At 73.4% G+C, this 450242-nt stretch carries 435 protein-coding genes, 7 pseudogenes and 2 riboswitches (2 of these 444 running past the window's edge); of the genes and pseudogenes, 226 read left to right on the top strand and 216 right to left on the bottom strand.

Annotated features, from left to right (window positions below):
* Window positions 1-6: the final stretch of a YafY family protein gene (locus HUT06_RS22095; RefSeq protein ID WP_176197471.1), read on the top strand. Its footprint begins 963 nt before the window's first position; only the last 6 of its 969 coding nucleotides appear in the window; its start codon lies beyond the left edge, outside the window; it ends in the stop codon at window positions 4-6.
* Window positions 7-132: 126 nt separating this feature from the next.
* Window positions 133-930, top strand: a complete 798-nt coding sequence (locus HUT06_RS22090) for an IclR family transcriptional regulator (protein ID WP_176197470.1) — start codon at window positions 133-135, stop codon at window positions 928-930.
* A 12-nt stretch (window positions 931-942) separates the two neighbouring features.
* Here HUT06_RS22090 and HUT06_RS22085 read toward each other — a convergent pair whose 3' ends face one another.
* On the bottom strand, window positions 943-1866 hold the full coding sequence (locus tag HUT06_RS22085; protein ID WP_176197469.1) for a LysR family transcriptional regulator: 924 nt from the start codon (window positions 1864-1866) through the stop codon (window positions 943-945).
* 84 nt (window positions 1867-1950) lie between these two features.
* Between HUT06_RS22085 and HUT06_RS22080 the strand changes: the two genes are divergently transcribed.
* The 8 genes from HUT06_RS22080 (at window position 1951) to HUT06_RS22045 (ending at window position 9197) form a co-directional block, all read left to right on the top strand.
* Complete coding sequence (locus HUT06_RS22080; RefSeq protein ID WP_176197468.1) at window positions 1951-3003, top strand: aminotransferase class V-fold PLP-dependent enzyme; 1053 nt, start codon at window positions 1951-1953, stop codon at window positions 3001-3003.
* 130 nt (window positions 3004-3133) lie between these two features.
* A complete protein-coding gene (locus HUT06_RS22075; protein WP_176197467.1) occupies window positions 3134-4159 on the top strand; it encodes an NAD(P)-dependent oxidoreductase in 1026 nt (341 codons plus the stop codon).
* 36 nt (window positions 4160-4195) lie between these two features.
* Window positions 4196-4909, top strand: a complete 714-nt coding sequence (locus HUT06_RS22070) for a glycosyltransferase (RefSeq protein ID WP_217711389.1) — start codon at window positions 4196-4198, stop codon at window positions 4907-4909.
* On the top strand, window positions 4906-5583 hold the full coding sequence (locus tag HUT06_RS22065) for a TIGR04282 family arsenosugar biosynthesis glycosyltransferase (RefSeq protein WP_176197466.1): 678 nt from the start codon (window positions 4906-4908) through the stop codon (window positions 5581-5583). Before HUT06_RS22070 ends, HUT06_RS22065 begins: the two co-directional genes overlap by 4 nt.
* Window positions 5580-6215, top strand: a complete 636-nt coding sequence (locus HUT06_RS22060) for a bifunctional 2-polyprenyl-6-hydroxyphenol methylase/3-demethylubiquinol 3-O-methyltransferase UbiG (protein WP_176197465.1) — start codon at window positions 5580-5582, stop codon at window positions 6213-6215. Before HUT06_RS22065 ends, HUT06_RS22060 begins: the two co-directional genes overlap by 4 nt.
* Complete coding sequence (locus HUT06_RS22055; RefSeq protein WP_254715321.1) at window positions 6176-7360, top strand: molybdopterin-dependent oxidoreductase; 1185 nt, start codon at window positions 6176-6178, stop codon at window positions 7358-7360. Before HUT06_RS22060 ends, HUT06_RS22055 begins: the two co-directional genes overlap by 40 nt.
* Entirely contained in the window at window positions 7357-7797 is a 441-nt protein-coding gene (locus tag HUT06_RS22050; protein ID WP_176197464.1) for a hypothetical protein, read from the top strand. Before HUT06_RS22055 ends, HUT06_RS22050 begins: the two co-directional genes overlap by 4 nt.
* Entirely contained in the window at window positions 7794-9197 is a 1404-nt protein-coding gene (locus HUT06_RS22045) for a hypothetical protein (RefSeq protein WP_176197463.1), read from the top strand. The genes HUT06_RS22050 and HUT06_RS22045 overlap by 4 nt, the downstream gene beginning before the upstream one ends.
* Before the next feature lie 42 nt (window positions 9198-9239).
* Here the strand turns inward: HUT06_RS22045 and HUT06_RS22040 are convergent, their stop codons facing one another.
* Window positions 9240-9995 carry an SDR family oxidoreductase gene (locus HUT06_RS22040; RefSeq protein ID WP_176197462.1) on the bottom strand — a complete coding sequence of 252 codons (756 nt, stop codon included), beginning with the start codon at window positions 9993-9995 and terminating at the stop codon, window positions 9240-9242.
* A 71-nt stretch (window positions 9996-10066) separates the two neighbouring features.
* Between HUT06_RS22040 and HUT06_RS22035 the strand changes: the two genes are divergently transcribed.
* Window positions 10067-10948 (top strand): LysR family transcriptional regulator, encoded by an 882-nt coding sequence (locus tag HUT06_RS22035; RefSeq protein ID WP_254715320.1) that lies wholly within the window; start codon window positions 10067-10069, stop codon window positions 10946-10948.
* Here the strand turns inward: HUT06_RS22035 and HUT06_RS22030 are convergent.
* Complete coding sequence (locus HUT06_RS22030) at window positions 10929-11936, bottom strand: 3-oxoacyl-ACP synthase III family protein (protein ID WP_176197461.1); 1008 nt, start codon at window positions 11934-11936, stop codon at window positions 10929-10931. The two genes, HUT06_RS22035 and HUT06_RS22030, sit on opposite strands and share 20 nt — an antisense overlap.
* A gap of 149 nt (window positions 11937-12085) precedes the next feature.
* Here HUT06_RS22030 and HUT06_RS22025 point away from each other — a divergent pair, with 149 nt between their 5' ends.
* From HUT06_RS22025 to HUT06_RS22015, 3 genes are all read left to right on the top strand, one after another.
* Window positions 12086-13102 carry an ACP S-malonyltransferase gene (locus HUT06_RS22025; RefSeq protein WP_176197460.1) on the top strand — a complete coding sequence of 339 codons (1017 nt, stop codon included), beginning with the start codon at window positions 12086-12088 and terminating at the stop codon, window positions 13100-13102.
* Window positions 13102-14952, top strand: a complete 1851-nt coding sequence (locus HUT06_RS22020) for an acyl-CoA dehydrogenase (RefSeq protein WP_176197459.1) — start codon at window positions 13102-13104, stop codon at window positions 14950-14952. Before HUT06_RS22025 ends, HUT06_RS22020 begins: the two co-directional genes overlap by 1 nt.
* A gap of 154 nt (window positions 14953-15106) precedes the next feature.
* On the top strand, window positions 15107-15682 hold the full coding sequence (locus tag HUT06_RS22015; RefSeq protein ID WP_131944859.1) for a TerD family protein: 576 nt from the start codon (window positions 15107-15109) through the stop codon (window positions 15680-15682).
* 91 nt (window positions 15683-15773) lie between these two features.
* On the opposite strand, the gene HUT06_RS22010 is transcribed toward HUT06_RS22015, so the two are convergent.
* Window positions 15774-16205, bottom strand: coding sequence for a RidA family protein (locus HUT06_RS22010; RefSeq protein WP_176197458.1), 432 nt, complete (start codon window positions 16203-16205; stop codon window positions 15774-15776).
* A 59-nt stretch (window positions 16206-16264) separates the two neighbouring features.
* Window positions 16265-18064: a class I adenylate-forming enzyme family protein gene (locus HUT06_RS22005; protein WP_254715319.1), complete on the bottom strand. Its 1800-nt coding sequence runs from the start codon at window positions 18062-18064 to the stop codon at window positions 16265-16267.
* Window positions 18065-18242: 178 nt separating this feature from the next.
* Here HUT06_RS22005 and HUT06_RS22000 point away from each other — a divergent pair, with 178 nt between their 5' ends.
* Entirely contained in the window at window positions 18243-19022 is a 780-nt protein-coding gene (locus HUT06_RS22000) for an HAD-IIA family hydrolase (protein WP_176197457.1), read from the top strand.
* A gap of 44 nt (window positions 19023-19066) precedes the next feature.
* Here the strand turns inward: HUT06_RS22000 and HUT06_RS21995 are convergent, their stop codons facing one another.
* Window positions 19067-19474, bottom strand: a complete 408-nt coding sequence (locus HUT06_RS21995) for an ester cyclase (protein WP_176197456.1) — start codon at window positions 19472-19474, stop codon at window positions 19067-19069.
* 53 nt (window positions 19475-19527) lie between these two features.
* Between HUT06_RS21995 and HUT06_RS21990 the strand changes: the two genes are divergently transcribed.
* The gene (locus tag HUT06_RS21990) at window positions 19528-20151 is read left to right on the top strand and encodes a YigZ family protein (RefSeq protein ID WP_176197455.1); all 624 of its coding nucleotides are present in this window, start codon (window positions 19528-19530) and stop codon (window positions 20149-20151) included.
* 50 nt (window positions 20152-20201) lie between these two features.
* On the opposite strand, the gene HUT06_RS43925 is transcribed toward HUT06_RS21990, so the two are convergent.
* Window positions 20202-22436: an alpha/beta fold hydrolase gene (locus HUT06_RS43925; RefSeq protein WP_217711388.1), complete on the bottom strand. Its 2235-nt coding sequence runs from the start codon at window positions 22434-22436 to the stop codon at window positions 20202-20204.
* A complete protein-coding gene (locus HUT06_RS21975) occupies window positions 22433-22783 on the bottom strand; it encodes a YciI family protein (protein ID WP_176197454.1) in 351 nt (116 codons plus the stop codon). The genes HUT06_RS43925 and HUT06_RS21975 overlap by 4 nt, the downstream gene beginning before the upstream one ends.
* 149 nt (window positions 22784-22932) lie before the next feature.
* Here HUT06_RS21975 and HUT06_RS21970 point away from each other — a divergent pair, with 149 nt between their 5' ends.
* The 6 genes from HUT06_RS21970 (at window position 22933) to HUT06_RS44670 (ending at window position 27807) form a co-directional block, all read left to right on the top strand.
* Entirely contained in the window at window positions 22933-23514 is a 582-nt protein-coding gene (locus tag HUT06_RS21970) for a TetR/AcrR family transcriptional regulator (RefSeq protein WP_176197453.1), read from the top strand.
* Window positions 23515-23565: 51 nt separating this feature from the next.
* Window positions 23566-24345, top strand: a complete 780-nt coding sequence (locus HUT06_RS21965) for a sulfite exporter TauE/SafE family protein (protein ID WP_176197452.1) — start codon at window positions 23566-23568, stop codon at window positions 24343-24345.
* A 95-nt stretch (window positions 24346-24440) separates the two neighbouring features.
* Window positions 24441-25688, top strand: a complete 1248-nt coding sequence (locus HUT06_RS21960) for a glutamate--cysteine ligase (RefSeq protein ID WP_254715318.1) — start codon at window positions 24441-24443, stop codon at window positions 25686-25688.
* Between the two features lie 13 nt (window positions 25689-25701).
* On the top strand, window positions 25702-26832 hold the full coding sequence (locus HUT06_RS21955) for an iron-containing redox enzyme family protein (RefSeq protein WP_176197451.1): 1131 nt from the start codon (window positions 25702-25704) through the stop codon (window positions 26830-26832).
* Entirely contained in the window at window positions 26829-27557 is a 729-nt protein-coding gene (locus HUT06_RS21950) for a HemK2/MTQ2 family protein methyltransferase (protein WP_176197450.1), read from the top strand. Before HUT06_RS21955 ends, HUT06_RS21950 begins: the two co-directional genes overlap by 4 nt.
* A gap of 85 nt (window positions 27558-27642) precedes the next feature.
* Window positions 27643-27807: a CDGSH iron-sulfur domain-containing protein gene (locus tag HUT06_RS44670; RefSeq protein ID WP_254715785.1), complete on the top strand. Its 165-nt coding sequence runs from the start codon at window positions 27643-27645 to the stop codon at window positions 27805-27807.
* Window positions 27808-27831: 24 nt separating this feature from the next.
* Here the strand turns inward: HUT06_RS44670 and HUT06_RS21940 are convergent, their stop codons facing one another.
* From HUT06_RS21940 to HUT06_RS21920, 5 genes are all read right to left on the bottom strand, one after another.
* A complete protein-coding gene (locus HUT06_RS21940) occupies window positions 27832-28083 on the bottom strand; it encodes a hypothetical protein (RefSeq protein ID WP_176197448.1) in 252 nt (83 codons plus the stop codon).
* A gap of 106 nt (window positions 28084-28189) precedes the next feature.
* Window positions 28190-29266: an NAD-dependent epimerase/dehydratase family protein gene (locus HUT06_RS21935; RefSeq protein WP_176197447.1), complete on the bottom strand. Its 1077-nt coding sequence runs from the start codon at window positions 29264-29266 to the stop codon at window positions 28190-28192.
* Window positions 29267-29402: 136 nt separating this feature from the next.
* The gene (locus tag HUT06_RS21930) at window positions 29403-30212 is read right to left on the bottom strand and encodes a methylated-DNA--[protein]-cysteine S-methyltransferase (RefSeq protein WP_254715317.1); all 810 of its coding nucleotides are present in this window, start codon (window positions 30210-30212) and stop codon (window positions 29403-29405) included.
* Entirely contained in the window at window positions 30212-30889 is a 678-nt protein-coding gene (locus HUT06_RS21925; RefSeq protein ID WP_254715316.1) for an RNA polymerase sigma factor, read from the bottom strand. The genes HUT06_RS21930 and HUT06_RS21925 overlap by 1 nt, the downstream gene beginning before the upstream one ends.
* 58 nt (window positions 30890-30947) lie before the next feature.
* The gene (locus HUT06_RS21920; RefSeq protein ID WP_176197446.1) at window positions 30948-31613 is read right to left on the bottom strand and encodes a response regulator transcription factor; all 666 of its coding nucleotides are present in this window, start codon (window positions 31611-31613) and stop codon (window positions 30948-30950) included.
* A gap of 166 nt (window positions 31614-31779) precedes the next feature.
* Between HUT06_RS21920 and HUT06_RS21915 the strand changes: the two genes are divergently transcribed.
* Entirely contained in the window at window positions 31780-33549 is a 1770-nt protein-coding gene (locus tag HUT06_RS21915; RefSeq protein ID WP_217711387.1) for a sensor histidine kinase, read from the top strand.
* The gene (locus HUT06_RS21910) at window positions 33546-34211 is read left to right on the top strand and encodes a response regulator transcription factor (protein ID WP_176197445.1); all 666 of its coding nucleotides are present in this window, start codon (window positions 33546-33548) and stop codon (window positions 34209-34211) included. Before HUT06_RS21915 ends, HUT06_RS21910 begins: the two co-directional genes overlap by 4 nt.
* An 84-nt stretch (window positions 34212-34295) precedes the next feature.
* Here the strand turns inward: HUT06_RS21910 and HUT06_RS21905 are convergent, their stop codons facing one another.
* On the bottom strand, window positions 34296-35057 hold the full coding sequence (locus tag HUT06_RS21905) for a phosphatase PAP2 family protein (RefSeq protein ID WP_176197444.1): 762 nt from the start codon (window positions 35055-35057) through the stop codon (window positions 34296-34298).
* Between the two features lie 143 nt (window positions 35058-35200).
* Window positions 35201-35872: a DedA family protein gene (locus HUT06_RS21900; protein WP_176197443.1), complete on the bottom strand. Its 672-nt coding sequence runs from the start codon at window positions 35870-35872 to the stop codon at window positions 35201-35203.
* A gap of 186 nt (window positions 35873-36058) precedes the next feature.
* Between HUT06_RS21900 and HUT06_RS21895 the strand changes: the two genes are divergently transcribed.
* Both HUT06_RS21895 and HUT06_RS21890 read left to right on the top strand, forming a co-directional pair.
* Window positions 36059-36499, top strand: coding sequence for a DUF1707 domain-containing protein (locus HUT06_RS21895; protein WP_176197442.1), 441 nt, complete (start codon window positions 36059-36061; stop codon window positions 36497-36499).
* 46 nt (window positions 36500-36545) lie between these two features.
* Window positions 36546-37184, top strand: a complete 639-nt coding sequence (locus HUT06_RS21890) for an HAD family phosphatase (protein WP_176197441.1) — start codon at window positions 36546-36548, stop codon at window positions 37182-37184.
* Window positions 37185-37356: 172 nt separating this feature from the next.
* Here the strand turns inward: HUT06_RS21890 and HUT06_RS45270 are convergent, their stop codons facing one another.
* Entirely contained in the window at window positions 37357-38382 is a 1026-nt protein-coding gene (locus HUT06_RS45270; RefSeq protein WP_302931828.1) for a tyrosine-type recombinase/integrase, read from the bottom strand.
* An 82-nt stretch (window positions 38383-38464) separates the two neighbouring features.
* Between HUT06_RS45270 and HUT06_RS21880 the strand changes: the two genes are divergently transcribed.
* Together HUT06_RS21880 and HUT06_RS21875 are read left to right on the top strand one after the other, a co-directional pair.
* Complete coding sequence (locus tag HUT06_RS21880) at window positions 38465-38920, top strand: hypothetical protein (RefSeq protein ID WP_176197439.1); 456 nt, start codon at window positions 38465-38467, stop codon at window positions 38918-38920.
* Window positions 38921-38960: 40 nt separating this feature from the next.
* Window positions 38961-39680: a DUF72 domain-containing protein gene (locus HUT06_RS21875; RefSeq protein ID WP_176197438.1), complete on the top strand. Its 720-nt coding sequence runs from the start codon at window positions 38961-38963 to the stop codon at window positions 39678-39680.
* A gap of 124 nt (window positions 39681-39804) precedes the next feature.
* On the opposite strand, the gene HUT06_RS21870 is transcribed toward HUT06_RS21875, so the two are convergent.
* Both HUT06_RS21870 and HUT06_RS21865 read right to left on the bottom strand, forming a co-directional pair.
* Window positions 39805-40332, bottom strand: coding sequence for a hypothetical protein (locus HUT06_RS21870; protein WP_176197437.1), 528 nt, complete (start codon window positions 40330-40332; stop codon window positions 39805-39807).
* A gap of 15 nt (window positions 40333-40347) precedes the next feature.
* The gene (locus HUT06_RS21865; RefSeq protein WP_176197436.1) at window positions 40348-40908 is read right to left on the bottom strand and encodes a hypothetical protein; all 561 of its coding nucleotides are present in this window, start codon (window positions 40906-40908) and stop codon (window positions 40348-40350) included.
* Between the two features lie 104 nt (window positions 40909-41012).
* On the opposite strand from HUT06_RS21865, the gene HUT06_RS21860 reads away from it, so the two are divergent.
* From HUT06_RS21860 to cydC, 9 genes are all read left to right on the top strand, one after another.
* A complete protein-coding gene (locus tag HUT06_RS21860; protein ID WP_176197435.1) occupies window positions 41013-41522 on the top strand; it encodes a GNAT family N-acetyltransferase in 510 nt (169 codons plus the stop codon).
* Window positions 41523-42267: 745 nt separating this feature from the next.
* Entirely contained in the window at window positions 42268-42831 is a 564-nt protein-coding gene (locus HUT06_RS21855) for a TIGR03086 family metal-binding protein (RefSeq protein ID WP_176197434.1), read from the top strand.
* Between the two features lie 520 nt (window positions 42832-43351).
* Window positions 43352-44488 carry an MFS transporter gene (locus tag HUT06_RS21850; RefSeq protein WP_368407034.1) on the top strand — a complete coding sequence of 379 codons (1137 nt, stop codon included), beginning with the start codon at window positions 43352-43354 and terminating at the stop codon, window positions 44486-44488.
* 128 nt (window positions 44489-44616) lie between these two features.
* Window positions 44617-45861, top strand: a complete 1245-nt coding sequence (locus tag HUT06_RS21845; protein ID WP_176197432.1) for a cytochrome ubiquinol oxidase subunit I — start codon at window positions 44617-44619, stop codon at window positions 45859-45861.
* Window positions 45862-45921: 60 nt separating this feature from the next.
* Window positions 45922-46665 carry a cytochrome d ubiquinol oxidase subunit II gene (locus HUT06_RS21840; RefSeq protein ID WP_176197431.1) on the top strand — a complete coding sequence of 248 codons (744 nt, stop codon included), beginning with the start codon at window positions 45922-45924 and terminating at the stop codon, window positions 46663-46665.
* A gap of 13 nt (window positions 46666-46678) precedes the next feature.
* Complete coding sequence (locus tag HUT06_RS21835; RefSeq protein ID WP_176197430.1) at window positions 46679-47518, top strand: ABC transporter transmembrane domain-containing protein; 840 nt, start codon at window positions 46679-46681, stop codon at window positions 47516-47518.
* Window positions 47519-47548: 30 nt separating this feature from the next.
* Window positions 47549-48750 (top strand): IS3 family transposase gene (locus HUT06_RS21830; protein WP_254715306.1). Its coding sequence is split into 2 segments (ribosomal slippage): window positions 47549-47840 and window positions 47840-48750, totalling 1203 coding nucleotides; the frame shifts between segments, so codons are not numbered across the junction.
* Window positions 48751-48837: 87 nt separating this feature from the next.
* Window positions 48838-49602 (top strand): ATP-binding cassette domain-containing protein, encoded by a 765-nt coding sequence (locus HUT06_RS21825; RefSeq protein ID WP_254715315.1) that lies wholly within the window; start codon window positions 48838-48840, stop codon window positions 49600-49602.
* Window positions 49599-51353, top strand: a complete 1755-nt coding sequence (gene cydC, locus HUT06_RS21820) for a thiol reductant ABC exporter subunit CydC (RefSeq protein WP_254715314.1) — start codon at window positions 49599-49601, stop codon at window positions 51351-51353. Before HUT06_RS21825 ends, cydC begins: the two co-directional genes overlap by 4 nt.
* Before the next feature lie 39 nt (window positions 51354-51392).
* Here the strand turns inward: cydC and HUT06_RS45265 are convergent, their stop codons facing one another.
* Window positions 51393-52886 (bottom strand): PLP-dependent aminotransferase family protein, encoded by a 1494-nt coding sequence (locus HUT06_RS45265; RefSeq protein WP_176197428.1) that lies wholly within the window; start codon window positions 52884-52886, stop codon window positions 51393-51395.
* A gap of 29 nt (window positions 52887-52915) precedes the next feature.
* Between HUT06_RS45265 and HUT06_RS21810 the strand changes: the two genes are divergently transcribed.
* Window positions 52916-53764 (top strand): methyltransferase domain-containing protein, encoded by an 849-nt coding sequence (locus tag HUT06_RS21810; protein ID WP_176197427.1) that lies wholly within the window; start codon window positions 52916-52918, stop codon window positions 53762-53764.
* Between the two features lie 28 nt (window positions 53765-53792).
* Here HUT06_RS21810 and HUT06_RS44650 read toward each other — a convergent pair whose 3' ends face one another.
* The 10 genes from HUT06_RS44650 to HUT06_RS21760 form a co-directional block, all read right to left on the bottom strand.
* Entirely contained in the window at window positions 53793-54275 is a 483-nt protein-coding gene (locus HUT06_RS44650) for a gas vesicle protein K (protein ID WP_254715313.1), read from the bottom strand.
* Entirely contained in the window at window positions 54272-54478 is a 207-nt protein-coding gene (gvpJ, locus tag HUT06_RS21800) for a gas vesicle protein GvpJ (protein ID WP_176197426.1), read from the bottom strand. Before gvpJ (HUT06_RS21800) ends, HUT06_RS44650 begins: the two co-directional genes overlap by 4 nt.
* The gene (locus HUT06_RS21795) at window positions 54475-55377 is read right to left on the bottom strand and encodes a GvpL/GvpF family gas vesicle protein (protein WP_176197425.1); all 903 of its coding nucleotides are present in this window, start codon (window positions 55375-55377) and stop codon (window positions 54475-54477) included. The genes gvpJ (HUT06_RS21800) and HUT06_RS21795 overlap by 4 nt, the downstream gene beginning before the upstream one ends.
* The gene (locus HUT06_RS21790) at window positions 55374-55694 is read right to left on the bottom strand and encodes a gas vesicle protein (protein WP_176201525.1); all 321 of its coding nucleotides are present in this window, start codon (window positions 55692-55694) and stop codon (window positions 55374-55376) included. The genes HUT06_RS21795 and HUT06_RS21790 overlap by 4 nt, the downstream gene beginning before the upstream one ends.
* A gap of 52 nt (window positions 55695-55746) precedes the next feature.
* Window positions 55747-56007 (bottom strand): gas vesicle protein GvpO, encoded by a 261-nt coding sequence (gene gvpO, locus HUT06_RS21785; protein ID WP_176197424.1) that lies wholly within the window; start codon window positions 56005-56007, stop codon window positions 55747-55749.
* A 12-nt stretch (window positions 56008-56019) separates the two neighbouring features.
* Window positions 56020-56271 (bottom strand): gas vesicle protein GvpG, encoded by a 252-nt coding sequence (locus HUT06_RS21780; protein ID WP_176201524.1) that lies wholly within the window; start codon window positions 56269-56271, stop codon window positions 56020-56022.
* Between the two features lie 5 nt (window positions 56272-56276).
* Window positions 56277-57038, bottom strand: coding sequence for a GvpL/GvpF family gas vesicle protein (locus tag HUT06_RS21775; RefSeq protein WP_176197423.1), 762 nt, complete (start codon window positions 57036-57038; stop codon window positions 56277-56279).
* Window positions 57035-57478: a gas vesicle protein GvpJ gene (gvpJ, locus tag HUT06_RS21770; RefSeq protein WP_176197422.1), complete on the bottom strand. Its 444-nt coding sequence runs from the start codon at window positions 57476-57478 to the stop codon at window positions 57035-57037. The genes HUT06_RS21775 and gvpJ (HUT06_RS21770) overlap by 4 nt, the downstream gene beginning before the upstream one ends.
* Before the next feature lie 205 nt (window positions 57479-57683).
* A complete protein-coding gene (locus HUT06_RS21765; protein WP_176197421.1) occupies window positions 57684-57887 on the bottom strand; it encodes a hypothetical protein in 204 nt (67 codons plus the stop codon).
* Window positions 57888-57990: 103 nt separating this feature from the next.
* Window positions 57991-58950, bottom strand: coding sequence for a TIGR03557 family F420-dependent LLM class oxidoreductase (locus tag HUT06_RS21760; protein WP_176197420.1), 960 nt, complete (start codon window positions 58948-58950; stop codon window positions 57991-57993).
* A gap of 195 nt (window positions 58951-59145) precedes the next feature.
* On the opposite strand from HUT06_RS21760, the gene HUT06_RS21755 reads away from it, so the two are divergent.
* From HUT06_RS21755 to HUT06_RS21725, 7 genes are read left to right on the top strand one after another with little or no spacing between them, the layout of a single operon-like run.
* Complete coding sequence (locus HUT06_RS21755; RefSeq protein WP_176197419.1) at window positions 59146-59691, top strand: hypothetical protein; 546 nt, start codon at window positions 59146-59148, stop codon at window positions 59689-59691.
* The gene (locus tag HUT06_RS21750; RefSeq protein WP_217711386.1) at window positions 59688-59954 is read left to right on the top strand and encodes a monovalent cation/H+ antiporter complex subunit F; all 267 of its coding nucleotides are present in this window, start codon (window positions 59688-59690) and stop codon (window positions 59952-59954) included. Before HUT06_RS21755 ends, HUT06_RS21750 begins: the two co-directional genes overlap by 4 nt.
* Before the next feature lie 26 nt (window positions 59955-59980).
* Window positions 59981-60286 carry a monovalent cation/H(+) antiporter subunit G gene (locus HUT06_RS21745; RefSeq protein ID WP_176197418.1) on the top strand — a complete coding sequence of 102 codons (306 nt, stop codon included), beginning with the start codon at window positions 59981-59983 and terminating at the stop codon, window positions 60284-60286.
* Between the two features lie 6 nt (window positions 60287-60292).
* Window positions 60293-60643: a DUF4040 domain-containing protein gene (locus HUT06_RS21740; protein ID WP_254715311.1), complete on the top strand. Its 351-nt coding sequence runs from the start codon at window positions 60293-60295 to the stop codon at window positions 60641-60643.
* The gene (locus HUT06_RS21735) at window positions 60640-61356 is read left to right on the top strand and encodes an MnhB domain-containing protein (RefSeq protein ID WP_176197417.1); all 717 of its coding nucleotides are present in this window, start codon (window positions 60640-60642) and stop codon (window positions 61354-61356) included. The genes HUT06_RS21740 and HUT06_RS21735 overlap by 4 nt, the downstream gene beginning before the upstream one ends.
* The gene (locus HUT06_RS21730) at window positions 61353-61706 is read left to right on the top strand and encodes an NADH-quinone oxidoreductase subunit K (protein WP_176197416.1); all 354 of its coding nucleotides are present in this window, start codon (window positions 61353-61355) and stop codon (window positions 61704-61706) included. The genes HUT06_RS21735 and HUT06_RS21730 overlap by 4 nt, the downstream gene beginning before the upstream one ends.
* Window positions 61703-63544 carry a complex I subunit 5 family protein gene (locus HUT06_RS21725; protein ID WP_217711385.1) on the top strand — a complete coding sequence of 614 codons (1842 nt, stop codon included), beginning with the start codon at window positions 61703-61705 and terminating at the stop codon, window positions 63542-63544. Before HUT06_RS21730 ends, HUT06_RS21725 begins: the two co-directional genes overlap by 4 nt.
* Window positions 63545-63592: 48 nt before the next feature.
* Here the strand turns inward: HUT06_RS21725 and HUT06_RS21720 are convergent, their stop codons facing one another.
* Together HUT06_RS21720 and HUT06_RS21715 are read right to left on the bottom strand one after the other, a co-directional pair.
* Complete coding sequence (locus HUT06_RS21720) at window positions 63593-64255, bottom strand: hemerythrin domain-containing protein (RefSeq protein ID WP_176197415.1); 663 nt, start codon at window positions 64253-64255, stop codon at window positions 63593-63595.
* A gap of 109 nt (window positions 64256-64364) precedes the next feature.
* Entirely contained in the window at window positions 64365-64793 is a 429-nt protein-coding gene (locus HUT06_RS21715; protein WP_176197414.1) for a VOC family protein, read from the bottom strand.
* A 101-nt stretch (window positions 64794-64894) separates the two neighbouring features.
* Here HUT06_RS21715 and HUT06_RS21710 point away from each other — a divergent pair, with 101 nt between their 5' ends.
* Window positions 64895-65872, top strand: a complete 978-nt coding sequence (locus tag HUT06_RS21710; RefSeq protein WP_176197413.1) for a YafY family protein — start codon at window positions 64895-64897, stop codon at window positions 65870-65872.
* On the opposite strand, the gene HUT06_RS21705 is transcribed toward HUT06_RS21710, so the two are convergent.
* A complete protein-coding gene (locus HUT06_RS21705; RefSeq protein ID WP_176197412.1) occupies window positions 65869-66369 on the bottom strand; it encodes a MarR family winged helix-turn-helix transcriptional regulator in 501 nt (166 codons plus the stop codon). The two genes, HUT06_RS21710 and HUT06_RS21705, sit on opposite strands and share 4 nt — an antisense overlap.
* 179 nt (window positions 66370-66548) lie before the next feature.
* On the opposite strand from HUT06_RS21705, the gene HUT06_RS21700 reads away from it, so the two are divergent.
* From HUT06_RS21700 to HUT06_RS21690, 3 genes are all read left to right on the top strand, one after another.
* Window positions 66549-66992 carry a group II truncated hemoglobin gene (locus HUT06_RS21700; protein WP_176197411.1) on the top strand — a complete coding sequence of 148 codons (444 nt, stop codon included), beginning with the start codon at window positions 66549-66551 and terminating at the stop codon, window positions 66990-66992.
* Window positions 66993-67135: 143 nt separating this feature from the next.
* Entirely contained in the window at window positions 67136-68656 is a 1521-nt protein-coding gene (locus tag HUT06_RS21695) for an MFS transporter (protein ID WP_176197410.1), read from the top strand.
* Between the two features lie 263 nt (window positions 68657-68919).
* Window positions 68920-69744 (top strand): TrmH family RNA methyltransferase, encoded by an 825-nt coding sequence (locus tag HUT06_RS21690; RefSeq protein ID WP_176197409.1) that lies wholly within the window; start codon window positions 68920-68922, stop codon window positions 69742-69744.
* 253 nt (window positions 69745-69997) lie between these two features.
* Here HUT06_RS21690 and HUT06_RS21685 read toward each other — a convergent pair whose 3' ends face one another.
* Window positions 69998-70654, bottom strand: coding sequence for a TetR/AcrR family transcriptional regulator (locus tag HUT06_RS21685; RefSeq protein ID WP_176197408.1), 657 nt, complete (start codon window positions 70652-70654; stop codon window positions 69998-70000).
* Window positions 70655-70734: 80 nt separating this feature from the next.
* Here HUT06_RS21685 and HUT06_RS21680 point away from each other — a divergent pair, with 80 nt between their 5' ends.
* Window positions 70735-72246 (top strand): MFS transporter, encoded by a 1512-nt coding sequence (locus HUT06_RS21680; RefSeq protein ID WP_217711384.1) that lies wholly within the window; start codon window positions 70735-70737, stop codon window positions 72244-72246.
* Between the two features lie 346 nt (window positions 72247-72592).
* Window positions 72593-73483 (top strand): FkbM family methyltransferase, encoded by an 891-nt coding sequence (locus HUT06_RS21675; protein ID WP_176197407.1) that lies wholly within the window; start codon window positions 72593-72595, stop codon window positions 73481-73483.
* Between the two features lie 636 nt (window positions 73484-74119).
* Here the strand turns inward: HUT06_RS21675 and HUT06_RS21670 are convergent.
* The 3 genes from HUT06_RS21670 to HUT06_RS21665 are packed head-to-tail and all read right to left on the bottom strand — an operon-like array spanning window position 74120 to window position 75577.
* Window positions 74120-74542, bottom strand: coding sequence for a hypothetical protein (locus HUT06_RS21670; protein ID WP_176197406.1), 423 nt, complete (start codon window positions 74540-74542; stop codon window positions 74120-74122).
* A gap of 31 nt (window positions 74543-74573) precedes the next feature.
* A complete protein-coding gene (locus tag HUT06_RS45650) occupies window positions 74574-74828 on the bottom strand; it encodes a helix-turn-helix transcriptional regulator (RefSeq protein WP_368406983.1) in 255 nt (84 codons plus the stop codon).
* Window positions 74801-75577 (bottom strand): cupin domain-containing protein, encoded by a 777-nt coding sequence (locus tag HUT06_RS21665; protein WP_368406982.1) that lies wholly within the window; start codon window positions 75575-75577, stop codon window positions 74801-74803. The genes HUT06_RS45650 and HUT06_RS21665 overlap by 28 nt, the downstream gene beginning before the upstream one ends.
* A 170-nt stretch (window positions 75578-75747) precedes the next feature.
* On the opposite strand from HUT06_RS21665, the gene HUT06_RS21660 reads away from it, so the two are divergent.
* Together HUT06_RS21660 and HUT06_RS45645 are read left to right on the top strand one after the other, a co-directional pair.
* Entirely contained in the window at window positions 75748-76722 is a 975-nt protein-coding gene (locus tag HUT06_RS21660) for an NADP-dependent oxidoreductase (RefSeq protein WP_254715310.1), read from the top strand.
* Window positions 76719-77153, top strand: a complete 435-nt coding sequence (locus HUT06_RS45645; protein ID WP_368407033.1) for a DUF6069 family protein — start codon at window positions 76719-76721, stop codon at window positions 77151-77153. The genes HUT06_RS21660 and HUT06_RS45645 overlap by 4 nt, the downstream gene beginning before the upstream one ends.
* On the opposite strand, the gene HUT06_RS21655 is transcribed toward HUT06_RS45645, so the two are convergent.
* Complete coding sequence (locus HUT06_RS21655) at window positions 77113-77733, bottom strand: DJ-1/PfpI family protein (RefSeq protein ID WP_176197405.1); 621 nt, start codon at window positions 77731-77733, stop codon at window positions 77113-77115. The two genes, HUT06_RS45645 and HUT06_RS21655, sit on opposite strands and share 41 nt — an antisense overlap.
* Before the next feature lie 2 nt (window positions 77734-77735).
* Window positions 77736-78701, bottom strand: coding sequence for a GlxA family transcriptional regulator (locus tag HUT06_RS21650; protein WP_176197404.1), 966 nt, complete (start codon window positions 78699-78701; stop codon window positions 77736-77738).
* 285 nt (window positions 78702-78986) lie between these two features.
* Between HUT06_RS21650 and HUT06_RS21645 the strand changes: the two genes are divergently transcribed.
* The 7 genes from HUT06_RS21645 (at window position 78987) to HUT06_RS21615 (ending at window position 83861) form a co-directional block, all read left to right on the top strand.
* Window positions 78987-79565 (top strand): DUF4158 domain-containing protein, encoded by a 579-nt coding sequence (locus HUT06_RS21645; RefSeq protein ID WP_176197403.1) that lies wholly within the window; start codon window positions 78987-78989, stop codon window positions 79563-79565.
* A 49-nt stretch (window positions 79566-79614) separates the two neighbouring features.
* On the top strand, window positions 79615-79959 hold the full coding sequence (locus HUT06_RS21640) for a hypothetical protein (protein ID WP_217711383.1): 345 nt from the start codon (window positions 79615-79617) through the stop codon (window positions 79957-79959).
* Window positions 79960-80056: 97 nt separating this feature from the next.
* A complete protein-coding gene (locus HUT06_RS21635; protein WP_176197402.1) occupies window positions 80057-81001 on the top strand; it encodes an NAD(P)-dependent oxidoreductase in 945 nt (314 codons plus the stop codon).
* Between the two features lie 6 nt (window positions 81002-81007).
* Window positions 81008-81934 carry an RNA polymerase sigma factor SigJ gene (sigJ, locus tag HUT06_RS21630; protein ID WP_176197401.1) on the top strand — a complete coding sequence of 309 codons (927 nt, stop codon included), beginning with the start codon at window positions 81008-81010 and terminating at the stop codon, window positions 81932-81934.
* Between the two features lie 241 nt (window positions 81935-82175).
* Window positions 82176-82559, top strand: a complete 384-nt coding sequence (locus tag HUT06_RS21625) for a DoxX family protein (RefSeq protein WP_176197400.1) — start codon at window positions 82176-82178, stop codon at window positions 82557-82559.
* A 358-nt stretch (window positions 82560-82917) separates the two neighbouring features.
* Complete coding sequence (locus HUT06_RS21620) at window positions 82918-83250, top strand: Rrf2 family transcriptional regulator (protein ID WP_254715309.1); 333 nt, start codon at window positions 82918-82920, stop codon at window positions 83248-83250.
* Window positions 83251-83627: 377 nt separating this feature from the next.
* Window positions 83628-83861, top strand: a complete 234-nt coding sequence (locus tag HUT06_RS21615) for a zinc-binding dehydrogenase (protein WP_176197399.1) — start codon at window positions 83628-83630, stop codon at window positions 83859-83861.
* A 178-nt stretch (window positions 83862-84039) separates the two neighbouring features.
* On the opposite strand, the gene HUT06_RS21610 is transcribed toward HUT06_RS21615, so the two are convergent.
* The gene (locus tag HUT06_RS21610) at window positions 84040-85389 is read right to left on the bottom strand and encodes a hypothetical protein (protein WP_176197398.1); all 1350 of its coding nucleotides are present in this window, start codon (window positions 85387-85389) and stop codon (window positions 84040-84042) included.
* Window positions 85390-86276: 887 nt separating this feature from the next.
* Entirely contained in the window at window positions 86277-86681 is a 405-nt protein-coding gene (locus tag HUT06_RS21605) for a hypothetical protein (protein WP_176197397.1), read from the bottom strand.
* A 612-nt stretch (window positions 86682-87293) separates the two neighbouring features.
* Between HUT06_RS21605 and HUT06_RS21600 the strand changes: the two genes are divergently transcribed.
* From HUT06_RS21600 to HUT06_RS45640, 8 genes are all read left to right on the top strand, one after another.
* Window positions 87294-87737 (top strand): helix-turn-helix domain-containing protein, encoded by a 444-nt coding sequence (locus tag HUT06_RS21600; RefSeq protein ID WP_176197396.1) that lies wholly within the window; start codon window positions 87294-87296, stop codon window positions 87735-87737.
* 105 nt (window positions 87738-87842) lie between these two features.
* Entirely contained in the window at window positions 87843-89480 is a 1638-nt protein-coding gene (locus tag HUT06_RS21595; RefSeq protein ID WP_176197395.1) for a hypothetical protein, read from the top strand.
* A gap of 104 nt (window positions 89481-89584) precedes the next feature.
* On the top strand, window positions 89585-93097 hold the full coding sequence (locus HUT06_RS21590) for a helicase-related protein (RefSeq protein ID WP_176197394.1): 3513 nt from the start codon (window positions 89585-89587) through the stop codon (window positions 93095-93097).
* Window positions 93094-93504: a hypothetical protein gene (locus tag HUT06_RS21585; protein WP_176197393.1), complete on the top strand. Its 411-nt coding sequence runs from the start codon at window positions 93094-93096 to the stop codon at window positions 93502-93504. Before HUT06_RS21590 ends, HUT06_RS21585 begins: the two co-directional genes overlap by 4 nt.
* A gap of 60 nt (window positions 93505-93564) precedes the next feature.
* Window positions 93565-93813 (top strand): helix-turn-helix domain-containing protein, encoded by a 249-nt coding sequence (locus HUT06_RS21580; protein WP_217711382.1) that lies wholly within the window; start codon window positions 93565-93567, stop codon window positions 93811-93813.
* Window positions 93814-94271: 458 nt separating this feature from the next.
* Window positions 94272-94481, top strand: coding sequence for a hypothetical protein (locus tag HUT06_RS21575; RefSeq protein WP_176197392.1), 210 nt, complete (start codon window positions 94272-94274; stop codon window positions 94479-94481).
* Entirely contained in the window at window positions 94481-95251 is a 771-nt protein-coding gene (locus HUT06_RS21570) for a hypothetical protein (RefSeq protein WP_176197391.1), read from the top strand. Before HUT06_RS21575 ends, HUT06_RS21570 begins: the two co-directional genes overlap by 1 nt.
* An 829-nt stretch (window positions 95252-96080) precedes the next feature.
* Window positions 96081-96539 carry a DUF4158 domain-containing protein gene (locus HUT06_RS45640; protein ID WP_368406981.1) on the top strand — a complete coding sequence of 153 codons (459 nt, stop codon included), beginning with the start codon at window positions 96081-96083 and terminating at the stop codon, window positions 96537-96539.
* Window positions 96540-96781: 242 nt separating this feature from the next.
* Here HUT06_RS45640 and HUT06_RS21560 read toward each other — a convergent pair whose 3' ends face one another.
* The 4 genes from HUT06_RS21560 to HUT06_RS21545 form a co-directional block, all read right to left on the bottom strand.
* Window positions 96782-97633 (bottom strand): hypothetical protein, encoded by an 852-nt coding sequence (locus tag HUT06_RS21560; protein ID WP_176197389.1) that lies wholly within the window; start codon window positions 97631-97633, stop codon window positions 96782-96784.
* Window positions 97630-99288 (bottom strand): hypothetical protein, encoded by a 1659-nt coding sequence (locus HUT06_RS21555; RefSeq protein WP_176197388.1) that lies wholly within the window; start codon window positions 99286-99288, stop codon window positions 97630-97632. The genes HUT06_RS21560 and HUT06_RS21555 overlap by 4 nt, the downstream gene beginning before the upstream one ends.
* A 16-nt stretch (window positions 99289-99304) precedes the next feature.
* Window positions 99305-99826, bottom strand: a complete 522-nt coding sequence (locus HUT06_RS21550) for a hypothetical protein (RefSeq protein ID WP_176197387.1) — start codon at window positions 99824-99826, stop codon at window positions 99305-99307.
* 77 nt (window positions 99827-99903) lie between these two features.
* On the bottom strand, window positions 99904-100593 hold the full coding sequence (locus tag HUT06_RS21545; protein ID WP_254715308.1) for an NUDIX domain-containing protein: 690 nt from the start codon (window positions 100591-100593) through the stop codon (window positions 99904-99906).
* Window positions 100594-100729: 136 nt separating this feature from the next.
* Between HUT06_RS21545 and HUT06_RS21540 the strand changes: the two genes are divergently transcribed.
* Entirely contained in the window at window positions 100730-101326 is a 597-nt protein-coding gene (locus HUT06_RS21540; RefSeq protein ID WP_176197385.1) for a hypothetical protein, read from the top strand.
* On the opposite strand, the gene HUT06_RS21535 is transcribed toward HUT06_RS21540, so the two are convergent.
* Window positions 101208-101924, bottom strand: a complete 717-nt coding sequence (locus HUT06_RS21535) for a hypothetical protein (protein ID WP_217711381.1) — start codon at window positions 101922-101924, stop codon at window positions 101208-101210. The genes HUT06_RS21540 and HUT06_RS21535 overlap by 119 nt on opposite strands.
* 152 nt (window positions 101925-102076) lie before the next feature.
* Window positions 102077-102784, bottom strand: a complete 708-nt coding sequence (locus HUT06_RS21530) for a hypothetical protein (protein WP_176197384.1) — start codon at window positions 102782-102784, stop codon at window positions 102077-102079.
* 198 nt (window positions 102785-102982) lie between these two features.
* Here HUT06_RS21530 and HUT06_RS21525 point away from each other — a divergent pair, with 198 nt between their 5' ends.
* From HUT06_RS21525 to HUT06_RS21520, 3 genes are all read left to right on the top strand, one after another.
* Complete coding sequence (locus tag HUT06_RS21525) at window positions 102983-103222, top strand: hypothetical protein (RefSeq protein ID WP_176197383.1); 240 nt, start codon at window positions 102983-102985, stop codon at window positions 103220-103222.
* 132 nt (window positions 103223-103354) lie between these two features.
* Entirely contained in the window at window positions 103355-103477 is a 123-nt protein-coding gene (locus HUT06_RS45260) for a hypothetical protein (RefSeq protein ID WP_302931823.1), read from the top strand.
* Window positions 103478-103775: 298 nt separating this feature from the next.
* A complete protein-coding gene (locus HUT06_RS21520; RefSeq protein ID WP_176197382.1) occupies window positions 103776-104429 on the top strand; it encodes a hypothetical protein in 654 nt (217 codons plus the stop codon).
* Between the two features lie 237 nt (window positions 104430-104666).
* On the opposite strand, the gene HUT06_RS21515 is transcribed toward HUT06_RS21520, so the two are convergent.
* From HUT06_RS21515 to HUT06_RS21500, 4 genes are all read right to left on the bottom strand, one after another.
* Complete coding sequence (locus tag HUT06_RS21515) at window positions 104667-105425, bottom strand: GNAT family N-acetyltransferase (protein ID WP_176197381.1); 759 nt, start codon at window positions 105423-105425, stop codon at window positions 104667-104669.
* Window positions 105418-106035 (bottom strand): RNA polymerase sigma factor, encoded by a 618-nt coding sequence (locus tag HUT06_RS21510; RefSeq protein ID WP_176197380.1) that lies wholly within the window; start codon window positions 106033-106035, stop codon window positions 105418-105420. Before HUT06_RS21510 ends, HUT06_RS21515 begins: the two co-directional genes overlap by 8 nt.
* Complete coding sequence (locus HUT06_RS21505) at window positions 106025-106228, bottom strand: hypothetical protein (protein ID WP_176197379.1); 204 nt, start codon at window positions 106226-106228, stop codon at window positions 106025-106027. The genes HUT06_RS21510 and HUT06_RS21505 overlap by 11 nt, the downstream gene beginning before the upstream one ends.
* A gap of 608 nt (window positions 106229-106836) precedes the next feature.
* Complete coding sequence (locus HUT06_RS21500; RefSeq protein ID WP_254715307.1) at window positions 106837-107403, bottom strand: hypothetical protein; 567 nt, start codon at window positions 107401-107403, stop codon at window positions 106837-106839.
* On the opposite strand from HUT06_RS21500, the gene HUT06_RS45635 reads away from it, so the two are divergent.
* From HUT06_RS45635 to HUT06_RS21480, 4 genes are all read left to right on the top strand, one after another.
* On the top strand, window positions 107297-107512 hold the full coding sequence (locus HUT06_RS45635) for a hypothetical protein (RefSeq protein ID WP_368407032.1): 216 nt from the start codon (window positions 107297-107299) through the stop codon (window positions 107510-107512). The two genes, HUT06_RS21500 and HUT06_RS45635, sit on opposite strands and share 107 nt — an antisense overlap.
* A 145-nt stretch (window positions 107513-107657) precedes the next feature.
* Entirely contained in the window at window positions 107658-107954 is a 297-nt protein-coding gene (locus HUT06_RS21490) for a hypothetical protein (RefSeq protein ID WP_176197376.1), read from the top strand.
* Window positions 107955-108580: 626 nt separating this feature from the next.
* Window positions 108581-109780, top strand: coding sequence for a hypothetical protein (locus HUT06_RS21485; RefSeq protein ID WP_176197375.1), 1200 nt, complete (start codon window positions 108581-108583; stop codon window positions 109778-109780).
* A 23-nt stretch (window positions 109781-109803) separates the two neighbouring features.
* Window positions 109804-110346: a hypothetical protein gene (locus tag HUT06_RS21480; RefSeq protein WP_176197374.1), complete on the top strand. Its 543-nt coding sequence runs from the start codon at window positions 109804-109806 to the stop codon at window positions 110344-110346.
* Window positions 110347-110832: 486 nt separating this feature from the next.
* Here HUT06_RS21480 and HUT06_RS21475 read toward each other — a convergent pair whose 3' ends face one another.
* Complete coding sequence (locus HUT06_RS21475; protein ID WP_176197373.1) at window positions 110833-110988, bottom strand: hypothetical protein; 156 nt, start codon at window positions 110986-110988, stop codon at window positions 110833-110835.
* Window positions 110989-112047: 1059 nt separating this feature from the next.
* Window positions 112048-113376 carry a delta-60 repeat domain-containing protein gene (locus HUT06_RS21470; protein WP_176197372.1) on the bottom strand — a complete coding sequence of 443 codons (1329 nt, stop codon included), beginning with the start codon at window positions 113374-113376 and terminating at the stop codon, window positions 112048-112050.
* A 1254-nt stretch (window positions 113377-114630) separates the two neighbouring features.
* Between HUT06_RS21470 and HUT06_RS21465 the strand changes: the two genes are divergently transcribed.
* Window positions 114631-115527: a hypothetical protein gene (locus HUT06_RS21465; RefSeq protein WP_176197371.1), complete on the top strand. Its 897-nt coding sequence runs from the start codon at window positions 114631-114633 to the stop codon at window positions 115525-115527.
* A gap of 457 nt (window positions 115528-115984) precedes the next feature.
* Here the strand turns inward: HUT06_RS21465 and HUT06_RS21460 are convergent, their stop codons facing one another.
* The 5 genes from HUT06_RS21460 to HUT06_RS21440 all read right to left on the bottom strand — a co-directional run bounded on the left by HUT06_RS21460 (window position 115985) and on the right by HUT06_RS21440 (window position 123645).
* The gene (locus HUT06_RS21460) at window positions 115985-117016 is read right to left on the bottom strand and encodes an IS110 family transposase (protein ID WP_217711380.1); all 1032 of its coding nucleotides are present in this window, start codon (window positions 117014-117016) and stop codon (window positions 115985-115987) included.
* 317 nt (window positions 117017-117333) lie between these two features.
* The gene (locus HUT06_RS21455) at window positions 117334-118404 is read right to left on the bottom strand and encodes an IS110 family transposase (RefSeq protein WP_176197370.1); all 1071 of its coding nucleotides are present in this window, start codon (window positions 118402-118404) and stop codon (window positions 117334-117336) included.
* Window positions 118405-118757: 353 nt separating this feature from the next.
* On the bottom strand, window positions 118758-119852 hold the full coding sequence (locus tag HUT06_RS21450; RefSeq protein WP_217711379.1) for a patatin-like phospholipase family protein: 1095 nt from the start codon (window positions 119850-119852) through the stop codon (window positions 118758-118760).
* Window positions 119849-122356, bottom strand: coding sequence for a ThiF family adenylyltransferase (locus tag HUT06_RS21445; RefSeq protein ID WP_176197368.1), 2508 nt, complete (start codon window positions 122354-122356; stop codon window positions 119849-119851). Before HUT06_RS21445 ends, HUT06_RS21450 begins: the two co-directional genes overlap by 4 nt.
* A complete protein-coding gene (locus HUT06_RS21440; protein WP_176197367.1) occupies window positions 122353-123645 on the bottom strand; it encodes a hypothetical protein in 1293 nt (430 codons plus the stop codon). Before HUT06_RS21440 ends, HUT06_RS21445 begins: the two co-directional genes overlap by 4 nt.
* 221 nt (window positions 123646-123866) lie before the next feature.
* Here HUT06_RS21440 and HUT06_RS21435 point away from each other — a divergent pair, with 221 nt between their 5' ends.
* Together HUT06_RS21435 and HUT06_RS21430 are read left to right on the top strand one after the other, a co-directional pair.
* Window positions 123867-124241, top strand: a complete 375-nt coding sequence (locus tag HUT06_RS21435; protein WP_176197366.1) for a helix-turn-helix transcriptional regulator — start codon at window positions 123867-123869, stop codon at window positions 124239-124241.
* A 2-nt stretch (window positions 124242-124243) separates the two neighbouring features.
* On the top strand, window positions 124244-124813 hold the full coding sequence (locus HUT06_RS21430) for an ImmA/IrrE family metallo-endopeptidase (protein ID WP_217711378.1): 570 nt from the start codon (window positions 124244-124246) through the stop codon (window positions 124811-124813).
* Between the two features lie 81 nt (window positions 124814-124894).
* Here HUT06_RS21430 and HUT06_RS21425 read toward each other — a convergent pair whose 3' ends face one another.
* Complete coding sequence (locus HUT06_RS21425; protein WP_176197365.1) at window positions 124895-125422, bottom strand: hypothetical protein; 528 nt, start codon at window positions 125420-125422, stop codon at window positions 124895-124897.
* A gap of 183 nt (window positions 125423-125605) precedes the next feature.
* Window positions 125606-126379 carry a YfbU family protein gene (locus tag HUT06_RS21420; RefSeq protein WP_176197364.1) on the bottom strand — a complete coding sequence of 258 codons (774 nt, stop codon included), beginning with the start codon at window positions 126377-126379 and terminating at the stop codon, window positions 125606-125608.
* Between the two features lie 594 nt (window positions 126380-126973).
* Between HUT06_RS21420 and HUT06_RS21415 the strand changes: the two genes are divergently transcribed.
* Window positions 126974-127204 (top strand): hypothetical protein, encoded by a 231-nt coding sequence (locus tag HUT06_RS21415; protein WP_176197363.1) that lies wholly within the window; start codon window positions 126974-126976, stop codon window positions 127202-127204.
* Here HUT06_RS21415 and HUT06_RS21410 read toward each other — a convergent pair.
* Together HUT06_RS21410 and HUT06_RS21405 are read right to left on the bottom strand one after the other, a co-directional pair.
* Window positions 127173-128374 (bottom strand): IS3 family transposase gene (locus HUT06_RS21410; RefSeq protein ID WP_254715306.1). Its coding sequence is split into 2 segments (ribosomal slippage): window positions 127173-128083 and window positions 128083-128374, totalling 1203 coding nucleotides; the frame shifts between segments, so codons are not numbered across the junction. The two genes, HUT06_RS21415 and HUT06_RS21410, sit on opposite strands and share 32 nt — an antisense overlap.
* Window positions 128375-128697: 323 nt before the next feature.
* Window positions 128698-130122: a tyrosine-type recombinase/integrase gene (locus tag HUT06_RS21405; protein ID WP_176197362.1), complete on the bottom strand. Its 1425-nt coding sequence runs from the start codon at window positions 130120-130122 to the stop codon at window positions 128698-128700.
* A 165-nt stretch (window positions 130123-130287) separates the two neighbouring features.
* Here HUT06_RS21405 and HUT06_RS21400 point away from each other — a divergent pair, with 165 nt between their 5' ends.
* Window positions 130288-131718, top strand: coding sequence for a hypothetical protein (locus HUT06_RS21400; RefSeq protein ID WP_176197361.1), 1431 nt, complete (start codon window positions 130288-130290; stop codon window positions 131716-131718).
* Between the two features lie 365 nt (window positions 131719-132083).
* Here the strand turns inward: HUT06_RS21400 and HUT06_RS21395 are convergent, their stop codons facing one another.
* The 6 genes from HUT06_RS21395 to HUT06_RS43915 all read right to left on the bottom strand — a co-directional run bounded on the left by HUT06_RS21395 (window position 132084) and on the right by HUT06_RS43915 (window position 137154).
* On the bottom strand, window positions 132084-132299 hold the full coding sequence (locus HUT06_RS21395; RefSeq protein ID WP_176193786.1) for a hypothetical protein: 216 nt from the start codon (window positions 132297-132299) through the stop codon (window positions 132084-132086).
* 221 nt (window positions 132300-132520) lie between these two features.
* Window positions 132521-132952 (bottom strand): hypothetical protein, encoded by a 432-nt coding sequence (locus tag HUT06_RS21390; protein ID WP_176197360.1) that lies wholly within the window; start codon window positions 132950-132952, stop codon window positions 132521-132523.
* A gap of 176 nt (window positions 132953-133128) precedes the next feature.
* Window positions 133129-134541, bottom strand: a complete 1413-nt coding sequence (locus HUT06_RS21385) for a hypothetical protein (RefSeq protein ID WP_176197359.1) — start codon at window positions 134539-134541, stop codon at window positions 133129-133131.
* A gap of 10 nt (window positions 134542-134551) precedes the next feature.
* Window positions 134552-135055 (bottom strand): peptidase inhibitor family I36 protein, encoded by a 504-nt coding sequence (locus tag HUT06_RS21380; RefSeq protein WP_176197358.1) that lies wholly within the window; start codon window positions 135053-135055, stop codon window positions 134552-134554.
* Between the two features lie 1154 nt (window positions 135056-136209).
* Window positions 136210-136746 carry a peptidase dimerization domain-containing protein gene (locus tag HUT06_RS43920; RefSeq protein WP_217711377.1) on the bottom strand — a complete coding sequence of 179 codons (537 nt, stop codon included), beginning with the start codon at window positions 136744-136746 and terminating at the stop codon, window positions 136210-136212.
* Window positions 136747-136788: 42 nt separating this feature from the next.
* Window positions 136789-137154, bottom strand: coding sequence for a M20/M25/M40 family metallo-hydrolase (locus HUT06_RS43915; RefSeq protein WP_217711376.1), 366 nt, complete (start codon window positions 137152-137154; stop codon window positions 136789-136791).
* Window positions 137155-138304: 1150 nt separating this feature from the next.
* On the opposite strand from HUT06_RS43915, the gene HUT06_RS21370 reads away from it, so the two are divergent.
* Both HUT06_RS21370 and HUT06_RS21365 read left to right on the top strand, forming a co-directional pair.
* Window positions 138305-139165 carry a NucA/NucB deoxyribonuclease domain-containing protein gene (locus HUT06_RS21370; RefSeq protein WP_217711375.1) on the top strand — a complete coding sequence of 287 codons (861 nt, stop codon included), beginning with the start codon at window positions 138305-138307 and terminating at the stop codon, window positions 139163-139165.
* A 4-nt stretch (window positions 139166-139169) separates the two neighbouring features.
* Window positions 139170-139673 carry a hypothetical protein gene (locus HUT06_RS21365; protein WP_176197357.1) on the top strand — a complete coding sequence of 168 codons (504 nt, stop codon included), beginning with the start codon at window positions 139170-139172 and terminating at the stop codon, window positions 139671-139673.
* Window positions 139674-140600: 927 nt separating this feature from the next.
* Here the strand turns inward: HUT06_RS21365 and HUT06_RS21360 are convergent.
* Window positions 140601-141311: a hypothetical protein gene (locus HUT06_RS21360; RefSeq protein ID WP_176197356.1), complete on the bottom strand. Its 711-nt coding sequence runs from the start codon at window positions 141309-141311 to the stop codon at window positions 140601-140603.
* Window positions 141312-142030: 719 nt separating this feature from the next.
* On the opposite strand from HUT06_RS21360, the pseudogene HUT06_RS21355 reads away from it, so the two are divergent.
* From HUT06_RS21355 to HUT06_RS21305, 10 genes and pseudogenes are all read left to right on the top strand, one after another.
* A pseudogene (locus HUT06_RS21355) lies at window positions 142031-142633 on the top strand (L-serine ammonia-lyase); the annotation flags it as partial.
* Window positions 142634-142642: 9 nt separating this feature from the next.
* On the top strand, window positions 142643-143569 hold the full coding sequence (locus tag HUT06_RS21350; RefSeq protein ID WP_217711791.1) for a formyltetrahydrofolate deformylase: 927 nt from the start codon (window positions 142643-142645) through the stop codon (window positions 143567-143569).
* 525 nt (window positions 143570-144094) lie between these two features.
* Window positions 144095-145249, top strand: coding sequence for an ImmA/IrrE family metallo-endopeptidase (locus tag HUT06_RS21345; RefSeq protein ID WP_176197355.1), 1155 nt, complete (start codon window positions 144095-144097; stop codon window positions 145247-145249).
* Window positions 145246-145785 carry a hypothetical protein gene (locus HUT06_RS21340; RefSeq protein ID WP_176197354.1) on the top strand — a complete coding sequence of 180 codons (540 nt, stop codon included), beginning with the start codon at window positions 145246-145248 and terminating at the stop codon, window positions 145783-145785. Before HUT06_RS21345 ends, HUT06_RS21340 begins: the two co-directional genes overlap by 4 nt.
* A gap of 247 nt (window positions 145786-146032) precedes the next feature.
* Window positions 146033-146848, top strand: coding sequence for an MFS transporter (locus HUT06_RS21335; RefSeq protein ID WP_176197353.1), 816 nt, complete (start codon window positions 146033-146035; stop codon window positions 146846-146848).
* A complete protein-coding gene (locus HUT06_RS21330; RefSeq protein ID WP_176197352.1) occupies window positions 146845-147594 on the top strand; it encodes a hypothetical protein in 750 nt (249 codons plus the stop codon). Before HUT06_RS21335 ends, HUT06_RS21330 begins: the two co-directional genes overlap by 4 nt.
* A 646-nt stretch (window positions 147595-148240) precedes the next feature.
* On the top strand, window positions 148241-150244 hold the full coding sequence (locus tag HUT06_RS21325; RefSeq protein WP_176197351.1) for an SbcC/MukB-like Walker B domain-containing protein: 2004 nt from the start codon (window positions 148241-148243) through the stop codon (window positions 150242-150244).
* Window positions 150238-150405, top strand: a complete 168-nt coding sequence (locus HUT06_RS21320) for a hypothetical protein (RefSeq protein ID WP_176197350.1) — start codon at window positions 150238-150240, stop codon at window positions 150403-150405. Before HUT06_RS21325 ends, HUT06_RS21320 begins: the two co-directional genes overlap by 7 nt.
* Before the next feature lie 212 nt (window positions 150406-150617).
* A pseudogene (locus tag HUT06_RS21310) lies at window positions 150618-151609 on the top strand (DUF3375 family protein).
* Window positions 151606-152274 carry a DUF3375 family protein gene (locus HUT06_RS21305; RefSeq protein ID WP_302931821.1) on the top strand — a complete coding sequence of 223 codons (669 nt, stop codon included), beginning with the start codon at window positions 151606-151608 and terminating at the stop codon, window positions 152272-152274. The pseudogene HUT06_RS21310 and the gene HUT06_RS21305 overlap by 4 nt, the downstream one beginning before the upstream one ends.
* 183 nt (window positions 152275-152457) lie before the next feature.
* Here the strand turns inward: HUT06_RS21305 and HUT06_RS21300 are convergent, their stop codons facing one another.
* From HUT06_RS21300 to HUT06_RS45625, 4 genes and pseudogenes are all read right to left on the bottom strand, one after another.
* Window positions 152458-155964: a CHAT domain-containing protein gene (locus tag HUT06_RS21300; RefSeq protein ID WP_217711374.1), complete on the bottom strand. Its 3507-nt coding sequence runs from the start codon at window positions 155962-155964 to the stop codon at window positions 152458-152460.
* Window positions 155965-156272: 308 nt separating this feature from the next.
* Window positions 156273-156377: a hypothetical protein gene (locus HUT06_RS45630; protein WP_368406980.1), complete on the bottom strand. Its 105-nt coding sequence runs from the start codon at window positions 156375-156377 to the stop codon at window positions 156273-156275.
* 6 nt (window positions 156378-156383) lie between these two features.
* A complete protein-coding gene (locus HUT06_RS43910) occupies window positions 156384-156542 on the bottom strand; it encodes a hypothetical protein (protein WP_217711373.1) in 159 nt (52 codons plus the stop codon).
* A gap of 28 nt (window positions 156543-156570) precedes the next feature.
* Window positions 156571-156753: pseudogene (locus tag HUT06_RS45625) on the bottom strand (DUF6338 family protein); the annotation flags it as partial.
* A 273-nt stretch (window positions 156754-157026) separates the two neighbouring features.
* Between HUT06_RS45625 and HUT06_RS21290 the strand changes: the two are divergent.
* Window positions 157027-157482: a hypothetical protein gene (locus HUT06_RS21290; protein WP_176197345.1), complete on the top strand. Its 456-nt coding sequence runs from the start codon at window positions 157027-157029 to the stop codon at window positions 157480-157482.
* 803 nt (window positions 157483-158285) lie between these two features.
* On the opposite strand, the gene HUT06_RS43905 is transcribed toward HUT06_RS21290, so the two are convergent.
* Window positions 158286-158435: a hypothetical protein gene (locus tag HUT06_RS43905; RefSeq protein WP_217711372.1), complete on the bottom strand. Its 150-nt coding sequence runs from the start codon at window positions 158433-158435 to the stop codon at window positions 158286-158288.
* 304 nt (window positions 158436-158739) lie between these two features.
* On the opposite strand from HUT06_RS43905, the gene HUT06_RS21285 reads away from it, so the two are divergent.
* Window positions 158740-159924: a PIN-like domain-containing protein gene (locus tag HUT06_RS21285; RefSeq protein WP_176197344.1), complete on the top strand. Its 1185-nt coding sequence runs from the start codon at window positions 158740-158742 to the stop codon at window positions 159922-159924.
* Window positions 159925-160393: 469 nt separating this feature from the next.
* Here HUT06_RS21285 and HUT06_RS21280 read toward each other — a convergent pair whose 3' ends face one another.
* The gene (locus HUT06_RS21280; protein WP_176197343.1) at window positions 160394-160606 is read right to left on the bottom strand and encodes a hypothetical protein; all 213 of its coding nucleotides are present in this window, start codon (window positions 160604-160606) and stop codon (window positions 160394-160396) included.
* A 348-nt stretch (window positions 160607-160954) separates the two neighbouring features.
* Here HUT06_RS21280 and HUT06_RS21275 point away from each other — a divergent pair, with 348 nt between their 5' ends.
* A complete protein-coding gene (locus HUT06_RS21275) occupies window positions 160955-161731 on the top strand; it encodes a transposase (RefSeq protein WP_176197342.1) in 777 nt (258 codons plus the stop codon).
* A gap of 131 nt (window positions 161732-161862) precedes the next feature.
* The gene (locus tag HUT06_RS21270) at window positions 161863-162153 is read left to right on the top strand and encodes a hypothetical protein (protein ID WP_176197341.1); all 291 of its coding nucleotides are present in this window, start codon (window positions 161863-161865) and stop codon (window positions 162151-162153) included.
* A 169-nt stretch (window positions 162154-162322) separates the two neighbouring features.
* On the opposite strand, the gene HUT06_RS45255 is transcribed toward HUT06_RS21270, so the two are convergent.
* From HUT06_RS45255 to HUT06_RS21255, 4 genes are all read right to left on the bottom strand, one after another.
* Window positions 162323-162454 (bottom strand): hypothetical protein, encoded by a 132-nt coding sequence (locus HUT06_RS45255; RefSeq protein ID WP_302931820.1) that lies wholly within the window; start codon window positions 162452-162454, stop codon window positions 162323-162325.
* A gap of 955 nt (window positions 162455-163409) precedes the next feature.
* Window positions 163410-164060, bottom strand: coding sequence for a hypothetical protein (locus HUT06_RS21265; protein ID WP_176197340.1), 651 nt, complete (start codon window positions 164058-164060; stop codon window positions 163410-163412).
* A complete protein-coding gene (locus tag HUT06_RS21260) occupies window positions 164057-164626 on the bottom strand; it encodes an RNA polymerase sigma factor (protein ID WP_176197339.1) in 570 nt (189 codons plus the stop codon). The genes HUT06_RS21265 and HUT06_RS21260 overlap by 4 nt, the downstream gene beginning before the upstream one ends.
* On the bottom strand, window positions 164623-164886 hold the full coding sequence (locus HUT06_RS21255; RefSeq protein WP_176197338.1) for a hypothetical protein: 264 nt from the start codon (window positions 164884-164886) through the stop codon (window positions 164623-164625). The genes HUT06_RS21260 and HUT06_RS21255 overlap by 4 nt, the downstream gene beginning before the upstream one ends.
* A gap of 74 nt (window positions 164887-164960) precedes the next feature.
* Between HUT06_RS21255 and HUT06_RS21250 the strand changes: the two genes are divergently transcribed.
* Window positions 164961-165224 carry a hypothetical protein gene (locus tag HUT06_RS21250; protein WP_176197337.1) on the top strand — a complete coding sequence of 88 codons (264 nt, stop codon included), beginning with the start codon at window positions 164961-164963 and terminating at the stop codon, window positions 165222-165224.
* Between the two features lie 842 nt (window positions 165225-166066).
* Here HUT06_RS21250 and HUT06_RS21245 read toward each other — a convergent pair.
* Together HUT06_RS21245 and HUT06_RS21240 are read right to left on the bottom strand one after the other, a co-directional pair.
* Window positions 166067-166939, bottom strand: a complete 873-nt coding sequence (locus HUT06_RS21245; RefSeq protein WP_176197336.1) for a hypothetical protein — start codon at window positions 166937-166939, stop codon at window positions 166067-166069.
* Between the two features lie 80 nt (window positions 166940-167019).
* A complete protein-coding gene (locus tag HUT06_RS21240) occupies window positions 167020-168306 on the bottom strand; it encodes a helix-turn-helix domain-containing protein (protein WP_176197335.1) in 1287 nt (428 codons plus the stop codon).
* A gap of 734 nt (window positions 168307-169040) precedes the next feature.
* Between HUT06_RS21240 and HUT06_RS21235 the strand changes: the two genes are divergently transcribed.
* Window positions 169041-169238, top strand: a complete 198-nt coding sequence (locus HUT06_RS21235; protein WP_176197334.1) for a hypothetical protein — start codon at window positions 169041-169043, stop codon at window positions 169236-169238.
* 15 nt (window positions 169239-169253) lie between these two features.
* Window positions 169254-169985: a DNA-binding protein gene (locus tag HUT06_RS21230; RefSeq protein ID WP_176197333.1), complete on the top strand. Its 732-nt coding sequence runs from the start codon at window positions 169254-169256 to the stop codon at window positions 169983-169985.
* A gap of 425 nt (window positions 169986-170410) precedes the next feature.
* Here the strand turns inward: HUT06_RS21230 and HUT06_RS21225 are convergent, their stop codons facing one another.
* Window positions 170411-170818, bottom strand: coding sequence for an excalibur calcium-binding domain-containing protein (locus tag HUT06_RS21225; protein WP_176197332.1), 408 nt, complete (start codon window positions 170816-170818; stop codon window positions 170411-170413).
* 2129 nt (window positions 170819-172947) lie between these two features.
* Window positions 172948-175947 carry a hypothetical protein gene (locus HUT06_RS21220; RefSeq protein WP_176197331.1) on the bottom strand — a complete coding sequence of 1000 codons (3000 nt, stop codon included), beginning with the start codon at window positions 175945-175947 and terminating at the stop codon, window positions 172948-172950.
* Window positions 175948-176130: 183 nt separating this feature from the next.
* Here HUT06_RS21220 and HUT06_RS21215 point away from each other — a divergent pair, with 183 nt between their 5' ends.
* Window positions 176131-176271 (top strand): hypothetical protein, encoded by a 141-nt coding sequence (locus HUT06_RS21215; RefSeq protein WP_176193785.1) that lies wholly within the window; start codon window positions 176131-176133, stop codon window positions 176269-176271.
* Between the two features lie 29 nt (window positions 176272-176300).
* Here the strand turns inward: HUT06_RS21215 and HUT06_RS21210 are convergent, their stop codons facing one another.
* The gene (locus tag HUT06_RS21210; protein ID WP_176197330.1) at window positions 176301-177263 is read right to left on the bottom strand and encodes a hypothetical protein; all 963 of its coding nucleotides are present in this window, start codon (window positions 177261-177263) and stop codon (window positions 176301-176303) included.
* A gap of 1018 nt (window positions 177264-178281) precedes the next feature.
* Here HUT06_RS21210 and HUT06_RS21205 point away from each other — a divergent pair.
* Window positions 178282-178881, top strand: a complete 600-nt coding sequence (locus tag HUT06_RS21205; RefSeq protein WP_176197329.1) for a restriction endonuclease — start codon at window positions 178282-178284, stop codon at window positions 178879-178881.
* 86 nt (window positions 178882-178967) lie between these two features.
* Here HUT06_RS21205 and HUT06_RS21200 read toward each other — a convergent pair whose 3' ends face one another.
* From HUT06_RS21200 to HUT06_RS21190, 6 genes are all read right to left on the bottom strand, one after another.
* Window positions 178968-179132: a hypothetical protein gene (locus tag HUT06_RS21200; protein ID WP_176193784.1), complete on the bottom strand. Its 165-nt coding sequence runs from the start codon at window positions 179130-179132 to the stop codon at window positions 178968-178970.
* A gap of 157 nt (window positions 179133-179289) precedes the next feature.
* On the bottom strand, window positions 179290-179589 hold the full coding sequence (locus HUT06_RS43900) for a transposase (protein ID WP_217711371.1): 300 nt from the start codon (window positions 179587-179589) through the stop codon (window positions 179290-179292).
* On the bottom strand, window positions 179477-179851 hold the full coding sequence (locus tag HUT06_RS43895; protein ID WP_217711907.1) for a hypothetical protein: 375 nt from the start codon (window positions 179849-179851) through the stop codon (window positions 179477-179479). The genes HUT06_RS43900 and HUT06_RS43895 overlap by 113 nt, the downstream gene beginning before the upstream one ends.
* A 63-nt stretch (window positions 179852-179914) precedes the next feature.
* On the bottom strand, window positions 179915-180100 hold the full coding sequence (locus tag HUT06_RS43890) for a transposase (protein ID WP_302931819.1): 186 nt from the start codon (window positions 180098-180100) through the stop codon (window positions 179915-179917).
* Complete coding sequence (locus HUT06_RS43885; protein WP_217711369.1) at window positions 180101-180262, bottom strand: hypothetical protein; 162 nt, start codon at window positions 180260-180262, stop codon at window positions 180101-180103.
* Window positions 180263-180638: 376 nt separating this feature from the next.
* Window positions 180639-181892 (bottom strand): helix-turn-helix domain-containing protein, encoded by a 1254-nt coding sequence (locus HUT06_RS21190; RefSeq protein WP_176197328.1) that lies wholly within the window; start codon window positions 181890-181892, stop codon window positions 180639-180641.
* Here HUT06_RS21190 and HUT06_RS21185 point away from each other — a divergent pair.
* The 3 genes from HUT06_RS21185 (at window position 181882) to HUT06_RS21175 (ending at window position 183446) form a co-directional block, all read left to right on the top strand.
* Entirely contained in the window at window positions 181882-182076 is a 195-nt protein-coding gene (locus HUT06_RS21185) for a hypothetical protein (RefSeq protein WP_176197327.1), read from the top strand. The genes HUT06_RS21190 and HUT06_RS21185 overlap by 11 nt on opposite strands.
* Window positions 182077-182303: 227 nt before the next feature.
* A complete protein-coding gene (locus tag HUT06_RS21180; protein ID WP_176197326.1) occupies window positions 182304-182426 on the top strand; it encodes an IS3 family transposase in 123 nt (40 codons plus the stop codon).
* A 24-nt stretch (window positions 182427-182450) separates the two neighbouring features.
* Complete coding sequence (locus HUT06_RS21175) at window positions 182451-183446, top strand: IS3 family transposase (protein WP_176197325.1); 996 nt, start codon at window positions 182451-182453, stop codon at window positions 183444-183446.
* Window positions 183447-183647: 201 nt separating this feature from the next.
* Here the strand turns inward: HUT06_RS21175 and HUT06_RS21170 are convergent, their stop codons facing one another.
* The 5 genes from HUT06_RS21170 to HUT06_RS21150 all read right to left on the bottom strand — a co-directional run bounded on the left by HUT06_RS21170 (window position 183648) and on the right by HUT06_RS21150 (window position 190174).
* Window positions 183648-184964, bottom strand: coding sequence for a hypothetical protein (locus HUT06_RS21170; protein ID WP_176197324.1), 1317 nt, complete (start codon window positions 184962-184964; stop codon window positions 183648-183650).
* Window positions 184965-184972: 8 nt separating this feature from the next.
* Complete coding sequence (locus HUT06_RS21165) at window positions 184973-185725, bottom strand: hypothetical protein (protein ID WP_176197323.1); 753 nt, start codon at window positions 185723-185725, stop codon at window positions 184973-184975.
* Complete coding sequence (locus tag HUT06_RS21160; protein ID WP_176197322.1) at window positions 185709-187571, bottom strand: hypothetical protein; 1863 nt, start codon at window positions 187569-187571, stop codon at window positions 185709-185711. Before HUT06_RS21160 ends, HUT06_RS21165 begins: the two co-directional genes overlap by 17 nt.
* Before the next feature lie 117 nt (window positions 187572-187688).
* Complete coding sequence (locus HUT06_RS21155) at window positions 187689-188444, bottom strand: ATP-binding protein (RefSeq protein ID WP_176197321.1); 756 nt, start codon at window positions 188442-188444, stop codon at window positions 187689-187691.
* Window positions 188445-188455: 11 nt separating this feature from the next.
* Window positions 188456-190174: a Mu transposase C-terminal domain-containing protein gene (locus HUT06_RS21150; RefSeq protein WP_217711368.1), complete on the bottom strand. Its 1719-nt coding sequence runs from the start codon at window positions 190172-190174 to the stop codon at window positions 188456-188458.
* Window positions 190175-190877: 703 nt separating this feature from the next.
* Here HUT06_RS21150 and HUT06_RS21145 point away from each other — a divergent pair.
* A complete protein-coding gene (locus HUT06_RS21145; protein WP_176197320.1) occupies window positions 190878-192071 on the top strand; it encodes a site-specific integrase in 1194 nt (397 codons plus the stop codon).
* 302 nt (window positions 192072-192373) lie between these two features.
* Here HUT06_RS21145 and HUT06_RS21140 read toward each other — a convergent pair whose 3' ends face one another.
* From HUT06_RS21140 to HUT06_RS44645, 3 genes are all read right to left on the bottom strand, one after another.
* Window positions 192374-192601 (bottom strand): hypothetical protein, encoded by a 228-nt coding sequence (locus HUT06_RS21140; protein ID WP_176193783.1) that lies wholly within the window; start codon window positions 192599-192601, stop codon window positions 192374-192376.
* Window positions 192602-192707: 106 nt separating this feature from the next.
* Window positions 192708-193361: a LysE family translocator gene (locus HUT06_RS21135; RefSeq protein WP_217711367.1), complete on the bottom strand. Its 654-nt coding sequence runs from the start codon at window positions 193359-193361 to the stop codon at window positions 192708-192710.
* Entirely contained in the window at window positions 193358-194023 is a 666-nt protein-coding gene (locus tag HUT06_RS44645; RefSeq protein WP_254715305.1) for a GMC family oxidoreductase N-terminal domain-containing protein, read from the bottom strand. The genes HUT06_RS21135 and HUT06_RS44645 overlap by 4 nt, the downstream gene beginning before the upstream one ends.
* Window positions 194024-194050: 27 nt before the next feature.
* On the opposite strand from HUT06_RS44645, the gene HUT06_RS21125 reads away from it, so the two are divergent.
* Window positions 194051-194431 carry a GbsR/MarR family transcriptional regulator gene (locus HUT06_RS21125; protein ID WP_254715304.1) on the top strand — a complete coding sequence of 127 codons (381 nt, stop codon included), beginning with the start codon at window positions 194051-194053 and terminating at the stop codon, window positions 194429-194431.
* Between the two features lie 575 nt (window positions 194432-195006).
* Window positions 195007-196614: a sialidase family protein gene (locus HUT06_RS21120; protein ID WP_176197318.1), complete on the top strand. Its 1608-nt coding sequence runs from the start codon at window positions 195007-195009 to the stop codon at window positions 196612-196614.
* Between the two features lie 59 nt (window positions 196615-196673).
* Here HUT06_RS21120 and HUT06_RS21115 read toward each other — a convergent pair whose 3' ends face one another.
* On the bottom strand, window positions 196674-198008 hold the full coding sequence (locus HUT06_RS21115) for an aspartate aminotransferase family protein (protein ID WP_176197317.1): 1335 nt from the start codon (window positions 198006-198008) through the stop codon (window positions 196674-196676).
* A gap of 177 nt (window positions 198009-198185) precedes the next feature.
* Between HUT06_RS21115 and HUT06_RS21110 the strand changes: the two genes are divergently transcribed.
* The 14 genes from HUT06_RS21110 (at window position 198186) to HUT06_RS21045 (ending at window position 213240) form a co-directional block, all read left to right on the top strand.
* Window positions 198186-199208, top strand: a complete 1023-nt coding sequence (locus tag HUT06_RS21110; RefSeq protein WP_176197316.1) for a Gfo/Idh/MocA family protein — start codon at window positions 198186-198188, stop codon at window positions 199206-199208.
* Window positions 199208-200131 (top strand): Gfo/Idh/MocA family protein, encoded by a 924-nt coding sequence (locus tag HUT06_RS21105; RefSeq protein WP_176197315.1) that lies wholly within the window; start codon window positions 199208-199210, stop codon window positions 200129-200131. The genes HUT06_RS21110 and HUT06_RS21105 overlap by 1 nt, the downstream gene beginning before the upstream one ends.
* Window positions 200132-200134: 3 nt before the next feature.
* The gene (locus HUT06_RS21100; protein ID WP_176197314.1) at window positions 200135-200986 is read left to right on the top strand and encodes a fumarylacetoacetate hydrolase family protein; all 852 of its coding nucleotides are present in this window, start codon (window positions 200135-200137) and stop codon (window positions 200984-200986) included.
* 52 nt (window positions 200987-201038) lie between these two features.
* On the top strand, window positions 201039-202679 hold the full coding sequence (locus tag HUT06_RS21095) for an ABC transporter substrate-binding protein (RefSeq protein WP_176197313.1): 1641 nt from the start codon (window positions 201039-201041) through the stop codon (window positions 202677-202679).
* Between the two features lie 59 nt (window positions 202680-202738).
* On the top strand, window positions 202739-203698 hold the full coding sequence (locus HUT06_RS21090) for an ABC transporter permease (protein WP_176197312.1): 960 nt from the start codon (window positions 202739-202741) through the stop codon (window positions 203696-203698).
* The gene (locus HUT06_RS21085; protein ID WP_176197311.1) at window positions 203695-204609 is read left to right on the top strand and encodes an ABC transporter permease; all 915 of its coding nucleotides are present in this window, start codon (window positions 203695-203697) and stop codon (window positions 204607-204609) included. The genes HUT06_RS21090 and HUT06_RS21085 overlap by 4 nt, the downstream gene beginning before the upstream one ends.
* Window positions 204606-205628, top strand: coding sequence for an ABC transporter ATP-binding protein (locus tag HUT06_RS21080; RefSeq protein WP_176197310.1), 1023 nt, complete (start codon window positions 204606-204608; stop codon window positions 205626-205628). Before HUT06_RS21085 ends, HUT06_RS21080 begins: the two co-directional genes overlap by 4 nt.
* Window positions 205615-206667, top strand: a complete 1053-nt coding sequence (locus tag HUT06_RS21075; protein ID WP_176197309.1) for an ABC transporter ATP-binding protein — start codon at window positions 205615-205617, stop codon at window positions 206665-206667. The genes HUT06_RS21080 and HUT06_RS21075 overlap by 14 nt, the downstream gene beginning before the upstream one ends.
* A gap of 14 nt (window positions 206668-206681) precedes the next feature.
* Window positions 206682-207149 carry a RidA family protein gene (locus HUT06_RS21070; protein WP_176197308.1) on the top strand — a complete coding sequence of 156 codons (468 nt, stop codon included), beginning with the start codon at window positions 206682-206684 and terminating at the stop codon, window positions 207147-207149.
* Window positions 207146-208723, top strand: a complete 1578-nt coding sequence (locus HUT06_RS21065) for an amidohydrolase family protein (RefSeq protein WP_176197307.1) — start codon at window positions 207146-207148, stop codon at window positions 208721-208723. The genes HUT06_RS21070 and HUT06_RS21065 overlap by 4 nt, the downstream gene beginning before the upstream one ends.
* 48 nt (window positions 208724-208771) lie before the next feature.
* Window positions 208772-209671: an IclR family transcriptional regulator gene (locus HUT06_RS21060; protein ID WP_176197306.1), complete on the top strand. Its 900-nt coding sequence runs from the start codon at window positions 208772-208774 to the stop codon at window positions 209669-209671.
* Window positions 209668-210495 carry an amidohydrolase family protein gene (locus tag HUT06_RS21055; RefSeq protein WP_176197305.1) on the top strand — a complete coding sequence of 276 codons (828 nt, stop codon included), beginning with the start codon at window positions 209668-209670 and terminating at the stop codon, window positions 210493-210495. The genes HUT06_RS21060 and HUT06_RS21055 overlap by 4 nt, the downstream gene beginning before the upstream one ends.
* Complete coding sequence (locus tag HUT06_RS21050; RefSeq protein ID WP_176197304.1) at window positions 210492-211592, top strand: alanine racemase; 1101 nt, start codon at window positions 210492-210494, stop codon at window positions 211590-211592. Before HUT06_RS21055 ends, HUT06_RS21050 begins: the two co-directional genes overlap by 4 nt.
* 166 nt (window positions 211593-211758) lie before the next feature.
* Window positions 211759-213240, top strand: a complete 1482-nt coding sequence (locus tag HUT06_RS21045) for a sialidase family protein (RefSeq protein ID WP_176197303.1) — start codon at window positions 211759-211761, stop codon at window positions 213238-213240.
* A 139-nt stretch (window positions 213241-213379) separates the two neighbouring features.
* Here HUT06_RS21045 and HUT06_RS21040 read toward each other — a convergent pair whose 3' ends face one another.
* Entirely contained in the window at window positions 213380-213766 is a 387-nt protein-coding gene (locus HUT06_RS21040) for a nuclear transport factor 2 family protein (RefSeq protein WP_176197302.1), read from the bottom strand.
* Between the two features lie 65 nt (window positions 213767-213831).
* Here HUT06_RS21040 and HUT06_RS21035 point away from each other — a divergent pair, with 65 nt between their 5' ends.
* Window positions 213832-214332 carry a MarR family winged helix-turn-helix transcriptional regulator gene (locus tag HUT06_RS21035; RefSeq protein ID WP_176197301.1) on the top strand — a complete coding sequence of 167 codons (501 nt, stop codon included), beginning with the start codon at window positions 213832-213834 and terminating at the stop codon, window positions 214330-214332.
* 137 nt (window positions 214333-214469) lie between these two features.
* On the opposite strand, the gene HUT06_RS21030 is transcribed toward HUT06_RS21035, so the two are convergent.
* Together HUT06_RS21030 and HUT06_RS21025 are read right to left on the bottom strand one after the other, a co-directional pair.
* Window positions 214470-215939 carry an MDR family MFS transporter gene (locus tag HUT06_RS21030; protein WP_176197300.1) on the bottom strand — a complete coding sequence of 490 codons (1470 nt, stop codon included), beginning with the start codon at window positions 215937-215939 and terminating at the stop codon, window positions 214470-214472.
* Window positions 215940-215943: 4 nt separating this feature from the next.
* Window positions 215944-216888 (bottom strand): NAD(P)/FAD-dependent oxidoreductase, encoded by a 945-nt coding sequence (locus tag HUT06_RS21025; RefSeq protein ID WP_176197299.1) that lies wholly within the window; start codon window positions 216886-216888, stop codon window positions 215944-215946.
* Between the two features lie 62 nt (window positions 216889-216950).
* On the opposite strand from HUT06_RS21025, the gene HUT06_RS21020 reads away from it, so the two are divergent.
* The gene (locus tag HUT06_RS21020; protein ID WP_254715303.1) at window positions 216951-217436 is read left to right on the top strand and encodes a MerR family transcriptional regulator; all 486 of its coding nucleotides are present in this window, start codon (window positions 216951-216953) and stop codon (window positions 217434-217436) included.
* 132 nt (window positions 217437-217568) lie between these two features.
* On the opposite strand, the gene HUT06_RS21015 is transcribed toward HUT06_RS21020, so the two are convergent.
* From HUT06_RS21015 to HUT06_RS21005, 3 genes are all read right to left on the bottom strand, one after another.
* Window positions 217569-218108 carry a DUF1062 domain-containing protein gene (locus HUT06_RS21015; RefSeq protein WP_254715302.1) on the bottom strand — a complete coding sequence of 180 codons (540 nt, stop codon included), beginning with the start codon at window positions 218106-218108 and terminating at the stop codon, window positions 217569-217571.
* A gap of 288 nt (window positions 218109-218396) precedes the next feature.
* Window positions 218397-218609, bottom strand: coding sequence for a heavy-metal-associated domain-containing protein (locus HUT06_RS21010; RefSeq protein ID WP_176197297.1), 213 nt, complete (start codon window positions 218607-218609; stop codon window positions 218397-218399).
* Window positions 218606-219010 carry a nuclear transport factor 2 family protein gene (locus HUT06_RS21005; RefSeq protein WP_176197296.1) on the bottom strand — a complete coding sequence of 135 codons (405 nt, stop codon included), beginning with the start codon at window positions 219008-219010 and terminating at the stop codon, window positions 218606-218608. The genes HUT06_RS21010 and HUT06_RS21005 overlap by 4 nt, the downstream gene beginning before the upstream one ends.
* 80 nt (window positions 219011-219090) lie before the next feature.
* Here HUT06_RS21005 and HUT06_RS21000 point away from each other — a divergent pair, with 80 nt between their 5' ends.
* On the top strand, window positions 219091-219699 hold the full coding sequence (locus tag HUT06_RS21000) for a TetR/AcrR family transcriptional regulator (protein ID WP_176197295.1): 609 nt from the start codon (window positions 219091-219093) through the stop codon (window positions 219697-219699).
* Between the two features lie 213 nt (window positions 219700-219912).
* On the opposite strand, the pseudogene HUT06_RS44640 reads toward HUT06_RS21000, so the two are convergent.
* Both HUT06_RS44640 and HUT06_RS20990 read right to left on the bottom strand, forming a co-directional pair.
* Window positions 219913-220260, bottom strand: a pseudogene (locus HUT06_RS44640) (helix-turn-helix transcriptional regulator); the annotation flags it as partial.
* 44 nt (window positions 220261-220304) lie between these two features.
* On the bottom strand, window positions 220305-222695 hold the full coding sequence (locus HUT06_RS20990) for an excinuclease ABC subunit UvrA (protein WP_176197293.1): 2391 nt from the start codon (window positions 222693-222695) through the stop codon (window positions 220305-220307).
* 240 nt (window positions 222696-222935) lie between these two features.
* Here HUT06_RS20990 and HUT06_RS20985 point away from each other — a divergent pair, with 240 nt between their 5' ends.
* The 9 genes from HUT06_RS20985 to HUT06_RS20945 all read left to right on the top strand — a co-directional run bounded on the left by HUT06_RS20985 (window position 222936) and on the right by HUT06_RS20945 (window position 230972).
* Window positions 222936-224102: a sensor histidine kinase gene (locus tag HUT06_RS20985; protein ID WP_254715301.1), complete on the top strand. Its 1167-nt coding sequence runs from the start codon at window positions 222936-222938 to the stop codon at window positions 224100-224102.
* Window positions 224090-224752, top strand: coding sequence for a response regulator transcription factor (locus tag HUT06_RS20980; protein WP_176197292.1), 663 nt, complete (start codon window positions 224090-224092; stop codon window positions 224750-224752). The genes HUT06_RS20985 and HUT06_RS20980 overlap by 13 nt, the downstream gene beginning before the upstream one ends.
* An 86-nt stretch (window positions 224753-224838) precedes the next feature.
* Complete coding sequence (locus tag HUT06_RS20975; RefSeq protein ID WP_176197291.1) at window positions 224839-226233, top strand: MFS transporter; 1395 nt, start codon at window positions 224839-224841, stop codon at window positions 226231-226233.
* Window positions 226234-226289: 56 nt separating this feature from the next.
* On the top strand, window positions 226290-227078 hold the full coding sequence (locus tag HUT06_RS20970; protein WP_176197290.1) for an RNA ligase family protein: 789 nt from the start codon (window positions 226290-226292) through the stop codon (window positions 227076-227078).
* Window positions 227062-228186: an AAA family ATPase gene (locus HUT06_RS20965; RefSeq protein ID WP_176197289.1), complete on the top strand. Its 1125-nt coding sequence runs from the start codon at window positions 227062-227064 to the stop codon at window positions 228184-228186. The genes HUT06_RS20970 and HUT06_RS20965 overlap by 17 nt, the downstream gene beginning before the upstream one ends.
* Before the next feature lie 134 nt (window positions 228187-228320).
* On the top strand, window positions 228321-228809 hold the full coding sequence (locus tag HUT06_RS20960) for a phage holin family protein (protein WP_254715300.1): 489 nt from the start codon (window positions 228321-228323) through the stop codon (window positions 228807-228809).
* Window positions 228806-229192 carry a DUF3618 domain-containing protein gene (locus tag HUT06_RS20955; RefSeq protein WP_176197288.1) on the top strand — a complete coding sequence of 129 codons (387 nt, stop codon included), beginning with the start codon at window positions 228806-228808 and terminating at the stop codon, window positions 229190-229192. The genes HUT06_RS20960 and HUT06_RS20955 overlap by 4 nt, the downstream gene beginning before the upstream one ends.
* Before the next feature lie 60 nt (window positions 229193-229252).
* On the top strand, window positions 229253-230320 hold the full coding sequence (locus HUT06_RS20950; protein ID WP_217711366.1) for a YihY/virulence factor BrkB family protein: 1068 nt from the start codon (window positions 229253-229255) through the stop codon (window positions 230318-230320).
* Between the two features lie 85 nt (window positions 230321-230405).
* Complete coding sequence (locus HUT06_RS20945; RefSeq protein WP_176197287.1) at window positions 230406-230972, top strand: GNAT family N-acetyltransferase; 567 nt, start codon at window positions 230406-230408, stop codon at window positions 230970-230972.
* A gap of 39 nt (window positions 230973-231011) precedes the next feature.
* Here the strand turns inward: HUT06_RS20945 and HUT06_RS20940 are convergent, their stop codons facing one another.
* The gene (locus HUT06_RS20940) at window positions 231012-232025 is read right to left on the bottom strand and encodes a YafY family protein (protein ID WP_254715299.1); all 1014 of its coding nucleotides are present in this window, start codon (window positions 232023-232025) and stop codon (window positions 231012-231014) included.
* Window positions 232026-232108: 83 nt separating this feature from the next.
* Between HUT06_RS20940 and HUT06_RS20935 the strand changes: the two genes are divergently transcribed.
* Both HUT06_RS20935 and HUT06_RS20930 read left to right on the top strand, forming a co-directional pair.
* Window positions 232109-232942, top strand: a complete 834-nt coding sequence (locus HUT06_RS20935; RefSeq protein WP_176197286.1) for an alpha/beta fold hydrolase — start codon at window positions 232109-232111, stop codon at window positions 232940-232942.
* 184 nt (window positions 232943-233126) lie between these two features.
* Window positions 233127-234176 (top strand): alpha/beta hydrolase family protein, encoded by a 1050-nt coding sequence (locus HUT06_RS20930; protein ID WP_176197285.1) that lies wholly within the window; start codon window positions 233127-233129, stop codon window positions 234174-234176.
* Window positions 234177-234310: 134 nt separating this feature from the next.
* Here the strand turns inward: HUT06_RS20930 and HUT06_RS20925 are convergent, their stop codons facing one another.
* From HUT06_RS20925 to HUT06_RS20915, 3 genes are all read right to left on the bottom strand, one after another.
* Window positions 234311-236182, bottom strand: a complete 1872-nt coding sequence (locus HUT06_RS20925; protein WP_176197284.1) for a glycoside hydrolase family 3 protein — start codon at window positions 236180-236182, stop codon at window positions 234311-234313.
* 137 nt (window positions 236183-236319) lie between these two features.
* The gene (locus HUT06_RS20920; RefSeq protein WP_176197283.1) at window positions 236320-237558 is read right to left on the bottom strand and encodes an AI-2E family transporter; all 1239 of its coding nucleotides are present in this window, start codon (window positions 237556-237558) and stop codon (window positions 236320-236322) included.
* 481 nt (window positions 237559-238039) lie between these two features.
* Window positions 238040-238411 carry a nuclear transport factor 2 family protein gene (locus tag HUT06_RS20915; protein WP_176197282.1) on the bottom strand — a complete coding sequence of 124 codons (372 nt, stop codon included), beginning with the start codon at window positions 238409-238411 and terminating at the stop codon, window positions 238040-238042.
* Between the two features lie 172 nt (window positions 238412-238583).
* Here HUT06_RS20915 and HUT06_RS20910 point away from each other — a divergent pair, with 172 nt between their 5' ends.
* Window positions 238584-239024: a thioesterase family protein gene (locus HUT06_RS20910; RefSeq protein WP_176197281.1), complete on the top strand. Its 441-nt coding sequence runs from the start codon at window positions 238584-238586 to the stop codon at window positions 239022-239024.
* A gap of 22 nt (window positions 239025-239046) precedes the next feature.
* Here the strand turns inward: HUT06_RS20910 and HUT06_RS20905 are convergent, their stop codons facing one another.
* Together HUT06_RS20905 and HUT06_RS20900 are read right to left on the bottom strand one after the other, a co-directional pair.
* Entirely contained in the window at window positions 239047-240144 is a 1098-nt protein-coding gene (locus HUT06_RS20905) for a hypothetical protein (protein WP_176197280.1), read from the bottom strand.
* Window positions 240145-240193: 49 nt separating this feature from the next.
* Window positions 240194-240934, bottom strand: a complete 741-nt coding sequence (locus HUT06_RS20900) for a TetR/AcrR family transcriptional regulator (RefSeq protein WP_176197279.1) — start codon at window positions 240932-240934, stop codon at window positions 240194-240196.
* A 95-nt stretch (window positions 240935-241029) separates the two neighbouring features.
* Between HUT06_RS20900 and HUT06_RS20895 the strand changes: the two genes are divergently transcribed.
* Window positions 241030-241977, top strand: a complete 948-nt coding sequence (locus HUT06_RS20895; RefSeq protein ID WP_176197278.1) for an ATP-binding cassette domain-containing protein — start codon at window positions 241030-241032, stop codon at window positions 241975-241977.
* Between the two features lie 39 nt (window positions 241978-242016).
* A complete protein-coding gene (locus HUT06_RS20890; protein ID WP_176197277.1) occupies window positions 242017-242889 on the top strand; it encodes an ABC transporter permease in 873 nt (290 codons plus the stop codon).
* 65 nt (window positions 242890-242954) lie between these two features.
* Here the strand turns inward: HUT06_RS20890 and HUT06_RS20885 are convergent, their stop codons facing one another.
* Window positions 242955-243965: an EamA family transporter gene (locus HUT06_RS20885; protein ID WP_176197276.1), complete on the bottom strand. Its 1011-nt coding sequence runs from the start codon at window positions 243963-243965 to the stop codon at window positions 242955-242957.
* A gap of 199 nt (window positions 243966-244164) precedes the next feature.
* On the opposite strand from HUT06_RS20885, the gene HUT06_RS20880 reads away from it, so the two are divergent.
* A complete protein-coding gene (locus tag HUT06_RS20880) occupies window positions 244165-247023 on the top strand; it encodes a hypothetical protein (protein ID WP_176197275.1) in 2859 nt (952 codons plus the stop codon).
* A gap of 167 nt (window positions 247024-247190) precedes the next feature.
* On the opposite strand, the pseudogene HUT06_RS20875 reads toward HUT06_RS20880, so the two are convergent.
* Window positions 247191-247337 (bottom strand): annotated as a pseudogene (locus tag HUT06_RS20875) (AAA family ATPase); the annotation flags it as partial.
* Between the two features lie 75 nt (window positions 247338-247412).
* Between HUT06_RS20875 and HUT06_RS43880 the strand changes: the two are divergent.
* Entirely contained in the window at window positions 247413-248597 is a 1185-nt protein-coding gene (locus tag HUT06_RS43880) for a YafY family protein (RefSeq protein WP_217711365.1), read from the top strand.
* Between the two features lie 116 nt (window positions 248598-248713).
* Here HUT06_RS43880 and HUT06_RS20865 read toward each other — a convergent pair whose 3' ends face one another.
* The 3 genes from HUT06_RS20865 to HUT06_RS20855 all read right to left on the bottom strand — a co-directional run bounded on the left by HUT06_RS20865 (window position 248714) and on the right by HUT06_RS20855 (window position 251568).
* Entirely contained in the window at window positions 248714-249283 is a 570-nt protein-coding gene (locus HUT06_RS20865; RefSeq protein WP_176197274.1) for an ATP-binding protein, read from the bottom strand.
* Between the two features lie 371 nt (window positions 249284-249654).
* Entirely contained in the window at window positions 249655-249855 is a 201-nt protein-coding gene (locus HUT06_RS20860) for a DUF3040 domain-containing protein (RefSeq protein WP_176197273.1), read from the bottom strand.
* 57 nt (window positions 249856-249912) lie between these two features.
* Window positions 249913-251568: a glycoside hydrolase family 10 protein gene (locus HUT06_RS20855; protein ID WP_176197272.1), complete on the bottom strand. Its 1656-nt coding sequence runs from the start codon at window positions 251566-251568 to the stop codon at window positions 249913-249915.
* Window positions 251569-251742: 174 nt separating this feature from the next.
* Here HUT06_RS20855 and HUT06_RS20850 point away from each other — a divergent pair, with 174 nt between their 5' ends.
* Window positions 251743-252765, top strand: a complete 1023-nt coding sequence (locus HUT06_RS20850; protein WP_176197271.1) for an Rv2578c family radical SAM protein — start codon at window positions 251743-251745, stop codon at window positions 252763-252765.
* 27 nt (window positions 252766-252792) lie between these two features.
* On the opposite strand, the gene HUT06_RS20845 is transcribed toward HUT06_RS20850, so the two are convergent.
* From HUT06_RS20845 to HUT06_RS20835, 3 genes are all read right to left on the bottom strand, one after another.
* Window positions 252793-253416, bottom strand: coding sequence for a TetR/AcrR family transcriptional regulator (locus tag HUT06_RS20845; RefSeq protein ID WP_176197270.1), 624 nt, complete (start codon window positions 253414-253416; stop codon window positions 252793-252795).
* A gap of 214 nt (window positions 253417-253630) precedes the next feature.
* Window positions 253631-254221 carry a recombinase family protein gene (locus HUT06_RS20840; protein WP_176197269.1) on the bottom strand — a complete coding sequence of 197 codons (591 nt, stop codon included), beginning with the start codon at window positions 254219-254221 and terminating at the stop codon, window positions 253631-253633.
* 255 nt (window positions 254222-254476) lie between these two features.
* On the bottom strand, window positions 254477-254812 hold the full coding sequence (locus tag HUT06_RS20835) for a helix-turn-helix domain-containing protein (protein ID WP_176197268.1): 336 nt from the start codon (window positions 254810-254812) through the stop codon (window positions 254477-254479).
* Between the two features lie 64 nt (window positions 254813-254876).
* Between HUT06_RS20835 and HUT06_RS20830 the strand changes: the two genes are divergently transcribed.
* The gene (locus tag HUT06_RS20830) at window positions 254877-255719 is read left to right on the top strand and encodes an SDR family oxidoreductase (RefSeq protein WP_176197267.1); all 843 of its coding nucleotides are present in this window, start codon (window positions 254877-254879) and stop codon (window positions 255717-255719) included.
* A gap of 370 nt (window positions 255720-256089) precedes the next feature.
* Here HUT06_RS20830 and HUT06_RS20825 read toward each other — a convergent pair whose 3' ends face one another.
* Window positions 256090-259173 (bottom strand): Tn3 family transposase, encoded by a 3084-nt coding sequence (locus tag HUT06_RS20825; protein ID WP_176197266.1) that lies wholly within the window; start codon window positions 259171-259173, stop codon window positions 256090-256092.
* A 193-nt stretch (window positions 259174-259366) separates the two neighbouring features.
* On the opposite strand from HUT06_RS20825, the pseudogene HUT06_RS20820 reads away from it, so the two are divergent.
* Window positions 259367-260578 (top strand): annotated as a pseudogene (locus HUT06_RS20820) (DHA2 family efflux MFS transporter permease subunit); the annotation flags it as partial.
* Window positions 260579-260771: 193 nt separating this feature from the next.
* Window positions 260772-261035 (top strand): annotated as a pseudogene (locus HUT06_RS44635) (oxidoreductase); the annotation flags it as partial.
* A gap of 573 nt (window positions 261036-261608) precedes the next feature.
* Here HUT06_RS44635 and HUT06_RS44630 read toward each other — a convergent pair.
* The gene (locus tag HUT06_RS44630) at window positions 261609-261797 is read right to left on the bottom strand and encodes a hypothetical protein (protein WP_254715298.1); all 189 of its coding nucleotides are present in this window, start codon (window positions 261795-261797) and stop codon (window positions 261609-261611) included.
* Window positions 261798-262039: 242 nt separating this feature from the next.
* Between HUT06_RS44630 and HUT06_RS20810 the strand changes: the two genes are divergently transcribed.
* Entirely contained in the window at window positions 262040-262450 is a 411-nt protein-coding gene (locus HUT06_RS20810) for a GDSL-type esterase/lipase family protein (RefSeq protein ID WP_176197265.1), read from the top strand.
* A gap of 129 nt (window positions 262451-262579) precedes the next feature.
* Here the strand turns inward: HUT06_RS20810 and HUT06_RS20805 are convergent, their stop codons facing one another.
* Window positions 262580-263092 (bottom strand): GNAT family N-acetyltransferase, encoded by a 513-nt coding sequence (locus HUT06_RS20805; protein ID WP_217711363.1) that lies wholly within the window; start codon window positions 263090-263092, stop codon window positions 262580-262582.
* Between the two features lie 48 nt (window positions 263093-263140).
* The gene (locus HUT06_RS20800) at window positions 263141-263941 is read right to left on the bottom strand and encodes an SDR family NAD(P)-dependent oxidoreductase (RefSeq protein ID WP_176197264.1); all 801 of its coding nucleotides are present in this window, start codon (window positions 263939-263941) and stop codon (window positions 263141-263143) included.
* Window positions 263942-264039: 98 nt separating this feature from the next.
* Here HUT06_RS20800 and HUT06_RS20795 point away from each other — a divergent pair, with 98 nt between their 5' ends.
* The 6 genes from HUT06_RS20795 (at window position 264040) to HUT06_RS20770 (ending at window position 270324) form a co-directional block, all read left to right on the top strand.
* Window positions 264040-264732 carry a spermidine synthase gene (locus HUT06_RS20795; RefSeq protein ID WP_176197263.1) on the top strand — a complete coding sequence of 231 codons (693 nt, stop codon included), beginning with the start codon at window positions 264040-264042 and terminating at the stop codon, window positions 264730-264732.
* Between the two features lie 69 nt (window positions 264733-264801).
* Window positions 264802-265389 (top strand): biotin transporter BioY, encoded by a 588-nt coding sequence (locus HUT06_RS20790; RefSeq protein ID WP_176197262.1) that lies wholly within the window; start codon window positions 264802-264804, stop codon window positions 265387-265389.
* A 191-nt stretch (window positions 265390-265580) separates the two neighbouring features.
* Window positions 265581-266816, top strand: coding sequence for an isochorismate synthase MenF (locus tag HUT06_RS20785; protein WP_176197261.1), 1236 nt, complete (start codon window positions 265581-265583; stop codon window positions 266814-266816).
* A gap of 127 nt (window positions 266817-266943) precedes the next feature.
* Window positions 266944-267426 carry a cation:proton antiporter regulatory subunit gene (locus HUT06_RS20780; RefSeq protein WP_176197260.1) on the top strand — a complete coding sequence of 161 codons (483 nt, stop codon included), beginning with the start codon at window positions 266944-266946 and terminating at the stop codon, window positions 267424-267426.
* A gap of 6 nt (window positions 267427-267432) precedes the next feature.
* On the top strand, window positions 267433-268689 hold the full coding sequence (locus HUT06_RS20775; protein ID WP_176197259.1) for a cation:proton antiporter: 1257 nt from the start codon (window positions 267433-267435) through the stop codon (window positions 268687-268689).
* A gap of 639 nt (window positions 268690-269328) precedes the next feature.
* Window positions 269329-270324 carry a hypothetical protein gene (locus HUT06_RS20770; protein WP_176197258.1) on the top strand — a complete coding sequence of 332 codons (996 nt, stop codon included), beginning with the start codon at window positions 269329-269331 and terminating at the stop codon, window positions 270322-270324.
* A gap of 93 nt (window positions 270325-270417) precedes the next feature.
* Here HUT06_RS20770 and HUT06_RS20765 read toward each other — a convergent pair whose 3' ends face one another.
* Together HUT06_RS20765 and HUT06_RS20760 are read right to left on the bottom strand one after the other, a co-directional pair.
* Window positions 270418-271233, bottom strand: coding sequence for an Fpg/Nei family DNA glycosylase (locus HUT06_RS20765; protein WP_176197257.1), 816 nt, complete (start codon window positions 271231-271233; stop codon window positions 270418-270420).
* Between the two features lie 10 nt (window positions 271234-271243).
* Window positions 271244-272305, bottom strand: a complete 1062-nt coding sequence (locus HUT06_RS20760; protein ID WP_176197256.1) for an acyl-CoA desaturase — start codon at window positions 272303-272305, stop codon at window positions 271244-271246.
* A 214-nt stretch (window positions 272306-272519) separates the two neighbouring features.
* Here HUT06_RS20760 and HUT06_RS20755 point away from each other — a divergent pair, with 214 nt between their 5' ends.
* A complete protein-coding gene (locus tag HUT06_RS20755) occupies window positions 272520-273290 on the top strand; it encodes a tyrosine-protein phosphatase (protein WP_176197255.1) in 771 nt (256 codons plus the stop codon).
* 132 nt (window positions 273291-273422) lie between these two features.
* Here HUT06_RS20755 and menD read toward each other — a convergent pair whose 3' ends face one another.
* The 3 genes from menD to HUT06_RS20740 form a co-directional block, all read right to left on the bottom strand.
* Window positions 273423-275090 (bottom strand): 2-succinyl-5-enolpyruvyl-6-hydroxy-3-cyclohexene-1-carboxylic-acid synthase, encoded by a 1668-nt coding sequence (gene menD / locus HUT06_RS20750; protein WP_176197254.1) that lies wholly within the window; start codon window positions 275088-275090, stop codon window positions 273423-273425.
* Window positions 275087-276037, bottom strand: a complete 951-nt coding sequence (locus HUT06_RS20745) for an o-succinylbenzoate synthase (protein WP_176197253.1) — start codon at window positions 276035-276037, stop codon at window positions 275087-275089. Before HUT06_RS20745 ends, menD begins: the two co-directional genes overlap by 4 nt.
* Window positions 276038-276112: 75 nt before the next feature.
* A complete protein-coding gene (locus HUT06_RS20740) occupies window positions 276113-277012 on the bottom strand; it encodes a 1,4-dihydroxy-2-naphthoyl-CoA synthase (RefSeq protein ID WP_176197252.1) in 900 nt (299 codons plus the stop codon).
* A 111-nt stretch (window positions 277013-277123) separates the two neighbouring features.
* Between HUT06_RS20740 and HUT06_RS20735 the strand changes: the two genes are divergently transcribed.
* The 3 genes from HUT06_RS20735 (at window position 277124) to HUT06_RS20725 (ending at window position 280996) form a co-directional block, all read left to right on the top strand.
* The gene (locus tag HUT06_RS20735; protein ID WP_176197251.1) at window positions 277124-278299 is read left to right on the top strand and encodes an AMP-binding protein; all 1176 of its coding nucleotides are present in this window, start codon (window positions 277124-277126) and stop codon (window positions 278297-278299) included.
* Between the two features lie 54 nt (window positions 278300-278353).
* Window positions 278354-279358 carry a cation diffusion facilitator family transporter gene (locus HUT06_RS20730; RefSeq protein WP_176197250.1) on the top strand — a complete coding sequence of 335 codons (1005 nt, stop codon included), beginning with the start codon at window positions 278354-278356 and terminating at the stop codon, window positions 279356-279358.
* 264 nt (window positions 279359-279622) lie between these two features.
* Window positions 279623-280996, top strand: coding sequence for an RNA polymerase sigma factor (locus HUT06_RS20725; RefSeq protein ID WP_176197249.1), 1374 nt, complete (start codon window positions 279623-279625; stop codon window positions 280994-280996).
* Between the two features lie 68 nt (window positions 280997-281064).
* Here the strand turns inward: HUT06_RS20725 and HUT06_RS20720 are convergent, their stop codons facing one another.
* The 3 genes from HUT06_RS20720 to HUT06_RS20710 form a co-directional block, all read right to left on the bottom strand.
* Complete coding sequence (locus HUT06_RS20720; protein WP_254715296.1) at window positions 281065-282246, bottom strand: esterase-like activity of phytase family protein; 1182 nt, start codon at window positions 282244-282246, stop codon at window positions 281065-281067.
* 93 nt (window positions 282247-282339) lie between these two features.
* Window positions 282340-283227: an ABC transporter permease gene (locus HUT06_RS20715; protein WP_176197248.1), complete on the bottom strand. Its 888-nt coding sequence runs from the start codon at window positions 283225-283227 to the stop codon at window positions 282340-282342.
* 2 nt (window positions 283228-283229) lie between these two features.
* A complete protein-coding gene (locus tag HUT06_RS20710) occupies window positions 283230-284213 on the bottom strand; it encodes an ATP-binding cassette domain-containing protein (RefSeq protein WP_176197247.1) in 984 nt (327 codons plus the stop codon).
* A gap of 118 nt (window positions 284214-284331) precedes the next feature.
* Here HUT06_RS20710 and HUT06_RS20705 point away from each other — a divergent pair, with 118 nt between their 5' ends.
* Window positions 284332-284841, top strand: a complete 510-nt coding sequence (locus HUT06_RS20705; protein WP_176197246.1) for a MarR family winged helix-turn-helix transcriptional regulator — start codon at window positions 284332-284334, stop codon at window positions 284839-284841.
* Here the strand turns inward: HUT06_RS20705 and HUT06_RS20700 are convergent.
* The 4 genes from HUT06_RS20700 to HUT06_RS20685 are packed head-to-tail and all read right to left on the bottom strand — an operon-like array spanning window position 284775 to window position 289252.
* Complete coding sequence (locus HUT06_RS20700) at window positions 284775-285536, bottom strand: sirohydrochlorin chelatase (RefSeq protein ID WP_254715295.1); 762 nt, start codon at window positions 285534-285536, stop codon at window positions 284775-284777. The genes HUT06_RS20705 and HUT06_RS20700 overlap by 67 nt on opposite strands.
* Complete coding sequence (locus HUT06_RS20695) at window positions 285529-286734, bottom strand: uroporphyrinogen-III synthase (RefSeq protein ID WP_176197245.1); 1206 nt, start codon at window positions 286732-286734, stop codon at window positions 285529-285531. The genes HUT06_RS20700 and HUT06_RS20695 overlap by 8 nt, the downstream gene beginning before the upstream one ends.
* Window positions 286718-287110, bottom strand: a complete 393-nt coding sequence (gene nirD / locus HUT06_RS20690) for a nitrite reductase small subunit NirD (RefSeq protein ID WP_176197244.1) — start codon at window positions 287108-287110, stop codon at window positions 286718-286720. Before nirD ends, HUT06_RS20695 begins: the two co-directional genes overlap by 17 nt.
* A gap of 57 nt (window positions 287111-287167) precedes the next feature.
* Window positions 287168-289252: a molybdopterin oxidoreductase family protein gene (locus HUT06_RS20685; protein ID WP_176197243.1), complete on the bottom strand. Its 2085-nt coding sequence runs from the start codon at window positions 289250-289252 to the stop codon at window positions 287168-287170.
* 307 nt (window positions 289253-289559) lie between these two features.
* Between HUT06_RS20685 and HUT06_RS20680 the strand changes: the two genes are divergently transcribed.
* Complete coding sequence (locus HUT06_RS20680) at window positions 289560-290054, top strand: NUDIX hydrolase (RefSeq protein ID WP_176197242.1); 495 nt, start codon at window positions 289560-289562, stop codon at window positions 290052-290054.
* A 72-nt stretch (window positions 290055-290126) separates the two neighbouring features.
* Here HUT06_RS20680 and HUT06_RS20675 read toward each other — a convergent pair whose 3' ends face one another.
* Window positions 290127-290375, bottom strand: coding sequence for a hypothetical protein (locus HUT06_RS20675; protein WP_176197241.1), 249 nt, complete (start codon window positions 290373-290375; stop codon window positions 290127-290129).
* 205 nt (window positions 290376-290580) lie between these two features.
* Between HUT06_RS20675 and HUT06_RS20670 the strand changes: the two genes are divergently transcribed.
* On the top strand, window positions 290581-291957 hold the full coding sequence (locus tag HUT06_RS20670) for a NarK/NasA family nitrate transporter (protein ID WP_176197240.1): 1377 nt from the start codon (window positions 290581-290583) through the stop codon (window positions 291955-291957).
* On the opposite strand, the gene HUT06_RS20665 is transcribed toward HUT06_RS20670, so the two are convergent.
* On the bottom strand, window positions 291918-292619 hold the full coding sequence (locus tag HUT06_RS20665; RefSeq protein WP_176197239.1) for a maleylpyruvate isomerase N-terminal domain-containing protein: 702 nt from the start codon (window positions 292617-292619) through the stop codon (window positions 291918-291920). The two genes, HUT06_RS20670 and HUT06_RS20665, sit on opposite strands and share 40 nt — an antisense overlap.
* 169 nt (window positions 292620-292788) lie before the next feature.
* Complete coding sequence (locus HUT06_RS20660) at window positions 292789-293205, bottom strand: plectin (protein WP_176197238.1); 417 nt, start codon at window positions 293203-293205, stop codon at window positions 292789-292791.
* Between the two features lie 116 nt (window positions 293206-293321).
* Between HUT06_RS20660 and HUT06_RS20655 the strand changes: the two genes are divergently transcribed.
* A complete protein-coding gene (locus HUT06_RS20655; protein ID WP_176197237.1) occupies window positions 293322-293888 on the top strand; it encodes a TetR/AcrR family transcriptional regulator in 567 nt (188 codons plus the stop codon).
* A gap of 34 nt (window positions 293889-293922) precedes the next feature.
* Here the strand turns inward: HUT06_RS20655 and HUT06_RS20650 are convergent, their stop codons facing one another.
* From HUT06_RS20650 to HUT06_RS20640, 3 genes are read right to left on the bottom strand one after another with little or no spacing between them, the layout of a single operon-like run.
* Window positions 293923-294564, bottom strand: coding sequence for an LUD domain-containing protein (locus tag HUT06_RS20650; protein WP_176197236.1), 642 nt, complete (start codon window positions 294562-294564; stop codon window positions 293923-293925).
* Window positions 294561-295970: a lactate utilization protein B gene (locus HUT06_RS20645; RefSeq protein ID WP_176201504.1), complete on the bottom strand. Its 1410-nt coding sequence runs from the start codon at window positions 295968-295970 to the stop codon at window positions 294561-294563. The genes HUT06_RS20650 and HUT06_RS20645 overlap by 4 nt, the downstream gene beginning before the upstream one ends.
* Window positions 295971-296029: 59 nt before the next feature.
* Complete coding sequence (locus tag HUT06_RS20640) at window positions 296030-296758, bottom strand: (Fe-S)-binding protein (RefSeq protein WP_176197235.1); 729 nt, start codon at window positions 296756-296758, stop codon at window positions 296030-296032.
* A 274-nt stretch (window positions 296759-297032) separates the two neighbouring features.
* Between HUT06_RS20640 and HUT06_RS20635 the strand changes: the two genes are divergently transcribed.
* Complete coding sequence (locus HUT06_RS20635; protein WP_176197234.1) at window positions 297033-297236, top strand: DUF5999 family protein; 204 nt, start codon at window positions 297033-297035, stop codon at window positions 297234-297236.
* 150 nt (window positions 297237-297386) lie between these two features.
* Here HUT06_RS20635 and HUT06_RS20630 read toward each other — a convergent pair whose 3' ends face one another.
* Window positions 297387-297983 carry an alpha/beta family hydrolase gene (locus tag HUT06_RS20630; RefSeq protein WP_176197233.1) on the bottom strand — a complete coding sequence of 199 codons (597 nt, stop codon included), beginning with the start codon at window positions 297981-297983 and terminating at the stop codon, window positions 297387-297389.
* A gap of 50 nt (window positions 297984-298033) precedes the next feature.
* On the opposite strand from HUT06_RS20630, the gene HUT06_RS20625 reads away from it, so the two are divergent.
* Window positions 298034-298459, top strand: a complete 426-nt coding sequence (locus tag HUT06_RS20625) for a PPOX class F420-dependent oxidoreductase (protein ID WP_176197232.1) — start codon at window positions 298034-298036, stop codon at window positions 298457-298459.
* A 19-nt stretch (window positions 298460-298478) separates the two neighbouring features.
* Here HUT06_RS20625 and HUT06_RS20620 read toward each other — a convergent pair whose 3' ends face one another.
* On the bottom strand, window positions 298479-299585 hold the full coding sequence (locus tag HUT06_RS20620) for a lipopolysaccharide assembly protein LapB (RefSeq protein WP_176197231.1): 1107 nt from the start codon (window positions 299583-299585) through the stop codon (window positions 298479-298481).
* A 149-nt stretch (window positions 299586-299734) separates the two neighbouring features.
* Entirely contained in the window at window positions 299735-302659 is a 2925-nt protein-coding gene (gene gcvP, locus HUT06_RS20615) for an aminomethyl-transferring glycine dehydrogenase (protein ID WP_176197230.1), read from the bottom strand.
* Window positions 302660-302831: 172 nt separating this feature from the next.
* A riboswitch (glycine riboswitch) is annotated at window positions 302832-302926 on the bottom strand.
* A gap of 264 nt (window positions 302927-303190) precedes the next feature.
* On the opposite strand from gcvP, the gene HUT06_RS20610 reads away from it, so the two are divergent.
* Window positions 303191-305695 carry a lysylphosphatidylglycerol synthase transmembrane domain-containing protein gene (locus tag HUT06_RS20610; protein WP_176197229.1) on the top strand — a complete coding sequence of 835 codons (2505 nt, stop codon included), beginning with the start codon at window positions 303191-303193 and terminating at the stop codon, window positions 305693-305695.
* 3 nt (window positions 305696-305698) lie between these two features.
* On the opposite strand, the gene HUT06_RS20605 is transcribed toward HUT06_RS20610, so the two are convergent.
* From HUT06_RS20605 to HUT06_RS20570, 8 genes are all read right to left on the bottom strand, one after another.
* Window positions 305699-306295: a MerR family transcriptional regulator gene (locus HUT06_RS20605; RefSeq protein WP_176197228.1), complete on the bottom strand. Its 597-nt coding sequence runs from the start codon at window positions 306293-306295 to the stop codon at window positions 305699-305701.
* 457 nt (window positions 306296-306752) lie between these two features.
* Window positions 306753-307223, bottom strand: coding sequence for a bifunctional nuclease family protein (locus tag HUT06_RS20600; RefSeq protein WP_067468341.1), 471 nt, complete (start codon window positions 307221-307223; stop codon window positions 306753-306755).
* A 142-nt stretch (window positions 307224-307365) separates the two neighbouring features.
* Window positions 307366-308079, bottom strand: a complete 714-nt coding sequence (locus HUT06_RS20595) for a MerR family transcriptional regulator (RefSeq protein ID WP_217711361.1) — start codon at window positions 308077-308079, stop codon at window positions 307366-307368.
* 11 nt (window positions 308080-308090) lie between these two features.
* Window positions 308091-308627, bottom strand: coding sequence for an FHA domain-containing protein (locus tag HUT06_RS20590; RefSeq protein ID WP_089326827.1), 537 nt, complete (start codon window positions 308625-308627; stop codon window positions 308091-308093).
* Between the two features lie 307 nt (window positions 308628-308934).
* On the bottom strand, window positions 308935-309636 hold the full coding sequence (locus HUT06_RS20585; RefSeq protein WP_176197227.1) for a DUF881 domain-containing protein: 702 nt from the start codon (window positions 309634-309636) through the stop codon (window positions 308935-308937).
* The gene (locus HUT06_RS20580; protein WP_176197226.1) at window positions 309633-309965 is read right to left on the bottom strand and encodes a small basic family protein; all 333 of its coding nucleotides are present in this window, start codon (window positions 309963-309965) and stop codon (window positions 309633-309635) included. The genes HUT06_RS20585 and HUT06_RS20580 overlap by 4 nt, the downstream gene beginning before the upstream one ends.
* Window positions 309966-309981: 16 nt before the next feature.
* Window positions 309982-310869 (bottom strand): DUF881 domain-containing protein, encoded by an 888-nt coding sequence (locus tag HUT06_RS20575; protein WP_176197225.1) that lies wholly within the window; start codon window positions 310867-310869, stop codon window positions 309982-309984.
* A gap of 41 nt (window positions 310870-310910) precedes the next feature.
* Entirely contained in the window at window positions 310911-311549 is a 639-nt protein-coding gene (locus HUT06_RS20570) for a LysE family translocator (RefSeq protein ID WP_176197224.1), read from the bottom strand.
* A gap of 75 nt (window positions 311550-311624) precedes the next feature.
* Between HUT06_RS20570 and HUT06_RS20565 the strand changes: the two genes are divergently transcribed.
* Window positions 311625-312962, top strand: a complete 1338-nt coding sequence (locus HUT06_RS20565) for a PLP-dependent aminotransferase family protein (protein WP_176197223.1) — start codon at window positions 311625-311627, stop codon at window positions 312960-312962.
* A 21-nt stretch (window positions 312963-312983) separates the two neighbouring features.
* Here HUT06_RS20565 and HUT06_RS20560 read toward each other — a convergent pair whose 3' ends face one another.
* The 3 genes from HUT06_RS20560 to HUT06_RS20550 form a co-directional block, all read right to left on the bottom strand.
* Complete coding sequence (locus tag HUT06_RS20560) at window positions 312984-315482, bottom strand: mannose-1-phosphate guanyltransferase (protein ID WP_176197222.1); 2499 nt, start codon at window positions 315480-315482, stop codon at window positions 312984-312986.
* A complete protein-coding gene (locus HUT06_RS20555; RefSeq protein WP_302931817.1) occupies window positions 315479-316171 on the bottom strand; it encodes a CDP-alcohol phosphatidyltransferase family protein in 693 nt (230 codons plus the stop codon). Before HUT06_RS20555 ends, HUT06_RS20560 begins: the two co-directional genes overlap by 4 nt.
* A gap of 66 nt (window positions 316172-316237) precedes the next feature.
* Window positions 316238-317398 carry a sensor histidine kinase gene (locus tag HUT06_RS20550; protein ID WP_217711360.1) on the bottom strand — a complete coding sequence of 387 codons (1161 nt, stop codon included), beginning with the start codon at window positions 317396-317398 and terminating at the stop codon, window positions 316238-316240.
* Between the two features lie 134 nt (window positions 317399-317532).
* Window positions 317533-317646, top strand: a riboswitch (TPP riboswitch).
* On the opposite strand from HUT06_RS20550, the gene thiC reads away from it, so the two are divergent.
* Together thiC and HUT06_RS43875 are read left to right on the top strand one after the other, a co-directional pair.
* Window positions 317642-319366 (top strand): phosphomethylpyrimidine synthase ThiC, encoded by a 1725-nt coding sequence (thiC, locus tag HUT06_RS20545; RefSeq protein WP_176197221.1) that lies wholly within the window; start codon window positions 317642-317644, stop codon window positions 319364-319366. Its footprint overlaps the riboswitch before it by 5 nt.
* A gap of 170 nt (window positions 319367-319536) precedes the next feature.
* Window positions 319537-320229, top strand: coding sequence for a TetR/AcrR family transcriptional regulator (locus HUT06_RS43875; RefSeq protein ID WP_254715294.1), 693 nt, complete (start codon window positions 319537-319539; stop codon window positions 320227-320229).
* A 13-nt stretch (window positions 320230-320242) separates the two neighbouring features.
* Here the strand turns inward: HUT06_RS43875 and HUT06_RS20535 are convergent, their stop codons facing one another.
* Window positions 320243-321079 (bottom strand): metallophosphoesterase, encoded by an 837-nt coding sequence (locus tag HUT06_RS20535; RefSeq protein WP_176197220.1) that lies wholly within the window; start codon window positions 321077-321079, stop codon window positions 320243-320245.
* A 126-nt stretch (window positions 321080-321205) separates the two neighbouring features.
* On the opposite strand from HUT06_RS20535, the gene HUT06_RS20530 reads away from it, so the two are divergent.
* Complete coding sequence (locus HUT06_RS20530) at window positions 321206-322180, top strand: DUF1838 family protein (protein WP_176197219.1); 975 nt, start codon at window positions 321206-321208, stop codon at window positions 322178-322180.
* Window positions 322181-322266: 86 nt separating this feature from the next.
* Here HUT06_RS20530 and HUT06_RS20525 read toward each other — a convergent pair whose 3' ends face one another.
* Entirely contained in the window at window positions 322267-322770 is a 504-nt protein-coding gene (locus tag HUT06_RS20525; RefSeq protein WP_176197218.1) for a DUF1772 domain-containing protein, read from the bottom strand.
* Between the two features lie 52 nt (window positions 322771-322822).
* On the bottom strand, window positions 322823-323662 hold the full coding sequence (locus HUT06_RS20520) for an NAD(P)H-binding protein (RefSeq protein ID WP_176197217.1): 840 nt from the start codon (window positions 323660-323662) through the stop codon (window positions 322823-322825).
* 82 nt (window positions 323663-323744) lie between these two features.
* Here HUT06_RS20520 and HUT06_RS20515 point away from each other — a divergent pair, with 82 nt between their 5' ends.
* A complete protein-coding gene (locus tag HUT06_RS20515) occupies window positions 323745-324692 on the top strand; it encodes an AraC family transcriptional regulator (protein ID WP_176197216.1) in 948 nt (315 codons plus the stop codon).
* Window positions 324693-324715: 23 nt separating this feature from the next.
* Here the strand turns inward: HUT06_RS20515 and HUT06_RS20510 are convergent, their stop codons facing one another.
* A complete protein-coding gene (locus HUT06_RS20510) occupies window positions 324716-325849 on the bottom strand; it encodes a carbohydrate kinase family protein (RefSeq protein WP_254715293.1) in 1134 nt (377 codons plus the stop codon).
* 67 nt (window positions 325850-325916) lie between these two features.
* The gene (locus HUT06_RS20505; protein WP_176197215.1) at window positions 325917-327260 is read right to left on the bottom strand and encodes a hypothetical protein; all 1344 of its coding nucleotides are present in this window, start codon (window positions 327258-327260) and stop codon (window positions 325917-325919) included.
* A 129-nt stretch (window positions 327261-327389) separates the two neighbouring features.
* Here HUT06_RS20505 and HUT06_RS20500 point away from each other — a divergent pair, with 129 nt between their 5' ends.
* The 6 genes from HUT06_RS20500 to HUT06_RS20475 all read left to right on the top strand — a co-directional run bounded on the left by HUT06_RS20500 (window position 327390) and on the right by HUT06_RS20475 (window position 331554).
* Window positions 327390-328121 (top strand): GntR family transcriptional regulator, encoded by a 732-nt coding sequence (locus tag HUT06_RS20500; protein WP_254715292.1) that lies wholly within the window; start codon window positions 327390-327392, stop codon window positions 328119-328121.
* A gap of 77 nt (window positions 328122-328198) precedes the next feature.
* Window positions 328199-329638, top strand: a complete 1440-nt coding sequence (locus HUT06_RS20495; RefSeq protein ID WP_176197214.1) for a PTS ascorbate transporter subunit IIC — start codon at window positions 328199-328201, stop codon at window positions 329636-329638.
* Window positions 329639-329678: 40 nt separating this feature from the next.
* Entirely contained in the window at window positions 329679-329981 is a 303-nt protein-coding gene (locus tag HUT06_RS20490) for a PTS sugar transporter subunit IIB (protein WP_138636875.1), read from the top strand.
* A complete protein-coding gene (locus tag HUT06_RS20485) occupies window positions 329978-330463 on the top strand; it encodes a PTS sugar transporter subunit IIA (RefSeq protein WP_176197213.1) in 486 nt (161 codons plus the stop codon). Before HUT06_RS20490 ends, HUT06_RS20485 begins: the two co-directional genes overlap by 4 nt.
* Window positions 330456-331205, top strand: a complete 750-nt coding sequence (locus HUT06_RS20480) for a sugar isomerase domain-containing protein (RefSeq protein WP_176197212.1) — start codon at window positions 330456-330458, stop codon at window positions 331203-331205. The genes HUT06_RS20485 and HUT06_RS20480 overlap by 8 nt, the downstream gene beginning before the upstream one ends.
* A 91-nt stretch (window positions 331206-331296) precedes the next feature.
* A complete protein-coding gene (locus HUT06_RS20475; RefSeq protein WP_176197211.1) occupies window positions 331297-331554 on the top strand; it encodes an EF-hand domain-containing protein in 258 nt (85 codons plus the stop codon).
* A gap of 130 nt (window positions 331555-331684) precedes the next feature.
* On the opposite strand, the gene pgi is transcribed toward HUT06_RS20475, so the two are convergent.
* The gene (gene pgi, locus HUT06_RS20470) at window positions 331685-333331 is read right to left on the bottom strand and encodes a glucose-6-phosphate isomerase (RefSeq protein WP_176197210.1); all 1647 of its coding nucleotides are present in this window, start codon (window positions 333329-333331) and stop codon (window positions 331685-331687) included.
* Window positions 333332-333521: 190 nt separating this feature from the next.
* Between pgi and HUT06_RS20465 the strand changes: the two genes are divergently transcribed.
* Window positions 333522-334316: an acyl-CoA thioesterase II gene (locus HUT06_RS20465; RefSeq protein ID WP_176197209.1), complete on the top strand. Its 795-nt coding sequence runs from the start codon at window positions 333522-333524 to the stop codon at window positions 334314-334316.
* A 6-nt stretch (window positions 334317-334322) separates the two neighbouring features.
* Here the strand turns inward: HUT06_RS20465 and HUT06_RS20460 are convergent, their stop codons facing one another.
* Window positions 334323-335591 (bottom strand): MFS transporter, encoded by a 1269-nt coding sequence (locus HUT06_RS20460; RefSeq protein WP_217711359.1) that lies wholly within the window; start codon window positions 335589-335591, stop codon window positions 334323-334325.
* A gap of 208 nt (window positions 335592-335799) precedes the next feature.
* Between HUT06_RS20460 and HUT06_RS20455 the strand changes: the two genes are divergently transcribed.
* Together HUT06_RS20455 and HUT06_RS20450 are read left to right on the top strand one after the other, a co-directional pair.
* A complete protein-coding gene (locus HUT06_RS20455; protein ID WP_176197208.1) occupies window positions 335800-336819 on the top strand; it encodes a lactonase family protein in 1020 nt (339 codons plus the stop codon).
* 70 nt (window positions 336820-336889) lie between these two features.
* Window positions 336890-338269 carry an NADP-dependent succinic semialdehyde dehydrogenase gene (locus HUT06_RS20450; RefSeq protein ID WP_176197207.1) on the top strand — a complete coding sequence of 460 codons (1380 nt, stop codon included), beginning with the start codon at window positions 336890-336892 and terminating at the stop codon, window positions 338267-338269.
* A 7-nt stretch (window positions 338270-338276) separates the two neighbouring features.
* Here the strand turns inward: HUT06_RS20450 and HUT06_RS20445 are convergent, their stop codons facing one another.
* The gene (locus HUT06_RS20445) at window positions 338277-339254 is read right to left on the bottom strand and encodes an ornithine cyclodeaminase family protein (RefSeq protein WP_176197206.1); all 978 of its coding nucleotides are present in this window, start codon (window positions 339252-339254) and stop codon (window positions 338277-338279) included.
* Between the two features lie 159 nt (window positions 339255-339413).
* Between HUT06_RS20445 and HUT06_RS20440 the strand changes: the two genes are divergently transcribed.
* Genes HUT06_RS20440 through HUT06_RS20425 form a run of 4 tightly spaced genes read left to right on the top strand, consistent with a single transcriptional unit; the run spans window position 339414 to window position 344011 of the window.
* Window positions 339414-340619: a branched-chain amino acid ABC transporter substrate-binding protein gene (locus HUT06_RS20440; RefSeq protein WP_176197205.1), complete on the top strand. Its 1206-nt coding sequence runs from the start codon at window positions 339414-339416 to the stop codon at window positions 340617-340619.
* 13 nt (window positions 340620-340632) lie between these two features.
* Complete coding sequence (locus HUT06_RS20435) at window positions 340633-341532, top strand: branched-chain amino acid ABC transporter permease (RefSeq protein ID WP_176197204.1); 900 nt, start codon at window positions 340633-340635, stop codon at window positions 341530-341532.
* Window positions 341529-343280: an ATP-binding cassette domain-containing protein gene (locus HUT06_RS44625; RefSeq protein WP_254715291.1), complete on the top strand. Its 1752-nt coding sequence runs from the start codon at window positions 341529-341531 to the stop codon at window positions 343278-343280. The genes HUT06_RS20435 and HUT06_RS44625 overlap by 4 nt, the downstream gene beginning before the upstream one ends.
* Before the next feature lie 2 nt (window positions 343281-343282).
* Window positions 343283-344011: an ABC transporter ATP-binding protein gene (locus HUT06_RS20425; RefSeq protein ID WP_368407031.1), complete on the top strand. Its 729-nt coding sequence runs from the start codon at window positions 343283-343285 to the stop codon at window positions 344009-344011.
* Here HUT06_RS20425 and HUT06_RS20420 read toward each other — a convergent pair.
* Window positions 343995-346124: a thiamine pyrophosphate-dependent enzyme gene (locus HUT06_RS20420; protein WP_176197202.1), complete on the bottom strand. Its 2130-nt coding sequence runs from the start codon at window positions 346122-346124 to the stop codon at window positions 343995-343997. The two genes, HUT06_RS20425 and HUT06_RS20420, sit on opposite strands and share 17 nt — an antisense overlap.
* Window positions 346125-346310: 186 nt before the next feature.
* Between HUT06_RS20420 and HUT06_RS20415 the strand changes: the two genes are divergently transcribed.
* From HUT06_RS20415 to HUT06_RS20405, 3 genes are read left to right on the top strand one after another with little or no spacing between them, the layout of a single operon-like run.
* Window positions 346311-347849 (top strand): aldehyde dehydrogenase family protein, encoded by a 1539-nt coding sequence (locus HUT06_RS20415; protein ID WP_176197201.1) that lies wholly within the window; start codon window positions 346311-346313, stop codon window positions 347847-347849.
* A 9-nt stretch (window positions 347850-347858) separates the two neighbouring features.
* On the top strand, window positions 347859-349004 hold the full coding sequence (locus HUT06_RS20410) for an FAD-binding oxidoreductase (RefSeq protein ID WP_176197200.1): 1146 nt from the start codon (window positions 347859-347861) through the stop codon (window positions 349002-349004).
* Window positions 348997-350142 (top strand): Glu/Leu/Phe/Val dehydrogenase, encoded by a 1146-nt coding sequence (locus HUT06_RS20405; RefSeq protein WP_176197199.1) that lies wholly within the window; start codon window positions 348997-348999, stop codon window positions 350140-350142. Before HUT06_RS20410 ends, HUT06_RS20405 begins: the two co-directional genes overlap by 8 nt.
* Here HUT06_RS20405 and HUT06_RS20400 read toward each other — a convergent pair.
* Entirely contained in the window at window positions 350120-351046 is a 927-nt protein-coding gene (locus HUT06_RS20400; protein WP_176197198.1) for a LysR family transcriptional regulator, read from the bottom strand. The two genes, HUT06_RS20405 and HUT06_RS20400, sit on opposite strands and share 23 nt — an antisense overlap.
* A 194-nt stretch (window positions 351047-351240) precedes the next feature.
* Window positions 351241-353280: a phenylacetic acid degradation bifunctional protein PaaZ gene (gene paaZ / locus HUT06_RS20395; protein ID WP_176201496.1), complete on the bottom strand. Its 2040-nt coding sequence runs from the start codon at window positions 353278-353280 to the stop codon at window positions 351241-351243.
* 170 nt (window positions 353281-353450) lie between these two features.
* On the opposite strand from paaZ, the gene HUT06_RS20390 reads away from it, so the two are divergent.
* The 4 genes from HUT06_RS20390 to HUT06_RS43865 are packed head-to-tail and all read left to right on the top strand — an operon-like array spanning window position 353451 to window position 356895.
* Window positions 353451-355001: an AMP-binding protein gene (locus HUT06_RS20390; protein WP_176197197.1), complete on the top strand. Its 1551-nt coding sequence runs from the start codon at window positions 353451-353453 to the stop codon at window positions 354999-355001.
* An 8-nt stretch (window positions 355002-355009) separates the two neighbouring features.
* Window positions 355010-356035: an L-glyceraldehyde 3-phosphate reductase gene (gene mgrA / locus HUT06_RS20385; RefSeq protein WP_176197196.1), complete on the top strand. Its 1026-nt coding sequence runs from the start codon at window positions 355010-355012 to the stop codon at window positions 356033-356035.
* A gap of 58 nt (window positions 356036-356093) precedes the next feature.
* Window positions 356094-356546 carry a YbhB/YbcL family Raf kinase inhibitor-like protein gene (locus HUT06_RS20380; protein WP_176197195.1) on the top strand — a complete coding sequence of 151 codons (453 nt, stop codon included), beginning with the start codon at window positions 356094-356096 and terminating at the stop codon, window positions 356544-356546.
* Between the two features lie 4 nt (window positions 356547-356550).
* Window positions 356551-356895 carry a DUF6343 family protein gene (locus tag HUT06_RS43865; RefSeq protein ID WP_217711358.1) on the top strand — a complete coding sequence of 115 codons (345 nt, stop codon included), beginning with the start codon at window positions 356551-356553 and terminating at the stop codon, window positions 356893-356895.
* A 59-nt stretch (window positions 356896-356954) separates the two neighbouring features.
* On the opposite strand, the gene HUT06_RS20370 is transcribed toward HUT06_RS43865, so the two are convergent.
* Window positions 356955-357857 carry a helix-turn-helix transcriptional regulator gene (locus tag HUT06_RS20370; RefSeq protein WP_176201494.1) on the bottom strand — a complete coding sequence of 301 codons (903 nt, stop codon included), beginning with the start codon at window positions 357855-357857 and terminating at the stop codon, window positions 356955-356957.
* Between the two features lie 109 nt (window positions 357858-357966).
* Between HUT06_RS20370 and HUT06_RS20365 the strand changes: the two genes are divergently transcribed.
* Entirely contained in the window at window positions 357967-359406 is a 1440-nt protein-coding gene (locus HUT06_RS20365) for an MFS transporter (protein WP_176197194.1), read from the top strand.
* 4 nt (window positions 359407-359410) lie between these two features.
* Here HUT06_RS20365 and HUT06_RS20360 read toward each other — a convergent pair whose 3' ends face one another.
* Window positions 359411-360238 carry a glycosyltransferase family 2 protein gene (locus tag HUT06_RS20360; protein ID WP_176197193.1) on the bottom strand — a complete coding sequence of 276 codons (828 nt, stop codon included), beginning with the start codon at window positions 360236-360238 and terminating at the stop codon, window positions 359411-359413.
* Window positions 360239-360266: 28 nt separating this feature from the next.
* A complete protein-coding gene (locus HUT06_RS20355) occupies window positions 360267-361154 on the bottom strand; it encodes a glycosyltransferase family 2 protein (RefSeq protein WP_176197192.1) in 888 nt (295 codons plus the stop codon).
* A 245-nt stretch (window positions 361155-361399) separates the two neighbouring features.
* On the opposite strand from HUT06_RS20355, the gene HUT06_RS20350 reads away from it, so the two are divergent.
* From HUT06_RS20350 to HUT06_RS20305, 10 genes are all read left to right on the top strand, one after another.
* The gene (locus tag HUT06_RS20350) at window positions 361400-363037 is read left to right on the top strand and encodes a carbamoyltransferase C-terminal domain-containing protein (protein ID WP_176197191.1); all 1638 of its coding nucleotides are present in this window, start codon (window positions 361400-361402) and stop codon (window positions 363035-363037) included.
* Window positions 363037-364551, top strand: a complete 1515-nt coding sequence (locus HUT06_RS20345; protein ID WP_176197190.1) for an HAD-IIIA family hydrolase — start codon at window positions 363037-363039, stop codon at window positions 364549-364551. The genes HUT06_RS20350 and HUT06_RS20345 overlap by 1 nt, the downstream gene beginning before the upstream one ends.
* Window positions 364548-365558, top strand: a complete 1011-nt coding sequence (locus HUT06_RS20340) for a glycosyltransferase family 9 protein (RefSeq protein WP_176197189.1) — start codon at window positions 364548-364550, stop codon at window positions 365556-365558. The genes HUT06_RS20345 and HUT06_RS20340 overlap by 4 nt, the downstream gene beginning before the upstream one ends.
* Window positions 365555-366550: a glycosyltransferase family 4 protein gene (locus HUT06_RS20335; protein WP_176197188.1), complete on the top strand. Its 996-nt coding sequence runs from the start codon at window positions 365555-365557 to the stop codon at window positions 366548-366550. Before HUT06_RS20340 ends, HUT06_RS20335 begins: the two co-directional genes overlap by 4 nt.
* The gene (locus HUT06_RS20330) at window positions 366547-367767 is read left to right on the top strand and encodes a glycosyltransferase (RefSeq protein WP_176197187.1); all 1221 of its coding nucleotides are present in this window, start codon (window positions 366547-366549) and stop codon (window positions 367765-367767) included. Before HUT06_RS20335 ends, HUT06_RS20330 begins: the two co-directional genes overlap by 4 nt.
* 92 nt (window positions 367768-367859) lie before the next feature.
* Window positions 367860-368369: an SIS domain-containing protein gene (locus HUT06_RS20325; protein WP_254715779.1), complete on the top strand. Its 510-nt coding sequence runs from the start codon at window positions 367860-367862 to the stop codon at window positions 368367-368369.
* A 15-nt stretch (window positions 368370-368384) separates the two neighbouring features.
* Complete coding sequence (locus HUT06_RS20320; RefSeq protein ID WP_176197186.1) at window positions 368385-369782, top strand: PfkB family carbohydrate kinase; 1398 nt, start codon at window positions 368385-368387, stop codon at window positions 369780-369782.
* On the top strand, window positions 369779-370456 hold the full coding sequence (locus HUT06_RS20315; protein ID WP_176197185.1) for an SDR family oxidoreductase: 678 nt from the start codon (window positions 369779-369781) through the stop codon (window positions 370454-370456). Before HUT06_RS20320 ends, HUT06_RS20315 begins: the two co-directional genes overlap by 4 nt.
* Entirely contained in the window at window positions 370447-371451 is a 1005-nt protein-coding gene (locus HUT06_RS20310) for a glycosyltransferase family 9 protein (protein ID WP_176197184.1), read from the top strand. The genes HUT06_RS20315 and HUT06_RS20310 overlap by 10 nt, the downstream gene beginning before the upstream one ends.
* Window positions 371451-372407, top strand: coding sequence for a UDP-glucuronic acid decarboxylase family protein (locus HUT06_RS20305; protein WP_217711785.1), 957 nt, complete (start codon window positions 371451-371453; stop codon window positions 372405-372407). Before HUT06_RS20310 ends, HUT06_RS20305 begins: the two co-directional genes overlap by 1 nt.
* 80 nt (window positions 372408-372487) lie before the next feature.
* Here HUT06_RS20305 and HUT06_RS20300 read toward each other — a convergent pair whose 3' ends face one another.
* The 5 genes from HUT06_RS20300 to HUT06_RS20280 form a co-directional block, all read right to left on the bottom strand.
* Window positions 372488-372889, bottom strand: coding sequence for a DUF2267 domain-containing protein (locus tag HUT06_RS20300; RefSeq protein ID WP_176197182.1), 402 nt, complete (start codon window positions 372887-372889; stop codon window positions 372488-372490).
* 55 nt (window positions 372890-372944) lie between these two features.
* A complete protein-coding gene (locus HUT06_RS20295; protein ID WP_217711357.1) occupies window positions 372945-373874 on the bottom strand; it encodes a polysaccharide pyruvyl transferase family protein in 930 nt (309 codons plus the stop codon).
* A 246-nt stretch (window positions 373875-374120) separates the two neighbouring features.
* Complete coding sequence (locus HUT06_RS20290) at window positions 374121-374486, bottom strand: CrcB family protein (protein WP_176197181.1); 366 nt, start codon at window positions 374484-374486, stop codon at window positions 374121-374123.
* Window positions 374483-374959 (bottom strand): CrcB family protein, encoded by a 477-nt coding sequence (locus tag HUT06_RS20285; RefSeq protein ID WP_176197180.1) that lies wholly within the window; start codon window positions 374957-374959, stop codon window positions 374483-374485. Before HUT06_RS20285 ends, HUT06_RS20290 begins: the two co-directional genes overlap by 4 nt.
* 22 nt (window positions 374960-374981) lie before the next feature.
* A complete protein-coding gene (locus HUT06_RS20280) occupies window positions 374982-375371 on the bottom strand; it encodes a cyclase (protein ID WP_176197179.1) in 390 nt (129 codons plus the stop codon).
* A gap of 160 nt (window positions 375372-375531) precedes the next feature.
* Here HUT06_RS20280 and HUT06_RS20275 point away from each other — a divergent pair, with 160 nt between their 5' ends.
* On the top strand, window positions 375532-376317 hold the full coding sequence (locus tag HUT06_RS20275; RefSeq protein WP_176197178.1) for a SigB/SigF/SigG family RNA polymerase sigma factor: 786 nt from the start codon (window positions 375532-375534) through the stop codon (window positions 376315-376317).
* 49 nt (window positions 376318-376366) lie between these two features.
* Here the strand turns inward: HUT06_RS20275 and HUT06_RS20270 are convergent, their stop codons facing one another.
* From HUT06_RS20270 to HUT06_RS20245, 6 genes are all read right to left on the bottom strand, one after another.
* Window positions 376367-377254, bottom strand: coding sequence for a serine protease (locus HUT06_RS20270; protein WP_176197177.1), 888 nt, complete (start codon window positions 377252-377254; stop codon window positions 376367-376369).
* Window positions 377255-377377: 123 nt separating this feature from the next.
* Window positions 377378-378895 carry a glycerol kinase GlpK gene (gene glpK / locus HUT06_RS20265; RefSeq protein ID WP_176197176.1) on the bottom strand — a complete coding sequence of 506 codons (1518 nt, stop codon included), beginning with the start codon at window positions 378893-378895 and terminating at the stop codon, window positions 377378-377380.
* Window positions 378896-378930: 35 nt separating this feature from the next.
* Window positions 378931-379773, bottom strand: a complete 843-nt coding sequence (locus HUT06_RS20260) for an MIP/aquaporin family protein (RefSeq protein ID WP_176197175.1) — start codon at window positions 379771-379773, stop codon at window positions 378931-378933.
* A gap of 169 nt (window positions 379774-379942) precedes the next feature.
* On the bottom strand, window positions 379943-381640 hold the full coding sequence (locus HUT06_RS20255) for a thiamine pyrophosphate-binding protein (RefSeq protein ID WP_176197174.1): 1698 nt from the start codon (window positions 381638-381640) through the stop codon (window positions 379943-379945).
* Complete coding sequence (locus HUT06_RS20250; RefSeq protein WP_176197173.1) at window positions 381637-382410, bottom strand: cyclase family protein; 774 nt, start codon at window positions 382408-382410, stop codon at window positions 381637-381639. The genes HUT06_RS20255 and HUT06_RS20250 overlap by 4 nt, the downstream gene beginning before the upstream one ends.
* 109 nt (window positions 382411-382519) lie before the next feature.
* Entirely contained in the window at window positions 382520-382963 is a 444-nt protein-coding gene (locus tag HUT06_RS20245; protein WP_254715289.1) for a nuclear transport factor 2 family protein, read from the bottom strand.
* 157 nt (window positions 382964-383120) lie between these two features.
* Between HUT06_RS20245 and HUT06_RS20240 the strand changes: the two genes are divergently transcribed.
* On the top strand, window positions 383121-383978 hold the full coding sequence (locus tag HUT06_RS20240) for a siderophore-interacting protein (protein WP_176197171.1): 858 nt from the start codon (window positions 383121-383123) through the stop codon (window positions 383976-383978).
* Window positions 383979-383989: 11 nt separating this feature from the next.
* Here HUT06_RS20240 and HUT06_RS20235 read toward each other — a convergent pair whose 3' ends face one another.
* Window positions 383990-385366, bottom strand: coding sequence for an AarF/ABC1/UbiB kinase family protein (locus HUT06_RS20235; protein ID WP_176197170.1), 1377 nt, complete (start codon window positions 385364-385366; stop codon window positions 383990-383992).
* A gap of 91 nt (window positions 385367-385457) precedes the next feature.
* Window positions 385458-386144, bottom strand: coding sequence for a QsdR family transcriptional regulator (locus HUT06_RS20230; protein WP_176197169.1), 687 nt, complete (start codon window positions 386142-386144; stop codon window positions 385458-385460).
* Window positions 386145-386237: 93 nt separating this feature from the next.
* Here HUT06_RS20230 and HUT06_RS20225 point away from each other — a divergent pair, with 93 nt between their 5' ends.
* Both HUT06_RS20225 and cphA read left to right on the top strand, forming a co-directional pair.
* Complete coding sequence (locus tag HUT06_RS20225; RefSeq protein WP_176197168.1) at window positions 386238-387074, top strand: cyanophycinase; 837 nt, start codon at window positions 386238-386240, stop codon at window positions 387072-387074.
* Between the two features lie 3 nt (window positions 387075-387077).
* Window positions 387078-389741 carry a cyanophycin synthetase gene (cphA, locus tag HUT06_RS20220; RefSeq protein ID WP_176197167.1) on the top strand — a complete coding sequence of 888 codons (2664 nt, stop codon included), beginning with the start codon at window positions 387078-387080 and terminating at the stop codon, window positions 389739-389741.
* Here the strand turns inward: cphA and HUT06_RS20215 are convergent.
* The 12 genes from HUT06_RS20215 to HUT06_RS20165 form a co-directional block, all read right to left on the bottom strand.
* The gene (locus HUT06_RS20215; RefSeq protein ID WP_254715288.1) at window positions 389738-390547 is read right to left on the bottom strand and encodes a phosphatase PAP2 family protein; all 810 of its coding nucleotides are present in this window, start codon (window positions 390545-390547) and stop codon (window positions 389738-389740) included. The genes cphA and HUT06_RS20215 overlap by 4 nt on opposite strands.
* A 37-nt stretch (window positions 390548-390584) precedes the next feature.
* Window positions 390585-392792: an MMPL family transporter gene (locus tag HUT06_RS20210; protein ID WP_176197166.1), complete on the bottom strand. Its 2208-nt coding sequence runs from the start codon at window positions 392790-392792 to the stop codon at window positions 390585-390587.
* A gap of 162 nt (window positions 392793-392954) precedes the next feature.
* Window positions 392955-394112: a 4-hydroxybenzoate 3-monooxygenase gene (locus tag HUT06_RS20205; RefSeq protein ID WP_176197165.1), complete on the bottom strand. Its 1158-nt coding sequence runs from the start codon at window positions 394110-394112 to the stop codon at window positions 392955-392957.
* Window positions 394113-394166: 54 nt separating this feature from the next.
* Window positions 394167-394979, bottom strand: a complete 813-nt coding sequence (locus HUT06_RS20200) for an IclR family transcriptional regulator (RefSeq protein ID WP_254715287.1) — start codon at window positions 394977-394979, stop codon at window positions 394167-394169.
* A 53-nt stretch (window positions 394980-395032) separates the two neighbouring features.
* Entirely contained in the window at window positions 395033-395425 is a 393-nt protein-coding gene (gene pcaC, locus HUT06_RS45620) for a 4-carboxymuconolactone decarboxylase (protein WP_368406979.1), read from the bottom strand.
* On the bottom strand, window positions 395422-396210 hold the full coding sequence (pcaD, locus tag HUT06_RS44620; protein WP_368406978.1) for a 3-oxoadipate enol-lactonase: 789 nt from the start codon (window positions 396208-396210) through the stop codon (window positions 395422-395424). Before pcaD ends, pcaC begins: the two co-directional genes overlap by 4 nt.
* Window positions 396207-397406 (bottom strand): 3-carboxy-cis,cis-muconate cycloisomerase, encoded by a 1200-nt coding sequence (pcaB, locus tag HUT06_RS20190; protein ID WP_176197164.1) that lies wholly within the window; start codon window positions 397404-397406, stop codon window positions 396207-396209. The genes pcaD and pcaB overlap by 4 nt, the downstream gene beginning before the upstream one ends.
* Window positions 397396-397962, bottom strand: coding sequence for a protocatechuate 3,4-dioxygenase subunit alpha (gene pcaG, locus HUT06_RS20185; RefSeq protein WP_176197163.1), 567 nt, complete (start codon window positions 397960-397962; stop codon window positions 397396-397398). The genes pcaB and pcaG overlap by 11 nt, the downstream gene beginning before the upstream one ends.
* The gene (gene pcaH / locus HUT06_RS20180) at window positions 397962-398666 is read right to left on the bottom strand and encodes a protocatechuate 3,4-dioxygenase subunit beta (RefSeq protein ID WP_176197162.1); all 705 of its coding nucleotides are present in this window, start codon (window positions 398664-398666) and stop codon (window positions 397962-397964) included. Before pcaH ends, pcaG begins: the two co-directional genes overlap by 1 nt.
* A 104-nt stretch (window positions 398667-398770) precedes the next feature.
* Complete coding sequence (locus HUT06_RS20175; protein ID WP_176197161.1) at window positions 398771-399748, bottom strand: sigma-70 family RNA polymerase sigma factor; 978 nt, start codon at window positions 399746-399748, stop codon at window positions 398771-398773.
* A gap of 159 nt (window positions 399749-399907) precedes the next feature.
* Window positions 399908-400951, bottom strand: coding sequence for a zinc-dependent alcohol dehydrogenase family protein (locus HUT06_RS20170; RefSeq protein WP_176197160.1), 1044 nt, complete (start codon window positions 400949-400951; stop codon window positions 399908-399910).
* A 10-nt stretch (window positions 400952-400961) separates the two neighbouring features.
* Window positions 400962-401459 (bottom strand): XdhC family protein, encoded by a 498-nt coding sequence (locus HUT06_RS20165; RefSeq protein WP_176197159.1) that lies wholly within the window; start codon window positions 401457-401459, stop codon window positions 400962-400964.
* A 139-nt stretch (window positions 401460-401598) separates the two neighbouring features.
* On the opposite strand from HUT06_RS20165, the gene HUT06_RS20160 reads away from it, so the two are divergent.
* Genes HUT06_RS20160 through HUT06_RS20150 form a run of 3 tightly spaced genes read left to right on the top strand, consistent with a single transcriptional unit; the run spans window position 401599 to window position 403721 of the window.
* The gene (locus tag HUT06_RS20160; protein WP_176197158.1) at window positions 401599-402153 is read left to right on the top strand and encodes a universal stress protein; all 555 of its coding nucleotides are present in this window, start codon (window positions 401599-401601) and stop codon (window positions 402151-402153) included.
* A 51-nt stretch (window positions 402154-402204) separates the two neighbouring features.
* A complete protein-coding gene (locus HUT06_RS20155) occupies window positions 402205-402849 on the top strand; it encodes a nucleoside monophosphate kinase (protein WP_176197157.1) in 645 nt (214 codons plus the stop codon).
* Window positions 402846-403721 (top strand): 1-aminocyclopropane-1-carboxylate deaminase/D-cysteine desulfhydrase, encoded by an 876-nt coding sequence (locus tag HUT06_RS20150; RefSeq protein ID WP_176197156.1) that lies wholly within the window; start codon window positions 402846-402848, stop codon window positions 403719-403721. The genes HUT06_RS20155 and HUT06_RS20150 overlap by 4 nt, the downstream gene beginning before the upstream one ends.
* 54 nt (window positions 403722-403775) lie before the next feature.
* On the opposite strand, the gene HUT06_RS20145 is transcribed toward HUT06_RS20150, so the two are convergent.
* From HUT06_RS20145 to HUT06_RS20135, 3 genes are all read right to left on the bottom strand, one after another.
* Window positions 403776-404849, bottom strand: a complete 1074-nt coding sequence (locus HUT06_RS20145) for an acyl-CoA dehydrogenase family protein (protein WP_176197155.1) — start codon at window positions 404847-404849, stop codon at window positions 403776-403778.
* Window positions 404846-406039, bottom strand: a complete 1194-nt coding sequence (locus tag HUT06_RS20140; RefSeq protein WP_254715286.1) for an acyl-CoA dehydrogenase family protein — start codon at window positions 406037-406039, stop codon at window positions 404846-404848. Before HUT06_RS20140 ends, HUT06_RS20145 begins: the two co-directional genes overlap by 4 nt.
* A 133-nt stretch (window positions 406040-406172) precedes the next feature.
* Complete coding sequence (locus tag HUT06_RS20135; RefSeq protein ID WP_176197153.1) at window positions 406173-406574, bottom strand: nuclear transport factor 2 family protein; 402 nt, start codon at window positions 406572-406574, stop codon at window positions 406173-406175.
* A gap of 81 nt (window positions 406575-406655) precedes the next feature.
* On the opposite strand from HUT06_RS20135, the gene HUT06_RS20130 reads away from it, so the two are divergent.
* Complete coding sequence (locus tag HUT06_RS20130) at window positions 406656-407249, top strand: TetR/AcrR family transcriptional regulator (RefSeq protein ID WP_176197152.1); 594 nt, start codon at window positions 406656-406658, stop codon at window positions 407247-407249.
* A gap of 18 nt (window positions 407250-407267) precedes the next feature.
* Here the strand turns inward: HUT06_RS20130 and HUT06_RS20125 are convergent, their stop codons facing one another.
* On the bottom strand, window positions 407268-409289 hold the full coding sequence (locus HUT06_RS20125) for an AAA family ATPase (protein ID WP_176197151.1): 2022 nt from the start codon (window positions 409287-409289) through the stop codon (window positions 407268-407270).
* Between the two features lie 150 nt (window positions 409290-409439).
* On the opposite strand from HUT06_RS20125, the gene HUT06_RS20120 reads away from it, so the two are divergent.
* Both HUT06_RS20120 and HUT06_RS45250 read left to right on the top strand, forming a co-directional pair.
* Entirely contained in the window at window positions 409440-410261 is an 822-nt protein-coding gene (locus HUT06_RS20120; protein WP_176197150.1) for an SDR family oxidoreductase, read from the top strand.
* An 89-nt stretch (window positions 410262-410350) separates the two neighbouring features.
* Window positions 410351-411196 (top strand): ATP-binding cassette domain-containing protein, encoded by an 846-nt coding sequence (locus tag HUT06_RS45250; protein ID WP_302931816.1) that lies wholly within the window; start codon window positions 410351-410353, stop codon window positions 411194-411196.
* On the opposite strand, the gene HUT06_RS20110 is transcribed toward HUT06_RS45250, so the two are convergent.
* On the bottom strand, window positions 411129-414344 hold the full coding sequence (locus HUT06_RS20110) for a carboxyl transferase domain-containing protein (RefSeq protein ID WP_176197149.1): 3216 nt from the start codon (window positions 414342-414344) through the stop codon (window positions 411129-411131). The genes HUT06_RS45250 and HUT06_RS20110 overlap by 68 nt on opposite strands.
* 171 nt (window positions 414345-414515) lie before the next feature.
* Between HUT06_RS20110 and HUT06_RS20105 the strand changes: the two genes are divergently transcribed.
* Together HUT06_RS20105 and HUT06_RS20100 are read left to right on the top strand one after the other, a co-directional pair.
* Window positions 414516-415106 carry a TetR family transcriptional regulator gene (locus HUT06_RS20105; protein ID WP_176197148.1) on the top strand — a complete coding sequence of 197 codons (591 nt, stop codon included), beginning with the start codon at window positions 414516-414518 and terminating at the stop codon, window positions 415104-415106.
* 144 nt (window positions 415107-415250) lie between these two features.
* Complete coding sequence (locus tag HUT06_RS20100; protein ID WP_176197147.1) at window positions 415251-416759, top strand: RtcB family protein; 1509 nt, start codon at window positions 415251-415253, stop codon at window positions 416757-416759.
* A gap of 22 nt (window positions 416760-416781) precedes the next feature.
* Here HUT06_RS20100 and HUT06_RS20095 read toward each other — a convergent pair whose 3' ends face one another.
* Window positions 416782-418215, bottom strand: a complete 1434-nt coding sequence (locus tag HUT06_RS20095; protein ID WP_217711355.1) for an aldehyde dehydrogenase — start codon at window positions 418213-418215, stop codon at window positions 416782-416784.
* A 135-nt stretch (window positions 418216-418350) separates the two neighbouring features.
* On the opposite strand from HUT06_RS20095, the gene HUT06_RS20090 reads away from it, so the two are divergent.
* A complete protein-coding gene (locus HUT06_RS20090; RefSeq protein ID WP_176197146.1) occupies window positions 418351-419532 on the top strand; it encodes an acyl-CoA dehydrogenase family protein in 1182 nt (393 codons plus the stop codon).
* A 150-nt stretch (window positions 419533-419682) separates the two neighbouring features.
* Complete coding sequence (locus tag HUT06_RS20085; RefSeq protein WP_176197145.1) at window positions 419683-420117, top strand: SRPBCC family protein; 435 nt, start codon at window positions 419683-419685, stop codon at window positions 420115-420117.
* Between the two features lie 22 nt (window positions 420118-420139).
* On the opposite strand, the gene HUT06_RS20080 is transcribed toward HUT06_RS20085, so the two are convergent.
* The 3 genes from HUT06_RS20080 to HUT06_RS20070 form a co-directional block, all read right to left on the bottom strand.
* Window positions 420140-420925 (bottom strand): enoyl-CoA hydratase/isomerase family protein, encoded by a 786-nt coding sequence (locus tag HUT06_RS20080; protein WP_176197144.1) that lies wholly within the window; start codon window positions 420923-420925, stop codon window positions 420140-420142.
* The gene (locus tag HUT06_RS20075) at window positions 420901-421908 is read right to left on the bottom strand and encodes an alpha/beta hydrolase (protein ID WP_176197143.1); all 1008 of its coding nucleotides are present in this window, start codon (window positions 421906-421908) and stop codon (window positions 420901-420903) included. Before HUT06_RS20075 ends, HUT06_RS20080 begins: the two co-directional genes overlap by 25 nt.
* Before the next feature lie 75 nt (window positions 421909-421983).
* Window positions 421984-422733: a gamma-glutamyl-gamma-aminobutyrate hydrolase family protein gene (locus tag HUT06_RS20070; protein WP_176197142.1), complete on the bottom strand. Its 750-nt coding sequence runs from the start codon at window positions 422731-422733 to the stop codon at window positions 421984-421986.
* 441 nt (window positions 422734-423174) lie between these two features.
* On the opposite strand from HUT06_RS20070, the gene HUT06_RS20065 reads away from it, so the two are divergent.
* Entirely contained in the window at window positions 423175-424377 is a 1203-nt protein-coding gene (locus HUT06_RS20065; RefSeq protein ID WP_176197141.1) for a globin domain-containing protein, read from the top strand.
* Here the strand turns inward: HUT06_RS20065 and HUT06_RS20060 are convergent.
* A complete protein-coding gene (locus HUT06_RS20060; protein ID WP_176197140.1) occupies window positions 424292-425071 on the bottom strand; it encodes a helix-turn-helix domain-containing protein in 780 nt (259 codons plus the stop codon). The two genes, HUT06_RS20065 and HUT06_RS20060, sit on opposite strands and share 86 nt — an antisense overlap.
* A 131-nt stretch (window positions 425072-425202) precedes the next feature.
* On the opposite strand from HUT06_RS20060, the gene HUT06_RS20055 reads away from it, so the two are divergent.
* Window positions 425203-425595 carry a PaaI family thioesterase gene (locus HUT06_RS20055; protein WP_176197139.1) on the top strand — a complete coding sequence of 131 codons (393 nt, stop codon included), beginning with the start codon at window positions 425203-425205 and terminating at the stop codon, window positions 425593-425595.
* 25 nt (window positions 425596-425620) lie between these two features.
* Here HUT06_RS20055 and HUT06_RS20050 read toward each other — a convergent pair whose 3' ends face one another.
* Window positions 425621-426343 carry a dienelactone hydrolase family protein gene (locus HUT06_RS20050; RefSeq protein ID WP_176197138.1) on the bottom strand — a complete coding sequence of 241 codons (723 nt, stop codon included), beginning with the start codon at window positions 426341-426343 and terminating at the stop codon, window positions 425621-425623.
* Between the two features lie 66 nt (window positions 426344-426409).
* Window positions 426410-427207: an FAD-dependent thymidylate synthase gene (gene thyX / locus HUT06_RS20045; RefSeq protein WP_176197137.1), complete on the bottom strand. Its 798-nt coding sequence runs from the start codon at window positions 427205-427207 to the stop codon at window positions 426410-426412.
* A gap of 123 nt (window positions 427208-427330) precedes the next feature.
* Here thyX and HUT06_RS20040 point away from each other — a divergent pair, with 123 nt between their 5' ends.
* Window positions 427331-428575, top strand: a complete 1245-nt coding sequence (locus tag HUT06_RS20040; RefSeq protein WP_176197136.1) for a DUF1266 domain-containing protein — start codon at window positions 427331-427333, stop codon at window positions 428573-428575.
* A 10-nt stretch (window positions 428576-428585) separates the two neighbouring features.
* On the opposite strand, the gene add is transcribed toward HUT06_RS20040, so the two are convergent.
* Window positions 428586-429614 carry an adenosine deaminase gene (gene add, locus HUT06_RS20035; protein WP_217711354.1) on the bottom strand — a complete coding sequence of 343 codons (1029 nt, stop codon included), beginning with the start codon at window positions 429612-429614 and terminating at the stop codon, window positions 428586-428588.
* Between the two features lie 121 nt (window positions 429615-429735).
* Between add and HUT06_RS20030 the strand changes: the two genes are divergently transcribed.
* Window positions 429736-430704 carry a YafY family protein gene (locus tag HUT06_RS20030; RefSeq protein ID WP_176197135.1) on the top strand — a complete coding sequence of 323 codons (969 nt, stop codon included), beginning with the start codon at window positions 429736-429738 and terminating at the stop codon, window positions 430702-430704.
* On the opposite strand, the gene HUT06_RS20025 is transcribed toward HUT06_RS20030, so the two are convergent.
* From HUT06_RS20025 to HUT06_RS20010, 4 genes are all read right to left on the bottom strand, one after another.
* Window positions 430701-431105: a ChaB family protein gene (locus HUT06_RS20025; RefSeq protein ID WP_176197134.1), complete on the bottom strand. Its 405-nt coding sequence runs from the start codon at window positions 431103-431105 to the stop codon at window positions 430701-430703. The genes HUT06_RS20030 and HUT06_RS20025 overlap by 4 nt on opposite strands.
* A gap of 97 nt (window positions 431106-431202) precedes the next feature.
* On the bottom strand, window positions 431203-432120 hold the full coding sequence (locus tag HUT06_RS20020) for an SDR family oxidoreductase (RefSeq protein ID WP_176197133.1): 918 nt from the start codon (window positions 432118-432120) through the stop codon (window positions 431203-431205).
* A gap of 69 nt (window positions 432121-432189) precedes the next feature.
* A complete protein-coding gene (locus tag HUT06_RS20015; RefSeq protein ID WP_165959128.1) occupies window positions 432190-432336 on the bottom strand; it encodes a GPGG-motif small membrane protein in 147 nt (48 codons plus the stop codon).
* Between the two features lie 95 nt (window positions 432337-432431).
* Window positions 432432-434600, bottom strand: a complete 2169-nt coding sequence (locus tag HUT06_RS20010) for an anthranilate synthase component I (RefSeq protein WP_176197132.1) — start codon at window positions 434598-434600, stop codon at window positions 432432-432434.
* A 201-nt stretch (window positions 434601-434801) separates the two neighbouring features.
* Here HUT06_RS20010 and HUT06_RS20005 point away from each other — a divergent pair, with 201 nt between their 5' ends.
* From HUT06_RS20005 to HUT06_RS19990, 4 genes are all read left to right on the top strand, one after another.
* Window positions 434802-434957, top strand: coding sequence for a VOC family protein (locus HUT06_RS20005; protein WP_254715285.1), 156 nt, complete (start codon window positions 434802-434804; stop codon window positions 434955-434957).
* 192 nt (window positions 434958-435149) lie between these two features.
* Complete coding sequence (locus tag HUT06_RS20000) at window positions 435150-435395, top strand: DUF3311 domain-containing protein (protein ID WP_176197131.1); 246 nt, start codon at window positions 435150-435152, stop codon at window positions 435393-435395.
* A 3-nt stretch (window positions 435396-435398) separates the two neighbouring features.
* Window positions 435399-437009 carry a monocarboxylate uptake permease MctP gene (gene mctP, locus HUT06_RS19995; protein WP_176197130.1) on the top strand — a complete coding sequence of 537 codons (1611 nt, stop codon included), beginning with the start codon at window positions 435399-435401 and terminating at the stop codon, window positions 437007-437009.
* Window positions 437010-437252: 243 nt separating this feature from the next.
* Window positions 437253-440054, top strand: coding sequence for a family 20 glycosylhydrolase (locus HUT06_RS19990; RefSeq protein ID WP_176197129.1), 2802 nt, complete (start codon window positions 437253-437255; stop codon window positions 440052-440054).
* A gap of 29 nt (window positions 440055-440083) precedes the next feature.
* Here the strand turns inward: HUT06_RS19990 and HUT06_RS19985 are convergent, their stop codons facing one another.
* From HUT06_RS19985 to HUT06_RS19970, 4 genes are all read right to left on the bottom strand, one after another.
* Window positions 440084-440773, bottom strand: coding sequence for a TetR family transcriptional regulator (locus tag HUT06_RS19985; RefSeq protein ID WP_176197128.1), 690 nt, complete (start codon window positions 440771-440773; stop codon window positions 440084-440086).
* Between the two features lie 121 nt (window positions 440774-440894).
* Window positions 440895-442124, bottom strand: a complete 1230-nt coding sequence (locus HUT06_RS19980) for an acyl-CoA dehydrogenase family protein (RefSeq protein WP_176197127.1) — start codon at window positions 442122-442124, stop codon at window positions 440895-440897.
* A 90-nt stretch (window positions 442125-442214) separates the two neighbouring features.
* The gene (locus HUT06_RS19975) at window positions 442215-443198 is read right to left on the bottom strand and encodes a glucosyl-3-phosphoglycerate synthase (RefSeq protein WP_176197126.1); all 984 of its coding nucleotides are present in this window, start codon (window positions 443196-443198) and stop codon (window positions 442215-442217) included.
* 139 nt (window positions 443199-443337) lie between these two features.
* On the bottom strand, window positions 443338-444774 hold the full coding sequence (locus HUT06_RS19970; protein WP_176197125.1) for a helix-turn-helix domain-containing protein: 1437 nt from the start codon (window positions 444772-444774) through the stop codon (window positions 443338-443340).
* Window positions 444775-444922: 148 nt separating this feature from the next.
* Between HUT06_RS19970 and aceA the strand changes: the two genes are divergently transcribed.
* From aceA to HUT06_RS19945, 5 genes are all read left to right on the top strand, one after another.
* On the top strand, window positions 444923-446206 hold the full coding sequence (gene aceA, locus HUT06_RS19965; protein ID WP_176197124.1) for an isocitrate lyase: 1284 nt from the start codon (window positions 444923-444925) through the stop codon (window positions 446204-446206).
* Between the two features lie 248 nt (window positions 446207-446454).
* Window positions 446455-447975, top strand: coding sequence for a M1 family metallopeptidase (locus HUT06_RS19960; RefSeq protein WP_176197123.1), 1521 nt, complete (start codon window positions 446455-446457; stop codon window positions 447973-447975).
* Between the two features lie 98 nt (window positions 447976-448073).
* A complete protein-coding gene (locus HUT06_RS19955) occupies window positions 448074-448862 on the top strand; it encodes an ABC-2 family transporter protein (RefSeq protein ID WP_176197122.1) in 789 nt (262 codons plus the stop codon).
* Window positions 448855-449673, top strand: a complete 819-nt coding sequence (locus HUT06_RS19950; RefSeq protein WP_368406977.1) for an ABC transporter permease — start codon at window positions 448855-448857, stop codon at window positions 449671-449673. Before HUT06_RS19955 ends, HUT06_RS19950 begins: the two co-directional genes overlap by 8 nt.
* Window positions 449673-450242, top strand: partial view of an ATP-binding cassette domain-containing protein gene (locus HUT06_RS19945; protein ID WP_254715284.1) — the 5' portion only. 423 nt of this gene lie beyond the right edge of the window; only the first 570 of its 993 coding nucleotides appear in the window; its start codon is at window positions 449673-449675; its stop codon lies beyond the right edge, outside the window. Before HUT06_RS19950 ends, HUT06_RS19945 begins: the two co-directional genes overlap by 1 nt.

Here is a 450242-nt window from a genome sequence, read left to right as displayed (position 1 = left end):
GGCTAGGTCCGGGCGGCACGCCGCCGACGGCCTTCCGTGCGGGGCCGCCGGGGCGGGGGCTGGGAGGCCGCCGGCCCGCGATGGCACGCCCCCGCCGGTCCCGGCGCGGGGCGCGGTGGGAGGATGGGAGCCGTGACGGACGACAGCGGCGCCGTCCCCGGCGGACGGGCGGACGGGACCCATCACCCCAAACCGGGAACGCAGACCGTGGACCGGTCGGTGGCGGTCCTGCGCTCCTTCGAGGACGCCGCCCGGCAGACCCCCACCGAGATCGCGCACCGGCTCGGGCTGTCGGTCAGCACCGCGCACCGCATCGTGCACGCCCTGCACGCCACCGGGATGCTCGCGCAGGACCCGGCGACCGAGCGGTACTTCCTCGGCCCCACCACCGCGATCCTCGGCCGGCTCGCGCTGGAGCGGATGGGCGCCACGCTGCTGCAGCCGGAGCTGACCGCGCTGCGCGACGGCACCGGCGAGGCCGTCAGCCTCGGCGTCCGCGCCGGCGACGAGGTCGCGGTCCTGATGCACCTGCCGTCGCTGCACCCGCTGCGCTACGACCAGCCGCCCGGAGACCGCAACCCCATCCACACCTGCGCGATGGGCAAGGCGCTGCTGGCGTTCGGCGGCGGCCCCGTCGCGATGCGCGAGCCCTACGCCCGCTACACCCCCGCCACCCTCACCACGCGCAGCGGCCTGGAGGAGGACCTGGCCCGCGTCCGCGCCCGCGGCTACTCCGTCAACGACGAGGAGCGCCTGGCCGGGGTGCGGGCGGTGGCCGCGCCGGTCCGCGACGGCGGCGGCCGGGTGATCGCGGCGGTCGCGCTGCAGGGCCCGTCGGTGCGGTTCGGCGACGACCGGCTGCCCGGCCTGGCCGAGGCCGTCCTGGCCGCCGCCGGGCGCCTCACCGCCCTGCACCGCCACCTGTCCTGACCCCGGCCCCCCTCAGTCCGCCACGGCCTGCCCGACGGCGGCGGTCGAGACGGTGGAGACGGCGGTGAGCTCGTCCAGCAGGGCCGCCACCGCCGGGGGCCGGGGGCCCGCGGCGACGACCGCGCTGATGCGGCGGGTGCCCATCGCCGGGACGTCCGGGACGGCGACGCCCGGCTCGGTGTGCAGGCCCAGCGCCAGCGCCGGCAGCGCCGTGACCGCCAGGCCCCGCGCGACCAGGCGCTGGACTGCGACGTGGTCCTCGGTCGCGAACGCGATGTCGGGGACGAACCCGGCCCGCCCGCACGCCCACCGCAGATGGTCGCGGCACCGGGCGCAGCCCGACGCCCACCGCTGCCCCGCCAGGTCCGCCAGCCGCGGCGCGGCCGCCGCCGCCAGCGGGTGCCCCGCCGGGACCAGCAGCCGCAGCGGATCCTCCGCCAGCGCCACCTCCCGGAACCGGGCGTCGGCGTCGGGCGGGGTGTGCTCGTAGCGGAACACCACCGCGATGTCGGTGTCGCCGGCGCGCAGCAGCGCCAGCGCCTCCGGCGGCTCGGCGTCCACCAGCGTCACCGACACCCCCGGCGCCCGCCCGGCCAGCCGCGCCAGCGCGTCCGGCAGCAGCGCCCCCGCCGCCGTCGGGAACACCGCGACCCGCACCCGGCCCGCCCGCAGTCCCGCGATCGCCGCGATCTGCTCCTGCGCGTCGTCCATCCGGGCCAGGACGTCCTCGACGTGCTCGACCAGGATCCGGCCCGCCTCGGTCAGCCGCACCCCGCGGCCGTGCCGCACCACCAGCGGTGTCCCGGCCTCGGCCTCCAGCCGCGCGATGTGGTGCGACACGGCCGGCTGGGTGTAGGACAGGGCCCGCGCGGCGGCGGTCATCGAGCCGAGCCGCGCCACCTCCCGCAGGATCCGGCCCCGGTGCAGGTCCAGCATCCCCGCAAGGTATCAACGATGTTGATGGGACGCCCAGAAAACCGTACTTTGCGCTATGGGACGCGGGTGCCCGACGATCGGACCATGACCCTCTCCATCACCGCGGCGCAGCGCGAATTCACCGCCGGCGCCGCCTACCTCAACACCGCCACCTACGGGCTGCCGCCGCGCGCCGCGCACGAGGCGATGCTCGCCGCCGAACGCGACCGCGCCGCCGGGCTCATGGTCCCCACCGACCTGGACGCCGCCGTCACCCGCTCCCGGGAGGCGTTCGCGCGGCTGCTCGGCGTCCCCGCCGCACGGGTCGCGTGCGGGCCGCAGGTGTCGTACTACGTCGGGCTGGTCGCGGCGTCGCTGCCCGACCGCACCGAGGTCCTGGTCGCCGACGGCGACTTCACCTCCCTGCTGTTCCCCTTCGCCGCCCGGCCCGGCCTCACCGTCCGGTCGGTGCCGCTGGAGCGGATCGCCGAGCAGGTCACCGCCCGCACCGGCGTCGTCGCGGTGTCGGCGGTGCAGTCCGCCGACGGCCGCATCGCCCCCCTCGGCGACCTCATCGACGCCGCCCGCGCGCACGGCGCCCGGATCCTGCTGGACGCCACCCAGGCCGCCGGATGGCTGCCGCTGCCCGCCGACCGCGTCGACTGGCTGGTGTGCGGCGGCTACAAGTGGCTGCTCGGCCCCCGCGGCACCTGCTTCCTCACCGGCACCGCCGAGGCCCTGCAGGCGCTGCCGCCGGTCGGCGCCGGCTGGTACGCCGGCGCCGACATCTGGGACTCGGTCTACGGGCTGCCGCTGCGCCTGGCCGCCGACGCGCGCCGCCTGGACCTGTCCCCGGCGTGGCAGTGCTGGGCCGGGCACGCCCCCGCCCTGGAACTCCTCGAACGGGTCGGTACCGCCGCGATCCACGACCACGACGTCGCGCTGGCCCGCCGGTTCCGCGCCGGGCTCGGCCTGCCGCCCGGCGACTCGGCGATCGTGGCGGTCGACGTCCCCGACGGCACCGCCGGCAAGCTGCGCGGCGGCGGGGTGATCGCCGCCGTCCGCGCCGGGCGGCTGCGGTGCGCGTTCCACCTCACCACCACCGAGGACGACGTCGACAAGGCCGTCGAACTCCTCGCCCCGCTCGTCACCCCCTGACCCCCGGACCCCCTTTGACCCCGCCCGCCCCGGGGTCTGGCGGGTGAAGTTCTTACAAGGTTGAAACAAGGTGGCTTGACCGGGCCGTGCGCGCCGTCCCCGCCGCGCCGCGCGTCCTACCTTCGTCGCCATGAACGTACTGCTCACCGGATCGGCCGGGTTCATCGGCTCGCACATCGCCGAGGCCCTCACCGCCGCCGGGCACCGCGTCCGCGGCCTGGACGCCCGGCCCGACGGGCTCGGCGGCGCGCCCGCCGACGTCGCCGACCCCGCCGCGGTCGCGCGGCGGCTGGCCGGCGTCGACGCCGTCTGCCACCAGGCCGCCAAGGTCGGCCTCGGCGTCGACGTGTCCGACCTGCCCGCCTACACCGCCGCGAACGTGCAGGGCACCGCCGTGCTGCTGGCCGAGATGGCCCGCGCCGGCGTCGGCGCCCTGGTCCTGGCGTCCTCGATGGTGGTGTACGGGGAGGGCGCCTACACCTGCGCCGCGCACGGGCCCGTCCGGCCCCGGCCCCGCCCCGCGCGGGACCTGGCCGCCGGCCGGTTCGAACCCGGCTGCCCCGCCTGCGGGCGGCCCCTGGCGCCCGGCGCCGTCGCCGAGGACGCCCCGCCCGACCCCCGCAACGCCTACGCCGACACCAAACTCGCCCAGGAGCACCTGGCCGCGTCCTGGGCCCGCGCCACCGGCGGGTCCGCCGCCGCGCTGCGCTACCACAACGTCTACGGGCCGCGGATGCCCCGCGACACCCCCTACGCGGGCGTCGCGGCGATCTTCCGGTCCGCGCTGCTGGACGGCCGGCCGCCGCAGGTGTTCGAGGACGGCGCGCAGCGCCGCGACTTCGTGCACGTCCGCGACGTCGCCCGCGCCAACGTGCTCGCGCTGGAGCGGCTCGCGGCCGGGCCGCCCGAGCCCGGCGGGCTGCGCGCCTACAACATCGCCAGCGGCGAGCCCCGCACGATCGCGGACATGGCCGCCGCGCTCGCCGCCGCGCTCGGCGGCCCGGCGCCGCGCGTCACCGGCGGCCACCGGCTCGGCGACGTCCGCCACATCGTCGCCCGCCCCGACCGGGCCCGCCGCGAGCTGGGGTTCTCCCCGGCGGTCGCGTTCGCCGACGGCATCGCCGAGTTCGCCGCCGCGCCCGTCACCACTTCGTAAGGGTCGCCGACCCGTCACCGAAAGTAGCGTCGGACCGTGATCGATGTGGTTCTCCCGTGCCTCAACGAGGCCGAGGCACTGCCCTGGGTGCTGGACCGGATGCCTCCCGGGTTCCGGCCCCTGGTGGTCGACAACGCCTCCACCGACGGCTCCGCGCGCGTCGCCGCCGCCCGCGGCGCCCGCGTCGTCGACGCGCCCGAACGCGGCTTCGGCGCCGCCTGCCACGCCGGGCTCCTTGCCGCCGGGAGCGAGGTGGTGTGCGTGATGGACGCCGACGCCTCCCTCGACCCCGCCGAACTGCCCCGCCTCACCGCCGCGCTCGCCGCGCTGCGCGCCGCCGCACCCGCCGGCCCGGGCGGCGCGGGCGGCGCGGGCGGGCCCGCGCCGGGCGCCGGGCTGGTGCTGGGCCGGCGCCGCCCCGCCGGGCGCGGCGCGTGGCCGCCGCACGCCCGCCTCGGCAACGCCGTCCTGGCCCGCTCCCTGAACCGGCGCGCCGGCACCCGCCTGCGCGACCTCGGCCCGATGCGCGCCGCGCCCCGCGCCGCGCTGCTCGGCCTCGGCCTGGCCGACCGCCGGTTCGGCTACCCGCTGGAGATGGTGCTGCGCGCCGCCGCCGAGGGCTGGGCGGTCGCCGAGGTCGACGTCGCCTACCGGCCCCGCACCGGCGCGTCGAAGGTGACCGGGACGCTCGGCGGGACGGTCCGCGCCGTCCGCGACATGCGCCGCGTCCTGGCCGAGGCCGCCCGATGACCGCCCCCACCCGCACCCCCGCCCCCGCCGGAGCCCCGGCCGCGGATCTCGTGGTGATCGCCAAGGAGCCCGTGCCCGGGCGCGTCAAGACCCGCCTCACCCCCGCCTACACCCCCGCGCAGGCCGCCGCGCTCGCCGAGGCGGCGCTGCGCGACACCCTCGCCGCGGTCGCCGCCGCGCCCGTCGGGCGGCGGGTCCTGGCGCTGGACGGCGCGCCCGGCCCGTGGCTGCCTCCCGGGTTCACCGTCGTGCCGCAGCGCGGCGGCGGCCTGGACGAGCGGCTGGCCGCCGCGTTCACCGACGCGTGGGCCGGCCGCCCCCTGGTCCTCATCGGCATGGACACCCCGCAGGTCACCCCCGCGCTGCTGCGCCGCGCCGCCCGCGGCCTGCGCGAGCGCGGCGCGGTGCTCGGGCCCGCCGCCGACGGTGGGTTCTGGCTGCTCGGCCTGCGCCGCCCCGACCCGGGGCTGCTGCGCGGGGTCCCGATGTCGCGGGCCGACACCGGCGCCGCCCAGCTCGCCCGGCTGCGCGGCGCCGGGCTGGAGGTCGCGCTGCTGCCCGAGCTCACCGACGTCGACACCCCCGCCGACGCCCGCGCCGTCGCCGCGCTCGCCGCCGGGACCCGGTTCGCCGCCGCGCTGCGCGGCCTGCACGCCGGGACCGTCCCGGCATGATCGGCGCACTGTACGAGGAGGCGCTGCGGGGCCGCGCCCCCGTGGAGATCGAGCACGCCGACGGCCGCCGCCGCCCACTGCCGGTGCAGGACTGGCTCGCCGCCGCCCGCCCCGGCGACGCCGGGCTGCTGGCCCGCTGCCGCGGCGCCGTCCTGGACGTCGGGTCCGGGCCGGGCCGCCTCACCGTGGCGCTGGCCCGCCGCGGCGTCCCCGTCCTCGGCATCGACCTGGCCCCCGCCGCCGTCGCGCTGACCGTCGCGGCCGGCGCCCCCGCCCTGTGCCGGGACGTGTTCGGGCGCGTGCCCGGCACCGGCCGCTGGGGCACCGTGCTGCTGGCCGACGGCAACATCGGCATCGGCGGCGACCCCGCCGCGCTGCTGCGCCGCGTCCTGGCGCTGCCGGCGCCCGGCGGCCGGGTCCTGGTCGAGGTCGACCCGCCCGGCGCCGGGTCCCGGGTGGAGCCGCTGCGGCTGCGGTCGGGCGGCGCCGTCGGCGAGTGGTTCACCTGGGCGCGGGTGTCGGCCGACGCCGCCGGCGGCCTGGCCGACGCGTGCGCGGCGACCCTGACCGAACTGTGGGAGGAGGCCGGACGGTGGTTCGTCGACCTGCGCACCCGACCCGCGCGCGCCTGACCGCGCGCCTGACCGCGCGGCTGGCCCCGCCGCCGCTGCTGCCCGGCCTGTCGGGGCGGTTCACCAGCCGGCTGCACGACACCCGGGTCGCCTCCTGGCTCGGCGCCGCGCTCGGCGTCTCGATCGCGGTGTCGTTCGCGACGGGCCTGGTCAGCCACTTCATGCAGCACCCGGCCGGGTGGATGCAGTGGCCGTCGCGGCCGGTGGGCCTGTACCGGGTCACCCAGGGCGTCCACGTCATCGGCGGGCTCGCGGCCGTGCCGCTGCTGCTGGCCAAGCTGTGGACGGTCTACCCCCGCCTGTGGCAGTGGCCGCCGGTGCGCTCCGCCGGGCACGCGGTGCAGCGGGTCCTGGTGTTCGTGCTGGTCGGCGCGGCGCTGTTCCAGTCCGTCACCGGGGTGCTGAACATCGGCTACTGGTACGCGTTCCGGTTCTTCTTCACCACCGCGCACTACTGGACGTCCTACATCCTGGTCGGGGCGCTGCTGGTGCACATCGCCAACGAGGGCGGCACCGCGCGGCGGGCGCTGATGGCCCGGCCCCGGGACGCGGTCGGCCGCCGCGGGTTCCTGCTCACCGTCGCCGCCGCGGGCGGCGCCATCGCCGCGACCACGGCCGGGGAGGCGGTGACGCCGCTCGCCCGGCTGGCGGTGCTGGCGCCGCGCCGCCCCGGCACCGGTCCCCGGGACGTCCCGGTCAACAAGTCCGCCGCCGCGACCGGCGTCACCGCCGCCGCCCGCGACCCCGCCTGGCGGCTCACCGTCACCGGCCGCGCCGCCCGGCCGCTCACCCTGTCCCTGGACGCCCTGCGCGCCCTGCCGCAGCACACCGCGCGGCTCCCGATCGCCTGCGTGGAGGGCTGGAGCGTCGAGGCGGACTGGACGGGCGTGCGGCTGCGGGACGTCCTGCGCCTGGCCGGCGCCCCCGCCGGCGCGCGGATCCGCGTCGAGTCGCTGGAACGCGGCGGCCTCTACCGCACCTCCACGGTCGACCCGCCGCACTGGAACGACCCCCTCACCCTGCTCGCGCTCGGCCTCAACGGCGCGCCCCTGCCCCTGGACCACGGCTACCCGTGCCGGCTGATCGCACCGAACCGGCCCGGGGTCATGCAGACCAAATGGGTGCACCGGCTGGTGGTGGCATGACCTCCCGGATCGGCGTGTGGGCCGCCTACGCGGCGGGGCTGGCGCTCATCGGCGTCGGCGCGCGCGGGATCGCCGCCGAGGTCCCCGCCGCGCGGTGGGCGGCGTGGTTCGCGGGCGCGGCGGTCCTGCACGACGCCGTGCTGGTCCCGCTGGTGCTGGCCGCCGGGCTGGCCACCGCGCGGCTGCCGGCCGCGGCCCGGCGGCCCGTGCGGGCCGCGCTGGTGGTCGCCGGATGCGTCACCGCGGTCGCGCTGCCGCTCGTCCTGGGCTACGGCCGCCGCGCCGACGAGCCGTCCCGGCTGCCGCTGCCCTACGGCCGCAACCTCGCGCTCGTCCTCGCCGCGATCGCGGTGATCGCCGCCGCCGCGGTGGCGGTGCGGCTGGTGCGGCTGGCGCGGCGGCGCGAGGGCGGGCGGCGTCAGGGCGGGCGGCGGTGACGCTCACCGGTGCCCGGCGGCGGGCCGCGGCCGGGCGCGGCGGCGGCCGGACGCACGGGCGGTACGGGCGGGCCGCGGTCGCGGTGTGGGCGGCCGGGATCGCGGCGGCGTTCGCGGCCGGGTGGTACCTGCGCCGCGCCGGGCTGGCCACCGAGGACCAGCTGCCGCCGCTGCACGCCCGGGTACGGGAGCGGCCCCTGACCTGGGAGCTGCTGCCGGCGGCGGTGTTCGCGGCGGCGGCGGTCGCGGCGCTGCCGGCGCTGGCGGCGCGGCTGCCGTGGCGGGCGGTGCCGGCCCTGGCGTGGGCGGGGTCGGCGGCGTGGGCGGTGGCGCTGGCGGCCGGCGACGGCTGGGGCGCGCTCGCCGCGCCGCTGGACGCGCCGACCGAGTACCCGGCCGGGCTCGCGCAGGTGCGGCCCGACCCGGCGGAGTGGCTGCGGACCTTCACCGACCGGCTCGGCGGCTACACCACCCACGTGCGGGGGCATCCGCCGCTGCCGACGCTGGCGCTGTGGGCGCTGGAGCGGGCCGGGCTCGGCGGCACCGGCTGGGCGGCCGCGGTGATCGTCGCGGCGGGCGCGTCCGCGGCCGCCGCGGTCGCGGTGACCGTGCGGTGCGTCGCGGGGGAGCGGGCGGCGCGCGCGGCGGTGCCGCTGCTGGTCCTGGCGCCGCTGGCGGTGTGGATCGCGACCACGATGGACGCGTTCTTCCTGGCCGTGGCCGCCTGGGGCACGGCGCTGCTCGCGTCCGCCGCCCGCCGGGACCCGCCCCCGCGCCGCGCGGGCGTGCTCGCGGCGGGCGGCGGGCTGCTGCTGGGATCCCTGCCCTACCTCAGCTACGGGCTGCTGCCGCTGCTGGCGGTGCCGCTGGCGGTGCTGCTGCTGGCCCGTCCCCGCAGGCCGGTGCTCGCGGCGCTCGGCGCGGGCCTGGTCGTGGTGCCCGCCGCGTGCACGCTGGCGGGGTTCTGGTGGCCCGACGGCGTCCGCGCCACCCTGGACACCTACCTGGTCAGCCGCGGGTCGGCGCAGCGCTCCTACGCCTACTTCGCGGCGGCGAACCTGGCGGTGCTGGGGCTGCTGACGGGCCCGGCGGTCGCGCACGCGCTGCCCGCCGCGGCCACGGCCCTGCGCGACGCCGGCGGGGCGCTGCGGGGGGCGGCGCGGGCGCGGGCCGTCCCGCCGGCGGCGGCGGTCGCGGCACTGGCGGCGGCGGCGCTGGTGGGGGTCCTGGTGCTGGACGCCTCCGGGGTGACGCGCGGCGAGGTGGAGCGGATCTGGGTGCCGTTCGCGGTGTGGCCGCTGGCCGCGGCGTCCCTGCACGGGCCGCCCGCGCGGCGGTGGCTGGCCGCGCAGGCGGTGACCGCGCTCGCCGTGCAGGCGCTCGTCGCCTCCCCCTGGTGACCCCCCGGTGCCCCCGGTGCCCCCACGGCGGCGGCCGGGCGGCTACCAGGGGACGGGGCCGTCGTCGTGGAAGAACCCGCCGGTGGGGCCGCCGTCCTCCAGGACGGCCAGCCGGACCGCGATCGCGGCGCCCTGCTCGGCGGTCCGCTCCACGACCCGCCCGTGCGCGCGGACGAACTCGGCCGTGAAGTCGGTGGCGCACGCGCCCGGCGCCGCGGCGTTCACCAGGATCGGGGTGCCGCGCAGCCGCTTGGCGTACTGGATCGTGAGCATGTTCAGCGCCGCCTTGGACGCCGGGTAGGCGGCGGAGGCGGGGGTGTCCCGGAAGTAGTGGCCGGGGTCGGTCATCGCGGCCATCGACGCCGTGCCGCTGGAGACGTTCACGATCCGCCCGGCCGGGGCCCGGCGCAGCAGCGGCAGCATCGCGTTGGTCACCCGGATCACGCCGAACAGGTTGGTGTCGAACACGCGCCGCACGACGTCCAGGTCGGCCTCGTCGGGCAGGTGCCGGGCGCCGCCGGAGATGCCGGCGTTGTTGACCAGCACGTCCAGGCGCCCGGTCGCGGCGGCGACCGCCGCGGCCGCGGCGCGGACCGAGGCGTCGTCGGTGACGTCCAGCGCGACGGCGCGGGCGTCGTGGCCGGCGCCGCGCAGTTCCGCCGCGGCCTTCTCGCCCAGGCCGGGGTCGCGGGCGCCGAGCAGCACGGTCATGCCGCGCTCGGCCAGCCCCCGCGCGATGGCGTTGCCGATGCCCTTGTTCGCCCCGGTGACCAGGGCTGTCTTGGTGGTGTCGTCCATGCCCCCCACTCCACCACCGGCGGCGCCGCGCGCTCCAACACCGATCGTCCCCCGATCAATACCCTGGAGGTATGGCTGGAGGTATGGACCGCATGGACGTGGTGGAGACGCGGGAGCTCGCCTACTTCCTGGCGGTGGCGCGGGAGCTGCACTTCGGCCGCGCCGCCGAGAGCCTGGGCATCGCGCAGCCGCCGCTGTCGCGGGCGATCGCCCGGCTGGAGCGGCGGCTGGGCGTGGCGCTGCTGGAGCGCACCAGCCGCCGCGTCGCGCTGACCCCGGCGGGGGAGACGCTGCGGGCCGAGGGCGAGGCCGCGCTCGACGCCGTCGCGGCGGCCGTGCGCCGCACCCGCCGCGCCGGCGGCGCCGGGCCCCGCCTGGTCCTGGCGATGAAGCCCGGCGGGGACGGCGGCGGGCTGCTGCCGGCGATCCTGGCCGCCTACGAGCGCGCCCCGGACGCGGTCCCGGTGGAGATGCTGTTCGGGTACGGGGCCGAGCACGCGCTGCGCGACGGCCGCGCCGACGCCGCGCTGCTCTACACGCCGCGGCAGGACGTCACGGGCCTGGCCACCGAGGAGCTGAAGCGCGAGCCGCAGATCGCGGTCGTGCCGGCCGGGCACCGGCTCGCGGGCCGCGCCCAGGTGTCGATGGCGGACCTGGACGGGGAGGTCCTGCCCTACGGGCGGGGCCCGGGGGACGGGCCGCGGATCCACGACGGCGGGCAGCTGATGCAGCTCATCGCGCTCGGCCGGGCGGTGGCGGTGCTGCCGGCGTCGATGCGGGGGCTGCTGCGCGACGACCTGGCGGCGGTGCCGGTGCGGGACGCGCCGCCGACCACGCTGGTGCTGGCCTGGCCGGAGGCGTCCCGGTCGCGGGCGCTGGCGGCGTTCGTGCGGGCCGCGGCCGACGCCGCGGCCGCCGCCCGGGCGGGCGGGGTCAGTCGGGCGGCCAGGTGATGAGGGTGTGGCCCCAGGTCACGCCCGCGCCGAACCCGGCGAGCAGCACCTGGTCGCCGGGTGCGAGGCGGCCGCCGCGGACGGCCTGGTCCAGGGCGTAGGGGATGCTCGCGGCGCCGATGTTGCCGACGTCCTGCCCGACGATCGCCAGCTGGGCGGGGTCCAGGCCGGCCTCGGGGGCCAGCGCGGCCACCAGCCGCGGGTTGGGCTGGTGGGGGACGACCAGGGCCAGGTCGGCGGGTTTGATCCCGGCGGCCTCGGTGGCCTCGGCGACCAGCCGGGGGAAGATCCGGGTGATGAAGCCGCGGACGGCGCGGCCGTCCATGCGGATGGTGTGGCCGAGGGAGGCCAGGGTGTCGGCGCTGGCGGGGGTGCGGCTGCCGCCGGCGGGGATGAGCACGTCGTCGGCGCCCGACCCGTCGGACCCGAGCGTGACCGGCCCGATCCCGTAGGGCGCGGCGGCGGGGCCGATCACCGTGGCGGCGGCGCCGTCGCCGAACACCGCGACGGTGCCGCGGTCGGCGGGGTCCAGGAACCGGGAGTACACCTCGACGCCGACGACCAGCGCGTGGACGGGGCCGGGCTGGGCGGCCAGCCAGCCGAGCGCGGCCTGCAGCCCGAACACGTACCCGGTGCAGGCGGCGGCGACGTCGAACGCGGCGGCGCGGCGGGCGCCCAGCAGCGCCTGCACGCGGCAGGCGGTGGACGGGGCGATCAGGTCGGGGGTGGAGGTGCCGAGGACGATCAGGCCGAGGTCGGCGGCGTCCAGGCCGGCGGCGTCCAGGGCGCGGGCGGCGGCGGCCGCGGCCAGGTCGGAGGCGGCCTGCCCGGGCGCGGCCAGGTGCCGGCGGCGGATTCCGGTGCGGTCCTCGATCCAGGACGGCTCCAGGCCGAGCGAGCGCGACAGCTCCTCGCTGGGCACGCACCGCTCGGGAAGGCAGGCGCCGGTCCCGCGGATCGCCCATGCCGGGCCTTGCCTCAGGGACATGCTCGGTTCCCCCTCGCGTCACAACGGTTGTCAGGCCCAACCCACGAGTGAATAATCCCATTTCACGGTTTATGTTCCATACCTATCCGTAAAGCGGCCTTTAACCGAATGGGAAAGTGAGCCTTCCTTCCAGGTAAGGAGACCCCCGCGTGCCCTCCACCGCCTTCCCCCCGGCCGAAGCGCTCAAGCCCGACGACAGCTGCGCCTTCCTGTTCCCCGGCACCGGCTCGACCGGCGTCCCCGACCTGCCCGCCCTCGCCCGCACCGGGCCCGGCGCCGCCCGCGCCGTCGCCGACGTCCTGGACGCCGTCCAGGAGGGCCTGCCCGCCACCGGATGGCCGTCGCTGCGCGCGGTCCTGCTGGAGGACACCGCCGGCTACCGCGCCGCGTCCGCCACGCCCGGCGTCGCGCAGCTGTGCTCCTACGCCGCCTCCGTCGCCGTCGACCGCGCCCTGCGCGCCGCCGGCGTCCACCCCGCCTTCGCCGTCGGGCAGAGCTTCGGCGAGATCGCCGCACTGGTGTGCGCCGGCGCGTTCACCATCGCCGACGGCGCCCGGATGGCCGTCTCCGCCGTCGGCGTCCTGGCCTCCCGCGGCCGCGGCGGCGGCATGGCGCTGCTGGAGGCCGGCGAGGACGGCGCCCAGGCCTGCATCGACGCCGCCGGCGCCCCCGAGGTCGTCGTCGCCTGCCTCAACGCCCCCACGGTCACGATCGTGTCCGGACCCGGCGGCCCCCTGGACGCCGTCGTCGCGGCCGCCCGCGCCGCCGGCGTGCGCGCCGTGCGGCTCGCCGTCCCCTACCTGTCGCACCACCCCGCGATGGCCGGCGCAGACGACGAGTGGTACGCCATGATCCGCCACCTGCCCCAGCGGCCCCTGGAGGTCCCCGTGCACTCCCCGGTACGGGGCCGCGCCTACAGCGACGGCGACGACCTGCACCGCGCCATGGCCGACTGCATCGTCAAACCCGTCCGCCTTCCCGACGCGCTGCGCGCCGTGCACGCCGCCGGGGCGACCGTGTTCACCGAGGCCGGCCCCGGCGACGCGCTGTGCCAGTGCGCGCGGCTGGCCGTCCCCGGCGCCCGGACCCTGGCGCCGCTGCGCGACCGGCCCCGCGACGGACGCACCGGCAAGGCCTCACCGGGCGCCGGGGGAGAGGACCGCTGATGGACACCGCACCCGACACCACACCCGACACCGCCCCCGACACCGCGCTGGCCGCGTTCGTGCGCGGCGGGTCGCTGGACGCCAAGACCCGGGCCCGGCTGCACGACGCCGTCCCCGAGGAGTTCTTCACCTACCCCGGCGGGCTCACCGCCCGCGAGCACCAGGCCCTCACCTACGCGCGGCTGCGCAGCGCCGGGCTCGCCGCGCCGCCCGCCGCCGAACTGCTCGCCGACCCGCCGGCGCTGTGCGCGCTGCTGGACCGCGCCGCGATCGCCGACCCCGCCCTGTTCCACGTGATGCTGCTGCACTACACCCTCGCGCTCGGCCCCATCATCCGCTTCGGCGCCGGCCAGGGCGGCACCGACGGCGAGGACGCCGAGGACGGCGCGGGCGGCGCGCGGGAGTCGCTGGAGTCGATGGAGGCGGCCGGGACCCTGCTGATGACCGAGGTCGGCCGCAGCAACAGCCACCTGTCGCCCCGCACCACGGCCCGCCACGACCCCGCCACCGGCGGGTTCGTCCTCACCACCCCCGACACCCGCGCCGCCAAATTCCCCACCAACACCGCCCACCCCGGCGTCGCCAAGACCGCCGCCGTCTACGCCACCCTCGTCCACGAGGGCCGCGAGCGCGGCGTGTTCGTGTTCGCGGTGCCGCTGCGCCGCCCGGACGGCACCGTCCCGCCCGGCGTCCGGATCGTCCCCGCCCCCGAGACGACCGGGCTGCAGATCGACTACGCCGCCGTCCTGCTCGACGACGTCCGCGTCCCGCATGCGGCGTGGCTGCGCGACGGCGCCCGCATCGACCCCGACGGGAGCTTCCACGACCCCGCCGGCGACCCCGCGGCGCGCCTCACCCGCTCCATGGGCGTCGCGCCGCCGGTGTGGCGGGCCGTCATCTCCGCCTCCGCCGCGATCACCCGCGCGGCCGCCGGGATGCTGGCCGCGCACTCGGCCGGCCGCACCACCCTCGGCCGGCTCGCGCCCCGCCGCCCCCTCACCGACTACCGCAACCAGCAGGAGGCGGTGCTCGGCGCGCTCGCCGCCGGGTACGCGCTCACCGCCGTCGCCGCGCACGTCACCGCGCCCCGCCCCGCCGCCCCGGGCGCCGCGCCCGCCGGGGACGGCCCCGACACCGCGTGGGCGCCGTGGTCGGCGGTCGACCGCGACCTGGCGCTGCTGAAGGCCGCCGCGACCGCGCAGGCGCAGGAGACGGTGTCGGCGTGCCGGGTGCACAGCGGCGCGCCCGGCTTCGCCGCCGTCGAGCGCCTCAACGCCTACCGCGGCCTCACCCACGCCTACCAGAACGCCGGCGGCGACAACGAGCTGATCCTCTACGACACCGCCCGCGCCATGGCCGCCCTGGACCGCTACACCCCGCCCGGCCCCGGCGGCGCCGCGCCCGGTGCGGGACTGGACTCGCCGCGAACACCGCTGCTGCTGCTGCGCGAGGCCGAACGGCGGATGCGCGACCGGCTCCAGGACCGCGTCGACACCGCGCTGCGCGGCGGCGGCGACGCCTTCACCGCCTGGAACGGCAACCTGGCCCTGGCCGCGCGGACCGCCTCCGCCTGCGCCGACCGGATCGTCCTGGAGGTCTGCGCCGCCGCCGCGGCCGCCGGACCCGCCGAGCTGGCGGGGGTGCTGCACCTGCACGCCCTCAACGTCGTGGAGCGCCGCGCCGCCGATCTGCTCGACGAGGGCGCCGCCGCGCCCGGCCTGCTGGAGGACGTGCGGGCCGCGCGGCGCCGCGCCTGCGACGCGCTGGCGCCCGCGGCCGGGGACCTGGCCGCCGCGTTCGCGCTGCCCGCCCCCCTCACCGCGCCCACCGCGTTCCTCACCGGCCCCTGACCCCCGTCCCCTACGCTTCGATCATGCGAAACGGCACGCCGCGCCGCTAATTCTCCAAGGACCCGGGGGAACCGGGCGGGGATGGCTACCGTTCTCGTAAGACAGACCGATCGCGGGCGCATCCGCCCGCAGTCCGATACGGAGGTAGACAACAGTGGGAGTCAGTCTGAGCAAGGGCGGCAACGTCTCGCTGACCAAGGAGGCCCCCGGACTGACCGCCGTCGTGGTCGGTCTGGGCTGGGACGTGCGGACCACCACCGGGACCGACTTCGACCTGGACGCCAGCGCCCTGCTCGTGTCGGCGGAGAACAAGGTGCTGTCGGACCAGCACTTCGTGTTCTTCAACAACCTCAAGAGCCCCGACGGCTCGGTCGAGCACACCGGCGACAACCTCACCGGTGAGGGCGAGGGCGACGACGAGCAGATCAAGGTCGGCCTGAGCACCGTCCCGGCCGAGGTCGCCAAGATCGTGTTCCCGGTGTCGATCTACGACGCCGACGGCCGCCAGCAGAACTTCGGGCAGGTCCGCAACGCGTTCATCCGCGTGGTGAACCAGGCCGACAACAGCGAGATCGCGCGCTACGACCTGTCGGAGGACGCCTCGACCGAGACCGCCATGGTGTTCGGCGAGCTGTACCGCAACGGCGCCGAGTGGAAGTTCCGCGCGGTCGGGCAGGGCTACGCCTCCGGCCTGTCGGGGATCGCCTCCGACTTCGGCGTGAACGTCTGACCGTCCGGTCCCGAACGCGGCGGGGCGCCCCGGATTCCTCCCGGGGCGCCCCGTTCCGCGTTCACGGACGTTCGCTTCGAGGCGGTGCGGCTCAGGCGCCGGGCGGTGCGGCGGGGACGACGGCCAGGGCCTCGATCTCCACCAGCAGGTCGTCGCGGACCAGCCGGGACACCTCGACCAGCGACGCCGCCGGCGCCACCCCCTCGGGCACGAACTCGGCCCGCACGGCGCGGACCACGCCTACCCCGCCGGCGTCGCGCAGGAAGTAGCCGAGCCGCACCACGTGCTCCCAGCGGGCGCCGGCGGCGGCCAGCGCCGCCTCCAGGTTGGCGAACACCTGCCGCGTCTGGGCCTCCAGGTCGCCGGGCCCCACCAGGTTCCCGGCGGCGTCCAGGGCGATCTGCCCGCTCACCGCCACCAGCCGCCCCGGCAGGTCCGCCGAGACGGCGTGGCTGTAGCCGGGGCCGGGCGCCAGGCCCGGCGCGTCGACCTGCCGGATGCCGGGCCGCGGATCGTCGCTCATCACAAGATCACCCTACCGGCGGCCCGGCCGGGGGACAGGGGGCGGGGCGGCGGGGGCGGTCAGGCGAGCAGTTCCTCCCGCAGCCGCCGCTTGAGGATCTTCCCGCCGGGGTTGCGGGGCAGCGGCTCGTCCCGGAACCACACGTGCGCCGGCACCTTGAACGCCGCGATCCGCCCGCCGGTGAACGCCCGGATCTCCGCCTCGTCGACCGCCGCGCCCGGCCGCGGCACGATCACCGCGCCGACCTCCTCGCCCAGCACCTGGTGCGGGACGCCGATCACCGCGCAGTCGGCGACCGCCGGATGCTCGTACAGGGCCGCCTCCACCTCGGCGCAGTAGATGTTCTCGCCGCCGCGGATCAGCATGTCCTTGGCCCGGTCGACGATGTAGACGAACCCGTCCTCGTCCACGCGGGCCAGGTCGCCGCTGCGGAACCAGCCGTCCTCGAACGCCGCCGCGGTCGCCTCCGGCCTGTTCCAGTACCCCTTGATGACGTTCGGGCCCTTGATCAGCAGTTCGCCGACCTCGCCGGCCGGGAGGTCCTCTCCGCCGGGGCCCGCCACCCGGACGTCGCAGACCGCGACGGGCGGGCCGACGCTCTCGGGCCGCTCCAGGTAGTTGACGCCGCCGTTGTAGGTGGTGACCGACGAGGTCTCGGTCAGCCCGTAGCCGTTGCCGGGCACCCGCTCGGGCAGCCGCTCCTTGATCTTGTCGACGAGCGCGGGCGCGGCCGGGGCGCCGCCGTAGCTGACCCCGGTGAGGCTGGAGGTGTCGTAGTCGCCGAAGTCGGGGGAGGTCAGCACCTGCCACGCCATCGTGGGGACGCCGCCGAACCCGGTGACCCGCTCCCGCTCGATCAGCTCCAGCGCCCGCCGGACGTCCCATTTGTACATCAGCACGGCCGTGCCGCCCTGCAGCGCGCTGCTGACCAGCACCGAGTGGCAGCCGGTGGCGTGGAAGAACGGCACGCTCAGCAGCGTCACCCGCCGCTGCGGCACGGCCAGCTCCTGCACCGTGCGGCCCGCGCGGACCCCGGCCGACATGATCCCGTAGGCGAGGCTGACGGGGTTGGTGGTGATGTTGCGGTGGGTGCCGAGCGCGCCCTTGGGCCGCCCGGTGGTGCCGGAGGTGTAGAAGATGGTGGCCTCGTCGTCGGGGTCGATCGCCACCTCCGGCAGGGACGCCGCGGCCGGGTCGCCGGGGTCGCCGAGGACGTCGCCGAACGCCTCGGCGCCGGCCGGCAGCGCGCCGCCGGGCCGCGCGACCAGGCACGCCACGCCCAGGCCGGGCAGCGCCCCGGCGAGCCGCTCGGCGCGTTCGGCGTCGGCGACGAGGACCTCGGCGCCGCTGTCGGCGAGCCCGTACTCCAGTTCGGCGGCGCTCCACCAGGCGTTCAGCGGCACCACCACCGCGCCGGCCGCGGCGGCGCCGAAGAACGCCACCGACCATTCGGGGTAGTTGCGCATCGCGATCGCGACCCGGTCGCCCTTGGCGACCCCGTACCGGCCGGTGAGGACGCGCGCGAACGCGGCGGCGCGGGCGTAGTGGGCGGCGAAGGTGAGCCGGTCCTCGCCGTAGACCAGGAAGTCGGCGTCGCCGTGCGCGCGGGAGATCTCCAGGACCTCGCGCAGCGTGCCCGGGGCGTTGCGCCACACCCGGGTCCGCACGCCGCGGATCTCCACCTCGTCCATCTCGAACGGCTGCCCGGGCGCGGTCATCGCCGCCCTCACCTCGGCGATCCCCGGCAGTGTCCCGGCCCGGCCCGCGCCGCCGCCCCCCTGCACGTCCCGGTCCTGTGCTTCACGCTCGTGTGCTCGGCGGTCCTGGGCTTCACGGTCCTGGGCTTCACGGTCCTGCACGTCGCGCCTCCCGCGGGGTGACGGCGCGCCCGCCGCGCGGCCCGACCGCCGAACACGGTTCGGTGCGCCGTGCCGAAAATCTATGATCCACCTCACCCGCAGGTCAACGCCCCCGGCGCGGGCGGCGCCCCGGGACGGGGCGGCGCGAGCGAAGATCCTCACCTGCGACAATGGGGACATGACCGAACGCAGGCCGATCGAGTACTGGCTGTCGGACATGGACGGGGTCCTGGTCCACGAGGGCCGCCCCGTGCCCGGCGCCGAGGAGTTCATCCGCCGGCTGTCGGCGTCCGGCACGCCGTTCCTCGTCCTCACCAACAACTCGATCTACACCCGCCGGGACCTGTCGGCCCGGCTGGCGGCGTCCGGCCTGCAGGTCCCGGCCGAGTCGATCTGGACCTCGGCGCTGGCGACCGCGCGGTTCCTGGCCGACCAGCGCCCCGAGGGCACCGCGTACGTGATCGGCGAGGCGGGGCTGACCACGGCGCTGCACGAGGCCGACTTCGTCCTCACCGACATCGACCCCGACTACGTGGTCCTCGGCGAGACCCGCACCTACAGCTTCTCCCAGATCACCCGCGCGATCCGGCTGATCGAGGGCGGCGCCCGGTTCGTGGCCACCAACCCCGACCCGATCGGCCCGTCCCCGGAGGGGTCGCTGCCCGCGTGCGGCGCGGTCGCCGCGATGATCACCCGGGCGACGGGGGTGGAGCCGTACTTCGTGGGCAAGCCCAACCCGCTGATGATGCGGACCGCGCTGAACGTGGTCGGCGGGCACAGCGAGTGCACCGCGATGATCGGCGACCGGATGGACACCGACGTCGTCGCCGGCATCGAGGCCGGGCTGGAGACGATCCTGGTGCTGACCGGCGTGACCCGCAAGGAGGAGATCGCCCGGTTCCCGTTCCGGCCGAGCCGCGTCGTCCCCTCCATCGCCGACCTCGTCGACCTGGTCTGACCCGCCGCCCGCCCCACCGCCCGGCCCCGGCCCGGGGGCGGGCGTCAGCCGAGGGCGCCGAGCGCGGTCATCATGCCGAGCGCGTCCGAGACGACCCAGTACTCGGCGAACCGGCCGTCCTCGGCGCGGAAGATGTCCTGCCCGCGAAACGACACCGGCGTGCCGGGCGCGGCGGTCGCGCCCGGGATGCCGCCCCGGTAGGCGCCGTGGAAGCTCCACGCGGCGGCGACCATGCCGCCGCCGACGACCGGTCCGGCGTCCAGGGAAGTGCGGACGCCGGAGAAGTAGGCGTGGGAGCGGCGGACCTGCTCGGCCGCCTCGGCGGGCCCCCGCACCTCCAGGTCCGGCCAGTGCCCGGTGAAGCCGGGGGTGAGGATCTCCTCGGCCACGGCGTAGTCGCCCTCCCACACCTCGAACAGCCAGCGCCGGTACAGCGCGTCCAACGGGTCCATGGCGGGCACCCTTCCCCCGCGGGCGGCCCGGCGAACCTACACTCGGGAGCGCCATGCGCATGATCAGACAGGGCGGGTCCCGCGAGCTGGAGATCCGCAGGTCCCGGTTCGTCTGCACGCTCGCCCGCGTCGCCGACGAGGCCGAGGCGGCGGCGTTCATCGCCGCGCACCGCCGCGCGCACCGCGACGCCACCCACAACTGCACCGCCTACGTGGTCGGCGAGCACGGCGAGATCACCAAGAGCAGCGACGACGGCGAACCGGCCGGGACGGCGGGCGTGCCGATGCTGGAGGTGCTGGTGCGGCGCGGCCTAACCGGCACCGCCGCGGTCGTCACCCGCTACTTCGGCGGGGTGAAGCTCGGCGCGGGCGGGCTGGTCCGCGCCTACGCGCAGGCGGTCGCCGGCGCCGTCGACGCCGTCGGGGTGGTGGAGCTGCGCCCGGTGGTGACGGTCACGGTCGGGGTCGGGCACGAGCTGGCGGGCCGGTTCCTCGGCGACCTGCACGCCGCCGGGCACCAGCCCGCCGACGTCCGCTACGGGACGGCGGTGGAGGCCGACGTGGCGGTGCCCGCCGCGGACCTGGCCGAGTTCGAGGCGTGGGCCGCGGCGGCCACCGCCGGGCGCGCGTCGCTGCGGCGCGGCGCGCCCGGCCACATCGAGGTCCCCGTCACCTGACCCCGCCCGCCCGGCGCCTGCCGGCACCTGGGCGGGCGGGTCTCGGCGGGTCAGGTGAGGAAGCCCGCCAGGACGGGCGCGAGCGCCTCGGCCGCGACGTCGTGGGTCTGGCCGTCCAGGACGCGGTGGGTCCCGGCGGGCAGCAGCTCGGCGACGCGGCGGGCGGTGTCGCGCATCCAGGCGGGGCTGTCGCCGCCGGCCAGCACCAGCGCGGGCACGGTGACCCGGCCGATGAGGTCGGTGGGCATCGCGCCGCCGCCGGCGTCGTCCATGACCGCCGAGTCGTAGGCCAGCGTCGGCGCCAGCGCCTCCAGCGCGGGCCACATCGGCGCGTTCCGCGCCTGCGCGACCATCTGCTCGGGCATCCCGACACTGGCCATGAACAGCGCGAGCGCGTCGCCGCGGCGGCCGTCGGCCAGCAGCCCGGTCAGCTCGGTGTTGTAGGCGCGGGAGCGGGTGAGGCGGTCGTCGTGCCCGGAGTGGAACGGCGGCTCGAACAGCGCGAGCCGGGTGATGGGCAGGCCGCGGGCGGCGGCGCGCAGCGCCAGCACCGCCCCCGAGGACATCCCGTAGACGGCGGCGGAGCCGCCGGCGGCGTCCAGGACGGCGGCCAGGTCGTCGATCTCGCGGTCGACGGCGTAGGGCGGGGTGTCGCCGCTGTCGCCGCGGCCCCTGCGGTCGTAGGTGAGGACGGTGTGCCCGCCCGCCAGCAGCGCGGCCAGGTCGGCACCGGAGCGGCGGTCGTTGAGCGCCCCGCCGACCAGGACGACGGCGGGCCCGCCGCCGGTCCGGTCGCAGGCGATGGGCGTCCCGTCCTTGGAGTGCGCGGTTTCCATGAGGGTGTCCTTCCCAGATCGGCGGCCCCGGTGGCCGGTCTCGTCCCACCGACGAACGGGCGGGCCCCCGGCGGACACTCCGGCGCCGCCTTCCCCTCCGGCTCCTCCGGCTCCGCTGCCTCCTCCGGTGGACGGGGGCCGGGTGAGTTCGTCCAGGCGGCGGGCCAGGTGGCGGCGCTCGGCGTCGTTGGCGGCCAGGTCCAGCGCGCGGCGGAACGCGGCGGCGGCGTCGGCGCGGCGCCCCAGGCGCCGCAGCAGGTCGCCGCGGACGGCGTGCAGCAGGTGGTAGCCGTCCAGGTGCCCGGCGCGGTCCAGGTCGTCGGCGAGGGCGAGCCCGGCGGCGGGCCCGTCCGCCATGCCGACCGCCACGGCCCGGTTCAGCCGCACCACCGGGGACGGCACCAGCCGCTCCAGCCGCTCGTACAGCACGGCGATCTGGGGCCAGTCGGTGGCGGCGGCGTCGGGTGCGGTGGCGTGGCAGGCGGCGATGGCGGCCTGGACCAGGTACGGGCCGGGCGGGGGACGGCCGGGCGCGGGCGCCAGCGCGTCCTCCAGCAGCGCGACGCCCTCGGCGATCCCGGCGGCGTCCCACCGGGACCGGTCCTGCTCCTCCAGGACGACCAGCGCGCCGCCGGGGCCGGTGCGGGCGGCGGCGCGGGCGTCGTGCAGCAGCATCAGGGCCAGCAGCCCGCGCGCCTCCCGCTCGCCGGGCAGCAGCGCGGCCAGCAGCCGCGCGAGCCGGATCGCCTCCCCGCACAGCTCGGGGCGGGCCAGCCCGTCACCGCCGGTGGCGGTGTAGCCCTCGTTGAACAGCAGGTACAGCACGCCCAGGACGCCGGTGAGGCGTTCGGGCAGCAGGTCGGGCGGAGGGACGCCGAAGGGGACGCCGGCGTCGCGGATCGCGCGTTTGGCGCGGGTGAGCCGCTTGGACATGGCGGCCTCCTCGACCAGGAACGCGCGGGCGATCTCGCCGGTGGTGAGGCCGGCCAGGGTCCGCAGGGTGAGGGCGACGCGGGCCTTGAGCGGCAGCGCGGGGTGGCAGCAGGCGAACATCAGCCGCAGCCGGTCGTCGCCGAACCCGTCCGGCCCGTCCTCGGCGGGGTCGGCGCGGGGCGGGGCGGTGCGGGCGGCCTCGGCGAGCTTGCGGGCGCCGGCGGCGTCGCGGCGCAGCCGGTCCACGGCGCGGTTGCGGGCGGTGGTGGTCAGCCACGCGCCGGGGCGGGACGGGACGCCGTCGCGGGGCCAGCGTTCCAGCGCGGCGGCGAAGGCGTCCTGCGCGCACTCCTCGGCCAGGTCCCAGTCGCCGGTGAGGCGGATCAGCGTCGCGACGAGCTGTCCCCACTCGGCGCGGAACGCGCCCGCGACCGCGGCGGCGACCGTCCCGGGAGCCGCTCCGGGGGCCGCGTCGGGGGCCGCGCCGCCGGGCGGGGGCGCGGGGACGGGGGTCACGCCGTCGCGGGGCCCGGTTCCTCGACCGGGCGGATCTCGATCTGGCCGAGCTCGGCCCACGGGTGCCGGGCGGCGATCTCCACCGCCTCGGCCAGGCCGGAGCACTCGATGACCGTGAACCCGCCGATCTGGTCCTTGGTCTCGGCGAACGGCCCGTCGGTGAGCAGCACGTCCCCGCCGCGGACCTTGACGGTGGTGGCGCGGTCGGCGGGCGCGAGGCCCGCGCCGCCGCGGACCACACCGCGGTCGGCCATCTCCTGCGACCAGCCGCCGCAGCCGGTCGCGGCGGCCCGCTCGGGATCGGTCCCGGCGGTCTCGTCACTGCAGATCATCAGCACATAGCGCACCCGCGGCCTCCCCCTCGGCTCGGCGGCCGGGCCGCTCCCGGCCGCCGGGCCAGGATGCCAGATCCCCGGCCCCGCGGTCACCGGCCCGGCCCCGGCCGCTCCCCGCACGCGGCGCCGGGTGCGGGGAGCGCGGTGTAGCCTTTCCCGCGATGAGCAGGGGCACGATCGTCGGCGACCAGGTGCGGGCGCGGATCCTCCGCGCCGCCGCGGCGATCCTGGCCGAGCGGGGCGGATCGGCGGGCATGCCCGACGTCGCCGCCGCCGCGGGCGTGGACCGCGCCGACCTCGACCGCTGCTTCCCCAGCCGCGAGGCCCTGCTGTCCGCGCTGTACGAGGACGCCCTGGCCGACCTGGCGGACCGGCTGGAGGAGGCCCGGCTGGACACCGTCCCGATCGAGGAGGCCGTCGCGCGGATGACCCGCGCGACGATCGCCGCGGCCGCCCGGCACCGGGCGCTGGGACTGCTGGAGCGGACCCCGCGCGAGGCGCGCCGCGTGGAGCGGCAGCTCGCCGGGCCGCTGCGCGCGGTGTTCGAGCGCGGCGCCGCCGGCGGGCACTTCCGCCGCGACATGCCCGTCCACACCCTCGCCGAGCTGTACTTCAGCCTGCTGGAGGGCGTGGTGTCGCGGGTCGCGCGCCGCAGCCTGGACGTGGAGGAGGCCGGCGCCGCCGTCACCACGCTGTTCCTGTCGGGCGCGCTGGCCCGGCCGGGCGGCCCGGGCGGCGGCTGACCCCCGCGCCGGCGGGACGGAGCGGGACGGGCGAAGGCGAGGTGGCGGCCGATGGCGGGACTGGAACCGGTGGTGGCCGCGGCGCTGGTCCTGCTGGGGCTGGCGGCCGGGGTGGGGATCACCGCGGTCGGGCCCGGCGGGGTCCTGATCACCGTGGGGCTGTTCGCCTTCACCGACCTGACGCCGGCGCAGGTCGCCGGGACCGCCATCGTCACCAACGTCGCGACCGGCCTGGCGGGCACGGCGGTCTACACGCGGTCGGGGCAGCTGCGGGATCCGGCGACGCGCCGCACCGCGGTGCTGCTGGCGGCCGGCGCGGTCGCCGGGACGCCGCTGGGGGTGGCGGCCAACGGGCTGGTCGAGGGCCGCGTGTTCGGGGTGCTGCTGGGCGCCTTCGTCGCGCTGACCGCCGTGCTGGTGCTCTGGCGCCGCCCCGGCCGCGCCGCCGACGACGCCCCCGCGCCCGCCGCGGCCGGGATCGGGGCGCCGACCGCGGTCGCCGTGGGCATCGCGGTCGCGGCGGTGGGCGCGATGTTCGGCGTCGGCGGGCCGCTGCTGAGCGTCCCGCTGCTGGTGGCGCTGGGAACCCCGGTCCTTTCGGCGCTGGCCGCCGCGCAGGCCCAGTCGGTGGTGATTGCCGGCATCGGCACCGCCGGATACCTCGCCGCCGGCGCCGTCGACTGGCGGCTGGCCGCGCTGATGGGCGTCCCGGAACTGGCCGGCGTGCTGGCCGGATGGATGATCGCGCGGGCGGTCCCGGCGGCGGCGCTGAAGGCCGCGCTGGTGGTGTGCCTGCTGGTCCTGGCCCCCTACGTGGCCCTGCACGGCTGACCCCCGCCCCCGAAAGGATCTTCGCCGCGGGCGGGAGGGGACGTCCTGGACGGGCATCCCCCCGGGACGGGTGCACACGAGCGAGGGGGCGCCACATGGACCATGACCGCATGGACCGGGACCGCATGGACCGGGACCGCGCGGCCGTGCCCGGCACGATCGGGGTGGAGGAGGAGTTCGTGCTGGCGGACGCGGCGACCGGGCGGTGCGTCCCGGACGCCGGCCCCGTGCTGGCCGCGGCCGGCCCGCACCGGTGGGCGCGCGCGGGCGGCTCCTTCCAGCCCGAACTGCTGTCCACGCAGGTGGAGGCGGCCACGGGCGTGTGCCACGACCTGGCCGGGCTCGGCGCGCAGCTGCGGTTCGGGCGCGAGCGGCTGGCGGCGGCGGCACGGGCGCGCGGCGCCCTGCTGGTCGCCTCGGGCGCCCCGGTGCTGGAGGGGCCCCCGCCGCCGCCCGCGCCCGGTGCCCGGTTCGCCGCGGTCATGGCCGCCTACGGGGACGTGGTCGAGGACTACCAGGCGTGCGGCTGCCACGTCCACGTCGGCGTCCCCGACCGCGACACCGCGGTGGCGGTGGTCAACCACCTGCGGCCGTGGCTGCCGGTGCTGCTGGCGCTGTCGGCCAACTCCCCGTTCGACCGCGGCCGCCTCACCGCCCACGCCTCCCGCCGGGCCGTGGCGATGGCGCGGTTCCCCGGCGCCGGCGTCCCGCCGTGGACCGCGTCGGCCGCCGCGTGGGACGCGCGGGTCGCGGCGCTGGTGGAGGCGGGCGTGCTGGTCGACGAGGCGATGACGTTCTGGCTGGCGCGGCCATCGACCCGGTGGCCGACGGTCGAGGTCCGCGCCGCCGACGCGGCCGGGACCGCGGCGGAGGCGGCGCTGCAGGCCGGGCTCGTGCGGGGCCTGGTCGGGGCGGCGCTGGCCGACCTGGCGGCGGGCCGGGAGGCGCCCCGCGCGGACGCGCAGCTGTGCGCGGCGGCGCTGTGGAACGCCGCCCGCGACGGCATGTCCGCGGCGCTGGCCGACCCCGCCACCGGGCGGCCGGTCCCGGCGTGGCGGCGGGTGGAGGCGATGGTCGCCCGCGCGGCGCCCGCGCTGGCCGCCGCCGGGGACCTGGACACCGTCCGCGCGCTGCTGGCCGCGGTCCGCCGGGCGGGGACGGGCGCCGACCGGCAGCGCCGCGCCGCCGCGGACGGCGGCCCGCGCGCGGTGGTGGAGATGCTGGCGCGGCAGACCGAGTCGGGCCGGCCGCCCGGCGCAGCGGAGGCGCCCCCCGCACCACCTGGGGAGGAACCGGGCGTATGGGACGCGTGTGAGCGGGTACCGGAGCCGGACGCCCCCTGACAACGGAGGACCGATGACCGCTCCGCAGGCCACGGCCGCGCGAACCACGGCCGCCACGGACGCACCGCCGGCGCCGCCGCCACCGCGCGGCCCGCTGTCGCGCGCCGTGACCCAGGCCCTGCGCGCCGGCCCGCCGCCCGGCGACGCCGGCCGCCTGCCCGGCCCCGCCGCCGCCGCGGCCGCCGACCCTTACGGGGACGACCTCCAGCTCGCCCTGCACACCTGCTACGAACTGCACTACCAGGGCTTCGCCGGCGTCCACCCCGACTGGGAGTGGGACCCGGCGCTGCTGCGGACCCGCGCCGCCCTGGAGAACGCGTTCCTCACCGCGCTCCGCCGCGACACCGCCACCGCCACCGCCACCGGCACAGGCCCGGACACGGGCCCGGACTCCGACGTGGACGCCGCCCTGGACGAACTGCTGGTCGAACCCGTAGGCGCCGGCGGCGTCACCCACCACCTGCGCGACGACGCCCCCGCCTGGCAGCTGCGCGAGCACGCGGCACTGCGGTCGGTGTACCACCTGAAGGAGGCCGACCCGCACGCCTGGGTCATCCCGCGGCTGCGGGGCCGCGCCAAGACCGCGCTGGTCGCCGTCGAGAACGACGAGTTCGGCGGCGGCCGCCCCGAGATGACCCACCAGGGCCTGTACGCCGCCCTCCTGGACGACCTCGGCCTGGACCCCTCCTACGGCGCCTACGTCGACGCCGCCCCGCCGCAGATGCTCGCCACCGTCACCATGATGTCGCTGTTCGGGCTGCACCGGTCGCTGCGCGGCGCGCTGGTCGGGCACTTCGCCGCCGCCGAGATCACCACCGCGCCGTCCGCGCGGCGGATGGCCGCGGCCCTGCGCCGACTGGGCGCCGGCCCCCGCGCCGTCCTGTTCTACACCGAGCACATCGAGGCCGACGCCGTCCACGAGCAGGTCCTGCGCCACGACGTGATCGGCGCGCTGCTGGCCGCCGAGCCCGGCCTGGCCGCCGACGTGGTGCTCGGCGTGCGGGCGACCGGGCTGCTGGAGGACCGCCTGGCCGGCCATCTGATGGCGCGCTGGCGCGCCGGCCGCCCCGCGCTGCGCCGCCCCCTGCCCGACGCCCCGCCCGGCTCGCCGTCGGCCGGTGGGGGAGAGGAGGACCGGCGATGATGCTGCTGCGCCCGCCCGGGGTGTACCGGCCGCAGACCGACACCTCGCTGCTGACCGGCGCGCTCGCCCGGACACTGGCCCGCGCCGGCGCACCGCCGGGCGCCCGCGTCCTGGAACTCGGCACCGGCACCGGCGCGGTCGCGCTGGCCGCCGCCCGCGCCGGCTGCGACGTCGTCGCCGTGGACGTCTCGGCGCCCGCGGTCCTCACCGCGCGGATGAACGCCCGGCTGCGGGGCCTGCCCGTCCGGGTGCTGCGCGGCGACCTGTTCGCCCCGGTCGCCGGCGAGGTCTTCGACGTGATCGTCGCCAACCCCCCGTACGTGGCCGGGGACGCCGACCCGGCGGCGGTGCGGGGCAGGGCCCGCGCCTGGGAGGCCGGCCACGACGGCCGCGCCCTGCTGGACCGGATCTGCGCGCTCGCCCCGCGGCACCTGGCGCCCGGCGGGACGCTGCTGGTGGTGCATTCGGCGCTGAACGGCGTCGCGGCGACGCTGGTGGCGCTGCGCGCCGCCGGGCTGCGCGCGTCGGTGGTCGCCCGGCGCCGCGAGCCGTTCGGGCCGGTCATGCGGCGCCGCGCGGCGCTGCTGGCCGCGCGGGGCCTGCTGGGGCCCGGGCAGCTGCACGAGGACCTCGTCGTGGTCCGCGGCGAGGTCGCCGCGGCCGGGATGACCGCCTGCGGTGAGGACGGTGAGGAGGGCCATGAGCACCGGCACCAGGCCGCCTGACCCCGCCCCCGGCCCCGAGGAAAGGGAGGGGGAAAGGCACGGGGGAGGGCATGCGTCCGCGCCGGGGGAGCGGCGGCGGGTGCGGATGGTGCCGGGCGGCCCGGTCCTGGTGGAGGGCCCCGTCGAGGTCGTCCTGGAGGACGGCTCCACGGTCGTGTCGGACCGGTGGCTGGTCGCGCTGTGCGCGTGCCGCCGCAGCCGCTCCTACCCGTTCTGCGACACCAGCCACCGCCGCCGCGCCCGCGGCTGACGGGCGCGGCCGGCGGGCCGGCGGTCAGCCGCCGAGGCTCTCCAGGGCGACGTCCAGCCGCTGGGCCAGCGCCTCGATCTGCTCCTCGTTGGCGCCGGTGTCCAGCTCGGCGATCACCGCGTCCCGCGTGGTGATCACCAGCGCGTCCTCGGGGCCGCCGCCGCGGCTCGGATCGGCCGGCACGACCGCCGCGCGGCCCCCGACCACGACGAGCGCCGCGTCGCGGTCGGCGGAGGCCAGCAGGGTGTGCAGGTGGTCGGAAGTGATCGTCGGCATCGGGTGACCTCCGGTAGCGCGGTGACAGGTGTAGCGCGGTGACAGGTGTACTGACAGGTGGACGAGGTGGCCGCGGACGGACGGTGCGGGGCGGGGTGTTCGGCCTTCAGGGGCGGCGGCCGACGCCGGTGCTGAACTCGCGGGCCCGGCCGGGCCCGGCGTTGCCGGGCGCCAGCGGCGGCGTGTCGCGCCCGGCACCGGCCCGCAGCCCCTCCAGGAAGTCGGTGAACGCCTCCCGCGCGGTGTGGCGCGGCGTCCAGCCCAGCTCGGCGCGAGCCCGCGCGGTGTCCATGACCGGGATCTGCATCGCCAGGTCGAACAGCCCCGGCGACGCCGGCACCAGGTGCAGCCCCCACGCCGCCGCCAGCGCCGCCCGCACCGCCGGCCGCGGCACCCGGACCGTGCGGGCGCCGAGCACGTCGGCGAGCTCGGCCGCGTCCATCACGGGGTCGGCGGCGACGTTGAACGCCCCGCGCGCCGCACCCGTCGCCGCCAGCCGGAACGCCTGCCCCGCGTCCGCCGCGTGCAGGAACTGCATCCGCAGCCCCGGCATGTCCGGCACGAACGGGATCCCGCCCGGACGGGCCAGCCGGCCCGGCAGCAGCGGCCCGGCGAACAGCCGCCGCTGCTGGCTGGCCGACTGCCGCTGGAAGACGAACCCCGGCCGGATCCGCACGACCCGGCACCGCGGGTTGGCGGCCTCGAACGCGTCCAGCAGCCGCTCCACATAGGCCTTCTCCCGCGAGTAGGCGGCGCCCGGCCACCCGTGCGTCGGCCACGACTCATCCACCGGGCGGTCCTTGGGCCCGGGGGAGTACGCGCCGACCGACGAGGAGTGCACCAGCGCCGGCACCCCGGCCTCGGCGACCGCGTCGAACACCCGGCCGCTGCCGACCACGTTGGCGTCCCACGTCACCGCGGGCCGGTGGGTCGGCTGGAACAGCCACGCCAGGTGCACCACCACGTCCGCGCCCCGCAGCAGCGGCACCAGGTCGCTGTCGGTGACGTCGGCCCGCGCCCACTCGATCTTCCCGCTGCCGGCCGGGTCGGTCTCCCGCGCCGCGTCCGGCCCCGGCGCGCGCCGCGCCAGCCCTGTCACGGCGGTCACGGCGGGATCCTCGGCGAGCTCGCGCAGCGTGCTGGTCCCGATGTTGCCGGTCGCGCCGGTCACGACGACGCGCATGGCGGTCTCCCTCTCCTCGGCGGTCCGCCCGCGGGCTCGTCCCCGCAGGTGGACGGCCCCATTCCCGGCCTGCGCCGAACTATGCCCCGCCCCCAGACCCGCCCCAGCCCGGCCCCGGCGGCGGCGCCGCGAAGGGTCAGGCGGGGCGGCAGTGCAGGCACGGCCGGTACCCGGCCGCCTCCGCCGCCGCCAGGCCCGCGAACCCGCGCCGGTGCCCCGGCGCGATCCGCCGCGCGTCCGCGCACGTCGGATAGCACACGATCCCCGTCGTGTCCGACCCCACCAGCCGCACCCCCCGCCGCGCCAGCTCCGCCGCCTCCTCGACGTCCACGTCCTCGGCCCGCAGCAGCCGCTCCTTGGCCCCCGCACCGAACACGTACTCGCCCAGCGACCCGTCCGACCGCGTCACCCGATGGCACGGGATCAGCAGCGGCACCGGATTGCGGCCCAGCGCCGAACCCACCGCCCGCACCGCCCGCGGCCGCCCCGCCCGCCGCGCCACCCACGCGTACGGGCGCGTCTGCCCGCGCGGGATCGCCGCCGCCGCCTCGAGCACCGCCGCCTCGAACTCGCTCAGCCCCCGCAGGTCCAGCCGCAGCCCGCCCAGCCGCCCCGACCGCAGCGCCGGCACCAGCCCCGCCGGAGGACGCTCCGCCGGCAGCAGCGGCCGCGCGAACCGGTCCCGGAACGCCTCGGCGAACTCCCGCTCGCCCATCCCCGCCCGCACGTAGGCGACGCCCCGGTCGGTGAAGGCCACCTGCAGCCCCGCCAGCGGCCCGTCCTGCACCGGCCCGGGAACCCGCACCCGCCGCGCCGCGATCCGCTCCAGCAGCCCCGCCGGCGCGTCCGCGGCCAGCCCCGCCAGCTCACCGACCACCGCGTCCACCATCGGATCCACCGCCGGATCCACCGGATCCGCCCCGCCGAAGGCATCGGCACCGGTCATCACCGGCCTCCTTCCCGCCGCTCACGCGGCCCCTCACGCCCGTCCGGGACGCCGCGCAGCCTCCGCAGCCGCGCCAGCCCCCGCGACACATGCGACTTCACGGTGCCCTCCGGCAACTCCAGCACCGCCGCCACCTCGGCGACGGGAAGACCCGTCACATGCCGCAGCACCACCGCCGCCCGCTGCGCCTCCGGCAGCTCGGCCAGCAGCGCCGCCAGCTCCCGGCCCGTCTCCCGGCGCGCCGCGGCGTCCTCCACCCCCTCACCCGGATCGGGCGGGTCCGGCGCGTCCTCCATCGGCGCCGCCACCGGACGCCGCGCCGCCGACCGCAGGCTGTTGCGCCACACGTTCGTCAGGATCGCCAGCAGCCACGCCCGCGGCCGCAGCCCCTCGATCCGGTCCGCCTCGTACCCCGCCAGCGCCCGGTAGGCCCGCAGGAACGCCTCCGCCGACAGGTCCTCGGCCTCGGCCCACCGCCCGCACAGCCGCAGCGCCGTCGAGAACACCGCACCCCGGTACGCCTCGTACAGCGCCGCGAACCCGGCGTCCAGGTCCCGCGCCAGCTCCGCCGCGACCGCCGCGCCCGCGTCATCACCGGACCCGGCACCGGCCCCGGGCCCGCCGCGATCGCGGGCGCCGCCCGGAGGGCGGGGGAGCGCTTCGTCCGTAACCGTCACATCCCGTCAACACCGGCCCCCGCCGGCCGGTTGCACCCCGGCCCGCGCCGGCCCCCGCTCAGCCGAGCCATCCCGGCCGGATCACACCCTTCTCATACGCCAGCACCACCAGCTGCGCCCGGTCCCGCGCCCCGAGCTTGGCCAGGATCCGGCTCACATGCGTCTTCGCCGTCGCCGGCGACAGCACCAGCCGCCCCGCGATCTCCTCGTTCGACAGGCCCGCCGCCACCAGCTCCAGCACCTCCCGCTCCCGCTCGGTCAGCGCGCCCAGCTCCGCCGCCGGCGGCGGAGCGGTGATCCGCGACGCGAACTCCGAGATCAGCCGCCGCGTCACCGTCGGCGCCAGCAGCGCGTCCCCCCGTGCCACCACCCGCACCCCGTGGATCAGCTCCGGCGGCTCGGTGTCCTTCACCAGGAACCCGCTCGCCCCCGCCTTGATCGCCTCGTACACGTAGTCGTCCAGATCGAACGTCGTCAAGATCACCACCCGGACGCCGCCCAGCCGCGGATCGGCGATGATCCGCCGCGTCGCCTCCAGCCCGTCCAGCACCGGCATCCGGATGTCCATCAGCACCACGTCCGGGCGCACCTCGACCGCCCGCGCCACCGCCTGCGCCCCGTCCCCGGCCTCGGCGACGATCTCGATGTCGTCCTCGCCCTCCAGGATCGACCGGAACCCCGCCCGCACCAGCGTCTGGTCGTCAGCCAGCATCACCCGGATCACGCGATCTCCTCCATGCTCTCCACCCGGCCGCCACCGCCCCCCGGCCGGGCCACCCGCCAACCGTAGTTCAGCCCGCCCCCCTCCCGCCGCCCTCCCGCGATCTTCACCGCCCCACCCCTGACTTTCGACGGTAACCCCGCACGTCACCGGCCAGTAGCGTGGACCCGTGAACCACTCCGCAGCCACCCGGGAACCCGGCGGCGCCGCCCGCGCCCACGCCCGGGCCGCCGCCGGCGCCGCCGCCCGGGCACTGCGCACGGCCGCCGACGCCGCCCGCCCCGCCGCGCTGCGCGCCGCGGTCCGCCGCCCCACCCGCGCCGCCCGGATCAAGGACACCCTCCTCTACGGCGCGCTGGCCTTCCCCATCGCCGTCGACATGGTCTCCCCGCTCGAGCCCCACCTTGCCTCCTGGTGGCTGCGCGGAGCCGGACTCGCCGCCCTCGCCGCCGCCGTCGCCGTCTGCCGCGCCCGGCCCGCCACCGCACTCCTCATCGCCATCACCCTCAACCTCGTCCACGGCAACTTCGTGTTCGCCATGCCCGTCCTGGCCTACCTCGCCGGCCTGCGCACCTCCCGCCCCCAGCCCCTGCTGTGGGGCTTCACCGCCGTGTTCATCGGCGGCACCGCCCTGGCCACCGCCCGCGGCCTCGACGTCGCCGTCTGGTTCCCCTCCACCGTCTGGCTCGTCCTGCTCGGCGTCCTGCCCTGGCTCATCGGCCGCTACTGGCGCCAGCACCAGGAACTCCTGCACGCCGGCTGGGAACGCGCCGAACGCCTCGAACACCAGCAGCGCATCATCGCCGAACGCGAACGCCTCCGCGAACGCGCCCGCATCGCCCAGGACATGCACGACTCCCTCGGCCACGAACTCGCCCTCATCGCCGTCCGCGCCGGCGCCCTCCAGGTCGCCCCCGGACTCCACGACCGCCACCGCGACGCCGCCGCCGAACTCCGCACCGGCGCCGCCGACGCCACCGACCGCCTCCGCGAGATCATCGGCGTCCTCCGCGACGACACCGGCCCCGCACCCGACGCAGGCCAGGGCCCGGCCGCACCCGTCAGCCCCGCCCGCGAAACCATCCCCGACCTCGTCGACCGCGCCCGCGCCTCCGGCATCCCCGTCCACCTCACCGGCGCCGCCACCCTGCACGGACTCGCCCCCATGGCCGCCCTCACCGCCCACCGCATCGTCCAAGAGGCCATCACCAACGCCGCCAAACACGCCCCCGGCGCCCCGATCACCGTCACCCTCACCCACCCCAACGACGCCCTCCACATCACCGTCGCCAACGACCCCCCGCCCGCCCGCACACCCCTCCTCCCCGCCGGCGGACGCGGCCTCACCGGCCTCACCGAACGCGTCCGCCTCCTCGGCGGCACCCTCGACGCCGCCCCCGACCCCGCCGGCGGCTTCACCCTCACCGCCCGCCTCCCCGACACCCCGCCCCCCGCACCCGACGCACCCCCCGACGCGCCGCCCGTCCCACCGGGGGAGTGGCCCTCCGAATCCGCCCTCCACCTCGCCCGCGAACGCCTCCAGGTCCGCCGCGGCCTCATCACCGCCATCACCGTCCCCATCGCCCTCATGGCCGCCCTCGGCGCCGTCATGGCCGGCTACTACATCTACGTCACCCTCAACTCCGTCCTCCCACCCGCCGACTACGCCGCCCTCCGCGTCGGCACACCCCAGCACCAGGTCGAACAGACCCTCCCGCGAAAGCAGACCCTCGACGCCGGCGCCGTCCACGCCGCCGTCCCCGAACCCCGCGGCGCCGAATGCCGCTACTACCGCCCCGACGCCAACCTCCTCGGCGCCGCCCGCGTCTACCGCCTCTGCTTCACCGGCGGACACCTCACCAGCAAGAACAGCTACGCCACCGACAGCCTCGACCCCGACCGCAACGACCGCGACAACCCCGACCAGGAGCACGAGTGATCCGGGCCCTCCTCGCCGACGACGAAATGATGATCCGCGCCGGCGTCCGCGCCATCCTCACCGCCGACCCCGGCATCGACGTCGTCGCCGAGGCCGCCGACGGCCACGAAGCCGTCGAACTCACCCTCCGCCACCGACCCGACGTCGCCCTCCTCGACATCCGCATGCCCCGCCTGGACGGCCTCGCCGCCGCCGCCGAACTGCGCCGCACCGCCCCCGCCACCGGCGTCATCATCCTCACCACCTTCGGCGAGGACGACTACATCGCCCGCGCCCTGTCCGGCGGCGCCAGCGGCTTCCTCCTCAAATCCGGCGACCCCCGCGAACTCATCGCCGGCGTCCGCGCCGTCGCCGACGGCGCCGCCTACCTGTCCCCGAAGGTCGCCCACCGCGTCATCACCGAGATCGGCGGCGGCCGCCTCGCCGGCGGCGCCCGCGCCCGCCGCCGCATCACCGCCCTCACCCCCCGCGAACACGACGTCCTCGCCCTGCTCGGCGCCGGCCTGTCCAACGCCGAGATCGCCAACCGCCTCCACCTCGTCGAAGGCACCGTCAAGGCCTACGTCAGCGCCATCCTCACCCGCCTGGACGTCCGCAACCGCGTCCAGGCCGCCGTCATCGCCTACGAAGCCGGCCTCGTCGGCGACGACACCGCCCACTGACCCCCCGAACACCAAACGGGCCGCTCCCGGTGGCAGCACCACCCGGAACGGCCCGTCTTCGCACGTCCGTCTTCGCACGCCCGGCTAGCCCAGAGGACCGCGGCGCGTCACACCGCCCATCACGTCCGGCATCGTCACCGACGCCTCGTCCACCGACGCCGCACCGGCCACCGCGCCCCGACCGGCCTGCGGCTCCGGCCACCCCGGCCCACCCGGCCCGGGCGGATCCGCGGCACCCGCACCCACCGGACGCGCACCCAGCAGCACCGCACCCACCGGCACGCCCCGCAGCCCGTCCACCAGCGGCCGCAGCGCCCGCACCAGCACCAGCGCCACCAGCGGAGCCACCACGACCCCCACCAGGAACCCCGCCGCCACATCATGCGGATAGTGCACACCCACGAACACCCGCGAGAACGCCATCAGCGCCGCCAGCGGCAGCACCAGCGGCGCCATCGCCCGCCACGCCACCACGATCGCCGCCGCCGACGCCGCCGCGATCGTCGCGTGATTACTCGGGAACGACCAGTCGCCCGGCGCCGGACACGCCGCGATGTGCACCGCGCCCGCCACCGCCCGGCACGGCCGCTCCTCCTCGATGAAGCTCTTCGACACCTCGCTCACCAGATACGCCGACACCACCGCGAACGGCGCCGCCAGCGCCAGCCCCATCGCCCGCGCGTCCAGGCCCCGGGCCCGCCACCAGCCCGCCACGAACAGCACGGCGAACAACAACAGCCCCGCATCCGTCCCGACATCCGCCACCTCATGCACCCAGGACGGCGTGCCCTGCGCGAACTCGGTGATCTCCCGGTACAGATCGGCGCTGAAATCCGGCGCTCCCATACTCTCCCTCACGCTCACGGGCAGCCCATCGCCCGACACCCTTGAGACACCGAACGGACCGCCGGAGTTCACCCTACGGCCACGATCGTGCCAAGCCGGTCACTTTCCCCGATCACCCCGCGGATCGGCCCGATCGCCCAGCATCACCGCCCGGGCGCCGCACCCGACGCCTCCACCGGCGCCTCCGCAGTCCCCGCGGCCTCCCCGGCCTCCGCCCGCCCACGCCGGCGCCCCCGCACGAAACGCACCCCCTCCACCACACCCGTCACCGACAGCGCGAGCCCCAGCCCCACCGCCACACCCTTGATCGGGTCGTCCTCGAACGCCTTCCCGCCGACATACCCCAGCACCGTCCCGTACAGCGCCCACGACACCGCGGCCACCGCCGCGAACCCCGAGAACCACCGCAGCCGGTACCCCACCGCACCCATCGTCAGCGTCACCGCCGTCCGGCCGCCCGGCACATACCGCGCCACCACCAGGATCAACCCGCCCCGCTCGGCCATCGTCCGCCGCGCCCACGCGAACGCCGCATGCCGCCGCGTCCCCGGCCGCAGCCCCCGCACCAGCCGCCCGCCCGCCCGGCGCCCCACCAGATACGACACGTGATCGCCCAGGAACGCGCCCAGCGCCGCCAGCGCCACCACCGCCACCGGCTCCGGACTCCCCGACGCCGCGTACACCCCCGCCGTGATCACCAGGCTCTCGCTCGGCACCACCGGGAAGAACCCGTCGATCATCGCGACCGCGAACAGCACCAGGTAGAACCACGGCGACGTCACGGCCGTGTCCACCACACCAAGAATTCCGTCCATGCCCACGACGCTAGAAAACGATCACCCCCCGGCGGATCCCGCGAACGGCCACCACCACCCCCGACTTCCGGCAGGGGTCCCACCCCGCGTCCTGCGAACGATGTACCGCCCATTCCTCATACCGGAGGACGACCCGCACCCCCTCAGCCCGCCACCCTGGAACCACACCACCTGGGGGAGCCCGCCATGGAACACCGAACCGAACACCCGGCCGCCGACCACCACGTCCGCGCCTCCGACCACGACCGCGACACCACCGCCCAACGCCTCGCCGACGCCCTCACCGAAGGCGCCCTCGACCCCACCGAACACCACCACCGCCTCCAGCGCGCCCTCACCGCCACCACCCGCGGCGACCTCCACCGCCTCACCGCCGACCTACCCCCCTCCCAGGCCGCCACCACCCGAGCCCACGACGCCGACCGCGCCGCCAAGGACCAAGCCGACAAACGCGCCTGGGCCGCCGAATGGCGCTACTGGGCCGGCGGCGCCGCCATCATGACCGCGATCTGGGCCGTCAACGCCCTCCGCGAGGGGGAGTGGACCTTCTTCTGGCCCGCCGCACCCCTCGGCATCTGGGCCGCCGTCCTCATCTCCTACGCCATCTGGCCCTCCGACGACGACTGAAAACCACTCGCGCCCCACCGCACCACTCCGGCACACTCCACCTACCGTGGGACACCTGCACATCTTCGACATGGACGGCACCCTCCTGACCGGCACCACCGCCAACCTGGAGATCGCCCGCCACCTCGGCACCCTCCCCGAACTCCACGAACTCGAGGCGCGCTTCGCCGCCGGCACCCTCGACACACGCGGCTTCTCCACCGAGATCCACCGGCTCTGGCGCCACCTCACCCCCGGCATCGTCGCCACCGCCTACACCGCCGCCACCTGGCTCACCGGCATCGCCGACGTCTGCGCCGACATCCGCGCCCGCGGCGAGCACTCCGCCGTCATCACCATGTCACCCGACTTCTTCGCCCACCGCCTCCTCGACCTCGGCTTCGACGACGTCATCGCCTCCCGCTTCCCGCCCATGCCCTTCACCGGAACCCTCGACCCCGCCGGCATCCTCACCCCCACCGACAAGGTCCGCATCACCGAACGACTCCGCACCCGCCACGGACTCACCCTCGCCCAATGCACCGCCTACGGCGACTCCATGTCCGACGCACCCCTGTTCCGCCACCTCACCAACACCGTCGCCGTCAACGCCGACCACCACCTCGCCGACATCGCCGCCCTCGACTACCGCGGCACCGACCTCACCGAGGCCTACACCCTCGCCCGCACCCTCCCCACCACCTGACCACCCCCGGCCGGCTCGCGCCCCGCCGCCCGCCCGCCCAGGCCAGCGGACGGGCCAGCGGACGGGCCAGCGGACGGGCCAGCGGACGGCCACCGCCACGAGCACTCACGCCACAGCAGTGACGCGACCCCCGCGTACTCGCCGATCGCCGCAGCGCACCGGCAATCGCGCCTCAGCCGCCGCGGCGGCCGTCCACCGGGCCCAGCAGCGGATGCACCCGCATCGCCGCCTCCAGCTCACCCGGCAACTCGTCCCGGTACCGGCCCAGCGTCGACAGGTCCGCGTGCCCCAGCACCCGCCGCACCGCGTCCATGTCCGTCGCCGCCGCCAGCAGATGCGTCGCCGTCGTATGCCGAAGCCCATGCGGCGTCACACTCCGCCGCCGCACCGGCTCCACCCGCTCCAGCACCCGGTCGATCACCCCCTGCACATCACCCCGCGCCAACCGCCGCCCCCGCCACGACAGCAGCAGCGCCTTCGGCTCCCGCCCCCGATCCAGCAGCCGCCGCCCGTCCGCCAGATACGCGTCCAGCACCTCCACCACCGGACGGGGGAGCGGCACATCCCGCGTCCGCCCGCCCTTACCGAAGATCCGCCAGTACCGCGTCCCCCCGTTGACGAAGAAATCCTCCGAGTTCGCCGCCGTCAGCTCCGACACCCGCGGCCCCACCGCCGCCAGCAGCAGCACGATCAGCCCGTCCCGCAGCTCCGTCCGCTGATCCGCCCGCCGCCGCGGCGCCGGCACCGGCCCCTCCGCCAGCTCGCGCGCCGCCCCCAGCAGCCCCTCCGCCTGCTCCACCGTCAGCGCCCGCCGCTCCGCCCGCAGCCCGCCCCGGTGCTTCGGCCGCACCGTCACCGCGTCCATCGGGTTCAGCTGCACCCACCCCGCCACCACCGCGTACCGGAAGAACGCCGACACCGAACGCCGGAACCGCGCCTGCGACGCCGCGCTCTGCACCGGACCGCCCCCCGGCTCCACCGCCCGCACCCGGCGCCGCTCATCCGGCTTGCGCGCGAACCGAAGCAGCACCTCATCGACGTCCTCACCGGTCAGATCGTCCAGCACCCGCTCCGCACCCGCCAACGCCGCGAACGTCACCACGTCCCGCGCGTACACCTCCGCCGACGCCGGCGCCAGCGCACCCGTCGAGGTCTTCGCCCGCACCATCTCCCCGTACCGGTCCACGCACTCGGCCACCGTCAGTCGCTGAACATCGGAAGGACGCACCCGACGGACGCTACCGCCCGCCACCGACACCAACCCCCGTACCATCGGCACCGTGACGGACCGCGCACTGTTCGACCAGGTCGGCGAGATCGTCCGGGCGGCGACCCCGCCCGGCCTCGGACGCCCCCACGTCCAGGTGCGCCACAACGGCGTCAAGGCCTGGTTCGGCGACCCCGAACCCCAGCGCGAGCACTACGAGGCCCAGGTCATCCCCGCCGAACTGGCCCCCGGCGCCCGCACCCACGCCGTCGAGATCGGCTTCCACGCCGAGCACCGCGACGAATCCGCCAACGACGCCGCCCTCACTCGCCTGCGCACCACCGAGCCGCGCTGGCGCGCCGACCTCGGCGCCGACCCCGCCACCGGCCCGTTCCTCGGGCGCGGCACCTGGCGCCGCGTCTCCGAGACCTGGCCCGCCCTCGACCTCGACGCCCCCGACGCCCCGTTCGAGATCGGCGTCCGCCTCGTCGACTACATCCGCGCCCTGGAACCCCACCGGCGGGTATGACCACCGCCGAAGGCACCGCCGGACGACGGGGGAGGGGCCGATGCTCATCGGCACATCGGGCTGGCAGTACGCCGACTGGCGCGGCGTCCTGTACCCGCCCGGCCTCCCGCAGCGGCGCTGGCTGCGGCACTACGGGGACGTCTTCGCCACGGTGGAGAACAACAACGCCTTCTACCGGCTGCCGGGGCGTGAGACGTTCGAGCAGTGGCGGGGGAGCACCCCGCCCGGTTTCGTCATGGCGCTGAAGGCCAGCCGCTACCTCACCCACATGAAGCGCCTCACCGACCCTGCCGAACCCGTCGCACGGCTCATGGGCGCCGCCGCCGGGCTCGGCCCCAAGCTCGGACCGGTCCTGCTGCAGCTCCCGCCCACCCTGCGCGCCGACCCGGACCGCCTCGCCGCCTGCCTGCGGCGGTTCCCGGCGGACGTGCGCGTCGCCGTCGAGCCGCGCCACCCCTCATGGTGGACGGACGAGACCCGCCGCGTCCTGGAACACCATGGCGCCGCCCTGTGCTGGACCGACCGCCTCGGCCGCCCCCAGACGCCGCTGTGGCGGACCACCGGCTGGCTCTACCTGCGCATGCACGAAGGCCCCGCCGAGCCCTGGCCGCACTACGACGACGAGACGCTGCGGGGCTGGGCGGACGAACTCGCGGGCGACGGTGACGCCTACGTCTACTTCAACAACGATCCGGGCGGGGCCGCCGTCCGCAACGCGCTGCGCTTCGCGGACCTCACCGCGCACAGCAAAACGGATTAAGTACGACAAACTACGCAAACCGGACAGAATCCAGCTTCTGTCCGGTCAACCACACCAACCACAGGGGAGCGGCGCGGCGGCCGCGGAGGGGAGGGGCGGCGACCCGCGCCGCCCCCGCCCACCATCACTTCTTGTACGGGGCCGCCTTCTCCCGCAGCTCCTGCATCGTGCCCTGCAGCAGCTGCCGGAGCCGGTCGCGGTCGGCGCCGTCGGCGTCCGCGTAGTCGTCGATGTCGATCAGCTGCTTCTTCGTCGCGGTGATCGAGTTGAGCTGGTGGTCCAGCTTGATGTCGCCGAACCACGGGCTGCGCAGCATGTTCGCCATGTCGGTGCGGAACATCGCCACCAGGTCGTCGGGGTCGGCGATGTGGTTCTTCACCTCGGCCACGAACGTCAGCGTCGCCTTGCTGCCGAGCACCGCCTGCTGCAGCACGCCGTCACCGGTCTTGCGGTCCAGCACGATCGTGAAGCTGTACAGGACGGGGTCGCCGACCGGCTTGAACCGCACGTACTGCAGGTCGCCGCCGGACTTGATCCCGATGACGGGGCACCCCAGGTGCGCCATCGTGAACACCATCTCACCGATGAGCGCCTCGTCCTTGCTCTCGCGCGCCTCGGCGTTGTTCTTGAACTTGTTGATCATCGAAAGCATGGGCGGTTCTCCGGTTCAGGCGGCGATGCGGCCGTGCAGGTACTTCGCACAGGCCTGGGCGACGGCGGCGATGTGCTCCTGCAGCACCGGGTACTTCACCGTGTACTGGTCGGCGAAGTACTGGTCCAGGTCCAGCAGCAGGGGGACCTGGACGTACACGTATCCGGTGCCGAGGTCGGCGTCGACGGTCAGCACGCCGGGTTCGCCCACGTCGAGGAAGCCGCTCTTGACCTCCGACTTCAGCGCCTGCCAAACCGTCCGAGCGTCCTGGACGTACTCGCCGTAGGCCATCGTCACGGAGGCGTGCTGGCCCAGCGTCTTGGCGGCCGTGACGCTGCCGGCCAGGTGCGTCAGCTGGAACATCAGCCGGTGCTTGCGCTCCCGGTGCTGGAACCGCAGGTAGTGGTGGTTGCCGTCGGAGTTGAGGTCGATGAGGGCGTTGCCCTGGGCGACCGCCGCGGTGATGACGGCGCCGACGAGCAGATCGTCGATCTCGCGGGTGTGGAGCTGTTCGGAGAACCGCTCCCAGCTGCGGTTGACGAGCCGGCCGAAGACCTGGTCGAGGTGCTCGCTCACGATCACCTTTCGTCGTTGCGGATCGGGGGACGGGGCTGAGACTCCCGCGCCGCCGCCCCGGTTCCCGGATCCGGGCACACCGCCCGGTCGGAGACACTGGACGTATGAGCCTCCCCGGCGCGGCCCCGCGCCTGATCGCACCCACCACGGCGGTGCGGAGTTCGTTCCTAGCCGGGGAGTGGGCCGACCACCAGGCGACGGGCGACCCGATGGACTGGCTGGACGAGGCGTACCGCGATTTCGGCGCGTTCGTCGCGCGGCGCCGCGGCGTCCAGCAGCGATGGGGTGTGCCGTGCACGACGTTCTGGTACGTGGCGGGCGAGCAGTATCTGGGGACGCTGATCGTCCGGCACCGCCTGACACCGGAGCTCGCCGAGGACGGCGGCCATATCGGCTACCACGTCGTCGCGCCATGGCGGCGCCGCGGGCACGCCACGCGGATGCTCGCCGCCGGACTGGTGGAATGCCGCCGGCTCGGCCTGGAGCGCGTCCTGCTGACGTGCGCGCCCGACAACGAGCCGTCACGCCGGGTGATCATCGCCAACGGCGGTGCGCACGACGGCCGGGACCACGGCCAGGACCGTTTCTGGATCACGCTCGACCCGGCGGGCTGAGCTCTCGCCCGGCACGGCCGGCGCGGCGCAGCGTCAACGGCGCGCACGGAACCCGCACACGCGCGACGAAAGAGCTCGCGCATCGCGTCCCGATCGCCCCTTTCCACCTGGCCTGATCGCTGGTCGATAATGCACATTATGTTAAGTAAGCCGGTTTTGCCCCTCCTCCGCCCGATCGACCCGCGCATCCGACACGGCCCGGCGTACGCGCAGCGCTCCACGTGGGGCAGCTCTGGCAGCGCGGCGGTGTCGGGTCTCAGGCCGGCCTGGGCGTCGTCCCGCCCGAATCGTGCAGTGCAGAACTTCACGGCTTCGGGGACGCCAACTCCGCACCCGTCGCGTCAAACCGGATTCGCGAAGTCCGGGTGAAGCCCTACGCGGCCAAGGGACATACCGTGGCGCCGTTCCGCACCGGCTCCGCCGGCCGCTGGTCGGTCGGCGCGTGCCCTAGGGAACTCGTCCCCGAACTCCCCCGGCCGACGCCATGCTGGCTACGGCCGCCGAGCTTCCCGCGAGCATGCCGCTGACACCGCCACTCCCCCTTGCTGCTCATTGCCCTTGACATCGCGTCGCGATTCCACCAGGGCGGGCCCTGACGCATTTCTTTAGAGAAAGGGAGCAGCGTGCGGGGCATCTGGGAGATCGGCAGACGATCACCACGGAAAAGGTGCGACGCGCGCCGGGGTGATCGTTAGATTGGCGGGGTCCGCATGACGGTTTTCCGGCCCGACGAGGTGATGGTGGCGTGGTCCCTGAGGGGTTCGTCCGTGCGCTGGACGCGTTCGAGGCGGTGATGGCGGCGGTGCCGCCGGACCGGTGGCTGTCGCCGTCGCCGTGCGAGGGGTGGGCGGCCGTCGACGTGGCGGGGCATGTCACCGCCGGGCTGCTGGTGATCGAGATGCGGGCGGCCGGGCGGCCGCTCCCCCAGGACGATCCGGACTGGCGGGAGGTCGCCGGCACGGACCCGCTGGCGTCCTGGCGGGATGTCCGTGCCCGGATGACGGCGGAGCTGACGCCCGCGGCGCTGGATCGGCGGGTTGAGCTGGCGATGGGCATCGAGATGACGGTGCGCGAGTGGGTGGAGCAGTATCCGCTGGAACTGCTGGTGCACACCTGGGATCTGGCGCGCGCGACCGGGCAGACGGTGGTGCTCCCGGCGGATCTGGCGGAGGCGGCGCTGGAGACGGCGAAGGCGATGGCGCCTGGTGGCCGTGAGGCGGGCATGCTGGGCGCCGAGGTCGCCGTCCCCGGCGATGCCGGTCCCCAGGCGCGGCTGCTGGCGCTGTTCGGCCGCGACCCTGCCGCCTGACCGGGTCGCCTCTTCCGGGCCTCTCCCCCGCCCTGGATACGGGGCTTGAGCAGCAACCGGCCGACGGCGATAGTGAGCCGGGCTGAGCGGAGTTACCGCCGTCCACCGTTCTGATGTGGGTGGGCCTGGATAGGGACTGTACGTGGCCGGCGCCCTGCCGCTACCGCTCGGCGTCGCCGACCATGAAGGCTCCACTGTCGTCTGGCTGCTCACCGAGGGCACCTGGCGCCGCGCCACCCGCCCCACGTCCTGACCTCAGGCGCTGCCCCGGTTCCGCCCCGAGGAGCCGGACCGGTGAACGAGCACCCCCGACCGCGGTTGCCGCCTTCCCCGCCGACAGCACCCTCACCGGGCTCGGCCTGACCCTGCGGGAATGGACCGACACCGCGGTCACTCCGCTTGGCCGGTCGGTTGCTGCTCAAGTCTCGATACCGGGGTGCGCGGACGGCGGTGCGGCGGTTAGGGTGCGGGTATGCGCCGACGACATTGATCTTCACCTGAGGCGGGGCTCGCGCGGAGGCTGTACGCCTACGCGTTCCTCGAGGATTTCGTTCTTCTGTACCCGGTGTACGCGCTGCTGTTCGCCGATGCCGGGTTGTCCCCCGCTGAGATCTCGTCGCTGTTCGTGCTGTGGTCGGCCACGGCGTTCGTCTTGGAGTTGCCGTCCGGTTTGTGGGCGGATGTGTTCTCGCGCCGGTTGCTGCTGGTGGTCGCTCCCCTGCCGGCTGGTGCGGGTTTCGTGTTGTGGGCGTTCTTTCCGTCGTATCCGGTGTTCGCGGTGGGTTTCGTGCTGTGGGGTGCGGGGTCGGCGCTGCGTTCGGGGACGATGCAGGCGCTGGTGTACGAGGAGTTGGAGCGGGTCGGCGCGGCGGGTGCGTACGCGCGTGTGATCGGGCGGTCGGAGGCGGTGTCGCTGCTGGCGGTGGTGGCGGCGTCGGTGGTGGCGTCGCCGGTGCTTGCGGTGGGTGGTTACCGGGCGCTGGGGGTGGCGAGTGCGGTGGTGTGCGTGGCGTGTGCTGTGGCGGGGTGGTTCCTGCCGGAGGTGAGGGGGCCGCGCGGGGGTGGGGGTGGGCCGTCGCTGAGGTCGGTGGTGCGGGACGGCTGGGTGCAGGTGCGGCGGGAGCCGGGGGTGCGGTGGGCGCTGGTTCTGGTGGTGGTGCTGGAGGGGGTGGCGTCGCTGGACGAGTATGTGCCGCTGCTGGTGCGGTCGACGGGGGTGGCGGTGGCGTCGGTGCCGTTGCTGGTGGCGGTGGTGACGGTGGGTGATGCGGTGGGCGGTTGGTTGGCGGGGCGGGGTGTGCGGTGGCTGTCGCCGGTGCTGGTGGTGGGTGCGGTGTGCTTGGCGGTGGGGGCGTTGAGTGGGCGTGCGGGCGGGTTCGTGCTGGTGGCGGTGGCGTTCGGGGTGTTCCGGTGGGCGATGGCGGCGGCGGACGCGCGGTTGCAGGAGCGGATCGGTGACGGGGCGCGGGCGACGGTGACGTCGGTGGCGGGGTTCGGTGCGGAGACGGTGGCGGTGCTGGTGTACGCGGGGTGGGCGCTGGGGTCGCGGTGGGCGGACGCGGGGGTGCTGATGGGGGCGGCGGCGGGTGCGTACGCGGTGGTGGCGTTCGTGCTGGGGGTGGGGGCGCGGCGGGGGCGCGTACATCGGGAGATGTAGGCGGGGCGGGGCGGCTACGCCAAAGGCGCATGGCGGTTGCACGCTCGCGCCCGATTCGCCAGTGGTGGGTGCGGGCCGAGGATCGTGGGGTCGTTGCGGGGCGATCCTTGGAGTGTGCGCTGATGGGTGTGGACGCGCTGATGCTGGCGCGGGTGCAGTTCGCGTTGACGGCGGGAACGCATTTCCTGTTCGTGGCGCTGACGCTGGGTCTGGCGACGCTGGTGGCGTTGACGCAGACGCGGGCGGCGGTGTCGGGCAGTGCGGTGCATGCGCGGATGGTGCGGTTCTGGGGCCAGTTGTACGTCGTGAACTATGCGGTGGGGATCGTTACGGGGCTGGTGATGGAGTTCCAGTTCGGATTGAACTGGTCGGGTCTGTCGCGGGTGTCGGGGAGCGTGTTCGGGGCGCCGCTGGCGCTGGAGACGATCATCGCGTTCTTCGTGGAGTCGACGTTCCTGGGGTTGTGGATCTTCGGGTGGGACCGGTTGAACCGGTGGGTGCATCTGGCGCTGATCTGGGTGGTGACGCTGACGGCGTACCTGTCGGCGTATTTCGTGCTGGTGGCGAACGGGTGGCTGCAGCGTCCGGTGGGGTTCGAGATGGTGGACGGGACGGCGCGGCTGACCGATGCGGGGGCGCTGCTGGCGAATCCGACGGCGGTGCTGGCGTTCTTCCATGTGCTGTTCGGGGGGTTGCTGACGGCGGGGTTCTTCATGGCGGGGGTGAGTGGTTTCCATCTGCTGCGGCGGACGGCGGAGGTGGAGTTCTTCCGGCGGTCGATGCGGATCGGGTTGCTGACGGTGGTCGTGTCGGTGATGCCGGTGGTGGTGTTCGGGGGGATGCAGTTCCAGTACACGCAGCCGACGAAGACGGGTGGGGACCGTGCGGCGGAGGCGGTGGCGGACTTCACGGCGCGGTTCGGGCCGGGTGACTACATGGCGCCGGGGCCGGCTGCGGTCGGTGAGGCGCTGATGGTGATGATGTGGTCGCTGATGGTGCTGGTGGCCGGGGTGGCTTTGGTGAAGTTGCCGTTCGGGCGGTGGCTGGTGCGGGGGCGGGTGTTCCACGTGCTGATGATCGTGTCGGTGCCGCTGCCGTATGTGGCGATGGTGTCGGGGTGGGTGTTCCGTGAGGTGGGTCGGCAGCCGTGGATGGTGTATGGGGTGCTGAGGACCGAGGACGCGTTGTCGCCGGGGGTGGGTGCGGGGACGGTGGCGGTGTCGTTCGCGGCGTTCTCGGTGCTGTTCGCGGTGCTGTTCGGGGTGAACGCGTGGCTGCTGGCGCGGTTCGCGCGGCGGGGGCCGGAGGGGGCGGGGCTGGGGGCTGCTCCCCCGGCGGAGCCGCCGGTCCCGGCGATGAGTCCGACGTTCTGACGAGCCCGGCGTTCTGATGCGCGGTGTCCCGGTGTACGACGTTTCGACTGGAGCCTGATCATGGATTCTCTCGCGGTGCTGTTGCTGGCGGTGTTCGCCGGCGGGTATCTGGTGCTGGCCGGCGCGGATGTCGGGGTGGGGATGCTGTTGCCCTGGCTGGGGCGGGATCAGCGGGAGCGGCGGTTGGTGATCGCGTCGTTCGCGCCGTTCTTCCTGGGCAACGAGGTGTGGCTGGTGGCGGCGGCGGGGCTGGTGGCGGGTGCGTTCCCGGGGTTGGAGCACCGGCTGCTGGAGGAGTTGTATCCGCTGGTGGTGGTGCTGCTGATCGGCTGGGTGGTGCGGGACACGGGGTTGTGGCTGCGGGGGCGGGTGGACGCGGCGGCGTGGCGGTCGCTGTGGGACGGCGCGATCGTGGCGGGCAGTTGGGCGCTGGCGCTGGCGTGGGGGTCGGTGCTGGGTTCGGTGGTGGCGGGCGGCGGGTTGAACGCCGGGAGTGTGCTGGGGCTGCCGCTGGCGGCGCTGTTCGCGTGGCATGGTGCGGGGTTCGCGCGGTGGCGGCTGCCGGCGGGGCCGGCGGCGCGGGCGGCGCGGTTCCCGTCGCGGTACGGGTTGTCGGCGCTGGTGATGGCGGGTGCGCCGGTGGTGGCGGGTGTGGAGGTGCCGTGGTCGGAGGTGGTGGCCGCGGGTGGCGGGCTGACGTTGACGGTGGTGGGGACGGTGGTGGTGCTGCCGTTCCTGCTGGGGTCGCAGGCGTTGGTGTGGTGGACGTTCCGGGGGCGGGTCGAGGCCCCGTCGTACCTGTAGGCGGTGGCGGGCGGTGAAGGCGGTCGAGCGGCGTCTGCTGGGGTTGCTGCCCCGGCGGGTGGTGGCGGTGCTGGGTGTGCTGGCGGCGGGGCAGGGTGTCCTGCTGGTGGTGCAGGCGGAGTTGCTGGTGCGGGCGGTGGCGGGGCTGGAGGCGGGTCCGCTGCCGTGGCTCGCGGGTGCGGTGGCTGTGCGGGCGGTGCTGGCGTGGGCGGTGACGGTGGTGGCGGGCCGGGCGGCGGCGCGGGTGAAGCGGGGGCTGCGGGCGGGTCTGCTGGGTGTTCCGGCGGGTGATGCGGGGGCGCGGGTGACGTTGCTGACGCGGGGTTTGGACGCGGTGGATCCGTTCTTCACCGGGTATGTGCCGCAGTTGCTGGCGGTGTGTGTGGTGCCGCCGCTGGTGCTGGTGCGGTTGTTCACGGTGGATTGGGCGTCGGCGCTGGTGGTGGCGGTGACGTTGCCGCTGGTTCCGGTGTTCGGGGCGCTGGTGGGGATGCGGACGGCGGCGTTGACGGGCCGGCAGTGGGGGCTGCTGCAGCGGTTGGGCGGGCATTTCCGGGATGTGCTGGCGGGGCTGGGGACGTTGCGGGCGTTCGGCCGGACGGGGCATCAGTCGGTGGTGGTGCGGGAGCTGGCGGGTGAGCATCGGCGGGCGACGGTGCGGGCGCTGCGGGTGGCGTTCTTGTCGTCGCTGGTGCTGGAGCTGGTGTGTGCGTTGTCGGTGGCGCTGGTGGCGGTGCCGGTGGGGTTGCGTCTGCTGGACGGGCGGATGGTGCTGGCGTCGGGGCTGCTGGTGCTGGTGTTGACGCCGGAGTGGAGTCCACCGGGTTCGATGAAGTCCTTCAAGCCAGCGTGATCTTGGCTGGCAAGGAGGAGAATCACCGCGATGGCAGCACCACGCAAATACCCCCAGGAGCTCCGGGACCGGGCCGTGCGGCTGGCGCTGGAGTCCGATCGGCCGATCGCGCAGATCGCCGCCGATCTGGGCATTCACCGCGAAGCCCTGCGCACCTGGGTCCGCCAAGCTCAGGCCGACGCCGGAAAGCGCCCCGAGCAGCTGACCACCGCCGAGCGTGACGAGCTCAAGCGGCTGCGCCGTGAGAACACCGAACTCAAGCGGGCCAACGAGATATTGAAGGCCGCCAGCGCGCTTTTCGCCGCCGAGCTCGGCCAGCCCCGGACGAAGTAGTCATGCTGGTCGACCACCTGCGTGACCGCTTCGGGGTCGAGCCGGTCTGCCGGGTCCTGGACCTGTGCCCGGGCACCTACTACGGCCGCAAACGCCGCCCGCCCTCAGCCCGCGCCCAACGCGATGCTGTACTGACAGAGCACATCGAGGCCGTTCATCAGGCCAGTTATGGCACCTACGGTGCCTACCGCGTGCACAGGCAACTGCGCCGACAAGGCGTCCAGGTGGCGCGCTGCACGGTGGAACGGCTGATGCGCGCCCATGGCCTGCAGGGCGTGCACCGCCGCGACCGGCGGCGCACCACCACACCTGACGAGTCTGCGCCGCGACCGCCGGACCTGGTCAATCGGCAGTTCACCGCCGACCGGCCGGACCGGTTGTGGCTGGCCGACATCACGTATGTGCGCACCTGGGAGGGGTGGGTGTACGTGGCGTTCGTGCTGGACGCCTTCTCCCGCCGCATCGTGGGCTGGCAACTGGCCGACCACCTGCGCACCGACCTGCCGCTGGACGCACTGGAGATGGCACTGTGGCAACGCGGCCGCGAACGGCCGGTGCAACCGGGCACCCTGATCCATCATTCCGACAGGGGCTGCCAATACGTCAGCTTCCGCTACACCACCCGGCTGGCCGACCTGGGCGTGACCGCCTCGGTCGGCTCGGTCGCCGATTCATATGACAATGCGATGGCCGAGTCGCTGAACGCCACCTTCAAGACCGAGCTGATCCACCGCCGCACCTGGCGAACCCGCGACCAGGTCGAGTACGCCATCGTCGAATGGGTCGGCTGGTACAACCACCGCCGGCTGCACACCGCCATCGGCGATGTCCCACCTGTCGAGTACGAGACCGCGTACTACCGTTCCATCAACACACCAGCGCCGACCGGCGCCAGGTAAACCGGACTTCATCGAACCCGGTGGACTCCAGAGGTGTATGCGCCGTTGCGGGGGTTGGGTCAGCGTTTCCACGCGAGTGCGGAGGGGGTGGCCGCGGCGGAGGCGGTGTTCGGGGCGCTGGAGGTGCCCGCTCCCCCGCCGCCGGGGCGGGTGGTTCCGGGGGGCGGGGTGCCGGAGATCGTGCTGGAGGAGGTGACGGTGCGGTATCCGGGGTCGGCGGAGCCGGCGCTGGACGGGGTGTCGTTGCGGGTGGCGGCGGGTGAGCGGGTGGCGGTGACGGGCCCGTCGGGTGCGGGCAAGTCGACGCTGCTGCTGGTGTTGGCGGGGCTGGTGGTTCCGGAGTCGGGGCGGGTGCTGGTGGACGGGGTGGATCTGGCGGAGCTGGACGCGGCGGCGTGGCGGGCGCGGCTGGGGTGGGTGCCGCAGCGCCCGCACCTGTTCGCGGCGTCGGTGGCCGACAACATCCGGCTGGGTGATCCGGGGGCGGGGGACGCGCAGGTGCGGGCGGCGGCGCGGGCGGCGGCCGCGGATTTCGTGGAGGGTCTGCCGGAGGGGTTCGCGACGGTGCTGGGTGAGGGCGGTGCGGGGGTGTCGGCGGGGCAGCGGCAGCGGCTGGCGGTGGCGCGGGCGTTCCTGTCGGGCGGGCCGGTGATGCTGCTGGACGAGCCGACGGCGCGGCTGGATCTGGGGAGTGAGCGGGTGCTGGTGGAGGCGGCGGGGCGGTTGCTGGCGGGGCGGACGGCGGTGGTGGTGGCGCATCGTCCGGCGCTGCTGGGGCTGGTGGACCGGGTGGTGCGGCTGGAGGGTGGCCGGATCGAGGCTGCGCGGGAGAAGAAGGAGGAGGCGGCGTGACCGGGACGGGCGGGACGCGGGGCATGCAGGGGGCGCGGGGTGTGTGGGGTGCGGTGCGGCCGCATGCGGTGCGGCTGGTGGCGGCGGGCTTGGCGGGTGCGGCGGCGGAGCTGTGCGGGCTGGGGCTGATCGCGGCGGCGGCGTGGCTGATCGCGCGGGCGGCGCAGCGGCCGGAGCTGGCGGCGCTGTCGCTGGCGATCGTGGCGGTGCGGGGGTTCGCGCTGGCGAAGGGGTCGCTGCGGTATGTGGAGCGGCTGGCGGGTCATGACGCGGCGCTGCGGGCGCTGGCGGAGTTGCGGGGGCGGGTGTTCGACGCGCTGGCGGCGTCGCCCGCGGCGGTGCGTGGGCGGGTGCGCGGGGGTGCGGGGGTGCGGGACGGTGAGGCGCTGACGCGGATGGTGTCGGATGTGGACGCGGTGCAGGATCTGCTGCTGCGGTGCGTGCTGCCGGCGTTCGCGGCGGTGGTGTGCGGGGGTGCGGGGGTGGCGGTGTGCGCGGCGGTGGAGGTGGAGGCGGGGCTGGTGGTGGCGGCCGGTGTGCTGGTGGCGGGTGTGGCGCTGCCGGTGGCGGCGGCGGTGGCGGGTGGCCGGGCGGCGGCGCGGGCCGCGGCGGGGCGTGAGGCGTTGGCGGTGGCGTCGCTGGACGTGCTGGAGGGGGCGGCGGATCTGGCGGTGTTCGGTGCGTCGGGCCGGTTCGCGGCGCGGGCGGGGGACGCGGCGGGGCGGCTGGAGGCCGCGGAGCGGTCGGGGGCGCGGGTGGCGGCGCTGGTGGCCGGGGCGGGTTTCGCGGTGCAGGGCGCGGTGGTGGCCGCGGCGGTGTGGGCGGGGCTGGGTGCGGGTGTGGACGAGGTGGGTGCGGCGGTGCTGGCGTTGACGGCGCTGGTGGCGGTGGAGTCGGTGCTGCCGCTGGCGGGGGCGGCGCAGCGGTTGCGGGAGGTGTGGCCGGGGGTGCGGCGGGTGGGTGCGGTGCTGGCGGCTCCTGCGGAGCCGGCGGTGTCGTGTCCGGTGGCGGTGCCGCGGGGTCCGCTGGAGGTGGAGCTGCTGGGGGTGCGGGTCAGCTATGGCGGGTGTGTGGCGTTGGACGGGGTGGACCTGCGGGTGGGGCGGGGCCGGCGGGTCGCGGTGGTGGGGGCGAGCGGGGCGGGTAAGAGCACGCTGCTGGCGGCGGTGTCGGGTGAGGTGCCGGCGGTGTCGGGGGCGGTTCTGCTGGGCGGGCGGGCGGTGGCCCGGTACGCGCCCGGGGATGTGCGGGCGGCGGTGCGGGGGCTGGCGCAGGACGCGCACGTGTTCGCCGGGACGGTGCGGGCGAACCTGCTGCTGGCGCGTCCGGGCGCGGGTGAGGCCGAGCTCGCGGCGGCGGCGGCGCGGGCGCGGTTCGCCGAGGTGGTGGAGGCGCTGCCGCAGGGGTGGGACACGGTGGTGGGCGCGGGCGGGCGGGGCTTGTCGGGCGGGCAGCGGCAGCGGCTGCTGCTGGCGCGGGCGCTGCTGGCCGATCCGCCGGTGCTGGTGCTGGACGAGCCGGCGGAGGCGCTGGATCCGGTGGCGGCGGACGCGTTGACGCGGGATCTGCTGGAGGCGCCGGGCGGGGGGACGCTGCTGCTGGTGACGCATCGGCTGGCGCCGCTGGGTGCGGCGGACGAGGTGGTGGTGATGGATCGGGGGCGGGTGGTGCAGCGGGGCCGGCATGAGGAGCTGGTGGCGGTGCCGGGCGCTTACCGGGATCTGTGGGAGGCGGAGCTGCTGGCGGCGTAGGGCCCCGGGGGGGGCGGCGTAGGGCCCCCGGGGGGGTTGTCAGGTGAGGGTTTTGAGGGCGCGGCCGAGGGCGGCGATGCCGTCGGTGATGTCGGTGGCGGTGGCGGCGGCGTAGCCGAGGACGAGGCCGGGCGGGCCGGGGCGCTGGGCGTGCCACGACAGCGGCTGCGCTTTGACTCCTTCGCGGAGGGCGGCCGCGGCCAGGGCGGTGTCGTCGGTGCTCGGGTGCAGGGTGAGGGTGAGGTGCAGGCCGGCGGCGGCGCCGTGGACGGCTGCGCCGGGCAGGTGCGCGCGGATCGCGTCGATCATGGTGTCGCGGCGGCGGCGGTGCCGGGTGCGCAGCGGCCGCAGGGCGCGTTCCATGGCGCCGGAGGCCATCAGTTCGGCGAGGACGAGCTGGGGCAGGGCGGCGTTGCCGAGGTCGGCGAAGCGCTTCTCGGCGATGACGGCGTCCAGGAAGGCGGGGGGCGGCAGGAGCCAGCCGGTGCGCAGGGCGGGGGCCAGGAGTTTGGAGACGCTGCCGGCGTAGAAGACGCGGTCGGTGAGCAGGGAGCGCAGGGCGGGGACGGGCGGGCGGTCGTAGCGGTGCTCGGCGTCGTAGTCGTCCTCGATGATCAGTCCGCCGGCGGCGGCCCAGGCCATCAGGTCGCGGCGGCGGTGCCCGGACAGGACGGCGCCGGTCGGGAACTGGTGGGCGGGGGTGAGCAGGACGGCGGGCGCGGCGGTGGCGCGCAGGTGGTCGACGCGGATGCCGTCGGCGTCGACGGGGACGGGCGGGGTGTCCAGGGCGCCGTGGCGCAGGTGCTGGCGGACGCCGAGGGAGCCGGGGTCCTCGACGGCGACGGTGCGGGTGCCGGCGGCGGTGAGGACGCGGGCGATCAGGCCGAGGGCCTGGGCGGTGCCGGCGGTGATGACGATGGCGGCGGGGTCGGCGCGGATGCCGCGGTTGCGGGCGAGCCAGTCGGCGACGGCGGTGCGCAGGGCGGGGGCGCCGCGGGGGTCGCCGTAGCCGAGGGCGGCGGCGGGCAGGTCGCGCAGGACGGTGCGTTCGGCGCGCTGCCAGGCGGCGCGGGGGAAGGCCGACAGGTCGGGGACGCCGGGGGTGAGGTCGATGCGGGCGGGTGCGGCGCGCAGGGCGTCGAAGGCGTCGGCGCCGGGTGCGCCGTGGAACGGGGCGGCGAGGGAGGGGCCGGCGGGGTGCGGCCGCGTGGCGGGCGGGGCGGTGAACGGGGTGAGGGGGGCGGCGACGACGACGGTGCCGGCGCGGCCGCGTCCGGCGATGTGGCCTTCGTCGGTGAGGCGCTGGTAGGCGTCGGTGACGACGCCGCGGGAGACGCGCAGGTCGGCGGCGAGGGTGCGGGTCGGCGGGAGGCGGGCGCCGACGGGCAGGCGGCCGTCGGCGATGGCGTCGCGGAGCCGCCGGGCGAGCCAGTCGGCCAGGCCGCCGGGCGGGGCATCGGCGGGGTCGAGCTGCAGGAAGTCCGACCCGCGAGTTATGGCCCGGTGGGTTTCGTCGTCATTGGACCTGTGCACCGGACCATTGTGGACCCCAGGGTGGTCCCATGGAGACAACGACGACGACGGCCGGGATCGGCGCGCAGCCGGCCGGCTATGTGCACGGATATTCGGTCCGGGAGGCGCGGCGGCTCGGCGACCAGGCCGACGCGCTCGCCGAGCTGCTGCACGGCGGGACGTCCTACCCGGCGGGCAGCAGGGTGCTGGAGGCCGGCTGCGGGGTCGGCGCGCAGACGGTGCACCTGGTGGCCCGCTCCCCCGGCGCCCAGGTGACCGCGATGGACGTGTCGGCGGCGTCGCTGGCGCGGGCCCGCGCCCGGGTCGCGGCCGAGCATCCCGGCGCGCGGGTGCAGTGGTGCCGCGCCGACCTGTACGACCTGCCGTTCGGCGACGGCGAGTTCGACCACGTGTTCGTCTGCTTCGTGCTGGAGCATCTGCCGGATCCGCGGGCCGCGCTGGCGGGGCTGCGGCGGGTGCTGCGGCCCGGCGGGACGCTGACGGTGGTGGAGGGCGACCACGGGTCGGCGTTCCTGCACCCCGACAGCGCCCACGCCCGCGCCGTGATCGCGCACCAGGTGGCGTTGCAGGCCGCGGCGGGCGGGGACGCGCTGATCGGGCGGCGGCTGCGTCCGCTGCTGGCCGACGCCGGGTACGCGGGGGTGGCGGCCGGGCCCCGCACGGTGTACACCGACCGGGACCGGCCGGGCCTGGCGGAGGCGTTCACGCGCGCCACGTTCACCGCGATGATGGCGTCGGTGCGGGACGAGGCGGTCGCGGCGGGGCTGGCCACGCCCGGCGACTGGGACCGCGGTGTCGCCGACCTGCTGCAGGCCGCCGGGCCGGAGGGGACGTTCCATTACACGTTCTTCAAGGCGACGGCGGTGAACCCGGGCTGACGCCCGGCCGGTCTTGTGCGGCGGCGGGTCAGTCGTCGGGCAGGAGGGGGCCGAGGGGGCCCAGGTCGAGGTTGAGGTCGTGGTCGTCGAGGCCGAAGTGGTCCTTGAGCCGGGTCATGGCCTCCTCCAGCCGCATCAGCGCCAGCCCGAGGTCCTCGATCTGCCCGTCGGTGAGGTCGCCGCCCTCGGCGCGGCGCAGCGCCTGCCGCTCCATGAGCTGCCGGATCAGCTCGACCAGGGTGAGGACGAGCTTGACCAGGTCCCGCTCGACCGTCTCGGGGTCGGACCGCAGCCGCTGCATCGTCCGGGACGACCGCTCGCGCAGGTCCCGCTCCCGGGCGGGCGCCGCCCGTACCGGACCGGCCCCGGCGGGGCCGGTGCGCAGGTCGTCGGTGAACGGGGCGCCGGGGGCGGGGTCGTGCACCGACACCTCCCCCGTCACCGGCTCCCGGCCCCGGTACCGGTGGTGATGGTGGTCGTGCTGGTCGTGGTGGGGGGCGTGCTCGGTCACGGGCGGTCCTCCTCGGGCAGCAGCTCGTCGCGGACGGTGGTGATCAGCGCCCGCAGCGACACCTGCACCAGGTCGACCCCCGCGATGGAGATCACCAGGTCGCCGGCGATGACGACGCCGCCGGCCAGCAGCCGGTCGAGCAGGTCCACCAGCACGATCCGCTCCAGCGGGGCGTCGGCGCCGTGGTCCAGGACGGCCGTCACGCGTCCCCCGGCGTCCGGGCGGGCGCGGCGGCCTCGATGAAGGAGTACGGCGGCCAGGGCCCCGTCACCTCCACCTCGATGCCGGGCAGCCGGTCCCCCGCCGCGCGCGCCACCGCCAGGAACCCCGGCGCCTGCTCCTCGTCCAGCAGGTAGGCGGCGTTGAGGATCTGCGTGCCGGCGCGGCCGGACAGGCGCGGGTCCTGCGGCGGGTGGTGCCGGGACGCCACGGCGTGGTCGGTGAGCTCGGCGTGGACGGCGGCGGCCTGCTCGGCGGCCCGGCGTCCCGCGTCGGCGCGCCGGCGGCGCTCCTGCTGCCGGCGCTGCAGGTACGCCGTGCCCGCACCGGCGGCCGGTGCGCCGCCGGCGTGCGGGCCGGCGTGCGGGCCGGTGGGGTTGGGGCCGGTGAGGGGCTCGGCCGTGGGCTCGAGCCCCCCACCGGGGTCGGTGCCGCCGCGCAGTGCGGCGGGGTCGGCGTAGGCCTTCACGCCCCATTCCGCGCGGCCGGAGACCAGGTCGAGGATCTCGGCGAACCGCTCGCCCTGCGCCGCCAGCACCTCGGCGACGCGGCCGTCGTCGCGGTAGATCGTGGCGATCCGCACCGGGGCGGTGGGGGCGGTGCGCGCGGCGCGGTCCACCACGTCGTGGTGGGCGCGGGCGGTGGCCTCCAGCCACGCCAGGTCCTCCAGGTTGGCGCGCAGCGCGGCCTCGCCGTAGTCGGCGAGCGCGACGGTGCTGACCAGCGCGGTCAGGCCGCCGGCGGCGACGCCGCGCACGGGTGCGCCGCCCACCCCGGCGGCGCCGCCGAGCGCGGCCGGGTCCAGGCCCCGCGCCACCCCGTACAGGTAGACGGCGCTGCCGCCGCCGGTGTCGGTGGTGCCGGTGTCGGTGGTGCCGGTCATGATGTGGACTCCTTCCCGGCCTCCAGGGCGGCGAGGCGTTCGCGCAGCCGCCGGTTCTCGGCGGCCAGCTCGTCCGCGTCGCCGGCGTCCACCGCGTCGTCGCGGCGGGCCTTGGACGACAGCGACGGGTCGTGCTCCCACCAGTCGATGCCCATCTCCTTGGCCCGGTCCACCGACGCCACCAGCAGCCGCAGCTTGATGGTCAGCAGCTCGATGTCGAGCAGGTTCACGCGCACGTCCCCGACGATCACGATCCCCTTGTCGAGGATGCGCTCCAGCAGGTCCGCCAGGTTGGCCGAGGTCCGCTCGCCGGACATCGACCGCGCCGGGGACCGGGCGCCGGTCCAGGAGATCTCGCTCACGGTGCGTTCAGTCCCTCTCCACTCGTCCGCGGGGGTAGCGGCGGGCGCGGCGGTAGCCGACCAGCTCCCCGTCCGCGTCCACCTCGGTGTCGTAGGCCGCGAGGATGTCGGCCGAATCGGGGATGCGGCGGGTCTCCACGACCTCGACCGTGACGCGCCAGCCGCCCTCCCCGGCGCGCTCGATCCCCACCACGCTCTCGGCGGCGCGGCCGGTCATCGCGGTGACGTGCTCGACCGCCCGCTTGGCGGCCTCGGACGCGGACAGCATCGCGGCCTCCCGCTACCCGCCGGGCCGGTAGCCGCGGGCGCGGCCCTCGTTGAGCCGGCGGATCAGCTCGTCCTCGCGGGCTGCGGCCTCCTCGTCGGTGATCTCGCCGGCCGCGGCCTCGTCGGCGACCTCCTGCATCTCCGCGGCGATCCGCGCCGGGTCGTACAGCTGCGCCTCGGCCTGCTCGGTGAGGGTCTCGGCCAGCCACATCACGCCCCGCACGGGCGCGAGCGGCAGCGTCACCAGGCCGGTGAACAGTCCCATCGCGCTCACGCCTCCGGGACGAAGTCGTAGGGCGGCAGCGGCCCGATCAGCCGGATCCGGATCCGGTCGGCGTGCTCGCGGCCGAGTTCGTCCACCGCCTGCTCGAACGCCTGGCGGCGGTCGGCGCGGACCAGGAACGAGACGTCCAGGACGTCCTCCTCGCGGGCGGGCGTCTTGCGGGCGAACGCCTCCGCCGCGGGGGCGGCGCGGTCCAGCAGGGCCTGCCCGTCGCGGCCGCGGCGCCGCTCCATGGCCTGCGCGATCAGTTCGCCGAGCCGGATGCGGTCGTAGTAGACGGCGTCGGCGGCGTCCGGGGGGACCTCGCGCAGCCGCCGCGACAGCTCGGCGATCTCCGGTTCGGCCGCGATGATCTCGCCGAGGACCTCGTCCTGGACGTAGGTGGCCTTCATCCGCAGCTCGATCCGGCCCTCCAGTCCGTCCAGGACCTGCGCGAAGCGGTCGGAGTTGCCGGCCAGCAGCTCCTTCTCCACGGCGGCGCGGTCGGCGAGCGCGGCGCCGAACCGGAACGGCAGCACCGCGGTGCCGGCGTCCACCAGGGCGTTCAGGACCCCCTGGTGGGAGACCAGGTCGGCGCGCTCGCCGAGCGCGCGGCCGGTGGGCAGGTCGCTGACGACGGCGGCGCAGGCGCCGCCGTCGCCGACCAGGCTCACCGGCGCCTCGTCCAGGCCGGTGAGGCCCTCGGGCAGCCGCGCGTCGGCGCGGGTCACCCCGTAGACGTACTGCGGGGCGGGTTGCGGCGTGCTCATTCGTCCTCGTCCTCCTTCTTGCGGGACGAGCGGCGCCGCGCGGGCTGCCGCTCCTCGCCGGAGTCCTCGGAGTCGGAGTCGCCGCCGAAGGTCTCCTTCAGCCGCTCCTGGGCGCCTTCCAGGGCGCCGCGGGTCTTCTTCTTGGCGCCCGACTCCTGCATGCCCTCGACGAACTGCGGCAGCCCCTGGGAGGTGCCGTCGTGGGCGATGTCGAGCCGGTTCACCGCCTCGGCGAAGCGCAGGTAGGTGTCGACGCTGGCGACGACGATCCGCACGTCGATGGTCAAGATCTCGATCCCGACCAGCGACACCCGCGCGTACAGGTCGATGACCAGGCCCTTCTCCAGGATCAGGTCGACGACGTCGGCGAGGCTGCTGCCGGATCCGCCGCGCTGGACGTAGTTGCTGCCCGAAGTCTGCTGGGCGATCGGCCCAGTCATGTCATCTCCTCTGCTGGGGGTTTTGTATGGGGTTGGGGTTTTGCATGGACCCCGGTGTACCCACTCCGATCTCTCTAAACGGGGGGTCTGGTTTCGGTCACGGGCGGGCCCGGCGCGGCGGGGTGCGGCGGGGGGCGGGCGTGCGGACGCCCCCGGGGCCTGCCCGGGGGCGTCCAGTAGGGGCCGGTGGCGGGTGGCGGGAGGGTCAGCGCCTCCTGGCGGTGAGGCGCCCGACGGCCACGCCGGCGACGGCGGCCGCCGCGAGCGGCGCCGCGCGCAGGAACCGCCGCAGCGTCACCAGCCTGGCCAGCGCCTTCGCGCGGCCGGGCAGCGCCGTCACCGGCCGCGCCGCGGCGTGCGCGGTGGCGCCGGCGGCGTTCCCGCCGGTCCGGGCCGCGTTCTCGCTCACCTGTCCGGACCCGTTCCCGGGAACCGAGGGGGTTTGCATCGTCCGTCCTTCCTTCGGGGATGATGGGCAGTGGTCGCGGGTGTCCGCGACGGGGCCGGCGGGGTCAGCCGCCGCGCAGCCGCGGCAGCACCTCGCCGGCGTAGAACTCGAAGAAACCGTCGGCGCGGGGCCCGATCTGCGACACGAACACGTCGTCGTAGCCGGCGTCGGCGTAGGCGCGCAGGGCCCGCTCGTGCACCGCCGGGTCGGGGCCGCACGGCACGGCCTCGGCCACCATGTCGTCGGTGACCAGCTGCGTCAGCTGCCGGAACTGCCGCGGCAGCGGCAGCAGCTGGTTGGCCTCGCCGGGCAGGTAGTCGCTGCCCCAGATCCGGCGGGCGGTCTCGCGTGCCTCGGCCTCGTCGGGTCCCCAGCACGCCTTGAGGCCGCCCTGCACCGGTTTGCCCTCGCCGCCGCCGTGGCGGAACACCTTCACCAGGTCGGCGTCGGGCATCATGCAGATGAAACCGTCGGCCAGCCGCCCGGCCAGCGTCGCGGCCTTGGTGCCGAACCCGGACATGTGGATCGGGGGCGGCCGGTCCGGCAGCGTGTACAGCCGCGCGGTGTCGAGGCGGTAGTGCTCGCCGCGGTGGGTGACGAGCGTGCCGGTGAACAGCCGCCGGATCAGCTCGACGGCCTCCTCCAGCATCTCCAGCCGCTCGGCGGCGGGCGGCCACCGCGAGTCCAGGATGTGCTCGTTGAGGAACTCGCCCGTCCCGACGCCGAGGGTGAACCGGCCGCCGGTCAGCACCGCGCTCGTCGCCGCCGCCTGCGCGACGATCGCCGGGTGGGTGCGCACCAGCGGGCACGTCACCGCGGTCCCGATCGGCAGCGACGTCACCTGCGACAGGGCGCCGATCACCGACCACGCGAACGGCGCCTGGCCCTGCTCGTCCAGCCACGGGTGGAAGTGGTCGGAGATCCACAGGGCCTCGAACCCGGCCTCCTCGGCCGCCCGCGCCTGCCGGATCAGCTCGGCGGGCTCGTGCTCCTCGGTCGACAGGAAGTACCCGTACCTGGTCATCCACGCCTCCCCCGTGCCGCTGGGATTCGCCGTGCCTGCGCCTAGCGCGCCCTACCCCGGCGGAACCCGCCAAACATCGGCGCCGCCCGCGGCCGGGCGCCGGGGCAGGCGGGCGGGGCCCGTGGTCGGGGCCGGTGGTCGGGGCAGGTGGGTGGGCGGACGGTTGGAATCGTCGGTCCGGGTATGGCGGAGGTCATGTCCGCCCCAACACTCCCCCATGCGACCGGCGGCGCCCGCCGGGCCGCCGAGCCGCTCGGCTGGTGGACGGCGCTGCTGGCGGCCTACCTCGGGCTGGCGCCGGCGATCTCCGCGACGGAGATCGCGGTCGGAGCGGCGGCGGCCGCGGCCGGCGCCGCCGCGGCGGTCGCCGCCCGCCGCGCCCTGCTCACCGGCGGCGTGCTCACCGGCGGCGAGCGGGGCCCGCGCGCCGTCCCGGCGGCGGGGCCCGTCGCGGCGGCGCTGGCGCGGCTGCCCGTCCAGATCGCCGCCGACACCGCCCGGATCACCGTGCGCGGCGCGTCCGGCGGGCACTGGACGCGGCTGCCCGCCGCGCCCGGGCCCGCCGGGCTCGGCGCCGCCACGCTGCTGCTGTCGGCCTCCCCCGCCTCCTACGTCGGCGGTATCGACCCCGAGCACGGCCTGGTGCGCGTGCACCGCCTCGCGCGCGGGCCGTCCCCGTTCGAGCGGAGCCTGCGCGCGTCCGGGCTCCTCGGGCCCGGACGCGACGGCGGCGCGCCGTGACGGGCGGCGCGGCCGGCACCGCGGTCCCCGCGCTGGTGCTCATGCTCGGCGGTCTCGCGCCGGCGCTGCCGGCCATGCTGCGCGGACGTCCCGCGACGCGGCTCGCCGGGCTCATCGTGACCGGGCCGATGGTCACCCTCGTGCTGGTGCTGCTGGCCGCCGCCTACGGCCGCCCCGCCTACCTGGACGTGGCGCTGGTGCTGGCCCTGCTGTCGTTCGCCGGGTCGCTGGTGTTCGCCCGGTTCCTGAACCGCACCCTGTGAGCCCCCGTGAGCCCCTCGGAGCCGTGATGAGCCTGGACCTGCTCGCCGACGCGCTGACCTGGGCCGGCGTCGCCGTCGCCGTGGCCGCCGCGCTGCGGCTGCCCCTCACCCGCGGCGCCGCGGCGCGGCTGCACGCCGTCGCGCCCGTCACCGCGCTGGCCGCGCCGCTGCTGGTCGCCGGGGTGGCGCTGCGGCCCTGGTCGTCCTGGCACGACGTCGCCAAGCTCGCCGCCATCGCCGTGCTGCTGACCGCGACCGGGCCGCCCGCCGTCATCACCGCCGGGCAGGCCGCCGAACGCGCCACCGGGCGCGCCGCCGGAGGAAGGGAGTGAACCGCCGTGACCACCGCCGCCGCGGACGCGCTGTCGGGACCGCTCGCCGACGCGCTCATCGCCGCCGCGCTCGCACTGACCGCCGCCATGGCCACCGCCGTCGTGCTGACCCGCGACCCCGTCCGGCAGGCGATCGTACTGTCGGGGTACGGGACGACGCTGGGGCTGCTGTTCCTGATCCTGCAGGCGCCCGACGTCGCGATGTCGCAGCTGGGCGTCGGGACGGTCCTGCTGCCGCTCATCGTCGTGCTGGCCCTGCACGCCGCCCGCCGCCACCACCGCGACGACCACCGAGACCGCCACGGCCACGGCGGCGGCGGTGAGGGGGCCGGGGGCGGGCGGGAGGCGCGCCGGTGACGCCCCGCGCCCGCCTCCCGCTGTTCGCCGCCGGCGCCGCCGGGACCTTCGCGCTGTTCACCGCCGGGGTGCTCGGCCTGCCCGCGTTCGGCGGCGCGGTGCACCCCTACGCCGACCGCGCCGTCCGGGAGGCCGTCCGGCAGGGCACCCCCAACGCCGTCGCGTCGGTCACCTTCGACCAGCGCGCCTTCGACACCCTCGGCGAGGAGCTGATCCTGCTGGCGGCGGCGCTCGGCGCCGTCGTGCTGCTGCGCACCGTCGCCGGGGAGCACCGCGACGCCGGCGCCGCGCACCGGCACGGGCCCGCCGAGGTCCCCGACGCGCTGCGCCTCACCGGGTGCCTGCTGCTGCCCCTCACCCTGGTCGCCGGCGTCTACATCGTCGCGCACGGCCACCAGTCCCCCGGCGGCGGATTCCAGGGCGGCGTCGTCCTCGGCACCGCCGTCCACCTGCTCTACCTGGCCGGCGACTACCCGGCGCTGCGGCGGCTGCGCCCGGTCGCGCCACTGGAGTCCGCCGAGGCCGCGGCGGCCGCCGCGTTCACGCTGCTGGCCCTGGCCGCCGCCGGGCAGGCCGCGACCGGCCGCGTCCCCGCCCTCAACGGCGCCGTCGGCGCCGAGGTCGGCTGCGCCCTGGTCGTGCTCGTCGCCACGTTCTTCGACCAGGCGCTGCTCGTGCACGGCACCGCCCGGACGCGGGAGGGGCCCGCGTGAGCGTCCTGCCCTACCTGACCGCCGGATGGATCATGCTCGCCGGCGTGTACGGGATCGTCACCAGCCGCGACCTGATCCACGCCGTGGTGTGCCTGTCGGTCACCCAGTCCGGCACCTACGTGCTGCTGCTGGCCATCGGGCACCGCTACGGCGCCACCGCGCCGGTGTTCTTCGACCGGCCCCCGCCGCCCGCCGGGCCGCCCGTCACCGACCCCGTCGTGCAGGCCATGGCGCTCACCGACATCGTCGTCGGCGCCACCGCCACCGCGCTGCTGCTCGCCCTGGCCGTGCAGGTCGCCAAGCGGCGCGGCACCCTGGACCCCGACGCGCTGCGCTCGCTGGAATCGTGATCCCCTCCACCGCGGTCGCGCTGCAGGCCGCCGTCGCGCTGCCGGTGCTGGCCGCGGCGGTGCTGGCCGGGGCCGGGCGGTGGCTGCCCCGGCCCGCCGTCGACGCGGCCGCGCTGGCCGCCGCGGCCGCCGTCACCGCCCTGACCGCGCTCACCCTCGCCCGCTCCGGCGGCGGCGCCCAGGTCGCCTGGCTGGGCGGCTGGGGACCCGGCACCGGCGTCGGCATCCCCCTGGTCGCCGACCCCCTCGCCGCCGGGCTGGCCTGCGTCACCGCCGCGCTCACCCTGGCCGCGCTGGCGTTCTCCTGGCGGTACTTCACCGAGATCCAGGCGATCTTCCACGCGCTGGTGCTGCTGTTCCTGGCGTCGATGTGCGGGTTCGTCTACACCGGGGACCTGTTCGACGCGTTCGTGTTCTTCGAGCTGATGAGCGTGGTCGCGTTCGCGCTCACCGGATACCGGGCCGAGGAGCCCGCGACCGTGCACGGCGCCCTGAACTTCGGGGTCGTCCAGTCCATCGGCGCCTACCTGTCCCTGGCCGGGATCGCGCTGCTGTACGGGCGCACCGGGCAGCTCGGCCTCGCCGCCATCGGACGGCACCTGCCCGGCGGCGACACGGGGGCGGGCTCGGGCGGCCCGGGCGGCTCGGGCGGCGCGCTCGTCACCGCCGCGTTCGTGCTGGTGTGCACCGGCTACCTGGTCAAGGCCGCCGCCGTCCCCTTCCACTTCTGGCTCGCCGACGCCCACGCCGTCGCGCCCACCCCGGTGTGCGTGCTGTTCTCCGGCGTCATGGTGGAACTCGGCGTGTACGGGGTGGCGCGGACGTACTGGGCGGTGTTCGCCGGGCTCGTCCCGCTGCGCGGCATCGCCGTCCTGGGCGCCGCCGCCGCGCTGCTCGGCGCCGTGATGTGCCTGCTGCAGCACCACGTCAAGCGGCTGCTGGCCTACTCCACCATCAGCCATGTCGGGCTGCTGCTGGTCGGCGCCGCCGCCGGGACCCCCGCCGCGCTCGGCGGCGCCGCCTACTCCCTGGCCGGGCACGCGGGGGTGAAGGGCGCGCTGTTCGTGGCCGCCGGGGTGCTGCTGAACCGGCACGGGAGCATCGACGCCCGCGAGCTGCGCGGCCGCGGCCGCGGCATGCCCTTCACCGGAGCGGTGTTCCTGGTCGGGGCGCTGTGCCTGGCGGGCCTGCCGCCGTCCGGGCTGTTCGCCGGGCACGCCGTCACCGAGCACGCCGTGCTGGAGCTGGGCTGGTGGTGGTATCCGCCGCTGTCGGCCGCCGCGTCCGCGCTCACCGCCGGCGCGGTGCTGCGGGTGTGGCTGACGGTGTGGCGCGGCACGCCCACCGAGCAGGAGGCCGGGTCGGGCGGGCACGAGGACCCCGAGACGCCCGGCGGGCTGCGGTCGGTGCCGTGGACGATGCTCGGGCCGGGGGCCGCGCTGCTGGCCGCCGGGCTGCTGGCGGGGCTGCTGCCCGGCGGCGCGGTCGCCGCCGCCGCGCACGCGTTCGCCGACCGCGGCGGCTACGCCGCGCTCGTGCTGGACGGGCGCGCCGCGCACCCGGACGCGGTGCCCGCCGACCCGTGGACCGCCGCGGGCCTGGCCGGGTCCGCCGTCGCGCTGGCCGCGGCGGTGGCGGTCGCCGCGGCGGGCGTCCGCCGCCGCACCCCCGACCGGTCCGCGCCCCGCCAGGACCGAGACCGGCAGGACCGGGCGGGGCGGTGGTGGGGCGCGGTCGCCGCGCGGCTGCACGCGCTGCACTCGGGCCACGTCGGCGACTACGCCGCCTGGCTCACCGCCGGCGTCGCCGTCCTGGCGCTGCTCACCCTCCCCTGGTGACCCGCGCTCCCCGATGACCCGCGCCCCCGGCGACCCGCGCGCCGGCGGTCAGGTGCTCCACAGGCGGCGCTTGCGGTAGCGGGGCTCCCACACCACGCGGTTGCGGTCGCGGACCGGGCCGGGCAGCGCCGTCAGGAACCGCGACCGGTCCACCGGCGCGATCCCGTCCACCACCCACGGGACGAACAGCGCCGCGCCCGGTGCGCAGCGCCGGGCGGCCTCGTCGGCCAGCGCCCGCCACTGCCCGGCCTCCAGCACCGACTCCGCCAGCGGCAGCACGGTCGCCTCCTCGTGCCGCAGATGCGCGTCCAGCGCCTCCCGCAGCGCCCGCACCGCCGCCACCGCGCCACCACCGGCGGTGCCGGTGGTGGCGCGGCCGGTGTGGGCGGCGGCGAGTGCCGTGTTGACGCCGGCGATCAGCGGCCCGAGCCGGGCGCGCTCGGCGCGGATCTCCGCCAGCACCGCCAGCTCCGCCGGGCGCCCGGCCACCGCGCGCTCCACCCGCGGCCACAGCGTCCGGTCCTCCAGTTCGTGGTGCATGTCCAGTTGCTGGGTGAGGTTGTCCCAGCCCGCGCGCACATGCGCGGCGCCGCCCTTGCCCGCCGCCACCGCCGCCGCGAGCCGGTCCAGGTCCCGGCGGAACGCGGCGTGCGCGGCGTACAGGAGGGTGCGGCACGTGGTGTCGCGCGTCCCGACCGCGAAAACTCCCATGCACATATGAGGGGTCCCGCGCCCGCGGACGTGACATCTTCCGGCGCGGAAGAGACGCACCTCACAACCGTGCGGGACCACCCGGAGGCGGGGGACGCGGGGGGCGCGGTCAGCGCGGCTCGGCGGCGGCCAGGACCTCCAGGTAGTGCGGGTTGGTCATCACGCCGAGCACGTTGCCGAACGGGTCGACGACCGACGCGGTCACGAACCCCGTCCCCGAGCCGCGCTCGGTGATCTTCTCGTGCTCGCGGGCGCCCATCGCCAGCAGCCGCGCCACGGCCGCCTCCAGGTCGTCGACGTGCCAGTACATGATCGCCCCGCCCGGCCCGGCCGCCGCGGGGCCGCCGGGGCGGAACCGGGCGTCGACCAGGCCCAGCTCGTGCTGGTAGTCCCCCGTCCGGAACTCGTAGTAGCCGGCGCGGCCGTCGGGCCCCGGGACGCTGAAGTAGGGCTGGACGCCCAGCAGTTCGGCGTACCAGTCCTTGGCGGCCTCCAGGTCGTCGGCCCACAGGTTGATGGTGGCGAATCCGCGCAGCATGACGCTCCTCCGTCCGAGACCCGGGAACCTCCCGGCCTCGGTACCGACGCTAAACCGCCATCAGGTCATTGAACGTCCGCTTTGGGCGGCAGGATGGGGACATGCGCGATCCGTCCGGGCGGCTGCTGCGGCTGCTGTCCCTGCTCCAGACGCCCCGCGAGTGGCCCGGCCCCGAGCTCGCCGGGCGGCTCGGCGTCACGCCCCGCACCGTCCGCCGCGACATCGACCGGCTCCGCGAGCTGGGCTACCCCGTGCGGGCCGCGCGCGGCGCCGCCGGCGGGTACCGGCTCACCGCCGGCACCGCCATGCCGCCGCTGCTGCTGGACGACGACGAGGCCACCGCCGTGGCGATCGCGCTGCGCACCGCCGCCGGCGGTGCCGTCGCCGGCGTCGAGGACACCTCGCTGCGCGCCCTGGCCAAACTCGAGCAGGTCCTCCCCCGCCGGCTGCGGCCCCGCGTCGCCGCGCTCTCCGCGGCCGCGGTGGCGCTTCCGCCGCAGGGCGGCGGCCCGCCGCCCGCCGACCCCGCCGTGCTGGCCCTGCTCGCCGCCGCCTGCGCCGCCCGCGAGCACGTCCGCTTCACCTACACCGCCGCCGGCGGCGCCGCCACCCGGCGGCTGGCGCAGCCGCACCGCCTCGTCGCCGCCGGGCGCCGCTGGTACCTGCTCGCCCACGACGAGGACCGCGGCGCCTGGCGGACCTTCCGCGCCGACCGCATCACCGGGCCGCACCGCACCGGGGTCCGCGGCCCCGCCCGCGAGCTGCCCGGCGGCGCCGACGCCGTCTCCTGGACGATGGACGCCCTGGCCGGCGGGTCCGGGCAGATCCGGGCGCGGCTGCTGCTGCACGTCCCCCTCGCCGAGGCCGCCGGGCACGTCACCGCCTGGCACGGCGTCCTGGAACCGGCCGGCGACGGGGCCTGCGTGCTGCACACCCGCGGCGACTCGCTGCGGTTCCTGGCCCACCGCGTGGCGCTGCTGCCGGTCGACTACACCCTGCTCGACCCGCCCGAGCTGGCCGGGGAGCTGGCCGCCGTCGCCGCCCGCGTCTCCCGCGCCGTCCGTGACTTCCCGTCCTAGCCGGGTGAGGTGTCGCCGAGCGACTCCAGCAGCGTGCGCAGCGCCGACGCCAGCCGCGCCCGCTCGGCGGGGTCCAGCGCGGCCAGCAGCCGGTCCTCGTTGGCGGCGTGCTCGGCCACCAGCCCCTCCACGGTCTCCAGGCCGCGGGGCGTCAGCCGGATCAGCACCGACCGGCGGTCGCCGGTGTCGCGGATCCGCTCGACCAGGCCCTTGGCCTCCAGCCGGTCGATCCGGTTGGTGATCGCCCCGGAGGTCACCATCGCCGCGGTCAGCAGCTCCCCCGCCGTCAGCTCGTAGGGGGCGCCGTGCCGGCGCAGCGTCGCCAGGACGTCGAACTCCCAGCTCTCCAGGCCCCGCTCGGCGAAGAACCGCTTCAGCTCCCGGCCCAGCAGCAGCTCCGCGCGCGAGATCCGCCCGATGACGCCCATCGGGGACGCGTCCACGTCGGGCCGCTCGCGCGCCCACTGCGCCAGGATCGCGTCCACCGCGTCCGCCACGGCCCCTCCCCGCGTTCTGCGACCCGAGTTCTCTCAACGTTGAGATTATCAATCGTGGAACACCGGCGCGCGGGTGGCCACAACCGGCACGCGCCCTCGACAGCCCCGGCGGCGCGCTGGGATAAACGGAGGCACCGGCCGCTGTCAACCAGTAATGGTGTAATCATGGAGGCCCTGTCATGGAGACGCTGTACGAGCACGCCGGCGGCGACGAGGGCCTCCGCAGGTTCATCGGCCTGTTCTACGCCTCCGTCCTGGCCGACGACCTGCTCCAGCCGCTGTTCGGCGAGGGCCGCCCGACCCACGTCGACCACCTGACCGCCTTCACCGCCGAGACCTTCGGCGGCCCGGACGCCTTCACCCGCGAGATGGGCGGCTTCGCGCACCTCATCGACGTGCACCGCCACCTGAGGATCACCGAGGAGCAGCGCGTCCGGTTCGTCGAGCTGTACATGGCCGCCGCCGACGCCGCCGGGCTCCCCGCCGACGCCCCGTTCCGCCGGGCGCTGCGCGAGCACGTGGAGTTCGGCTCCGAAGTCGCCAAGCAGAACTCCAACGCCGCGACCGACGACGAACTGCACCCCCTGCGCGAGGTCCCCCACTGGGACTGGCCCGCCCCCTGACCCCCGAAGACCGGGCGCCGGTGCCCGCAGGTTGAACGGCGGGTTGAACGGCGGGTTGAAGGTCGCCGCCCGCCCGGCCCTGATGGCCGGGGGCGTGAGCGGCGCCAAGTCTCCGGGACGGCTTCAACGAAACACTTGAAGCCATGGATGTCGCAGAGAACGAACCGCAGGTGGGGCAGGGTGCCGGCACGGCGCCCGGCGACGGGCCGGGGCACGCGCACAAGCGCCGGTGGTGGACGCTGGCGGTGGTGAGCGCGGCGCAGCTGCTGGTGGTCCTGGACGGGACTATCGTGAACATCGCGCTGCCGTCCGCGCAGCACGCGCTCGGGATGTCGGACGCGAACCGGCAGTGGGCGATCACCGCCTACGCGCTCGCCTTCGGCGGGCTGCTGCTGATCGGCGGCAGGGTCAGCGGCGCGGTCGGCCACCGGCGCACGTTCCTGATCGGGCTCGCCGGCTTCGCCGCGTCGTCCGCGCTGGGCGGCGCCGCGACCGGCCCGGCGATGCTGTTCGCGGCGCGGGCCCTGCAAGGGGCCTTCGCCGCCGCCCTCGCCCCCGCCGGCCTGTCGCTGCTGGCCCTCACCTTCACCGGCGCCCGCGAACGCGGCCGGGCGTTCGGGGTCTTCGCCGCGGTCGGCGCCGCCGGCTCGGCGGTCGGCCTGATCGCCGGAGGGCTGCTGACCGAGTACGCCACCTGGCGGTGGTGCCTGTACATCAACGTGCCCATCACCCTGCTCGCCGTGCTCGGCACGACGCTGGTACCCGCCGACCGGCCCGTCGCCGGCCGGGGCCGCCTCGACGTCGCCGGCGCGCTGCTCAGCCTCACCGGATTCGCCGCGCTGGTGTACGCGTTCACCCGCGCCGAACCCCTCGGATGGGGCTCGGCCGAGGTGCGGGCACTCCTGGCCGGCGGCCTCCTGCTGCTGGCCGCGTTCGTCGCCGTCGAGACCCGCGCGGCGCACCCGCTGCTGCCGATGCGGATCCTGCTGCACCGCGCCCGCGCCGCCGCGTTCTGCGCCATCACCCTGATGTTCGCGGCGATGTTCGGCTTCTACCTGTTCATGAGCTACTACACCCAGACGGTGCTGGGCTACTCGCCGGTCCAGGCCGGCCTGACACTGATCGTCAACGCGCTGGCCACGCTGGCCGGGTCGGTGCTCATCGCCGGGAGACTGCACGGCCGCGTCCAGCCCGCCGCGCTGATCGTGCCGGGCCTGCTCACCGCCGCCGCCGGGATGCTCGTCCTGACCCGCCTGTCGGCCGGGGCCGCGGACGTCCTCGGCCTCTACCTGCTCCCCGCGCTCGTCCTCACCGGGCTCGGCCTCGGCTGCGTCATGCCGCCGACCGCCGGCCTGGCCACCGAGGGCATGCGCGGGCACGACATCGGAGCCGCGTCCGCCGCCTACAACGCCGCCCAGCAGCTGGGCGCCGCCCTCGGCACCGCCCTGCTCAACACCCTGGCCGCCTCCGCGACCGCGGCCTACCTGGCCTCGCGCCCGCACCCCCGGCCGGACGCGGCCGTGGTGCACGGCTACACCACCGCCCTGACGGTCGCGTTCGCCGTCCTGCTGGCCGCCGCGTGCCTCACCGGCCTGCTGCTCATCACGCGGCGCGCACGGCCGAGCGGACCCCGGAAGGAGGAGCCCGCGCCCACCCGCGGCTGAGAGGCCGCGGTCTCGATGGGACGCGGCCCGCCCGGTGCGCAAACCCGCACCGGGCTGGCCGCGTCCCATCGAGACCGCGCGCAGCCGGAGCTCCCGCCGGACACCCGGGCACACCCGCACGCGCTCGTAGCGCTCGGACAGCTGCGCCGCGGTCTATCGCCGCCACCGTCCCTGCGGCGGTCCCGGCGGCGGGTTCGTCCACGGCCCCGCGGCGTGTGGGACACTGGGGCGTTCGCCGGCGGGATGCGAGGACTGGAGCGTTCGTGGGGGGTGTGCTTCGGGTCTCGCGACCCAACGCGCGGTTCCAGCAGTGGGAGGCGCTGCTGCGGAACCGGACCAAGCGGCAGCGGGCGGGGGAATTCCTCGTCCAGGGCGTCCGGCCGATCACCCTGGCGGTGGAGCGCGGCTGGCCGGTGCGGGCGCTGATCTACGACGCCGAGCGGCCGCTGTCGCGGTGGGCGAACGGCATGCTGGAGCGCGCCGGCGCCGAGCGGGTGGCCATGGCGCCCGACCTTCTGCGGGAGCTGAGCGGCAAGGACCAGGACGTCCCCGAACTGGTGGCGGTGGTGGCGCTGCCGGGCGACGACCTGTCGCGGATCGCGGTGGGGCCGTCGTTCCTGGGCGCGGTGTTCGACCGCCCGTCCGGGCCCGGCAACATCGGCACGATGGTGCGGTCGCTGGACGCGTTCGGCGGCGCCGGGCTGATCGTCACCGGGCACGCCGCCGACCCCTACGACCCCAAGGCGGTGCGCGCCTCCACCGGGTCGCTGCTGGCGGTGCCGGTGGTCCGCGTCCGCTCCCACCGCGAGGTGCTGGACTGGGCGGCGCGGGAACGGGCGGCCGGACGCCCCCTCACCGTGGTCGGCACCGACGAGAACGGCCCCGCCGACATCGCCGAGGTGGACCTGACGGGCCCGGTGCTGCTGGTGATCGGCAACGAGACCGCCGGGCTCAGCGCGGGCTGGCGCGAGGGCTGCGACACCATGGCGCGGATCCCGATCGGCGGCGCCGCCAGCTCCCTCAACGCCGCCGGCGCCGCCACGGTCGCCCTCTACGAGGCCGTCCGCCAGCGCCTCCACCGCCCCTGACCCGCACCGGACGGGCAACGGCCAGGCCCCGACCGCCCCGACCAGCGCGATCCCGACGTCGGCGCACTCGTCGTCCTGCTCCGGCATGCCCCCGCTGACCGCGATCGCGCCGACTCCAAGGTCCAGGACGACCTGCTCAACGCCCTCTCGGCCGCCGAGCGCGACCGCCTCGCGGCGCTGCTCGCCCGCGTCCTCGATTCGAACCCCGATCGGCCATGACCGTCGCGCGGCGTGCCGCCCCGCTCCTCGGCCGCTAGTGACGGACCGCGTATCCGCCCAGCCCGTTCTCCACCAGACCGAAGACCTCCCGCGCGAGCGCGACCATGGTCGGGTAGATGTCGTCGACGCTCTCGCCCTCGCTCCGGCGCCGGTGGATCTCCTCGTAGAGGGAGATGCGGGCTCCGGCGATCTGCATGGCCGCGCAGTGCGCGAGCGCCTCGTCCGCGCTTCCCCGTTCCGGGCCCGCCTCGGCGATGAGTTCGTCCGCGAGCAGGCGCGTGCCCCTGGCGTTCCAGGCGTAGGTTCGGGCCAGCAGCGACGGTGTCGCCAGGATCAGTTCGCGGACACGCAGGTTCAGCGGGTCGGGGCTCATCCCGATCGACGCGTCGCGAGCCGCCAGATGCTCGAGGAACTGCCCGTGCACGGCAGCCACGGCGGACTCCCCCGGCGGCCGCTCGCGAACGGCGCGGGCCAGGTCGCCGGTGTGCTCCTCCATGGGTTTGAAGACCAGGTCTTCCTTGGTGCCGTAGTAGTTGAAGACCGTCATCTTCGAGACGTCCGCGGCGTCGGCGATCTCCGCCACCGACACCTTGTCGAAGCCTCGCTCGATGAACAGGCCGATGGCGATCCGCCAGATCCGCAGCGCGGTGTCCCGCTTCTTGCGCTCGCGCAGTCCCATGGGTTCGGCCATGGCCTCGACTTTACCAGGACGAAATTTGATCCCGGATGAAAAGTTGACTCGGTACACGAATGCCTGCGACCGTGGAGCGCATGGCCCCTTCCCCCATGACGCCCTCGCAGCGGAACATCGCCCTCGCCGCCTGCCTGGCGACCGTGCTCCTCGCCGTCCTGGACATGCAGATCGTGTCGGCGGCGACCGTGCCGATCGCCCGGGATCTCGACCCCGTCCGTGGGGTGGACCGCGTCCCCTGGCTGATCAGCGCGTACAGTCTGGCGGCCACCGTCGCCCTGCCGCTGTACGGCAAGCTCTGCGACGTCATCGGCGCCAAGCGCGTCTTCCTCGGCGCCGTGGCCGTCTTCCTCGCCGGCTCCGGACTCTGCGGCGCGGCCCAGAGCATGGGCCAGCTCATCGCCTTCCGGGCGCTCCAAGGCATCGGCGGCGGCGGCCTGATGAGCGTCACCCTCGTCGTCCTGGCCCAGCTCATGGCCGCCGCCGGGAAGCAGGGCTCGAACGGCGGCAACATGGGAGGCCTGATCGCCGGCACCGGCATGGCGCTGGGCCCGGTCGTCGGCGGCGCCCTCGCCGACCACGCCGACTGGCGCTGGATCTTCTACATCAACCTGCCGCTCGGCGTCGCCGTCCTCATCGCCGCCGCCTGCACCCTGCACCTGCCGCAGCACACCATCGCCCGCCGCATCGACTTCCCGGGCGCCGCCCTCGCGGCCGCCTTCGCCGGCGCGCTACTGCTGGTGACGGAGTGGGGCGGCACCGACTACGCATGGTCCTCGGCCGTGATCCTCGGGCTGACCGGCGCCGCGGCCCTGCTCCTGGCGCTCTTCCTCTGGCGGCAGGCGACCGCCCCCGAACCGATCCTGCCGCTGTCGCTGCTCCGGCACCCCGTGCTGCGCGGCTCGTTCGCCCTCCAATTCCTGCTCGGTACGGCCCTGACCGGCTCGATCGTCTACATCCTCATGTACCTGCAGCTCGCCCGGGGCACCGCAGCGACCCAGGCGAGCCTGTACCTGATCCCCATGGCGATCGGCATGGGGACCATCGGCCTCGTCTCCGGCCAACTGGCCCGCCGGGGCTGGAGCACCCGGACCTTCGTGGTCTCGGGCACGGCGACCGCGACACTCGCCCTGGCCCTGCTGGCGACGAGCGGCACAGGCACCAGCCTGTGGCTCATCCGCGGCGAGATGCTGCTGCTCGGCCTCGGCTTCGGGCAGCTGATCGGCCAGCTCATCCTGCTCGCCCAGGAGACCGCCCCGGCGCACCAGCTGGGAGTGGCCACCACCGCCACCCGGTTCTTCCAGACGCTGGGGAGCGCGCTGGGCACCGCGCTCTTCGGCACGGTACTGGCCCGGGTGTACGAAGCGCACGGGCCCGGCTCGACGACGAGCGCGATCACCCGCCTCAAGGGCACCGCACGGACCGAGGCGATACACGGCTTCGTCACGGCCACCCACTGGGTCTTCCTCTCCGCGGCCGGCGTGATGGCGCTCGCCCTGCTCCTGTCCGTCCTGCTCCCGAAGCAGCCCGGCCCGACCCCGCCGGAGCCACAGCACGAGCACGCCAGAATGGTTTCGGCCGAAGACGGCTAGAGCCACCCCGCCTGGGCGAACGCCCCACCTTTGAAGGAACGCGGACACCCGCCCCCGCGCCATTCCCCGTCGCGCCGCGGCGACCGCCTACCGGCACTTTTCGTGCGTCGATATGCGGTTCAGCGTCGCAATGGCCAGTGGGCGGGTCTGCGGTTTTGGGAACCGGTGCGGTGGCGGGAGTGGCCGTATCTGGCCTCATGGCGCTGGCCTCTCTGGCGGGCGAGTAGTTTCAAGATCGTCTGTTCCGCCATTCCCCCTCCCCGCTTTTCGAGGTCTCATGTCCTTGCCATTAGGTACCCGTGTACGCGTCTGGGCCCGTATCGCCCTTTCCCGTCTCCTGAGGATCGTGCCGATCAAGGCCGTCATCGCGGTCCGGGACCGCAACCTTCGCTCGAAGGCCCCCGCCCGGCGGGTGTGGGGGCTGCTCGCCGCTGTGCTGCGGCACAGGCGGCTCACTCCCCTCACTGACTTCGTTCTGCCGGATAACCCAGAAATCCGTCTGACCGTCACCCATTCCCGTCTCGTCCAGTTGATTTTCTGGTACGGGGCGCGGTACGAGGGCGCGGAGACGTTCTGGTGGCGGAAGCTCTGCGGCCAGGCCACCCGGATTCTGGAGGTCGGCGCGAACGCGGGCTATTACACGGTGCAGGGCGCCCACGCGGCGCCGAGCACTCCGTACATCACCGTGGAGGCCAATCCCGAGGCGGCCGCGATCGTCGCCGCCAATGTCGAACTCAACCGGTTGGGCAACGTCGAGGTCGTCCAGGCCGCGGTCGTGGACGACGACGCGCCGGCCACCATGCAGCTGTCGCTGCCCGACCAGGAGCGATACGCCGCGCCGACCGGGGCGTATCTCGCGGAGGGCGGCGAGGGCATCGCCAACCGCCCGGCCGCCACCTCCGTCACCGTCCCGACGAGGCCCATGAGTCAACTGGTCGACGGCGTCGACCTCCTCAAGCTCGACATCGAGGGGTATGAGGCGACGGTGCTGGAGTCCGTCCTCCCGTGGCTCCTGAGCGAGCGGCCCACCATCGTGGTCGAGGTACTCCGGGACGTCCCCCGGCTGCGCAAGCTCATCGTCCAACTACGGGAGGAAGCGGGCTACGAGGTCCGCGCGATCGGCGAGACGGAGCTCCACGTCATCACCGATGACGAACTGTCCGCCGACGTGCCGCTGCCTCGCTACGGGTCCCGTGACGTCATCCTCATCCCGCCCGAGCGGCTCCAGTCGCTGTGATGGCGTGAGCCCGGCGCGGCCCTGCCGGGCTCACCCAGGGCCGGCGAGGACGCGCCGAAGCGTGGCGTTGGAGATGGCGGCGCGCACGGGGCCGGGGCGTTCGCCCGCGGTTCGTAAGAAACTCCGCGCAGCGGCCGGGACCCCTCGACCAGGGCGCGTTTCGCCGCGGCAAGCGCGGCGAGGGGACGGGACGCCATGCGGCGGGCCAGTCGCAGCGCCTCCGGCTGGAAGGCGGGGCGGGGAGGACCTGCTCGACGATTCCGGCGGTCCTTGCCTGCTCGGCGGTGAGAACGCCGCCGGAAAGGACGACGTCAGCGGCCCGGCCCGGGCCGATCAGCCTGGCCAGGCGCTGGGTGCCGCCCTGGGGATGACGCCGAGCGCGGTCGCCGGAAGGCTGAAGTGGGCGTCGGCCGAGGCCCAGCGCAGCGTGCACGCCAGGGACAGTTCGAGGCCGCCGCGCCAGCAGGGCGAGTTCCGCGTCCAGTTCTTCGAGTGCGGTGAAGGTGAGGAAGTTGCGGGGCGGGTTGCGGTAGGTGAGGACGGCGACGCCTTCGCCGTCCTCCCGGGCCCACATCGTCATGTCAGTCCCTGGGCGAGTCGAGTCCGTGCTCGGCGAGGAAGCTCAGCACGGCGCGGTCACTTCTCTCCCTCGCCGTCCGGTTCGCCCGCCAGGGCTCGCGCGGCCGTGACGTCGGCGTCGTCCCAGCCCCAATGCCCGGGGTCGTCCTGCCGCCTGGCCTGCTCGTCGATCCACCGGTTGTGGGTCTCCCAGGCCGCCTGCTTGCTGGTCCCCAGGGCGGCGCCGATCTGGGCCCACGATGCCCCGGCCCGGCGTGCCGAACGGACGGACAACTGACGGCCGTAGCCGGCCTTCCGCGCGACCACCTCGCCGAGCGCGAGCATCTCCAGCGTCTCGGCACGCGTCAGCGGCACCGCGCCGGCCGCGCCGTCGTCGTGGTCATCCGGTGCCGCGAGCGCATCGCGCGTCCTCAATGCCTCGTAGCGAGCGACAGCGGTCAGCAGCGTGAATTGACCTTCGAGGTCGTCGGGAGTCGCCATGACCCGAGTCTGACGTCAGATCACCTTGACGTCAAGTTCCCCTGACGGCGGGAGGCCTCCCCCGGGCCGCCCGGACGCGGGGTCCTCCTTCGGAAGAGCGGCTGTTGCGCCGGTAGCGTCCGGGCGCGAGATTGAATTCGCGTTTGAACGCGTTGGCGAAGGCGAACTCCGAGCCATATCCCACCTGTTCTGCCACGACGCTCAATGGGGCGTCGGAGTCGCGCAGCAGCCGCATCGCGGTCGTCAACCGCCACCAAGTCAGGTAGGCCAGCGGTGGCCGCCCCACGAGCGCGGTGAACCGACGGGAGAAGGCGGCCCGCGACAGTCCGCGTGCGCACCCAGGCCGGCGACGCTCCAGGGACGCGCGGGATCGCGGTGGATCGCCTCAAGAGCGGTGCTGATGGCCGGGTCGGCGAGCGCCGCCGCCCATCCGGTGGCCCCGCCGCCCGCCGGTTGCTCGGTGAGCCATGCCCGCAGGATGTAGAGCAACAGCGTGTCCAGCAGGGCGGGCACGAGGGCGCCGGTGCCCGGCTGGGGTTCTTCGAGTTCCGCGCCGAGCAGATCGACGGCGGCGCGCAGCCGGGGATGGCGTCCGAGCCGTGCGGGCAGGTGCAGCAGCGGAGGCAGGTCGTTCAGCATCGGGTGAGCGCGAGCGGCGTCGAGTTGGTAGGCCCCGCACAACGTCACCGTGGCCGGGGATCCAGCGCGCGCCCGGCCGGCCGGTGCGGCGGCATATCTGCGTTCGAACCTGACGTCCTCCTGCGGGTCGCAGGTGTGTTCGGCCAAGGGTGTGGTCGGAGCATCGGCCAGGCCGTGCCGGCTCTCGTGCGGAAGGAACACCACGTCGCCGACGGCCAGCGGGAAGGGGGCACCGTCTTCGGGGATGAACCAGCAGGGGCCGCGCAGGACGATCTGAAATCCCGCCGCTCCCGGCACCGTCCGGAACCGCTGTCCCCACGGCACCGACCATTCGACCAGAGCCGATCGCGGCTCACCGGTGCGCATCACGGCGATCACATCGCTCAGCACATCCATCACCGGATCCTAGCGATGGGCCTCACTTCGAAGACGCTCGCTTAAAAATCCGAGATGGACGCGCATTGTCCGTCTCAGGCATCCGCCCTACGGTCGAATCACTCCAAGGTCACCAAGTAGCCGCACCGGTGCGGGGCGAGGGCCTGGTACCGCATCAGACAGGAAGACTCATGACAGCAGAACCCGTACCGGGCCGGCGCGCCAAGAGCCCGAGCGCGTCGATGATGGCGGCGCGCGTCCACGCCTTCGGCGGGCCCGACGTGATCCGCTATGAGCAGGTACCCCGTCCGGACCCGGGACGCGGCGAGGTGCTGGTGCGTGTGGCCGGCGTCGGGTTCAACCCCTCTGACGTCGGCTTCCGCGCCGGCATGATGCAGAACGCCGTCCCGCAGGACCTGCCGTTCACTCTCGGCTCCGAAGCCGCCGGGACAGTCGTCCGGACCGGAGACGGTGTCGAACGCTTCACGATCGGCGACCACGTCGTCGGCCGCCTTGACGAAGGCGGCGCGGCGGCCGAATACCTCACCGCCCCCGCCGCCAGGCTGGTGACTGCTCCTTCCAGGCTCCCGCTCGCCCATGCGGCGGCGATCCCGGTCGCAGGCCTCACGGCCTGGCAGGGGCTGTTCGAGCACGCCCGCATCGAACCGGGCACCCGGATCCTCGTCCACGGCGCGGGCGGCGGCGTCGGCATGTTCGCCGTCCAACTGGCCCGCCATGCCGGTGCGCACGTCATCGCCACCGCCGGCCCCCGCAGCGCCGAACGGGTCCGCGCCTACGGCGCCGAGCAGATCATCGACTACACACGGGGCTCGCCGCTTCAGGTGCTGGACCGCCCGGTGGATCTGGTGTTCAACCTCGTCCCGATACCGCCCGAGGCCGCGGAAGCGCTGTGCCGTGCCGTCCGCCCCGGCGGTTCGATCGTCTCGATCACCATCCCGGTGAAGCCGCCGGCTGGAGCCGGCGTGACGGCCGCGCACTTCATCGCCCGCAACGACCCCGCCCAACTCACCGAACTCATCACCCTTGCCGACAGCGGCATGGTGCGCGTGGACGTCACGGCGGCCCGCCCGCTCACCGAACTGGCGGCGCTGCACCGCGACGCCGAAGCCGGCCGCACAAGCGGCAAGACCGTCCTCATCCCCTGAAAGAGTGCTCTGAGACCACCACCTTCACCCGTCCGGCCGCCCCGGGCCTCCGCCGCCACGCCTACGCGGTCGGCGGTACCGTCCTGGCGACGGCCCTGCTGTGGGCCGCCGCCCGCCGCCTGGGCGTGGAACCTCACGTTGATCCCGGCGACGGACGGCCGGCCCAGGTCGTCGGCCTGCCTCTCACTGCCGGCGTCACGCTTGTCGTCTCCTTGCTCGCCTCAGCGACGCGAGCGGTGCTGGATGGGGGGCAGACCAATGAGCTCAAGGGGCACGGGGCCGGTGTCCCCGGTGAGGAGGATGGCGATCAGGCGGGAAGCGTGTTCACGACCCCTGTTCGGGTTGCCGCTGCTCAGCCGGTCACCGACGGCCGGGATCGGCGCGATGTGATCAGAAGCTCACGTCGATCAGCTTCAGCGCCTCCTCCCTGAGTCCGCCCAGCGTCTGCATGTCGTACGGCGGCTGCGGATCGTATTCGATCGCCAGCTGTACGGCTTGCGCCGTATGCTCCCCCGCGTCCCGGGCGAGCAGCTCCAGCGCCATATCGATGCCCGAGGAGACGCCCGCGGCAGTGACGATCTTCCCGTCGAAGACGACCCGCTCGTTGACCGGCTCGGCGCCCAGCCCAGCCAGGTGCTCGACCCAGCCCCAGTGCGAGGTGGCCCGTTTGCCGGCTAGCAGTCCCGCTGCGGCCAGGACAAAGGCGCCGGAGCAGACCGAGGTCGTCCACGTGGTGTGCTCGTGCGCACTGCCGAGCCAGTCCGTCAGGGCCTTGTCGTTCATCGCGGGCACGGTGCCCGGCCCGCCCGGCACGACGATGACGTCCGGCCGCGGCACCTCCTCGTAGGAAGCCGTGGCCATCAGGGACATCGTGCTCTGATCGTCAATGACGGGACCGGGCTGCCCGGCGACCAACGTGACCGTCCAGCCCGGCGCGAAGGCCAGGGCTGTGTACGGACCAACGACGTCCAGTGCCGTGAAACCTGGATACAGGAGAATGGCAACGTCCATTTTCAGCCTTCGTTCGAACGGAACCGGCGACGGTAGTCACCGGGTGAGACCCGCCAGTGCCGGCGGAAGACTCGGTACAACGTCTCCGGAGCACCCAGACCGGTGAGCCTGGCGACGGTGTCCTGCGAATGATCGGTGGCCTCCAGCAGCCTCCTGGCCGCCTCGGCACGTGAACGTTCCACATAACGGCCGGGAGACAAGCCGCTCTGCTCGGTGAACACCCGCGAGAAGTGCCGCTCGCTCATCCCGGCGCGGTTGGCGAGGGCCGGAACACTCAGGTCCTGGGCCGGGTGCGAGTCGATGTAGGCCAGCAGATCACGCAGCGGTTCACGGGTAGGGGCCCGTACCTCCATCGGTGTGCTGAACTGGCTCTGCCCACCCGGCCGGTGCAGGTAGACCACAAGACCGCGGGCCACGTCCCTGGCCACCTGATGGCCGTGATCCTCCGCCACCAGGGCCAGCGCCAGGTCGATCCCTGCCGTCACTCCGGCTGATGTCCAGATGTTGCCTTCCTTGATATAGATCGGATCGGCGTCAACCTGCACTGCCGGATGCCGCTCGGCCAACTCCCGGGCGGCCAGCCAGTGCGTGGTCGCGCGCTTGCCGTCCAGCAGGCCCGCCTGCGCGAGCAGCAGGGCCCCGTTGCATACCGAGGCGACCCTCCTGGCCTTTCCCGCCAGCCGTACCAGGCCCCTGATCAGGGCGTCGTCGTGCCGTACTTGCGGGACCGACAGGCCGCCCGTGACCAGCAGAGTGTCGATCTCGCCGCCCAGTGAGTCGAGCGTGTGCTCGGCCATCGTGGTGATACCGCCGTGCGCCTTGACCGCGCCTGCGCTGGGTGCGGCCACCTCTACCTGGTAGGCGTCACGACGGAACAGGCTCGCTGTCGCGAACACATCGGCGGGACCGGCCATGTCGAGAAGCTGGAAACCTTCGTGGACCACGATGACGACTCGCACGGCATTCATGCTGGTCGCAGCGGGCTATGGCGTCAACGACAAGAATCTTGCAAATTACGCCATCGCAGCCGAAGGGCGTCCTCTGCAGCCCACGCTCGCGCGGCTCCGGGTGTCGGTAAGACTGGCGCAGCCGGGTACAGGGGTTTGAGTTAGTCCAGGTCGGCAGGGGTTCAGGGAATTTCGCGGTTCGGCTGACGGGCCGGATCTTGTGCGGTCAGTATTGGCCGGGATTTGCGGCGGCCGGTGGAAGGGTGGCCACGGCTTGCGAGAGAGCCGGATGCCGTGGCGCGCACATTGGTCGGGGACGAGCTGACGATGTTGTCGGATCGGCGGGCGCCGACCAAGCCAGCGTTCGCGTTGATGCTGCGCTTCCATGCGCTGCACGGCCGGTTCCCCAAGGACCGGCACGAGTTGCCGGACCAGGCCGTCGGGTATGTAGCGCGGCTAGTGAAGGTCGCCGAGGCGGACCTGAGCCTGTATGAGTGGGACGGCCGGACGAGCAAGGGACACCGCAAGAAGATCCGCGAGTACCTCGGGTTCCGCGAGTGCGGGCTGACCGACTCGGACAAGGCGGCGCTGTGGCTCGCCGCGAACGTATGCGACAAGGAGCGGCATCTCGACCGGGTGCGGGAGGCGCTGCTGGCGCAGCTATGGGAGGAGAAGCTCGAGCAGCCCGCCCCGGACCGGATCCGGCGCATCGTCGGCTCGGCGATCAGCCAGGCGGAGAAGGCCCAGACCGCGCTGATCTGCAACCGAGTATCGAAGGAATCGGTGGTCCGGATGGTCGCGCTGATCGCTCACAGTGCGGACCGGGCGCCGAGGAGGACAGCGACGGCCGGGATGAGGACGCGCTGTTCGACGCGGCGGAGGTGACCGGCGTCGACCTGTTCACCACGATCCGAGAGGAGCCTGGGAACGTAGCGTGAAGACGATCGAGCGGGAGGTGTCCAAGCTCCCGACCACGCTGCGCGTCAATGGCCGCGCCTGTGTCTCGGTGCGGCCGGAGCTGCTCACCCAGCTCGGCCCCGTCGGCAGACCGCCGGGCGCGGCGATCGTGGTGCACGTCGAGCAGGTCTATCCGCACTGCCCGAAGTCGCTGATGCGCGCCAACACCTGGCGGCCGGAGCAGGGGGTGCCTGTCGATGCCCAGCCGACCAGCGCCGAGGTGACTCTGGCGCGACTGGACCAGCCGGGCCCGACCGTCGACCAGGTCGAGGAGGCCGAACGCGAGTCGCTGCGCCTTGCGTTACGAGTGAACGCGGGCTGAGGCCCTCCTCGGGCAGCACATGTGTGATCTGGGTTACCTCCGTTCATGTCTCGCGGGGGCGTTTCGTCCTTGTTGATGAGCGACGAACGGAGACGTCATGAAAGTCCTCATCGCCGGAGCATCCGGCGCGATCGGCAAGCAGCTCGTCACCCAGCTCGTGGAGGGCGGGCACGAGGTCGTCGGAACGACCCGCTCGCCGGCCAAGACCGGCATGCTGCACGCGCTGGGTGCGGAGCCGGTCGTCGTCGACGCGCTCGACCCCGACGCGGTGGCCGACGCGGTCGCCAAGGCCGAGCCGGAGGTGATCGTCCACCAGCTCACCGCGCTGGGCGGGGAGACGAGCATGCGGAACGTGAGTCGGATGGCGGCCGCCACCAACCGGCTGCGCACCGAGGGCACCGACCACCTGCTGTCCGCGGCGCGCGCGGTCGGCGTCCGTACGTTCGTGGCGCAGAGCAACGCCATGTGGATGGAACGCACCGGCGGGCCGGTCGCCGACGAGAACGGCCGGATCGAGCCGCATCCCCCCGAGGACGCCGCCCCGTCGGTGGCCGCACTGCGCCATCTGGAGGACGCGGTCACCGGCATCACCTGGGCCGATGGAATCGTGCTTCGCTACGGTGCCTTCTATGGGCCCGGGACCGGTCTCAGCGCCGCGCCGGACGCGGTCATGACCCGGCAGATCCGCAAGCGCCGGTTCCCGATCGTCGGGGACGGCGGCGGGGTGTGGTCGCTGGTGCACATCGCCGACGCCGCCTCGGCCACGGTCGCGGCCATGGAACGCGGCAGGCCCGGGATCTACCATGTCGCCGACGACGACCCGGTACCGCTGCGCGACTGGCTGCCCCACCTGGCCCGGACGCTCGGCGCCGGACCGCCGCGCCGCGTGCCGGCCTGGCTCGCCCGCCGGCTGGCCGGCGAGGGCGCGGTCGACATGATGACGCGGGCCCGCGGTATCTCCACCGAGCAGACCAAGCGCGAACTGGGCTGGGAGCCGCGGTACCCGAGCTGGCGCACCGGTTTCACCGACGGGATGAGCTGACCTGATATGTCCACCTCCGACCCCTACGTCGATCTGCGGTCGCGGGCCTTCGCCATCGCCTACCAGATGCTCGGCAGCGTCGGCGAAGCCGAAGACGTGATGCAGGAGGCGTTCCTGCGGCTGCACCGCACCCAGCGCGACGGCGAAACGATCGCCTCGCCGCGGGCGTACATCGCCACCTTGGTCACCCGATTGGCCATCGACCAGTGGCGCTCGGCACGGGCCCGGCGGGAGCAGTACGTCGGCGAGTGGCTACCGGAACCGCTGGCCGCCGACCCGTCACCGGGCGAGCACGCCGAGACCGCCGACTCGCTGTCGCTGGCCGTCCTGGTGCTGCTGGAGACCCTGACGCCGCAGCAGCGGGCCGCGTTCCTGCTGCGCGAGGTGTTCGACTACCCCTACACCGAGGTCGCCGAGATCATCGGCACCGACGTGGACACCACGCGGCACCTGGTCGCCCGCGCCCGGCGGCGCGTCCGGGAGCGCCGACCGCGCTACCACGCCACCCGGCAGCAGCAGCGGCGACTGGCCGGACGCTTCTTCGCCGCCGTCGAGCACGGTGACCTGCCGGCGCTCGAGGAGCTGCTGGCACAGGACGTGGCGATGCACGGGGACGGCGGCGGCAGAGTGCCCGCGCTCGGACGGCCCCTCAACGGGCGGCAGCCGGTGGCGCGCGTCCTGGCGGCGATGGCGCCCCTTCTCGCGCGGGCCGGTGGCGTGCGCTTCGACCTCACCAAGGTCAACGGCCAGCCGGGCGCCCTGGTGTTCGACACGCGCGGCCTGCTGGTCGCAGTGATGGCACTGGACATCACCGACGGCCACATCCAGACGATCCATTCCATCGTCAACCCCGACAAGCTGCAGCACTTCGGCCGGGTCGGCAACCTCGGCGACCTGGTGCGCGCCGACCCCGACCCCACCGGCGACGCCTGAACCACCCGCCCCATCGGGCCATCCGCAAGCCGCCGGAGCGCCCTGCGGGCGGCAGCACGCACCCACGAGCGATGCCCGGCGCACGCGCGCCCGGAAAACGCCATCCCTCGATCATCTCGGACGCGACCTGACGGAGCCATGCGGCCACGGCCAGGGGCTGGCAACCGAGATCCCGTTCCCTTTCAGACTCCGAGCACGGTCACGACGCCCGCGCTCAATATCGCCATTGGAGATATCCCTCATGAACCTCGCACTGTGGATCGGCGCCGGACTCCTGGCCGTCGTGGCCCTGGCCGGCGGCATCATCAAGGCGTCCACACCCCGGGAGAAGCTGGCCGCCTCCCCCGGCGGGGAATGGACCCAGAACGCCGGCGCCGGCTCCGTCAAGGCCCTCGGCGCCCTGGAGATCCTGGCCGCCGTGGGGTTGATCCTTCCGGCCGTGGTCGATGTCGCACCGGTCCTGGTGCCGGTGACCGCCCTGTGCTGGATCCTGCTGATGGCCGGCGCGATGATCGTCCACAGCCGCCGCGGCGAGTTCCGGTTCGCCGCCCTGAACCTGCTCTACCTCGCACTCGCGGCGTTCATCGCCTGGGGCCGCCTCGGTCCCGAGTCCTTCGCCGGCTGACCGTTCGCAACGGCCTTCGCACGGTTGAGTTCGGCGAGGCGGAAGCAGACGCCAGGTGGGCGTGGCGGGGCTTGGAGTTCGGCGGCGGTGCCGGCGACGGCGACCAGGCCCTGCACCGCCGCAGCTGGTGGAGTGTCCATCTCTTGCCGTGTGGGTCGAGTGCGCCCATGTGCCGCTCGCCGCTGCTGCGGGGGAACAGGGCCGACCGAAGCTTCGCTGTAACTGTGCTTATTGCATCAGGGGGTGAGGGTCATGAGCGCGAATAGCAGGATGACGGTCGCCGTCCATGCGCTGACCTGGATGGCCCTGGTGCACGGCCGTGGGCGTGACGTGGTCACCTCGGACCAGATTGCCGTGAGTGTGGGCCACCAACCCCGTCGTGATCCGGCGCAGCCTGGCCGATCTGCGGAAGGCGGGGCTGGTGACGGTCCGGCATGGCGTCGGGGCCGGGTGGACGCTGGCGCGCGCCCCGGAGTCCATCGCGCTGCTCGATGTCTTCCGCGCGGTGCACGACGGGCCGCTGTTCGCGCTGCATCACGGCGAACCGAACCAGGCGTGCCCCGCCGGCCGGGGCATCCAGCCCGCGCTGCGCCGTGTCTACGCCGACGTGGAGGAGGCCGTCCGGCGGGAGTTCGCCGGGGTCTCGATCGCGGACGTCCTGCGGGACACCCTGGCCGCCCGCTCCGGCTGAACGGCCGAGCGGGGCCGGCCGACAACACCATCAGGGCAGGGCACATGGACTCCTCCCTGCACCAGCCGCCGCCGCACATACCCGGCGGCGGCGCGGTGGGGCGGATCATCGACCCCGGGGCGACCGGCCTGGCGGACGGGGGCGCGCGTCGTGGCCGGCGGCGGGCTCTGCTGGCGCACCGACGGCACTTGGCGCGAGCAACTGATCGCCGATGCCGACCAGCTAATACCCGTCCCCGACGGAGTGAGCGACGAGCCGCCCGCGCGCTGTTCGCCGGTGCCGGATACAGCACCACCTACCTCGTCCTGACCCGGCTCGCCGGGCTGTAGGCTGGCGGTACCGTCCTGGCGCCGGGCATCGGCGGCACCGAAGGCACGGTGAACATCACCGACCTGATGTGGAAGAACGCCACCGCCTACGGCTACACGTTCACCAGGACCCCGCCGGACGCCGCCTGCGCCGCCCGCGTGACCCTGCTGGAATGGCTGGACGCGGGCCGCATCAACCCCGCCGTCGCCCGCGTGTTCCCGCTGGAGCAGGCGGCCGAAGCGCAGCGTCACCTCATCGAGGATCGGCCCTTCGGCCGCGTCCTGCTCACTCTGGCCCGCTGAACCGGCCGAAAGAAAGCGGAGTCCAAAACGGGCTCGGATCCACCGCCACGGGACACCTTCCGGGCAACCCGGCGACCCAACGATGATCCTCGTCGCCGTACCCGGACTGCTACGGGTCTTCCGGGGTACCGTCGTGCGCCCACCTGTCCGCGACCCCGAGCACCGGTATGCCTGGCCCTCAGTTCGTCCCGGGAGGGGTGCCGGTACCGGTCGGCTCGCTGCCTGCGGGACCGCTCTGCTGGCCGGGGCTGCTACTGGCCTGGCTGGCTGAGGCCTCGGCGCGGACGGCGCGTTCACGTTGGGCTGCGGCGTCGGCGCGGGCGGCCGCGAGGTCGGTTTCGAGTCGGTCGCACAGGGCCTGGCAGGAGGCGAGAGCCCTGTGCGCGGCGGCCTGTTCGGTGGCGGCCTGCTCAGCGGCGGCCTGCAGGTCTTGCTGCCGGTTCTCGGCCGCGTCGGCGCGGGCGGCGGCCTGGCGTCCGTGGCGTATCGCCTCGTCGCGGGCCTGTTCGGCGGCCTCGGCCCTGGTCTGCTGGGCGCGTGTCTCGCCCTGGGCGGTCGCCAGTGCCTCCCGGGCGGCCGCCAGTGCCGCGGTGGTGTGCGCCAGGTCGTCTTGAAGGGCATGCATCCGGTCGGCCTGGGCGCGGGCGGAGGTCTCCATGCGGCGACGTTCCAACTCGTGGGCGTCGCGGGTTTCGCGGAGTTCGGCGGCCTTGGCGTCGCGGGCGGTCTCGGCGGCGGCCTTGGCGTCGCGGGCGGCGTCGCGCGCCTGCTGGTGCGCGGCGACCATCTCGGCGGCGTCGGCGCGGACCTGCTCCAGGGCGGCGCGGTCGCGGGCCGCGGCCTGTTCGGCGCCCCGCTGGGCAGTGCGGGCGGTCTCGGCGGCGGTGACCGCTGTCTCAAGTGCCTGGTCGGCGGCCAGCGCGCGGGCTTCGGCGTCGGCTTCGGCCTGCGCGGCCGCGGTCGCCTCGGCCTCGGCGCGCCGGACCCGGGACAGTGCTCCGTCCTGGGCTGCGGTGAGGAAGTCCGTCAGTGCGGTCAGCTGGTCTTGCAGGGCGCTGATGGCCGTGGGCACCTGCTGGGCGAGCGCCTCGGCCTGGCGGAGCGGTTCGTCGACTGCGGCGGCGTCGGCGGCGCGGCGGTCCCGGCTGGCCTGGTCGGCGTGGGCCTTGCTGCAGTACTTGGGCGGACGGCCACGGCCGCGGGTCGGCAGCGGTTCGGAGCAGCCGGCCAGGGCGCACTCCCCCGCCGCCGGCGCCGGTGCCTCGTCTGCGGCTTCTGTGGTCTCCGCGCCTTCTCCGTCGTCTGCGCCGTCAGCGGCGGGTGCGGCGCCGCTTCCAGCATCGGCCTCGCGGGCGCCCTCGCGTGCAGGCGGTCCCCCGGCCGCCGAGCGCGTTGGGACGGTCGCGCCCGTTGCCGCCGGTGGAGGCGTCGGCTGCTCGGTCACCGGCTCGGTCACCGCGGTGGCGTCGGCGGTGGTGTCCACAGGCTCGTCGGTGGCGCTGTTCTGGCTGCTCGTCTCGCTGCTCACCCCGCAACCGTAGAGGATCTTTTCGCTGCACGCCGCGCGAAACATAAACACGTCACGCGAAACGCTTAACTGGTGTGGGGTTGAGGCTCCGGGATAATGACCCTTATCCTGGTGATCATGGCTCGGGAGCCGCCGAGAGCGATCACCGTCAGGGAGGCGCGCGGCGGCCACGCGCGACACAAGAACACGTCCGTGCGAACCTCGGCTTCGAGGCCGCCGGGCCGACGGGCGCGGCGGGAGACGGAAGGCGGAGACATATGGGCGAGAAGGTGCGACTCTGCAGAGTTTTGTCTAGGAGCTTCGCCACCCCCTGCCAGTTGACTCGTCAGGGCATGTCAGTGACCTAGAGCACACTCTATCCAGTGGAGCTTCTGCCTCCATGCTCGCCGACGGGCTGTGAACGTATAAGCCAATGGCGCCGTAAGGATACTCAATATTCTCTTCTCAAGAAGCACCGCTTAACGCGAAGTTCGCAATTCACTATACCTCACCACACGCCGGCGATGCTATCTTCCGCAATGTTCTTCAGGTGGCGGCCATCTGTGATGGTGACGTTAGATCTGGTTGTTCTCGCTCGCCTCAGAGCATCGCTGTGAAGTTGGCGGCTCGGGTTCTGATCGCTCGGCTGCGGCGTAGGAGGCAGGGTCGCTTTTCCTCTTTGGCCGGAGAGATCCTTTTGGTGCAGGCGCGGTCCTTGCCGTGTGGAGCGGGTCGGTGGTCGTGCTTGAGCGAGTGTCGCTGCGTAAGGTCGGTCAGCAGCCGCACGGTGTAGGCGGTAGCGCCAGTTGCCTGCGGGCTCTTGCGTCCGCGTTCGGCAGTGTCGCGTGCTCTTCACCTTGCCATAAGCGTGTGGCCGCGCTTCGCCGCGAGCCTGATCGTCGGCGCGTCTACCTACCGTCGAGCCACCAGGTGCGATGCCATTGGTCGTCGGGGACGGCCGTGCGGGCCCAGTGCTGGTAGTCGGGGTGCTCGGTGTCGATGCTGAAGGTCAGGTGTGGTTCCCACCAGTATGGCTCGGGGAGCAGCAGTTGGCCGTCACGCAGGCGAACGGCGAAGTCGCGTACCTGTTCCGCCCTCTCCCGGGCGCACAGGTAGGCGCGGGCACGGACGTTGGCGGGATGGTCCGGATTGGAGCGCTCCGCCCATGTTGCTTCGTCGACGGTGGTGGGGAGCAATTCGTCGTACTCGGCGTCGCCGGGGACGACGGTGCGGGCGCCGCAGCCGATGATCCCTTCGTGCTGCACGCTGAACCTTACCAGCAGGGTCCCGTCTGCTTGGCGTATGACCGTCATCAGTGCCTCCGGCGGGTCCAGATGTCAGCGAACCAATGCTGCCCCGCCGCCAGGTGAGAACTCGTGGCCGGGACATGCGGCCTGGTCGGGTCAGCGTACCTGCGGATTGGAACGTTCCCCTCAGGTGCTGGTGCTGCCGCGGCCTTCGTGGCCGCCGTGGCCCTGCGGGTCGTGAGGGGGCACGGGGGGCTCAGTGCGCCGCTGCGCCCGACAGCGCCGGCCGTAGCCCCCCTTTCCGATGTTCCCAGGCCGAATTGTGGGGTGGCTGGCCAGTTCGCCGAGATGGCGCGCGGCCACTGTGCGGTACCTCTCCCCCCGGTGTGCCTCGTGCTGCGGGCGAGCCCTTGCGGAAACTGCACCATGAGAGCACCGGGCGGCTCCGGGCCAGTGCTCTTGGCGTCATCGTCATTGTCCTGCGGCCGGTTCGCGCGGCTGGCTCGGCCGGCGCACCGGTTGGCCCTTTGGGTGCCAGCCCGTCGACTGACGGCAAAACCCGGGTCTGAGTCCGGACCTGCACGATGGTGCATGGTCGTCGAGCCCCCGGCGGCCCGGCGTCGGTTAGTTATGGGGGGTGTGGTGTCGGGGCGGGGCCGTCTGATGGCTCATGGCAGGGTGCGGCTGGATGCCGGTAAGCTCCGCCGGTTGCGGCTCAGTCGGGGGCTGACGGTGGATGGGCTGGCGGCCCTGACCGGGGGGCGGGTGCCGGCCCGGCAGCTGTTGGAGTACGAGGCGGGTCGGCGCCGGTGCGATCCGGCGCGGTATGCGCAGCTGTGCCGGGCGCTGGGGGTGGCGCCACCGGAACTGTCGGAGGTGGGGATCGCTGAGGCCGCGTTGTCGGATCTGCGGCATTGGGCGGGGTTGACGGCTGATCGGGCGGCCGAGCTGCTGGGGTTGTCTTCGTGGTCGCTGCTGCGTGTCGAGCGGGAGGGGCGGTTACCGCGTGGGGTGGGGCGTGTGGCGTTCGTGGTGGCGGCAGCGCGGGTCTACGGGTATCCCGCGAGGACGCTGAAGGAGGCGCTGCGCCGGGCGGAAAGCCGGACAACCGCCCGCATTTAGCCCTGTGACCTGCAGAAATGTATTCGATCATGGGAGAAGTGGGTAGTGGCCCGGTGATCATGTCGCTCGCTTAACGGCGGCTGCCAACCGGGAAGGTGACGTGTGGTGTTCGATCAGCGTTTCATCGTGCTGGCGAATCTGCTGAAGCTGTTGCGCGACGGGGAGTTGGACATCGTGCAGTTCGGCCGCCCGTTCCAGCGCAACGCCCAATGGGGGGCGGAGGTGTGGGCGTCGCTGGCGCGGGAGCCGCAGCGGCCGATCAACGGGTTCGTGTGGTGGCTGCCGCCGCCACAAGAGGCTCCTTCCTCTGGTCGCTACCGGGAGTTCACCCGCGCCAAGGTCTTCTTCGTCGACGGTCAGCAGCGCGGCACCGCGCTGGCCGGCGGCGCCGGTATCCGGCCGGCGTGCTATCCGCTGGATGTGTGGGCCGAGCTGGGCGGCCCGGGCCTTGAGGTGGGGGTGGTGCTGGAGTCGGCTCGCCGGTTGCGGATCCAGCCGATGCGGGCCCGCCGGCATCCGCAGATCCGGTTGGGCGACCTGCTGCATGCGGCGCCCGCCGAGGTCCCCCAGCTGGTCGCCGACGCCGGTGCCGGTGCCCGTACCCATGAGGCAAGCCAGCTGGTGGCCGAGCTGACCGACCTGCGCAAGCGGCTGCTGGACACCGAGATCCCGGTGATGTGGCTGCGGGGCGGGGCCCTGGACGCGGCCGAGTGTTATCAAGTGCTCAACCAGGCGTCCTCGACGCGGGTCGCGCACGCCTCGGAGATCGAGACGCTGTATCTGGACCTGGCCCACCCCGGGGTGCGCCGCGAGATGCTGGATCCGCTGTGGCGGCACGCCCAGCGCGAGGGGTTCGGCGCCGCGGTCACCTTCCCGGTGATCAACGAGCTGGTGCAGCGGCTGCTGCCGCCTGCCGCGCGGCGGCGCACCGCCCTCAAGGCCGGCTCCGCCGCGGTCGAGGCGGCCGCGCGGCGCGCGGTAGCCGGCTGCACCGCGATGATGGACTGCCTACGGCGATGGGGGCTGTGCGATGCCTCGTTGCTGGCGATGCCGGCGGCGCTGGGCGTGCTGTTCCACCTGGGCGCGCACTTCCCCGAAGCCGCACGCGACGACTTTCCGCGGCGCTGGCTGGTGCATGCGCTTGCCACCGGCCGCTACAACGGCGCGCCATACCGGGCCAGCGGGGACGTCTCGGCGATGCTGCGCGCCGGCGACTACGCCGAGGCGCGGACAGTGCTGGCGCAGCTGATGCTGCCCGCCGGGCCTCCCCCGCCGCTGGCACCGGCGCAACTGCACGGCCGGCGCGGCGGGTTCGGGGCCGTCACCAGCCTGTATGCGATGGCCGCGGCCAGCCCGTCGGGACTGGGGGTGCCGGATCTGACCGACCCGGACGCGGTCTTTCCTGAGGCGGGCATGGCGCTGGTGCCGCTGTGGCGGGGGCGGCTGGAGGCCTCGCTGGGCGACTTCGTACTGGCCACTCCCGCCACGGCGCAGGTGCTGGCCCGCACCGGCGGCTGGGGCCGCGAGGCCTATGAGCAGCTGCGGTGCGGGGATCAGGTGCTGGCCGCGCACTGCCTGCCGGTCCCCGCCGGCACCGGGCTGGGGCCGGCGCAACTGGTGAAGGCCCGCGAGCAGGACTTGCTGCACATGATCAACGGTTTCCTGGCGCGGACCGGCCCGCTGCAGGCACCCGGCCCCGCCCACACGGCGCGCAAGACCCTCGGCCCGACCGACACCGCCTAGAGCGCGAGATCGAGCAGCCCACCGGGCAGCCAGCGGCCGCCCGGCCGCGGCCCGTTCCGAACCGGCCCCTGTCCAGACCCGGCCGGAAGATCCAGGGAGTGACGATGACGACTCTCTCACCCGACACCGCACCGCCCGACACACCCGCGCTCGACGGCACAACACCCGACACGACCGCCCCCGACGGCACGACGTTCCTGAATACCGGCGACGAGACCGTGGCTGCGGGCTTGGCCCGGTGGCTGGTCGCCACGGCCGGCCGCCGGCCGGCCCGCGTCATGCTGACGACGGGGTTCGTCACCATGCAGGGCCTGCTGGAACTGCTCGAGCCGCTCACCACCTTGACCGCGCGGGGCCACCAGGTGCGGCTGCTGCTGGGGGTGGCGCCCCCCGAAGGCGCCCGCATATGGCGCCGTGCCCAGATCCCCTTCGGGCAGGCCCTCGGCGACGACTCCGGCGCCCCGGCGACGGGCCGCCGCGACGATCATCCGGGTGACGACCATGCTGCTGACCCCGATCCGCAGACGGTGGCACGCGTGTGCGCCCAGACCGACCGGGCGCTGCGCGCCGATCTGGCCGGGATGCCGCTGACCGCCCGGCAGATGCGGCGGCTGCAGGGTCTGGCGGCGCTGCTGGCCGACGACCGCATGCAGGTGCGCCGCTACCAGCGCCGCTTCCTGCACGCCAAGGCCACCGTGGTGGACCGCGGTCGCCGCGTGCACGCGGCGACCGGCTCCTCCAACCTGACCCTGGGCGGGCTGATCCGCAACCAGGAGTTCAACGCCGTGCTAGGCCGCAGGGGGGCCCGCGCCGCGGTCGCCGAGACACGGTGCTGGTGGGACCAGGCCCGCCCCTACGACCTGGGCGCTTTGATCACTGAGCTGTTCTGCGCCTATCCGCGCGAACTGGTGTACCTGCGGATGCTGGCCGAGGCCTACGACGATGAGGTCAACGCCGACCCCAGCCCCTGCATGAACCTGACCGATTACCAACGCGACGGCGTCGCCCGGGTCCGCGCGATCCTGCGACGCTTCGGCGGAGCGCTGATCGCCGATGAGGTCGGCCTCGGCAAGACGTACATCGCCGGGGAGGTCGCCCGGCTGGCGGTGGCCGAGGGCCGTGGCCCGGTCACGGTCGTCGCCCCGGCCAGCCTGCGCCGCATGTGGCGGCGCCGCCTGGCCGAGTGGGGACTGAACGGGATGCGGGTGCTGTCGTATGACCAGCTCACCAAGCTGTACCGCGGCGTGCTTGAGGACGGGCACACCTGGCAGCGGTGCGGGCTGCTCATTCTCGATGAGGCGCACGCGGTCCGCAACCCCCTCACTGCCCGGATGGAGGCCCTGCGGTCGCTACTGGCCGCCCAGCCCCAAGACCCCGCGCCGCCGCAGGTGCTGGTGATGAGCGCCACCCCGGTCAACAACACCGCCCGGGACCTGTTCGAACTGCTGGTGCTGGCCGACCGCGGCCTGGAACCCAACTGGACCCCCGCCGCGATGCTGCAGCGCTCGCGCACCGCCGCACGCCCCGACGAGGGGCGGCGGCTGGCCCAGGTGCTGGCCGACCCGCTGACCGTCCCCGCGCAGGAGAAGGCCTGGTACTACCAGATGGCCCACGACCGGATGCTGCGCCGCGACCGGCCCCTCATCCGCCGCGCCTACCCCACCGCCGCACTGCGCTTCCCTGACATCGAGCAGATCCGGGTGGACGTGCCGATGCCGCCGCCGATGCAGGAACTGTTCGTCGCAGTGCTGGACGCGGTCGGCTACACCGACCATCCAGCCGGGCTCAGGACCGGCCCGCAACCGCCCCCAGCGCAGCCTTCCGGACAGCTTTGCGAGCAACTTTCGGAGCCGTCCGGGCGCCCTGGCCGGGACCCGGCCGCGCTGCTGGCGGCGCTGGCCCCGGCCTTCACCGCCGTCCGCGCAGCGCACGGCGGCCAGGCCGCCTCGCTGACGCTGGCCGCGTACCGGCGCGCCTGCTACCGGCAGCATGACCCCAGCCCTGCGCTGCCGATCACCGGGCTGCTGCGCAGTCTGCTACTCAAGCGGATGGAGTCCTCCCCCGCCGCGCTGACCGCCACCGCACGCCACATGGCCGCCACCGCCCGCGGCGCGCTGGCCGACCTGGACGCCGGCGTGGTCCGCACCACGACCGGAAACGGACGCCGCCTCACCAGCCGGCGCCTGGCCGCGTTGAGCGACGACGCCGATGACAGCGAGACGATCCTGACCGACCTGGCCGCCGACACCGACACGACCGAACCGGCCGACCAGTACCACCAAGCAGCGCTGCGCGCCGACCTGCAACACGACCTGACGATCCTGCAGGACCTGGCCGCCCGCGCCCGCACTGCCGTCGCGACCGACCCCAAGAAGGAGGCCCTGCTCGGGCTGCTGGCCACGGCGCTGGCCGACCCCCGCGGCCCCAAGATCGTGATCTTCGCCAGCGCCCGGGAGACCACCCACGACCTGGGCCGGTGGCTGAACCAGCGCGTCAACGACGATCCGCGGCTGGCGGCCCTGCGCGGCCGGGTGGCCAACCTCGGGAGCCGGCGCGAGCCCCCCGACACCGAGGCGATCCTGGCGGGCTTCGCGCCCGCCACCGCCTCCACCGCCGTGACCGAGGCCACCTTCCCACCCGAGGCCGACCGCTACGACGTGCTGATCTGCACCGACAAGTTCGCCGAAGGCGTCAACCTCCAACAAGCCGCCCTGTGCATCAACTACGACCTCACCTGGAACCCCCAGCGGCTCGGGCAACGCGTCGGACGCCTGGACCGCGTCGGCTCCACCCACGACCTGGTGACGTGCTGGACCATGCTGCCCGCCCCGGCCACCGAGGCCGTGCTGCGCATCATGGACATCCTGCACACCAAAGCCCGCCTGGCCGCCGAAACCGTCGGCGTGCCGACCCCACCATTCCCCGACTCCCCCGTCCGCACCTACACCGACCTACTCGACCTGTGGCAAGTACCGCACACCGATCCCACCTCGCAGACGCCAGCCGACCACAACCCCGCCCACAGCGCCGGCCACCAACCCGGCGCCGTATCCGGCAGCGCAGAGACCGAGCCCATTCGCGACCACGGCTGGGCCACCACATGGGTGGGCAACGCCCGCCGAACCCCCCGCCTGAACACCGCCCTGAACCGGCTGCCCCACGGTGCCGGAGCCGTCCGCTTCGGCCCTGATCCCGATCCCAGCGTCGTCTTCTGCTTCCGGCTGGACACCGGCCGCACCACAGCCCGCACCACGGCCGGCCCCGCCGGGCCCACAGCGGCGTTCGCCCAGGTGTATGCGGGCGCGCGGCGGGCGGGACACATCACCTTGGACACCGACCGCTGCCTGCGCCACGCACGCATCGACCTCACCGACTACATCACCGACCACCTCACCGCCCCCAGCCGGCCCGCCCCACGCGGCCGCGACCCGAAACGTCCGCTGCGACGCGAACACCTCGACCTGGTGATCTCGCTGCTGGACCGCGCCCGCGGCGCAGTCGCCCAAGCCCACGACATCCCCGCCGGCGCAGCGACAGAACGCATCCAGCTGATCTGCTGGATGCTGCTCACCCCGGCCGGTGCCCCGCCCCTCTCCCTGCCGGGCGGCCTGAGATGACCGGCCCACCCGACGCCGCCACCGGCACCGGCGGGCGGCGCCGATCTGGGCCGGCGATTCCCGCGCGGCTGACACCGCAGACCCGCCCCACCCCCACCCTCGGCGAGGCCGGCGCGCAGACCGCCGCCTTGCGGGCCCGCCTGCTATCGGTGTGCCCCGAGCACACCGATGCCGCCGCCGACCGCGGCCGCGACGGCCCCCTCGGGGCCGCGGCGGTGGTCGGGGCCATCCTGGCCCCCGGCGGCCTGCTGGACCGCTACCAACGCGCCGCCTGGCATGCCGCCCACCCTCCGCACGGACTGGAACAGGCATGGGGCCTGGTCGCCGCCACCCTGGCGGACGTGGTCACCGACCTGGCGGGCCCGTGGGCGAATCATCCCGACTCCACCCCCGCCAGACCACCCTGACCTGCGATCCTGAACTATCGTTCATGGTGCCGGTAATGGTACGGCTGCTGGCATCGCTGAGTGCCCGCTGCCGCTCCCGACCCGCGACTGCAAGCCTTCGGCTTCGCCGTCCGCGACGCCCGCGAGCACAGCGACATGTCCCTGGAAGCATTGGCCGAAGCCGCCGGCATCTCCGCCCGCATGCTGATCGGCATCGAACACGGCCGCCGCAACCCCTCCCTCCTGACGATCCTGGCGATCGCAGAGGGCCTCGATCTCGCCCCCGCAGACCTGGTGGCCAAGGGCAGCCGACGCGACAACTCCGCCTAGTGCTGCGCGTACTGAAATCTGCTGTGTAATTGCTTGCTGGACCGATGGCGAGGACGGCACGGGCCGGTGGCGGTTTTCCGTGACCGCGGCGGGCGGACTCGGAGCGCGGGGTTTCAGGCCAAACTCGACACCGTCGGCTTTACGGTGCCTGATCATTGCGCTTCTCGTGGGCCGCGCCGCAGAGATGGCCACCCGGAACCGCGGGGAGGCGCCCCTGACCATCGGCCAGTCCCAGACGCAGGCGGGAGCCGTGAGCCCCGGGAGCGCCGCGTTCGCCATCGCGGCTACTCCTCCTCCGTCGCCTGTCTCGTCGAAGCCAGCTCCGATGAAGCGGACTCGATCGTCTTCTCGACACCCCTTCGCAGCGCGGCCTTGTGGGCTACCGTGCGAGGAGACCTTTAACGAGGCCCACACGCTAGCTCCGCAAGAGTGTCGCAGGCTACGGGTTAACTGGTCTCATGGACGACACCGGACCGCAGGAGGACCCCATGGCCACGGTGATCAGTAGGTCTGCCGAGGAGCTGAAGCAGGAACGCCAGCACCTACTCCGGCGTGCTGGTCTGTCCGAACATGAGCTACGTGATCGTGCCCAGACCTACCAGCTCACTGCCGAGCAGATGGACATCCTCGACGCGATCAACAACATCGATTACCTGCTCAACGACTGATGCTTGCTGAAGACGAGGAACAACTCACCCGCCAGGCAGATACCTTCGCCAGCGACCTCACGCGGACCGTGCAAGGCGTCCTCGGGCCGGACGTGCCCGCCTTCGAGGCGGTATACGAACGCGGCAAGCGTGGGGCGCGGCGACTGCTTGTCCGGTCGCGGACTCCTGAGGGGGAGCCCTCTCCCCCGATCCCCATCAAGATCGACGGCAAGTGCCGACTGGAGTTGATCGTGCAACTCCAGTGCACCTGGGACGGACACCGCAGCTTCCTGGCCATCGAGGACTCCAAGGCGCACGTACGCATGATGCGCAAGCCTGAGCCTCTGTTCCGCTGGGAGTACCTGCGCCACCCCGAGAGCAATGTGCCCTGTGCCCATTTCCACGTGCACGCGCACCGCGACGAGGCCGTCTACCTCCTACTCACTGGCAAGGGCGACAATGCCCGCATCCGTAAGCGTGCCGCCCAGCTCGACGCAGACACACCCGTCATCCCCCAACTCTCCGACCTGCATCTTCCCCTTGGGGGCCCTCGATTCCGCCCCTGCCTGGAGGACGTCCTCCAGTTCTTGGTGGAGGAGTTCGGCATCGACTGTGAAGTCGGCTGGAAGGACGCGATCCACAAGGGGCGGCGAGCCTGGCGCAGGCTCCAGACCGGGGTGGTCGTCCGCGACTGCCCGGACGAAGCAGTCAGGGTCCTGAAGGACCTTGGTTACGCAATCGAGCCGCCGACAGAACCACGCGCCGAAAGCAACAAGATCACCTTGTACTGAGAGCGGCCCACCCCCTCATTCTCGTCTTCAGGCATAGGAGTGGTGTACCAGCGCGCTGGCCAGGGCGGGCCCGACTGACCCGCCTCGGCCTGCTTCGGACTTCCTACCGGAGGGCCGCGTTGTTGCGCCATCAGTCCTCGGCAGCGACCGCGCCCACCGTTCTCGGTGAGCGCCAGGGCACTACCAGTCCGATCCCTCGGACGCCTCCGCAGGACCAGACCAGTCCGCTGGCGCGAGCAGACCTCGGTCGGCGGGGCGCCATGTGCGGGCCATTGCCGTCGCGCTTCGGGCGAGTCAGCGGATACCCGGTGTGCGAGTCTATCGCCGTGTTGGCGCCTGCCCGACAAAGACCTCACGGATCCTTCCGGCCTGACCGATGGACCGCCTGTCACACTGGTCCGACCCGACCGCTACGTAGCGGCTACCGGCAGCTCTCCGGAATCCGCCCTTTCGGAAATGGATGCTCCGCTGCCCCTGAGCCGAAGGCTGTAAACAGGTGCACTCCCCTGGAGGGCTATCGACTCCGGTGATGGCCGACATCAGGACCTGGACGCCTTGTCGCGACCCGCGCGAACACGTGTATGTACTTGGCCGTCCCGTACTCCAGCATTTGATGAACGCTAATCAGCCCGCGTTGTTCAGCTGGCTGCCAGAATTGCCCGACACTGACCGCACGTGAAGGACATCGGGGTCACCGTCCGCCGGCAATCTGATCCTGCTGGCTGCCGTACTTCACTACCTGACCAGCGGGTTGGCCTCGCACCCCTCGGCCTGCGAGGAGGCCGAGTGCAAGATCTAGTGCGAGGAAGCTGATCTTCGTTTCGGTTCGGTGCCGGGCCGGGGCCGCCCCGGTGCTGGAGCTTCCGGCAGCCGCCCGACGAAGCCCGGCTGGGCGGTGCGGTGCGCAACGGTGCTGATGCTCAGGGTGTTCCTGGCTAGGAAGCCCACCGCAATCCCGGCCAAGGTGGCGAGGTTCGTCGATGAGCAACTCGGCGTCGATTCCGACGAGTTCGTCGAGCACGGGCGGCATGCGTGGACGTACGAGCACGGGTGGGAGATCCGCGGGTTGCCTTGCGGTCAGGCGGGGCGTGCCGGGGGACGGCGCCCTTGCTGGACGAAGGTGTCCGCTCGGATCCGGTGGACACCGTCGTCGTACAGCCTGCGGCCGCGCCGGGAATATTCGTCAGTGCGAGTCCGCGGACGAGATATAGCCGCCGGTGTCAGTGATAAAGACTGGCGTGCCATCCTGCTGATTACGACGTCGTCTCATTCGGTATGGTGGCGGTAACTGGTGGGGCTGGCATGATACCGGGGAAGGTCAGGAACTGCTCGGCTTTGCGCCCGCAGCGATGGGTGCAGGCGGTCGGCAGCGATTCATCCGGACACCGTGCCCTTGACGACCCTGGAGTACCGCCAAGCCAGCTTCTCGACACTGTGGCCTGCGATGCGCGGCGCGATATTCTGGCCGCTCTCCGACGGACTGGCCGTGGAATGCGGGGCCGGAGTTTCTGCGACCGTGGCCGGGAGTGTTCACCGTTGATGGTTAAGTCCGTCCACCAGATAGGGAACCAGTTCCCTGAATACGGCGGCCGCGTTATCTGCGGCAATTTGGTGATGGGTGTCGTCCTTATTTTCGTCGGCATTGTCGGATATGCCGCGTATGGTTAGCCAGCCGCTCGTTTTCGGTTCGCCTGTTTGAGTGTGGAAGGCCAGGGCCAGACCGCCGGTCTCCATGTCCAGAGCGAGGATCTTATCGTTGACGACTGCCAGATGGTGGCGGATCTGGGAGTCGCTGTGCGCGACGACTGCCTCGCCCGAGCCGAGCGGGCCCGCGAGGGCCTTCGCCGCAGTACCTGGGAGGGTGTAGGGCTCGCCGTGGTCGGTGAAGAAGTCGTTCACCTCGCGGCGCACCCAGGCCGGCACCTGATGGCCTTCGCTGCGGCGCAGCACTCCAGTCGCGGTCTCCTTGCGCAGGTCGTAGTACACGATCTCTTGGCCGATGACCACGTCACCGGGTTGCACGTCGGAGTGGATGCCACCGCCGATGCCCATGACCACGATCACGCCCGGGCGGTAATGGGTGCGCAGCAGTTGGAAGGAGGGGCCGGTCGACCGGTTGCCCTGCCGCTCTGCGCGAGTCACCACGACGGCGGCGTTTCCAATGTGTCCGCGGTGCACCCGCACGCCGTCCGCTCGGGCCGTATAGGCGTCGTCGAGGACGCCGATCGCCGCGCTGGCCTCGGAGGACAGGACGGTGATCACGCCGATGTCGGCCTGCCCGGCGATGGTTTCGTCGTGGTCTACTGTACTGCCGATGCGGTTGCCGTCGCCGATGGTCAGGTTGCCGGTGCCGATGTTCTGCACTCCACTGTTGATGTTCACGCCGCGCTCCCTATCGTGTTGGCGTTGCCGATCTGGACATCCCCCGACCCCATGTTGAGGACTCCGCTGTTGAGGATGTAGGTGGCGCGTTCCTCGAATTCAGTTGTGAGGACTCGGCCATGGAGGAATTCGCCGACTGCGGAGATGATGCGACGCTCGATGATCTTGCTGTGCTTGGCGACGTCCATTGCTTGGAAGTAGGAGCGGTCGCGAGTGGCGGCCAGGTGTTCCCGTACGCTCACCCGGACGCCGATGTTGAGCCGCGGGTTGTCCGTTCGGTCTTTCGGGGAGGTAAGCACGCACCCCGCCGTGCGAACCGCGTTCCACAGATCGCGGGGAGCCCGCAGGGCGCGGGGTGCCGACAGCAACTTGCCGAGGAACACCTTGGCCGCGGCATTAAAGCTGGCGTTCCCCATCTCGTTGATCACCTTGAAGCGTTCGGGTATGGGGGTGAGCGCGTAGATCGTGTACTTCAGGTAGAGCAGGCCGCCTTGTAGCGAGGTGTGCAGGTAGACCGTCGTGACGATCTCGCCATCCCAGGAAGTGATCTGGCACGCCAAGTGGTGTCGCCCCGGGGCCAGGCTGTCGGCCATGAACTCCTCGAGCTCCTCGAGGCGCGGCCTATGGTTGAGGAGCGAGCGGTAGCGCCCCAGGTGCCGTCCCTCAACGAGGAGCAGATCGCTCACCCGTAGCCCGGGAAGTTTGGTCTCCCTGCCTCGGTCCCGGGCGAGCCGGTTCAGGCTCTCGCGGATGTGCCGTACGAGCTCACTGGTCCGGAACGGCGGATCGGCGAACTCACTGCCTTTCCGTCCTCCGGCATCGTCGCGCGGGCGCAGCAGACGCTGCGTGAACTCCCAGGTGTGCACGATCTGACCACTGCCGATGAAGGGATCGTCGACATGGGCGACGACGGGGCTGCGCTGCTGCACGTCGATCGCCTTGAGCCTACGGTTCAGCGGCACCGGCTCGAAATCACTCCACAGGGCACGCAGGCTCCGACGGCGGGCGAGCTCGGCGAGGCCTAACACGAAACCGGTCACACCAATGATCACGACAGCGCCAAGCGCGACGTCCACAATTCCCCAGCCTCGCCAGAGCGTCACCGCAAACGCCCCTGCGGTCAGCGGAAGAAGGAACACCGTGCTGTCACGGATGCGGCGCCTTTCCTCCTTCAAAATCAGGGATTCCTGCGGGTGAGGCTTGCGGTGCGGAAGGCGGAAGAAGCGCACCGTCCACTGCTTGGCGTAGTCTCGGACGTTCACGAGCAGGAACCACAAGTACGCCAGTGTGCACAGAAACGCCGTGGACGGCGTCAGGTACCAGCCCGCGAAGACCAGCAGGGCCGTCAGGATCGCATCCTGTGCGGCGGCGATGCCCCAGGCCCGGCGGGCGTGTGCGACGACGGGCACGACGTCGAACCCGTACGAGGGCGCAACCCGGCTGGCGGTGTTCCCGTAGACCTGTGTCAGGACCCAGCCCCGGAACCTGTCGTCGAGATAGGTGCCCGCGCAGAGGTAACGCGTTGCGGCTGTGTCGAAGACGGCCCCGTCGTGCTGTGGCTCCTCAGGGGGCGGTTCTTCGGCTGGAGGGCGTTCGGTTGGTGGAGCATCGGTCAGGGACGAGCCGACGGGTGCGCCGGCCTGCGTGGTCGCCATGGCGACCCCCTTGTTCTCAGCGGACTAGAGTGACGAACCGGGCGGCGAGCGCCGCGATGACGGCGAGTTCCACGGCAATCGCCAGGTGCAGCGGCGGCGGGATGGCCGAGTCACACCAGGCGGTCACCAGGGCGACGACCGCCGTGCCGCAGAACAGCAGGAGGTCGACCAGCAGTTGGCATGCCTTGCGGAGTGGGCGTCCGCCGCTTTCTCTGTGCCGACGCTCCCAGGCGAACAGTTCGGTCTCGGCCGAGGACAGCCGGGAGAGCTCCGGGCCGAGAACGTTCCCGACGTAGACGCCGATGGCCGTGATCCGGTCGTCGTTGGCGAGATACGTCCAGCCCAGGGTGACACAGACGGGCGGGGCAAGGAGGAGGAACACGGTCGAACCCGACTGGATGACCGCGCCGACGATCAGAGCCAGGGCACCGATCGTCGCGTAGACGAGGTTGTCGCGCGTGCCGATGCGCAACCTCTGTTCCTCTTTGAGCTGCTCATACTCCAGGGCGAGCAGCGACGGAGTCTCGTCGGACGGCATCTCCCGACCTCCCTTTTAAGTCACACTGACAATAAACATGGGCCCACTTCTGGTCAAGGTGACTTTTTAGGGTGGTGCTATCGAAGTAGCGGCGGGGTGAGCGTCGTCGCACCGCCGCGGCGGTACAGCGCGGCCGGGCGACCAAGATCCGCGGCGCGGTGCCGTCCGGCCGGCACCAGGAACCCTTCGGCACGCGTCACCTTGCGATGGAAGTTGCTGGGCTCCAGCTTCGCGTCCCAGACCACCTCATAGACGCGCCTGAGGTCTGCAACCGTGAACGGTTCTTGGCAGAACGCGGTCGCGACCGTGGAGTACTCCAGCTTCGCGCGGGCCCGTTCCAGGCCGTCACTGAGAATCACCGCGTGATCGAAAGCGAGCTTCGCCGACTGTGCCTTCTTCACCGGCATCCAGAAGGCCGTCGCGGCGTCGGTTCCCGCGACAGGCGATGGCAGGTCGGGCCCTAGCGCCAGGTACGCGACGCTGAACACGCGTCCCCTCGGGTCCCTTTCCGGCTCGCCGTAGGTTCGCAACTGCTCCAGGTGGAGGCGTGCGGGGTCCACTCCCGTTTCTTCGAACAGTTCGCGGGCGGCGGCGGCGTCCAGCCCTTCGGCGCCCCGGACGTACCCGCCGGGCAGCGCGAGCCCACCCAGAAAGGGCTCCTTGCCGCGCTCGATCAACAGGACCTGCAGCGCACCGTCCCGCACCGTAAAAATGACCAGGTCCACGGCCACGGAGACCTCATCGGACTGCTCCTGCGACGAGAACACACACACCATGGTAACTAATTGTCCACATGACTAGAAGCAACGACCGGTCCCATCGGCCAACAGCCTGCAAGGAGCCGTTCGTAGCCTGCCGCACGTCGGCACTGTGCCCGCACCCACGATTGAAGTCGCGAGCCTCTTGGATCGGTGGCTAGGTGCCCGCGCAGAGGGCTTCTGGCCACCGGGCCGGCATGACTGCCCCCTGTCGAATTCATACGAGGTCGTCGGCTCGACCCGCTCGCCGGCCAAGACCGGCATGCTGCACGCGCTGGGTGCGGAGCCGGTCGTCGTCGACGCGGTGGCCGACGCGGTCGCCAAGGCCGAGCCGGAGGTGATCGTCCACCAGCTCACCGCGCTGGGCGGGGAGACGAGCATGCGGAACGTGAGACGGATGGCGGCCGCCACCAACCGGCTGCGCACCGAGGGCACCGACCACCTGCTGTCCGCGGCGCGCGCGGTCGGCGTGCGTACGTTCGTGGCGCAGAGCAACGCCATGTGGATGGAACGCACCGGCGGGCCGGTCGCCGACGAGAACGGCCGGATCGAGCCGCATCCCCCCGAGGACGCCGCCCCGTCGGTGGCCGCACTGCGCCATCTGGAGGACGCGGTCACCGGCATCACCTGGGCTGATGGAATCGTGCTTCGCTACGGTGCCTTCTATCGGGGGCGGGGACATCGGTGGAGTCGTCTGCCTCGGCGCCCATATGGGCCGCCAGCGCGACCGCGTCGGCGGTGAGCGCGCCGACCCGTAAGGCCGCGGCGATCCCGGCGGCGATGTGCTCGTGGTTCATCTGCCGGTTCAGCAGCACGTCGATCAGGGCGCGGGCGCCCTCGCGGTCGCCGTGGAGCTTGCTGGCCGCTGCCCACCGGGCGTCGTCGACGGGGGTGAACTCGCCCGCGGCGCGGGCCTGTTCCAGCGCGGTCGCGCCCGGCAGCGCACCGGGCTTGCGGACCAGGGCCTCCAGGTAGTGGTCCAGGTCCACCTGCCGGCCGCCTTTGGCGCCCAGCCGCTCGTGCCGGGCGACTACCTCGCGTCCGTCAAAGACCACCAGCTCCGAGGTGTGCAGCACGACCTGGACCATCCGCCGATCAGCCGGACCGGCACCGAGTGGCGGTTGGTGCGGACGCTGATCTGGCTGTGCCGGTCGACCCGCAAGGAGAAGTGGCGGCCGCTCGGCGTCGAACAACTCGCCGATCGTGCGGGGACGTGACCTGATCCGCCGCGCCTTGCCTTCCTCGTCCCAGCGGTCGATCATCTGGTTCAGCTCCAGCGAGTCGACCTCGGGCACCGGCACGAAGTGGTTGCGACGAAACCAGCCGATCTGCCCCTCCACCCGCCCTTCTCGTGGGCGCCCTCGATCCCCGGGAAATAGAAGCTCTCGATGCCGCATTCTCAAAAATGGGCAGGCTTTCCCAATCAGAGGTTTGAGGCGTCCGAGCTTGCTCCTCACTCAGTAAGCATCCAGTCCAGGATTGTGTGGTTTCGTCAAGTTCCATTTTGTTCCCGGCCGAGCCGGTCGATATCGGTGGTCTTGAGGAGACCGGTGGCGATGACGTAGTCCGCAAGTTGGGCAACCGCGTTGTAGCCCGTCATGTTGGGCACTCCGGCCCGGTGCAGTCTCATGCGAAGGTATTCGATCCGTTTGACCAGGGAAGTCCGGGGCCAGCCGAGCCGAGCCGCCGCCGCGGCGTAGGTCCGCGGAAGCCGATCGGGTCCCAGGGGGTCCCGAAGCGTAGGCTCGAAGAGTGCGGCCAGCGCCAGGCGATCCGCATCTCTAAGGACGATCGTCGCCGAGCCGTCATCTGTCTCGATAACAGCGTTCAGGTCATCCGTCCCGGGCACCATGTCGACGCGGGTCCTGGGCGGCCGTTCGGTCGGTAGATAACTTGCGCTAACAGCATTGAGGGGTGGTGGTCGCTCGTCCTCTGCATAACGAGCGGCCACCCAGAGAGCTTTGAACTTGGGGCCGTCGCCCTCCAGGGCCTCGACGACGAGATCCAGGACCGGCCATCTGGGGACTCGGGGGCCGCGGAGGGCTGCATGGACGGTGGCGTGGCTGAGGACTCCTTCTCCAATCGTCGCGGCGATCTCACGAACACTGGGCTCGCCCGCGAGTCGATGGAGACGGCGCAGTTCCTCGAAGAGATCCGCGATCGGACCTGGCGGCAGCTCAACTCTGCCGATCTTGCCCATGACTCGACTCCTGAGGTCCTGGTCGCTCTCGCCTGTCCATCCTCGTAACTCTACGTCAAGGCGGCTCCCTAAGAGGCTTGTCGACCTCTCGCCGCCTAGGACACCTCGTATTCATCGAGGTCCTGGCGCTTTCTGTTCAAGTTTGTCAAACTGGGTCCCCAATGCTGCAGACTAGAGCTCCCTAGGGAGAGTCCCGAGGTGAAGGAAGGTGAGCGGGTGGTGGGGATGGTGCCGTGGTGGGCGTGGTTGCTTCCGTTGGCTCGGACCGGATTGCTGATCGCGTTCGTCCTGGTGGTCGGCGTGATCCAGGGACGTTCAACGGGGGTGTATCCGACTCTGCAGGAGTGGAGTGAGGCGCTGCATCGCCTGACATGGTGGTCACGGCTCCTCCGCCGTGATCGCGGGGATGCCCAGGTCGATGGCGGGTCGGCGGGGTGAGCGGCGGTGGTCCAGCCGGCCGAGTCTGCGGCCGCCGTTCGGCGATGTAACGCCGCACGATGCCGTGGGACACCGGCGCGTCGTGTTCGTCGGCGGGCTGGTCGATGATCCGCCTGGAGGGGTGGGCGCTGCTTGCGGGGTGCGTCCAGATCGGCCCGCAGCATCGCGTCGATCACCTGCTTGAACGGCTCCGGCCCGGTCGCGCGCGGCTCCATCTTCCTGCGCGGCTTCGGCCACGCCGAGTCCAGCGACTGACGCACCGTCGGGTGCGAGACACCGTGCTTGCGCATCACCGCCCGGATCGGCAGCCCGTCCCGTATGTCACGGCGGATGGCGGCGTACAGTTCGGTCTTGGACTGCCGCGCCATCCCGGCCCTCTCGCGGTGGGTGACACAGCAGGTACTCCCACCGCAACCTGGGGTGTTTCAGGCGCAGAACACTAGTCGCCCGGCAGGCACGACGCCCGCAACCACGCGCACACCCACAACCCCCCGCCCGCGTCCCAGACCGGGCGCCGGATCGGGCCCGCGCCAGCGTGCCGGCCGCTCGACGGGTGCCGCGGAGCTCTTCCCTGGCCGAGGCGGTGATGCGGTTCCTGGCCTCGGTCGCCGACCAAGACGGCGTCGTCCGGCTGCCGCGCCGGCAGGTCGCCGTGGGGTGCGGCTACGTGACCGCGACAAGACCATGGGACAAGACCCGCCGGGCCAGGATGGCGGAGGTGATGCGCCAGCTGTGCCTGAACGGCCAGCTGCGGGTGCTGGCCGCACCGGCCGAGCCGGGAGGATCCGAGACCTTGCAGATCAACCGCAGGCGGAACCGGCGCAAGCGAGGCGGTGACCTCACCCAGACCGCCCGGCCCGAACCTCCGCCGGCGCCGGTGCCAGCGGCCAGAACACGGATCGAGCTGACCAGTGATCCCCGCATGCGGGCATTCGACGAACGCGCCGCCCGCTGGCCCGAGGACCGCCGCAGGACCTGGCGAAGCGTCTGGACGGCGGTACTCACCCAGACCACGGGCGGATGCTTCGACGGCGACGCCGAAGCCCTGGCCGCCTCGGCCAGCGACCACCTTGGCAGGCCAGTGACGCCGCAGACCGTCACCCAGTTCCTGCGCTGGAGCATCGCGACCCGCCTCACCGACCAGATCCGGCAAGGTGACGCAAACCGGTTCCAGATCCGCCCCCTCGCCGACGACCAGCGCGGGTAACCGGTGCGACGCAGGCGATCGGGATGTCTAACTTCAGTGCCGCGCAGATCTTGGAACCGACCGTGGCGGGTCTCCCGCTGCCGCACGCGGATCAGGTTCGCCTGCACCCGTGGTCCCCAACGTCCGGCCACCCAGGTTTGCCGCGATGATCCCACCGGCAACCGGGCGCTGCGGTAGTGCCCACCCAGCCGCTCAGGGAGCGAGACCGCGGCTCGCCGATGATCCTGAGATGTGGCGTTAACCTGGGGCTTCACGCAGGCGGCCGGTTGCCCTGTCTGCCCGGCTCAGTGGACGCGCAAACAGCGCACCCGATGGAGTGTTGTCGCTGGTGGAGCGGATTGCGACGTCCTTGAAGCCCTGGCGACGAAAGTAGTCGTGGAGTTCAGAGTTGTCGGTCCAGACCGCGATCCGGATCAGCTCGGTGCTGGGCAGTTGGGACGCGCCCTTGTCTCCCGCCCAGTCGATCAACTCGGCGCCCAGGCCAATGCCCGCGTAGGCGCGGTCGATGACGAGGCGGTCCAGGTAGACGGCATCGGTCTTGCGCTCTTTCGGCGTCCAGAGTTCTTCGTCGCCGAGCAGTTTGATGGTGACGGTGCCGATCGGACGCTCCGCGTGGAATAGCACCCAGGTCGCCGCGTTGACGAGGTCCTCGTAGACGCGTCGCCGCCTGCCCTCCGGGCTCGGCCAGGGCTGGGCCCACTGCGTCGTCTGCTTCACGACCCGCAGCCACTCGGCGGCCTGATCGATGAGCCCGAGGACGACGTCGATCTCGTCGTTGCGGGCGACGCGGAGCTTGTAGTCGGTGCGGGACAGCCGATTTCGAGGCTTGGCCCGTGCCGGAGGGTTGGTCCGCCCCATTATGGCTGCGAGTTCGGCAGCAACAACGCCCGGGCCGGCGGCATCCCGCTCGATCTGGGCCTCTTCCTCAAGAACGGCGTTCAGCTGCCGCCGCAGGGCAGAGTCGGTTCGGTGCTGGTCATCAGAGCGATCAGTCATGGGTTCCTCCCTCCTGCCCGTCGGACACACCGAGGATGGCGCGCAACTTCCTCAACGCGTTCCTTCGATGTACCCGCACCGTACTCGGGCTGCCCATCTTGAGTTGTTGGGCGATCTGTGTGGCATTCGGCGAAGGCTCGGTCGTGGCCCACGTCAGCAGGACCAGTCGCTCTGTGGGCGTGAGCTCGCGTACTGCGGCGATGAGGTGCGGATGGGTCAGCAGCACCGGTTCACCCAGGTCGTGCTCAGTGATCTCAGGACTGGTGCTGCGGGAGTCACTGCCATGCTCTGGATGCGGCAGGCGATCCAGGTCATCGGGATCGAGCAGCAACTCGCCTCTCTTCCGCAATGCGTCGATCGCCGCATGTCGAGCACACTGAACCACATACGCCTTGGGCGCCTCCACCACCGGACCGTTCTTGCGCCAGGTCCCCCAGAGTTGAGTCCACATCACCTGCGCGATGTCGTCGGAATCAATTCCAGTGCCGGACAGCAACACACGCAGCGTGGTCAATGTGATCGAGCGGTGCTCCTGATAGAAGAGGGCGAAGCTTTCTTCGGCTGCCCTTCGGTCTGGTGAAATTGAATCCGGTGTGGATTCAGCCGTCATCGCCGGGCACCTGCCTGGGCACCGTGATCCACCAGCCACCGTTCCCGTACCATTCCCCGATCTGGCTTCCCGGCGGCAGCTCAGCGGCCGTGGCCATGAGCCGACCACGCTGCTGACGGCGACTCCACCGGTCGAGCACGCGGTCGATCAAGGCGGCTGCACCTACCGCCATACCGGGGATGAGGGGATCCATATGGGAACTCCTGTTGAAGATGAGCCGTGGCCTCACCGAAGCCGCGACGTAAGCATCTAGCCTGACATCTACTTGAACGGAGCGGCGTTTAGACGCTGTGAATCACTGGCGGCTTTCAGGCCGGGCCTGGACGGCGGTCCAGGCCAGGGTGGACCGCCCCAGAAGCATCAACCGGGTTTGGGGTCCAGACAGGGGGCCGCGCGACCGCACTCCAGGGGGTCGGAACGGTCCTGACGGCGGTCTCGGGCGTACTGGCCAAAGCCCGGTGAGTGAGGCGTCCGTGCCGGTGGCCGTGCTACGGGGTGGAGATACCAGCAGCCATCGCGCCGACCTGGTGAGGGCGACGCAGTCCGTGTAGTTGGGGTCCGCCCATGACAAGGCGCGGCGGGTGCCCCTCGCGGTCCCGCCCGAACAGGAACCATCCCCCGTGGCCATCAACCTCCAGGAACGTCTCGTCGGGGGCAGCATGCGCGGCGGCACGACCGGCCAGTGCCACCACCTGCCCGTCAACCTCAACCTCCCGCAGACCGTACAGGAGCGGCCCCCATGCCTGGATAGTGTGCGCGGCGGCGCGTGCGACCAGCGCGACCCATCTGTGCTCAACAGCCCTACCTTCCGCAATTGATGGCGGCGCTCAGCAGCAGGGTTGCGCCCATGATGGGTCCGGCCGATCTGCTGGTCCGTGCGGTGGTGTGGCGCGGGCGCGGCGCCACCGAGCAGAGCGCGACCAGTTGGACGACGCCCACGACTGCCACTCCGGCGTCTTCCAGTAGCTGCGCCAGTGGGAGGAAGTGCGCCGCGACGACGACCGCCACCCACCATGCCATCCATCGCGACGCCGCACGCCTGGCCAGGCTCAGGCAGCCGGCACCCGCCGCAATGACCTCGGTGGCCACCAGGGCGCCGAACCAGGGGTACCGGCCCTCCAGCGCAGTCGGCTCATCCCAGTTCGCAGCCGTCTGCACTTCGAACACCACGGCGAGGCCGATGCCCAGCACCGTTCCCGCGCCCAGCCAGGTAGCCGAGCTGGAGCAGTTCTTCCGGTTGGACCGGGTCGCGCTGGAGCAGGTGGGCAAGCGGCGGCGGCCGTCGACGAGGCTGGGCTGGGCGGTACAAGTGGGGCGAGTGCGGATGCTTGCTTGGGGCGGCAGGACCACCCGCGCCGCCAGCTTCACGCAGCAGGCGCACCCGCCATCCACGCTGGTCAGTCATACCCGCCCCCAATTCTTCCCGAGTACGACGGCGGCCTCGGCTTCTGGCGGATCATCGAGCACTACCGGGTGACCAGCTTCTCGGATGTCCCGACGGTCAACGCGGCGCTCCCCACCGATCCCGGAGACGGCGTGGACCTGTGAAGCCTGCGCGCGGGGGCCGTCGGCACCGCGCCGCTGCCCAGCGCCGTCCGCAGCGCGTTCGAGGCTCGGCGAAGGTGCAGATGTTGGAGGGGTACGAGCTGACGGAGGCGACCTGCGTCACCGCGGCGACTCCGGCGCTCGCGCCCCGTTCGGACACGGTCGGCCTGCGGCTGCCCTACCAGCGGATGGTTGTGGGCGTACATCTCCACCGCGAGTTCGGCGAAGACATTGGCTGGCAGCGGCGCTTTGGGCACCTCCGCGGCTGCCTGGGCACGCAGCGCGTCCCGTACCCCGGCGGCGTCTCGTCTGGCGTGGTTGCACTACCGCTGCATTCCGCCCGGCCGCATGTTCCCGGCAAACTCCACCAGTGACCAGCCGTTCTTGCGCCCCGCCCCGGCAGATACCACCGGGCTCGCACCCTGGGCTCCCGATGACCGAATAACGAAGCCACCACCAGCGCGAATAGCTCACCGAACCCATCGGCCCGTCCGGCCGGGTCGCCATCCTTCTACAGTAGGCGGCACAGCCACTGCCGATCGCCTGGTAAATGTCGCGAGCAGAGGAGATGCAGAGGCTCTATTAAAGTCGGCAGGTGATCAGGTTCTCAATGGTTTTTAACACGGCTACCACCCCGCACCAACACACCCCAAAGCAACTTGATGATCACGGGGGGTAGTAAGCAAAGGGCTGACCTCGGTGATCTATTCCTGCAATCGGACCACGTGAGCGCACGTGGCCACATTCGGACAACTAACACAACTGGCTCGCAGTGATCACCATCTGTTAATACTTGCTTGAAGTCCGAACCAGACTCTGTGAGGACACTCAGGGGCAGAGGTCAGCACTACATGCCCTTCAGATCGACGCATTACCGATGGAGGTACATATGCATAAGCGAGGCAGGATCAGCACGATATTCCTTGCTTTTGGTCTGACCGCAGGAGCGTCGACTTCTGCGATGGCTGCCCCAATGCCACCTCCGCCCAACTTGTCCGTTATGACGATAAATAATCTCGCGAAGCAGCAGGGAACTGCCATCCCTGATGATGGGAACTGCGATGAGGTGAAGGAAGCACTCAAAGGCCTATCGCCTAATGCGGGGGCAGACAAGGCCCTCTGCATTGAAACGGTGTCGGTGCGGCAAGGACGGTCCATTCCAAGTGCCAAGAAGGCGAAGCTTGCGGAGATCCTCGCCTTCCCTCAGTGGTGTTGGGATAACGCCTACGGCGATTTGTGGAAGATGATGGACCGGCGCCTCGCTTGCCGGTGGTCGACCAAGGGGGTGAAAATCGTTGACAGCAAAGGCAAAGAACATGGACATAGCACGTTCGACCGGTTCGATCTGATAAGCGCGCACAGCACCGCACCGCAGTTCAGCCACCAGCAGGCCCTCATGCCAAGCGAAGTGGACATCCCGAATAACAAGATTACCGTGGCGGGCGGCTTTAGTTGCGTGGGATGGTGCAGTTACGGCGACCAGGACTATCCCCTCCAGACTCTTGACACCAACGACCTTGTTGAAGGATCTAGGGTTTTCTACACCACTGTCAAGAATCAAGGCGAGGTAGGCACTATCGACACCCGGCTCGATATGGTCTTCGGCGCTCCCGGAGTGTTGACTCTGGTAGTGCCTGTGCACGGATCGCAGGTTCGCTGCGACAATGCCGTGCCTGGCATGAACAGCGTCGGCTGTGTCAACGCACTATTCCCGCCAACGTTCCAGTACAGCAAGTCCGGCCCCTACTCGGAACTGGCGAAGCACATAGAGCTGGCACAGGAATCTGGGATTCCCGGAGCTCCTGGAGGGGTACCACTGCACCGACTGGTCAACCCAAAATTGCAAGTCAAAAACCGTAACCAGTCTTGCCCCGATCGCTTCAATCGGCCCCCCGGTAACAGCTGCGACGAGTATCCGATGGCAACAACCTACGAGGGCGGATGGACAAAAGGCGACCTTACGGTTACCGAGAGTTCGCCGATGCCGAGCTGGCCATGGACCAAGCGCACCTTCCCCATGTGCGCCACCCCGGGAGTAACCTGGCCCCTCTACAACGGCATACCCGAACCTGACGGATTGAGCGCATGCATGATCAACGAAACCCACAATAGCCAGGGCGGAAATGCGCTCAACAATGAGCTATACAGGCCTCAGCGGATCATCAATATGGACCCCTTCTTCATCGAAATCGTCCCCTAGGGCGATCCGGTACAATGAAAGACATGGCAGCACACCCCGTGGCAGCACAGTTCAACCTGCGAGTGGACTACCACCTGTTTTTCCTGGCAGAAGAGAACGAGCGTCCCGAAATCCCTGGCTTCGCCAACCGTATGGTCGCGGTTGCTCCAGGATTCGCGGCTGTCAAGACTGGCATCGCGCAAGGTGACGTGCGCCTCTCCGTGGAGGTTCACAAAGAGGCGCCGCCCGTGGAGATCGCTGACTGGGAGGAGGCAGTGGAGGTCACGCTAGAAGCTACTATCGGCCGCATCCAGGTTGCGGCAATGATGGACTGGGCTCCACCCTTCCCGGTACTTACTCCGAATGGTCCCGGCGACTACAGAGTTCGCGTTCATGCCCGGGGCAGAGACAATGCAATCGATCTAGCGGTCACAGAGCCCGTAGAGGAATACCTGGCGCAAATTTGGCCCGCACCCCCAGCCCATCAGGTAATTTACAAGCAAAGTGATCGATATGGCGCACAATGGGTGCTGCCGTCTGGCGGAGAGGACTCAGAGGAAGGCGAGGATCTCTCTGCAAGCGGCTAGCGTATCGAGGAGTTGGCGGCGGTAGATGGTAGAGCGCTTTGAGGAAGTGGGTCTTGCCGGTTCCGCTGGGCTTGGACACACAGTTCTCGTGGAGGCCGATCCATTCGAGGGTTTAAGGCGCGTTCTGAGTCGGGTCGGGGATGGACGACAGTTCCCTCTTCCAGGAGTTGAGGGTCTTGCCGTTGGGCAGATTGGCGCTCTGGCGGCGGGCCCGGCGTCTGGCGGCGTCCCGGCCGAGGGCCTGTTCAGCGAGAAGGACGCGGACGACTCCGGCGGGGCCCAGCGTTGGGCGCGGGCGGTGGCCAGCACCTCGGGTGCGGCCTTGCGGGCGCAGGGGAACCGCATCCGGGTGAATACCCTCTAGTTCGTTGGGGATGATTGCGAGCTTGGGCAGGGTCACGCTCATATGCTTGGTCTCCAGAAGGATTACCGGTGGTTGATGTGGGCGGCGGCGGTCCCGGTGGCAGGGACGCCGCCGGTGATCGGTCAGGAGCCGCAGACCGCGGTCCAGGATCCGGTGCCGGGCTGGGCCGAGTGCTTCTCATCGACGAGGTGGGCGGGGCCGGCGGCGGTGCCGCTGTGGGCCAGACGGTCGCAGATCGAGGCCAGGTCGGATTCGCCGAACCGGCCGTGGATGACCACCAGCCCCAGCGGCTGTCCACTCGCTGGTCGCCGACGCCAGTGAGACCAAATCGATCGCGCGGCCATCTTGGAGCGGATCCGGGCGACTCCGGTCGTAGCGGTCTCCACCAGCCACGCCTCGGCTCCCGGGCCGATGGCCAGAAAGTCACGTTCGGCCTTGGACTGCGGGCGCGGCTTGGGAGCCCGGGCCCATTGCCGCCGGGATGGTCCCGGTAGTGCGCCTCGACGATCCGCGGACGGCCGGGCGTTGAGAGCTCTTGCGCCGCCACAACTTGGTCAGACCGGCGGGCCCAGCGGCCTCGCCGGCGGTGTCGCGGGGCCGGATGATGAACCGTTCATCATCACCGTGGCTCCGGCACCAGACCTTACGGCCCTCGTGACCGGGCGGCACGAGTAGCGCACGTGTCTCCCCACGGGAAGGTGCGGTCGTCACCGACCGGCCGCTCCTCGCCCAGCAGGAGCGCATACGGTTGCTCGGGCACCGGATACAGAGAGTCTGCTCCTCGGCCAGCATTGCCACCGGTGTCTGGTCGGTGGCGCAACGAGTGTGCAGGTTGACCTGTTCGCACCAGGTGATGCATGCCTGACCAGCCGACGACGGCGCGTGAGCGGACGTGCAATACGAACGCGACGTAGACGACCTCGGCCCAGGATGTGGCCACGTAGGTAAATCTGCGACCCACCGCTGGTCGGCGCGGGCTGCGGTGAAGTCTCGCTCCAGCAGGTCAGCGGCGCGCTCGTGACCGGCGTCCCGAACCGTGGTGCGGACCGGGTCCCGCTTCAGGCCAGGCGACCGTGCAACGGGCCACAGTGATCCTTCGCGATGGGCCCGCCCACTAACCCCACCGTCATGACAAATTAACCTTGGCTAGCAGGAACTTCACTCATGCTCAGCCCACATCTGCCACTCTCAGCCAGGGTAGCCAACATACTCAAGCTGAAATTGCCTCATTTATCCAGGTCACACCGGCGCAGCAGTGGCTTCGTCGATTGTCGACGACCCACGGGAATGGCGGAAGAGCCATGCGCATTGCTTCCTTCGGTTGAGTGGGTGGCCGATCAAGGCAGTGGGAACATACCAATGCGGCCGTGGTATTCGTGGCCGAGTTCGTCCGTGTCGCTGCCTACGATCAGGCCTTCAGGGACGGCCACGAATGCCTCGACTCCAACACCCAAACTGCGCGTCGGATTCCAGGAAATGTCCTTGGCCAGGCCGGTTTCTGGATGAATTGCTCCGATTCCAGGACGCTCGACAGCACCAGGGCCAGGGCTGTTGTAGCCCTGTGGATTGTCCAACCAACGCTGGTGTCCACCTACGTAAACGGCTGCGCCGGTCACCGCCACCGCCAGTAGAGTGTCCCCTCCGGTGTAGTTCACCCACGTTGGGCTCTGCCTGGGGCCAGTCCGGTTGGTCTCCCACCTGGCAGCGCTGTCGCAAAGGCGTGTGATCCCATATCCAGGGCCGCCGGTGGTGACAACGACAAAGTAGGAGCCATCGGGCGAGAAGTCCATGTCCCGCATGTAGGTGTAATAGTCCGGATGGCATTTACCCGAGTAGTCGTCGGTGGCCCAACTCGACAGTGTCGGGGTGGAAGCTAGATCGATCATGGCGATCTGTGGCCGCGACTCACCGTTGACCTGGGTGAAGGTTCCATTGATCAGTAGTTTGGTATGCGCTTGATCGACGGCCATGTTTCGCACGTTGAGCTTTGCCGCTTGGTCTCGTTTCTCGGACACGATGATGTTGAAGGCGGGGTCTAGCGCCCCGGTATTGGGGTCCAGGCGCGCGAGATTGGACCGGCGCTCGTTCGTGACGGTGTCGGTGATCGTCCCGAACTCGCCGCTGACATAGAGAAAGCCTCCGCGCGAGACGAGCGAAGTGATGGCGCCAAAGTCGATAGTTGACCGGTTGAATCTGCTATCGACCACTCCGGTGGAAACGTTAAGGCGTGCGAGCCTTTTGGCAGTCGTTCCGTTGATGGTCTCAAATTTTCCGCCAATGAAGACGGTGTTGTCCGGCCCCGGTGCCACGGCGTAGATGACAGGGGAAGTCTCAGGCTTGAAAACGATTTGTGGCCTGAAGTCCTCTTCGATCAACCCCGTGGTCTTGTCGTAGGCGAATAGATGACTTTGCTCAATTATCGGTGATCCAGTGGCGGCATTCTGGATTTTACTAAAATTACCTCCGACGATGACTTTGTCGCCAATAACGGCAACCCCTCGCACCGTTCCATCAAGAACGTGTGGAGTATTGTCCACAGGATTTTCGCCGACGACATGGCCGTGTTGAATATCTGCTCTCGCGGTCGAGGTGGCGACTGCCCCCTGTACGAACACTGCCAACGCCGTGACGGCGGTAACTGTGATTTTCCTTTTTAGCGATGGCATTGACATTCTCCTCGGAGTATCGTCACGCTGACGTATGGCGGGTCGTCAAACTTTAGTCGGAATGGCTCGGCGCCGACTGACATGGGTTGATCGCGCCGCATGAACACCGCAAGGTTCACTGAGTGCCGCGATGGCTCATCGCAACTTCTGTACACAAGATCAATAACAAATATTTTGATCACGCGTCTAGGGAGTGATTGTGGCCGACTTTGGCCATCATGAAAGATGCGGAGGCCGTTCGGCTAGTTGATCGAGTTTACCGTGCCTTTTGAACTCCAGGTGATCATCTTGCTACTCACGGCAAGTTGCATGTCAGGATCGGTGATGTTACACCGCCTTCATTCGATTCTCGGGAGAGTTAAGGAGCGAATCCGCCGGCGGTGCGCAACACGCCCGGCCGCATGTTGCCCCAAACAGGCCACGCCGCCATGTCGTCCGAGAGCCGCGCCGCGAAAGAACGGCTGGTCGTTGGCGGAGTTCGTCGGGGACACGCGGCCGGACAAGATGCAGCGGCTGTTCAGCCACGCCCGCTGGGACGCCGATCAGGTGCGGGACGCGCTGCGTGCGCAGGTGGCCGAGCGGGTCGGCGATCAGGCGTCTTCGTGGAGGCGGCCGACACCACGCCGGAGATCCTCGGCTCCTCGAACACCAACTCGGCGTTCGAGGAGCAACTGAACCCGGCCTCCCGCCACCGGATGAGCCGATGCCGACCATCGCGGAGAACAACCTGTTCGCGCAGCTGGCGCTGCGCAGCCGCCCCGGCTTCCCGGCACGGGCACCATCCCAGGCGGTCAACCCCTGATCCGCGGCCCGGCACGGATCGCCGCCCCCAAGGACGGTGTGGTGAAGGACTTCGACCGCCTCAGCCGCAGCGTCTCCTGCCCCGATAGCCTCCCCAGACCGGACGGTAAGACCTGCGACGAGTACCTTTCGCCTCGACATGCAGAGCGCCGAATAGGTACCGGTCGGCCAGTGGAGCTGCCGGTTCGTCCCCAAGACCGAACAGGACTGCCAGGGCGCCGACAACCGCAGGTTCCACGAGCGGAACCGGCTGTGGCGCAACTCCACCGGCAAGGTCACCGACACCACGGGGCGTCCGCAGGGCTCCTACTGGGTGTGGGTGTCCAACGCGCCCACCACACCACCGACCTTCACCCAGTGCCAGAACCATATGTGACGACAACCCGCTATCCCGACCGGCGGGCACGTACTCCGTCGGCCGGCCATGCACCGAGGGAAATACGATCTCCGAACATGAACGACCTCTATCCGATGGATGTCAGCCTCAAGGACCGTCATCGCCTAGTCGGTCAACTGGACAACAGCAGCCAGTCCCTGCGTGAGGGCGGCGACCCGGCCGAAGCCGACGAATACAGTGCGATCTTCTACGAGCTGTGGGAGCACACCAGCCACCGCACCATCGAATTGCCCGAGGAAACCACCGTCACGGTGGCGCTGACGCCCGATCACTGGTTTCTGCTCGCCGAACTTCTCGACGTGTCGGCCTTCCAACGCGCCGGCCGAGATCCCCAGGACGCAACGCTCGCCCGGAGCCTTCGTGACCGCATCCGCGAAGGGCTCGGCGACCACCTGCCCGCGCCCCCGCAGCCTTCAGCGCCGCAACATCACACCACCAGCGTCCACATCGACGAACTGGGCTGCTATGCACTGTTCGCCGCACCAGGCACCGATCACCCTTTCCCGGTCAGCGCATACCGCCTCGACGACAACGCCTGGCTGGACGAAGGCAACGGGCTCGCCATCCGCTCCCACATCCTCACCGGCACCCGCAACGGCGCCGTCGACCTCACCGCCGAACTCCTGGACGGCCCCCCACCACTGGAGACCGACCCCTGGGACGACATCGCCGAATACTCCTGGCCGTTCCACACCATTGATGTCCCCGGCCCCCCGCCCACGACGGGCACACTCCGGGCTGCCGCCCCCGGACACCAGGCCGTCACAATGATCGAGTTCGACCGGGTCTGGCCGTCCACGTGCATGTACCGAACCCGGGTAAGCGTCCAAGGCCGCGACGCCGGTACCGACGAACAGCACCTGGTCCAACTGTGGCGCGCGCCATCAGCACCCGAAAAGCTGATCAAAGCAACCGACCTGACCGGCCACCGCCGCCACGCCGGCAAACCATAGGCAAGCAGCAAGACCGGACATCCGGCGGCCTCGGCGGCCACCGATGGCGCGACGTCCGGCCGGGTGGGCGGCGCGACCTCGCGCCTGAGGGGATGGTCGGCGGCGACTTGCTCCTGGAACTCAGCCCTTGGGTCCGACCGCGCTGCACCAGGATCGAGATCAACTGCTTGTCCGAGGCCACGCCCGAAGGTCCTTGGATCGGCTACTCCACTGACTCGTCCTCAACGACGGTGGCGGACACCTGGCGTCTCCTCGATCATCAGATCCGCTGTTCATTGGGCGCTCCCCGACCGAATCGATGTTCGCGGCGGGCCTGCGTTGCCGGAGGTGGCGGCGCCGCGGCGGGCTAGGGGCATCCCTGACAGACACCATGGGCACCGCGCCCTGCCTACTGCGGCCGGGACCGCCTCCTGGGACGGCCGCGGGGCCCGCAGCGGGACTGATGCCCCTATGGATGTCAAGCCGCCTTCTGTGCTGTGGCGCTGGGTGAGCGGGTGATGATCTGGTAGATCTCGCGGGCGACGTAGCGTTTGAGGCACCTGATGGCTTCCCGTCGGGTTTTGCCGTCGGAGGTGCGTCGTTGGACGTAGTCGCGGGTGCGCTGGTCCCAGCGCATGCGAGATAGCACGATGGTGTGCAGGGCGCAGTTGGCCTGGCGGTCGCCGCCGCGATTGAGGCGGTGGCGTTGGGTCCTGCCGGAGGATGCCTCGATGGGGCTGACGCCGCAGAGTGCGGCGAAGGAGGCCTCGGTGCCGAGCCGCTCGGGGTTGTCACCGGCGGCGATGAGCAGTGCCGCAGCGGTGTCGGGGCCGACGCCGTAGGTGCTGAGGAGCTGTGGGTTGTGGTCGGCGAGGATGGCGCTGATCTGGGCTTGGAGGTCGGCGATCTCGCGGGTGAGCTGGTGGATGCGGCGGGCGAGCAGATGCAGTGTGTAGATGGCGGCGGTGGCGCCGTCGATGGCAGCGGCGGGGGTCATCTGGACGCAGTGCTTGACGAGCTTGTCGGTGCTCAGACCGCGCAACTGGTCCCGCAGCTTCGGATCGGCCGCGACCAGGATGGCCTTGAGCTGGTTGATGGTCTGGGCGCGGGCCTTGGTCGCTGAGCTTTTGGCCATTTTGAACAGGCGCAGCATCTCCACCGGGCCGGTCCCGGTTTTGGGCAGGGCGTGGGCACGGCCGGCCAGGACGGCGCGAGCGGCGGCCTCGGCATCGATGGTGTCGTTCTTGCCGCGGCGTCGACGGTTGGCCTTGTCGGGCTGGTTGACCTCGAACACCTGGATGTGGGCGGCGGCCAGGTGGCGTGCGAGCGCGGCCCCGTAGGACCCGGTGCACTCCACACCTGCGCGGCGGACCGAGCCGAACCCGCGAGCCCACGTCACCAGTGCCCGATAGCCGGCCTGGGTGGTGGGGAAGGTCTTGCTGCCCATCAAGACGCCCAGCGTGGTGATGGCGGCGGCAACATGGAAGTCCTTGTGGGTGTCTACTCCCACGATCACTTCCTGGCCATCGATGGAAGGGGGGTGGAGACGAGTTCGGGGGTGCCGAGCATGGTTTCTCCTGATCAAGGCGCGGACGGGCTTGGCCGTCGCCGGGCCGATCAGGCGGTCAGTACTGTGATGATGCTCGGTGCGGCAAGGCCCCTATCGGGACACGTCTGATCGGTCCGGCGGCAGCAAGCACCGCCCCGGAGCTGCAGCCGACAGATCAGTCCGAAGGCACACAGGAGGGCCAAACGGTTTTCGGGTCAGACCGTGCCCGAGGCGGCACCCCAAGATCCTCACAGTACGGTTTCCGGCACCTCTCTGTGTCAAGCGGCGGCGAGCAGAGAGGTATCCGTGTCTTTGATCATGGTCCGGTAGACGACGTCGCAGAGCCGTCGTTTGAGGCAGCGCAGGGCTTCTTTGTGGCTCTTGCCTTCGGCGCGTTTGCGCTGGTAGAAGTCCCTCCCGGCGGTCTGGCGGCGGATCTGAGTGATGGCCATGATGTGCAGGGCGCAGTTGAGTTGCCGATCACCGCCCCGCGACAGCCGGTGCCGTTTGACGTCTCCGGAGGAGGCGTCCAGCGGTGCAACGCCGCAGTAGGAGGCGAACGCGGCGGCTGAGCGGAACCGGTCGACGCCCGCCGTCCGAGCAAGGATCTTGGCGGCCAGCAGGTCACCGATGCCGTGCAGTTCGGTCAGGGTCGTGCCGGATTCGGCGACCGCCGCACAGATCTGGTCGGCGACTGCGGTGATCCGGCGGTCCAGCCGCCGGATCTCGGTGACCAGGTCCACCGCCAGGGCCCGCAGCGTGCGGCCCAGGTCGGCCCGGGGACGCACCCCGCGCAGGGTTCTGGCGGCGATGTCGGCGGTCAGCTTGCGTGGCAGGCCGGCCGGGACGAGCTTGGTGAGCAGGGCGTGCAGCCGGTTGATGGTCTGGGTTCGGGTGCGCACAAGGTCCTCGCGGTGCTCGATCAGGGCGCGCAGCGCGGCGATGCTCTCGTCCAGGCGGGCCACGTGCAGTCCGGTGGCGGTCTGAGCGGCGATGCCGACCGACAAGGCGTCGGCTTCGTCGGTCTTGCGGCCGTGGCCGGTGGACAGCAGCCGCACGCGACGGGCGAGCTTGGCCGGTACGTCCAGCACGGTGATGCCGTCTTCGGCCAGCCGCGCGGTGAGCGGTGCGCCGAGACCACGGGCGCCTTCGATGGCCCAGCGGGCCTGCGGCCATGCCTGGGCGAAACGCTGCAACTGCCGGTAGCCGGCCTTACTGACCGGCGCCCGCACGGCGCCCAGGGGCTGCAGCCGGGCGTCAACGGCCACCGCGGTCCAGGATGCCTTGTGCGGATCTACCGCGATGACGACCTGATCAGCGGTGTCGGCAAGCTGGCGGGATGACGGCATGGTGCTCCTCGAAGATCCGGGCAAGGCGATGACCGGCGAGGAGGGCAAACCAACTTGGGGCGGTGCAGACCTCTCTAGAGCCACTCTCGCCGGCGGCTGCGGCCGGCACGCACGCCGTTAAATGAGCCAGCCAGAAGGGGCGGCAGGTGTAACTAGAGCGACCCCGGCCACAGCCTTGTTGATCATGGCTGCAGACCGCGATCAACGCCACCGATCCAACAAGTTGGATACCTCTCTGCTCGCCGCCGCTTGACACAGAGAGGTGCCGTTAACTGGACAGACCCCCCGCAGCCAGACGCGCCTTGCTTTCCGGACGTGGTCGCCTTCCCGGGCGAAGTGCCCGGTTGATTGGTTCAGGGCCGGACGCGTAGTTCGGGGCAGTAGTGCGCGAGCAGCACCCTGGTGAGTTGCTCGCCGCGAAGGGTCAGGTGGCGGAATGCCTCAGCCGGGACGGCACGGAAGTTCGTCGGGTAGGAGATCACCTTTTCGCGGGGTATCCAGTCTGCGACCGGTACGGGCAGGGTGCGGTCCTGCATGGCGAGGTAGGCGTGCATGAAGCCGCGAATGGTGCCGTGCTGGGCGGCCAGGTTCAGTTGTGCCCGGCCGGCGTCCTGGGTCTTGTTGTAGGTGATGTCGAAGCTGCGGGCCAGCCGGGGCAGAAGGTAGGGAGCGCCGTGTTTGGTTTTGCGGCCTCGTCCGGCGTCGATGGCGAGTACGTAGTCGAGGTCGTAGACGTGTTCGGTGTGGGCGCGGGAGCGCCCTGGCTGCAGCGGGCTCAGCCCTAGATTGTCGTAAACACCTCCGTCGGTCATCGCGACGGTGTGGGAGCTGATGCCTCCGCGGCGGTCTTGGAAGTTGTAGGACCTGACGAGGGAGGGCAGGAGGATCGGGAAGGCTGCGGAGGCGGCCACGGCGTCGGCTACGGGGATCGGCCCGGTGATGCGTCCGATGGCCGAGCAGGCGCTGGCGCGGCTGCCGAACCGGACGGTGTTGGTGGTGATCAGGTCGGTCGCGGTGATGACCGTGGCCAGGTTCGGGTGCGTGACGTCGGTGATGTCTCGTGCGCCGAAGGGGCGGGTCTTGAGCGCGGCGACCAGCGCCTCGGTTCTGGGGTGCGTGCGCAGCCGCTGTCCGGGGAGTCCAGGGGCGGCCCGGAGTTTCCCTGCGACACCGTTGATCATCCGCCGGGGTGCGAGTGCGCGTTTGGCGAGTTCTCCCTGCAGCCCGCTCCTGACCAGGGTGGTGACGCTGTCGTCGAACTCCTCGAAGTCGGCAGGGCCGTAGGCCCACATCGCGGCCAGCAGGCTTCCGCCGCTGATCCCGGAGACGATGTTGATCTGGGCGAGCAGCCCGCAGTCATGCAGGGCGCGCAGGGCGCCGAGGCCGAAGGCGGTGGCACGGAAACCACCGCCGGACAGGGCGAGGCCGATGGATGGCGGGGTGTTCACCGGCGCCTCCGTAGCCATGTGCGGCGGCGGCGCCGGGACGGCAGGCTGGTCTCGTCTGAGGGGTAGGCGTAGCCGCCGGAGAAGTATCGGCCGGGAGGCGGCGCCATCGCGCCACCTGCGGCGGTGGCGTCAGCCGATGGGCGGTTCTCGACGATCCTGGCGTAGAGGTGCGGGGCGTCGGCGCCGTCCCTCCAGGCGTTCCAAACCGGTTCGGGGCCGCCGAGGATCAGCATCAGGGCGCGTCGGCTGCCTTGTGACAGGGAGGTGATCGTTGTCATTCCGGCTTCGTCGGTGGCGCTTGGGCGCGCTGGCCCATAGGGGTGGGTGTGCCACATCCCGGCGAAGGCGGTGAGCCCGTTGGTGCGCCGGTTGTGATGGTCGAGGAGTTCCTGGGCTCCGGCGACTCCGTGCTCGAAGTAGGTCTGCGACAGCAGGCTGTCGGGTGGAGGGCCGGTAGCGGCGTCGATGTGGACGACGCCGACCGCGTCGTCGAAAGCGCCGAGGAGCATTCCGCCGGTTTCGATCTCGGGGCCGCGCACGCGGGCGCCACGGCGGGTCTCGATCCGCATCTGGGTGAGGGCATCTGCGCAGATCCTCACCTCATAGCCCGATTCGGGGTCGATACAGACCAGGTCGTCGTCCCAGATCAGAAGCGGAGTGGCCGGGGTGGGGCGTGCGTTGGCGGACGGCCGGCGCACCGCCGCAGCCGTCATCGCCGCCTGGTGGCCGGGGCCGGCGGAGATGATCTGCACGGCCTGGATGAGCATGCTCGAGGCCAGGTTGCCGAGTTCTGCCGCCGAGCCCACGAAGGTGGGCGCTGAGCAGCCCGGCTCGGGGAAGAACATCTCGGTGCGGGGCGGGTCGGGAAAGAAGTCGTCGGCGATGTCGTTCCAAGTGCTCGCCTGCGGCCCGCGGGCGCGGATCGAGGTCCTGCGCAGCACATCGTGTCCCGCGCCCGCGGCGCCTGGAGCCGACACGGCCAGCAGACCGTGATCGGCCCGATGGCCGATGATCATCGTGGCAACCGGCGGCCAGTCGTCCCGTCGGCTCTTGCGGGCGTGTTCCAGGGCCGAGCGAACCCCGATGTCTGCGGTCGCGTCGATGATCAGGTCGAAGTTCTCCGCGGGGAACGAGCCGCCTGCGAAGACGGCGACGGCGTCGCGGTGGGCAGCCGTGGTGGCGAAATTCGGGGTGAGGGTGTTCAGCCGGGCTGCGAGAGCGTGGGCCTTGGGCTGCCCGATGTCGTTGTAGGTGTAGGGCTGGCGGACCAGGATCCCGGGGTTCACGGTCCCCCGGTCGACGACGCTCAGGGCCTTGGCGCCGGCGCGGACGCAGTGCTCGGCGACGGGGGCGCCCACTGCCCCCGCTCCCAGGACGAGGATTCGCTTGCCGTGGATCCAGGACAGCGCCGTGCCTTCGTCGCGGCGGCGGGCGACCTCGGGGCGTGCTTCGTGCACGGTCATCCATCGCACCGTGGCGGTATCGAGCCACTGGTGAGCCCGGTCGAGGACTCTCCCGGTGATCTCCTTGTCGTCGAGTACCTTGGCGCGTCCGAGCATCGAGGCGACCTCGGCTCCGAAGGCGTCGAGGTTCCAGGCGACCAGATGCGCCAGCCGCGTGTCGCCTCCAACCCGGCGGGACGGGGTGCCCAGCAGCATTACCACGGGATCGGTGTCGGGATCCTCGGTGTCGGGATTCTCGGCCCAGCGCAGCAGCCGGTTCAGGCTGCTGGCCCAGGTCAGGTCCTTCAGGAGGCGATCGCGCGGGTAGCCGACGCCTTCCAGGCCCGCGGCGAGTTCGCGGGCGCTGGACGGATACTCCCAGGTGATGTGGTCGTTGACCAGCATGGCAGGGATGAGGAGATAAGGGCGTCCCTGCTCGTCGACCGCCTGGACATCGTCAGCCAGAACGCGGTGGAAGGCGTCGAGTTCGTCGAGCCATTGCAGGACCTCGATGCGTCCGTGGCCGCTGACGCACCAGGCGTAGGAGATCGACGGGCCCGGGGCGGCGTGCCGCCTCCAAGGCGCGCGGGCGCCCAGGTCGGGGTGGACGATGAGGTGCCCGGCCTCCGCCGACGGGAACGCCGCTGGCGGGTGGAGCGGCTGCCCGTCGGGATCGAGGGTGCCAGCAGCGGCCCTTTCCAGCCAGGTGACCAGCCGGTCGAGGAACCCTCGGATCCCATCGGAGGGGTTCCACTCCACCGACGCCGCGGCGTATAGGCACAGGTGGCTACCCCAGTTGACGTGGGGCGTCCCCCTCCAGCGGTCGTGCAGGACCGCGACCGCGGGCGGCGCGAACGGGAACGTCTCGGGGATGGTCAACCGGAATCGTTCCCGGCTGCGCACTTTGATGCCCGGCCCGCGATGGATATCGCGCAGGTCCAGGGCGATCACCAGGTCGTTGGCGTCGTTGGCGTGTTTGGGCAGCACTTCTACAACGCCGTTGCTCACCGCGGCCAGGGCGGCGAGCTGGCGAGCGGCCAGCGCGTGGCCGGCATGGCTCACCGGCCGAACCCCACCGGGGGCGGTGCGACGGTGCTGGCGCCGCGGTCGGCGGTGATCGCGGCGCGGATCCGGTCGGTGCCGCCGGAGTCCTGAGGTCGGGTGGCGGCGAGGTCGCGGCCGACCGCGGCGGCGGCCGACGCGACGATGGCCAGGCGGCGGCCGTGCCGCAGCGCCTTGGCCTCGGCAGCGGCGCGAGGACTGGGAACGGCCGCTTCTCGCAGGACACGGGCGCCGTCGGCGTCGACGGCGAACACGACCGGGGTGGGGGCGTCGGCGTCGCGCCATTCCATCGTGCAGATCAACTCCTCGACGATGTCCTCGTACTCGTCGGCCGCCTTGCGATGCGGAGGGTTCTTCCCGGGTTCGTCGCTGGAGGGGATCACGCCGCTGCTGGAGACGACGATGGCGCCGTCGCGGGCGTGACGGGCGAAGGCGTCCATGATGTCGTTCTGCAGGACGTCCTCGCCGTCCTGGGGCAGGAACATCACCTTCTTGGAGCAGTGGTGGGGGGCCAGGAGCACGTCCCATTCCAGGCGGTGCTCGCGGTCGTGCTTCTCGCTGTAGGTGAAGATCTTCATGATCGTCTCGTGGGCGAGGTCGCCCAGCAGGAGGATCTTGCCGGTCTCCCCGTCGGTCTCGGTGAGGGTGACCTGCATCGCCACCGAGGTGTCGTTGCGTTCGGCGGCGCAGTCGGCCGCGAACGGAGCGTGGATGAACGCCTCGAACCGCCCCGCGCACGGGTGCTGGTCCAGTGTGGTGATCGACTTGCCGGGGCCGGACTTGTACTGCTCGGGCAGTTCGTCGTAGGCGTGCTTGTCGTGGTCGGTGTCGTAGCCGATCACGACGACCCGGTCGCCGCTGGTGGGCTCCATGCCCTCCTCGATCGCCTTCTTGACCGCCGTGACGCGTCGTTCGGCCTCGGTCTGGAACGCCTTGGCGTCCTCGCAGAGCTTGTCGTCGTCGGCCTGCTCGTACTCGCGCCACAGCCGCGGGGTGGCCCACAGCTCACCGATGTCGACCTTGTCCAGCAGGTCCGCGAAGCCCAGGCAGTGGTCCTTGTCGGCATGGGTCAGCACGAACACCGCGAGATAAGGCCGGCCGCCGACGGTGGGCAGCGCCTCCACGAGCCGGTCGACCACCGGTACCTCGGGGTTGGCGTCGTCGTCGGCCTTGGCCATGTCGCGCAGGTCGACCTGGACGACGACGTTCTCGCTCACCACGATCGTGGTGCTGTCCCCGGTCCCCACGGGCCAGAACACCACACCCATGTCCGGCAGATCTTCCGCCACGCGCTCAACCTCCTCCGAACCCGCCGATCCTCGCGTGCCGCCGGCCGAACCCCGCCGTCCCGGGCACGGCCGACCGCCCGGGACGCGGCGGTGGGCGCCACGACCGGGCACGCGATGGTCGAACGCTGTTTGACTTGTCGAACATGGACCCTAGCGGCTGGTGTTCGAGAAGTCGAACGGTGATACAAAGGAGGGACACGCCGAAACAGGAGCACGACACCATGCCGCGAACCCGAATCGACGTGCCGAAGCTCTACGCCGCGCTCGACGTCGCCCGCCGCGAGCGCGACACGTCTTGGCGGCAGCTGGCATCGGAAGTCGGGGTCAGCCCCTCGACAATGACCCGGCTGGCCAACGACAACCGGCCCGACGTCGACGCCTTCGCCGCCCTCGTACGCTGGCTGGGCTCACCCGCCGAAGACTTCATGACCGACGACGCCGACGCCCCACGGCACGAACCCGAACTCCTCGTCCAGCTCGCCCCTCTGCTACGGGCGCGCAGGGACCTGCGCGAGGAAGATGTGCGCTATCTCGAAGAGGTGATCAGCGCGGCCATCCGCAGGTTCTCCGCCGAGCGCGACATGCGGGCCCGCTGACCGTGCCGCAGCGCTGGACGCAGAAGGCGATGCAGGCCCTCGCGCTCGACCTTCGCGCCGAGGTGGGCCTCACCTACGACGCGCCGTTCGATCCCTACCGGTTGTGCTCCGACTACGGAGTGCCGGTGTATCCGATCGAGGGCCTGTCGGAGTTCGGATGCCCCGCCGACGCGATCGAGTACTTCACCCTGCTGCGGCCGGGCATGTGGTCCGCGGCGCTCATCCCCCACGGCACCGCGAGGTTCATCGTGGAGAACACCGCGCATGAACCGGTCCGCCGCCGCTCCAACGTGACCCACGAGGTCGGCCACCTTATTCTCGAACACGAGTTTGATGGGGCTCTGCTGACCGACGAGGGCTGCCGGAAAATGAACCCGCAGGCGGAGAAGGAAGCGGTCTACCTCTCGGCGGAGCTCCTGGTACCGAAGAAGGCCGCCATCAGGGCAGCGTTCGCCGGCCACGACAACGCACGCGTCGCCCGGGAGTTCAACGTCAGCGAACGGTTCGCCCAGTGGCGCATGGACGCCTCGGGAGCCCGGCGCATCGCTCAGCGGTCGAGGGCCCGATCATAGAGCGCGGAGTCGCTGCTGGCCGCGCGCATGTCCGCGCCGTCGCTTCCGCCAGGGCCCGAGCGCCGGTCATGAGGTTCGGCGTCACAGTCCGATCTCGGCTTCGATTTGGCGGCGCCAGGCGGCGCCGTCGCGCCAGTACTGCATGACCATCAGCAGGCTTTCCAGCGGCCGCGTTCGCCGATGGCGGTGGGCGATGGCTTCGCCGCCGCTGGTGGTCACCCGGCGCGCAGTCCGTGCCAGGAGTAGGCGCTCGGGTCCTCCAGTGGCGCGGGCGACTGCGGCGTCGTTGATGCTGGCACCCGACGCCCGCACCAGGGCGTTGAGGGAGCTGTTGCCGATCCGAGGCACCCCGCCCCACGGGCGGCGCGCCGCATATCTGGGGGTACCGGCCAGCCGGTCGTACTGGTCGACAGCGCGGATCAGCGGCCCGTCGGTGATGCCGTGCGCGGCCAGGGTGTCGATCCAGACTTGAGTGAGGCGAACGGGGCATGCGCGGTGCCCCTCACCGGCGAGCGCGGCCGGACCGGGGCGGGACCGCGGTCCCGGCGCCGGTGGCCCGGGTGGGCCGCGGTCGCGGCGCAGAGGCCGAAGATGAAGCAGATTCAGCATCTCCGCTAGTGTCCGACAGATCAAGATCTGTCGGAGACGCCCTGGTTTCTCCGGCAGGCGCTCGGCAAGACGGTGGAGGTCGCCAAGGATCTTCCACCCCAGGTACGAGACCGGGTAGGCCCACTTCGCCGATCTTCGCGAGGTACTCGTGCTCCGGGAGCGCGGCTTGCGATCGCACGTGGATCAGCCTTCGGCGCGGCGGCGGTTGGACGGGTGGATGCGCGCCTCGGAGATCTGCTCGATCTCATCCTTCGAGAGCAGATAGTCCATGCGACCGTGCCCGCGCTCGCGGGCGTCCATGATGCGGCGGAACTCGGACAGCATCCGCAGATAGGTGTCGAGCATGAGCGCGTGCGAGTTGCCGTCGTCATTGCGCTTGACCTGGGGCTGCAGCTCGGCCCAGCGTTCGCCGCCGCGCATGAGGAACTCGACGTAGCTCGCCATGTGGCCCTCGAGCGGGTCGTTGTGGTCGAAGCCGCGGAACTCGAGATCGTAGGAGAGCTGTTCGTCGAGCTCGACGCCGTCTTTGGCGAGGCGGTCGATGCTGAACGTGATGATGCGGAACATCTGGAGGATGTCGGAGACGCGGTCGCAGTCGCGCTTCGACAGCTCCCTGCTGAAGCCCGCGGTCTCGTACCAGTACTGGCCGGTGTAGCCCTCCTCGAGGATCTTCGCCCGCATCAGCTGGTACTCCAGGTCGCCGTCGACGTCGTTCGCGTCCTCTGGCAGCACGCGGGCCAGGATTCGGTGGAGTAGCGAGAGCACCTGCCGGTCCGCGATCCGCATACTCTCGGCCGGAGGCTCGCTGCCGTGCTCGACCTCGTTCTCGTAGACGGGCACGACCGCCTCCATGAGCAGATCGCGGACGTACTCGCTGAGAGTGATGCCCTGGCCGTCCGCCAGCTCCTTGAGCTGGTCCCGGACTCGATCGTCCACTCTGATGTTCAGAACAGCCATGACAGATTCCTTTCGTATGCGTGTATGACGATAAGCGTAGCACTGTCATACACCTTCCTGGAAGAGGTGGCCCACGCCTATCGCCTCATCACGCAGAAGGCCCCCGGAGCATCCGCTCCGGGGGTCTCGTGTCGTCTTCGCCCGTCTACGGGATGCTGGCCGCCGACGCCTGGGTGATCATCGCCCGGCGGACCAGGATCGACTCGTGCCTTGCCCCGCCGGATGATCTGCAGCAGCCGTGGCGGGTGCAGCCTCCTGCGCATCGATCGATGCCGGCGGCAGCCTCTCGGGCGCCGGTGCGGCTGTGTCGTGGAGCAGGAACGCGGCATCGCGTCCAGTGCGGACCGGTCTCGCTAGTCGGCGGTGTCGGCGAGGCCCATCCGCAGCGTCCGGGGGGTGCGGCCGAGTTGGAGCGCCGCGACCCGAGGCACAGCAGCAGGCCGCCACAGGCCAAGCCAAGAACTGACTCCCCTGGTCTTGTTCGCCTCCACCAGCAACGTTTCTTCATGAGTTCCGTTCCGAAGAAGGCGGCGGGGCTGCCGTACCCGTACGGTCTGTAGATCGGTGGGTCCCAGTGGCCGTTGACTCTGGCGTTTGCTGACAGCGTTGAAGGCATGGCGGAGACACCTGATAGCCGGAGACGACGCGGCCACCTACGAGGACCTGATGCGGCAAACCCAGGCGATCTACCGGAAGCTGCACCGGTCCGGCCTGATGACCTCGCGCCAGTTCATCGAGGAGCGGGACACCGTGGAGGCCGCGATGGAGTCCACCGGGTTCGATGAAGTCCGGTTTACCTGGCGCCGGTCGGCGCTGGTGTGTTGATGGAACGGTAGTACGCGGTCTCGTACTCGACAGGTGGGACATCGCCGATGGCGGTGTGCAGCCGGCGGTGGTTGTACCAGCCGACCCATTCGACGATGGCGTACTCGACCTGGTCGCGGGTTCGCCAGGTGCGGCGGTGGATCAGCTCGGTCTTGAAGGTGGCGTTCAGCGACTCGGCCATCGCATTGTCATATGAATCGGCGACCGAGCCGACCGAGGCGGTCACGCCCAGGTCGGCCAGCCGGGTGGTGTAGCGGAAGCTGACGTATTGGCAGCCCCTGTCGGAATGATGGATCAGGGTGCCCGGTTGCACCGGCCGTTCGCGGCCGCGTTGCCACAGTGCCATCTCCAGTGCGTCCAGCGGCAGGTCGGTGCGCAGGTGGTCGGCCAGTTGCCAGCCCACGATCCTGCGGGAGAAGGCGTCCAGCACGAACGCCACGTACACCCACCCCTCCCAGGTGCGCACATACGTGATGTCGGCCAGCCACAACCGGTCCGGCCGGTCGGCGGTGAACTGCCGATTGACCAGGTCCGGCGGTCGCGGCGCAGACTCGTCAGGTGTGGTGGTGCGCCGCCGGTCGCGGCGGTGCACGCCCTGCAGGCCATGGGCGCGCATCAGCCGTTCCACCGTGCAGCGCGCCACCTGGACGCCTTGTCGGCGCAGTTGCCTGTGCACGCGGTAGGCACCGTAGGTGCCATAACTGGCCTGATGAACGGCCTCGATGTGCTCTGTCAGTACAGCATCGCGTTGGGCGCGGGCTGAGGGCGGGCGGCGTTTGCGGCCGTAGTAGGTGCCCGGGCACAGGTCCAGGACCCGGCAGACCGGCTCGACCCCGAAGCGGTCACGCAGGTGGTCGACCAGCATGACTACTTCGTCCGGGGCTGGCCGAGCTCGGCGGCGAAAAGCGCGCTGGCGGCCTTCAATATCTCGTTGGCCCGCTTGAGTTCGGTGTTCTCACGGCGCAGCCGCTTGAGCTCGTCACGCTCGGCGGTGGTCAGCTGCTCGGGGCGCTTTCCGGCGTCGGCCTGAGCTTGGCGGACCCAGGTGCGCAGGGCTTCGCGGTGAATGCCCAGATCGGCGGCGATCTGCGCGATCGGCCGATCGGACTCCAGCGCCAGCCGCACGGCCCGGTCCCGGAGCTCCTGGGGGTATTTGCGTGGTGCTGCCATCGCGGTGATTCTCCTCCTTGCCAGCCAAGATCACGCTGGCTTGAAGGACTTCATCGAACCCGGTGGACTCCACGATCTGTGTAGCGCTGGAAACCAGGAAGACCGGTCAGGCCGGCGGTCGGGCGCGCCGCGCTGAGTGCGGCGCGGGTGCTACAGGCCGAGTGGCTGCCCGCCGATCAACCGTCGAGGCAGGTCACGCCCCGTCGACCTGGACGATGGCATGGCAGGACCTGCAGTAGCCGAGTGCGTCCTCACCAAAGGTGGTCGCCAGCTTTCACGGCCCACGCCAGCCAGCCTGATCACCCTTTTGCGTGCCGAGGCTGCTAGGAGGTGGTGTGCTCTCCGGGAGCAGTGCGGAGCCAGTCGGGTAGCAGGTCGGCCAGGAGTTGTTCGCCGGTGCGGGCCAGTTGGGCGTTCTTGGCGGCTTTGGAGCGGCGGATCCAGTATCGCAATGTTGTCTTGGGGTCCTTGTGGTTGGCGTAGATCATGACATGGTGCAGGCCGGCTTGGACGCGTTCTTCGCCGCCTTGCTGTTCCAGGGCGTCGAGCAAGTGGGTGATCCGGGAGGCCCGCCATACGTGCGGGGTGAGGTCGGCGCCGTCCAGCACGCCTGCGGCGTGGCCCAGCCGGGTGCTGATGCGGTCGGCGTCGTGGCGGTCCAGCCGGCGGCCGGCGTCGTCCAGCAGCAGCGGCCCGGTGGTGCGGCCGTCCAGGTAGGCGTGCAGCAGCCGGGCGACGGTGGGCGGGACCTCCAGGTCGCGGATCTGGTGGCCTTTGCGCCGCGCCCGCAGCACGGTGCGCTCCGCCGTGGTGCGGGCGCCGGTGGTGCGCAGGTCGGCGGCGTCGGCGGCGCAGATCTCGCTGACCCGGCCGGCCAGCATGTACAGCAGCGTGACCAGCACCAGGTCGCGCAGCGCGGCGTCACCGGCGGCCGGGCCCCGGCCGGTCGGGGCTAGTGGACCGGCGGGCCGGGCGGCGGTGAACACCGCGGAAACCTCGGTCTCCTCCAGGATCGGGGTCGCGGTGGAGGGGTCCTCTTCGTCGATGACCGGTCGGACGTCCTCGGTGACCGGGTTGGGCGGCGCCGGGTCCAGCACCTCGGCCGCGTAGGCGTGCAGGCTCGACAGCGTCTTGACATAGCGGGCGACGCTGCGCGGGGTGAGCGGCTGGGCGGTCCGTGCGGTCACCCGGGACCGCCACAGCTGCAGGTGCGCGGTGGTCAGGCAGCCGAGAAAGAAGCGGTCGTGGCCCAGTTCGCGGGCCAGCGGCGCCCAGATCGTCAGCAGGTCGTCGCAGTAGCCGCGGCGGGTGGCCACCGAGGTCCGCTTCGCCGATGACAGCCAGCCCAGCACCACCTGGAATGCGACCGGGTCCAGCGCCTCGGCCAGCAGTTCCAGCCGCCGCCGGTAGATGCGCTCCTTGCGGGGGCGCCGGGCCTGCGGCCCGGCTGGCGCGGCGGAGCCGCCAGCCGCAGGCAGCGCGGCCGGGCCGGGTGGTGCGGCCGGTGGGGACTGTGGGGACAGGGCCCAGCCCAGGCACCGCTCCCCCAGGTCGGCGTCCAGGGCGGTGAGCGCGTCGTGCAGCAGCGGCGGCACCCGCACCGCAGGCGCGGAGGCCCGGGGCGCGGGCATCAGCGCGCCGCCGGGCGGCTGTCCGGACGCGCCCCTGGACGACCCGGTCGGTGGGGCGCCACCGATGCCGGTATCGCCGATGTCGGCGGTGTCGCCGGCGGTGCCGGGACCTGTCATCGGGGGTCGTCCTTCCTCTTCGGGCGGCGCGGCGCGGGGTGCGCCTCCCGCGGCGCCGATCATGCTAGCAGGAGCGCTTAACGCCAGTTAAGCGCTCCATTCAAACACATCAAGCAAACGTTTCACGAAACGATTCACTGATGTGATTCCTGCTATCGTCGGGGCGTGACCGACCAAGACGCTGAGCACGAGGACGAGCTCGAGACCACCGCCGACGGGCGCACCGCTGCCGGGCCGCCGCCCGATGCCGGCTCCCCGCCCTCCCCGGTTCCGCTCGCCGCTGCCACACCCGGCGCCGACGCCGCCTCGGGCGCCCGGCGACCTGCGAACGCGGGCACCAGCGCGGACGGCGACACCGGCCAGGACACCGCGCACGGCACGGACGCTCCCTACGGCCGGTGTGTGCACTGCGACGACCCGCTGCCGGCACCGCTGCCCGGCGGCGGCCGTCGGCTGCAGTACTGCCCCGACCCCGACAAGAGGTGCCGCAGCAAGCACAACAATGCCCGCCGCGGCGCGACCGGCCGCCGCGTCGCCGCGGTGCTGCGCTCACACGACCAGGTGGAGACCCGGGCCACGCCCGCCTTGGCCGACCTGGGCCAGCTACTGATCGACCACGCCGCCCGGCACCAGGCGCTGCTTGACGAACTCGACGAGCGCGCGGCCCTGGAGGCCCAGATCGACACGCTCACCGAGCGCAACACCGTGGTGGAGGCAGATGCCCGCCGCCGCATCCGCGAAGCCAAAGCACTCGCAGAGCAACGCATCGCCACCGCGCTGACCGAGGCCGAGCAGGCCATCGCTGCCGCCAAACAGCGCGCCGACGAGGCCGAAAGCCGCGCCGATCAGGCCGTACGCGACGCCGAGCAACGGGTCGCCGAGCACGCCCGCGCCCGTGGCCACGCCGAGACCAGCGCCACAGCCGCCCAACAGCAAGCCGCCGACGCGACCCGCCAAGCCGAGCACGCGCATCAGGCCCGCATCGCGGCGGAGAACGCCCACCGCGACCTCGCCGACCAGCTGACCGCCGCCGAACTCGAGCTGGACCGGCTGCGCACCACGCTGCGGACCACCAGGACCGACCTGGACGACACCCGCCACAAGCTGGAAACCGAGCGGAGCCGTACTGCGGCCGCCGAACAACGCGCCACCACCGCCGAAGATGTGCTCACCGCCGCCACCGCGGCCACCGCCCGCGCGGAAACCCGCGCCGAACGCGCCGAAGAACGCGCCGACGCCGCCATGTCGCGCGCCGAGCAGGACGCCCGGCGCGCCGACGAGGCGAGCACCCGCGCCGACCGCGCGACCGACCGCGCCGACCAGGCACGCGCCGAAACGGACCGGCTGCGCGCCGCGCTGACCCTGCCCACGGTCGGCGACATCGGCGACGCCACTGGCACGCCGGGCGTGCGCACCGGCACCGCGACCGTCACCGCCGCTGCCGGGCGCCTGTGCCTGGCCGGAGTGGGTGAAAGGTTCACCCCCGACGCCGCCGTCGACCTCGCCCGCGCCCTGCTGGCCGTGGCCACGCACCCCACCACCCCAGAACCGGCCGACTCCGACGCCCAGACCCCTGACGCTCAGCAGAACCGATGACATCCCGGCTCACTCAGGTGCAGGTGCCCGCCCGGGGGCGCAAACCGCACGGCGGATGAAGCGATCGACGCGTATGAGTAACGTGAGGCGCGTGTCCCGCGTGGGCGAGGACGGGGTCAGGCAGCGGGCGGCCGACACCGGGGGCGCTGGACTGGGCGGCCTGGTGGGGTGTGGTGGCCGACGACCAGGTGCTCGGCGCGAGGGCGCGGTGCCGTTTCGTAGTGTTGCGCGACCCGCACGACCCCGCTCGTAGGCGCTCGGGAGCGTCGGAGCAGCCTGAGCGGGTCCGGCCATCTCGATGTGGGCGGGGCGGCGGCGCACGCTCCGCGCTTGGGGCGGGCGGGAGCCGTGCGCCGCATCGCGGTTCAGCCTGGGGTGGTGTGCCTTCGGACCCGCCGTGCGGCGGTGACCAGGTTGCGCAGGGCCGCCTCGGTCTCGGGGTAGGCGCGGATCTTCAGGCCGCAGTCGGGTTGGCCCACTCGTGCGGGCGGGGCCGTGTCATGCGCCGCGATGATCGCCATGGCGGGGGCGAAGGCGAACGCGCCGCCGATGCCCTGGACGGCGCGCAGCACGTCCAGCATGACGACGCCGGTGGACAGCCCGCAGCCGAGCGACCCGAGGGCGGGGCGGGCTCCTCCGCGGTCAGTTCGCCGGGTCCGCCATGGCTCTCGTCATGGCGGACCCGGCGAGCGGACGCTCTGCAGCCGCGGCCAGGACGCGCGTTCCGGTGCGCTTCGAGCAGCAAGATCAGCCGCGCACGGCTTCGTTTCGTAGTCCAGCCTTACCGGCCTCGTTATGGGCCTCATCTGTCTCCGAACGAGTCGGTCTGGTGCACCGTCTCCCCCTCATCGCCGTGCGGGGCGGGCCATACACAGATGAGATGGTGTTCGGGCGGTTCTTGGTCGCTTCGGAACTGTCCTTCGGTGAGGTGGCCGACGTTGCGGCCTCGCGCGTGCGCGCGAATCCTGTATTTGCCGGGCACTCCCCGCATGGGGCTGCGGCCGCGCAGGTCAAGAAGTTCCTCGCCTTCAGAGTTGGTGATCACTGCTGCTCCCCGCGGACTGAGGTAGGTGAGGTCGACCACGATGTCCCAGTCGCTGAGATTGAGGGGTGGTTCGCTGTCGGAAGCAGTGAGTGTGAGGGTGATGTCTCCGGTGTGTGTTCCGGCCATGAAGGCGGCGTGACCCTCACCAGTGACGGTAGCGAGGGTGTTGGTGTCGAAGATCCGTTCCACTCCATGGTCTCCCAGAGGGCTTTCCTCCTCGGCGAGGAAGTAGGAGCCGAAGCTGACTGGGAGACGGACCGTGATGCTGAACGGTGCGGGCCTCATATCGGTCGGAGCATAACGAGGACCGCTCCGCTTCGCTAGGAAGCGGAGCGGGCCCGTTGTCCGCTCGGCGGTTCAGCCGATCACGGGTCGATGCGTACCCAGAACCAGTCGCTGTCCAGAATGTGGTCGTTCCTCATCCAGTTCTTGTAGGCGTTTCCTGCGCTGCGGTTCTGGCTGCGGCTCAGGGGTCTGGCCGAATACCACCGGCCCGTTGAACCGATGGTGGCCGCGTTCTGGTAGGTGGCGGCCATCGGATACTCGTCACAGTCCCTGGCCTCGCCGTTCGGTCCGACGGTGTAGGGCTGGGTGTAGTACTGCGGGTCGGAGCAGATCCTCACCACCTGTGCCCGGGACTTGTCCTCTAGGCTGCCGTTACCTGCGACAGCGTGTGTCTGGTAGTAGTTGCGTGAGAGTTGCTGTCCGGAATTCTTCCCGCCGGGAATGATCACCCCGACCGCAGGTGGCTTGGTCTTGGAGCCTTGGCCGGACTGCGCATCGTCGATGTGCTGGATCACCTCAGAGATGTTGGCGTTCTTGGTGCGCGACAGGGCGAACGTGGCGGGTACTTCGTGGTAGATGCAGCCGTAAGGCTTCTTGGTTGATCCGCCGCCGACGTAGACGTAGTTGGCTCGGTCACATCGGAACGGTACTTTGTACCCGTTCTTGTTTGTCGGCCGCAGCCCGTCGGGCAGGTTGATTGACGGGGACGCCTCATAGTAGGAGACGGCGTCCTTGTCGTTGTGCTTTCCGTCGCCGCCGCCGATCGCGTTTGAGGTATCGAATGTCCAGGTCAACGGCTTGTTGTTGTAGGTGGACTTCCACTCCTTGCGCGGATGGGATTCCCACCTGCTGTTTGGCCGGCAGTCGGCCCGCGGTAGTGCGAAGCAGAAGATGTCCAACTGGAACCGGTAGTCGTTCCACGCCCGGGGGTGGGACGTCCAGTTGTCGACGGCCGCCCAGAACTTCATCTTCTGGTCACCGGTGATACCCTCGCCGGTAATGGTGAGCCGGAAGGTGTCGACGCCCAGTGTGATGATGTTGCCGTCTTTGTCGCGGCCCCAATCGGTGATGGAGCCGGTGCCGACGTAGCAGTAGGCGAAGTGATTCTTGAACTTCTGGAAGTCGATGTTGCCGCCCTGCAGTGCTCGGCAGGTGTCGAGGGTGTAGTAGTCGTAATTGGGGGCGAACTGCTTGGCGCCAGGTCGGGTGTCGACCGGCATCGGCGTCGGGTCCGCGGCTGGGTTGGCGGGATCGTTGCTGGTGGCGTTGCGCTTGGTTGCCTCGGCTGATTGTGTGGCGTACTGCTTGAGGTCCGTGCCGGGCTTGACGGTCTTGGGGAGCGTCGACCAGCCTTCCAGCTTCAGTGTGGACCAGCCTTGTGCCGGGTCGAGCGGCGCGGCCAGGGCGGGGGCGGTGAGGCTACCGGTGGCCACCGCGAGTGCGGCGGCCGTGCCGATCGCTGCGAGTGCGCGGGTGAAGCGGGAGCGGGTCACGAGTGCCTCCTCAGCCACACTCGGTGTAGAACAGGTCGGCTCTGTTATCGGCGGAGGCGCCGACGAAGGAGGAGCTGGAGCTCGCTGTCATGCCCCACAGCGTTGTCCACGGGTCGGTATCGCGATCGTAGACGGTCACTTTGTTCGTGGAGTTGTTGTGCCAGGAGGTTGCCTGGTTCTTGAATCCGTAATCTTCGAGGGACTGAGTGCCGCCGCAGTCCTGGAACTGCAGACGCCGATCCTCCCAGTTCTTCTGCTGGTAGAAGCAGTACCAGCCGCTTGGGCAGTTTGGTGTTCCGGCGACGTTCTTCTGGAAGACGACCTTGGCGGCTCCGTTGCCATAGGTGACTTCCGTTGGGCCGGTCTGCGTGCCGCCGAAGCGTGTGATTTGGTCATTGACCTGGTCTTGCACCGACGTGCCAGGTGCGGCCGACGCGGAGCTGGCCAAGGCCGTGCCAGCCATTAGCGTCCCGAGGGCCATACAAGCGACAGTCAATGCGCGGTCGGTTCTCATGCACGTCCTTTCGACGACTTGAACGAATGCACTAACCGCGGGGTGCGACCAAGACCGTAATACAACGCGATGGGCGTGTCGAGAATATTGAGGGTGATAGAAGAAACACTGAGCGACTACCAGGGCTGGTAATATGTGGTCACCATCGGCTGTAAACCCCGGGATGGGTGCACACGTCGTCAGGCCAACTCGCCGCCGGCCCCTTGTCGGCGGGGCGCTCGCCCTCCATGGCGGCCTCCGGCGACGGGACCTCTGTGTTGCTGTACCGCAAGTACTTCGACGACCAGGTCGCGGCCGCGCTGCTCATGGGGCGCCCGCGACTGACGAAGCAGGTCACGGGCACCGATCTTGCTCCGAAGCCGTGACGGTCGCAGCACGCGGCGGCGGGCGGCGTGTCAGCCGCGCGTCCGGGCGGGGTACCTGGGCTCATCGTGCTGCGAGGCCGCGTCCGACTTGGCCGCAACATCCAGGCCAGCCGGTTGCGGGCCGGGAGTACCTCGGGAACCGCCCGGGGCGCGTTCATCGTTCCCAAACGACCACGCTGCGGATGGGGCCCAGCGTTCGCTGACGGTGCTGGCTCAGGGCTGCCGCCTGAGGGACGCTAGCGTGCCAGGGCGACAGGACACAGCCGCCCGACCGGGCACGGCCGCCGGAGACGCCCCATCCCCGCACGGCCCGTTGTCTGCATGTCGGCCCGTAGTGAGTGGCGCTCTGAACCGCGCCCCAGGCCCTGCGGGCGGGTGCATCGCCCGCACAGCCGAGCTCACGGGCCATAGCAGCAACGGCCGATGCGGGACCTAACGGTACCTTGTGCGCATCGCCGTCCTGTCGACCTGGTCCGGCGGCATCGGTAGGCACTGAGCCAGCACGACACTGCCGTTAGCCGGGGGGCCGGAGGGAAGAACGGCGAGGGGCACCACCCGGACCTGCTGAGCCACCCTCACGCCATCGCTTGGCACGCGCACAGCGGCGTTGTCCTCACGCGTCTCCCCTGACGCTGAGGATCGCCGCGTCACGTGCCAGCCTCAGGGGGAAGGGTTGTCCGGGCTGGTTGTATCTGACCGTTGGTGCCAGGCCGCCAGGAGCCTCGGTGTCGATTCCGTCGCTTCGATGGTGGCGGGGACGGAACAGGACTCGTCGACGGTGTGGGCTTGCTACGGGTCGCCCGGCCCGTAGAGGATCACTGCGGGTGAGCCCAGTTTCGCGGTGAGAACCGACGCGTCGGTGAAGTATGTGGCGTACTGTGCGCTCTGGCCGGAGTCAGCTGGCCGGAGGGCCTCGGCGAGGGTGTGGACGAGGCTGTCGTCGGGGTCGGTGGCGACGCTGGAGAGGTCGAGAACCGCGTCGACGTCGATGTCGGGGCCGGCGAGTTGTCGAATCGCTGATATCGCTTGGTGCGAGGTGAAGCCTGGAACGGTCCTGATGTCCAGTTCGGCGTGGTCAGGGACGAGGTTGGGCTGGGTTCCGGCGCGGAAGACCCCGACGTTGACGGTGGCCGCACCGTGGGTCTCGCTGTGGGGCCAGTCGTTGTATCCGTGGATGCGTACGGCGGCGTCGGCGAGTCTTGCCAGTGCGTTGATCCCAAGATCGGGTCGTGACCCATGGGCACTGCGGCCTTGCGCGGTCAGGCGGAGCCAGGGCGCGCCCTTGTGCCCCAGGAGGACCTGGTTGCCGGTGGGGTCGGCGACCATCAGGACGGGGCTGGGGGGCCAGGTCGTTGAGTTCAGCGGCGCCTAGGCAGCCTGTCTCCTCACCGAAGGTGAGGACCAGTTGTGTGCTGTGCCGGCGAAGCGGGAGGCGTGCTCGGTTGCGGCAGCGACGATGCAGGCCAGACCGGCCTTCATATCGGTGCTGCCGCGGCCGAGCAGCAGGTCGCCACGGATATCGCGGCTCAATGGGTCGAAGGACCATCCGGTGGCGTCGGCAGGGACGGTGTCGAGGTGGCCGGTGAGGGTGAGAGGCCTTCCAGTGCCGATGCGGGCAATGAGGTTGGCCCGCTTGCGATGATGCTCCTTGATGCGCACCGCGAAGCCCGCTTCGCCGAGAAGGGCCGCGAGGAGTTCGGCGGCAGGCTTCTCGTTGCCTGCCCTGGTGTCCAAGGCCGATGCATCGGGTCGAGTCGACCTCGCCCGCCAACGCGTCCAGCCCGCGGCCGCCATACGTGAGGGCCTGGTCGAGCTCCGCCGGTCCTGGTGCAGGTAGGTGAGGCCAGCGGTACGTTGCGCTGGGCGCCTTCCCGGAGGTACCACGAGTCTTGGTGACGCAGACCGTTGGGCAGGTGGTGCGGACCCGGGCGTGCGCCTGGGCCTCGTCCATCCAGCAGCACCAGTTCGGTGGCCTGCATGAGCCGGGCGTGGCGGCGAGGGCGTCGAAGGCGGCGTCGATCGCCCGCCGGGCTTGGGTGGCGGCGTGGTCGCCTGCGTGGGCCTCGGCTGGCTCACGCTGCTGGTCGGCGACGATGCTGAGACGTTGCGCATCATCGACATCCTGTGGACGGGGTAGCGGCCTTTAGGCATCTGCATCGCGCCTCAGCGACCTCAGCAGTCCTTCCGGGGGCTGGCCGGCCCGGGCGCCGTCCGCACGTTCGGGGGCTCAATACACGATTCCACCGCCCCCCCCGGTGAGCGATCACCTACGCGCCGCTCAGTGCCGCGCCTCGCCCTCAACAGCCCAATCGGCACTCTGAACAGCGGTAGAACGTGCCGCAAACTCGGCAGTACACCAGACCTTCGGCCCGGTGCCATCTTCGCGTCCACGCCGCCGGGCGAGCCAGCACCGCTTATCCGCGTTCCGTGCCCAGCCCGCGCAGAAACCGACTGCCACTCCCCCGTGGCCACGCCATCACCATCGCAGACCACAATGAATTCACAATCGGCACCATGTGGCATGAAATGGTCCATGAAAGCAATAATATTGCACCTTGTCGTCCATTCTCCGGCAAAGCGGATCCGCCCATTCAATCGCCGACAGGGATGCCATCAACGCGAACCCGAAAAAGCGTGGAACGGGTACGGGATTTCCACGATGGCCCGAAGCGGCAGCACCGATTAAATTTCACCTTGCCTTGTTCTCCAGGTCACGGAGGTTACTTTGAAACGCCAGCGAATCGGGACAATTCTTGCGGCCGGCGCGGCCGCGATCGTAGCGGTCCCCGGCACCGGGGCCATGGCCAACGCCGCACCTGACCCCGGCGAGCAACTCCAGGTCGTCCTCTCCCCTGCCCGCCCGCGGGCGGCCGCCGCCGGCGGGGTGAACGCGGCGGCGGCCTGCAACCGCTACAACCGCACGCAGGTCTGCCAGAGCATCACCTTCCGGGTGAACGTGCTGCGCAACCGCCGGCCCGTCGGATTTCTGACCGGCCAGATCACCCAGGCCATCGTGTTCAGCACCAAGTCCCGCTCGTTCCGGGAGAGCTTCGCGCTCACGACCACCGGCGTACACGGCCGGGCCGGCGGTGTCCGCGAAACCCTGGCCGTCTCCTGCGGCGGCGGCTGCAAGACAAGGAGCGGCGTGCCCAAGGGTCAGGTGCTGCGCAAGGGCGCCACGATCAAGGGCAGGATCACCTACACCGATGGCGTCCGCCCCGGCAAGGTTCACTCCACCGCCAGCCGGTACGCCCTCACCTTCACCAAGCCCGGCTACACCCCCGGTGCCGTCTCCTGGAAGTCGATCGGGTACCGCTGCGACGACACCATCAAGACCCAGCGGCCCGGGTGCGTCATCCCGCGCTTCGCGCCCACCATGACCGCGATGAGGAAGCTCCCGCACATCGCCGCCAATATCCGCCGTATCCAGACCCGCGGCCCCGGCCATTACGGCCGCCCCGGGTCCGGCCACCCGCTGCACCGCCTCACCGACAAAAAGCAGCAGGACAAGAACCGGCGCGCGGTTTGCGGCCGCAAGGTCGTCGGCCCGCCGCCGCGGCCCGGCGTCAGTTGCGACGAGTATCCCTTCGCCAGTACTCGTGAGGGCGGCACCAAACTCGGCAAGAAGGACCGCGGAACCGCCTGGGTTCCCAGCAGCGAGCAGAACAAGCAGGCCGGCTACATCACCTCTTCGCACAACACCCAGCGCGTCCTGAACGGCGACGCGTTCTACGTGTCAGTCTGACCCGATGACGGCTTCGAACCTGCGGGTCAGCGTCGGCTACCACCAGTACTGGCTGGAGTGGGCCGCATGGGACCCCGGCGCCATACCGTTCACCGGCGGCAACGGCCTGGTCTGGGTCTCGCCCGGACGCATGGTCGTCATGACCGGCACCGACTCCGGCGACATCGGTGTCGAGATCGAGGTCACCGACCACGCACCACCACCAGACCTCGACGACTGGGACGACGCCGTCGAGGTCAGCGCCGACATCACCGGCACCACCGTCGAACTGTCGGCCCCGGTCGGCATCTCCGTCACCGAACTCCGCCTGCCGGCCCCCGGCACCTACCGCTTCCGGGTCCACGCCCGCGGCCGCGACGCCGGCCACGACGCCGAATACATCGACGCCGACGAAGGCGACACAATCGTCGAACACCACAAGATCCAGATCTGGCCGGCCCCACCCACCGCCGAGACCACACTCAAACTCACCGACAACGTCGGCACCGACAACCGATCCCACACCTGAACCCGACACAAGGACACAAGCAGGGGACGCTCCATCGATCTGGTGGAGCGTCCCCTGCCTCCGTGCTGCGCGCGCCGCGATCCAACGAGCGTCGGGCGCCCGTGACCGGTGGGGGTACGGACGAAAGTCGTAGCCCCACAGTGACGAAACGACCCCGGAACAGGCAAGCTCCGGGGTCTTCGTCGTTACGGAGGCCAGTCTCCTGTGACCGCAGGGAGCGAAGGGGAAGACGCGCAGCAGAGCGTCCCGGCCCTCGGGCCCGGTTTGTGGTGATGTGTCGGCGTCGTGGGCGCTGGCGGCCCAGGCTGCGGGCGGCCTGATGTGTCCGGTGGGTGTCCAACTGCTCCTGCCACCGACCCGGCCCCCGCGGGTAATCGGCGGTGGACAGGTTCGCGGACGCGAGCCCGCCCGCGCTCGATCGTGTCCAGCAGGTCATCCGGCGAGACACCGGGAAGAGGCCGGACTAACACAGAGTGATCGTCCCAGGTTCCGCCACTTCAAGCAGCTCGATTGCTGATGCGCCGCTCCCATGCGCAGCCGAGCGAGCGGTCGTTGCACAGAGGACGCCTACGACCAGCTCGTGTGGGGAAAACGGTCACGCCCACTCCCCAAGGCACGCCCGGAATAGATGGGTAGATGAGTCGCTGCTCCCGCGCTCAGCACCGAAGTCGTTCTCCCCAGCTAATCAGAGGTTGGCGCAGACCATCCCGTCGCGGATCGTCTTGGCGACGACGCGGCCGAAGAGGAGGACAGGGCGGTCTTCGAGTTTGCCGAAGGCATGGTTCGCTGACCCGCATCACACACCACGGCCCGGTCCGGGCGCTGGTCAGGGGCACGCTTGTGGTCAGGGACCGGTGCGTGCGGCAGGTGCGGGACCAGGATGGTGTGACGGCCGGTCCGGCGGGCTTGAGGTATCAGGTTCGCCGGTCAGAACAGGAGATCTTCGTCAGGGTCGTACTCCTTCGTATTGCCCGTGAAGCCGGGGTCTTGGCCTGCTTGGTCGGGGCGGATGGACTGGGGCGGTCTGGTCCGACGCAGGGCGGCAAGGCTCTCCTCTCTGGCGATCTCTCTGGCGCGCAACGCCTCCGACCACCGGACCAACGCCGACCTCCACTCTTCTCGTAATCGCCTCACCTGCTCCTCTGGCGCGACGGCCCGGCTCTGCCGGTACGCGGCATAGGCGCGGTCGGCGAGAGTCCTCGCCTCCCGTAACTTCTCGCTGGCCGCTTTGAAGCCGTCTTCGGACCTGTTGATCCTCTTCCTCAGCGGCTGGTCGAGTTCATCGATGACGACGCCGAGGGGCTGCGGCATGTCCCCGTCGAAATCTTCCTCCAGGGAACCAGCGGACGACAGGTCGCCCTCGCTCTTGGTGGACGCTGCGGGTATGAGGCCGGCGTCACGGTCAAGGAGCAGCGCTTTTTCCAGCGCTTCTTCCAATGTGACGGCCTTGGCGATCCAGTCGATCACACCGAGGTTCCACTTCCCGCGAGCCTGGATTGACCAGCTGCTGCGGGGCGCCTTGTCGCGGCACCTTTCGTACGTGCGAGCCGCCGACCGCACATCGCGGCGCGCCTTGTTGAACTCGCGTTCCGCCTCCCGAACCAGCGACTCGGCCGCATAGCGTTCTTTCGAGGTCATAAGCCCAGTTATAGGGAGAAAGCTGACCGACCTGCGTCACCCGTCCGCAATCGGCCACATAGTGCGGGTCGCTGGTTTATCGAGGGAGGACCGGCGACGAGGTCCGTTTCGACACGGCAGTGCTCCGCCCGGTTCGGAAGTACGGGATCTCAGATCGGACCGGCCCAGCCGCTTTACCCGGTCGCTGACGGCGACCACGAACTATAGGCGGTTCGTGGTTGGCCGAGAGCGGACGCTCCACGGCCCTTGTTTCTGAACCCGCCGCGCCCGTAGAGGTTCCGGTGAGCCGTGACTCGTGTGGAGACTCGCGCGATTCCTGGCCGCCGAAGGCGGCCTCAACCCGGGCGACCCGAACCTGGGCGGCTCGGTGTGCACCCAGACAGTGGCGGCGTTCAAGAGCGGGGCCGAGCGGTTCATAGACGACACCCGCTACGACCCGCCGAAATGGCCGACCATCTGCGGCCGGTCGTCGATGTCCACCAGGATCAACAGCGGTGCCATGAGCGGGTTCGGTTTGCGGTTCGCACCCGCCTTCCGCATGCTCGATACGCCCCCTACTGGGTCGACCCCGGCAACCAGTACTTCACGGACTGCGACCCCGCCAAAGTAGAGATCAAATGCACGATGAAGTGTGCAGGCCGCCGAACCTGACGGCACGGGGCGCGCCCGGAGACAACCCGGGCGCGCCCCACTCGCGCGAAAGCGCGGACATCGACGGCCAGGACCCGCTACAGGTCATGGACTGGGTGAACCTGTTCGCCTTGGCCGTCAACGAGGAGAACGCCTCCGGCGGCCGTATCGTGACCGCTCCGACCAACGGGGCGGCGGGCATCGTGCCCGCCGTACTGCACTACTACGCCCGGTTCGTGCCCGGAGCCAATGACGACGCCATCACGCGCTTCCTGCTGACCGCCGGCGCGATCGGCATCCTGTTCAAGGAGAACGCCTCCATCTCCGGGGCCGAGGCCGGCTGTCAGGGCGAGGTCGGTTCGGCCTGCTCCATGGCGGCCGGTGCGCTCTGTGAGGTCCTCGGCGGAACCCCCGCGCAAGCCGAGAACGCCGCCGAGGTCGGCATCGAGCACAACCTGGGCCTCACTTGCGACCCGGTCGGCGGCCTGGTCCAGATCCCCTGCATCGAGCGCAACGCCGTCGCCAGCGTCAAGGCGATCAATGCGGCGCGACTCGCCCTGGCCGGCGACGGCAGCCACAAGGTCAGCCTCGACAAGGCGATCAAGACCATGTGCAACACCGGCCGGGACATGAAGGTCAAGTACAAGGAGACCGCACGCGGCGGCCTCGCCGTCAACGTGATCGAGTGCTGAGGCCCATGACTGATTTCCCCCTCTTCCGCCGTTTCCACCGACCGTTCACCGGTCAGCCGCCATGCCCCGGTCGAGTACGTACTCACCCTCGACTGCCCCGAGGCTCCCGGCATCGTTCACACCGTCTCGTGTTTCCACCTCGGGCGCGACTGCGACATCACCGACAACCAGCAGTTTAGCGACCGCCGTGCCGGTCACTTCTTCATGCGGGTGCGCTTCGCTTCCACCGGCGCCGCAAACACCGCGCAGGCTCTGCGCCAGGACTTCGCCACCGTGGCATCACCGTCCGCCATGCGGTGGCACCTGGACCGGGCCGACACCCGCCGCCGCGTGCTGATCATGGTGTCCCGCGATGGCCGCTGCCTCAATGACCTGCTCTTCCGAGCCCGCAGCGGCGACCTGCCGGCCGACGTGGTCGCCGTGGTCTCCAACCACCCCAATCACGAGGCACTCACCGGCTGGTATGGCATTCCGTTCTTCCACATCCCGGTCACCGCTGCCACCCGGCAGTCCGCCGAGGGGCGGCTCGTGGAGATCGCGGACGCCTGCGACGCCGAACTGGTGGTCCTGGCCCGCTACATGCAGATCCTGTCCGCCGACCTGTGCGCCCGGCTCGCCGGCCGGGCGATCAACATCCACCACTCCTTCCTCCCGAGCTTCAAAGGCGCCAAGCCGTATCACCAGGCGTACGAGCACGGGGTCAAGGCGGTGGGAGCGACCGCCCACTACGTCACGGCCGAACTCGACGAAGGCCCCATCATCGCTGCCGGAGCCGGCGGGGCTGTCCTGCGAACCGACGCCCGAGCCGGCCTTCGCACTAACTCGCGATCGTCGACTTCGCTGTGGTCCCCTCGCGGTTCCTCCATGATGTACCCCCTGTTGCGCTCGTGCGGGCGGGGCCGCCCCGGGGCCTTGAGGGGGCAGCGGAGAAGCTGATCGGCGTGCTCAAGGCGACAGCGTGCGGCCCCTCGGGCGGCTCCTGAGGCACACCTTCTCGCCACGATGCCGCAGCCCTGGCCGGCCCGGCTCGCCGGCACCGCATGTGGGATGACTCGACCCGGGCCCACCACGGCCGGCGCTGCCCTCAGCCCAGTGACCCGAAGCCGTGATCCGCCCCGCGCCCTGGACCGACCTGGCACCCAGGGCGGGCCGACGTACCCATACTCGCCGTCGACGCCAGCTCGATCGCCGCAGAGCGGTCGCCGGCCTGCTGGCGGTGAGAGCCGCGGGGCGTACCGTGGAGGCACAGCCCCGCTGCGGTGCGGACCGAACCGACCGGCCTCTGATCAGGCACTCCGACAGACAGCGATCTTGCAGCGACGGCCCGGTGGCACGCGCTGTGGCACATGGCGCGGGCACGGGCGCCGTGCCCTTCGCGCCGCGGGTGAACTGGAAGCCCGCACCGCAGGGGCGACCACCGACAGTGTTGCGATTTTCGCAACGCTCGCCTAGTCTTTTCGCATGGGGACCGCAGAAGAGATCGTCCGCGAACGAGTACGTCAGGTGCTCAGCTCTTCCGGGGTGTCTGCAGCACAGTTCGCCAAGCGGATCGGCCTGGAACCGAGCAAATTGTCCAAGTCACTGGCCGGCACACGACGCTTCACTTCCCTGGAGTTGGCGTCGATCGCGGACCAGGGAAACACCACCATCGACTGGCTCTTGGGCGGCACGGAGCCCAAGGCCATGGTCGCCGCACGCTGCGAGCAGGGCGTCGAACCCGTGATCCAGGCGGCGCTCGAACGCGCCTGGATCTACGCCGAAGCCGACTTGACGCTGAGACGTCTGAGTGAAGGCCCCCACCACCTGCCGCCCCTGCCTCCACCGCCCAACGATGCGGACCCAGCCATCGAGGCGGGCCCGCGCCTGGCCGAGCGCGGCTTCTCCGCCGTGCTCCGCGCCGGTCGCAGCCTCCACCAACTCCGCGCAGACCCGGCGAAGGTCGTCGAACACGTCTTCGGCATCAACGTCGCCTTCGAGCCCTTCGACGACACGCTCGACGGGCTGGCCTTCGCCCACGACGGCTTCCGGCTGGTGATGATCAACAGCAATAAGTCCTGGAGCCGGCAGCGCTTCACCCTGGCGCACGAGTGCGGTCACATCCTCAGCCGGGACGGGGTCGACACCGAGGGAGCCCGGATCGACCGCGATGTCATGAAGACCGGGTCGGGACCGCGCCGGCAGGCCGAGGTACGGGCAAATGCGTTCGCGGCGGCGGTCCTCATGCCCGCCGACAGCGTCCGCCACCGCTTCCGCGACGGCGTCACTGAGAAGGGGTTCGCCAAGGCAGTCGGGACCTACCTGGTCTCTCCCTCCGCCTTGGCGTGGCGGCTGGTGAATCTGGGGCTGCTGGCACGAGCGCGAGCCGACCCGTTTTTGAAGATGCCAGCGGCGCGAGCCGCCTGGCTCGGCGACTGGGCGGACGCCTACGACGAGATGACCGTCCAACATAGCCGCTCCCGCCGCCCCGAGTCCCTGAGCACGCGCGTGGTGAAGGCTTTCATGGCAGGCAAGATCAGCGCAAAACCGGTGGCCGCCGTCCTGAACGTGCCGTTGGACACCATCCTGTCCCTGCCGTGCGCGGACCTGACCGAGAAAGAGCCAGTGTTCGCACCGTGACCCCGATCGTCCTGCTCGACACATGCTCTATCGCCAACTTCGGGGTCGTTCACCGCCTCCCCCTGCTGATGGGGGTACTGGCCGGTCAGGGGCGTTGGACCGAAGCGATCGCCTGGGAGACCCGCAAACTCGAGCTCCCCATGGGCTCACTGCCTCAACTCCAGGCCGCTCTCGGGGAGCCCTACATTTTCGACGACCTGCGCGACATCGACCGGATCGACACCATCCGGCGGGCCCTGGGCGGAACAAGCCGCAAGGCGACCGAGCATCTCGGCGAGGCCCAGACCATCTTCGCAGTCGCCCATGTGCCAGAACTCAAAGGGGCGCGCGTCCTGACCGACGACGCCAACGCCGCGCAGTATGCGCGCAGCCAAGGAATCCGGACCATGAGCACGCACGGGGTGTTGCGCAGCGCCTATCAGCAGAACCTGCTTCAGTGTCCCCAGCCCTTCGACATCCTCATCGAGATGCAAGGGCGGGGCCGGTGGGTGAGCGTCCCATCAGACCACAGCGGCATCTGCCCCTCACGGCTCTAGCTGGGCTGCCCGTGTGCGAGCGGTCGCGCCAGGGGCCAGGGCAGCCCACCGACGCAGAACCCGACGCCCGCGCCACCACCGGCGGGCGGAGTTCGGGTCGGCCGAGAGGTGCGCGGCGGCGCGAGCACGCGCGTTGGGTCACGGGGAAAGCGCACGCGTCCACAACGTCATCCGGACGTGGCGCTGCCGAGGCAGCTTTCCCCAAGCCGCCGGCACGATCGGCATCGGCGCAGCCAACCTTGCCTTCTTGGCGGCCAGTCTGGGCATGCCCTCCACGGCGTTCATGACCTGGGGATGGCGGCTGCCCTTCCTGGCCAGCGCGGTGCTGATCTCAGTGGGGATCTGGATCCGGCGTCAGGTCCCCGAAACCAAGGATTTCAAGACGGCCACCGAATCGGGCTCGATCAAGAAGGCTCCCGTGGCCGAGGTGCTACGCAGCAGCCCGGTCGAGATTGGCTTGGCGGCCTTCCTGAAGTCCGCCGAGATGATCCCGGTCTACATCTTCATCGCGTTCATCCTGTCTTACGGCACGGACCAGTTGTCCTACGGACGTAACACCCTCCTGCTACTGGTTTCCGCTGCCGCGTTCATCTCGGCCGGCACGATGATCGCTGCAGGCCACTACTCGGACCGAATGGGCCATGCGCGGATGTACACGCTGGGCGCTCTGGCGATGAGCGTTTTCGGCTTCCTGTACTTCGCGGTCATCGACTCGGGCTCGACCGTCGCGGCCGGCCTCGTCATTCTGATTTCCTTGATCCCCTACGCGCTCATGTTCGCACCGGAACCAGTGCTGATCGCCCAAAACTTCCCGGTCGAAACGCGGTACAGCGGCTCATCCCTCGGGTTCAATCTCGCCGGGATCATCGGCGGCGGTCCAGCGCCCTTCATCGCGACCTGGGTGGTGGTGCGCTTCGGAAGCATGGCCGTCGCGGCCTACATCGCGCTGTTCTGCCTCATCGGAGTCCTCGCGGTGAAGGCTTTGGTCGCCCGCGGACGTGCCCGCGAACACCGATCCGTTGACCAGACATCCAATCCCCGCGTCATCCGGGAGATCGCATGACCACGATCGGCACCAATCCGGCACAACACCGCACCCATACCGCGCAGAGCCAGCCGATGATGGGCGTCGTCACTCTCGGTCACATCGATCCTGTCCAAGGGACCGCTGCTCACAATGAATCGTTCCCCTGGCCCACACGTTGGCGAGCCCTCACCGGGGAAAACCTCATCGCCCAGGCGCTGAGCGCAGATCCGACGCTCTACCCCGACGTTCTCCAATCCGCCCGGGACTTGGTTGCTCAGGGTGCCCAGAGCATCCTGACCACATGCGGCTACTTCACCCCCTATCAGGCGGATCTCGCAAAGGCTTTGCCTGTGCCCGTCCTAACGTCCAGCCTCCTTCAGCTACCTGGCATCCTGGCCGTGATCGGCGAGAAAAAGGTCTTGGTCCTAGCCGCCAACGCAGCCGCCGTCGATGCCCGCTGCCTGGCCGGCTCCGGATTGAAACAAGACGAACAAGACCGCCTGGTCATCCGGGGCCTGGAGGGGCCGGGCCCCTTCCGGGAACAGGTCCTGAAGGCGGATGGCCTGCACGATGTTCCGTCTATCATCAAGCAGGCTAGCCAGGTGGTATCACGCACCGTGGCCGCTCACGGCGCCATCGGCGCCATTCTTCTGGAATGCGGCGACCTATGCCTGGCAGCACAGCCGCTGCGGGCTGTCACCGGACTGCCGGTCTTCGACTACATCACCGCAGCATCGTGGTTGCAGTCGTCAGTTCCCGTGACCACTGGCCCTCGGCGTTGATTTGCTTCGACGCCGTGGTGACCTGCATCCCCACCGGCCGGACCGGTCGGGGGTGCTGCTCGGCGGGAGCACTCGAGCGGAGCGGCCTGCGCATCACGACCCTGCGCAGGAGGGCATCGAACCTGCCCCGCATCTGCTCCAGTCCGGCCGGGAGGACGATGACGAGAGCCCGACACACCTCCGGGCCGATGGCGCTGGTCGTTGTCGGCGACCAGCGCGCTGGAATACGCGCGGTTAGGGCTTATAGGCGAGGAGGGAGAACTGGTCGATTGGCTCAGGCGCCCCGAACGGCGTCGCCTCCGGCCGCCACAACGAGGTGGACACCTCCTGTCGCGATGGCCTCCGTTGTGTACGAAGGTCCTCCTGTCGTATCGAGTTGCGACTGCCCGAAGCCGCTTGAACTTGCTGATGCGGCGTTCGACGACGTTGCGGTCCGCAGGTCTGATCGGCGGCGGGCCGTAGTGACCTTGTCGAAGGTCGGCCGCAGTTGACGGCCGGTCTCGGCTACGGGCGGGATGGGTGAGAGTTGTTGCCGCTGCGGAGGTCAGCGTTCCAGCCACTGATTGAAGGATGCGCGGTCGTGGACGCGGGGTGGCCTGCCTCTCCCGAAGTCGCCGAGGGTCTGGACATATGCCCAGAGCCTGTCGTGGTCGACGTACTTCACATGCCCGGCCAGGCCCAGCAGGTCCCAGGTAATGATGGTGTCGATCTGGTGTTCCCGTGCCAGCACAGGGACGCTGGTGTCATCGGTGGCGAACACCAGGCCACGCTCACCGTTCTGGCCGCAGCCATCACCGCCCGCAAGGCCTCCGCTGCGCACCGGGCGGCGGTCACCGAGCACCAGGCGGCACAGCACGCGCTGCCCGGCGTGCGCGAGGCGCTGGCTGACGCCGACGCCGAGTTGACCACGGCGACCGACAAACACCAAGCGGTCGTCCGCCAAGAAGCCGCGCACACCGCAGGCCTCGGTCTCAGGCCCGGTGACGGCTGCCGCGTCTTCTCCCGCCCACTCTCCGAGGACTACCAGACACCGGCCGCTCTAGACCCCGACCGGCTCGCCCGCACCACAGCGGCCCTCGGCCGGGCACACCAGGCACGCGGCCGAGCCGAGGGCGCCCACGCGAGCGCGACTGCGACCGAAAAGAAGGCCCTGCGGCAGGTCACGGCCGCCGAACAGGAGCGGGACCGGGCTCGGCGACGCCTCAACGAATCGATCGCCCAGGCGGCACAAGCGGCGGGCTCGCCCGACCTGCGTCCGGCCGCGGCACAGCCGCACCCGTTCGACGCCGAAGCCTTCCTGCGGGCACTGCACCGCGCTGTGGAGCTGAGCCAGCAGGACGGCGGTGTCGACGCACCCGAACCCCCCGACCAGGTCGCCACCGCCCGGCGGCTGTGCAGCGATGCCGCAACCCACAGCGAGACCATCGCCGCCAGCGCCTCCCAGGCACTGTCGGACGCTCAGCAAGCAGCCAACGCGGCCGAGGCAGCCACCACCCTCCTTTCAAACCAACGGCAAGACCTCACCCAACGCGTCACCGCCCACCAGGCGGAACAGACCGCACACACGCACGCCGCCACGGCACTGCAGGAACGGGCTCAAGCCCTCCCAGCGGCTGTCAGGTCCGCCCTCCCCACCCCGCTCCAGGCGATCAGGGCCGACGATCTCACCGGCATCCGACGCCTCTTCGGCGAGCTCACCGCCGAGATCGACACCGCCGCCCAACAGCGCCATCACGCCGCCACCGATCTGACCGCGGTCAGCAAGGAACGGCTCCGGCTGGAACGGCAGCGCCAATCCGATCTCACCGAGCCGCTGCTGGGCCTGCTCGCCACCGCCACCAGCGACCTCACCAGCGCCCAAGCCGCCCGCACCGTCCTGTCCGCCCCGCCCCTGCAGGCACTCGATCCCCCCGACCCGGTCACCGTCGAGGCAGTCCACGCGTGCTGCAAGACCGCCGCCGAAGCCGTCGAGGAACCACGCGACCGGCTGACCCGCGCCCGCACCGACGCGCAAACCCGGCGATCTGGGCTGCTGGCCGACCTTCACACGCAGGCCCAGCAACTGCGCAGCCTGGACGCCGGCGGACCTCTGGCCGCCTTCGGTGACGGGCTTGCCCTGGAGGAACCGCGGTCCCTGGAACCGCCCGTCCGCGAGATCGGCATCGCCCGCGACACCCGTACCCGCCAGGCCGCTCTGGCGGCCACGGCCGAGGCACAGATCGAACCCGCCCGCGCGCTGGACGCGGCCATCAGCGCGGGCAAGGCCCGTCTGGCGACCCTCACCGCGCTCCACCGACACCTGGCCCCCGGATCGTTCCCCAGCTACCTCACCCAGCAGCGCACCAAGGCACTGCTCGGTCTGGCGGGAACTCTGTTCGAACGGCTCACCGCGGGCCGCTACGGGTTCAGCGACGAGTTCCGTATCGTGACCATGGACAGCAAAACAGTCCGCAGCCCCAAGACCCTGTCGGGCGGGGAGACCTTCCTTGCGTCACTGGCACTGGCACTGGTGGAGCTCCACAGTCGCAACGGTGCCCGGCTCGGATCGCTGTTCCTCGACGAGGGGTTCGGCGCCCTCGACTCCGCCGCCCTGGCCTCGCACTCAGCGTCCTGCGCAGCGAGAGCAACGACGACAAACTGGTCATGGTGATCAGTCACCTGCACGCCGTCGCCGAAGCGGTCGACGACGTCCTGTGGGTCCAGCGCACCGCCGCCGGCTCACAGGCGCGGTGGCTGACCCGCGAGCAACGCCGCGCCCTCATCGAAGACCATGCCCGATCAGGGCTCCTCGGCCTCGCCGACACCCTGTAGAACACCAACATAGAGCAGCAACCGCCCACGCCTGCCGGACCTGCACAAAATCCCGCGGGCCGGGTTCCGAAATCGACGCACCATCCGACAAATTCGAACTGGCGTTCCATTCGGGCTGCATTGGCGAAGAATGTCGGCCCGCCCGGCTAGCGTCTCCCCCGCCTGTTGTGGTGCACCTGATGATGCGGCGCACGTGGTAGGGCCGGTCCCGAATGAAAGGATCCCGGGTGAGCGAAATCGAAGGGGAACTCGCGCGAGTGCGCGGCGCGTTCGATAAGCCGACGCTGCGGCTACTGGAACGCACCTGGGCCCCGTTCGTGATCGCAGTGTTCAAGTCGTCGTTCAGTCGCGAACGAGACAGCATCCCCGCCGACAGGCTCCACACCCGGGTCGATGCGCTCCTGGCGGAGCTGCAGCGGTCGGCGAGCCCACTCCGCCGGGCAACGGCCGCGGATTGTGCGTGCAGTGGATGAACCAGCAGTGGCTGGTGCGCACGATGGGCGAGGGCCGCGAGGAGGAGTACGCGCTCACCTCCCATACGCTGGAGGCGATCTCGCTCGTCGACAGCCTGATGCGTGACCGTGCCCTGATCAGCGAATCCCGCCTGAAAATGATCCTGCACACGGTTCGGCAATGGGCCGCAGAGGCCAACGCCGAACGCGAAGACCGCATCCGGCGGCTGGACGCGCAGATCAGCGAACTCACCGCGGAGCGCGACCGGCTCGCCGGCGGCGGTGACATCGCCGCCGCCTCCGACGACCGGATGCTGGACGGGTACTTCAACCTGATCGACCTGATCGCCCAACTCCCCGGCGACTTCAAACGCGTCGAAGAAGCCGTCACCGGAATGCACCGGAAGATCATCAACGACTTCCGTGAAGAGAACCGGCCGGTAGGCGAGGTGCTGGACGAATACCTCCACAAGACCGACCAGCTCATGTCCGCCACCTCCGAAGGCCGGGCGTTCGAAGGAGCACTGGAACTGCTGCGCGACGACGGCCTTCTCCTAGACCTCAAGAACGACCTGCAGACCATCCTCGGGCACCCCTTCGCAGCGGCCCTCACACCCGCCGAACAACAAGAGTTCCGCGGGACCGTCACGCTGATCCGCCGGGGCATCGACGACGTCCTCACCCGGCGGACCCGGCTGTCGACCACGCTGCGCGAACACATCGAGAACCACGACCGCATCAAGGATGCGTGAGCTCGAAGAACTGCTGCGCGCCGTCACCAGGGAACTCGCCGCCTGGATGCAGTACGCCCGGCACCACGGTCCCCGTCGAGTTGATGCCCGAGACCCTCGACATCGTCCACCTGCGCGAGCGGTTCCATGACCCGGCCGCCCACATCCCGCCCTCGCCGCTGCAAGACATGTCCTCCCAGGCACCCGCGCCGCCCAGCCTGGAGGAACTGCGCACCCACGGCGGGCCCTTGCTGTCCAAGACCCGCGACGCCGTCACCCGGCACCTCACCAACGCCCCGGACGCCTCACTCGGGCAGGCGTTCACCGCCATGGGCCCCGACCTGAGGCGCCCGGTGGAGATCCTCGGCCTGGTGCATCTGGCCAACCGCGCCGGCGCCCTCGACCCGCAACAGCCGGCGGAACCCTACGACACCCTGCGCCCCGACGGCAGCCGACGCACCTTCGAGGTTCCCCGGGTGACCTTCGACGAGACCGCAGCGGCCCGGTTCGCTGCGCTGGAAACCGGGCAGGACACACCGACGGCACCAGCCACGACCTGCACAACGAGCACGATCCGGCCACCGCGAGCCGAAGCGCTCCAGCAGAGCGCGGATGGCCGGGGTGGTCTGTTGCGCTGGTCCGGACTGATGACCGCGCGCCAGTTCTTCACGCGCGAGATCGCTTGACCGCGACGCCGACACGCCGCTGTGCGGCGGTGAGTGCAGCTACATCGGCCCGCCCCCCTTGCTGCGCTAATACGAGCGCCAGGCGGCCCAGTGAGGAGAGCCGATCCTCCTCGCGAGCCTGCCGACGCAGCCGTCCGTGCCGGCTGCTGCGGATGAACCTTCGATATGACGGGGGTGCGCGTATTAAGCGCCCGCGTGCACGTATGCGGCCCACACCGACGGCAAGTTCGGAAACCTCGTCCTGAGCTGTCTGACCGCGCGATGGACCGCCGCTGACGCGCGCAACGGCCCGGATCGATCCGCGATCAACTCCCTGTAGATCTGTTGGCTGAAGGCTGGTGCCACGGCATCGTCGACGCGCCAGAGTGTGCCGACCACCTGGGAGAACCCGGCTATCTGAAACGCCGCCAACGGGTGGATCGCCTCATCGGACAGGCGCGCGGTAGTGCGGGCCGTGTCACAGGCGGACAGAAGCGCGAACTCCGCGTTCCGCAGGCGCAGCCGGGAAATGTCCAGCACCCGAAACGGCGCGTGGTCGTGGTCGTGCAGTGCGAGGTGGCTGTCCGAAGGGTTGTCCGGGTTGCTGTACGCGTGGCAGGCGAAATGCGCCCAGCCACTGGCCGGCAAGGCGTCGAGAACGGCGTCACGAGTCGCGTCCGCGCCGACCAGGACAGTAGCACCGGGTATGAGAGCGGTCAGGTGGTCGGCTTCGGCCTGTGCGCCGGGCAGGTCCGGGGCGTCCGGAGTGTGCGGCATCGCGACCACCAGCGGCCGCGGCTCGTTCCGGTCATCGCGGCGAGCCGCGCGGGCGTGGCCTAGAGCGCGAATCGTCGGCGTAATCGAGGAGACGACATGGTCGATGAGCACAGGTCCACCGGCGCGGTAATGGCCCGCCGCGTGCAGGGGAAGCAGGCTGAGCAACCCGACCGGGGCCCACCAGATCCTCGGCCACGGACCGTTCGCCGCCGGTTCCGCCGTCAACCCCAGTTCGCCGAGCACAGGGCCCGCGACGGTGTCCCACAGCCACTCGAGTGTGTCGTGGATCGTCTGCTCGGCCTCCAGCCGCCCCTCCGTGAACGCGGTGTGCAGAGCGCCCACGTGGTGACTCACGGTCTCTTCACTCAGACCGTCCAGCGCGCGTGACCGGACCCCGTCCGGCGTGACAATCAGCGCGTCACACCCGTACCGGCTGACGTTGACGTACACGATCGGGCCCTCGTGCGCCTGGGCGGTGAGATCGGTCAGCAGTGGAGGCCGCAGGAAGCGCTCCATCCCGGGCAGCGCGCGGATTCGATCGGTCACCGCGTCGAGTTCGTCGGCGAGGGCCACGCGGTCCCTCGTGGTATCGGTTTCGAACTCCGCGGTGAGCGTCCGGAAGCGCTCGGCCAGCTCGGGTGCCCGCTCGTGCAGGTCGGCAAGATCGCCGCGGCTATCGAGGGCCTGGGCGGCGAGCACGCAGCGCCCGGATTCGAGCAGGGTCACCGCGCTCACCTCGTGGCCGCCGATCAGCGCGCACGCGGCCGCGTCGGCGGCGACCCCTGCGAACCGGCCGAGCCAGTACTGGGCGTCCTCGCGGCCCAGGCGGCGTCCGGCGAGCCGAGGCAGCAATCGGACTGCAGCGGCGTACCCCTCGGCGGCTACGTCGAACTGCCCGGCTTCGGCGGCCAGATCACCCCACCGTCCCGCCCCTTCCGCCCGGCTCCCCGCCGGCGATCCCGCGGAAGACGCGGCCTGCTGGTAGCAGTTGAGCGCTTCCATCAGCGCGTCTGCGTCACCGAGGTGCCGGAAGCCGAGCACTAGGACGTTGGCGACCCGGGTCAGGAGACCCGCCCGGGAATAGGCATCCTGCTCGGTCCCCCGCCCCGCACTGCGGGCCAGCCCGACCGCCTCGTTGAGGACTTGCGGATCCGGCGGCTCCCGTCGCACGGTGGCGGGTGCGACGGGGTTCGTGCACCAGTCGCCGAGCGCCGCGGCCAGGTTCGCGGCGTATCCGGGCCAGTCCGGGCTGTCCTCCGGAGTCGCGGCCACGGACGCGCGACGCGCGGCGATCGCCTCCCGCAACGCGTTCCGATCACCGAACCATTCGTACGCCAGCCCCAGCACACCGCCGAGGTTGGCCAGCCGCACCGCCCGGTCCGGGTCGTCGTCCGGCGTCACATCCGCGGCCGCGCGGTGCGCGGCGATCGCCTCGTCGAGCACGCTCGCCTCGCCCGTCCTGATGAACCAGTCGGACAGCATGACGCCGAGGTTGGAAAGCCGCTGGGCCTGGCCGGCGGCCAGGCTCGCGCCGAAGCGGACGGACTCTCGCGCCCGGTCGACCGCATCCGACAGCACCTCCAGCTCGCCGGTCACCAGGAACCGGTCGTGCAGAACGACGGCGAGGATGCCGAGCGAACGCGAGTGGCCGCCCTGCCCGGCGGTGGCCTCTACGGCACGGCGAGCGACGTCGATCGCTTCCATGACGTGGGCCAGGTCTCCGGTCGCGTGGAACAACGCGTTCAGGTTGACGGCGAGGTTACCCATGAACTGGGCCCGCAGCGGATGGCCCGCCGACGTGCACGCGACCGCCTCCCGTTCAATGGTGACGGACTCCGCCAGCGCGGCGCGGTCCCCCAACTCTTCACCGCGGGCGGCCAGCGCCGCGGCGAAGTGGTCCAGCCGGACGCTGCGGCGTGGGTGCCCGACGGGGGTCGCCTCCGCCACCGAGCGCCCGAGCTCGATCGCCCGCTCGAGCAGGGCCGAGTTCCGAGTCTGCCTGAACTCGGCGGCGTACCGGCCGCACGCTTCGGCGTCGGTGTCGGCGCGTTCCCGGTCGCCGGCTGATTCCGAGCGCTCGCCGGTGAGCGCGGCCCAGTCTCGTTCCGTGGTGGTCAACTCGACGAGGTTCTGCGAGTGCCGCGGATCGGTGACCGGGGTGTGGGCCACCAGTGTCTGCCGGACCCGGAGCAGTTCGGCCAGGTCATCCCGCGCCCTGTGAGCCTGGTAGCGGTCGTCGAGCAGGTAAGCAAGGCTCTGCAACCGGTCGAGCACGTCGAGCGACCCGGCAGACGTGAGCTCCACAGCTCGCCGCGCGGCGTCAGCGGCTTCCTCCATGACACCGGTCTCCCCGGTGTCACGGGACCAGTCGTGCAGGACGACGGCGAGATGGTGCAGGCTCCTCGCGCTGATCACATCGTCGGAGGAGCACTGGACGGCGGCCCGCGCGTGCTCGACGGCTTCCGCCAGGAGGTCGAGATCCCTCGTCACGGTGAACGCCGTCCGCAGTGCGACGACGAGGTTATCCAGGTAGGGCGCCTTCTCCGTGGACGGTTCCTGGTCGACGGCCGTCCGGCTCCAATCCAGCGCCTCGGCCAGGGTCCCGGGGTCCCGATTCTGCAGGAACGCGGTGTGCAGCAGCACCCCGAGGTTGCTGGCGTAGCTGGCCGAATTCCCCGGGCTTTCGGACGCCAGGAGATAGGCCTCCATGACTGTCCGGACGGCTTCCCGCAGGAACTGCAAGTCGCCGGTCTGGCGGTAGCGGGTCTGCAGCAAGCCCCCGAGATTGGACAGCACTGCTTGACTCTGGGCCACGTCCTCCTCAGCCGGCTCCTCGGCCAGTAGGGCACGGCCGAGATTGATCGCCTTCTCGACCGACGCCTGGTCCGCGCTGTGCCTGGCGACCTTCAACGCCTCCCAGAACCGCTCGGCCAAGCCGTCCGCCGACCCGCTACCCACGGGTCAATCCTCGTCGCCTTGCGAGGTGCCGGCCGGTCCACCAGGCGCCTCGTCCGGCTCCGCAACATTGCGCTTCGGGGTGTAACCGCGTTCCGCGGGCCTCCTCCAGCAGTGCCACCTCTTCGGGCGAGAGCTCGGGTTCGTCCGCCACCACCGCTCCTCTCCCGGCACAGCCACCGGTTCGGATCTCCGCCTTCGACGAGCCTCAGCGCGTCGAAGTCCTCCACCCGCAACCGCAGCGCCCGCCGTCCCGTGTACGCACCCCCAACGATCCGTTTGCCCCCTCACGCGCGCCGATTCGAGGTACAGCTCGGCCAGCCGCGGTACGAGGAGGCGTACGACCGGTTGCCATACCAGCCGGCCGCCCAGTTGCCGTCCTTGAGGCGCACGCGCACTTAGCACGGTTCGCGGTCGCGGAACGCGTGGTCCCAGGCGCTGGGCGTGCGCAGAAACCGAGCCTTGCGCCCGACGAGGGTCAGCACCACGGTGACGAAACCGACCACCCGCGACCGCTCTACGAAGCCGTCCCAGCCACCGCCGGTGCCACGAGCCATGCGGATCAGCGCAGGCCCCGCGCCCCGCCACCACGGCGTACAGAGCGTCCAGCGCGATTGACGCGACGATCGCCCGCAGCACCCGCTCACCGAGATCACGCTCACCGGGCACAGCCCCCCGGCAACGTTCCCGGACAAACTGGTAAGTGATCCCAGGCAGCACCAGAAAGACGAGCAGAGCGAGCTGCACGACGGTCGCGAGCGCCTGCATTCACCACTCCCAGTGCTTCACGGACCCCGTCCGATCACGCTACTGGCTCCGCGGTCGGCGGAACACCCCGTTCCTGGATGCTGGAGCAAAGTAGGCGGCGGGTCTCGCCGGTCGGGGCCGGGCGCGCCGGTTACCGCCGTTTGCCTGGTGTCTGCTCCGGTGCTGCCACGCGTGAGAGTGTGGCGGGTCTGGATCCTGCTTCACCGGAGACCCGATGCCAGGTGGCTGTGTTGCGGCATTCGAGCTCGGAACTCGTCAACAGGGCCGCTGCCGGTGTGGGAACTGGTCGCAGGACAGGCGGTGCTAACGGTCCAAGGCCGGTCGACCACGGTGACGGCGAACGGCGACGTCCAGGCACTTCGGATCGACGCCCATGACTTCGCCGCCTTCCTGGAAGGCCGCCCGCGCCTTTGGGCCGTCATCGAACAGCAGGTCTACTGGCGGCAGACCGAGCGGCGCGTTCCGCCGGTGATGCTCCAAGGCGGGCTGGGGAACTGCTTGATCCTCATCACCGACGGGCACCGTGTGCTGAACCGGCTGATGCACCAGGCCGAGACGACCGGGCCCGGTCAGGTGGCTGAGCTGGCCGACCGGGCCGGCGCCGCGGTCGGCTTACGCCAGGCGACGATCTACCTGACCGACCTGCGGCGGGAACTGCTTGTTCCGGTCCCCGGCTCCGTGGCCGCCCGGCAGCAGAGCTTGCCGATCGACGACAGCGTGCCCGGGTGAGGCTACCGCACCACCACCGTTCGCATCGCCGGGGCCGACGACCGCGGGCTGGTGATGTCGGCGCCGATGCAGGACGGCATCGAACGCATCGGCGTCCTGGGCATCAAGTGCGACCATCTCGACGGCCCACCCTGATGTTCTGTTCTTCCCCGCCGGAACTGCTCACCCTGATCGTGCTGGCCAAGACCGACCACAGCGACAGCCTCATCCGCCTGTAACGCACCCAGCCGATGACCCTGACCGCGGAAATGGTGTGGGCGTTCATGCCGCCCCGCACCCTCAAAACCCCGGACGTGGTGTCATCAGCGGTACTGGAGCCGGCCCTACGAGATCGGCGGGAGCGCCTTCGACCACACCCTGATCGATCACACCTTGCACGCCACCATCATCGACGCGATGGACCATGACCTACGGGACGGGTGTAGCGCATGGCGGTACGCGGATTCTTGTGCCGGGGTCTTGATCACGATGCGTTGCAGCGGCACCTTCTGCTCGCCGAGGTGGGTGGCGGCGGAATGTCGGAGCCACTTCGCCCGCATCGACCACAGGCCGTTCCTCTAGTCGTTAGCGGATCAACAACCGCGCGCGGCAGCCCACGGCTGCAGATCCAGGACCGTGTTCCGGGCTGCCCATAGCACCCGGGTGAGGGTCGGATGTGCGAGTGGCCGGTCCGACCGGCCGCGAAGCTCGATCACCGCCAGCAGGACCGATGTCAGCACGTTGTCGACTCTGCGGTTTCGAAACGAACCATCACGCGGCGGCATGGGGGCAGCACGCGAACAGGGCGGCCAAGGTCGCCGAGACTAGGAGCGTCTTTCACACCGCTTGCAGCAACGGCCTCCGTGCCGGGTCGGGGCCGGCCGCCGCTCCGGGTCGCCGTCGACCTGCCAGGCGTGGTCGTCCCACTCGATCCGGTCGGTCGCGACCACGTCGGTGCCGGCGTGCAGCCACACCCGGATCCGCGTGGCGACCCGGTCGCGGCCGCCGTCGGTTGCCTCGCTGGTCCCGGCGGATTGACGTTCGCCTCGACCGTGGTCCAGGATGCCGCCGCGCCCCAGTCCACGACGATCGCGTTGCCGTAGCCGACCGAGGTGGTGGCGCGGTCGATGGTTACCAGCGCGGCCCGGGTCTGGCACAGCTGAGGTGTTGCTAAATGCGAGGCGTCGGCGTAGTACAGCGCTCTACCCTCGCCTCGTGAGTCAACAGCCTCCTCCACGAGAGGAAACTACCGGGGAACAGCCGACCTCCCTGCGGGGCATGCTGCCCTGGTACTTCCAGCCGACGCATGATCAGCTTCACAGGCACCTGAAAGAGGGGCTGGTGGTGTTCGACACCAACGCCCTCTTCGATGCCTACCGGCTGAACCCCCACGGCCGCACCGAGTTCCTCCGCACCCTCGGCATGCTCGGCGAGCGGTTGTGGGTGCCGCACCGCGTCGCCGAAGAGTTCCTGCAGAGACGGCTCGAAGTCATCAACGAGTGCGCCGGCGCACTCAGGTCTCTGAAGAAAGTCTTGGACAGCCCGTTCAGTGGCGTGGAGAAGGCACTGCGCAACTTTGGGACCAGCCGCGGCTTGAGCAAGGAGCAGGCTCGCGAGCTCGCGGCCATCATCCGCCAAGCACGGATCAAGGCGATGGAGAAGGCCACCGAGTTCTACCAGTTCGACCTGAAACCGGCCGACTGCCAGGACCATGACCCGATCCTCCGCGAGATCGAAACGATCTTGGATGGCCGGATCGGACCTCCGTTGAAGGACATGCGCAGGGCCCGCCAGGAGGCCGCGTACCGGTTCGAACGGCGCATCCCCCCGGGCTACGGCGACGATGACAAGCCTCCAGAACAGGCCATCGGCGACTACGTGCTGTGGGCCCAACTGCTCGAAGAGGTGGAGCGGCGCCCTCGTCCGGTCTTGCTCGTCACGAACGAGAAGAAGAGCGCGCAGGACTGGATCGTCCCGCAGTCGGACGAACGGGCGTCGCTACCACGCCCGGAACTCTCGGCCGAAGTGTGGGAGCGAGTGCACCAGCCATTCCATCTGGTCAACGTTCAGGGCTTCCTTCGCCTCGCCAACGAGCACATCGATGCGCAGGTCAGCGTTCAGACGATCGATCAGGCCCAGACGATCGAGGCGGCGCAGGAAATCGTGCCCATACTCGGGTCGGAAATATCGGCGTTGGAGAGACGGTTTCGAGGAAGGTACGTCGAATCCGAGCTTGAACGTGCCACAACACGGATGCATGCTATGCATGCTGAGCTGAACGACCTCAGGCTGTCTCTATCCAACACGCCCGGAGAGAGCCCTGGCGCACGCCGCCTGCGTGACGAAATTCGCCAATCCGAGCTGCGTGTCATCGCAGCCAGGCGGGCCGTTCGCATAGCGACCGACCGACTCGCTCACGAAAGGGTCGAAGCAGCGGAGGAGCCAGGATTCGAAGGTCAGTAGGTTCGTGCGTTGATTGGCAGGAACTGCTCCGTCTTTTAGAATCATGAGGGTCCGGTCGGAGTGCTCCGAGGGCTTCCGCGCCTTGAACCCGGAGATGAGGCGGTTGCGGGCGTAGCCCATCGACCCGACGTTCACGCTGGTGAGCCAGAACTTGCCGCCGGTTTCCTCGGCGCCCTGTTCGAGCCTTTCTTTGTGGGCCCCGCAGGGTGTGCACCCGGCAGGGACCGGGCCCTGTGGGGCCCTTCACGCTTCTCCTTTCCCCTCTCGACCCGACAACAGACCTCAGCCAGTGGCGTACGGGTTTTGTCAAAGGTGGCCGTGGGCCATCGCGTAGCGATGCCGTAGCCGCCCTTGAGGGGTTCCGGGCGCCACGTACCCTCTGGCCTCGGGTCGGGAGGAGAAAAGGGGGAGCCCCGGCCGCAGGCCGGGGTCTTGTCCGGCCTGCGCGCCGTCTGGTGGGTGGGCGGTTCTACTGGGTGGGGTGTTCCACGAGCGCGTGGAGCAGGGTGAGGACGGCTGCGCCCACGGTCAGGCCGAGGGCGAGGCGCGGGTGGAAGACCGCCGCGACGGCTGCGCCGCTGGCCAGGGCGATGAGGACTAGAGCCCGCAGGGAGATCAGCGGCCGGGCGGGGACGCCGCTGTTCTCGGATTGGTTCTGGCCAGATGAGCGGCCTACGCTCATGGTGGGCCTCCGTTCTCATTCGTGGGCACGAGTGGTGGTCTGACTCACTCAAGGTGGTGGGTGCTACCAGCCTGGATGCTGCATGGCATTCCGGGACTTGACACCCCGCTTGCCGCCACTCCGCCACCTGCCTGGGCCCATGGGACCTTCGCTCCGCGCGCAGATGCCGCCATAAAGCCCAAAAGTCGCATTGGAAGCCGCCAGACTGCTGCATACCGCTCGACTATGTTGTTATGCGCTACATAGCACTCTTACACCTGGGCTGTAGCGTTTTGCCTGTTCACGCGCGTCCCCTCGTCACTAAAGGCTGTCCCGTAACGATGGACGACCAAGATCGTTGATCTTGGTGTGGAGCAGGTGATCAGAGCCGATCGGGACGAGTGGGTGCCGGTGTTCACCGGCCTGTCGGTGCGGCAGTTCCGCCGTCTGGTGCGGATCGTCGCAGGTCGGGGCGGTGAGCAGACGGGAACCGGGCGACGCTGGAGTCTGCCGTTGGCCGACCGGGTACTGCTGATCGCGCTGTATTACCGCACCAACCTCACGCTCCGGCAGGTCGCGCTGCTGTTCGGAGTCTCCAAGTCCGCCGCGCACCGTATCGTCGACCACCTGGCACCGCTGCTCGCACTCGCCCCGGTCACCCGCCGGCCCAGCCCCGACACCGTGTTGATCGTGGACGGCACACTCGTGCCCGTCCACGACCGGACGATCACTGCCTCGTCCAAGAACTACCGCTACTCGGTGAACATGCAGGTCGTCATCGACGCCAACACCCGCCTGGTGGTCGTGGTCGGGCACCCGGTATCGGGCAACCACAACGACTGCACCGCCTACCGCGATTCGGGCGCCGAGCCGGCATGCCGGGGCGCGCACATGATGGCCGACGGCGGTTATCAAGGAAACCGGCAGGTAATCATGCCCTACCGGCGGCCGCGCGACGGCAGCAAGCTGCCTGCCTGGCAGCACGAGCTCAACACCGTCCACAAACGGGTGCGCGCCCGCGTCGAGCACGCCTTCGCGCACATGAAATGGTGGAACATCCTGCGCAACTGCCGCCGCAAACGCGACGGCGTCCACCACGCCACCCACGGCATCGCCCTCATTCGCAACCTTGCGATGGCTGGCTGACCCGGCCCTGGGGAGGTAGGTCACCGGCAGCGCGTCCGGCGACATCCCTCCACCATTACGGGACAGCCTTTAGCGGCGCAATCTCGATGTCACGAAATCAGTGTTTATCCTCCTGGAATTCTCACCGGTGCATGACATCGTTTTCCCTGATTTCCTGCACGCGTGGCGAGCCCCAGACGGCAACCCGCAAGGGACCGTCTGAACCGAATTCGATCCAGGAGGTCGAGCTCACTGTGAGTGTACGTCAAGTGCTGGCTGGTCAGCAGCCGGTCGAACCCGTATCGATCAGCTCCTCCGCCATGCTGATCATCCTCGTCCTCACCATCGTCGCTGTCGCGGCCTACCGGGATTCGAAGATTGCGGTCGCCGTCGGGGCGGCGTGTGCGGTTGGCGCACTGCTGACGGTTGTCATGACTGCCTGACGCCCGCCCCCTCGCTCGGGCATTGGCACGTTGTCCCTGCCGGGCTGCCGAGGACTCAACTCGGCTCCGGCAGGGACACACCTGCGTGGCGCCGCCCCCTGGGCATCCGCCGGGATCGCCGCCGGAGGCCACGCCCTCCGTGCCCTGCCGGCTGTGGCGGCGTAAGCGGTCAACCGCCGTGCGGTCCGCCGATGATGATCCACACGAGCCAAGCGGCGCCCTTCACCAGCTCAATGACTGTCCGGATCTGCCAGTACCGGACTCGTTCGTCGCCACGGCGGGCGGTACGTTGCGTCTGCATCGCGTCTCCTCTGCTGCTGCAGGAACGGTCTTGCAATGTGCTAGATGGCAGACACACAGACGCCGAAATGCGACAGCACTCGGCAGACAGACCGCGTTTGTGCACCCGACTGCCCTTGCAGGACGCTCCCTGAGCAGTGCAGGACGCCCCCTGAGTAATCAGGCACAAGATCACAAGCGGGCCGCACGTCGCCTGGTCAGGGCCGCACGTCGCCTGGGCAGCAGAAACGAAATCTGCGGACTCACCCAGTCGAACCGCAAGGAGGAACGGAACGACCAGAAGACCGATCAGAACCCCGGAACTTTGATCATGTCTTGCCGTGCCGTGCCCGATGTGGGCGCGATGGGCCAGACCAGGCCTGGGAGTAGTTCCGGTGGGCAGGAAGGGATCCGGGAGCGCTCAACGCCTGTGTCGGCGCTGTGGCGTCCGGCAAGCGCGTGATCCTCATCGTCACCGCCTGGGATGACCTCTCCGAGCACGCTGAGAACCTGGCCGCCGGGCGAGCAGGGTCGACCTGACCGACACCGACCGTGAGACCGCCGTCAGCCGGCTCAAAAGCTGCTCCGGCCCGTCCACCGACCCCTCTTGGTCGCCGAGATGCCGCCGTTCCCCGTCGAATAGCGCCTCGTGTCCCGCTCGCCAGGTTCTCGATCGGAGGCGCCGACCGGCACCAGGCCACCACCGAACGGGGCGCCTCGAAGAGCACCGCCGCGGATGCGCGCGGCCGCCGTCGCGCATGGGGTCGCGGGCCGACGAGCAGGCCGGCGGCCAGCGAGCGCATCCTGGACCTGTCCGGGCAGTTCGCCGAGTACCGCGCCCGGATGGAGCGGCACGCCCTTGCATAGCGGTCAGCCGAGCCGTGCCCCCGCCGAAGAACCGCGCGGCCGGCGACAGCGCTGCGCGGCGACAGCGCCGCCGCACGCTCGTCGCACTCCGATCGGGGGAGTTGCGTCGGTCAGGGGCTGGGGCGGGCCGGGACGCAGGGATGGTCGGTGTCGTCGAACAGCCGCACAACGAGGCGGTCCAAGTCCTCCAGCCGTCGTCGGATGCCCCGGGCGTGATCTGCTAGCTGGCGTGACTCGTTGTACTCGGTGATGGAAACGGCCAGGCCCACGCAACTCGCCATTATCTCGGATGCCTTTTCCTGCTCCAGGGTCCGCTCCGTCAGTCCCTGCTGAAGTCGGTGCACCTGCTCTAGGAGGCGTTCGGCGAGCACAGCGACCTTACTGTCTTGGCTGGATCGCGCCCAGCGTCGCGCGGTTATGCCCTGATGGACCTTGACCTGAAGGACCTTGACCTGGGATCCAATATCCTGGAGAAGGGCATCGATCCCGTAGGGAAGTCGGCTCTCTCCCAAAATAAAGAGCACGTTCTCGCAAGGGACAGCAGCCCAAGCAGTGTCGAGCAGTTCGGGCAGATCCGGCTCGCTGGGCGGATCTGCCTGCCCCAGGTATCCTTCCTGCAACGTGCTCGCACAGGCGCGGTGGATGATCTCCTGCCAGCCCTGGTCCACGTCGATAGCGCCGTTCAGCGCGGCGGTCAACTCTTCGTCCCCGTCGGGCAGCGGGAATCCTTCGAACTCGCGGTCCGGATCGTGGCGCGTCATGATGCTTCCTCTGTGTGCTGGTTCAGCGCCTTCACATTGCGGCGGGCTTTGGCGAGGTTTTGGCGGACGGCGGCTGGTTCCTGCTCCAATATGGCGGCGATCTCCACTGGCTTGAATCCGTCGTACAGCCAGGCCAGCGCCTCCCGCTGCTTGTACGGCAGCTCCTGCAGGGTGGCGATGACCAATCGCTGCTGGCGGCGGCGCTCGGCGGTGCCGGCCGCGTCGTCGGGTCCAGTGCGCTCGGGGATCTGCTCGACCGGGAGGTGAACCGGCCGCCGGAAGAATTCACGGACGGCGACCTTGCGCAGCCAAGCGCGATGGTGGGTGACATCCCCCCAACGGGGCAACAGTTTCACGAACGCTTCTTGGGCCGCGTTCTTGGCCTCGTCGAGGTCGGTGCTGCCGGTGGCTCTCAACACGTGCCGGACCAGCGGGAGAAACTCGGCCTTGTAGAAGGCTTCCTGTTCCGCGCATGGCACTGTCTCGGCCGGCGGAAGGCTCGGGCGACCGGGTGACCACGTCAGGTCAGCCTCGCCGAAGACGCGCCCCACGTTCTCACTGGTCACCGCAGTCCCTTCCCCGGATCGGCCCGGTACTCGGTGACGGTGATCACCACGACCGTCCGGACGGTACAGCCGACCGGAGCGGGGAGCCCGCGCGCCGGATCGACGGTACCGCCGGGAGCGGCTGCGGAGCCCGCAGTATCGGCGGCCTGGCCGCAGTCACCGGCTTTTCGGCGCTGGGTGACCAGCTGCGCCAGGGCGGCCGCCAACGCCAGCACAGGGGGCGCCAGCCCGGCAGCCGTGTCCAGGATGCTCAAGATCATGGGGATCGTCGTCCGTTCGGTGAAAAGGGGTCGGCGACAGGGGACACCAGGTAGAGCGCGGCCACCCCGAAAACGTGACCTCGGCCGACGAACAATCTCTCGACGGCGCACCCGCGCACTACGCGACCACCGCCGAGCCGCAGAGGCGCGGGGGACAGGGCTGTGAGAGTCTGCGTGAGCTGTGGGGCCCGGTAGAGGACTCGGCCGAGCACCGCCAGGCCGACGCGTGGGCGCGGCGCTCGCTTGGCGTGGCCGCCGCCCCCGGCGACGCTGAGCTGTTGGCGGAGGTCGACGCCGCGACGGCCGACAAGTACGGCGTGCGTCTCCGCGCTTCGTGAGGGGCCACGTCCTGGACGTGGCCGCGCTGGTCGACGTGACGACCGGTCGAACCGACTTCACCCGGGCACTCGTCGCGACGCCACTTGAGCAGGTGATCCCGCTTGCGGTGCCCTCGACGGCGCTCACGTTGCCCGGTCACAGGTCCCTGCACAGGGACGCCTCAGTCTCGCCGCGGCGACGCCCATGTGGTGAACCGTACGACCGGGGGAAGCTGCGCGGGAGAAAAGTAAACCCGGCCCTCAAAGGGGCCGGGCGGTATCTCCGCAGTCTAGCCCATCGCCAGCCGTCCGGGCGAGTAAGCGGCCCGATGATGGCGGGTAGCTGCGCGGAGGTGAGATCGTCGGCAGTCAGCTGGTACCACCAGTGCTGGCCGGGCCCTCGGTCGGGGCGGTCGTTGAGTGCTCTGGCCGGGTAGCCGCGGGTGGGGTTGACCAGGCCCACCGGCACCAGGTTGCGTGCCTGGGCGACGGGGAAAGCCAGACACTGTCGTTGCTGGTCACCACCGCCGCGTCAATGCGCTGGTGCAGCAGGTCCAGTAGCAGGTGCGCCGCGACGTTGACGTCAGCCCCCTTCTCTTCCCGGCGGGCTACCGACACCATGAACCGGGCGCCAGCGACCGGGCGGGCATCGGCATCTTGGGCCATGACGGGCCAGTGCGGGGTCGTCAGCACTGGCCGCCCCCGGCGGTCGCTGACCGCAAGCGAGGAGCACGCCACCCGGTGGACGTAGGCGCCGAACTCGATGACGTCGACGGCGCCGGCGGCGCGCAGTGCTCTCAGGTACACGTATTGGTCCCGGGCGCCTCCGGAGTTGTCCGCTCTTTCTCTGAACTTAGAGTCGATCATGGGACTCTGCCGATGTCGCTCTCGTCGAGGCGCCGGAGGATGTTGGCGAGCAGGATCACGGTGTCGGCGGCGATGCCGGCGTCACGGCGGGTGGAGGTGGGGCTGTGCTTGACGCGCTGGGCGAGCTCAATGGCAGCCCGAGCCAGTTTGCGCAGGTCAGCATTCTCCGGACCTGAAACGGCGTCCTCGATGTAGCGCTCGATGCGGATCTTGGTTTTGGCGACTGGAGGCTCGTCTTCGCCATCGCGGAGATGAGTCTGCGGGTCGTAGAGCTGTCGGCTGAGCTCCTCGGTGACGATGACACAGTCGTTGCCGACGTTGCGGTAGTCCTGCTCGGTCCGCGCGTTCTGGAAGTGCCGCCGGAGTTCGGCGAGTTCGGCGTCGACTCGCGACCAACCGGTCACCGGGCGCGGGCTGACGGGCTGCGCGAGCGTGGATGACAGAGCCCGGGTCTCCATCTCGACGAGCTGATCGTGCAGAGGGCCGAAGAGGTTGTTCAACATGTCGCGGCGCTTCTGATACGAATTGGTGCAGCCGTTGCGCTTCCAGTGGGACTTGAAGGTGCCGTAGTCGCGGAAGGGCACGTCGAAGGGGATGCCGATCCGCCTGACCACCGCGTGCAGGGCCACCAAGGCCTCACGGATCTCCTGTTCCGTCAGCTCCTCACCGCCACTGGTTCCGTACTTCTCCAACTCGTCATGGACCAGGCGGGCCAGCCCGGCGGCGGCTTCGAGGTCGCTGTGGCCTTCGAGCGGGCCCGCCCGAAGCCCGGCCAGCAGGGTCCTGTCGAGGTTCTTGCGCGAGCTGACCAAGGGGCCCCACGGGTCGTAGGACACAGACTGGTCAATGAAGAAGTCGTCGGGCCGCATAGGCCTCACCACCTCAGACAGCTGAAGGCATTCTCGCGGGGCGGTCCCCGCCGAGGATCAGATTGCGCTGCTGCTCTGAACTACTGCCCGTCCGGCTCGTTGTCCGGTTCTGGGTCGGTCAGAGCTGACGAGTAGGAGCTCTCGGTCCCCAGCGCCCGAAGGAGAGGACCCGTGAGCCGGCGGGTGATCGCTCCGGGCGACTGGTTGAGCTCGGCCCAGGTGGTCGCTGTGCTCACGGAGTAGGTATCCCGGTCGTAAGGGGGGCCGTCTCCCCAGGAGTTGCGTCCGGGAGCCGCTCGCAGCCCCCGAAGCCCGGTGGCGCCCAGAGCCAGCGCCCAGTTGCCGAAGTAGCCCGCCTGCTCGCCGGCTGCGACGACCAAGGCGAGGAAGCGCCGGGTGTGGATGACGGCGGCGGCGTCGATGATCACCTGCTCGTCCGGCCTGCTGCCCTGGCCGCGGACGTCGGACAGGCGGCTGAAGAACAGGCGCAGACCTCCGTCCTCGTGGACCTGCAACTCCAGCGCGTTCTCGGGGTGGTAGCTGGTGGTGGGATTGAAGGCGCTGCGGTCGGCGAGGTTGGGCGTCGCGCGCGCGATCCCGCGCGAGCGGCGGAAGCCGTTGCCGATCTCGCCGAGCGTGGGGGAAACGACGTCGCTGCCGACGGCGGCTTGGACGTCGGGCGCGTAGGCCTTCTGGATGAAGTGATGCAGGTCGACGTTCCAGCTCGAAGCGCTGGTGAACTCCAGGAGCAGGTCCGGGCGGCCGGCCAGCGGCTGGGCGACGAGGAACAGGTGGGCCTGCTTGTGAATGACCTCGGGGATCGGGTCGTCGTCGATCTCCTCTTGCAGCAGCGCCAGTGCGTCGCGGTCGGCGATGCGGCGGCGTTCGTGCAGGCGGACGACCTCGGCGTCGGCAAGCTTGTACTTGGTCTTGTCTCCGCGGCCCCAGTAGTGCCCGTCGACCATGTGGGGTGCGGCGGGGCTGGCCGGGATGTGGATGATCAGGTAGCCCATGCCGGGGTCCGCGCCGGACTCGATCTCCCGGGTGACGACGTTGAGCGGCGGGTCGGGGATGCTGCGCGCGATCTGCTCCATCTTCTCGGCCAGGCCCTTGAGCGGCTGCGGGGAGAGGGTGAAGACGCGGTTCTCCTTGTCCTCGGCGATGCCGACGATGAGCGTGCCGCCGTCGAGGGCGAAGGAGGCCATGTCCCTGGCCGACTCCTTGTTGCCCCCCTTGCTGGAGGGCACCTCCTTGAGGTCGATGTAGTGCGACTCCCCGATCAGACCCCCGTCGAGCGCAGTCTGGAGATCGGCCTCGCACTGAGGAGTCCAGCGCGGCTGGCTCGCCGATAGGTAGATCGATGTCACAGGGCCTCACAGGTTGATCGTCACGCAGATGCCGGATCGAGTATGGCCGCACCGGCGTGATCATCTCTCCTGCTTTTCTGGGAAGACAGCGGTGCCGCAGGCGACCTCGCTGAAGGCCGAGATGCCCCGGCTGATGGTCCTGGCACGACGGGTGTGCTCGTCGAGTGGGGCGAGTTCTGCCTTCGGCAGAGGTGAGGCTGACCCGCGCAGTCTTTGGGCTTCACCGAATCAGTGGGCTTCAGGACGTCGCGTGGGGACCCGCGGAACGGGAGCCAGGCCACGACAGCCCAGCCCCCGTTCGCAAGAGTTGGCGCTCGGCGGCTAGACCGTGCGCCTGTTGCGTCGTCTTCTTGTGCCTGGGTGGGACACGGAACGAAGGGGACGCTTCGCGCTTCCCTCGCTGGACGCGAAGGCTTGCCCTCATAGAGTGCCCCGACCATCGAGAAAAAGAGAGGCCACCAAGTCCTACTTGCATTTGTTGACACTTTCTTACGGACTTTTACAGCACCGTACGCCTGCTGACGGCAGCACACGCACGCGGACGACTTCAAACATCTAATGCCTTATGGGCCCTCCTTAATTGATCTTTGTGATCACTCCGCCGACTTTACCGCTCCGTTGCCATCGGGCAGAATGGGCGCACACACACCCGAAGAATGTCCGCTTTTGGTCGGCTAGGGCCAAAAAGGGGAAGTGTGGCGTCTTTCTGTGCCTGGGGAACCGAGAGGAACGATGTGAAAATCAAGATCACTGGCGAGATCGCGCTGAACGCCCGTCTGCTCGCCGTTCTCGCCACGATGACCGCGATCGCGGTAGTGCATCGTGGCGCACACATCGAGGACATCGAGGTGGCGACTAACGCACTGATGCTGGCCGCAGGGCTGGTCATCGGCGCGAGCACGCAAGGGCCAGGCCCTATCGCCCGAGCCTGACCAATGACGGCCACCATGACTGCATACGACAAGGCCAAGGCAGAGTTCGCGCTCGCTCTCGGGGCCGCCATCGGCGGACGGCAATGGACAGAAGTTGCCAAGACCTCAGGAATCCCCCGGGAATCCCTATACCGGTACATGTCGGGATCCTCCATCCCGAATGGGGACACCCTGTGGCGGCTGCTCAGTGTGCTTGATCTGAGCCCTGACCAGAGGTCCGAGATCCGAAAGCTGCGCACCGCGGCGGTCGCGGAGCGGAGCACCACACCACATCAACAACAGGAGAGAGCGGGGTTTTATACCCGGTGGAACATCGACTGGTCCCCTGAGCCCCCCAAGGACGCCGTGGGGAGTGGGAGAGACTGGACCGCTCAACAACCACAGGAGAAGGACACCGGACCGCCACCCCTTCTACGGGACGCCGCCGGCCAGGAAGGTAAGCCGGACCCTTCACAGGCCACCACTCGGGAAGAGTTTCTGGCTTCCTTGCGAGACTTCTGGCAGTGGGCGGGCGGGTACTCCCCCCGTCGACTCAGCGAGTGGTCACGAAAAAGCCCACAAGGCAAGGTCTCACACACCACGCTCAACGCGCTCCTGGCTGAGAGGCCTCGCCAGCGGCCGCCGGTGACGATGCGTTATGTGCAGACAATCATCATCTGCTGCGGCGGAGACGAGGTGGAGGTACGGGCGTGGACGACCGCCTGGCGTCGCCTGTACCTCAACTTCCCACCCGGCTCAATCGATTGATCGAAGAAGCGCGAGCCGAACCCGCTCATCTGCATAGCTGACATCACCGCCACCCGGCCCCGGACCGCCCGCACGGCCTGGGGCCGGATGGTGTCATCCACCCGGCCCAGGCAGTTCTGCCCAGACACCTGCTCGAAAATTGAGCACCGCGTCCGAACCTCATGTGTGAGGACGGGATGAGGGGCGCGAGAAAGTACGCCGATTTCGACGTCACCAGGGCCGCACATGGACGAAGGTACGGCACGGCGTCCGCGAACCCCGCGCCCTGGATCTGCCGACCTCCTGCATTCGATCCCACCGCCTCGTCCACGCCCTCACCGCCGGCATGTCACCCAACCGTCCGGCCGAACGCACTACGCGGCTGGATCGCCGTATGCAGCACCGCGGGCTGGCGAACGCCCCACGACGCATCCGCCTCGGAAAACCTACTCGCACACCACGCCGTCATGGTCGCGGTCCTGGTACCAGGCGTATTCCGGGTCGACGCCGCGCGCGTAGGGGCCGAGGCCTCGGCGCTTGGCGGCCGTGCAGGTCGGGTAGCGCGGATCGGTCGACGGAGCCTTCGTCGTCCTCCGGGGCCTGGGCGCAGCGGTCCGAGGCTTGGCCGTGGTGCGTGGCGGCGTCGGGGTGGCCGACCGCCGGGTGCGCCGCGAGGTCGGCGTCGTCTTGGCCTTCGTCGTCTTGACCTTCGGCCCGGCGGACGTCGTCGACGGCCGCGCGCCCGTACTCGCCGAACTGCTCGCCGCGACGCCAGCGCCGGGACCGGGGCCGGGGCCGGAGGCGATCGCGGCACCGCCGATGCAGCCGGCTAGCAGGCAACCGAGACCGACCAAGACCACACCGAACGCAGGCATGCCGTGCCGCGGGCGCATCGGCGGGCGCATCTGTGGGCGAGGCAGCGGCGGCTGCGGCGGCGGTCCGTACATGGGCGTGTCCTGTCCTGTCCGACGTGCGGCGGGGGCGCGGCTGTCCTGGGACGCGCGAGCCCCATGGGACCGTTCACCCCCTGGCGGGATCCGGCCATCGCGCAGCCGCATAAATCTCTCAACCGCACCAGTCCCCCGGGGGAGCCGGCAGGTTGGGATGAGCAGGTCGCTCCTGGCACCCACACTCCTTGCACCCGAACGCCTGGCCCCCGCACTCGCCCTCGGCTCCAGGCTGGGTTCCCCGCCCAGACTCCTCCGCGTCACCGACCCCAGGATGTGAGGTCCGGCTAGCTGAAGGGGCACGCCGCGCCGCTGCGCTGCTGGCCAAACCCGATCAGAGCCTGCACGATGACCAGCGAGGACACGTGTGTGCCGCGCCAAAGTAGGCACAGGGGAGATATCGGGGCATCGCGGAGGGGAACAGAGTATGCGCGGTCGGGGATCGCGGCGACGCTACCGTCAACGCTACGAGCGGGACTTGCGGCAGCGACACACCGGCGCCATCGCCCGCATCCGCGGCCTGGCCGACCGGGACCTGGATGACCATGATCTGTGCCGGGATCTGGCCCTGTGGGTGCGCGCCTACCGGCATGACCATGACGGGCAGGGCCCCTGCTGGTCTCTCATCGCCCTGCGCGCCCGACCGGATCTGTCGGATCCGCAACCACAATCCGATCACCCCGCTCCCGCCTTGATGCTGCAGCGCGTCTACACCGAGCGGCTCCTCACCGGACTGAAGAACCGCCGCTGGCTTTACCACGACCACCGCCCGGGCTCGACGCGGCAGGGCCCTCGCCTGTACGAGGAAGGAACCCTCCCCCGCACTGCAGCACGACGCCCGCCACGACGCCCGGCACGGTCCGTGGCAGGGCCTGCGCAGCAGCCTGGCGCTGGCAGTGAACCGCTTGTCGGCAGCGGCAGCCCCGGAGGTGGCTCTGGCCACCGGGCGGTGCCCGGACCCGGAACTCGCAACACGGCCACCTCGCCTTGATACGCGACGGAGTAGACGATGCGATGACCAACGGCGGCCCGAGCGGCCGCGTCGGCCTGCTCGGGACCCGCACCTAGAGGGCGCCGCCCCGGGCCTCCGAAAGGGCCCCTTCCCGAGCTCGCTCCAGGCGCGGTGGGCTGCCCTCGCCGGACTCGTCCCGACCCGCCGCAGGTCAGGACGGGCATCGTTGCGACGAGGTGGCCTGGTCGACGGGGGCGGCCGGCTCTGCGGGGGCGCGCCGCCGGTGAGCGCGCGCCCGCTTCAGGGACTCGGCGTCGAGACGGAGGCCATGGCTTTGGGGACGTGTCATCGTCTTGTATGCAACCACAGACATTCGCGGATCCGACGCACACAACAAGACGAGATCCGCCCATTGCTCGAATGCGGCCCGCCAAGGCCAGCTCGGGCATTGACGGTAGGCGCGGACGAATGCCGGAGCGGCTTCGTGTCGTTGCCGAGAAGGAGGGAAGTCTGCCAGGACTACAAGGTCCGCGCGGCCCGCGACCCGGGGTTACGGAGACACAACGCCCCATGAACCCGCGGGCCAATCAGGGCTGCCACGTCGGCAATTCTATTCTGGAGGCATCGCGGGTTGTCTCCAGGCGGTGGCGGGAAGGGCCGTTCTGACCGCTGGGCGAGAAAGGATCAAGAAGTGCTGATACTTGCGGAGACCCACCCCCATACGATCATTGAATTCTTGTCGTGACCAGGCACGATGACCCGGCAGTGCTGGAAGCGCTCGACGGCGCCTGGGGATGAAGAGTCAGATTACCTCGGGATACTGAAGTATGGGTGGCGATAAACGCCTGGCAGGCTCCGAGCCGGTTCATGCGCTTCCTCGAGGACATCAGGTGGCCGCCTGCGGCCCCGGGCCAGCAGAGCGCCCCGGCCCTCGGTCCGGTTTGTGCTACAGGACACGGGGGGTGCCCATTGGGGAGGTCTCTCTATCACTACTGGCTAGCGCGCCTTTCGATGGACTTTCTCACACCAGATTCTGCGCAGTCGGCTCGCCGCTATGGCAAGGCAGTGGCAGCCGACCGAGCCGTCACCGAGTGTCCGCGATGCGCCCACCCGGCTCGACGCCGTACCGGACGAGCCGTTCGGCCTCGCCGTCGCGTCCGGCGTCGCGCAGCATTCGCGCGGCCTGCGCGAGGGCGCCTGCGTCCGGGGCGTCGGTTTCGGGTGCGGCCCGCCCCGATTCGGCGAGCTGAAGGTAGTAGGCGAGGGCCTCCTGTGTGTGGCCCTCGTCGCGGAGGAGGTTCGCTAGCCAGCCGAGCGCGTCGACGTCGCCTTCGAGGACGCGTTCCCTGAGCCAGTTGGTCGCCTCGTCCGTCCGGTCCTCACCTAGGAGGAGATCGATCGTCCAGCGCAGGGCGACTTCCCCAGCGCCCGCTGCGACACGTGCCCGCGTCCAGACGATCGCCTCCTCGGTGCGGCCCTCATCCCGTTCCAGCGTGGCGGCCAGGCCGATCGCCTGCGCGTCGCCCAACTCCGCTGCCTCCCGGTAGCAGGCGATCCCTGCCATCTTCTCGCCCCGGTGGACGAGCAGGTCACCGCGGTGCCGGAGGACGGCCGCCGAATCGTGCCCGGCGCACACCGCGATCGCCTCGTCCGTGCACCCGATGCCGTGTAGGACGCGCGCCAGGCTCAGGACAGCAGCGGAGTCGCCGGCCTCGGCGCGCGGGCGCAGCCACGCGATCAGCATGTCCTCCGCTTTTGCGCGCACGGCGAGCCGTTCCGCTTGGGCGAGGGCCACGGGATCACCGTGTTCGGCCAGTGAGAAGAGCCAGTCGAACGCCTCACGCGTGCGGGCCATGCCGTGCAGCAGCTCCGTCGCGTTCCGCACTGCGGACTCGCGGACGGTCGCCTCGCGCGGAGTCTTCGCACCGCTAGGCGCGACGACTCGCTGGTACAGGGCGATCGCCTCGTCGGTCCTGTCCGCCGCGACGAGCCACGGGCCCGCGAGCCGCACGAGCGCCGGATCGTTCTCGCACAGCGGGAGCACGGCGCTAATGGCTCCGGTATGGTCTCCTTTGGCGTGGCACAGTTCTGCGATGACGGCCGTGCCGTCCGGCGTCTTGCGGAGCCACGCGACGGCGGCGTCCATGCCCTCCTCTTGGAGCAGCCGTTCGGCGACGATCCGCAGTGCGAACTCGTAGCCGCCTTCGGCGGCGATCCGCAGATAGCCGATCGCGTCCGGTTCGGGCTCGCTGTCGTTGAGTATCTCCCCAATCCGTGCGGCTGCCTCGGCCGACCCCGCGTCCGCCACACGGCGCAGGATCTCCGTGGCCGTGAGTTCGTGACCGGCGTCGGCGAGAAGGTCCGCCGCCTGTGACGCCGCGCCCGACGCTTCCACCCGAACCGCCTCGTCGGACCACCGCACCGCCTCGTCGATCCGGCCCACCTCCAGCAGCAACCGGACGCCCTTGACCCATCCGTACTCGTCGAGGTTCTCGGCAGCGCGCCGGTAGCAGAGCAGCGCGTCGTCCAGGCGGCCGGCGACCGCGTGCAGGTCGCCTGACCACAGCATCGCGTCGGTCGCCCGCGGATCAGCCTCGAACGCGTCGGCGTAAAACCGCAGCGCGTACCAGTACAAGCCACGTTCCTGCGCCTGCCTGCCCAGCTTGACCAGATCTGAGCCCCGTGCGTGACGCAGCAGACCGTCCCACAGCGCCTTCGGTACGGGCTGCGTGCGGCGCTGGTTCCGGCCGAATTGCTCAAGGTAGTCGGCGAGCCGGACGCAGCAGTCCCACTCCCCCTCTTCGTCGGGCAGAACCCGTACCGGGGTCAGCGGCGCCCGTGCGCCCCGGCACGGCCGGTCGTCGGTGACGTAGCGGAACGCCCGCTCCTGCCAGGCTTCGGTCAGCCTGTCCCACTGGGGGCGCGTCAGATAGCCGTGCACCGCCTCGCTGAGCAGCGCCTTCGGCAGCATCGGGCCGTGGCCGAGGCGCCGCGCGTCGATCGCCGCATCGATGAGCGCGCGGGCGGCGGGGTCGGGTGAGTGCAGGTACACGGCTTTCAGGGCGGGACCGCCTGCGAGGTACTGCGTGAGGTGTCCGTCCTCGGCGTACTCGACGGCCTCCGCCAGCCGGGGATCGTCCGCGGCAGCCGCCCTCACCCGATCGAGGTCGGGACGCGGGAACGTGGCCGGCACCGGGATATCCCGCTGCGACAGCAGCGCTCGCGCCTCCGCGTACGGATCCTCGTAGGGCGAGGCGTAACCGAACAGCGTGGTCCAGTCGCCGGGCCAGATCGTCCCCAGGACGAGGACCGGCCCGCGCCGCCGGTCACCGAGAAGCACGCTCAGTCCAGCGGCCACACGCTCGCCGTCATTTTTCCCCGGGGTCAGCAGATGGCGCTGGAGATCGTCCAGCCATACCACTGTGCGCGGCCCGACGTCGGGCAGGCCTCTCAGCACGCTCTCTGGACGGTCCGGGCCGACCGGGAACCAGAGGCGCCAGTCGTCCGGCAGCGCCTGCAGCACTTCCCACAGAGCCCGGGTCTTGCCGGTCGAGGCGTCTCCCACCAGCACCGCCATCACCGAGGCGTCCTCGACGGTGGCGACGAGCCGCTCAAGGGCGGCGTCGTGCGCTCGGCGCACGTAGGCGGGCAGGAACGGCAGCGGCGAAGCGGTCCCCTCGATGGCGGGGTGGACATTCAGTTCTCGCGGCGTCCACTCGCGGATCGGACGTCCGGGTCCTGCGTGCCGGGATGGGCGAGCGGCCGGACGGCGGGGCTGTGCGGCCTCTACCAGAGCATTCCAATTCTCGCGCTCCCTGGGCTCGGGCTTCTTCCCCTCCCAGGCGCGCCAGACTTGGACCAGGGCCCAGACTTGATCCGGGTCGTGGGGCGCCCGGCCGTCCCCGGGATTCAGCCAGTCGCCGATGCGGCGCGCGTCGAGCCTGGTCCCCCGCTTGCTCGCCTGGCGTGCGGCCTCCCGCCGCGACGCGTGCAGCCCTCGAGACCTTCGAGCAGTGACCGCGCTCCTCTCCAGAGCGCCCAGGGCCTGCTGGAACGCAGACAGCCCCTTCCGCTCGTCGGCCACGCGCCCTCCCGCCCCTGCCCGCTAGCCGCAGTGCCCGCAGCGGGCACTGCGGGCACTCGCGCGACCTGCGCCTTCCTCGCCGCCGGATGCCCGGAGCCGTCTTCCCTGGTCCCACCGGATTGCCACCACCCAGGCTGCGGGTGCACCTCCGAAAACGGAGGCCGCGACCCGGAGGAGGACATCGTGCCCACCAACGGCAACTCCCGCCGCCATCTCGCCCGGAGGCTGGCCGGCATGGCCGCGTTTGCCTTCGTGCGGGGTGCCGCCGCAGCCTGCGGCGGCGGCCTCGTCGCGCTGATCATCTGGTGGATCCAGCACCACTGAGCGGCACGCCGCCGCGTGCGCGTCCACCATCAGTCCCGCCGCCGCGCGGGAGCCGTCCGCCCGGAGTCGTCCGGGGCCGGCTCTCGTGGGGCGGGGCGAGTCAGGTCCGCGGTGCGGTACCCGCCTGGGTCCCGAAGGACGTAGCCGCCCAGAGAGCGCCCCTTCACTTGAAGCCTCACCGGCTCGAACGCCGACGGGGATAGGCCGGATAGACCAGTCGCCACCGCGTCCCGATAGAGAGACTCCGACACGACGCACGCCAGATCCAGATCTGGCTGCTCGCGTAGCACACGCCGCAAGGGCTCGGAGTCCAAGAGCCGTGACGTGACGATCATGGTCTGCCCGGCGGGACCGAAGGCACCGTGCGCCACGGCTCCGTAATGCACCGCCAGCCGCAGGCGGATCCTGTCCTCGTGGAGGCGATCCTCGTTCACCTCTCCCAGCACGGTCGTGAGAGCCCGAACGAAGTCGCCGACAACCCGGGTGACATCCGCCTCCGGGGGGAGGACGACAATCTCCCCGTCACCGCCTGCCTGCTTGAGCCACTGGTCCCGTTCCAGCCCCACGACGCTGGCGGCGGAGTCGAGAACCCGGGGCAGAATCTGCTGCTTCCGCAACTGGTGCCGCGTGCTGAGGCTGCTGTACCCCTCTATGTCCACGGCGAGGACGAGGCGGTAGCTCAGCCGCCCGTGAATCTCTCCGTCCAGCGCCTTCCCCTTCCACGCGGCGGGACGTCCGATTCTCCAGAGTGCAACATCGTGGGCCGGTTGTCTGCCCCTCGCGGGACGCCGCCCTGGTGTGACCTCCAGCTCGCCGGTCACCAGGAACCGGTCGTGCAGAACGACGGCGAGGATGCCGAGCGAACGCGAGTGGCCGCCCTGCCCGGCGGTGGCCTCGGCGCTACGGCAAGCGACGTCGATCGCTTCCATGACGTGGGCCAGGTCTCCGGTCGCGTGGAACAACGCGTTCAGGTTGACGGCGAGGTTACCCATGAACTGGGCCAGCAGCGGATTGCCTCGTCCGTCGCGCGGTCCAGGCCGCTAGCCGAGCCGCTGTCCAAGCCGCCGTCCGGGACGGCGGCGCCGGAGGCGTTGCGCGGTCGAGCGGCGGCCGGCGGGGGCGGGGGGCGCTCCGGAGGCCCTCGATCTCGGCGATCGCGGCGCGAGCCTGCGGGCCAGGGGCGTCGATGTCGCGCAGGCCGTGCGCGGCGGCCTCGGCGCCTGTCGTCTCCATATCCGGACGGCCGATTATGTTCAGGTCATGGTCCTCCAGCGCCTCAACCCCCACGCCCTCCGGGTGGGGCGACTCGGCGATACCGTCGTCCGAGAACGCGTTGAATGTGGAGATGTTGCGGTCGAAGAACTCGGCGTAGACGTCTGGGTCGAATGCCTGGGGTTTCGCCAAATAGAGGTGTTGGGTGACGCTGTGCACGATGCGATGGGGAGCCGGGAAATGTCGCAGCGGCGTTGTACCTTCATCCCGTGACAGCATCAGACGTAACGGCGGATCGCCATGATGATACGAAATCGCGGGAGCCTCCCGGTTCGGGAGGCGTTGGGAAGTTGACGCCAGGCCCCGCTGGAGCGCCTGTGAGTGGCGTTCATCACCGCTACCTGCGAATCAGCTTTCAGCTGGGACGAGCGAAGCGTTCTCGTCATAGGACCGCAACATCACGGTGTCGCGGCTTGGCGATGGGTACCGCTGCCGGCACCGTAGCGAATTCTCCGCTCCTCAGACGGAGCGGCCAGATCGAGGTCTGTGCCTGCTCGGCGCTTGTGATATCGCCGAGAAGGTCGCCTCTGCAGTCCAGACCAAGCAGGCCACTCCGGTGGACGTCGACCTGCTCTTCTCATTCTCGCAGGTGATGCTAGCGCCCACCGCCACGGTCCCGCACCAGCAGCATCGAGCCGAACCCGAACTCATCGGCATTCCCCCCAAGCGCGTAAACCGGAGACGACCATGGATCATTCCTCTCCTATCGAACCGCGAGAGACCTCGATCGTCCGGACAGTGCTGGTCACGACAGGTATCGCCTTCGGTTCGCTGCTCGCTGGTGCGGCAGGGATGTGGCTGCTGGTGACCGCCGTTCGTGTCCTGATCCACTTCGTGCAGGACTCCTGGCCGTGGCTCGTGGGCGTCCTGGTCTTGCTGATCGTCCTAGTCGGCGCGATCGCGGTCCTGAAGGAAGTCGCCGAGCACGAGGCCGACCAACGTGAGGAACGGCTGAAGAGCATCGCCAGGTTCGAGCGCGTCGACGTGATGACCGGCACGGAATTCGAGGAGCTGATCGCAGAGCTCCTCCGTCGCGACGGATACCGGGACGTCGCGGTCATCGGCCGAAGCGGAGACAGAGGCGTGGACATCACGGCGCGCACACCCGATGGACACAAAATCGCCGTCCAGTGCAAACGGCAAGCCAGGAACGTGCCTGCCGACCGCATCCGCAACCTCATCGGAGCCGTGCACAGCACATATACGGGGCACCGCGGAGTTTTGGTCACCAACTCTGGATATACCGTGCAAGCGCGGTCAGAGGGGCGAGGCAGGCTCGTGATGATTGACCGAGAGGAACTCGGCTTTTGGATGGCCGGAACCTCACTAGAGATATGACGGGACTGTCTGAAGGTCCGTTGGCGAGATGGTGATCGGCGTTCAGTTCGGGGTGATGCGGTCTCCGTGGTGCAGCGGCAGCATGTTCAGCGCTGCTTTCCACCCGGAGTTTTACCGGTAACGTGGGTTCGGCCTTCCATTGAGGAAATTCCGACCTGAGTCAGCAGGTCACGGACTGGCTGCGTCATGCGCGGCATAAGCGACAACGAGAGAGATCCTGGTAGATCGAGATTTGCGACGATCTCGATCACCAGGTGCCTCGATGACGATGTCAAGCCGCCCGCTCGGCCGGCTGGGTGGGCTGAATACCCGTCCGCCGCCCAGCAGGGCGCACTGGACATCGACCCGTCGGCGGGCCAGGGCGATGATGGCTTGGGTGTGTTAGAGGCCTCGGGCTCGCTTCTTGAGCTAGAAGTCGCGGTTGGAGCCGGGCCTGATGATGCTGGTCCGGGCGGACGGGTAGGCCACTCGCCGCAGGCGGCGGTTGTAGCCCTCGGGCCGGTACAGCCTGCCGGGACGGCGGCCCGAGTCACGCGACACTGGCACCAGCCCGGCCGCCGAGGCCAGGCATCCGGTGTCGGCGTAGGTAACCAGATCACCGGCGGCGGCGACGAACTCGGTGCCCAGGACCCGGGCCGATGCCGGGCATCGACTCGATGATCTCGGCCCGCGGATGGCTGCGGAAGGCCTTGGTGATCTGGGCGTCAAGGCGTTTGAGCCGGTCTTCCAAGGCCAGCAGCTGTGTGGGCAGGTCGGCGGCGATCTGCGCTGCCACCGCCTGGCCGGGCAGGGCGGTGTACTGGGCATGTGCGGTCTCCAGCGCGGTCGCGGCGACCTGGCCGGCGTTGCGGACCGCGCGCTTGCGCAGCCATGCCTCCAGCCGTGCCGGGCCGTGGCGGCGCAGCGCAGTCGGGGTCTGTAGCCGGTCAGCAGTATCGGGTGCGCCCTCGTGCGCCGAGTAGTCGAACACCCGCCCCGACGCTGGGACGCGCCGGTGAGCACGTCCCGCAACCGGGTGATCATGCGGACCCGGTCAGCGACCAGGTCGGCGCGGTCGGGGCAGCAGCGCCAGGTCGGCGACGAGGTAGGCGGGCACGTCGATCGTGGTGAAGTCGCGGCGCAGCCGGAAGGTCTCGGCGACCACATAAGCGTCGCAGACATCGGTCTTGGCCTTGCCCTGATAGGCGCCCAACATGCGGTGCTCTGTCCGGCCCGGCACCTACACCGGCTTGGCGCCGTGCGCGGCCAGCAGAGTCAGCAGCAGCGCCGAGGACGTCCCGGCGATGTCCACCGCCCACTCGACGGCCTGTGCCAGGGCGAACGCCTCACCGATCGTGTCCAGGGTCGCCGCCTCATCGTTGACGATCTTCTTCGACCACACGGTTTAGACGCTCTACGCGGATGGGCCACCGCATACTGCCGGGCAGTGCGATGTCCGCTCGTTCACCCTGCAGCGGATGAGCCTGCCATCCAGCATCGACGTGGCCGGGTTTGTGGGCGATGCCGGAGTCACAGACGAGGCTGATGGGATGAAGCCTTGGTCGGAGCCGGGCGTCGACGTCGCCGCGCTGCTGCCCGGCGCCGCCGACGGCACCGCCACCAACACCAACCTGGTCACCGCGATGCTGCAGCGCGCCGACCGGCTCGCCCGCACCGCCGAGTCCTCACGCGGACCGAGCAGCGTGAGCAGGTACGCGCCCAGGAGCCGAGGGAGCGGCCGTCACTGTAAGTCACTTGCAGGTGCGGCCACCTTTGGTTCACTCCTGGGTGTCGCGTTCTGGGGGCTGGATCATCACCACGTTGGAAATACCGCCCTGGTTCACGCAGTCCTGGGCGAGGTCGTGGACATGCCAGACGTAGTCCTGTGCGGGTTCGGCTGCGTTCACTGTGGTCTCGACAGGGGTGTAGCGGTGCAGAGGGATGGAGGAGCCGCCGTAGGTGAAGCCGTTGTTGTCGGTCGTCAGGATGGTCAGCGGTTGCTCGCCGGTCCACTCGATCCCGACACGCACGTCGTACTCGTCGTTGTCGGTCTCCTCAGCGGTAGCGCGGAGGAGGCCCATGAAGTCGGCGATGCCACATTCGACCGCTGCCGACTGAACCTGCGATCCCTCGAAGTAGTGGTCGCCGCTCATGCGGTGCCCACCGACCGCGGCCGCCAGGGTGACCGAGCCGTCGTGGTGGATGCTTGCCCATGCCTGCTTCCAGGTTGATCGCTGGTCAGTCGCGGTGTTGACGGCGACCCAGCGGCGCAGACCCGGTCGGGGGTTGCGCCGGTCCACGTTCTCCAGCGGGTGAATCCCGCCCCGGCCGGCGTAGTTGAGAGCCAGGCCCTCAGTTCTGACGAGCACGTCGCGGGCCTGGTCACGCGTGAGGCGGTCGCGGAAGCGGGGAACACGGGGATGGGCGACGGCGATCAGCCATGCGCGTGTGTCAACATCGCGCCCGCCTGCAGTTTCGGTGAACAGATTGTCCAGCGCCTCGGTGGCGTGGCGTCGCTCATCGAAGCGTGCCCGATACATCGCCTCGATCTGGCGTTCCTTCATCCACACGGTGTCGGAGTCGTTGCGCACGGGTGCGCCGAAGTAGTCGTTCCTGTAGATCAGATGCGGGCCGTCGATACTCGCCGGGACCTCCACCACCACGGCACGTTTGCCCTGGTCTCCGAGCCGATGCACGCTCAGGCCGAACACGGGCGGTGAGATGGCGGTGATCGCAGCACTGCGCAGCGAGCGCTCGTACACCTCATCGAACCCCCCGACATCGACGCGCTCGGTCGCAGCCTTCTGCCGTTCCCGGACGCCGAAGACGATCACTCCGCCACCACTATTGGCCATCGCGGCAACATCCTTGGGGAAATCGGTCTGCGGTAGCCCTTTCACCGGCGGCAACTCCGACTTCCAATCCAGGTCGTCCGTCTCCATCACGCCGCTGCTCACCGCCGCATCAAGCAGCCCATCGGTCAACGGCCCCGGAGCGACCCCGAGGGCGCGATGCAACGCTGTGAAAGTCATACTCCAGAGCGTAGGGATCACCTACGACCATCACCCCCTAGGCGACGAGACTCAACGCACGGTCTGCCCGCATCCGCCGCGCTCGGACTTCACCGCCTTGGCGGGCTTCACCGGTCCCGGTGCTATCGCCGCCGACACCGCCGACACCGCCGACACCGCCAGCGTGCTCACCCTGCACCGGTGACGGCCTGACCTCAACGCCGTCGGCCGCGGCGTTCCCGTGATCTTGATGTCTTTGACGGTGATCGGGATTGGTTTGACCTCTGGGTCGCCGCGGCCGTCCGGCAAGTCGATGTCGTCGGCGACCTCGGCGGCCTCCTGCGGGGTCGAGCCGGTGTGCCGGGTCTTGGACCTGTGCCCGAGCACCTACTACGGCCGCAAACGCCGTCCGCCCGCGCCCAGCGCGACGCAGTGCTGATCGAGCAGATCACCGACGTCCATCAGGCCAGTTACGGCACCTACGGCGCCTATCGGGTGCACAAGCAGCTGCGCCGCCAGGGCGTGCAGGTGGCGCGGTGCCGCTGGAGCGGCTGATGCGCGCCCGCGGCCTGCAGGGGTGTGCACCGGCGCGACCGTCGGCGCACCACCACCCCTGACGAGTCGGCGCCGCGACCGCCGGACCTGGTCAATCGGCAGTTCACCGCGGACCGGCCGGATCGGTTGTGGCTGGCCGACATCACCTGTGTGCGTACCTGGGAGGGGTGGGTGTACGTGGCGTTCGTGCTGGACGCCTTCTCCCGCCGCATCGTGGGCTGGCAACTGGCCGACCACCTGCGCACCGACCTGCCGCTGGACGGGCTGGAGATGGCGCTGTGGCAACGCGGCCGCGAACGGCCGGTGCAACCGGGCACCCTGATCCATCATTCCGACAGGGGCTGTCAATACGTCAGCTTCCGCTACACCACCCGGCTGGCCGACCTGGGCGTGACCGCCTCGGTCTGCTCGGTCGCCGATTCGTATGACAACGCGATGGCCGAGTCGCTGAACGCCACCTTCAAGACCGAACTGATCCACCGCCGCATCTGGAGAACCCGCGACCAGGTCGAATACGCCATCGTCGAATGGGTCGGCCGGTACAACCACCGCCGGCTGCACACTGCCATCGGCGACGTCCCACCCATCGAGTACGAGACCGCCTACTACCGTTCCATCAACACACCAGCGCCGACCAGCGCCAGGTACACCGGACCTCACCGAATCCGGTGGACTCCACCTGGTCCAGCCCGCCGCGGTTGCCGCGGGTGGTCCCGGAGAAGCCCGGTCGATGTAGATGCGTTCGGCGGGCACGCCGAGCGCAGGGCAACTGCTCGGTCTGGACGACGGCTCGTGCCGGCCGGCACCGGCCCGTCGCGTTCTGGCCCCGGCCGGTGCGGGCATCAGCGCGTGAACGGCCAGTGCCGCCGCGCCAAGCGTTGCCCCGTTCGCCGCGCGGCGGCGGCCGTCGTGAGGGACTCCAACCCTGCGGGCTGTAGCGGCCTTCAGCCGCCCCCTTTTCCCTCCCAGCCCGGGGTGGGATGGAATGTGGGCCGCAGAACCCATCAAGGGCGCCTATGAGCACCAGCACCCGCGCCCAGGGCAGGCAAGGCGGATGTCTCACGCAGCGGCTTCCGCAAATTGCCATGGACCCAGTGCCATCGGTCGAGTCGAAGGCCGCGCATCTGAAGAACTGCAGCCCCCCGGCAGGGAACTGCCATCGATAGGCACGCAGGATCCAGCAACGGCTGGCTGCTGCAGTTCGGCAGGTCGGGTGTTCCCTCAGCGCTCCAAATCAGCATGACAGGCAGGATGCGACCAGAACAATGTGCTCGCTGGTTCGATCAGCGGCAGCGTCGGCGGGTGCTGGGGACACGGCTCAGCTGATTCGGCGATGAATTTGCTGCTCTCGATGTCGTCGCGGATCCCCGTTGCTTTCGAGGCGCGCCACAGCAGCCGGTTGATGCGCTCAGCACAGTCCGCCCACGGCGTGTCGTCTCCGGTGTCCTGCCCGGTGCACAGACGCTGGTCCGAGCCGGACTCTGCGGGATCGGCTGCAAACAGTGGGCCGTGAAGCAGTCGCGGGTCGGTGCAGTGCCGGGCGGCGCGTAGGAACAGATAGCGCCGCAGCGGCACGCTGACCGCGGGTGGCACCGGCAGCAACCGCGGGGCGGCATTCGGGTCGTCGAGCCACAGGGTCATCGGGTCGTCGGCGTCGGTGGACGCGCCCACGCCGGTCAGATGCTCCAAGCCCAACTTCACCAGGTCCGCGACCGGCCGACCCAGGTAGAAGGATGCGGCCAGCACGGCCGCGATACGCCAGCAGGACTCGTAGCCGCCGTCGTGCGCCTCTTGCAGCGCGAATTCGACGACGACGGCGAAGGCGACGGGCTCCAGGGGCCTGGGCCGGTAGGGGCCGACCAGGTCGATGTCCAGGTGGTCGCCGCTGGCTGGCGGGCGGGGGCGGCGCAGCCCGACGGCCGGATTGCGCCGGCACAAGCGGTGTTCGTGCAGGATCCGGTACCAGGAGGCCAGGACCCGCAGTCTCCGCTCGACCACGAACAGCTGTATCCCCCTGTCATGGGCGCCATCGTCGGTGGTGGCGTGCAGCCAGTCCAGGATCTCTGCGGGGTCGGCCGACAGTGGGTGCTCGCAGCGGTCGAGCCACTCGGCCAGGTCTCGCAGCAATTCGGGGCGATCTTCGGTTCTCCTCGGCAGCGCCCAGCGGGTGGTGAGCTCGATCAGCAGTGAGTGCGTCTGCTGGCAAAGCCCGGATTCCGCATCAGGCAGGTGATCACGGGCAGTCGAAGCGACCTGGCCTGCGACCGCGCGATCGAGTTCGATGAGCCGGCCGCCCAGCGCCACCTGGATCTGCTGGCGCACCTGCTGCTCGAGGGCCGATGACGGTTCAGGCAGGGGTGCGGGCGCAGGAGTGCGAGCCGACATGGTGGCCTTCTTCTCGACGCCGATGGGTCGTTTCCGCAGGCGGGGCGTTACAGCCCGGGCCCAGCCCAGGGTGTGCTCGAGGATGCGGTCGCAGGCCTCGCTGATGCGGGCGGGGCGGCGCCTCATCAGCGGCACTTCGTGCGCTGCTGTCATAGGTGCCGTCACGGCGCCTGGGCGCGGTCGGGTGGCGTCGGGTGCAGCCGGAGCGCAAACATCAGGTCGTCGTGGGGAACCAGCCGTGCCGGCCGTCCGGGCAGGGCACGGGCGTCGGGCGGCCGGGCGGCTCCTTGCCGGGCGAGTGCGTCGACAACGGGGCGTGGGACCATCGGCGGCCCGGGGTAGGGGCCCAGGGCGTGCGCACGGACCGCGGTGACCAGGAAAGGCGCATACTCCTCGGCCAAGGTGACGCTGTCGTTGGTCAAGTCGGTCAACCGCCACTGGGCGCCGCGCGGAAGGGCCTCGATGGCGGGTTCCAGGATGACCCGGTCTCCCTGCCGTATCGGGGTGACGCCTTTGCCGTCCAGCCGCTGCGCCAGCACGGTGATGGTGTCCTCCAGCCGCTGCGGCGTCCATTTGAACGCGCTGCACAGCGCGTGCTCGCTGAGGCTCCCGAACTGGGCCAGGGCGGCGTGCAGCGCGTCGGCGTCCAGGCTGGGGAAGTCACGGTCCTCGCCCTGCAGTTCCGCCTCCCAATCCCCCAGCGGTGGGGTGAGGAGTTCATCGACGGCGACCTCGAGCACCTCGGCGAGGATGACCAGCTGTGCGGCGCTCATCCGGGAGAAGTCGGCGAGGTTGGCCCGGGCGGGTCCGTCCTGATTGAGGGGAAGACGGGTCCGGTCGGCGACCATGTTGGGGTCGAGGTGACGCTGGTCCATGATCCGCTGTATTCGGCGCAGGTCAAGCCGGCGGAACATAGGTTCCCACCTGCCTTCCCGGTGAGAGGTGGAGGTTGTCGTGCAGTGGATCGGCGACCCAGGCGCAGCGCAGGTGCAGATGCCAGTAATCGGGTCGGTCGGGACGCTCGCCCATGGGCGGCCCCCACCGGTGCGATCTGCGGAAACCCAGACCGCACGCCTCAGCGGTCGCCCACACCTCCTGCCCGTGATGACCCAGCCCGAACGGCAGCAGCGGTTCGCCGGGGTCGCCTCCGTCCAGGGCGCTGTAGGCGCGGGCCGCGGCCAGCAGGTCCCGGGCGTGTCGGGGGACCGGAAAGCGCAGCGCGGTACCGGATGAGCGCCATGGGTAGGGCCCCAGCGCAATGGTGGAGGCGTCATTGGCCAGGTCCTGAGCCCGGACGGAGGCCAGATCCGCTGGATCAAGGCCGGTGGCGAGGGTCAAGGCCAGCGCGGCGGACCGGACTGGATCCTGCATTTCGGCCCGAATCTGCTCGGCCACCTGCACGCTGAATGGAAAACCGCCAAACCCTGGGCCGCCCAGGCGTCCCGGGTCGGCGGGTACGGTCAGCAGCAGGCCGTGCAGCAGGAACCCCGCTTGCGCCCCGCGCAGCAGCACCATGCTGTGTGCGGGAGAACTGCTGATGCTCAGCAGCGCCAGCAGGAACTCATCCAGCGCGTTGGGATCTGGCCAAAGCATCGGAAACACAGCCAGCTTGCCGTTTCCTCGCCGGTCCGCGCCCTCGTCCGCACCCTCCGCGCCGCGCGCGTCATCGGTGTCGTCGGCCGCAGCGGCGGACGTCTCCTGGCACTGCCGGGCCTGCACCATGCCGTCCTGATCGGCGCGCCCCTCCTCCTCGCCCGGCCGCCCAGGACACGGGCCGGCCTCCGATGCGGTGCCCGCGTTCCCCTCCTGGACGGTGACCTGGGCGGTGACCGCCTCGGCCACCGAGTCAGGGTCGGGCTGGAGGTTCACCGGATCGGCGGCGGGGCGGTGGGAAGGCGAGGCACCCGCCCGCCCTGCAGATGAGGTCAGGGGCCGGACGTGGTCGCGGTGATACCACTGGCTGCCGGTCAAGAACCCGCACACCGCGTCCATCGCAGCCGCGTACAATAGGTCGGCCTGTGTGAACTCATCGGGCCCAAGGAACCTGCTCAACTGGGCGCGGAAACCGGCCAGCGGCGTCGCCTGCAGGGCGGGCAGCGGCGCCTGCAGGGCGTGCGCCAGCGCCGGACCGGCGTCCGCGGGCAGCTGCGAGGTGCAGTACAGCGGCACCACCGCGGGCGGCGCCGGCCGGGGCCGAAAACGAGCGCGGGCCTTCACGAAGGCTTCCTGCGCGTCTTCGAGCACTGCCAGTGTGGCGGCGGGCAGTACCTGGCGCCAGTCGGCAGGAGGCCGTTCATGCCATACCAAGATCAATGCGGCGCCGGTGTCGGCGGCCAGTTGCACCAGCCGCGCCAATGCGGGCCGGGGCAGCAGATGCCCCCGCAAAACCACCATCTCGCTGATACCCGAACCGCAGATCCAGGCTGCGGCCTGCAGCCAGATCTCCGCCGCGCTGCGCCCATCGTTGCGCGCAGCGGCCGACTTTCCCAATGCGCCCATGAGATCATGGGCCAGGGTGAGCATGCCGCCCACCGCTGGAGTCGGGTGGACCACGATCCGGCCCGCAGCGGGATCATGCAGACTCATCATCGCCTTGACATTGCTGTGCTCGTCGGCGGCGTCCAGGGCGATCGTCACCACCGGCCGGTCGGCTGCCCGCCTCCAGGCGGTCGGCGCCTGCGGCCCGCCGGGGTCGGCCCGCAGCGCCGACTGTGCCCCGGTCTCGGCGGCAGCCGCCGCGTAGACCGCATTCTCCACCACGGTGAACCTCCCGTCGTCCTGGCGAGCCGATCGAAGTCCGGCAGCCGATGCCCCCTCCCCGACACCAACCCCGGGCACTGACCCAGGCACGCACCCGGCAGCGACCCTGACCAGGGATTAGTTCCTGTCCTTGCTGAACACCCACTCCAGCACACCCTCGTCGAGAACGCCGCTGTCCCGACTCTGCATTTCTTCGACCGCCAGGGACGTTATTTTCGCCCAGTCACGGAAGCGGCCATGAGCAGCCCGCTTGTTGATCACGTCGATGTCGGCGGCGGAGACCTTCTCCCACAACGGATGAAAGGCCGGGATGGCGCTTTGCACCTGCTCGCGGGACATGCGGGTGTACTCCTGCCAGATGTAGATCCGGGAGGCCAGCATCGGCTCATTGCTCAGGACCTGGTAGCAGCCGGCGCCGCCGACGAACACGATCGCGATCTGGGTGGTTTCGTGATCCCACAGATGCCGGTAGAGCTCGAAACACTCTCTGGAGAGCCATTGCGCCTCATCGCACACCAGGACACGGAACTGCCGCGACAATTCTTCCTTCAGCAGCCGCGTGAACTCATATGGGCGACGGGGCGGCCGCCCCGGCAAATCCAGTGCCTCAAAAAGCGTATGACGCACGTCCCGCGGACGCGGGTATTCACCGAACGCCATCCGCAAAGTCTGCTGCGGAGCGACGTCGGCAAGGCATTCATTGACCGACAGGGTCTTGCCCACACCGGACTCGCCGTAGACGCACATCATCGCCTGCTTCTCGATCACCCGGGCAAGGTTCTCCTTGGTGACCAGCAGGGCATCGGTGGCAACCACGTTCGCCCCCGGAAGCTTCAGATAGTGGTTTCTTCCCGAAGCTCGCAGCGAGGTCACATGCCCCGGCCTCATCGCCGGCCCCTCTCATCAGACCCAACGTCGTCGCTCTGCTCGCCCGGCCCCTGCTCGCCCGGGTCTTGCCCGCCCGGTTCTCTCTCGTCGGCTTGCTCGGCCGCCGCGAGCACGGGCCTACCGCCGGATTCGGCCTCGGTCCCACGCTGGACCGGCAACACCCAGCCGGGAGCGGGCTCGGGCAACGCGGCCGTACGCGGACGTGCCGCCTTCCGCGGCCGGCCGGTGCCAGCATCGCGCAACCGCACCTCGGCGTCGGCCTCCGCCGACGTCAACGCTCCCAAGCGTTTGGCCGGGCCAGGAGCAGTAAGAGCTGCGAAGCGTTCACGGCGCAGCCGCGCGGCGGCCTTCAATGTCCGCTCCAGCTCGGCAGCTGCCTCGCGACGCGCGCGCAGGATCTGGCGGACCTGTTCTGCAGACGCCTGATCGGACAGGAACGCCCGTCCCAGATGCTCACCCGTGGAGGCGTCGAACACCTCGATCTCATGATCGTGATGGGGCATGTAGCGGATCCTGACCCACTTACCGACGTAATCGCCCATCCAGGGTTCTTCGCTGACATAGTGCCGGCGCTTCCACTTCACGCCCTGGTTGGACACCTTGCGCGGACGGCCGTCATCCTCCAGCAGCATCAGGCTGAGATCCTCGGCCTCAACATGCTCCAACGGAGTGGGGTCATCACGCCACACCTGCTGGGGAGTGCGGTCGCCCAGCACAGGTTTGGGAAGCAGCTCGTTCCACTCGGCGACCCACTCCAACAGCAACTCAACGAACCCCGAGAACGACAGGAGCGGCTCGCTCGGATCGACCGGTTTACCGCCGAGCCGCTTGGGACCGTGCGTGAAGCCCGGCAGTGCGGCAAAGAACATCTTCTCCACGGCACCGTTGACCATCTCCACCGTGCCCTTCAGCCAAGGGCAGTATCCGGGCAGCACATCGACCGGGATCGCGAAGCGTCCCAGTGCCGCCCGCACCGTCCCGCTCAAGAAGTCCTTACCCTGGTCGATCCGCACCGCGTCAGGCAGGCCGCCGAACTCTCCGTAGCGGTCGTTGCACAGAATCGAGGCCCGCGCCGACGCCAAGATCGACTCACGGCTGGGAGACCCCGCTGTGACGGCCAGCCCGCACACCGCGCAGCTGTAGCAATCGATGAACCAGGTGATCCACGGCTGCACCGGCGTCCCATCGACCTCTACCCAGACCGGCGCCTTGACATGATCGGCTTCCCACACCTGGTTTCGGTGGCCCTCGCTCTTGTCCGGTCGCCGCAACCGGATGTCGAACGCCCGTCTGGCCTGTTCGCCATCCCGGATACCGGCACGTATCCCTTGGGACACGTCCCGCCGGATCGCCCGATGCAAGGTTGCCAGGCTAGGCGCCTCCACCCCGCCGCTCCTCTGCTCAGCAACCAGCTCACGATGCAGCGCCGAAGCGTTCCCGCCCCAGAAGGCCAGCCGGGCACGAAGGTCTTCGGTGAGGGTGAACCGGGCGACCGGCAGTCGCTCACAGCGGCCGTCGGCATGCGCCTGCTCCAGCCACCGCCAAACCGTACGCTCGTGCACCGCCACACAAGACGCGACGACCCTCACATGCTCGGTACTCAGATCGCCGCGCTGATCCAGCATCAGCAAACGCCGCACCGCAGCCCGACGCACCTGAGCCAAGGAACCCAGCCTCTCGATCGCCTCAGGGACATCTTGCTCCAAGTCACCCATCGACCTCTCCTGCTGGCGTCTCAGCTACTCCCTCGAAGCACAAGCACCTCCACGATCAGGACAACCGGCCGTCCCGGCCAGTTACCAGAAGGCAATAAAAAACGAACCTCCAATCGCCGTAACATTCGATCAAGATCTCAAAAGGAAGATCATTTCGATCCCGAGATTACTGGCATGGCGTGAGGAGGCGGACGCTGGCAGTCTCATGCAGATCGCCCCTGACTTGCCGTTTCGTCAACCCCGACCAGTAGATTCGTCACGTGTTGCCAGTGGTTTTCGCCACAAGCGCCAGCGCGACCATGCACACTATACATCGGGCGAACATTCCATAAGTACACATAGAGATTTTTTCTGGCCAATATTCGTAAATAGGTATATTCACCCCCCTCGTGTATCGCTCACCCGGCTCGCGTGCTACCGGCGTCGCTCTCACAGCAAGCGCCGCTGTCGCCTCCGGCCCGTCGCTCGGAGAGGGGCGATCATCCGAACGCGCTGTCTTTGCCTGTCTCCGACCACACAACCGGGAGCCGAAGCCCTGGACGTTCATCCGAAATAGTGCGGTTTACCAGGCGCGCGTTCCTCGCGGGAACTCCCTGGACGAAGATGGCTGTGACCTGCTGCCTGACACTCGATGACGAATCGCTACTGGCAGAACGATGCATAGTCGCAGAAGGCCTCGTACGGGTCGCCGACGGCCGCGCGCATGAGCGCGACGCCGGTGCCGCCGACGCCGGAGCCCACAGTCGTCACGCTGGTGGGGCCGGTGGTCGGCGCGGCACCCGGGGACGGTGTGGAGGACGCCGATGCGTTCGGTCCCTCCGACCCGTTCGCGCAGGCGGTGGCGCTGCTGCCGGCGCTGCCGCCCGACGATCCCGGCGACCGCTACGGGCTGCGGGTGCTGACCGCCGCGTGGCTGCGCGGCCAGCGCAGCGACGCCACCCGCCGCGGCTACTACCGCGACCTGGCCGGCTGGCTGGACTACTGCGCGCGCACCGGGCTCGACCCGCAGGCGGCGCGGCGCGCCGATATCGACGACTGGTCGGCGTCCATGACCGTCACCGTCAACGGCCGGTCCCGACCGCCCAGCGCCGCCACCCGGGCGCGGCGGCTGGCGGCGGTGTCGTCCTGGTACACCTACCTGCAGTCCAACGACGCCACCGACCGCAACCCCACCCTGCTGACCAGGCGGCCGAGCAGCGCGCAGATCGCCGCGTCCGCGCGCAAGGCGCCCACTCTCAGCCCCGCCGAGACCGCACGGCTACTGGACACCGCCGAGGGCCGCGGCGTCGAACTGGGCACCGAGGCGGCCTGGCGCGACGCGGCCGTGATCGCGCTGCTGTTTTACACCGCGCTACGCGTCTCGGCGATCACCGGTGCGGACCTGGCGGACCTGGACACCGAGGCCGGATACCGGGTACTGCGCTACAGCGCCAAGGGCAAGGGACCCGACGGCCGCGACTACGTGCGCCTGGACGGCGAACTCTGCCGCGTGCTGGACGCCTACCTGGCCGTCCGCGCCGACCGGTCCCCCGACGGCCTCTGCCCGCCCGGGGCGCTGCTGGTCACCACCCCGCACCCCTACGACGCGGCCAAGCCCGGCGGCAAACGCCTCACCCAGCGCGACGTCACCAACATCCTGCGCCGGCAGGCCGCCCGGGCCGGGTTGCCCACCGCGTCCCGGCTCAGCCCGCACAGCGGCCGCCGCACCGTCATCACCACCCTGCTCGGCAACGGCGTTCCCCTCGCGAAGGTCCAAGACCTGGCCGGGCACGCCGACCCCCGCACCACCCGCGGCTATGACGACACTAACCACAAACTCGCCTCCTCCCCGGTCACCGACCTCACCCGAATCCTCGCCACACACCGCACCCGCGCCGGATCCGGAGATCCGACCTGACCGGCCGTGGACCGACCCGGGCGATGGACGCGGGCTGCCGGGATCACCGACCGCATGCGCGCCAAGCTGGTGATCGGCACCCGGCAGTTCTGGCCGCCACCGTCACCCCGGAGACCGGAGACCGGAAGGAGTCGTTGACCGAGTGACTGATCGCCGGTCAAGAGCGGCCCTCACCACATCGAGGTGACCATGGCTCGTCCGACGCCGCACCCGGCGGCGTCCGGACCGGCTCCTCAGCGGACTCGTTCTCGACGGCGGTGTCGGTCACCTGGCGTCTCCTTGATCATCGGATCCGCCGTTCATCAGACACTCCCGGTCCGGATGATGACCTGTTCGTGCAGGCGGGTCAGGATCTGGTTGAGGGCGAGGAGGCCTGCGGCGATGTGGTCGGCGGCGGGGTAGGACCCGGCGTTGCCCGGCCGCAGCACCAGCGCGGCGGCCGCACCGGTCCCGCCCGGGCCGTGGTCGATGAACGCGGCCCGGGCGGGACCGCGATATCGGGCAAGGGGCGCGGCCGACGCCAACATCACTGCCAGGTCCGCGACGACCTTGCCCGGATCGTGGGGCCTGCGGAGTGCCCCACCGCTTCAACCCAGCGGGAGAGAACGTCAGAACCTGTGGATCGGTTGAGGGGAGCTACTTGTCCGCAAGTGCCAGCTTGATTCCGAAGCTGACCAGGACCGTCCCGGTGATCGCGTCCATGACGCGGTGAACTCTGCCTTGGCGGAGCCAACGGCGGACGATGTGGGTGCCGAAGATCAGCAGGGCGAACCAGGCCAGGCCTTCCAGGTCATGCACGATCGCGAGCGTGATCCCCATGAGCAGGTGAGGGGCGTCCTCGGGGATGAACTGGGGCAGCATCGCCATGTAGAAGACGCCGATCTTCGGATTGAGCAGATTGGTGGTCATTCCCTGCCGCCAGGATCGCACCAGGGTGTCATCGGAAGGTATGGGTCCGGGCTGGTCGAGCGCGTCGCTTGACGTGGTCGAGTCGTGACGCCGGAGACTGCGCCAGAGCATGTCGGCGCCCAGCCAGAGCATGTAGGCGGCGCCGGCCATCTGCAGGGCGGTGTAGATCAGGTGAGACGCCGTGAGCACGGCAGCGGCGCCGACCGAGGCGGCGACGCCCCAGACGAGAGCGCCGGTGTTAACGCCCAGGGCGGTGGCGAAGGCGTGGCGCCGGCCCCGGGTGACGGCGGCGCGCAGCACCAGGGCGGTGTCCATCCCGGGGATGATCGTCAGTATCCCTGCCACGAGGGCGAAAGAGGTGATGGCGGAGAAGGTGGTCACGGGAGGCATCCTTCCGCGCCCGTGGGCACCTCCTGCCGGACGGGGGCGGTGCTCGACTGGTCGGTGATGTCAGGCTGCGGCTTTCTCGGGGCGTTCGAAGCGGGCTCCGGCCCGCACCGGCGCGACGAGGTGGGGTGCGTTGACGGCCCGCCAGCGAGCCCGGGACGGACTGGGAGCCATCGACCACGGAAGGTCGTCCCGGGCACGGGCGTGTTTCCCGGCCTGCGCCCGTCCCGCGAGTTGATCGGGTACGGGGAGACGCCGGCCGCGCCGGGCGCGTTCACGTCCGGCGCCCACGCGTGCCCGGCGGCCAGCGCGGCCGCGGCGAGCGCCCCGTCCGCCCCGCCCCAGCGCTCCCGCGGCATCCGGAAGATCGGGGTCGGCCCGCCGCGCCCGTGGTAGGGCTCGGCGCCGAACTCCTCGTCGTCCTCCAGCCGGGCGAAGTAGGGCAGGACGTCCTCGGGCGACCAGCCGCCGCATCCGGCGGCGGCCCAGTGAGCGAAGTCCTCCACCGGCGGGAGGATCGCGATCTGCCCGTTGACCGACGAGCTGCCGCCCGCGCCCCGGCCGCGCCAGTACGGGGCCTGCGGCTGCTCGTCGGTCCGGGACGAGGTGACGCCCTCGGCGACCGGAACGCGCTGATCGACGACTTCGGCCTGCACATCGGCCGCGCGATGGGCTGGCCTCCGATGGCCGGACGCGCAGCCGCCGTCCTCATGCTCAGCGAGGCGCCCATGACCATGGCGGACCTGCAAGACGCGCTGGAGGCGAGCAAGGGCTCGATGTCGGAGATGACGCGCCTGCTGGTGGAGAGCGGGACCGTCCGGCGGTTCAAGCCGCCGGGCTCGCGCCAGTACGTCTACGAGTGGCGCGACGACGCCTGGGCGGGCTGCCTCCAACATCAACTGGACGCGACGACCGACCTGCTGGCCCTCGCCGAGAGCGCGCACGCCCGGGGCGCCGGCCTGCCCGGACGCCAGCAGGAGCGCCTCCGCGAGATGCACGAGTACTACACCTTCATGGTGCGCAGCCTCGAAGCCCTCCTCGGCCAATACAAGGCATCCCGATAGCGCCCGCCCCCCGCGCCGGTCGCCATCGCCGCCACCGGCGCCGGCCTCGGCCCGGCCCGGACGCTCTCGACGGGCACTTCGCCACCGATCACTTCCGCCACATCGAGAAGGTCCTGGAGTTCATCCTGGCCGAGCCGATGACCATGGCGCTCCTGGATCGATGAAGCGGGCGCGGGCGGCTCCGGCGACGACGAAGGGAGCCGGGCGCCCAGCGTCAGAGCCGAGCCGTTTCTGCTCCTGAGGACTCCTGCTCTCCGCCGTCCGAGAACCTGCCTCGAAAGCGCTTGCCATCTCACGCTTTTCCAGCAGTAGCGGATTCGGGATCTGCGATTTTTGGAGGGCGAGGGACAAGGCGCGCTCGCCCGCGCGAGCAGGACGTGGCGGGTCAAGGGCGGTGGGCGGCTGTGCTTTACGTGACACGGAGTCAACGCGGGATTTTGTTCCATGTCAATGTCCGGCCAGCCGGGGGAACGCGTCGGCAGAGGTTCGCGGGGCCGCGTTCGGCCATTGACATGGAATGGAGGTGCGGCTCTACTTCGGGCAGATGGAATGACGTTCCATGTTGGGAGGGACGAATGGTCCGAATCAGAGCACGGCTCGCCGCGGCCGGTGCCGCGGTGGTGGCGGGCGCCATCCTCATGCCGGCCGGCGCGGCCGCCTCGCCGGCGTCTCCGGACGAGCCGGACGTGATCGTCGCCGGGCCCGACGGCGACCAGAAGGCCTGGTTCCCGGACATCACCCGGCTCCACGACGGCCGGCTCGTCACGGTCTTCTACCAGGCCACGAGGCATTCACGCGACGACGGCCGGTACATGTGGACCGAGAGCGCCGACGACGGCCGCAGCTGGTCGCGGCCGCGGGTCGTCATCGACACCCCGCAGGACGACCGGGACGCGCAGATCACGCAGCTGTCCGACGGCACCATCGTCATCAACTGGTTCCGCACCGACTGGACCAACGAGGGCACCACCGGCGCGGTCATCCTCGGCTCGTTCGTGACCCGGTCCGCCGACGGCGGGCGGACCTGGTCCGAGCCGGTGCTGGTCGGGTCGCGGATGTCGTGCGGCTGCGGGCCGGTCCACGGCGCCTATCCGCTGGGCTGGGCCGCCACCACCGGGAAGATCGTCGAGCTGGACGACGGCGACCTGCTGCTGCCCCTCTACGGGACCGTGTCCGACTCGACCACGGGGCGGGCCAGCGTCGTCCGGTCGACCGACGGCGGGCGCACCTGGCCCGTCGGGAACGAGGCCATGATCCCCGTCCCGGACGGCGTCTCCCTGTCGGAGATGGCGCTGGCGGCCACGCGCGGGGGCGTCACCGCGCTGCTGCGCACGGCCGGTGGCGGCGGCGTCTCCCGGCAGACGGACTCGGCCGACGGCGGACGCACCTGGAGCACGCCGGTGGCCACGCCGATGAAGGGGCAGGCCCACCACATCCTGGCGCTTCCCGGCGGGAAGCTGCTGGCCACCTACGGGGACCGGTCCGGGCAGTTCGCGTCCAACGAGCCGACCGTGGGCCGGATCCGCATGCCGGGACGGGAGTGGAGCGATTCGAGCGACGTCCTGCTGTACCGGGCCGGACCCAACGTCGACCAGGCCGACCCCAGTACGGCGGTCGTCCGCGGGCACCACTTCATCACCGTGTCCTACGACGAGGCTCGCGGCAGCATCATCGGCACCTTCAGCAAGCTGTCCGACTTCGTCCAGGCCAGGCCGCCGGAGGCCACCGAGCCCGAGGCGGGCGACGTCCTGGACCTCCCCGCGATGGTCGCCGCCGGTGCGGCGACCTTCGAGACCGACCTGACCAGCGGCCACCGCAACCACCCCACCGCGCGGCCGGCCGGTGCCGTCGACGGGGTGGCGGAGTACTGGTATTCGGCGCTCGGTCCCGTCGCGACGCCCGAAGCGCCGCGGCAGTTCACGCTGAGCTTCGCCGAGGCGCAGCGGGTGTCGTGGATCGGGCTGAACCTCAAACCCGGATACGCCGAGACGGCGTCGGTCTACCTCTCGGCGGACGGCCGGGACTGGGGTGAGCCCGTCGACGTGCGCACCGGCCACATCTCCGCCGCCGGGCAGATCGCCTGGGCCGAACTCGACCGGGCTGCCACCGTCGGGCACGTCAAGGTGGTCATCTCGCAGTCCGATGGCGCGTCCATGCTCGCCGAGTTGATGCTCGCGCGCTGAGCCGTTCCGGAAATGGGAAACGGTGGCCGCTCCGCACAGCGGCCACCGTTTCCCGTCGTCTATTCGGCGGGGGTGAGGATGCCGTCGTCGCGGATGGAGCGCAGGACGTCGCGGGCCGCGTCCAGGGTGCGGTCGATGTCCTCCTCGGTGTGCGCGGCGGAGATGTGGTTGCGCTTGAGGGTGAGCGGCAGCATCAGGAAGCCGCGGTCGGTCATGCGGCGGTGGAAGGCCACGTAGGCGGCGTGGTTGTTGCGCATGAGGTCGCGGTAGCCGCGGATCGGCCCGTCGGTGAAGTAGAGGCTGAACACGCCGCCGAAGCCCGCGGCCGTGGCGGCGATGCCGAGGTCGGCGCAGATGCCGGTGAGGCCGGTGCGCATGCGGTCGCCGAGGGCGTGGGTGCGCTCGTAGAAGTCGGGGTGCTCGCGCAGGTAGGTGATGGTGGCGATGGCGGCGGTGGACGAGACCGGGTTGCCGTTGAAGGTCCCGGCGAGCAGGACGTCCCCGCCCGCCGAGCTGAAGTGCTCCATCAGGCGCCGCGGGCCGGCGAGTCCGGCGATCGGGTAGCCGTTGCCCATCGCCTTGCCGAAGGTGGTGAGGTCGGGCAGGACGCCGCAGACCTGCTGGTAGCCGCCGGGCGCGTGCCGGAACCCGGTGATCACCTCGTCGAAGACCAGCAGCGAGCCCTGCTCGGCGGTCAGGGCGCGCAGCCCGGTCACGAAGTCCGGCGTCGGGACGAGGGCGCCGACGTTGTGCGGGATCGGCTCCATGATCACGGCCGCGATCCGGTGCGGGTGCGCCTCGTACAGGGCGCGGACGGAGTCCAGGTCGTTGAACTCGGCGATCAGCGTGGCGTCCAGGGCCTCCGGCAGGATGCCGCCCGACAGCGGGTCGGTGCCGTAGGCGCGGTCCGGCGCGGAGATGACGTTGCGGGCGACGGCGTCGTGCCAGCCGTGGAAGCCGCCCTGGAACTTGACGATCAGCGGCCGGCCGGTGACCGCGCGGGCCAACCGGACCGCCTGCGCGGTGGCCTCGCTGCCCGACATCGCCGAGATCATCTGCTCGGCGGACGGGATCGTCTCGGTGACCAGCCGGGCCAGCTCGATCTCGGGCTCGGTGACCCCCCAGCCGACCAGGTCCACTCCCCCGATGGCGGCGCGCACCGCGCCGTCGACCTCGGGCGCGGCGTGGCCGAGCAGGATCGCGCCGAACGCCGCGTGGTAGTCGAGGTAGCGGCGTCCGTCGGCGTCGGTGACGTACGCGCCGGACGCGGCGGTGATCGCGTGCGGCACGCCGACCAGGCGGGTGGCGGAGTTGACGCCGCCGGGGATCACGGCCTGCGCGGCGGCGAGCAGTTCCGCGCCGGACCTGCGCCCGGCCAGCTCGGCGGTGGTCATTCTGGGAGCCCCCAAGAGATTGGCGAGTGATGGGTGACGCTGTCGGCGAATAGTTCATGGAAAGGCGTTCCATGTCAACCCTTCGATGGTCGGACCGCCGGATGAGCAGGGAGCTCTCAAGTTTTTCTGCCGCCAACCCTTGACACGTGAATGACCTGGGGATCAGGATCCGTCGACATGGAATCCCATTCCGTGCCGCTTCGGACGCTGGTCGTCGGCACCGGTTTCATCGCCGCGCAGCACGCCGCCGCGATCCATGCCGAGCCGCGGCTGGAGCTCGCCGGCGTGGTCGACATCGACCCCGGCCGGGCCGCCGCCGCGGCCCGCGCGAACGGCGGCGTGCCGGCCTTCACCGACCTGGCCGCGGCGCTCGCGGAGACCGGCGCCGGCGGCTGCGTCGTCTGCACCCCCAACGACACGCACGCGGACATCGCCCTGGAGGTCGCGGAGGCGGGCGCGCACCTGCTGATCGAGAAGCCGCTCGCCACCGGGGTGGCCGGCGCGCGCCGGGCGGTCGAGGCGTTCGCGGCGGCCGGGCGGGTGCTGATGCCCGCGCACAGCCACCGCTACTACGACTACGCGCGGACGGTCCGGGACGTGCTGCGCTCCGGTGAGCTGGGCACCGTCGGCCTCGTCCGGCTGGCCATCCTCGGCGGCTGGATCTGGCCGGACTGGCGCGGCTGGATGCTCGACCCGGCCCGCTCCGGCGGGCACGCCCTGCACAACGGCGTCCACCTGCTGGACCTGGTCACCTGGTGGACGGGCGACACCCCCGAGACCGTGTACGCGCGGGGCCGCCGCCAGACCGCCGCGGAACTGGGCATCTACGACTACCTGGAGATGACGGTCGGGTTCGCGGGCGGCGCGACCGCCGTGTGCGAGATGAGCCGCGGGCACCGCCCGGCGTCCTTCGCCCGCCGCGACGTCATGGTCGCCGGGACCGGCGGGATCCTCACGCTCCCCTGGGACGCCGAGTCGGGCACCGCCACCGACGAGACCGGCACCGCGCTGCTCCCGCCCGGCGGCGCCGACGGGTTCGCCCTGCAGATCGCCGCCTGGGCCGACGCCGTCACCGGCGAGCCGGCCCTGGTGACCGGTGAGGACGGGCTGCTGGCCGTGGCGATGGGCGTCGCCGCCGAACGATCGATCGCGACCGGCGCGCCCGTCCGGGTCGCCGACGTCCTGAAGGAGGCGTCCTGATGCGCGTGCTCAAGGTGCTGGCCTGGGGGTCGGGCGGGTTCGGGACCCAGGACCACCAGCACGACATGTACCTTCCCGCGTTCCGGGCGCATGCCGGGTTCGAGGTCGTGGACAGCGACCGGCCCGGCGTCGGCGAAGCCGTCCGCGCGACGGGCGCCGAGGTCGTGTGCGTGTGCGCGCCGCCGGACGAGCGCGCCGACCGGGTCGTCGAGGCACTGCGCGCCGGCTGCCACGTCCTGGCCGACAAGCCGCTCGCGCTGGACGCGGCCGGCGTCGCGGCGATCGCCGCGGCCGCGGCCGAGACCGGCCTGGTCTGCATGCCGGCGCACCACCACCGGTTCGGCGCCGCCGTCCAGGCCGCCAAGGGGGCGCTCGCCTCCGGACGCGTCGGGCTGCCCTGGAACGTCCAGGCCGACTTCCTCGTCGACGGCGGCGACCCGTGCCCGGACGGCGAACTGGTCAACTTCGGCCTCTACCCCGTGGACGTGGTGCGGGCCCTCACCGGGCAGGCGGTCCGCCGCGTGCACGCGCTGCCGGGCCGCGAGCCGGGCCGGTTCACCGTCCTGCTGCTCGACCACGAGCACGGTATGACCAGCACCATCACCGTCGGCCGGCTGCGCGGCACGATCGACGCCCCCGGCATGGCGCTGCACCGGTACCGCATCAGCGGCTCCGGCGGGGTCATGGACGTCGACGCCGCCAAGCCGGGCGCGTCCGTCCGGACGGTGACGGGCAGCCGCACCGCCTGGCACGGCCCCGGCACCGTCGACCGGATGCTGACCGCGCTGCACACCGCCGTCGTCACCGGCCGGCCGCCCGAGGCGGGCCCGGCCGACGCCCTCGCCGCGCTGCGCGTCACCGACGCCGCGGCCCGCTCCCTCGCCCTCGGCACGCCCGTGCCGATCGACTCCCCGGAGGTCTGATCCATGAAGCTCGCGACGTACCGCCTGCCGGACGGCGCAGTCCGCCACGGCGAGATCGTCGAAGGCGGCCGCGTCACCGACCTCGGCCCCGGCGACCTCTCGGCGCTGGTCGGCGGGCTCGGCCCGGCGCCGTCCGGCGGGGCGGCGCACGCGCTTGATGAGGTGAGGCTGCTCGCGCCGCTGCTGCGTCCGGGCAAGGTCCTGGCGGTGGCCGCGAACTACCAGGAGCACGTGACCGAGACCGGCGGGGACGCGCTCGACAAGTCGCGGATCTCGCCGCGGCTGTTCATCAAGCCCGGCACCGCCGTCAGCGGCCCCGGCGAGGACATCGCGCTGCCGTCGGTCAGCCCCAGCATCGACTGGGAGGCCGAGCTGGTCGCGGTGATCGGGCGCGGCGGCAAGGACATCCCGGTCGAGGACGCGCTCGGCCACGTCGGCGCCTACACGATCGGCAACGACGTGTCGGCCCGCAGGATGGACTACGGCCACGACCGCGACACCGAGGACTCCGCGGTCGCGTTCTTCGACTGGCTGAACGGCAAGTGGCTCGACGGGTTCGCCGCGCTCGGCCCGTACCTCGTCACCGCCGACGAGGTACCCGACCCGCAGAAGCTCGAGGTGACCCTGGAGGTCAACGGGCGGGTCCGGCAGCACGGCGACACCGGTCAGATGATCTTCAGCGTCGCGGAGCTGGTGGCGTTCGCGTCCCGGCTGATGACGCTGGAGCCCGGCGACGTGCTGTACACCGGCACGCCGTCCGGGGTGGGGATGGCATCGGGGGAGTTCCTGTCCGCAGGCGACGAGATGACGGTCCGCGTGACCGGGCTCGGAAGCCTGGTGAACCGCGTCCGCTGAGCGGACCAGTGGCCGGGCGGGCGCCCGGCCACCGCCGAGAAGAGGCAAGTCAATGACCATTCGCTCCGGCAGAACGAGGGCCCGCGGCCCCGGGCGGAGGGCCGTCGCCGCCGTGCTGGGCGGCGTGCTCGCGGCGGGCGCGCTCGCCGCCTGCAGCTCCGACCCCACCCAGAAGTCCGCCGGCGGGGACGCGGGCGTCCTGAACATGTACCTGTACCAGAAGCCGAAGACGTTCAGCCCGCTCGCGCCGAACAACGGGCCCGACCAGCTCGTCATGTCGTTCATCTTCGACTCGCTGTACGGCTCGGACGGGTCCTACGGGCTGAAGCCGCACCTGGCCGCCGCCGCGCCCGAGGTGTCCGGCGACGCCAGGACGATCACCGTCAAGCTGAAGCCGGGCCTGAAGTGGAGCGACGGCAAGCCGCTCACCGCCCGGGACGTGGTGTTCACCTACACCGCGCTCGCCGACCCGGAGACGGGCAGCGCGCAGGCGGGCAAGTTCGCCGCGGTGGCCGGCGCCAAGGAACTCGCCGGCGGCAAGGCCGACTCCCTCACGGGCGTGACCGCGCCCGACGCCACCACCGTGAAGATCACCACGACGCGGCCGGCGGCGGGGCTGCCGGGCCTGATCGGCAACACCCCGATCCTGCCCGAGCACGTCCTCGGCGAGGTCCCGGCGAAGGGGCTCGGCGACAACGCCTTCTTCACCGAGCCGACCGTCGGCTCGGGGGCGTTCACGTTCGTCGACTACAAGACCGACCAGTACGTCGAGCTGAAGGCGAACCCGAACTTCCGCGAGCCGGTGTCGGTCAAGAAGGTGTACCTGAAGCCGGTCACCTCCGACGTGGCGACCGCGCAGCTGCGCACCGGCGAGATGGACCTCACCCAGGTCTCCCCCACCGACCTGCCGACCGTGAGGAAGATGGACGGCGTCAAGGTCGTGTCCGCCCAGAGCCCCGGCTTCACCCGGATCGCCCTCAACCAGTCGCAGAAGCGGTTCAAGGACGAGCGCGTCCGGCAGGCGTTCCTCACCGCGATCGACCGCAAGGGACTGGTCGACAAGGTGCTCGGCGGCGCCGGCAAGGTCGTGAACTCCAGCTTCTACGGAGAGCTCGCCACGTCCGCGGCCAACGACTACGCCTACGACCCCGCGAAGGCCAAGAGCCTGCTCGCCGCGGCCGGCTGGGACGGGTCCGAGCCCGTCACGCTGTCGTGGATCCCCGGCCAGCGCGACCGCGACACCGCCGTGACGGTGATCCAGAGCCAGCTCAAGGCCGTCGGCGTGAACGTGGAGCTCAAGCAGGTGCAGGCGGACGAGCTGCTGTCGTCCTACGAGAAGAAGTCCTACGACATGGCGCTGTTCGGCGGCGGCAACTACGCCACCGAGCCGTCCACCGTCGCGACCATCGACGCCTGCGACCAGGCCTACCCGGCGGGCGGCAACGTCGCGCACTTCTGCGACCCCGAGCTCGACGAGCTGCTGTCCAAGGCCGACTCGGTCGCCGACGCGGCGCAGCGCACGAGCCTGTTCCAGGAGGCCGCCAAGGTCGAGAACGCGCAGGTCCCGTACCTGTGGCTCTACAACCCGGACGCGGTCTGGGCCCACCGGACCCGGCTGTCGGGCTTCGAGCCGGCGGGCCTGCCGACCAACGAGGTCGGGACCTGGGACTTCGCGAACTGGAAGCTGAGCTGACCCGGCCGGGCCGGGGGCGCGCCCCCGGCCCGGCCGCCGTGCAAGGAAGGAGGTGAGGCGTGGCGGCCTACGTCATCCGGCGCCTGCTGGTGAACGCGTTCGTGTTCCTGCTGATCAGCGTCGGGATCTTCGTGCTGGTGCGGGTCGCGCCCGGCGACCCCGTCCGCATGATGGTCGACCCCGAGCAGATGCGCGGCGGCGGCCAGGCGTTCATCGAGGCCAAGCGGCACGAGCTGGGGCTCGACCGGTCGATCGTCGTCCAGTACGGGAACTGGCTGTCGGGGGCGCTGCACGGCGACTTCGGCTACTCCTACGTCGGGCACCGGCCCGTGTCGGCGGTGCTCGGCGAGCGGGTCGGCCCGACGCTGCAGCTGATGGGCGCCGCGCTCGCGGTCGCGCTGGTGGTGTCGGTGGCGCTCGGCCTGGCCGCCGCGGTGCGCCGCAACACCTCCGTCGACTACGGCGCCACCGTCCTCGGCCTGGCCGCGGTCTCGGTGCCGCCGTTCTTCCTCGGCATCGTCGGGATCTACCTGTTCTCCCTGAAGTGGGGGGTGCTGCCGTCGGCGGGGATGACCACGCCGGGCGGCGGCGGCCCCGCCGACCAGCTCCGGCACCTGGTCCTGCCGGGGCTGATCCTGGCGTTCGTCACCGCCGGGCCGTTCACCCGCTACGTGCGCGGCGGCCTGGTGGACGAGCTCGGCGCCGACTACGTCCGCACGGCCGAGGCCAAGGGCGCGTCGCGGGCCCGGGTCGTGCTGCGGCACGCGCTGCGCAACTCGCTGATCCCGCTGATCACGGTGGTGATGTACCAGATCCCGCAGATGCTGGCGGGCGCGGTGGTGATCGAGCAGGTCTTCGCCTGGCCCGGCATGGGGCAGCTCGCGGTCAGCTCGATCGGCCAGCACGACTACCCGGTCATCGTCGGGTTCGCGTTGTACGTGGCGGTGCTGGTGCTGCTGTGCAACCTGATCGCGGACGTCCTGTACGCCGTCGTCGACCCGAGAGTGAGCCTGCGATGACCACGGCGCAGAAGCGGACGAAGGTGCCGCTGGAGAAGACGCCCGCCGGCGGGGCGGCCGCCGCGTCGGCGTCGCCCCGGGCGCGGGCGGTGCGGCGGTTCCGCCGCAACCGGCTCGCCGTCGCCGGGAGCGCCGTGCTCGGCGCGGTGGTGCTGGCGTCGCTGCTGGCGCCGTGGATCGCCGGGCACCCGAACGCGGTCGACCTGGACGCGGTGCGGCAGGGGCCGTCCGGCGCGCACTGGTTCGGCACCGACACCTCCGGCCGCGACGTGTTCGCCCGCACCCTGCACGCGGGCCGGGTGTCGCTGCTGGTCGGGCTCGCCGCGGCGCTCGGCGCCGTCCTCGTCGGCACGCTGTTCGGCTCGGTCGCCGGGCTGTTCGGCGGCATCGTCGACAACGTGATCATGCGGGTCGCCGACATCGTGATGTCGTTCCCGACCGTGGTGGTCATCCTGGTGCTCGCCGGGATCGTCGGGCCGAGCGTGACCGTGCTGATCGTCGCGATCGGGCTGACGCAGTGGCCGGTCGCCGGCCGGGTGGTGCGCGGCGTGACGCTGTCGCTGCGCGACCGCGAGTACATCCAGGCCGCCGAGGCGTCCGGGGCGAACGCGTGGTGGCTGATCCGCAAGCACATCGTCCCCGCGGCGCTGGCGCCGGTCACGGTGACCGGCACCCTCGCCGTCGCGCAGGCGATCATGCTGGAGACCACCGCGTCCTTCCTCGGGCTCGGCGTCCGGCCGCCGCAGGCCAGCTGGGGGAACATGCTGAACGACGCGCAGAACCTGACGCTGATCCAGACGATGCCGTGGCTGTGGATCCCGCCGGGCGTCGCTATCGCGGTGACGGTCCTGGCCGTCAACTTCGTCGGGGACGGCCTCCGCGACGCCGTCACGCCGGGAGGACGCACATGACCGCGCGCACCGGGCCCGGGAGCGGGCCGCTGCTGGAGATCGAGGACCTGGTCGTCGAGTTCGCCGGCGACGAGGAGACCGTCCGGGCCGTGGACGGCGCCGGGTACACGGTCGCGCCCGGCGAGACGCTCGGCGTGGTCGGCGAGTCGGGCTCGGGCAAGAGCGTCACCGCGATGTCCGCGCTCGGGCTGATCCGCCCGCCGGGACGCGTGGTGTCGGGACGGGTCGTGTTCGACGGGTCCGACCTGCGCGCGATGCGCCCCCGCGAGCTGCGCAGGCTCCGCGGCGGCCGGATCGCGATGATCTTCCAGGACCCGATGACCGCGCTGAACCCGGTCGTCACCGTCGGCGCGCAGATCCGCGAGGCGCTGCGGCTGCACCAGCCGGGCATGTCCCGGGCCGCGGCCCGCGCGCGGGCCGCCGAGCTGCTGACCCTGGTCGGGGTGCCGGGCGCGGAGCGGCGGCTGAAGCAGTACCCGCACGAGTTCTCCGGCGGCATGCGGCAGCGCGCGATGATCGCGATGGCCATCGCCAACGACCCCGACCTGCTGATCGCGGACGAGCCGACGACCGCGCTGGACGTGACCGTCCAGGCCCAGGTGCTGGACCTGCTGCGGCTGACCCGGCGCGAGACCGGCGCCGCGACCGTGCTCATCACCCACGACCTCGGCGTGGTCGCCGAGCTGGCCGACCGGGTCGTGGTGATGTACGCGGGGCGGGTCGTCGAGCACGGCACCGTCACGGCGATCTTCGACGCGCCCCGGCACCCGTACACGCGGGGGCTGCTGGACAGCCTGCCCGCGCTGGACGGCGACGCCGGCGAGCTGACCCCGATCCCCGGGTCCCCGCCGCTGCCCGGCGAGGTCGCGCGGGGCTGCGCGTTCGCGCCCCGCTGCCCGATGGCGCGGGACCGGTGCCGCGCGGAGCGCCCGGAGCTGACCCCGGCCGGGCCGGGACGGGCGAGCGCCTGCCACTTCCACGACGAGATGGCCGAGGAGGAGACCGATGACCGAGCTTGACGCGGCACCGCCGGACCGGGCGCGGCCGGACCGGGCCGGGCCGGACGAGGAGGTCCTCGCCGTCACCGGCCTCGCCAAGCACTTCCCCGTCCGGTCGGGGCCGCTGCGCCTGCGGACCGGCAGCGTCCACGCGGTCGACGGCGTCGACTTCTCGCTGCGCGCCGGACGCACCCTCGGCCTGGTCGGCGAGTCCGGCTGCGGGAAGACGACCACCGGGCGGATGGTGGTGCGGCTCCTGGAGCCCACCGCCGGGCGGATCGTCGTGGCCGGGCGGGACGTCACCCGCGTGCGCGGCGCCGACCTGCGCGCGCTGCGCCGCGACCTGCAGCTGGTGTTCCAGGACCCGTACGCGTCGTTGTCGCCGCGGATGACCGTCCACGACATCATCGCCGAGCCGCTGCGCGTGCAGGGCCGCTACGACGACGGCGGCCCCGAGCGCGTCGCCGAGCTGCTGGACATGGTGCGGCTGGCGCCCGCGCACGCCCGCCGGTACGCGCACGAGTTCTCCGGCGGGCAGCGCCAGCGCATCGGCATCGCCCGCGCGCTCGCCCTCGACCCGAAGGTCCTGGTGCTGGACGAGCCGGTCAGCGCGCTGGACGTGTCGATCCAGGCGCAGGTCGTCAACACGCTCCGGGAGCTGCAGCGCGAGCTGGGCGTGGCGTACCTGTTCATCTCGCACGACCTGTCGGTGGTGCGGCACGTCTCGCACGAGATCGCCGTGATGTACCTGGGGACGATCGTGGAGCGCGGCACCCGGGACGAGATCTTCCGGAGCCCGGCGCACCCGTACACGCAGGCGCTGCTGTCGGCCGTGCCGCGCACGCGGCCCGGCGCCCGCGAAGGCCGGGAGCGGATCATGCTGACCGGGGACGTGCCGAGCCCGATCGACCCACCGTCGGGATGCCGGTTCCGGACCCGCTGCTGGAAGGCGCGCGACATCTGCGCCACCGAGACGCCCGCGCTCACCGACCGCGACGGCGTCGGCCACCCGGCCGCCTGCCATTTCGCCGAGCCCGCCGACGTGCTGGCCACCGCCTGACCTAAGGAGCCGTAGTGCACGACGCAGACCAGCGACTGGCCGCCTCCGCCCTGGAACCGGGGCCCGCGGGGGAACGGCCGTCCATCGCCGCCGCGCGCCGTTGCGGCGCCGTCCTGATCGCCTCCGGCCAGGTCGCCGCCCGGGACGGCAAGCTGATCGCCGCGGGCCGCGTCGGCGACGACGTGTCGCTCGACACGGCCCGTTCCTGCGCGCGGCAGTGCGCCCGCAACGTCCTGACCGCCGTCCGCGACGAGCTGTCCGGGCTCGGCGCCGTGGAGCACGTCGAGACCGTGTCGGTGTGGGTGGCGTCCGCGCCCGGGTTCACCGACCAGCACCTGGTCGCGGACGCGGCGACGGCCCTGTTCACCGAGGTGTTCGGCGACGGCGCCGGACGGCACGCCCGGGTCGCGCTCGGCGTCGCCGCGCTGCCGACCGGCAGCCCGGTCGAGGTGCAGGCCACCTTCCGGCTGCGCACGCCATGACGGACCTGCTCATCACCGGCGGGACGCTCGCCGACGGCACCGGGTCGGCGCCGCGCCGCGCCGACGTCGCCGTCGAGGGCGGCCGCGTCGAGGCGGTCGGCGACCTGGCGGGACGTCCGGCCGCGCGGACGATCGACGCGTCCGGGCAGATCGTGGCACCCGGGTTCGTGGACGTCCACACCCACTCCGACCTGACGCTGCTGTCCGACCCGCGGGCGCACAGCGCCGTGCGGCAGGGCGTCACGACCGTCGTGGTCGGCAACTGCGGCCTCGGAGTCACCCCCGTCGCCGACCCGCCTCACTGTGAGGGGACGACCCCCCGCACCCACATTGAGGCCCTGCGCGCCGCCGCCGGCTACCTGGACCTGGACCCGTCCGTCCGCTGGGACTGGACCGACCTGCCCGGCTACCTCGCCGCGCTCGGCGCCGCGCGCCCGTCGGTGAACGTGGCCGCGCTCGTCGCGCACACGCCGCTGCGCGCGGCGGCCGTCGGGTTCGGCGACCGGCCGGCCGACGCGGCCGCGCTCGACCGGATGCGGGGCCTGCTCGGCGACGCGCTCGCGGCGGGCGCCGCCGGGGTGTCCACCGGCCTGGTCTACGCGCCCGTCTGCTACGCCCGCGAGGACGAGCTGGAGGCGCTCGGCCGCACCGCCGCCGCGTACGGCAGGCTGTTCGCCTGGCACGTCCGCGACTACGCCGACGGGCTGCTCGACTCGGTGCGGCAGGCGCTGCGGGTCGCGGCGGCGACCGGGTGCCGCACGCAGATCTCGCACCTGGTCGCGGTCGGGCGGCGCAACCACGGCTCGGTCGCGCGGGCGCTGGAGCTGATCGACGACGCGCGGGACGCCGGCCTGGACGTCGCCTTCGACATCTACCCCTACCTGGCCGGGAACGCGCCGCTGTCGCAGCTGCTGCCCGCGTGGGCGCAGGAGGGCGGCGAGGGGCCGATGCGGGCCCGGCTCACCGAGCCCGCCGTCCGCGCCCGCGTCCGGGACGAGTGGCGCGGCATGCCGAACGCGTGGGAGGACATCGCCGTCGGCGGGCGCACCCTGCCCGATCTCGCCGCCGAGGCCGGCACCGACCCGCCGGAGGCCGCGCTCGACCTCGTCGCCGAGCACGGCAACGGCGTGCAGATGGTGGCGGGCGGGCGCAGCGAGCGCGACCTCGCCGACGCGCTCACCCATCCCGCCGCCGTCATCGGCTCCGACGGCCAGGCCCTCGACCCCGACGGGCCGACCGGGCGCGGCACGCCGCACCCCCGCTCGTACGGCTGCTTTCCGCGGCTGTTCGCCGACCACGTCCGGACGGGCAGGATCGGGATCGCCGAGGCCGTCCGGAAGTGCACGTCCGCCGCCGCCGAACGGGCCGGGCTCGCGGGGCGCGGGGTGCTGCGCGGCGGGGCCCACGCCGACATCGTCGTTTTCAACCCCGCCCGCATCGCCGATCGGGCTACGTTCGCAGCACCACAGCGGTATCCGGAGGGGATCTCCGCGGTCGTCGTCGGCGGCCGGACCGTGGTCGAGGACGGCGCGCACCGCGGCGCCCGGCCCGGCGAGATCCTCCGTATCCCCTGACCGGGCATCCCCCGCAGCGCGCATTCCCCGAACGGAGACGAGGCACCGATGGAAACAGCCAGAGGGACGGGATCCGGGACGCGTCCCGCGGCCCGCCGCCGCAACGTGGACGACGACCGCCCCGCGGCCGCCAACTACCACGCCAACGCGCTCGCCCGCGGCCTGGCGCTGCTGGAACGGCTCGCCGCGCGCGGCGGCACGCTGACCCTGAACGACTTCTCGACCGGCACCGGCCTGCCCAAGAGCACGCTCGTCCGGCTCCTGGCCGTCCTGGAGGAGATGGGGTACGTGGTCCGCGCCGACGAGCGTCCCGCCTACCGGCTCGGCCACAAGACCCTCACCCTGTCCACCGCGTACCTGACCGGGCTGGACCTGTCCCAGGTCGCGGGCGGGCACCTGGCGAAGGTGGCCGAGGCGACCGGGCAGACCGCCAACCTCGGCGTGCTGGACGGGCGCGAGGTCCTGCACGTGTGCGTCCGCGAACCCGACCGGCCGATCCGCTTCCACACCACGCCCGGCACCCGCGACGCCGCGTACTGCACCGGGCTCGGCAAGATGCTGCTCGCCGGGCTCGACCCGGCCGACCTCGCCCCGCACCTGCCGCCCGAGCCGTTCCCCGCCCGCACCGAGCACACGCTGACGACCGCCGCCGCGCTGGCCGCGGAACTGCGGGACACCGCCGAGCGCGGCCACGCCCTGGACGACAACGAGGGCAGCGTCGGGCTGCGCTGCGTCGCCGCGCCGGTCGAGGTGGACGGCGCCTGCGTCGCCGCGCTCAGCGTGTCCGGGCCGTCCGCCGAGTTCGACGGCGACCGCCGCGGCCGCTACCTGGACCTGCTGCGCGCCGCCGCCGCCGATCTCGCCGCCGACGCCGACGTCGTCGCCGCCCTGGAGTACCTGCACTCGTCCCTGCGCTCCGACCTGCCCCGTCCCCGGGAGGATTCTTGATCGACTTCCACACCCACTGCCAGCGGCCCGAGCACTGGGGCCACGAGTGGGACGACCACTGGAAGCCCGTCTACGGGCGCGGCGCCCACGAGTTCACCGCCGCCGACTACGACCGCGCCATGGCGGACGTGACGGCCGCGTGCGTGTTCGGCATCCGCGCCACCGCCGCCGGGATCCTCACGCCGAACGCCCACACCGAGGGGTTCTGCGCGGACACCGCCACCGAGACGATCGGGTTCATGGCGCTCGACCCCACCGACCCCGACGTCCTGGACCAGCTCGCCGACGGCGTCGCGCGCGGCCTGCGCGGCATCAAGCTGTACCCGGTGCTGGCGCTGTTCGACCCGCGCGACGCCCGCCACGACCCGTTCTACCGGGCCGCGGCCGACGCGGGGCTGGTCGTCCTGTGGCACATGGGCGCCACCCCGAGCCCGGCCGGGGACCTGTCGGTCAGCAACCCGCTGGTCGTGGACGACGTCGCCCGCCGCCACCCGGACCTGGTGCAGATCATCGCGCACCTCGGGCACCCGTGGCAGCGCGAGACGATCGTGACGCTGCGCAAGAACCGCCGCGTGTACTCCGACGTGTCGGCGTCCTGGGCCCGGCCGATGGACGGCTACCTCGCGCTGGCCCGCGCGCAGGAGTGGGACGTGGTCGACAAGCTCGTCTTCGGCTCGGACTTCCCGCTCTGGACGCCCGCCGAGGCCGTCGCCGGACTGCGCGAGATGGTCGGGCAGCGCCCCTCCGGCTTCCCCGAGATCAGGAAGGAGACCGTCGAGTGGCTGCTGGACGGCGACCCGCGCCCGCAGATGGGCCTCGCATGACGCCCCTGGACGAGCTGCCGACGCCCGCCCTGCTCGTCGACCGCGCCCGCATGGAGGCCAACCTGGCCGCCATGTCGGCCGCGATCGGCGCCGCCGGGGTCGCGCTGCGCCCGCACTTCAAGACCTCCAAGTGCCTGGCGGTCGCGCGCCGCCAGCTCGCCCACGGCGCGGTCGGCTTCACCTGCGCCACCCCGGCCGAGGTCGGGCTGCTCCAGGACGAGGGCGTCGGCGACGTCCTGTGGGCGCACCAGCCCGTCGGCCCCGCCAAGGTCGCCTTCGCCGTCCGAGCCCTGCGCCGGGGCGGGCTGACCATCGCGCTCGACTCCCTCGAAGCCGCGGCACCGCTCGCGGAGGCGGCCGCCTCCGCCGGCGTCGCCGTCCCGTTCGTGCTGGAGGTCGACACGGGCCTGCACCGGGCGGGCGTCGACCCCGACCGCGCCGTGGCGGCCGCCGCCGCGCTCACCGCCCTGCCCGCCCTGGAGCTGCGGGGCGTCCTCACCCACGAGGGCCACCTGGCCGCGCACGGCCCGGACCGCGCCGGCCTGGAGGCGGCGGGCGACCTGGCGGGTCGCACGCTCGCGCAGGTCGCCGAGGCGCTGCGCGCCGCCGGCCACGCGTGCCCGCTGGTCTCGGTCGGCTCGACGCCCGGCGCGACGTCCGCGCCCTTCGCCGCCGGGGTCACCGAGGCCCGTCCCGGTACGTACGTCTACTTCGACGGCAACCAGGTCGGCCTCGGCAGCGCCCGGATCGAGCAGTGCGCGCAGACCGTCCTGGCCCGCGTCACGAGCGCCCAGCGCCCGGGAACCGTCATCATCGACGCGGGCATCAAGGCGATGAGCTCCGACACCATCGCGACCGCGGGGATCCTGGGCATCGTGTGCGACCCGTCCGGCCGTCCCCTGGACGGGGTCGAGTTCGCCGCCGGCAACGAGGAGCACGGCTACCTGACCGGCCCGGGGACGTCCGGTCTGCGGGTCGGCGACCTGGTCCGGATCGTCCCCAACCACGCCTGCGGCACCACCAACATGTGGAGCGCGCTGCATTTCGTCGAGGGCACCCGGGCCATGGAAAGCCACCCGATCGAGGCTCGCTATTAAGCGCCGTTCGAGCGTTGACATGGAATGGTATTCCGTGTTGCATCCCGGAAGTATGCGACTCCGTCGAAGTACCGCCATCGCCCTGACCGCGCTGCTCACTCTCGGGTTTTCCGGGGCCGTGGCGAACGCGGCACCGTCCATTCCCTCGTCTCCGGACCGGCCCGACGTGATCGTGGCCCAGGCCGCCCCGGGCAAGAAACTGCATTTCCCGAACATGGAGCGGCTGAACGACGGGTCCCTGCTGGCGGTGGCGCGCGAGGGCGCCGGCCACACCGGGCAGGACGGCCGGCTGCTGATGCTGGCCGGCGGGGACGGCGGCCGCACCTGGTCGGCGCCGCGGACCGTGCACGACTCCCCCTACGACGACCGCGACCCGATGATCACGCAGCTGCGGTCCGGCCGGCTGCTGCTCAGCTGGTTCCAGATCGACTACTCGGTCTCCCCGGCCGAGCCGATGGGGGTGTTCGTCCGGCACAGCGACGACGGCGGCGCGACCTGGTCGGAGCCGGTCGCGGTGGGGACCTCGCTCAGCGGCGAGTCCGACATCGTCGACACCTATGAGCTGGGCTGGGCGGCCAGCCACGGGCAGATCAAGGAACTGCCCTCCGGCGAGCTGATCGTCCCGCTCTACGGCACCGTCCCCGACGACCGCTGGCAGCGCGCCACCGTGGTGCGCAGCCTGGACGGCGGCGCGTCCTGGCACGCGGGCACCGAGTCGCTGATCGCGTCCGCGCAGGGCACCCACTACCAGGAGCCGGTGCTCACCGTCCTGCCGGGCGGAACGGTCCACGCCCTGCTGCGCGTCGGCACGGCGGCGTCCACGATGGGCGCCGTCAACTCCCAGGAGTCCTGGTCGCGCGACGGCGGCCGCACCTGGACGGCCCCCGCCGAGATCGACCTGGTGACCTCCTCGGCCCACACCGAGGTCCTGCGCAACGGCGACGTCTTCCTCGCCTACGGCGACCTGTCCGGCCACTTCACCGAGCGGCGCGGCACCGTCGGAGCCGTCCTGCGCGACCCCGGCCGCCCGTGGACGGGCGCGCCGCGCGCACTGGTGTACGACTCGGGGACCGGCGACCAGGCCAACCCCGCCGTCGCCGAGGTCCGTCCCGGCCGGGTCCTCGTCCTCGGCTTCGACTCCGCCGAGAGGCGGCTGGTCGGCGACTTCGTCGACGTCGCCGGCATCCGCGACGAGCCCGCCGACCCGCGCCGCGTCGACCTGGCCGCCCTGCACGCCGCGGGCCGCCTCACCATCGACACCGACCTGACGTACACCGCCGCCGGCCGGCCGAACGTGGGCCCGGCCGGCGCGATCGACGGCGTGGTCGGCTACCACGACGCCGCCTGGAAGGCCGCCGCCGCACCCGCCCGGTACACCGTCGCCTTCGACGAGCCGCGCCGCGTCCTGGAGGCCGGCGTCGCCCTCAAGCCCGGCCACGCCGAAGCGGCGACGATCAAGGTCCGCACTCCGGACGGCACCTGGCGGACCATCGGCGACCTCGACGACCGCGTCCGCTACGGCGACGGCCTCGCCTGGTTCCGGGTCGGCCCCGGCACCCCGATCGACGCCGTCCGGGTGGACATCACCCACTCCGCCGGCTGGGCCGTCCTCGCCGAACTGGGCCTCCGCTCCCCCGCCGCCCGCTGACGAGCGGACCTCGCCCCTGCCCACGGGGACTCGGCCTCGCCGGCCCTAGCGGCCGGCGAGGCCGCCGCCCTTCCACGATTCGCACCGGGACCGCCGAGTTCACCGCGAACCGGCCGGGCAGGACGACGCCATCTCCTTCTCAGGCCCCGAGCGCGGCCAGGAGCGGTGCGGGGGCGTTGAGGAAGACCTCCAGGCCGAGCAGCCGGCCGTCCTCGACGTGCCAGACGTGCAGTTCCCGGACGGTGGTCGCCGTGCCGGTGCCGCGAGGGGTGAGGCGGGCGTCGCCGACGACGACGATGTGCTCCCGGCCTTCGATGAACTGGGCCGGTTCGTAGGTGGCATCGGCGCGTTCGGCGACCTTGCCGAACATCTCCCGCACGCCTTCGTGCCCCCGGTACGTGCCGCGCCAGGGGGCCGCCTCCGACTGCCGGGAGACGAAGCCGGGGTCGAGCGACCCGACGAACCGGTCGAGGTCGCCGTCCGTGAACGCCCGGTAGGCGGCCCGGACCGCTTCCATGTTGCGCATGGGCACCTTCCCTCACGTCTCTTACTGGTAAGATACTGCTAAGAGATTAGCAGGAGGGGTGCGGGATGGGTGACGCCGTGGACGCGGTGATGGACGCCTGGCGCCGGGAGCGTCCCGACGTGGACGTATGGCCGGTGGGGGTGGTGGGCCGGATCCAGCGGCTCGCCCGGCTGCTGGAGGCGGAGATCCAGGACTTCTTCCGCCGGCACGGTCTGGACAGCAGCGAGGCCGACGTTCTGACCACGCTGCGGCGTTCGGGCGAGCCCTGCGAACTGACCCCGGGCCGGCTCGTCAAGGCGTCCATGGTCACCTCGGGCGCCGTCACCAAGCGCATCGACCGCATGGTGGCCAAGGACCTCGTCGAACGGGTCCCCGATCCCGTCGACCGCCGCACGGTGCGGATCCGGCTCACTCCCCACGGCCGCCAGACCATCGACGGCCTGTTCGCCCTGCACATCGCCAACGAGGCACGCCTGCTCCAGGCCCTCGACCGCGACCAAGCGGACGGTCTGGCCGACGCGCTGCGCACCCTGCTGCAGTCGCTCGGCGACACCTCCCTCACCTGAACGAGCGGGCTCGCGCTGGGACGGGAAGCAGGATTCACCGTCTTCACGCCCTGAAGAACGGGCCGGAGGCACCCGCCGCGGCCTCGGTCGCGGCGGGTGCCTCCGGAAGGATCAGTCCTGCTTCGGGTGCTCGGAGATCACGGTGCCGTGTCGGCGGGTGTTCTGGCTGCCTGCTGTGTCGCGGAGGGGTGTTGGAGCCTGCGGGGCAGCAGGGCCGTCAGTGCCAGCAGGACGGCGGCGGCCGGGGCGCCCCAGAGCAGGACGTCCGGGATGGCGGCGGTGGTCGTCTCCGGGCCCGGGGCGCGGCCCTGCGTCTCGCGGGCCAGGAGGGTTCCGAAGACCGAGACGCCGAGCGACAGGCCCAGCCCGCGGACCGACACCGCGGCGGAGGTGGCGGCGGCCAGGTCCGCGGGTGGGACGGCGTTCTGCGCCACGACCACCAGGTTCTGCATCAGCAGCCCGAACCCGAGGCCCAGCACCGCGATCTCCACGGCCAGCACGGCGTAGGGGGTGCCGGGCGTGAGGCGGCTCAGCAGGGCGAACCCGAGCACCGCGACCGCCGACCCGGCGACCAGGTAGGGCTTGTACCGGCCGTCGGCGCCGATGCGGGCGCTGGCGAGCGAGGACACCGCCATGAACGTCAGGACGTAGGGGTTGAGCGCCAGGCCCGCCTCGGTGGCCCCCATCCCGTACGCGGCCTGCAGGTAGGTGGGCAGGTAGACGATCGAGCCGCCGAGCAGCGCGCCGAGCAGCGCGGTGGCGGGGAGCGCGACGCGCAGGACGGGGTCGGCGAACAGCCGCGGCGGCAGCAGCGGGTCGGCCGCGCGGCCCTCCCGCCACACGAAGAGCACCGCCAGCGCCGCCACCGCGCCGATCAGGGCGAGGATCGTCCGGGACGTCCAGGCATGGGTGCGGCCGCCCCATTCGGCCACCAGCAGCAGGCTCACCACCGCGCCCGCGATCAGCGCCGCGCCGGGCAGGTCGACCCGGCCGCCGCCGCCCGGCCTGGGCAGCCGCAGCCCGAGCGCGGCGGCGCCCATGGCGAGCAGGCCGAGCGGCAGGTTGACGTAGAAGATCCAGCGCCACCCCCAGGCGTCGGTGATCGCGCCGCCGGCGAGCGGGCCGCCCACGCTGGCCAGCGCGAAGACGCCGCCGGTGTAGCCCTGGACCCGGCCGCGCAGCCGCTGCGGGTACAGCTCCGACAGCGCGATCGTGGGCAGCACGAACAGCGCTCCGGCTCCGATGCCCTGGAAGGTCCTGGCGGCGATCAGCTGAGGGGTGGTCTGGGCCAGACCGCACAGCGCCGAGCCGGCGATGAAGGCGGCGACGGCGGTGAGGAACACCGGGCGCCGCCCGAACCGGTCGCTGACGCGGCCGTAGAGCGCGCCGGTCGCGGTGGAGGCCAGCACGTAGGAGGTGACGATCCAGCCGATGGAGTCCATGCCGCCCAGGTCGGCGGCGATGTCGGGCAGGGCGATGGCCACCACCGTCTGGTCCAGGACCGACAGCAGCATGCCGATCAGCAGGCCGGCCGTGGCGAGCGGCACGTTGCCGCCGCGCTCGTTCAGGGCGGTGGAGGCGGTCTTCGGGGAGTCTGCGGACACCATGGGTTCAGCTCCCTGCCCGCGCGAGGGGGTCGGGCAGGCCGAAGTCGGCGCTGAGCAGGTCCTGGTCGAGGACGGCCGCGGCGACGGTGCCGCTCGCCGCCGCGGCGATGACCGCGGCCAGCGGCACCGGCACACCGGCCCGCCGCGCCATGTCCCCGGCCGCGTACACGCCGGGGACGCTGGTCCGGGCGAACTCGTCGACCTCCACGCAACCGTCGGCGAAGGCGGCGCAGCCGAGCCGGCCGGGCAGGTCGGAGCGCTGGCGCGGCACGTTCACGACGAACACCGCCTGCCGGGCCAGGGACGTGCCGTTGTCGAAGACGATCTGCTCCAGGCGGCCGTCCGTCCCCTCCAGGCGGGCGACGGGCTCGCAGCGCACGGCGACACCGTGCTCTTGCAGCGCGGCCCGCGCCGCCGGGTCGAGCGGCTCGCCTCCGGTGCACAGGGCGACATCGCCGGCGAAGCGGCTCAACTGCAGCGCCAGCCGTATCCGGGCCGGTCCCGCGCCGAGCACGGCGACCTGTTCGCCGGTGCGTTCGTAGCCGTGGCAGTAGGGGCAGTGGAACGCCGAGCGGCCCCACAGCTCCTCGGCGCCGCGCGGTCCGGGGATGTCGTCGGCCAGGCCGGTGGCCAGCAGGAGGCGCCGCGCGGACGCGGTCCCGCCGTCGGACAGCTCCAGGTGGAAGCCGGACCCGTCCAGCGGGCGGGCGCCGGCGACGTTCCCCGTCCTCGTCCGGACGGCCGGGTAGGCGGCCAGTTCCTCGCGGGCGAGCCGCCGCAGTTCCGCGGGGGGCGTGCCGTCCCGGGTGAGGAAGTTGTGCACGTTGTCGGCGGCGGCGTTGCGGCCCTCCCCGCCGTCGATCAGCAGCACCGGGCGGTGGACCCGGCCGAGGGCCAGCGCGGCGGCCGTACCGGCCGGGCCCCCGCCCACGATGGCGACGTCGTACATCTCCTGCCTCCGTTGATCGGTCGTCACTTGACGTGCGGCCGATTCTGCAAGTTAATGTCAACATGAAGTCAAGTGACTCGATGCGGATCGGGGAGCTCGCCGAGCGGTTCGGCCTCGCCGCGCACGTCCTGCGCCACTGGGAGGCCATGGGCCTGCTGACCCCGGCGGCCCGGGTCAACGGCCGCCGCCGCTACACCCGCGACCACGTCGTCCGGGTGATGACGATCATCCGCGCGAAGGCGGCGGGCATGAGCCTGGAGCAGATCCGCGACGTCCTCACCGTCTCGGGCCGGGCCGAGCGGCGGGCGCTGCTGGAGCGCCACCACGCGGAACTGGAGCGGCGGCTTCACGAGATCGCGGCGTCCAAGGCGCTCATCGAGCACCTCATGCGGTGCGGAGCCGACGACTTCACCCAGTGCCCCGACTACCGGCGTCTGGCCGAGAGCGGAGTCGTGCCGCAGCACCTCCGCGAGGACGGGTGCGTGGTCGCGGACGCCGCCCCCGCCGACGGCCGGGGGCCGGTCGCGGTCACGGGCGAGGCCCGCTGACCGGCGAAGACACGGGGCCGGCGGCGCCGGAGCAGGGACCGGCCCCTCTGGTGGTGCGGGGCGCGGGCGTCGGCCGCGCCCGCCGGTGGTGCGGCCGCGGCGGGACGGTCGCCCGCCGCGGCCGCGGCCGCGCTAGTCTCCGGCCGGCACGGTGAAGGTGAATCCCGTACTCGTCGGACGGCGCGGCGGGACGTCGCACTTGACCCGGCGCCGGACCTCGTTCCTGCTGAGGCCGAGCCCGCGGGCGATGAGCCGTTCCGGCCGCACCGGCACCGGGTCCTCCAAGGCGACCCGCACCCGGAGCGGCCACGCCTCGTCGGGCCGCTCCGGTGGGGTGTGCAGCCGCCAGGCGCCCGTCCAGTCCAGGGTGAAGCGGTTGCGGCGGGCCAGCAGCGGGTCCAGCAGCGTGGACGCCACCAGGTCCGGATCGTTGGCGCGGTAGCCGCGCAGGTCGGCCGCCGCGAAGGAGGCGACCGGGGCCCGCTCGTGCACGGTGAGCTTGCGCGTGCGGTCGCAGGACGCGCAGCGGACCAGCAGCCACACGTCCAGCAGCTTGCCGTTGGCGTTGACGCGGAACCTGCCCTCGCCGGCGGTCGCCGACTCCGACCGGCAGCCGGGGCACCGCAGCGACAGCAGCGGCAGCCTGGTCCGGCGGACGATCCAGGGCAGCACGGTATGAGGTTGTGAGGACATGGGCTCTCTCGACCTGACACGAGGCCGATTGCGCGCGGCCTCGGACGCTGCAGGGCCGGGCGCGCGAGGGCAGCCCGGCGGAACCGACGGGAGCGTCGGCTACAGGTGAGCGGAAGAAGGTGTCAGGTCTGCAGAGCAGGCGGGGTCACGCGGTGTCGTCCTTTGTCCTCACGGCGGTGGGCCGCAGGCAACCTACGGGGCCGCGGCCGGGACGCTCAACCGGTTTTGCGGCCGGGGCTCCGCCGGTGCCGTGCGGCCGGGGCGCGTCTAGGCGTCGGCGCCGGGGAGTTCGTAGCCGGCCTCCTCGACCGCGGTGCGGACGTCCGCGGTGTCGAGCGGCCCGTCGCCGGTCACCGTGACCCGGCCGGCGGCGACGTCGACCGTCACGGCGGTGACGCCGGCGATGCGCTCGATCTCCTCGGTGACGGCGGCGGCGCAGTGCCCGCAGGCCATGCCGGCGACGGTGTAGGAGCGGGTCATGCCGGTTCCCCCCGGTCGGCGGGGACGGTGCGGGTGAGCATGTGCGCGGCGCGCATCCGCCCGTCGTCGGCGAAGCGGCCGAAGAAGCAGACCTCGATCCGCAGTTCCTTGCCGCGCCGGCGGACGTGCAGGGTGTAGCGGGCGGCGATCCGGTCGCCGTCGGCGATGGCGTCGTGCACGTCCACGCGGCCTTCGGGCCGGTTCTTGCGGACGGGCCGGGTGTGGGCGATGAGGGTGTCGCGGTCCATCCGGTGGCCGTCGGCGACCTGGACGATGTCGGGGGTGTGGTAGCGGTCGACGATCGCCGCCGGATCGTCGTCGGTGTCCAGCAGCTCCCGGTTGAAGGAGGTGAAGAAGTCGGCGATGAACCGCTCGGGGTCGGTGCCGGCGAGTGCGCGCATGGTGCTCCGCTGGTCGGGATCGATAACTCTTACGCGCTGTAAGATATACATGCCCCGATAATTCTGACAAGGTGTAAGAGATGAGTGCTTCTCCGGTTCCCCGCCGCCGCGCCGACGCGCGCCGCAGCAGGGCCGCCATCCTGGACGCCGCCGTCCGGGTCCTGGACGAGCGGCCCGACGCGAGCCTGGAGGCGGTCGCCGCGGCGGCGGGCGTGACGCGCCAGACCGTCTACGCCCACTTCTCCTCCCGCGAGCGGCTGCTGGTGGGCGTCGTCGACCGGATCACCGAGGAGGTCGCCGCCGCGATGGACGCCGCCGGCCCCGACGACGGGCCGGCCGCCGGCGCCCTGCTGCGGGTGCTGGACGCCGCCGAGCGGGCGGCCCGCCGCTCCCCCGCGCTGCTGCGGCGCATCGGCGAGCTGCCCGTCGGCGCGCGGGCCGACCGCGACCGGCACCTGCCGATCACCGACCGGATCGCGCGGGTGGTCGAGCGGGGCCGGCGCACCGGGGAGTTCGACGACCGGCTCCCGCTGGACTGGCTGGTGTCGGTCACCGTCAGGCTCGCCCACGCCGCCGGCGAGGAGCGGGCGGCCGGGCGGATGTCGGACCGGGACGCCGGGGACGCCCTGCGCACCAGCGTGCTGCGGGTGCTCGGCGCGGCGGCCCCGGCGGAGCCGCCGCCGCGGTGAGGGGCGGGCGGCGCCCGGCCGTCAGCGGGCCCTGAGGGGCCTGGTCACCTGCTTCTCCAGGCACGACGGCATGCCGACCGGCATCCCCGCCGCCGTCTCCGCCGCCGTGCCGGGCGTCGTGCCGGGCGCCGCGCCCGTGACGCCCGCCGTGTTCGCGGTGTCGGCCGTGTTCGCCGTGTCGGTGGTGTTCGCTGTGCCTGCCGTGTCGGCGGTGCGGCGGCGGTAGGCGCTGGGCGGCATCCCGACCAGTTCGGTGAAGCGGGTGCTGAAGGTGCCCAGGGACGAGCAGCCGACCGCGAAGCACACCTCGGTGACGGTGAGGTCGCCGCGGCGCAGCAGCGCCATCGCCCGCTCGATCCGCCGCGTCATCAGGTAGCCGTAGGGCGACTCACCGTAGGCGAGGCGGAACTGGCGGCTGAGGTGCCCGGCGGACATGTGGACGCCGCGGGCGAGCGCCTCGACGTCCAGCGGCCGCGCGTACTCGCGGTCGATCCGGTCGCGGACCCGGCGCAGCCGCGCCAGGTCGCGCAGGCGCTGCGCCGGATCGGTACTGCTGCTCACCTGGGAAATCCTGCCACACGGCCCCCGCGTGGGGCAGGCGCCGGTCAGTCGGCGACGTAGGCGGCCAGGTGCCGGCCGGTGAGGGTGGAGCGGTCGGCGACCAGGTCGGCGGGCGTGCCCTGGAACACGATCCGGCCGCCGTCGTGGCCGGCGCCGGGACCGAGGTCGATGATCCAGTCGGCGTGCGCCATGACGGCCTGGTGGTGCTCGATGACGATGACGGACTTGCCGGAGTCGACGAGCCGGTCCAGGAGGCCGAGGAGCTGCTCGACGTCGGCGAGGTGCAGGCCGGTGGTCGGTTCGTCCAGCACGTAGACGCCGCCCTTGTCGCCCATGTGGGTGGCGAGCTTGAGGCGCTGCCGCTCGCCGCCGGACAGCGTGGTGAGCGGCTGGCCGAGCCGCAGGTAGCCGAGCCCGACGTCGGCCATCCGCTGCAGGATCTTGTGCGCGGCGGGGATCCGCGCGTCGCCGGCGCCGAAGAACTCCTCGGCCTCGGTCACCGGCATCGCCAGGACCTCGGCGATGTCGCGGCCGCCGAGGTGGTGCTCCAGCACCGCGGCCTGGAACCGCTTGCCCTCGCACTCCTCGCAGGTGGTGGCGACGCCCGCCATCATCGCCAGGTCGGTGTAGACGACGCCGGCGCCCTTGCAGTTGGGGCAGGCGCCCTCGGAGTTGGCGCTGAACAGCGCCGGCTTCACCCCGTTGGCCTTGGCGAAGGCCTTGCGGATCGGGTCGAGCAGCCCGGTGTAGGTGGCCGGGTTGCTGCGCCGCGACCCCTTGATCGGGGCCTGGTCGACCGACACCACCCCGTCCCGGCCGGTCACCGACCCGTTGATCAGCGAGCTCTTGCCGGACCCGGCGACGCCGGTGACGACGACCAGCACGCCGAGGGGGATGTCGACGTCGACGTCCTGGAGGTTGTGGGCGGCGGCGCCGCGCACCTCCAGCACGCCGGACGCCTCGCGCACCGCCGGTTTGAGGGCGGCGCGGTCGTCCAGGTGCCGGCCGGTGAGGGTGCCGCTGGCGCGCAGGCCGTCCACTGTCCCCTCGAACATCACCTCGCCGCCCTCGGTGCCGGCGCGCGGTCCGAGGTCGACGACGTGGTCGGCGACCGCGATCGCCTCCGGCTTGTGCTCGACGACCAGGACGGTGTTGCCCTTGTCGCGCAGCTGCAGCAGCATGCCGTTCATCCGCTGGATGTCGTGGGGGTGCAGCCCGATCGTCGGCTCGTCGAAGACGTAGGTGACGTCGGTGAGCGAGGACCCGAGGTGGCGGATCATCTTGGTGCGCTGCGCCTCGCCGCCCGACAGGGTGCCGGACGGGCGTTCCAGGCTGAGGTAGCCGAGCCCGATCTCCACGAACGAGTCGAGGGTGTGCTGCAGCGTGGTCAGCAGCGGCGCGACCGACGGCTCGTCCAGCTCCCGCACCCACTCGGCGAGGTCGCTGATCTGCATCGCGCAGGCGTCGGCGATGCTGATCCCCTTGATCTTGGACGAGCGGGCCGCCTCGGTGAGCCGGGTGCCGCCGCACTCGGGGCAGGAGGTGAAGGTGATCGCCCGGTCCACGAACGCGCGGATGTGCGGCTGCATCGCCTCCCGGTCCTTGGCCAGGAACGACTTGCGGATCCGCGGGATCAGGCCCTCGTAGGTGACGTTGATCCCGTCGACCTTGATCTTGGTGGTGTCCTTGTGGAGCAGGTCCCGCAGCTCGTCGGCGGTGTAGTCGCGGATCGGCTTGTCGGGGTCGAAGAACCCCGACCCCATGAAGATGCGGCCGTACCAGCCGTCCATGCTGTAGCCGGGGATGGTGAGCGCGCCCTCGCGCAGCGACTTGGAGTCGTCGTACAGGGCGGTCAGGTCGAAGTCGGTGACGGCGCCGCGGCCCTCGCAGCGCGGGCACATGCCGCCGGTGATGCTGAAGCTGCGCTTCTCCTTGACGGTCTTGCCGGCGCGTTCCACGGTGACGGCGCCGGCGCCGCTGATGGAGGCGACGTTGAAGGAGAACGCCTTGGCCGTGCCGATGTAGGGCTTGCCGAGGCGGCTGAACAGGATGCGCAGCATCGCGTTGGCGTCGGTGGCGGTGCCGACGGTGGAGCGGGGGTCGGAGCCCATCCGCTGCTGGTCGACGATGATCGCGGTGGTCAGCCCTTCGAGGACGTCGACCTCGGGCCGCGCGAGCGTCGGCATGAAGCCCTGCACGAAGGTGCTGTAGGTCTCGTTGATCAGCCGCTGCGACTCCGCGGCGATCGTGTTGAACACCAGCGAGCTCTTGCCCGACCCGGACACGCCGGTGAACACCGTCAGCCGCCGCTTGGGGATCTCGATGCTGACGTCCTTGAGGTTGTTCTCGCGCGCCCCGTGCACGCGGATCAGCTCGTGGCTGTCGGCGGCGTGCTCCGCCGGAGGCTGGGCGTCCGTCGTCGTGGCCTTGCTCATCGTGTCTCCATCTGGTTGGCGCCGCGTCCGCGTTCCCCCGTCGGGTCGCCCGGCTCGATCAGATCAGCGCGAAGGATATGTCAGACCGGCCTGCCGCCACGCTATCCGCGGCCACCGACAGACCGCTTCTCGATTCCTGACCGGCCGCCCGCCGGCCCGCCACCGGGCCGTCCTCGGGCGGAGCGGCCACCGACTTTGGTCGGTGCCGCCGCCGGGCGGCCCGCGGCTAGCCTGTGCCCGGTGAACGAGGTGACGTTCGGGCAGGTGGACGACGGTCCGCGGCCGAGTATGCGGGGCGGGGCCCTGATCGTGTTCGCGGTGTCGGCGGCGCTGACCGCCCTGACGCTGTGGGGGCGGCCGGGGACCGGCGGGAGCCTGGCGGTGGACGCGGCGGTCGGCGCGGTGTCGTGCCTGGCGGCGCCGCTGCTGCTGTGGCGGCCGGTGCCGGCCGCGCTGGCGCTGAGCGTCCTGGCGGCGCTGTCCCCGGCGGCGACGCCGGCGGCGAGCATGGGGGTGCTGCAGGTCGCGCAGCGGCGCCCGTTCCCGGTGGCGGCGGCGGTCGGCGCGGCGGGGATCGCCGCGCACGTCGCGCAGGGGTGGTGGCGGCCGAGCGGCGGGATCTCCTTCGGCTGGTGGACGCTGCTGGTCGCGCTCGCCTACGGCGCGCTGGTCGGGTGGGGCGCGCTGGTGCGGGCGCGGCGGCAGCTACTGGCGTCGCTGCGCGAGCGGGCCCGCCGCGCCGAGGCCGAGCAGGGCCGCCGGGTCGCCGAGGCGCGGATGGCCGAGCGGACCCGGATCGCGCGGGAGATGCACGACGTCCTCGCGCACCGGCTGTCGCTGCTGGCCACCTACGCGGGCGCGCTGGAGTACCGGCCCGACGCGCCGCCGGACAAGCTCGCGCAGGCCGCCGGGGTGGTCCGCGCGGGAGTGCACCAGGCCCTGGAGGAGCTGCGCGAGGTGATCCTGCTGCTGCGCACCGACCAGCCCGGCGGCGACGCCGACGGGGAGGGCCGGCCGCAGCCGGCGCTGGCCGACGTGCCCCGGCTGCTGGAGGAGTCGCGGGCCGCCGGCGGGCGGGTGGAGCTGCGCGACGAGGTCGCCGCGGCGGCGGCCGCGCCGCCGGCGGCGGGCCGCGCCGCCTACCGGGTGGTGCAGGAGGCGCTGACCAACGCCCGCAAGCACGCCGCGGGCGCGCCGGTGCGGGTGGTGCTGGAGGGCGGTCCGGGCGCCGGGCTGGTCGTCGACGTCCGCAACGCGCTGGCCGGGGGCGGCGCCGCCCCGCCGCCGGGCAGCGGGACGGGCCTGGTCGGGCTGACCGAGCGGGTCCGGCTGGCGGGCGGCCGGCTGGACCACGAGGCGGCCGCGGGCGAGTTCCGGCTGCGCGCCTGGCTACCATGGCCGGCGTGAACCGTCCCCTGCGCGTGCTGATCGTGGACGACGACGCGCTCGTCCGCGCCGGGCTGTCGATGATGCTGGACGGGGCGGGCGGCATCACCGTGGCCGGGGAGGCCGCCGACGGCGCCGAGGTGCCCGCGGCCGCCGACGCGCACGCGCCCGACGTCGTCCTGATGGACCTGCGGATGCCCCGGGTGGACGGCATCACCGCGACCCGCCGGCTGCGGGCCCGGCCGAACCCGCCCGAGGTCATCGTGCTGACGACGTTCGACTCCGACGAGGACATCCTGCGCGCGCTGCGCGCCGGCGCCGGCGGGTTCCTGCTGAAGGACACCCCGCCCGGCCGGATCGTCGACGCGGTGCAGCGGGTCGCCGCCGGCGACCCGATCTTGTCGCCGAGCGTGACCCGCCGCCTGATGGACCGCGCCGCGACCGAGGCGGGCGCGCACCAGCGGGCCCGCGCGGCGCTCGCCCGGCTCAGCCCCCGCGAGAACGAGGTGGCGCTGCAGCTCGCGCGGGGCCGGTCCAACGCCGACATCGCGGCGGAGCTGTTCATGAGCCTGGCGACGGTGAAGGCGCACGTGTCCAGCGTCCTGACCAAACTGGGCCTGGACAACCGCACCCAGATCGCGCTGCTGGTCCACGACGCCGGCCTCGTCTGACCGGCTCCCGGGCACCGGCCCCCGGCACCGGCCCCCGCGGGGACGGTTCGGGCCGCGGCGAAACGTCCGGGGCCCACGGTGGAGTCATGGACACCACCACGACCGACACCCCCGGCCGCCCCGGCGGGACACGACCGGTGCCCCGGCGCGGCGCGGCGCTGGCGGTCCTGTGCGCGGGGATGTTCCTGGTGCTGCTGGACGTGACGATCGTCAACGTCGCGCTGCCCGGCATCGGCCGGGCGCTGGGCACCGGCCTGCCCGGGCTGCAGGGCGTCGTGGACGGCTACGCGGTCGCGATCGCGGGGCTGCTGCCGGCGGGCGGCGCGCTCGGCGACCGGATCGGGCGCCGCCGGATGACGCTCGCCGGGTTCGCGCTGTTCGGCGCCGCGTCGCTGGCGTGCGGGGCGGCGCCGGGCGCGGGGCCGCTGATCGCGGCGCGCGCCGTCCAGGGCGCGGGCGCGGCGCTGCTGCTGCCCGGCAGCCTCGCCCTGGTCACCGCGCTGTATCCGGGGGCCGCCGAGCAGGCGCGGGCGCTCGGGGCGTGGGCGGGGATCTCCTCCACGGCGCTGCCGGCGGGACCGCTGCTGGGCGGGCTGCTGGTCGACACGGCGGGGTGGCGGTGGATCTTCCTGCTGAACGTGCCGGCCGCCGCGGCGGCGATCGCCGGGGTCCGCGCGCTCGTCCGCGAACCGGGCCGGGGGACGCGGGCCCGCGTGCCGCTGGACCGCGCCGGGATGGTGCTGGCGCCGCTGGCCCTGGGCGGCCTGGTAGGGGCGGTCGTCGCCGCCGGGCACGGCCACCGGGGCACCGCCGCCGGCGCCGCCGCGGTCGCGGTGGCCGCCGGGGCGGGGCTCGTCCTGGCCGAGCGGCGCGCGGCGGCGCCGATGCTGCCGGGCGGGCTGCTGCGGGCGCGGGCGTTCCTGGGCGCGAACGCCATCTCGCTGATCATGAACCTGGTCACCAACGGGGTGCTGTTCACCTCGACGCTGCTGCTGCAGCAGGCCGGGCACCGCTCGGCGGCGGCGGCCGGGGCGCTGCTGCTGCCGATGGCGGTGCCGCTGGCGGCGCTGGCGCCGGTGAGCGGCCGGCTGACCGCCCGGTTCGGGACGCGGGTGCCGCTGGCCGCGGGCGCTGCGGTCGCCGCCGCCGGCTCGCTGTCGCTCCTGGCCGCGCGGCCCGGCGGCGGGTACGGGCCGCTGCTGCCGGCGCTGGCGGCCATCGGGATCGGCGACGGGTTGATCGTCACGGCCGCGGTGGCCGCGGCGATGCGCGCGGCGCCGCCCGCGCACGCCGGTCTGGCGGGCGGGTTCAACAACGCCGCCCGGCAGGTCGGGACGGCGCTGGGCGTCGCGGTGTACGGGGCGGTCGCCGGGCCGGCGACGGGCCCGGCGTTCGCGTCCGGGCTGCACGCCCTGGCCTGGGTGAGCGCGGCGCTGTGGCTGGTGGCGCTGGCCCTGGTCCGCGCCGTCCCGGCCCGCTGACGGCCCGGGGGAAAACCTGTTGGCGGGACCGGCGACGGTCCCCTACAACGGTCGGCATGCTCCGCAAATACCCCCGGACCCCGCACATCGCGGGCTCGCGGCTCCAGCCCGGCGACCACGATCTCGCCGCGGCGCCGTTCGCGGAGATCGCCGGGCGGTACCTGGTGGTGGAGGAGAAGCTCGACGGCGCCAACGCCGGCATCAGCTTCACCGCCGATGGGGAGCTGCGGCTGCAGAGCCGCGGCCACTACCTGACCGGCGGGCCCCGCGAGCGGCAGTTCGGGCCGCTGAAAGCGTGGGCCGCGTCGGTCCAGCACGTCCTGCGCGAACGCCTGCGGGACCGGTACGTCCTGTACGGGGAGTGGCTGTACGCCAAGCACACCGTCTTCTACGACGCGCTCCCCCACTACTTCTGCGCGTTCGACGTCCTGGACCTGGCCGACGGGACGTTCCTGTCGACGCCGCGGCGCGGGGAGCTGCTCGCCGGGACGCCGGTGGTGCCGGTCCCGGTCCTGCACGAGGGCCCGCTGCCGGACCTGGCCGCGCTGACGGCGCTGGCGGGGCCCTCGACCTGCCGCACCCCGGGATGGCGGGACGCGCTGCGCGCGGCGGCCGCCGCGGGCGGCGCCGACCCCGATCGCGTCGCCGCGGAGAGCGACTCCCGCGAGGAGATGGAGGGCCTCTACATCAAGGTGGAGGAGGGCGGGCGGACCGTCGGCCGCTACAAGTGGGTCCGTCCGAGCTTTCTGACCGCGATCCTGGACGCCGGCACCCACTGGCTGGACCGGCCCATCGTCGCCAACGGCCTGGCAGATCCGGAGGTGCTGTATGCGGGTGTTCGATGAGCTGTGCCCGGCGCCGCCGCACTGGAGCGTCCCCTGGGACCGGATCCGGGACGCGTTCGGCTGGGTGCGGGACCTGGCCGACGTCCCGCAGGACCCCGTCCACCACGGCGAGGGCGACGTCGCCACCCACACCCGGATGGCGTGCGAGGCGCTGGCGTCGCTGCCGCAGTGGCGGGCCCGCCCGGCGGATGAGCGGGTGCGGCTGTTCACCGCGGTGCTGATGCACGACGTCGCCAAGCCGCACTGCACCGCCCTGGACGGCGACGGCCGCGTCACCGCGCGCGGCCACTCCCGCCGCGGCGACCTGATGGTCCGGCGGATCCTGTGGGAGCTCGGCGCGCCGGTCGCCTGGCGCGAGCACGTCGCGGCGCTGGTGCGCCACCACCAGGTGCCGTTCTGGGCTCTGGAGCGCCCCGACCTGCAGCAGATCGCGTTCCGGGCGAGCCTGCTGGCCCGCAACGACGACCTGGTGCTGCTGGCGTCGGCCGACATCCTCGGCCGGATCTGCTCCGACACCGCCGAGCTGCTGGACAACGCCGCCCTGTACGGGGAGTACTGCGCCGAGCAGGAGTGCCTGGACGCGCCGCGCGCGTTCCCGTCCGACCATGCCCGGTTCTGGTACTTCCGCAAGCCCGGCCGCGACCCCGGCTACGCCGCGTTCGACGACACCCGCTGCACGGTGACGGTGCTGTCGGGGCTGCCGGGCGCGGGCAAGGACCACTGGATCGCCGCGCACCGCCCGGACGTGCCGGTGGTGAGCCTGGACCGGCTCCGCGCCGAGATGGGCGTGTCCCCCTCGGGCGACCAGCGGGCGGTGGCGGCCGCCGCGCACGAGGAGGCCCGCGGGCACCTGCGCGCGGGGCGGTCGTTCGTGTGGAACGCCACGAACGTGTCCCGGCAGCAGCGGGAGGCGTGCACGGGCCTGGCCGCCCGGTACCGGGCGCGGGTGGAGATCGTCGCGGTGGAGGCGCCGCCCGGCGTGGTCCGCGACCGCAACCGGGCGCGGCCGGCGCCCGTCCCGGACGCGGTCCTGGACCGGCTGGTGCGCCGCTGGGAGACCCCCGACCCGACCGAGGCGCACCGCGTCCACTGGCTCACCACCGCCTAGCCCGCCCAGGGCCGCGCGGCGGCACGGCCCGGCACGCCTGTTCACCCTTTGTCGGGACCCGGACACGTTTAGCCTCCGCCAAGGGGGAACGCCACCTTCAAGCGTCCAGACAACGCGGAGGGGGCCTGAAGGCGATGAGCATCGTGCGGCAGACGCATGACGGCGAGGCGGCGGCCGAGGGCATGGGCGCGCACCGCGTGGACCAGGCCCGGGCACCGGAGTTCGGCTCGCGGCGCCCGGAGGCGGGCACGGGCGAGCTGGTGCGGCAGGCCGCGCAGCAGGTCTCGGACCTGACCCGCGCCGAGCTGCGGCTGGCGGTCGCCGAGCTGAAGGGCAAGGCGCGCCACGCCGGCACCGGCGCCGGGATGTTCGGCGGCGCGGCGCTGGTCGCGCTGTACGGGCTGGCGGCGCTGCTGGCCGCGGCGATCGCCGCGATCGCGCTGGCGCTGCCGGTGTGGGCGGCGGCGCTGATCATCGGCGGGTTCCTGATGCTGGTGGCGGGGGTGCTGGCCCTGATGGGCCGGTCGCAGACCAGGCGCGCCGCACCGGCCAAGCCCGAGGCCGCCATGGACGGCGCGCGGCAGACCGTGGCCGAACTGAAGGAGAGGGCGACGCACCGATGACGGTTCAGAGCAGGCACGGCGCCGAGGCCGGCACCGAGGAGCTGCGCCAGGAGGTCGACCGGGCGCGCCACGAGCTCGGCGACACCGTCGAGCAGCTGGCCGCCAAGGCGGACGTGAAGGCGCTGGCCCGGGAGAAGGCCGAGTACGCCCGCGGCCGCGCGCGCGACGCCGCGGCGTCGGCGTGGCAGGCGGCGGGCTCGGAGGAGACGATGGCGCGGGCCCGGCAGGGCGGCGCGGTGGTCGTCTCCGCGGGCGCGCTGGCGGCGGCGGCGCTGTGGATGCGCCGCCGGCGGACGTCCTCGCGGCGGGTGGGGCCGGTGCGGTTCCGGATCGCCGCCGGGCAGCGGCGCGCGGTGAAGGTGCGGCGCGGCAAGGGCCGCTGAACCCCGGGAACGGGCCCGCCCCGGGACCGGCCCCGGTACCGATCCGGTGAGAGGACCTGCATGCGTGTCCCCGGTGCGATCGCCGACCCCCCGGCCACCTCGTGGCGGGGGGCGCTGAAGCGGACGGTCGGCGAGTTCAAGGACGACAACCTCACCGCGTGGGCGGCGGCGCTCACCTACTACTCCATCCTGTCGATCTTCCCGGCGATCCTGGTGGTGGTGTCGCTGGTCGGGCTGGCCGGCCGGTCCACCACCGACGACCTGATCAACAACATCGGGGACCTGGCGCCCGGCGCGGTGCGGGACCTGCTGGTCAGCTCGGTGCGGCAGCTGCAGGACAGCGGCGGCGGCGCCGGGGTGATCGCGGTGGTGAGCCTGCTGGGCGCGGTGTGGTCGGCGTCGGGGTACGTCGGCGGGTTCATGCAGGCGTCCAACATCGTCTACGACGTCCCCGAGGGCCGCCCGATCTGGAAGACCCTCCCGGTGCGGATCGGGGTGACGCTGGTGACGCTGGTGCTGCTGTCGGCGTCGGCGATCGCGGTGGTGGTGACCGGGCCGCTGGCCCGCAAGGTCGGCGACGTGATCGGCGCCGGGTCGCAGGCGGTGACGGTGTGGAACATCGCCAAGTGGCCGGTGCTGCTGGTGGTGGTGGCGTTCCTGTTCATGCTGCTGTACTGGGCGTCGCCCAACGCCAAGCGCGGTTTCCGGGGGCTGGCGCCCGGCGGGGTCCTGGCGCTCGTGGTGTGGCTGGTGGCGTCGGCGCTGTTCGCGGTGTACGTGGCGAACTTCTCCTCCTACAACAAGACCTACGGCAGCCTCGCGGCGGTCATCGTGTTCCTGGTGTGGCTGTGGATCACGAACCTGGCGATCCTGCTGGGCCTGGAGCTGAACGCCGAGCTGGAGCGGGGACGGGCGATCGCGGCGGGCACTCCCCCGGGCCGGGAGCCGTACGTGCGGTTCCGCGACACCCGCGCCTTCGACGAGGAGGACCGCCGCGAGACCGGCGTGGCCGACGGCGGCGGGGACGGCGGCCGGGGCGGCGGCGGTGCCCCTCGGGAGGGGGGCGGCGGGTCGGCGGCGCCGGGGCCGGGAGCGACCCGCGGCCGTCCCGGGCCGGGCCGCTCCTAGCGGCGCGCGGCCGGAGCCCGCCGCGCTCGGGGTTACCGGGGAATCACGGTCGCACGAGGGCGAACACGGTGAATAGGATCGCCCCATGCTCCGTCCCGTGTACCCGATCGAGACCGAGCGTCTCACCCTGCGGCCGTTCCACGAGGGCGACCTGGAGGGCCTGTACGCCTACCAGTCCCTGCCGGAGGTGGCGCGGTTCCTGTACTGGGAGCCGCGGACGCTGGAGGAGTCGCGGTCGTTCCTGAAGCAGAAGATGAGCGCCGCCACCGTGGAGAGGGAGGGCGACTGGCTGGTCCTGGCGGTGGTGTGGCGCGAGACCGGCGACCTGATCGGCGAGGTCAACCTGCAGTACCGCAGCCGCGAGCACCGGCAGGGCGAGATCGGCTACATCTTCAACCCGGCCTTCCACGGCCGGGGGTTCGCCACCGAGGCCGCCGAGGTCGTGCTGCGGCTGGGGTTCGAGGGCCTGGACCTGCACCGGGTGTGCGGCCGGCTGGACGGCCGCAACGCCGCGTCCGCGCGGGTGCTGGAGCGGCTGGGGATGCGCCGCGAGGCGCACCTGGTGCACAACGAGATCGTCAAGGGCGAGTGGAGCGACGAGGTCGTGTACGCGATGCTGCGGCACGAGTGGGACGCCCGCACGCGCGCCTGAGGCGCGCCGCGCTCGCCCGGGGCGCCCGCGGCGGTGCGGTCACCGGTCGGCCTGCTCGGCCAGGTCGCGGGCCAGGTCGCGGACGTGGCCGCGCAGTTCGGCGGGGCGGCGGACGATGAAGGGGAACCCGAGCCCGGCCAGCATCCGGGCCATGCCGTCGAGCCGTTCGGCGCGGGTGGTCATCAGCACTCCCCCGCCGTCTGCGCCGGTATTGTCGGCCAGGGTCGCGACCGCGGCGGGGACGCGGCGGCGGGCCTCGTCGAGGGTGGTCTGCAGGACGACCTCGACCTCGTGGGCGTAGGGGACGCGGGCCAGTGACCGCAGGACGTCGCGGACGGGGTCGGCGTCGCCGGGCGCCTCGAACCGCTCGGTGCCGGGTTCGGCGGAGGCGATCCGGTCGACGCGGAACGTGCGGGTCTCGCCGCTGCGGTGGTCGTGGCCGGTGACGTACCAGCGCCCGGAGTGCAGCACCAGCCCGTGGGGGTCCAGGTCCCGTTCGGTCTCCTCGCCGCGCCAGGACCGGTACCGCAGCCGGACGCGGCGGCGCTCGCGGGCGGCGGAGGCCAGGGTCAGCACGGCCCCGGTGTCGGGAGCCGTGCCGGGCGCCGTGCCGGGCGCCGTGCCGGTTCCGGCGCCGCCGCCGGCGGTGCGGTCGGGGCCGGTGAACCCGAGGGTGTCGCGCAGGGCCTGGACCCGGTCGCGCAGCGCGGCGGGCAGGACGCGCTGCACCTTGGCCAGGGCGCTCTCGGCGGCGGGCCCGGGCAGGCCGGTGCGGCGTCCGGCGAGCAGGCCCAGGACGACGGCGACGGCCTCGTCGTCGGTGAGCATCAGCGGCGGCAGCTTGTAGCCGGGCATGAGCCGGTAGCCGCCGTAGCGGCCGCGGTCGGCGACGACGGGGACGCCGAGGTCGTCCAGGCGGGCGGCGTAGCGGCGGACGGTGCGCTCGTCCACGCCGAGCCGGCGGGCGAGTTCGGCGCCGCCGAGGCGGTGCCCGGCCTGCAGCAGTTCCAGCATCGCCAGGACGCGGGTCGTCGGGTGGGACGAATGTGGCACGGGTCACTCACTTAATCCGGGCGGGTCCTGTCCGGTATCGACCGTAGCGTGGTGCCGTACCGAAGAGGAGAGGACGGCGCGACATGGGCACCGAAGCGAGCACCGGCGGCCGGAGCGAGACGACCCGGACGGCCGGGACGACCGGGACGACTGAGACGGCCGGGGCGGCGAGGGCGGGGACGTTCGTCCTGGTCCCCGGGTACTGGCTGGGCGCGTGGGCGTGGGACGAGGTCGCGGCGGTGCTGCGCGCCGCGGGCCACGAGGTGCACGCGGTCACGCCGTCCGGGCAGGCCGAGCGGGCGGGCGGCGACGTGTCCGGGATCGACGTCGACACCCATGTCGCCGACATCGCGCGGGTCGTCGAGGACGGCGGGCTGGAGCGGGTCGTCCTGGTCGCGCACAGCGGCGCGAACATGGCGGTGACGGCCGCGGCCGACCGGATGCCCGGCCGGATCGCGCGCGTGGTGTACGTCGACACCGGGCCGATGCCGTCCGGGATGGCCGCGATCGACTTCCACGAGCCGGCCGAGCGGGCGGAGCTGGAGCGGGCGGTCGCCGAGGAGGGCGGCGGCCGGGTGATCCCGGTGCCGCCGTTCGACCCGGCCGAGGACCCGGTGAACCTGGCGGGGCTGAGCGCCGCGCGGCTGGCGGAGATGCGCGAGCGCGCCACGCCGCAGCCGTTCGGGACGGCGACGCAGCCGGCGGCGCGCCCGGACCCGCCGCCGGCGACGCCGCGGACGCTGATCGCCACGACGATCCCGCTGGCGGTGGTGCGGCGGCTGGGCGAGGACGGGCATCCGGTGTTCGCGGCGATGACCGGGCCCGGCTGGCGGTACCGGGAGCTGGCGACCGGGCACTGGCCGATGCTGTCGGAGCCGGCGGCGCTGGCGGCGCTGCTGGCCGAAGCGGCCGGCTGACCGGAGCGGCGCGACGGCCCGCCTCCCCCGGGACGGCCCGCCCGCCCCGGGGATGACTCACTTCTCCACAGCGCCGCGCGCTTTTCTTGTAACCCGCACATGTAGATCATTTCGGCGGGGGCGAGGACACTCTCCCGGAGTCGCGCGGCCGCCGGGGGTCGGGCCTGATCCGCGAGGTGAGCAGATGACACCCTCCGTCCGCCGTCGGTCACACCGGGTCCGCTGGCGGCGCTCGCTGGCGTCCGGCGCCATCGGCGCCGTGCTCGTCGCCGGGATCGGCACGGCGGGAACGGTCCCGGCGCAGGCGCGGGCGCTGGCCTTGGCGGGGCCGTCGGCCAAGGCCGACGACGGCGCCCGCATCACCGCGGAGACCAAGGTCGGCACCCGCGAGGTCGACATCACCATCGACTCCCCGGCGCTGGGCAAGTCGGTCAAGACCCGGATCCTGCTGCCGAAGACCTGGACGCGGGACTCGGCGGCGACGTGGCCGATCCTGTACGCCTTCCACGGCGGGCAGGACAACTACACCTCGTGGACCAAGAACACCGACATCGAGGCGTGGGCGGCCAAGTACAACGTCATCGTGGTGATGCCCGAGGGCGAGAACGGCTCGTACACCGACTGGTACAACTACGGCAAGGGCGGGTCGCCCAAGTGGGAGACCTTCCACACCGCCGAGGTGCGCCAGCTGATGGAGCGCAACTACCACGCGGGCGCGCTGCGCGCGGCGATCGGGAACTCCTCGGGCGGCGCGGGCGCGATGGCGTACGCGGCGCGGCATCCGGGGATGTTCAAGTACGCGGCGTCGCTGAGCGGGATCCTGTCGATGCGCTCGATCGGGATGCCGGCGATGCTGATGTTCACCAACGCCGGCAACGGGCAGGACCCGTTCGCGATCTGGGGCGTCCCGTGGCTCGACGACGCCAACTGGGCGGCGCACGACCCGTACTCGCTGGCCGACAAGCTGCGCGGCACCCAGCTGTTCTTCTCGGCGGGGACGACCGGCCGGCCGGGTCCGGGCGACCCGGACGTGGCGCCGTGGGACATCGGGCTGCTGAGCGAGATCGCGGTCGGCGCGAACAACAAGGACTTCAAGAAGCGGCTGGACGAGCTGAAGATCCCCTACACCGCGCACATCTACGGCGACGGGCGGCACAACTGGCCGGCGTGGGTGCGGGAGTCGCAGTCCATCTGGCCGGGGCTGATGAAGTCGATCGGCGCGCGGCAGGCGTGACGCGCGCCTGAGCCGCGCCTGGAACGCGAGGTTGGGGCCCGGTGCGGGCGGCTGCCGCCGTCCCGCGCCGGGCCCGCGGTCTTTCCGGCCGGTCCGCGCGGCCGGTTCGCGGCCGCGCGCGGTGAATGCGGGGGTCAGTAGCCGAGGCCGTGCCCGAACGGGTAGAGGACGGTCGCGGGGTCGTCGCGGGCGGTGATGGCGACGGGCAGCCGCCCGCGCGGGTCGATCTCCCCGAACAGCGCCTTGGCGGCCGAGCGCAGCGCCTCGGCGGTGTAGGAGTAGGTGGCCAGGTAGGTGGGGGCGCCGGGGAACCAGGCGATGTCGTAGGGGTCGCGGACGGCGATGACGACGACGGGGGTGCCGGTGGCCAGGAGGGCCTTGACGAGGTTCATCTGCCCGGGGCCGTTGTGGCCGTTTTCTTCCTTGATGTCCCAGGCGCGGTTGGTGACGGCGACGACGAGGTCCTTGCCGCGGGCGGCGGCGACGGCCTGGTCGATCTGCGCGGGGCCGGGGCTGATGCCGGTCTGGCGGACGGTGGCGGTGGCGCCGCGGCGGGCGAGTTCGGTGCCGAGCGCGGCGGTGGTGGACACGCCCCATCCGGTGACCAGGACGTCGCGGGCGCCGGGGCGCAGCGGCAGGACGCCGGCGTCGTCGCGGACCAGGGTGGTGGTGCGGTCGGCGGCGCGCTGCGCGGCGGCCAGGTGCGCGGGCGTCCCGACGCGCTCGGCGACCTTCGACGCGTCGGCGTAGGGGTCGCGGAACAGGCCGCGGCGGCGTTTGAGGTCCAGGATCCGGTAGACGGACTCGTCGATGCGCCGTTCGGTGAGCTCGCCGTTCTCGACGGCGGCGACGACGGCGGCGAGCTGGCGGGGGAACACGCCGTCGCCGTGGTCGTCCAGCGGCGGTTTGAGCAGGACGTCGGCGCCGGCCTTGAGGGCCAGGACGGGGATGTTCTCGTCGCCGTACTTGTCGCGGACGCCCTGCATGTCGAGGGCGTCGGTGACGATGACGCCGCGGTAGTGCAGGCGGTCGCGCAGGATGCCGGTGAGGATGGGCCGCGACAGGGTGGCGGGGTCGCCGGAGGGGTCCAGCGACGGCACGACGATGTGCGCGGTCATGATCGCTTCGACGCCGTGCCGGATCGCGGCGCGGAACGGGGGCAGGTCGAGCCGCTCCCATTCGGCGCGGGTGTGGTCGATGCGGGGGACGCCGGTGTGGGAGTCGGTGGTGGTGTCGCCGTGGCCGGGGAAGTGCTTGGCGGTCGCGGTGACGCCCGCGGACCGGTAGCCGCCGATCTGGGCGGTGACCATGTCCGACACCAGGGCGGGGTCGGATCCGAAGGACCGGACGCCGATGACGGGGTTGGCGGGGTCGGTGTTGACGTCGGCGTCGGGCGCGTAGTCCTGGTTGATGCCGATGGCGCGCAGTTCGCGGCCGGTGATGGCGGCGAGGGCCCGGGCGTCGCCGGTGCGGCGTCCGGCGGCCAGCGCCATCGCGCCGGGCGACTGGGTGGCGGGCGGCTGGATCCGGGCGACGATGCCGCCCTCCTGGTCGGTGGCGATGGTGGCGGGGATGCGGTGCGGCTGGGCCAGGGCGGCGCGCTGGATGCCGTTGGAGAACGCGGCGACCTGCGCGGGGCCGGTGACGTTCTCGCCGTAGTAGATGAACCCGCCGGGGTGGTAGCGGGCGACGACCTGGGCGGCGTTGTCGACGCCGTAGAGGCGGCGGTTGGCGGCGACGGCGGCGGGGTCGCCGGTGGTGGCGCTGGTGCCGTGGACCTGCAGGACGAACAGCTGCGCGGCCTTGTCCCGCAGGGACATCGACCGCAGGATCCGCAGCAGCGCGGGGTCCTTGCCGCCGTGCGGCGGCGCGGCCTGCGCGGCGGCCGGGCCGATGGCGGCGGGCCCGGCCGCGGGCAGGCCGGCCATGGCGAGGCCGGTCGCGGCGAGCGTCCCGGCGGTGAGCCCGGCGAGCCACCGGCGGCGGCGCGTGCGGGGACGGTACATGACGGCTCCCTCCCGCCCCCGAGCTGCCCGATGATCAAGGTTCCTTCTGGCACGGTAGACCGGGCGGGCGGCGCCGTCCACGGCAATGCTCGACGATCCGCCCCACGGTCGGGTAAAGGACGCCCGCGCGGGCGGGGTCAGTTGCGGCGCAGCCACCGCCACCAGCGCCCGGCGGGGGCGTCGGGTTCGGTCAGGGGGTGCTCCTCGACGTCGTAGCGGCGCACGTAGGCGCCGGCGAACGCCTGGAGGCTGGCGCCGAACGGGATGGCCAGCAGCACCCCGACGGGCCCGGCGACGGCGGCGCCGGCGAGGATGAGCCCGAACGCGACGGCGGGGTGCATGTCCAGGGTCCGGGCGGTGATGCGCGGCTGGAGCAGGTAGTTCTCCAGCTGCTGGTAGGCGAGGATGAACAGCAGCAGCCACAGGGCGGTGGCCGGGGAGTCGGTGAGCGCGATCAGGACGGGCACCGCGCCGGCGAGGTAGGTGCCGACGGCGGGGATGAACTGCGACACCACCCCGACCCACAGCGCGAGCGTCGCGGCGTAGGGGACGCCGAGACCGGCCATGGCGGCGTAGTGGGCGACGCCGGAGATGAGGGCGAGCAGGCCCCGCGAGTAGATGTAGCCGCCGGTCTTGTCGACGGCGATCTCCCAGGCGCGCAGGACCTCGCGCTGGCGGTGCGGCGGGAGCAGGGAGCAGACCGTCCGGCGGAACTGGGGCCCTTCGGCCGACAGGTAGAAGGTGAACAGCAGCACGCCGAGGGCGTTGAAGATGACGCCGAACGCGGTGGTGCCGATGCCCCACACGTTCCCGGCGAGGCCGGTGATGTGGCGCGACAGGGTGTCGGTGACGGTGGGGAGCCGCTGGAACAGGGTCTGCTGCGACAGGTTGGTCCCGAAGGTGGAGTTCACCCATCCGATGACGTCGCGGACGTAGTCGGGGAACCCGCCGATCAGGTGGGCGGCCTGGGTGGCCAGCAGCGACCCGATGCCGCCGAGGAACCCGGCGAGCAGCACTCCGACGACCACGAACATCGCCGCGGTCGCCAGCCCGCGCCGCCAGCCGCGGCGGGCCAGCCAGTTCACCGCGGGCTCGATCGCGAACGCCAGGAACAGCGAGATCAGCAGGAGCACCAGCAGGTCCCGCAGCCGCTCCAGCAGCCACAGCCCGCCCATGAACGCCAGCACGGTCGCGCCGGCCAGGATGAACGCCTTGGGCAGCCAGGGCGGCATCCGCTGCGGCCGCTCCCCGCCGGGCCGGCCGTCCGCGCCGGGGCCGCCGGGGCCGCCGGGCGGGCCGGGCGGGGCGTCGGGCGGGATGTCGGCGGGCGCGTAGGCCGGCGTGTCGCCGGGCGGCGGGCCGGGCGTCTGCGGCATTCCCGCACGTTAACGGCATCCGATCGGGCATTGCGGACGTCCCGCACCGCGCCGGGCCCAATCTTTGCCGGGATTTCAGCTCCGCACCGCGCCGCCCGGCCACGCCGGACCAGCGGCCGGCCGGGTGCGGGGCGAGCGGGCCGGGGCCGTGGGAGGCCCGGCCGTAGGGGTGGCGGTGGACGTGCGGCGCGCGGGCCCGGCGCGCCGAGCTCGCGCACGAACCGCTCGCGCGCCTTCGGGTCGCGTGCGGCGTGGGCGCGCAGCAGCTTGACGGCCGCCTTCCCGCCGTCCGGGCCGCGCCCGGCGTAGACGACGCCCTGTCCGCCCTCGCCGAGCCGGCCGGTCAGCTCCTACCGTCCCAGCCGTTCGGGGCCGCCGGGTCCCCGTTCTACAGCCATGGTCGTCTCGTTGACCATGGCGGAGCGCCCGCCCGAGCGGAGATCGCCCCCCGCCGCGGGCGCCGGCCGCCGGAGGCCGCGGGTTAGGGGGTGGTGCCGGGCGGGAGGAACTCGGGCTGGTCCAGGACGCGCAGCCAGGAGCCGTCGGGCTGGCGGCGGGCGACCTGGGCGCGGGCTCCGGCGCCGTCGCGGGGCGGGGTGGCGGTGAGGGCGAGGTCGCCGCTGACCAGGGTGGGCAGGGGCTGCTCGGGTTCGAAGCGGGGGCGGGCGGCCAGCACCTTCTCCCACAGCCGGCGGATCGCGTCACGGCCGGTGGTCCGCGAGCCGGGCGGGTAGGCGATGACCGCGTCCTCCTCGTAGAGGGCGGCGACGCCGGCGGCGTCCCCGGCGTTGGAGCGTTCGACGAACAGGCGGGTGATGTCCTCGGGCCGCATGGCCTTCTCGTGCGCGGTCACGGTCGTCCTTCGTGGTCGGGTCTGCTTCGGCTCCCAGCGTGGCCGCCGCCGCGCCATAAGTCCAAGAGATGGCTCTTCTAGCTCCCAGAAGTACCCGTTATGGAAATCGGGTGGCGGGCATGTCGAGGTCGGGGGGGCGCGGGGGCGGGCGTGATGGGGCAGGATGCCCGGTATGGGTGAGGTGTTCACGCATCGGCTGCGGGTGCGGTACAGCGAGTGCGATCAGCAGGGCGTGGTGTTCAACGGCCACTACCTCTTCTACTACGACGTGGCGCTGACGGAGATGTGGCGGGCGCTGATCGGCGACTACGGGGAGATGGTGGGCGAGGGCTACGACCTGGTGGTGGCCGAGGCGCGGGTCCGGTTCCGGGAGGGCGCCCGGTTCGACGAGCTGCTGGAGGTGTCGATGCCGGTGGCGCGCCTGGGGACGACCAGCATGGTGGTGCGTCCGGTGTTCCGGGCGGGCGGGCGGCTCATCGCCGACGGGGAGGTGCGGCACGTGTTCATCGACCCGGCGTCCAAGGGCAAGCGGGAGATGCCGGAGCGGGTGAGGTCGGCCCTGGCGCCGTTCCTGGACGGGGCGGCGCAGGCGCCGGGCGCCGCGCCGGCCTGACGCACGCCGCCGGGCGGGGCGGTCAGGCGGCGAGGCGGGCGGTGAGGGCGTCGGCGCGGCGTTCCAGGTCGTCCAGGCGGGCGTGCAGGGCGGCGTGCAGCCAGGGGGCGCCGGCGGCGCAGTGCCCGAGCAGCCACGGCAGCGGCCCGGCGAGGTCGTCGCGGCGGGGCCCGTGCGGGGCCGGGGCGCGGCAGAACACCACGGGGGCCGCCGCGGGGAACGCGGTCGCGGCGTGGGGGCCGCCGGGGCCGCGGGTGAGGACGGCGACCAGGTCGGGGCCGGCGGCGAGCGCGGCCGTGACGGCGGCGGCCGGGCCGCCGGCGCCGGTCTCGATGACCTCCAGCCGGTCGCAGACCCGCGCCAGGGCCGCCCGCAGCGCGGCCTCCTCGGGGCGGGCGCGGCCGGGCGCCGGGGCGTCCAGCACCAGCGCGACGGTCCCGGCGAAGCGCGGGAGCGCGCCGGGCCGGTCCAGGGGGCGGTCGAGGGGCAGCGCCGGCTCCCCCGGCATGTCCGGCGGCGGCGCGGCGGGGTCGCCGGGCCGGTAGAGGGCCTGGACGCGGGCGGGCGCGGCGGCGGGGTCGGTGAGGAACCGCAGCAGGCGCCGCCGCAGGTAGTCCGAGCCGGTGTCGCCGGCGGCGATGCGGCGGGCGCAGCCGCGGGCGGCGGCGGCGCCGAGGGCGTGCTCGAAGCAGTCACGCAGCGCGGCGCGGCGCGCGGCGATGAGCGCGTCGGCGCCGGGGTGCTCCAGGACGAACCGGAGCGCGGCGCGGGTGGTGTGCTTGTGGTTGGCGCGCAGCCGCCGCAGCGCGAGCAGGACGGTGACGACGTGCGCGGGCGGCAGTCCGAGGGACAGCACCCGGGCGGCGCGGGCCTGCACGGCGCGGGCGCCGTCGCCGAGGCCGGCCTGGGAGGCGGCGAGGACCTGCAGCAGCACGCGGGCGCGCTGCCAGGGCGCCGCACCGGGCACCAGGGCGAGCAGCGCGTAGCGTTCGGCGTCGCGGGCGTGGGCGGCGCGGTGCAGTTGCGCGTCGTCCCAGCGCAGGGGTGCTCCCGGGGGCAGGGTGAGGGGCGCGCCGTGGCGGCGCAGGTGGGCGAGGAGTGTGGGGGTGTCCATGGTCATCGGCCTCCGCAACCATGGAGTCTAGGAACGATCTCGAGTGCCCCGGCACTCATTTTCCGGCGGCGGGCTCCCCGCGGCCGGTGCCGTCCCCGGTGCCGCCCCCGGTGCCGTCCGCGGGCGCGCCGCCGGGGTCGGGCGGCGCGGCGGCGTACCCGCCGAGGCCGTGTTCGAGGAGGTCGAAGGCGCGGGCGGCGGCGGCGTAGACGTCGTCGCGCATCTCCTCCAGGGTCTCCCCCGCGCTCCTGCGGTCGGCGATCTCCTCGACCAGGACGGTCTGCACGGCGAAGATCATCGCGGCGGCGGCGCGGGGGGCGATGTCGCCCGGGCCGGCGCCGGTGTCCTCGGCGATGCGCGCGGCGAGGCGGTCCTTGGCGCGGCGGCCGATCTCGCGCTGGCGGGCCCTGAGGGCGGGGCTGGCGCGGACGGTGCGGACCCAGTCCTGGGAGCCGTCGTTGAGGCCGGTGCGGTGGCCGCGGGCGTCCAGGTCCTCGAAGAACCGGCGGCGGAACAGCGCGGCGGCGCTCTCGCCGGGCCGGCGGGCGAGGAAGTCGCGCGCGGCGGACTCGACGGCCTCGTCCTGCCGGTCGAAGAACAGGTCCTCTTTGGTGCGGAAGTAGTTGAAGACGGTGTTGACCGACACGTCGGCGGCGCGGGCGACGTCGGCGATGGTGACCTCGTCGAAGCCGCGCGTCAGGAACAGGCCGGTGGCGATGTCGGAGATGCGGCGCCGCGTCTGGCGCTTCTTGCGTTCCCGCAGCCCCGGTTCGGGCCCGCCGAGCTCCTCAGCCATGCCATGAACATACCCGCACTGGAGTCACTGAAAATTTGGTGTCACTGCAAAATTGGGGTTACGCTACCGGGGTTGTCACCGAGGAGGAGCACATCGTGATCGAGGCGCGCGGGCTCGCCCGCACCTTCACCGGCGGGCACGGGACCGTCGAGGCCGTCCGCGGCGTGGACCTGTCGGTCGCGCCCGGCGAGATCGTCGGGTTCCTCGGCCCCAACGGCGCCGGGAAGACCACCACGCTGCGGATGCTGGCGACGCTGCTGGCGCCGACCGCCGGGACCGCGACCGTCGCCGGCCGCGACCTGCGCGGCGACCCGGCGGGCGTGCGCCGCCGCATCGGCTACGTCGCGCAGGGCGGCGGCACCGACCCCGCCGTCCCCGCCGCCGAGGAACTGGACCTGCAGGCCCGCCTGTACGGCGTCCCCGACCGCGCCGCGCGGATCGCCGCGCTGTGCGCCCGCCTGGACCTGGCGGACCTGCGGGCCCGGCCGGCGGGGTCGCTGTCGGGCGGGCAGCGCCGCCGCCTGGACATCGCCCTGGGGCTGGTGCACCGCCCGCCGCTGCTGTTCCTGGACGAGCCCACCACCGGCCTGGACCCCAAGAGCCGCGGCGACCTGTGGGACCACATCCGCGCCATGCGCGACGGCGAGGGCACCGCGGTGTTCCTGAGCACCCACTACCTGGACGAGGCCGACGCGCTGTGCGACCGGATCCTGATCATCGACCGGGGCCGCATCGTCGCCGAGGGCCCGCCCGCCGACCTCAAGCGCCGCGTCGCCGGCGACGTCGTCACCCTGGAGCCCGCCGCCGCGGCCGGCTGCGAACCCGCCCGCGCGGCGCTGGCGGACCACCCGGGCGTCCGCGAGGCCACCGTCGCCGGCGGCCGGGTGCGCCTCACCGTCGAGGACGGCGAGAAGGCGCTGATGCCGCTGATCCGCGCGCTGGACGGCGCCGGGGTCGAGCTGGCGTCGCTGAGCCTGGCCCGCCCCACCCTCGACGACGTGTTCCGCGCCGCCACCGGCCGCGCCCTGCGCGACGCCGCCTGACCCCGTTCCCCCTCCCCCGCACCAGCAAGGAGTCCTGCCATGCCGCTTCCATCGCCCGAACCGTCCCCGCCGTCCCCGCCGTCCACGCACCGGCCGGCCGCACCCTGGCCGCCGGCGGCGCCGCCGGCGGCCGGTCCGGGCACGGCACTGGCGCGGGTCGTGTCCGACACCCGGCTGATCTTCCTGCGGTACCTGCGGCAGACGCTGCGCAGCAAGGTCGCGGTGGTGTTCGGCGCGGTGCAGCCGCTGCTGTACCTGGTGCTGTTCGGGCCGCTGCTGTCGGACCTGGCGGACGTGCGCGGGTTCGGCGGCGGCGACGCCTGGCAGGTGTTCGTGCCCGGGATCTTGATCCAGCTCGCGCTGTTCGGCGCCGGGTTCGTCGGGTTCGGGCTGCTGGCGGAGATGCGGTCGGGGGTGGTGGAGCGGCTGCGGGTCACCCCGGTCAGCCGCACCGCGCTGCTGCTGGGCCGCGTCCTGCGCGACACCGCCGTCATCGCGGTGCAGGGGGTGCTGCTGGTCGCGGCGGGGCTGGCGCTGGGGCTGCGCGCCCCGGCCGGCGGGATCGCCGCGGGGCTGGCGTTCGCGGTGGCGCTCGCCGTCAGCGTCGCGTCCCTGTCGTACGTGCTGGCGATGCGGACCCGCTCGGAGGACGCGTTCGCGCCGCTGCTGTCGTCGGTGACGCTGCCGCTGATGCTGCTGTCGGGGATCCTGCTGCCGATGGGCCTGGCGCCGGGCTGGCTGGACGCGGTGTCGCGGTTCACCCCCTTCCGGTACGTGGTGGACGCGGCCCGCGCGGCGTTCCTCGGCGACTACGCCAGTGCGGCGGTCGCGCAGGGGACGCTGGTCGCGGCGGCGCTGCTGGCGGTGTCGGTGGCGCTGGGCGTCCGCCGGTTCCGCGCCGAGAACCCCTGACCCGGGGCCCTTGACCCGGAGGCCTCGGCACGGGCCCTCGGCGCGGGTCTCGGCGCTGCCGGGGGTCAGCCGTCCAGGACGGGCTCGCCGAGGGCGCGGCCGGGGCGGCCGGCCCCTGCCGGCGGGGGCGGGCCGCCGGGGCGGGCGGGCGCGGCGCGCTGGGCGAGGTAGGCGCCGGTCAGCACGATCGCGCCGCCGGCCAGCTGCGGCCCGGTGAGGCGCTCGCCGAGCACGGCCCAGGCGATGAGCGCGGCGGCCACGGCCTCGGTGTAGCAGATCGCGGCGCCGACCTGGGCCGACAGCCGCTGCAGCCCGGCGACGCCGGTCAGGTAGGCCAGCACGGTGCTGACCAGCGCGATCCAGGCGACCAGGGTCCAGCCGGGCGCGGTGTGCCCGGCGACGGGCACCGGCGCGGCCAGCACGTCCCACGGCAGCGCCCACGGCGCGGCGAGGACGCCGAGCGCGGCCGCGGCGACGACGCTGCCGGCGGAGGTGATGACCAGGGGGTCCACGCTCCCGGTGAGCCGGTCGACGATGAGGAAGTAGCAGGCCTGGCAGGCGGCGGCGCCGAGCCCGGCGGCGAGCCCGACGGGGTCCAGCGACAGGCCCGTCCACACCTGCACGACCAGGGCGAGGCCGGCCATCGCGACCGCGACGCCGACGGCGGCCGTGCGGTGCACCGGGACGCGGCGCACCAGCCGCAGCCACCCCAGCACGATGAGGGGGCCGCTGAACTCCAGCAGGATCGCCACGCCGACCGGCAGCCGCGACGCCGCCACGAAGTAGCAGGCCTGGCACCCGGCGACGCCGGTCAGCCCGTACAGGACCAGGACGCGCAGGTGCGGGCGCAGGTTCCGCAGCGCGGCGCGGCGCAGCAGGACGGCGAGCGGGACCAGCACCAGCGCGGCGGCCGCGATCCGCAGCCACACCGCCTGCAGCGGGCCGAGCCCGGCCTCGATGAGGGCCTTGCCGAACGGCCCGGACGCGCCGAAGCACACCGAGGACAGCAGCGCCAGCCCGAGCCCGGCCGCCCGGGTCCGCGCCGCGCCGCCGGTCCCCGCCGTCCCCGCCGCCATGCCCGCCGCCTCTCCGCCGCGTTGCCCGAATCCGCCCGAATCCGCCCCCGCGCGCCGCGCCCGCCCGGACGCGCCCGCACGCCCGCGCGGCGGCTAAGCAGCATCCTGCCAGAACAGTCCTTACATGCCGAGGGGAGGATACCGGCCCGTAATTCGGGCGATGCCGGACGGCCCGCACCGGGCGACTACTATTCGCCGGATGAGCTGGCAGGCGGCCGGGGCGGGGCCCGGCGGAACCGGAGGCGGCCCGAGCGGCGACCTGTTCGCCTCGGTCGAGGGCAACGTGCGCGAGCTGGTGGCCTCGCCGTGGTGGCAGACCGCCCAGCCCGCCGACCGCGCGGCCCAGGTCGCCGCGCGGATGCTGTGGGGCGCCGGCGAGTGGTGGCTGTACGGGGCGTGGGGCCGCTGGTACCGGTGCGGCCTGGACGGCAGCTGGCACCCCTGCCCGCCGCCGGCGGCGTTCGAGGACCGCCGCGTCGCGGTGCCCGCGCCGCAGGGCGCCGGGACCCCGCCGGTCCCGCCGCAGCTGTTCCCCACCGGCCCCGACCTGTCGGCGGGACGGGTGGCCTCGACGGGGTTCCTCGGGCCGGTGCCCGACACCGCCGTGGTGGCGCGGATCTCCCAGGCGCTCACCACCGCGCTGGCGGTGAACCCGCAGCAGTTCGCCCACCGCGACCCGATGTTCCAGCCGGGCACCCCCAGCACGGTCGCCGCCGCGTGGGGGGCGCTGCTGTGGTGCGCCGGGTCACCGGTCGCGCTGACCGAGCACCCGCTGATCGAGTCGTTCATCCCGTTCCTGACCACCTCCGCCGACCGGCTGCACTGGATGATGCCGCCCGACTTCGCCACGCTGGCCGGCTACTACATCCACCGGCTCGGCGCCGGCGACGGCGGCGGCGCCGCCCATGTCGCCCGCGTGATGTACGAGGTCGCCGCGGGCCTGCAGGCCGACCCCCGGTTCCGGCCGGGCGCCGACGCGCTGGCCGCGGTGACGGCGGCGTCGCTGCGGATGGTCGGGCAGGACATGGCGACCGTCCGGTACGGGCCCGACGCCGTCCTGCAGGAGTGGCGCCGCCGCTGCCCCGCCGAGTACGCCACCCCGATGCTGCGCGACACCGCGCCCGGGGAGTACCTGCGGCTGGCCCTGTACGACCTGCAGCAGATCGTCGCGGGGCTGACCGGGACGCGCCCGTCGGCGCCGGGCCGCGGCCACGACGAGGTCCGCCGCGCCGGGATCGCGGTGCTGGCCGCCGACCTGCAGGCGGCGCCGGGCGCGCTGGCGGCGCTGCAGCGGTGGCTGGACCCCGACAGCGTCCGCACGCTGCAGACCGTGCTGTCGGATCCGGCCAGCCCGCTGCGGGAGCTGTGGCCGCGCGAGGGGCGGCTGCCCGAGGCGCTGCGCGGCGACGACGCCGACGCGCTCGCCGCGCTGCTGGCCACCACCTACGCCCTCGGGCTGACGTGGTGCCGGCTGGCGCAGGTCGCGCCGCCGGCGACGGGGTTCGCGGTGCCGCAGGCGGTCGCGGCGGAGCTGACGTCCCCGGCGATGCACACCCCGCCGTCCACCGACGAGCTGTCGGCGTGGGACATCATCAAGGCGGCCCGCGCCCACATGGCCGCCGAGCGCGCCGGGTCTGGCGGCGACCAGCCGGTCGCGCCGGTGCCCGAGCCGGCGCAGGACGCGCCGGGCCCGCCGCCCGCGGTGGCGCCCGCCCCTCCCCCGGCCGCCCCCGAGCCGCCCGCTCCCGGACCGCCCGGCGTACCGGAGGCGTCGGCCGCGCCGGTGCCGCCGCCGGCCGATCCGTTCGCGGCGGACGCGCCGCCGCCGCGGATCGCGCCGCCTCCCCCTCCTCCCGCGCCCTCCCCGCCCGAACCGGTCCCCGCACCGGAGCGGGCACCGGACCCGGTGCCGCCGCCGCGGGCCGCGGAGCCGACGACCGCCGACGCGGCGGGGGACGCGGCGGCCGGCCGGCCGCCCGCGCAGGTGCAGTACCCGCCGCCGGCGCCCGACCCGGTGTGGCCGTCGGAGCCGCAGCGCACGCAGCTGGACACCGACGCGTTCAAGACCCAGCTCGACCCGGGCCCGGCGTGGCCCGGCGCCGCCGCACCGCCCGCGGCCCCGCCGCCCGTCCCGCAGCCGCCCGTCCCGCAGCCGCCCGTCCCGCAGCCGGCTCCACCGCCGGGTCCGGTGGCCGAGCCGGCGCGGCCCGCGGACCTGCCGCCGCCGCCCGAGCCGCCGCCCCCGCCGCCGGCCGCACCGGACCCCGGACCCGACCCGCGGGTCGCCGAGGCGTACGGCATCCGGTTCCTGTGCGGCGCCGACGACATCGAGCGCGTCGTCACCGAGGTGCGGCGGCGCGGCAAGTGGGCGCGGCGGCTGCGCGGGCAGGAGGTGTCGAGCGCGTCGGCGCCGGCGCTGCTGCTGATCGGCGCGCCCTCCAGCGGGCAGCGGCGGCTGGCGCGGATGGCGGCGCGCGCGCTGGCGGAGGTGGAGGCCTCCAGCGGCGAGGTCCACTCCGTGCACGCCGAGGACCTGCGCGAGCACGGCCCCGACGGGCTGCGCGCCGCGCTGGAGGACCACGCGGGCCACGTGCTGCTGCTGGACGGCCTGGACGGCCTGATCCTGGACGAGGCCGACGGCGCGGCGTACGCGTCCGTGCTGTACCGGACGCGGCTGGAGGGCGTCAACGACACCGCGCTGCTGGGCACGTGCGAGCCGGACCGGGTCGGGGAGCTGTCGGCGGCGTCGCCGGAGCTGACCGCGGACCTGCGGGCGGTGCGGCTGCCGGACCTGTCGGCGCCGTCCGCGCGGGCGGCGCTGGTGGGGCTGCTGGCCGAGGAGCGCAGCCTGCGGCTGGGCGCGGACGCGTGGGCGGTGGTGAACCGCGAGGCGGGGTCGCTGCGGCCGCGCGGGCGGCTGACCGGCGCCCGGCTGGTGGAGGCCTACCTGGACCGGGCCGCGACGCGGCATCTGGGCAGCGCGGAGGCGACGCAGGCGATCGGCAGCGCGCTGTCGCTGACGGCGGCCGACTTCGCGGGCCTGGCGGCCGAGCTGTAGCCACCCGGCCCGGGGGCCCGCGGCCCGGTTCGGCCTGCGACCCCGTTCGGCCGGGGGCCCGGTCCAGCGGGCCCAAGCACCCAGAGCCCCGCGCGATCCAGGGCTGCCGTGCCTGGGTCTGCCAGGACCGGGCAGGCGCACACGGCCATCCCGATACCGGGCACGTTCGGCCCGCGGGCGGCGAGGACGGTGAAGGGCTTGGGGAGGGGGTAGGTGCGGCCGCCGAGGGAGACCTGGCGTTCGGCCATGACCTCCAGGAGGGCGGACTGGACCTTGGCGGGGGCGCGGTTGATCTCGTCGGCGAGGACGAAGTCCACCGAAGAACGGGGTAAGGGTTTTGGGTCCCCGCGGGGCGGTGGATTGTCGGTGCCGCGGGTCACGATGGGGGCGTGGATCGCGTTGACCGGCTGCTGGCGCTCGTCGCGGAGCTGCGGGCGGCCTCGCCCGAGCCGCTGGACCCGGCGGTCCTGGCGGCGCGGCTGGAGGTGAGCGAGCGGACCGTCCGCCGCGATCTGGAGCTGCTGGCGCACGGCGGCCTGCCGGTGCGGGCGGGCAGGGGCCGCGGCTACGCGCTGCCGGCGGAGCCGGACCCGGCGCCGCTGGGCGAGGCGGGGTCGCTGACGGGCCCGGTGCGGGGCACGCTGACCGAGGCGGTCCGCACCCGCCGGGTGGTGCGGCTGGCCTACACCGGCCGGTCGGGGGCGCGCAGTTTCCGGGACGTAGAGGCGCACGGCCTGGTCATCGCCCCCTACGGGGAGTACCTGGTGGGGTGGTGCCGGATGCGGGACGGGCCGCGCATGTTCCGGCTCGACCGGATCGGCGCGGCGTTCCTGTCGGGGCGGGGCGCGCAGGTCCGCGACCTGGACGGGCTGCTGGCGGCGCTGCGGGTGCCGGTGCCGCGCCCGGCGGAGGCGGCGGGCGCGGGGCCGCGCGGGCCGGCCGACCCGGCGCGTGCGCGGGCGTGGACGCTGGACCGGCTGGAGCATGTGCGGTCGCGGCTGCGGGACGCGGCGGCCGAGGCGCACGGCCCCGTCCGCGGGTCGGCGGGCGGGCCGGCGGGCGGGTCGGGTCCGGGGGCCCGCGCGGGCCCGGGTGCGGGCGCGGCGGCGCTGCGCGCGGCGCTGGGGCATCTGGCGGAGTGGAGCCGGTGGCAGGCGGCGGCGATCCGGTCGGCGGCGACGGGCGAGGAGCCGGTCCTTGCGGGCCGCCGCCCCGACTTCCCGCCGGTGTTCGGCCGGGACCTGCCCTACGAGGCGCGGGAGCGGGTGATCCAGGACGCGATGGCGCCGCGGTCGCTGGGCGAGCTGGTGCGCGACCTGGAGGAGGTGCTGGCGTCGGTGGGGCACTGGGCGGCGGGCTGCGACGACGCGCTGTGGGTGGGCGAGCTGCCCGATCCGCGCCCGTACGGGCCGCCGGGGCCGCCGCGCCCGCTGGCGGATCTGCTGGCGGGCTGGCGCGGGCCGCTGGCGCACGTCGAGTGGCATCTGGACCGCCTCACCGACGAGCCGCCGCCTCCGCCGGCGGGCGGTGAGGAGGAGGCATGGGTCATCGACCGCTGCCCCCTCCAGGCCTGAACCGCCCCCCGGCCCGGCGGCGCCGCCCCCGTACCCGGTTCGTGTGCCCGGTGGGCGCGGTCCGGGGGCGCGGCAAGGACGGGCGGGTGAGGACGGGTGGCTCAGGCGCGGCCGGGTCAGGGCGCGGCGGTGTCTTCGCGGGTGACGGGGTGGGCGGGGGCGGTGCGGCGGGTGAACCAGACGGTCTTGCCGGGCGGGTGGGGCCGGGCGCCGTGGTCGGTGGCGAGGGCGGCGACCAGGAGCAGTCCACGGCCGGCCTCGGCCCAGTCCAGGACGCGGGGCGGTGCGCCGGGGGCGGTGGGTGCGGCGGGGTCGGCGTCGCTGACCTCGGCGGTGAGCAGGGCGCCGCCCGGTCCACCGCCCGGGCGGCTGTTCGGGCCGCCGTGCGGGTCGCCGTCCAGGCGCAGGGCGAGGTGGACGGGGCCGGTGCCGTGCACGACGGCGTTGGTGACGAGTTCGTCGACCATGAGGACGATGTCGGCGGTGTCGTCGGGGTCGGTGACGTGCCAGCCGCGCAGGGCGCGGGCGGTGAGGTCGCGGGCGCGGGCGGCGGCGCGGGGCTGGGCGGGCAGGTCCCAGGCGGCCGCCGCGCGGCCCCCGGCGGTGGGGTCGGTCTCCTGGTCGCGGGCGGGCGGGGTGCCGGGCGGTGCGGCGGCTGCGGGCCGTGTCGTCCCCGTGGTGGTCATGGTGGTGTCCCCCGGTTCGGTGCGCCTTGCGCGGTGTGCGGTCATAGTCAGGACGCGCCCGCGCGCGGGGCGGTGCACGGGCGTAGACAACCCTCACTGCGGGGTGAGGTGGACGCCGCGCGGGGGTGGCGGTGGCGGAGGCACGGGCAGGGAGCCGTTACAGTGGAGGGGTCGGTGTGGCATGTGTCCCCCGGGCTCTACCTGATGCCTTCGGGGAATACCGCCGGTCCCATGCGGTCCGGGCTGGAGCTTCGTTGTGCCTTTCGCCGTGAGGCGACCTCCACACCGGCTTGAACGCCGAGGCCCCGGTGAGATCGGATCTCGCCGGGGTCTCGGCGTTCGCGTGCGCGCGGGCTGGGGCTGGGCGGGTGTTACAGGACGGCGGCGGCGATGCCGGCGCCGACCGCGGCCAGGACGATGATGACGGCGGCGGCGGCGAGGACGATGGTGCGGGTCCGCCGGCCGCGGGGGGTGCCGTGGCGGGACAGGCGCTGGGCCAGCCGCGGGTCGTCCTCGCTCAGGCGGACCTCGATCTGGGTGAGGATCCGCTGCTCCTCCATCGACAGCGCCATGCTTCAAACCTCCGGGGGGTGGTCAGGTGACTGGTTCCTCCCCAGAGATCATGATCATTATCCCTTCGCGGCGGTGGCCGTTGCGCCGCGGCCGGGGGCGCTCTCGCGGTGGAGGCGGTCCAGCGCGGTGACGTAGTAGGTGTAGGCGCGGCCGGGCTCGGCGGTCGGGTCGATGATGCCGCCGCCGCGGACGGCGGCGATGAGGGTGCGGGGGTCGACGGGGGCGCAGCCGGGGCGGGTGCCCTCGACCCGGTAGACGGCGTAGGAGGCGGCGCCCTCGGCGGGCTGCCAGGTGACGCGGACGCCCTTGCCGCCGGGGGCGGCGGCGGTGCCGCGGACGGCCGGCGGCGCGGCCGCGGTGCCGGTGCCGCCGTCCGCGCCGGTCTTGCCGCCGCTGCCGCCGGCCGAGGTGCCGGCCGGGGCGGGGGGCGGGATGGCGGGGCGGGCGTAGTGGTCGTCGCGGAGCCGGGCGGCGAACCCGCGGCGGTTGGCGGCGATGTCGGAGGCGCTGAAGAACACGTCGCCGCGGACCTGCGGGTACTTGGCGTTCAGGGTGAGGTGGCGCGACAGTTCGGCGGGGTTCTTCCAGGCGCTGTCGGCGCCGACGCGGTAGGCGGCCTGCCCGATGGTCAGCTGCACGCCGGTGCCCTTGACCTGCGCGGCCCACCAGGCGACGAGGTCGGCGTAGTCGGCGCGGGGGTCGCCGATCGGCCAGTACAGCTGCGGGGTGATGTAGTCGATCCACCCCTTCTTGATCCATTTGCGGGTGTCGGCGTAGATGTCGTCGTAGCTCTGCAGGGCGCGGGTGGGGGATCCGGCGGGGTCGCTGCTCTTGTTGCGCCAGACGCCGAAGGGGCTGATGCCGAACCGCACCCAGGGCTTGGCGTCGTGGATCTTGCGGGACAGGGACTCCACGAGGGTGTCGACGTTGCGGCGGCGCCAGTCGGCGCGCTTCTGGCCCTTGCCGTAGGCCTTGTAGGAGGCGTCGTCGGGGAAGTCGCCGCCCTCGGGGTAGGGGTAGAAGTAGTCGTCGAAGTGGACGGCGTCGATGTCGTACTTGGTGACGACGTCCATGACGGCCTTGGCGGCCAGGTCGCGGACCTGCGGCAGGCCGGGGTCGTACCACAGCCCGGTCCCGTACTTGCGGACCCAGTCGGGGTGCTGCCGGGCGGGGCTCTTGGGGTGCAGCTTGCCGACGTCGTCCTGCCGCGACACCCGGTAGGGGTTGAACCAGGCGTGGAACTCCAGGTTGCGGGCGTGGGCCTCCTTGAGCATGAACGCCAGGACGTCGTAGCCGGGGTCCTTGCCCTGGGTGCCGGTGATCCACTGCGACCACGGCTCGTAGGGGGAGTCGTAGAAGGCGTCGGAGTTCGGGCGGATCTGGACGAACACCGCGTTCATGTTCATCGCGGCGGCGGTGTCGAGGAGCTCGGTGAACTGCTTCTTCTGCGCGGCGGCGGAGCCGCCGGCGTCCTTGGGCCAGTCGATGCCGCCGACGGTGGCGATCCACATGCCGCGCAGCTGCCGGTGCGCGGAGTCGCCGGGCGCGGCGACGCGGGGGCACTCGGCCGCCGCGCCGGGCGGGGGGACCGCGCCGCGCCCGCCGCCCTCGCGGTCGCCGAAGGCGGGGATGCCGCAGGCGGCGAGCGTGAGCGCCGACACCCCCGCGGCCGTCGCCGCCGCCACTGCCCGGATCTTGGTTCGCCATGCCATAGCGGCCCATTGTTACGCACCCGTTGCGATGCTCGGGCCGGAACCACGATGTCCGTGTCCTACCCCACCGTCCCGTTTCACCCGCCCTTCACCTTGCGATCTTCGAACACCCGTTCCATACTGGCCGGACGCGCTGATCGTTCACGTGTTCGAATACGGCTCGGAGGGGGCGGAGTGCGCTGGGACCATCTGCGGCTGGACGACGCCACCGCCGCCGGAGCCCCGCGGCAGCAGCCGCTGATCGAGCGGCGGGCCGTCGCGCGGACGATCGACACCCCGGGCTTTCGCGGCATGACCTTCTACGAGGTCCGGGCCCGCACCGTCATCAACAAGGTCCCGGAGGCCTCCCGCGTCCCGTTCCGCTGGACGGTCAACCCCTACCGGGGCTGCTCCCATGCCTGCCTTTACTGTTTCGCCCGCAAATCTCACGAGTATCTCGACATGGACGCGGGTGCGGACTTCGACTCGCGGATCGTGGTGAAGGTCAACGCCGCCGAACGCGTCCGCGCCGAGCTGGCCGCGCCGCGGTGGCGGGGCGAGCCCATCGCGATGGGCACCAACGTCGACTGCTACCAGCGCGCGGAGGGCCGCTACCGGCTCATGCCGGGCATCCTGGCCGCCCTCTCCGACGCCGCCAACCCCTTCTCGATCCTGACCAAGGGCACGCTCATCCTGCGCGACCTGCCGCTGCTGCAGGAGGCCGCCGCCCGCACCCGGGTCGGCACGGCGGTGTCGGTCGGCACGGTCGACCCCGACCTGTGGCGGCTGACCGAGCCGGGCACCCCGCCGCCGCGGCGCCGCCTGGAGGCCTGCGCGGCGCTCAACGACGCCGGGATCGACTGCTCGGTCCTGATGGGCCCGGTGCTGCCCTACCTGTCGGACTCCCCCGCCCAGCTGGCGGCCGCGGTCCGGCAGATCGCCGACGCGGGCGCCACCTCGGTGTCGGCGATCACGCTGCACCTGCGGCCCGGCGCCCGCGATTGGTTCCTGGGGTGGCTGCGCGAGCACCGGCCCGACCTGGTCGCCCCCTACGCGCGCCTGTACCGCGGCGGCGCCTACGCCCCCCGCGACTACCAGGAGGCGATCGCCCGCCGCGTCCGCGGCCTGGCCGCCGAGTACGGCATCGGCCGCCGCGCCGGGCACCGTCCCGCCTCCGCCGCGCCGCCCCGGCGCCCGCAGCAGCTCACCCTCCTGTGACCCGCCCCGCGCCGCCGGGCGGGGCGGTCACCCGGCGGGGCCGGAGAGGTACAGGAAGGCCTCGACGGCGGTGCGGGCCAGGTCGTCGAGCGCGGTGTCGCCGATCGGGCGGGTGCCCATCCGGGTGCGGGCCTCCAGCGGGCCGGTGAGCAGGGCGAGGAACTGCTCGGCGGCCAGGTCGGGGTCGGTGACGCGGAGCCGGCCGGCGAGGGCGAGGCGGGCGAACCGGTCGGCGAGCGCCTGGGTGAGGCGGTGCGGGCCGCTCTCGGTGACGATCTCCAGGATGTCGGGGACGTGGGTGATCTCCGAGTAGAGCAGGCGCCGCAGCGCGCAGGCGCGGTCGTCGGTGTGCAGCCGCAGGAGCCGCTGCGCGACGTCCCGGAGGGTGGCGGGCAGGTCGCCGCCGGGGTCTTTGAGCGGGTCGAGGGCGGCGAGCCGCTCGTCCAGGGCGGTCTGCGCCGCGGCCTGCATCGCGTGCCGGAACAGGGTCGCCTTGTCGTTGAGGTGGTTGTAGACGGTGGGCTTGGCCACGCCGGCCTCGGCGGCCACCTCCTTGACGCACGCCTGGGCGTAGCCGCGGCGGGCGAACACGGTGAAGGCGCCCTCGAGGATCGCCTGCCGCCGGTCGCCGCCTCCGCGTGTCGTCGCCATGACCCTGATTGTACCCGCGGGTTCAACTCAATGGACTCCAGGGTTGAACATGGACTCATGAGACCATTAACTTGAACCCATGAGTTCAACAGATGTGGATGACCGGCTGGACGCGGGGCTTGAGCAGCAACCAAACGGCCAGTCACGTTAAGGAGCCCGGCGGGCTCGTCTCGTCATGACTGGCCGTTTCGATGCGGGTGGCTGGGGGCCGGGGTCAGTCGATGAGGCCGGGCTGGTCGGTGGGGTTGCCCTCGGCGGGCTTGAGGGTCTTGTGGACGACGCCGACGGAGACCTTCACCCCGGCGGCGATGGTGCGGATGGATTCCCCGCGCCGGCGGCGGGCCAGGATCGCGGCGCGTTTGTCGTCGTCGACGACGGGCCGGCGGCCGCCGACCTTGCCTTGCTTGCGGGCGGTCTCCAGGCCGTTCTTGGTCTTGCGGACGATGTCGCGGCGGCGGTCCTCGGCCAGGGCGAGGGCCAGGTCGAGGATGAAGGAGCGTTCGGTGTGCTCGCCGGCGGCGATGCCCTCCAGTACCTTGACGCCGATGCCGCGCTGGAACAGGTCGTTGAGGACGATCAGGCCTTCCAGGAGGTTACGGCCGAGGCGGTCGACCTCTTGGACGGTCAGCAGGTCGCCGTCGCGGATGTAGGACAGCGCGTTCAACAGGTCGGGCCGGTCGTCGGTGGCGAGCTTGCCGCTGATCTTCTCCTCGAAGACCTTCCAGCAGATGGGATCGAGGGCGTCGTGCTGCCGCTGGGTGTTCTGCTTGTCAGTGCTGACCCGGACCAGGCCGATGAGCGCCATCGAAGAGCGCCCTCCGTTCATCAAACGTGCCGTGAGAGGTAGCTGAACGCTAGCGGAAAATGAACGGCCAGATGAAGGGTTTGGCGGGGTACGGCGGCGTGTTCCGACGGGTTTCCGTTCGCGTTCGTCAGACGTTCGTTAGATGAACGCGATTCCTCCGGATTTTGTGCGCTGCTGGCGGAGTACGGCTGGTCGGATCGGCCTCGCGGCCTGAGACGTGGTGAGTTCGGACCCACGCCCCCGGCGGGGCGTATGTCAGACGGTGACGTCGGCTTCGTGATCCGGCACCGCCATGGCCCAGGCCCCCATGGCCTCCAGGACGTCGCGCAGCCCCTCGCCGAGAGGGGTGAGTTCGTATTCGACGCGGGGCGGGATCTCCGCGTAGGTGGTGCGGGTGACGATGCCGTGCCGCTCGAACTGGCGCAGCCTGCTGGTCAGGGTGTGGGGGCTGATGCCGGGCAGCGCCTCACGCAGTTCGGTGAAGCGGTGGGGGCCGTGCAGCAGTTCGCGCACGATCAGGGTGGCCCACGGGCCGTTGAGGAGGGTGAGGAATCGGGCGACACCGCACTCGGGCAGACCGGGATCAATCACATTTTGGATTTTACCCCATTAGTGCAGTTGATGTAACCGGTGCATCGTATGCACTAATGGCGTCATGACCTACGTGATTCATGGCGCCACCGGCGCCCAGGGTGCCCCCGTCGTCGCCGCTCTCGCTGCCGCGGGCAAGCCCGTGACCGCTGTGACCCGCAACCCGGACGCCGTCGTGGACGGCGCGCGCGTGGTGGCCGCCGGATACTCCTCCACGGAGGAACTGACCAAGGCATACCGCGGCGCCGACGGGGTGTTCGTCCACCTGCCGGTGGTCTCCGAAGAAGACCGCCAGACCTACGCGCGCAACATCGTCGCCGCTGTCCGCGAGGCTGGCCCGGCCCGCGTGGTGTTCTCCACTAGCGGTTACCCGACCGACCACGACACCGGCGGCGCGGCCGCAATGCTGGTCAGCGGCCTGGCGGACCTCGGGGTGTCGTACGCGGTGATCGAGCCTACGTTGTACCTGGAGAACCTGCTCATGCCTTACGTCATCGACGCGGTCCGCGAGCGGGGTGTGCTGCCCTACGCGATCCACGCGGACTTCGCCGTCTCCTGGGCGTCGCACCTGGACATCGCCGACGCCGTCGTCGCCCTGCTCGACCGCCCGGACATCACCGGCGTGGTCTCCGTCGGGCAGTACCCGGCGATCACCGGACCGGACCTAGCCGAGGCGTTCGGCGCCCACTTCGGCAAGAACGTGGTCTTCGAGCAGATCACCCCCGAGCAGATGCGCAGCTCCATCGCACCCCTGATCGGCGAGGGCCCCGCCGCCGACGTGGCCGGGGCCTACGCGGCCATGAGCACGCTCCCGGACCGCTCGATCGCGCCCGAGAACTCCGCCCAGAAGCTGCTCGGCGTCACCCCCCGCACCACCGGGCAGTGGCTAACCGACATCGGACTCTGACAACAACCACCGTCGGCCTCGGCCGAGTCAGGCAGGACTTGGCAGAGCGCCGTACTCCAAGGGCGGCCTGCCAAGTGTTCGAGAACCGGCCCTTGACCAACAACCGAACGGGCCAACGGCGATAGCGAGCCGGTTCGGGCGGAGTTACCGCCGTCCACCGTTCGGATGCGGGTGGCCCATCTCTCGATCAGGACTGAGGGGGGATCCTCGGGTCGGGCAGCAGGTCGGCCAGTGCGCGCGTGCCAGACCGGCGATCGAGGCGCCCTCGTCACGGAACGCCGCCCGCACGTCCTCAAGCTGGTCTCCGGCGAGTGCGGGTGGCCGGCCGCGGTAGCGGCCCTCGGTTCGGCCGCGGCGATCCCTTCACTGGTCAGATCTCGTCGTCGTCCTCGGCGCCATCTGGGTCGCGCAGGTCGCGGATGGCGCCGGGGGCCAGATCGGGCAGGGCGAAGGTGTAGGTGCCGTGGACGCCGAGGTGGGAGTGGACGAACGGCGAGAGCCGGGCCATGTCCTCGTCCCGGACGGGGTAGCCCTGGGCTTTGAGCTGGCGGACGGCGGCGTCGAGGTAGACGGTCGTCCAGAGGGTGGCGCAGTTGAGGACCAGGCCGAGCGCGCCGAGCTGGTTTTCAAGTCCGCGTTCGTACCGGTGGTAGAGCTCACCCTTCTTGCCGTGGCAGATCTTGCGGGCGAGGGAGTGCCGGTTTTCCTGGAGGTTGCGGATGTCCTTGATGTCGCGGCGGTAGGTCTCGTCGACGTCGATGAACTGGAGGATGTGCAGGGTCTTGAAGATCCGGCCGTAGGAGGCGATGGCCTCGCCGAGGGCGGTGGGGTGGCCATCGCGCTGGAGCATGGTGACGACGTCGTAGGCCCGCACGGTCCCGGTGTAGATCGAGGAGACGACCCGAAGGATGTCCTCCCAGTTCCGGCGTATCTTGCGTAGGTCGATCTTGCCTCGGGCGAAGGTGTTCAAGGGCCCGTAGTCGGCGGAGGCGTTGATCCGCCAGCCCTTCTGGTCGGGCAGGTCCGCCAGGGCGGGCCGGTAGGAGATCCCCAGCAGTTCCAGCAGCCCAAAGACCAGGTCACTGTAAGACCCGGTATCCGAAACGACGATCTCGGGGAGATCGCCGCCGTCCAGGCCGAAGATGACGTCGACCATGTGCAGGGAGTCCCGGATCGTTCCCGACACGACTTTCGCGCCGCGACCCATGCCGCGGTCGTTCATGGCGTTCAGCCAGGTCATACCGCGTCTCGATCCGAAGAACTTCCTGTTGGGACGGGCGAACGCGGCCGGGACCGGAACGACGAACCGCATCCCGTCGACCGCGGCGACCAGCCCACCGCCCCACGCTTGTGCCAGCGGCAGATTCGCCTGCATCTCCACCAGCGGCACGTTCGCCAAGCTCAACGTCTCGGGCCGGAAGTAGTTCTGGTAGACGTGCGACAGCCGCGATCGTTCCAGGGCCTCCACGCCCTTCTTCGCGATCGGCCGGTACCCGACGTTCAGCGAGTGGGCCGTTAGGCAGGCGGCGATCGAGATCGGCAGGTCCTTCAGCCGCGACCGGCCGCCGGACACCGCAGTGAACGCCTCGGCGAGTTCCGGCACCCACGACATGACCTCGAGAATCACTTCGGGCAGCTCCACGCGCGGGAGCATCGCCGTGGTGCGGGCCCGCAGGTCGACCAGGGACGGCGGTTCCTCGATCGCTTTGACCCCGGTCAGGTGGATCTTCCCTGCGCCGTCGACCCGGACGTCGGGGTTGGCGACCAGCCGTCCACCGACCTCCATGAGAGCGGCGTCCAGGGTGGCCGAATGCTCGGCCAGCAGCGCATCAGGGTCCGCGGGGAGGCTGAGCGCGGTCAGCGCGTCGGGCCGGACCGCCTCCCACGGCGGGCCTTCCAGCAGCTCGGCTTGGGGGTTGCGCCACTTGGTGGAGGCCTCGGCGTAGATCTCCCGGCGCTTCAAAGCGCGCCAGAATCGCTCCAGCACGCAGAAGGCGTAGGCGTGCCGGTTCACCGAGCCGTCGTCGCGGACCGGGTGCCCGAACACCAGGCGCTTCCACGGGCCGTTCACCACCCCGACCTCGACCAGGCGCCCGGGGATCAGCGGGGCGGGCAGGCGGCTGCGGTAGGCCAGCACGTCCGGCAGCGCCTTCATCGCCTCCAGCACCGGCGCACCCTCGACGTTCGCACCGAACTCGATCACCTCGGCCAGCACCTTCAAGAACCCCGACACGGTGGCGTAGCGCCCGACCAGCTCACTGCGCCAGTCGTCGGGATCGGCGGCGTCCGCCGGCGGCACGCTGTCGTTCACCAGCACCAAAGCGGCGCGCGGTTCGGCGCGGGAGATGACCGCCTCGATCGCCTCCCACACCTCCGCCACGCGGGGCTCGGAATCCGGACCGCCGCCCCACCCGTCGGACTCGAACAGCGCCTCCACAGCGACCGCCAACCGGGCCGCGGACTTCGCCAGCTTCGGGTGCTTGCGGACCGTCTCCTTGTTGGAGGCGTTCTGTGCCTTGTTCACCAACTCGGTCGCCATCAACAGATCCAGCAGCTCCAGGGAGTCATCGACCGACTTGCCCTCCAGGAACCGGACCGTGGCCAGCAGCGTCGCCAGCCGCCGGCCGTCGCCATGGCGCCGCAGCGCCGAAGCGTCCGCGCGCATCCCGTACTTGGCCAGCTCACCCAGCCGGCGCTGCGGCACCAGCGCCTCGGCGCCCAGCTCGGCCAGCTCCAGGCCGCCGATCTCCGACACCTGGTCCAAGGCCTTGACGATCGTCGGGCCGGACGCCCGCGGCGCGACGCCCTTGCGCCACCGCTCCAGATCCGACACCCGCGCCCCGGGCGGCACCTCCAGCAGCTGGTCCAGGACGTACCGCTGACCGACCGTCAGCAACCCCTCCAGCACGCCCCACAACCGCTGCGTCGTGTCGTCCCGGACGCTCGCGACCAGCCGGGCCAGGGTCGTCACGCCCGGCAGCAGCACCTTGCGCTCCCGCAGCCACCCCACCCCGTCAGTGAAGATCGCCTTCGGGCCGTCCCCGGACGTCCACGACCGGGCCGCCACCCACGCCACGAACTCCGGCTCGACCGAGCCGAAGTCCTTCCACTGGTAGACCTGCCGGATCTCCTGCTGGTGATCGAACGGCGTCGTCCGCCGCTCGGTGTACCGCTTCACCTGCGACGGGTCCTTAACCCCCAGCTGCTCAGCGACGAAGTCCAGCACCACCGTGGGCACGTCCAGCGGATCTTCCAGGAACGTCCCCAGCCACCGCACCGTCACCAGCTGGAGCGCGAACCCGAGCTTCATGTGCTCGCCGCGCCGCCGCCCCACCAGCGCCCGGTCCTCGTCATCGAGGAAGAACACCCGCTCCAGATCAGCCTGCGACGGCGGCCCCACGAACCGCCCGTACGCGGCCGCCTCATCATCAGTCAGAAAGTCCACCACCGGCATACGCCGCAAGGTAGGACCGACCAACCAGTAGCTCACCCACAGCGACCGAACCGTTACAACATCCCTGTCCCTCGAAGCCCCGCCCGCATCGAAACGGCCAGTCACGGCAAGACGAGCCCGCCGGGCTCCTTAACGTGACTGGCCGTTTGGTTGCTGCTCAAGCCCCGACGCCCGGCTGCCGGCCACGATCGGGGTGGTCCTGCTCGGCGGGCTGCTGGGCATCCTGAACAGCTCGATGGCCGCGGTGGCGACCGACACCCTGGCCGCCGAGCTCGGCGCCTCGCTCAGCACGGTCGGCTGGGCCTCGACCGGATTCCTGCTCGCGGTCACCGCGACGATCCCGTTCACCACGTGGGCGGTCGACCGGTTCGGCGGCCGGCGGCTGTGGCTGGCGGGCCTGGCGGTGTTCGCGGCCGGCGCCCTGGCCGCGGGCCTGGCCTGGGACATCGGCAGCCTGATCGCCTTCCGCGCGCTGCAGGGCGTCGGCGCCGGGCTCCTGGACCCGCTGGTGCTGATCCTGCTGGCCCGTGCCGCCGGCCCCGCGCGGGCCGGGCGCGTGATGGGCCTGATGGGGGTGGTGCTCTCGCTCGGCCCGGTACTCGGCCCGATCGCCGGCGGCGCCGTCCTCGACGGCCTGTCCTGGCGCTGGATGTTCCTGCTCAGCGTGCCCGTCGGCCTGGCCGCCCTCGCGCTGGCGGTGCGCGTCCTGCCCGCCGACCCCCCGGCCGGCGGACCGCGCCCGCGGCTGGACGTGCTCGGCCTGGCGCTGCTCGCCCCCGGGTTCGCCTCCATCGTCCTGGCACTGTCGCAGGCGGCCGAGCAGTCGGCCTTCGCCGCCTGGCAGGCACTGCTCCCGCTGGCGGCCGGCGCGGCACTGCTGGCCTGCTACACCGCGCACGCGCGCCGGGCCGCGGGCGTCCCGCCGCTGATCGACCTGCGGCTGTTCACCAGCCGCGGCTTCACCGCGAGCGTGACGATCATGGGACTGGGCGGGCTGGCGAACTTCGCCGCGCTGTTCGTCCTGCCGCTGTACTACCGGCAGGCGCACGGGCACGGCGTGCTGGCCGCCGCGCTGCTGATGGCGCCGGTGGGGCTGGGCGGCGCGGTCTCGATGCCGCTGGCCGGACGGCTCTCGGACCGGCTCGGCGCCCGCGGCCTGGCCGCCGGCGGCGCGGCGCTGGCCCTGGCCTGCGCGCTGGCCTTCACCCGCGTCGGCGCCGGCACGGCCGAGGCGTGGCCGGCCCTGACCGCGCTCGCGCTCGGCGTGGGGATGGGGTTGTTCAGCGCCCCCACGATGGGGTCGCTGTACCGCAGCCTGCCCGGCCCGATGGTCGCCCAGGGCAGTTCGGTGCTCTACATGCTCAACCAGCTCGGCGCGGCGCTCGGTGTCGCCGTGGTCACCCTCATCCTGCAGACCTCCGCCGACCCGGTCACCGGCGTGCACGGCGTCTTCTGGCTCACCGCCGGGGTGCTCGCGGTGATCCTGGCCGCCGTCGCGCGGCTGCCCGGCCGCCCGCCATGTCCGAAGGGACGACCCGGTGAACCACCCCGCACGCGCCTCCGCCAAGACGATCGTGATCACCGGCGGCACCGACGGGATGGGCCGCGCGCTCGCCCGCACCCGCCTGGACCGCGGCGACACCGTCATCGTCGTCGGCCGCGACGCCGCCAAGGCCGCCGCCCTCCCCGGCGCCGAGTTCATCGCGGCGGACCTGAGCCTGGTCGGCGAGAACCTCCGGGTCCTGGAGCGGATCAACACCCGGCACCCGGCCGTGGACGCCCTGGTGCTGTGCGCCCGCTACTTCCGCTCGGACCGGTTCGTCACCGCCGAGGGCGTCGAGGGCACCTTCGCGCTGGAGTACCTGAGCCGGTTCCTGCTCAGCCACGGCCTCGGCGAGCCCGGCGTCATCGTCAACGTGTCCGGGCCCGGCGTGCCGATGGGCCGCCTCCACTGGGACGACCTCATGCTCGAACACGGCTACGACGGCGTCGCCGCGCAGATGCAGGCCGGCCGGGCCAACGACCTGCTCGGCGTCGCCTACGCCGCCCGCCACGCCGGCACGCGCACCCGGTACGTGCTCATCAACCCCGGCCCGGTCGCGACGAGCTTCGCCGGCCAGTACGACGCGGCCACCGCCGCCCACGTCGCCGCCCTCAAACGCAGCGGCCGCCCCGTCCGGGACGGCGTCAAGCCGATCGCCGCCCGGATCGACGCCCCGCCCGCCGCCTCGACGACCTCACCCGCCGCCTGCTGCACCGACTGGAGAACTGACCCCGTGACCTCCCGATGGACGGCCGCGTTCCGCCGCCCCCGTCAGCCCCCACGAACCGATGACCCTCATCCACCCGCCGCGCGGCTTCCACGACCAGACCCTCCGCCAGGTCGTCCGCCTCAGCGGCGCGGGAACCCGGCTGCGGATCCGGCTCGGCAACCTCTACGGCAAGGAACCGCTCGCCATCGCCCGCATCCGGGTGGCGGCACACCGCACCGCGGCGGCGATCGTGCCCGGCACCGACACCGCGGTCACCTTCGGCGGCGCGCACCAGGTGACGATCCCGCCCTGCGGGGAAGCGATCAGCGACCCGGTCGACCTCGCCACGACACCCGGCACCGACCTGGTCATCAGCAGCTACCACACCGCCACCGGACCGGCCGACTACCACCCGTTCGCCCTGCAGACCGGCTACCTCAGCCCGGGCGAGGCCGTCTCCCGCCCCGACCTGCCCGAGCCCGAGCCGGTGGAGTCCCGCTTCCTGCTCACCGGCATCGATGTCCTCGGCCCGGCCGGCCGGCCGGTGGTGGCCGCCTTCGGCGACTCCCTCACCGACGGGGTCGGTACCACGCCCGGCGCCCACCGCCCCAGGGGTGACCCACGTCGTCGTCCAACTCGGCCTCAACGACATCGGCCTGCCCGGCATGCTGGACCAGCCCCCGCTCCCGGCCGCCGACATCATCGCCGGGCTGTCCGCACTCGCCGCCCGCGCCCGCCGACACGGGATCAGGCCGGTCATCGCGACCGTCACCCCGTTCGCCGGCGCCGCCGCGGCCGGCCCCGGGTTCGACACCCCCGAAGCCCAGAGCACACGCCGGCGCCTCAACCAGTGGATCCGCACCAACGACGCCTACGACGCGGTCGCCGACCTCGACCGGGCACTCCGCGATCCCACCGCACCCGCCGCCCTGCACCCCGGCTATGACAGCGGCGACCACATCCACCCCAACGACGCCGGAGCCCAAGCCATCGCCGACACGGTCGCCGACGCGCTCCCGGCCTGACCACCGACCCGGCCGGCGCCGCCATCGCACAGGTGTTCCTCAGCCCAGGGGTGTGAGCGGGCCACGGCGGACACGACGCGGGAGCAGCCGTCCAGCGCGCCGGCGGGCGGCTGCTCCCGCCGCCGCGGGTCAGGGCGGCGGGTCGGTCCGCAGGACGCTGTACAGCACCTCGTCGCGGTACCGGCCGCCCAGGAACGAATAGCCGCGCATCACGCCCTCCCGCGTGAACCCCGCCTTCTCCAGGGCGCGCTGCTCGGCGATGTTGGCGGCATCGGTCTCGGCCTGGATCCGGTGGACGGGGGTGTGCGCGAACAGGTACTCCACCAGCAGCCGCTGCGCGCGCGTCCCCGCGCCGCTCCCCCGCGCCTGCGGCATCAGCGAGATCCCGATGCTCCAGCACCACGTCCGAAATGCCGCCACGCGCCGGTACGACACCAGCCCGACCGGCCCGCCGCCGCGCACCACCAGCAGGTTGCCGTTCTCCTCGCCCAGCATGCCGTCGGACTCCCAGCGGCGCCGGAACCGCCGCGGATCCGACCACCCCTCCCACAGGAACGGCCCCGCCAGCTCCGGATCGGTCCGCAGCCGCTCCACGAACGCCAGGTCGCCCTCGGCCACCGGCCGCAACACGAGATCGTCCACGACCGCCACGCTAGGACGGCCACCGGGCCGCCGCCACCCGGTCTCCCCCTACCGCAGCGTGGACAGGCCCCCGTCGACGTGGACGACCTGCCCGGTCACATAGGACGCCCGGTCCGACAGCAGGAACACCGCCACCTCCGCGACCTCCCACGCCGTCCCCTGCCGGTGCATCGGGATCAGCCGCGCGACCCGGTCCCGGTCGGCGTTCCCGGCCGCGGCGTCCCGGCCCATCACCGTGTCGATCAGGCCCGGCGCCACCACGTTCGCGCGGACCCCGCGCGGCGCGCCCTCGGCGGCGATGTGCCGCACCAGCCCCGTCAGCCCCGCCTTGGACGCGTCATAGGACGGCGACCGCGACCCCGGCTTGGTCCCCGCCAGCGACCCGATGAACACCAGCGACCCGCCCGCCTCCAGCGCCGGCATCGCGGCCTTGCCCACCAGGAACGGCGCCCGCAGGTTCACGTGCAGGACCCGGTCCCAGTCGGCCAGCGCCGTGCCCGCCAGCCCGTACCCGGTCCCGATCCCGGCGTTGAACACCACCCCGTCCAGCCCGCCGAGCCCCTCGGCCGCCTGCGTGACCACCCGGTCGCACGAGGCGGGATCGGTGACGTCGGCGACCACCGTGCACGCCGTCCCGCCCCCGGCCGCGATCATCGCCGCGGTCTCCCCCGCGGCGCCCTCGTCGACGTCCGCGCACGCCACCGCCGCGCCCTCGCGGGCAGCGGCCACCGCGATCGCGCGGCCGTTGCCGACCGGCGCGGCGGGATCGGCGCTGGGCCGCGTCCCCGCGCCGACGACCAGGATCCGGCGCCCCGGCAGCAGGCCGCCGGGCGAAGCAGGCTCGGGCATGCCCGGCACCGTAGCCCACACCGCCCCGTCCCGCCCACCCCCGGCCCCGGCCCCGCCTGGCCGCACCCGGCCGGGGGCGGGGCGGCTAGGGTGCGGGCATGGAAACCGCCGCGTCCGCACAGCCGGTGGTGGTCGAGCGCGCCGCCGGGGCCGGCGGCGAACTGGTCCTGCGCCGCGCCGGCGACCACTACGAGATCATCAGCAACGGCGTGTTCCTCATGGACACCCGCAACGGCGAGTCCGAGCGGCTCCTGGTCCGCACCGCCGTGGACGGCCTCGACGCGCCCGTGCGGCTGCTCATCGGCGGGCTCGGCGTCGGGTTCTCCCTCGCCGAGGCCCTCACCCTGCCCGCCGTCGCGCACGTCACCGTCGTCGAACGCGAACCCGCCGTCATCGCCTGGCACGGCACCGCGCTGCGGCCCTGGTCCGGCGGCGCGCTCACCGACCCCCGCGTCACCGTCCGCGAGGCCGACCTCCTCGACGTCGTCGCCGACCCCGCCGCCGGCCGCTTCGACGCCCTGTGCCTGGACATCGACAACGGCCCCGACTGGACCGTCACCCCCGGCAACGCCCGCCTCTACGCCCCCACCGGCCTGGACCTGCTCGCCCGCATGCTCACCCCGCGCGGCGTCCTGGCGGTGTGGAGCGCCGGCGTCGCACCCGCGTTCGAGGCGCAGCTGCGCCGGCGGTTCGCCCGCGTGCAGGCCAGAGCGGTGCCGGTGCCGCGCGGCGAACCCGACGTCGTGTACCTGGCGGCACACCCGACAAAACCGGACCGCCCGTTTCTGTAGCCCGCGCTGTTCGCCCCGGAAAGACCATTCGCTAGGTTTCGGCCTGACAAAACCTTTTTGGGAGGATCTGTGGCTACTGCCCACGCAGCCCAGCGGCGCCCCGCCGTCCTGGGCGACCTGCTGCCCGGTGCCCTGGCCCGCGACACCGCCCTCGTCCTCGGCGCCGCCGTCATCACCGGCATCGCCGCGCAGATCGCGGTACCGCTGCCCGGCACCCCCGTCCCCGTCACCGGGCAGACCTTCGCGGTGCTCCTCGCCGGCGCCGCCCTCGGCCCCGGCCGCGCCGCCCTCGGCATGCTCGTCTACCTGCTCGCCGGCCTCGCCGGCGTCCCCTGGTTCACCGACGGCGCCTCCGGAGCCGGATTCGCCAGCTTCGGCTACATCCTCGGCTTCATCGTCGCCGGCGCCGCCGTCGGACACCTCGCCCGCCGCGGCGGCGACCGCACCCCGCTGCGCACCGTCGCGACCATGCTCGCCGGAACCGCCATCATGTACGCCGCCGGCGTCCCCTACCTGATGGCCTACCTGCACGTCGACCTCGCCACGGCACTCGACCTCGGCGTCACGCCCTTCCTGGCCGGCGACGCGCTGAAGGTCCTGCTGGCCGCCGGGCTCCTGCCCGCCGCCTGGAAGCTCACCGGCGCCGCCCGCCGCTGACCCGCCGCTGACCCGCCCCCCACGCGGGCTCCGCACGCGGGCCGCCGCGTTCGTCCCGTCCCCGCACGCATGGGGACGGGACGAACGGGCACCCAACCCCCAGACCCCGCGCCCGGCCGGTGTGGCGCACATCATCACCCACCCCCGCCCCCACCGTTTGAACAGGTTCAAATCTGTCGTACAGTGGCCACGTGAAGCTCGCCGTGACAGCACCGGACCGACTCACCGTCCGCACCGTCCCGATCCCCGACCCGGGCGACCTCATCGCGCGGCTTCCGCACCCCTCCGCGCTCGCCTGGATACGCCACGGCCAGGGCATCGTCGGCTGGGGCGAAGCCGCCCGCCTCACCCTCCCCGGCGGCGGCGACCGCTTCACCACCGCCGCCCGCCACCTCCACGACCTCTTCGACGCCGCCGACATCGACGACCCCGTCGCCCTCCCCGGCACCGGCCCCGTCGCCTTCGGCTCCTTCGGCTTCGACCCCAAATCCGGCGACTCCACCCTCACCATCCCCCGCCGCGTCCTCGGCCGCCGCGACGGCCGAGCCTGGCTCACCACCATCGGCGACACCGCCGACCCCCTCACCCTCGCCAACCCGCCCCAACCCCCCACCGGCCTCACCTGGAACCAAGGCGCCCTCCCCGAACACCACTGGAAGGACGCCGTCGCCGCCGCCGTCGACCGCATCCGCGCCGGCCACCTCGGCAAAGTCGTCCTCGCCCGCGACATCACCGCCCGCGCCGCCGCCCCCATCGACGCCCGCGTCCTCCTCCAGCGCCTCGCCGACCGCTTCCCCGCCTGCTACACCTTCTCCTGCGCCGGCCTCGTCGGCGCCACCCCCGAACTCCTCATCCGCCGCACCGGCGACGACATCGAATCCCTCGTCCTCGCCGGCACCACCCCCCGCGGCGACACCCCCGCCGACGACCACGCCCGCGCCGACCGCCTCGCCGGCTCCGCCAAGGACCGCGAAGAACACCGCTACGCCGCCGACATGGTCCGCGACGCCCTCACCCCCCTCTGCTCCCACCTCACCGTCCCCCACCAGCCCGAACTCCTCACCCTCCCCAACGTCATGCACCTGGCCTCCCCCATCCGCGGACGCCTGGCCGCCGACCGCTCCGTCCTCGACGTCGTCGCCGCCCTCCACCCCACCCCCGCCGTCTGCGGCACCCCCACCGACACCGCCCTCGACCTCATCCGCGAACTCGAAGGCATGGACCGCGGCCGCTACGCCGGCCCCGTCGGCTGGGTCGACGCCCGCGGCGACGGCGAATGGGGCATCGCCCTGCGCTGCGCCGAGATCGACGGCACCCGCGCCCGCCTGTTCGCCGGCTGCGGCATCGTCGCCGACTCCGACCCCGCCGCCGAACTCGCCGAAGCACACGCCAAATTCCGCCCCATGCGCTACGCCCTCCACGGCTGACCCACCCCGCCGTCCCCCCACCCCCCCACACGCTGCGGCAACGACCCGCACCCAGCGACCACGCACCCCACCGCCACCGGTACGGTCATCAACGACCCCAGCACACGGAGACGGAGGACGAAGCACCGTGGACGTCGAACGGACCGCTTTGCCCGGCATCGGCCTGCAGCACATCATGACCACCGGCCGCGGCCGCCAACTCGGCGTCATCTCCCACCGCACCGGCCGCCGCGACCTGGTCATCTACGACAAAGAAGACCCCGACAGCTGCATCGCCACCGTCGCCCTCACCGCCGAGGAGGCCAACGCCATCGCCGAACTCCTCGGCACCGGCCGCATCGTCGAACACCTCGCCGAACTCCACCGCCAGGTCGAAGGACTCATCACCGAACAAGTCCCCATCCCCGCAGGCTCCCCCTACGACGGACGCCCCCTCGCCGACACCCGCGCCCGCACCCGCACCGGCGCCTCCATCGTCGCCGTCGTCCGCGACGGACAAGTCCACGCCAGCCCCCGCCCCGACTTCACCTTCACCGCCGGCGACACCGTCGTCGTCGTAGGCACCGGAGAAGGCACCAACGCCGTCGCCCAGATACTCGCCCACGGCTGACCGCGCATGCACTCAGCCGTACAGCTCATCGAACTCGGCGCCATCATCCTCGCCCTCGGACTCCTCGGCGCGGTCTCCGTCCGCTTCTCCATCTCCCCCATCCCCCTCTACCTCATCGCCGGCCTCGCCTTCGGCTCCGGCGGCATCCTCCCCCTCACCACCAGCGAGGACTTCGTCTCCATCGGCGCCGAAGTCGGCGTCATCCTGCTGCTGTTCACCCTCGGCCTCGAATACACCGCCGGCGAACTCGTCGGCACCCTGCGCACCTCCGCACCCACCGGCCTCGCCGACCTCGCCCTCAACGCCGCCCCCGGCGTCGCCGCCGCCCTCCTCCTCGGCTGGGGCCCCGTCGCCGCCGTCGCCATGGGCGGCATCACCTACGTCACCTCCTCCGGCATCACCGCCAAAGTCATCGGCGACCTCGGCTGGCTCGGCAACCGCGAAACCCCCGCCGTCCTGTCCGTCCTCGTCTTCGAGGACCTCGCCATGGCCGCCTACCTCCCCATCCTCACCACCCTCCTCGCCGGAGCCGGCCTCATCGGCGGCGCCACCGCCCTCGGCGTCGCCGCCGCCACCATCACCGTCATCCTCTACATCGCCCTCCGCCACGGCACCCTCGTCGAACGCTTCGTCGCCTCCCCCAGCGAAGAAGTCCTCCTCCTCAAAGTCCTCGGCCTCACCCTCCTGGTCGCCGGCATCGCCCAGCAACTCCAGGTCTCCGCCGCCGTCGGCGCCTTCCTCGTCGGCATCGCCCTGTCCGGCACCCTCGCCCACACCGCCCAGAAACTCCTCACCCCCCTCCGCGACCTCTTCGCCGCCGTCTTCTTCGTCTTCTTCGGCCTCCACACCGACCCCGGCGACCTGCCCCCCGTCCTCGGCATCGCCGCACTCCTCGCCGCCGCCGGCATCCTCACCAAGATGGGCACCGGCTGGATCGCCGCCCGCCGCGCCGGCATCGCCACCACCGGACGCCTGCGCGCCGGCGCCGCCCTCATCCCCCGCGGCGAGTTCAACATCGTCATCGCCGGCCTCGCCGTCAGCGCCGGAACCAACCCCCGCCTCGGCCCCCTCGCCGCCGCCTACGTCCTCATCCTCGCCGTCGCCGGCCCCATCATCGCCCGCGGCACCGAACCCGCCGCCGCGCTCCTGCGCACCCGCCGCGCACGCCGCCGCGCCCCCCAGACCGACGACGACGTCCCGATCATCCCCCGACCCAGCCCCACCGGCACCGGCGACACCGGCCCCACACCCACCATCACCTGACCCGCCCCCACCGGCCGCGGCCGTACCGGCCGGGCACGCGCGGATCGGCTACACCCGCGCCTCCACCCTCCGGCAATCCAGGGCATCGGGCATCGGCTTGAAGTTCCTCACCCTGGAGGGGCACGGGTCCGCCCGCGCGGCGTGGGCGGACCCGCCGCCACGGATCGCGCTCCATCTGTCCGGGCTGAGCACTTGCGACTCCTCCGGGCTGAACGTGTTCGTGCGCGGCTGGAAACGCGCCAACGCGCCCCAAATGAGCGGATGTAAGGGCTCGGCTGCTGTGACGCGGGTGGCGTACACCTGGCGGAGCCTGCGCGAACAAGCGGGGGTGGGTGACACGGAGGGGGCTACTTCTCCCGGGGCCCCGTAGCAAACAGCGAACATCCAACGGATATACGCCCGAGCTGCGGTTACTCAGGCTTCCAGGACGGTTGTCGATCTCCTCAACCACGGCTCGCCATGGTTCGTGTGTTCTGAGACGTCCGGGTTGGAGCACCGCTCCAGCCTGGTCCTGGCGACGGCCTCGGTGTCGAGCGGACTGCTGCCGGCCTCGGAGCCGACGACACTCATTCCCGAGAGGGAGGCGGGTGAACCCACCGGGGGAGGCGCGGGGAACGTCCGTGGCGTGAGGCTTGTGGCATGACGATCACGAGACGGGCACCGTCGGTGGCGCCCCTGTGGATCTCGGCCTACTTGGCGCTGCGCGTGTACTGGGCCGCGACCGGGACGCCCAGCGGGCTGTCCCCCGTGGAAAGCGACCTGGTGGCCTTCACCGGCTGGGGCGCGGCCGTGCTCTGCGCCGTCGCGGCCGCCGCCGGGTTCGTTCTGCTCCACACCGACCTGGACGGAACGCCGCGCCGGCTGCTGCTCGGCACAGCTTGGGCGGCGAGCCTCGCGCTGGTCGCCTCGTCGGCGCTGCTGCTGCTCGACGTGATCGGCGCGGTCTTCCCAGGGCTCGGGATCGAGTTCTATCCGCTGGGCGCGCTGAGCCGCGCGGCGTGCGCGGGCGGCGGAGTACTCCTCGGCTTGTTGACGCTGGCCTACCAGCGGCGGAAGGGCCGGCGCGCGCCGGTCGCCTACACGCGGACACCCCTGTGGGCTTATGCCGCCGCGTACGTCTCGGTGGCGGGATGCGTCGTCCGCATCGCCGCCCAGGCCGTGGTCGGGTTCGGCGAGTCACCCCTCGCCACGGGCTCGGCACTGCTGTTCGAGGCCGCGTTCCTACTGGCGGGGACGGTGCTGCCGCTGTCGCTCGCGCACCGGTGGGGAAGGATCTGGCCGTTGTGGATCCCGGTCCTACGGGGACGACCGGTCCCCCGCAGGCTCGTGCTCTGGCCCGCCGTGGGCGTCGCGGCGGGGATCAACGTCTACTTCGGGCTGATGCTGCTCCAGATGTTCTGGGAGAGGCTCCACGGCCGCAACCCCTTCCCACCCGACGGCGACATGGCCCTGCCGGAGACGTTCTTCTGGGTCGCCGTCCCCGCCTACTGGGTGTGGGGGGCGGGACTGGCGGCCGCCGCCCTCGCCTACGCGCGCCGCACCCAGACGGCCCCGCCGGAGGGCAGCGGCGAGGGCGACCCGGCGGGGCCCGGCCGTTCCACCAGGGTGAACAGCGCCGACCCCTGCGAGCGGTAGTGCTGTCCAGCAGCGGGACGCAGTTGTTGCCGTGATGCGCCGACACCGCCTCGTGCCCGGCCACCCCCCACCCCGGCCGGGCCGCACCGCGCCTCACACGGCGGACGGCTGGCACCCCGGACACCAGAACAGGTTCCGCCCCGCCAGCACCGCCGCAGCCACCGCCGTCCCGCACACCAGGCACGGCAACCCCGCACGCCGGTACACGTACACCTCACCACCATGATCGTCCACCCGCGGCGGACGCCCCATCGCCTCCGGCGTGTGCTCCGGACGCACCGTATCGATCCGCCCCACCCGCACCCCCTCCGCCATCAGCACCACCAGATCCGCCCAGATCCCCGCCCACTGCGACGCCGACAACCGCCGCCCCGGCAACCGCGGATCGACCCCCTGCCGGAACAGCACCTCCGCCCGGTAGATGTTCCCCGGCCCCGCCACCACCGACTGATCCATCAGCAGCACCCCGATCGGCGTCCGCGCCCGACCGACCCGCCGCCACGCCACCTCCGGATCGGCGTCCGCCCGCAGCGGATCCGGCCCCAACCGGTCCCGCAGCAACTTCACCTCACCCGGCTCCAGCACCTCGCACCGGTTCGGACCCCGCAGATCCGCGAAATGCGCCCCGCCCTCCAACCGCAACCGCACCAGCCCCACCGGCGCCGGCGCCGGCAACTCCCCGAACCCGAACTTCCCGTAGATCCCCAGATGGACGTGCAACGTCAACTCATCGTCGAACCCCAGCAGCAGATGCTTGCCATGCGCGTCCGCCCCCGCCAGCACCCGCCCGTCCAACCGGCCCGCCCCCTCGGCGAACCGCCCCTGCGGACTCGACGCGGAAACGGCACGGCCGCCGAACATCCGCTGATGCTCGGCGGCCAGGCGATGAATCGTGTGTCCCTCGGGCATGGCCCGGAGCCTATCCCCGCCCCTCCCGCAACGGCTCACCGATCTCCCGCATGTGACCGAGAGCCTCCCGGTACGACGCCACCAGACCCGTCTCGGTGTACGGCAGGCCCACCGCCGCGCAGTGCTCCATCACCAGCGGCCGCACCCGCCGCAGGCTGCACCGCGGGATCCCCGGGAACAGGTGGTGCTCGATCTGGTAGTTCAGCCCGCCCATCAGCCAGTCGGTCACCGCGCCGCCCCGCACGTTCCGCGACGTCAGCACCTGACGCCGCAGATGCCCCCACCGCTCACCCGGCCCCGGCATCGCCATCCCCTTGTGGTTCGGCGCGAACACCGCCCCCAGATGCACGCCGAACAGCGCGTGCTGCACCGCCATCAGCACCACCGCCTGCGCCGGCGGCAGCAGCGCGAACGCCAGCGACAGGTACCCCACCGCGTGCGCCAGCAGCAGACCGCCCTCCACCAGCCGGTCCCGCCGCGACCGGCCCCGCAGGAACATCAGGCTCCCCACCTTCAGGTTCACACCCTCCAGCGTCAGCAGCGGGAAGAACAGCGCCGCCTGGTGCCGCGCCACCCACCGCAGCACACCGCGCTGCCCCTCGGCCTGCTCCTGCGTCCACGCCAGCACCCCCTCACCGACGTCCGGGTCCTTGCCCACATGGTTGGGATTCGCGTGATGCCGGTTGTGCTTGTCGTTCCACCACCCGTGCCCCATCCCCAGCAGCAGGTTCCCCAGCAGCAGCCCCAGCCACCGGTTCCCCCGCGCCGACCGCGCGATCTGCCGGTGCCCCGAGTCATGCCCCAGGAACGCCGTCCGCGCCGCCACCACCGCGAGCGGAACACCGAGCAGGACCGTCCACCACGAGTCCCCCGCCCACGCCACCGCCGCCCACAGCGCCGCCGTCGCCGCCAGGTTCAGCCCGATCGCCCGCGCGTAGTAGCCGCGGCGGCGCTCCAGCAGCCCGCTCTCACGCACCCGCCGCGCCAGCGGGGCGAAGTCGCTGCCGGCCCGCCTGTCCGCCGTCGCGGGGGCGGCGGCCGGGGCGGGGGGAGCGTGCAGGGTCGCGGGCATGGAACCTCCAGGACGAGCAGCGGAAACCGACTCCACGCAAGCTACGGAGCGTGACACCGGGCCGTCGCCCCGCTGGAGAGCCATCCCTCCCCTGGCTCGCAGGTCCCGGTCGCCCCCGCCGCGCCTCGCTCCCCGGGGCGATCACCTCCCGCATCCACCGCAACCCGACCCTGCGCAAAAGCGGGGACACCCCACCCATATAGGGTCACAAGTCATGGACGATGGCACACGGTGGATCGAACTCGACGGTGCGGTCAACGCCCGAGACCTCGGCGGCCTCCCCACGGCGGACGGCCGCACCACCCGGCGGGGACGCGTGCTCCGCTCCGACAACCTCCAGGACCTCTCGGTCGCCGACGTCCGCCTCCTCCTCGACGACTACGCCCTCAAGAACGTCATCGACCTGCGCGGCGACGCCGAGGTGCGGCTCGAAGGACCCGGCCCCCTCACCCGGATTCCGACGGTGACCGTCCACCAGCTGTCGCTGTTCCCCGAAGGCGGCCGCCACACCGACGTCGCCGCCGACGTGGACGTGGACAAGGCGCTTCCCTGGCAGGACCGCTCGACCGGCCACTACCTCGGCTACCTCACCGACCGCGGCGACTCCATCGTCGCCGCCCTGCGCGTCATGACCCGCACCGACGGCTCAGCGCTGGTGCACTGCGCCGCCGGCAAGGACCGCACCGGCGTCGTCTGCGCCCTCGCCCTCGACACGGTCGGCGTCACCCGCGAGGCCATCGTCGCCGACTACGCCCAGACCGGCGAACGCCTGGAGGCCGTCCTGCGCCGGCTGCGCGGCAGCGACACCTACGCCGCCGACCTCGACTCCCGCCCCGCCGACACCCACCGCCCCCACGCCGCCATCATGGAGAAACTCCTCACCCGCGTCGACGAGGAGTACGGCGGAACACTCGGCTGGCTCGGCGGGCACGGCTGGACGCCCGAGGACACCGACGCCCTCCGCGACCGCCTCCTCTCCCCCTGAGCCCGGCTTCCCCTTCGGAGAAGGTTGTCTTTTGAGTTGGGGGTTGCATGCAACCTGCCGGGCGCCTTTACGTTGTAAGTTCAATACCGGACGGCCCGACAGGCATGGCCGGGTCGGCCGGGTCTTTCCAGGTCAGGCCAGCGCCGCGCGCACGGCCTCCTGCGCCGCCTTGCGCATCTCCGCGTGCAGCGCGGCGTTCGCGTCCCTGTCGGTGCGGGCCTCCACGATCCGCAGCCCCTCCCCCGTCAGCGCCTTCGGCAGGTCGGCCGCCGCCTCCAGCCGCCGGTACGGGACACCGTGCGCCGCCGCCACCGCGCTCACGTCCACCTGGTGCGGGGTACCGAAGACCCGCTCGAACGGGCCGCGCAACGCCGCCTGCGGCAGCAGCGAGAAGATCCCGCCGCCCTGGTTGTTCACCACCACGACCGCCAGGTCGGGGCGCCGGTCGTACGGGCCGATGACCAGCCCGTTCTGGTCGTGCAGGAACGCCAGATCGCCCAGCAGCGCGTAGGACCGGCCGCTGTGCGCCAGCGCCGCCCCGATCGCCGTCGACACCAGCCCGTCGATGCCGCTCGCCCCCCGGCTCGCCATGATCCGGATCCCGCGGCGCGGCCGCATCACCTGGTCCAGGTCCCGGATCGGCATGCTCGCCGCCGTGAACAGCAGCGACCCGCCCGGCAGCCCCGCCACCAGGTCGCGGGCCAGCCGCGGCTCGGTCACCTCAGGCACCGCGTCCAGCACCGCGTCCACCGCCGCCGCGGCCGCCAGGTCCGCGGTCCGCCACGACTTCAGCCAGGCGTCGTCGCCCGACACCACCGGGATCTCCACCTCCGGCGCCACCTGCGTCGCCGACCGGACCGGGTCCGGCCAGTGCGACAGGTCCGGCGCCAGCACGATGTGCTCCTCCGCCCGCCGCAGCAGCGCCAGCAGCGGCCGCGACAGCCCCGGCTTGCCCAGCGTCACCACCACCTCCGGGCGGTGCCGCTCCACGAACTCCGGCACGCCCAGCAGGAAATGGTGCGACGACAGCGCGTGGTCGCCGTACCGGGCGTTGCCGTTCGGCTCCGCGAGGACCGGCCAGCCGGCCATCGACGCCGCCGCCACGTACCGCTTGACGTTCACCGCGCCGTCGCCCACCACCAGGACCCCGCGCCGCGTCGGCGGGACGTGCAGCACCGAGCCCGGCGTCGCCGCGCGCACCTTCGTCCACGCGCCCGTCGCGTCGCCGTCGAGGGGCTCGCACCACGACTCGTCCCCGTCGGGGATCAGCGGCTCCCGGAACGCCGCGTTCAGGTGCACCGGCCCCGGCGACGGCGCCTGCGCCACCCCCCACGCGCGGCTCACCAGCGACCGCCAGTACGCCACCATCCCCGGGCGGTTCTCCGGCACCCCGACCTCGGTGCTCCACCGCGCCGCCGTCCCGTACAGCTTCACCTGGTCGACCGTCTGGTTCGCGCCCGTGTCGCGCAGCTCCGGCGGACGGTCCGCGGTGATCACGATCAGCGGGACGCCGGACTCGTGCGCCTCGATCACCGCCGGATGGAAGTTCGCCGCCGCCGTCCCCGACGTGCACACCAGCGCCACCGGACGTCCCGACCGCTTCGCCAGGCCCAGCCCGAGGAACGACGCCGACCGCTCGTCGATCCGCACGTGCAGCCGGACCCGGTCGGCCTCCTCGGCCGCCTGCAGCGCCAGCGCCAGCGGCGCCGACCGCGACCCCGGCGCCAGCACCGCGTCGGTCATCCCGCAGCGCAGCAGCTCGTCGACCAGCACCGCCGCCAGCGCGGTCGCCGGGTTCACGGCGCCGCCCCGATCACCGCCGGGCCGCCCATATGCTCCTGCGCGGCCAGCGCCCGGTCGCGCCACGCGGCCTCCGGGCCCGCCCACCGGGCCAGCGCCTCACCGTCCACCACCGGCCGCCGCACCTCGATCTCCCCCGCCACCGGCCGCAGCGGGTCGGCGACGACATCGCCCTCCAGCAGCGACAGCGTCCCGAGGCCGCACGCGTACCGCAGCTCCGGCAGCGCCGCGGCCAGCGCCGCCCCCGCCGCCAGGCCCACCGACGTCTCCACCGCGCTCGACACCACCACCGGCAGCCCGCACGCCTCCGCGACCCGCAGCGCCGCCGCGACCCCGCCGAGCGGCTGCACCTTCAGCACCGCCACGTCCGCGGCACCCGCCGCGCGGACCTTCAGCGGGTCCTCGGCGCGGCGGATCGACTCGTCCGCCGCGATCGGCACGTCCACCCGCAGCCGCACCCGCGCCAGCTCCTCCAGCGTCGCGCACGGCTGCTCGGCGTACTCCAGCTCCCACCGGTCCAGCGCCCGGATCATCCGGGCCGCGCGGTCGACGTCCCAGCCGCCGTTCACATCGATCCGGACGCGGCCGTCCGGCCCGATGGCGTCCCGGACGGCCTCGACCCGCGCCATGTCGTCGGCGTCGCTCTGGCCGCGCTCGGCGACCTTCACCTTCGCCGTCCGGCAGCCGGACTCCTTGGTCATCGCGAACGCGCGCTCAGGCCCGACCGCCGGGATCGTCGCGTTCACCGGGATCCGGTCGCGGACGGGCGCCGGCCAGCCCTCGAACGCGGCCTCCCGGGCGGCGGCCAGCCAGCGGGCGCACTCGGCCGGGCCGTACTCGGCGAACGGCGAGAACTCCCCCCAGCCGGCGGGGCCCTCGATCAGGACGCCCTCCCGCCGCGTCACACCGCGGAACCGCGTCCGCATCGGGATGGAGTACACCCGCACCCGCCGACCCCCTGACCTGCCGATGATCTGCCCGCCGAATCACGGTATTCCGGAGCACACCGTGCGTTCGGACCCTTAGTAGTACCACGGGAAACGCGACCAATCGGGGTCGCGCTTCTCCAGGAACGAGTCCCGCCCCTCGGCGGCCTCGCCGGTGCCGTAGGCCAGCCGCGTCGCCTCGCCCGCGAACACCTGCTGCCCGACCAGCCCGTCGTCGACCAGGTTGAACGCGAACTTCAGCATCCGCTGCGCGGTCGGGCTCTTGCCGTTGACCTTGCGCGCCCACTCCAGCGCCGTCGCCTCCAGCTCGGCGTGCGGGACGACGGCGTTGACCATGCCCATCCGGTGCGCGGCCTCGGCGTCGTAGGTGTCGCCGAGGAAGAAGATCTCGCGGGCGAACTTCTGGCCGACCTGCCGCGCCAGGTACGCCGACCCGAACCCGCCGTCGAAGCTCGCCACGTCCGCGTCGGTCTGCTTGAAGCGGGCGTGCTCGCGGCTGGCGAGGGTGAGGTCGCACACCACGTGCAGGCTGTGCCCGCCGCCCGCCGCCCAGCCCGGCACCACGCAGATGACGACCTTGCCCATCATCCGGATCAGCCGCTGCACCTCCAGGATGTGCAGCCGCCCCGCCCGCGCCGGGTCGATCGTGTCGGACGTCTCGCCCTCGGCGTACTTGTAGCCGTCCTTGCCGCGGATGCGCTGGTCGCCCCCGGAGCAGAAGGCCCAGCCGCCGTCCTTGGGCGAGGGCCCGTTCCCGGTCAGCAGCACGCAGCCGATGTCGCTGGACATCCGCGCGTGGTCCAGCGCCCGGTACAGCTCGTCCACCGTGTGGGGGCGGAACGCGTTGCGCACGTCCGGCCGGTCGAACGCCACCCGCACCGTGCCGTGGCCGACGGCGCGGTGGTAGGTGATGTCGGTGAAGCCGAACCCCTCGACCTCTTTCCACGCGTCCGCGTCGAACAGCTCCGAGACCATGTGTTCCCCTCTGTGAAGCGCCCGCGCCGCCGGGGGGCGGGCGGCCGGTGACCCATTCAACCCGCTCGGCGTTTGAACGCGTTCAGCGGGGTCGTCTACGCTGATGAGATCATGGATCGCCCGCTGCACGCCGCCGTCCTGCCGCCCGGCCCCCGGCTGCTGCGGGCCCTCGCCGACGCGCTCGACGGCGGCCCCGCGCTCTGCCCGCTCCCCACCGGCCTGCCCGAACCGGCGCTCAGCAGCCTGCTGGACGCGCTGGCGCCCGACGCGGTCGACACGCCGGACGGCCTGGTCCCGCACTCCCCCGGCGCCGGCCGCGCGCCCGTCGGCCCCGGCACCGCCGTGCTGATCGCCACGTCCGGCTCCACCGGGGCCCCGAAGTTCGTCGAGCTGACGGCGGACGCGCTGCGGCACTCCGCCGCCGGCACCCTCGCCCGCATCGGCGCCGCGCCCGGCGACCGGTGGCTGTGCTGCGTGCCGACCAGCCACATCTCCGGCGTGCAGGTGCTCGTCCGGTCCCTGGTCGCCGGCACCGGCCCGGTCATCGCGCCGCGCTTCGACGCCGCCGCCGTCGCCAAGGCCGACGGCTTCCACGTCTCGCTCGTCCCCACCCAGCTGCGCCGCGTGCTGGACACCGGCGCCGACCTGTCCCGGCTCGGCGCGGTCGTGCTCGGCGGCGCCGCCGCCGCGCCCGGCCTGCTCGACGAGGCCCGCGAGCGCGGCGCCCGGGTCTTCACCACCTACGGGATGAGCGAGACCTGCGGCGGCTGCGTCTACGACGGCGCCCCGCTGGACGGCGTGCGCGTCGCGCTCGGCGACGGCGGCCGGATCCGGCTGGCGGGGCCGTCGCTGTTCTCCGGCTACCGGCTGCGGCCCGACCTGACCGCCGCGGCGCGGGACGGCGACTGGTTCGTCACCCAGGACCTCGGCGCCCTGGAGGGCGGCCGGCTCCGCGTCCGGGGCCGCATCGACGACCTGATCAACACCGGCGGGGAGAAGGTCGTCGCCGGCGAGGTCGCCGCCGCGCTGTCGCGGCACCCGGCGGTCCGCGACGTCGTCGTGGTCGGCCGGCCCGACCCCGAGTGGGGCGAGCGCGTCACGGCCGTGGTCGTCCCCGCCGCGCCGGCCGTGCCGGAGCTGGCGGACCTGCGGGCCCTCGTCCGGGAGACGATGCCGGCCTTCGCCGCCCCCCGCGAGCTGGAGCTGGTGGACGCGATCCCGCTGCTGGCGTCCGGCAAGCCCGACCGCGCCCGCCTGCGCGCCCCGGCCGGACACCCCGCCCGCTGATCCGCGCCCGCCCTCCCGCGCATGACCCGGCGATCAAGCGGGGAGAGGAGGACCATGGCCGAGGGCAAGGGGGACGAGAGCACCCTCACCGTGCTGCTCGCGTTCGGCGCCAACCTCGGCATCGCCGTCGCCAAGGGCTTCGCGGCGCTGGCCACCGGCTCGGCGTCGATGGCCGCCGAGACCGCGCACTCGGTCGCCGACACCTTCAACGAGGTGCTGCTGCTGGTCGGGCTGCGCCGCAGCGGCCGCCCCGCCGACCGCCGGCACCCGCTCGGGTACGGCAAGGAGCGCTACATCTGGACGCTGCTGGTCGCCGTGGCGATCTTCGGGATGGGCGCGCTGTTCTCCTTCTACCAGGGCGTCCAGCGGCTCACCGGCCACTCCGGCGAGGGCGCCGAGGAGTCCTCCCCCGCCATCGCCTACGCCGTCCTCGGGGTGGCGTTCGTGCTGGAGGCGGTCTCCTGGCAGCAGGCCGCCCGGCAGGTCCGGGACGCGGCGCGCGCGGAGCGGCTGCCCCTGATCGCCTACATCCGCCGGACCGACGAGCCCACCTCGGTCAGCGTGCTGCTGGAGGACTCGGCCGCCCTCATCGGCGTCCTCATCGCCTTCGGCGGCCTCGGCATGCACCAGCTGACCGGCTCGGCGGCCTGGGACGCGGCCGGGTCGCTGCTCATCGGCGTGCTGCTCACCGCCGTCGCGCTCGTCCTCGGCCGGATCAACGTCAACCTGCTCACCGGTACCCAGGCCGACCCGCGGATCGTCGCCGACGTGCGCGAGCGGCTCGCCGCGGCGCCCGAGGTCGACTGGGTCGTCGACATCATCACCGTCACGTTCGGCGCGGACCAGGTCCTCGTCTGCGCCCGGTTGGACTTCGCCGAGTCCGCCGGCTCGGGCGACATCGAGCGCGCCTGCGTACGGATGGCGCGCGAGCTGCGCGAGGCGCACGAGGAGATCAACGAGGTCTTCCTCGAACCGGTCCCCCGCGACGATCCTGACCTGCGGGAACGGGTCATCGCGCGCTACGGTCGGAGCCTGCGTCCGAAGGAGTCGGACGGGTAGTGGCCTTCGTCACGTCGCCGCGGCCCGGCGCCTTTACGCAGTAAGGTGATATCGGTTCAGGTCAGGCAGCGCGAAATCGTGTGAACCCACCCATTCCGGGCACCAGTTCGTTCTGGATCGTTCCTCCGCGATCCCCGGGGACGGGCCGTCGTCCCGCGGCCCTGGGAACAATGACCCGGCCGTGCGACGTTCCGTTAAGTGCGTGCGCCACCAGCGAACACACAATCCGCGCCGCACTCACACCGAAGGGAGGGGGGTGTCCCCATGCCGCGAAGCGCCGTCGAGACCCCGCTCACGGAGTCGGCGGGCCCCGCGCTCAACGACCTCCTCAAGCGGGGCCGCGCCCAAGGGCGCCTCTCGCTCGACGAGGTGCGGGGGGCCTTCGAGGCCGCCGGGATCAGCCCGGCCCAGGGCCGTTCCATCCTGCGCGAGCTGTCCGAGGCCGGCATCAGCCTGGCCGGCGAGGCCGACACCGTGCGCAAGCTCGCCGCGGCCGCCGACCACGACGGCGGGGAGACCGCCCAGGCGGCCGCCGGGCCCGCGAACAAGCGCACCCCCCGCAAGGCCGCCAAGCCCGCGCGCAAGGGCGCCAAGGCCGGCGCGGACACCCCGGACGCAGCGGGCCCCGCGGGCCCCGCGGACGCCAAGGACGCCCCCGCCGACGGGGGGTTCGAGGTCACCACCGCCGAGGCCGAGGCCGACACCGGGGCCGACCTGGACGACCAGTCCACCACCATGGGCGACTCCGTCCACACCTACCTCAAGGCCATCGGGCGCCGCCAGCTGCTCACCGCCGAGCAGGAGGTCGACCTCGCCAAGCGCATCGAGGCCGGGCTCTACGCCGAGCACAAGCTGGAGACCGAGAACCTCTCCCCCGGCGTGCGCGCCGACCTGGAGTGGGTCGCCGCCGACGGCCGCCGCGCCAAGGCCCACATGCTGGAGGCCAACCTCCGGCTCGTGGTGTCGGTCGCCAAGAAGTACTCCGACCGCGGCCTGTCGCTGCTGGACGTCGTCCAGGAGGGCAACCTCGGCCTGATCCGCGCCGTGGAGAAGTTCGACTACTCCAAGGGCTACAAGTTCTCCACCTACGCGATGTGGTGGATCCGGCAGGCCATCCAGCGCGGCTTCGCCGACTCGGCCCGCACCATCCGGCTGCCCGTGCACGTGCTGGAGATGCTCAGCAAGCTGAGCCGCGTCGAGCGCGACATGCACCAGCGGCTCGGCCGCGAGCCCACCCCGGAGGAGCTCGCCGCCGAGCTGGACAAGAGCCCCGAGCAGGTCCGCGAGCTGCTGCGCACCAGCCGCCAGCCGATCAGCCTGGACTCCACGATCGGCGAGGACGGCGAGACCCGCATCGGCGACCTCATCGAGGACACCGACAGCCCCGAGGCGTCGGAACTGGTCGACCGGCAGCTCATGGCCGACCAGCTGCGCCGCACCCTGGACATCCTGTCCCCGCGCGAAGCCAAGATCATGGCGATGCGGTTCGGGCTGTACGACGGGACGCCGCGCACCCTGGACGAGATCGGCAAGGCCCTCGGGCTGACCCGCGAGCGGATCCGCCAGCTGGAGAAGGAGTCGCTGTCGAAGCTGCGGCACCCCAGCAACGCCCGCCCGCTGCTGGACTTCGCCGTCTGACCCGTCCCCGCACGGGCGCGCAGGGCCCGCCGGACCGCACCGTCCGGCGGGCCCTCGCCTGTCCGGGGTCAGCAGCCCCGGACGGCGAACGCCAGGAACTCGGTGATCTCCTGCCGGTCGAAGTTGTCGTCGGAGGCGGCGATCAGGGTGCACTCCCCCGACCTCAGCCGCGGCCCCCACGCCAGCGCCTCCAGGTTCTGCGCCGGGGACGCGAACGCGCCGAGGTCGGCGACGAACCGCTTGCGCACCGGGCGGAACGGCGCGCCCTCGGCGAGGGAGTCGCGGCGCAGCACGTCGGTGGCGCCCCGCACGTCGAACTCGTACAGCCGGACCTTGTAGCCGACGCCCTCGAGCCAGGACCGCTCCAGCGCCAGGAACCGGTGGCCGCCCACGGCGAGGATCTCCGACACGCCGCTGTCGGCGGCGCCGGTGGCCGGCCGCGGCGCGGCCGGGAGCCGGTCGACCGGGTAGGCGTACTGGGCGCGGACCCGCCCGGCCCGGTCCCACAGGGTGAGCCGGGTCAGGGCGCCGTGCCGCACGGTCGGCGGCTCGCCGTCCTCGTAGCGGGGGCCCTCGACCATCGCGGCGATGCCGCGCGGGGTGAACGTCAGCGCCTCGAACCCGGAGTTGCGGCGCGGGCCCCGGTCCTCCTCGGTGAGCCGCAGCGTCGGCGGGACGCGTAGGTCGCCCGCGTGCCGCCCGTCGGTCCCCGCCCAGCTCAGCGACATCTGCGACAGCGGGATGCCCTGGCCGGCCGCGTCGGGCCGGTCGCCCTCGCTGCCCCACAGGAGCCGCCGGCTGCGGGGGTCGAAGCGGATCGTCTCGGGGTCGGTCGACCCGGGCTTGCCGAAACCGGGGTAGGGCTCCCCGCCGGGGCCCCGCAGCGTGACCGCGCCCGTGACCCGCACCCCGGTGAACCTCCCGGTGGCGGGGTCGATGTCGAGCCGGCCGGTGTAGAAGCGGGCCGGGTCGTAGCGCCACCGGTCGTCGGAGATCAGGTACCAGGTGCCGGTGCGGGGATCGCGGTCGATCCCCGAGACCCCGCCGAAGGTGGTGCCGCCGACCTTCATCATGTGCGGGAGCCGCCGCTCCCCCAGGAAGCGCGTGATCCGCACCCCCGCCGCGTCGGCCCGGGGCGCCGCGCCGCCCGCGGCCTGCGCGCGGGGCCGCCCGTCCGCGAGCGCCGCGCCCGCCACCGCCGCCAGGACGGCGGCCGTCGCCGCCGCCCCCCGCCACATCACCCTGTTCACGTCCACAATCCCCGTCACCCTCCGCACTCGGACGAACGCGCTTCGTGCGCAGGGCAAGTATGCTGCAGCGCGGCCTGGCGCGGAGGTGACTTCTCAGTCGGCGCGGCGGAACTCCACGATGGCCACCGCCATCAGGCCGAGGCCCATCCCGAGGACGATGACGATCTCCAGCCAGACCGGGACCGTCCAGCCGCCCCAGGTGACGCCGGGGTCGAAGGTGCGCAGCAGCCGGTCCGAGACGTCCAGGTGCGCGAACACCACGTGCCGCATCGGGTCGACCGCGTAGGTGAGCGGGTTGAAGCGGGTCAGGACGCTCAGCCACGTCGGCAGGCCGTTCAGCGGGTACAGCGCGCCCGACAGGAACATCATCGGCATCATCGCCATCTGCATGAGGCCGAAGAACGCCTGCATCTGGGTGATCCGCGCCGCCATCATCACGCCGAACCCGGTGAGCGCGAACGCCCCGATGAACATCAGGCCGACCAGCTGCGCCATCAGCGCCGGGTCGTAGGGGACGCCGGCCAGCGGCGCGAGCAGCACGATCACCACGCCCTGCAGCGTCGCCACGACCGCGCCGCCGACGCACTTGCCGATCACGATGGCGCTGCGGCTGACGGGCGCCACCAGCATCTCGCGCAGGAACCCGAACTCCCGGTCCCACACGATCGAGCCGGCGGAGAACATCGCGGTGAACATCACCGACATCGCGCACACGCCGGGATAGATGAAGGTCTTCAGGTCGACGGCGCCGGCCGGGCCGCCGCCGCTGGTCACCAGGTTGGACAGGCCGGTGCCCATGACCAGCAGCCACAGCACCGGCTGGACGAGCCCGGACACCATCCGCAGCTTGTCCCGCCAGAACCGGATCAGCTCCCGGTGCAGGACGATCTTCACGGCGCGCAGGTCCTGCCGCAGGCCCCGCTCGGGCACCCGCACCCGGACGACGGCGGCGGCCGCCGCCGGCTCCGCGGTTCTCCCCATCGTCATCTCCTCCCCGCGCGCATCGCCATCCGCATCCGGTCGCTGCCCGTGGCCTCGGCGTCCCGGATGGTGGAGCCGGTGAAGCTCATGAACACATCGTCCAGCGACGGCCGCGCCACGTTGACCGAGCGGATCGGGACGCCCAGCTCGGCGAACAGCCGCGGCACGAACGACTCCCCGGCGGCCACCGAGAAGGTCACCGCGCCCTCCGACACGACCGCGGGCAGGCCGAACCGCTCCTTGATCGCGGCGATCGCGGCCGCGTCGTCGGCGGTCTGGATGCGGACCCGGTCCTCGCCGACGCCCGCCTTGAGGGCCTCCGGGGTGTCGAGCGCGACGATCCGCCCCGAGTCCATGATCGCGATGCGCTCGCAGAACTCGGCCTCGTCCATGTAGTGCGTCGTCATGAAGATCGTGATCTCCTCGGCCGCCTGCAGCTGCCGGATGTACTCCCAGATCGACGCGCGGGTCTGCGGGTCCAGGCCGACGGTCGGCTCGTCCAGGAACAGCACCCGCGGCGAGTGCAGCAGGCCGCGCGCGATCTCCAGGCGGCGCTTCATGCCTCCGGAGTAGGTCTGCACCAGGTCGCCGCGCCGGTCCCACAGGTTGACCATCTCCAGCACCTGCCGGATGCGGTCGGCGGTCACCGAGCGCGGCACCCCGTACAGCTCGGCGTGGAAGCGCAGGTTCTGCTCCCCCGACAGGTAGCCGTCGAGGGTGGGGTCCTGGAACACCAGCCCGATGTTGCGGCGCACGCTGTCGCGTTCGGCGGCGACGTCGTGCCCGGCCACGCGCGCGTGGCCGGCGGTCGGCCGCAGCAGGGTGCAGAGCATGTTGATCGTGGTGGACTTGCCGGCGCCGTTCGGGCCGAGGAAGCCGAAGATCTCCCCCGGCCGCACGGCGAAGTCGATCCCCCGCACGGCCTCGACCTCGCCGAACCTCTTGATCAGGCCGTCGACCTCGACGGCGGGTCCCCCGTCCGGCATGGGGCCTCCCTCCGCATGGAGCACGCACACCCACCTTTTGGGCCCTCCAACGGTAGGAGTACCCTATATCTCACGTCAAGAGAGATAGGTCGTTCCAAACAATTCCGAGGAGCCGGACGTGACGGACCAGTCCGACCCGATGTTCGAGTCGCCCAGCTACCTGATGTTCGAGATGGTGCGGCTCGTCCGGCGCACCGCCGCCCGCATGCTCCCCGGCCAGCCGCGGCTCCCGCACCTGCTCGTGCTGTGGTGCGTGGCGCGCTCGGGCCCGCTGTCGCAGCGGGCCGTCGCCGAACGGCTGCGGATGGACGCCGGCGACCTGGTCGGCATCGTGGACGCCCTGGAGGAGGCCGGGCACCTGGAGCGCCGCCGCGACCCCGAGGACCGGCGCCGGTACGCGCTGGAGGTCACCGAGGCCGGGCGGCTGTTCCTCGGCGCGGGCCTGGACGCCCGCGTCCGCCTCAACGAGGCCCTGTTCGCGCCGCTGTCACCGCAGGAGCGGGCGCTGTTCAAGGACATGCTGCTGCGGGTCCTCGCCCACCACGACGACCGGTTCGCCGGTCAGGACACTGGTCGGGACACCTGCGCCCGCACCGGCGCGGCCGCCCCCGACCGGGCCTCGTCGTAGCGGCGCAGCACCAGCCGCGCCGCGGCGGGGTGCGCGCCGATCGGCGGCGCCGCGGCATCGGCGCCGCAGGCCGCGATCCGGTCGTGGAACCGGCCCGGGGCCAGCAGGTAGGACGCCACCGCCACCCGGCGCGCGCCGCCGCGGCGCAGGTCCGCCACGACCTCGTCCAGCACGGGCCCGCCGGCGGCGACGAACCCGTGCCGGACGGGCCGGCCCAGCCGCCGCGCCAGCAGCCGGGCGGCCTCCCTGGCGTCGGCGGTGCCGGCCGGGTCGGCGGACCCCGCCGCGCCGAGGACGACGGCGTCCGGGCGCGGCGGGATCCCGATCGGGGACCGGCCGCTCAGGCAACCGGTCAGGCGGCCGGCCAGGCGGTCGGCGAGCGCGTGCGCCAGCAGCGGGTCCGGGCCGAGCGGCCGGGACGCCACCGCGCCGGGCAGCAGCCGCGCCGCGCGGCCGGGGAAGTCGGCCAGCGCGTGGTAGCCGCGCGCCAGCAGCAGCGGCACCAGGACCACCGGGCCGCCGCCGAGCGCGGCGGCGGCGTCCTCCAGCGACGGCTCCGCCAGCTCGCCGTAGGCCTCCGCGACCCGCAGGCCCGGCCGCATCGCCCGCACCCGGGCCAGCAGCGCCCGGACCGCGGCGGGCCCGGCCGGGTCCCGGGTGCCGTGCGCGACGGCCAGCAGCGCCGGCTCAGCCACCGGCGCCCGCCGCGAGCCGGCCGGCGGGCCGCGGATCGCACGCCAGCCGGTAGCCGCGCTTGACGACCGTCTCCACGATCCCCGGCCGGCCGAGGCCGCGGCGCAGCCGCGCCACCGCCATCTCGACCGCGTGCTCGTCGGCCTGCGGGCGCGCGTCCCGGCCCCGGGCCGCGCCGTTGCCGGCCGGGCGGCTCGGCAGCGCGCCGCACAGCTCCGCCCGCGACACCACGTGGCCGGGGCGCCGCGCCAGCGCCCGCAGGATCGCCATCGGCGCCGGCGCGATCGGCCGCAGCTGCCCGTCCAGCACGACGGCGTGCCCGCGCAGCTCCAGCGACGCGCCGCGCACCGACAGCCGCCGCGACCGGCGCCGCGGCAGGTCCGTGACCAGCGCCCGGACGAGCGCGCCGAGCCGGGCCCGCTCCGGCTGGACGGTCGGCACGCCGCGGTCGGTGAGCGCCCGCGCGGTGACCGGCCCGACGCAGGCCGCCACGACGGGGCCGCGCATGGCCTCCAGCAGGGCGTCCTCCAGGCCGTCCTCGGCGGCGACGGCGAGGGTCGCGGCGACCGCGGGCGCGCTGGTGAAGGTGATCGCGTCGACGGTGCCCGCGACCGCCTGCCCGGCGAGCCGGCGCAGCGGCGTCGGGTCGTCGGCGCGCGACCACCGGTACACCGGGACCTCGATCACCTCGGCGCCCGCGGCGCGCAGCGCCCCGGTCAGCTCCGGCTGCCGCTCCCCGTACAGCTGCACGGCGACCCGCGCGCCGGCCAGGTCCCGCGTCAGCAGGTGCGCGGTCACCTCGGCGCAGCCCTCCGACTGCGGCGACCACGCCTCCCGCAGCCCCTCCGACCGGATCGCGCCGCGCGCCTTCGGGCCGCGGGCCACGATCCCGGCCCCGGCGAGGCGGGCGACGAGCGCGTCCCGCAGCCCGTGCCCGTCCGCCGCCTCCAGCCACGCCCGGAACCCGATCCCGGTCGTGACGACGAGGTGGTCGAGCGGCCCGGCGGTGACCGCGCGGGTCGCCTCCAGCAGTTCGGCGTCGTCGGCGAGCGGGACGAGCCGGATGGCGGGCGCCGCCACGACCCGGGCCCCGCGCCGCTCCAGCAGCGTCGCGAGCTCCTCGTGCCGGCGGGCCGCCGTCACCCCGACGGCGAACCCGGCCAGCCGGCCGGTGGCCGCGGCCTCACTGCCGGTGCTCATCGGTGAGCGCCACCTCCACCCGGTCCCCGGCGCGGCGCACCGGGAACGCCGGCAGCGCCACCCGCGGATCGTCCAGGCACGCCCCGGTCCGCAGGTCGAACACCTGCTTGTACATGGGGGACGCGACCGTCGGCGTCCCGTCGCGGGTGCCGAGGATCCCGCGCGACAGCACGTAGGCGCCGCTGAACGGGTCGAGGTTCGACAGCGCGTACAGGGCGCCGTCGTAGACCCGGAAGACCGCCACCTGGACGCCGTCCACCATCGCGCAGACCCCGCGCTCGGGGATCAGGTCGGCGTAGGAGCAGATGTCGGACCAGCGGGCCGTCCCGCGGCCCGCCGGGTCCCTGGTGATCGTCGCTTCGGGTGTCGTGGTCATGGTCCGAATCCTCCGTTCGGGCGGTTTCGCGGCGGGGTCCCCTTTGTCACCGCCGTGTTAAAAGGCGCTCACGCCCGCCGTGACGCGGACGGCGCAGACCTTGAACTCCGGCATCCGCGACACCGGGTCCAGGGCGGGGTTGGTCAGCAGGTTCACCCGCTCCTCCCCCGCCCAGTGGAACGGGACGAAGACGGTGTCGTCGCGGATCGCGTCGGTGAGCCGCGCCCGGACGGTCACGGTGCCGCGGCGGCTCTCCAGGCGCACCTCGGCGCCGTCCTCGACGCCCAGGCGCTCGGCCAGGTCGGGGTGGAGTTCGGCGAACGGGCCCGGCGCCGCCTCGGCCAGGGCCGGGACGCGCCTGGTCTGCGCGCCCGACTGGTACTGCGCGAGGACCCGCCCGGTCGTCAGGTACACGGGGTGCTCGGCGTCCACGTCCTCGGCGGGGCCGTGGTGCTCGACGGGGACGAACCGGGCGCGGCCGTCCGGCGTGGGGAAGCGGTCCAGGAAGGGGCGGGGCGTGCCGGGGTGGTCCTCGGACGGGCAGGGCCAGAACACCCCGCCCTCGGCCTCGATCCGCGCGTAGCCGATGCCGGCGTAGTCGGCCGCGCCGCCCGCGCTCGCGCGGCGCAGCTCGCCGAACACCTCCTCCGGGTCGGCGCTCCACTCCCCCGGCGCCTTCAGCCGCTCCGCGAGCGCCGCGATGATCTCCAGGTCGGTGCGGGCGCCCGCCGGCGGTCGGACGGCGCGGCGGCGGCGCAGCACCCGGCCCTCCAGGTTCGTCATCGTGCCCGACTCCTCCGCCCACTGCGCGGCGGGCAGCACCACGTCGGCGCGGCGCGCCGTCTCCGAGGGGACGAAGTCGGCGACGACGAGCAGGTCGAGGGCGGCGAGCCGGTCCTGCACGTGCGCGGCGCGCGGCGCCGACACCACCGGGTTGGACCCGAACAGCAGCAGTGCCCTCGGGCCGCCGGCGGTGCCGAGCGCCGACAGCAGCTCGTACGCCGACCGGCCCGGGCCCGGCAGGGCGGCCGGATCGACCCCCCACACCCGGGCGACGTGCGCGCGGGCCGCCGGGTCGTCGATCCTGCGGTAGCCGGGGAGCTGGTCGGCCTTCTGCCCGTGCTCGCGCCCGCCCTGCCCGTTGCCCTGCCCGGTGATGCACCCGTACCCGGAGCCCGCGCGGCCGGGCAGGCCGAGCGCGAGCGCCAGGTTGATGAAGGCGGTGACGATGTCGGTGCCGCGGGCGTGCTGCTCGGCCCCCCTTCCGGTCAGCACGTGGGCGCGCGGGGCGCGGGCCAGCAGCCGGACGGCCTCGCGCATCGCCGGGACGGGGACGCCGGTGATCCGCTCGGCGCGGTCCGGCCACCAGGCGTTGGCGGCGGTGCGGACGGCCTCGAACCCGCTCGTGCGGGCGGCGATGTAGGCGTCGTCGGCGAGCCCCTCGGCGAGCGCGAGGTGCAGCAGCCCGCAGGTGAGGGCGGCGTCGGTGCCGGGCACCGGCTGCAGGTGCAGGTCCGCCCGCCGGGCGGTGGCGGTGCGGCGGGGGTCCACGACGATGAGGGCCCCGCCGCCGTCGCGCATCTCGGCCAGGTGCCGCATGAACGGCGGCATCGTCTCGGCGGGGTTGGCGCCCGCGAGCAGGACGGCGCCGGACGCCGCCAGGTCCGTGACCGGGCCCGGCAGCCCGCGGTCCAGGCCGAACGCGCGGCCGGACGCCGCCGCGGCCGACGACATGCAGAACCGGCCGTTGTAGTCGATCTGGGACGTGCCGAGCGCGACGCGGGCGAACTTGCCGAGCTGGTAGGCCTTCTCGTTCGTCAGCCCGCCGCCGCCGAACACCGCGACGGCGTCCGGGCCGTGCAGCGCGCGGAGCCGGGCGGCCTCGGCGGCGACGCGGTCGAGCGCCTCGTCCCAGCCGCAGGGCCGCAGCGGCGCGTCCCTGCCGGTCCGCATCAGCGGCGTGGTCAGCCGGTCGGGGACGGTGAGCAGCTCCGCGGCCGTCCAGCCCTTCTGGCACAGCCCGCCGCGGTTGGCGGGCACGTCGTCCCGCGGCGCCACCTGGACGCCGCCGCGCCCGGTCCCGCTCAGGGTCATGCCGCACTGCAGGGCGCAGTACGGGCAGTGCGTCGGAGTCGCGTTCATGCCGCCGAGGCTCGGCGGGCGCCGTTTCGCGGCCGAGTCCCCGGTGTGACCCCGGTGTTAAATGCCCTTCACGCCCGCCGCGCCGCGTCCGCCGAGGTCAGCGGCGCGGCGCTGGGGGCGCGGACCGGCTCCGCAGGTCCTTGACGCGCGCGTGTCAAGCGTTGTCGATCCTTGTCATGCCCTATTCGTCGTATTTTGCCGCTTTATCGAACGGATTCGTGGCGCCCCGGTGATCTCGCGGACGAATGCGGCCCCCGCCGCCGCCCCGCCCCGATCGCCCCGCGGTGATCACGCCTAACCTCGGTACATGCCCGACCTTGCTTACTACGCCTCCCTGCCGCGCGCCCGCGGCGCCGCGGCGGCCCTGCTCCTGGACGACCTCGGGCGGGTCCTGCTGGTCAAGCCCACCTACAGCGAGGGCTGGTATCTCCCCGGCGGGGTCATCGAGGCCGACGAGTCCCCGCTGTCGGCGTGCGTGCGCGAGTGCGAGGAGGAACTCGGCCTCGTCCCCCGCCTGGACGGCCTGGCGTGCGTCGACTGGGGCTCGCCCCGCGACGACGGCGTCGACGCCGTCAACGTGTTCGTCTTCGGCGGCACCATCACCGGCGCGGAGATCGCCGCCATCCGGCTGCCGCCCGAGGAGCTGTCCGACCACGTCCTGGTCGCGCCGGAGAAGGTCCCCGAGCTGGCGCCGCCGCACGTCTCCCGCCGGATGGACCCCAGCCTGCGGGCCATGGCCGACGGCCGCGCCGTCTACCTGGAGGACGGCCGCGAGCAGCCGTTCGGCGCGGCCCGCGCCTGACCGGGCCGCTCGCGGCCGCTCCCGGCCCGCCCGCACCGGCCAGCCGCGCACCCCCGCGCGGCCGCCGGACGGTCACACCGGGACCGCGTCCTTGATCTGCCGGGCGCCGTCCGGGTCGACGGCGCGGGCGCAGTGCGCGCAGCAGTAGAAGTGCCCGCCCACCTCCACGCCGTGCCCCATGATGCGGCACTGGCAGTGCTCGCAGATCGGCGCCATCCTCGTGACCGCGCACTCGAACGAGTCGAACGTGTGCACCTCGCCCTGCGCGTGCACCTCGAAGGCCATCGCGTAGTCGTTGCCGCAGACCTCGCAGGTCGCCATCGCTCTCGTCTCCGTTTCCCCCGCCGCACCGCGATCACTGCCTACCCGGCACCGCCCGGGTCTACCCCGCCCCACGGCCGGCCCCTCACCGCCGGCGGGGACGCGCTGTGCGGCGGAGTTATCACCGGCGTATGACGGGTCATACGCGCACGAAACCCCGCCTTCCTACGGTCGGGCATCCGACCCGAACCGAGGAGAGCGCTCCATGACCGTCACCACCCGGACCCCGCGCGGCGGCCGCGCCCGCCCGCCGAAGGGCCGCTGGATCGAGGACTGGCGGCCCGAGGACCCCGCCTTCTGGACGGCCCGCGGCGCGCGCGTCGCCCGCCGCAACCTCGCCTACTCGATCTTCTCCGAGCACATCGGGTTCTCGGTGTGGACGCTGTGGTCGGTGCTGGTGCTGTTCCTCGGCCCCGGCTACGGCGTCGACGCTGCGGGCAAGTTCACCCTCACCGCCGTCCCCGCCCTCGTCGGCGCGGCGCTGCGGCTGCCCTACACCTTCGCCGTCGCCCGGTTCGGCGGCCGCAACTGGACGGTGTTCAGCGCCGCGCTGCTGCTCGTCCCGGCGGTCCTGGCCGCGTTCCTGGTCAAGCCGGGCGTCTCGTTCACCACGCTGCTGGTCCTCGCGGCCGTCGCGGGCGTCGGCGGCGGCAACTTCGCGTCGTCGATGGCCAACATCAACGCCTTCTACCCGCAGCGCCTCAAGGGCTGGGCGCTCGGCGTCAACGCCGGCGGCGGCAACCTCGGCGTCGCCGTCGTCCAGCTCGTCGGGCTGCTCGTCCTCGCCACCGCCGGCAAGGACCGCCCCGGCCTCGTCGCCGGCGTCTACATCCCGCTGATCGTGCTGGCCGCCCTCGGCGCCTGGCACCGCATGGACAACCTCGCGCAGGCCCGCAACGACCGGCGCGCGATGCGGGACGTGTCCCGGGACCCGCACACCTGGATCATGTCGGTGCTCTACATCGGCACGTTCGGGTCGTTCATCGGCTTCGGGTTCGCGTTCGGGCAGGTCCTGCAGGTGCAGTTCGCCGCCGACTTCGACACCCCGGTCAAGGCCGCCTGCGTGACCTTCCTCGGCCCCGCGCTCGGCTCGCTGCTGCGCCCCGCCGGCGGCCGGCTCGCCGACCGGCTCGGCGGCGCCGCCGTCACCTTCTGGACGTTCACCGCGATGGCCGGCGCCGCCGGGCTCGTGCTGGCCGCGTCGCTGCGCGGCTCGCTGCCGCTGTTCTTCGTCGCCTTCATCCTGCTGTTCGCGCTCAGCGGCATCGGCAACGGCTCGACCTACAAGATGATCCCCGCCATCTTCCGCGCCCGGGCCCGGGCGGCGGCGGACGCCGGCGCGGCGGGCGCGGCGGCGGCCGACCAGCAGGCGCGCCGCCTGTCCGGCGCGCTGATCGGGATCGCGGGCGCCGTCGGCGCCTTCGGCGGCGTCCTGGTCAACATCGCCTTCCGGCAGTCGTTCCTGGCCTATGGCACCGGCGACGGCGCCTACCTGTCGTTCATCGCCTTCTACGCCGTGTGCTGCGCGCTCACGTGGCTGGTCTACCTGCGGGCCCGCCCGGGGCGGCCGGACGGCGTCTGACGGGCCGCCCGCCGGGCCCGCGGCCGTCCGGGCCGGTCGTCGGGCTCCGGCCAGCGCGGCGACCGGCCCGACGAGCGCAGCACCGCCTCCCACGCGTCGCCCGGCTCCAGCGGCAGGTGCGGGACGCCCCAGTGCCACGCCGACACCAGCAGGTCGGGGTCGCGCGGCCGGTAGTGCGCGCCGACCGCGCGGGCCATGTCCCAGGCGTGCAGATGCCACTCGACGCACGCCGCGCCCGCGTGGTCGCCGACGGTGTACTTGGTGCCCCGGTAGATCAGGTGGGTGCGGTCCCACATGTCGGGCATCAGGTCGGCGTACGCGCCGGCCGACACCCCGAACGACATGATCCGGTCGGGGCCCGGCTCCGGCGGCAGCACCGCCAGCTCGGTCGCGTTCTGCCGCGCCTGCTGCCGGATCAGCACCGCCGTCGCCGACTCCTGCGCGAACAGCGTCGCCAGCCGGCTGTCGGGCGCGTCCTGGAGGTACTCCAGGAAGTTCTCCGCGACGCACCGCAGATGGCCCGCCAGGTCGATCAGCCGCCAGTCGGCGCAGGGCGTCGGCACGTCCCAGTCGCCGACGCCCTCCGCCAGCGCGCGGATCGCCGTGACCCCGTCCTGGTAGGACTCGAGTACGCGGCACCGGTCCGGCGGCGTGCGCTCCACGTGACATCCCCCAACGTCCAGAGCACCGTGTGCCCTCCCCGCCGGGACGCGTCCGCGCGCACGCTGCGGCGGCGGGGGCGCCCCCGGCGTTCCCCGAGAGGGCAGACTCTCAAAGTTCGGTGGCCGGTGCCACCCGGTGACGCTGTGTCGCCACACGTCGTCCGGGACGTCAGCCGAGCGCGGCCGGCACCGTCTTGAAGCTCAGCCGGTGCGCCTCGCGGGCGGTGCGCAGCCGGTCGACCTCGTCGGTCCACGGGCGCACGGCCGGGCGCGCCTTGGCCTTGCGGTAGGCGATCTCGGCGGCGCGGCGGGCCTTGGCGTCCTGCGCGGCGGTCGCGTACACCTTCGGGCCCATCGCGGCCCGCTCGGACGCCTCCGCGGCGGCGAGCACCGCGGTCATCGCCTTGTCGAACGCGACCGTCAGCGCGCGCAGCTCCGCCGCGTCCGCGCCCGCGGCCTGCGCCTCCCGCAGCGCGCGCTCCGCGTCGCCGGCCGCCGCGAGCCAGCCGTCGTACTCGGCGGCCAGCCGCTGGTCGGCCTCGTACGGCTCCGCGACGTCCTTGCTCACCCGGCGGCCCAGCGGCATGGTGGTACTCCCTCGACGATCCGACTGTCCGATCCAGGTAAGCGTACTCGGGGGTTCCGGCGTGTCGGAGCGGCGGACACCCGGCCGCGCGCCTTTACGTAGTAAGGTCACTGCTCATGGTCCGGCAGCCCAGCATCAACGCCCAGCACCGCGCACCGCTGTCCACCGAGCGGATCATCGAGGCCGCCCTGCGGATCGTGGACGGCCAGGGACTCGGCCGCCTCACGATGCGCCGCCTCGGCGACGCGCTGGAGGTCGAGGCGATGGCGATCTACCACCACCTCCCCCGCGGCAAGGAGCAGCTCCTCGACGGCCTCGTCGCGCACGTCGCCGCCGCCCCCGCCGACACCGCCGCCGCAAGCCGCTGGCAGGACGCCCTGCGCGCCTGGGCCGCCGGCTACCGGGGCCGGCTGATGGCCCACGCCGGGGTCCTCCCCCTCGTCGTCACCCGCCGCAACCCCGCCGCGCTCACCGCCACGGTCGCGTCCCTGCGCGAGGTCCTGCGCAGCGGCGGCGTCGCCGAGGACACCGCCGCCGTCGCCGCGCACACGCTGCTCGGCTACGTGATCGGCCACACCGCCCTGGAGGTGCGCGGCACCAACGAGGACGGCGCCGACCGGGTCGTCGACTGGGACGCCCGCTTCACCGCCGGCCTCGACCTGATCATCGCCGGGGTGCGCTGAGCGGCGGCCCCGGTTCAGTCCTCGTCGGTCCTCGTCAGTCCTCGACGACGAGGACCTCCAGGTGCAGGGGGCCGTGCACGCCCTCCGCCCGGACCCCCTCGACGCCGTGGGTGGCGGACGGGCCGCTGATCCAGGTGAGCGGCCGCGCCGGGTCCAGCCGGGTGACCGCCTCCGGGACCGTTCCGACGATCTGGTCGGCGTGGACGACGCACAGGTGGTAGCCCGGCACGAGGGTGAGCGCCCGCCTGCCCTGCGCCCGGCCGCCGTCCAGCACCACCGTGCCCGTCCGCGCCACCGCCGCCGCGCAGCCCGTCACCACGCCGTCCACGGCGGCGAGGGCGTCCAGGTCGAGCGCCGGGGTGTCGGCGAGCGCCCGCACCCCGTCCAGCTCCGCGAGCCACCCGAACGGCAGGTCCGCCGGGACGGCGATCCGCTTGGCCTCCCGCCCCCACAGCGCGGCGGCCACCGCGGTGCCGAGCTCGTCGGCGCCGACGTGCCGCACCGCGGCCCGGTTGTCGGCGACCCGCTCGGTGAACAGCGCGACGACGTCCGCCCGCGTCGCGGCCTGCGGCCCGGTCAGCCGGCGCGCGTAGCCGCGCGGCACCGGCGGGTGCGCGCCCCGCGACCCGCCGAGCGCCTCGCGCACCCGGCGCAGCATCTCCTCCCGCGCGGTCATGCGCGGGTCCTGTCCCACCAGGCGCGGAAGCTCTCCGCCGGCGGCGCCGGCAGGTCGCGGGCCTCCGTCCACGCGCCGAGCAGCCCGGGCAGGCGGCGGATCCGCCCGCCGCGCGAGAGCAGCCGCGCCCACCGGGTGCCGCGCCGCAGCACGGCCGCGTGCCGCCGCGGGTCGCCCATCGTCCACGCCAGGCCCCGCATCAGCACCATCTCGGGCGGCGGGACGGGCCGCCGGCGGCGCGAGTCGACGACCAGGCCGCGCAGGTGGACCAGCACGTCCGGAATGTCGATCTTCACCGGGCAGACGTCCGCGCAGGCCCCGCAGAGCGTGGACGCGTAGGGCAGCGACGCCATGGCCGCGCTCTCCACGCCGCGCAGCTGCGGGGTGAGGATCGCGCCGATCGGCCCCTGGTGGACGGGCCCGTAGGGGCGGCCGCCCGTCCGCTCGTAGACGGGGCAGACGTTCAGGCACGCCGAGCAGCCGACGCACCGCAGCGCGGCCCGCCCGACCTCGTCGGCCAAGGCGCGCGTGCGGCCGTTGTCGAGCAGGACGAGGTGGAACGCGCGCGGCCCGTCGCCCGGCGTCACCCCCGTCCACGACGAGACGTACGGCGTCATCCGGTCGCCGGTCGACGCGCGCGGCAGCAGCTGGAGGAACACCTCCATGTCATCCCACGTCGGGACGACCTTGTCGATGCCCGCGACGCAGATCAGCGTCTCCGGGAGCGTCAGGCACATCCGCGCGTTGCCCTCGGACTCCACCACCACGGCCGTGCCGGTCTCGGCCACCAGGAAGTTCGCCCCGGTCACCGCGACGCGGGCGCGCAGGAACCGCTCGCGCAGGTGGGCGCGGGCCGCCGCGGCGAGGGCCTCGGGGTCGTCGGGCAGGTCGGCGCCGGCGGCGGGCATCGCGCGCCGGAACAGCTCCGCGATCCCGGCGCGGTCGCGGTGCGCGGCCGGCGACAGCGGATGGGACGGCTCGTCCTCGCCGAGCCGGACCGCCAGGTCGCCGAGCGCGGTCTCCTGGACGGCCACGCCCGCGCGGGCGAGCGCACCGTCCAGGCCGATCTCGCGGAGCGTCAGCGACGCCGCCGCCAGCACCTCCCGCGCCTCCGACGCCCGTACCAGGCCGGTGACGACGCGGCGCGCCTCGGCCGCGTCCGCCGCCCAGTGCACGGTGCCGCCCGCCTCGGTGACGGCGCGCTCCAGGTCCTCCAGGTGGACGTCGAGGTTGAGCAGGGCCTCCTCGCCGATGGCGCGGCCGGCCTCGCGCAGGTCCTCCCAGTCGGCGGGCTCGGCGGCCGCCGCGGCCGCCCGCCCCCGCAGCTGCGCGGTGGTGCCGCGCAGCGCGCGGCGCAGGCCGGTGTCGGCCAGCGCGGGACGCGCGGCGGCGGCGAACTTCGGCATCGGCAGCGGGACCGGCCCGCCCGGCGCGGCGCCGGTCCCGCCGCCGGACACGCCGCCGGTCACGCGGGCCCCGTCGCGGCGAGGATCTCGGCCAGGTGCATGGTCCGCACGCCGGCGCGCAGCCGCGACAGCGCGCCACCGATGTGGGCGAGGCAGGAGTCGTCGACCGCGCACACCACGTCCGCGCCGGTGCCGCGGACGTGCCGGACCTTGTCGGCGACCATCGCGACCGACACGTCCGCGTTCTTCATCGCGAACGCGCCGCCGAACCCGCAGCACTCCTCCGCGGCCGGTAACCCGACCAGGTCCAGGCCCTTCACCGCGCGCAGCAGCCGCAGCGGCCGGTCGCCGACCTCCAGCGACCGCAGCGACCGGCACGACGGGTGGTAGACGACCCGGTGCGGGAAGTAGGCGCCGACGTCGGTGACGCCGAGCACGTCGACGAGGAACTCGGTCAGCTCGTAGACGGCCAGGCCCTCGGCGGCACGGGCGAGCCCCGGGTCGCGGGCCGCCCGCGCGATCCGCGGGTAGTCGGCCCGGACGGCGGCCGCGCAGGACGCCGACGGCGCCACCACGACGTCCCCGCCCTCGAACGCGGCCACGTACGCGCGCGCGAGGTCGGCGGCCTCCCGGTGGTAGCCGGCCGCCCAGTGGACCTGCCCGCAGCAGGTCTGCCCGGGCGGGAATACCACCTCATGCCCCAGGCGTTCCAAAAGGACGGTCACGGCCCTGCCCGTATCAGGGAAAAGCGCGTCGTCGAAGCACGCGACGGACAACGCGACCCGCATCGGCCTCACTCCCCCCAACGCCCTCAGGGCGTTCCCCGCCGACATCGTAGGGGTTTCGCTCCCGGCGGCGTGTCGTTCTTCGTCCGTTATCGCGCGGGAGAGACGCTATGCCTGACACCTCGGAGTGAGGGTGATCACACCCGACCGGTACTCCGGTACCAAAGGACAACCGTCCCAACGGGCTATAGCCGGTCCGGGCGAACCACTCCACACTGGGGTGCGTCAATAAAGGAAAGCACCACCACCGACCAGTAGTTGAGACCGGAGGCACACGATGTGCCCGCACCAGCCGCCCTGTCCCTCGCACAACGCACCCGACCGCGATGCCGCCCGCACGCTGGCCGCGCACCCCGAGCAGGGGTGGAGCCTGCTGTGCAACGGCGTCGTGCTCTTCGAGGACACCGGTGAGCTGCTGCCCGACGGGGAAGTCATCGCACCGCACCGGCCGACGGACCTGCAGGCGCCGTCGGCCGCTTGACCGGTCTCCACGGGGGACTAGTCCAAGCGGGTGATCATTCTCGGGGCAGCACCCACCCGCCCTCGCCCTCCGGGCCCGCACCGGGCCCGGACAGAGCCGTCACTTCCGGCCCGTCCGCACCGGACGGGCCGTTCGCGTGTCCGGCACCGGTCACCGCGACGCCCACTTGCGCAGCCACGGCTCGACCGCCCGGCCGACCGCCGCGGGGTCCTTGTTCAGGTCGTGCCGCTCCCCCGCCAGGACGACGACGTGCGCCGCGTCGGCCGCGTCCGGCACGCCGAACGGGTCGCGGTCGCCGTTGACGACGAGCACCTCCACCCCGGCCGCGCGCAGCTCGTCCACCCGCGTCTTCTCCGGCCTGCCGGGCGGGTGCAGCGGGAACGCCAGCGCCACCACGCCGGCCGCCCCGGCCGCCGGCGCCGTCCGGCACGCCACCCGCGCGCCGTTGCTGCGGCCGCCCTGCACGAGCGGGACGCCCGCGAACCGCTCCCGCAGCGGCCCGACGATCTCCAGCCACGCCGCGTCCTGCTTGGCGGGCGCGCCGGGCGCGCGGCGGCCCGCGAACCGGAACGGCTGCGTCACCCGCGCGACGGCGCCGCCGAGCCCGAGCGCGGCCTCCCGGACGGCGAGCAGGTCGGGGGCGTCCACGCTCCCGTTGGACCCGTGCGTCAGGACCAGCAGGAACGCGGGGCCGTCCACCTCGTCCAGCACCACCTCGCCGGGCCCGTGCGCCGTCGTGACCTCCATGCGACCACCGTAACGGCCGCCCTGGACGATCTCTGCGGCAGACTGGGCGGATGGAGAAGATGACAGACGGTGAATGGCGCGCGTTCGTGAGCGAGGGCACCCGCACCGGCAAGGCCGGCGTCATCCGCAAGGACGGGACGCCGCACGTCACGCCGATCTGGTTCGTCCTCGACGGCGACGACCTGCTGTTCAACACGAGCCGGCACAGCGTCAAGGGCCGCGCGCTGGCCCGCGACCCGCGCCTGTCGGTCTGCGTGGACGACCAGACCCCGCCGTTCTCGTACGTGCAGCTCCAGGCCGAGGCCGCCCTCGTCGAGGACCTGGACGAGATGCGCCACTGGGCCACCCTCATCGGCGGCCGATACATGGGCGCCGGGCGCGGCGCCGAGTTCGGGGCGCGCAACGCCGTCCCCACCGAGTACCTCGTCCGCGCCCGCATCACCAAGGTGGTCGCCGAGCGCGCCATCGCGGATTGACCGTTCCGCCGGTCGCCGCCTAGCCGTCCGGCCACTCCGGGACGGGCGCGCCCGTCGCCAGGCGGAGCCGCTCGGCGAAGCTCTCGTGCAGCAGCGGCCCCCACGGGTAGCCGTCGGGCACCCGGACCGCCCCGCCGAGCACCGCGTGCGCCTCGTCGCCCCGGCGCTCGGCGTACCGGACGGCCAGCAGCGCGTACATGTGGTCGAGGGCGCCGAACGCCTCCCCGGCGAGCGCCGGGAGCGTGCCCTCCGACACGGCCTGCTCGACGACCGGCTCCCACCACAGGTCGGCGCCGCCGTCGTCCTCGCCGAAGTCGCGGCGCAGCCTGGCGCGCACCTGCGGCGCGGTGCCCGGCTCGGCGAGCCCGCGCCGCCACACCTCGCCGGCCTCGCCGCCGCGCCCGCGCAGCGGCAGCGTCCGCGCCAGCAGCTCGGTGGCCAGCGGCCCGGTCTCCGGGTCGGCGGGCTCGGCCGCCAGCGCCGCGCCGAACGCGCCGATCGCCTGGTCGAGGTAGGAGATGCCGAGCGCGACGGCGAGCCGCGCGTACGCGTACGGGGCGGCCTCGCGGTCGATCAGCCGCAGCCCGGCGGCCAGGGTCTTCTGCGCGCGCGCCGGGTCGCCGCGCTCGAGCAGCCGCTGCGCGAGGTCGTGCGCGGCGAGCGGGCCGTACTCGGCGTCGCCCGTCGCGACCGCGGCCTCCCAGTGCTCGCGCGCCGCGTCGAAGTCGCCGCCGTCGTCGGCGATCCGGGCCAGCGCCAGGTGCGCGGGCGGGAGGTAGGCGGGGTTGCCGAAGCCGACCACGGCGCGCCAGGCGGGCGCGGCCCGCTCCGGCTCACCCGCCCGCTCATGGGTGAGCGCCAGGTGGTAGGCGGCGCGCGGCCCGTACTCGGGGTCGCCGGTGGCGATCGCGACGCCGTCGGCCTCCCGGGCCCGCTCCACCTCGCCGGCGTCGTCGAGGACGACGGCGAGCCCGAGCGCGGCCTGCGCCCGCACCGGCGTCTCGCCCATGGCGAGCACCTTCTCGAACAGCAGCGCCGCCCGCCCGGCCGCGCCGCCCTCGGCCAGGCCGCGGGCCTCCTCGCACATCCGCGCCGGGTCGGCCGTCTCGTCCGGCAACTCGCTCATCGGCCCCTGCCCTCTGGGGTTCGTGGAAGTCCGCACAGAGACTAGCGACCCGGCGCCCCCGCGTCCCGCGACGACACCCCGAAACCCCCACCAAGATCACATATCCGTCCCGGCGGGGGCTCGGTCCCCGGGGGCTCGTCCTCGAACGCTCAGTCCTCGAACGCCTCGGGGGGCGGGCAGGAGCAGACGAGGTTGCGGTCGCCGTAGGCCTGGTCGATGCGGCGGACGGGCGGCCAGTACTTGCCCTCCCGCACCGACGGGACGGGGTAGGCGGCCTCCTCGCGGGTGTAGGCGTGCTTCCAGTCGTCGGAGACCAGGCAGGCGGCGGTGTGCGGGGCGTTCTTCAGCGGGTTGTCCTCGCGGTCGTAGCCGCCGTCGGCGACCCGCCGGATCTCCCGGCGGATCTCGATCATCGCGTCGCAGAACCGGTCGAGCTCGGCGAGGTCCTCGGACTCGGTCGGCTCGATCATCAGCGTCCCGGCCACCGGGAACGACAGGGTGGGCGCGTGGAAGCCGTAGTCGATGAGCCGCTTGGCGACGTCCTCGGCGGTGATCCCGGTCTCCTTGGTGATCTTGCGGAGGTCGGCGATGCACTCGTGCGCGACGAGCCCGTCGCGGCCGGTGTAGAGGATCGGGTAGTGCGGGGCGAGCCGGGCGGCGAGGTAGTTCGCACCGATGATCGCGCCCTCGGTGGCGGCGCGCAGCCCGTCCGGGCCCATCATCGCGATGTAGGCCCAGGAGATCGGCAGGATGCCCGCCGAGCCCCACGGGGCCGCGGAGATCGGGCCGACGCCGCTGTCCGGACCGTCCTCCAGCCCCCGCCCTCCGCCATCCAACGGACTCGCTCCGCTCGTCGCTCCACTGTCCCCCCGCAGCGGGTGGTTGGGCAGGAACGGGGCGAGGTGCGCGCGGACGCCGACCGGGCCGACGCCCGGGCCGCCGCCGCCGTGCGGGATGCAGAACGTCTTGTGCAGGTTCAGGTGGGAGACGTCCGAGCCGAACTCGCCGGGGCGGGCGAGGCCGACCAGGGCGTTGAGGTTGGCGCCGTCGACGTAGACCTGGCCGCCGGCCGCGTGCACGGCCGCGCACACCTCGGTGATCGTCTCCTCGAAGACGCCGTGCGTGGACGGGTACGTCACCATGATCGCGGCGAGCCGCTCACCGTGCGCCTCGATCTTGGCGTGCAGGTCGTCGAGGGCGACGTTGCCGCCCTCGTCGCACCTGACGACGACGACGCGCATCCCCGCCATGACGGCGCTGGCGGCGTTGGTGCCGTGCGCGGACGAGGGGATCAGGCAGACGTCGCGGTGCTCCTCGCCGCGGGAGGCGTGGTAGCCGCGGATCGCCAGCAGGCCCGCCAGCTCGCCCTGGGAGCCGGCGTTCGGCTGCACCGACACCTTCGCGTACCCGGTGATCTCGGCGAGCGCGTCCTCCAGCTCGCCGATCAGCTCCAGGTGGCCGGCGGCCTGGTCGACCGGCGCGAACGGGTGGATGTCGGCGAACTCCGGCCAGGTGACCGGCTCCATCTCGGTCGTGGCGTTCAGCTTCATCGTGCAGGAGCCGAGGGGGATCATGGAGCGGTCGAGCGCGATGTCCTTGTCCTGGAGGCGGCGCAGGTAGCGCAGCATCGCCGTCTCGGAGCGGTGCGCGTGGAACACCGGGTGGGTGAGGTAGGGGCTCTCCCGGCGCAGCGTGTCCGGGATCGCCTCGGCGGCGTCGCCGGCGGGGGCCGCGCCGAACGCCTCCAGGACGGCGGTGACGTGCTCGGGGAGCGTCGTCTCGTCGCAGGCGATCCCGACGCGGTCGGGGCCGTCGGGCCGCAGGTTGACGCCGCGCTCGCGGGCGGCGGCGACGACCTCGGCGGCGCGGCCCGGCACCCGGGCGAGGACGGTGTCGAAGAAGGAGCCGTGCACGACCTCGACGCCGGCGGCCCGCAGCCCGGCGGCGATCTCGGCGGCGCGGCGGTGGGCGCGCTGGGCGATCGCCGCCAGCCCCTCGGGGCCGTGGTAGACCGCGTACATGCTCGCCATCACGGCGAGCAGGACCTGGGCGGTGCAGATGTTGCTGGTCGCCTTCTCCCGGCGGATGTGCTGCTCGCGGGTCTGCAGCGCCAGCCGGTAGGCGAGCGCGCCGTCCGCGTCGACGGACACGCCGACCAGGCGCCCGGGGAGCTGGCGCTGGAGGCCCTCGCCGACCGCCATGTAGCCGGCGTGCGGCCCGCCGAACCCGTAGGGGACGCCGAACCGCTGCGACGACCCGACCGCGATGTCGGCGCCGGACTCCCCCGGCGGGCGCAGCAGCGTCAGCGCGAGCAGGTCGGCGGCCACGACGGCCTTGGCGCCGCGCTCGTGCGCCTGCGCGATCGCCGGCCCCAGGTCGCGGACGGCGCCGGACGCGCCCGGGTACTGCAGCAGCACACCGAAGAAGTCGCCGTCCGGGAGGCCCCCGGACAGGTCGGCGGTCACCACCTCGATGCCGAGCGGGACGGCGCGCGTCCGGACGACCTCGATCGTCTGCGGCAGCGCGTCGGCGTCCACGAGGAACGTCCCCGGGTCCTTGCGCCTGGAGGCGCGGTGCGCGAGGGCCATCGCCTCGGCGGCGGCGGTGCCCTCGTCCAGCATGGAGGCGTTGGCGACGGGCAGGCCGGTCAGGTCGGCGACCACCGTCTGGAAGTTCAGCAGCGCCTCCAGCCGCCCCTGGGAGATCTCCGGCTGGTAGGGCGTGTAGGCGGTGTACCAGCCGGGGTTCTCCAGGACGTTGCGCAGGATCACGCCGGGGACCGTCGTCCCGTGGTAGCCGAGCCCGATCATGGAGGTCAGCACGGTGTTGCGGGACGCCAGCTCGCGGAGCCGGGCCAGCGCGGCGGGCTCGCTCAGCGCGGGCGGCAGGTCCAGCGGGCGGGAGGTGCGGATCGCGGCGGGGACCGCCGCGTCGATCAGCGCCTCGGCGCCGGAGTAGCCGATCGCGGCGAGCATCCGGTCGCGGTCGGCCGGGCCGGGGCCGATGTGCCGGTCGGCGAACGCGGTGCGGGCGTGCTGCGGCGAAGCCACGGGGGCGAAGAACTGCGCGGTCATGGAGAGCCTCCTGGCTGCTGCGGTCGCTCAGGGCCACCGCCGGCGCGCGGGCCGGCGGCCGGTCTCCCCCTCTGTCATCGGCACCTGAGAGCTTCACCCGCGCGGCGGGGTTTCCCCTTCGGTGAGCCGCGTTCCCCGCGCGCGGGGAACGACGCCTGCTTTCCAGAGGTGCCTCGCCCGAGCGGTCCTTTTGCCTGAGAGGTTCCGGGGAGGTTGCCCCTTCGGCGCCCCGCGCTGGCGGCGCGGGGGCTCTCCCGCCCAGGGTCGACGGCATGTCCTGACCGAACCCTACCCAAAGACCGGTCCCGGCCGCCGCCGCGGCCCCCGGCGGGACGCGGCGCCCCACGCGGACACGGGGGACGTCCCCACGGTGCCGGGACGGTACCGGCCGGTACGATGTGCTGACTCACCTGGGACAAGACGGACCTCGGGCCACGGGGGCGGAGATGGGGCTGCGGGGTGCGCACGCGACCGGCCGGGGGGCGTCCCGGCGCTCGACGGCGCGCCGCCGGTTCTGGGACGCTGATCACGATGACGGACGGTCCGGGCGGTAGCGGCGTGACGCAGACCCACGACGGCGCGGCGCGCCCGCGGCCGGACGCGCCCGCCGGGGCGCCCGTCGACGAGCCCGCCCTGCCGGACCGGATCCGCCGGCCGACCGACGCGATCAGGTTCGCGGCGTCGCTGGCCGGGCTGGCGGCGGTGATGCTGCTGGTGTCGATCGCGCAGCAGACCACGCACGGCCTGCAGACCGACATCGCCCAGGGCACCGCGCACGCGCCCCGGCTGCTGCTGACGCTCGCGACGCTGGTATCCAGCTTCGGGGTGCTGGCGGTGCCGATCGCGTTCGCGGTGGAGCGGCTGTTCCACAAGGACGGGACGCGCGTCGCGATCGCGCTGCTGGCCGCCGTGATCGCGTTCGGGATCACGGTGGGGCTGGACGACCTGGTGGTGCGGGCCGCCCCCGGCGGCGTGCTGGACTCGCTGATCTGGGGCGGCACCGAGACCGCGCCCGTGCACACCGACATCGCCCCGGTGATCGCGTTCGCCACCGCCGTCGGGATGGCGGGCCGCGCCCGCTGGCAGGCGGTGACCTGGACCATGATCGGGCTGGCGGCGCTGACCGGGCTCACCGCGACCTACGCGTCCGTCGCCGCGCTCGCCGCCACCTACTTCCTCGGCCGCGCCATCGGCCACGGCACCCTGTACGCCGTCGGCACGCCGAACCCCCGGCCGTCCGGGACGGCGGTGGTCGCGGCGCTGGAGCGGCTCGGGCTGCGGCCGGAGCGGGGCGCGCGGCTGGACGAGCCCGCCGACGACACCGAGGACGGCCGCCGCTACGGCGTCGTCCTCGGCCCGTCCGCCGGCGGCGGGTACGGCGCCCGCGTCCCCGCCGGGCGCGGCGCGCACGGCGACTGGGACCTGGAGGTCCGCGTCCTGGACCGGGACCAGCAGACCGCCGGGCTGCTGTACCGGATCTGGCGGCTGCTGCGGCTGCGCGCCGCGACCAGCGGCCGGACGCTGCGGTCGCTGCGCCGGTCCCTGGAGCAGGAGTCGCTGATGGCGTACGCGGTCGACGCGGCCGGCGTGCGGACCCCGCGGCTGGCCGGCACCTGCGAGGTCGGCACCGAGGCGGCGCTGCTGGCCTACGAGCACGTGCCGGGCCGGCGGCTCGGCGACGTGCCGGACGACGAGGTCACCGACGCGCTGCTCACCGACGTCTGGCGGCAGTTCCGCGCGATGCAGGGCGGCCGGCTCGCGCACCGGCGGCTGGAGGACCGCGCGCTGCTGATCGGCGAGGACGGCCTCGCCTACGTCACCGACCTGCGGGCCGGGGAGACGGCGGCCGGCGACCTGGTGCTGCGCCTGGACCTGGCGCAGCTCCTCACGACCCTCGCGCTGCGGGCCGGCCCCGAGCGGGCGGTGCGGACGGCCGCGTCCGTGCTCGGCGAGGAGGCCCTGGGCGGGGCGGTGCCGCTGCTGCAGCGCGTCGCCCTGTCCCGCACGACCCGCGCCGCGCTGAGGCGCGACCGGGACCTGCTCACCCGCATCCGGGAGCAGATCGTCCGGCTGAAGCCGGAGACCGAGGCGGCCCCGGCCCGGCTGGAGCGCTTCCGGCCGCGGACGATCTTCAGCGTGGTGGCGCTGTCGATCGCCGCCTACATCGTCATCCCGCAGGTGACCAGCCTGGACGTCGGGTACCTGGCGGCCACGGCGAGCTGGCACTGGGTCGCCGCGGCACTCGGCGCGGCGGCGCTGAGCTACGTCGGGGCGGCGCTCATGCTGATGGGGTTCGTCCCGGAGCGGCTGCCGCTCGGCCGGACGGTGCTGGTGCAGCTCGCCGCGTCGTTCGTGAAGCTGGTCGCGCCGGCGGCCGTCGGCGGCGTCGCGGTCAACACCCGCTACCTGCAGCGCTCGGGAGTGCGGCCGGCGCTGGCCGTCGCGAGCGTGGGCGCGTCGCAGCTCGTCGGGCTGGTCGCGCACATCCTGCTGCTGGTGCTGTTCGGGTTCCTCACCGGCTCGACGACCAAGGCGACGCAGGACCTGGCGCCGTCCCGCACGATCGTGATCGCGGTGCTGGTGCTGGGCCTGGTCGCCGGGCTGGCGCTGACCGTCCCGCGCGTCCGGCGGGTGGTGGCCTCGCGGCTGCGGAGCATGTTCTCGGGCGTGGTGCCCCGCCTGGTGGACGTCCTGCAGTCCCCGACGAAGCTGTTCACCGGGATCGGCGGGAGCCTGCTGCTGACGCTGGCGTTCGTCCTGTGCCTGGACGCGTCGATCCGCTCGTTCGGCGGTTCGCTGCCGTGGACGACGGTGGTGCTGGTGTTCCTCACCGCGAACGCGGTCGGATCTGCGGCGCCGACGCCGGGCGGTCTCGGCGCCGTCGAGGGCGCCCTCACCCTGGCGCTGACGATCTCCGGGCTGTCCGCGGAGACCGCGACGTCCGCGGTGCTGCTCTACCGGCTCTTCACGCTGTGGCTGCCCGTGCTGCCGGGCTGGGGGGCGTTCGCCTTCCTCCAGCGCAAGGAGGCGCTCTGAGCGTCAGCCGGTCCGGCGCGCGCGGCGCCGGTTGGCGAGCTCATCGTGGGGGTGCTCGATAGGGTCCGCGGCGGCGCGTTCACCGGGAAGCCGCGCGAGGCTCCCCTCCACCTCCTGCCACACCCGGCCGAGCGCTATGCCGAACACGCCCTGCCCGCCCTGCAGCAGGTCGACGACCTCGTCGGCGGACGTGCACTCGTAGACGCTGACGCCGTCGCTCATCAACGTGATCTGCGCGAGGTCCTGGACGCCGCGGTCCCGCAGATGGGTCACGGCCGTCCGGATCTGCTGCAGTGACACTCCCGTGTCCAGCAGCCGCTTCACGACCTTCAGCACGAGGATGTCGCGGAAGCTGTACAGCCGCTGGCTGCCCGATCCCTGCGCCGCGCGCACGCTCGGCTCCACCAGCTTCGTGCGCGCCCAGTAGTCGAGCTGCCGGTAGGTGATCCCCGCCGCGGCGCACGCCGTCGGGCCCCGGTAGCCGACATCCTCCGGCGGCGCGGACACCTGCGTGTCGAAGAGCAGCCCCTGCTCTCCGGCACGGCGTGACGCCACGTGCCTGTCGGGGGTCGCCTTGCCCTCGCCGCTGCTCACCGCCACGCGGACCTCCGGCTTCTATCATCCCGTGGCGCTTCGTCAAGGGGGTTTGACGAATTACACCACGGGTGTTCCACCAGCACGGTAGGTGCCGGTCAGGGTGTGGTCAACGTTCATCGTCGGCGCGTCGCATGCCCGGATGAACCGGCTTCACGTGGGCAAACTGCGCACCTCCGCCACCCACCGACTCCTACCCCGAAGCACGGCCCCCAAAAACCGCCAGGTCCAGGACGATGCGGCATTTATCACTGCCCTTCACCACACCTACCCGCCCCGCACCAAGCCCCGGCCCACCCCACCCCACGAACCACCAAACAGTGACGCACGGTAATCGACCCACCCCTCAGAAATCCCGCCCAACCCGGTGGGAGACACAACGGTCGGCCCCCTGGGAGACACAACGGCGAGGGCCGCGGGGAGCAGGCTCTGCTTGCGACCACACCCGCCCGACCGGGGCGAGCTAGCCGGCTCGGCCGAAGTCTTCGGGGGAGATCGTGTCGAGGAATTCGCGGAACTTCTCGACCTCGTCCTCCTGCTCGTCGGGGATGGCGACGCCGGCCTCTTCGAGGACGTCCTCGCTGGCGAAGATCGTGGCGCCGGTGCGCAGGGCCAGGGCGATGGAGTCGGACGGGCGGGCGCTGACCTCGACGCCGTTGGAGAAGATCAGGTCGGCGAAGAAGATGCCCTCGCGCAGGGCGGTGATGTTGACGGTGCGGAGCTGGACGCTGAGCGCGTCCAGGACGTCGCGGAACAGGTCGTGGGTGAGCGGCCGCGCGGGCAGCACGCCCTGCTGCGCGAAGGCGATCGCCGTCGCCTCGACCGCCCCGATCCAGATGGGCAGGTAGCGATCGCCCTCCGTCTCCTTCAACAGGACGATCGGCTGATTGGAGGGCATCTCGACCCGGACGCCGACGACCTCCATCTGCTTCACTGCGGCTCCCTGCTGGTTCTCGCTGTCTCGATCACCACGTGCAGCGGATCGATTCCTGACCGAACCATGTAGCCAACGTACACCCAGGCCCGGACAGCTCGTCGCGCCGCGGGTGGGGGAAAATCCTCCGCGGCGCCCATGGTCAGTGGTCGAGGCTTTCGCGCAGACCCGCGCTGACCAGGGCGGCATGGAGCCGGACCGACAGCGCGGCGATCTCGCGGGCGGTCTCGGCGGCCTCCTCGTGGGCGCCGCGGCTGCGGCGGCGCAGCTGCGGCGCGACCATCTGCTCGATCAGGCCGACCTGGCGGTCGGCGGCGGCCTTCACGGCGCGCAGGTGCCGGACCTCGAAGCCGTACTCCTCGAGCTCGGCGGCGACCCGGCAGATGCCGAGGGCCTCGCCCTCGTAGTGGGCGCCGGTGCGGTGGACGAGCCCGTACTCCTCCAGGCGGGCGAGGAGCGCCTCGTCGATGCCGGCGCCGTCGAGGAGCTGGCGGCGGGTGAGGCGGACGGGCGGGTCGGCCGCCGTGGTGTCGGCGGCGACCAGGGTGCGGGGGCGCCGGCCCGGTTCGCGGGCGCCGAGCGCCGGGACGCTCTCGCCGCGGTCGCGGGCCTCCAGATGCCGCCTGATCACGCGCAGCGGCATGTAGTGGTCGCGCTGCGCGGTGAGGACGAAGCGGAGCCGCTCCACGTCGGCGGAGCCGAACTTGCGGTAGCCGGCGGGGCTGCGCTCCGGCTCGACGAGGCCCTCCGACTCCAGGAATCTGATCTTGGAGATGGTGATGTCGGGGAAGTCGGGCCGCAGCAGCCCGAGCACGTCCCCGATCGTCATCTGGGACCGGGCCGGCTCCGCGTTCAACGCCCCTCCCGTCAGCCGTGCGCCGGGTTGGTCAGGAACACCAGCCGGAACTTGCCGATCTGCACCTCGTCGCCGCCGGACAGGCCGGCCTGGTCGATCCGCTGCCGGTTGACGTAGGTGCCGTTGAGGCTGCCCACGTCCCGGACGGAGAAGGTGCCGCCCTGGCGGGCGAACTCGGCGTGCCGCCGGGACACGGTGACGTCGTCCAGGAAGATGTCGCTCTCGGGGTGCCGCCCCGCGGACGTGCGGTCCTTGTCGAGCAGGAAGCGGCTGCCCGCGTTCGGCCCGCGCTTGACGACGAGGAGCGCGGTGCCCGGGGGCAGCGCCTCCATCGCCATCTGGTCGGGGCCGGCCTGCTCCTCGGCGCCGGTGTCGGTGTCCAGCGCCTCGAACCCGCCGATGGAGATCGTGGACGTGGACTCGCCGGGCGACTCGCGGTACGGCGGCGGCGCGGCCGGACTCCGGGTCAGCGGAGTGCCGCAGTTCGAGCAGAAACGGGCATCATCCGGGTTGGCGTGACCGCACTGCGTGCAGTAGACGCTCGGCATCGATCGGCTCGGCCTCCTACCATCGGCGTGCCGCACGCGGACGCCCCGCCGCAGCGGGAGCCGCCTGCGCCACGCGCATCCTTCACCCAACCCATGCCGGGGACCCGCCCCCGACCACGGTCCAACTCACCGCCCGTTCACGCGACGGTCGCCGCAACTTACGCGGCTATCACCCGAGGGGTCAACCGGGGCGGTGAACCGACCGCACCAAACTACATTCGTCGATGATCGCAGGTCTACGCCGCCGCGCGGACCGCCGCCATCGCGACGCTGGATGCGGGCCGCCCGGTCCCCCCGTTCGTTCCCTCTAGGGAGACCGTACCGCGCCGACGGCCACTTTCGCGCGCGGGGTGATCAGGACGGTGGCTCCGGCGCCCCGCAGCGTCCGCACGAGGCCCCCCGGGATGTTGAGCGCGGTGGCCATCGTGTGGGGGTCGCCGATGGCCAGGAACCGGTAGGGGGCGGTCAAAAGCCGCCCGTCGACCCCGACACCGCCCCGGTCGTCCAGGAAGTAGGTGTCGACGCCGACGCGGACGTCGTTGATCTGGACGACCTCGGCGCCGGCGTCGCGCAGCTCCTGCAGCGCGTCCAGCAGGTTGACCGCCCTGACCCGGTGCCCGGGGTCCTGGATCAGCAGCTCGATGCCGGGCCCCTCGGCCGGGAGCGTCCCGGCGAGGATGCCGTAGGCCGTCGCCCGCTCCCGGGCCTCCTCCAGCGCGGTGCCGCCCTCGGCGTCGCGCTCCAGCCGCGCCCTGGTGGCCTCCAGGTCGCCGAGGTCGCTGCGCAGCCGCTCGGACCGCTGTCCCAGATCGGCCAGGATCTCGACGAGCTCGTCCTGCCGCGCGGTGGCGAAGGCGGTGTCCCGGCGCGTCGAGCGGACCTGCGCGACGGCCGCGAAGCCGAGCACGAGGCACAGCAGCCCGGCGGCGAGGCGGCGGGCGCGGGGCCGCAGCGGGCCGCGCGGCGACGCGGTTCCCTTCCGCGGCTCGTCCGGGTGCTCGCCGGTCATGCGCCGAACAGCTTCCGCCGGATGCCGGCCGCGTTGGCGAAGATCCGGATGCCGAGCACGACCACGACGCCGGTGGACAGCTGCGAGCCGACGCCGAGCTGGTCGCCGAGCAGGACGATCAGCGCGGCGATGAGGGTGTTGCCGACGAAGGAGACCACGAAGACCCGCTCGTCGAAGATGCCCTCCAGCCGGGCCCGGACGCCGCCGACCATGGCGTCGAGCGCGGCCACGATCGCGATCGGCAGGTAGGGCTGCAGCCAGAGCGGCACGTCCGGCCGCAGGACGAGGCCGAGCGCCACGCCGATGACGAGCCCGATCAGCGCGATCATCCCCGCCCCCTCCCGCTCACTGGCCGTCCTCCGGGCGGGGGCCGGCGTACCGCGGCCGGACCGTGCCCGCCGCGGGCAGCCGGGCCGCGGACGTGCCGCGGACGCCGTACCGGAGCCCGAACCGCGCGCGGAGCGCGGCGAGCCGCCGGTCGGCGGCCGAGCCCGCGAACGCGTCCCGCAGGCGGTCCGGGTCGCCGAGCGCCGTGACCTCGTAGGGGCCGGTCAGCGGCCGGTAGTCGACCAGGATCGCCTCACCGGCCGAGCGGATCGCGGTGGTCGGCGCGAGCCGCCGGCCGTTGACGCCGATCGCCGCGGCGCCCGCCGCCCAGAGCCCGTTGACCAGCACCTGGAGGTCCTGATCATAGACCCGTCCGGCGTCGGCGGCGGGCCGCCGCGCACCGGGCGCGCCGGGGCCGGGGCGCGGGGCGTCGGCGAGCGTGACCACGATCCCGGCGCCGGCGGCGGGCAGCGCGGCCGCGGCGGCGCCGGCCCGGGCCAGCCGCCGCCGGACGCGGCGCCCCTCGTCGCTGCGGGCGAGCGCGGCCTCGCGGCGCCGCTCGGTGTCGGCCCGGACCCGGTCGAGGCGGCGCTGCAGGGCGTCGGTCTCGGCGGTCCGGGCGCGGATCTCCCCGACCAGCCGGGACCGCCGCTCGGCCGCGCCGGGCTCGCCCTCGCGCACCTGGACGCCGGCGACGGCGATGAGCGTCCCGGCGAGGACGAGCACGAGCAGGACGCCGGTACCGCGCAGCGGGCGCCGCCGGGCGGGGCGGGGGCCGGCGGCGCGGCGGGCCGCGGCCTCGGCGTAGCCGTGGTCGAGGAGCTTGCCGGCGATGAGGTCGGCGAGGAGCGACATGGAGGCGTCGGGGCGCCGCCGGCCGCCGGGGCCGTCCCGTCGTGCGATCACCGCCCCATCATGGCAAGGGACGGCGGGCCGCGGCAGCCGGGTCAGGCGGCGGCGGGCCGGTGGAGGCCGATGTGGACGGCGAGCCCGGCCAGGGCCGAGCCCATCAGGTAGCGCTGGACGCGCCGCCGGCCGGGGCGGCGGGCGAGGAAGTCCGCGATGCCGCCGGCGCCGAGCACGATGAGGCCGTTCACGGTGATCGCGATGGTGATCTGGATGAGGCCGAGCAGCATGATCTGGAGGGCGATGCGCCCGCGCGCGGGGTCGGCGAACTGCGGCAGCAGTGAGACGTACAGGATCGCGATCTTCGGGTTGAGCAGGTTGGTGACGAGGCCCATGGCGAACAGCCGGCGCGGCGGGTCGGCGGGGAGCTCGCGGGGCGCGAACACGGCCGTGCCGCCGGGCCGCACCGCCTGCCAGGCGAGCCACAGCAGGTAGGCGGCCCCGCCGAGCTTGATCGCCGTGTAGAGGGCGGGGACGAGCGCGAAGACGGCGGTGAGCCCGGCGGTGGCGGCGGCGACGTAGAGCAGGAAGCCGGCCGCGACGCCGCCGAGCGAGACGAGCCCGGCGCGGCGGCCCTGCGTCACCGTCCGCGACACCAGGTAGATCATGTTCGGCCCGGGGGTCAGCACGAGCCCGAGGGCGAAGGCGGCGACGGCCGCGGCGGCGGTGAGCGAGATCATTGCACCGATACTAGATCCGGGCATTACTCAGTACAATAAGAGGAATTGATCTCGGTGCAATGTAAGGGAGAGGCCGTGGAGGACTTCCGCCGGGTCGCCGACGAGGTGGCCGCCGACATCACGGCGGGGCGGCTGCGGCCGGGCGACCGGCTGCCCCCGCAGCGGGCGTTCGCCCGGCGGCGCGGCATCGCGGCCTCCACGGCGGGCCGCGTCTACCGGGAGCTCGGGCGGCGCGGCCTCGTGGTCGGGGAGGTCGGGCGCGGCACGTTCGTGCGCGCCGCGCCGCGGCCGGCCGACCCGGCGCTGGCCGAGCCGGCGGGCGCCCGCATCGACCTGGAGCTGAACTACCCGCTGGTGCCCGAGCAGGGCCCGCTGCTCGCCGCCGGGCTGGAGCGGCTCACGCGCCGGGACGTCGCGGCCGGGGCGCTCGGCCCGGTCGGCGTCGCGGGGACCGCCGCCGCCCGGGAGGCCGCCGCCGCGCTGCTCGCGGCGCCCGGCCTGCGCCCCGACCCGTCCCGCGTCCTGTTCGCCGGGAGCGGGCGGCAGGCGGTCGCGGGGGCCGTGGCGGCGCTCGTCCCGCCCGGCGGGCGGATGGCCGTGGAGGCGCTGACGTACCCGGTGGTCAAGGGCATCGCGGCCCGGCTCGGCGTCACGCTCGTCCCGGTCGCGGCCGACGAGCACGGGCTGCGGCCCGACGCGCTCGCCGCCGCGCACCGCGCCGCGCCGGTCGGCGCGCTCTACGTCCAGCCGACCCTGCACAACCCGTGCGGGACGACGATGCCCGCGCACCGCCGCGCCGAGCTCGCCGCCGTCCTGGAGCGGCTCGGCCTCCCCGCGGTCGAGGACCGCGTCTGGGCGTTCCTCGACGCGGACGCGCCGGAGCCGCTGGCGGCGCTGGCGCCGGAACGCACCGTGCTGGTCGACAGCCTGTCCAAGCGCCTCGCACCCGGCCTCAGCGTCGGTTTCGCCGTGCCGCCCGCCCCGCTGGCCGGACGGGTCGCGGCGGCGCTGCGGTCGGGCGCGTGGGGGCCGGCGCGGTTCGCGCTGGAGGCGGCGACCGGCTGGATCACCGACGGGACGGTCGCGGCGGTGACCCGCGCCAAGCGCGCGGACGCCGCGGCCCGCGCCGCGCTCGCCGCCGAGCGGCTCGCGGACGCCGCCCCCGCCGGGCCGCCCGCCTACTTCCGCTGGTGGGACCTGCCGCCGCGGTGGCGGGCGGAGACGTTCGTGGCGGCGGCCGCGCGGCGCGGGATCGCCGTCACCCCGGCCGCGGCCTTCGTCGTGGGGACGGGCGCGGCGCCCCGCGCGGTGCGCGTCGGCCTGGCGTCGCCGCCCCTGGAGACCCTGGCGCGCGCGCTGGACGTCCTGGCCGAGATCGCCGCCGGGAGCCCCGACGACACGCCCGTCGACTGACCCGCCCCCAGGAGCGCGCCGTCAGGAGCCGGCGCGTTCGACGACCGCGGCCCATTCCTCCAGGAGCGCCTGGGCGGCGTCCGCGTCGGGGCCCTCGGCCCACAGGTGGGTGACCGCCTCCGCCGGGTCGGGCAGGACGAGCACCCAGCGGCCGTCGTCCTCGACCACGCGGACGCCGTCGGTGGTGTCGATCGCGCGGTCGCCGGCGGCCTCCACGACGTGCCGCATCACGCTGCCCTTGGCCGCCCACGGGGTCGGGACGGAGCGGCGCAGCAGGTGCGCGCCGGGGATGCGGCGGTCGATCTGGGACAGCGTCAGCCGCGTCCGGGCGACGAGCCCGACGAGGCGGACGAACGCCGCGATCCCGTCGACCGTGCCGCTGAACTCGGGCATCAGGAAGCCGCCCCGGCCGTCCCCCGCGAAGATCACGCTGGGCTGCGCGGCGGCCTTGGTGAGGACGTCCTGGGACGTGGACGTCCACTCGACCTGCACGCCGTGGAACCGGCAGACCTGCTCGGCGACCCGCGTCGTGGTCACCGGCAGCGCCACCCGGCCGCCGCGCCGCTCGGCCGCGACCAGGTCGAGCATCACCAGCAGGGCCCGGTCGTCGCCGACCAGCTCGCCGTTCTCGTCCACCAGCGAGATCCGCTCCCCCACCGGGTCGAACCGGACGCCGAACGCGGCCCGCGACGAGGACACCAGCTCGCCGAGCCGCTCCAGGTCGCGCATCCGCTCGGCGAGCGTCTCGGTCGGGTTCGCCTCGTCCAGCCCGGCGTTGCGGGTGAGGACCTCCACGCCGACCTTGCCGAGCAGGTTCGGCAGGACGAGCGAGGCGACGCCGCCCGCGCAGTCCAGGACGATCTTCAGCCCGGCCTCGCGGACGCCGCGGATGTCGACGCGGCGCAGCAGGTCGCGGGTGTAGGTCTCCACGACGCGCGGCGGGTAGGTGAGCTCGGCGATCTCGCCGGGGAACGCGCGGCGGTACTCCTGGCGGCCGAAGACGCGCTCCAGCTTGCGCTGCGCCGCCTGGGACAGGTCGGCGCCGCCCGCGTCCAGGAACAGGATGTCGACGCCCTGCGGGTCGCCGAGGGTGGTGCGGATGTAGATGCCGCCGACGGCGTCCTCGCGGCCGGTCTCGAACCGGGCGACGGTCAGCGGCGTCGCCTCCAGGTCGTTGACGTTGATGGCGCCGGCGGTCAGCGCGCTGTTGACGGCGCGCTTGAGGGTGCGGGCGGCGCGGGAGACGTCGCGCCCGGTGACGACCGTGGTGCCCTTCTTGAGCGTGGTCGCGTAGGCGCTGGCGAGCCGCACCGCCAGCTCGGGCGTGATCTCCACGTTGACGAGCCCGGACACGCCGCGCGGCCCGAACAGGTTGCGCTGCCCGCGCGACTCCCAGATCACGCTGGTGTTGACGACGGCGCCGGCCTCGATGGTCTTGAACGGGTAGACCTTCACGCCGCTGGAGACGTACGCCTCGGCCTCGATGACGCACTCGTCGCCGATGACCGCGCCCTCCTCGACGCGGGCGCCGGCCATGATGTCGGTGTTCTTGCCGACGACGCAGCCGCGCAGGTTCGTCGACGGCGCGACGAACACGTTGTCGTGGACGACGGCCCGGTGCAGGAACGCGCCCTCCTTCACCACGACATTGCTGCCGAGCACGGTGTACTCGCGCAGTTCGACGCCGGCCTCGACCTTGGCGTAGTCGCCGATGTAGAGCGGGCCCTTGAGGACGGCCTCGGCGTCCACCTCGGCGCCTTCGGCCACCCACACGCCCGGGGACATCTCGAAGCCGTCCAGCTCGATGCCGACCTGGCCCGACAGCATGTCGGCCTGGGCCTTGAGGTAGCTCTCGTGGGTGCCGACGTCCTCCCAGTAGCAGTCGGCCACGTACCCGAACAGCCGGGCGCCCTCGGCGAGGAGCTCGGGGAACACGTCCCCGGACCAGTCGACGGACTCGCCCTCCGCGACGTGTTCGAGGACCTCCGGCTCCATCACGTAGATGCCGGTGTTGACGGTGTCGGAGAACACCTGGCCCCAGGTGGGCTTCTCCAGGAACCGCTGGACCCGGCCCTCGTCGTCGACGATGATGATGCCGAACTCGAGGGGGTTGGGGACCCGCTTCAGGCCGATCGTGACGAGCGCGTCGTTCTCCTTGTGGAACCGCACCATGTCGGTGAGGTCGATGTCGGTGAGCGCGTCCCCGGAGATGACGAGGAACCGGTCGTCGCGCAGCGCCTCCTCGGCGTTCTTGACGCTGCCGGCGGTGCCGAGCGGGATCTCCTCCGTGGCGTAGCTCAGCGACATGCCGAGCTCCTCGCCGTCGCCGAAGTAGTTGCGGATCAGCGCGGCCAGGAACTGCACGGTGACGACGGTCTCGCTGAACCCGTGCCGCTTCAGCAGCCGGAGCACGTGCTCCATGATCGGCCGGTTGACGAGCGGCAGCAGCGGCTTGGGCTGGTTGGCGGTCATCGGACGCAGCCGCGTCCCCTCGCCTCCCGCCATCACGACGGCCTTCATCGGGGGGTCTCAGCTCCCTTCTGGTCGCCGGCCGCCGGTTCCGCCCCCGGACCGGCCCCGCCCGGCGCGGGGCCCGGCCCCGGCTCCGCTCCGGAGGCCGGGGGCGCGGCGCGGCCGGCCAGCACCAGTTGCCGCGTCTGCGCCCAGTAGAGGACGGCGGCCCACCAGTACAGGCCCGTCCCCCAGATGGCGAAGGACCATCCGGCGACCTTCGCCGCCGTCCCCGCGCCGCCGTCGTGGTCGCCGAGCAGCAGCAGCGGGAACGCGTACAGCAGGCACATGGTGCCCGCCTTGCCGATGAAGTGGACGGGCAGCGTGCCGCCGTACCCGAGCCGCCGGATGATCGGCGCGATCGGCAGGATCGCGAACTCCCGCGCGACCAGCGCGACCACCAGCCACAGCGGGATGATGTCGCGGATCGTGAGCCCGACGAGCGTGGCCAGGATGTAGAGCCGGTCGGCGGCGGGGTCGAGCACCATCCCGAGCCTGCTCGTCTGGTTCAGCGCCCGCGCCAGCTTGCCGTCCAGCCAGTCGGACAGGCCGGCGAACACCAGCACGCCGAGCGCCCACCAGTCCGCCTCGACGAGGACGAGCCACAGGAACAGCGGGACGCCCACCAGCCGTGCCATGCTGAGGACGTTGGGCACCGTGAATATCCGGTCCTGCGGGGCCTCTCGCAGTGTGCTCACCGACGCGTTCGCCTCCCCTGGTCCCCTTGATCCTGACCCTACCGGTAAGGGATCGCCCGGTGCCTGTCACCGCGGGCTGACGACGTCCGCCAGCGGAAGGAGGGCCGTGACGACGAACCCGCCGCCCTCCCCCGGCCCCGCGTCCAGCGTGCCGCCGACGCTGCGGGCCCGCTCGATCATCCCGAGGATGCCGAACCCCTCCGGCGCGCCGCCGGACGGCCCGCGGCCGTCGTCGGCGACCCGGACGGCGAGGCCGCGGGCGTCCCGCTCCAGGGTCACCGTGGCGCGCCCGGCGGCGGCGTGCTTGACAGTGTTGGTCAGGGCCTCCTGGACGATCCGGTACGCGGCGACGCCGACCTCCGGCGGCAGCGCGGTCGCGAGGCCGCCGTCCGACAGCTCCACGTCGATGCCGCCGGCGCGCGCGGCCCGCACGAGGTCGGCGATGCCGTCCGGGCCGGGCAGCGTCCCGGTGGGGCCCACGTCGGTGCCGCGCAGGACCTGCAGGGTGCCGCGCAGCTCGGTGCGGGCGTCCCGGCAGGTGGCCGCGATCGAGCCGAGCGCGTCGGCCAGCTCCGCCCGGTCGAGCGGCCGGTCGCCGCGCACCAGGTGGGCCGCCGCGCCCGCCTGCACGCCGATCAGCGTGATGCTGTGCGCGAGGAGGTCGTGCAGGTCGCGGGCGATCCGCAGCCGCTCCTCGGCGACCCGCCGCCGCGCCTCCTCCTCGCGGGTGCGCTCGGCCCGCTCGGCGCGCTCGGTGATGGTCGCGAGCCGCGCCCGGTGCACCCGCCAGACCTGGACGGCGATCACCACCGACACCGCGGCCTCGATGACCGCGACCTGCTCGCGGACCGAGCTGCCGCCCGCCCGCATCGCCATCCCGATCACGCACACGGCCAGCAGGAACGCGACGACGCTGAGGACGACCCGCACCCGGCGCCCGAGCACGGCGTAGGCGAACAGCGCGACCACCTCGGCGGGCACCAGCGCGTGGTGCTGGTACTGCGCCAGGTGGTAGGGCAGCACGAGGACCACCAGGGCCGCGAGCGCGGGCGCCGGCCACCGCCTGATCACCGCGAGCGGCGCGTGCGCCGCGACCAGCAGCAGCGCGCCGGGCGCGTCCAGCTCCCGGACGCCGGGCCACACCGCCGCCGCGGCCAAGGCGACCGCCGCCAGCACCATCGCGAGCAGGGCGTCCGTGACCGTCGCATTGACCCGGGGCAGCGTCACCACCCGTCCATCTTCCCCGACCCCCGCGATCACTGCGCACCGCCCCCGCCGCGGCCGGGCCGGGTTCGCGCGGGCGCGTTCTACCCCGGCGGGCGCGGTTGCGGCAACGGGGGCGGTCCGGGTTAGCGTCGGTGGCGACAGATCGCGGGGGTCCGGCGAACCGGGCTGAGATAGCGGCTGAGACGGCCGCTGACCGCATGAACCTGACCGGGTAATGCCGGCGTAGGGAGAGATCGGGTCGTCATGACACAACGTGTGGTTCCAGCTGCCCGCAAGACCTACCTGCAGGGCTCGCGCCCGGATGTGCGGGTCCCGATGCGGGAGGTGCCGCTCACCAACGGCGATGTCGTCGTCCTGTACGACACGTCCGGGCCGTACACCGATCCGTCGCGGCGGACGGACGTCCGCCGGGGGCTGCCCGCGCTGCGGGAGGCGTGGATCGCCGAGCGCGGCGACACCGCCCCGTACGAGGGGCGGGCGGTGCGGCCCGAGGACGACGGCCGCAAGGCGGCGCCCGTCCGGGAGGACGTCCCGCCGCGGCGGCCGCGCCGCGCGTCCGGCGGCGCGGTGACGCAGCGCGCGTACGCGGCGCGCGGCGAGATCACGCCGGAGATGGAGTTCGCGGCCCTGCGGGAGGGGGTGCGGCCGGAGTTCGTCCGGGACGAGCTGGCGGCCGGGCGGGCGGTGCTGCCCGCGAACGTCAACCACCCGGAGGCCGAGCCGATGGTCATCGGCCGGAACTTCCTGGTGAAGGTGAACGCCAACATCGGCAACTCGGCGGTGGCGTCGTCCATCGAGGACGAGGTCGAGAAGATGACGTGGGCGACCCGGTGGGGCGCCGACACGATCATGGACCTGTCGACCGGGAGGGACATCCACACCACGCGGGAGTGGATCCTGCGGAACTCGCCGGTCCCGGTCGGGACCGTCCCGCTGTACCAGGCGGTCGAGAAGGTCGGCGGCGACCCGGCGGAGCTGACCTGGGAGGTCTTCCGCGACACGGTGGTCGAGCAGGCCGAGCAGGGCGTGGACTACATGACCGTGCACGCCGGGGTGCTGCTGCGGTACGTGCCGCTGACGGCGCGCCGCAAGACCGGGATCGTGTCGCGGGGCGGTTCGATCATGGCGGCGTGGTGCCTGGCGCACCACGAGGAGAACTTCCTCTACACCCGGTTCCGGGAGCTGTGCGAGATCTTCGCCGCCTACGACGTCACCTGGTCGCTCGGGGACGGGCTGCGCCCCGGCTCCATCGCCGACGCCAACGACGAGGCGCAGTTCGCCGAGCTGCGCACGCAGGGCGAGCTGACGCGGATCGCGGCGGAGTACGGCAACCAGGTGATGAACGAGGGGCCCGGCCACGTCCCGATGCACAAGATCAAGGAGAACGTGGACCGGCAGCAGGAGTGGTGCGACGGCGCGCCGTTCTACACGCTCGGGCCGCTGACCACCGACATCGCGCCCGGCTACGACCACATCACCTCGGCGATCGGCGCCGCGATGATCGGCTGGCACGGCACGGCGATGCTCTGCTACGTCACCCCGAAGGAGCACCTCGGGCTGCCGGACCGCGAGGACGTCAAGGCCGGCGTCATCGCCTACAAGATCGCGGCGCACGCCGCCGACCTGGCCAAGGGGCATCCGGGGGCGCAGGCGTGGGACGACGCGCTGTCGGACGCGCGGTTCGACTTCCGCTGGGAGGACCAGTTCAACCTGTCGCTGGACCCGGACACCGCCCGCGCGTTCCACGACGCGACGCTGCCGGCGGCGCCGGCGAAGACGGCGCACTTCTGCGCGATGTGCGGCCCGCACTTCTGCTCGATGAAGATCACCCGGGACGTGCGGCGGTACGCCGACGAGCGCGGGCTGGACGGCGAGGCCGCGCTGGCCGCGGGGATGCGCGAGAAGGCGGCGGAGTTCCGGGCCGCCGGCGGGCGGGTGCAGCTGCCCCTGTCGCCCGGTCCGTCGTGACGTAAGCGCAGGTCGGCGCGGGCCCGGCGCGGACGGTTCCGCGCCGGGCCCGCGCGGCCCGGCGGGGCCCGGGGTGCGCGGCGCGGCTAGTATCGAGGGACCGTTCCAAAGCCGCGGATCCCCCCGAATCGCCGCAGGCCCGTCCCCGCCGGGAAAGGACCGACGACTACGTGACCAGCGACGACACGCCGACGGCCCCCGCGCGCGCGATGCGCGCCGACGTGCGCCGCAACCGGGCGCGGCTGCTCGCCGCGGCCCGCGACATCTTCCAGCGCGACGGGGCCGGGGCGTCCCTGGAGGCCGTCGCCCGGCAGGCCGGCGTCGGCATCGGGACGCTCTACCGCCACTTCCCGACCCGCCGGCACCTGCTGGAGGCGCTGCTCGCCGACGGCTACGCCGAGCTGGCCGCGGCGGCCCGCGAGCTGCTGGCCTCCCCCGCGCCCGGCGAGGCGCTGCTGACCTGGCTGAACGCGTTCGCCGCGCAGGTGGCGGCCTACCGCGGGCTGGCCGCCGCGGCCGTGGCGTCACTGCGGGACGAGGCGGTGCTGCGGGACGAGGCGGTGCTGCGGGACGAGGCGGCGCTCACGGAAGAGGCGGCGCTCAAGGAGGAGGCGGCATCGCGGGACGAGGCGCCGCCGACGGCCGGGCGGCCGGAGCCGGCGCCCTCCCGGCGGGCGATGTGCGAGGCGGCCGAAGCGCTGTTCGCTCGCGCGCAGCGGGCCGGGGACGCGCCGGCGGAGGCGGCGTTCGCCGACGTCCTGTGGCTCACCGGCGCGATCGCGGCGGCCACCGAGCGGGAGCCGGAGGCCGCCGGGCGGCTGCTGTCGCTCGCCGCCACGGGCATGGCGCCCGGCCGGCCGTAGCCGGTCCCGCCGGTCAGCCCGTCTCCGGGACGGGCAGGATCCGGCGCGGCCCGCGCGGAGCGCCGCTCCATCTGCGCCATTCGCGCGGGTAGCCGACCGAGACCTCGATGTGCGGGACGCCGCCGGCCCAGATCGTCCGGGGGATGTGCAGGTGCCCGTACACGACGGACACCGCGCCGAACCTGGCGTGCCAGTCGGCGGTGCGCTCGGTGCCGCACCACTGCGCGAACTCGGGGTACCACAGGACGCGGGTGGGCTCGCGGATCAGCGGCCAGTGGTTGACGAGCACGGTCCGCGTCCCCGGTTCCAGGGCCGCCAGGCGCTCCTCGGTGTAGGCGATCCGGGCGTCGCACCAGGCGTCCCGCGTCGGGTGCGGGTCGGGGTGCAGGTAGACCTCGTCGGTGCACACGACGCCCGCCTCGTGCGCGATCTCGAGCGCCTCCTCCTTGGTGGACGCCCCGTCCGGCCGGAACGTGTAGTCGTAGAGCAGGAACAGCGGCGCGATCGTCACGGGGCCGCCCTCGCCGTCCCAGACCGGGTACGGGTCCTCGGGGGTGAGCACGCCGAGGCCGCGGCACATGTCGACGATGCGCCGGTAGCGGGCCTCCCCGCGCAGCCGCACCGGGTCGTCCTTGACCGTCCACAGCTCGTGGTTTCCGGGGACCCAGAGCACGCAGGCGTACCGCTCGCGCAGCGTGCGGAGCGTCCACTCGATGTCGGCGAACCGCTCGGCGACGTCGCCGGCGACGATCAGCCAGTCGTCCCCGGACCCGGGCCGCAGCCCGTCGACGAACGCGCGGTTCTCGGGGAATCCCACATGCAGGTCGCTGATCGCGTAGACGCCGCCCATCCGGCGATCGTAAGCCCCCGGGCGGGCGCCGCGCCGGGGCCGGCTCCCGCCGCCGGGGAGTGACGCCGGGGTCTGGGGGTGCTTGCATGGCGTGATCTGCGTCTCACGAGCCACCGAGGAGTCCGCATGCGACGACCGTTGACGGCCCTGCTCACCGGCGCGGCCGCCGCCTGCCTGCTGTGGTCGGTACCGGGGGCTGCGGCCGCCCGGCCCGTCTCCGGGCCGTCGGCCCCCGGGCCGCTGTACGCGCAGGTCGAGGATCGCGACACCCGCCTCCAGCTGCAGGTCCTCGGGCGGCCGGACGGCCGGGACATGCTGTACCGGATCTCCGGGTACGTGTACGCCGACGTGCCGGGCGACGCCCTGGCGCCGCGCCTGCGGCACGGGACGCGGCTGTTCGGGTTCGAGGGCTACAACATCCGGCGCCTCTACCGCGAGCCCGGCACGAACAAGCTGTACCAGCTGAGCCGCGAGGTCGTCTTCTACACCGACCCGCAGGACCCGGCGAAGGTGCTGAGGCAGTGGCGCAACCCGCTCGACGGGAAGACGTACCCGCTGGTCCCGGTGAACAACGACGACGTCGACTTCGGGCCGTTCCCCATCACGCCTCAGTTCCGGCTCGGCCCGCTCAAGGACGTCGGACGCAACCTCGCCCAGGTCTCCGACATCCCGCCGCGCACCGACATCAAGGCCCTGACCGGCGACGGCTTCGGCCTCCCCGGCGGCGTCTACACCGCCTGGGAGATGTTCGACTTCCACATCGGCGAGCGGGAGGCGGCGCGGCGGGCGCACGGCGTCCCGAAGGGGGCGATGGAGGTGGCGAACAGCTGGACGCGGTCCAGCCCGTTCACCCCGTCGATGTGCGTGCCGGAGGAGGACACCCGCGCACGGCTCCTCTTCCACGCCCGGAGCTGGACCCTGGACTCGTGGGACGACCTGGAGCCCTGGCTCAAGGCCGAGGTCGAGCGCGATTACCCCCTCTACAAGAAGGCCCCCGGCGCGCCCGCGCCGTCGGAGACCTCGTGGACGTCCTTCTACCGCAAGCAGCTCCGTAACGGCGCCCTCACCTGGGCGGAATGGTGCGCGCGGAACGGCAGGTAGAAACGGCGAGGCGGCCCGCGCCCCCTTCCGCAGGGGCGCGGGCCGCTTCAGCGTCCAGTCGCCTTGGTGTCCTGGTGCTCCCGCGTTCAGTTGTTCTTGCCCCAGAAGTAGACGCCCAGGCTCATCGCGAGCACGCTCGCCCAGCTGAACACGGCCCGGACGGTGTTCCAGGCGGTCCAGCGGCCGGAGTAGTCCGACCAGAGCTTCGCCGCCTCGGCCATGTCCTTCGGGATCGACGCGGCGTCCAGGTCGTTGTTCATCGGGATGTTCACGGCGAAGCTCGGGACGAGCGCGCCCAGGAAGTAGACGCCCGCCGCGGCGAAGAACAGGATCGCGGCCGACTTCTGGTCCAGTGTGAGCAGCAGCACGCCCGCCGCGGCGGCCAGCACCGGGACCAGCATGAACATCGCCACGAACAGCGGGTTCTGGATCTTCTGGTTGATGCCCTGCATCGCGTCGATCGCCGATCCCGGTCGCGCCGCGTTCAGGCCGGGCATCACGCCGGTCGAGAAGCCGAAGAACGTCCCGGCCATGCCAGCCGCCATGATCAGGGAGAGCGTCACCGAGACGCCCGCGAGTGCGGATTTCACCGTCATTCCACCTTCAGGTCAGAGGTTCTAGCGGGTCAGCGGTTCCAGCCGGTCAGGGGGTCCAGATCCCGCTGTCCGCTGTCTCCCGCGCGTAGTCGGCGAAGTCGCGGGGCGCGCGGCCGAGCGCCCGCCGGACGCCGTCGGCGGGACGGGCGTTGCGGCCGTCCAGCACGGTGGTGAACAGGTAGGTCAGAAAGCCGATGACGTCGCCGGGCAGGCCGTGCTCCTTGAGGGCGGCGGCGTAGTCGTCCGCGCTCACCGGGACGAAGGCGATCTCCCGTCCGGCCGCGCGGCCGATCTCCGCGACGGCCTCGGCGAAGGTGAGCGCGCGGGGGCCGGTGACCTCGTAGACCTCGCCCGCGTGGCCGTCCCGGGTGAGCGCCGCGACGGCCACGTCGGCGATGTCGCCGGCGTCCACGAACGGCTCCGGCACCTCGCCCGCCGGGAGGATGACCTCGCCGGCGCGGACGGGGTCGAGGAGGTAGTCCTCGCTGAAGTTCTGCGCGAACCAGCTCGCCCGCACGACCGTCCACTCCAGGCCCGACGCCCGGACGATCCCCTCGCACTCCGCCGCCTCGGGCTCGCCCCGGCCGGACAGCAGGACCACCCGCCGCACGCCGGCCGCCACCGCCTTCGCCGTGAACGCGGCGATGGCCTCCGGCGCGCCGGGGGCCGCCAGGTCCGGGTAGTAGGACAGGTACACCTTCTCGACGTCCCGCAGCACGGGCGCCCAGGTCGCCTCGTCCGCCCAGTCGAAGGCGGGCGAGGCCGCCCGCGATCCCATCCGGACCGGGACGTCCAGGGCCTCCAGCCGCTCCACCACGCGCCGGCCGGTCTTGCCGGTGCCGCCGAGGACGAGGGTCAGGCCGTTCTCGATCTCCGTGTTCGTCATGCCCTCAAGTCAACCGGCGGGCGGCTTCGGCGACCATCGTCGAGAAGCTCGCCCGCATACGCCAGCGTCTAGGCTGGCCGCCATGGACGCGCTCACCGACCTGCTCGACGGCCCGCGCGCCCGCGGAGCGTTCATGCTGCGGGCGACCCTCGACCCGCCCTGGTCGGTCCGCATCCAGGACGAGGCGCCGCTGACGCTGCTGTCCATGGTCAGGGACGACGCGTGGCTGATCCCCGACGAGGGCGAGCCGCAGCGCGTCGGCCCCGGCGACATGGCCGTCTTCCGGGGCCCCGACCACTACACGGTCAGCGACGACCCGGCCACCGAGCCGCAGATCGTCATCCATCCCGGGCAGCGCTGCACCACCCCCGACGGCACGAGCCTGTCGGAGGCGATGGACCTCGGCGTCCGCGCCTGGGGCAACGACCCGGCCGGGACGTCGGTCATGCTGATCGGCACCTACCAGATGCGCGGCGCCGTCACGGGGCGGCTGCTGTCCGCGCTGCCGCCGATCGCGGTGGTGCGCGCCGACACCTGGAAGTCGCCGCTCGTCGACGTGCTGGGCGAGGAGATCGGCCGGGACGAGCCCGGCCAGGAGATCGTCCTGGACCGGCTCCTCGACCTGCTGCTGATCGCGACGCTGCGCGCCTGGTTCTCCCGGCCGGACGCCGCGGCCCCCGGCTGGTACCGCGCCCACGGCGACCCCGTCGCCGGCCCCGCGCTGCGGCTCCTGCACGACGACCTGTCGCACCCGTGGACGGTCGCGGGCCTCGCCGCCCGGGTCGGCGTCTCCCGGGCCGCGCTCGCCCAGCGGTTCGCGAAGCTGATCGGCGAGCCGCCGATGGCGTACCTGACCGGGATCCGGCTGGCGCAGGCCGCCGACCTGCTGCGGGAGAGCGACGCGACGCTGGACGCCATCGCGCGCCAGGTCGGCTACGGCACCGCGTTCGCGCTGAGCACCGCGTTCAAGCGCGAGCACGGCGTCAGCCCGCAGGAGTACCGCGCGGGCGCCGGCGCCGCCCCCGCCTGACCGGCCGGGGGCGCCCGGGGCGGTCAGTGCTCCTCGCGGAGGGTGGGCTCGGCGCGGACGGGCGAGTCGTCGGCCGCGTCCGGGATGAACGGGACGACGAACGCGTACTCGGCCAGCACCGACTCCGGCACCTCCGCCGACTCGCCGAACGCCGCGATCTCGCCCCAGCACGGCGAGCCGAGCGAGCCGCTGCGGTGCCGCACCGACAGCCCGGCGCACAGGTTGGCGAACCGCAGCCGCTCGGCCAGCGGGAGGCCGGCGAGGGTGGCGAACACGAACCCGGCGGCGAACACGTCGCCCGCGCCGGTCGGGTCGAGGGCCTCCACCGGCAGCGCGCCGACCTCGGCCCGCTCCCCCGACGCCGAGTCGATCGCGATGGCGCCGTCGCCGCCGCGCTTGACCACGACCACCGGGACCCGCTCGGCGAGCGCGGCGGCCGCGTCCGCCGGGGTGGCCGTGCGGGTGTAGGCCATCGCCTCGGCCGCGTTCGGCAGGAACACGTCGACGTGGGCGAGGCGGTCGAGGACCTCGGCCGGCCAGGCGCCGGTCTGGTCCCAGCCGAGGTCGCCGAACACCAGCGCGCCCCGCGCGCGCATGCCGGCCGCCCACGGCGGCACCGGGCGGTCGACGTCGACGAAGCAGGCCCGCGCGTCCGGCGGCGGGGCGCCGAGGTCGTCCAGCGGGGCGGGGACGGGCCTGGCGAACGTCACCATGCTGCGGTCGGAGTCGTAGGCCATCGACACGGTGACCGGCGTCGACCAGCCGCGCACGCGGCGCGACAGCCCGAGGTCGACGCCCTCCTGCTCGGCGAGGGTCCGCCAGAGGTAGGCGCCGAACATGTCGTCGCCGAACGGCGCCGCCAGCCCGACCCGCAGGCCGAGCCGGCTCATCGCGACCGCGATGTTGGCGACCCCGCCGGGCGCCGAGCCGAGCCCGTCGGTGACGATCTCGGTGCCGGGCGGCGGCAGCCCCGGCAGCCCGGTGAAGATCATGTCCATGAAGACCTGGCCGGACAGGAACACGTCCAGGCCCGGGCCGGCCCCGCCGGCGCGCAGCCGCTCCCCCGCCGGCTCCCGCTCCGCGCAGGGGTCGGCGAGGGACGGCTCGGGCGCCCGGCCCGGCGCGGTCTGCGGAGTCACCGCGGTCTGCTGAGTCACGAGGCCCCCCGTGGCGAGGCGTGGGCTGGGTCCCCCGGACCCTAGCCCCCGCCTCCGACATCGACTGCTACTCCGGAACGTACAACCGGATGTCGTCCACCTGCGCCTTTCCCTCGTAGAAGTTCATGTGCGGGTCACCGATCATGAACCGGTCCGGGTAGGCGGACCCGGCGGGCCAGGTGCCCCGGTCGACGAGCGTGCCGCCCGGTCCCGTCCAGGTCCAGTCGGCGTCGAACCGGCCGTCGTACTCCTGCGGCCGCTGGTTGTAGTGCCAGATGGGCTCGCCGTCCTGGACGAACGCGCGCGTGTACCGGAAGGTGGCGCGGCCCACGTGCGCGAAGACGCCCGTCATCTCCATCGTGTAGGCGCCGTCGCGGCGCTCGATCGCGAACGTGTAGGGCTCCTGCGGCAGCAGTTCCGGCCGCAGGTCGACGGTCGAGACGATCGCGCCGCCCTTGCGGTGCCCGCACTCGCTGTCCATCAGGTACTCGGTGCCGGGCATCGCCGCGTACCGGCGGTCGTCGGTCATGAAGATCGCGTTGACGCCGTTGCCCGTCCCGGCGGAGTAGGGCTCGTACCGGCCGGTGGCGGGGTCGCAGTACAGCAGTCCCTTGCCGGTGTACTTGTAGCGGTTGTAGCCGTCCATGGCGACTTTCCGGTGGCCGTGGACGAAGACGTTGTTGTGCGGGGCCACTTGCCGGTAGTCCATGATCGACATGTAGTAGAAGCCGTTGGAGTCGGTGCGGACGTCGGCCCACTCGCACTCCGGCCGGGAGAAGTCGCCGCCCGACGCCCACGGGAAGTTGGTCTTGCAGCCCTCGGGCGAGTACCCGTTGACGCGGCCGTCCGGGTAGTCCCACAGGCCGCCGCGCTGCCCGCCGAAGTCCAGGCCGCGCAGCGTCATCTCGACGCGGTACTCGGCGGGCAGGTCGCGGGTGGAGCGGATGACGACGCCCGCCTGGTGGGCCGGCTCGTCGATGCGCGCGACGCCCTTGCCGGACGTGAGCGTCGGCGGGCGGTCCGGCCGCCCGTCCCCGTCGGTGTCCCGCGCGGCGAGTTCGGCGGTGAGCCAGCCGCGCTTCCCGAACGTGAACGACTGCCGGTAGGTCTTCATCTTCGCGAGCTGCTGCCGGAAGGCGGGGCCGCCGACGGTGTCGAAGTAGGCGCCGTCGTTGTCGTACATGTCGACGTTGTAGGGGCTGGACGGGCCGTCGCCGTCCGGCCGCCACGGCGCCTTCGCGCTGTCCAGGTGCCGGTTGAACGGTTCGGCGGCGACCAGCCGCCACCCGTCGCGGGCGGCGGGCGGGCCGGTGCCGGGGCCTCCGGCGGCGTGCGCCGGCGCCGTGCAGAGGGCCGCGGGCAGGACCAGGGGCAGCGCCATCGCCAGGGCGCCGCGTGTGAGTTTCCTCATGGCCACGACCGTCGCACGGGCCGCCCGACCACGACCAGGGCAAACATCGCCAAAGTGGTATTGACCAGTCGCCACAATCGGACATACGGTGTGCAACGACAGGAACAACGTCAAGAGGAGGTGAACGGCGTGCCATCCGCCGGTGGATCCCGCTCCGGGAGCACGAAACGGCAGGCGGTGCGCCGGGAGCTGCTGGCGATGCTGGACGGCCTGGACGTGGGGGACGCCCTGCCGTCCGAGCGCCGGCTCGCCGCGGACCTCGGCGTCTCCCGGCCGACGCTGCGGCAGGCCATCGACGGCATGGTCGCCGAGGGCCTCCTCGACCGGCGGCACGGGAGCGGCACCTACGTGGCCGAACCCCGGATCGCGGTGTCGCTGACCATGACCTCGTTCACCGAGGACATGATCAGGCGCGGGATGAAGCCGGGCGGGCGGGTCCTGTCGTTCCGCACGGAGACGGCGGGGGCGCGGATCGGCAGGCGGCTCGCCCTCTCCCCCGAGGAAGAGGTATTTACCATTCGGCGGCTCCGGCTGGCCGACGAGGCGACCATGGCGATCGAGACCCTCTACATGCCGCGGTCCCTCATGCCGGGGCTGCGCAGGCACGACCTGGAGGGGCGGTCGTTCTACGACCTGCTGCGCGGCGCCGGCATCGTGATCGCCTCGGGCACCGAGACGATCGAGCCGACCGTCACCACCGCCGAGGAGGCCGCCGAGCTCGGAGTGCCGGTGCACATGCCGGCGTTCCTGTTCGAGCGGATCACCAGGGACCCCGGCGGGCGGCCGCTGGAGTACGTGCGGTCCCTGTACCGCGGCGACCGGTACCGCCTGGAACTGGACCTGCGACCACCGAACCACTGACCAACCGGACGATCGTCCATCGCGCTGACGGGGGCGACAGCGCACCACCACCCCCCGGGAAGTGAGGCGACTTCACCATGGACGTCATCAAGGACATCCTCACCTTCCTGGCCGACAACGTCTTCGGCCAGGTGCCCATCCTCATCGGTCTCATCACGCTGATCGGCCTGGTCCTCCAGCGCAAGCGCTTCGAGGACGTGTTCGCGGGCGCGCTGCGCGCCACGATCGGCGTCGTCATCCTGTTCATCGGCGTGGAGGTGTTCACCGGCGGGCTGACCAGCTTCCAGACCGTCCTCGCCAGCGCGATGGACACCACGCCGCCGAAGGCCGACAACACCCTCGCCGACTTCCTCACCAAGCAGGGCGGCACGGTCGCGCTGGTCATCACGGTCGCGTTCCTCGTGCACGTGCTCGTCGTCCGGCTGTTCCCGGCGGCCCGCTACCTGTACCTGACCGGGCACCTGATGTTCTGGGTCAGCACGGTGACGGTGGCGTCGCTGGTGACGATCGCGCCGGACGCCGACCAGCTCACGCTGGTGCTGTGCGGCGCCGGGTTCGTCGCCGCCTACTGGACGCTCCAGCCGCTGTGGATGCGGCCGCTGATGCGCCGCGTCATGCCGGACGACCGGTTCGGGTTCGCGCACACCAGCTCGCTCGCGTGCCTGGTGACCGGGTACGCCGCGCGGCCGCTCGGCAGCCGCGACAAGCACGACACCGAGAAGCTGAAGCTGCCCCGCCAGCTGTCGTTCTTCAAGGACGTCAACGTCAGCACCGCGCTGATCATCACGGTGATCATGCTGGTGGGGGTCGCGCTCGCCGACGACGGCGTGGTGGCCAAGGCCGCGGCCGAGATGGACGAGAAGCTGTCCCCGTGGGTGTGGGCGATCCTGGTCGGCCTCCGGTTCGCGGGCGGCATCGCGATCCTGCTGTTCGGCGTGCGGATGTTCCTCGGCGAGATCGTCCCGGCGTTCAAGGGGTTCAGCGACCGGGTCATCCCCGGCACCCGCCCCGCGCTGGACGCGCCGACCGTGTTCCCCGTCGCGCCGACCGCCGTCATGATCGGTTTCGTCTCGTCCACCGTCGTGTTCCTGGTCTGCCTCGGCGTGTTCGCCGGCGCCGGCTGGTTCACCCTCGCCCCGCCCATGATCATGCTGTTCTTCGTGGGCGGCGCCGCCGCGCTGTTCGGCAACGTGGTGGCGGGCTGGCGCGGCGCGGTGCTGGGCGGTGTGATCTCCGGGCTGATCCTCGCGGTCGGGCAGGCCGTCACCTGGGGCCTGTACGAGAAGACCGCGCCGGAGCTCGCCACCCTCGCCGACCCCGACTGGTACGCGATCGCGTGGCTGCTGAAGGCGGTGGAACCGGTCGCCGGCGGGAACGCGGTCTGGGCGGTGCCCGCCGTCGCGCTCGCCGCGATGGTCGCCTCCCTGCTGCTGCTCGGCCGCGCCGAGAAGCGGCGGGGCGGCCCGGCGGACGGGGACGCCGCGCCCGAGGGCGAGGCCGCCGCGGCGAAGGCCTGACCGAACCGACTAGAGAGCCGATCGAGAGAGAAGGACCGACATGGCACTGGACCGGCAACTGGAGATCCTCGCGGTCTGCGGCGTCGGCATGGGCTCCAGCCTGATGCTCAAGATGACCGCCGAGGACGCGCTGCGCTCGCTCGGGGTCGAGGCGCGGGTGGAGAACACCGACGTGTCCACGGCGCGGGGGATGTCGCCCGACGTGGTGATCGGCCAGGGCATGCACACCAGCGAGATCGCCGACCTCGCGCCCGTCGTGATCACCGTCAGCGACTTCCTCGACAAGGAGGGCCTCGAAGCACAGCTCCGGGAGCGCCTCACCGAGCAGGGGTGGCTTTCATGACGTCTCATTCTGAGGGGGCGGCCCCCCGGACCCCCCGGCAACCGCCCGTGGTGATCGCCGCCACCGACGGCGTCGTCGCGGCGGACTGGCGGGAGGCCGTCCGCAAGGCGGCCTCCGCGCTGGTCGACGCGGGCGCGGCGGGCGAGGGCTATCCGGACGCGTGCGTCCGCGTGGTGGAGGAGAACGGCCCGTACATCGTGCTGACCAAGGGCCTGGCGCTCGTCCACGCCCGCCCCGAGGAGGGCGGGCTGGCGGTCGGCGTCGGCGTGACCCGGCTGGCGTCGCCGGTCGAGTTCGGCCATCCCGACAACGACCCGGTCGACCTACTGCTCGCGTTCTGCACGCCCGACCCCGACGCGCACGTCGGCGTCCTCGCGGGGCTGGCGCGCGCGCTGTCGGGCGGCCTGGCCGACCGGCTCCGCGCCGCGTCCGGCCAGGACGATCTGGCCCGCATCCTGAAGGAGGCCGTGCCCGATGCCTGAAGCCACCCGGACGCAGCTCCCCGACCGGGTGCGGACCCTGCTGGACGACCTCGACGAGACGTCGGGCAAGGCGGTCGACGCCGCCGCGGCGCTGCTCCTGGAGTCGGTCGAGGCCGACGGGATCGTGCACGTCGCCGGGGCGGGGCACTCCCTCGCCATGGTGTTCGAGACGTTCTACCGGGCGGGCGGCCTCGCCGCCGTCCGCCCGGTCTGGGACCCGGGGGTGTTCCCGCTCGACAACGCGGTGCGCAGCACCCGCGTCGAGCGGGAGGCGGGGGTGGGGCGCGCCGTGGTCGCGAAGGCGGCGCCCGCCCCGCCGGACGTGGCGGTGGTGTTCTCCACCAGCGGCAGCAACCCCTACCCCGTCGAGGTGGCGGCGGAGTGCCGGGCGCGGGGCGTGCCGGTCGTCGCGGTGACCTCGGCGCGGGCCGCGCGGGGCGCGGCGGCGCGGACGGCGACGTCGCTGGCCGACCACGCCGACATCGTGCTGGACACCCGCGTCCCGCCCGGCGACGTACTGCATCCGGCGGCGGCGCCGCGGACGGCGGCGGCCTCCACGATCCTCGCCGCGTACGCGTGGTCGCGGGTGCTCGCCGCGCTGGACGACCTCGCGGCGGCGCGCGGCGCGCAACTCCCCCGCTGGACGAGCGCGAACGTCCCCGGCGGCGACGAGGTGAACGCCGCGCTGTTCGCGCGCTACCGGCACCGCATCCCCGAGCTGACGGGGGATGAACAGCCGTAAACCAGGGCTCTTCCTGCGGCGTTTCGCATATGGCCCGGCTCGCTCCCTATGACATGATGCGTGGCTACCATCGGACAGAACGAGGAGCGAGATGACGACACGACCGACCGAGGACGACCTTCTTGCGCTGTTCACCCGCGCGGACCTCGGCGGCGACCGGAAGCTCGACCTGATGGAGTTCACGCTCGTCCTGGACGAGCTTGGCCTCGCCTGGACGCGCGCCGAGACGCAGGACAGGTTCGAGCGGGCGGACGGCAACCTCGACGGGTTCATCTCCTACGAGGAGTTCCGCGCGATCATGAAGTCCCAGGGCTGGGCCGAGGGGCCGCTGCCGGGCGCCCGCGCCTGACCCGCGGCGAACGCGACGGGGCCCGCCGGCCTGGCCGGCGGGCCCCTTGACGTCTGCCGCGCAGGGGCGGACCCGGCGGAGGCCGGACCCGGCGCGGGTCAGCCCCGCCGCGGGTCAGACCAGCCGCAGGTCAGACCCGCCGGTCGCGCAGCTCCCGGTAGCGGCGCACGAGCGCGGCCGTGGACGGGTCGGGCGCCTGCGCGGGCGGCTCGGCCGAGGTGAGCGCGGGCGCGAGGTCCATCGCCATGACCTTGCCGAGCTCGACGCCCCACTGGTCGAAGGAGTCGATGCCCCAGATCGTCCCCTCGACGAACACGATGTGCTCGTAGAGGGCGACGAGGGACCCGAGGGTCTTCGGGGTGAGCTTGGGCGCCAGGATCGTGCTGGTCGGCCGGTTGCCCGGCATGACCTTGTGCGGGACGACCGCGGCGGGCGTCCCCTCGGCGGCGATCTCCTCGGCGGTCTTGCCGAACGCGAGCGCCGACGTCTGCGCCAGCATGTTCGCGGTCAGCAGGTCGTGCATCCCGGCGGGCCCGTCGACGGCGGGGTCGGCGAAGGGCTCGGCGAACCCGATGAAGTCGGCGGGGACGAGCCGGGTGCCCTGGTGCAGCAGCTGGTAGAAGGCGTGCTGGCCGTTGGTGCCGGGCTCGCCCCAGAAGATCTCGCCGGTCTGCGCGACGACGGGCGCCCCGTCGGCCCGCACCGACTTGCCGTTGGACTCCATCGTGAGCTGCTGGAGGTAGGCGGGGAAGCGGGCCAGCCGCTGGCTGTAGGGCAGCACGGCGCGGGTCTGCGCGCCGAAGAAGTCGGTGTACCAGACGCCGAGCAGGCCCATCAGCACCGGCATGTTGGCCTCGAACGGCGCGGCGCGGAAGTGCTCGTCGATCTCGCGGAACCCGGCGAGCATCTCGCGGAACGCCTCGCCGCCGATCGCGATCATCAGGGACAGGCCGATGGCGCCGTCGAAGGAGTACCGGCCGCCGACCCAGTCCCAGAAGCCGAACATGTTGGCGGTGTCGATGCCGAACTCGGCGACCCGCTCGGCGTTGGTGGACACGGCGGCGAAGTGCCGGGACACGGCCGCGCCGTCGCCGAGCCGGTCGACGAGCCACTGCCGCGCGACCTTGGCGTTGGTGAGGGTCTCCAGCGTCCCGAACGTCTTGGAGCTGATGACGAAGAGGGTCTGCTCGGGGTCGAGGCCGGCGAGCTTCCCGACGATGTCGGCGGGGTCGATGTTGGAGACGAACCGGCAGGAGACGCCCGCGTCCGCGAAGTCGTGCAGGGCCTCGTAGGCCATGGCGGGGCCGAGGTCGGAGCCGCCGATGCCGATGTTGACGACGGTCGTGATCCGCTTGCCGGTGAACCCGGTCCACTCGCCGGAGCGGACGCGCCCGGCGAAGTCGGCCATCTTGTCCAGGACGGCGTGCACGTCGCCGGCGACGTCCTGGCCGTCCACGGTGAGGGCCTCGCCGGGCGGGAGCCGCAGCGCGGTGTGCAGGACGGCGCGGTCCTCGCTGACGTTGATGTGCTCCCCGGTGAACATCGCCTCGATCCGGGCGCGCAGCCCGGCCCGCTCGGCGAGCGCGGTGAGCAGCGCCACCGTCTCGCTCGTGGCGCGGTGCTTGGAGTAGTCCAGGTGGAGGTCCCCCGCGGTCACCGTCATGCGGTCGACGCGCCCCGGATCGTCCGCGAACAGGTCGCGCAGGTGCCGCCCGGCGAGCGCCGCGTGGTGCTCGGCCAGCGCGGACCACTCGGGCGACTCGGTGATATCTGCCATTGCCTCTCTCATCTCCTCGCGGGGCGGGCGCCGATCCCCCTGGGCGCCGTCCCCACGGCGATCATAGGTCGACCGCGCGTGACCGTATCAGGGTCGTCCCCCGCCGCGCAGGGGACCGCCCCGGATGCCGGCGGGCGCCCCGTCGCCGAGTAGGGTCGCGCCACGGCGCCGGTCCCCCACGAGGAGCACGATGAGCGACGGCATCACGCGGATGTTCGAGCTGACACCGCTCGGCGAGGACGCGTTCCTCGCCACCTCGCCGCCCGTGGGGCGGCCGCGGCTGTTCGGCGGGCAGGTGGCCGGGCAGAGCCTGCGCGCCGCGTGCCTGACCGCGGACGGGCGCCCGCCGCACTCCCTGCACGCCTACTTCATCCGCCCGGGGACGCCGGACGAGCCGCTGCGCTTCGACGTGGCCCGCACCCGCGACGGCCGCTCGTTCTCGACCCGGCACGTCACCGCGAGCCAGGGCGGCAAGCCGATCCTGGAGCTGATCGCCTCGTTCCACGCCCCCGAGGACGGCTTCGACTGGCAGCTCCCCGGGCCGGCGGACGCGCCCGGGCCGGAGGGGTTGCCCGCACCGGAGCTCCCGTCGTTCTTCAAGCATCCGGTCGGCTTCGACATCCGGGTCGTGGACCCGCCCGCCGACGGCGAGTTCCCGATGCCGCACCCGTTCTGGATCCGGGCGTCCGCGCCGGTCGGCGACGACCCCGCGCTGCACGCCTGCCTGATCGCCTACCTGTCGGACATGGCGGTGGTGAGCAGCGCCCGGGCGCCCGGCTCGCCGCGGCGGCTCGCCACGGCCGTCACCCTGGACCACGCCATGTGGTTCCACCGCCCGCCGCGGGCCGACCAGTGGCTGCTGTACTCGGTGGACCCGGTCACCAACCACGGCGCCCGCGGGCTCGCGCGGGGAACGCTCCACACCCTCGACGGCACCCTGCTGGTCTCGGTGGCCCAGGAGGCGCTGCTGCGCCCGGAGTCCTGACCGGCGTCAGGCGTCGGCGAGGGCCGGGACGGGCTGCGCGGCGGCCGGAGCCGCGGCGGGAGCGGCCGCGCGGGCGCGGCGCAGGCGGGCCAGGCCGTAGGCGGCGGCCAGCGCGGCGGCGAGGCTGACGGCGCCGGCGAGGAGCAGGGCCGCGCGGGGTCCGAGGGTGTCGCAGAGCGCGCCGAGGGCCGGGCCGCCGAACGCGCCGGACGCCGCGCCGACCATGCCCTGCGCGGCGATCACCCGGCCGCGCAGCCCGCCGGGGCTGTCCAGCTGGACGCGGGTGGCGACGGTGGTGTCGAACACGACCGCGCAGGCCGCGATCGGCAGCATCGCGGCGCCGAACAGCAGCAGGTCCGGGGCGCCGCCGCTCAGCATCTGCCCGGCGCCGCACAGCGCCGCGGTGACCAGCAGCAGCCGGAGCGGGAGGCGGGCGCGGGAGGCGGCGTAGACGCCGCCGAGGACGGTGCCGACCGCGAACGCCACCGACAGGGCGCCGTACCCGGCGGCGCCCGCGCCGAGCGGGCCCTGGCTCATCGCGGCCATGGTGACCTGGTAGTTGCGGCCGAGGCTGCCGAGCACGAACGCCAGCCCGAACATGATCAGGAGCCGGGGCGAGGCGAGCACGTAGCGCAAGCCCGCCGCGATGCCGCGCTCCCCCGGCTCGGCGGGCGGCAGCCGGTGCAGCTCGCCGCCGCGCATCAGCGCGATCGCGCCGAGCACGCCGAGGAAGCTCACGGCGTTCACCGCGAACGCGCCCGGCACCCCGGCGAGCGGGATCACGATCCCGGCGAGGCTCATCCCGAGGATGCGGCCGCCGGAGCTGAGCACCGAGCCGAGCGCGAGGCCGTTGGACAGGTCCTCGGGACCGACCACCTCGGCGCCGAACCGGCCGAGCGCGGGCGAGGTCAGCGCGGTGGCGACGCCGGAGACCAGCGTGATCGCGTACAGCCCGCCGGTGCCGCTCGGGTCCCCCGCCGCGATCACCGCGAGCAGGGCCGACAGCACCGCCTGGACCACCTGGCCGGCCGCCACGATGTACCGGGCGGGCAGCCGGTCTGCGATCACCCCGCCCCACGGCCCGATCAGCATCGTCGGCAGGGCCTGCAGGACGAGGCCGAGACCGACGCTCGTCGCCGAGCCGGTGATCGACAGGATGAGCCAGTTCAGCGCCAGGACCTGCATCCACGTCCCGGTGATCGAGACGAAGTCGGCCACGGCCCACAGCCGGTAGTTGTGATGGCGCAGCGAGCGCAGCATCACCGGGAACGCCAAGGTCTTCTCCCCCCAAAGGTCACACCAAGTGACCTCCAACGCCGGGTATGCCGGACGCGTTCCAAACCTGCGCAGTGTGCGAGATACATCACGTTTCCGCAGGTAGGCGGGGGGAAGCCGGGCGCCGCGCCGGATCCCCCGGCCCGCCGGGGCTAGGCTCGCCTTCGGCCGCCGGCGGGCGGGAGGATCGTGAACGGAGTGGGACCGGGTGAGCGAGCGGGCGTTCTGGGTGGGCACGTACACCGGCGAGGCGGGCGCCGGCGCCGGGATCTACCGGGTGGTGCGGCGCGCCGACGGGACGCTGGAGGCGCCGGAGCTCGCGGCCGAGGCGGTGAACCCGTCCTACCTGGCGGCGCATCCCGGCAAGGGCGTCCTCTACGCCGTGCGGGAGGAGGACGCGGGCGGTGTCGCCGCCTACGCGGTCGACGGCGGGCGGCTGCGGGAGATCGGCCGGCGGCCGGCGGGGGCGCTCCCCTGCCACCTGTCCGTCACGCCGGACGGCGGTCACCTGGTCGCCGCCGACTACGGGTCCGGGACGGTCCGCGCCTACCCCCTCGCGGGCGACGGCGGGTTCGCCGGGGACGCCGCGGTGGCGGCGGGGCACGGCACCGGGCCGCGCGCCGACCGGCAGGAGGGCCCGCACGCCCACATGTCCGCGCACGCCCCGGACGGGACCGTGCTCACGACCGACCTCGGCGCCGACCTCGTCCGCTCGTTCCGGATCGAGGGCGGGGCGCTGCGCCTCACCGGGGAGACGCCGCTGCCGGCCGGGTACGGGCCGCGGCACCTGGCCGTCCACCCGAGCGGGCACGTGCACGTGCTGGCCGAGCTGGCCGCGGCCGTGCTCGTGCTGCGGCCGCTGGACGGGTACGCGCGGCTGGAGGTGGCCGCCGAGTCGCCCGCGACGGCCGGCCCGGCGGGCGGCACGGCCCAGGGCGCGGCGATCAGGCTCGGGGGCGGCGGCCGGTTCGTCTACACCTCGATGCGCGGCACGGACGTGGTGACGGCGCACCGGGTGCTGGACGGCGGCGCCGCGCTCGCGCCGGTCGCGGACGTCCCGACGGGCGGGCACTGGCCCCGCGACCTGCACGTGGACGGCGAGTGGATGCACGTGGCGAACGAGCGCGGCGGCACGATCGCGACCTTCCGCATCGGCGGCGACGGCGTCCCGGTGCCCGCCGGGCCCCTCCTCGACGTCCCCTCGCCCGTCTGCGTGGTCCCCGCCTGACCGGCGTTTCCCGGGAGGCCCCACGGGCACGTGCCGGTCAGTAGACCGGACGATCAGGGAGCATCCCGACATGACGACGATCGCGACGACCAACCCGGCGACGGGCGAGGTCGAGAAGACCTTCGACGCGTTCACCGACGCGGAGGTCGACCGCCGCATCGCGCGGGCGGCGGAGACGTTCGCCTCGTACCGCAGCACCCCGCTGGAGCGGCGCGCGGAGTGGATGAACGCGGCGGCGGACATCCTGGACCGGGAGTCCGAGCAGATCGGCGCCATGCTGACGACCGAGATGGGCAAGACGCTGAAGGCGGCCGGGGCGGAGGCGCGCAAGTGCGCGAAGGCGTGCCGGTTCTACGCCGGGCACGCGGCGGAGTTCCTCGCCGACCGGCGCCCCGCCGCGCCGGGCGACGTCGGCGCGTCCGACGCCTACGTCCGCTACCAGCCGCTCGGCCCGGTGCTCGCGGTCATGCCGTGGAACTTCCCGCTCTGGCAGGTGATCAGGTTCGCGGCGCCGGCCCTGATGGCGGGGAACGTGGGGCTGCTGAAGCACTCCTCGAACGTCCCGCAGACGGCATTGTTCCTGGAGGACCTGTTCCGCCGCGCCGGGTTCCCCGAGGGCGCGTTCCAGACGCTGCTGATCGGCTCGGCGAAGGTCGAGCGGGTGCTGCGCGACCCGCGGGTGAAGGCCGCGACGCTGACCGGCAGCGAGCCCGCCGGCCGGTCGGTCGCCGCGATCGCCGGGGACGAGGTCAAGCCGAGCGTGCTGGAGCTCGGCGGCAGCGACCCGTTCGTGGTGATGCCGTCCGCCGACATCGGGGCCGCGGCGCGGACGGCGGCGGAGTCGCGGTGCCTCAACAACGGGCAGAGCTGCATCTCGGCGAAGCGGTTCATCGCCGACATCGGCTGCGCCGACGAGTTCGAGCGGCTGTTCGTGGAGCACATGCGCGCGCAGCGGGTCGGCGACCCGATGGACGACGCGACCGACGTCGGCCCGCTCGTCAGCGAGCAGGGCCGCGCCGACGTCGAGGAACTCGTCGCGGACGCGGTGGAGAAGGGCGCGACCGTGCTGTGCGGGGGGCGGCGGCCCGACGGGCCTGGCTGGTTCTACCCGCCGACCGTGATCGGCGGGGTGACGCCCGAGATGCGGATGTACCACGAGGAGGTCTTCGGGCCGGTCGCCTCGCTGTTCCGCGTCCGCGGCGTGTCGGAGGCGGTGGAGGTCGCGAACGCGACGGGCTTCGGGCTCGGCTCGAACGCCTGGACCCGCGACGACATCGAGCGGGAGCGGTTCGTCCGCGAGCTGGACGCCGGGCAGGTGTTCATCAACGGCAAGACGACGTCCTACCCGGAGCTGCCGTTCGGCGGGGTGAAGCGGTCCGGCTACGGCCGCGAACTGTCGGCGGACGGCCTGCGCGCGTTCTGCAACGCCAAGACCGTCTGGGTCGGCTGACCCCGCGTCACAGCTCCACGTGCCGGCCCGCGCCGGCCTCGCGGGCGCGTTCGACGATCACCGAGGCGGCGGCGGTGTCCTGCACGCCGATGCCGACGCTGTTGTAGAAGACGATGCCGGCGGCGTCCTCCCGGCCGGGGGCCAGGCCCGCGACGACGGGGCCGAGCGGCCGCACCTCCTCCGGGCTCAGGTGCCCGGCCCGGACGGCCGCCACGACGGGGCCGGCGTGGTCGAGCGCGGTCGGCACGTCGTCCACGACGACGGCGGCGGCCCGGGTGAGGACGGCGTCGTCGACCTCCGCCCGGTCCGGCGCGAACGACCCGACGCTCAGGACCGTGCAGCCGGGATCGAGCCACGCGCCGAGCACGACCGGTTCGGCGCTGGTGGTGGCGGTGACGACGATCTGCGCGCCCTCCACCGCCTCCCGGACGGACGCCGCCCGCTCGACCGGCGCGCCCAGCTCGTCCGCCAGCTCGGCGGCGACGGTGCAGGTATCGGGGTGCCGGCAGGCCACGGCCGTCCGGGCGATCGGGCGGACCGCCGCCATCGCGCGGGCGTGCGCGCGGCCCTGGACGCCGCAGCCGACGACCGCGAGCCGGGACGCGTCCGGCACCGCGAGGTGGTCGGCGGCCACCGCGCTCGCCGCCGAGGTCCGCAGCGTCGTGACGGCCTCGCCCTCGATGATCGCGACGGGCCGGCCGTCGACCGGGTCCTGCACGGCCACGAGCGCGGCGACGGTCGGCAGCCCGCGCGCCGCGTTGCCGGGGTGCACGCTGCCGAACTTGGCGACGGCCCCGGTGCCGGGCAGCCGGGACACGTAGCAGAACGCGACGTCGCCGTCCGGGCCGTCCAGCAGCAGGCGGGGCGCGAGCCGCGCCTGCCTGCGGCCGAGCGCGCCGAACGCGGCCCGCTGGGAGGCGATCGCCGCCGGGAGGTCGAACACGGCGCGCACGTCGGCGGCGGACAGCAGCAGGACATCGGCCATGGGGTGATCTTCGCGAGCCCGCCGCCGCGCTGTCGAGTGCGGAAGGGCAAGCGGTTCTTATCGATCACTACATGAGATCGCATGCTCGGCCGCCTCGACGGCCGTCCCGCGACGTTCCACGCTTTCACCATCCGCACCGCGAGCGACGGAGAGGCGCCGATGACCCCACTGACACCGCGGGACCGCCGCCGCCGGACCCGCCTGCTCGCCGCGGCCGGCGCCGGCCTGCTGCTGGCCCCGCTCGCCGCCGCGTGCGGGTCGGACGACCCGGCCGGGTCCGGGCCGATCAAGATCGGCGTCCCGGCGCCGCTGAGCGGGGACTCCGCCTCCGCCGGGCAGGACATCCTCGCCGCTGCCAAGGTCGCCGCCGCCGAGATCAACAAGGCCGGCGGGGTGGACGGCCGGAGCGTCGAGATCGTCGAGGCCGACGACCAGTGCAGCGCCCAGCAGGGCGCGCAGGCCGCGCAGAAGCTGCTGAACAGCGGGGTCGTCGCCGTCGCCGGCGGGTACTGCTCGGGCGCCGCGGTGCCGGCGATCCCGATCTACGGCCGGCGGAGCGTCCCGTTCGTGATGGACGCCTCCACCAACCCGTCCCTCACCGACTCCGGCAAGGGCAAGGTGTTCCGCACCTGCGGGCGCGACGACAACCAGGGCACCGTCGCCGCGAAGTTCATGACGGGCGAGCTGCGCGCGCGCCGGATCGCGCTGCTGCACGACAACACCACCTACGCCAAGGGCCTCGCGGACGCGGCGGGCGAGTCGGTGAAGCAGCTCGGCGGCCAGGTCGTCTACGCGGACGCGCTGCAGCCCGGCCAGTCCGACTACAGCCCCGTCCTCACCAAGATCGCCTCGACGCGGCCGGACGTGCTGTACTTCACCGGCTACTTCGCCGAGGCGGGCCTGCTGATGAAGCAGCGCGAGCAGCTCGGGCTGAAGTTCACGCTGATGGGCGGGGACGCGACGACCGACTCGACCGTCCTGAAGACGGCGGGCCGGGCCGCCGCGGGCTACATCGCCACGACCGCGCCGCTGGCCAAGGACCTGCCCGCCGCCGGGAGGTTCGTGTCCGCCTACAAGGCCGCGACCGGCGCCGACCCCGGGCCGTTCTCGGTGTACGAGTACGACGCGGTCAAGGTCGTCGCGAAGGCCGTCGACGACGCCGGGTCCACCGAGGGCGCGGACATCACCGCCGCGCTCCACAAGATCAAGGACTTCCCCGGCATCACCGGGCCCATCACCTTCGACGACAAGGGCGACCGGACCGACCCGCTCTACATCACCGTCCGCGTCGAGGACGGCGCGTTCACCGCCTACAAGAAGCTCGACAAGAGCGGCGCCACCTGGGTGGACGCCAAGACCTCGTGACGAGACCCCTGCCATGAGCGAGTTCGTCCAGTACCTGGTGAACGGGCTGACGATCGGGGCGTTCCTCGCGCTGATCGCGCTCGGCTACTCGATGATCTACGGGGTGGTCCGGCTGATCAACTTCGCGCACGGCGACGTGTTCATGATCGGGGCGTTCGCCGGGTTCGGGACGCTGACCACGCTCGGGGTGACGGGCGGGATGGCGCTGCCCGCCGTCCTCGCCGCGGTGGCGGTCGGCGCGCTGACCACCGGCGTCGTCGGCACCGGGATCGCCAGGGCCGCCTACGTCCCGCTGCTGTCCTCGCCGCGGCTGGCGCTGCTGATCTCGGCGATCGGGGTGTCGCTGGCGCTGGAGGAGGGCGTCAAGGTGCTGACCAGCGCCCGGTTCAAGTCCTACCCGAACGCGCTGGACGGCGGGCGGCTCCTCAGCGGCGCCGTCCGCGTCACCTACGGCCAGCTCGCCCTCGTCGTGCTGTCGGTGGTGCTGATGGCGGCGCTGTGGCTGTTCGTCACCCGGACCGTGACCGGGACCGCGATGCGCGCCCTGGCGATGGACCGCGACGCCGCCCGGCTCCAGGGCGTCAACGTCGAGCGGCTGATCCTCGCCACGTTCTTCGTCGGCTCGATGCTCGCGGGCGCGGCGGGCGTCATGTACGGGCTCTACTACGTGCAGATCAGCTTCGGGATGGGGTTCCTCATCGGGCTGCGCGCGTTCACCGCCGCCGTGCTCGGCGGCATCGGGAACCTGCCGGGGACGATGGTCGCGGGCGTGGCGATCGGGCTCGTCCAGTCGTTCTCCGCCGGGTACGTCTCGTCCCGCTGGACGGACGTCATCATCTTCGGCCTGCTCATCGCGGTGCTGGCGCTGAGACCGACCGGCCTGTTCGGCGAGCGCGTCGTGGAGCGGGCGTGAGGCGGCGCGCGGGCGCGGAGACCGCGGCCCGCCACGGCGGCTGGCCGCTGCTGATCGCGCTGGCCCTCGCCGCCGGGCAGGTCCTGGACGACTACGCGCTGACCGTCGCCGGCACGATCCTGATCTACGCGATCCTCGGGCTCGGGATCAACATCGTCGTCGGGTACGCCGGGCTGCTCGACCTCGGGTTCGCGGCGTTCTTCGCGATCGGCGCCTACACGGCCGGGCTGCTGATGCTGAAGCTGGAATGGGACTTCTGGCTGACGCTGCCCGCCGCGATCGCCGCCGCCGCGGTCGCCGGGGTGGTGATCGGGTATCCGACGCTGCGGCTGCGCAGCGACTACCTCGCGATCGTCACGCTCGGCTTCGGCGAGATCATCCGGATCACGGTGGTGAACCTGGAGGTCACCGGCGGCCCGAACGGGCTGACCGGGATCCCGCCGGTGGCGGTCGGCGGCCGGGAGATCGTCCTGCCGCAGGACTTCTTCTACCTGGCCCTCGCGTTCTTCGCCGTGGTACTGGCCGCGACGGCGCTGCTGGCGCGGACGCGGCTGGCGTTCGCGTGGCGCGCGATCCGGGCCGACGACACCGCCGCCGAGGCGGTCGGCGTCCCGGCCCGGCGGGTGAAGCTGCTCGCCTACGTGCTCGGCGCCATGACCGGGGCCGTGGCGGGCCCGCTGAACGCCGCGCAGCTCGGCACCGTGGACCCGTCCAGCTTCACGTTCCTGACCTCGCTGATGATCCTGCTGGTGGTGATCATCGGCGGGATGGGCAGCCGGCCCGGCGTCATGGTCGGCGCGATCGTGATCGTCGCGCTGCCGGAGGTGCTGCGGAGCGTCCAGGAGTACCGGGGGCTGTTCTTCGCGCTGCTGCTCATCGTGATCGTGATCCTGCGGCCGCAGGGGGTGTGGCCGTACCGGCCGCGCCGCCTCCGGCTCCCGGCGCAGGCCGGCCCGGCGCCGGAGCCGCCGGCCGCCGCCGGGACCCTGCTGGAGGTGGACGGGCTGTCCCGCGCGTTCGGCGGCGTCACGGCCGTGGAGGGGCTCGCGCTGCGCGCGGACGCCGGGCAGGTGGTGAGCGTGATCGGCCCGAACGGCGCGGGCAAGACGACGGCGTTCAACTGCATCACCGGGATGATCCGGCCGTCCGCCGGCTCCGTGGCGCTGGCCGGGCGGAGCGTGCGCGGCCTTTCGCCGCACCGGGTCGCCGCCGCCGGGCTCGCCCGCACGTTCCAGAGCATCCGGCTGTTCGAGGAGATGACGGTCGCGGAGAACGTCCTCATCGGCCGGTTCGCCCGCGACCGGGGCCTGCTGCGCGCGCCGTCCCGCGCCGACCTGGAGGCGGTGCGGCGCTGCCTGGAGTTCACCGGCCTGCTGGAGGCGGCCGACCGCCCGGCGGGCGGGCTCCCCTACGGCGGCCGGCGCCGGCTGGAGATCGCGCGGGCCCTCGCCGCCGAGCCCCGCGTCCTGCTGCTGGACGAGCCGGCGGCGGGCGCGAACCCGACCGAGAAGCGGGCGCTGATGGAGCTGATCGCCCGGATCGGCGCGCTCGGCACCGCGGTGGTGCTGATCGAGCACGACGTCGCGCTGGTCATGTCGATCTCCGACCGGGTGACGGTGCTGGAGCACGGCCGGGCCATCGCCGCCGGGCCGCCCGCCGAGATCCGCGCGGACCCGCGGGTCATCGCCGCCTACCTCGGCGTCCCGGACGACCCGGAGTCCGGCCTCGTCACGGAGGTGCTGCGATGACGCTGCTGCGGGTGAGCGCCCTGCACAGCCGGTACGGGGCCGTGGCGGCGCTGGCGGGCGTCTCGTTCGAGGTCGGCGAGGGCGAGATCGTCGCGCTGCTCGGCAGCAACGGCGCCGGGAAGACCACCGCGCTGCGGACCGTCACCGGCCTGCACCGGGCCCGGTCGGGCCGCGTCGAGTTCGGCGGGCGCGACGTCACGAGGCTCGCCGCGCACCGGATCGTCGCGGCGGGGCTCGGGCACGTCCCGGAGGGCCGGCGGGTGTTCCCGGCGCTGAACGTCGCGGAGAACCTGCTGCTCGGCGGCTACCTGCGGCGCCGCGACCGGGCGGCGGTCGCGGCCCGCCGCGAGGAGGTCTACGCGATGTTCCCGCGCCTCGGCGAGCGGCGCGGGCAGCTCGCCGGGCTGCTGTCGGGCGGCGAGCAGCAGATGCTCGCGATCGGCCGGGCGCTGATGCTGCGGCCCCGGCTGCTGGCGCTGGACGAGCCGACGATGGGGCTGGCGCCGCGGACGGCGCAGCAGGTGCTGCGGGTCGTCCGGGACATCCGCGACCAGGGCACGACGGTCCTGATCGTGGAGCAGAACGCGCACCAGACGCTGCGGCTCGCCGACCGCGCCTACGTGCTGGAGACCGGCCGGATCGCCCTGGAGGGCCCCGCAGCGGCGCTCGCGCGCGACGACCGGGTGAAGGCCGCCTACCTCGGCGGCGACCCGGTCATCGAGCCGACCTGACCAGGGCCTCGGCCGCGTCCTCGATCGCCCGCTCCGACAGCAGGACATGGGCCGCGGCGTCGCCCAGCGGGATGAAGCTGTCCTCGCTCGCGACCCGGGCCGCGCGCCCCTCGAACCCGGCGTCGGCGAGCGCCGCGAGGACGCCCTCGGACACGCCGCCGGTGCGGCGCGTCTCGTCCGCGACCAGCACGGCGCCGGTGGCGCGCGCCTCGCGGAGCAGGTCCGCGACGGGCAGCGGGGCCAGCCACCGCAGGTCCAGCACCCGGCACGCCACGCCCCGGGCCGCGAGGCGCCGCGCGGCCCGCAGGCTCATCCGCACGCCGTTGGCGAACGTGGCGATGGTCAGGTCGCGGCCGTCCCCGTAGGTGCGGGCGCGCCCGACCGGGACCGTCCCGCCGGCGGGGGCGAGCCAGCCGCCGTCGCCGTCCTCGTGCAGGTCGCGGACGTGGTAGAGCGCGATCGGCTCCAGCACCGCGCACACCCGGCCGTCCCGTTCGGCGGCGTCCGCGCAGGCGCGCAGCATCCCGGCGGCGTCGTCGGGCCGGGCGGGCGAGGCGATCACGAGGCCGGGTATGTCGCGGAGCGCGGCGACCGCGTTGTCGTTGTGGAAGTGGCCGCCGAAGCCCTTCTGGTAGGCGTAGCCGGCGATCCGCACGACCATGGGGTTGCGGTACCGCCCGGCCGAGAAGAACGGCAGCGTCGCCGCCTCGCCGCGGATCTGGTCGGCGGCGTTGTGCAGGTAGGCGAGGTACTGGATCTCCGGGACCGGCAGCATCCCGGCGAGCCCGAAGCCGAGCGCGAGGCCGAGGACGGACTGCTCGTCCAGGATCGTGTCGAACACCCGCGCCGCCCCCGCCCGCCTCAGGAGCCCGCGCGTGACGCCGTAGACGCCGCCCTTGCGCGCCACGTCCTCACCGAAGACGACCATGCCCGGCCGCTCGTCCAGCAGGGCGCCGAGCGTCCGGTTGATCGCCTGCGCCACCGTCACCGGCTCCCCTGCGGGGGGCCGCTCGCGCCGGGAGGGGCCGGCGGCGCGGAGCGGTGCCATGACCTCGGCGGCGGACGAGAGGCGGGGCGCGCCGGCGGCCTTCTCCGCCAGGGCCGCGACCTCGGCGCGCTTGGCCTCGTAGCGGTCGATGATCCCGGCTGGGGTCGCCGCCCCCAGGCCGACGAGGAGCCGCGCGGTCGCCAGGAGCGGGTCGCGGCCGAGGCCCGCGGTCAGCTCGGCGGGCGTCCGGTAGGACGACTCGACGTCGGAGCCGGCATGGCCCATCAGCCGGACGGTGCGCAGGTGCAGGAACGCCGGACGGCGCTGCTCGCGCACGTACGCGGCGGCCTCCGCCGAGACGGCGAACGCGTCGGCGAGGTCGCAGCCGTCCGCGTGGAAGTAGGCGAGGCCGGGGCGCGACCCGTAGGCGGCGTGGATCCAGCCGGGCGCCGTCCGGACGCTGATGCCGAGGCCGTTGTCCTCGCAGACGAGCAGGAGCGGCAGCGGCAGCCCCTGGAACGCGCAGTTCACGGCCGCGTTGACGGCGCCCGCCGCGGTCGAGTGGTTGGCGGACGCGTCCCCGAAGCTGCACACGACGACGGCGTCGCGCGGCCACGGCGTCGCGAGGCCGAGGCGCGCGGCGCGTTCGATCGCGAACGCCAGGCCGAGCGCGCGCGGGAGGTGCGAGGCGATCGTGGACGTCTGCGGAATGACGTTCAGCGGGCCGCTGCCGAACACCTTGTGCCGTCCGCCGGCGATGGGCTCCTCGGCTGCGGCGACCAGGCCGAGCAGCACGTCCCGCAGGGGTGTCTGGCCGGGGACCTGGCGTGCGCGCTCCAGGAAGAACGCACCGGAGCGGTAGTGCAGCAGCGCCGGGTCGTCGGGGCGGAGCGCGGCGGCGACGGCGGCGTTGCCCTCGTGGCCGGACGAGCCGATCGTGTAGAAGCCGCGGCCCCGCGCCCGGAGCCAGCGGGCCGCCAGGTCGAGATGGCGGCTGCCGAGCTGGGCGTCGAACAGCTCCAGGCACCGCTCGCGGCTCAGCGGGCCGGGCGCGGCAAACCCGCCGGAGGGCGGCGCCAGGGACGCCGCCGCCTCCAGGAAGTGCGCGTCGGTGGGTTCGGGCATGCGTCGAGCATCGGCCGGGGCGGCCCGCGTTCCCAAGCCCCGCGAGGCCGCGAACCGGTGGGGACTTGGCCAAGGATCGCTTAACGCCCCGCCGGGCGAGAGGCTCAGCCGGGCTTGGCCTGGCGGTAAGGAAGCCGCGCTCTGCCCGATCTTGGCGCGGCGCGGCGGCCCGTTCACGCTGGGACCGTGCTCTCCTCCGTCATCGGCGGCGCCCGGATCCCGGCCGGCCCGCGCGTGTACCGCTCCACCGACCCGTCCCGCACGTCCGAGACCGTCGCCGAGGTGTCCCTGGCGGACGCCGCCGACCTCGTGCGCGCCTGCCGGACCGCCCGCGCCGCGCAGGACGCCTGGCGGGACGTGCCGCCGCCCGTCCGCGGGCAGGCCGTCGCCGCGCTCGGCCGGCTGGTCGAGGCGAACAAGGCGGCGCTGGCCCGCGTCGTCGTCCGCGAGGTCGGCAAGCCGTACGCCGAGGCCCTCGGCGAGGTCCAGGAGATCGCCGACACGTGCGCGTTCTTCCTCGGCGAGGGGCGGCGGCTGTACGGGCAGACCGTTCCGTCGGAGATGCCGGACAAGCAGCTGTTCACGTTCCGCGACCCGGTCGGCGTCGTCGCCGTCGTGACGGCCGGGAACTTCCCGGTCGCGGTGCCGTCCTGGTACATCGTCCCGGCGCTGCTGTGCGGGAACACGGTGGTGTGGAAGCCGGCGGAGTACGCGGCGGCGTGCGCCGAGGCGTTCTCCGCGCTGCTGGCGCACGCCGGCCTGCCGGACGGCGTCCTCAACGTCGTGTACGCCGACGGCCCCGAGACGTTCGCCGGGCTGGAGCGGGCGCTGGGCGAGGGGCTCGTCGGCAAGGTCGGCTTCACCGGCTCCACCGAGGTCGGATCGCGGATCGGGGAGCTGTGCGGGCGCCACCTCCAGACGCCGTGCCTGGAGCTCGGCGGCAAGAACCCGATGGTCGTCACCGAGGACGCCGACCTTCCGCTCGCGGTCGAGGGCGCGCTGTTCTCCGGGTTCGGGACGGCGGGGCAGCGCTGCACGTCCCTCGGCACGGCGATCGTCCACGCGTCGGTGCACGGCGAGTTCGTCCGGCTGCTGGACGCGGCGGTGCGGGCCGCGGCCGTCGGCGACCCGGCGGGCGACGTGCTGTACGGGCCGCTGATCAGCGAGCGGTTCGCGGACGGGTTCGAGAAGACCCTCGGCTGGATCGGGCCGGGCCACGCCCTCCACGGGTCGACCGGCACCGGGCGGATCACGGCGGCGAACCCGCGCGCGGGCTTCACCGGCGACGCCGCCGCGGGCCTGTACTACCACCCGGTGGTCGTGGACGGGGTCGGCCCCGGCGACGAGCTGTTCATGAACGAGACCTTCGGCCCGATCATCGGCGTGGCGTCCTACCGCACGCTGGACGAGGCGGTGGAGCTGGCGAACGCGCCCGGCTACGGCCTGTCCGCGTCCGTCTACACGGCCGACCCGGCGAAGGTGTTCGCGTTCCGGCGGCGGATCTCGGCCGGGATGGTGAGCGTCAACAACTCCACGTCCGGCGCGGAGGCGCACCTGCCGTTCGGCGGCAACGGGCGGTCGGGCAACGGCAGCCGCCAGTCCGGCGCCTGGGTGCTGGACCAGTTCACCCGCTGGCAGTCGATGAACTGGGACTACTCGGGACGGCTGCAGAAGGCGCAGATGGACGTCGTGGGGATCGAGCCCGACCTCGGTTTCCGGCTCTAGGGGCGGCGGGTGGAGACCGAGGCGGAGGTCGTCGTCATCGGCGGCGGCGTGATGGGGACGAGCATCGCGTTCCACCTCGCCGAGGCGGGGGTGCGGGGCGTGGTGCTCGTGGAGCGGGACGAGCTGGGCTCCGGTTCGACGTGCAAGGCGGCGGGCGGCGTGCGGGCGCAGTTCTCCGACGAGGTGAACGTCCGGCTCGGCGCCCGCAGCCTGGAGGCGTTCGCCCGGTTCGGCGAGCGCCCCGGCCAGGAGATCGACCTGCACCGGGTCGGGTACCTGTTCCTGCTGTCGCGGCCGGAGGACGTCGCCTCGTTCGAGCGGGGCGTCGCCCTGCAGAACGAGCTGGGCGTGCCCAGCCGCATCATCTCGGTCGCGGAGGCCCGCCGGCTGTCCCCGCTGATCAGCGCGGACGGGCTGCTGGCCGCCGCGTTCTCCCCCGACGACGGGCACTGCACGCCCGAGTCGGTCGTGCTCGGCTATGCGACGGGCGCGCGGCGGCACGGCGCGGCGATCCGCACGCACTGCGAGGTCCTCGGCATCGAGGCGGACGGCGGCGATGTCACGGCGGTCGTGACGTCGCGGGGCCGCATCGCGACGCCCGCGGTCGTCTGCGCGGCCGGGCCCTGGTCGGCGGCGGTCGGCGCGATGGCGGGCGTCGCGCTGCCGGTGGAGCCGCTGCGCCGGCAGATCGTGTTCACCGAGCCGATGCCGGGCCTGCCGCGCCCGGTGCCGATGACGATCGACTTCGCCTCGTCGTTCTACTTCCACGCCGAGGGCGCGGGGCTGATGCTCGGGATGTCGGATCCGGAGGAGGCGCCGGGGTTCCGGCTCGGCCGCTCCGACGCGTGGCTGCCCCGGCTCACCGCGGCGATCGGCGCCCGCGCGCCCCGGCTCCTGGACGTCGGGCTGACCGGCGGCTGGGCGGGCCTGTACGAGGTCACCCCCGACCACAACGCGCTCATCGGCGAGGACGAGCACGTGTCCCGGTTCCTGTACGCGACGGGCTTCTCCGGCCACGGGTTCCTGCAGGGGCCGGCGGTCGGCGAGGTCGTCCGGGACCTGTACCTCGGGCGCGCGCCGTTCACCGACGTCGGCCCCCTGCACGCCGCGCGGTTCGCCGGCGACGCCCTCCGCCCGGAGGCCAACCGTGTCTGACGTGCTCGCGCTGATGGACGAGTGGGGCCCCGAACGCGTCGTGTGCGTGTCCGACACCCGCACCGGGATGCGGGGCGTCCTCGTCATCGACAACACCGCCCGCGGGATGGGCAAGGGCGGCATGCGGATGAGCCCGGCGGTGACGGTCGCCGAGGTGGCGCGGCTGGCGCGCGTCATGACCTACAAGTGGGCGGGCGCCGACCTGTTCTTCGGCGGCGCGAAGGCCGGGATCGCGGCCGATCCGGCGGCGCCCGATCGGGAGGCGGTGCTGCGGTCGTTCGTCCGCGCGCTGGCGCGGGAGATCCCGAGCCGGTACGTGGCGGGGCTCGACATGGGGCTCACCGAGCGGGACGCGGCGGTCGTCCAGGACGAGCTGGGCGACCGGGGCGCGGCCGTCGGCACCCCGCACGCCCTCGGCGGCATGCCCTACGACGAGCTCGGCGTCACCGGGTTCGGGGTCGCCGAGGCCGCCGACGCCGCCGCCCGGCACGCCGGGACGTCGCTGCGCGGCGCCCGCGCCGTGGTGCAGGGGTTCGGCGCGGTGGGGCACGCGGCGGCCAGGCGGCTGGACGAGCTGGGCGCGGCCGTCGTCGCGGTCTCGACCGTGCACGGCGCCCTGCACGACCCCGACGGCCTCGACGTCGGGCGGCTCCTGGCCCTGCGGGCGGAGGCGGGCGACGCGGCCGTGAAGGAGTACGGCGGCGGGCGGCTGCTGGACGTGGGCGCCGAGCTCCGCCTCCCCGCGGACGTCCTCGTCCCGGCCGCGCTGCAGGACGTCATCGACGCGCGCACCGCCGCGGACGTGAAGGCGAAGATCGTGGTGGAGGGCGCGAACCTGCCCACCGGCCCGGCCGCACAGCGGGTCCTCGCCGCGCGCGGGATCACCGTCGTGCCCGACTTCGTGGCGAACGCGGGCGGCGTCGTCGCGGCCGGGTTCGCGATGGACGCCCGGTACTCGGCGTTCCGCCCCGACCCCGGCGCGGTGTTCGCGGCGGTGTCGGCGAAGATGCGGGAGAACACCGCGAAGGTGCTCGCCGCCGCCCATGCGGACGGCACGACCTCCCACGAGGCGGCGGTCGCGCTCGCGCAGGAGCGGGTCCGGGCCGCGATGGAGCTCAAGGGCCGGTGGCGCCGCTGATCTCCGCCTCGACGCAGCGGGCGACCTCGGTGAGGCCGCGCATGGCGTCCTTGACCAGCGGGTTGGTGTTGGTGGAGCGGCGCAGCACCGTCACGTGCCGGCGCGGCGCGCGGCGGCTGAGCCGCAGCATCCGCAGGCCCGGCGCGGGCACGCAGCCGAGCGCCGGGACGAGCGCGATGCCGAGGCCGCACCCGACGAGCCCGCACACCACCGCGTAGTCGTTGCTGCGGAAGGCGATGTTGGGGGTGAACCCGGCGGTGCCGCACAGCCGCAGCAGCGCCCGCGCGCCGGAGCTGTCGGGGCGGCTCGCGATCCACGTCTCCGACCGGAGGTCCCGCAGCCGGACGGTCCGGCCGCCGGCGAGGGGGTGGTCGCCGGGCATGCACAGCACGAGGCTCTCGTCCATCACCGGCGTCTCGACGACCTGGTCGGGCCAGGTGCGCGGGAACAGGTCGTACCGGTAGACGAGCTGGAGGTCGAGGTCGCCGTCGAGCAGCTCGGGCAGCAGCTCGTCCGGCTCGCCCTCCGACAGGGTGATCTCGATGCCGGGCCGGATCCGGGACAGCTCCGCCAGCACCCGCGGCAGGATGCGGGCGCTGGCGGTCGGGAAGCTGCCGAGCTGCAGCGCGCCGCGCTCGCCGCTGGCGACGGTGCGCAGCTCGCGCTCCAGCGTGGCGAGCGCCGACAGCACGTCGTTGCCCTTGCTGACCAGCAGGAACGCCGCGCTGGTCGGCCGGACGCTGCGCGCCCGGCGCTCGAACAGCAGCAGGCCGCAGGCCCGCTCCAGCGCGGCGACCTGCTGGGACACGGCGGAGGCGGTGTAGCCGAGGTTGCGGGCGGCGTCCGCGAAGGACCCGGTGCGCACGACCTCGCGCACCGTCTGGATGTGCAGGGGACTGATCATGGGCGCACCCCGTTCAGCTCCGTGAGCGTCGCCCCCGCCGACTCCTCCCGACCGTGTTATCCCCTGGGGGGCGGCCTCCAGACCCCCGATGGAGGCTTCCGCTCCCCCTGGGCCCGGTCAGTGTCACCCTCTGGGGGAACCCCAGACCCCCGACGGAGACTGACCGTCGCCTTCCGCTGCGCTCCAGGCGCCGGTCAGTCGTGTTTGGGCCTCTTCGCCACCAGTGTCAGCACGTCGTACTTGGCGACCGAGGCGCCTTCCTGGTTGGTGACGTCGGTGTCCCAGCGGACCTCGCCGTACTCGGCGCCCTCGCGCGGGCTGATCTGCTTGGCGGTGAGGGTGACGGTCAGCTCGTCGCCCGGTTTGACGGGCGTGAGGAAGCGCAGCCGCTCCAGCCCGTAGTTGGCGAGCACGGGGCCGGGCGCCGGCTCCACGAACAGCCCGGCCGCGAACGACACGACGAGGTAGCCGTGCGCGACGCGCCCGCCGAAGAACGGGTTGGCCTTGGCGGCCTCCTCGTCGGTGTGGGCGTAGAAGGTGTCGCCGGTGAACTCGGCGAAGTGCTCGACGTCGTCGAGGGTGACGGTGCGGGGGCCGCCGACGGCGGTGTCGCCGACGCGCAGGTCCTCCAGGTACCTGCGGAACGGGTGCTCGCCCGTGACGGTCCGGTCGGTGCCGGGGACCCAGCGCCCGGTGATCGAGGTGAGCATCGCCGGCCCGGACTGGAGCGCGGTGCGCCGCATGTGGTGCACGACCCCGCGGACGCCGCCCAGTTCCTCGCCGCCGCCGGCGCGGCCGGGGCCGCCGTGGACGAGCGGCGGCAGCGGCGACCCGTGCCCGGTGGACTCCTTCGCGTCCTCGGCGTTCAGCACGAGCAGGCGCCCGTGCCAGGGCGCGAGCCCGAGGACGACGTCGCGGGCGAACTCCGCGTCGGCGGTCACCACCGACCCGGCGAGGCTGCCGCGGCCGCGCGCCGCCAGCTCGACCGCCGCCTCGGCGCCCTCGTACGGCAGCAGGGTGCTGACCGGCCCGAACGCCTCCACCTCGTGCGGCTCGGCGCGGCCGGGGTCGTCGGCGCGCAGCAGGATCGGGGACAGGAACGCGCCGCGCTCGGCGTCGGCGCCGACGACGTCGACGTGCAGGGGGTCGCCGAAGACGGTGCGGCCGGCGTCCATGAGGGCCTTCAGGGACCGCCGCACCTCCTCGCGCTGGTCGAGGGTGGCGAGGGCGCCCATCCGGACGTCCGGGTCGCCCGGGTTACCGACCGTGACCTTCGCGAGCCGGTCGCGGACGGCCCCGGCCACGTCGTCGATGAGCGCGGCCGGGACGAGCGCGCGCCGGATGGCCGTGCACTTCTGGCCCGCCTTCACCGTCATCTCGGTGACGAGCTGGTCGGCGAACAGGTCGAACTCCCGGGTGCCGGGCGCGGCGTCCGGTCCGAGGATCGAGCAGTTCAGCGAGTCGGCCTCGGCGGTGAACCGCACCGAGTTGCCGACGATCGCGGGGTGGGTGCGCAGCAGCCGCGCGGTGGCCGCCGACCCGGTGAACGCGACGATGTCCTGCTCGGTGAGGTGGTCGAGGAGGTCGCGCGGGGCGCCGCAGACCAGCTGCACCGCGCCCTCGGGCAGGATGCCGGACTCCACGACCAGCTCGACCAGCCGGGCGGTCAGGTAGGCGGTCTGGCTCGCCGGCTTGACCAGGCTCGGCACCCCGGCGAGGAACGCCGGCGCGAGCTTCTCCAGCGGCCCCCACACCGGGAAGTTGAACGCGTTGACCTGCACCGCGACGCCGCGCGAGGGGGTGCACAGGTGCTGGCCGACGAACGTGCCGCCCTTGCCGAGCGGCTCGACGTCGCCCTCGATCAGCACCTTCTCGTTCGGCAGCTCGCGCTTGCCCCGGCTCGCGTAGGCGAACAGGACGCCGATGCCGCCGTCCACGTCGAACCTCGCGTCGTTCAAGGTGGCGCCCGTCCGGGCCGACAGCGCGTACAGCTCCTCGCGGTGCTCGCGCAGATGGGACGCCAGCGCCTTGAGCAGGGCCGCGCGCTGGTGGAACGTCAGCTCCCGCAGCACCGGGCCGCCGACCGCCCGCCCGTACTCCAGCGCGGCGCCCATGTCGACCCCCGCCGAGGAGATCCGGGCGACCTCCTCCCCCGTGACGGCGTCGTGCAGCGGCGCCCCCTCGTCCTCCGGAGCACGCCATGAACCCGACACATAACTGCGCAGCACGACCACCGCGACCTCCTCGTCCTTATCTCTGAGTCTTCTTGCCACCGACGAGCCTCGTTCACGCGTCGCAGAGATGACAGCCGGGAGCCGTTCCGTTTGTGTACTCGTGGGCGTTGTGAGGCGAATCAGAGGAACAATTCTTGTGGATCTGTTTCCCGGTTCACTACGCTTCCGGCATGCTGCCGCACACCCGGATCACCGCCGAGCTGAGCGCGGTGCGGGCCGCCGCCCGCGCCGGGATGATCGGCCCGATGCCGCCGCGCGCCCTCGCCGCGACGGCGCGCGCCATGCGCGCCTACGGGCCGCTCGGCGCCGCCACGGCGGTGCCCGCGCACCGCTTCCCCGGCCGGACGGGGCTGGTCGACGACCGGGGCGGCCTCACGTTCGGCGAGCTGGAGCACCGCTGCAACGCCCTCGCGAACGCCCTGCTCGCGCGCGGCACCGGCCCGGGGAGCACGGTCGGCGTCCTGTGCCGCAACCACCGCGGCCTGCTGGAGGCGATGTCGGGCGCGGCGAAGACGGGCGCGTCCGTCCTCTTCCTGAACACCGACTTCGCCGCGCCGCAGCTCCGCGACGCGGTGGCGCGCGAGGGCGTCACAATCCTGCTGCACGACGACGAGTTCGCCCCGCTCGTGGACGGCCTGGACCTGCCGCGCTACTCCGAGTCCGACCTGGAGGACCTCATCGGCGGCGCGGACGGGACACCGCCGCCCGCCCCGTCCCGGCACGGCTCCATGGTCATCCTCACCAGCGGCACGTCGGGCCGCCCCAAGGGCGCGCCGCGCGCGCAGCCGCGGTCGCTGGCGCTGCCGGGCGGGATCCTGTCGAAGGTGCCGTTCCGCGCCGGGGAGGCGATGTTCGTCGGCCCGCCCCTGTTCCACGGGCTCGGGCTCACCTCGGCGCTCCTCGCGCTGGGGCTCGGCTCCACGCTGGTGCTGCGGCGCCGCTTCGACGCCGAGCAGGTGCTGGACGACCTGGAGAAGCACCGCTGCACCTCGTTCGTCGCCGTCCCGGTGATGCTCAGCCGCATGCTCGCCGTGCCCGGCATGCAGACCCGCGACCTGTCCCGGCTGAAGGTGGTCATGACGGGAGGGGCGCGGCTGGACGCCGGGCTCGGCGGCCGCGTGCTCGCCGCGTTCGGGCCGTCCCTCTACAACTTCTACGGCTCCACCGAGGCGTCCTGCATCACGATCGCCACCCCGGACGACCTGGCCGCCGCGCCCGGCTGCGTCGGGCGCCCGCCCGCCGGCACCCGGGTCGCGGTCCTCGGCGACGGCGGCCGGCCCGTCCCGCCGGGCGCCGTCGGCCGGATCTTCGCCGACACCCCGGCCCGGTTCGGCGGCTACACCGGCGGCGGCAAGCAGGAGGCCGGCGGGCTGATGGCCGTCGGCGACCTCGGCCACTTCGACGCGGCCGGGCGGCTGCACGTCGACGGCCGCGCCGACGACATGATCGTGTCGGGCGGGGAGAACGTCCACCCGGGCGAGGTCGAGGACCTGCTCGCCGCGCACCCCGGCGTCGACGAGGCCGCGGTCGTCGGCGTCCCCGACGCCGAGTTCGGGCAGCGGCTGCGCGCCTACGTGGTGGCCCGCGGCCTCACCGAGGACGACCTCAGGGCCCACGTCGCCGCGAACCTGGCCCGCCACAAGGTCCCGCGCGAGGTGGTGTTCCTGGACGCCCTCCCCCGCAACCCGGCGGGCAAGGTCGTGAAGCGGGCCCTGGGATAATCACCACCATGACTTATACGGCGGACGGCGGACGGTACGAGCGGATCCCCTACCGGCGGTGCGGGCGCAGCGGGCTGCGCCTCCCCGCCATCTCGCTGGGGCTCTGGCACAACTTCGGCGACGACCGCCCCCTGGACGTCCAGCGGGCGATCCTGCGGCGCGCGTTCGACCTCGGCGTGACGCACTTCGACCTGGCGAACAACTACGGACCGCCCTACGGGTCCGCCGAGACCAACTTCGGCCGGATCCTGCGCGAGGACCTCGCGCCGTACCGGGACGAGATCATCATCTCGACCAAGGCCGGCTACGACATGTGGCCCGGCCCCTACGGTGAGTGGGGGTCGCGCAAGTACCTGCTCGCCAGCCTCGACCAGTCGCTGCGCCGTATGGGCGTCGACTACGTCGACATCTTCTACAGCCACCGGTTCGACCCGGAGACCCCGCTGGAGGAGACGATGGGGGCGCTGGACCGGGCCGTCCGGTCCGGGAAGGCGCTGTACGCGGGCATCTCGTCCTACTCGCCCGAGCGCACGGCCGAGGCCGCCGCGATCCTGCGGGAGATGGGCACGCCGCTGCTGATCCACCAGCCGTCGTACTCGATGCTCAACCGCTGGATCGAGGGCGGGCTGCTCGACACGCTCGGCCGCGAGGGCGTCGGCTGCATCGCGTTCTCGCCGCTCGCGCAGGGCATGCTGACCGACAAGTACCTCGGCGGGATCCCCGAGGGGTCGCGGGCCAGCAAGGGCACCTCGTTCGACGCCGGGCTGCTCACCGAGGAGAACCTGCGGCACGTCCGGACGCTGGACGAGATCGCCAAGGGGCGCGGGCAGTCCCTCGCCCAGCTGGCGCTGGCCTGGTCGCTGCGGGACGGGCGGGTCACCTCCGCGCTGATCGGCGCGAGCAGCGTCCGGCAGCTGGAGGAGAACCTCGCCGCCCTGGACCGGCTCGACTTCACCGCGGACGAGCTCGCCGCGATCGACCGGGACGCCGTCGAGGCGGGGATCAACATCTGGGCGCAGTCCAGCGCCCACTGATCTCCTCCGCTGCGCGGTCCGGGCGCATCGACGCGCCCGGACCGGGCACGACCAGCGCATGGAAGAGATGATGCTGCGGAGCACCGCGTTCAACGACCACACGCTCATGCCGTCGGAGTACTCGCACGACAGCGGGGACGTCTCGCCCCCGCTGGAGTGGTCGGAGCCGCCCGAGGAGGTCGTGGAGCTCGCGCTCGCCTGCGAGGACCCGGACGCGCCGGCCGGCACGTTCGCGCACTGGCTGCTCGCCGGGATCGACCCGGTGACGACCGCCCTGGACGCCGGGGAGCCGCCCACCGGCGCCGTCGCCGGCCGCAACGACTACGGCACCGCCGGGTACGGCGGGCCTAAGCCGCCGGCGGGCGACGACCCGCACCGGTACTTCTTCCGGCTCTACGGGCTGTCGGAGCCGTCCGGGCTCCGCGACGGCTTCACCGCGGAGGACCTGCGGGACGCCCTGCAGGAGAAGGTCGTGGCGACGGGGACGCTCGTCGGCACGTTCGTGCGGTGACGCCGTGGGCGCCCCCGAACGGCGGGACCCCGAGGAGGAGCCCCGGCAAGAGCCCGGCGAGGGCGAGTACGAACCGTACGGGCCCGACTGGCGCGGGCCCGGCTCGCACGGGCCCTACCCGCACGAGCAGCCGCGCGGCAGTGAGCCGCTGAACGCCCGCAGCCCGCTGCGGCTGCGGGCGATCCTGTCCGGCGTCGCGCTGGTCATCGCGGTCGCCGCCGCGATCCTGTTCGCGCTCGGGGCGCAGGGCGACGGCGACGGGGACTGGGCCGCGGCCGGGATCTGCGCGGCCGTCGCCGTGATCGCCGCGATCGACCTCATCGTGATCGCCCGGCGCGCCCGGTCCTGACCGGCGCGCCCGCGCCCGTGCCGGCGAGGCCCGCGCTGACGAGATCAGCCCCGGCGGGGTCAGTGCCGGTGCTCGGCGGCGTCCGGGCGGGCGAGCAGCCAGCCGATCCGCTCGCGGCTCTCCTCGTCGGTCGGCGTGTAGGCCACCAGCCGCGAGCCGGGCGCGGCGCTGAGCTCCATCGCGGTGGTGCGCGTCCTGATCTCCCCGTCGACGGCGCGGTGCCGGAACACCTTGAGCGCGGAGTGCGTCAGGGCGACGTCATGGGAGGCCCACAGCCGGGCGAACTCCGGGCTCTGCGCCTGCAGCCGCCGGACCAGCTCCTTCCAGCCGGGCTCGTCGAGGTGGCGGCTGTAGCGGTGCCGGAACGCCGCGACGAGCCCGGGCGCCGTCTCCGCCACGTTCGCGACCGGGTTGCAGCACGGCGGCAGCGTGAACGACAGCCACATCGTGTTGCGCTCGCACGGCCGCGCGGTCACGACGGCCGGGAAGATCGCCGCGTAGGCGTCGTTCCAGGCGAGGACGTCGCAGCGGCCGTTGGCGACCGAGGCGGGCATGGGCGACAGGGCGTCCAGGATCGCCTGGACGTCCTCGGGCAGGGCGTCGGCCTCCTCCTCCCCCGCGGCCCCGGGGACGTCGGCGAGCCGGTACAGGTGCTCGCGCTCGGCGCCGTCGAGGCGCAGCGTGCGGGCCACCGCGTCCAGCACCTGCGTGCTCGCGTTGATGGGGCGGCCCTGCTCCAGCCACGTGTACCAGGTCACGCCGACCCCGGCGAGCTGCGCGACCTCCTCGCGGCGCAGGCCGGGGGTGCGGCGCCGGGGCCCGGGCGGCATGCCCACGTCCTCCGGCATGATCCGCGCCCGCCGGCTGCGCAGGAACGCCGCCAGCTCGCTGCGGCGGCGCGGCCGCGCCCGGCCGCGCGCGGGGGCCGCGGGCCCGCCGGCCGTCGTCCGCGTGCTCGTCATCGTCACGTCCCCCAGACTGCCTCCGGCGCGCGCGCCGTTCCAGGTGCTGTCAGTACCAGTATCGACAGGCTCTCGTTACCGGTACCGGCGCGGGCCCACGCTCGTACACATGACACAGACAACCGATCTGCGGGGAGTTGTTCCCGAACGGGGGTCGCGGACCGGATCCGGCGGCGCGCTGCTCGCCGTCATCCTGCTCGGCCAGTTCATGGGCATCCTCGACGCGAGCATCGTCAACGTCGCGCTCCCGACGATGCGCACGGAGCTGCACGCCTCCGGGGCGGGGCTGCAGCTCGTCGTCGCCGGCTTCATCGTCTCCTACGCCGTGCTCCTCATCACCGGCGCGCGGCTCGGCGCGCTCGGCGGCCACCGCCGCATGTTCCAGCTCGGCCTCGCCGGGTTCACGGCCGCGTCCCTGGCGTGCGGGCTGGCGCCGACCACCGGGTGGCTCGTGGCGTTCCGGTTCCTGCAGGGCGCCACCGCCGCGCTGCTGACGCCGCAGGTGATGTCGATGATCCAGCAGAACTTCAGCGGTGCGGCGCGGGCCCGCGCGCTCGGCTACTACTCGGCCGTCATCGCCGGCGGCGTCGTGGTCGGGCAGGCGGCCGGGGGCCTGCTGGTCAGCGCCGACCTGTTCGGCACCGGCTGGCGGGGCGTCTTCCTGGTCAACGTGCCGATCGGGGCGGCGCTGCTGCTCGCCGGGCCGCGCGTGCTGCCCCGCGACGAGCCGCGCCCGGCCGGCGCGGCGGCGCGCGGGCAGCTGGACCTGCCGGGGCTGGTGACCCTCGCCGCCGCCGTGCTGCTGTTCGTCGTCCCGCTGATCATGGGGCACGAGCTGGGCTGGCCGGTGTGGGGCTGGGCGTCGCTGGCCGCGAGCCCGGTGCTGCTGGCCGCGTTCGTCGCGGTCGAGCGCCGCACGGGCGCGGCCGGGGGCCGGCCGCTGATCCCGGCGCGGGTGCTGCGCGCGCCGCTGCTCGTGCCGGCCTGCGTGGCGATCATGTTCGGGCCGGGCAGCTGGGGGGCGTTCCTGTTCACCACCACCCTGCACCTGCAGGGCGACCTGCGGATGTCGCCGCTGGAGTCGGGCCTGGCGTTCGTGCCGTGCGTGACGGCGTTCGCGCTGGTCGGGCTGAACTGGCAGCGGCTGCCGGCGCGCTGGCACCGGCGGGTCATCCCGGCCGGGTTCGCGGTCGCGGCGGCGGGCTACCTGTGCGTCGGCCCGCTGGCCGGCGGCGGCGCGGGCTACGAGGCGCTCACCGTCGTCATCGGGTTCGGCCTCGGGGTGATGCCGATCATCATGACGACCGCGCTCCAGCACGTCCCGGCCGAGGACGCCGCCGACGCCAGCGGGCTGCTGCTCACCCTGATGCAGCTGGCCCAGGTGATCGGCATCGCCACCGCCGGCACGCTGTTCCTCGGCCTGGCGGAGTCGAGCGGCTCCACCCGGCACGCCGAGTACGGCACCGGGTGGGCGCTGGCCGCCGCGACCCTGGCGGGCGCCGTGTGCGCGCTGTCGCTGGCCCGCGCCCGGACCGCCGCGCGCGGCTGACCGCTCAGTACCCGGCGAGCCGCGCCCGGTCGGCCTCGACGGCGGGCGGCACGGGCCGCCGGGCGCGGGCGACGGAGGGCAGCACGCGGCACGCCGCGGCGAGCCCGGCCCGCCCGTCCCGGCTGGCCAGCGCCGACGCGGCCGTCCGGGCGACCGTGGGCAGCGGGCGGCGCAGCCACGCGGTGAGCAGCCGGTTGCGGACCTCCCGGCGGCGCCGCGCCGCCGGGTCGCGGCCCGACCGGGACGGGTGGTGGTGCACGACGAGCTCGGGCACGTAGGCGAGGCCCCACCCGGCGGCGGCGAGGTCGAGCGCGAGCAGCTCCTCCTCCCCCGCGAAGTGCAGCACGTCGGAGAAGCCGCCGGCGTCGAGGAACGCGTCCCGGCGCACGACCGCCGAGCAGGCGAGGAACCCGAGGACGGCCGGCCCCGGCAGCCCCTGCGGCCGCCCGAGCGGCGCCTCGGCCATCTGCGCGGAGACGGGTTCGAGCCGCTCCTGCGGCCCGACCAGGACGCGGGCGGCCAGCAGCGCCGTGCGCGGGTGCGCGTCGAGGATCTCCACGGCCCGCTCCAGCGCGCCCGGCGCCCACCAGGAGTCGTCGTCGGCGAAGGCGACGTAGCGGGTGCCGGCGCGCTCGGCGCCGGCGTTGCGGGCGGCGGCGCCCCGGTTGCGGGGCAGCCGCAGCACGGTGGCGCCGGCCTCCCGGGCGACGGCGGCGGTGCCGTCGGCGGAGGCGTTGTCGGCCACGATCACCGGGGCCGTGTGGTGGCGGAGGCTGCGGCGCAGCTCGGGGGCGCGGTCGCGGGTCGCCACGACGACCGTGACATCGGGCATGGGTGCTCCCTTCGGCTCACGTAGCGGCTCAGCTCACGTAGCGGCGGGCCGCGGACTCGCGCTGGGACGTCTCCAGGCTGCGCAGCCGCTCCTCGACGTCCGGCGGCAGCGTGCGGCGCTCGCGGGCCACCCAGCCGAGCCCGGCGGCGGCCTCGGCGAGCGCCCGGGCGGTGACGCGGTCGCGGGGCAGCGTGCGCAGCAGCCGGGCGGTGCGGCGGGCGGCCGCCGGGAGCGGCCGGCGCAGCCAGGTGAACCACAGAGTGTTGCGGATGCCGTGCCGGCGCCGCAGATGCGGCTCGCGGAGCGGGGACGGCGCGTGGTGGACGACGACGTCCTCGGCGTAGCACAGGTGCCAGCCGAGCGCCATGAGGTCGGCGCTGAGCAGTTCCTCCTCGCCGCCGAGCCACAGCCGCGCGGAGAACCCGCCGGCCTCCCGGAACGCCTCCGTCCGCAGCATGGAGGCGCCGGCCAGGAACGAGCCGAGGGCGGGCCCGGGCAGCCACGCCGGCCCGGGGACGGGCGAGTGCCGCAGCTCGGGCACGATCGGGTCCTCGCGCCCGCCGGGCTCCACCAGGATCCGCCCGGTGACGACGGCGAGCCGCGGGTGCGCGTCGAGCAGGTCCGCGGCGCGGGACGGCGCGCCGGGGTCCCACCAGGTGTCGTCGTCGGCGAACGCGATGTAGGGGGTGCGGACGTGGTCGGCCGCGAGGTTGCGTCCGACGGCGCCGAGATTGCCCGGTGCCCGGATGAGCTCGATGTGCGGGAATCGCGCCGCGACGGCCTCGGCCGTTCCGTCCCGCGAGGCGTTGTCGACCACGATGACCGGCGCGTTCTCGGTGATCTTCCGCGTGCGCGCGAGCATGGCGAGCAGCGACTGCCGCCGGTCCCGGGTGATGACGACGACAGTGAAACGCATGAACCGGCCAGTACCCGGCCTCTCCCCCTCTATGTGCCCTCTATCTGCACGGATGGGCATCTAGCTCGCACTTCGACTACCAGCGACTTTTCTGACTTCAGGGTTTAGGTCCACCGTTATGGGCTATGTCGAATCACCTATAGGGGATTCGCTCTCCGGCGATGACGCCGAGCGACCGCCCAGAGCCGATGTCTATGACGACGTCATCGGCACCTCACCGAATGATGCGCCGAAACGGGGCTCATATGCGCGTGCTCGGAATCAACGCGATCTTCCATGACCCGGCCGCCGCGCTGGTGGCGGACGGCAGGATCGTCGCGGCGGCGGAGGAGGAACGCTTCAGCCGCCGCAAGCACGGGAAGCGGCCCGTGCCGTTCTCCGGCTGGGAGCTGCCGGAGCAGGCCGCCCGCTGGTGCCTGGCGGAGGCCGGGCTGGAACCCGGCGACCTCGACGCCGTCGCCTACTCCTACGACCCGGCCCTGGTCGAACCCGGCCTCGGCGGGCACGACGAGCAGTGGGAGCGGCTGCGCACCCTGTACGCGCGGCGCGCCCCGAACTTCCTCGCGACGGCGCTGCCCGGCCTCGACCCGGGGATCGTCCGGTACGTCCCCCACCACGTCGCGCACGCCGCGTCCGCCGCGCTCGCCGCGCCGGCGCCCGGCGACGGCGACGTGCTGGTCCTGGACGGCCGGGGCGAGTCGCACTCGCACCTGGCCGGCACCTACCGGGACGGCGTGCTGACGGCGCTGCACGCGCAGCGGCTCCCCCACTCGCTCGGCCTGATGTACGAGGACCTCACCGAGCACCTCGGCTTCCTGCGCTCCAGCGACGAGTACAAGGTCATGGCGCTGGCGTCCTACGGCGAGCCGCGCTTCCTGGACGAGCTGCGCGAGCACGTCCGCGCGACCGGCGACGGCGGCTTCGCGGCCGCCGCGATCGACTGGGGCTCGCTCGCCAAGGCCCGCAAGGCCGGCGGCGAGTGGACCCGCGACCACGCCGACCTCGCCGCGAGCGTCCAGGCCCGCCTCGAGGAGGTGCTGCTCGACCTCGCGGCGTGGCTGCACGGCGAGACGGGATCCCGGCGGCTGATGCTCGCCGGCGGCGTCGCCCTCAACTGCGTCGCCAACTCCCGGCTGGCGGGCGCCGGCCCCTACGACGACCTCTGGGTGCAGCCCGCGGCGGGCGACGCCGGCACCGCGCTCGGCGCCGCGCTGCACGTGGCGCAGGGCGGCGGCGACCCGCTCACCGGCATGCCCGGCGCGGACCTCGGGCGGCAGTGGACCGACCGGGAGATCGCCGCGCGGCTCGACACCGCGAAGATCCCCTACGAGCGGCCGGACGACCTGGCCGCCGCGGTCGCCGAGGCCCTCGCCCGCAACGAGATCGTCGCGTGGTTCCAGGGCCGCTCGGAGTTCGGGCCGCGCGCGCTCGGGCACCGGTCGCTGCTCGCCCACCCCGGCCACGCCGGGAACGTCGAGCGGCTCAACGACGTGAAGGGCCGCGAGCAGTTCCGGCCGATCGCCCCGATGGTCGCGCTGGAGGACGCCCCCGACATCTTCGAGGGCCCGCTCCCGAGCCCGTACATGCTGTTCGTCCACGACGTCCGGCCGCGGTGGCGGGAGCGGATCCCCGCGGTCGTGCACGTGGACGGCACCGCCCGCGTCCAGACGGTCGCGGCCGGCGACGAGCCGCTCGTGGCGCGCCTCCTCGCGGAGTTCCGCCGCCGGACCGGGCTGCCCGTGCTCGTCAACACCAGCCTCAACACCGCCGGGCGCCCGATGGTCGACGACCCGCGCGACGCGCTGGAGTGCTTCGGCTCCGCGCCGGTCGACCTGCTCGCCATCGGGCCCTTCACGGTGCGCCGCCGGGAGGTGCGCGCTTGATGGACTACACCGTCGTCGTCCCCACCATCGGACGGGAGAGCCTGCGCGGCACGCTGCGGGCGCTGCTCGCCGCGCTGGAGGGCGGACCGGAGCGGGGCCCGCACGAGATCATCGTCGTGGACGACCGGCCCGCGCCCGGCGCGCCGCTGCCGCTGCCCGCCGCGCCCGGCCCGCCGGTCCGGGTGCTGCGCTCGGGCGGCCGCGGGCCCGCCGCCGCCCGCAACGCCGGCTGGCGCGCCGCCGCGACCGAGTGGGTGGCGTTCCTGGACGACGACGTCGTGCCCGCGCCGGACTGGCCCGCCCGGCTGGCCGCCGACCTCGCGGACCTGCCGCCCTCGGTCGGCGGGTCGCAGGGCCGGGTCGCCGTCCCGGCGCCGGACGGCCGAGCGCCGACCGACTGGGAGCGCGGTACCGCCGGGCTCGCGAGCGCCGACTGGATCACCGCCGACATGGCCTACCGGCGCGGCGTCCTCGCCGAGCTGGGCGGCTTCGACGAGCGCTTCCGCCGCGCCTACCGCGAGGACGCGGACCTGGCGCTGCGCGCCCTGGACGCCGGGCACGGGCTCGTCCTCGGCGACCGGCGCGTCGCCCACCCCGTCCGGCCCGCCGGGTTCTGGGCGTCGGTGCGGGCGCAGGCCGGCAACGCCGACGACGTCCTGATGCGGCGGGTGCACGGGCCCGGCTGGCGCGCCCGCGCCGGCGAGGGCCGCGGCCTGCTCGCCCGGCACGCGCTCACCACCGCCGCCGGGCTCCTCGCGCTCGCGGCGCTGCCCGCCGCCCGCTCCCGGCGCGGCGCGGCCGTCGCCGCGGCGGCGGCCGGCGCCTGGGCCGCGCTGACCGCGCGGTTCGCCTACGAGCGGATCAAGCCGGGCCCGAAGACTCCCCGGGAGGTCGCGACGATGCTCGTCACGAGCGCCGCCATCCCGCCCGCCGCGGTCCGGCACCGGGCCCGCGGGCTGGCCGTCCACCGGCGGGCGCGGAGCTGCGGCGGCCCCCGGGCCGTGCTGTTCGACCGCGACGACACCCTGATCCGGGACGTCCCCTACAACGGGGACCCCGCGCGGGTCGAGCCGATGCCGGGCGCCCGCCGCGCCCTCGACCGGCTCCGCGACCACGGCGTCCGGATCGGCGTCGTCTCCAACCAGTCCGGCGTCGCCAAGGGGCTCATCGGCGCCGGGGACGTGCGGCGCGTCAACGCCCGCGTCGAGGAGCTGCTCGGCCGGATCGACGTGTGGGAGTTCTGCCCGCACGACGACGGCGACGGCTGCGCGTGCCGCAAGCCCGAGCCCGGCATGATCGAGCGCGCCGCGCAGCGGCTCGGGATGCTCCCGTCCGACTGCGCCGTCATCGGCGACGTCGGCGGCGACGTCGCCGCCGCCGCGGCCGCGGGGGCGCGCGGCATCCTCGTCCCGACCGGGCGGACCCGGCCGGCGGAGATCGCGCGGGCGCCGGAGACGGCGCCGACGCTGGACGCCGCCGTCGAACTGGTCCTCGGCGGAAGGCGGCGCCGATGAGGGTCCTCGTGGCACGCCAGGACAACCTCGGCGACGTGCTGCTCGCCGGGCCCGCGGTGCGGGCGGTCGCCGCCCGCGCCGACGAGGTCGTGCTGCTGTGCGGCCCGCGCGGCCGCGCCGCCGCCGACCTGCTGCCCGGCGTCGACCGCGTCATCGAGTGGTGCGCCCCCTGGATCGACCCCGACCGGGTGCCGGTGAAGCGGGCGGCGATCGACCGGATCGTCCGGGAGCTGCGCGGCTTCGACCGGGCGCTGGTCCTCACCTCCTTTCACCAGTCGCCGCTGCCGCTGGCGCTGCTGCTGCGGCTCGCCGGGACGCCCTGGATCGGCGGCATCAGCGAGGACTACCCGGGATCGCTGCTGGACCTGCGGCACCGGCCCGACACCGACGTCCCCGAGCCGCTGCGGATGCTGGCGCTCGCCGAGGACGCCGGGTTCCCGGCCCCGGCCGACACCCGGCTGCGGGTCCGCGGGCCGCTGCCCGACACCGACCACCTCACCGGCGGGCCCGGCTACGTGGTGGTGCACCCCGGCACGTCCGTGCCGGCGCGCGCCTGGCCGCCCGGGCGCTGCGCCGAGGCGGTCCGGCTGCTGCGCGCCTCGGGCCGCCGGGTGGTCGTCACCGGCCACGGCGACGAGAAGGAGCTGACCGCGCTCGCCGCCGGCGAGGACGGCCTCGACCTCGGCGGCCGCACGTCGCTGCCGGAGCTGGCGTCGGTGCTGGCGGGCGCGTGCGCGGTCGTCGCCGGCAACACCGGCCCCGCGCATCTCGCGGCGGCCGTCGGGACGCCGGTCGTGTCGCTGTTCGCGCCGACCGTGCCCGCCGCCCGCTGGGCGCCGTTCGGGGTGCCGCTGGCGCTGCTCGGCGACCAGCAGGCGCCGTGCAAGGACAGCCGCGCCCGCGAATGCCCGGTCGACGGGCACCCCTGCCTGTCGACCGTCACCGCCGACGAGGTCGCCGCCGCCGTGGAGGTCGTGGCGACCGTGGAGGAGGCGCCCGCCCGATGAGAGTCCTGATGTGGCACGTGCACGGCTCGTGGGCGACGTCGTTCGTGCACGGACCGCAGACCACGCTCGTCCCCGTCGTCCCCGGCCGCGGGCCGGACGGCCGGGGGCGGCCCGACACCTTCACCTGGCCCGACCGGGCGGTGGAGGTGCCGCCCGAGCGGCTCCGCCACGAGCACGTGGACGCCGTCGTGCTCCAGCGCCCCCACGAGCTGCGGCTGGCGGAGGAATGGCTCGGCCGGCGCCCCGGACGCGACGTCCCCGCCGTCTACGTCGAGCACGACACCCCGCGCCGGACGCCCGCCGACGCCGGGCTCCCCGAGGAGGTCGTGCCCGACAGCCGGCACTTCCTGCACGACCGCGCCGACATCCCGGTCGTGCACGTCACCCACTTCAACCGGCTGTTCTGGAACTGCGGCCGGGCCCCGGCCCTGGTCATCGAGCACGGCGTCGTCGACCCCGGCTACCGGTGCACCGCCGACATGCCCCGCGCCGGCGTCGTCATCAACGACCCGCTGCGCCGCGGCCGCGTCGCGGGCACCGACCTGCTCCCCGAGCTCGCCGCGGCCGTCCCCCTCGACCTGTTCGGCATGAACGTCGCCGGCGTCCCCGAGCGCCTCGGCATCCCCCCGGAGTCGCTGTGGACCTTCGAGGACCTGCCGCAGGCGAGGATGCACGAGGAGCTCGCCCGCCGCCGCGTCTACGTCCACCCCTACCGGTGGACCTCGCTCGGCCTCGCCCTGATCGAGGCCATGATGCTCGGCCTGCCGGTGGTGGCGCTGGCCACCACCGAGGCGGTCGAGGCGGTGCCGCCGGAGGCCGGGGTGCTGTCCACGCGGGTCGCCGCCCTGGCGGAGGCCGCGCGGACCCTGGCCGCCGACCCGCCGCGTGCCCGCCAGATGGGCAAGGAGGCGCGGGCCTACGCCGTCGAGCGCTACGGCCTGCCGCGCTTCCTGCGCGACTGGCGGCGAACTCTCCAGGAGGTAACGCGATGAGAATAGCCATGATCTCCGAGCACGCCAGCCCGCTGGCCGCCGACGGCGGACTGGGCGGGGCGGACGGCGGCGGGCAGAACGTGTTCGTCGCGGAACTGGCCACCGAGCTCGGCCGCCAGGGGCACTACGTGACCGTCTACACGCGGCGCGACGCCCCCGGCCCGCCGGACCGGGTGCGGCTCGCGCCCGGCGTCGCGGTCGAGCACGTCCCGGCGGGGCCGCCCGAGCGCATCGCCAAGGACGAGCTGCTGCCGTGGATGCACGACTTCGGGACGTACCTGGAGCGGCGCTGGGCCGCCGACCCGCCCGACGTCGCGCACGCCCACTTCTGGATGAGCGGCCTCGCCGCGGTCCAGGCCGCTCAGGCGCCGGGGGCGCGGCGCCTGCCGGTCGTGCAGACCTACCACGCGCTCGGCACCGTCAAGCGCCGCCACCAGGGCGGCAAGGACACCAGCCCCGCCTCCCGCGTCCGGCTGGAGCGCGCGATCGGGCGCGCCGCCGAGGCCGTCATCGCCACCTGCTCCGACGAGGTCGCCGAGCTGGCCGCGATGGGCGTGCCCCGCGACCGGGTCCGGGTGGTGCCGTGCGGGGTGGACCTCGGCCTGTTCGCCCCCGGCGGCCCCGGGGACGGCGGGGACGCCGGCGCGGACCGCATCGTGGTGCTGTCCCGGCTCGTCGAGCGCAAGGGCGTCGACACCGCCGTCCGCGCGCTCGCGCACCTGCCCGGCACCGTGCTGGCCGTCGCCGGCGGGCCGCCCCGCGGCGACCTGGACGGCGACCCCGAGGTGCGGCGGCTGCGGCGCGTCGCGCGGGACGCCGGCGTGGCAGACCGGGTGGAGTTCCTCGGCCGGCTCGGCCGCGCCGAGGTGCCGCCGCTGCTGCGGTCGGCGGGCCTGGTCGCCACGCTCCCCTGGTACGAGCCGTTCGGCATGGTGCCGCTCGAGGCGATGGCCTGCGGGGTGCCGGTGGTGGCGAGCGCCGTCGGCGGGCACCTCGACACGGTCGTCGACGGCGTCACCGGCACGCTCGTCCCGCCGCGCGACCCGGAGGCGGCGGCCGCCGCGGTCCGGGCGCTGCTGGACGATCCGGCCCGGCGCGCCGCGATGGGGTCCGCCGCGGGCGACCGGGCCCGCGGCCGCTACTCGTGGGCGCGCGTCGCCGCCGACACCGCCGAGGTGTACCGGCACGCCGCCGCGCTGACGGAGGTGGCCGCGTGACCGCGCAGCCGGGGATCGGGACCCGCACGTCCACCGTCCACGACCGGCGGCTGGAGGCGCTCGCCGAGGCGGCCCTGCTGTTCCGCGACCAGGTGCCCGTCCTCGACGGCTGGGGGCGCCGCCTCGCCCGCGTGCTGCGCGGCGGCGGGCGGCTGCTGGCCTGCGGCAACGGCGGCAGCGCCGCCGAGGCGCAGCACCTGACCGCCGAGCTGGTCGGCCGGTTCGAGAGCGAGCGGTGCCCGCTGTCGGCGATCCCGCTGCACGGCGACACCTCCTCGGTCACCGCGATCGGCAACGACTACGGCGCGGTGAACGTCTTCGAGCGGCAGGTGCAGGCGCACGGCCGCCCCGGGGACGTGCTGGTGTGCCTGTCGACCAGCGGCCGCAGCCCCAACGTGATCGCGGCGGCGCACCGCGCCCGGCGGCTCGGGATGGCGGCCTGGGCGGTCACCGGGCCCGGCCCGAACCCGCTCGCCGCGGCGTGCGACGACGCGGTCACCGTGGAGGCCGGGACCACCTCGACCGTCCAGGAGATCCACCTCGCGGCGATCCACCTGCTGTGCGGGGTGGTGGACGAGGCGCTCGGAGTCAGCCATGCCTGAGCGGAAGGAGGCGCCATGACCGCGCCACTCGTGGTGGTCGGCGACGTCCTGCTCGACATCGACATCGTCGGCACCAGCAGCCGGCTGTGCCCGGACGCGCCCGTCCCCGTCGTGGAGGGGGCCGAGGAGCTGCCCCGCCCCGGCGGCGCCGGCCTCGCCGCGCTGCTCGCGGCCGCCGACGGGCGGGAGGTCGTGCTCGTCACGGCGCTCGCCGACGACGAGCCGGGGCGGCGGCTGCGCGCGATGCTGGAGCGGCACCTGGAGGTCGCCGCGTTCCACCTGCACGGCGGGACGCCCTGCAAGCTGCGCATCCGGTCCGGAGGGCAGTCGGTGGCGCGCCTGGACGCCGGGGAAGGGCAGGCCCTCGACGGGCCCGTCGGTCCGCGCGTCACCGACGCGATCGCGGGGGCCGGCGCCGTGCTGGTCGCCGACTACGGCCGCGGCGTCACCCGGCACCGGGCCGTCCGGTCGCTGCTCGGCGCGCTGCCGGCGGACGTCCCGGTCGTCTGGGACCCGCACCCGCGCGGGGAGCCGCCGGTCCCCGGCGTCCGGCTGCTCACCCCGAACGAGCAGGAGGCGGCGCGGCTGGCCGCCGCGGACGGCGCCGACATCGCCGGGTTCGGGCTGGCGGCGGCCGGCCGGCGCGGCCGCCACCTCGGCCGCGCCTGGGGCATCGAGGGCGTCGCCGTCACGCTCGGCGCGGACGGCGCGCTGCTGTGCGACGGGTCCGAGGCGCCGTTCCTCGCGCCCGCCCGGCCCGCGCGGGGCGACTCGTGCGGCGCGGGCGACAGCTTCGCCGCCGGGGCGGCCGGCGCGCTCGCCGACGGCGCGGCGCTCACCGCCGCCGTCACCGAGGGCGTCAACCGGGCGTCGGAGTTCGTCCGGGCGGGGGCCGCCGCGGCGCTGTCGGCGCAGCTGGCCGAGACGGGGACCGCCCGGCTCGTGCCCGAGCGCGGCGAGGACGCCTGGGACATCGTCGAGCGGACGCGGCGCGCGGGCGGGACGGTGGTGGCGACCGGCGGCTGCTTCGACCTGCTGCACGCCGGGCACGTCAGCCTGCTCCAGCAGGCGCGGCGGCTCGGCGACTGCCTGATCGTCTGCGTCAACTCCGACGCGTCCGTCCGGCGCCGCAAGGGGCCGACGCGGCCGGTGACGCCGGCCGCCGACCGGGTCCGGGTGCTGGAGGCGCTCAGCGACGTCGACGCCGCGGTGGTGTTCGACGACGACACCCCGGCGCCGCTGCTGGAGCGGCTGCGCCCCGACGTGTGGGTGAAGGGCGCCGACTACGCCGGGACCACGCTGCCCGAGGCCGAGACGGTCCGGGCCCACGACGGCGAGATCGTCCTGCTGCCCCTGCTGGAAGGGCGCTCCACCACGCGCCTGCTGTCCACGAAGAAGGGAACCGCGTCATGAACGTGCTCATCACCGGAGGCGCATCCGGGCTCGGCGCGGCCGTCGCGCGCAAGGTCGCCGACGGCGGCGGACGGCCCCTGATCCTCGACCGGCACCCCCCGAAGGACGACTTCGAGCACATGCAGGCCGACCTCGCCGACCGGCGGTGCGCCGAGCGCGCCGTGCACGGGCTGGCGCGCGCCGCCGGCGGGCTGAACGCCGTCGTGACCGCCGCCGGCATCGACGCGTGCGGGACGCTGTGCGAGGTCCCCGCCGAGGACTGGGAGCGGGTCGTGCAGGTGAACCTGCTCGGCACCGCCGCCGTCGCCCGCGCCGCGCTCCCCTACCTGGAGAACGAGCCGCACGGGCGGATCGTCACGGTCGCGTCCACGCTCGGGTTCCGGGCGCTGCCGGACGCCACCGCCTACTGCGCGTCCAAGTTCGGGGTCGTCGGGTTCACCCGGGCGCTCGCCGCCGAGACGGCCGGGCGCGTCGGCGTCACGATGATCGTGCCGGGCGGGATGGACACCGCGTTCTTCGACGGCCGCCCCGACCAGTACAAGCCGGGCGCGGACGCCAAGCTGAACCGGCCCGAGAACGTCGCGGAGGCGATCGCGTTCGCACTCGCGCAGCCGGCCGGGTGCGAGGTGCGCGAACTCGTCGTCTGCCCCTCGCAGGAGCCGTCGTGGCCGTGACGGCCCGCCGCGCGCTGGTGCTGCGCGCCCTCGGGCTCGGCGACCTGCTCACCGCCGTGCCCGCGCTGCGGGCGCTGCGGCGCGGGCTGCCGGACGCCCGGATCACGCTCGCGGCGCCCGCGGTGCTCGGCCCGCTGGCCCGCGCGACCGGCGCGGTCGACGACGTCCTCCCGGCGGACGGCCTGGACGCCCCGCTCCGCGCCGCCGGCCCGGTGGACGCCGCCGTCAACCTGCACGGGTCAGGGCCGCGGAGCCACCGGCTGCTCGCGGCCCTGGAGCCCGGCCGGCTGCTGGCGTTCGGCTGCCCCGCCGCGGGGCACGCCGGCGGCCCGGCGTGGGACCGCGCCGAGCACGAGGTGGCGCGCTGGTGCCGGCTCGCCGCCTGGTACGGGTTCCGCGCCGACCCGCGCGAGCTGGACCTGCCGGCCCCGGCCGCGGCCTCGCCCGCGCCGGGCGCCGCCGTCGTCCACCCCGGCGCCGCGTTCCCGGCGCGGCGCTGGCCCGCCGAGCGGTTCGCGGCGGTCGCGGCGGCGCTGCGGGACCGCGGCGAGCGCGTCGTCGTCACCGGCGGCCGCGGCGAGACCGCGCTCGCGCGCCGGGTGGCCGGGCTCGCCGGGCTGGACCCGGCCGCCGACCTGTCCGGCCGCACGTCCCTGCCGGAGCTGGCCGCGCTCGTCGCGGGCGCCCGGCTGGTGGTGTGCGGCGACACCGGCGTCGCGCACCTGGCGACCGCGTTCCGCACGCCGTCGGTGCTGCTGTTCGGCCCGACGCCGCCCAGCCGGTGGGGCCCGCCGGGCCGCGCCGAGCACCGCGTCCTGTGGGCGGGCCGCCGCGGCGACCCGCACGGGCGCGAGCCCTGCCCGGGACTGCTGGAGATCTCCGCGGACCAGGCCGTCGAGGCCGCGGCGGCGGTGCTCGCCCTCAGTGCTCGCCCACAGTGCTCGCCCGCACGGCCCGCCCGCACGCACCCGCGTGAACTGATGAGGAGGCAATGATGAGACATCCACGCGCCGTCGTCACCGGAGGGTCCGGCTTCCTCGGCTCGCACCTGTGCGAGGCGCTGCTCGCCGAGGGGATCTCGGTGGTGTGCATGGACAACCTGCTCACCGGGACGTCCCGCAACATCGCGCACCTGGCGGGCCGGCGGGACTTCCGGTTCCTCAAGCGCGACCTCACCGAACCGGTGCGCGTCCCCGGCGAGGTCGGCTACGTCTTCCACCTCGCCTCGGCCGCCTCGCCGGCCGACTACCTGCGGTTCCCGATCCAGACCCTGGAGGTCGGCAGCCAGGGCACCCGCCACGCGCTGGACCTCGCCGAGGCCAAGGGCGCCCGGTTCGTCCTCGCCTCCACCTCGGAGGTGTACGGGGACCCGCTGGTGCACCCGCAGCCCGAGTCGTACTGGGGCAACGTGAACCCGGTCGGCCCGCGCAGCGTGTACGACGAGGCGAAGCGGTTCGGCGAGGCGCTGACCTCGGCGTTCCGGCACGCCCGCGGCCTGGACGCCGCGATCGTGCGGATCTTCAACACCTACGGGCCGCGGATGCGCCCCGACGACGGCCGCGCCGTCCCGACGTTCCTGCGGCAGGCGCTGACCGGCGAGGACCTCACCGTCACCGGCGACGGCTCGCAGACCCGCTCGATCTGCCACGTGGACGACACCGTCCGCGGCATCCTCGCGCTCGCGCTGTCCGGGCACCCGGGGCCGGTGAACATCGGCAGCCCCTACGAGGTGTCGATGGCCGACCTCGCCCGGCACATCATCGACCTGACGGGCTCGGCGTCCCGGATCCGGTTCATCGACCGGCCGCAGGACGACCCGCGCGTCCGGCGCCCCGACACCGCCCTCGCCGAGGACGTGCTCGGCTGGCGTCCGAAGATCACGGTCGAGGAGGGGCTGCGCGGCACCATCGAGTGGTTCGGCCGGGAGCTGCTCGTCGCCCGCCCCGCCTGACGGGCCGCACGCGCGAGACGGCCGCGGGGAAGCGGAGTCCCCCGCGGCCGTCTCGCGGGCGTGCGGGCCGGGCCCGGCGCTCAGCCGTTGTGGCCGGCCGCGACCAGGTCCCGCAGATCCGCGGGGAGGCTGTGCCGCACCTTGTCCGCCACCGCCCCCTCGGTCGCCTCGTCGGTCACCTCCAGCACGACGCGGGCCAGGTAGGCCGAGCGCGGCTCGTCGGCACCGGAGCGGACCGCGATCCGCTCGATGAAGTCGTGCCGGTCGAACCGCTCGCCGCTTCCCGCGCCGCCGTAGACCTCCGTCCGGCGCAGATGCTCGCCGATCTCGTGCGGCAGCTGCGCCGCGAGGTTGTCGGCGAGCCCCTCGGGTATCCGTTCGCCGAGGGTCTCCAGGACGGCCCGTGTCGCCCGCTCGGCCTCGCCGTGCCCGGAGAGGTGGGCGCGGTGCTGGACCTGTCCGATGAACTCCTCATGCCGCATGGCGGACGCTCCTTCCTGCGTCTGAAATGCAGAAACTGCCCGAAATATCCGGTCCTTAACGCGCGCCGAGCACGTCCAGCAGCTCGCCGATCATGCTCCCGTCCGCCCGGACCGCCGCCGCCCGCCCGGCCCCCTCCGGCGACAGCGCCCACGCCCACCACCGGTCCAGCTCGGCCGCGTCCAGCAGCGGCTCCTCCTCCCGGCCCGGCCCCGCCGCCGGCTCGGGGACGGTCAGCACGGCGGGCCACGACCAGGCCCGCGCCTGCGCGGTCACCTTCGCGCCGCCGCCGACCGGGTCCACGGCCAGCGCCGGGACCCCGTTCTTCAGCGCCAGGACGAGGCCGTGCAGCCGGGTCGTCACCACCAGGTCGAGCCTGCGCAGCACCGACTCGAACTCGGCGGCCGTGCCGAACGTGCGCCAGTCGCGCGGATCGAGGCGCGTGTCCAGCGGCAGCCGCGCGCACCCGCGCGCGCCGAGCCAGCCCGTCAGCTCCCGCGCGAGGCGGTCGTGCAGCCGCCGCGGCCCGTACTCCCGCTGGCCCGGCGCGAGGACGACCCCGACGACCGGCACCGACGGGCTCTCCGGCAGCGCCGCCAGGTCGTGCCGCGGCGCCGCCGCCGGCGTGTCGCGCGGCAGCACGGCGTCGAACCCGGTGACCGCGGGGTCGTCCGGGTCGACGACCGAGACGCCCGCGGCGACGCGGACGCAGCGCGCGTAGCGGCGGTGCAGCTCCTCGATCTGCGGCCCGCGCAGCGGCCCGCACGCGAACACCACGTGCGTGTAGCCGGCGGGGTCGGCGTGGTCGAGGTCGAGGCCGCCCGGCCGGAAGACGGGACTCCACGCCAGGTCGCACTCCACCCCGGCCGCGGCCAGCCCCTGCCGCACCGCCTCCATCGCCAGCACGTCGCCCGCCGTGGCCTCACCGTGCAGGAAGCTCGGCCACCCGGCCACGAGGACCCGCATCCGCCGCCCTGAGCTCGCCATGGCCACCTGCTACCCGGGGCGGTCCCGCCCATGCCGGCACGGCCCCGGCCATGCCCCGCACGGCATGCCGTGCTGCCCTCCGCGTGACACTTCAGACACCTTCCGGTTTACGGTCACGGCCCGCGGGGCAGAGTCACCTCGCGGCCCACTCGTCGGCTCGGAGCCAAGTGCCCTGAACTGCGAGCCTGGGCCGCACCAGCTTTCTGCCCCCGTTCCGCCCCGGCGAACGCACATGCCGGGGCGGACTCACGTACCGGGGAGCGCCTGCGCCACGACCATGCCGCAGTAGGCGGCGCCGAGGCCGGCGGCGATACTGGCCGCGGCGTTGAGCAGCGCGTAGGAGCGGGCACCGGTCTCGGCCAGCCGCAGCGTCTCGTAACCGAAGGTGGAGTACGTGCTCAGGGCGCCGCAGAAGCCCGTCCCGGCGAAGGCCATCGCACCGCCGTCCACCGGGAGCGCCGCGAGCAGGCCGAGGATGAACGATCCCGCCACGTTGACGGTGAACGTGCCCCAGGGGAACACCGAGTCGTGCCGGGCCTGCACCGCCCGGTCGGTCAGGTAGCGCAGCGGGGCGCCCAGCGCGGCGCCGAGCGCGATCAGCAGGATCGTCACGCGGCGTCCTCGGGGGCCCGGCGGCGGGTGAGCGCCCGGGTCAGCCGCACCCCCGTGAAGACGGCGGCGAGGGCGGCGGCGAGCGTCAGCGCGAGGTAGGCCAGCCCGACGCGCGGCGCGCCGTGCTCCACCGCCCGCTGGATGTCGACGGTGTAGGTCGAGAACGTGGTGAAGCCGCCGAGCACCCCCACCCCGAGGAACGGCCGGACCAGCGGGTGCGCGGGACGCACCTCGGTGATCAGCACCATCAGCACGCCGATCAGCAGGCAGCCCGACACGTTGACCCAGAAGACCGCCCAGGGGAACTCCCCCGGCCCGCTCGGGAACGCGGTGCCCAGCCCGTGCCGGGCCAGCGCGCCGAGCACGCCGCCCGCCGAGATCGCGCCGAGCGTCCCCCAGGGCGCCCGGGGCAGCTCCGCGCGCTGCCGCGGGTCGTGCAGATCGACGTCCGGGTCGACGGGAGGGGAGGGCATGGCCTCCCCATCCTAGCGGCGGTCAGTTTCCGGGGCGGTCGGCCTTCGCCGCGCCGGCCGCCGGACCGCTCCGCGCGCCGCGCGCCTCGATGAAGGTCTTGAAGCGGCGCAGGTCGCCCCGCACGCGGTGCGTCAGCGCGCCGGTCCGGTCCCCGGCCCGCCCCGCGAGGCCCTCGGGGTCGAGCTCCAGCTGCGCGGTGACGCGGGTGGTGGTCTCGTCCAGGCGGTGGAACGTCACCACGCCGGCGAGGGTCGGGCCGTTGCGCGTCGTCCAGCGCAGGGTCGTGTCGCCGAGCCGGCGGATCTCCTCCACGCCGTCCATGGAGCGGGGGAACGCGCGGAACCGCGTCCACTGGTCGTAGGCGGTGCGGATCGGGACGGTGACGATGACCGATTCGGTGATCGTGCTCACGGCTCCACCTCCTGCCTCACCGCCCGGTTACCCGCCTGAGGTGCCGCTACCCGCGCGGCTCCCGCGGATCCGTGTGATCGCTTTTCTGGCGGGTAGAGGGACGGCACCGAGCGACAGTCCCCTGCCACTCGCCGGCCTCGTCCGCGAAGGAGAGCACCGTATGACGTCGGCGCAGACCACCCGGTTCAACGACGGCCAGACCGAGATCCTGCTCGCGGAGATGAACCGGCTGGCGGAGCACGACCCGCGGCGGGAGCGGCTGCGGGCGCGCATCGTCGACATGCACGCCCCGCTCGTGCGCGGCGTGGCACGCCGGTACGCCAACCGGGGCGAACCCCTCGACGACCTCCAGCAGGTCGCCTACCTGGGCCTGGTGAAGGCCATCAACCGGTTCGACCCGGGGATCGGCGACCGCTTCGTCACCTACGCCTACCCGGTGGTGACCGGGGAGGTGAAGCGGCACTTCCGCGACAAGACGTGGGGCATCCGGGTGTCGCGCCGCATCCAGGAGCTGCGGCCGGTCCTGCAGCGCACCGTGCAGGAGTACACCCGCGAGCACGGCCGCTCCCCGACGACCGCCGAGATCGCCGGGCTGATGGGCATCGACGAGGAGGAGACCGTCGAGGTCATCATCGCCTGCGACGCCTACCGCCCGCTGTCGCTGGAGGCGCCGGCGGACGGGTCGCCGAGCGGCGAGAACGGCACGGTCGGCGAGTACCTCGGCTCCGACGACCCGGCGCTGGAGGCCTTCATCGACGGCCACGCCCTCGGCCCGCTCATCGACGGCCTCCCCGAGCGGGAGCGCACGATCCTGCTGCTGCGGTTCTTCGGCAACAAGACGCAGACGCAGATCGCCGAGCAGATCGGGCTGTCGCAGATGCACGTCTCCCGGCTGCTGCGCGCCACCCTCGACCGGCTGCGGATGGGCCTGCTGGCCGAGGGGTGAGCCCACCCCCCGGCCGCTCCGTCACGGCTTGGGCGTCACGGCTTGGGCGTCACGGCTTGGGCAGGGTGCACGCCTTGCCGAGCACGACGTCGTTGCCCGCGCCGAGGCAGCGCGCGAGCCCGTACGTCTGCTGCCCGTAGTGGCTGCCGTGGCGGACGGTGATCTCGCCGTCGCGGGCGACCTCGCAGGGGTTGTCGAGGGTGCAGCGCTCGCCGTCGTCGTTGCCGGTGTTGTTGACGCCGACGACCTGCCCGGTCCGGGTGCTGATGACCGGCGAGCCCGACGTGCCGTGGATCGTCTCGCACTCCGGCGTGTAGCGGAGGGAGTCCCGCCACGTCCAGCCGGCCTCGCGCAGCCGGTACACGGTCGCGTCGATCCGGCAGCCGTAGATCTTCCGCCAGTAGCCGGACACGACCCGGATGTCGGTGCCGTCGTGCGGCCTGGCCGTGGACAGGCGCAGCGCGGACACCCCGTACCTGCTCTTGATCGCGGCGTAGCTGGTGTTCAGCCGGTAGACGGTCACGTCGGTGTCGGTCATCGTGGCGTACTCGACCCTGGTCGCGGTGAGGGTGCCGAGGTCGCCGCGGCCCGTCCGGTCGAGCAGGCGGAACGTCCGGGACGAGGGCCGGTCGACGACGACCTCGCCGGCCTTCGGCATCCCCGACTCCAGGCAGTGGCCGTTGGTCAGGACGAGCGCGGCGTCGCCGTCGCGGGACCGCGGCCCCCGCACCAGCGACCCCGAGCAGTTGCTGAGCGCGACGATGCCGGTGAAGTCGACCTCCGCCCGGCCCTGCTGCGGAGCGGGCTGGAGCGCGGCCGGAAGCGGGACCGGGAGCGGGGCGGGAGCGGCCTGTGCGGCACCGGCGGCGAGCGTCGCGGCGCCCCCACCGGTGAGAACTGCTGCGGCGATGACCGCGGCGGCGAGGCGTCTGGGCATGCGGGGTCCTCTCGGCGGGCCGGAGCGCACTCCGGTCGGTGACGGCGCTGTCACCGACCGGATGCTAGGTCATCGGCGGCCCGTTGAGAAGGACCCCGCATGCACCGGTCAGGCCTGCGCCGTTCAGTCCACGTCCACCCACCCGTAGGTGCGCTCGACGGCCTTCTTCCAGCCGGCGTAGCCGGTCTGGCGCTGGTCGTCGTCCCAGGTGGGGTGCCAGCGCCTGTCCTCGTTCCAGTTCTGGCGGAGTTCGTCGGTGGTGTTCCAGAAGCCGACGGCGAGGCCGGCGGCGTAGGCGGCGCCGAGGGCGGTGGTCTCGGCGACGACGGGACGTGACACCGGGACGCCGAGGATGTCGGCCTGCAGTTGCATGCACAGCTCGTTGGCGGTGACGCCGCCGTCCACCTTCAGGACGTCCAGCGAGACGCCGGAGTCCTGGCGCATCGCCTCCACCACATCCCGCGACTGGTAGCAGATGGCTTCGAGCGTGGCGCGGGCCAGGTGGGCGTTGGTGTTGAAGCGGGACAGGCCGACGATGGCGCCGCGGGCGTCCGAGCGCCAGTAGGGGGCGAACAGGCCGGAGAAGGCGGGGACGAAGTAGACGCCGCCGTTGTCGTCGACCTGCCGGGCCAGGGACTCGCTCTGCGCGGCGCCGGAGATGATGCCGAGCTGGTCGCGCAGCCACTGCACGGCCGACCCCGTCACCGCGATCGACCCCTCCAAGGCGTACACGGTCGGATGGTCGCCGAACTTGTAGCAGACGGTCGTGAGCATCCCCGCCTTGGAGCGAACGAGTTCCTCACCGGTGTTGAGCAGCAGGAAGTTGCCGGTGCCGTAGGTGTTCTTGGCCTCGCCGACCGCGAAGCACACCTGCCCGACCGTCGCGGCCTGCTGATCGCCGAGGATGCCGGTGAGCGGGACCTCGCCGCCGAGCGGGCCGTCCGGACGGGTCATCCCGTACGGCTCCGGAGCGGACGACGGCTTGATCTCCGGCAGCATCGAGCGGGGGACGCCGAAGAACGACAGGAGCTCGTCGTCCCAGTCGAGGGTCTCCAGGTCCATCAGCATGGTGCGGCTGGCGTTGGTCGGATCGGTGACGTGCACGCCGCCGTTCACCCCGCCGGTCAGGTTCCACAGCACCCACGTGTCGATGTTGCCGAAGACCGCGTCGCCCGCCTCGGCCGCCTCCCGCACCCCGTCGACGTTCTCCAGGATCCACTGGATCTTCCCGCCGGAGAAGTACGTGGCCGGCGGCAGCCCGGCGCGGTGCCGGATCGTCGTCCCCCGCCCGTCGCGTTCGAGCGCCGACGCGATGCGGTCGGTGCGGGTGTCCTGCCAGACGATCGCGTTGTAGTACGGGCGGCCGGTCCGCCGGTTCCACACCACGGTCGTCTCGCGCTGGTTGGTGATGCCGAACGCGGCCAGGTCGGCGTGGCCGAGGTTCGCCTTGTTCAGCGTGCTCTGGACGACGGCGCGGGTCCGCTCCCAGATCTCGGTCGGGTTGTGCTCCACCCAGCCCGCCCGCGGCAGGATCTGCTCGTGCTCCAACTGGTGGCGGGCGATCTCGTTCCCGCCATGGTCGAAGATCATGAAACGGGTGCTGGTCGTGCCCTGGTCGAGCGCTCCGACGAAGTCGGCCATTACTCTGCCCTTTCTGCCGGCGGGGCGGGTCCCCGTCAGGAATCGTCCTCGTTCAGGCGCGGCTCGAGCGTCTCGGTCACCTCCTGCTCGGGCGGGATGTTGCGCCCGATGAGCAGGACGTAGAGCGCGGCGCCGAGGAGTCCGCCGATCAGCGGCGCCGCGATGGGCACCCAGAAGTAGAAGTCCCCGTACTGGTCCCGCCACGCGCTCTCGTATCCGGTGATGTACTGGGCGAGCCGCGGACCGAAGTCGCGGGCGGGGTTGATCGCGTACCCGGCGGCGGACCCGAACGCCATCCCGATCGCCACCACGACGAACCCGATGATGAGCGGCGCCATGTTCGCCAGCGGCGGCGAGTTGCGCGGGTCGACGAGCGCGAGGACGAGGAAGAGCAGGATCGCGGTGCCGATGATCTGGTCGCGGAAGGCGCCCCAGGTGTGGATCGGCAGGGACCCGTTGCCCGGCATCGTGGAGAACACGAACTGCGTCTTGGCGGTCAGCCCGGGGTCGAACGCGTGCAGGATCTCGGTGTAGTTCCACCGGACGATCAGCGCGGCGACGAAGGCGCCGAGCACCTGCGCGAAGCAGTACGGCAGCACCTTGCGCCACGGGAAGCCCCAGAAGACCGCGAAGGCGACGGTCACCGCCGGGTTGATGTGGCCCCCGCTGATCCGCGCGCACGCGTAGACGCCCAGCGTCACCCCGAAGCCCCACGCCCAGGTGATGGCGTCATGCCCGCCGAGGCTCTGCGGGTCCCCGAGCCCGCTCCCCGCCACGACCTGCGCGACGACGCCGACGCCGAACAGGATCAGGATCATCGTGCCCGCGAACTCCGCGATCATCTCCCGGGCGAGCTCGGGAATCGGCCATCGCGACATCTCTCCTCCAGGACCTGTGGCGTAGGGCACGACCACCGCGAACGCGGGCGCGCCCGGCCGGACGGGCCGGCGGCTCCCCCCACGGCGATGCCGGCGCGCCGCGCCGTTCCGCGCACACGCTCATGATCGTGATGGCGGGATGTTTCCCAGCGAGAGCGTCCCTACACGGTCAGTGACCGCGAAATGCCTCCGCCAGCCACCAGGAGGGGCGGTCGCGGGTGACCTTGGCGTCCACGACCATCGGCCGGTCCCGCGGGCCGGCCAGCCAGTCCGCCACGGCGGCCAGGTCGTCGCGGCACCGGACGGTCGCCGCCGCGCAGCCGAAGCCGCGGCCGATGGCGGCGAGGTCCGCCGGCGGGAACGTGACGGTGTCCAGCGGGTGCCCCTCGGGGCCGAAGTGGTGCACCTCGGCGCCGTAGGCCTCGTCGTCGTAGACGACCACGAGCAGGTCCAGCCCGAGCCGGACGGCGGTCTCCAGCTCCGCGACCGACATCAGCGCGCCGCCGTCGCCGAGGGCGGCGACGGTGAGCCGGTCGGGGCGGGCCACCGCGGCGCCGACCGCCGTGGCGAGGCCGAGCCCGACCGACTGGAACGCCTGGGTGAACACCAGCCCGTCGGCGTCGGGGACGTCCAGGAACATCGCCGGGTAGCCCATGAAGTTGCCCGAGTCGACGGCGACGGTGCGCTCGCGGGGCAGCATGCCGTCGAGCGCGATCGTCAGCGTCCGGGGGTCGATGCGGGGCCGGCCGTCGTCCTCGGCGTCGGGGTGCTCCTCGTACGGGACGTCCTGCCAGCGGCCCTCGCGGGCGAGCCGCTCCCCCACCTCGGGCGTGCGGTAGCCGGTGGCCCGGTGGCCGCGCGCCGCCAGCGCGGCGAGCACGGCCCGCGCCGTCTCGGCGGCGTCGCCGATCAGCCCGAGGTCGACCGGGCGGTGCGCGCCGAGGGCGCGCGCGTCGAGGTCGACCTGCACGACGGTCGCGCCCGGGGCGATGAGCGCGCCGTGCCGCGTCGTCCACATGGTCAGCGAGCAGCCCCAGCCGACGACCAGGTCGGCGCCGCCGATCAGCTCGGCGGCGGCCGGGGTGGCGAACCCGCCGCTGACGTCCAGCGCGAACGGGTCGCCGGCGAACAGGCCGCGCGCGACGGCCGACGTCGCGGGCAGCGCGCCGCAGCGGGCGGCCAGCTCGGCGAGCGGCTCGCCGGCGGCGGACAGCCGGGCGCCGCGCCCCGCGATGAACACCGGGCGGCGCGCCGCCCGCAGCGCGTCGGCGAGCCGGGCGACCGCCGCCGGCGGCGGCACCGGCAGCGGCGGCACCTGGGACGGCCGCGGCCGGTACCCGGCGGGCGGCGCGCCGGACCGGCGCCCCGCCCCGTCCGGGAGCTCGGCGCCCTGCACGTCCAGCGGCAGGCCCAGCAGCACGGTGCGGCGCTCGGCGACCGCCGTCCGGCAGGCGCGCGCCACGTCGTCGAGCGCGGTCTGCGGCGAGTGGACCCGCTCGGGCACCGCCCCGACGGCCGCGGCGATCGCCGCCTGGTCGACCCGGAAGTTGGAGCGGACCGCGGCGGCGGCCACCTCGCCCGCGACGACCAGCAGCGGCGTGCGGCTCTTGGCGGCCTCGGCCATGCCGGTGACCGCGTTGGTGAGGCCGGGCCCCTGGTGGACGCTGACCACGCCGAGGCCGCCGCTCACCCGCGCGTACGCGTCCGCCATCGTCACCGCGCCGCCCTCGTGCCGGGCGGCGACGTACCGGGCGCCGTGCGCGGCCATCGCGTTGGTGACGTGGAAGTTGCCGCTGCCGGCGACCCCGAAGACGGTGCGGGCGCCGAGCCGCGCGAGGGCCTCCCCCACGGCCGCCGCGACGATCATCGCTCGATCAGCGCGAGGACGCGGGCGGGGCTGCCGGAGCCGCCCTCGATCGGCAGCGGCGCGGCGACGAGCACGGCCCCGCTGACCGGCAGCCGGGCGAGGTTCTGCAGCTGGGTGAGGCCGTACTTGCCGGCGCCGAGGAAGTAGGAGTGGCACGGGAACGGCGGGTCGAACCCGTGGGCGGCGCCCGCGTCGGTGCCGACGGTCTCGGTGCCGAGGCCGATCACGGGGGTCTCCTCGGCGAGCCACCGGGCGCACTCGGCGGAGATCCCCGGCGTGTGGGGGCCGTTCTCGTCGGCGTTGAGGAAGGCGCCCTGGTCGCCGGACCGGGCGTCCCAGCCCGTCCGGTACAGCAGCCAGCCGCCGTCCGGGAGCGGGCCGTTGGCCGCCTCCCACTCGCGGACGTGCTCGATCTCCAGCAGGAAGTCGGGGTCGGCTGCGGCGCGGTCGGACACGTCCAGCACCACGGCCGGGGCGACCAGGCGCGCGGGCGGGACCTGCGCGACGTCCTCGCCGTCGCGCCCGGTGGCCCAGTGCACGGGCGCGTCGAAGTGCGTGCCGACGTGCTCGCCGGTCTCGATGTCGTTCCAGTACCAGGCGGGGCCGCGGTCGTCGTAGCGGCTGATCTCCTTGAGCCGGAACGGCACGGTGTTGGCGAACGGCTCGGGCAGCTGGAGGATCGGCGTCCGCTCCGACAGCGGCGCGGTCAGGTCGACGATCTCCACCGAGCCGTCGGCGACGGCGGCGAGCAACTGGGCGAGCAGGGGCATCCGGTCCTCCGGCGGCACGGGTGGCTGAGGGGGTGCGCGAGGCCCCCCGAACGTACCGCAGATGGCCCCGCCCGGAGGGCCCGCCGCCCCAGGTCGGGGCGGCCGGCGGTCAGCCGTCCGCGAGCCAGGGGTAGCGGGCGGTGTCGGCGCCGGCGTAGTCGGGGTCGAGGTAGATGAACACCCGCTGGATCCGCCAGTCGCGGATCTCGAACACGTCGCACCACCGGCCGGCGCCCCACTCCGGGACGCCCGCCCGCCACGGCCCGTCCCGGTGCTCCCCGTGGCTGGTGCCCTCGCACACCAGCGTGTCGCCGCCGGAGAAGATCCAGTTGAACGACGCGTAGTGGTGCCGGATCGCCTTGATCGTCGCGCCGACGTCGCCGAACAGCCGGCCGATCTCGTCCCTGCCGGTGGCGAGGCCCCACTTCGGGAAGTACACCTGCGCGTCGCCCGCGAACAGGTCGAGCAGCGGCGCCCCGTCGGAGGTGACGCCGCCGTTGTCGAACCCCTTGAGGTACTCCAGCGCCACCGACTTGCGCTGCTCGTCCGTCATCGTCTGCCTGCTGAGCGCCAATGCCATCACCGTCCGCGTCGCCGGGGCCGCCCAGCCGACGGTAACCCGGCGCCGCGCCCGGGTTCGAGCTTCTGGAACAAAGTGGACAGCGGCACGGGTTAGGGTTACCTAAGTACCGCGGATCATCGGAGGACGCATGGCGACGGAACCGGCACGCGAACCGGCACGCAAGGGACGCACGCTCCACCGGGGGACGGTGCTGCGCACCGAGCGCCTCACCCCGCACATGATCCGCGTGGTCCTCGGCGGCGCCGGTCTCGCGGAGTTCGGCGCCGGGGAGTTCACCGACCACTACGTGAAGCTGCTGTTCCCGCGCCCGGGCGTCGCCTACCCCGAGCCGTTCGACATGGAGCGGGTGCGCGCCGAGCTGCCGCGCGAGCAGTGGCCCACGACCCGCACCTACACCGTCCGCGCGTGGGACGAGCGGGCGCGCGAGCTGACGATCGACTTCGTCCACCACGGCGACAAGGGCCTCGCCGGCCCGTGGGCGGCGGGCGCCCGGCCGGGCGACGAGATCATGTTCAACGGCCCCGGCGGCGCCTACGCGCCCCGTCCGGGGGCGGACTGGCACCTGCTCGCCGGCGACGAGAGCGCGCTGCCCGCGATCGCCGCGGCCCTCGAGCGCGTCCCGGACGGCGCCCCCGCCCGCGCCTTCATCGAGGTCGCCGGCCCCGAGGAGGAGCAGCCCCTGCGCGGCGCGGCGAACACCGAGGTCGTCTGGCTGCACCGCTGCGCCGGCGAGGTCGGCGAGCTGCTGGTCGAGGCCGTCCAGAAGCTCGACTTCCCGGACGGCGAGGTGCACGCGTTCGTGCACGGCGAGGCCGGCTTCGTCAAGACCCTGCGCCGCCACCTGCGCGTCGAGCGGGGCCTCCCCCTCGACCTGCTCTCCATCTCCGGCTACTGGCGCCGCGGCCGCGACGAGGACGGCTGGCAGTCGAGCAAGCGCGACTGGAACCGCCAGGTCGAGCAGGAGGAGGCCGAGGCCCTCGGCTGACCCGCCCGGGGTCAGGCGGTCGCCGGCGCCTGGTCGTCGAGGCCGGGGTCGTCGAGGTCCCCGGGGCCCTCATCGTCGGCGAAGCCCGGGAGCCACCGCTCGGCCTCCGCGCGGAAGGCGCCTTCGGCCTCCAGCTGGCACAGGACGCCGCCGCAGCCCGACAGGGCGCGGCTCACGGCCAGGTACTGCGGCGGCAGCCGGAACGCGCGGGCGAGCGCGCCGGGGCGCATGTCGGAGGCGAGGCCGAGGCCGCGGGCGGTCTGCTCGCGCAGCCACTCGCGGGAGTAGCGGAAGCGCTCCACCGCGAACGGCGCGGCGTGCGGGGCGACGAGGTCGGCGATCTCCTCCGGGTCGACCTCGGCGTCGGGGACGAGGAAGCCCTCCTCGCACAGCGCGTCGACGATCTCGTCGGGGTCGCCGAGGGTGCCGATGCGCAGCAGCCGCCCGATCGACCACTGCAGCTCGGCCGGGACGCGGGCGGCGCCGCCGAAGTCCAGCACGCCGAGGCGGCCGTCGTCCAGCAGCCGGAAGTTGCCGGGGTGCGGGTCGATGTGGATCATCTCGCAGCGGGCCGGGCCGGACAGCAGGAAGCGGAACAGCAGCAGCCCGGCGCGGTCGCGGCGGTCCTGGCCGCCCTCGGCGATGACCTTGGCGAGCGGGGTGCCGTCCAGCCACTCGGTGACCAGCACGTTCCCGGCCTGCGCGACGACGGCGGGGACGGCGAAGTCGGGGTCGCCGGCGTAGGCGTCGTGGAAGGCGGTCTGGGCGCGGGCCTCGTCGACGTAGTCGAGCTCCTTCTCCAGGCGGCGCTTCAGGTCGGCGACGACCGGCTTGACCTCGACGCCGGGGAACAGCGGGGTGAAGAGCCTGCTGAGCCGGGCGATCTGGTTGAAGTCGCTCATCAGGGCCTGCGCGGCGCCGGGGTACTGCACCTTGACCGCGACCGTGCGGCCGTCGTGCCAGACGGCCTTGTGGACCTGCCCGATGGACGCGGCGGCGGCCGGGCGGTCGTCGAACTCGGCGAACAGGTCGCGCCAGTCCTCGCCGAGGCCCTCGGCGAGGACCTTGTGCGTGGTGGCGGCGGGCATCGGCGGCGCCGACTCCTGGAGGCGGGTGAGGCTGGCGCGGAACGGGCCGGCGACCTCCTCGGGCAGCCCCGCCTCGAAGATCGACAGCAGCTGGCCGACCTTCATGGCGCCGCCCTTCAGCTCGCCGAGCACGGCGAACAGCTGCTCGGCGGTGCGGCGCTGGACCTCCAGCGCGACGGCCTCGGCGGGGCGGCCGAGGGTCCGCTTGCCGAACCCGAGGGCGGTGCGCCCGGCGAAGCCCAGCGGGAGGGTCGCCAGCTTGGCGGTGCGCGTCACCGCGCGGCGGGGGATGTCACTCACGGCCCGGCCGTCCCTTTTTCGACGATGCGTCCAATGCCTTAGCCTCTCATGGCGGACGAAGGCCACAAAGTGGTCAATCGCCGTCCATTGTTCAGCGTTCGGCGGGGCCCGGAGATTCCCGGCCGCCGGCCGCGGCCGCGCGGTCGCCGGCCTCCGGCGCGCGGTCGCCGTTCTCGGGCGCGCAGGGGCGCAGCAGCAGCTCGACGACCTCCAGGGCCCGGTCGATCTCCGGCCGGTTCCCGCCCAGGTAGTGGGCGTACATGAACGCGTCGGCGACCCGCACGATCGCCTGCGCGAGCGTGGCGGTGGGCAGCGGGACGCGCAGCGCGCCGCGGTCGGTCTCCGCCTGCAGCTCGCGCGCCAGCAGCTCGGCCGCGCGGTCCTCGATGGTGCCGGGCATGGTGGCCAGCCGGATGAACAGCCGCGGCTCGCGCTCGGTGAACGCCTTCAGCGGCGCCGCGTCCACGACCGCGCGCATGAAGCGCTCCAGCAGGGCGAGGATCCGCGGCGCGCCCGAGCCGCCGACGCCGCGCACCGCGTCGCGGTAGGTGCGCTCGGTCATCTCCGCGAGGACCGCGCCGAGCAGCTGCTCGCGGCCGCCGACCCACCGGTACAGGGTCGCGCGCCCGACGCCGAGCTCGGCCGCCAGCGCCGACATGTCGATCGGCTCGCCCCGCAGGTAGTGCGCGGACGCGGCGGCGAGCGCGGCGGCCGGCCCTGCCGCGGGCCCTGCCGCGGGCCGGGCGGGGACGTCCGGGGGAACGGGGCTGCCGCTCATCCGCACAGCATGGCACAGCGGCCCGGCCGGCCCGGCCGGGACTCCTCGCGATCGTGCGACTACCACACGTGATCAAAGGGTAGTCAGCTCAGTGTGAAGGTCAAACATGCAGGTGTCGGACGCAAGGGCCGGCTGCTGATCATCGGTGGGGCGGAGAACCGGACCTGCGGGGCCGGGCCGCTGGAGACGTTCGTCGAGCTGTCGGGGGCCGAGGACGCGCGGATCGTGGTCGTGACGACGGCGACGGAGGTGCCCGAGGAGGTCGCCGAGGAGTACACGGCGGTGTTCGGGCGGCTCGGCGTGTCGTCGGTCCGGGAGCTGCGGCTGCTCGGCCGCGCCGCAGCCGACGACGCGGCGACGCTGCGGGCGCTGGACAACGCGACCGGCGTGCTGTTCAGCGGCGGCGACCAGTCCCGGATCCGGACCCTGGTGGGGTCCAGGACCAACGAGCTGCTGAAGCGGCGGCTGGACCAGGAGGGCCTGGTCATCGCCGGGACGAGCGCGGGCGCGACCGCGATGGGGCATTGGATGATCCTGGGCGGGCACGGCCACGAGGTCGCCGCCTCCAGCGTGAAGGTCGGCCCGGGCCTCGCGCTGCTCGACAACGTGCTGATCGACATGCATTTCAACGAGCGCGGGCGGCTGCCGAGGCTGATGAGCGGCATCGCGCTCGACACCCGGCTGCTCGGCGTCGGGATCGACGAGGACACGGCGATCGTCGTGGGCGACGGCCAGTTCGAGGTCGTCGGGACCGGGGTGGTGACGGTCGTGGACGCCGGGCAGTCCACCATCGCCTACGCCGCCTCGGACGACGAGCCGATGGCGATGTTCGACGTGTCGCTGCACCTGCTGCCGGCCGGCTGCGCGTTCCAGATGAACGACAAGCTGCCCGCGATCGGCAACATGCGCGGCCCGGACGAGGAGGACTGAGCCGTGCGGCTCGATCATGTGCGCCGCCTGAGCGGCCCGAACACCTACCTGGCCCGCCCGGTCGCGATCGCGCGGCTGGACCTGCAGGGCCTGACCGGACACGAGACGACCGACCACCCCGGCTTCGCGGAGCGCCTCGTCGCGGCGCTGCCGGGCCTCGCCGGGCACCACTGCTCGGCGGGCCGCCCCGGCGGCCTGCTGGACGCGATGGCGCGCGGCACCTATTTCGGCCATGTCACCGAGCACGTCACGCTGGAGCTGTCCGGGCTCATCGGCCGCGAGGTGTTCTTCGGCCGCACCGTCCTCGCGGGCGGGCCGGGCGAGTACGAGGTGATCCTGGAGTGCCCGCGGGACGAGCCGGCCGGCAGCACCGTGGTGGAACGGCTGATCATGCTCGCCGTGCGGGCGGTGACCGGCGCGCTGGAGGGGCAGGTGCCGGACCTGTCCGCCGGCCTCGCCGAGGTCGCCGCCGCGCACGAGGCCGAGCGCCTCGGGGTGAGCACGGCGGCGCTGGCCCGCGCGGCGCGCGAGCGGGGCGTGCCGGTCCGCCGCGTCGAGGGCCTCAACCTGCTGCGGCTCGGGTACGGCCGGTACCGGCGGACGGTGTGGGCGGCGATGACCGACGCGACCTCCGCGATCGGGATGGAGGTCGCGGGCGACAAGCGGCTCGCGCACCGGGTGCTCGCCGACGCGGGCGTCCCCGTCCCGGAGGGGCGGGTCGCGGCGTCGCCGGCGGAGGCGCTGGCGGCGCTGCGCGGCATCGGCGGGCCGGTGGTCGTCAAGCCGCTCGCCGGGCACCAGGGCGAGAACGTCCACATCGAGCTGACCGAGCCGCCGGAGGTGGTGGCCGCGTTCGCGGCCGCCGCCGGGGAGGAGGGCGAGGTCCTCGTCGAGTCCTACATCCCGGGCAAGGACTACCGGGTCCTGGTGGTCGGCGGCCGGGTCGCGGCGGCGGCCGAGCTGACCGCCGCGCACCTGACCGGCGACGGGGAGGCCGCGGTCGCGGCGCTGGTGGAGCGGGTCAACGCCGACCCGGCGCGCGGCGAGGGCCACGACCGGCCGCTGACGCGGCTGGCGCTCGGCCCGACGGAGCTGGCGCTGCTGGCGCGGCAGGGGCACGGCCCCGACTCGGTGCCCGGCGACGGGGAGCGGGTGTGGCTGCGCCGCAACGCGAACCTGTCCACCGGCGGCACCAGCCGCGACGTGACCGGCGAGGTGCACGCGGAGGTCGCCGCCATGTGCGTGCGGGCCGCCGCGGCCGTCGGCATGGACGTGTGCGGCATCGACCTGCGGCTGCCCGACATCGCCTCCCCGGTGCCCGCCGAGCGCGGCGCGGCCGGGATCCTGGAGGTCAACGCCGCGCCGGGGCTGCGCATGCACCTGGCGCCGCACGAGGGCGCGGGGCGCGACGTCGCCGGCGACGTCATCGACCTGATGTACCCGGCGGGCACGCCGTCGCGGGTCCCGGTGGTGTCGGTGACGGGCACCAACGGCAAGACGACGACCGTCCGGATGATCGCGCACATGCTGGAGCTGGACGGCCGGCGGACCGGCATGACCAGCACCGAGGGCGTGCACGTGGGCGGGCGCCTGGTCCACCTGTCGGACGCGTCCGGGCCCCGCTCGGCGGAGATGGTGCTCGGCGACCGGTCGGTGGAGGCGGCCGTGCTGGAGACGGCGCGCGGCGGCATCGTCCGGCGCGGCCTCGGCTACGACCGCGCGGACGTCGCGGTCGTCACCAACGTGACCCGCGACCACCTCGGCATGGACGACACCGAGTCCGTGGCCGACCTGCTCGACATCAAGGCGCTGGTCGCCGAGGAGGTCCGGCGCGGCGGGCACGTGGTGCTGAACGCCGAGGACGAGCCGTCGGCGAGCCTGGCCGAGCGGCCCTCGGTGCGGCGCCGCGACCCGGTGCTGCGGTTCTTCGCGCTGTCGCCGGACGCGCCCGTCCTCGCCGCGCACCTGCGCGGCGGCGGCCTCGGCTACTACGTGGCCGACGGCTGGCTCACCGAGGCGCGCGGCGAGCGCCGCACCCGGATCCTGCCGGCCGCGGAGGTGGCGGGCGCGTTCGGCGGGCACGCCGCGCACGTGCTGGCGAACGCGCTGGCCGCGTCGGCCGCCGCGCGGGCCCTCGGCGTCGCGGTGGACGTGGTGGCGCGCGCGCTGCGCTCGTTCGACCCGCACACCCGCAACCCCGGCCGGGGCTGCGTGTACCGGGTCGGCGAGAACCCGGTCCTGGTCGACTACGCGCACAACCCGGCGGCGGTCGCCGCGATGGGCGCGTTCGTCGGGCGGCGCTGGGGCACCGGGGGCGTCGCCGCGGTCACGCTGCCGGGCGACCGGTCCGACGAGCTGGTCGGCGAGACGGCGCGGGCGCTCGCGGCGTCCTTCGGCCGCGTCGTCGTCTACGAGGACGAGGACCTGCGGGGCCGCCGCTCCGGCGAGATGACCCGGCTGATCGTCCAGGGGCTGCGCGAGGAGCGCCCGGACGTCCTGCACCATCCGGCGGGCGACCTGAAGGGGGCGCTGGCGTCCGCGCTGGACCTCGCCGCGCCGGGCGAGCCGGTGCTGCTGCTGTACGAGAAGCTGGAGCCGGTGACCGAGCTGCTGGAGACGCTGGACGCCGAGCCGGAGGGGGAACCGGAGGCGGACCCGGCGGGCTAGCCGGGCGCCGCGGCCCGTCCGGCGGCGGGCGGGCGCAGGAGCAGGACGCTGACCGCCAGCAGGGCGAGCACCACGATGCCGTCCAGCCAGTAGTGGTTGGCGGTGCCGACCACGACCGCGACCGTCACTGCGGGGTGCAGGAGCCACAGCCAGCGCCAGCGCGTCCGGGACGTGACGATGAGGCCGAGCGCGATGACGGCCGCCCATCCGATGTGCAGGGACGGCATCGCCGCGTACTGGTTGGCGACGGTGTCGGTCTGCGGCGGCCCGTACACGGCGGGGCCGAACCGCGCCGCGGTGTCGATGAGCCCGGTGGCGGGCAGCATCCGCGGCGGGGCCAGCGGGACGAGCAGGTGCAGGACGAGCGCGACGCCGGTCAGCGCGACCATGACCCGGCGGACCCACCGGTAGTGGGCGGGCCGCCGCAGGTAGACCCAGAGCAGGAAGGCGATCGCCGCCGGGAAGTGCACGTAGGCGTAGTAGCTGTTGGCCGCGTGCACGAGGAACTGGCTGTTCAGCAGGCCCTCCTGGACGCCGGTCTCGCTGGGCAGGCGCAGCAGGCGCTCCAGGTGCCACACCTCGCGGGCGTTGGCGAACGCCTCCCCGACCCGCCCGCTCGCCAGCAGCCGGCCGAGCTTGTAGACCGTGAACAGCAGCACGATCAGGACCAGCTCGCGGACGGCGTGGGGCCGCCCGCCCGGGCGCTCCCGGCCGGGCCGTCCCGCGTCGGGCGTGTTCCGACGTCCCGGCCGGCGCAGCCGCGTCAGGGCGCCGTCCGGCCGGGCCGGTCGGTCGAGGAGGCTCACATCGCTGTCCTTCTGTGGGGGTGGGGGACGGGCCGGTTCAGCTCCGCGAGGCCGCGGGCTCCCGCTCGCGGGCGCGCTCGCCGGGCTCGTCGAGCAGATGCCGAAGCCTCTCACCTTCGACGTCCACGTTGGGCAAGGCACGCGCGAGCCACCGGGGCAGCCACCAGGCGGCGCGGCCGGACAGCGCCATCACCGCGGGGACGAGCGTCATGCGGACCACGAAGGCGTCGAAGGCGACGCCGGCCGCGAGCGCGAACCCCATCATCTTGATCATCGACTCGGAGGAGGCGACGAACCCGGCGAACACCGCGATCATGATGACGGCGGCGGCGCCGACGACGCGGGCGCCGTGCCGGAACCCGGTGACGACGGCCTCGGTCGGGGCGGCGCCGTGCACGTGCTCCTCGCGCATCCGGGTGACGAGGAAGACCTGGTAGTCCATGGCGAGGCCGAACACGACCCCGATCAGGAAGATCGGCATCATGCTCATGATGGGCCCGGTCTCCTCGACGCCGAGCAGCCCGGCGAGCCAGCCCCACTGGAACACGGCGACGACCGCGCCGAAGGTCGCGGCGACGGTGAGCAGGAACCCGAGCGTCGCCTTCAGCGGCACGAGCAGCGACCGGAACACCAGGAGCAGCAGGATGAAGGCGAGTCCGACGACGACGGCGAGGTAGGGCGCGAGCGCCTGGCCGAGCTTGGCGGACACGTCGATCGCCATCGCCGTCTGCCCGGTCACCATGGCCCGGACGCCGGCGGCCTCGCCCCCGGCGCGGATGTCGGCGACGAGGTCCTCGGTCTGCGGCGTGCTGGGCCCGCTCTTGGGCACCACGCTGAGGACGGCGGTGTCGCCGGCGGCGTTCGCGACCGGCGGGGTCACCGCGGCGACGTCCGCCATGCGGCCGACCTCGCCGCCGAACCGCTGCGCGGCGGCCTGCGCCTGGCCGGCGTCCCCCCGCACGACGACCATCAGGGGCCCGTTGGAGCCGGGGCCGAAACCGTCGGCGATCAGGTCGTAGGCCTTGCGCTGGGTCGTGTCGGGCGCGGAGACCTCGTCGCCGGGCAGCCCGAGCCGCAGGTCCAGGGCGGGCGCGGCGATGACGCCGAGACCGGCGACGGCGGCGAGCAGCACCGGCAGCGGGCGGCGGACGACGAACCGGGCCCACCGCTCCCCCGCGGGCGCGCGGCCCTGGCCGGAGCGGTTCGCGCGGCGGCCGCCGCGCAGGCCGGGGAGCCGGCCGCCGAGCACCCGGCGGCCGGCGAGCCCGAGCAGCGCGGGCAGCAGGCTGAGCGCGATGAGGACGGCGACGACCACGGCGAACGCGGCGGCCAGGCCCATCTCGGTGAGCAGCGGGATGCCGACGACGGCGAGCCCGGCGAGGGCGATGACGACGGTCAGGCCGGCGAACACGACCGCGGACCCGGCGGTGCCGACGGCCCGGCCGGCGGCCTCCTCCCCGGACCGCCCCTCCTGCAGTTCGTGCCGGTAGCGCGAGACGATGAACAGGGCGTAGTCGATGGCGACCGCGAGGCCGAGCATGAGCGCGAGCGTCGAGGTCATGGAGCTCATCTCGAACAGCCCGGTGGCCGCGGTGATCGCCGCCATCGCGATGCCGACGCCGAGGAGCGCGTTCAGCAGCGGCAGCCCGGCGGCGACCAGCGACCCGAACGTGATGACCAGCACGACCGCGGCGACCGCGACGCCGATCACCTCGGCAGCGCTCTGCGCGGGCATGCCCTCGGTGGCGGTGCCGCCCATCTCGACCTGGAGCCCGGCGGCGCGGCCGGGACCGGCCGCCGCGGTGAGCGCGTCCCGCGCCTCGTCGGTCACCTCGATCGGCGACACCTCGTAGGTGACCTGGGCGTAGGCGATCCGGCCGTCCTTGGACACGGCGCCCGCCTGGTAGGGGTCGAGGACGGAGGCGACCTGCGGGGCGGTCTTCAGCCGGCCGACGACCTGCTCGACGGCGGCCTTGCCGGACGGCCCGGTGACCGTGGACCCGGCGGGCGCGGCGAACACGACCCGGGCGGTGGCGCCGTCCGCGGACGCCTGCGGCATCTTCTGCTCCAGCAGGTCGATCGCCTGCTGCGACTCGGTGCCGGGGATCGAGAAGTCGTTGGACGTCGGCCCCTTCAGCGCGGCCGCGCCCACACCGGCGAGGACGAGGAGCGCCGCCCACAGCAGGACCACGAGGCCGCGGCGGCGGAACGAGAACCGGCCCAGCCGGTACAGCAGCGTGGCCAAGGCATCCCCCAGTCGGTCGCGACGCGCGGACCACCCGCGACCCGTCCACGCTAAACCGAACTTGCCCAAGCGGCAAAATTTCAGGCACTGCCAATTCGCGTGATGTGCATCTCACTGCGCCGCGCGGGCACCGGAGTCCTCCGGTGGCGGGGAGCCGCCCGCCTAGAAGATGGGGAGGCCGGTGTAGTTCTCCGCCAGGGACGTCTTGGCCGCCTCCGACGACGCCACGTAGTCCAGGTGGGAGCGCTGGAGCCGCCGCTCGAAGTCGGTCGCCGCCGGGTCGACGTGCAGCAGCGTCGTCATCCAGTAGGAGAAGTGCTCGGCCCGCCAGACCCGCCGCAGGCACGCGTCCGAGTAGCCGTCCAGCAGCGTCTCCGACCCCGAGGCGTACCGCTCGGTCAGCGCCCGCGCCAGGACGATCACGTCCGAGACGGCCAGGTTGAGGCCCTTGGCGCCGGTCGGCGGGACGATGTGCCCGGCGTCGCCGGCGAGGAACAGCCGGTCGTGCCGCAGCGGCTCGGCCACGAAGCTGCGCATCGGCGTGACCGACTTGTCGGTGATCGGCCCCTCGTGCAGCTTCCAGCCGTCGTCGGTGGCGAACCGGACCGCCAGCTCGTCCCAGATCCGGGCGTCGGACCACGCGGCGATGTCCTCGTCCGGGCCGACCTGGAGGTACAGCCGGCTGACCTGCGGCGAGCGCAGGCTGTGCAGCGCGAAGCCGCGGTCGTGGTTGGCGTAGATCAGCTCCTCGGTGGACGGCGGGACGTCGGCGAGGATGCCGAGCCAGGCGAACGGGTACTCGCGCGAGAACGTCCGCAGGCCCGGCACCGCCGGGCGGCTGACGCCGTGGAACCCGTCGCAGCCCGCGATGTAGTCGCAGTCCAGCGTGCGCGTCTCGCCGCCGCTGCGGAACGTCACGCTCGGCGCGGACGCGTCCAGGGCCACGACCTCGGTCTCGAACCGCACGTCGCCGCCGTCCGCCAGCCGCCGGGCCACCAGGTCCTTGACGATCTCGGTCTGCGCGTACACGGTGACCGTCCGGCCGGTGAGGTCGGTCAGCGGGACGCGGTGCCCGGCGCCGCCGAACCGCAGCTCCAGCCCGTGGTGGACGAGCCCCTCCCGGTCGAGCCGGTCGCCGGCGCCGCTCTCGCGCAGCACGTCGGTCGTGCCCTGCTCCAGCATCCCGGCGCGCTGCCGGTGCTCCACGTAGTCGCGGTCCCGGCTCTCCAGCACCACCGACTCGATCCCCCGCAGATGGAGCAGGTGCGACAGCAGCAGTCCGGCGGGGCCGCCGCCGATGATCGCGACCTGGGTACGCATCGAGCCTCCTCGTCGTCGGTTCACCCGGCGATGCTGGCGCGCATCGCCGCTGGTTCAAGCCCCGGTCTTCCGCTCAGCGGAAAACAGGTCGGGATCGCCGCCCCAGTGCGCGGCCACGTCCCGGGACAGGGCGCGCGCCGCCGTCGTCAGCGGCGGCAGCAGCCGCCGCAGGTCGGCGCTGCGCGTGGCCGACACCAGCGACAGCGCCGCGACCACCTCGCCCGCCGCGTCCCGCACCGGCGCGCCGACCGACGAGGCGCCGAGCGTCATCTCGTCGCGGGTGAGCGCGTACCCGGAGCGGCGGACCTGCTCCAGGGCGCGCCGCAGCTCCCCGGCGGCGGTGATGGAGCGCGCCGCGTGCCGGGCCAGCTCCCCGGCGAGGACCTTCTCCCGGACCTCCGGCGGCGCGTAGGCCAGCAGCACCTTGCCCACGCCCGTGGTGTGCAGCGGCAGCATCGCGCCGACCTGCGTGACCACCGGCACCGAGCGGGTACCGCGCAGCCGCTCGACGATCAGCACGCGGTCGTCGCGCAGCACGCCGAGCTGCACGTTGTCGTGGGTGGCCTCGTACAGGTCCTCCATGTGGGGCAGGGCCAGCTCGCGCAGCCCCGTGACGGCCGGGGCCTGGCTGCCGATGCGCCACAGCCGGGTGCCGATGCGGTACGTGCCGTCCGGGACCCGCTCCAGGAACCCGCCGCCGACCAGTTCCCCGACGAGCCGGTGCCCGGTCGCGAGCGGCAGCCCGGAGCGGCGGCAGATCTCGCTCAGGTTGAGCCGGACTCCGCCCTGGGCGAAGGCGTTCAGGATCGCCATCACCTTGCCGGCCACGCTCACCGGCCGCGCGCGCTCCGCTCCGTCGCCCGCCACCTGCCACCTCCCGCGCGGCCCGCCCTCCGGGCCGGCCGCCCGGAACCCGCCCGTCACTCCCCTTCGTCGAGGACCCGCTGGGCGACGGCGAAGGCCGAGTTCGCCGCCGGTACCCCACAATAGATCGCCGTCTGCAGGAGCACCTCTTCGATCTCCTCGTGCGTCAGCCCGTTGCGGACGGCGGCGCGGACGTGCATGGCCAGCTCGTCCAGGTGGCCGCCGGCGACCATGGCGGTGAGCGTGATGCAGCTGCGGGTCTTGCGGTCCAGGCCGGGGCGGCTCCAGATCTCCCCCCAGGCGTACCGGGTGATCATGTCCTGGAAGCCGGCGGTGAACGCGTTCTTGCGGGCCTCGGCGCGGTCGACGTGCGCGTCCCCGAGCACCTCTCTGCGCGTCCGCATGCCCTGCGCGTGCCGCTCCCCGTCGGTCATGCGCTCCCCGCTCATCCGTCCTGCCCCTTCCATGTGCGCGCCAGGTGCGCGGTGATCTCGTCGGTGACCTCGGCCGGGCGTTCGACGTTCGCCAGGTGGCCGGCGCCGTCCAGGACGGCCAGCCGTGCGCCGGGGATGCCCGCGGCCAGCCGGTCGGCGTGGCCCGCCGGCGGTGTGGGGCCGTCCTGCGCTCCGGCGATCACCAGGGTCGGCGCGGAGACCGCGCCGAGCCGCGCGGTGGCGTCGAATCCGGCGAGGGCGTCGCAGCAGGCGGCGTAGCCCTCGGCGTCGGTCGCGCGGAGCATCGCCACGTAGGGCTCCGCGCCGGAGAAGGCCGGGGTGAACCAGCGCGCCGCCGCCGAGCCGGCCACCGGGCCGACCCCTTCGCGGCGGACGAGCGCGGCCCGGTCCCGCCACGGCCCCGGGTCGCCGAAGCGCGCGGACGTGCAGCACAGGACCAGGCTCGCGACGCGGCCGGGGGCGCGCAGCGCGAGCGCGGTGCCGACCGCGCCGCCGAGCGACACCCCGGCGTAGGCGGCCCGCTCGGCGCCGAGCGCGTCCAGGAGGGCGAGGACCCCGCCGGCGAGGTCGTCGACGGTGAACGGGCCGTCCGGGACGGGGGCGCCGCCGTGGCCGGGCAGGTCGTAGCGCAGCACCCGCCACGCGCGGGTGAGCGCGGGCAGCTGCGGGAGCCACAGGTCCATGGTGGTGCCGAGGGACGGGCCGAGGACGACGAGCGGCGCGTCCTCCGGGCCGTCCAAGCGGTACCGGGGGAGCAGGCGGTCCTGGGGGGCGGTCACGGGCGGCTCCTCCGGTAGGCGTCGAGGGCCCGGCCGACGAGCGCGGCGGCGTTCCCGGTGCCGGGGTCGCCGCCGAGCACGTCGAGCAGGCCGTCCAGGTCGGCGCGCATCCGCTCGGGGGACACCTCCAGACCCTCCAGCAGCTCGGCGGCGGTCTCGGCGGCGCCGCCGGTGAGGCGCAGGCACTCGCGCAGCGGCTGCCACTCGGCGTGCCACTCCCCCGCCGGCCGCTCGTGCGGCGCGGCCTGCGCGGCGAGGACCACCTGGGCCTGCGCCGGCACCTGCAGCGCGGCCGAGCGGACCAGGGCCGACAGCGCGGGGTTGCGCTTGTGCGGCATCGAGGACGAGCCGCCCCTCCCGGCGCCCGCGGCCTCGGCGGCCTCGCCGACCTCGCTCTGCGACAGCAGCCACACGTCGGTGGCGATCTTGCCGAGCGCGCCCGCGGCGACCGCCAGCGCCGAGGCGAGCCCCGCGACCGGCGCCCGGCGGGTGTGCCACGGCAGCACCGGGCACGCGAGCCCGGTCTCCTCGGCGTAGGCGGCGACCAGGTCGAAGGCCTGCCCGCCGAAGGCGTCGAGCGTCCCGGCGGGGCCGCCGAGCTGGACGGGCAGCGGCGCGGCGGCCAGCCCCTCGCGGGCCTCCAGGCAGCCGAGCAGCCAGTTCGCGGCCTTGGCGCCGAACGTGGTCGGCAGCGCCTGCCGGCCGAGCGTGCGGGCCGCCATCGGGGTGTCGCGGTACCGCGCGGCGAGCCCGGCCAGGGCGTCCAGCGCCCGGTCGAGATCGGCGAGGACGGCGCGCCGGGCCCGGGCCGCGACGAGCATCGCGCCGGTGTCGGCGATGTCCTGGCTGGTGGCGCCCTTGTGCACGTGCTCGCCTGCGGGCCCGGCGAGGTCGCGCAGGTCGGCGACCAGCGGCACCACGGGGTTGCCGGAGCCGCGCGCCCGGCGGGCGATCGCGACGAGGTCGAACCGGCCGGGGTCGGCGGCCGCGGTGATCGCCGCGGCGGCCGCCGCGGGGACGATGCCGAGGCGGGCCTGCGCGCGGGCCAGCGCCGCCTCGGCGTCCAGCATCGCGGTCAGGTAGGCGAGGTCGCTCGTCGCGGCCTCCGCCGCCGTCCCGGCCCGGACGGGCGACAGCAGCCCCGCGTCCGGGGCCGCTCCCCGGTCGGCAGAAGGCGGCCGTTCGTCAGAAGGCAAGGAAGACCGTCTCCCCTTCCCCTTGCAGCCGGACGTCGAAGCGGTACTCCCGCTCGCCCTCGCGCGCGGCGACGAGCGTGCCGCGCCGCTCCGCCGGGACCTGCGCGAGCAGCGGGTCGCCGGCGTGGGCGGCCTCGTCCTCGGGGAAGTACAGCCGGGTGAAGACGGGCTTCAGCAGGCCGCGGGCGAACACCAGCACGGCGATGTAGGGGGCGCCGCCCCCGGCCGCGCCGGGCTTGAGGGTGCTGAACCAGTAGCCGCCGGCGGCGTCGGTGCCGCAGCGGCCGAAGCCGGAGAAACCGTGCCCGGCCCGGACCAGCCCGCCGGGGGCGCGCGGGACCGCGCCGTCGGCGTCCGGCTGCCAGATCTCCAGCAGCGCGTCCGGCACCGGCTCACCGGCGCCGTCCAGCACCCGGCCGCGCACCGTGATCGCGTCCGGCCGCCACGGCGGCACGACCTCCGGACCGCCCGCGTACGGCAGCGCGTAGCCGAAGAACGGCCCGACGGTCTGGGACGGAGTGGTGAGGGGCGCGGTGGTGAGAGGCGGCGTGCTCATCAGGCCTCCATCGGGGTGTCGCCGAGGACGATGTCCCACTGGTAGCCGAGCGCCCACTCCGGCGTGGTGGTGTCCATGTCGAACCGGGAGATCAGCTTCTCCCGGTCCCGCTCGTCCGGAATCGACTGGAAGATCGGGTCGTAGCCGAACAGCGGGTCGCCGGGGAAGTACATCTGGGTGACGAGCCGCTGGGTGAACGCCGTCCCGAACACCGAGAAGTGGATGTGCGCGGGCCGCCAGGCGTTGTGGTGGTTGCCCCACGGGTAGGCGCCCGGCTTGATCGTGACGAACCGGTAGCGGCCGTCGCCGCCCGTGAGGCAGCGCCCGGCGCCGGTGAAGTTCGGGTCGAGCGGCGCCGGGTGGATGTCGCCGAGGTGGTGGTAGCGGCCGGCCGCGTTGGCCTGCCAGATCTCCACCAGCGCGCCCCGCACCGGGCGGCCGGCGCCGTCCAGGACGCGGCCGGTCACGACGATGCGCTGGCCCTGCGGCTCCCCGGAGTGCTGGACGGTGAGGTCCTCGTCCAGCCGGCCGAGCTCCTGGTGGCCGAAGACCGGCGAGGTCAGCTCGACGCTGTCCGGACCGAGCTTCGGCATGATCAGTTCCTGTGCCGGGGCGCGGAGCACGGTGCTCTTGTAGCCCGGGTACAGGTACGGCGGGTGCGGCGAGCGCTCCTCCCCGCCTCCGCCGGTCTCTGCGCGGTCCATAGGCCTCCCCTTCCCACGTCGCGGACACCGTGCACCCACCCTGGCAGCCCGTGCCGGGTGCGCCGGAACGGGGTTTCCGTCCAATGGAAACGGGGCCGGGCCGCTCAGAGGTGCTCGGCCAGCCCGAACAGGGGGAACAGGCTCGTGTCGAAGAACACCGAGGCGTGCGCGACGCCGTCCGCGGTGACGCTCAGCACCTGCAGCTGGTAGGCGCGGTGGACGCCGTCCTCGGCGCGCTTGTAGAGGCCGAACGCGGGCTGCCCGTTCGCGGCGGCCGGGACCATCCGGATGTCGCCCGGACCGGGCGCGCACTGGGCGGCGATGAGCCGCACCACGGTCTCGGCGCCGACGAACCACTCGGGGAACGGCGGCATCTCCCAGACGACGTCCTTCTTGAACAGCTCGATGAGCCCGGCGATGTCGGCGTCCTCGAAGGCCTTGGCGTACCGCTCCAGCAGCTCCCGCTGGGCGGGGTCGGTCGGCTCGACCAGCTCGTCGCGCATCGGCGCGTCCTGCTCCAGCTGGGCCCGCGCCCGCTGCAGCGCGCTGTTGACCGCCGCCGTGGAGGTGCCGAGCAGCTCGGCGACCTCGGCCGCCCGCCACTTCAGCACGTCCCGCAGGATCAGCACGACCCGCTGCTTGGCGGGCAGGTGCTGCAGCGCCGCGACGAACGCCAGCCGGGTGCTCTCGCGGGCCGCGACGATCGTGGCCGGGTCGGCGGCGTCCGCGCCGAGGACCGCGTCGGGCGCGGGCTCCAGCCACGGCACCTCGGGCGAGGCGACCACGGGCCGCTCCGGCTCCTCGCTCGGCGCGCCCAGCCCCGACGGCATGGGCCGCCTGCCGCGCTGGTCGATCGCCGTGAGGCACACGTTGGTGGCGATCCGGTACAGCCACGTCCGCAGCGACGACCGGCCCTCGAAGTCGCCGTAGGACCGCCACGCCCGCAGGTAGGTCTCCTGGACGAGGTCCTCGGCGTCGTGGATGGAGCCCAGCATCCGGTAGCAGTGCGCGAGCAGCTCCCGCCGGTACGGGTCGGCGAGCTGCTGGAAGTCGCGGTCTGACTCGATCGTGGTGTTCGCCATGGTGATGGTCACCTTCGCGTTCGGCGGCATCGCTCGGACGGCGCGGCCGGACGGCCCCGTCTCCGGCGACCGTAGGCGACCCCACCGACAGAACGCGTGCAACGCCTTCATCCTACGCACGGCCCCCCGGCCGGGAGGGGTGCCGCGCGGATCCGCCGGCTAGGACTCCCGGTGCGGTTCGAGCACCGTGATGCCGGGGCCGGACGGCGCGGTGAGGGCCCCGGGCGCGTCGCCGAGCGGCAGCACGCGGGCGACGAGCAGGTCCGGGCGCAGCGCGCCGGCGCGCACCAGCTCCAGCATCGGGCCGTAGGCGTGCGCGGGCATCCCGTGGCTGCCGGCGATCTCCAGCTCCCAGGCGATGACGCGGTCCATCGGGAGGTCGGCGCGGCCCGCGCCGGGCGGCAGCAGCCCGACCTGGACGTGCCGGCCGCGGCGGCGCAGCGAGGCGACCGAGGCGCGGGCGGTGGCGGGGCTGCCGAGCGCGTCCAGGGACAGGTGCGCGCCGCCGCCGCTGGCGTCGCGGACGGCCGCGGCGACGTCGTCGTGCCCGGCGGCGTCGACGACGGCGGCCGCGCCGCAGCGCCGCGCCAGCTCCAGCGCGCGCGGCGAGACGTCGACGGCGACGACCCGGGCGCCCGCCGCCGCGGCGATCATGACGGCGGACAGGCCGAGGCCGCCGCAGCCGTGCACCGCGACCCACCGGCCGGGCGCGGCGCCGCCCTGCGCGGTGACGGCCCGGAACGCGGTGGCGAACCGGCAGCCGAGCGCCGCCGCGGTGGTGAAGGGCATCCCGTCGGGCAGCCGCACGAGGTTGACGTCGGCGTCGTGGACGGCGACGTACTGGGCGAACGAGCCCCAGTGCGTGAAGCCGGGCTGGGTCTGCTCCTCGCAGACCTGCTGGTCCCCGGCCGCGCAGGCGGGGCAGCGGCCGCACGCGCACACGAACGGCGCGGTCACCCGGTCGCCGGGCCGGTGGCGGGTCACTCCCGCGCCGACCTCCTCGACCGTGCCCGCCAGCTCGTGGCCGGGGACGTGCGGGAAGGACCGGATGTCCGGGTCGTGGCCCTGCCAGCCGTGCCAGTCGCTGCGGCAGGCGCCGGTGGCCTCGACCCGGATCACCGCGCCGCCGGCGGGCACCGCCGGGTCGGGCAGGTCCCGGACGTCCGGCGGCGCCCGGAAGGCGTCGTAGGCGACGGCTCGCACCCGCGGCCCGCTAGAACTCGAAGCCGCCGGGGCGGCCGTTGCGGTCGGCGATCAGCCCGGCGAGCGCGGCGATGGCGATCTCCGCCGGGGTCTTGGAGCCGATGTTGAGGCCGATCGGGCGGTGCACCCGGGCGATCTCGCTCGCGGGGACGCCGAGCTCGGTGAGCGCGGGGATGTGCGGGGCGGGGTGCCGGGGGTTGCCCATGACGCCGACCCACCGCACGGGCTGCGTGAGCACGTCGCGCAGGACGGGCCCGAGCTCGGGGCGGTGGTGGTCGGTGACGACCACGTCGGCGGTGCCGTCGAGCGGCGGCAGGTCGGCGGCGCCGCCGCGCTCCTTGTCGGGGTCGACGAGGAAGGTGCGGTAGCCGAGGTCGGCGCCGTAGCGCAGCAGGTGGTCGGCGACGGGGCCGGCGAACACCGCGACCAGTGTCCGCTCCGGCGCCTCGGGCGGGACGTCGCCGTGCGCGACGGCGCAGGACGGGTCGTTGTCGTGCGGTGCTCCCATACCCGAAGTGTGCCGCGCGCGGCGGCGGCCGGTCCAGGGGCCACGCCTTCCAACGCAAAACACCGTTTCCGCAATGTGGCACTCCCCGCGGCGCAGGGGGTATGCCTAAACTGCTGGCACCCGGCGCACAGGAGGGGTCGTGATCGCGAGACCGGAGGGCGGTCCCCGCATCGTGGTGGGGGTGGACGACTCCGCGGGCGCCCGCTGCGCGCTCTCCTGGGCGATCGGCGCGGCGCGGCTGCGCCGGCTGCCGCTGCTCGTCGCGCACGCGGCGCCGCTGCCGCCGCACGTGTCGGCGGCCGGGCAGCTCGGCTGCGGCATCACCGAGGCGCTGCGCGCCTCCGGCGCCGAGCTGATCGCGCGGCTGCTCACCGAGGTGTCCGGCGGCCCGCCGGGCGGGGTGGAGCTGACCGCGCTGGCGCTGGTCGGCGAGCCCGGCGCCGCGCTGGTGCGGCTGGCGGGCGACGACGACATCCTGGTCGTCGGGCACGGGACGCGCGGCCCGTTCTCGCGGCTGCTGCGGCCGTCGGTGCGGCTGCACTGCGCCCGGCGGGCCCGCGCGACGCTGGTGTGCGTCCGGCAGCCCTCGTTCGAGACGCTGCTGGCGGGCCTGGCCGTGGCGGACGAGTCGCCCGAGCACGCCCCGGACTCGCGTTTCCGCAGGCTGGGACGGCGGCTCCGGCTGCCGCTCTGAGCGGCGCCGGCCCGGCGGTTTCCCGCCCGGCCCGCCGCATAGGCTTGCCGCATGCGCAAGTACGTCATCATCGGCGCCATCGGCAGCGGCAAGGGAACGCAGTCGGGACTGCTCGCGCGGGATCTGGACATCGTGCACATCAGCGTCGGGGACATCTTCCGCTGGCACGTCAAGAACCACACCAAGCTGGGCGCGCAGGTGCGCCGGACGATGGCGGCGGGCGAGCTGGTCGGCGACGACCTCGCCGAGAGCGTCGTCCGGCAGCGGCTGGACCAGCACGACTGGAACTACGGGTTCATCGTCGACGGGTTCCCGCGCAGCCGCCGGCAGACCGAGTTCTTCCTGGAGAGCTACGACATCGACGGCGTGATCCACCTCGACCTCCCGGACGCGGAGGTCCGCCGCCGGGTGCTCGGCCGCCGGCTGTGCGCGCGGTGCGGGATGGACTACAACCTGATCGCGGACCGCCCGACGCACGAGGGCCGCTGCGACGTGTGCGGCGGCGAGCTGGTCACCCGCGAGGACGACACGCCGGAGGCGCTCGCGGAGCGGCTGCGCGACTACCACGCCAAGACCGACCCGATCCTGGAGCTGTTCGGCCGCAAGGAGTACGTGGTCACCGTGGACGCGCGGCCGGGCATCGACGAGGTGCAGCGGACGCTGCGCGCGGAGCTCGGGCTCCCGGCGCCCCGGTGACGTCCCCGGTCCCGGCCCTGCCCGCGCCCCTCCCGGCGTCCCCGGTGGTGGAGCTGGCCGACGACCGGGCCGCGCGGCGCGGCGTGCGGCTGTTCCTGAAGCGCGACGACCTCGTCCATCCCGAACTGCCCGGCAACAAGTGGCGCAAGCTCCGGCACAACATCGGCCCGGCCCGCGCGCGGGGGGCGCTGCTGACGTTCGGCGGCGCGTACTCCAACCACATCCGGGCCGCCGCCGCGGCGGGGCGGCTCTTCGGGTTCGCGACGATCGGGGTGATCAGGGGCGAGGAGCACCTGCCGCTGAACGACTCGCTGGCCTACGCCGCGCGGATGGGCATGCGCCTTGCCTACCTGGACCGCGCCGCCTACCGCCGCAAGCACGACCCCGACGTCATCGGCGCCCTGCGCGAGCGGTGGGGCGGCTTCCACCTGCTGCCGGAGGGCGGCAGCAACGCCCTGGCCCTCCAGGGGTGCGCGGAGCTGGGCGCCGAGGTGCCGGGCTTCGACGTGGTGTGCTGCCCCTGCGGGACGGGCGGGACGCTCGCCGGCCTCGCCGCGGGCCTGGCCCCGGGCCAGCGGGCCCTCGGATTCTCCGTGCTGAAGGGCGGCTTCATGGACGGCGAGGTCGAGCGGCTCCAGCGCAAGGCGTACGGGGAGCGGCGGGGGGACTGGCGCGTCGAGGACGGCTTCCACTTCGGCGGCTACGCCAGGCGGACCCCGGAACTGGACGCGTTCATCACCGGTTTCACCGCCCGCCACGGCGTCGTCCTCGACCGGGTCTACACGGCGAAGATGATGTTCGGCGTGCTGGCGCTGGCCGAGCGGGGCGCCTTCCCGCCGGGGACGCGCGTGCTCGCCGTGATCACCGGCTGACCGCGATCACCGGCCGGCCGGGCGGCTCCCGGTGCGGAGCCGCCCGGCCCGGTGTCACGCCGGGGGCAGGTCGACCAGCTCCGCCAGGGCGGCGCGGTGGTGGTCGGCCGTCCCGAGGGCGATCGAGTCGGCCTTGGCGCGCTTCAGGTACAGGTGCGCGGGGTGCTCCCAGGTGAAGCCGATGCCGCCGTGCATCTGCACGCATTCCTCCGCCGCCTTGAGGGCGACGGCCGAGCAGTGCGCCTGCGCCACGGCCACCGCGATCGGCGCGTCCCCGTCCCCGGCGGCGACGCAGGACGCCGCGTGCCGCGCGACGGCCCGCGCCTGGGTGATGGACGTCCACAGGTCGGCGAGGCGGTGCTTGAGGCCCTGGTAGGAGCCGACCGGGCGGCCGAATTGGTAGCGGGTCTTGACGTAGGCGACGGTGTCGTCCAGGCAGCGCTCGGCGAGCCCGAGCTGCTCGGACGCCAGCATCGCCGCACCGGTCAGCAGCGCCGCCCGGACCGCGTCCAGGTCGCCGGCGACGCGCCGGGCGGGCGCGCCGGAGAAGGCGACGTCGGCGAGGCGCCGGGTCATGTCGAGGGAGGTCACGGCGGTGCGGCGGGCGTCGGCGGCGTCCACCGCGTACAGGCCGCCGGAGGCCGGGACGAGCAGGACGTCGGCGGCCATGCCGTCGGCGACGCTGGTGACCTCGCCGGTCAGCGCCTCGTCGGCCGCCCGCACGGTGGCGGCGGCGCCGCCGGGCGGGGTGCTGAACGGGACGGCCAGGACCGCGATCCGCTCGCCGGCGGCCAGCTCGGCGAGCAGCTCGCGCTCACCGGCGGCCAGCAGCGCGGCGGTCGCGACCACGGCGCTGGTCAGGAACGGGACGGGCGCGGCGGAGCGGCCCAGCTCCTCCATCACCACCGCGGTCTCCCGCCAGGTGGCGCCGGCGCCGCCGAGGTCCTCGGGGACGGGGAGCCCGGCGCAGCCGAGCTGCCCGGCGACGGCGCGCCACAGCTCCGCGTCGTAGGGCGCGTCCTTCTCGACGCCGGCGAGGACGGACGTCCAGGGCGCCTTGTCGTCGAGCAGCCCGCGGACGCCCGCGCGCAGGTCGGTCTCGATCTCGGAGTACAGCAGGTCGCTCATTTGGGCAGGTCCTTCCACGCCACGTCCTTGTCGACGCGGATCTCGCCGGGCAGGCCGAGGACGCGCTCGGCGATGATGTTGCGCAGGATCTCCGAGGTGCCGCCCTCGATGGAGTTGCCCTTGGCGCGCAGGTAGCGGTAGCCGGGCGAGCGTCGGGTGAAGTCGACCTCGGTGGGGCGGCGCATCGTCCAGTCGTCGTAGCGCAGGCCGTCCTCGCCCAGCATTTCCAGCTCCAGCCCGGAGACCTCCTGGTTGAGCTTGGCGAAGGCGAGCTTGGCGCCCGAGCCCTCGGGGCCGGGCCGCCCGGCGGCGAGCTGCTGGCGCAGCCGCTCCCCGGTGAGGCGGGCGGCCTCGGTCTCCACCCAGGCGCGCAGCAGCGCGTCGTGCAGGCCGGGGGTGCGCAGTTCGGGGCGGTCCCGCCAGAGCGCGGCGACCACGCCGATCATGCCGCCCTCGCGCGGCGCGGCGTTGCCGCCGATCGCGACCCGCTCGTTCATCAGCGTGGTGGTGGACACCTGCCAGCCCTGCCCGACCTCGCCGAGCCGGTGCGCGTCGGGGATCCGCACCCCGGTGAGGAACACCTCGTTGAACTCGGCCTCGCCGGTGATCTGCCGCAGCGGGCGGACCTCGACGCCGGGCGCGGTCATGTCGCACACGAAGTAGGTCATGCCGCGGTGCTTGGGGACGCCGGGGTCGGTGCGGGTCACGAGGATCGCCCAGCGCGCCTCGTGCGCCATGGACGTCCATACCTTCTGCCCGTCGACGGTCCAGGCGTCGCCGTCGCGGACGGCGCGGGTGGCGAGCGCGGCGAGGTCGGAGCCGGCGCCGGGCTCGCTGAACAGCTGGCACCACAGCTCCTCGCCGGTCCACAGCGGGCGCAGGAAGCGGCGCTTCTGCTCCTCGGTGCCGAACGCGAGGATCGTCGGCGCGGCCATGCCGAGGCCGATGCCGTTGCGCTCGGGGTGGTTGGTCGGCGCGCCGGCCTCGGCGAACGCCCGGTCGACGGCGGGCTGCAGGTGCCGCGGGGCGCCGAGCCCGCCGAGCCCCTCGGGGTAGTGGACCCAGGCGAGCCCGGCGTCGAACCGGGCGCGCAGGAACTCCAGGGGCTCGGTGGCCGACGGGTCGTGGGCGGCGAGGAACTCGCCGACCTGGCGGCCCAGCTCGTCGGCGTCGGGCGGTGCTGTGCTCACAGGGCGGACCTCCGCGCGGGGCGGCGGGCGGCGGCCGGGCCGCCCGCGAACGGACATACCAACCGGTCGGTATGGCGCGTCCAGCCTAGGAACCGCCCGACCCGCGAGTCAACCGCGGGGCCGGCGCGGCCGGTCAGGCGCCCGCCGCCAGGCCGAGCCCCGCGTGGTCGTGGTAGTCGCGGGACTCCACGATGTGCCCGTCACGGACCCGCATGACCACGATGTTCGGCAGCAGGAACTCCCGCCCCGTCGCGGTGTTGCGCCCCGCGTACTCGAACTCCGCGACGATCACCTCGGGATCGGCGGTCTGGTGGACGGTGACGTTGCGCGCCGCCATCTCCAGTGGCAGCGTCTCCAGCCGGGCGAAGTGCTCGCGCAGCGCCGCGCGGCCCTCCAGGCGCGCGGCGGGGCGGGCGAACGGCTGCACGACCACCGCGTCCTCCGCGTAGAGCCGCGGCAGGTCGCCGGGATGCCGGGCGGCGATCCCGTCGAGCAGCCGCTGGAAGACGGCCCGGGGGGTGGCGAACTCGGACATGGCTGACTCCTCTACAATCGGAGTTTCTACTCCGTATGCAAAATATGGAGTCAAGACTCCACTTGTCAATGGAAGGCCGCGATGACCTCTCCCCCGTCCGGCAGGCCGCTGCGCGCCGACGCCCTGCGCAACCGCGCCAAGGTCCTCGCGGCGGCCGAGGAGGTCTTCGCCGCGCAGGGGACCTCCGCGTCCACCGAGGAGGTCGCGCGGCGGGCGGGCCTCGGAATCGGCACGGTGTTCCGGCACTTCCCCACCAAGGAGTCGCTGCTGGAGGCCGTGCTGGTCGCGCTGCTGGAGCGGCTCGCCGGCGAGGCCCGGGAGCTGCGCGCGGCCGCCGACCCCGGCGCGGCGTTCTTCGGGTTCCTCTCCCGGGTGGTCTCCCAGGCGGCGACCAAGCAGGCCGTCACCGAGGCGCTGGCCGAAGCGGGCGTCGACGCCCGGTCCGCCACCGGGCGCGCGGGCCCCGGCCTGCGGGCGGCGCTGGCCGCCCTGCTCGAACGCGCGCAGGAGGCGGGGGCCGTCCGCGCCGACGTCGGCCCCGAGGAGGTCATGGCGCTGCTGGTCGGCATGTCGTACGCGGCCGGGCACGCCGGGGCACGCGAGGACGTCCTGCGGATCGCCTTCGACGGCCTGCGCCCCCGCGCGCGCCCGGAGGGGGCGGCCGCGCGCGGCTGACGCCCTCCGGCCGGCCCGTCAGCCGCCCAGCTCGGCGGGCAGGTCGTCGCGGTGCAGGACGGTCAGCGAGGTGACGGCGCGGGTCAGCACGACGTACAGCCGGGCGAGGCCGCGCTCCTCCGCGGCGGCGATCGCGGCGGGCTCGGCGACGATCACGTGGTCGTACTCCAGGCCCTTGGCGAGGGTCGCGGGGATGACCAGCAGCCGGTCGGCGCCGTCGGACTCCGGGCCGAGCACGGCGTGCTCCAGCCCGGCCTCCGCCAGCGCGGCCGCGTGCGCGGCGACGGCGGCGTCCGGGACGATCAGGCCGATCGAGCCGGGGCGGGCGAGGGCCGCGCGGGCGGCCTCGGCGGCGGCCGGGACCACGCCGCCGACGCGGCGCACGTCCAGGGCGCCGGCGCCGGGCCGCAGCGAGCGCGGCCGCTCCAGGCCGGGCGCGACGTGCGGGAGCAGCCGGGCGGCGTAGTCCAGGACGGTGCCCGGGACGCGGAACCCGAGCGTCAGCTCGGTGACCTCGCCGTCCTGCCCGAGGTGGCCGAGGACCTCCGTCCAGGAGCGGGCCGACCAGGCCGTGGTGCCCTGGGCGAGGTCGCCGAGGACGGTCGCCGAGCCCGTCCCGCAGCGGCGGCCCAGCGCCCGCAGCTGCATCGCCGACAGGTCCTGCGCCTCGTCCACGACCAGGTGGCCGATCGAGGGGGTCCGGTCGATGAGGCCGCCCAGCTCGTCGAGGAGGGCCCGGTCGGCGGCGGTCCACTTGGCCGACCGGTGCGAGCGCGGCGCCTTGGGCCATAGGAGCGCGGCCTGCTCGTCCTCCCGCAGGACGCCCTTGGCGGCCCGGGCGAGGAACGCGGCGTCCGACAGCAGCCGGTGCAGGACCTGCTCGGGGGTCACCTTCGGCCACACCGCGTCGAGGACCTCCCGGACCGGCCGGCTCCGGGCGACCTGGTCCTGGACGCGGTCGTCGGGCGCCTCGCCGCGCTGCTCCATCAGCACCAGGACCCGGTGCGCGAGGCGCTGCGCGAACGCGGCGCGGCCCGCCCCGTACCGGGTGGTGCCGCGCAGCCCGGCCGCGATCTCCCGTACCTCGTGGTCGGCGAGCCGGAAGCGGACCGAGCCGCGGGTGACGACGAGGCCCTCCTCGGGCTTGCGGACGTGCAGCCACAGCGCCCTGCGCAGGACGTCCGTTATCCGGGGGTCGCCCTTGGCGGCCGACACCGCCGGCGGCTCCGCCCCGAGCGGCGCGCCGAGCAGGTCGTCGATCGTGGCCTGCTCGACCCGGACCTCGCCGAGCGCGGGCAGCACCGCCGAGATGTAGCCGAGGAACGCCCGGTTCGGGCCGACGATGAGGACGCCGGACCGCGACAGCCGCTCCCGGTGCGTGAACAGCAGGTAGGCGGCGCGGTGCAGGCCGACGGCGGTCTTGCCGGTGCCGGGCGCGCCCTGCACGCAGACCGTGCGGGGCAGGTCGGCGCGGACGATCACGTCCTGCTCGGGCTGGATGGTGGCGACGATGTCGCGCATCGGCCCGGTGCGGGGCCGCTCGATCTCCTCGGTGAGGATCCGGGACGGCCCGGCGCCGGTCCCGCCGTCGAGGGGCTCGTCCTCGAAGGCGGTCAGCTCGCCGGCCTGGAACCCGAAGCGGCGCCGCAGCCGCCAGCCCATCGGCTCGGCGGGGCCGGCCTGGTAGAAGGCGCGGGAGACGGGGGCGCGCCAGTCCAGCACGAGGGGGCGGCCCTCGGCGCCGTCGTGGACGTGCCGCCGCCCCACGTAGATGACCTCGGGCAGTTCGGGGTCGCCCGCGGCGGCGCGGTCCATCCGGCCGAAGAACAGCGGTGTGCCGGGGTGGTCGGCGAGCGCGGCGACCCGCTGGTCGAGCATCGCCTCCAGGATCTGCCGGCTCACCCAGTCGGCGGCGACGTCAGCCGACAGGCTCGCGGCGTGCTCGCGCATCCGGCGCAGCGCGGCGCGCGACTCGGCCAGGTGCGCGCGTTCGGCGGTGAGTATCTCCGTTTCGTCGGATCCGGCGGGTTCGGCGGGCATGCGGGCAGACCTCCGGCGGTGAGGGGCGACAAGGGAAACCCACTACCTTACCGGCCGCTCACCCGCCGCCGGGACGGCATGCGATGACTTCGACCCGGCGGCGGCGCTTCGCCTTGCCGGGCCGGGAGGGCGTGTGTGACGTTGGGCGCCATGGTGACTTCGACGGGACAGGTGACGCTGACGGGACGGTCCGCGTTGGTCACGGGGGCCTCGTCCGGCATCGGCGCGGTCGTCGCGGAGGCGCTCGCCGCCGCCGGCGCCCGCGTCGGCCTGGTGGCGCGCCGCAAGGACGCGCTCGAGCAGGTGCTCGCGCGCTGCCGCGAGCACTCCCCCGACTCGGCGATGTGGACCGCCGACCTCGCCGACCTCGACGGGATCGCCGAGCTGGCGGCGGCCGCCGAGCGCGAGCTCGGCGGCGTGGACGTGCTGGTGAACAACGCGGGGATGCCGAAGCGCCGCCGCGTCCAGGACCTCGCGCCCGCCGAGGCCGAGGAGGTGATGCTGCTCAACTACGCCTCCCCGGTACGGCTCACACTGGCGCTGCTGCCCGGCATGGTCGCGCGCGGGCACGGGCACCTGGTGGCGGTCGGGTCGGTCGCCGCGCGGCTCGGGCCGCCGCACGAGGGCGCCTACGGGGCGTCCAAGGCGGCGCTGACGGCGTTCTGGGAGAGCATGGCGGTCGATCTCGACGGCACGGGCGTGCAGGTCCATCTGGTCCAGCCCGCGCTCATCGCCGGGACCGAGCTGTTCACGCTGCCCGGCAACGAGCCGCCGCTGAGCGACGTGTCCGACGCGCTCCCGCCGGAGCGGGTCGCCGACGCCGTCCTGGCCGCGCTGGAGACCGGGAAGTTCGAGCAGTACGTGCCGGACTGGTTCGACGAGATGGCCTCCGGCAAGGCCGCCGACGTCGACGCGTTCGTCGCGGGCGTCAAGGAGTGGACGCGGGACCGGCTGGAGCCGCCCGCGCCCTGACCGCGAGGGCGTTGCCGCCGCCCGCGCGCGTCAGTAGGGTGTGGATCCGCCAGTGATCCACATCACAGTGAGCCGAGGTGCGGATGGGCATGACCGCTCCAGCGGGGCTCCGCGTCCGCGACGTCACGGTGCGGTTCGGCGCGGTGACGGCCGTGGACGGCGCCGGGCTCACCGCGCCGCCCGGCGCCGTCACCGGGCTGATCGGCCCGGACGGCGCGGGCAAGACGACGCTGTGCGAGGTGATCGCCGGGCTGCGGCGCCCCGCGGCGGGCACCGTCCACCTCGGCGACGCCGACCTGACCGGCAGTGCCGCGCGCGAGCGGGCCCGGCGCGGCATCGCCCGCGCCGCCCGGCGGCCCGGAGGCGCCGGCTCCCGCACCGTCCGGGAGGCGGTGCGGGCCGCCGCCGCGCGGCACGCGCTGACCGCGGAGGTCGCCGGCCGGACGGCGCGCGACCGGTGGCGGCGCCGGCTGGACGCCCGCCGCGACGCGGGGCCGCGTGCCGACGAGGTCCTCGCCCGGGTCGGCATCGCCGAGTACGCCGACCGGTGCGCGCGGGAGGCCCCGCCCGGCGTCGCGCTGCTGGCCGACCTGGCGCGGGCCCTGACCGCCGAACCGGCGGTGCTGCTGCTGGACGAGCCCTGGGACGGCCTGCCGGTGCGGTACGCGCGCGCTCTGGAGGTGCTGCTGCGCGACCTGGCCGCCGAGGGGCTCGCGGTGCTGGTGGCCGGGCGGGAGCTGGAACCGGTGCTGGGCGTCTGCGACGTCCTGCACGTCCTGGACGGCGGCCGGGTGATCGCGGCGGGCGCGCCCGCGGAGGTCCGCGCCGACCCGCTGGTGCGGGACGCCTACCGCGCCGGCCGGCCGGTCACCATGTGTCGATCCACGGCCGGGGACGGTCCGGCACGGGCGGCGCTCCGGCGAGCACCGCGGTGATCCAGCGGCGGGTGTCGGCGGGGTCGATGACGTCGTCCAGCTCGAACACCGTGGCCGCGTGCAGCGCCTTGCCGTACTCGTAGGCGGCGGCGACCATCTGCTCGAACAGGGCCTCCGGGTCCTCGGCGGCCTCCAGCTCCTTGCGGAACCCGAGCCGGACGGCGCCCTCCAGCCCCATGCCGCCGATCTCGCCGGTGGGCCAGGCGACGGTCGCGAGCGGCGCCTTGAACCCGCCGCCCGCCATGGCCTGCGCGCCGAGCCCGTAGCCCTTGCGGAGCACGATCGTGATCACCGGGACGCGCAGGTTGGCGCCGATGACGAACAGCCGGCCGAAGTGCCGGACGGTCGCGGTGCGCTCGGCGTCCGGGCCGACCATGAAGCCGGGGGTGTCGCACAGCGACACCACGGGCAGGCCGTGCGCGTCGCACAGCTGCAGGAACCGGGCGGCCTTGTCGGCGGCGTCGCGGTCGATGGCGCCGCCGAGGTGCGCGGGGTTGCTGGCGATGAGGCCCATCGGGCGGCCCTCGATCCGCACCAGCGCGGTGATGATCCCGACGCCGAACGCGCGGCGCAGCTCCAGCAGCGACCCGGTGTCGGCGAGGTGCCCGGCGGCGCAGCGGACGTCGTAGGCGCGCATCCGGTTCTCGGGGACGAGGTGCCGCAGGGCGCGCTGGTCGCCGCACTCCCACTCCTCGCGCGGGCCCTGGAAGTACGACAGGTAGCGGCGGGCGGCGTCCACCGCCGCGGCCTCGTCGTCCACGACGATGTCGACGACCCCGTTGGGCTCCTGGTCGGCGATCGGGCCGATCTCCTCCGGCGCGAACACGCCGAGCCCGCCGCCCTCGATCATCGCGGGGCCGCCCATGCCGATGTTGGCGTCGCGGGTGGCGATGATGGCGTCGCAGCAGCCGAGCAGGGCCGCGTTCCCGGCGAAGCAGCGCCCGGACGCGATCCCCACGGACGGGACGACGCCGCTGAGCCGCCCCATGGCGTGGAAGGTCGTCACGTCCAGGCCGGACACGGTGGAGGTGTCGGTGTCGCCGGGCCGTCCCCCGCCGCCCTCGGCGAACAGCACCAGCGGGAGGCGGCGGCGGTGGGCGATGTCGAGCATCCGGTCGGTCTTGCGGTGGTTCTGGTGGCCCTGAGTCCCGGCCAGGACCGTGTAGTCGTAGGACATGACGACGGCCTGCGCGCCGTCCACGTCCCCGATGCCGCACACCATGCCGTCGGCCGGGGTGCGCTCGATGAGCTCGTCCAGGGAGCGGCGCTGCCGCTGCGCGGCGATCGCGAGGGCGCCGTACTCGACGAACGTGCCGGGGTCGCACAGGTCGGCGATGTTCTCGCGGGCGGTGCGGTGGCCGCGCGCGTGCCGCTTGGCGACGGCCTCGGGCCGCGCGGCGTCGAGCCCGATCGCGTGCCGGCGAAGCGTCTCGGCGAGGTCGGCGCGGATCGCGTCGAGGTCGGCCTCGTCCTCCTCGGCGGCGTGGTCGCCGCCGGCGTCGGCGGGTTCGGTGAACAGCAGCGGCGCGCCCTCGGCGACCGTGTCCCCGGGGGCGGCGGCCAGCATCCGGACCACGCCCGCCTCGCCCGCGCGGACGACGTGCTCCATCTTCATCGCCTCGAGGATCACCACCGGAGCCCCGGCCCGCACCAGGTCGCCCTCGGCGGCCTCGACGCTCACGACCGTCCCCTGCATCGGCGCGGGGACGGCGACCGTGCCGGGCGGCGCGTCCGGCACGGCGGCGGCCTCCGGCTCGGCGGCGTGCGCGGCGGTCTCGGGGTGGTAGCGGCGGTGCTCGCTGTCCAGCAGTTCGGCCAGGTGGCCGCCGACGAAGGAGGTGTCGGCCCGGCCGGCGGTGAACTCCGGGTGCCGCAGGACGCCCTGGAGCAGCGGGATGCTCGTGGACACGCCCGCGACCTCGAACTCGCCGAGCGCCCCGTGCGCCCGCGCGGCGGCGGACGGCAGGTCCTCCGCGCGGGCGATCACCTTGGCGAGCAGCGGGTCGTAGCGCAGGCTCGTCCGGTACCCGGCGTAGCCGCAGGTGTCGACGCGGACGCCGGGCCCGGACGGCGGCGCGAACGCGGTGAGCGTCCCGGCGCGGGGGTGCGGCGCGCCGTCCGGGCCGATCGTCTCGGTGTTGACCCGCACCTGGACGGCGCAGCCGGACGCCGCCGGCGGCGCCGCCAGGCCCACGCCCGCCAGGTCCTCCCCCAGCGCGAGCCGGATCTGGGCCTTCACCAGGTCGACGCCGGTGATCTCCTCGGTGACGGTGTGCTCGACCTGCAGCCGGGGGTTGGCCTCCAGGAACCAGAACTCCGCGCCCGCGACGAGGAACTCGAACGTGCCGAGGCTCTCGTAGCGGACGCGGGCGGCCATCCGCAGCGCCGCGTCCAGCAGCGCGTCCCGCGTCCCGGCGGGCAGCGCGGGCGCGGGCGCGACCTCGATCAGCTTCTGGTGGCGCCGCTGGACGCTGCAGTCGCGCTCCCACAGGTGGGTGACGGCGCCCGTCCCGTCCCCGGCGACCTGCACCTCGATGTGGCGGGCGCGCGGCACGTACTTCTCCGCGTACAGCTCGCCGGAGCCGAACGCGGCGAGCGCCTCCGACCGGCACCGCTCGTACGCGGCGGCCATCTCGGCCGGGTCCGCGACGACGCGCATGCCGCGCCCGCCGCCGCCCGCGAGCGCCTTCAGCATCACGGGCCCGTGCTCGCGCGCGAACGCCTCGGCGCCCGCGAGGTCCACGGCGCCGCCGGTGCCCGGCGCCACGGGCACGCCCGCGGCGCGGGCCAGGTCGCGCGCCCGCGCCTTGTCGCCGAACAGCTCCAGCAGTTCGGGGCGCGGGCCGACGAACGTGAGCCCGGCCGCGGCACAGCCCGCGGCGAAGGCGGCGTTCTCGCTCAGGAAGCCGTAGCCGGGGTGGACGGCGGCGGCCCCGGCGTCCGCGGCGGCGGCGATGAGCGCGTCCGCGTCGAGGTAGCCGGCGACGCCCTCGCCGGGCAGCGCCCGCACCTCGTCGGCGCGCCGGGTGTGCGCCGAGGCCGCGTCGTCGCGGGTGCGGACGGCGACCGTCCGCAGGCCCAGCTCGGCCGCGGCCCGCACGACCCGCAGCGCGATCTCCCCCCGGTTGGCCACAAGGATCCCGCCCACCCGGCCTCCTCACCTCGCCTGCGCCGATGGGCCCTCACTCTAGAGAGCCGCCCGCGCGGCGGCGCGGGCGAGTGGGGGGGCGCACGGCGATGCGGGGCGGCTGGATGGCCGGGCCGCCCGGCGGCGCGCGATAATGGTGGCCCGACCAGCACCCGGAGGAACGACGACACCATGGGCACCGCCGGACGCACCGTGCGCGAGTCCCTGCTCGACGCCGCCGCCGGGCTGCTGGTCGAGCGCGGCTACCGGGCCGTCCGCATGCGGGACGTCGCCGAGGCCGCCGGGGTGAGCCGGCAGACCGTCTACAACGAGTTCGGCGACAAGTGGGGGCTGGCCCAGGCGGTCGTGGTCCGCGACAACGAGCGCTACCTCGACGGCGTCGACGCGGCGCTGTCCCGGCACGACGACGTGTACTCCGCGGTGGTCGCCGCCGTGATGTACACGCTGGAGACCTCGGCGGACGACCAGCTGAAGAAGGCGGTGCTGACCGGCGCGGGCGGCGACGAGATGCTGCCGCTGCTCACCACGCAGGCCGAGCCGGTGGTGTTCGCCGCCAGCGCCCGCATCGCCGAGCACGCGCTGCGGCACTGGCCGCATCTGGACCGCGACGCGCTCACCGAGGTCGCCGACGCGGCGGTGCGGCTGACGATGAGCCACATCATGCTGCCGTCCGGCCCGCCGGAGGAGTTCGCGCACTTCGTGGCCCGGCTGGTGGCCCGCTACCTGTCCGTCCCCGCGAAAACCGGTGGCCCGGGCGGCTGACCCCGCGCTACCGTCGGATCCTCCTCGCGGCTGCTGAACCCGAGGACGAGCGGCCCCGCCCGCTCCCCCGCCGTCGCGCCCTCCGCGCGGACGGCTCCTTTCCGCGCGCCGGCGCGCGCTCCCAGCAGCCCTGAAGGATGTACCGTGTCCGCACGTCAAGACGCCCGTCTCGCCCGCTCGGGCGAGCACTGGCTCACCCTCCCCAACCCGCGGGGCGTCCCCGTCGAGATCTGCGCCGGGGCCGGCGTCCCGCTCGAACCCGCCGCCGTCACCGAGGCGCTGGCCCTGCTGGAGACCGCCGGGACGCTCGAGCGGCTCGCCGAGGCCACCCCCGGCTACACCGGGCCGGAGCCGCGCGTCACCCGCGCCGCCCTCACCCCCGACTTCCACAAGGGCGCCGGGATTCCGATCGGGACCGTCCTGGAGACCGAGCACGCGCTGCTGCCGCAGGCGGTCGGCAGCGACGTCAACTGCGGCATGCGGCTGGAGGTCACCGCGCTGCGCGCCGGCCGCGTCCGGGCCCGGCTGGACGCGCTGGAGCGGCGGCTGCGGCATCTGTTCTTCGAGGGCGGCCGCGGCATCGCGCTCACCCCCGTCCAGCGGGAGGCGCTGCTGCGCGACGGCCTGCCCGGCCTGCTGCTTGCGGGCGGCACCCCGTGGCGGGGCTTCCGGCCGGAGGACGCCGACGACGCCCTGGACCGCGCGCACGCGTGCGCGCATCCGGCGGCGACGGCCGCGGCGTTCGCCGACTGGATCGGCAGCGCGGGCGGCGCGAGCCACGACAGCGTCATCGGCGGGATCGGCGGCGGCAACCACTTCGCCGAGCTGCAGTACGTGGCCGAGGTGCACGACCCCGCCGCCGCGCACGCCTGGGGCCTGGCCCCCGGCACGGTCGTCACGATGGTGCACAGCGGCTCGCTGTCGCTCGGCCACCAGGCCAACGCCACCGCCCTGGACGCGCTGCGCGCCGGGTGGCCGGCCGAGCTGCCCCGGCCCCGCAACGGCGTCCTGCCCTTCCTGCTGGACGAGCGGTCCGAGCCCGCCCGCCGCCGGTACCTGGACGCGTTCGGCAACGCCGCCAACTTCGCGGCCGGCAACCGCTACTTCCTGTCGCTGGCGATGCGCGCGGGCCTGGCGGCCGAGTGCGGGGACCCGCAGGCGCGGCCGCTGTACGACGCGCCCCACAACCTGTTCTGGCGGGACGGCGACCGGTTCGTGCACCGCAAGGGCGCCACCCCGGCGGGCGGCCACGCCGAGATGGCCGGCGGCCCCTACGCGATGTGGGGCGAACCGGTCATCGTGCCGGGGTCGATGGGGGCGTCCAGCTTCGTCCTGCGCGGGCACGGGAACCCGCGCACGCTGGCCAGCGCCTGCCACGGCGCCGGGCGCCGGGTCCCGCGCGGGGCGTCGGCGCGGGGCGGGGACGCCGAGCTCGACGCCTTCCTGCGCGAGTTCCGGGTCGTGACGCCGCTGGACCACCGCGACCCGCTGACCGCGCGCAGGCGCGACGTGATGGCGGCGTGGCGGCGCGACCTGAAGCAGGAGGCGCCGTGGGCGTACAAGGACATCGGCCCGGTCGTGTCGAGCCTGGCGGGCGGCGGCGTCGCGTCGCCGGTCGCGGAGCTGCGGCCGCTGCTGACCGTCAAGGGCTGAGCGGCGTCAGGGCCGGAGGCGGTCAGGGGACGTCGGTCTGGACGTGGACGGCCTTCACCTTCGTCATCTCGTCGAGCAGCTCGGGGCCGTAGCCGAAACCGCGGCCGCTGCCGCGGCGCGGTTCGGCGGCGCCGCCCGGGGCGCCGCCGAACACGGCGTTGATCTTCACCGTGCCGACGTTCAGGGTGCGCCAGGCCGCCTGCGCGTGCGCCATGTCCCGGGTGAGGACGGTCGCGGCGAGGCCGTGCCGGGAGCGGCGCGCGGCGTCCAGGGCGTGGTCGAAGGAGGCCACGGTGCGGACGGGCGCGACCGGCCCGAACACCTCCTCGGCCATGATCGGCATGTGGTCGGCGCAGCCGGCGAGGACCGTGGCCGGGTAGAACGCGCCGGGCCCGTCCGGGATCCGCGCGCCGGTCAGGGCGCGCGCGCCGTCCGCGATCGCCTTCTCCACCTGCTGGTGGACGTGGGTGCGGTGCCGCTCGTCGACGAGCGGCCCGAGCTCGGTGCTCACCTCCGCGCCCGGCCCCATCCGCAGGGCGCGGGCCCGGTCGGCGAGGGCCTCCAGGAAGGGTTCGGCGACGGCCTCGTGGACGTAGACCCGCTCGACGGACGTGCAGATCTGGCCGGCGTTGGCGAAGCAGCCGAGGGCGGCCTGCTCGGCGGCCCACCCGGGGTCGACGTCGCCGTCCACGACCAGCGGGTCGCAGCCGCCGTTCTCCAGCAGGGTGCGGGCGCCGGTGCGCAGGGCCAGTTCGGCGACGCGGCGGCCGGCGGCGGTGGAGCCGACGTGCGCGACGACGTCGGTGTCCGGGTGGCCGGCGAGGGCCTCGCCCGTCGCGCCGTCCCCGGTCACCATGTTGAGGACGCCGTCGGGCAGGCGGTCGTCGAGCAGTTCGGCGAGCATGGCGCCGGTGTGCGGGGTCCGCTCGGAGGGCTTGTGCACGACGGTGTTGCCGGTGGCCAGCGCGGCGCCGATCAGGCCGCAGGCGATGGCGACCGGGTCGTTCCACGGGGTGATCACGGCGACGACGCCGCGCGGTTCGCGGACCATGAAGTCGGCGGCCCGCCAGCCGCCCTGGAGGCTGCGGCCGCCGTGCAGCGGGCCGAGCTCGGCGTACTGGCGCAGCGTCGCGATGCCGGCCTCGACGCCGCCGAGCGCGTCGCCGGACGGCTTGCCCATCTCGGCGGTCACCAGCGCGGCCAGCTCGTCCACCCGCTCCTCCACCGCCCGCGCGGCGGCGTGCAGGGCCGCGCCGCGGTCGGCGGCCGGGGTGGCGGCCCAGCCGGGGGCGGCGTCGCAGGCCGCCGCGACGGCCGCGGCCACGTCCGCGGGCGCGGACACGGCCACCACCCCCAGCGGCTCGCCGGTCGCCGGATCGGTCATCGTGTACGCGTCCTGCCCGGTGCCCTGGCTCCACCGTCCGCCGGCCAGCATCCACCTGTCGCGCGGCCGCATGGGCGCCCCCTCCCGAATCGGTGTCCGCCGGTTCGCCTACCCGGTGCGGCGCGCTTCAATGACCGCACCCCCCGCGTCAGTGACCACTTACTGAAATCGGCTACCGTGGTGCGGACGCGAATTGAGGGAGGCGCGGTGGACTTCGACCTGCCGGAGAGCGCGGCCGCGGTGCGCGAGGGCGTGCTGGCGATCGCCGGGAAGTACGACCAGGACTACTGGGGCCGCTGCGACGCGGACAAGCGGTGGCCGGAGGAGGTCTGGCGGGAGCTGGTGGCCGGCGGCTGGCACGCGCTGGCGGTCCCCGAGGAGTACGGCGGCGGGGGCCAGGGGCTGCTGGAGCTGGCCGTCGCGCTGGAGGCGCTGGCCGAGGGCGGCGCGGGCGGCGCCGCGTCGTTCATGTACCTGCTGACCCCCGCGTTCGGCGGGCTCACGATCGACCGGCACGGGACCGACGCGCAGAAGCGCGAGCTCCTGCCGGGGATCGCCGCCGGGGAGCTCGAGACCTGCTTCGCCATCACCGAGCCGGACGCGGGCAGCAACGCGATCGACATCTCCACCCAGGCCCGCCGCGACGGCGACCACTTCGTGGTGAGCGGCCAGAAGATCTGGATCTCCGGCGTCGAGCGCGCCGACCTCCTCGTCCTGGTCACCCGGACGATCCCGGCCGCCGAGGCCCGGCCCCGCACCGCCGGGTTCACCGTCCTGCTGGTGGACGTCAAGCAGGCCGTCGCCGACGGCACGCTCACCTACCAGCCCATCCCCAAGCTCGGCACCAACACCGTCGCGTCCAGCATGGTGTTCCTGGACGAGGTGCGCGTCCCGGCCGAGCGCGTCCTCGGCGAGCCCGACCAGGGGTTCCTCGTGCTGTGGGACATCCTCAACCCCGAGCGCATCCTCGCCGCGGCGGGCGGCGTCGGGTCCGGGGGGCTGGTGCTCAAGCTCGCCTGCGAGTACGCGACCGACCGGGCCCCGTTCGGCAAGCCGATCGGGACCAACCAGGCCATCGCGTTCCCGCTCGCCAGGGCCAAGGCGCAGCTGGAGCTGGCGCGGCTGATGACCTACAAGGCCGCCTGGCTGTGGGACCGCGGCCGGCCCTGCGGCTCGGAGGCCAACATCGCCAAGCTGACCGCGGCGGACGCGGCCTGGCAGGCGGCCGACCGCGCCTTCCAGACCTACGGCGGGATGGCGTACTCGATGGAGTACCCGATCGCCCGGATGTTCCGCGACGCCCGCATCGCCAAGAACATCCCGGTCGCGGAGGAGCTCGTCCTCGCCCACATCGCGCAGCACGAGCTCGGCCTGCCCAAGTCGTACTAGGCCGCGGTGGTACCAGGCTGCGCCGCGGTGGGCGAGGGCCCCGAGCAGCATGCGCCCGATCGTGCCGGATCGGATTCGGCACGGTCGAGGTGTTGCCCGCGTCACAGCGGCCGGGCCAGCATGAGGGTCCGCCCACCATGAGGAGAGCCCATGCCCCGGTCCTACGCCAGCGCCGTGTTCGCCAGCACCGCCGACGAGGTCTGGTCCTACCTGCGGGACTTCGGCAACCTCGCCGACTGGATGCCCGGCGTGCAGACCGGCGTGATCGAGGACGGCGGACCCGGCGACCGCGTCGGCTGCGTCCGCCGGCTGATCGGCCCCGGCGAGACGGTGTTCCGCGAGCGGCTCACCGCGCTGGACGACGCCGGCCGCGGCTACCGGTACGAGATCCTGGAGTGCCCGCTGCCGGTGCGCGACTGCCGCGCCGAGCTGCGCGTCGCCCCCGTCACCGCCACCGGCCACGCGTTCGTCGAGTGGCGGGCCGAGTTCTCCGCGGACGCCGCCGACGAGGAGGCGATGACCAAGACGCTCGCGCAGGGCATCTACGCGACCGGCCTCGGCGCCCTCGCCGAGCGCTTCGGCTGACCCCGGGCGGACCGGCTCCGCCTCAGCCGAACCTGGGCGGGCGCTTCTCGCGGATCGCCGCGACGCCCTCCCGCACGTCCGGGCCGGTGAACCCGAAGAACTCCATCGCCAGCGACGCGTCGAACGTCGGGCCCGCGAGCCGCAGCCAGTTGTTCAGCGCGTGCTTGGTCAGCGACAGCGCCTCGGCGGGCCCGGCGGCGAGCCGCCCGGCGATCTCCAGCGCGCGGTCGTGCACCTCCGCGTCGTCCACGCACAGCGACACCAGGCCGATCCGCTCGGCCTCCTCGCCGGTCAGGACGTCGTTGAGCAGCAGGTAGTACTTGGCCTTCGCCAGCCCGCACAGCAGCGGCCACACGATCGCCGCGTGGTCGCCCGCCGCCACGCCCAGCCGCACGTGCCCGTCGATGATCTTCGCGGTGCGGCCGGCGACCGAGATGTCGGCCAGCAGCGCCACCGCCAGCCCCGCGCCCACCGCCGGGCCCTGCACGGCGCTGACCACCGGCTTGGAGCAGTTCAGCACGTTCATCACGATGTCGCGGGCCTCGCGCATGATCCGGCGGCGCGCGGCGTGGTCGGCCATCATCTCCTCGATCATGGCGATGTCGCCGCCGGCGGAGAACGCCGTCCCCTCGCCGCGCACCAGGATCGCGCGGACCGCGTCGTCGGCGTCGGCGTCCCGCCAGATCTCCGCCAGCTCGCGGTGCCCCACGGTGTCGACCGCGTTGAGCTTGCCCGGCGTGCTGATCGTGACGCGCAGCACCCCGTCCGCGGCCCAGTCGATCCTCAGCCGCTCGTACCCGTCGTACATGGCGCGCCGCCCTCCCGCTCGCGATCACCGAATGCCGCGCGCAATCGTCGCACAGCGAACGCCATCGCCTCGGCACCGGCGTCGAAGATCTCCGGCAGCAGGAAGAAGGAGTGCACGACGCCGTCGTAGCGGCGCAGCTCGACCGGCACCCCGGCCGCCGCGAGCCGCCGGGCGTACGCCTCCGCCTCGTCGCGCAGGATGTCGCACTCGGCGGTGATGACGGTGGCGGGCGCCGCGCCCGACAGGTCCGGCGCGCGCAGCGGCGCCAGCCGGAAGTCCGCCGGGTCGGCGCCGCCCCGGTACAGGTCCATGAACCGGGCGAGGGTGCCCGCGTCCAGCCCGTACCCGGACCCGTACTCCCGCCAGCTCGGGGTGTCCATCGCCGTGTCGGTCACCGGGTAGACCAGCAGCTGGTGGGCGAGCGGCAGCCCGCGGTCGCGGGCCAGCAGCGCGGCGGCGGCGGCGATGTTGCCGCCGGCGCTGTCGCCCGCCACCGCCACCGCGCCGGGCGCGATCCCGTGCCGGGCGAGCGCGGCCCCGCGGCGGCCCGGCTCCCCCGCCGCGGCCGCGACGACGGCCCACGCGTCCTCCACGGCCGCGGGGAACGGGTGCTCGGGCGCCAGCCGGTACCCGACGCTCAGGACGGCGCATCCGGCGGCGTGCGCGAGGTCGCGGCACGCGGCGTCCACGTTGTCGACGCCGCCGAGCACCCAGCCGCCGCCGTGCAGGTACACCACCGCGGGCAGCGGCCCGCGCGCGAGCGGCACCGGGCGGTACAGCCGCACCGGCACCGGGCCGCCCGGGCCGGGCACCGCGATGTCGCGGACATAGGGCAGCTCCCGCCGCTCGACCGGGAACGCCGCGCCGATCCGCTCCCGCATCTGCGCGATCGTGGGCTCGGCCCCGTCCCCGGCGCCGGCGGGCGGGGCCGTCCAGGAGGCCAGCAGCTCCAGGAAGCTCGCGGTCTGCGGATGGACGGGCATGCGGCGGCCTCCCCGTGGGTCTGCGGCGGTTTCCACCGGATCGCCTTCCCCCGCAACCGGGACGCCAATCCCGGTTCAGCGGCCCGCGGCCTCCGCGACCAGGGCCTCGAACAGGCGCTTGTCCTCGCCCTCCTCGGGATGCCACTGCACGGCGAGGCCGAAGCGGTGGCCCTGCAGCTCGATGGCCTCCACCACCTGGTCCTCGGCCCACGCCACGGCCGACAGCCCCTTGCCGAGCCGCCCGACCGCCTGGTGGTGGTAGGTCGGGACCTCCGCCGCGTCGCCGAGGATCTCGCCGATCCGGCTGGCCGGGCTGATCCGCACCGGGTGCGAGCCGACCAGGCCGGCCTGCGCCGCGTGCCCGCTGTGGCCGACGGCCTCCGGCAGGTGCTGGATGAGCGCGCCGCCCCGCGCGACGTTCAGCACCTGCATGCCCCGGCAGATCGCCAGGAACGGCAGGTCCGCGGACACGGCCGCGCGGACGAGCGCCAGCTCGAACCGGTCGCGCTGCGGCTGCGGCGGTCCCGTCTCGTGGTGCCGGGCGGCGCCGTAGAGCTCGGGGTCGACGTCGCCGCCGCCGGCCAGCACGATCCCGTCCAGCCGGCCCATGAGCAGATCGACCCCGCGCAGGGTCGCGGCCGGGGGCAGCAGCACCGGGACGCCGCCGGCCCGCTCGACCGAGCGCGCGTACGGCGCCGGCAGCAGCGCGGCCTCGCGCACCCAGGTCCCCCAGCGGGCCGGCTCCTGGTAGGTGGTGATCCCGATGACCGGCGGGCCGCCGGCACCGGTGGCGGGGCCCCGGGCCCCGCGGACGGCCTCTGACATGCGTGTTCCCCCTCTGCTGAGCACTGGCCACCGGACCGGCGCGCACGGGTGCTCGCCGCACCCGCCCCCTCGCGCCGTCCCGCCCCCGGCCTTCTCCCCGGCCAGCTTGCCGCAGGCGGCGGTTCCGCGCAGTCCGAAGCGGTCAGATCGCCGCCGCGCGGCCGATCTTCCACCGGGGAGTGCTTTCCTCCTCCACCGCCGCACCGGCCGCCGCGGCCCGGCCACGCCATCCGCCGATACCGATCAGTATCCGTGCTCATTCAGAAGCTCCACCGGTCACCGCGGCCACATGAGCGCTCACACTGCGCAGCGGAGGGTGCCCCCGCTCGACCGCCCGGTTGAGTACGCACCGCGTTCGGCGAGAGAATCTCACCCAGCCGGGCACCCGGACCCGCCGCGACCGCCGGTGCCAGGCCCGAAGGCCAGGGAGTGAGCCCGGACATGCCACCGGAACCCCGCACCGCCGCCGACTGCTTCGCCCGCCTCGAAGCCGACCCGGCGGGCGCGACGAGCTATTTCTACGGCCGCCTCTTCGCGGCCGAGCCGCAGCTGCGCGCCCTGTTCCCGCCCGCGATGGGCCATCAGCACGACCGGTTCTTCCACGCGCTCGCCCGGATCGTGCGCGGCCCGGACGACCCCGCCGGCCTCGCCGCCCACCTGTGCCGGCTCGGCCGCGGCCACCGCAAGTACGGGGTCCGGCCCGAGCACTACGCCGCCGTCGGCGCCGCGCTCACCGCCACGCTGCGGGTCTTCGCCGCCGACTGCTGGACGCCCGCCGCCGAGGCCGCCTGGACCGCCGCCTACACGCGTGCCGCCGAGGCCATGATCGGCGCCGCCGAGCGGGACGCGGCGCAGTCCCCGCCGTGGTGGGCCGCCGAGGTCACCGCCCACGACCGCCGCGCCCCCGACCTCGCGGTGCTCACCCTGCGCCCCGAGCGGGCGCTGCCCTTCGCCGCCGGGCAGCACGTCAGCGTGCAGACCGCCCGCTGGCCCCGGCTGTGGCGGCCCTACTCGATCGCCAACGCGCCCCGGCCGGACGGCACGCTGCGCCTGCACGTCCGGGCCCGCCCCGGCGGCTGGGTGAGCGGCGCGCTGGTCCGGGCCACCGCCCCCGGCGACACCGTGCTGCTCGGCCCGGCCGAGGGCGAGATGACCCTCGACCCCGACCCCGGCCGCGACCTGCTCCTGATCGGCGGCGGCACCGGCCTCGCCCCCGTGAAGGCGCTGGCCGAGCAGGCCGCCGGGTCGGGCCGCGACGTCCGCCTCCTGGTCGCCGCGCGCACCGCCGACCACCTCTACGACCTGCCCGACCTGCGCCGGCTGGAGGCGGCATCCGCGCGGCTGCGGGTCGTCCCCGTCCTGTCGCGCTCGGCGGGCCCCGGCGCGCTGACCGGCCACGTGCAGGACGTCCTGCCCGGCCTGCTGGACTGCGTCCGCGACCACACCGCCTACGTCGCGGGGCCCGCCCCGCTCGTGCGGGCCGCGGCCGCCGCGCTGCGGCGGCTCGGCGTGCCGGCGCCCCGCGTGCACCACGACCTGCCCGCGCGCGGCGGGCCGGTCACCAGCCCGCCCGCTCTCGCAGGTACTCCGTCGTCGGCGCGTCCGCCGGATAGAACGACTCGATCGCCAGTTCCGCGACCGTGATGTCGACCGGCGTGCCGAACGTCGCGATCGTGCTGAAGAAGGACAGCTCCCGGCCGTCGAACCGCATCCGCAGCGGGACGAACACCTCGTGGCCGGCAGGCGGCGCGATCGCCTCCCCGACGTCCCCCGGGAAGCTCCGCAGCTCCCGGTAGAGCTCGGTCAGCGCCGCGTCCGCGGTCAGCGCGACGTGCCGCCGCACCCGGTCGATCATGTGGGCGCGCCACTCGGCGAGGTTCAGGATGTTCTTCGCCATCCCGTCCGGGTGCATGCTCAGCCGCAGCACGTTCAGCGGCGGCTCCAGCAGCTCCGGCGGCGCCCCCTCCATGAACAGCGCGGCGGCGCCGTTGGCGTCGATGAGGTTCCAGAACCGGTCGACGACCACCGCCGGGTACGGCTCGTGCCCGGCCAGCACCTGCTTCAGCGCCGCCCGGACCGCGTCCATCCTCGGCTCCTCGATCGGCGTCTCGTCGAACACCGGCGCGAAGCCCGCCGCCACCAGCAGCAGGTTGCGGTCGCGCAGCGGCACGTCCAGGTGCTCGGCGAGCCGCAGCACCATCTCACGGCTCGGCGCGGAGCGCCCGGTCTCCACGAAGCTGAGGTGCCGGGTCGACACGTCCGCCTCCGACGCCAGCTCCAGCTGGCTGAGCCGGCGCCGCTGCCGCCAGGCGCGCAGCTGGTCCCCGATGGGTCGCATGTCACTCAACGCCGTCGTCACGCCCCGGACGCTACCGGCCGCCCGGTCACGCCCGCGATTACGTCCCGGGTAATGGACGCCGCGACGGCCCGGGACCAGGGTGGACCCGACACGCTCACCGAGGAGGCCCCATGACCCCTGACCAGCTGACCGACGCCATGCCCTTCGCCCGCGCTCTGGGCGTGCGCATCGACACCGCCGGGCCCGAGGAGGTCACCGGCCGGCTGGACTGGGCCCCCGAACGCTGCACCGCCGGCGGCGTCATGCACGGCGGCGCCCTCATGGCGCTCGCCGACACCCTGGGCGCCGCCTGCGCGTTCCTGAACCTGCCGCCGGACACCTCCACGACGACGCTGGAGTCCAAGACGAACTTCTTCCGCGGGGTCAGGGAGGGCCGCGTCACGGGCGTCGCGCGCCCGCTGCACGCCGGGCGCACGTCGATCGTCGTCCAGACCGACCTCCACGACGGCACCGGCCGCCGCGTCGCCCAGGTGACCCAGACCCAGGCCGTCCTGCGCCCCTGACCGCCGGCTCGGCCGCCCGGCGCCTTTACGTTGTAGATTTTTTAGTGAGGTACTCGCCGAAGAAGGCGAAGATCCGCTCCCACCCGTCGGCGGCGTTCTCCCGCCCCCTGCCGAGTCCGAAGACGATCTTCGCGACCGGGCCGAGCGGCGCGGGCGGGGCGAACCCGGTGAGGAAGGAGTGCCCGGTGCCCGGGTACTCCTTCACGTCGTGCGGGACGCCGGCGCTCATCAGGGCGCGCTCCAGCTTCCCCGCCGCGCCGCGCAGCGTCGGGTCGGCGGCGCCGTAGCTGCCGACGACCGGGCACGCGCCGCGCAGCGACTCCGCCGGCCGGCGCGGCAGGATGCCGTAGTTCGCGGCGGCGGCCTTGAAGTCGTACTTCGCGGCCGCCACCAGCGCGAACCCGCCGCCCATGCAGAACCCGCACACGCCGACGTCGCCGGTGCAGTCGTCCCGCCCGGCGAGCCACGCCCGGGACGCCTCGATGGCGTCGTAGGTGGGCCCGCGCTGCGCGCGCATGTCGCGCATCGCCTTGCCGACGCACCGCACCCACGGCGCCCCGTTGTAGAGGTCCGGCAGGACGGCCAGGTACCCCCGCGCGGCGAACCGGTCGGCCTGGGCGCGCATGTCCGCGTTGGCGCCCATCGCCTCGAAGACGATGACGACGCCCGGCCAGGGCCCCTCCCCCTCGGGAACGGCGAGGTACCCCGGCACCTCCCGCGCACCCGCGGGAATCATGATGTCAGACATACCGTCCAATAATGCCGCAGCGTCCGCCGCGCGCCTAGACCCGGCCTCAGCGGCCCCTGGGCGGAGTCAGACCTTCCGCCACTCGGGGATCCACGAGCCGTCCTCGACGACGTAGTCGCCGAACAGGTCCGGGGCCTCCGCGCGCATCACCTCGCCGATCTTGCCGAACAGCAGCCGGATCTCCTCCTCGGCGCCCGGCGCGGTGCGGTTCTCCAGGGTGTGCCGCAGGGTGCGGACGTTGGCCGTCCAGACCAGGCCGGTGCCGACGCCCTCGGGGGCGAAGCGGCGCATGAACGAGGTCTTGTGCTTCTTCTCCTTGAACGGCACGCCCTCGTCGTCGAGGCCGAAGTGCCCGGCCATCCAGCCCTGGAACTCCTCCATCTGCTCCAGCATCGCCGTGGCGCGCTTCATCAGCTCGGGGTCCTCGCGGGCCCACTCGGGGAACCAGAACGGGATGTCCTGGAGCCGGACGAACCGGAGCGACTCCTGCGAGATCGCCACGCCGGGGCGGTGCCGGACGAGCTCGTGGGTCAGCACGCGGCTCACGTTGTGCAGGACGAAGCTGAAGCTGACGTGCTCCAGCACCGAGCCGTGCAGGCTGCGCAGAATGTTCTGCAGGTACTGGCCCGAATCGGTGCGGATCTTGGTCACGTTGGGGTTGAGGCCCGGCTCCCAGGAGCGGTAGCAGAGCCGGCCCGCGAACTCGGCGAGGTTCTGCGGGTCGTTCAGCTCCGCGTCGAGGTCGCCGCGGTCGAGCCGCTCCAGCCAGCTCTCGCCGCCCACGTCCCGCAGGTACCGGGCGACCTCGTCGTAGTCCAGTTCGGGCTTCGCGACGAGGAACACCTCGGGCTCGACGCTCTTCACTCTCGTATCCCCCCACCGGTCGTTTGCATCGCCTCTTAGGAAACCACCCCGCCGGTGCCGCCGCGACCTGGGACGGCCCCTCCGCGACGGCCGGGACCGGTACGGTTCGGGGCGGAGGGTTTGATGATGGTTCAGGGGGATCCCGGCGCTCTGCTGGAGCGCGCGCGCAAGTTCGAGCGGCAGGGGCGGGCCGGGGAGGCCGCGGCCGCGTTCGCGGAGGCCGCCGGGGCGATGGAGGCGCGCGGCGACTGGCCGGCCGCGGCGGCGGTGCGGGCGCGGTACGCGCGGGCCCTCGCCGCGGCGGGCGACGTGGCGAAGGCGCAGCGCGTCGTCGACACGCTGGACCGGGGCGCCGCGTCGCTGCCGGCGGAGGTGCGGGCGGGGCTGGACGCGCAGGCCGCGCACGTCCTCGCGGCCGCGGGGCGGACCGGCGAGGCGGCGCGGCGGGCCTGGGCCGCGATGTCGGCGTTCGGGGCGCTGCACGACGCGAAGCGGTCCGGCGCCGCCGGCGTGCACGCGGCCCGGCTGATCCTCAAGGACGCCGGGCCCCGGGACGCGCTGCGGCCCCTGCGCGAACTGCTCGCGCAGATGCCGCCGGGCGGCGACGGCCACCGGCAGGTCGCCGCGCTGCTCGCCGACGCCGAGCGGCGGCCCGACCGCGACCACGACGTCCTCGTCACCGACCCGGACAGCGCGCCGTGGGGGCGGCTCGCGGCGGCGCTCGCCGTCGGCGCGCACCTGGCCGTCGGGAACGGGACCGCCTGGAACGCCCTGCGCGGCCAGCCCGGCGACAAGGAGCTGCTCGAACGCGACTGGGGCGTCACCGACGCCGACGGCTGGCGCGAGCAGATGGACGGGCTGCTCGACGCCCGCAACAGCGACCCGGCGATCCAGATGGTGCTCGACCAGCGCGGCCGGGGCACCGGGGAGCGGGAGTGGCGCGCCGCGATCACCGCCTGGTGCCGCGAGCGCGACATCGCGGAGGAGACCGTCCGGGAGGTCGTCGAGCTGGCGGGCACGGTCCTGCGGTACGAGGCGCGGTTCCGCGCGGACGGCCTGCTCCCGCCCGACGGGCGGGTCGAGAGCGTGTACGGCTACGACTTCGGCCGCGCGGTGAACATGGCCCGCTGGGGCCTGGCCGCCGGGTACTGCGACGCCGACGAGGCGGAGAAGCGCGTCCTCACCGCCGGGCACCGGGCCCACCAGGTCTACCCGTCGTGGGGGTCGTTCTCCGCCGGGTACGTCCTCGGCCGGATGCTGCGGTTCGACGAGGGCGAGTTCGGCGAGTGGTACGACCGCTCCCTCGCCGGCCACCGCGTCCTCGCCGAGGACCCCGGCAGCCCGTGGCGGCGCATGGCCTGGGGCTAGCGCCCGGCGGTCACAGCAGGGCGTCGATGTCGTCGGTGATCGCCTTGCGGTCGGCCGCGCCGAGCGAGGAGGCGGCGACCGCGTTGCGGGCCAGCGCCGCCAGGTCGGCGGGCCCCAGCCCGAACACCTCGGCGGCGACGCGGTACTCGCCGGTCAGGGTCGTGTCGAACATCGGCGGGTCGTCGCTGTTCAGCGTGACGAACAGGCCCTCCTCCAGCATCCGCGGCATGGGGTGGGCGGCCAGGTCGGCGACCTGGCCCGTGCGGAGGTTGGAGGTGGGGCACACCTCCAGCGGCAGCTGCGTCTCGCGCAGGTGGGCGATGAGGCGCGGGTCCCGCACGCAGCTGGTGCCGTGGCCGATGCGCTCGGCGCCGAGGCCCTCGATCGCCTCCCAGATCGTCTCCGGGCCGGTCATCTCGCCGGCGTGCGGGAGGCTGCGCAGCCCGGCGTTGCGGGCGGCGGCGAACGCGTCGCGGAACGCGTCCCGGTGCGGGGTGCGCATCTGCTCGATGCCGCCGATCCCGAACCCGACGAGCGCCTCCGGCGGGTGGGAGAGCGCGTGCTCCAGGGTGCCGCGGGCGCCGTCGGCGCCGAACTCGCCGGGGATGTCGAAGATGTAGGCGACGCGGACGCCGAGCCTCTCGCGGGCCTCGCGGACGGCGTGGTCGAGGGCCTCGGTCACCGCGGGCATCGGCATCCCGGCCCGCTGGTGGGTGTAGGGCGTGACGGTCAGCTCGACGTAGCGGACGTTCTGCGCGGCGAGGTCGCGGGCGACGCCGAAGACGAGCGTGCCGACGTCCTCCGGGGTGCGCACGAGGCCGGACACCGCCTCGTACACCTCGGCGAAGTGCGGGAAGTCGCGGAACTCGTAGAAGGCGCGCAGCTCGCGCTCGTCCGCGGGAACGGTCCCGTCCGGGTGGCGGCGGGCGAGTTCGAGGACGGTGGGGACCGAGGCGGAGCCGACCAGGTGGACGTGCAGCTCGACCTTCGGCAGGGCGTCGATGAACGCCTCGATGGAGGTGGTCTCGGTGGAAGTCACGCGGCGAAGCTAACAGCGACCGCGCCCCGTCCGACAGGCGAAGACGGTGAACCTGCCGGAAAATTGTCAGGAACGCCGTCCCGGGCCGCCGGCGGGGTCCGCGGTGCGGCAGGATGGGCGCGTGCGCGCGGCCCGGCTGATCTCGACGGTGCTCCTCCTGCAGTCGCGGGAGGCGATGACGGCGGGCGAGCTGGCGCGCGAGCTGGAGGTGTCGGAGCGCACCGTCTACCGGGACATTGAGGCCCTGTCGGCGGCCGGGGTCCCGGTCTACGCCGACCAGGGGCGCGGCGGCGGGTACCGGCTCGTCGGCGGGTACCGGACGCGGCTGACCGGCCTCACCCGCGAGGAGGCCGAGGCGCTGTTCCTGTCCGGGCTGCCCGGTCCGGCCGGGGACATGGGCCGCGGCGGCGCGCTGGCGGCCGCCGAGCTGAAGGTCCTCGCGGCGCTGCCCGCCGCGCTGCGGGACGCGCCCGCGCGGGCGAGCCGGCGGTTCCTGCTGGACGCGCCCGGCTGGTTCGGCGAGTCCGGCCCGCCGCCGCTGCTGCGCGAGCTGGCCCGCGCGGTGTGGCAGGACGAGACCGTCGAGCTGCGCTACCGCCGCAGGGGCGCCGAGGTCGTGCGCACGGCCGACCCGTACGCGCTCGTCCTGAAGAACGGCACCTGGTACCTGGTCGCGCGGGTCGGCGACGGGTACCGCACGTACCGGGTCGACCGCGTCACCGCCGTCCGGGGGGACGGCGCGGTCTTCGAGCGGGACGAGGAGTTCGACCTCGCCGCGCACTGGCGCGGCGCGGCGGTGGAGTTCGTCCGCTCGATGCTGCGCGAGGAGGCTACCGTGCGGCTCTCCCCCGCCGGGATGCGGCTGCTGCGGTACGCGGTGGAGCCGCACGCGGCCCGCCGCGCGGCGGAGGCGGCCGGCGAGCCCGACGCGCGGGGCTGGGTGGTGACGACGCTGCCGGTCGAGTCGGCGGAGATCGCGGCGTCGGAGCTGCTGCGGCTCGGCCCGGAGGCCGAGGTCCTCGCGCCGCCGGAGCTGCGGGAGCGGATGGCCTCCAGCGCCGCGCGGCTGGCGCGGCTGTACGGCGCCTAGTCCTGCTTGCGCGCGATCGCCGCGGCCAGCTGCTCCTTGCTCATCGTCGAGCGGCCCTGGACGTCGAGGCCGGCGGCGCGGTCGTACAGCTCCTTCTTGGTGCTGCCCTCGACGTCCACGCCGCCGAAGCTCCTGCCCTTGCCGCGGCGGGCGTCGGGGTTCTTGGCCCGCGGGTCCGACGGCCCCTTGCGGCCCTTCGGCTCCCAGTGGTCGCCGCGCTTCTCGAACTTGTGCTTGAGCGCGGAGTAGGCGGTGCGGTGCGCCCGCTGCCCCTCCCCGTAGGTCTCGACCGCGGAGTCGTGGGCCTTGGCGAAGGTCTCCTGGGCCTCCCGGGGAGAGCGCTGGAGCGTGCCGGGAAGCTCCTGCTTCCGGGGCTTGCCGCTCTTGTCGGTCATCGGCATGGCTCCTCCTTTCTCCTCTTCACGCCATAACCGGACAGATCTTCCTCAAACAGCCCCGGGGACGTCCCCGGGGGCCGTTCGAGGACGAGGGCGAGGCTCAGCGGTAGCCGGTGACGTCGGCGGGACGCCCCGCGTCCACGACCTCGGTGATGTAGCGCCACGCGTCGGGGCGGCTGCCGTCGGCGTCGGTGAAGCCGTAGACCCGCGCGAGCCCCCCGCTGGTGAGCGACCGCCCGTTCCAGCGGGCCCGGTCGGGGTCGGCGGCCAGCGCCGCGACGGCGCGGCCCACCAGGGCGGGCGACTCGGCGATGGCGAAGTGCGGGTTCTTGGCGGCGCCGTCGCGCCAGGTCTCCTCGGTGACGCCGAAGTGCTCCAGCATCGCCTCCGAGCGCAGCCATCCGGGCGTGAGCGCGACGGCCGCCGCCCCGTACGGCGCGATCTCCTCGGCCTGGGCGAGGGCCATCCGCAGCACGGCGGACTTGGCGATGTCGTAGAAGTAGCCGCACTCCCGGCGGTACTTCGCGTTGTACTCGGCGGTGCCGTCGGTCACCTCGACGACCAGCCCGCCCGGCTCGCGGATCAGCAGCGGGAGGGCGTGGTGGCTGGTGACGGCGTGGGTGTCGATCGCCAGCCGGAACATCCGCAGGCCGTCCTCCAGGGACTGCTCCCACATCCGCTTGCCGAACTGGAAGAGGTGGTCCGACCCCCAGATGTCGTTGACCAGGACGTCCAGCCGGCCCCGCTCGGCGTCGATGCGGCGCACGAGCGCGGCGACCTGCGCCGGGTCGAGGTGGTCGACGCGGACGGCGATGCCCTCGCCGCCCGCGTCCGTCACCCGTTGCGCGGTCTCCTCGATGGTCTCGGGGCGGTCCATCTCCGACCGCCCGGAGCGGGTCGTCCGCCCCGTCACGTAGACGGTCGCGCCCGCGGCGCCGAGCTCGGTGGCGATGCCCCGGCCCGCGCCGCGCGTCCCGCCCGCGACCAGTGCGGTCTTTCCTGTCAGTGCACGGCTCATGGAGACGATGCTGGCAGGCGAACCTGACACCTGACGTCAGGTTTCCGGGCGGGCCGTGCGGTTTTTCGGTCAGGTGAAGATGCTCACGCCGCCGGGGCCGACGAGGAGCCCGACCACGATGAGGACGATGCCCCACAGGAGGTCGCGGCGGGCGAGGATCACATAGATGCCGGCGATCACCAGGATCACCGCGATGAGCCACAGGATTGTCATCATGGCTTCCGGCGTCCCCCGAGAGAACGCCAAGAAACGGCAATCCCGTTTCGGATGACCGAATTTTCCGTTTTGTACGGGGAAGAGGATGGCGCCCCTCAGTCGTCGGGACGGCTGAGCCGGAGCACGTTGGCGACGATCCGGTGCCCGGCTCCGCCCGCCGCGGTGAGGATCGACTCCGGGTGGAACTGGACCGCCCAGCGCCGCCGCGGCGCGTCCTCGATCGCCATCACCACGTCCCCGGTCAGCGCCGTCACCTGGAACCCCTTCACCCGGTCGGGCGTCGCGTGCAGCGAGTGGTAGCGGGCGGCGGTGAACTCGTCCGGCAGCCCCTCGAACAGCCCGCCGCCGGTGACCTTCACCTGGCCGGGCTTGCCGTGGGACGGCTCGGGCAGCAGCGCCAGCTCCCCGCCCGCGTGCTCCACCATGGCCTGGAGGCCGAGGCAGACGCCGAAGACCGGCAGCTCCCGCTCGGCCAGGGCGTCCAGCAGCGCGCGGGTGCCGAAGTCCTCCGGGCGGCCGGGGCCGGGCGACAGCACGACGAGGTCGGGGGCGTACTCGTCCAGCATCCGCGGCGGGAACCCGTGCCGCAGCGTGACCACGCCCGCGCCCTGCTGGCGGAAGTAGTCGGCGAGCGTGTTGACGAACGAGTCCTCGTGGTCGACGAGCAGCACCGTGAGCCCGTCCCCGGGCAGGGCCGCGAGCGGCGCCTCCTCCGGCGCGCCGTCCTCGGCGCCGTCCTCGACCGCGGCGAGCGCGCCGAGCAGCGCGCTGGCCTTGAGGTGGGTCTCGCGCTCCTCCTCGTCGGGGTCCGAGTCGTACAGCAGCGTCGCCCCCGCGCGGACGGTGGCGACGCCGTCGCGAATCTGCGCGGTCCGCAGGGTCAGGCCCGTGTTCATCGACCCGTCGAAGCCGACGCAGCCGACCGCGCCGCCGTACCAGCGGCGCGGCGACTCCTCGTGGTCCTCGATGAACTGCATCGCCCACGCCTTCGGCGCGCCGGTGACGGTGACCGCCCACATGTGGGTGAGGAACGCGTCCAGCGCGTCGAAGCCGGGCCGCAGCCGGCCCTCGATGTGGTCGACGGTGTGGATCAGCCGGGAGTACATCTCGATCTGCCGGCGGCCGAGGACGCGGACGCTGCCGGGCACGCAGACCCGCGACTTGTCGTTGCGGTCGACGTCGGTGCACATGGTCAGCTCGGACTCGTCCTTCGCCGACGCCAGGATCGCGCGGATCTGCTCGGCGTCCTCCAGCGCGTCGCCGCCGCGCTTGATCGTCCCGGCGATCGGGCAGGTCTCGACGCGGTCGCCCGACACCCGGACGAACATCTCCGGCGACGCGCCGACCAGGTACTCGCCGTCGCCCAGGTTGAACAGGAACTCGTACGGGGCCGGGTTGGTCTCGCGCAGCCGCTCGAAGAACGCGGCGGGCGCGTCGCACCGAGCGTACATCGCATGGCCCGGCGTCACCTCGAACAGGTCGCCGCGGACGAACTTCTCCTTGGCCTCCCGCACCATCCGCGCGTACACGCCGGGGACGGGCTGCGCCGGCAGCTCCGCGGCGCGCGGCCGGACGGGCGTCGGCTCGGTGGCCCGCGCCAGCCCCGCCGTGCTCTCGCCGCCGACCTCGAACTCGTAGGAGATCCGGTGCGAGGTCTCGCGCTTGCGGTCCACGACGACCATCTCGTCGGCCAGGTGCAGGACGAGGTCGCGCTGGTCGTCCGGCCGCTCCAGCCGGGTGCGCAGCGGCTCGAACTGCAGCGACAGGTCGTAGCCGAACGCGCCGTACAGCCCGAGGTGCGGGTCGGCGCAGCCGAACAGGCCGACGACGGCGCGCAGGGCGGTGAAGACGGTCGGCTGGCGGCTGCGCTCCTCCTCGGGGAAGAACTCCTCGCCGGGCGGGACGAAGACCTCGAACAGGTCCGCCCCGTCCGCGCGGACCTCGCCGGTGCCGCGCAGGACGGCGGCCACGGCGGGCAGGACGATCCGCCCGCGCTCGTTGAGGGCGCGCACGGCGACCGCCCGCCCGCGCGCGACGATCTCCAGGCAGGGGTCGGCGTAGGCCATGTGCCAGCGGCTGTAGCGGCCCGGGTACTCCATGCCGGAGCTGAGCACGCCGCCGCGCCGCTCCCCCACGGCGCGGACGAGGGCGTTCAGCACATCGGACTTGCGCTCGGAGTCGACCGGGACGGCGGTACGGGTCACCCGTACGCCCCCGGCCGTGACGAACTCGCTGGTCAGCGGCTGCTGTGAGACGGTCTCCACCGCGGTGGCCCCTCATGTCGGGCCCCCACCGGACGGCGCCCACGAAAAAACGACCGCCGGTGAGGGCGGTCGCCTGGTCTGAGCATGCAGGAACCGGCGCCGCCTCAGCGGCGCCACCACCACCGGGCGGCTGCGGTTCGCATGCGGCGAGGTTACCACGGACCCCGGCCGCAAGGGCTCGCTTACCTCCAGAGCGGCGTCGTGACCAGGAAGAACACCGAGTTCGAGCTGCGCAGGGTCGACCGCCTGGCGCTGGTGTGGAGCGACATGGAGCGGACGGTGGACTTCTCCGAGGGTGTGCTCGGCATGCCGCTGATCAAGACGCTGTCGGCGGCCGGGTCGGACCGGACCGTCTGACCACCCCCTGACATCGGGTCGGACATGTCCTGACCTGCCCTCCCGCGTACTGGAACGATCCATCCAAGTCGTGCCGTGACCGATATCACACCGTGATCGTCGGATGTGTACTCTCGCCCGGCTGCTCCACCGGGACGGCCCTCCGCGATCCGGACGGCCGCTCCCGCGACGCACGACGAGGAGGACTCCCCCTTGACTCCCGACACCCCCGAGGAACCGGCCTCGGCGACCCCGCCACCGCAGACCCGCTCGGACCGCAGCGCCTGGAACTGGCTGCTGGTGGTCCCGGTCGTGGTCCCGCTGCTGACGTTCCTGTTCAACAGCGACTCCCCGCGGCTCGCCGGCTTCCCCGCCTTCTACTGGATCCAGCTCGCCTTCATCCCGCTCGGCGTGGCCTGCACGGTCGTCGTCTACCGGCTGACCAGGAAGCGGGGCTGACCGATGGCGAGCGACCACATCACCGAGATCGTCGTCTTCACCGTGCTCTTCCTGCTGGTCAGCGGGATGGGCTTCGTCGCCGCCCGGTGGCGGCGGCCGGACAGCATGCACAGCCTGGACGAGTGGGGCCTCGGCGGCCGCAGCTTCGGCAGCTGGATCACCTGGTTCCTGATCGGCGGCGACCTCTACACCGCCTACACCTTCGTCGCCGTCCCCGCCCTGGTGTTCGGCGCGGGCGCCGCGGGCTTCTTCGCGGTCCCGTACACGATCATCGTCTACCCGCTGGTGTTCCTGTTCCTGATCCGGCTCTGGTCGGTGTCGCACGTGCACGGCTTCGTGACCCCGGCCGACTTCGTCCGGGCCCGGTCCGGCTCGCCGACGCTGGCGCTGCTGGTGGCGGTCACCGGGATCGTCGCCACGATGCCCTACATCGCGCTGCAGCTCGTCGGCATCGAGGCCGTGCTGAAGGCCATGGGCGTGAACGGCCACTGGCCGCTCATCATCGCGTTCGTGATCCTCGCGGCCTACACCTACCAGTCCGGGCTGCGGGCGCCCGCGCTCATCGCGTTCGTCAAGGACGTGCTGATCTACCTGGTCATCATCGTCGCGGTGCTGTACATCCCGGCGAAGCTCGGCGGCTGGGGCGACATCTTCGACTCGGCGAAGGCCAAGTTCGACGCGACGCCCGCGCCCGGCGACGGCATCACGATCGCCGGCAGCGGCCAGCTGAACTACGCGATGCTCGCGCTCGGGTCGGCGATGGCGCTGTTCCTCTACCCGCACAGCGTGACGGGCGTGCTGGCGAGCCGGAACCGCAACGTGATCAAGCGGAACATGGCCGCGCTGCCCGCCTACAGCTTCGTGCTGGGCCTGATCGCGCTGCTCGGCTACATGGCGATCGCGGCGGACGTGAAGCCGATCACCACCGACGGCAAGCCGGACGGCAACACCGCCGTCCCGGTGCTGTTCGACCACATGTTCCCGGACTGGTTCGCCGGGGTGGCGTTCGCCGCCGTCGGCATCGGCGCGCTGGTCCCGGCGGCGATCATGTCGATCGCCGCGGCGAACCTGTTCACCCGCAACATCTACAAGGAGTACATCCGGCGGGACGCCACCCCGAAGCAGGAGGCCACGGTCAGCAAGGTGGTCTCGCTGCTGGTCAAGGCCGGCGCGGTGGCGTGCATCCTCGCGCTGGACCCGCAGTTCTCCATCGACCTGCAGCTCATCGGCGGCGTGATCATCCTGCAGACGCTGCCGTCGGTCGGGCTCGGGCTGATGACCCGCTGGTTCCACCGCGGCGCGCTGATCGCGGGCTGGGCCGGCGGCATGCTCGCCGGGCTGTGGATGCTGTACCAGATCCCGAACCCGGCGAAGGGCAAGGAGCACTTCGGCGGTTCGGCCTACCCGCTCAGCGACCTCGGCCTGGACACCAACACGACGATCTACGCCGGCGTGCTGGCGCTCGTCGTCAACGTCGCGGTCGCGGCGGTCGGCACGCTGGTGTGCCGGGCGGCCAAGCTGGCGGACGGCGCGGACGCGACCCGCGCGCACGACTACTTCGCCGACGAGGGCGACCCGAAGGTCAAGGAGCTCGACCTCACCGGGACGACCTGACCGGCCGTCCCCGGGCACGCGGCCCGCGGCGGCGCCTCCGGGGCGCCGTCGCGGGCCGTCGCGCGCCCGTCAAGTTCCACGCGCTGGCCGGAGGCGGCCGGACGGCGCGGCCTGCGGCTACGCCGGTGACCGGATCAGGCGCCGGGGCGCATCAATCTTTTAGGTTACTTTCCTATCCATTGGCGCGCCGACCCGGCCCCTGCCGGTTCCCCCCACCGTCCCGTGGAGAACGGTATTCGCAGCATGAACCCGAGACATCGATACGCGGCCGGGCTGTCGGCCGCCGCGCTCACCGCCGCGCTCGCGGCGCCCGCCGCGCCCGGCCCGGCGTCGGCGGCCTGCCGCCCGGCGGCGCGCGACCTCCTGATCACCTATCAGCCGGTCGACCACACCGTGGCCGACGCGCAGTACCACCTCGCGCGGCTCACGATCGCCAACGGCGACGACCGCTGCGCGTTGGGCGCGGACGGCTGGGCGATGTACTTCAACGCCGTCCGCCGTCCCGCCGCCGTGCTCGACGGCGCGGCGGGCGACACCGCCCGCGCGCAGCTCGCCGGCCAGGGCCTCGCCGTGGCCCGCGCGGACGCGGCGCGGAGCGGCGACTTCTACACGCTCGAGCCGGCCGCCGGGTTCGCGCCCGTCGCGCCCGGCGAGCGGCGCGAGATCGACATCAATTTCGAGCTGTGGGCGGTGCACAAGTCCGACGGGCCCGCCGGATGGACGATCCGGTTCGGCGGCGGCCGGCCCGCGTGGGTGCCCGCGCGCAACCTGCTCGACCCGGCCGACCCGAAGCAGACCACCGCGTTCTCCGGCGACCACCGGCCGGTCGAGACGGCGGCGACCCGCTACGCGGCGAACACCTCCCCGAAGACCGACCTCACGCTGCGGCAGAGCCTCGTCCCGCAGCCGCTGTCGGCGGCGGAGTCGGGCGGGACGGTCGCGGTCGGCGGCCTCTCGCACGTCTCGGCGCCGCGCTCCCTGCGCGGCGAGGCCGGCTACCTGCGCTCCGCGCTGCGCGACGTCGCGCGGGGACGCGGCGCGCCCGTCTCGCTGCGCGTGGACCCCCGGCTCGACGTCGACGACGACGGCGCGCCCGACCCCGAGGGCTACACGCTCACCACGACCCGGCACGGCGTCCGGATCGTCGGCACCGACCGGGCCGGGGTGCTGTACGGCATCCAGACGCTGCGGCAGCTCGTCCCCGCGGCCGACTACGAGGCGGCGGCGGGCGGCCACCGACCGGCCACCGTGGACGTCCCGCGCGCCCGGATCGCCGACGCGCCGCTGTTCGGCTACCGGGGCCTGCAACTCGACGTGGGGCGCCACTTCGAGACCAAGGCGACCGTCCAGAAGTTCCTCGACCTGATGAGCTTCACCAAGCTCAACCGGCTGCACCTCGGGCTGACCAACGACGAGGGCTGGCGGCTGGAGATCCCGGGGCTGCCCGAGCTGACCGGCTTCGGCTCCAGGCGGGAGTTCGACCTGGCGGAGACGGGCGCGCTGCACCAGGGCATGGGGTCGGCCGGCGACCTCGGCCCCGGCGACGGGATCACCGGGAAGGCGCGCGGCGAGACCGAGGCCAACCTCGGCGTCCGGCCCGCCCACCAGGGCTACGAGCAGAGCACCGCCAACTTCGTCGGCAAGGGCGGCGGCTTCTACTCCGTGCGGGACTTCGAGGAGATCCTGCGGTACGCGGCCGAGCGGCACATCGAGGTCGTCCCCGAGCTGAACTTCCCGGCGCACGCCCGCGCCGCCGTCCAGTCGATGGAGCGCCGCTACCAGCGGACGCACGACGCCACCTACCGGCTGCTCGACCCGGGCGACACGAGCCGGCACGTCAGCGTCCAGTACTACGACGACAACCTCGCCAACCCGTGCCTGAGCAGCACGTACGCGTTCCTGGACAAGGTCGTGTCCGAGGTGTCGAAGATGTACCGGAGCGCGGGCGTGCCGCTGAACCGGATCAACCTCGGCGGCGACGAGCCGCCCGGCCCGCCCGAGGGCTGGTGGTCCGGATCGCCGGCGTGCGCGAGCGACCCGGCGACCGCCGGAAAGTCCGGTGAGGAGCTCAAGGAGCTGTTCTTCACCCGCTGGAACGGCATCGCGCACAAGTACGCGCCGCACACCGCCGGGTGGGAGGACATCACCGACCCGACCCGCGCGTTCCGCCTCAAGGGCTTCAGCCCGCTGCCGTGGCAGAACGTCTGGGGCTGGGGCCGGGAGGACTGGGCGTACCGGTTCGCCAACGAGGGCACCCCGGTGATCCTCGCCCACGCGACCAACCTCTACATGGACCTCGCCTACAACAAGGACCCGGACGAGCCCGGCTACTACTGGGCCGCCTACGTGGACGAGAAGTCGACGTTCGCCTACCAGCCGTTCAACGTGTACGCGAACGCGACCGAGGACCGCTGGGGCAACCCAGTGACGCCGAACCCGTCCTGGACGAAGCTGACGCCCGAAGGCCGCGAGAACATCCTCGGCCTGGAGGCGCAGCTGTGGGGTGAGAACGGCAAGACGCCGGAGATCCGCGAGTACCAGGCGTTCCCCAAGCTCCTCGGCGCCGCCGAGCGGGCCTGGAACCGCGACACCCCCGCCCCGGCCGAGATGGAGGCGGCCTGGAACGTCTTCACCAACACCCTCGGCCAGAAGACGTTCCCGCTCCTGTCCTTCTACCAGCCGGTCGGGCTGGACGGCACGGGCGTCAACTACCGCGTCCCGCCGCCCGGCGCCAAGGTGTCAGGCGGGACGCTCGCGGCGAACGTCCGCGACCCGGGCATGGCCGTCGAGTACTCGACGGACGGCGTGCGCTGGCGGCCCTACACCGGCCCCGTGCGGGTCGGCGAGTACGCGCTCACCCGCACCCGCAGCGCCGACGGCCGCACCAGCCGCATCTCGCAGGCCGGCGTCCCCGGCTGGCGGAGCGGCGCCTCCTACGAGCCCGGCGCCCTGGTGACCCACCGGGGCGAGCTGTTCCGGGCGACGCGTCCGGGCACCGGCGGGGAGCCCGGACTGCCGCGCGGCGGCTGGACGCTCCTCCGGTAGCCGCGCGGGCCCGCGGCCCGGCCGTCTCCTCAGCGGACGGCCGGGCCGCCGGGCACGTCCAGGCCGGGCGCGTCCATGCCGGGCACGTCCATGGGGGCGCCGTGCGCGCGGGCGCCGGACGCGGCGGCGGGCAGCCCGCCGAGGACCAGGTCGACGAGCCCGTCCACGACGGCCTCGCGCGGCACCTCCGCGGCGTGGTCGAGCCACCAGTCGCCGGCGGTCTGCACCATGCCGACGATCGCGTGGCCCCACACGTAGGCGCGGGTGCGGTCCGCCATCTCGCCCTCGGCGATCATCACCTCGGCCAGCTCCCGGCTCACGTCGCGGATCATTGTGCTCATCGCGCTGTGCGTGGCGGTGTCCTCGGCGCTCGCCCGGTGCATCAGGAACCGGTACAGGTTGAGGTTCTTGGAGATGGTGGCCAGGTAGGTGTCGATGGTGGAGCGGGTCCGGTCGCGGACCGGCTCGTCGCGGGAGAACTCGTCCCGGATGCCCTCGATCAGCTTGCGCGTGTGCCGCTCGGCGAGGGCCTGGTAGAGGCCGCTCTTGTCGCCGAAGTGGCGGTAGAGGATCGGCTTGCTGATCCCCGCCTCGGCGGCGATCGCGGCCATGGACGCCTCCGGCCCCTCCCGCTGGATGACCCGGTCTGCGGCCTCCAGCAGGGCGCGGCGGCGGCCGGGGTCGCGCCGCGCTCCCGGCTTGCCCGCCGCAGTCGTCATGGAAGGCACGCTATCGGGGGTGTTACCCGGTGACAACACCGGTGTCACCGGATGACAACGCGCCCCCGCCCGGCGGCGTCCCGGCGGGGCCGGGACGCCCGCCGGGCGCGCGGGCCGGCCACTAGCGGACCGGGAGGCCGGTGACGGTGCGGCCGATGACCAGGCGCTGGATCTCCGAGGTGCCCTCGAAGATGGTGAAGATCTTGGAGTCGCGGTGCATGCGCTCGACCGGGTACTCGCGGGTGTAGCCGTTGCCGCCGAGGATCTGGATGGCCTCCTCGGTGACGTGGACCGCCATCTCGCTGGCCATCAGCTTGGCCATCGAGCCCTCGGCGTTCGCGAAGTCCTTGCCGGTGCGCGCCATCCAGGCGGCGCGCCAGACCATGAGGCGCGCGGCGTCCAGGCGGGTCTTCATGTCGGCGAGCTTGAAGGCGACGGCCTGGAAGTCGCCGATCTTGCGGCCGAACTGCTCGCGCTCGCGCGCGTACTGCAGGGCGTAGTCGTAGGCGGCGCGGCCGACGCCGAGCGCCATCGCGCCGACGGACGGGCGGGTCGTCTCGAACGTCTTCAGCGCGGCCTGGCCCTTGGAGCTCTTGCCCTCGCGGGTGCGCGCGATGCGCTCGTCGAACTTCTCCTTGCCGCCGACGATCAGGTGCGCGGGGACGCGCACGCCGTCCAGGATGACCTCGGCGGTGTGGGAGGCGCGGATGCCGTGCTTCTTGAATTTCTGGCCCTGCTTCAGGCCGGGGGTGTTCGGCGGGATGATGAAGCTGGCCTGGCCGCGGCTGCCCAACTCGGGGTACACCGACGCCACGACGACGTGGACGTCGGCGATGCCGCCGTTGGTCGCCCAGGTCTTGGTGCCGTTCAGCACCCACTCGTCCTTGGCCTCGTCGAAGACGGCGCGGGTGCGGATCGAGCCGACGTCGCTGCCGGCGTCGGGCTCGGAGGCGCAGAACGCGCCGAGCTTGACGTCGTCGGCGCTGCCGAACATCTGCGGCACCCACTCGGCGGTCTGCTCGGGGGTGCCGACGGCGGCGACGGACGCGGCGGCGAGGCCGGTCCCCACGATCGACAGCGCGATGCCCGCGTCGCCCCAGAACAGCTCCTCGAACGCCACCGGGATGCCGAGGCCCGTCGGCTCCAGCCACTGGGTGGCGAAGAAGTCGAGGGAGTAGATCCCGACCTTGGACGCCTCCTGGATCAGCGGCCAGGGCGTCTCCTCGCGCTCGTCCCACTCCTGCGCCGCCGGGCGGATGACGTCCCTGGCGAACTCGTGCACCCAGTCCCTGACCTCGCGAACGTCCTCGCTGGGCTCCAGCGAGAACGGCGCCTGCTCCGCGCTCGTCATGTTAATTCGACCCTTTCTCCAATATCGCTGTTACCAACGGTAGCACCACCGGCCGTTACCGCGGGTAACACCGTGGCCGGAGTCACAGGCCTACCGGGTGCCCGGCGAGAAGGAGCGGGCGGCGGCGTAGCCGGGCACCTCGATCATCGGCGGGCGCTCCCCCACGGCGACGTCGATGGTGCGGGCGTCGTGGCCGTCCGCGCCGCGGTGGAAGCGGGTGAGCGCGGTGGAGGGCGCCTCCAGCGGGATCATCCGGCCGTGCCGCTCCAGCCGCGACCAGGCCGCCTGCATGATCTGCCCGGACATCGCGCCGAGCGCCTCGGTGGACTGGTGGGCGTGCACCCGGCGGCCGAGGTCGACCTGCGCGATCGCGTCCAGCCCGGCGTGCTGGTAGACGTCCAGCAGCAGGCCGAGCTCCACGCCGTAGCCGGTGACGAACGGCAGCCGCTCCAGCAGCGCGCGCCGGCCCGCGTACTCGCCGCCGAGCGGCTGCATGACGCCGGCGAGCAGCGGCCAGTGCATGTTGATCAGGGGGCGGGCGACCAGCTCGGTGACCCGGCCGCCGCCGCCCTCGACGCGCCGCTCGCCGTCCACCAGCGGGCGGTCGTAGCAGCCCTTCACGTAGCCGACCGCCGGATCGGTCAGCAGCGGGCCGAGCAGCCCGGTGACGTAGGACGAGGTGAACTCGCGCAGGTCGGCGTCGACGAACACCAGCAGGTCGCCGGACGTGGCGTACAGCGACTTCCACAGCGCCTCGCCCTTGCCGGACATGCGGCCGAGGCCGGGCAGGACGGCGTCCTGCGCGACCACCCGGGCGCCCGCCGCCGCGGCGACGGCGGCGGTCCGGTCGGTGGAGCGGGAGTCGACCACGACGATCTCGTCCACCAGCGGGATCCGCTCGACCAGGTCGGTCCGGACGGCCGCGACGATCGCGCCGACCGTGGCCTCCTCGTCGCGCGCGGGCAGCACGACGCTGATCGCGGTGTCGCCCTTGGCGTCGAGCAGGAGGCGCGGCGGCCAGTCCCCCGCCGTGCCGGTGCGGCGGGCCAACCACGACGCGACCTCGGGCAGCACGCGCTCCCCCTCCCCTCTGGCCGTCCCGGACGGAACGCCCCCTCACTAACAGGGAACGCCAAATCCTCCCAGATCATTCACCGGCGGGACGGGAGGGAAGGAACCGACCCGCAGAGTTGACGCGGGCGCAACACACCCGTCATTCGGCGGCGTGCTTGTCGAGGAACTCGTACACGTCGGCGTCGTCCACGCCGGGGAAGGCGCCGGGCGGCAGGACGGACAGGACGTGCGAGTGCGCGCGCGCCGACGGCCAGGCCATGCCCTCCCAGCGGTCCGACAGCTCCTTCGGGGGCCGCTGGCAGCAGTCGCCGTCCGGGCAGGCCGACTTGACCCGCCGGGTCGTCTCCCGGCCGCGGAACCAGCGCGAGTCCTCGAACCGGACGCCCAGCGTGATCGCGAAGTCGCGCTCGTGGCTCGGGTCGATGTGCGACAGGCACCAGTACGTCCCGTTGGGGGTGTCGGTGTACTGGTAGTAGACGGAGAAGCGGTCCGCGGCGCCGAACACGTGCCGGCCGGCCCACTCGCGGCACATCCGCTGGCCCTCGATCGCGCCGTCCTCGTCCTGCGGGAACGCAAGGCCGTCGTTGGCGTAGGCCTTGTAGATGGTGCCGTTCTCGTCGTTCTTGGTGAAGTGCAGCTGCAGCCCGAGATGGTGGGTCGCGACGTTGGTGAAGCGGTGCGCGGCCATCTCGTAGGAGACGGAGAAGACGTCCGCCAGGTCCTCCACCGACAGCTCCCGGGCCGCCTTCGCCTCCTGGAGGAAGGGGACGACGCTGCGCTCGGGCATCATGATCGCCGCGCCGAAGTAGTTGGCCTCGACGCGCTGGCGGAGGAAGTCGGCGAAGTCGCGCGGCTGGTCGTGGTCGAGCGCGATGTGCCCGAGGGTCTGCAGCAGGATCGTCCGCGGCGTGTGCATGCCGAGCTGCTCGCGCTCCAGGTAGATCCGCCGGTTGCGCAGGTCGGTGACGGACCGGACGGAGCGCGGCAGGTCCTGCACGTACTGGAGGCTGAAGCCGAAGTGGCCGACCAGCGTCATCAGCAGGCCCTGCGAGACGGCGCCGCGCCGGTACCCGACCGCGTCGAGGGTCTGCGCGGCGACCCGCTCGATCTCCGGGAAGTGGTTGCCGCGCTCGTGCATCTGGCGGCGCAGCTCGGCGTTGGCCTTGCGCGCCTCCTCGGGGCTCGCGGTGGGCTTGGTGCGGCTGCGCCGCAGCTCCCCGTACAGCGCGAGGATGTGCTCGATCACCTCGTTCGGCATCCGCTTGCCGACCTTGAGGTGCGACAGCCCGAGCGTCCGGTACAGCGGGTCGCGCTGGGCCTCCTCCAGCTGGATCTCCAGCTGGGCGCGGCGGCTCGGCGGCTGCCGGCGCAGCAGCTCCTCCACCGGGCACTCCAGCGCGGCGGCCAGCGCCTGCAGCAGCGACAGCTTCGGCTCGCGCCGCCCGTTCTCCAGCAGCGACAGCTGGGACGGGGCGCGGCCGACCCGCTCGCCGAGCTCCGCGAGCGTCAGCCCGCGGCCGCGCCGCAGGTGCCGGAGCCGCTGCCCGAAGGTGACGAGGTCTACGTCGCTCGTCAAGTTGAGGGGTTCTTCTTGTCGCAAGGTCGTCACGGCTTCATCGTAGCGGAAATTTCGCAGTTCTTTCGTTACTCGCCAGTTCATTAAGGGGTTGCGACCGGGGCATAGTCGTTGCAAGCACCCAGGGGACGACACGGAAGGGCACATCATGAGCGACAGTCGCCTCAAGGGCGCAGCCGAGGAGCTGCAGCGACAGTGGGAGACCGACCCCCGCTGGAAGGGCGTCGAGCGGACCTACACGGCCGAGGACGTCGTGCGGATCCGCGGTTCGGTCCAGGAGGAGCACACCCTCGCGCGCCTCGGCGCCGAGCGGCTCTGGAAGCTCCTGCACGAGGAGGACTACGTCCACTCCCTCGGCGCGCTGACCGGGCTGCAGGCCGTCCAGCAGGTCAAGGCCGGCCTCAAGGCCATCTACCTGTCCGGCTGGCAGGTCGCGGCGGACGCCAACCTGGCGGGCCAGACCTACCCGGACCAGAGCATCTACCCGGCGAACTCGGTCCCGGCCGTGGTCCGCCGCATCAACAACGCGCTGCTGCGCGCCGACCAGGTGCAGTGGGCCGAGGGCGAGGGCGACACGCACTTCCTCGCCCCGATCGTGGCCGACGCCGAGGCCGGCTTCGGCGGCGTGCTGAACGCCTTCGAGCTGATGAAGGGCATGATCGCCGCGGGCGCCGCGGGCGTGCACTGGGAGGACCAGCTGGCCTCCGAGAAGAAGTGCGGCCACCTCGGCGGCAAGGTCCTCATCCCGACCTCGCAGCACATCAAGACGCTCAACACCGCCCGCCTCGCGGCGGACATCTCGGGCGTGCCGTCCCTGATCATCGCGCGGACCGACGCCGAGGCCGCGACCCTGATCACGACGGACGTGGACGAGCGCGACCGCGAGTTCACCACCGGCGAGCGCACCGCCGAGGGCTTCTACCGGGTCCGCAACGGCATCGAGCCCTGCATCGCCCGCGCCAAGGCCTACGCGCCGTACTCCGACCTCATCTGGATGGAGACCGGCACCCCGGACCTGGAGCAGGCCCGCAAGTTCGCCGAGGCGGTCAAGGCCGAGTACCCCGACCAGATGCTCGCCTACAACTGCTCGCCGTCCTTCAACTGGAAGGCGCACCTGGACGACGCGACCATCGCCAAGTTCCAGCGCGAGCTCGGCCACATGGGCTTCAAGTTCCAGTTCATCACGCTGGCCGGCTTCCACGCGCTCAACTACGGCATGTTCGACCTGGCCCACGGCTACGCCCGCGAGGGCATGACCGCCTACGTCGAGCTGCAGGAGCGCGAGTTCGCGGCGGCCGAGAAGGGCTTCACCGCGGTCAAGCACCAGCGCGAGGCCGGCACCGGCTACTTCGACATGGTCAGCACCGCCATCGCGCCCGACTCGTCCACCACGGCGCTGAAGGGCTCCACGGAAGAGGGCCAGTTCCACTGATCCGCCCGGGCCGGCCGCGCCCCCGGCACGGCCGGCCCGTCCTTCCCGATCCACCCCCCTAGGCCCCGAAGGCCCCCGCGTCCCTACACCCGCGGGGGCCTTCCGGTGTCCAGGGGCCCGCGCGGGCCCCTCCGGTCCGCCCCCGGCCGCCCCGCCCATCCGGCCACATGCGGCAAGGCACCTCGACAACGGCCGATAATCGGCGCATCGTGAGCGCGCTAGTCGATCACTCTCGGAGAGGATCCCTGATGGCGCGTCACCCCCGGTCCATCCGGTCCCGGGCGATCCCCGGCCGGATGCTGCCGATCGCCGTCGCCGCCGTGAGCGTCGTCGCGCTGGCCCCCGCGGCCGCCGCGGACGCCGCCGGCCGCCACCACGGGCGCTTCACCCCCGGCGCCCCCGGAGTCGGCGACCCCTACTTCCCGCTGGAGGGCAACGGCGGCTACGACGTCCGGCACTACTCGCTGGACCTGAGCTACGACCCCGACCACGACCAGCTCGACGGGACCGTCACGATCACCGCGCGGGCCACCCAGAACCTGTCGCGGTTCGACCTGGACCTGTCCGGGATGGACGTGGAGCGGATCTGGGTCGGCGGGCAGCGGGCGCACTACCGGCGGCAGGGCCAGGAGCTGATCATCACGCCGCGGCACGGCCTGCGGCGGGGGTCGGTGTTCCGGACGGTCGTCAAGTACGGCGGCGTCCCGCAGACCATCGTCGGCTCCCCCATCGTGTTCGGCTCCCCGTACGGGTTCCTGCACACCCCCGACGGCGCGTTCGTCGGCGGCGAGCCGAACGGCGCCCGCACCTGGTTCCCGGTCAACGACCATCCGAGCGACAAGGCGACCTACGACTACACGATCCGGGTGCCGGAGGGGCTGACGGCCGTCGCCAACGGGCGCCTGACCGGGCACCGCGGCGCCGCCGCCACGTTCAGCCGGCGCCCCGGCAAGACCCGGGCCGAGGTGTTCCGCTGGCGCGAGGACAGCCCGATGGCGAGCTACCTCACCACGATCGACATCGGCAAGTGGGTCGTGAAGCAGGGCCGCACGCCGGGCGGCGTGCCCAACTACACGGCCGTCGACCCCGTCCTGCTGCAGAACCAGCCGGACGCGGTCGACTTCTTCTACGGCACCACCGGCGAGGTCACCGACCTGTGGTCGAAGGCGTTCGGCCGCTACCCGTTCGGCGGCACCGGCGCGATCGCCGACGACGCCCGCTTCGAGGGGCAGCCGCTCGGGTTCTCGCTGGAGACCCAGAGCAAGCCCGTCTACTCGGCGGTGCGCAGCACCGGGACGATCGCGCACGAGCTGGCGCACCAGTGGTTCGGCGACGCGGTGTCGCCGGCGCAGTGGAAGGACGTCTGGCTCAACGAGAGCTTCGCGACCTGGGCCGCCTGGTACTACACCGAGCTGAAGGGCGGGCGGAGCGTCCACGACGCGGCCCGCGCCACCTACGCCGCGCGCCCGTTCCCCGACCGCGAGGGCCGGCCGTTCTGGTCGGTGCTGACGGCCGACCCGCAGCGCGACACCATGTTCAACGACCGCGTCTACAACGGCGGCGGCATGATGCTGCAGTTCCTCCGGGAGAAGATGGGCGACGACGCGTTCTTCACCCTGCTGCGCACCTGGTACGCCACGCACAAGTACGGCAACGCCCGGACCGCCCAGTTCACCTCCATGGCGCAGCGGATCGCCGGGCAGGACCTGAGCGCGTTCTTCCACGACTGGCTCTACTCCCCCATCAAGCCCGAGATCCCGCAGGACTGACCGCCCCGCGCGGAACCGGCCCCCGGCGCCCCGCCGGGGGCCGGTTCTGTGGCGGATTACGTGGTAAGCGGTGTCCCGCCGCCCTAGGATTCCGGCAAGTGGGGGTTCTTCCGTGGGTGTGGTGGTACGGCTTCCGCCGGCACACCTCGTACCCGCTCGGCTCGCTGACCGAGTCGCTGACCAACACCCTGTTCGGCTTCATGCGCGCCTACGTCCTGCTCGCGCTGTGGGACGTGCGGCCCTCGCTCGGCGGGTACGACGCCGCCGACGCCGTCACCTTCTGCTTCCTCACCCAGGCGCTGATCGGGCCGGTGCAGGTCTTCGGCGGGATGGACCTCACCGAGCGCATCCGCAACGGGGACGTGGCGATCGACCTGTACCGCCCGGTCGGCCTGCAGGGCTGGTGGCTCGCCGACGACCTCGGCCGCGCGGCGGGCTCCCTGCTGCTGCGCGGCGGCCCGCCGCTGGTCGCCGGGGCCCTGGTGTTCCCGTTCCGGGCGCCCGCTCCCGCGAACCTCGCCGCGTTCGAGGTGGCGCTGGTCCTCGCGGTGACGGTGGGCTTCGGGCTGCGCTACCTGGTGGCGCTCGGGATGTTCTGGCTGCACGACGACCGCGGCCTGCAGGCCGTCACGCTCGTGATGTCGCTGTTCTTCTCCGGCATGATCCTGCCGCTGGTCGTCTTCCCGGGGCGGCTCGGCGACGTGGCGCGGGCGCTGCCGTGGTCGGCGCAGATCCAGGTGCCGGCGGATGTGTTCCTCGGCCGGCACACCGGCGCCGGGCTGCTCGGCGCGCTGGCGTTCCAGGCGGCCTGGGCCGCGGCGCTGCTCGGCGCCGGGGCGCTGCTGACGCGGGCCGCCCGGCGGAAGCTGGTGGTGCACGGTGGCTGATCCGGCCGGGGCCGGCGCGGTCCGCATGTACGGGCTGCTGGCCTGGACGTGGATCCGCGCGGCGGCGCAGTACCCGGTGTCGATGGTGCTGCTGTCCCTCACCACCGCGGCCGTCACCGGGCTGGACGTGGCCGCGATCGTGCTGCTGTTCGCGCACGCGCCGCGCATCGCCGGGTTCGGCGCCGCCGAGGTGCTGTTCCTCTACGGCACCTCCGCGCTGGCGTTCGGGATCTCCGACATCCTGCTCGGCACCACCGAGCGGCTCGGGCACCACGTCCGGCAGGGCACCCTCGACGCGATGCTGGTGCGGCCGGTGAGCCCGCTCGTCCAGGTCGCGACGGAGGAGTTCTCGCCCCGCCGGTTCGGCAAGCTCGTCCCGGCGGTCACTGTGCTGGTGTACGCGGTCGGCGCGGCGGACATCGCGTGGACGCCGGGCCGGACCGCGATGGTCCCGGTCATGGTGCTGTCCGGGGCGGCGATCTTCGGCGGGCTGTGGGTGCTGACCGGCGCGGTCCAGTTCGTGGTGGTCGACGTCCACGGCGCGAGCAAGTCGGTGACCTACGGCGGCGCGTTCCTCACCCAGTACCCGATGACCGTGTTCGCCCGCGACTTCGTGCGCGGCGTGACGTTCATCGTGCCGCTGGCGTTCGTCAACTGGCAGCCCGCGCTGTACGTCCTGGACCGCCCCGACCCGCTCGGGCTGCCCGCGGCGGCGCGGTTCGCCTCGCCGGCGGTCGCGGTGCTGGTGTGCGCGCTCGGCGCGGCGGCGTGGCGGGCGGGGCTGCGGCACTACCGATCGACAGGGAGCTGATGCCGGTGCCGATGATCGAGGCCGCGGACGTCGTCAAGTCGTTCACCGTCCGGGCGCGCGCGGGCGGCCTGCGCCGGACCCGCCGGACCGTGCGCGCCGTGGACGGCGTGTCGTTCACCGTCGAGCCGGGCGAGTTCGTCGGGTACCTCGGCCCGAACGGGGCCGGTAAGTCCACCACGATCAAGATGCTGACCGGCATCCTCACCGCGTCGTCCGGCCGGCTGCGGGTCTGCGGGCTGGACCCGTCGCGGCGCCGCACCTCGCTCGCGCGCCGGCTCGGGGTGGTGTTCGGGCAGCGCACCACCCTGTGGTGGGACCTGCCGCTGCGCGACAGCCTGGCCCTCGTCCGGCGGCTGTACCGGGTGGAGGCGGCGGCGCACCGGGCCCGGCTCGCCGAGCTGACCGGGCTGCTGGAGCTGGAGCCGTTCCTGGACACCCCGGTCCGGCAGCTCAGCCTCGGCCAGCGGATGCGCGGCGACCTCGCCGCCGCGCTGCTGCACGACCCGGAGCTGCTCGTGCTGGACGAGCCGACGATCGGCCTGGACGTGGTGAGCAAGGCGACCGTCCGC

Source organism: Actinomadura sp. NAK00032, from assembly GCF_013364275.1.
Classification (GTDB): domain Bacteria; phylum Actinomycetota; class Actinomycetes; order Streptosporangiales; family Streptosporangiaceae; genus Spirillospora.
This window is presented reverse-complemented; position numbering and strand designations above follow the sequence as displayed.

What these genes read in the sequence shown, in the direction of transcription:
- HUT06_RS22000 (WP_176197457.1), top strand. Translation starts at nt 18,243, where the DNA reads ATGACCGAACGCAGGCCGATCGAGTACTGGCTGTCGGACATGGACGGG.
- HUT06_RS21265 (WP_176197340.1), bottom strand. Translation starts at nt 164,060, where the DNA reads ATGACGCGCCACGATCCGGACCGCGAGTTCGAAGGATTCCCGCTGCCC.
- HUT06_RS20740 (WP_176197252.1), bottom strand. Translation starts at nt 277,012, where the DNA reads ATGGTCTCGGAGCTGTTCGACGCGGACGCGTGGAAAGAGGTCGAGGGG.
- HUT06_RS21900 (WP_176197443.1), bottom strand. Translation starts at nt 35,872, where the DNA reads ATGGACGGAATTCTTGGTGTGGTGGACACGGCCGTGACGTCGCCGTGG.
- HUT06_RS20445 (WP_176197206.1), bottom strand. Translation starts at nt 339,254, where the DNA reads ATGGCCGATGTCCTGCTGCTGTCCGCCGCCGACGTGCGCGCCGTGTTC.
- HUT06_RS21715 (WP_176197414.1), bottom strand. Translation starts at nt 64,793, where the DNA reads ATGCTGCGCGGATTCGCCACCATCAACCTGTGGGCCGACGACCTGGAG.
- HUT06_RS20930 (WP_176197285.1), top strand. Translation starts at nt 233,127, where the DNA reads ATGACACCCTCCGTCCGCCGTCGGTCACACCGGGTCCGCTGGCGGCGC.
- HUT06_RS20295 (WP_217711357.1), bottom strand. Translation starts at nt 373,874, where the DNA reads ATGGCGAGCTCAGGGCGGCGGATGCGGGTCCTCGTGGCCGGGTGGCCG.
- HUT06_RS21775 (WP_176197423.1), bottom strand. Translation starts at nt 57,038, where the DNA reads ATGAGCACGCCGCAACCCGCCCCGCAGTACGTCTACGGGGTGACCCGC.
- HUT06_RS20335 (WP_176197188.1), top strand. Translation starts at nt 365,555, where the DNA reads ATGAGAGTCCTGATGTGGCACGTGCACGGCTCGTGGGCGACGTCGTTC.
- HUT06_RS21405 (WP_176197362.1), bottom strand. Translation starts at nt 130,122, where the DNA reads ATGACAGGTCCCGGCACCGCCGGCGACACCGCCGACATCGGCGATACC.
- HUT06_RS20590 (WP_089326827.1), bottom strand. Translation starts at nt 308,627, where the DNA reads ATGCCGAGCGTCTACTGCACGCAGTGCGGTCACGCCAACCCGGATGAT.
- HUT06_RS21680 (WP_217711384.1), top strand. Translation starts at nt 70,735, where the DNA reads ATGGCCCCTTCCCCCATGACGCCCTCGCAGCGGAACATCGCCCTCGCC.
- HUT06_RS21970 (WP_176197453.1), top strand. Translation starts at nt 22,933, where the DNA reads ATGAGCAGGGGCACGATCGTCGGCGACCAGGTGCGGGCGCGGATCCTC.
- HUT06_RS21930 (WP_254715317.1), bottom strand. Translation starts at nt 30,212, where the DNA reads ATGACCGGTGCCGATGCCTTCGGCGGGGCGGATCCGGTGGATCCGGCG.
- HUT06_RS21040 (WP_176197302.1), bottom strand. Translation starts at nt 213,766, where the DNA reads ATGCGCAACATGGAAGCGGTCCGGGCCGCCTACCGGGCGTTCACGGAC.
- HUT06_RS22050 (WP_176197464.1), top strand. Translation starts at nt 7,357, where the DNA reads ATGACCTCCCGGATCGGCGTGTGGGCCGCCTACGCGGCGGGGCTGGCG.
- HUT06_RS20070 (WP_176197142.1), bottom strand. Translation starts at nt 422,733, where the DNA reads ATGTCAGAGGCCGTCCGCGGGGCCCGGGGCCCCGCCACCGGTGCCGGC.
- HUT06_RS20305 (WP_217711785.1), top strand. Translation starts at nt 371,451, where the DNA reads ATGAGACATCCACGCGCCGTCGTCACCGGAGGGTCCGGCTTCCTCGGC.
- HUT06_RS20060 (WP_176197140.1), bottom strand. Translation starts at nt 425,071, where the DNA reads ATGCGACCCATCGGGGACCAGCTGCGCGCCTGGCGGCAGCGGCGCCGG.
- HUT06_RS20735 (WP_176197251.1), top strand. Translation starts at nt 277,124, where the DNA reads ATGGATCGCCCGCTGCACGCCGCCGTCCTGCCGCCCGGCCCCCGGCTG.
- HUT06_RS21875 (WP_176197438.1), top strand. Translation starts at nt 38,961, where the DNA reads ATGCTCATCGGCACATCGGGCTGGCAGTACGCCGACTGGCGCGGCGTC.
- HUT06_RS21425 (WP_176197365.1), bottom strand. Translation starts at nt 125,422, where the DNA reads ATGCTGAATCTGCTTCATCTTCGGCCTCTGCGCCGCGACCGCGGCCCA.
- HUT06_RS21000 (WP_176197295.1), top strand. Translation starts at nt 219,091, where the DNA reads ATGAGTGCTTCTCCGGTTCCCCGCCGCCGCGCCGACGCGCGCCGCAGC.
- HUT06_RS21255 (WP_176197338.1), bottom strand. Translation starts at nt 164,886, where the DNA reads ATGATCTTGAGCATCCTGGACACGGCTGCCGGGCTGGCGCCCCCTGTG.
- HUT06_RS21670 (WP_176197406.1), bottom strand. Translation starts at nt 74,542, where the DNA reads ATGGCGACTCCCGACGACCTCGAAGGTCAATTCACGCTGCTGACCGCT.
- HUT06_RS20530 (WP_176197219.1), top strand. Translation starts at nt 321,206, where the DNA reads ATGCGACGACCGTTGACGGCCCTGCTCACCGGCGCGGCCGCCGCCTGC.
- HUT06_RS20640 (WP_176197235.1), bottom strand. Translation starts at nt 296,758, where the DNA reads ATGCGGGTCGCGTTGTCCGTCGCGTGCTTCGACGACGCGCTTTTCCCT.
- HUT06_RS21105 (WP_176197315.1), top strand. Translation starts at nt 199,208, where the DNA reads ATGCGCGTGCTCAAGGTGCTGGCCTGGGGGTCGGGCGGGTTCGGGACC.
- HUT06_RS20965 (WP_176197289.1), top strand. Translation starts at nt 227,062, where the DNA reads ATGCGGGTGTTCGATGAGCTGTGCCCGGCGCCGCCGCACTGGAGCGTC.
- HUT06_RS21280 (WP_176197343.1), bottom strand. Translation starts at nt 160,606, where the DNA reads ATGAGCGTAGGCCGCTCATCTGGCCAGAACCAATCCGAGAACAGCGGC.
- HUT06_RS20105 (WP_176197148.1), top strand. Translation starts at nt 414,516, where the DNA reads ATGGGCACCGCCGGACGCACCGTGCGCGAGTCCCTGCTCGACGCCGCC.
- HUT06_RS21965 (WP_176197452.1), top strand. Translation starts at nt 23,566, where the DNA reads ATGGCGGGACTGGAACCGGTGGTGGCCGCGGCGCTGGTCCTGCTGGGG.
- HUT06_RS20935 (WP_176197286.1), top strand. Translation starts at nt 232,109, where the DNA reads ATGGGCACCGAAGCGAGCACCGGCGGCCGGAGCGAGACGACCCGGACG.
- HUT06_RS21190 (WP_176197328.1), bottom strand. Translation starts at nt 181,892, where the DNA reads ATGACTTTCACAGCGTTGCATCGCGCCCTCGGGGTCGCTCCGGGGCCG.
- HUT06_RS21950 (WP_176197450.1), top strand. Translation starts at nt 26,829, where the DNA reads ATGATGCTGCTGCGCCCGCCCGGGGTGTACCGGCCGCAGACCGACACC.
- HUT06_RS21840 (WP_176197431.1), top strand. Translation starts at nt 45,922, where the DNA reads ATGGATTCTCTCGCGGTGCTGTTGCTGGCGGTGTTCGCCGGCGGGTAT.
- HUT06_RS20025 (WP_176197134.1), bottom strand. Translation starts at nt 431,105, where the DNA reads ATGCCGATGACCGACAAGAGCGGCAAGCCCCGGAAGCAGGAGCTTCCC.
- HUT06_RS20725 (WP_176197249.1), top strand. Translation starts at nt 279,623, where the DNA reads ATGCCGCGAAGCGCCGTCGAGACCCCGCTCACGGAGTCGGCGGGCCCC.
- HUT06_RS20840 (WP_176197269.1), bottom strand. Translation starts at nt 254,221, where the DNA reads ATGGCGCTCATCGGCCTGGTCCGGGTCAGCACTGACAAGCAGAACACC.
- HUT06_RS21810 (WP_176197427.1), top strand. Translation starts at nt 52,916, where the DNA reads ATGGAGACAACGACGACGACGGCCGGGATCGGCGCGCAGCCGGCCGGC.
- HUT06_RS21795 (WP_176197425.1), bottom strand. Translation starts at nt 55,377, where the DNA reads ATGACCGGCACCACCGACACCGGCACCACCGACACCGGCGGCGGCAGC.
- HUT06_RS20955 (WP_176197288.1), top strand. Translation starts at nt 228,806, where the DNA reads ATGACGGTTCAGAGCAGGCACGGCGCCGAGGCCGGCACCGAGGAGCTG.
- HUT06_RS20765 (WP_176197257.1), bottom strand. Translation starts at nt 271,233, where the DNA reads ATGCCCGAGGGACACACGATTCATCGCCTGGCCGCCGAGCATCAGCGG.
- HUT06_RS21115 (WP_176197317.1), bottom strand. Translation starts at nt 198,008, where the DNA reads ATGACCACCGCCGAGCTGGCCGGGCGCAGGTCCGGCGCGGAACTGCTC.
- HUT06_RS20535 (WP_176197220.1), bottom strand. Translation starts at nt 321,079, where the DNA reads ATGGGCGGCGTCTACGCGATCAGCGACCTGCATGTGGGATTCCCCGAG.
- HUT06_RS20945 (WP_176197287.1), top strand. Translation starts at nt 230,406, where the DNA reads ATGCTCCGTCCCGTGTACCCGATCGAGACCGAGCGTCTCACCCTGCGG.
- HUT06_RS21570 (WP_176197391.1), top strand. Translation starts at nt 94,481, where the DNA reads ATGCTTGCTGAAGACGAGGAACAACTCACCCGCCAGGCAGATACCTTC.
- HUT06_RS20755 (WP_176197255.1), top strand. Translation starts at nt 272,520, where the DNA reads ATGGACGATGGCACACGGTGGATCGAACTCGACGGTGCGGTCAACGCC.
- HUT06_RS20890 (WP_176197277.1), top strand. Translation starts at nt 242,017, where the DNA reads ATGCCGCTTCCATCGCCCGAACCGTCCCCGCCGTCCCCGCCGTCCACG.
- HUT06_RS21660 (WP_254715310.1), top strand. Translation starts at nt 75,748, where the DNA reads ATGACAGCAGAACCCGTACCGGGCCGGCGCGCCAAGAGCCCGAGCGCG.
- HUT06_RS20205 (WP_176197165.1), bottom strand. Translation starts at nt 394,112, where the DNA reads ATGCGTACCCAGGTCGCGATCATCGGCGGCGGCCCCGCCGGACTGCTG.
- HUT06_RS20900 (WP_176197279.1), bottom strand. Translation starts at nt 240,934, where the DNA reads ATGGCTGAGGAGCTCGGCGGGCCCGAACCGGGGCTGCGGGAACGCAAG.
- HUT06_RS21760 (WP_176197420.1), bottom strand. Translation starts at nt 58,950, where the DNA reads ATGACCAGGTACGGGTACTTCCTGTCGACCGAGGAGCACGAGCCCGCC.
- HUT06_RS21380 (WP_176197358.1), bottom strand. Translation starts at nt 135,055, where the DNA reads ATGAGAACCGACCGCGCATTGACTGTCGCTTGTATGGCCCTCGGGACG.
- HUT06_RS21655 (WP_176197405.1), bottom strand. Translation starts at nt 77,733, where the DNA reads ATGGACGTTGCCATTCTCCTGTATCCAGGTTTCACGGCACTGGACGTC.
- HUT06_RS20020 (WP_176197133.1), bottom strand. Translation starts at nt 432,120, where the DNA reads ATGAGCCGTGCACTGACAGGAAAGACCGCACTGGTCGCGGGCGGGACG.
- HUT06_RS20960 (WP_254715300.1), top strand. Translation starts at nt 228,321, where the DNA reads ATGAGCATCGTGCGGCAGACGCATGACGGCGAGGCGGCGGCCGAGGGC.
- HUT06_RS21720 (WP_176197415.1), bottom strand. Translation starts at nt 64,255, where the DNA reads ATGGGAGTTTTCGCGGTCGGGACGCGCGACACCACGTGCCGCACCCTC.
- HUT06_RS21035 (WP_176197301.1), top strand. Translation starts at nt 213,832, where the DNA reads ATGGGTGACGCCGTGGACGCGGTGATGGACGCCTGGCGCCGGGAGCGT.
- HUT06_RS20585 (WP_176197227.1), bottom strand. Translation starts at nt 309,636, where the DNA reads ATGACCGGCGAGCACCCGGACGAGCCGCGGAAGGGAACCGCGTCGCCG.
- HUT06_RS20885 (WP_176197276.1), bottom strand. Translation starts at nt 243,965, where the DNA reads ATGGCGGCGGGGACGGCGGGGACCGGCGGCGCGGCGCGGACCCGGGCG.
- HUT06_RS22030 (WP_176197461.1), bottom strand. Translation starts at nt 11,936, where the DNA reads ATGTCCCTGAGGCAAGGCCCGGCATGGGCGATCCGCGGGACCGGCGCC.
- HUT06_RS21010 (WP_176197297.1), bottom strand. Translation starts at nt 218,609, where the DNA reads ATGACCCGCTCCTACACCGTCGCCGGCATGGCCTGCGGGCACTGCGCC.
- HUT06_RS21590 (WP_176197394.1), top strand. Translation starts at nt 89,585, where the DNA reads ATGACGACTCTCTCACCCGACACCGCACCGCCCGACACACCCGCGCTC.
- gcvP (WP_176197230.1), bottom strand. Translation starts at nt 302,659, where the DNA reads ATGACCGCGCAGTTCTTCGCCCCCGTGGCTTCGCCGCAGCACGCCCGC.
- HUT06_RS21230 (WP_176197333.1), top strand. Translation starts at nt 169,254, where the DNA reads ATGACTGCATACGACAAGGCCAAGGCAGAGTTCGCGCTCGCTCTCGGG.
- HUT06_RS22080 (WP_176197468.1), top strand. Translation starts at nt 1,951, where the DNA reads ATGACCCTCTCCATCACCGCGGCGCAGCGCGAATTCACCGCCGGCGCC.
- HUT06_RS20920 (WP_176197283.1), bottom strand. Translation starts at nt 237,558, where the DNA reads ATGCCGCAGACGCCCGGCCCGCCGCCCGGCGACACGCCGGCCTACGCG.
- HUT06_RS21465 (WP_176197371.1), top strand. Translation starts at nt 114,631, where the DNA reads ATGAACGACCTCTATCCGATGGATGTCAGCCTCAAGGACCGTCATCGC.
- HUT06_RS21170 (WP_176197324.1), bottom strand. Translation starts at nt 184,964, where the DNA reads ATGACAGCAGCGCACGAAGTGCCGCTGATGAGGCGCCGCCCCGCCCGC.
- HUT06_RS20880 (WP_176197275.1), top strand. Translation starts at nt 244,165, where the DNA reads ATGAGCTGGCAGGCGGCCGGGGCGGGGCCCGGCGGAACCGGAGGCGGC.
- HUT06_RS21435 (WP_176197366.1), top strand. Translation starts at nt 123,867, where the DNA reads ATGCCGCGAACCCGAATCGACGTGCCGAAGCTCTACGCCGCGCTCGAC.
- HUT06_RS21575 (WP_176197392.1), top strand. Translation starts at nt 94,272, where the DNA reads ATGGACGACACCGGACCGCAGGAGGACCCCATGGCCACGGTGATCAGT.
- HUT06_RS21030 (WP_176197300.1), bottom strand. Translation starts at nt 215,939, where the DNA reads ATGGTGTCCGCAGACTCCCCGAAGACCGCCTCCACCGCCCTGAACGAG.
- HUT06_RS20795 (WP_176197263.1), top strand. Translation starts at nt 264,040, where the DNA reads ATGGAAACCGCCGCGTCCGCACAGCCGGTGGTGGTCGAGCGCGCCGCC.
- HUT06_RS21455 (WP_176197370.1), bottom strand. Translation starts at nt 118,404, where the DNA reads ATGCCGTCATCCCGCCAGCTTGCCGACACCGCTGATCAGGTCGTCATC.
- HUT06_RS20830 (WP_176197267.1), top strand. Translation starts at nt 254,877, where the DNA reads ATGACCTACGTGATTCATGGCGCCACCGGCGCCCAGGGTGCCCCCGTC.
- HUT06_RS20145 (WP_176197155.1), bottom strand. Translation starts at nt 404,849, where the DNA reads ATGAGCGACCTGCTGTACTCCGAGATCGAGACCGACCTGCGCGCGGGC.
- HUT06_RS20285 (WP_176197180.1), bottom strand. Translation starts at nt 374,959, where the DNA reads ATGCCCTCCCCTCCCGTCGACCCGGACGTCGATCTGCACGACCCGCGG.
- pgi (WP_176197210.1), bottom strand. Translation starts at nt 333,331, where the DNA reads ATGGCAGATATCACCGAGTCGCCCGAGTGGTCCGCGCTGGCCGAGCAC.
- HUT06_RS20095 (WP_217711355.1), bottom strand. Translation starts at nt 418,215, where the DNA reads ATGCGGCCGCGCGACAGGTGGATGCTGGCCGGCGGACGGTGGAGCCAG.
- HUT06_RS21605 (WP_176197397.1), bottom strand. Translation starts at nt 86,681, where the DNA reads ATGACGGTCATACGCCAAGCAGACGGGACCCTGCTGGTAAGGTTCAGC.
- HUT06_RS21780 (WP_176201524.1), bottom strand. Translation starts at nt 56,271, where the DNA reads ATGGGACTGTTCACCGGCCTGGTGACGCTGCCGCTCGCGCCCGTGCGG.
- HUT06_RS20065 (WP_176197141.1), top strand. Translation starts at nt 423,175, where the DNA reads ATGCCACCGGAACCCCGCACCGCCGCCGACTGCTTCGCCCGCCTCGAA.
- gvpO (WP_176197424.1), bottom strand. Translation starts at nt 56,007, where the DNA reads ATGCTGTCCGCGTCCGAGGCCGCCAAGCGGGCGGTCGAGCACGTCACC.
- HUT06_RS43920 (WP_217711377.1), bottom strand. Translation starts at nt 136,746, where the DNA reads ATGGTCGCCGACCCCACCGGCAACCAGGTCCTCCTGGGGCACAAGGGC.
- HUT06_RS20230 (WP_176197169.1), bottom strand. Translation starts at nt 386,144, where the DNA reads ATGAGCGGCAGCCCCGTTCCCCCGGACGTCCCCGCCCGGCCCGCGGCA.
- HUT06_RS20355 (WP_176197192.1), bottom strand. Translation starts at nt 361,154, where the DNA reads ATGCGTTTCACTGTCGTCGTCATCACCCGGGACCGGCGGCAGTCGCTG.
- HUT06_RS20630 (WP_176197233.1), bottom strand. Translation starts at nt 297,983, where the DNA reads ATGGAGGTCACGACGGCGCACGGGCCCGGCGAGGTGGTGCTGGACGAG.
- HUT06_RS20330 (WP_176197187.1), top strand. Translation starts at nt 366,547, where the DNA reads ATGAGAATAGCCATGATCTCCGAGCACGCCAGCCCGCTGGCCGCCGAC.
- HUT06_RS20760 (WP_176197256.1), bottom strand. Translation starts at nt 272,305, where the DNA reads ATGCCCGCGACCCTGCACGCTCCCCCCGCCCCGGCCGCCGCCCCCGCG.
- HUT06_RS20680 (WP_176197242.1), top strand. Translation starts at nt 289,560, where the DNA reads ATGCCCGACCTTGCTTACTACGCCTCCCTGCCGCGCGCCCGCGGCGCC.
- HUT06_RS21065 (WP_176197307.1), top strand. Translation starts at nt 207,146, where the DNA reads ATGACGGACCTGCTCATCACCGGCGGGACGCTCGCCGACGGCACCGGG.
- HUT06_RS20015 (WP_165959128.1), bottom strand. Translation starts at nt 432,336, where the DNA reads ATGATGACAATCCTGTGGCTCATCGCGGTGATCCTGGTGATCGCCGGC.
- HUT06_RS20695 (WP_176197245.1), bottom strand. Translation starts at nt 286,734, where the DNA reads ATGAGCACCGGCAGTGAGGCCGCGGCCACCGGCCGGCTGGCCGGGTTC.
- HUT06_RS19985 (WP_176197128.1), bottom strand. Translation starts at nt 440,773, where the DNA reads ATGACGACTGCGGCGGGCAAGCCGGGAGCGCGGCGCGACCCCGGCCGC.
- HUT06_RS20240 (WP_176197171.1), top strand. Translation starts at nt 383,121, where the DNA reads ATGGCGACGGAACCGGCACGCGAACCGGCACGCAAGGGACGCACGCTC.
- HUT06_RS20270 (WP_176197177.1), bottom strand. Translation starts at nt 377,254, where the DNA reads ATGCCCAGACGCCTCGCCGCCGCGGTCATCGCCGCAGCAGTTCTCACC.
- HUT06_RS20660 (WP_176197238.1), bottom strand. Translation starts at nt 293,205, where the DNA reads ATGCCGCTGGGCCGCCGGGTGAGCAAGGACGTCGCGGAGCCGTACGAG.
- HUT06_RS20675 (WP_176197241.1), bottom strand. Translation starts at nt 290,375, where the DNA reads ATGGCGACCTGCGAGGTCTGCGGCAACGACTACGCGATGGCCTTCGAG.
- HUT06_RS43910 (WP_217711373.1), bottom strand. Translation starts at nt 156,542, where the DNA reads ATGGCTCGTGGCACCGGCGGTGGCTGGGACGGCTTCGTAGAGCGGTCG.
- HUT06_RS21625 (WP_176197400.1), top strand. Translation starts at nt 82,176, where the DNA reads ATGAACCTCGCACTGTGGATCGGCGCCGGACTCCTGGCCGTCGTGGCC.
- HUT06_RS21635 (WP_176197402.1), top strand. Translation starts at nt 80,057, where the DNA reads ATGAAAGTCCTCATCGCCGGAGCATCCGGCGCGATCGGCAAGCAGCTC.
- HUT06_RS21470 (WP_176197372.1), bottom strand. Translation starts at nt 113,376, where the DNA reads ATGCCATCGCTAAAAAGGAAAATCACAGTTACCGCCGTCACGGCGTTG.
- pcaC (WP_368406979.1), bottom strand. Translation starts at nt 395,425, where the DNA reads ATGAGCGGGGAGCGCATGACCGACGGGGAGCGGCACGCGCAGGGCATG.
- HUT06_RS21075 (WP_176197309.1), top strand. Translation starts at nt 205,615, where the DNA reads ATGACCGAGCTTGACGCGGCACCGCCGGACCGGGCGCGGCCGGACCGG.
- HUT06_RS20610 (WP_176197229.1), top strand. Translation starts at nt 303,191, where the DNA reads ATGACGGACGGTCCGGGCGGTAGCGGCGTGACGCAGACCCACGACGGC.
- HUT06_RS21940 (WP_176197448.1), bottom strand. Translation starts at nt 28,083, where the DNA reads ATGCCGACGATCACTTCCGACCACCTGCACACCCTGCTGGCCTCCGCC.
- HUT06_RS21480 (WP_176197374.1), top strand. Translation starts at nt 109,804, where the DNA reads ATGGCAGCACACCCCGTGGCAGCACAGTTCAACCTGCGAGTGGACTAC.
- HUT06_RS20485 (WP_176197213.1), top strand. Translation starts at nt 329,978, where the DNA reads ATGACGTCTCATTCTGAGGGGGCGGCCCCCCGGACCCCCCGGCAACCG.
- HUT06_RS20990 (WP_176197293.1), bottom strand. Translation starts at nt 222,695, where the DNA reads ATGAGCAAGGCCACGACGACGGACGCCCAGCCTCCGGCGGAGCACGCC.
- HUT06_RS20350 (WP_176197191.1), top strand. Translation starts at nt 361,400, where the DNA reads ATGCGCGTGCTCGGAATCAACGCGATCTTCCATGACCCGGCCGCCGCG.
- HUT06_RS20620 (WP_176197231.1), bottom strand. Translation starts at nt 299,585, where the DNA reads ATGAGCGAGTTGCCGGACGAGACGGCCGACCCGGCGCGGATGTGCGAG.
- HUT06_RS20635 (WP_176197234.1), top strand. Translation starts at nt 297,033, where the DNA reads ATGTGCCCGCACCAGCCGCCCTGTCCCTCGCACAACGCACCCGACCGC.
- HUT06_RS20250 (WP_176197173.1), bottom strand. Translation starts at nt 382,410, where the DNA reads ATGCCCCTGCTCGCCCAGTTGCTCGCCGCCGTCGCCGACGGCTCGGTG.
- HUT06_RS22065 (WP_176197466.1), top strand. Translation starts at nt 4,906, where the DNA reads ATGACCGCCCCCACCCGCACCCCCGCCCCCGCCGGAGCCCCGGCCGCG.
- HUT06_RS21555 (WP_176197388.1), bottom strand. Translation starts at nt 99,288, where the DNA reads ATGGCGACCACGCAGGCCGGCGCACCCGTCGGCTCGTCCCTGACCGAT.
- HUT06_RS20650 (WP_176197236.1), bottom strand. Translation starts at nt 294,564, where the DNA reads ATGACCGCGCGGGAGGAGATGCTGCGCCGGGTGCGCGAGGCGCTCGGC.
- HUT06_RS20055 (WP_176197139.1), top strand. Translation starts at nt 425,203, where the DNA reads ATGACCCCTGACCAGCTGACCGACGCCATGCCCTTCGCCCGCGCTCTG.
- HUT06_RS20175 (WP_176197161.1), bottom strand. Translation starts at nt 399,748, where the DNA reads ATGGCGAACACCACGATCGAGTCAGACCGCGACTTCCAGCAGCTCGCC.
- HUT06_RS20480 (WP_176197212.1), top strand. Translation starts at nt 330,456, where the DNA reads ATGCCTGAAGCCACCCGGACGCAGCTCCCCGACCGGGTGCGGACCCTG.
- HUT06_RS22010 (WP_176197458.1), bottom strand. Translation starts at nt 16,205, where the DNA reads ATGAGCGACGATCCGCGGCCCGGCATCCGGCAGGTCGACGCGCCGGGC.
- HUT06_RS20275 (WP_176197178.1), top strand. Translation starts at nt 375,532, where the DNA reads ATGACGTCGGCGCAGACCACCCGGTTCAACGACGGCCAGACCGAGATC.
- HUT06_RS21360 (WP_176197356.1), bottom strand. Translation starts at nt 141,311, where the DNA reads ATGACCTCGAAAGAACGCTATGCGGCCGAGTCGCTGGTTCGGGAGGCG.
- HUT06_RS20155 (WP_176197157.1), top strand. Translation starts at nt 402,205, where the DNA reads ATGCGCAAGTACGTCATCATCGGCGCCATCGGCAGCGGCAAGGGAACG.
- HUT06_RS20730 (WP_176197250.1), top strand. Translation starts at nt 278,354, where the DNA reads ATGGCCGAGGGCAAGGGGGACGAGAGCACCCTCACCGTGCTGCTCGCG.
- HUT06_RS20440 (WP_176197205.1), top strand. Translation starts at nt 339,414, where the DNA reads ATGACCCCACTGACACCGCGGGACCGCCGCCGCCGGACCCGCCTGCTC.
- HUT06_RS20165 (WP_176197159.1), bottom strand. Translation starts at nt 401,459, where the DNA reads ATGGGAGCACCGCACGACAACGACCCGTCCTGCGCCGTCGCGCACGGC.
- HUT06_RS21960 (WP_254715318.1), top strand. Translation starts at nt 24,441, where the DNA reads ATGGACCATGACCGCATGGACCGGGACCGCATGGACCGGGACCGCGCG.
- HUT06_RS20400 (WP_176197198.1), bottom strand. Translation starts at nt 351,046, where the DNA reads ATGATCAGTCCCCTGCACATCCAGACGGTGCGCGAGGTCGTGCGCACC.
- HUT06_RS20860 (WP_176197273.1), bottom strand. Translation starts at nt 249,855, where the DNA reads ATGGCGCTGTCGATGGAGGAGCAGCGGATCCTCACCCAGATCGAGGTC.
- HUT06_RS21100 (WP_176197314.1), top strand. Translation starts at nt 200,135, where the DNA reads ATGAAGCTCGCGACGTACCGCCTGCCGGACGGCGCAGTCCGCCACGGC.
- HUT06_RS20080 (WP_176197144.1), bottom strand. Translation starts at nt 420,925, where the DNA reads ATGTACGACGGGTACGAGCGGCTGAGGATCGACTGGGCCGCGGACGGG.
- HUT06_RS20130 (WP_176197152.1), top strand. Translation starts at nt 406,656, where the DNA reads ATGACCTCTCCCCCGTCCGGCAGGCCGCTGCGCGCCGACGCCCTGCGC.
- HUT06_RS20855 (WP_176197272.1), bottom strand. Translation starts at nt 251,568, where the DNA reads ATGGCATGGCGAACCAAGATCCGGGCAGTGGCGGCGGCGACGGCCGCG.
- HUT06_RS45255 (WP_302931820.1), bottom strand. Translation starts at nt 162,454, where the DNA reads ATGCAGACGCAACGTACCGCCCGCCGTGGCGACGAACGAGTCCGGTAC.
- HUT06_RS44630 (WP_254715298.1), bottom strand. Translation starts at nt 261,797, where the DNA reads ATGACCAGGTCGGTGCCGGGTGTCGTGGCGAGGTCGACCGGGTCGCTG.
- HUT06_RS19980 (WP_176197127.1), bottom strand. Translation starts at nt 442,124, where the DNA reads ATGACGAGCGCGGAGCAGGCGCCGTTCTCGCTGGAGCCCAGCGAGGAC.
- HUT06_RS21935 (WP_176197447.1), bottom strand. Translation starts at nt 29,266, where the DNA reads ATGCGCGTCGTCGTGACCGGCGCGACCGGCAACATCGGGACCAGCACG.
- HUT06_RS20495 (WP_176197214.1), top strand. Translation starts at nt 328,199, where the DNA reads ATGGACGTCATCAAGGACATCCTCACCTTCCTGGCCGACAACGTCTTC.
- HUT06_RS20300 (WP_176197182.1), bottom strand. Translation starts at nt 372,889, where the DNA reads ATGCGGCATGAGGAGTTCATCGGACAGGTCCAGCACCGCGCCCACCTC.
- HUT06_RS20320 (WP_176197186.1), top strand. Translation starts at nt 368,385, where the DNA reads ATGACCGCGCCACTCGTGGTGGTCGGCGACGTCCTGCTCGACATCGAC.
- HUT06_RS20520 (WP_176197217.1), bottom strand. Translation starts at nt 323,662, where the DNA reads ATGACGAACACGGAGATCGAGAACGGCCTGACCCTCGTCCTCGGCGGC.
- HUT06_RS20845 (WP_176197270.1), bottom strand. Translation starts at nt 253,416, where the DNA reads ATGGCGACGACACGCGGAGGCGGCGACCGGCGGCAGGCGATCCTCGAG.
- HUT06_RS21080 (WP_176197310.1), top strand. Translation starts at nt 204,606, where the DNA reads ATGACCGCGCGCACCGGGCCCGGGAGCGGGCCGCTGCTGGAGATCGAG.
- HUT06_RS22020 (WP_176197459.1), top strand. Translation starts at nt 13,102, where the DNA reads ATGGACACCGCACCCGACACCACACCCGACACCGCCCCCGACACCGCG.
- HUT06_RS21530 (WP_176197384.1), bottom strand. Translation starts at nt 102,784, where the DNA reads ATGGGCAAGATCGGCAGAGTTGAGCTGCCGCCAGGTCCGATCGCGGAT.
- HUT06_RS21270 (WP_176197341.1), top strand. Translation starts at nt 161,863, where the DNA reads ATGACATCGTTTTCCCTGATTTCCTGCACGCGTGGCGAGCCCCAGACG.
- HUT06_RS20360 (WP_176197193.1), bottom strand. Translation starts at nt 360,238, where the DNA reads ATGCCCGATGTCACGGTCGTCGTGGCGACCCGCGACCGCGCCCCCGAG.
- HUT06_RS20490 (WP_138636875.1), top strand. Translation starts at nt 329,679, where the DNA reads ATGGCACTGGACCGGCAACTGGAGATCCTCGCGGTCTGCGGCGTCGGC.
- HUT06_RS20655 (WP_176197237.1), top strand. Translation starts at nt 293,322, where the DNA reads ATGGTCCGGCAGCCCAGCATCAACGCCCAGCACCGCGCACCGCTGTCC.
- HUT06_RS20970 (WP_176197290.1), top strand. Translation starts at nt 226,290, where the DNA reads ATGCTCCGCAAATACCCCCGGACCCCGCACATCGCGGGCTCGCGGCTC.
- HUT06_RS20975 (WP_176197291.1), top strand. Translation starts at nt 224,839, where the DNA reads ATGGACACCACCACGACCGACACCCCCGGCCGCCCCGGCGGGACACGA.
- HUT06_RS21330 (WP_176197352.1), top strand. Translation starts at nt 146,845, where the DNA reads ATGACCACGATCGGCACCAATCCGGCACAACACCGCACCCATACCGCG.
- HUT06_RS44670 (WP_254715785.1), top strand. Translation starts at nt 27,643, where the DNA reads ATGGTGCCGGGCGGCCCGGTCCTGGTGGAGGGCCCCGTCGAGGTCGTC.
- HUT06_RS20365 (WP_176197194.1), top strand. Translation starts at nt 357,967, where the DNA reads ATGACACAGACAACCGATCTGCGGGGAGTTGTTCCCGAACGGGGGTCG.
- HUT06_RS21320 (WP_176197350.1), top strand. Translation starts at nt 150,238, where the DNA reads ATGGTGATCAGTCACCTGCACGCCGTCGCCGAAGCGGTCGACGACGTC.
- HUT06_RS20825 (WP_176197266.1), bottom strand. Translation starts at nt 259,173, where the DNA reads ATGCCGGTGGTGGACTTTCTGACTGATGATGAGGCGGCCGCGTACGGG.
- HUT06_RS21895 (WP_176197442.1), top strand. Translation starts at nt 36,059, where the DNA reads ATGGAACACCGAACCGAACACCCGGCCGCCGACCACCACGTCCGCGCC.
- HUT06_RS21110 (WP_176197316.1), top strand. Translation starts at nt 198,186, where the DNA reads ATGGAATCCCATTCCGTGCCGCTTCGGACGCTGGTCGTCGGCACCGGT.
- HUT06_RS21695 (WP_176197410.1), top strand. Translation starts at nt 67,136, where the DNA reads ATGGATGTCGCAGAGAACGAACCGCAGGTGGGGCAGGGTGCCGGCACG.
- HUT06_RS20255 (WP_176197174.1), bottom strand. Translation starts at nt 381,640, where the DNA reads ATGATCGTCGCGGCGGCCGTGGGGGAGGCCCTCGCGCGGCTCGGCGCC.
- mgrA (WP_176197196.1), top strand. Translation starts at nt 355,010, where the DNA reads ATGACTTATACGGCGGACGGCGGACGGTACGAGCGGATCCCCTACCGG.
- HUT06_RS20380 (WP_176197195.1), top strand. Translation starts at nt 356,094, where the DNA reads ATGGAAGAGATGATGCTGCGGAGCACCGCGTTCAACGACCACACGCTC.
- HUT06_RS20950 (WP_217711366.1), top strand. Translation starts at nt 229,253, where the DNA reads ATGCGTGTCCCCGGTGCGATCGCCGACCCCCCGGCCACCTCGTGGCGG.
- HUT06_RS21550 (WP_176197387.1), bottom strand. Translation starts at nt 99,826, where the DNA reads ATGCCGTCCGACGAGACTCCGTCGCTGCTCGCCCTGGAGTATGAGCAG.
- HUT06_RS21245 (WP_176197336.1), bottom strand. Translation starts at nt 166,939, where the DNA reads ATGCGGCCCGACGACTTCTTCATTGACCAGTCTGTGTCCTACGACCCG.
- HUT06_RS19990 (WP_176197129.1), top strand. Translation starts at nt 437,253, where the DNA reads ATGAACCCGAGACATCGATACGCGGCCGGGCTGTCGGCCGCCGCGCTC.
- HUT06_RS21345 (WP_176197355.1), top strand. Translation starts at nt 144,095, where the DNA reads ATGGGGACCGCAGAAGAGATCGTCCGCGAACGAGTACGTCAGGTGCTC.
- HUT06_RS21285 (WP_176197344.1), top strand. Translation starts at nt 158,740, where the DNA reads ATGCTGCCCTGGTACTTCCAGCCGACGCATGATCAGCTTCACAGGCAC.
- HUT06_RS20925 (WP_176197284.1), bottom strand. Translation starts at nt 236,182, where the DNA reads ATGTACCGTCCCCGCACGCGCCGCCGCCGGTGGCTCGCCGGGCTCACC.
- HUT06_RS22060 (WP_176197465.1), top strand. Translation starts at nt 5,580, where the DNA reads ATGATCGGCGCACTGTACGAGGAGGCGCTGCGGGGCCGCGCCCCCGTG.
- HUT06_RS21005 (WP_176197296.1), bottom strand. Translation starts at nt 219,010, where the DNA reads ATGCGCGCACTCGCCGGCACCGACCCCGAGCGGTTCATCGCCGACTTC.
- HUT06_RS20420 (WP_176197202.1), bottom strand. Translation starts at nt 346,124, where the DNA reads ATGCCCGAACCCACCGACGCGCACTTCCTGGAGGCGGCGGCGTCCCTG.
- HUT06_RS21585 (WP_176197393.1), top strand. Translation starts at nt 93,094, where the DNA reads ATGACCGGCCCACCCGACGCCGCCACCGGCACCGGCGGGCGGCGCCGA.
- HUT06_RS20515 (WP_176197216.1), top strand. Translation starts at nt 323,745, where the DNA reads ATGGACGCGCTCACCGACCTGCTCGACGGCCCGCGCGCCCGCGGAGCG.
- HUT06_RS21515 (WP_176197381.1), bottom strand. Translation starts at nt 105,425, where the DNA reads ATGACTGATCGCTCTGATGACCAGCACCGAACCGACTCTGCCCTGCGG.
- HUT06_RS22075 (WP_176197467.1), top strand. Translation starts at nt 3,134, where the DNA reads ATGAACGTACTGCTCACCGGATCGGCCGGGTTCATCGGCTCGCACATC.
- pcaH (WP_176197162.1), bottom strand. Translation starts at nt 398,666, where the DNA reads ATGGACCGCGCAGAGACCGGCGGAGGCGGGGAGGAGCGCTCGCCGCAC.
- HUT06_RS21210 (WP_176197330.1), bottom strand. Translation starts at nt 177,263, where the DNA reads ATGGGTAACCTCGCCGTCAACCTGAACGCGTTGTTCCACGCGACCGGA.
- HUT06_RS20085 (WP_176197145.1), top strand. Translation starts at nt 419,683, where the DNA reads ATGCCCCGGTCCTACGCCAGCGCCGTGTTCGCCAGCACCGCCGACGAG.
- HUT06_RS21050 (WP_176197304.1), top strand. Translation starts at nt 210,492, where the DNA reads ATGACGCCCCTGGACGAGCTGCCGACGCCCGCCCTGCTCGTCGACCGC.
- pcaG (WP_176197163.1), bottom strand. Translation starts at nt 397,962, where the DNA reads ATGAGCACGCCGCCTCTCACCACCGCGCCCCTCACCACTCCGTCCCAG.
- HUT06_RS20710 (WP_176197247.1), bottom strand. Translation starts at nt 284,213, where the DNA reads ATGCCGGACGGGGGACCCGCCGTCGAGGTCGACGGCCTGATCAAGAGG.
- HUT06_RS20475 (WP_176197211.1), top strand. Translation starts at nt 331,297, where the DNA reads ATGACGACACGACCGACCGAGGACGACCTTCTTGCGCTGTTCACCCGC.
- HUT06_RS21790 (WP_176201525.1), bottom strand. Translation starts at nt 55,694, where the DNA reads ATGTCCGGCGAGCGGACCTCGGCCAACCTGGCGGACCTGCTGGAGCGC.
- sigJ (WP_176197401.1), top strand. Translation starts at nt 81,008, where the DNA reads ATGTCCACCTCCGACCCCTACGTCGATCTGCGGTCGCGGGCCTTCGCC.
- HUT06_RS21870 (WP_176197437.1), bottom strand. Translation starts at nt 40,332, where the DNA reads ATGCTTTCGATGATCAACAAGTTCAAGAACAACGCCGAGGCGCGCGAG.
- HUT06_RS21420 (WP_176197364.1), bottom strand. Translation starts at nt 126,379, where the DNA reads ATGGCTGTTCTGAACATCAGAGTGGACGATCGAGTCCGGGACCAGCTC.
- HUT06_RS20685 (WP_176197243.1), bottom strand. Translation starts at nt 289,252, where the DNA reads ATGAACGCGACTCCGACGCACTGCCCGTACTGCGCCCTGCAGTGCGGC.
- HUT06_RS20245 (WP_254715289.1), bottom strand. Translation starts at nt 382,963, where the DNA reads ATGACGGACGAGCAGCGCAAGTCGGTGGCGCTGGAGTACCTCAAGGGG.
- HUT06_RS20465 (WP_176197209.1), top strand. Translation starts at nt 333,522, where the DNA reads ATGAGCGACGGCATCACGCGGATGTTCGAGCTGACACCGCTCGGCGAG.
- HUT06_RS21095 (WP_176197313.1), top strand. Translation starts at nt 201,039, where the DNA reads ATGACCATTCGCTCCGGCAGAACGAGGGCCCGCGGCCCCGGGCGGAGG.
- HUT06_RS20715 (WP_176197248.1), bottom strand. Translation starts at nt 283,227, where the DNA reads ATGGGGAGAACCGCGGAGCCGGCGGCGGCCGCCGCCGTCGTCCGGGTG.
- HUT06_RS21505 (WP_176197379.1), bottom strand. Translation starts at nt 106,228, where the DNA reads ATGGATCCCCTCATCCCCGGTATGGCGGTAGGTGCAGCCGCCTTGATC.
- HUT06_RS21145 (WP_176197320.1), top strand. Translation starts at nt 190,878, where the DNA reads ATGAGCGCGACGCCGGTGCCGCCGACGCCGGAGCCCACAGTCGTCACG.
- glpK (WP_176197176.1), bottom strand. Translation starts at nt 378,895, where the DNA reads ATGGCCGACTTCGTCGGAGCGCTCGACCAGGGCACGACCAGCACCCGT.
- HUT06_RS22035 (WP_254715320.1), top strand. Translation starts at nt 10,067, where the DNA reads ATGGCTGGAGGTATGGACCGCATGGACGTGGTGGAGACGCGGGAGCTC.
- HUT06_RS21085 (WP_176197311.1), top strand. Translation starts at nt 203,695, where the DNA reads ATGACCACGGCGCAGAAGCGGACGAAGGTGCCGCTGGAGAAGACGCCC.
- HUT06_RS20340 (WP_176197189.1), top strand. Translation starts at nt 364,548, where the DNA reads ATGAGGGTCCTCGTGGCACGCCAGGACAACCTCGGCGACGTGCTGCTC.
- HUT06_RS20770 (WP_176197258.1), top strand. Translation starts at nt 269,329, where the DNA reads ATGACGATCACGAGACGGGCACCGTCGGTGGCGCCCCTGTGGATCTCG.
- HUT06_RS21905 (WP_176197444.1), bottom strand. Translation starts at nt 35,057, where the DNA reads ATGGGAGCGCCGGATTTCAGCGCCGATCTGTACCGGGAGATCACCGAG.
- HUT06_RS20120 (WP_176197150.1), top strand. Translation starts at nt 409,440, where the DNA reads ATGGTGACTTCGACGGGACAGGTGACGCTGACGGGACGGTCCGCGTTG.
- HUT06_RS21860 (WP_176197435.1), top strand. Translation starts at nt 41,013, where the DNA reads ATGAGCCTCCCCGGCGCGGCCCCGCGCCTGATCGCACCCACCACGGCG.
- HUT06_RS20980 (WP_176197292.1), top strand. Translation starts at nt 224,090, where the DNA reads ATGGCCGGCGTGAACCGTCCCCTGCGCGTGCTGATCGTGGACGACGAC.
- HUT06_RS22040 (WP_176197462.1), bottom strand. Translation starts at nt 9,995, where the DNA reads ATGGACGACACCACCAAGACAGCCCTGGTCACCGGGGCGAACAAGGGC.
- HUT06_RS20435 (WP_176197204.1), top strand. Translation starts at nt 340,633, where the DNA reads ATGAGCGAGTTCGTCCAGTACCTGGTGAACGGGCTGACGATCGGGGCG.
- HUT06_RS20775 (WP_176197259.1), top strand. Translation starts at nt 267,433, where the DNA reads ATGCACTCAGCCGTACAGCTCATCGAACTCGGCGCCATCATCCTCGCC.
- HUT06_RS21955 (WP_176197451.1), top strand. Translation starts at nt 25,702, where the DNA reads ATGACCGCTCCGCAGGCCACGGCCGCGCGAACCACGGCCGCCACGGAC.
- HUT06_RS21990 (WP_176197455.1), top strand. Translation starts at nt 19,528, where the DNA reads ATGCGCATGATCAGACAGGGCGGGTCCCGCGAGCTGGAGATCCGCAGG.
- HUT06_RS21395 (WP_176193786.1), bottom strand. Translation starts at nt 132,299, where the DNA reads ATGCTGGACGTGCTGCGCGCCGTCCAGGGCATCGGCGGCGCGTTCGCC.
- HUT06_RS21365 (WP_176197357.1), top strand. Translation starts at nt 139,170, where the DNA reads ATGACGGCTTCGAACCTGCGGGTCAGCGTCGGCTACCACCAGTACTGG.
- HUT06_RS21485 (WP_176197375.1), top strand. Translation starts at nt 108,581, where the DNA reads ATGACGATAAATAATCTCGCGAAGCAGCAGGGAACTGCCATCCCTGAT.
- HUT06_RS20260 (WP_176197175.1), bottom strand. Translation starts at nt 379,773, where the DNA reads ATGTCGCGATGGCCGATTCCCGAGCTCGCCCGGGAGATGATCGCGGAG.
- HUT06_RS20570 (WP_176197224.1), bottom strand. Translation starts at nt 311,549, where the DNA reads ATGATCTCGCTCACCGCCGCCGCGGCCGTCGCCGCCTTCGCCCTCGGG.
- HUT06_RS21020 (WP_254715303.1), top strand. Translation starts at nt 216,951, where the DNA reads ATGAAGTCAAGTGACTCGATGCGGATCGGGGAGCTCGCCGAGCGGTTC.
- HUT06_RS21665 (WP_368406982.1), bottom strand. Translation starts at nt 75,577, where the DNA reads ATGGATGTGCTGAGCGATGTGATCGCCGTGATGCGCACCGGTGAGCCG.
- HUT06_RS20315 (WP_176197185.1), top strand. Translation starts at nt 369,779, where the DNA reads ATGAACGTGCTCATCACCGGAGGCGCATCCGGGCTCGGCGCGGCCGTC.
- HUT06_RS21165 (WP_176197323.1), bottom strand. Translation starts at nt 185,725, where the DNA reads ATGTTCCGCCGGCTTGACCTGCGCCGAATACAGCGGATCATGGACCAG.
- HUT06_RS20645 (WP_176201504.1), bottom strand. Translation starts at nt 295,970, where the DNA reads ATGCCGAAGTTCGCCGCCGCCGCGCGTCCCGCGCTGGCCGACACCGGC.
- HUT06_RS21685 (WP_176197408.1), bottom strand. Translation starts at nt 70,654, where the DNA reads ATGGCCGAACCCATGGGACTGCGCGAGCGCAAGAAGCGGGACACCGCG.
- HUT06_RS20450 (WP_176197207.1), top strand. Translation starts at nt 336,890, where the DNA reads ATGACGACGATCGCGACGACCAACCCGGCGACGGGCGAGGTCGAGAAG.
- gvpJ (WP_176197422.1), bottom strand. Translation starts at nt 57,478, where the DNA reads ATGACTGGGCCGATCGCCCAGCAGACTTCGGGCAGCAACTACGTCCAG.
- HUT06_RS20135 (WP_176197153.1), bottom strand. Translation starts at nt 406,574, where the DNA reads ATGTCCGAGTTCGCCACCCCCCGGGCCGTCTTCCAGCGGCTGCTCGAC.
- HUT06_RS20560 (WP_176197222.1), bottom strand. Translation starts at nt 315,482, where the DNA reads ATGAAGGCCGTCGTGATGGCGGGAGGCGAGGGGACGCGGCTGCGTCCG.
- HUT06_RS20370 (WP_176201494.1), bottom strand. Translation starts at nt 357,857, where the DNA reads ATGACGAGCACGCGGACGACGGCCGGCGGGCCCGCGGCCCCCGCGCGC.
- HUT06_RS21025 (WP_176197299.1), bottom strand. Translation starts at nt 216,888, where the DNA reads ATGTACGACGTCGCCATCGTGGGCGGGGGCCCGGCCGGTACGGCCGCC.
- HUT06_RS21060 (WP_176197306.1), top strand. Translation starts at nt 208,772, where the DNA reads ATGGAAACAGCCAGAGGGACGGGATCCGGGACGCGTCCCGCGGCCCGC.
- HUT06_RS20050 (WP_176197138.1), bottom strand. Translation starts at nt 426,343, where the DNA reads ATGTCTGACATCATGATTCCCGCGGGTGCGCGGGAGGTGCCGGGGTAC.
- HUT06_RS21700 (WP_176197411.1), top strand. Translation starts at nt 66,549, where the DNA reads ATGGAGACGCTGTACGAGCACGCCGGCGGCGACGAGGGCCTCCGCAGG.
- HUT06_RS21710 (WP_176197413.1), top strand. Translation starts at nt 64,895, where the DNA reads ATGCGCGATCCGTCCGGGCGGCTGCTGCGGCTGCTGTCCCTGCTCCAG.
- HUT06_RS21150 (WP_217711368.1), bottom strand. Translation starts at nt 190,174, where the DNA reads ATGGGTGACTTGGAGCAAGATGTCCCTGAGGCGATCGAGAGGCTGGGT.
- HUT06_RS20390 (WP_176197197.1), top strand. Translation starts at nt 353,451, where the DNA reads ATGCTGCCGCACACCCGGATCACCGCCGAGCTGAGCGCGGTGCGGGCC.
- HUT06_RS20865 (WP_176197274.1), bottom strand. Translation starts at nt 249,283, where the DNA reads ATGACCACCACGGGGACGACACGGCCCGCAGCCGCCGCACCGCCCGGC.
- HUT06_RS22085 (WP_176197469.1), bottom strand. Translation starts at nt 1,866, where the DNA reads ATGCTGGACCTGCACCGGGGCCGGATCCTGCGGGAGGTGGCGCGGCTC.
- HUT06_RS19960 (WP_176197123.1), top strand. Translation starts at nt 446,455, where the DNA reads ATGGCGCGTCACCCCCGGTCCATCCGGTCCCGGGCGATCCCCGGCCGG.
- HUT06_RS20580 (WP_176197226.1), bottom strand. Translation starts at nt 309,965, where the DNA reads ATGATCGCGCTGATCGGGCTCGTCATCGGCGTGGCGCTCGGCCTCGTC.
- aceA (WP_176197124.1), top strand. Translation starts at nt 444,923, where the DNA reads ATGAGCGACAGTCGCCTCAAGGGCGCAGCCGAGGAGCTGCAGCGACAG.
- HUT06_RS20040 (WP_176197136.1), top strand. Translation starts at nt 427,331, where the DNA reads ATGATGGTTCAGGGGGATCCCGGCGCTCTGCTGGAGCGCGCGCGCAAG.
- HUT06_RS20670 (WP_176197240.1), top strand. Translation starts at nt 290,581, where the DNA reads ATGACCGTCACCACCCGGACCCCGCGCGGCGGCCGCGCCCGCCCGCCG.
- HUT06_RS21125 (WP_254715304.1), top strand. Translation starts at nt 194,051, where the DNA reads ATGGCCGGACGCGCAGCCGCCGTCCTCATGCTCAGCGAGGCGCCCATG.
- nirD (WP_176197244.1), bottom strand. Translation starts at nt 287,110, where the DNA reads ATGACCACGACACCCGAAGCGACGATCACCAGGGACCCGGCGGGCCGC.
- HUT06_RS20505 (WP_176197215.1), bottom strand. Translation starts at nt 327,260, where the DNA reads ATGAGGAAACTCACACGCGGCGCCCTGGCGATGGCGCTGCCCCTGGTC.
- thiC (WP_176197221.1), top strand. Translation starts at nt 317,642, where the DNA reads ATGACACAACGTGTGGTTCCAGCTGCCCGCAAGACCTACCTGCAGGGC.
- mctP (WP_176197130.1), top strand. Translation starts at nt 435,399, where the DNA reads ATGGCGAGCGACCACATCACCGAGATCGTCGTCTTCACCGTGCTCTTC.
- HUT06_RS20910 (WP_176197281.1), top strand. Translation starts at nt 238,584, where the DNA reads ATGGGTGAGGTGTTCACGCATCGGCTGCGGGTGCGGTACAGCGAGTGC.
- HUT06_RS21755 (WP_176197419.1), top strand. Translation starts at nt 59,146, where the DNA reads ATGTCCGCCCCAACACTCCCCCATGCGACCGGCGGCGCCCGCCGGGCC.
- HUT06_RS45250 (WP_302931816.1), top strand. Translation starts at nt 410,351, where the DNA reads ATGACCGCTCCAGCGGGGCTCCGCGTCCGCGACGTCACGGTGCGGTTC.
- HUT06_RS20800 (WP_176197264.1), bottom strand. Translation starts at nt 263,941, where the DNA reads ATGCCCGAGCCTGCTTCGCCCGGCGGCCTGCTGCCGGGGCGCCGGATC.
- HUT06_RS20075 (WP_176197143.1), bottom strand. Translation starts at nt 421,908, where the DNA reads ATGCCCGTCCATCCGCAGACCGCGAGCTTCCTGGAGCTGCTGGCCTCC.
- HUT06_RS21650 (WP_176197404.1), bottom strand. Translation starts at nt 78,701, where the DNA reads ATGAATGCCGTGCGAGTCGTCATCGTGGTCCACGAAGGTTTCCAGCTT.
- HUT06_RS21120 (WP_176197318.1), top strand. Translation starts at nt 195,007, where the DNA reads ATGGTCCGAATCAGAGCACGGCTCGCCGCGGCCGGTGCCGCGGTGGTG.
- HUT06_RS20125 (WP_176197151.1), bottom strand. Translation starts at nt 409,289, where the DNA reads ATGCCCGCCGAACCCGCCGGATCCGACGAAACGGAGATACTCACCGCC.
- HUT06_RS20905 (WP_176197280.1), bottom strand. Translation starts at nt 240,144, where the DNA reads ATGACCATGGACACCCCCACACTCCTCGCCCACCTGCGCCGCCACGGC.
- HUT06_RS21510 (WP_176197380.1), bottom strand. Translation starts at nt 106,035, where the DNA reads ATGACGGCTGAATCCACACCGGATTCAATTTCACCAGACCGAAGGGCA.
- HUT06_RS21995 (WP_176197456.1), bottom strand. Translation starts at nt 19,474, where the DNA reads ATGGACCCGTTGGACGCGCTGTACCGGCGCTGGCTGTTCGAGGTGTGG.
- HUT06_RS20625 (WP_176197232.1), top strand. Translation starts at nt 298,034, where the DNA reads ATGGAGAAGATGACAGACGGTGAATGGCGCGCGTTCGTGAGCGAGGGC.
- HUT06_RS21745 (WP_176197418.1), top strand. Translation starts at nt 59,981, where the DNA reads ATGAGCCTGGACCTGCTCGCCGACGCGCTGACCTGGGCCGGCGTCGCC.
- HUT06_RS20345 (WP_176197190.1), top strand. Translation starts at nt 363,037, where the DNA reads ATGGACTACACCGTCGTCGTCCCCACCATCGGACGGGAGAGCCTGCGC.